The following is a 452,483-nucleotide window of genomic DNA, read 5'->3' as shown; positions in this document are numbered from 1 at the left end:
CGCCGAGGCGCTGGGCTGCTCGCCGATGGCGCTCTATCGGCACGTGAAGAACAAGGACGAGCTGCTCATCCTGCTCGCCGACCGGCTCTGTGCGGAGCTGGTGGAGCCGGCGCGCGACCTGGGCTGGCGCGATGGTCTGGCGGCCTGGATGCGCGCGCAGGTCGACCTGTCTCTGAGTCGGCCGTGGTTCCTCGATCTGCCCCTCGTCGGCACGCTTCCCGGACCGAACCGCCTCGCCTGGATCGATCTCGGGTTCTACTACCTCCGAGAGGTGACGCTGCCCCCGGAGGAGAAGATGGCGATTCTCGGCATCATCTCGCAGTACGCCTTGGGTGAGGCGAGGATCGAGGTCGAGTCTGCCCGGTTCGAGGACAACCCCTATGCGAGGTTCGAGGAGATGCTCGTGACGTACGCGGATCCGGAGCGTTTCCCGAACCTGATGGAGTCGATGGCCGCCTGGCGGCCTGCTGGGCCTGGCGCGGAGTCCGACTCCGACGACCCGTCGGCTTTTGGGCAGAGCCTGCTGATGGCCGGGATCGCGGCCCACATCGAGCGCCACCTCGGGCGCAGCACTCCCAAGTAAAGGTAGATACCCTGGCGGGGATGTTCCCCCACCTGCATCGCCCCGTGTCCTATGTCCTCGCTCTGCTGTTGGCTGCTGCCGCGCTGCTCGTCAGCGCTGGTCCGGCGTCCGCGGGGGAGGGCGGAACGATCAAGCGGCTGGCGAACTCCGCTCGTGCCGACGCTGGCCTGGACCCGCTGACGCGCGACTCCGCCCTCGACAGTCTGGCGCGGAAGTGGGCCTACAAGATCGCTGCCGACCGGGCGCTCTCGCACAACCCCGACCTCGCCGAGCAGGTGCCGGAGGGGTGGCAGGGAGTCGGGGAGAACGTCGCCATGGGCTATCGGACCGGCGCGGAGATGCACCGGGGCTGGATGAACTCCGATGGGCACCGGGCCAACATCCTGGGCGACTACACCCACATCGGGATCTCCTTCGTGGAGGTCGACAACACCACCTGGGGCGTCCAGGTCTTCGCCAAGTACCCGCCGGGCGTGCGGCCGACCGAGAAGCCGAAGGCCACCGGTGCGCCGGCGCCGACCGCCCCAGCGGAGACCAAGGCCCCGACTCCCCGGCAGACCGCGAAGCCCAAGAAGTCGGCGACGGCTTCGCCCAGCCCCTCGCGTACGCCCTCAGCGTCCGTTTCCGCGTCGCCGTCGACGTCGCCTTCGGCGTCAGCCTCCGAGTCGGAGTCTTCCTCGGCCCCGCCCGTGGGCGACTCGGAGACGGCGGGCCCGGTGACGTTCACCGACGCCTCGGACGGTCCGACCCCCGCCTCCAGCGGGCTGTTCGGGATCGGCTTTGTCGAGATCGCCGTCGGGCTGCTCGCGCTGTCAGGGCTGGGGCTGCTCATCTCTCTGCTTCTGGCCCGGCGCCGGCGCCGCGAACCGCCCCGGCCTGACATGCAGGGCCCTCGGCACGCCCGGCCCGTCGGGCCGTACCCCGGTGGCGGACCGGTCTATCGGGGCCAGGTCCATCCCGCCGGACCCGGTCCCGGTCACCCCAACCCGGGTTACCCGAACCCTGGTCGCCCGAACCCTGGTCGCCCCAACCCGGGCGGCCCCAAGCAGTATCCCGGCGACCGACGCCCCTGGTAGGAACTAGTCGGCGACCGCGGCGGGGACAGGCCGCGGGCTGCCGACGGAGACGCTCCGAGCCGACGGCGTACGCCGGAAGACGAGGAATGCGACCACGCCCGAGATCGCCATCATCGTGACCGGCAGCCAGAACGCGACCTGCAGGGCCTCGGCGGCCAGTGGCGCGACCGCTGCTCGCTCGGCGGGAGCGAGGGAGCTGAGCGCTCCGATGCCGTCGCTGCCCAGTCCGGGAAGGCGGGACGAGAGCGCGGCGGCCAGGAGCACCGAGACGCCGGCGGTGCACAGGGCGGTGGCGACCTGGTTCAGCACGTTGATCATCGTCGAGCCGGCCGGGATGGCGCTGTCCTCGAGATAGCGGGTGGCGATGGTCATGGTCGGCAGCATCACGAACCCGGCGCCCGCGGTCGCGATGGCATGGGTCGTGGCCAGGGCCAGCATCGGCGCGTCCGCGCTCAGCTGGAGCGCCAGGGCGCCGAAGCCCAGGGTGGAGATCACGATGCCCGAGCCGATCACCGGCAGCGGCGGGAAGCGGTCGATGAGGCGGCCGGAGACCTGGATCATGATCCCGGCCGCGATGCCGGCGGGAGCCATCAGCAGTCCTGCGGTGGTCGCGGACTCGCCGCGTACGACCTGCCAGTAGAGCGGCAACAGGATCATCGAGCCGAAGTAGCCGCCGGCGAAGCAGACCAGCAGCGCGGCGCTGCCGCCGGTCAGGGGCCGGGCGAGGAGCCGGATGTCCAGCAGGGGAGCGGCGGCGCGGAGCGCGTGCCGGACGAAGAGCGCCACCAGGACGATCCCGGCCCCGATCGGGACCAGCACCTGAGCCTCGAACAGCGTGCCCTCCGCGAACGAGGTGCCCAGCACGAGCAGCGCCATCGCGGGCGGAAGCAGGAGCAGGCCGCGTACGTCCAGGCGGGCGCTCGGGCCGCGCTCCAGGCGTGGCAGGTTGCGCATCCCGAGGACGAGGCCGATCAGACCCAGCGGCAGGTTGATCAGGAACATCCACCGCCACGACATCGTGTCGAGCAGCCAGCCGCCCAGCACCGGTCCGAAGACGGGACCGACCAGCACCGGCAGGCCCATCAGGGCCATCAGCCGGCCACGCTCCTCGGGCGGCGCCGAGCGCAGTGTCAGGGTCATCGCGGCCGGCATGACGAATCCGCCGCCGAGCCCCTGGAGCACCCGGAACGCGATCAGCGACTCGACGTTCCACGAGGCCGCGACCAGGCCGGATCCGATCGTGAAGACGCCGATCGCGGTCAGGAAGACCTGGCGGGCGCCGAACCGGCTGATCGCCCAGGCCGCGGCCGGGATGACCGTTGCCAGGGCGAGCGTGTAGCCGGTGGCGACCCACTGGATCACCGGTAGCGAAGCGCCCGTCTCCTGGGAGAGACGGGCGATCGCGACCGCGACGATCGTGATGTCGATCGGGATCATCACCGTGCCGGCGATGACGGTGAGCACGATCGTTGTCGGGCTCGGGGCCGTGCGGGATTGGGGCGTCATGCGTCCAGTGTGGAAGCTAAAGTGAACTTGAGGTCAAGAGGTTTCGGCCCGACCTCAGCTCGACCTCTCCATCGTCCGTACGCCGACGAGCACCCCGCCCACCGCGACGGCAGCGGCCGCGACGAAGCCGCCGATGACGACATCGGCCGGGAACTGACCGGCGAAGAGCGCCCGCTCGGCCTCCACGACGTACGTCATCGGGTTGATGTCGCTGAGGAACCGCAGCCAGCCGGGCGCGCCGTCGAGGGGGAGGAGGACTCCCGAGAGGAGCAGCAGCGGGAAGATCAGCATCTGCTGGACCGTCCAGAAGACCCAGTCCTGCTCCTTCGCGGCGGTGGCCAGGGCGAAGCTGAGCGCCCCCAGGCCGATCGCGAAGAGCGAGACGATGACGGCTCCGACCAGGACCCCGCCGAGGTGGAGGTCGAAGCTGAACGGGGTCACCACGGCGAGGATGACGACCGTCTGGAACAGCACCGGCACGACCTCCTTCAGGGCCCGCCCGACCAGCAGGGACGGCCGTGAGAGAGGCGAGACGAGCAGCCGCTCGTGGGAGCCGGAGCGGATCTCGGCGGTCAGGTCGGCGCCGGTCATCGAGGCGCCCATCAGCGCGGTCATGACGACGATGCCCGGCACGAACCACTGCAGCGCGCTGCCGCTCTCGACGGCGGGCAGGAGTGGCGCGAAGAGGGCCAGGAAGACCAGCGGCTGCATCATCGCGAAGAGCATGGAGGCGGGCTGGCGCAGCTTGGGCGTGAGCTCGCGGAGCAGCACGGTCCAGGTGTCGGTGAGGAAGCCGGTCGGGCGGCTCGGCACTCGGGTGGTGCTCCGGACCTGTGCGGTCGGGACGGTGAGGGTGGTCATGCTGCTGCTCCTTCGGTCTGGGTGGTGGCGGACTGGGAGGTGGACTGGGACGACTCGCGCAGGCTGCGGCCGGTCAGGTCGAGGAAGACGTCGTCGAGGGTGGGGGTGCGGACCTCCATCCGGATCGCGGGGGTGCCGTGGGCGGCCAGGTCGATGGTCAACGCCGGCGCGCTGTCGGCACCGCGCGGTGCGCGGATCGAGACCTGTGTCCCGGCACGCTCGATGACGGTCGGACCGGACAGCGCCGACTCGACGCGGGCCGCGGCGGCCGTGGCGTCCGCCTCGGTGCCGAAACCGAGGAGCACCAGGTCGCCGAGCCTCTCCTTGAGCCGGGTGGCGGTGTCGTCGGCGATCACCACGCCGTGGTCGATGACGATCACCCGTCCGGCGAGCGCGTCGGCCTCCTCGAGGTAGTGGGTGGTGAGCACGATCGTGGTGCCGTCCTCGTGGAGCCGGCGGATCTGCTCCTGCAGGTTGGCGCGGTTCTGCGGATCGAGGCCGGTCGACGGCTCGTCGAGGAACAGCACCTCGGGGTGGTTGAGCAGCCCGATCGCGATGTCGAGCCGCCGCCGCTGGCCGCCGCTGAGCGTCTGGACCGGGCGGTCGGCGTACTCCTGCAGGTCGAAGGCCACGAGCAGCTCCTCGATGCGCGCCTTCGCGGCGGCGCGCGGGATGCCGTGGGCGCGAGCCTGGGACATCAGCTCGTCGCGGCCGCGCTGGATGAACGCGGCGGCGTTGCCCTGGCCGACGTAGCCGATCGAGCGCCGGACGGCGCCGCGTGAGCGGACGACGTCGTGGCCCGCTACCTCGGCGGTGCCGGAGGTGGGCGGGATGAGGGTGGTCAGCATCCGCAAGGTGGTGGACTTGCCCGCTCCGTTCGGGCCGAGGAAGGCGACGAGCTCGCCTTGGTGGATCTCGAGGTCGAGCCCGCGTACGGCCTCGACGGTCTTCTTGCTTCGGGTGAAGTGCCTGGTCAGCGCCTGAGTGCGGATCACCGGCCGCTGGTTGCTGTGGTTCGTCATGTCTCCAGTCTCTGAAGTCATCCGGTCAGCTTCTGTCCTCTTTCGAAACTTTCTTCCGAGTTCCGGTTTAGAAGTCCGACGAGTGGGTATGAAAGGGGTAGCGCGGCGTCGGTCGGCTCGAGGAGGGGGCGAGCCGACCGTCCCGCGGGCTCGACCAGGTTCCCGGGAAATCAGGCCACGAACTGACCGGAATGGCATCTAAGGTCGGACTCATGAGTACGAGCGCCCGGATGCTGCAGCTCCTCTCCCTGCTGCAGACCCACCGTTTCTGGCCCGGCACGGAGCTGTCCGTACGCCTCGAGGTCAGCGACCGTACGCTGCGGCGCGACATCGAGCGGCTGCGCGATCTCGGCTATGACGTCGACGCCACCCGAGGAGTGGCCGGCGGCTACCAGCTCAGGGCCGGTAATGCGCTGCCGCCGTTGCTGCTCGACGACGAGGAGGCGGTCGCGATCGCGGTCGGGCTGCGCACCGCGGCTGCCGGCATGGTCGCGGGGATGGGGGACATCTCCGCCCAGGCGCTGGGGAAGGTCGTCGCGCTGATGCCGCCGCGGTTGCGACGGCGGATGGACGCGGTCACCTCGCAGACCGACTCCATCCCGTGGGGCGGCCGGGTGCCGCTGGACGCCGGCGTGCTCGGGATCCTGGCGCAGGCCTGCCGCGACGACGAGGTGCTCACCTTCACCTATCAGGCGCCCGAGGCCGAGCCGACCCAGCGCCGCGTCGAGCCGCACCGGCTGGTCACGCTCGGCAACCGCTGGTATCTCCTCGCCTACGACCGGGTCCGCCAGGATTGGCGCTCCTTCCGCGTCGACCGGGTCAGCGACCCGATGACCACCGGCCAGATGTTCCGTCCCCGCGAGATCCCGGGCGGGGACGCGGCGACGTACGTGCAGGCGGGGATCCGCGCCCGCCCGGCAGCCCACGACGTCTGCGTCCTCTTCGGCATCGAGCCTGACGTGGTCGCGCGGCGGGTGGGGCGCTGGGGCGAGGTCGAGCCCGCCGAGGGTGGCTGCCGGTTGCGGATGCAGGTCGACGATCTGAGCTGGCCGATGATGATCCTCGCCGGCGTCGAGGCCGACTTCACGGTCGAGCAGCCCGCCGAGCTGGCCGAGCTGGTCAAGCAGGCGGGGGAGCGGTTCGTCCGCTCAGGCCCCGTCACGTCCTGATCGGGCCGGCCACTCCTCGCGCAGGAGCCCGTAGACCACCAGGTCCCGGCGCCCGCCCGGATAGGCCTGCGCGCCGCGCATGGTGCCCTCGTGGGTGAAGCCGAGACGCTCGGCGACCGCACGGCTGCGCTTGTTCATGACCGAGGTGTCGATGATCGCCCGGGCGATGTCGTACTCGTTGAAGAGGGTGTCCAGCAGCGCCGAGACGGCCCGGGTGATCAGGCCGCGGCCCTCGTATGCCTCGCCCAGCCAGTAGCCGATCGTGGCCGATTTCTCGTAGAGGTTGATCCGCGCGGTCGTGGCCCCGGCCACCTCGCCGTCCTGGCGGATGACGCACGGGATCGCCTCGCCCTGGACCCACTGGCCCAGCAGGTAGGTGCCGAACCCGGCGACGCTGAGCATGGTCTGCTGCCCGTGAGCCCACGGCTCCCATTCGCGGAGGTGGTCGAGGTTGGCGTTGATGAGCTTGTGGACGGCGAAGTCGGTCGATCGGTCACGCAGGACCATCTCCGCGCCGTTCCCGAGGTCGATGCTGAACAACTGATCTCCTACCGTGCCGGACCGGGACCTGGAGCGTAGCCGCCCTGCAACGCATCCAGGATCAGCGTGCCGTACGCCCGCATCTGAGCCAGCACCGGGATGACCTCACCCTGGAAACGGCAGATGACCGCGTACGCCGCCTGCCGGCCACCGACGTCGAGCAGCCCGACCTCGGCGCGGACGCCGTCGTCGGTGCCGGTCTTGCTCCACACCCGCAGGTCGCCCAGATCGGTGGGGGAAGGGTCGGTGTGGGACAGCGGGTCCAGGCCGAAGGCCGCGGAGACCATCGACAGGTCGGTGGACGGCGCCAGCCAGGACAAGACGGTGGGGTGCGGCGTACGGAAGTAGGCGACCCAGTCGGCGGCACAGCCGACGGAGAGCATCGGCGGATCCTCGTGCCTGCGCACGTCCCGGACCGAGTCGTTCAGCATCGACCCGCCCGCGGCCAGCCGCCGCGCGACAGCCTGGACCGGAGCCAGGCCGACGTGGTCGAGGAGCACGTTGGTGGCCAGGTTGTCCGAGACCGCGCCGACCAGCCGGGCGCAGTCGTTCATGGTCAGCGCGGGGGCGTCGAGGTGTTGCCACAGACCGCTGTCGGCGACGGGCGTGACGCTGTCCTTGCGCAGCAGCAGCTGCCCCAGCGACGGGTCATCGTCGAGCAGCTCGGCGAGGTGGTGCAGCAGGAAGACCTTGGCGACGCTGGCGGTCGGCAGCAGCAGGTCCGGAGCGGACTCGACCAGGGTCTCACCGGAGCCGGTGTCGACCGCGAGGATCGACCATTCCGTCCGTGAACTCATGCAACGGAGCCTAAACAGCCGAGGATGACTGGTCCTCGCGCAGCTCGCCGACGACCTGGATCTTCTGCCAGATCTTGCGGGAGAGGTCGACCGTGAGGCCCTCGACGGTGCTGACCGTGTCCAGGACGACGTTGTCCTGGGAGTCCTCGGCGCACAGCGCGGCCGTCTTGCCGACGAGGCTGAGCAGCTCGGAGCAGTACTCCAGGTAGTGGATCAGCTGGTCGGCGTCGAGGGTGAACTGGACGCTGGCCGAGGTCTCCTTGAACCCCGTACGCAGCCGCTCGGGGTCCTTGGTGAGCTGGTGCATGTCGATGATGTGGGCCAGCGAGCGCAGCCGGTGCAGCAGCTTCAGCGCGCGCGACCGCAGCAGCCGCTCCGGGATCGTGTAGAGGAAGAAGATCGCGACCGCGGCGAAGATCAGGTCGTTGACGGTGCTCTCCATCAGCGGCAGCCACTGGACCCCGGTGAGCGTCTCGTCGCCGAACGCCGTCGCCAGGCCCCAGATGATGGCGGCCAGCGTCAGCGCGAGGACCGCAACGATCAGCACGCGGGAGGCCGCGCGCGTCCACACCAACCGTTGCCGGAGCCGGTCCCCGACGCCGGAGGACTCCCTGATCAGGCCGGCCAGCTCCTCGGCGACCTTCACCAGACCGCGGTCGGGGAAGCGTGCCGCGATCCGTCCGTGTCTCGACGGTCTTCAGCACCATCTCCGACTCGAGTCTCTCCAGTCCCACGTCTCCGGAGCGTAGTGGTCGCGCGCCGCCTCGGCGGGCAACTGCCGCAGATAGGGTGTCGATGTGCCAGCACGACTCAAGCCCGCGGCCGCCGCCGACGTGGCCGATGCTCTGGATCGCGTACGCGCCGACGAGCCCGCCAAGGCAGATCTCCGCCTCCTCACCAAGCACTTCCTCGCCGTGCTCGAGGAGCGCGCGCCGGGCAGGAGTGTCGAGGTGCGCGTCCCGCCGTACGCCGCGGTGCAGTGCATCGAAGGGGTCAGGCACACCCGCGGCACGCCGCCGGCGGTGATCGAGACCGACGCGGTCACCTGGATCGCCCTCGCCACCGGGGCGATGACCTGGTCCGATGCCGTCGATCAGGGCCGGGTAAGGGCCTCAGGAGAACGCACCGACCTGTCGCCGTACCTCCCCTTGTAATCTCACCCTATGACCCTCTCCACCGAAGACATCAAGGCCCGTGTAGACGACCTCTTTCCCGGGATCCGCAAGGACCTCGAGGACCTGGTGCGGATCGAGTCCGTCAGCGCGGACCCCGAGCGCCTGAGCGAGGTCGAGAAGAGCGCGGAGAAGACCCGCGACCTCTTCGCGGCCGAGGGCTTCGACGTGGAGATCGTGCGCGCCTTCGACGGCGCCCCGCCGGCCATCGTCGGTGAGAAGAAGGGTCCCGAGGGTGCCCCGACGGTGCTGCTCTACGCCCACCACGACGTCCAGCCGGAGAACGACCACGCCGACTGGGACACCCCGCCGTTCGAGCCCACCGAGGTCGGCGACCGGCTCTACGGGCGCGGTGCGGCCGACGACAAGGCCGGCATCGCGGCCCACATCGGCGCGGTCCGGGCTCTGGGTGACGACCTCCCGGTCACCGTGCGCCTCTTCATCGAGGGCGAGGAGGAGGTGGCCTCTGCGACGCTGCCCCAGCTGCTCGAGAAGCACCAGGACAAGCTGAGGGCCGACGTCATCGTCATCGCCGATTCCGGCAACTGGGACATCGGCGTCCCGGCCCTGACGACGTCGCTTCGCGGTCTGATCCGCGTCGACGTCGAGCTCCGCACTCTGGGTCACGCGGTCCACTCCGGCATGTGGGGCGGTCTGGCTCCCGACGCGATCATGGCCCTCGTACGCCTCCTCAACACCCTCTGGGACGAGGACGGCGCTCCCGCGGTGGAGGGGCTCGTCTCGGGTCCGGCGGCCGACGTCGACTACCCCGAGGAGCGGCTCCGCGCCGAGTCCGGGGCGCTCGCCGGCCTGCAGTGGGTCGGCAAGGGCAGCGCCGTCGAGCGGATGTGGACGCAGCCGGCGATCACGATCACCGGTCTGGACGCCCCCAAGGTCGACGGCGCCTCCAACACGCTGTCCCCGACCGCGCGCGCCAAGGTCACCATCCGGATCTCCCCCGGCGACACCGGCGAGAACGCCGTCGCCGCCCTCACCCAGCACCTGGAGAAGCACGTCCCGTGGGGCGCCGAGCTCACCACCAAGGTCGTCGACACCGGTGAGCCGATCGCCCTGGACGCGACCGGCCCCGCCTACGACGCGGCCCGTGCCGCCTTCACCGAGGCCTGGGACGGCACCGCCCCCATCGACATGGGCGTGGGCGGCTCGATCCCGTTCATCGCGGAGTTCCTCGAGGCGTTCCCGCACGCCAGCGTGCTGGTCACGGGCGTCGAGGACCCCGACACCCGCGCCCACGGCGCCAACGAGGGGCTCCACCTCGCGGAGTTCCGGAGGGTCGTCGTCGCCGAGGCGCTGCTGCTCCAGAAGCTGGGAAGCTCCTAGCTCCCAGGCAGCGTCAGCGCCACCCGGGTGCCCTCACCAGGGCGTGAGTCGAGCTCGACCAACCCGTGGTGGCGCCTGGTGATCTGCTCGACCAACGTCAGCCCGAGCCCAGCTCCGCGTGAACCACCCAGCGCGGAGTTGGAGCCTCGGTAGAACGGGTCGAAGACCTCCGGCTGCTCCTCGTAGGCGATGCCGACGCCGGCGTCGGCGACGATGATCGTGACCTCGCTGCCGGCGCTGTAGAGCATCACCTGCACCCGCGAGCCGCGGTAGCTGTAGGTCAGCGCGTTCTTCACCAGGTGCAGGAAGGCCGCACGAAGCTCGCGCGGATCACCGACGACGTACGCAGGTCCGGTCGGGGTCGTCAGGACGCACTCGATGTCCTTCTGCGCTGCGTCGGGATCGAGCTCGTCGAGCACGTCGTCGAGCATCTCGGAGACCTCGATCGTGGTCTCGCCGGGGGCGTTGGCTGGGTCGCGGATCCGGGAGAGGAGCAGCAGGTCGCTGACGATGCCCTCGATCTGGGCGCTGCGTACGGTCAGCGTCTCCACCTGGACGATCCACGGCAGGGTGTTGGCGTGCTCGCCGGCCAGCGCGTTGAGTGAGGTGCCGAGCGCGTTCACCGGGATCCGGAGCTCGCGGGCGACGGCCTCGATCAGCCGGTTGCGTTCGCGGTCGGCGCGGGCGAGCTGCTGGGCGAGGTCGCGCTCCTGGGTGTAGGCGTTGGCGGTGAGCACGATGCGTCCGAAGTCGCGGCCCAGCTCCATCGCCAGCCGGCCCTCGGCGTCGGTCCAGGTGGGCCGCCCGGGCGAGCGGAGCAGGACGATGTGGCCGAGCCATTCATGGTCGGCGCCGACGGGTACGACCAGGGCGCTCTCCGCTCCCAGGGTCTCGAAGAACTTGTTGGCGACGGTGGCCTGCTCGTTCCACTCCGAGGAGTCCGCGATCCGCTCGCGGCACAGGATCGAGTAGGTGCCCTCCGCCCAGTAACGCGAGGTGTTCCGCGAGGTGAGCGCGGCCAGGCCCGGGTCGGGGTCCCAGTCGAGGCCCGGGGTCGCGTGCACGACCATCTCGTTGTGGGGGCCCTTGGTCGCCATCCAGATCCCGTCGGCGCCCAGACCGCGGATCAGCGCGTCGTGGCTGGCGTCGAGCACGTCGGCGAGGCTGAGCTTGGAGCTGGCGTCGCGCAGGAACTCCTTGGCGGTCTCGAGGTTCGCGGCGCGCTCGTAGAGCCGCTCGCGCTCGAGGTAGCCGCGCACGACCCGCTGGGCGCGCTTCGCGAACCGGTTGAGCACCCGGCGCTGGGTGAAGTCGGGCCGGCGGCCGCTGACCGGCATGTCGACCGAGAGACAGCCCTGGATGGAGCCGTCGTCACCGAGGATCGGCGCGATCAGCATGTCGTGGGGGTGCCACGCGTCGGGGGCGTCGATCATGTTGGTGGTGGAGACCCAGCTGCCCTCGTGAAGGTTCACCCGCTCCTGGGGGACGAACCGCCAGGAGCCCCAGTTCTCGCCGCGGGAGAGGTTGTCACGCAGGTCGGAGAGGGCCCACCGGGTGCCGAGGATCTCCTCGGCCGTCTGCCGTCGCCCGTGTGCGTTCAGACCGCTGGTGAAGCCGTGGACCGCGACCACCTCGAGCTCGTCGCCGCGGACGACGTTGATCGCGGAGATGCCGAAGCCGAGCAGCTCGCAGATGCCTTCGGAGATCATCTGGAGTGCGGGATCTGCCACCGGCAGCGACGTCCTGCTCGGCGTGCTCGCAGGCACGTCGAGGGCATCGACTGACTGTGGTGGGGGCATCCTTGCTCTCGGGTAGGTCGGTCAGGGAGGGTGTTGCAACTGCGTGGCAGTCCTGAGGACCTGGGCACCACGGAGTGTTGCACGAAACGCGCGCGCTGTGCAGCCGTAGGCGTCCGTCTCGACCAGATTGTGACGTTTGGTTAACCATGCGAGGTGGCGTCGTTGGCCAACGGAAGGACGAGGGAGACGCGGGTGCCGGTGCCGGGCTCCGAGCGCAGCGTGACGCGGCCGTCGTGGCGGCGCGCGACCCGGTCGACGATGCTGAGCCCGAGGCCGACGCCCTTCCGGCCGCCGATCGCCTGGCTGGACCCGCGGTAGAACTCGGTGAAGACCTGGATCTGCTCCGCCGCCGGGATGCCGACCCCGTTGTCGGTCACCGAGATGGCCGCCTCGCTGGCGCTCTCCACGATGTAGAGCCGCACGTGGCCGCCGCGGTGGGTGTAGACCAGCGCGTTGTCGACCAGCCGGAGGATCGCCGCCTTGATCTCGCTGCGGTCGCCCAGCACCTGGACGCTGCGCGAGGGCACGTCGAGGCTCACCTCGATGCCACGCTTCTCCGACTCGTACGTCCTCTGCTCGAAGATCTCCTGCAGGAGCGACGTCAGGTCGACGTAGGTCAGCGTCGGGCGCGAGGAGGGGTCGGAGAAGCGGGAGAACAGCAACAGGTCGTCGACCATCGCGACCAGCTGGTCGGACCGGCTGATCAGGTTGCCGACCTGCTGGAACCAGGTCGGCGATCCGCGGTCCTCGTGACGCATCGCGTCGATGCCGGTGGTGAGGGCGGTCAGCGGGTTGTGCAGCTCCTGCGCGACGGCCTCGATGAGTCGGCTGTGCACCTTGTCGGCGGTGGCGAGCCGCTGGGCGAGGTCACGCTCCTGGGTGTAGGCGTTGGAGGTGAGCACGATGCGCCCGAAGTCGCGACCGAACTCCATCGCGAGGCGCCCCTCGGCGTCGGTCCAGCGCGGCCGGCCCGAGCCACGCACCAGCACGAGATGACCCAGCGCGGTGGTCTCCACGCCGATGGGCACGACCAGGAGCGAGTCGGCCCCGACGGCATCGAGGAACTCGATGCCGAGCCTGGCGAACTTCCTTCGCTCGGCACCACCGTGATGCAGCGTGTGGAGGAGCAGCTCGCGGTTGACGATGGCGTGCTGGCCCTCGTTCCACAGCCGAGTGCTCTGGTAGGCCTGACCGGCCGCGATGTTGCTCTCGGTGGCGGTCCACCCCAGGCCGGGCGAGGCGTACGCCACGGACCCGCCCTCGCCGTCCTGGGCCTGCACGTAGAGGCCGTCGGCGTCGAGACCGCGGCTCATCGCCTCCTGGGTGGCCTCGAGCACCCCGGTGAGACCGAGCTGGGAGTTGGCCTCGCGCAGGAAGCTCTGGGCCTCGATCAGGTTGTTGGCCCGCTCCTCGAGGTATTCGCGCTGCAGGGTGAGCAGCACCGTACGCCGCGCCTGGCGGGCGAACCGGTTGAGGATCCGCTGCTGGCGCCGGCCGGGCCTGCGGCCGTTGGTCGGGCGGTCGATCGAGAGTACGCCGACGAGCTCGCCGTTCTCGTCGTAGAAGGGCGCCAGGAGCTCGTCGAGCCGGTGCCAGCCCTGCGGGTCCTTCAGGATGTCCTCGTCGGTGTCGGGGACCCAGTAGCCCTCCGCCTCACCGATGGTGTTCTTCTCGTGGGGCACGAACTTGATGTCGCCCCAGTCCACGGACATGTCCAGCAGGTCGGTGACCACCGAGACCGGGAACCGGGTGCCGAGCATCTCGGCGACGGTCATCTCGCCCTCGACGGTGTGGCCGCTCTCGTCCCCGTACGCCGCGACGATCTCGAACTCGTCCCCGCGACGGATGTTGATCACGGCGGCGCCGAAGCCGACGAGCTCGGTGACCCCCTCCGCGATCAGCTGCAGACCGGGATCCGGGCTCGGGTACGCCTCGGAGGCGCCGCTTGGCGCGTCCGGACCCTCTGAGGGCGTACTGGTCATGAGTTCTCCGCCGAGATGGAAACGCAACCCGTTACCGGTGCGTAAGGTTAAACAATGGGCAGCGTCACACGGAATGTGCTTCCCACACCAGGGGTCGAGTCGACGGATATCAGTCCGCCGCGTCGACTGACGATTCGAGACACGATCGTCAGACCGAGTCCGGTGCCTGGCTGTTTGAGGGCGGTGGGGTTGGTCGAACGGAAGAACTCGGTGAAGAGCCGGTCCTGGTCCTCCGGCGAGATCCCGAGGCCGTGGTCGGTCACCCGGAGCTCGAACCAGCCGGGGCTGGTGCGCGTGCTCACGATGACCTGACCGCCCTCGGGGCTGTATTTGATCGCGTTGGTGACCAGGTTGATCACGACCCGGTCCAGATCGCCCGGAGCCAGGGTCACGTAGACGTCGTCGGACGGCATCTCGAAGACGAGCTCGTGGGCGTCGCTGGTGGGCATCTCGGCGCTGAGCTGGCTGTGGACCTCCTCGAGCACGGGCGCGACCTGGATCGGCACCGTGGTCGGCAGGTGGTCGGGGTCGGAGACCTTCGACAGCATCGCCAGGTCGGCCACGATCTTCTCGGTGCGGTCGCGGTTGCGCGTCAGCGCGGTCAGCACCTCGGCGTACTCCTCCTCGGACTCCGCGTAGGGCAGCGACTCGATGTTCCACCGGAACGCGGAGAGCGGGTTCTTCAGCTCGTGGGCGACCGTCGCGATCAGCCGGCTCTTGTGGGCCTCGAGCTCGCGCAGGGAGTCGACCGCCGCCTTCTGGCGCAGGTAGGCCCTGGAGTTGTGGACCACGCGGCCGAAGTCGCGGCCGAGGTCGGCGGCCGTGATCAGCTCGAGCTCGCTCCAGTGGGGCTTGTCGGGACCGCGGCCGAGGAGCATCGCGCCGTACCACGTCTGGCCCGAGCCGATCGGGACACCGACGATCGAGCCGACCTTGTAGTGGCGGATCCAGTCGGTGATCAGCTGCTGCGTCTCCGGGTCGGGGTGGGGGAGCCGCTCGGCGCCGTCGGGGGTCTGCACGGTGATGCTGCGCTGGTCCCAGAGGTATTGCCCGTAGTCGACCATGAACGGGCTGGTCAGGTCCTCGATCGGGAGCTTGAAGTCCTCCCGGTAGACCTTGGTGCGGATGCCGCGGCCGCCCGGCTTGGACATGTGCAGCCAGAAGTCGGTCAGGTCGAGCACGTCGACCAGCCCGGTGCTCAGCGAGTTGAGGATCTCGTCGGGGTCCAGCTCGCGCCCGGCGCGGCGGATCACGTCGCGGGCGGCCTCGGCGAGGCGTACCTGCTCCGAGAGCTCCTCACGCTCCAGGGCGAGCAGGATGGCGCGCTGGGCCTGGGCTGCGTGCCGGCTGAGCACCGCCCGCTTCTCCATGTCCGGTCGGCGGCCGTCGGTCGGCAGGTCGACCATGAGTGCCCCGCGCAGCCGGCCGAGCGTATCGCGCAGCGGCGCGAAGAGCAGGTCGTGCGGGTCCCAGGAGTTGGGGTGGGGACCGCGGGCGATGTCCGGGGTCCAGCCGAGGGCCTGGGAATCGGCGTCGCGGCGTTCGGCGGGCACGAACTTGAACGAGCCCCAGTCGTCGGCTCGGGCCAGCTCCTTGTCCAGCTGGGCCACCGGGGTGGCGATGCCGAGGCTCCCGCTGCGTACGGACTCAGGCCCGGAGACCACCGCGATGTGGATATGGTCATCGGGCCTGGCGATGCTGATCGAGGCCACCTCGAAACCCGCGAGCGCGGTCAGGCTGTCGGCGATCAGCTGGAGGTCGGAGAGATCCTCGCCGGGGGTGAGCAGACCACCGATCTCGGCCAGATCGGTCGTGATCGTGGTCATCGTCGTGGTGAGGTCGCTTCTGGCGCGTTTCCCGCCCAACGGTGGTGGGGCGAATCCCGGTGGCACCGTCAGTCGGTGACCGCCGGCGGGCTTGGGCGCTGGAGAAGTCATCAGGTTGATTATCCGGGAAGACCGTCCCGGGCGGTAGGTCAGACGTGGATAGTTCTTTGCATTCGTGATCCCGAGACGTTCATGTGACCACTCTTACAGGACGGTCAAGGGTTCGGTGATCGCCGAAGGACGGCCTTACACTCGGTGCCGTGGTCAACCTCACCAGCTCAGGTAGGCACGTGTCCCGACGCAAGGGTGGCGACGGCCGGCTCACCGCCGCCCTCGACCCCCACGACCAGGGTCCTCAGGACCACTGCGGGGTCTTCGGTGTGTGGGCGCCGGGCGAGGACGTCGCGAAGCTGACGTACTTCGGCCTGTACGCGCTGCAGCACCGTGGCCAGGAGTCGGCGGGTATCGCGGTCAGCAACGGACGCCAGATCCTCGTCTACAAGGACATGGGCCTGGTCAGCCAGGTCTTCGACGAGCCGACCCTCGAGTCGCTCAAGGGCCACGTCGCCATCGGCCACGCCCGCTACTCCACTACCGGCGCCTCGGTGTGGGAGAACGCGCAGCCGATCTTCAAGCCGACGCCGGACGGCTCCGTCGCCCTCGGCCACAACGGCAACCTGATCAACGTCGCCGAGATGCGCTCGGCCGTCGAGGCGCTGCCCGAGCACTCCGAGGGCCGCCACGCCCCGGTCTCGACCAACGACACCTCCCTGCTCACCGAGCTGCTCGCCTTCCACCCCGACTCCTCGCTGGAGGCGCGTGCGCTGGAGGTGCTGCCGACGATCAACGGCGCCTTCTCGCTGGTGTGGATGAACGAGGACACCCTGTTCGCCGCGCGTGACCCGCAGGGCATCCGCCCGCTGGTCCTCGGCCGCCTCGACCGCGGCTGGGTGATCGCGTCGGAGGACGCCGCGCTGGCCACCGTCGGCGCGAGCGTGGTCCGCGAGGTCGAGCCCGGCGAGATGATCATCATCGACGAGTCCGGTCTGCGCTCGGTGCGGTTCGCCGAGGCCGACCGCAAGGGCTGCGTCTTCGAGTACGTCTACCTGGCCCGCCCCGACGCCAACATCGCCGGCCGCAACGTCCACGAGTCCCGCGTCGAGATGGGCCGCGAGCTGGCTCGCGAGTTCCCGGTCGACGCCGACCTGGTCATCCCCGTGCCCGAGTCCGGCATCCCCGCCGCGACCGGCTACGCGCTGGAGAGCGGCCTGCCCTTCGGCCAGGCGTTCGTGAAGAACGGCTACGTGGGGCGTACCTTCATCCAGCCCTCCCAAACCCTGCGCCAGCTCGGCATCCGGCTCAAGCTGAACGTGCTCGAGCACATGGTGCGCGGCAAGAAGGTCGTCGTGGTCGACGACTCGATCGTGCGCGGCAACACCCAGCGCGCGCAGGTGCGGATGCTGCGTGAGGCAGGCGCCCTGGAGGTCCACGTGCGGATCTCGTCGCCGCCCGTCAAGTGGCCGTGCTTCTACGGCATCGACTTCGCCACCCGCGCCGAGCTGATCGCCAACGGTCTCTCCGTCGACGAGATCGCCGCCTCGGTCGGTGCGGACTCGCTCGGATACATCTCCCTCGACGGGATGATCTCGGCGACCCGCCAGGAGCGCACCGCGCTCTGCACCGCCTGCTTCACCGGCGAATACCCCGTAGAGCTGCCCGACGAGAGCATGCTCGGCAAGCACCTCCTCGAGGTCTCGCTGCAGTCCCCGACCGAGGGCAAGGCCCTTCCGGTCCTGAACAACCCGTGATCGGAGATCTTGACGTGACTCAGAGCCAGAACGCGTACGCCGCAGCAGGTGTCGACATCCACGCCGGCGACCGCGCCGTGGATCTGATGAAGGTCTGGATCGAGAAGTCCCGGCGCCCCGAGGTGCTCGGCGGGGTCGGTGGCTTCGCCGGTCTCTTCGACGCGAGTGCCCTGAAGGCGTACGAGCGCCCGCTGCTGGCCACCTCCACCGACGGTGTCGGCACCAAGGTCGCGATCGCGCAAGCGCTGGACAAGCACGACACGATCGGGTTCGACCTGGTCGGCATGGTCGTCGACGACCTGGTCGTCTGCGGCGCCGAGCCGCTGTTCATGACCGACTACATCGCCACCGGAAAGGTCGTCCCGGAGCGGGTCGCGGCGATCGTCAAGGGCATCGCTGAGGCCTGTGTCGAGGCCGGCTGCGCGCTGGTCGGCGGCGAGACCGCCGAGCACCCGGGGCTGCTCGCGGCCGACGAGTACGACGTGGCCGGCGCGGCCACGGGCGTCGTCGAGGCCGACAACCTGCTCGGCGCGAACCTGGTCAAGGAAGGCGACGTCGTCCTCGCGATGGAGGCCTCCGGCCTGCACTCCAATGGCTACTCCCTGGTCCGCCACGTGCTGCTCAACTCCGGCGCCTACACGCTCGACGCGCAGGTCGCCGAGTTCGGCCGTACGCTCGGCGAGGAGCTCCTCACCCCAACCCGCGTCTACGCCAAGGCGTGCCTGGACCTGGCCCGCGGGACCCGGACCCACGCCATGTCCCACGTCACCGGAGGCGGCCTCGCCGCCAACCTGGAGCGGGTCATGCCGCCGGAGCTCTCCGCGCGCATCGACCGCACCACCTGGACCCCCGCGCCCGTCTTCGACCTCGTACGTCGCACCGGCTCCGTGGCGCTGGAGGATCTGGAGATGACCCTCAACTGCGGCGTCGGCATGGTCGCGCTGATCGACCCCGAGGACGTCGACGAGGCTGTACGCATCCTCGCCGGCTACGACATCCGCTCTTGGGCCGCCGGTGAGGTCACCGCCACCCCCGGCGGCAAGGTCGAGCTGACCGGCTCCTACGCCGGCTGGTGATCGCGTAGGAATACCCGGTTAACCGGGTATTCCTGCACTTCTCAGGCATTGCAACGCCTGAGAAGTGCAGGTTTCACCGGTTAACCGGGTATTCCGTCCCGCCGACGATCAGCGCTTGAAGACCTGCACGACCGACGGCCGCGGACCCGCGAACTCACCGACGGCGGCCTCGCCCTCCACGTAGTCGGGGAACAGCGAGCGCTGGTCGTCCCAGGAGCCATCCTCGCCCGGGTGCTGGACGGCGACGAAGACCGAGCCGTCGCGGTCGTGGATGACCGGACCGCAGGTCTCGGCGTCGCGAGGCACCGACAGGAACTGCTGGACCTTTCCTCGCTCGCGTCCCTCCAGCGGGACCTTGAACAGTCCGTCGCACTTCTGGATGGTGCTCGGTGCGCCGTCCGTGGAGATCCACAGGTTGCCCTCGGAGTCGAAGGCGAGGTTGTCGGGGCAGGAGATCGGCGAGACCTTGTCGGCCGGGTAGCCGGCGAAGTAGGTCGACTTGTTGGTCGCCGGGTCCCCGGCGACGAGGAGCAGCGACCAGGTGAACGTGCCGGCGGCCGCGTCACCGCGGGCCTCGGTGATCTCGACGATGTGGCCGTCACGGTTGGTGTTGCGCGGGTTGGGCTCGGTGGCCGACTCCTTGCCCACCTTGCCGCGGTCGGTGTTGTTGGTGCAGGCCACGTACACCTTGCCGGTCTTCGGCGACGGCTCCACGTCCTCGCAGCGGTCCATCTTGGTCGCGTTGACCTGATCGGCAGCCAGGCGGGTGTAGACGAGCACGTCGGCCACGGTCATGCCCGGGACCCGGCTCGCGCCGTTCAGAACCAGCGGCACCCACTGGCCGTACCCGTCGAACTTGCCGTCGGCCGGCAGCGTGCCCGAGCCGTCGATCTCGGCCGGGGCCGAGTCGCCGAAGAGGCGCGCGACGTAGAGGTCGCCCTCGGTGAGCAGGTCGAGGTTCGCGGCGCGGTTGCGCGGGTCGTACTTGCCCTTGGAGACGAACTTGTAGAGGTAGTCGAACCGCTCGTCATCGCCCATGTAGGCGACGGCGTGACCGGACTTGGAGATCGTGACGTTGGCGCCCTCGTGCTTGAAACGGCCGAGGTTGGTGTGCTTGCGCGGCGTCGAGGTCGGGTCGGTGGGGTCGATCTCCACGATGTAGCCGAACCGGTTCGGCTCGTTCTCGTAGCCCGCCTTGCGGGCGTCCCAGCGGTCCTCGACCGTCTCGAAGCCGTACGTCGTCTTCTCCCCGTTCGCGAGACCGTAGCGCTTGTCGCCGGCGCTGGTCCCGGCGGTCAGGAAGTAGCCGTTGAAGTTCTCCTCGCCGGTCACGATCGTGCCCCACGGGGTGGTGCCGCCGGCGCAGTTGCCGACCATGCCGGAGATCGTCTTGCCGGTCGGGTCGTCGACCGTCTTGAGCAGGTCGGATCCAGCGGCCGGTCCGGTGGCGGTGAAGGTCGTGGTGGCGGTGATCCGGCGGTTCTTGGGGGCACCCTGGACGTACGTCCACTTCTTGCCCTTGCGGGAGCGCTCCAGCTCCACGATCGAGAAGCCGTGAGCGGCCATGGCGATCTTCACGGCCTCAGTGGCGTCGAGGTCCGGCGGGAACATGATGCCGGCGTTGACGTACTCGTGGTTGTTGCAGAGCAGCGCCTTGGTGCCGGCGTTGTTGGTGACGATGATGTCGAGGTAGTCGGCGTTGTAGCCGAAGGCGAGCTCCTGCTTCGCGGCGGTCTGCGCGGAGGCGTCGAAAGGCTCGCCGCCAGCCAGGATCGGGTCGCCCCAACGCACGATCGGTTCCCAGGTGTAGCCGCGGGGCACGACGAACTTGTCGGTCTCGGCCGGCACCGGGGCGATCGGCGCGAACGGCAGGTTGCCGGGACGGCCGTGACCGTGGCCAGGCTTGGTCTGGAGGCCGCCTGCGGTCGCCGGAGCGGTCGCGGCGGCCGCGGCGGCGGGGGAGGCCGCGCCCAGCGCGATCGCTCCCGCGCCGATGCCGGCGAACCCGAGCATCTTGCGGCGGCTGAACACGGATCCCGCGATGTCGCGGAAGTACTCGTTGTCGGAGGTGTTGGGGGCGGGCTTGGCGCAAGCGCTGTCGCACTTGAGGGCGCAGGTCACCGCGCTGCGCTTGCCGCGCGTGTGTCCAGCCATGGGAAGCAGGGACAACATGGAGCGCCGGCCGTCGGTGACGGCGGGCGCAGCCTCGTCGCTGCACGAGGGACAGGCGGTGTCGGTCTGGATGTCGCTCAGTTCGGTCACTGCATTTCCGTTCAAGACGCGTTGTTGTCAGGTCTCCCAAGAATCGGAAGGGAGGCTATGCGCGGCGAGACAACCGTCCGACCCCTCAATCTGTCGTCCGGATGAACGGCGAATGACGAGTCGTCAGGCTCAGATTCGTGTGACCTCAGTAACATTCGCTCCTAGCGAACGGATTTTCGACACCCCGGCGTGCGGATTCTTGGCATGAACCGGTAGCGTTATCCCTACGAGAAACCTGTGAACAGCCCGGGACTATCCCGGCCAAGTGCGACGAGGGGGCTGGACCCTATGGGGCGCGGCCGAGCGAAAGCCAAGCAGACGAAGGTCGCACGCGACCTGAAGTACCGGACCTATGAGACGGACTTCGGGGCCCTTGCGCGCGAACTTCACGGTGATGAAGACACCAGTCAGAAGTCCGATCCGAAGCCGGACGACTACGACGACTGGTCGGACTACGACGCGGGATCCTCGCGCGACTAGGGTTTGTCGGCCAACGGCGGCAACGTCTTGGTCGACATCCCCTCAGACTGATCGGCTGATCACTACTTCCCCGTGAGTGCCGTAGCCGGGTAGCCGGCCGCCGTGAGGCGTGCCGTCGAAGGCGACGTGCAACCACTCGTCCCCCACCGGGATCAGAGTGGGCCACGGAAGGTTCGTGACGTACGCCGATCGGAGCTCTGCGACCTCGTTGAGGTCCAGGTCGAAGATCGGGTAGCGAGCACGGACGCGACGCGGGTTGTCGCGTCCGTCGCTGGCGCCGACGACGACTGTGCCGCCCAGCGGGACAAGCGTGGTGCCCTCGGTGGCTGTCCGGTCGGTTCGCGCTGCCCGGAGGCTGAGCGCGTCCAGGCTTGGTCCGCTGGCGAGCACCGTATGGAAGTCGAAGTACTTCCTGGCGCTGACGTAGCCGACCAGCCACTGGTCGTCACGGCGTACGACATGGGGATCCCAGACGCCGACCGACATGAGCCCGTCCGTCGGCAGCGCGAGCGGGGTCGAGTCGAGGACGTGCTCGCCTCGGGTCAGGTCCGCGCGTGAGCGGGCGATCGTGACCCCGACCGGGCTCCACGGTTTGCTGGGGTCGGTCTTGTCCGGAGCCTTGAAACCACCCCACGTGCTCGTCGTGACCAGCCACTCGTCGCCGTCGCGCACGAGGTGGGTGGCGTGGTCGCCGTAGACGAGCCCGTCCCGGACAAAGTAGAGCGCCCCGCGATGGACGAGGTCGTACGTCACCGGGTCCAGCGCCCACACCGACGTGTGCGCCGTGGGGAAGAAGCCCGGGCCGGCGCTGGTGGCGGTGAGCAGCAAGGTGCCGTCGTCCTCGCGGAACGGCGAGCCGTCGGCGTACGTCACCACACGGATGTCACGTAGGCCGAGCTGTCCGAAGGCGCCGCTGCGTACGTCCTCGGCGGAGCCCTCGTGGCCGGCGGTCAGGCCGGCGAGCCACGACTCGTCACGCGGCTCGATCCCGACCTCGGTGAGATCGACCCGTGCTCGGGCCACCCACACGCCGCCCTCATAGGTCAGCGCGGTCAGCATCGTGCCCGTCAGCGTCAGCGCGAACCGTCCGACCCCACGTCCGACCCGGCCGTGGCGCCGACTCGCGTGAGAGGTACGCCCCGACCCGGTCGCCACCGCCAGCGACACCCGCCGCCCGTCGTAGAACCCGGTGAGCACATCCCCACCCGAGGTGAAGGACAGCGAGACCGGGCCGTCACACGCCGCCTCGATCGCCGCGTTGGCCGCGGGCCGCGGGAAGGTGCTGGACTCGACCGCGATCGTGACGGGGCGCTGGCGACGTACGATCTTGAATTCGGGGAACATCGGCTCCAGTCTTCCGGGCGCGTGGGCACCGCCCTAACGCAGCCCCCGGACATACGCGGTGGCCCGGCGCAGGTCGTGGAGCCGCGCCTCCCAGGTGATGCCGAGGAAGAGCAGCAGGAGTCCGGCCGCTCCGAGCACCCACCACTGCTGCAGCGCCTGCGCCGACGGCATCTGCGCCAGGGCCAGGACAGAGGCGACCAGGGCGCCACCGACCAGAGGTGCTGCCCAGCGCAGCCAGGCGCCGCCGAGGATGAAGACCAGGCAGGCGATGCCGAGCACTGCGGTCCGCGTCGAGACCGGGTCCTGGAGGGCTGCCGGGACGGACGGGATGAGCGCGAGGAAGACGCCCGGCCCGAGCACCGGCAGCGAGGCGACGTCTCTGTCGAGGCGGAGCTTGACCACGCCGAAGACGACCAGCGCGATCGCGGGCGGCAGGGTGTAGTACTCCCAGGTCGTGACCGAGGTGTCGGCCAGCCGGATCCACAGCGCGATGGTGGCCAGGCTGGCACCGGCCCACCCCAGCCAGCGACGCTCGTGGTGGGCGATCGCGTGCGCGGAGACGGCGGCTCCGGCCAGGGTCAGCAGGATGCTCAACCAGGGCAGATCGACTCCGCGAGATCCGACCGCGGTCGGCCCGTCCGGGGTCAGGACGATCGTGGGTCCAAGGCTGACCGTGCCGACGACGATCGTGACGACCGCGGCGACTGCGGCGGTGATCTCGGCCGAGGGCAGCAGCCGGAAGATGGTGACGACGGTCAGGATGACGATGATCCCGGCCGCGGCGTACGGCTGGGGGATGTCGCTGAGGTTGGCGAACATCCAGCAGAACGCGGTCAGCGTGATGATCCAGTAGGGCGCGGTGACGGCCTTGGTCTGCAGCTCCTGGGTGAGCCGGTCGACGGCGACCGCCGCGGCGGTGAGCACCCCGGCCACGACCAGTGCCAGCAGCTCGTTGGTGAAGGCGGCGCCGAGCGATCCCAGACCGAGCAGACCGGCGACCGTGAGCCGTGGCCCGGACTGCTGCGGTTCGTGTCGCAGGATCGTCGCGATGCACATGACGCCGGCGATCAGCAGGAGGATCGCCAGCCAGTCGGTGTCGAGCGCCCCGGCCTCGAAGGCACCCAGGCCGATCGACACCGCGGCACCGGTGGCGGCCGCGGCCTCGATGGCGGGGCTGCGGCGTACGAGAACGATGACGCCCATCGCCACGACGACCACCACAGCGGTGTAGGGACGCTCGATGTCGGCCAACCGGGCCGCCTGCCACACGGTGGCGGTCAGGGCGAGGATCCAGTAGGCGGTCGCGACCTCCCTGGTCGTGCCCGACTGGACGCGGTCGACGACGAGGCCCAGGGCGGTGAGGATGAGGGTCACGACCAGCGCGAGCACGTCGTTGGAGAGGACCGCTGCCGTGGCCGCGCCGAGCCCGACGGTGCCTGCCACGGCCAGCGCGGGAGGCTGGCGGTGGTGCAGGCCGATGGCCGCGGCGAGGATGGTCGCGATGGTCAGTAGGACCGCCGCCCAGGTCACGTCGACCGCGCCGATCCCGATCGAGATCGCGGCGCAGGCCACGGCCGCCCACCAACCCGATCCGCGGAAGCGGAAGAGCGTGATCAGTCCGAGGACCGTGACGATCACGCACGCGGCCCACTGCCGCTCCACGTCGATCAGCGGCGCGAGCGACCACAGACCGAGGGTGAGCGTCGCGACGGAATAGCTGGCGACGACCTCGCGGTCGGCGCCGAGCAGACCCTGACCCGCGTACGCAGCCACCGCTGCCAGCGCGAGCGCGACGACCACGGTGAGCAGGTCGCTGGGCAGCGCCGCGCCGAGGGCGACCAGCCCGAAGATGCCGGCGGCGAGGAGCCGTGGCCACCGCTCCGCCCACCAGGCCAGCGCGACGGCGACACCGAGCAGCAGCAGCGCCGGGAACAGCAGCGGGGCGCCGTAGCAGGCCGCCGTGATCGCGAATCCGGTGACGCCGCCGGAGAAGGTGATCCAGCCGACCGTGGGCCGGTAGGTGCGGAACGCGGGCGGGTTGGAGCGGTAGAACCAGGCGGTCCCGAGGGCGAGGATCGCGAGCATTGCCGGCAGCGTCAGCCAGCCCGGCAGCAACGACTCCGGACCGGTGACCGGGGAGAACGCGGACTCGGTCCAGGGCACGGCCGCGAGCCGGACGGCGGCCGAGACCGCCAGGATGAGGACGGCGATGCCCAGGCCCACGGCGTACGGCGTCAACGCGGCGGCTGCCCAGCGCCAGGGCCTGGGGAGCGCGACGAGCGCGCCGGCGGCGATCAGGGTGACCACCACGGCCACGACCGTGAGGGTGACCGCACCGTCATCGAGAGCGGGCTGGGTGAAGGTGTAGGCGGCGATCAGGAGAGACACCCCGACCATCGCGACCTTCGCGTCCTTGGGCAGCGGGAACAGCAGCGCCACGACCGTCAGCACCGCGGCGGCGCCGAGCAGCAGCGGCAGGGTGCCGCCACGCAGCAGCTCGGAGCCGGTCAGGGCGGGATCGGCAAGGCCTCGGACGAGCAGCATCAACCAGAAGGCCGCCATCACGACCATCGAGCCGAGGGTCAGCGCCTGCAGGTCGGTCTTGCTCGCCACGATCACCACGAGGAGGGCGATGACCGCTGCGATCAGCGGGAACCAGATCAGGTCGGAGATGAGCTCGAGACCGATCAGGGCGGTGAGTACGCCGCCGGCGGCCGCCACCTGTGGCCCGATCACCGCGGTGAGCTTCTCGCTACGCGCGCCGATCAGGGACATCGCGGTGCCGGCCAGGAAGACGACCACGCCGACGATGACCAGGAAGCCCCGGTCCCAGTCGACTCCGTCGAGCCAACCGGCGTACTTCATGCCGGCTATGTCCAGGGCTAGCAGCCCTAGCGCGAGCGTCCAGACGCCTTCGGTGCCGGCACGCAGCTCGAGATGCATCAGCACCGCGCCACCGATCGTGAAGAGCGCGGTGAAGACGAGCAGCATCGTGGTGCGGCCGCCGACGCCCATCGTGGCCCAGGCGACCGCGAGGAAGATGACGCCAGCGACCAGCAGGAAGAGCACGCCGACGCCGACCAGGATCAGCGGCACCGTGATCGGTGCCCGCCGGGCGACCGGAGCACCGGGGAACGGCGCCGGTCCGGCCACGGCGGTCGCGGCCGGGTCCGCGAGCGGTGTGGCCTCGGGCTCGGGCTGGATCTGCGGCGGCGCCGCGGGCGGAGCGGAGACCGGCAGGGGAGCGGGCGGCGGGGTCCGGTGCGCGGCTCGGCTCGCCTCCTCCCGGATCGAGCGCAACCGCGTCATGAGTACGTCGGCCCGCAGCAGGGTGCCGTAGAGCTCTTGCGCGACGGCGTTCTCCAGCGGCAGCCCGCAGTGCGGGCAGGGGCTGGTGCCGGGCTCGAAGGCCTCCCGGCAGTCGGGGCAGCGACCAGGATCGGCGTACTTCACAGCCAACCATCCTTGCGTAGATCCGCCGATGCGCGTGCGGGAAACGCAGGGTGTGCGCTGAGACTTGATCCAGAATGACAACCGGCTTCGACCCATAACTGCAGGTCGAAGCCGGTTGTTGCTTGTGGGCAGGGGCGGGGTCGAACCGCCGACCTATCACTTTTCAGGCGATCGCTCGTACCAACTGAGCTACCTGCCCAAGCGAGGTGAAACATTACCGGAAGCGACCGCGACGTTCCGAATCGGGACTCGAAACCGGACGTACGGCCTCGCTTTGGCGGCCTCGGACGCAGACCTCTAGGATGTGCCCGCAGGCCCCCTTCGTCTAGCGGCCCAGGACCCCGCCCTTTCACGGCGGTAGCGCCGGTTCGAATCCGGTAGGGGGTACACAGTCTTTCCATGTCTCGAGTCTCACGGTGCGACGGCCCGGCCGGCATCCGCACGGATACTCATATCCGGAACGCACCGGGTCGCGCGGATGCAACACTTCCGACTGTGAGTGCGTGGACGTCGCCAGCGGCGATCGAGGTCGAGAGCCGGCTCTTCCGGGCGCTGGCGGTGTTGCGCGTGGTCGTGCTCATCAACGCGATCGCGCTGACCATCTACCGCGCCGCCAACTTCGACCCGCCCGCGGCCGCGCTGATCTGCGCGCTGGTCATGGTGGGGTGGACGGCCTTCGCCCTCTGGGCGTACGCAGCACCCGCCCGCCGCACGGCGGTGCTCGTCGGCGCAGACCTGGCGATCGCGCTCGGGCTCCTGCTCGTGACCCCGCTGGTGAAGGGGCCGGGGTTCCAGGCGAGCGTGCCGGGTTTCTGGGTGAGCGGCGCGCTGCTCGCGTGCGCGATCCACTACCGCTGGATCGGCGGGCTGCTGGCCGGGGTGGCGCTGGCGAGCGTCGACCTGGTGCTGCGGCAGGAGATCGACCAGTCGATCTACGGGAACGCGTTCCTGCTGGTCATCGGGGGCCCGGTGGTCGGCTACATGTGCGAGTCGGTGCAGCGGATGGCGCTGGAGCGGGACGAGGCGCAGCGCGCGGCCGCGCGGGCGGAGGAGCGAGCCCGGCTCGCCCGGGCCGTCCACGACGGGGTGCTCCAGGTCCTGGCCCTGGTCCAGCGCCGCGGCGGCGAGCTGGGTGGTGACGCGGCCGAGCTGGGCAGGCTGGCGGGGGAGCAGGAGCGGGAGCTGCGAGCGCTGATCCGCGGCGAACAGCCCGGCCGGAACCCGGCCGTCGGGATGGTCGACCTCGCCGCCGCTCTCGCCGAGCTCGAGACCGGCACCGTGACCGTCTCCGGACCCGCGACCGCCGTCGAGATGCCCGCACGCCCGGCCGAGGAGATCGTCGCGGCGACCCGCGCGGCGCTCGACAACGTACGTCGCCACGTCGGTGAGGACGCCCGTGCCTGGGTGCTCCTGCAGGCCTTCCCCGACCATGTCGAGGTCTCGGTGCGTGACGACGGGCCGGGCATCGCGGCCGGCCGGGTCGTCGAGGCCGGGGCGCAGGGCAGGCTCGGCATCGGCGAGTCGATCCGTGGCCGGATCGAGGACCTCGGCGGCAAGGCAGAACTGATCACCGGAGCAACCGGGACCGAGTGGGAGCTCACGGTCCCCCGAACAGGAGTGGATGCATGAGCAGAGTGATGGTGGTCGACGACCACCCGATGTGGCGCGACGCGGTGGAGCGCGACCTGGCCGGTGCGGGCTTCGAGGTCGTCGCCACCGCCAGCACCGGCCGTGAGGCGATCACCCGGTTCGCCGCGACCCGGCCGGAGGTGGTGGTGCTCGACCTGCACATCCCCGAGCCCGACGGTGTCCAGGTCACCACCGAGATCATCGCGCTGCACCCGATGGCCAAGGTCCTCATCCTCTCCGCCTCCGGCGAGCAGAACGACGTGCTCGCCGCGGTCAAGGCCGGCGCGACCGGCTACCTGGTCAAGTCCGCCTCCCGCGACGAGCTCCTCGAGGCCGTACGCCGCGTCGCCGCCGGCGACCCGGTCTTCACCCCCGGCCTCGCCGGTCTGGTCCTGGGCGAGTTCCAGCACAGCGCCGCCACCGAGGTGCGCGGCGACAAGCCCATGCTCACCGACCGCGAGACCGAGATCCTCAAGCTCGTCGCCAAGGGGCTGAGCTACCGCCAGATCGCCGACCGCCTCGTGCTCTCCCACCGCACGGTCCAGAACCACGTACAGAACACCCTGCGCAAGCTCCAGATGCACAACCGCGTCGAGCTCACCCGCTACGCCATCGAGCAGGGCCTGGACGCCGACTGACCCCCTCGTCCAAATAGGCGGAGCAGTACCCGGCATGGGAGAGAATCGAGAGGTGGTCTCGCTTCTCTACCTTCACGGCGTCGGCAACGGCGACCCCCGCGACGCCTGGCGCCGCGCGCTGGACAACGCGCTGCAGGATGCTGGCTACCCGGGGCTCGACGAGGTCGAGGTGATCGCTCCGAAATATCCCGACGTGCTGCGCACCGTTGACGGCGACAAGACCATCAAGATCCCGCCGGTCACTACGCCGAGGCTGAGTGCCGCCGACCAGCGGGACGTACGCCGCCGGGTGGAGCGCGCGACCGCCGAGCTCGAGTCGATCCTCGGCGAACCCGTGCCCGCCTCGCCGGTCGGCGTCACCGACTCGCTGGCACCGATCGTGCTGCGCGTGCTCCGCCAGGCCCACAACTACGTGACCAAGCCCGGCATCCGGGCACGAACGCTGCGGATGGTCCTCGATGAGCTCCCCGAGGAGGGCGAGATCGTCATCGTCGGCCACAGTCTCGGCTCGATCATCGCGATCGACCTGCTGCGCCGGCTCCCGCCGAAGCTGACGGTCACCGGGCTGGTGACGATCGGCAGCCCGGCCGCCCACCCGAACCTCCACGAGGACTCCGACCGCCTCGAGATGAAGTTGCCGGTCGACCACGTCGGCTGGTGGGTCAACGTCTGGAGCAACGGCGACGCGGTGACCGGCCTGCGCGGCATCTGGCGCCACTTCCCGTGGGCGCTCGACCTCCAGGTCGGGCTCGGCCTCGACCACCGCACCACCACCTACCTCCGTGCCAAGCCGGTCGCCACCGCGATCGGGCGCGGCCTGTTCGGCTCCCTCACCAAAGAGCTCGCGATCGTCGAGGGCACCCCCGACGTCGCCCTGAACTCGCTCGAGGTCCGCCTGGCCCTGTGGCTCGCCTACGCCCAGTTCCTGCGCGACCACCTCAAGGGCGCCACCCAGGAGCGCTTCGGCGCCGCTCTGCGTGTCGTCCAGCACGAGGTGCTGGAGCGGTTGATCGAGAACTACCGGACCGACGGCGTACGCATCCCCCAACAGCTCCTCGACCTGCGCGTCTCACCGACAGGGCTGATTCCGGAGGGTCCCAGCGACCGAGACCTGCCCCGGCCGAAGCCGCTGACCCAGCTCTCCAAGGAGGAGGCCGTCCTCGCCCTGGTGGCGCTGGCGACCGCCAACCCGGTGCGGCCCTATGAGATCGACGTCCCCGACGACGTACGCCGCCAGGCATTCCACGACCTGACGGTCTGGATGGGGCTCGGGGGCGGGCTCGGCGAGAACCTGCACATCGCCATGCAGTCCGCCTCGAAGGCCGTCTACCCGGTCGACCAGTGGAAGCTGTGGGTCGGCATCGGGATCGGCGCCGCCGTGCTGGTCGCAGGTCCGATCGGGCTCGCGCTGGCCGCCCCCGCCGGGCTGGCCGGGGGAGCGGCGATCATCGGCGCTCTCTCCGCCTTCGGCCCCGGCGGGATGGTCGGCGGACTCGTCACCGCCGGTGCGATCACCACCACCGGCGCCGGCACGATCGCCGCCACCCTCGTCTCCAGCTCGTCCACCGCCGAGGACGTCGAGGTCACCGTCATCCAGCTCCTCACCGCCGCGATCCTGCGCTCCCGCGAAGGCCTCGAGCAGGACCTCGGCGTCTGGCTCGCGATGTCCGAGATTCAGCGTCAGACCGGGCGCGAGGTCGCCCGTCTCGCGGCCTACAGCGACGAGAAGGCTCCCGGTGTCGAGGCCCTCCGACGCAAGGCCCGTGCGGCCGAACGGGCCATGGCCTACATGGTCAAGAACCGGCTCGTCGAGGGCCTCACCGACGAGGAGCCCAAGGGCGAAGAGCCCTTCGAGGAGTAGGACCCCTCCCCGATTGTGAATCCCCCGCACCCATGGGCTATGTTTTTCCCGTTGCCGCACACAGCGGAAACAAACAAGGCCCTGTAGCGCAGTTGGTTAGCGCGCCGCCCTGTCACGGCGGAGGTCGCGAGTTCAAGTCTCGTCAGGGTCGCGGAACGAATCGAAGAGGACGTGTGTCGCAGAGATGCGACCACGTCCTCTTCGTTATTTCCATGGCGGCCTCCGGCCGCGGCGGGGGATATCCCCCGCACCCCCTTAGGTTCTTCGGGGGAGCGTTCGCTCTTGATGTGGCGGATCTCGTGGTGATCCTTCGTCTTGCGCTGGCTTGGCGCTGTGGCTGAAGGGTCTTGTTTCTTCGCGTGTGACTTGTGGGTCGGGTGTTGTTCCCGGAGCAGGGGACACGCCGGGGTGTGGCGAGCGCGGCGGGTGTCGAGCGTGGGAGGGTGGTCGTCCTGCTTCGGCAGGAGTCTCGGGCCGGAGATCCTCGATCTCACCCCCGGTTCGGGCCGTTCGTCCCTGTGGGATATAAGCCGATTTGGCGGTAACGTGCGGGCTGCTGTCCTCTCGTGAGAGGATTCTGCCGCTTGTGTCGACGTCGCAATTCGGCAGGGCACGGGGGAACGACTAAGACGTTCGGTATTCAGGAGGCAACACCACCATGTCGTCGTACTACCCGCATCGGCCGCCCCATGCGGCGAGTGCGGACGAGCTTGCGTCACGGATGCAGACGAACGGTGCCTACCGCACCCCGGCCGCCCCCGCGCAGCAGCAGCCCCCCGCCCTTGGTTGGGACCAGCGTCCGCAGCAGTCCCAGGCCCAGCCGCAGTACCAGGAGCCGGCGATCCAGCAGCCGGCCGTGATGGCGCAGACCACCGGCACGCACTGGCCGCAGTTCGTCAACAACAACCGCCTCATCGGCGCGCTCGTTGCCGGCTTCGGTGCCACCCAGCTCGCCACGATGTTCGGCTACTGGATCTACGGCCTCGGCATCATGGAGGGCCCGCTGGACTTCGCGTTCTTCAACGGCGTCATCCTGACCCCGAACGCCACCGCCAACGAGGCCGGCTTCGCCGTCTCGCAGTGGTTCGCCGGTATGGGCTTCCACTACTTCAACGGCATGGTCTTCGCGCTCGCCTACGCTCTGGTGATCTTCCCGTGGCTCGGCAAGACCCACACCACCTCGAGCAACCTCGCGCGCTCGCTCGGCATGGGTATGTTCCTCGCCACCGCTTCCTGCGGTTGGTGGATCCCGGCCCTGCACCCGGAGGATGTCATCGGCATCGACCCGGGCTTCTTCTCGATCAACCTCGGGTGGGGCACCGTCCTGGGTGTCTACCTGTGGCACCTCGTCTGGGCGGTCGCGCTCGGTCTGTTCTTCAACCCGCAGGACTGAACCCCGATTCACGCACGAGAGCCCCAGCCGATCGGCTGGGGCTCTCGTCGTAGGTAGAAGCAGATCTCGTACGCCGCGGCCGACTACTCAGGCCAGGCGTCGAAGACCTGGCCACCGTTGGTGGTCAGGTGGTTGTGCAGCTGCTCGCCGGCAGCGGCGTCGCGCAGCGTACGAAGTACGAGGCGGCGCCGGTCGGACGGGTTGGCCGTCGGCGGTCCCGGGGTCAGCGCCATGGTCTCGGTGACCCGGTCGGCCAGGAGCCGCAGGTGGCTGCGCTCGCCACCGGCGTAGATGACGTGGGTGTGCTCCAGCGGGGATGCCCACAGGATGTTGCCCTCGACGACGATCAGGCGTGACTCGGTGGCCATCACCTTCATCTCGACGTCGGTCATGTTCTGGAGCATGTCGGCCCCGGCAAGGATCGACTCACCCTCGTGCAGGAATGCGGGCAGCGCGTGGGCGAGGTTGGCCTCGATCAGCGCGGCCTCCTCGCGGGCACGCTGCTGGGCCCCCTGCTGTCCGACGTACGGGCCGTTGCCGACGGTGCGCTGTGCACCCGTGTTCGGCGCCTGGCCGTAGGAGCCGGTGTTGGTGCCGTACGGACCCTGGTTGGGGTAGTAGGAGCCGGTGTTCGGGTAGGAGCCCGGGTTCGGGTAGGAACCCGGAGCCGGCGCGACTCCGTAGCTGTTCGGGGAGGGCTGACCGTAGGGGTTCCCGGTGCCGTACTCGCCACCCCAGCTGGCGTCGACGTTCACCTGCGCGCCGGCGGCTCGCGCCGCGTAGTCGAGGGTCGGGAAGAAGTCGTGGAAGGCGTCCTTGTCCCGGATCTTCATCGTCGTGGAGTAGGACGATCCGGGGACCAGCGCCTCGATGATGAAGTCGCCCAGGCTGGGGGGCGGCGGAACGCCGATGAAGGTGAGCACGGCCAGGTTGACGGAGAAGACGCGCTCGTGGAACTCGAACATCACCCGGCGGTCGGTCAGGAAGGCGTGACCCGACGCGTTTCCCTCGTGGGGGAACTTGACCGCGACCCGGGCCCACTGGACCTCACCGGGCTGCAGCAGGGACTTCACCAGAAGCCAGTCGCGGGTCTCCGAGGCGATGGCTCGGCTGTTGGGATCATGCGCCATCCGTCGGTGGAAATCCTCCACCGGTCGGTGGCCCACGGTGATGGACGCCGAGGCCCTTTTCATTGAGCGCATGTTCGCAAACCCTAGCCCTTCCTCCCTCTAGTGTGGACAGTTTGTACCAGCAGGGTCGCGATGTTGTGGAATCCCCTGATGTAGATGACATCTCAACTCTGCGCGACCGGTCCAAGCACCTGCCTATTGACAGAAAACTGACAGGCCATCCGACCACCCTCTTCAGTGGGTATCCCTGACGACGGGGATCAGCGAGGGGATGGGGCTGTGATGACTGGTTCGCCTGTGGCGGCGGCAAGAGAGACGACCGGCGTGCACTGGAGCGAGCTGCCGTGCGCGATCGAGGACGGCGATCTGTGGTTCGCCGCGACCAGCGTGGACGCGGACCGCGCCAAGGAGCTGTGTGGCACGTGTCCGCTGCAGCGCTCCTGCCTGCAGGGTGCGATCGCCCGGCAGGAGCCGCACGGGGTGTGGGGTGGCGAGGTCTTCTACGAGGGAATCGTCGTCGCTCGCAAGCGCACCCGCGGCCGCCCGCGCAACGGAGAGCTCCACCAGCGGGACCTGGAGCGCCAGGCTCGCGCAAATCTGCGGAAAAGTTCGTCGGTGGGAGCGGCGTAGCCTGTCACCCGGCAGAATGTCCTCTGTGGGGATTGAGATAAGCCCAGAGCGCTTCGACGAACTAGTGGAACAGGCGCTCGACGCCATTCCGGATGAGCTCGCCGCTCAGGTGCACAACCTCGTCGTTCTGGTCGAGGAGTGGCCGTCCGAGGGCGAGCCCCAAGACACCCTCGGTCTCTACGACGGCGTGGCGCTGACCGACCGCAATGACCTCTACGGACTCACGCTGCCGGACCGGATCTTCATCTTCCGCCAGCCTCTCCAGCAGATGTGCGTGGACGAGATCGACCTGGCCGCCGAGATCCGCATCACCGTCGTCCACGAGATCGCCCACCACTTCGGCATCGACGACGAGAAGCTCCACCAGCTCGGCTGGGCTTAGAGGTTCGATCCGATCAACCAGCCGAGGCTGACCGCGGAGGTCCCGACGGCGAGGGAGCCGAGGACGTTCAGCGCGGCCGACCGCCACTGGCCGTTCTCGGCCAGGCGGACGGTCTCGTAGGAGAAGGTCGAGAACGTCGTCAGGGCTCCGCAGAAGCCGGTGCCGGCCAGGGTGAGCACCCACCCGGGGAGTACGCCGCTCGCAGCTGCCCCGGCGAGCATGCCGAGCACGAGCGAGCCGATGGCGTTGACCGCCATCGTCCCCCACGGGAAGTCCGTGCGGGTCCACTCCCGGACGTACAGGTCGGTCAGGTAGCGCGCCGGCGCGCCGATCGCGCCGCCGAGCAGGACCAGGAGCGCGGTCACCGGTCCTCTCCTCGGCCCGGATCCGTGGCAGGGTCGGGATCGAGGTCGGGGTCGATGCCGTCGACCACGACCTCTCGGCCGCTGTTCAGTACGACCACCCGGCCGAGCGTCAGCCCGAGCCAGGCGGCACCGATACCGGAGACCACCGAGGCGAGCAGGTAGAGCATCGCGAGCGCGGGCGCATGCCCGCCCAGGACGTACGTCTCGAGCTCGTAGGTCGAGAAGGTGGTGTAGCCACCGAGCACGCCGACCCCGAGGAACGGGCGCAGGTAGCGGCCCAAGAACGGGACAGTCGACCACGGGCCCAGGACGAAGGCCATCAGCACGCCCAGCAACAGGCAGCCGGAGACGTTGGTCAGGAAGGTCGCCCACGGCCAGGAGTGGCCGCCGTGGGGGAGGGCGGTGGTCAGGCCCCAGCGAGCCAGTGAGCCGAGCGCTCCACCGGCAGCGATGGGGGCGAGCAGGTCGCCATGCTCACGCAGCACGCGGACAGCGTACGGGTTCTAGCGGGCGTGACCGGTCATGTGGGCCGCGCTCCACCTGGTGGGGCGGCCGCCGGCGGCCTGGGTGAGGTATTCGCCGAGGAACCAGCGCTGGAAGGTGACCTGCTCGGGCGAGCGGGCCAGGACGAGCAGCCGCTCCTGGCGGCAGAACTCGTCGATGAGGTCGAGCATGTCGAGGAAGCGGCGCATCGTCTCGGCCGCGGACCGCGGCATACGTACGTGCAGGTCCGCCGTCTCCCGGTCGCGGCCCGACCTCGACCCGATCACCCCGGAGAGCTGGCCGTGGCCGAGGCCGTCGAGGAGCTGACGCTCCAGCGAGCCGAACAGGGCCGAGAGGCTCGCGGCGAGCGGGTAGTCGTTGGCGTGGGCGAGGGAGAGGAGGCGTACTTCGCGCCGCAGCTCCCGGAAGTGGTGCTGGAAGCCCCTGTAGAGGGCGAGAGGTACGCCGAGGATGCTGACCTCGACCGCCTCGGTGCCGAGGCGCTCGGGCTTCGGGGGAGCGCCGGGAGGTCCGGTGATCACGCCCTCGACGCCGTCACCCTCGTCGATCTCGGCCGCGGGGGTGAACCAGACGATCTTGCCGGACGCGTCGATGTCGGCGCCCCAGGCCTCCGAGACGCTGGCCACGATCGAGAGGCCGCGACCGACCGTCAGCAGGACCTCGTCCTCGTCGTCGAGGGCGAGCGGGACCGGCAGCAGGGGCGGCTCGGTCGAGCCGTCACGGATCTCGACGCGGGGGTGGTCGACGGTGCCGCGCATCCGGATCGTGACCGGGGCGGTGCCGTGGAAGAGCGCGTTGGAGACGAGCTCGGAGACGCCGTACTCGGCGCAGTCCACGAGGTCGGTGCGCTCGATCTCCTCGCAGGCCGCTCGGACCCAGACGCGGGCGTCCTGAACGGCGCGGGAACCGGTGCGGAGCAGGAGAGCTGGCCGGCTCAACGGCATGTTCTCCTCCTCCGATCTCGCGGGTCGGGATACACACGGTTCGTTGTGTGCTGTTCGTTGAAAGAATTTTCCGCACTTGAAGGTGTCTGATCCGGGCCATGGACCACTAGGGCCCAAGGTCCCGGTCGCCCTCACAGATTAAAGTCAAGGGGTTCTGACGGGGTAACGGACACGCGGTCGGAACGCATACTCGGCGGCCGTCCAGCGACTGTGACGAAGTAGTCGCGCCCGGGAATGAACAGATCCGCCGGGATGGTTCAGAATATGAGGTGGAACGTTCAAAAGATCTCGTTTGAGGTAGGGGATTAGTCAATGTCAGCGGACCAGGCAAAGCACCGGGTCGTCATCATCGGTTCCGGCTTCGGGGGTCTTTTCTCCGCGAAGGCGTTCAAGGGCCGCGACGACGTCGAGGTCACCTTGATCGCGAAGACGACCCATCACCTGTTCCAGCCGCTGCTCTACCAGGTGGCGACCGGGATCCTCTCGCAGGGCGAGATCGCCCCGCCGACCCGAGACATCCTGCACCGGCAGAAGAACGCCACGGTGCTGCTCGGCGAGGTGACCGAGATCGACACCAAGGCCAAGCAGGTCACGGCGCAGATCCTCAACCAGGAGATCAACGTCGAGTACGACTCGCTGATCGTCGCCGCCGGCGCCGGCCAGTCCTACTTCGGCAACGACCACTTCGCCGAGTTCGCCCCCGGCATGAAGTCGATCGACGACGCGCTCGAGCTGCGCGGGCGCATCTTCGGTGCCTTCGAGATCGCCGAGCTGACCGCCTCGCGCGGCGAGCCGATCGGCGACCTGCTCACCTTCGTCGTCGTGGGTGCCGGCCCGACCGGTGTGGAGATGGCCGGCCAGATCGCTGAGCTGTCCAACCGGGTGCTGAAGAACGACTTCACCCACATCTCCTCGGAGAAGGCGCGAGTCGTGCTCGTCGACGCGGCCCCGCAGGTGCTGCCGCCGTTCGGGGAGAAGCTCGGCGCCAAGGCGGAGCAGGCGCTGGAGAAGGCCGGTGTCGAGGTCGTCCTCGGTGCGATGGTCACTCACGTCGACGAGTTCGGCATCGAGATGAAGTTCAAGGACGGCAGGACCGAGCGGATCGGGTCGATCGCGAAGATCTGGGCCGCCGGCGTCCAGGCCTCTGAGCTGGGCAAGACGCTCTCGAAGCAGACCGGTGCCGAGCTCGACCGCGCCGGTCGGATCGCCGTCAACCCCGACCTGACCTTGCCGGATCACCCCGAGATCTTCGTGGTCGGCGACATGATCAGCCTCGACCACCTTCCCGGTGTCGCGCAGGTCGCGATCCAGGGCGGCAAGCACTCGGCCAAGACGATCAAGGCCCGTCTGAAGAACAAGCCCGAGCCCGGCAACTTCAAGTACTTCGACAAGGGCTCGATGGCCACCATCTCCCGCTTCAACGCGGTCCTGATGATGGGCAACTTCAGGCTGACCGGCATTCTCGCCTGGTTCGGCTGGCTGGTCGTCCACCTGGCCTACATGACCGGGTTCCGCAACCGGCTCACCGCGACGCTGCACTGGATGATGTCGTTCATCGGCAAGGACCGCTCCGAGCGCACCACCACCATGCAGCAGATCTTCGCCCGGGAGGCGCTCGAACGTGTCCCAGGCGGCATGGCCGCTCTCATCGACGACCCTGCCGAGGTCGCTCTGCAGGTCGAACGCCGCCGCAAGGAGCTCGAGGAGCAAGCCGCCGAGGAGTCGCGCCTGGCCGACTCCCACAGCGCCTCGTAGCCACTGCTTCCTGACCGACCCGCCGCAGACTGTGTCTGCGGCGGGTCGGTCCATTTCCGCCATCCAGGATCGGTGCTTGCTATTGTTCGCGGACACGGTGTCTCATTAAAGTGTTGGTGAGATGCCCGCGATCGGAGGAGGACGCGCGTGACTGAGGTGACCAAGAGGGTGGTCGAGACCACCGACGGGCTGACGCTCGCGGTCTACGAGCAGGGGCCGACCGATGCCGAGACCGTGGTGCTCGTCCACGGCTACCCCGACAACCACTCCGTCTGGGACGGGGTCGCCAAGGTGCTCGCCGAGCGATTCCACGTCGTCGCCTATGACGTACGCGGCACGGGGGAGTCGGGGGTTCCGGACTCGACCGTCGGCTACCGCCTGGCGCAGCTCTCCGCGGACTTCAAGGCGGTCATCGACGCCGTCTCGCCCGACGCGCCGGTGCACGTCGCTGCGCACGACTGGGGCTCGATCCAGACCTGGGAGTCGGTGACCGACCCGGCCCTGGGCAGCCGGATCGCGACGTACGTCTCGATCTCGGGGCCCGACCTCGGGATGGCGACCACCTGGCTGCGCGAGCGGACCCACCTGGGGAGCTCGCTGCGGCAGCTGGCCCACTCCTGGTATGTCTTCGCCTTCCAGCTGCCGCTGCTGCCCGAGGTGATGGTGCGCTCGGGGCTGCTCGCCAAGTTCGTCGGTGGCGAGGAGCGGCCGACCAAGGACCAGGTCAACGGGGTTGAGCTCTACCGGGCCAACTTCCTCGGCAAGCTGCTCCGTCCGTCGGCGCGGTCGACGGACGTGCCGGTGCTGGTGATCGCCCCGCGTGACGATGCCTACGTGACCGTGCCACTGCAGACCGAGGCACCCCGGGCGTACGCGACGTCCCTGGTCACCCAGGTCATCGACGGCGGCCACTGGGTGGTGGCCGCGGATCCGGAGCTGGTCGCGGGCGAGATCGTGGCCTTCATCGAGAAGGAGGGTGTGCGATGAGTAAAGAGACGAAGGAGAGCAAGCGCGGGCACGAGCCGGCCAAGGTGGCCCTCCATCCGCGGAACGTGAAGTTCGACTGGAGCAAGCTGCCGCTGGTGTGGATCCCGGGCGAGGTCTTCGCCTCCCACTACGTCAATGTGCTCCACCTGCTGCTGCCCGAAGGCGAGCGCTGGTTCGTCAAGGTGTTCTCCGAGATCCTGCCGTTGATCGAGGACGACCAGCTGCGCGAGGACGTGATCGGGTTCATCGGCCAGGAGGGCGTGCACGCCGCCGCCCACCAGGAGGTGCAGGACTACTTCACCGACAACGGTCTCGACGTACGTCCGTTCGCGGCCGAGATCGAGGCGCTGTTCCGCAAGATCCTGGGTGACCGCGACCTGACCGGCCGGGCCAAGGAGGAGTGGCTGATCGAGCGCGCCGCGATCATCGCGGGCCTCGAGCACCTCACCGCCGTGCTCGGCAACTGGGTCCTCAACTCGCCCGCGCTCGACGCGGCCGGCGCCGACGAGACGATGCTCGACCTGCTGCGCTGGCACGGTGCCGAGGAGGTCGAGCACCGCAACGTCGCCTACGACGTCTTCCAGCATGTCGACGGGCGCTACCTCCGCCGGGTCCGCTCGTACCTGCTCGGCGGCACCGCCCTGCTAGTCCTGTGGTGGCGCGGCGCCGGCTACCTGATGAAGAACGACCCCACCGAGCCTGATCCGGCGAAGCGGCCGAGGGCAGGACTGTTCCAGCTGATCGACGCCGAGCGTCGTGGGCTGGTGCCGGGCGTCGTACGCATCGGGTGGGCGACCTGGAAGTTCTTCCTGCCCGACTACGACCCGTCCAAGGAGGGGTCGACCGCCCAGGCGGTGAGCTACCTGGCCAAGTCTCCGGCGGCGCTGCGCGCCGACGCCATCGCGGAGGCGCACAACGTGGAGGGTAAGTGAGCAAGCCGGCGCACTACGCCGTCCCGGACATCCCCGACTCGCGGCTCTACCGGGGCTTCGAGGCGATCGTCGGGAGCTACTGGACCAAGGCCGCCTACCGATCCTGGCGGCGTCGCAAGCCGCTCGGCAGGATCGACCGCGACTTGTACGTACGCGTCAGCCGGATCGACGAGGAGGGCCTCGACGTCAAGGCGATCTGGTTCGAGCGTGAGGACGGCAGCGAGCTGCCGGCCTGGGACCCGGGGGCGCACGTCGACGTGGTGCTGCCCAGCGGCCGGCTGCGGCAGTACTCGCTCAACTCCGACCCCGACGACCTCTCCGCCTACCGGATCAGCGTGCGGCGGATCGAGCCGACCGCGGGCGGAGGCGGTGGCTCCGTCGAGGCGCACTTCCTCTCCGTCGGCGACCGGCTGATCCTGAAGGGGCCGCGCAACGCGTTCCCGTTCGTCGACTCTCCCGCCGGCTATCTCTTCGTCGCCGGTGGCATCGGGATCACTCCGATCCTGCCGATGCTGCGCGACGTGGTGCGGCGGGGCGTGCCGTACGAGTTCGTCTACACGGGCCGCTCCCGCGAGACGATGCCGTTCCTCGCGGAGATCCGGGAGATCGTCGGCGACCACGAGATCCAGCTGTGGCCCGACGACGAGAGGGGCGTCCCCGATGCGGTCAAGATCATCTCGCTGGCACCGGAGGGCGCTGCGCTCTACTGCTGCGGGCCGATGCCGATGATCGACGCGATCCGCGCGCAGATCCCCGATCCGCAGATCGACACGCTGCACTACGAGCGGTTCTCCCCACCGCCGGTGCTCGGCGGCCGCCCGTTCCGGGTACGCCTCGAGGACTCCGACGTCGAGGTGGAGGTGGGCGCCGAGGAGTCGGCGCTGACCGCCGTCCGCCGGGTGCGACCGGCCCAGGCGTACTCCTGTCAGCAGGGGTTCTGCGGCACCTGCCGGGTGCGGGTGCTGGAGGGCGAGGTCGAGCACCGCGACCATGCGCTGGCCGACTACGAGCGCGAGGGCCACATGATCCTGTGCGTCTCGCGTGCGAAGGGGACCGTGGTGATCGACGGCTGACACCCGTCGTTCCGCGATAACGGTTTGTTCCGGCGGGCCGTGTGCTGGTCTGCTTGCGGCATGACAGCACTTGCCCTTCCCACGCTCGATCTCTACGACTCCTGGGCGGCGTCCGTCGCCGAATTCGGCGGGGCTCATGTCGACGGCGCCGCCATCGCCGACGAGGAGGCCGCCGACGTGAGCCGCGAGGCGTGCGAGCGGCTGGTGGCGAAGACCGCGCGGGACCGGAACCTCACGATCCCGCCGCCCGCCGGGCGGGTGCACGCCTCGTCCTTCTGGATCACCGACGACGGCCAGGTCGTCGGGTTCATCCAGCTCCGGCACGAGCTCAACGAGTTCCTGGAGAACGTCGGCGGGCACATCGGCTACTCGGTGCGGCCCTCGTCCCGTCGCCAGGGGCACGCCCGGCGAGCGCTCGGCCTGGTACTCGACGAGGCCCGGGCGCTGGGCCTCGAGCGCGTCCTGATCACCTGCGACGAGGACAACGGTGCCTCGGCGCGCACCATCGAGTCCCAGGGCGGCGAGCTCCAGGACGTCATCGACGCTGCTGCGTACGGCTACGGGCTCACCCGGCGCTACTGGATCAAGCTGTGAATGAGGATGGCGTCGCAACCGAAGGGGAGTTGGAGTGGGCGCTGGCGGGCGATCCCGCCGCGCCCGCCGAGCTGTTCGAGGAGGTGCTGACGGCGCTGCGCACCACCGGACGTACGCCCGAGGTGGGTGTCGAGGTGCTGCGGGCTACTGCCTTCCGGCTCGTCTCCGAGGACAGGCTCGACGAGGTCGGCCGCGGCTGGCTGGAGCTCCTCGACGCCGTTCGAGCGCATCCGGATGCGAGGTTGGCCGACCTGCCGCCGGCACGCACGGACTGACCCGCGTCAGCTGGACAGGGAGCGGCGGCGACTCGCCAGGCTGGAGAGGCCCTGGGCCGCGGCCCGGACGATGGTCACGTGGGCCTCGGGGCGGAAGCGGCCCACCGGGCCGGTGACGCTGATCGCGGCGAGCGCCTTGTCGCCCCCCTCGGCGAGGACCGGGGCCGCGATGCACTGCAGCCCGGCGGCCGACTCCTCGCGCTCGAAGGCGACGCCGTTCTCGAGCACGGCGGCGAGCTGTCGCTCCAGCAGGCCGGGTGCCACGATCGTGTGAGGGGTACGCCGTTCGAGGGGGCCGCTGAGGATCTCCTGCTGCGCCTCGGGGTCGGCGTAGGCGAGCAGGACCTTGCCGATCGCGGTGCAGTGGACCGGCATCCGGCCGCCCGGCCGGGAGGGTGACTTCGCCTGGCGGTGGCCACCGATCTTGGCGACGTAGACGACGTCGTGGCCCTCGCGTACGCCCAGGTGGACGGTCTCGTGGGTGCGCTCGTAGAGGTCCTGGAGGAACGGCATCGCCAGCTCCAGGAGCGAGCGTTCGACCGAGGCCCGCATGCCGAGCTCGAAGAGGCCGCCGGAGAGGCGGTAGCCGAGGTTGGTGCGGTCCAGGAGGCGGTTGGTGACCAGGTCACCGGCGACGCGGTGGGCGGTCGCCTTGGGGAGTCCGGTGCGGCGTACGAGCTCGGCCAGCGAGAGCACCTGATCGTCGACCGTGAAGGCCCGCAGGATGGTCACCGCCTTGCCGAGCACGGTGTCGAGATCGGCAGGCTGGTGCGGCATGAGATCACCGTACCGGTCAGCGGGACGACTACCCCGCTTCTTTCGCCCAACTGCTGAGACCGTGGGGACATGAACGACGTGACCTCCCCGTCCGATGCTGCCGTCGATGCCGCGGCAGATCGGCTGCAGACCGCCTCGGCCACGGGCATCCCCGTGCCGCCGATGCGGGACCTGCTGGACGCGACCGACCTGAAGACGGCGTACGCGATCCAGGAGCGCCTCACCGCCGCCCGGCTCGCGGGCGGGGCGAAGATCGTGGGCCGCAAGATCGGGCTCACCTCGAAGGCGGTGCAGGAGCAGATCGGCGTGGACACCCCCGACTTCGGCGTGCTCTTCGACGACATGGCGTACGCGGACGGGGGAGTGATCACCGCCGATGCGATCCTGCAGCCGCGGGCCGAGGCCGAGATCGCCTTCGTGCTCGCCGCCGACCTGGCCGACGGTGACCTCTCCTACGACCAGGTCCGTGAGGCCATCGACTACGCCGTCGCCGCGATCGAGATCTGCGGCAGCCGGATCGCCGACTGGAAGATCGCCTTCGGCGACACCGTCGCGGACAACGCCTCCGCGGGTGCCTACGTCCTCGGGACCGAGCGCCGGCGGCTGGACGAGTTCGAGCCTCGCGAGGTCACCATGTCGATGTCGATCGACGACGAGGAGGTCTCGACCGGGACCGGGGCGGCGTGCCTGGGCGACCCGGTCAACGCCGTCCAGTGGCTGGCTCGCTATGCGCGTGACTTCGGTGAGCCGCTGCGTGCGGGCCAGCTCATCCTCTCCGGCGCGCTCGGCCCGATGCGGCCGATCACCCCGGGCAACACCGTTCGTTCCACCGTGTCGGGCCTCGGCTCGGTGGCCTTCAGCGTAGGGAAGTGACCTCCATGAGCAAGAGCAAAGTGGCGATCATCGGGTCGGGCAACATCGGCACCGACCTGATGATCAAGGTGATGCGTACCTCGCAGCACCTGGAGATGGGTGCGATGGTCGGGATCGACCCCGACTCCGACGGTCTGGCTCGGGCGCGGAAGTTCGGGTTCGCGGCCACCCACGAGGGTGTCGACGGGCTGATCAACCTGCCCGAGTTCGATGACATCGAGATCGTCTTCGACGCGACCTCGGCCAAGGCGCACGTCGCCAACGCGGCCGCGCTGGAGCCCTACGGGAAGCGGCTGATCGACCTCACCCCCGCGGCGATCGGGCCGTACGTCATCCCGGCCGTCAACATCGACGAGCACATCGACGCCCCGAACGTGAACATGGTGACCTGCGGCGGGCAGGCGACGATCCCGATCGTGGCCGCGGTCGCGCGGGTGGTGCCGGTCGCCTACGGCGAGATCGTCGCCTCGATCTCCTCGCGCTCGGCCGGTCCCGGCACACGGGCCAACATCGACGAGTTCACCGAGACCACCTCGGGCGCGATCGTGCAGGTCGGCGGTGCCAAGCGCGGCAAGGCGATCATCATCCTGAACCCGGCCGAGCCGCCGCTGATCATGCGCGACACCGTGTATGCGCTGGTCGAGGGCGGGTCGCGCTCCCTGGAGGAGCTGACCGCGGAGGTCACCGAGTCGGTCGAGAAGATGGTCGGTGACGTCGCTGCGTACGTCCCCGGCTACCGGCTCAAGCAGAAGGTGCAGGTGCAGGAGATCCCCTCGGATCAGCCGGTGGAGACGCTGCTGGCCGAGGGTGAGACGACCCGGCCCACCCATCAGGTGTCGGTGTTCCTCGAGGTCGAGGGCGCCGCGCACTACCTCCCGGCCTACGCCGGGAATCTCGACATCATGACCTCGGCCGCTCTGCAGATGGCTGAGCGCATCGCGGCGGCGAAGGAGAACTGACGATGAGCACGCCCATCTATGTCCAAGAGGTCTCCCTGCGCGACGGCATGCACGCCGTACGCCACCGGATCACGCCCGAGGACGTCAAGCGGATCGTCATCGCGGCCGACGAGGCCGGCGTCGACGCCATCGAGGTCGCCCACGGCGACGGCCTGACCGGCGGCTCGGTCAACTACGGTCCCGGCTCCAACAGTGACTGGGAGTGGATCGAGGCTGCCGCCTCGGTCATCAAGAAAGCCCGCCTGACGACCCTGCTGCTTCCCGGTGTCGGCACGATCCACGACCTGAAACGTGCCTATGACCTGGGTGTCCGCTCGGTCCGGGTCGCGACCCACTGCACCGAGGCCGACGTGTCGGCCCAGCACATCGCCGCCGCACGCGAGATGGGCATGGACGTCTCCGGATTTCTGATGCTCAACCACATGGCGCCGACCGAGGTGGTCGCCCAGCAGGCGAAGCTGATGGAGTCCTACGGCGCCCACTGCGTCTACATCACCGACTCCGGTGGCCGGCTCACCATGAACGACGTACGTGACCGCGCCCGCGCCTATCGCGATGTGCTCAACGACGAGACCGAGATCGGCATCCACGCCCACGAGAACCTGTCGCTGTCGGTGGCCAACTCGGTCGTCGCGGTCGAGAACGGCGTCTATCGCGTCGACGCTTCCCTCGCCGGTCACGGCGCCGGCGCCGGCAACTGCCCGATCGAGGCGTTCATCGCGGTCGCCAACTTGTCGGACTTCAAGCACAACTGCGACCTGTTCAAGCTCCAGGACGCCGCCGACGACATCGTCCGTCCGCTCCAGGACCGCCCCGTACGCGTCGACCGCGAGACCCTCACCATGGGCTACGCCGGCGTCTACTCCTCCTTCCTCCGCCACGCCGAGAACGCCTCCGCCCGCTACGGCGTCGACACCCGCGACATCCTCATGGAGTGCGGCCGCCGGGGTCTGGTGGGCGGCCAGGAGGACATGATCGTCGACATCTGCCTCACGAAGCTCGAAGAGCGGGAGGCTGCCGGCGCCTGATCAGCCTCTAACTCGTAGATCGCAGTCACCAGGTGGCTGCGATCTTCGAGTTCGCCACAGTGGTTCACGGTACGGATCGATTGCGGGTGCTGTCGTGCGGGTATCGGGAAATCACGATACCGTGATGCTATCGCGATTTCGCGATACTCTGGGTTCATCGTGAAATCGCGATGGAAGGAGCGAGCGAGATGAGTCGTGCGCGATTGCGGGCACCGGCCGACTTCGGGCTGGCGGTTCAGCAGGCAAGGTTGGCTAGCGGGATGACGCAGACGGAGCTGGCGGATGCGGTCGGCGTGCCGCAGAGCACGGTCAGTGACGTCGAATCGGGCAAGTCGACGATCTACGTACGCCGCTTGCTCGACATGATGCGCGCAACCGGAGTCGAGCTGACCGCCACCTGGGAGGACGAGCGCGATGCGTCTCGCCGTTGAGCTCTACGGCACGGTCATCGGCGAGCTGACCGGCCAGCCTGCGACGTACGACTTCGTCCCGAGCAGTGACGGAGTCGATCGTTTCGGCGCGAACAGCTCTGTGCTCTCGGTGGCGGTTCCGCTCGTCGCCGTGTCACGCAAACATCAGGCCTCGCGGCGCCGCCGCAACGGCGATCCAGCAGGCCGACCCGGGAGTCCTGAGGCGGTGTCCTGAGCCTGTCGAAGGGTCACTGGGTGACTCCCCGGCTCCCACGTTGGGCGGGCGTGACAGAGTCGTCCCGTGAGCACTGAATCTTCTTCGCGGCTCGATCTGCCGCTGGCCGGGTTGGCCGCATTGTTCCTCGGGTCGGGGACCCTGCATCTGGTGAAGCCGCAGGTCTTCGAGCCGATCGTGCCGTCGGCGCTGCCGGATGCGCGCAAGGTGGTCGAGGTCTCCGGGGTCGCGGAGATCGTCTGCGGGCTGGGGCTGCTGCACCCGAAGACCCGTCGGATCGCGGGGCTCGCGAGTGCCGCGCTGCTGGTCGGTGTGTTCCCCGCCAACGTGCAGATGAGTGTCGACGCTGGGAAGCGGGCGAACCGGAAGCGGACCCCCAAGTCGGCCGGGTTCTTCGCCGGTACGGTCGCGCGGCTGCCGCTGCAGTGGCCGATGATCAAGGTGGCGCTGCGCGCAGGAAAGGGGACCGGCGCATGACGTACGTTCCTTCGGAGGCTCGCTACGACGCGATGCCGTACCGGCGGACCGGGCACAGCGGTCTGGATCTGCCGGCGGTCAGCCTCGGGCTGTGGCACAACTTCGGTGACGACCTGGCGTTCGAGCGGCAGCGGGCGATCCTGCGTACGGCATTCGACGCCGGCATCACCCACTTCGACCTGGCCAACAACTACGGCCCGCCCTACGGGTCCGCCGAGGAGAACTTCGGGCGCCATCTGCGCGGCGACTTCGCCAACCTGCGCGACGAGCTGGTGATCTCGACCAAGGCCGGCTGGGACATGTGGCCGGGGCCGTACGGCAAGATCGGCGGCTCGCGGAAGTACCTGATCTCCAGCCTCGACCAGTCGCTGAAGCGGATGGGGCTCGACTACGTCGACATCTACTACCACCACCGCCCCGACCCCAGCACGCCGCTGGAGGAGACGATGGGCGCCCTCGACCAGATCGTGCGGTCCGGGAAGGCGCTCTACGTCGGACTGAGCTCCTACTCCTCGGCGCTGACCCGTGAGGCGGCGGCGATCCTCCGCGACCTCGGTACGCCGCTGCTGATCCACCAGCCGTCCTACTCCATCCTCAACCGCTGGCTCGAGACCGACGGGCTGCTGGACACGCTCGACGAGGTCGGGGCCGGGGCGATCTCCTTCTCGCCGCTGGCGCAGGGTCTGCTGACGAACAAGTACCTCGGTGCTGGCGGAATCCCGGAGGACTCGCGCGCTGCCAAGGCCCGCTTCCTGACCCCGGAGGCACTCACGCCCGAGACGCTCGCCGGCATCGAGTCGCTCAACGCCCTCGCCGTCGATCGTGGCCAGACGCTCGCTCAGATGGCGCTCGCCTGGGCGCTGCGCGATCCGCGGATGACCTCGGTGGTCATCGGCGCCTCCCGCCCCGAGCAGGTCACCGACTGCATCGGCGCGCTCTCCGGTCCCGAGCTCACGAGCGAGGAGCTGGCCAGGATCGACGAGTACGCCGCTTCCACCGGCATCGACCTGTGGAAGCGCGACCGGGTCGAGGGTGACTACCGGGAGATCTTCAACTGACCGGCCATCAACCCTGACGCTCGTCGTCCCAGGCAGCCGAGCTGATCCGCCAGCCGTCGTCGGTGCGTACGAACGACATCGTCTTGATGCCCCTGCCGGTGTGGATCTCGCCGTCCGCGCCCCAGCGCTTGCCGTAGGCGCCCCACCAATGGGCGATGTCGCCGAAGACGTCGGTGCGACCGGGCTCCGGCCACTCCTCGAACTCGCTGATCTCGCCACTGGTCAGGAGCGCGAGGCGCGGGGCGATGAAGGACTCGACGTCGTAGACCTCGACCGGCAGGCCGCACGTGCGCACCACGGTCGCGCCGGGAAGCATGATCCGGCGCAGAACGTCCAGGCGTGCGGCCGCGTCCGGTCCTGAGGTGAAGGCCGAGAAGAACGCGCCCACCAGGGCCTCGATCGCCGTCTCGTCCGCGGTCTTGTCCGACGTGGGTGCGGCTTCGCCGTCGATGATGGCCATGCCCGGAAACATAGCCCCGAGGCGAAATCAGGATCGACCGACTCACATCGGCCCGCGATGCCGGTCTGGCCGCTAACCTGCGCTCATGCGGGTCGATGAGTATCTGACGTACGACGCCACCGGGCTGGCGCGGCTGGTCGCTGCCAAGGAGGTGACCGCGGCCGAGGTCCTGGCCGCGGCACGGGAGCGGGCGGCGGCGGTGAACCCACGGATCAACGCGATCGTCGCGGACATCCCGGAGGCCGACGCCCAGGTCGCCGGCGACGGCCCGAGCGGGCCGTTCGCCGGGGTGCCGTTCCTGGTGAAGGACCTGGCTCAGGAGTATCAGGGGCACCCGACGACGTACGGCTCGAGGTCGCTCGTCGACGACGTCGCCGAGGAGCACTCCTACTTCACCCAGAGCGCCCTGGACGCCGGCCTGGTGATCTTCGGCAAGACGAACACCCCGGAGTTCGGGTCGAAGGGGATCACCGAGCCGGAGCTGTTCGGCGCCGCGCGCAACCCCTGGAACACCGACCACACGCCCGGCGGCTCCTCGGGTGGCTCCGGGGCGGCGGTGGCCGCCGGGATCGTCCCGGCCGCCGGCGCCAACGACGGCGGCGGGTCCATCCGGATCCCGGCTGCCTGCAACGGCCTGGTCGGTCTGAAGACCACCCGCGGGCTGCTGCCCCTGGGACCGCAGAGCCTGGATGCCTCCAACGGCTTCGTCGTCCAGGGCGTGGTGACCCGCACGGTCCGCGACGCGGCCGGGCTCTACGACGCGCTCATCGGTGACCAGCCGATGGCGATGATCCACGCGCCGCACCCTGGCGCCGCCTTCTCCGAGGCCATCGCGGCCGCGCCGCGCAAGCTCCGGATCGGGTTCACCTCGACGTCCTCCATCACCGCGCCCGACCCGGAGGCGATCGCGGCCGTCGAGGACGCGGCCAAGGCCCTCGAAGCGCTCGGCCACGACGTCGAGGAGGTCGAGGCGCCCTACGATGCCGCCGAGCTGGGCCGCGACTTCCTCACCATCTGGTTCGCCTCCGCCGCTGCCGAGGTAGCCGAGGCCAAGCTCCGCGTCGGAGCCAAGAACGCCGACTTCGAGGCCGACACCCTCGCCGTTGCCGAGCTCGGCCGGGCCGGGGGAGTGGTCGCCGTCGAGCTCGCGCACATCAACCGCCGCAACCACGTACGCCGCCTCAGCGGGTTCCACGAGACGTACGACCTGCTGCTGACCCCGACGTTGGCGAAGCCGCCGCTGAAGGTCGGGCAGCTGACCACGCCCAAGGCGCTCCAGACCGCCGCGCGGGTGCTGCACAAGGTGCACGGCGGGCGGGTCATGCGCGCGACCGGGATGATCGACCAGCTGGTCGACGAGAACCTCGGCTGGGTGCCCTACACCCAGCTCGCCAACATCACCGGACGCCCGGCGATCTCGGTGCCGACCTACCGGACCGCCACCGGACTGCCGCTGGGCATCCAGCTCTCCGGTCAGCTCGGCGACGACGGCCTGCTGCTGCAGGTCGCTGCTCAGCTGGAGCAGGCGAAGCCGTGGGCGGAGCACTGGCCGACGCTCTGAGACCGGACCAGAGACCGGACCTGAGACCGGCGCCGTGAAAGAAAATTTCCTTTCACGCACGAAGCTCGCGCCGGAGCGGCAGTATCGGGGTATGACACCGTCTCCGGACATGCTCATGACCTCTCGGCGCACGCTTCTCGGCGGCACCCTGAGCGGAGTCGCGATGACTCTCCTCGGCGGTGCCGCGGTGGCCTCGACCCCGGAGGACCCGACCAAGGCAACCAGGTCGCTCGCCTCGTTGGCCGGCGGGCCACCGACGATCACGCCGGACGAGCTGACCTTCACTCCGCGCACCGTCCTGCGTCCCGGCCACGCCCGCCAGGTCGGCCTCGACCCGGCGCAGATCGCGAGGATGCGCACCGAGCTGACCCGGTTCCTCGAGCCGACGACGGAGAACCCCGCACGTCCCCTGTACGCCGGGGCCACCGCGATCGCGGTCAAGGACGGCGTCATCGTCGCCCACGAGAGCGTGGGCAAGGCGCTCCGATACGGCCTGGACGGCACCACCGTCGTCGAGCTCCCGGCCGAGCAGCAGGTCGCGGCCGGGCTGGACACGATGTGGGACATCGCCTCGATGTCGAAGCTCTTCACCACGACCGCGATCCTCCAGCTGATGGAGCAGGGCAGCCTCGACCTCGAGGCGCCGGTGGTCACGTACCTGCCCGAGTTCGCGCCGCACGGCAAGGACGCGATCCTCGTACGCCACCTCCTCACCCATGTCTCCGGCCTGCTCGCCGGCCCGTCGCCGTCGCTGTGGGCGGGCTACGACACCTACGAGGAGCGGGTCGCGGCGATCATGGACACGACGCCGACGCACGCGCCCGAGCAGATCTACCGCTACTCCGACATCAACCTGATCACTCTCGGGCTGCTGGTCGAGCGGCTCTCGGGGAAGAAGCTCGACACCTACGTCCGCGACCACATCACCGAGCCGCTCGGGATGCGCGACACCATGTACAACCCGCCCGCCGACCGCCTCGACCGTGTCGCCGCCACCGAGTACCAGCCCTGGGCCGGCCGCCCGATGATCCGTGGTGAGGTGCATGACGAGAACGCCTGGGCCCTCGGCGGCGTCGCCGGTCACGCGGGCGTCTTCTCGACCGCGGCCGACATGGCCAGGTTCGGCCAGATGTACCTCAACGGCGGCGTCTACAACGGCACCAGGATCCTGAAGGAGGACACGGTCAGGCTGTCGTTGCGCGACTACACCGGCGCCCGGTTCACAAGCTCCCGCGGCCTCGGCTGGGAGCTCGCCACGACCTGGTACCACGGCCCGATCTGGTCGCCGGTCTCCTTCGGTCACACCGGCTACACCGGCACCAGCTTCGTGATGGATCCGATCGGCCACCAGCTCGTCGTGCTGATGACCAACCGCGTCCACCCCAGCCGCGACTGGGGCAGCAACAACCCGTCCCGACGTGCCGTCTCCGACGCGCTCGGCATGGCCTCGGCGGTCCGGCCGGCGAGGGGACGTACGTCGTGGTTCTCGGGTCGCACGAACGCGAGGAAGGCGACGCTCGACGTGCCTCTCACGGCCACCGACGACGCGAAGCTCACCTTCTGCTACTGGTTCGACACCGAGCCACGCTTCGACTTCGGCCGGCTGCAGTACTCCACCGACGGCACCACCTTCAGCCCGCTGCCCTGGACGCTCGAGGGTGGGGACTGGCGCTGGGAGACCAGCGAAGCGGTCAACGGCTACGGCGGCCGCCGGTGGCTGCGCGGCCGCGCCGAGCTCCCGGACGGCACGACCACGGTGCGGTGGACCTACGAGACCGACTCGTCCTCCCAGGGTCGCGGGATCTACGTCGACGGCATCGTGGTGAGCCAGGGGCGGCGTACGTCGTTCGACTCCTCCCGACCCGCCGACGAGGCACGCATCGTCGCCGACGGCTGGGCCCTCAGCGATCGGTGACACATCACCGATAGCCTCTGGGGACATGAGCCAGCCGCAGCAGCCGAACCCGTTCCTGGTCAACCAGCTCCGCGACGAAACAGACGCCAAGGCGCTCATCACGAAGGCGGCCGAGTCGAGCTCGGCGGGCGCGCCGAGGGGGATCCTGGACGCGATCCGCGACAAGCTCGTTGACCTGGGCCCCGAGCTGGTGGCGGTCTCCCACGACCTTGCGGAGCACCCGGAGACCGGCTTCGAGGAGCACCGGAGCTCGGCCGGGCTGGCCGAGTTCGTCGAGGCTCACGGCATCGAGGTGGCCCGTGGCGCCTACGGCCTCCCGACCGCCCTCTACGCCTCGGCGGGCGGCGCCAAGGACGGCCCGACGATCGCCGTGCTCTCCGAGTACGACGCGCTCCCCGGCATCGGCCACGGCTGCGGCCACAACCTGATCGCCACGGTCGGCGTGGGCGCGTTCCTGGCCATCGCGAGCGTGATCGACCGCCTCGGCGGCCGCGTGATCTGGCTCGGCACCCCGGCCGAGGAGGGCGGTGGCGGCAAGGAGCTGATGGCGCAGAAGGGCGCCTTCGACGGCGTCGACGCGGCGATCATGGTCCACCCGTTCACCTACGACAGCTCCGAGCCGGTCTTCCTGGGCCGGAGGCAGCTGAAGGTGACGTACGTCGGGGTGCCGGCGCACGCCTCGATCCAGCCGTTCATGGGACGCAACGCCCTGGACGCGGCCAACCTCCTCTACACCGGCGTCGCGCTCAACCGGCAGCAGATGCCGCCGACCGACCGGGTGCACGCGATCATCACCGACGGCGGCCTGCGTCCCAACGTGATCCCGGAGCACGCCTCGATCGAGTTCTACGTACGCTCCGCCTACCCCGAGACGCTCAAGATCCTCTCCCAGCGGCTGGAGGAGATGGCGATGGGCGCGGCGCTGATGACGGGCTGCGGTGTCGAATTCAACTGGGATGCGTCGCCGGTCTACCTGCCGATCCGCAACAACAGCGGGCTGGCCCAGGCGTGGAACCGCCGCTACCAGGAGCGCAACCACACCGTCCTCGCGCCCGGCGTCGTCCCAGACCTGCTCGCCGGGTCCACCGACTTCGGCAACGTCTCCTTCCGCGTCCCCGGCCTGCACGCGATGGTCAAGATCGCCGAGCCCGACGTGTCGCTGCACAGCCGCGAGTTCGCCGCTGCCGCGGTCACGCCGTACGCCGACGAGGTGCTCGTCGATGCCGCCTACGGTCTCGCCGGCGTGGCTGCCGACTATCTCTCCGACGCGAAGCTGCGGGAGACGGTCCGCGAGGAGTTCGAGGAGGCCGGTGGAACGGTCAGCGTTACCGAATTTTTCGGGTGATTAACGGTTGATGACGATTCGGCAGCGGTAACCCGATTACCTCTTCCCAAGAAGAACCCGAAGGGGCATCGTTCCCTTCGTTGATCACTGAGATGGGGAGCCCCGCAATGTCTCGTAACATCCGAAGAATTCGCCCCGCTGTGGCCGTTGCCGCGGTCGCCCTCGCGGCCGCCGCGGTCGCCACCCCGTTGGCGACCTCTGCCTCGGCCAAGCCGGGGCCCGGTCACGGGAAGCATCTGGTCGATGTCCAGCTGCTCTCGTTCAACGACTTCCACGGCAATCTCGAGGCTCCGTCGGGTTCGAGCGGGCGCCTCGTCACCGGCCACCACATCGACCCGGCCACCGGTGCGCCGGTCGACGAGACCGTGAACGTGGGCGGGGTGGAATACCTCGCCTCCCACCTGGCCGAGGCCCGCAAGGGTCACAAGCGTTCGCTGACCGTCGCCGCGGGCGACCTGATCGGCGCCTCGCCGCTGCTCTCGGCCGCCTTCCACGACGAGCCGTCCATCGAGGCGCTCAACAAGCTCGGCCTGGACGTGACCTCGGTCGGCAACCACGAGTTCGACGAGGGCTACAAGGAGCTGCAGCGCATCGCAGACGGCGGCTGCATCGATGACGGCGACGGCGAGGACAACCAGAACTCCTGCGCCTCCCACGAGTACGAGGGCGCCGACTTCGACATCCTCGCCTCCAACGTGATCGAGGACGCGAGCGGCAAGACGATCCTGCCGTCCTACGCGATCAAGGAGGTCGACGGCGTCAAGATCGGCTTCATCGGCATGACCCTGGAGGGCACTCCCGACATCGTCACCGCCGAGGGGGTCAAGGGCCTCACCTTCAAGGACGAGGTCGAGACCGCCAACGCGCTCGTGCCCAAGCTGAAGAAGAAGGGCGTCAAGGCGATCGTCACCCTGATCCACGAGGGCGCCAACCTGCCGAGGGAGAAGTGGACCGATCCCGCCACCGGCACGGTCTACGACGTCAACGCCAGGTACGACTACACCTGCGAGGGCGGCGGCGAGCTGGTCGCCGGCTCGCCCATCGTGCCGATCGCCCAGGACCTCGACCCCGAGATCGACATGGTGGTCACCGGCCACACCCACAACCCCTACGTCTGCGACGTACCGGATCCCAAGGGCAAGTCCCGCCTGGTCACCTCGGCCTCGTCCTTCGGCCGGCTCTACACCGAGACCAACCTGAAGTACGACCTCAAGAAGCGCGACATCGTCCGCTCCTCGGTCAAGGGCTCGAACCTGCTCGTCACCCGCGACGTGGCCAAGGCCCCCGAGCAGACCACGCTGATCAACACCTACAAGGAGCTGGTCACCCCGATCGCCTCCCGCGTGCTCGGTTCGATCTCCGGTGACGTCACCCGCACCGCCAACGCCTCCGGCGAGAGCGCCCTCGGTGACCTGATCGCCGATGCCCAGCTCGCCGACCAGTCGACGGTCGTCAACGGGCAGGCGCCGATGATCGCGTTCATGAACCCGGGCGGCATCCGCGCCGACCTGACCGCGACCAACTCGCCCTACGGCGAGGCCGTCGGTGATGTGACCTACGACGAGGCGTTCACGGTCCAGCCGTTCAACAACTACATGGTCTCGCTGACCATGACCGGCCAGGACATCTACGACCTGCTCACCCAGCAGGTCACCGGCGCCAACGCCGCAACCCACAAGATCCTGCAGGTATCGGAGGGCTTCTCCTACCAGATCAGCCCCTCGGGTCCCGTCGACGGATCGGTCACGCTCAACGGCCAGCCGATCGACAAGGCCGCGTCCTACCGGGTCGTGACCAACAACTTCCTGCAGGGCGGCGGCGACGCTTTCGCCGCCTTCACCAAGGGCACCGACCCCTACTACGGCGGCCTCGACATCGACGCCTTCTCCGCCTACCTGGAGGCCAACTCGCCCTACACCCCGGGCCCGCTCGACCGCATCACCGGGACCCACTGAACGACGATTCGTTCGTACGCAGCGGGCCCGACCAGCTCTGAGCTGGTCGGGCCCGCTGTCGTATCGGCGTGTTGCCGATCAGTGCGATCCGGCGAGCACCGCGTCGTCGGCGGTGTCGTCGGCCGCTTCCTGCCGCGGCCTGGGGATGAGGAGCACGATCAGCGCACCGACACCGGCCGCGAGCGCCCCGATCACGAAGCAGAGCTGGAACGCGCCCGCGGTCGGAATCTCGGGCATGCCGGGGGCGAGGACAGTTGTCCGGCTGGTCAGCACGATGGCCATGACCGCGCCCGCGACCGTGGTGCCCATCGAGCGCATCAGGCTGTTCAGTCCGACGCTCGCGGCGGCCTCGGCGGCCGGGACGTTGCTGAGGATGAGCGTGGGCATCGCGGCGTACCCGATCCCGACGCCTGCCGAGGCGATGCAGGAGGCGAGCATGAGCTGCCACGGGGCATCCATCAGGAAGACCGCGACGACGTAGCCCGCGGCCAGGACGACCGCGCCGATCGCCATCGTGCCGCGCCCGCCGAGGCGGGTCAGCAGGCGCGAGGAGACGGGGGTGAAGAGCATCATCATCAGACCTGCCGGCGCCATCCACATGCCGGCCTGGAAGATGGTCTGGCCCAGGCCGTAGCCGGTGGCCTCGGGCATCTGGAGGAGCTGCGGGACCACGATCGACTGAGCCATCATGCCGAAGCCGATGAGGACGGCCGCGATGTTGGTGAACAGCACCGGCTTGCGCGCGGTGGTGCGCAGGTCGACGAGCGGGTCGTCGTGGCGTAGCTCGTACCAACCCCAGAGCAGCAGGATCACGACGCCGCCGACGATCATGCCGAGGGTCCTCGGCTCGCCCCAGCCCCAGTCGTTGCCCTTGGAGACACCGACCAGCACGCCGACGAGCCCGGCCGCGAGCCCGAGCGCGCCGATGATGTCGAGGCGGCCGGGGTGGGCATCGCGTACGTGCGGGACGACGGCCGCGGTCAGCACGGTGACCGCGAGGGCCAGGCCGGCGGAGACCCAGAAGAGGGTGTGCCAGTCGAAGTCCTGGGCGATCCAGGCGGCCAGCGGCAGACCGAGCGCGCCGCCGACCCCGAGGGTGGCGCTGACGCCGGCGACCGCGGTGTTGCGCAGGTGTTCGGGCGCGACCTCGCGTACGAGGCTGATCGCGACCGGGATGTAGCCCATCGCCATGCCCTGGAGCACGCGGCCGACCAGGACCGGACCGACGGCGTCGGAGAGCGCCACGATGACGGAGCCGACCACCAGCACGATCCCCGAGATGACCAGGACCGGCTTCTTGCCGTAGAGATCGGCGAGGCGGCCGGTGACCGGCATCGTCACACCGGCGCCGAGCAGGGTGGCGGTCAGCACCCAGGAGGCGGTGCTGGCCGTGGTGGAGAGCAGCTCGGGGAGCTCGCTCTGGATCGGGATGACCAGTGACTGCATCAGCGCGGCGCAGAGGCTGCCGAAGCAGAGCACGATGACGACGGCCACGGCGCCACCCGCGGAGCGCGTGGTCGGCTCGCGGGCGGGGGACGGGGAGGAACTCAAGGCACACCTCTGATGTGTAATCTACATATTGACGTATGTATGCTACACATCATGAGGTTCACGCGACAATGCCCGGAGATGTGATGCCGTCCACAAAGCCGTCCTCCGAAGACCCTCTCTTCAGGCCGATCAGCCCGGATCTGTCCACCGACCGCCGTCTGGCCTCCTTGGTGGGGCGCCTCGAGGTGCACCGCCGTCTCGCCGAGGACCGCAGCGCGCTCAATCACGCCGACGGCCGTCTGCTCTGGTTCCTCTCCGACGGGCGGCCGCGTACGCTCCGGGAGATAGCCGACGGCCTCAACCTCGAGCAGTCGACCGTGAACCGGCAGGTGAACGCCGCGCTCACCACCGGCCATCTGCGGAGGTTCGCCGAGCCGGGGCGCTCGGCGCGACTGATCGAGCCGACCGAGGAGGGGCTCGCCGTCTACGAGGCGGCCTCGGCGCGGGCGCTGGGCGCCTATGCGGACGGGCTGGCCGCTCTCGGGGACGAGTCCGAGAAGTTCCTCGAACTGCTCGAGCGCTTCGTGGGTGCCTACGGCGAGGCCGTGCGTGAGCGATGACGCGCAGCATCGAGATCTCTAGTCGCCGGAGCGGCTCGTCGTCAGCCCGCCCATGAGGGTTGTAGCTGACGAGGCTGCCGGGGTGATGCGACTGTCGGGGACCCCGCAGGCGCGCAGGCAGGTCGAGGCGATGACGGCGGCGGTCGCGTCGTCGATCGGCACACCGCTGCTGCGGAGGGTGGTGGTGACCTCGACCAGATGCATGAGCATCTCACCGAGGTGGCCCGGCTCGGCCGCTGTTGCGACCCCGGGCGCCGTGGCCCGGGTGGCGATCCGCCCGTAGGCCTCGGCGAGCTCGGCGCGAATGCTGCGAAAGGCATCGAACGCCTCGCTGCTGGTCACGTCGGGATGAGTGGCCAGCATGCCGATGTTGTCCGGCGCCTCGGCGAGCGTGTGGATGTCGACGAGGGCCAGCAGGTAGAGCGCGGCCTCGGGGCTCGCGGACGCGGTCAGCTGCTCGATCTGGTCGACCCGATCGACGGTGGGTCGGACGGACCGCTCCAAGAGCTCGGCGAGGATCTCGTCCTTGCCGGTGAAGTGGTAGTAGAGCGACGCCTGTCTGATCCCGACCTTGTCGGCGATCTCCCGTGTCGAGGTTGCCGCGAAGCCCTTGGTCACGAACAGCTGCGCCGCGGCATGAAGCACCTGCTCGCGCGGTGGGGCTGCTGTGTTCGAGGGGACGAGGCGTGGTCGTCCGGGGTGGGTTCGTCGGATGCTCATCGAGGCCCTGCCTTCCTGTCGACGTCGACCCCGGAGTCAGTAGAGCATAATATTTTGATCTTGCCAATCATGATGTGCATCTGGACGGACGGTATGCCCATCGGGCACGATGGTGGTTCGCCGAACCTGTCGAAGCCGTCGAAGGAGGCTGTCGCCGTGCCCCGCCCCAACCGTCGAGCCCGTGAAGCGCTGACCGAGGCGCTCCGGGATGCCCGGCGCGCCGCCGGCCTGACCGGATCCGGCCTGGCGGATGCCCTGGGCTCGGGCTGGTCCCAGCCCAAGGTGTCGAAGATCGAGTCGGGCCGGCAGTCGGTCTCGGCGGCCGAGGTCCGTGCCTGGGCGGCCGCGGTGGGTGCCGACCGGGAGATGCTGCTCGCGCTGCGTGCCCGCGCCGACCAGGAGCACGCCGCGTTCCGCGACGCTCATCCGACCGGCGGTGGTGCGGAGCAGCACCAGGACGCGTACGCAGCGACCGAGGTGGCCACGAAGGTCCTGACCAGCTACCAGCCGCACAGTGTCCCCGAGCTGCTGCAGACCCCCGACTACGCGCGTGCTCTGCTGGCGCTGGCGGGTGGTTCGCGCGACCGGGACGCCGTTGCCGGAGAGGTCTCCCATGTGATCGCGGCCAGGCTCCGTCGCTCGGCGATCCTCTACGAGCCCGGCCGGACGATCACCATCCTGGTCGGCGAGGCTGCCCTCCATCACCTGGTGGGCTCGCCCGACATCATGCGTGCCCAGATCGAGCACATCGCCAACCTTGCGACCACCACCCAGTCGACCATCGGGATCGTCCCCTTCGAGAGATTCCCCGTTCTGGTCCAGCACGGCTGGGACCAGCGCGACCGGATCGTCACCCTCGAGACCAGCGCCGGCGACCTCGAGATCGCCGATCCGGTCGAGGTCGCCCGCTACGAGCGCTGGACGCAGCTCCTGCTCGAGCATGCGCTGACCGGCGAGGCGGCCGCCGAGCGATGCGCCCGGATCATCAGCGAGCGCGGACGGTCGTCGACGCGCCTGGGCGACCACGAATAGGACACGGCCGCCGCTCCGGTAGACTCCCGGCGGGCCGTTAGCTCAGTTGGTAGAGCAGTGGACTTTTAATCCATGGGTCGTCGGTTCGAGACCGACACGGCCTACAGCGGGATCGAGCCCCGAGCCGCATGTGCGACTCGGGGCTCGGCCGTGTGATGCGGGTCAGCCGGACTCTTCTTGCGGCAACGGTCGGCTGCTGATCGAGTCGGTGATCGCGCCGGCAGTCTCGACGAACGCCGCTGCCTGTTCCTCGGTCAGAGTGCCCGCCGAGGCTCCCTCCAGGCTCTGCCATAGGGCGGCGATGGGTTCTCGCATGGCGCGGCCCTTGTCCGTGAGATGGACGACCATCACCCGCCGGTCGTGTTCGGCCGGCTCGCGGACCAGCAGGCCCGCTTCCTGCATGCGGCGCAGGGACTTGGAGACGGTGGAGTGGTCGAGGCCGACGCTCTCGAGAAGCTCGGACTGGGTCTGGCCCTCGCGATCCAGCAGCTGCATCAGGAGCAGTTCCTGGCCGGGGTGCAGATCCATCTTGCGCAGCAGGGCGCCGGCGTAGGCGCGGTGGGCGCGGGCGAGCTGGAAGATCGCGTAGCTCATCGGCCCGCCTGCGGCAGTGGTGGGAATCTCGGGCATGGTCTCCGCTTCTTCAGCCGGTGTGGGTGGGGTAGTCGGTGTATCCGACCGCTCCGCCACCGTAGAAGGTCGCCGGGTCGGGAGTGTTCAACTCTGCCCCGACGCGCAGCCGCTCGACCAGGTCGGGGTTGGCAAGCGCCAGTGCACCGACGGAGACCAGGTCGGCCGTGCCGTTGTCGACGTCCTTGGCGCGAGTGGGGATGTCGGCGCCTGGCCGGTTGAGGATCAGAGTGCCGGGCCACTGCGCGCGGAGCGTGTCGAGCAGCTGCTCGTCGCCCGCATGCATCAGGTGCAGGTAGGCCAGGCCCAGCGGGCGCAGCGCCTTCACCAGCGCCGGGTACAGCTCGTGGGTGTCGGACTCGACGATGTCGTTGTACGGGTTTCCCGGCGAGATGCGGATGCCGGTGCGCTCGGGACCGACCTCGTCGGCCACCGCGGCGACAACCTCCACGGCGAAGCGGATACGGGCCCCGATCGAGCCGCCGTAGCGGTCTGAGCGCTGGTTGGCGTTGCCGGAGAGGAACTGGTGGACGAGGTAGCCGTTGGCGCCGTGGATCTCCACGCCGTCCGCGCCCGCCGCAACCGCCGCCGCAGCCGCGCGCCGGAAGTCCTCGACGGTCTCGGTGACCTCGTGCGTCGAGAGCGCACGAGGCTCAGGCATCTCCTGAGGGCCGGAGGCGGTGAACATCACGCCGGCTGGGCGGATTGCCGAGGGAGCGACGGGCTGGCGGTGGTGCGGAGTGTTGTCGGGGTGGGAGATCCGGCCGACGTGCATCAGCTGGATGAACACCCGGCTGCCTGCCGCGTGCACCGCATCGGTGACCTTGCGCCACCCGGCGATCTGCGCGTCGTTGTAGACACCGGGGGTGAGCAGGTAGCCCTGGCCATCGGCTGAGGGCTGGGTGCCCTCGGTGATGATCAGCGCCTTGGAGGCGCGCTGTTCGTAGTACTCGGCATTCAGCTCCGTCGGCACGCCCTCCGGGGTGGAGCGGTCACGGGTCATGGGGGCCATGACCAGACGGTGTGGCAGAGAGGTGCCGCCGAGGGTGATCGGGGCCCACAGGGATTCCAGCATGAAAAGTCTCTTTCGGTGAACGTGGTGGCCCGAATGGCCACCGCAACAGGTGGGTTGGGGCGGGACGCTCAGTCGACGGTGAGGACGAGCTTGCCGCGTACGTGTCCGGCGTCGCTGGCCTGCTGGGCGTCGGCCGCCTTGGCCAGCGGGTACGCCGTGACGGTGGTGGTCAGCGTTCCGGCCGCGGCGTCCTGAGCCACGGCGGCCAGGCGCTCGACGGGGTAGTCCCCGCCGCCGGGGGAGAAGGCGACGCCGAGCTCGCCCGCACCGAAGTCGGCGATGGTGACGATGCGCTCGGTGCCGCCGCGCAGGGTGATGGAGTCGGGCAGGGCGCCCTTGCCGGCCAGGTCGAAGACCGCGTCCACGCCGTCGGGAGCCAGGGCCCGCACCCGCTCGACCAGGCCCTCGCCGTAGGTGGTCGGGGTCGCGCCGAGCGAGGTGAGGTAGTCCTGGTTCGAGGCGCCGGCCGTGGCGATCACGCGGGCACCGCGGGCGGTCGCGAGCTGGACAGCCACGGTGCCGACCGCTCCGGAGGCGCCGTGCATCAGCACGGTCTCCCCGGCGGTCACCTCCAGCTCGTCCAGGACCCGTTCGGCGGTCTCGCTGGCGACCGGCAGCGCGGCCGCGACCTGCCAGGAGAGGTCTGCGGGCTTGGGGGCCACGGCGGTGGCCAGGGCGTACTCGGCGTACGAGCCGGTGTCCGCCCAGCCGAGCACCTCGTCGCCGACCTGTACGTCGCTCACGCCCTCACCGAGCGCGTCGACCACGCCTGCGACCTCGCCGCCGGGGATGGCGGGGAACGTCGTCGGGAAAACCGCCTCGAGCATCCCGGCGCGCTTCTTGCCGTCCAGCGCGTTCAGCCCGGCGGCCTTGACGCGTACTCGGACCTGGCCGGGCCCGGGCTGCGGGACTTCGACGTCCGCCTCGTGCAGCACATCCGGACCGCCGAACTCATCGAAAATGATCGCTTTCATGAACACTCCACTTCGGGTCGCGTTGCTCTGGCGAATAATGTGGCCAGCCACATAATGACCATAACACCAATCATGTGGCTAGCCAAGTATTGCGGGCAGTGGCCAGAGCCGGCGGGGCTCTCGTGGGCCGGAAGCTGCCTCGGAACCGGTGGCCGTACGTCCCGCAGAGCGGCCGTTTCACGGCTCTGTTGGGCAACCTTCACCCCTTCGCGCGTAAAACGATCGGTCAAGGGGGGTTCGCTCAGGCGCGTGAGTTGCTAATGTCACTCCCGCAACAGGTGCAAGTTCCAGAAGGTCTGACGCCTGCGGAGTTTGTGATCCAACGGCGTTTCTGCTCTGTGCCCGCCCGGACCCCGGTTCGGGAACACAGGTCGGAGCGACGTGTCACCCGCCCCTGATGCGGGGCTACCGAACCTGGTGGCCTCTCGCCCCGACTAAGGAGTAACGAGCAGATGGCTCAGGGCACCGTTAAGTGGTTCAACGCCGAGAAGGGTTTCGGCTTCATTGCGCAGGAGGACGGCGGCGACGACGTCTTCGTTCACTACTCTGCGATTCAGACCAACGGCTACAAGTCGCTGGACGAGAACCAGAAGGTCGAGTTCGACGTCACCCAGGGCCCGAAGGGCCCGCAGGCGGAGAACGTTCGCCCTCTCTGAACAAGTAAGAAGATCTCGGGTTCGGCACCTGCCGACACTGATCATCTGCAACGAGGCCCCAGCCGTTCGGCTGGGGCCTCGTGGTCTGATTGGAGCCCTCTCAGGCGTCTGTGTCACGCTTGATGTGACAACTTTTGATGGTTCTTGGTGGATCAGCGCGCAGATCCCCCGAGACTGGGCGATGATGTGAAGACGAGCTTTTGAGCGAGGTGAGGAGGCGGGCGTGGCTGATCAGTTCGATGTGACGCTGGAAGATCCCGAGCTGCTCCTCGAGGTCGAGCTCACCACCAATCTCATCGTCGCCGCCAGCGAGTCCGAGGATCACCTCTCCCAGGACGAGATCGACCGCATCCTCGGGATCATCCCCTAAAGACGTCAGCAGGTCGCGAAGAGCAGCGGCCCGTTCGCCAGGTCGGAGAGCACGGCCGTGCCGTCCTTCGGCTGCAGCTGCATGGTGACGACCTCGTCCTCGGCCGCGACCTTCCCGAGCTCGAACCGCTCGTCGAACGTGCCGCCCTGGCCGGGCGCCGGACCGACGGCGAGCTTGGCCCGCGTGTCGGCGTTCGTACGCGCCTGGTCGTCGTTCTCGAACGACATCGCGACACGTACGCCGCCGTTCGGCTCGGCTGCCATGGCGAAGCCCGCGACCGGGTTGATGTCGCCCGCGGCGTCGACGAGGCCGTCGGCCTGGTCCTGGTCCGCGGCCGAGGCACCGCCCAGCCCGATCTCGGTGCAGGTGAAGTCTCCGTCGTACACGAACGCCGAGAGAGGGTCGCCGAGCCGGTCGGCGGCGTCCGTCATCGGCTCGTGCAGGTCGCCATCGCCGAGGCTCTCGACCTGGTCGCTCAGGTAGCGCCGGCCGTCCGAGGCCAGGATGAGGTCATCCTCGGGCAGGAAGGCGATGTAGGTGAGCTGCGGGCTGATCGTCGAGTCGATCCCGGAGTCGGTGAAGCTGGAGAACGGGACCAGCGTGCCGTCCCAGACGCCGCCGTCTGCGGGGTCGTCCTCGGGAGCGGTGAACCCCATCGAGGTGAGCTGGTCGACGAGGTGGTCGGCGTCCATGTCTTCGAGGTGCCCGACCATGAGCGCCCCCTCGGTCGACTGGGTGTAGAGCTCCCAGTCGAGGGTCGCGGGTGACCAGCCGAAGTGCTGCTGCAGCAGCCCGGAGGCGTCGGGCAGCACCGAGGTCGAGGTGAGGTCCTTCGTATAGGCCTCGTCGATCATCTCGTGGACCTCCTCCGGTGTGGAGTCGGCATCGAGGTCGGCACCGACGCTCTCGCGGATTCCCGTCCAGTCGGTGAAGGAGACCCGTGTCGCCTCGGCGGGGGCCAGTCGCAGCGCCTCGTCGAGGTCGCCCCCGCGGGTCGCCCATGCGCGGGCCAGGAAGATGACCAGCGCAACGACGACGACGCCCACCGCGATGGTCAACAAGGGGTGGGCGCGTACGACTCGGGATGATCGGTCTGCCCACGTCCTGGGGCGGCCGAGAAGCTGGGGGGTGCGGAGCATTGCGAGGAACCTTAGACGAATCAGCCGCCTTCTCGACATACCCTGTGCGCATGCCCGAGATCCCGGCCGCCGGCGTAGTGGTTTTTCGCGAGCACGAAGACCTGCCGGAGGTGGCGCTGGTCCACAGACCCAAGTACGACGACTGGTCCTTTCCCAAGGGGAAGGTCGACCCCGGCGAGACGGTGCCGGTGGCAGCGATCCGCGAGGTGCGTGAGGAGACCGGTCTGCGGGTCGCGCTCGGCCACCCGCTCCAGCCGCAGCGCTATCCCGTCGAGGCGGGTCAGAAGGTGGTCCACTACTGGGTCGGCCGCACCGCTGCCGGCGCCGACGACGATGTCGAGGGCTACCTGATCAACGACGAGATCGACGACGTCGAGTGGCTGCCGGTGGACGAGGCGCGCCAGCGGCTCACGTACCCGCACGATCGGGCGACGCTGCAGCAGGCCGAGGACGTACGCCACCCCACCACGCCCCTCGTGGTCCTCCGTCATGCCGCATCCGTCGGCCGTTCGGCCTGGTCCGGTGCGGACCAGGGGCGGCCGCTCGACGACACCGGCCGCACCCAGGCGGTCACTCTGGCCGGCCTGCTGATGGCCTACGACATCCGCCGGGTGGTCACCTCGCCCAGCGTTCGCTGCACGCAGTCCGTCGCGCCGTACGCCGGGCTCGCCGGTGTCGCTTCCGAGCAGATGAGACTGCTGAGCGAGGAGGGTGCGGACGAAGGGGGCGTTTCGGCCCTGGCTGCCGGCACCCTGCGTGACCTGGCCGTTCCGACGGTGATCTGCACGCACCGACCGGTGCTGCCGTGGGTCTTCGAGGGACTGGGGATGCGTGACCCGAAGCTGGCGAAGGGCGAGCTGATGGTGCTGCACGTGCGCGCCGGTGAAGTGCGTGCTGTTGAGGCATTTCAGGTCTAGCAGAGGCTTGAGGCCTGCCTGTTCATCTCCTGTGCCCGGAACTGACACTGATTTGCCACCGACTTTGAATTCCTCGTTCAGCCTGCGTTCACCTTCACCGAGTTTCCCGTCCACCTCGGCTCCTTACGGTCATCGCGACAACTCCGAATCGACTGCATCATCAATCAGGAGACTTGCGTGAACACCACCTCGCTGCGCCGGGCACTCGTCCCGGGCATCACTGCTGCGACCCTTGCCCTTGCGATCAGCGCCTGCGGCGCCGCCAACGAGCAGAACAGCGGTAGCGACGGGGAAGGCACCCTCTCGGGCACCATCAAGGGTGGCGGAGCCTCCTCACAGGAGAAGGGCCAGGCGGCATGGGTCGCCGGCATCCAGGACGCGAACCCCGACCTCAGCGTCGTCTACGAGCCCGTGGGCTCCGGCTCGGGTCGTGAGGGCTTCATCACCGGCGGCTACCTCTTCGCCGGCACCGACTCCGCTCTCAACGACGACGAGGGCGAGCTCGCCAAGGCCAAGGAGCAGTGCGGCGCGGACCCGATCCAGGTCCCGGGCTACGTCTCGCCGATCGCCGTCGTCTTCAATGTCGAGGGCGTCGACGAGCTCAACCTCGACCCCAAGACGATCGCCGACATCTTCGCGGGCAAGATCACCAAGTGGAACGACCCGGCGATCGCCGCCACGAACCCGGACGCCAAGCTTCCGGACACCGCGATCACCCCGGTCCACCGCTCGGACGACTCCGGCACCCAGGAGAACTTCACCGAGTACCTCGCGGCCGCCGGTGGCTGGGCCGAGGAGCCCTCCGGTGAGTGGCCCGCCTCCATCAAGGGTGGCGAGGGCGGCGACGGCACCTCCGGTGTCGTGACCGCCATGCAGGGTGCCGGCTACATCGGCTTCATGGACGAGTCGGCGGCGCGCGAGAACGACCTCGCCACCGTCAAGGTCAAGGTCGGCGAGGACTTCGTCGAGCCGACCGCCGAGGCCGCCGCGAAGATCCTGGCCGCCTCGAAGCCGGTCGGCACCAGCGACAACGACATGGCCGTCGAGGTCGCCCGCACGACCACTGAGGCCGGCGTCTACCCGGTCGTGCTGGTCTCCTACCTGCTGGCCTGCCCGACCTACGAGAACGCCGAGGACGCGGCCAACGTGAAGGGCTACCTGGAGTACATCCTCTCCGAGGACGGCCAGGAGGTCGCCGCCGAGGAGGCCGGCTCCGCGCCGCTCGACCGTGAGACTGCCGACAAGGCTCTCGAGCTCGTCGGCGGCATCAAGTAAGTGCCGGTACGTCTGATCTGATCGCCGTTCGGGCGGTGGCTGCGGCCGCCGCCCGTACGGCTGTCTTGAGAACCGAAACAAGAAAGTCGAGGAATGCCTTGTGACTGTCGCCGCTGACCCCGGCGCCGACCCTGGCGTTGACACGAAGTCGGAGCTGTCCGGCCGTGGCTCGATGGGGGATGTCGTCTTCCGGGGCCTCGCCGTCATCGCCGCCACTCTCATCATGGTGGCGCTGGCAGCCGTCTTCATCTTCCTGGGCATCGAGGGCATCCCGGGCTTCAACGTGGACGAGCAGCACTACGCCGGCCAGGGCTCGTTCCTGGGCCTGGTCGTGCCGCTGCTGTACGCCACCATGTACGCCGCCGTACTGGCACTGATCGTCGCGGTCCCCTTCAGCGTGGCGATCGCGCTCTTCATCAGCCACTACGCCCCGCGGCGCATCGCGACCCCCGTGGCGTACGTCATCGACCTGCTCGCCGCGGTCCCGTCGGTCGTCTTCGGCCTGTGGGGTGCGGTGGTGCTCGGTCCGTACCTGGTGCCGGCCCATGCCTGGCTCTCCGAGAACATGGCCTGGCTGCCGTTCTTCGACGGCCAGCCCTCCGGCAACGGCCGTACGCTGTTCACCGCATCGATCGTGCTGGCCGTGATGATCCTGCCGATCATCACCTCGATCTGCCGCGAGGTCTTCGCGCAGACGCCGCGACTGCACGAGGAGGCGGCGCTGGCGCTCGGTGCGACGCGCTGGGAGATGATCCGTTACGCGGTCTTCCCCTACGCCCGCTCCGGCATGGTCTCCGCGGTCATGCTCGGCCTCGGCCGGGCTCTCGGTGAGACCATGGCGATCGCGATGATCGTCTCGCCGAAGGTCCTCATCTCGCTGTTCATCATCGGCACCAACAACCCGCAGACCATCGCGGCGCACATCGCCCAGGGCTACAAGGAGAGCACGCCCGACCGACTCTCCGTGCTGATCGCGACCGGCCTCGTGCTGTTCGCCTTCACCTTCCTGGTCAACGCACTCGCCCGCTGGATCGTCGCCCGAGGGAGGGCCAAGTGAGCAATACCGACCTCTCCAACGAGCAGACGAAGCTCTCCCACGCCACTCTCCCGCGAGGCGCACAGTGGCTGGTCGGCGTCGCAGCCGTCGCTCTCGGCGGCCTGGCGCTCGTCCTCGGCGCGAGCATCGTCGGGGCAGCGGTCATCGGCGTGCTCGGGTTCCTGATCGGCTACCCGCTGTGGGCGCTGCTGGTGGAGAACCGGCGCTCGGCCACCGACAAGCTCGTCACCGGGCTGGTGTGGACGGCCTTCGCCGTCGCGGTCATCCCGTTGATCTGGCTGGTCTACACGGTGGTCTCCAAGGGCGCCGCGACCATCAACCCGGAGTTCCTCACGTACTCGATGCGTTCGGTCACCGGCGACGAGCAGGGCGGTCTCTACCACGCACTGATGGGCACCCTGATCGTCACCGGCATCGCCGCGGTGATCTCGATCCCGATCGGCATCATGACCGCGATCTACCTGATCGAGTACGGCAAGGGCAACCGCCTCGCCAAGACGATCACATTCCTGGTCGACGTCATGACCGGCATCCCGTCCATCGTCGCGGGTCTGTTCGCGTTCGCGCTCTTCACCCTGCTCATGGGGCCGGGCACGCGCTTCGGCTTCGGCGGCGGTGTGGCGCTCTCGCTGCTGATGATCCCGACCGTCGTCCGATCGACCGAGGAGATGCTCAAGCTGGTCCCCGACGACCTGCGCGAGGCTGCGTACGCCCTCGGGGTGCCGAAGTGGCGCACCATCACCAAGATGGTGCTCCCGACCGCGATCGGCGGCATCGTCACCGGTGTCGTGCTCTCGATCTCGCGAGTGATCGGCGAGACCGCGCCGCTGCTGGTGGCCTCGGGCTTCAACCCGAACCTGAACACCAACGCCTTCGATGACAGCCCGATGATGACCGTGCCGGTCTTCATCTACACCCAGCTGTCCGAGGCCACGGCGAAGGGCGTCGAGTACGCCTGGGGTGGAGCACTGGTGCTCTTCATCCTCGTCATGGTCCTCAACCTCATCGCCCGTATCGTCGGCACGATCTTCGCCCCCAAGACCGGGCGCTAGGAGAAACACATGTCCATTCAAGTCAAGGACGCCAGCATCTTCTACGGCGACTTCAAGGCCGTCGAGGACGTCTCCATGTCCATCAAGCCGAAGTCGGTGACGGCCTTCATCGGGCCCTCCGGCTGCGGCAAGTCGACCTTCCTGCGCACCCTCAACCGGATGCACGAGGTCATCCCCGGCGCGTACGTCGAGGGGAAGATCCAGATCGCCGGCCAGGACATCTACGGGCCGAACGTCGACCCGGTGGCCGTGCGCCGCAAGGTCGGCATGGTCTTCCAGCGGCCCAACCCGTTCCCGACGATGTCGATCTACGACAACGTGCTGGCCGGCAACAGGCTCAACGCCAAGCGGATCAAGAAGTCCGAGGCGGACTCGATCGTGGAGAGCGCGCTGCGCGGCGCCAACCTGTGGACCGAGGTCAAGGACCGTCTCGGCAAGCCCGGCATGGGCCTGTCCGGTGGTCAGCAGCAGCGGCTCTGCATCGCCCGTGCGATCGCAGTCCAGCCGGAGGTGCTGCTCATGGACGAGCCGTGCTCGGCTCTCGACCCGATCTCGACCGCCGCGATCGAGGACCTCATCCACGAGCTGAAGTCCGACTACACGATCGTGATCGTCACCCACAACATGCAGCAGGCCGCCCGCGTCTCCGACGACACCGGCTTCTTCAACCTGAAGGCAGCCGGCCAGCCAGGCCGTCTGGTGGAGTTCAACCCCACTAAGCAGATGTTCACCAAGCCGGACAACCCGGACACCGAGGCGTACATCTCCGGCCGCTTCGGCTGAGCCGGCGCACGCGCCACATGCGAAACCGCCCTGCACCGACACGGTGCAGGGCGGTTTCTCGTCGGCCAGGATCAGGGAAGCTGGAAGACGAAGTGGCAGAGCAGGTAGATCAGGGCTGCGGCGGTGCCGGCCGCCGGGAAGGTGAAGATCCAGGCGGCGACGATGGACTTCGCGACGCCCCAGCGGACCGCGGAGAACCGCTTGGTCGCGCCGACACCCATGATCGACGAGGTGATCGTGTGGGTGGTCGAGATCGGAGCCTCCCAGACGTACGCCGTGGTGTAGAGCACCGAGGCGGCGACCGACTCGGCGGCGAAGCCGCGCGAGGGATCCAGGTGGATGATGCGACGGCCGAGGGTGCGCATGATGCGCCAGCCGCCGGACATGGTGCCGAGGGAGATCGCGGTCGCGGCCGCGGCGATCACCCAGAACGGCAAGTCGTCATCGGCCGAGAGGAAGCCACCGGTGACCAGGGCGAGGAAGATGACGCCCATCGTCTTCTGGGCGTCCTGCAGGCCGTGACCGAGGGCCATCGCGGCGGCCGAGATCGTCTGGGCGATCCGGAAGCCCTTCTGTGCCTTGTGCTGGTTGGCGCGGCGGAAGATCCACATGATCGCGAGCATCACGCCGAACCCGAGTCCGAAGGCGACCACGGGCGAGATGAACATCGGGATGACGACCTTCTCCAGCACCGTCATCCAGTTGACGAACGCGCCGGCGGCGATCGCCGAACCGGCCAGACCACCGATGAGCGCGTGCGACGAGGACGAGGGAAGACCGAAGTACCAGGTGATCAGGTTCCAGGCGATCGCGCCGAGCAGGCCGGCCATCACCACGGTCAGACCATGTGCCCCTGATGGTGGCGTGATCGTGTCGGAGACGGTGTGGGCGACCTTCTGGCCCAGGAACGCGCCGACGAAGTTCATCACCGCCGCGAGGAGGAGGGCGATGCGCGGCGTGAGCGCGCGCGTGGAGACGGAGGTCGCGATGGCGTTGGCGGCGTCGTGGAAGCCGTTGGTGTAGTCGAAGACGAGGGCGACGACGACCACCGCGATGACGATGGCAAGTTCCACGGTGTCAGGATTCCTTGACGGCGATCTGCTCGACGGTGTTCGCGACCTTCTCGAAGCCGTCGATCGCGTCCTCGAGGGACTCGACGATGTCCTTCAGCTTGAGGACCTCCATCGCGTCGTACTCACCGGAGAAGAGCTTGGCAAGGATGCGACGGTGGTTCTTGTCGCCCTGGTTCTCGAGACGGTTGATCTCGATCCAGTACTCGGAGAGCTCCTTCATCGAGCGCAGCTTCGGCATCGCCGCCGCGGTCAGCTCGGCGCAGCGCTGGAGCACGGTGACCTGGTCGGAGAGTTCCGGGGGCAGGATGTTGACGCCGTAGACGAAGATCTGGTCGACGACCTCGTCCATCGAGTCCATCACGTCGTCGAGACCGGAGCCGAGGGCGTAGATGTCCTCGCGGTCGAACGGCGTGACGAAGGTCGAGTTGACCTTCTTGACGATCTCGTGGGTCGTCTCGTCAGCGGCGTGCTCCGCGTCGCGCATCCGTCGCGCGACGTCTTCGCGATCGGCTGTGTCGCTGAGCATCTCGGCGAGCAGCGAGACACCGCCGACGAGGTGGTTGGCGGACTCGGTGAACATGTCGTAGAACGACGTGTCGACCGGGCGGAATCGGAAACGCACGGGGGGCTCCTGGCTGGATGAGGCAGACCTGCGGGCTCATGTTAGGCGAGTCCGCTTGACACGACGAAAGCCAGGGCGTGTTCAGCCAGCCGCGGCGCGCCTGCGCTGGCGCTGGCGTGTGATCAACATCGCCTGGAGATGGTTGGGAGCGTGGTTTCGGGTCCAGGTCCCGTCGGGTTCGAGGAGCCAGGCATCTGTGGTCGGTTCGAATGCCAGATCGAACAGTGCGCCGACCTCGGCCACGAGCTCCGGGGTGGGGAGACGTACGAGGGCCTCGACCCGTCGGTCGAGGTTGCGGTGCATCATGTCGGCCGAGCCGATCCAGGCGCTCGGTCCGTCCCCGTCGTCGGCGTTGCCGTTCTCGAACCAGAAGATCCGCGAGTGCTCCAGGAACCGGCCCAGGATCGAGCGCACCTCGATGGTCTCGCTGAGCCCCTCCACGCCCGGACGGAGCGCGCAGATGCCGCGTACCAGCAGCTGCACGGGCACGCCCGCCTGGGAGGCCAGGTAGAGCGCGTCGATGATGGCCTCGTCGACCACCGAGTTGGCCTTGAGCCGGATCCTCGCCGGCCGCCCGGCCAGGTGGTGGGCGATCTCGGCGTGGATCTGCTCGATCAGACCGTTGCGTACGTTGCCGGGGGCGACCAGAAGCTGCTCGTACGTCGCCTCCCGGCTCCAGCCGGACAGGTTGTTGAACAGGTGGGCGACGTCCTCGCCGATCCCCTCGTTGGTGGTGATCAGCCCCATGTCCTCGTAGAGCCTGGAGGTCTTCGGGTTGTAGTTGCCGGTGCCGATGTGGGTGTAGCGACGGATGCTGCCGTCGGGCTCCTCGCGGACCACCATCGCCAGCTTGCAGTGGGTCTTCAGGCCCACCAGGCCGTAGACCACGTGGCAGCCGGCCTGCTCGAGCTTGCGCGCCCAGCGGATGTTGGCCACCTCGTCGAAGCGCGCCTTGATCTCGACCAGCACCAGCACCTGCTTGCCGGCCTCGGCGGCGTCGATCAGGGCATCGATGATGGGCGAGTCGCCGGAGGTCCGGTAGAGGGTCTGCTTGATCGCCAGCACTCGCGGGTCGGCCGCGGCCTGCTCGATGAAGCGCTGCACGCTGGTCGCGAACGAGTCGTAGGGATGCTGGAGGAGTACGTCACCACGGCGGGCCGCCTTGAAGACGTCGACCGGCGCGGCGCTCTCGACCGGCGCGAGCGCCGGGTGGGTGCTCGGTACGAAGGCCGGATACTTCAGCTGCTCGCGGTCGATGTCGGCGATGCCGTGCAGCCCGCGAAGATCCAGCGGCCCGGGCAGCCGGAAGACCTCCTTGTCGGAGATGCCGAGCTCGGAGACCAGCAGGTCGAGCGTCGAGTCGGTCATCGACTCCTGCACCTCGAGGCGTACGGGAGGGCCGAAGCGCCGCCTGAGCAGCTCCTTCTCCAGCGCGGTGAGGAGATTCTCGGTGTCGTCCTCCTCGACCTCGAGATCCTCGTTGCGGGTGACTCGGAAGGTGTGCACCTCGAGGATCTCCATGCCCGGGAAGAGCTTGTGCAGCCGCTCCCGCATGACCTCCTCGAGCGGCACGAAGCGGTCGTTGCCCAACGGCACGAAGCGGCTGAAGATCGGCGGGACCTTCACCCGGGCGAAGTGCTTCTTCTTGGTCTTCGGGTCCCTCAGCCGGACGGCGAGGTTGAGCGAGAGGCCGGAGATGTAGGGGAACGGGTGGGCCGGGTCCACCGCGAGCGGCGTCAGCACCGGGTAGACCCGCTCCTTGAACAGCTTCTTGCAGGCCTTGACCTCCTCGGGGGTGAGGTCCTCCCAGTGCAGCAGCTGGATGCCCTCCTCGAGCAGCGCCGGCTTGATCTTGCCGCGGAACACCTCGGCATGCCGCTCGGAGAGCTCCCGGGTCGTACGCCAGATCACCTCGAGGACCTCACGCGGCATCAGCCCGGAAGCGGCCTTGACCGCCACCCCCGCCGCGATCCGCCGCTTCAGGCCAGCGACCCGGACCATGAAGAACTCGTCCAGGTTGGAGGTGAAGATCGCCAGGAAACGTACGCGCTCCAGCAGTGGCAGCGTCTCGTCCTCCGCCAGCTCCAGGACCCGCTCGTTGAACCGCAGCCAGGACAGCTCCCGGTCGAGGAACCGGTCGTCGTACTTCTCGACCTCGGCCAGCGCCTCGTGATCGGGGATGTATTCGGGCTCGACGTCGAACGGCTGGTCGGGAACCGCGGTCAGGCTCACGGTGTCCTCGGCCGAGCGGGTGGGGGCCTGCGGGTCGAGACTCATGGGGTCAGTCTTTCATCCGAACTCATGGCTGATTCCGAGAATCCACCGTACGTTCGGTGAACTACCTGTAACACGATGTCCCTACTAGCGGGTAGTTTAGGCGCATGTCGATTCTCGCTCGCGTCTCGTCCCTGGTCGATCCGTTGCTGATGCCGGCGAAGCGGACCGCGTTCACGACGGCGTTGAACCTGCCTGCTCCGGTGCAGCGACGGCTCGTGGGGAAGCCGGTGACCTACGACGGGCAGACGCTCGCGGTGGACACGCAGATCATGCTCGCGCTGATGAAGGTGTCGGGGGAGCCGGACCCGTCGACGCTGCCGATCCCGAAGGGGCGGGTGGCGCTGCTGCGGCAGTCGCAGCTCGGGGGCGGCCGTCAGGAGATCGGGTCGGTGCGGGAGCTCTGGGCCGCGGGGCTGAAGGCGCGGCTCTACGTCCCGGAGGGCGCCTCGGGCAACGCGCCGCTGCTGGTCTTCCTGCACGGCGGCGGCTTCATCTTCGGTGACCTCGACAGCCATGACGCTCCCTGCCGGCTGCTGGCCAGCGAATCGGGCGTCAAGGTGCTCTCGATCGACTACCGGCTGGCGCCCGAGTCACCGTTCCCGGCGGCGTACGGCGACTCCGTCGCGGCGTTCCGGTGGGCGGTCGAGCATGCGGCCGAGCTCGGTGCGGACCCGGCCCGGATCGGTGTCGGCGGTGACTCCGCCGGCGGTAACCTGGCAGCGGGGGTCGCGCTCGCCGTGGGTGAGGACTGCGCGTTCCAGCTGCTCATCTACCCGGTGACGCAGTCGGAGGCGAACACCCGCAGCCGCGAGGATCTCAGCGAGGGCTTCTACCTGACCGCCGACTTCATCGCCGCGGCCACCGACAACTACCTGCCCGAGGACGTCGATCGCCGCGACCCGCGCCACGCCCCGCTGTACGCGGAGATCCCGACGACCGGGATCGCCCCGGCGTACGTCGCGACCGCGGGTTTCGACCCGCTGCGCGATGAGGGCGAGGCGTACGCCGCCAAGCTCGACGAGGCCGGGGTCAAGGTCGTGCACCGACGCTTCGCCGACCAGATCCATGGGTTCCTGAACGTGGTCGGCGCCGGGCGTACGTCACGCGCCGCTGTGCTCGAGATCGCGCAGGTCCTGCGCGACAACCTCTGACTTCTCAGGTTTTTCCTGCACTTCTCAGGTGTTGCAACGCCTGAGAAGTGCAGGGATACCCGGTTAACCGGGTATCCCAACAAGCCCGTTCAGCCAGCCATGTCGGGGCGCCAGCGGAGAACTTCGCGCTGGAACGCCTCGGGGTCGACCATCGACTTGTCGACCTGGACCGCACCGGCCTCGTCGGTGTTGAACTCGACGACCCACTCGTCGGCGGCCGGCTCACCCTTGATGGTGATGTCGGTGTGGGTGTCGTAGAGGTCGTAGGTGTGGGTCTGCTCGTCCTTGCGTACGTCGAGCACACCCTCCTCGGTGACCGTGACGGTGCTCTCGGTCATGAGCGAGCCGTCCTCGGGCCTGAAGGTGCGGACGGTGAGCCTCTTGGTGCCGACCGGCTCGCCCTCCACGTCTTCGGCAGAAAGGGCCGCTTCGGGTGCGGCGCTGCCGGCGCCGGGGATCTTGGCGCCGGGGAACTTGCCGGACTCGGCGAGCTTGACCGCCGCCAGCCAGCCGCTCGAGCGCTGGGGGAGCGAGTCGCTCGGGGTGTCGGGCAGGTCCGCCGGCTGCGCGGGCGAGCCCTCCGACTTGTTGGCCTGCTTCTTGCCGGTCGGCCGCTCGGGCAGCGTCACGGGCGCGGTCGGAGGCCCGGCCGTCGGTGCCGCCGGTGAGTCGACCGGTGCGGGCGCGGTGGCCTTCACGGGCTCGACCGGCTCGAGGGGCTCGACCACGAGCGGCTCGTCAGGAGCGTCGGGGATTGGGAACTGCGCCTCGGGCGGCGACGGCGTCGCGGCGAGCGTGAGCTCGAGGGCCTGCATCGCACGCTTGTTGGTGCTGCCGCCCTTGACCGCGAGCATGACGGCCTCGCGCAGGTCGGCGAGCTGCTTGGCGAGCTGGGCGCTACGGCGCTCGGCGATCTGCCGGTCCACGATGGCCTGCTCGACCAGCTGGGTGTTGTGCAGGATCGAGGCCTCGACGGCCTGACGGTCGATCGCCTTCTGGCCGGCGACCTCCTCGGCCTCGGCCCGAAGGCGTACGGCGTCGGCGGCCTGCTGCTGGACGTCGGCGAGACGATTCATCATCTCCGTCATCCGGCGCTCGGCCTCTTCGCGCTCGCTGGCCTGTCCGGTGATGAGCTCGGTCATCGACTCGTGGGCGGTACGCAGCGCGGACTCCGCCGCGCGACGACCCTCGTTGGCCTCGGTAGCGGCGCGCTCGGCGGCGCGCCGGCCCTCCAGGGCCTGCACCGCGAGATCGGCGTGCTCGGAGGCGCGCTGGTCGGCCGCCATCCGGGCGAGGTTGGCGGACTCGGCCGCCTGCTCGGCCTGGGAGGCGAGCTCGGTGAGCTGCCGGTAGCGCTCCTCGTTCTCGTTGGCCTCGTGAGCGGCGGCAGCGGCGAACTCGGCGTACTGCTTCGCGCTCTTCTCGGCCTCGAGACGGGCGTCGTTGGCGGCGTCGGCGGCCTTGAAGGCGCGCAGCGCGGCCTCCTCCGCCTCGGTGCGCGCGGCAAGCGCCTCGGCTGCCACGGCGTACTGGTCAGCTGCGGTGGCCTCGGCCGCGGCCCGGGTCATCGCGTGGTCCTCGGCGTTGGCGTCGGCGGACTTGCGCTCTTCGAAGGCCTCCTTCGCCGCTTCCTCGGCCTCGGCGCGGGCGGTCGCGGCCGCCTCGGCAGCGGCATAGGCGGCCTCGGCCGCGGCCTCGGCCTCCTTGCGGGCCTGCTCGGCCTGCTCGGCCTGGGTCGCCATCGCGACCGCGGACTCCTCGGCCGTGATGCGCGCAGCGGCGGCCTTCTCGGCCTCGGTCGCCCGGTCGTTGGCGGCCTGCTCGGCGGCCTGGCGCGCGGTGAACGCGGCGAGCGCCTCGTCGGCCCGGCCGGCGGCGGCCGCGTCGGCCTCCTCGCGCATCCGCGCGAGCTCCTCGGATCGGGTGTCGGCCGCGGCGCGAGCGGTGTAGGCGGCCTCGGCGGCGGCCTCCGCCTCACTGCGTGCCTCGTAGGCGGCGCGGGCCTCGTCCGCGGCCTTGCGGGCGGCCTTCTCGGCTGCCGCCAGCGCGTCGCGAAGCTCGTCCATCTCCTCGAGGCGGTCCTCGGCGGCTGCCTCCGCGACGCTGCGCGCGGCGTAGGCGGACTGGGCGAGCTCGGCGTGCTCGGCTGCCTTGGTGTGTGCCTCAGCGGCGGATGCGGCCGCGGCGGCGGCCTCCTCGGCGTTGGCGCGGGCGGACTCCTCGGCCTCGGTGCGCGCGGTGGCCTGCTCCTCGGCGACACGGGCCGCCTCGAGAAGGCGGCGCTCGGCCGCCTCCAGCTCCTTGCCCCTCGCGAGCGCGGCCTCCTCGGCCTCGGCGCGCTCCTTGGCACGGGTGTCGGCGAGCTTCTCGGCCTCGACCCGGGCGCGGGCGTACTCCTCGGCTGCCTTCTCCGCGACCTCACGCGCCTGGTGGGCGTCGGCGGCCAGCTCGGCGTGGAGCTTGGCGGTCTCGTCGGCCTTCCCACGGGCGGTGGCATGCTCGGCGGCAGCTTCCTCGGCAACCAGTCGCTCGGCCGCCTGCTCGGCGGCCGCCTGCTCGGCTGAGATGCGAAGTGACTCGGCTGCGGCAGCGGCGCGGGCCAACTCCGCAGCGCGCGCCGTCAGGTCCTCGTCGTCACCCGGCTGGGCGGCCGAATCCCGGCTCCACCACTTGCCACTGGGGGTCTGCGTGCTCACGAGGGTGAATGCTAACGGCGAAGTAGGCGGTGTGTGGAGTCTCCGAGAGGATTAACACGCCTGCTACCTGGAACTACATTGGTGTAGTTCTGGTAGGGAGTCTCAGTAGACGAGCGCCTGCACGCCCTCGCGCAGGATCTCCTCGGCGAACACGACCGCGCCCTTGATGGTGACGCCCTCGATGAGGTCGTCCTCGGACAGGTCGCGACGTGAGGCGCACTGGCTGCACACGGTCACCTGGCCGGCCTCGATGACCAGCCCGATCAGCTCCTGCAGCGGAGCCGAGTTCTCGAGCGTGAACTCCTCCGCCTTCCCGGGAACCGCGAACCAGGTCGCCTCACCGGTGAGCCACAGCGACACCTTCGCGCCGGCGGTCGCGGCCGCCGAGGCGACCGTGAAGGCCTGGTTCGTACGCTCGGGCGCCTCGGCACCCACGGTCACCTTCACCACGAGTTCTTGCATGCCGAGCACACTAGCGCCTGCGTTTCGGGTCGTAGCCGACGTACGGCCTAAACTCGGCGTGTGGCTTTCGAACTTCCGGAGAACCTTCACCCCGATGCCGGTCCCTGTGCGTGGATGCTCGGCACCTGGCAGGGCAACGGACACGGTGACTATCCGACGATCGACAAGTTCGAGTTCGGGCAGGAGCTGATCTTCACCCACGACGGGCGACCGTTCTTCCACTACTTCGCGCGCTCGTGGATCATCGACCCCGAGACCGGCGAGAAGGTGCGCGACGCGGCGCTGGAGACCGGCTTCGTGCGCTTCCGTCCCGAGGGCGAGGTCGAGTGGGTGATGACGCACAACACCGGCATCGTCGAGGTCTGGTACGGCAAGGCCGAGGGCGGCAAGCTCGACCTCACCACGGACGCGGTCGCCCGCACGGAGACCGCGAAGGAGTACACCGCCGGCAAGCGCCTCTACGGCAACGTCGAGGGCGACCTTCTCTACGCCTTCGACATGGCCGCGATGGGTCAGGCGCTGCAGCCGCACCTGTGGGCGCGGCTCAAGCGAGTCAACAAGTAGTCGCGATGACCGAGGCCGCTGAGGACTGGCGCGAGGCCCTTCGGGCGAAGGGCTATCGACTCACGCCCCAGCGCGAGCTGGTCCTCGGCGCCATCGAGCGGCTGCGGCACGCCACCCCCGAGGAGGTGCTCGCGGTCGTACGCGAGTCGTCCTCGGCGATCAACCTATCCACCGTCTACCGCAACCTCGAGGTGCTCGAGGAGCTGGGACTGGTGCGCCACGCCCACCTGGGCGAGCGGGCCTCGACCTACCACTCGGTCTCCGGCCGGCCACATTTTCATGCGGTTTGCAGGAAGTGTCAGAAGGTCACCAGTGTTGACCCCTCAGTGGCCGACGGAATCAGCGAGCGGCTGCGTGAGGAGTACGCCTTCGAGGTAGATGTCGCTCATCTGACCGTCTTCGGGGCGTGCGTCGACTGTTCTTCCGAGGAGCCATGATGACTGCCAGCCCGCTTCTGTCCCTGCCCGGTGCCGTCGCCGGCGACGGTGCCGACGCACCCGTCGCCGCGCACTACGGATCGTTCAACCTGGAGCAGCGGACGTTGGCCTCCGGTGAGGGATTCGTCGACCTCTCCCACCGTGACGTCCTACGGATCGCCGGTCCCGACCGGCTGACCTGGCTGCACTCGCTGACCTCGCAGGCCTTCGAGGGACTGGCGCCCGGGGTCTGGACCTCGGCCCTGATCCTGTCGCCGCAGGGACATGTCGAGCACTTCTTCTCTGGCGTCGACGACGGCTCCTCCTTCCTGGCGTGGACCGAGCCGGGGGCCGGTGAGGCTCTGGTCGCCTACCTGGAGCGGATGAAGTTCTGGTCGGACGTGACCGTGACGGCTGAGCCGTCACAGGCCTCCGTCTGGCGTCCCTCGCAGGGCTACTCTTTCGTCCCGCGCGAGTCCTTGGAGACGTACGCCGCTGCCGCGGGCCCCGCCTGCGGGTTCTGGGCGTTCGAGGCTCTCCGGATCGAGCGCGGTGAGCCGCGGTTCGGCGTGGACACCGATGCGCGCACGATCCCCAACGAGGTCGGCTGGGTGCCGGGTTCGGAAGAGACCGTCGGCCCGGAGTACGCGGTCCATCTCGACAAGGGCTGCTACCGCGGACAGGAGACGGTCGCCCGCGTCCACACGCTCGGCCGCCCGCCGCGGCGCCTGGTACTGCTCCACCTCGACGGTTCCGAGAACCGGCTGCCCGCTGCTGGGTCGGAGCTGGTCTTCGGTGAGAAGACGGTCGGTTTCGTCGGCTCGTCCGCTCGTCACCACGAGCTCGGTCCGATCGCGTTGGGGCTGGTCAAGCGCAACGTACCTGTGGACGCGCAGCTCGTCGTCGACGGGATGCCGGTGGCCCAGGAGATCCTCGTCGACCCCGAGATCGGCCTCCACATCCGCCCCCTGCGCTGATCAGCGCCGACCGGCAGCCACGGTGTCGAGGGCGAGAGTGGCGAGGGAGTCGCCGGGGATGCCGGGGTAGCCGTGGCTGAGCTTGCGCCACTCGGCGGGGATGGCGGTGGCGCCCCAGCGGGCACCGAGGAGGCCGCCGGCGATGGCCGCGACGGTGTCGGTGTCGTTGCCGATCCGGATGGCGGTGTCGAGCGCGTCGACGTAGTGGCTCGCGGGGTCTGCCTCGGGCACCGGGGTCTGGGCGATGGAGGACCAGGCGGCCTGCAGTGCGGTGACGACCCAGCCGTTGGGGTTGAAGGTCGCGGGCGGCGCGGTCTCGGCCTCGTCGAGCTTCTCGGTCCAGAAGGTGGCCTCGGCGGGGGAGAGGTGGGAGAGGCCGGAGCGTACGTCGAGCTCGCCGTGCATCACCGCGTGCTCGATCGCCAGGGACCACAGAACGCAACCGGACCGGGCGTGCTCGTCCCAGTGGGTCAGGGCGCTCACCGCGGCGGCTGCCTCGGCGACGGCCGGGCGGTCGCCGAGATAGCGGAGCGGGACCGGAGCGGTACGCATCAGGGAGCCGTTGCCTCCGGTGTGGCCGGTCGTCTCGTGCAGCTCCTCCGAGACCTGTTGCAGCTGCCCGGCGGTCGGTGCGGGGCCGGCGTTGTTGAGCACCCGGGCGGTCTGGTTGCCGATGTCCTTCGGGTCCGACTCCGCCCACGTCCGGAAGTTGCGGGCGACCGCAGTCAGCCCCTCCTGGGTACGCAGGTCGAGACCGCCCGCGGCGACGTCGAGGATGCACCACGCCATCGTCGTGTCGTCGGTCCACTCCCCGGGCGCGAACGGGCCGAGCCCGCCGCCGAGCATCTGCGCGCTCTCGTCCGCGCCGAGCCGAGCCGAGTCGAACTCGTAGTGAGCCCCGAGCGCATCCGCCACGGCGGTTCCGACGATGGCCCCGACGGCCCGGTCACTCTGAGATTCGGTCAGCTTCACGCGACCAGAGACTAGTGGCGCGTGTACTGCACGTGCGTGTCCGCCGCGGCACGGGTGAAACCGAGGCCTTCGTAGAGGCGTACGGCGGGGGTGTTGTCGCCCTCGACATAGAGATGGATCCGCTCGACGCCGACAGCAGCCAGGTGGTTCAGCCCGAGGAGGGTGACCAGCTTGCCGAGGCCGCGGCCCTGCGCGGCGGGATCGACACCGACGACGTAGACCTCGCCCTCGGTCTCGCTGTGGCGCTTGGTCCAGTGGAACGCCAGGAGTTTCTCGCCCTCCCACGCGGTGACCAGCCCCGACGGGTCGAACCACGACTCCGCCATCCGCTCCCGCAGACCGGCCTCGTCCAGCGATCCCTGCTCGGGGTGGTGCGCGAAGGCGGCGGCGTTGACCCGAAGCAGCTCGGCCTCGTCGCCGGGCTCGAAGCCGCGTACGACGATGCCGTCGGGAGTCTCCGGAGCCGGCGGCAGACCGGCGACAGGGCGACGCATGACCCACAGCTCACGGGTGCGCTCCCAACCTTGTGTGGCGGCCAGCCGGGCAGCCGCCGGGTTGTCGCCGTGCGACCACGCCGTCGCCCCGGCCGAAAGCGATGGCGCCCGGAGCAGCAGCTGACGCCCCAGACCCACTCCACGATGCTGGGTCAACACCACTAGCGCCAGCTCGGTGCCGATCAGAAGCCCGAAGCCGCGTACGTCCCCCCAGATCGTGGCGTCCTCCGGACGGTTGCGCAGCGTCAGGAGGGTCGCCTCGTCGAGCGGCGCCACGCCGTCGTACGCCTCGGTCGCCTTCGCGATGGCCAGGACCTGATCGACGGTGAGTGCCATAGGAGCAGCCTAGGCGTCGGCCCCCAGGCGAGGAGACGGGGTCAGCCGGGCGCCGTCGGCGGCGGCCTCGTTGTTCTTCGACGGCAGCACGAAGCGGTAGCCGACGTTGCGGACGGTGCCGATGAGGGTCTCGTTCTCCGGGCCGAGCTTGGCGCGCAGGCGACGTACGTGGACGTCGACGGTGCGGGTGCCGCCGAAGTAGTCGTAGCCCCACACCTCCTGCAGCAGCTGCTGGCGCGAGAAGACGCGGCCCGGGTGCTGGGCGAGGAACTTCAGGAGCTCGAACTCCTTGAAGGTCAGGTCGAGCGGGCGACCGCCGATCTTGGCGGTGTAGGTGGCGTCGTCGACGACGACCTCGCCGGAGCGGATGACGTGGGCCTCGGGGTCGGAGGCCTCGCGGGCCGCCGAGATCCGGCCGATCGCGAGCTTGATCCGGGCCTCGAGCTCGGCCGGGCCGCAGGTGTGCAGCACGACGTCGTCCATGCCCCAGTCGTGGGCGACGACGGCGAGGCCGCCCTCGGTGGCGATCAGCAGAACGGGGATGTCGGTGCCGGTCGTGCGGATCAGACGACACAGGTCACGGGCCTGGGCGAGGTCCTGCCGGCCGTCTACGAGCAGCAGGTCGGAGTCGGGCGCCTCGAGAAGCGCGCTACCTTCAGCAGGAAGGATCTTCACCTGATGGCCGAGGAGCGAGAGCCCGGGCAGGACATCTGTCGAAGGCTGGAGCGAACTGGTCAACAACAGAAGCGAGCTCATGGGGGGTGCCTCTCGGTCAGAGAAAGAGGAGCACCGAAACGCAACATTGAGCCTCGGTGAGGTGATCGTTGCACCATATTAACGAAACCTCACGGTGACATAGGAAGGATGTCCACGAGAAAGTGACGAATGTTATAGAGGTCCGCTACTGGGCCGCGGCCAAGTCAGCGGCCGGGACTCCGTCCGACCGGTTCGAGGTCGACGGCCCGTTGACGCTGGCAGAAGTCGTACGCCGCGCCGCGGAGCTGCACGCCGATACCCGCCTCCCCGAGGTCCTGAAGGTCTGCTCGGCACTCATCGGCGACCGTCCGGTCGGATCCCAGGATCCGAGTGCGGTCGAGGTCGAGCCGGGCGCGACCGTCGAGTTCCTCCCACCCTTCGCCGGCGGCTCGGAATGAGGTCGGCGGAAATAATCCACCGCGGACCGGGGTTGTGCCCCTCGTGAGCACCGGAGCCTGGATTGCCGTCGTCGCGATTGCCGCCGCCCTCGCCTTCGGCCTGTTCCGGATGCTCAGTGACGGCCGCTTCCGAGGCACGAAGGAGCTCCATGTGACTCACGAGGATCACCCACCCGAGCCGCACGCCTGGGACGCGGTCACCGACGCACTGGGTGAGACCGAGCTCGGCGCGCGCGCGACCCTCGTGCAGTTCTCCAGCGCCTTCTGCGCGCCGTGCCGGGCGACCCGGCGGATCCTGGGCGAGGTCGCGGAGATCGTCCCGGGCGTGGTGCACGTCGAGATCGACGCCGAGCACCACCTCGACCTGGTGCGCCGGCTCGACATCATGCGTACGCCGACGACCCTGGTGATCGACGGCGCCGGCAACGAGATCGCACGTGCCTCCGGTGCTCCGCGCAAGGAGCAGGTCCTGAGTGCGATTCCGACAGTGAATCTCGAATCCTGACACGCTCGTCCGTATGTCGAGACATTCGTTTCGTGGCCGTCGAGCATCGCGCTACTGTCATCGCATGTTCTCGACCATGCTGACCAAGCGCCGCGCAGTGGATCACTGCCGCGTGCGCTCGGCGCTGTGTCGTTCCTGCCGCTGATTCCCTGAGATTGTCGACCGAGTCGACCCTGGGGATCGCTTTCGCCTGTCAGGCTCGTCCTGACGACCTTTCCTCCACTCTCGCAGGAGCACACCTATGTCCGAGACCTCAGGCCAGACGGCGACACAGACCGGAATCGACCCTCGTGGCCCGCAGTTCGCTGCGGCGCTGACCGTTGTCGTACTCCTCCTGGCTCTGCTGCTCCCGCAGCCATGGGCTCTGGTGGTGACGGCCATCCAGACCGTGCTCTTCGCGATCGGGGCGGGTCTCGGCGTTCAGCGGACCCCACACGCCTGGCTCTTCAAGAAGTTCGTACGTCCCCGCCTCGGCGCCCCGGACGAGCTCGAGGACCCGGCACCGCCCCGGTTCGCCCAGGGCGTAGGCCTCGCCTTCGTGCTGGTCGCGCTCGTGGGCTTCCTGGTCGGCGCCACGCTCGTGGCGCAGATCGCCCTCGGCCTCGCGCTGGTCGCGGCCGTGCTCAATGCCGTCTTCAAGTTCTGCCTCGGCTGCGAGCTCTACCTGCTGATCAGGCGCTTGGGTGTCATCCCATCCGCCTGACCCCTGAACGCAAGAAACACCAACGAAAGGTACCTAGATGACCCGCGAGAACTCCCTCGTCTCCGCCCAGTGGGTGGAGGAGCACCTCGATGACCCGAAGGTGGTGCTGATCGAGGTCGACGAAGACACCACCGCCTACGACAAGGGCCACATCAAGGGTGCGATCAAGCTCGACTGGACCACCGACCTGCAGGACCAGGTGCGCCGCGACTTCGTCAGCAAGGACCAGTTCTCCGCACTGCTCTCCGAGCGTGGCGTCTCCAACGACGACACTGTGGTGCTCTATGGCGGCAACAACAACTGGTTCGCCGCGTACGCCTTCTGGTACTTCAAGCTCTACGGCCACCAGGACGTCAAGCTCCTCGATGGCGGCCGCAAGAAGTGGGAGCTCGACTCCCGCGAGCTGACCGACGAGACCGTCACCCGTGAGGCGGCCAGCTACACCGCCAAGGACCAGGACCTCTCGATCCGCGCCTTCCGCGACGAGACCGTCGAGGCCATCGGCGTCAAGAACCTTGTCGACGTCCGTAGCCCCGACGAGTACGCGGGCCGCCTGCTCGCCCCGGCCCACCTGCCGCAGGAGCAGGCCCAGCGTGCCGGCCACGTGCCGACCTCGATCAACGTGCCGTGGAGCAAGGCGGCCAACGACGACGGCACCTTCAGGTCCGACGACGAGCTGCGCGAGATCTACGGTGAGGCCGGCCTCGACGACAGCAAGGACACCATCGCCCTGTGCCGGATCGGTGAGCGCTCCTCGCACACCTGGTTCGTGCTCAAGGAGTTGCTCGGTCACCAGAACGTGAAGAACTACGACGGTTCGTGGACCGAGTACGGCTCGCTCGTCGGCGTGCCCGTGGCCCTTGGTGACGAGCCCGGGGAGGCCTGAGCATGTGCGGAGCAACTGAGGGCGGGCTCTCGCTCGCCGGCGTCGATGTCGCCAAGGAAGCAGTCATCCAGGGTCAGGTGACCCGCGGTGGCGAGCCGGTCCACGGTGCGTACGTGCGCCTGCTCGACCGCACCGGCGAGTTCACCGCCGAGGTGCCCACCTCGGCCACCGGTCACTTCCGGTTCTTCGCCGGCGACGGCGAGTGGACGCTGCGTACGCTCGCGCCGAAGGCGGAGCCCGTGGACAAGAAGGTCCACGCCGCGGTCGGCAATGTCGCCGAGGTGACGATCCCGATCGGCTGACGATCCCTGACGTGGGAGCCCCGGTGTCACTGGTTGACGCCGGGGCTCCCACGTCGTTTTGCCATCATGCGGCGGAGATATTGCGGCGGATCGCTTGAATCGCGCTAGATTGTCCGGGTGACTGGACTGCTTGTGACCGTGGCCCCGACCGGCGCGGAGACCGCGAAGGAAGACTGCCCGCAGCTGCCGACGACGCTGGAGGAGCTGGTGGCGACGGCCGTCGAGTGCGAGGAGGCGGGGGCGCGGATGATCCACGTCCACATCCGCGATGACGACCATGCGCCGACGCTCGACATGGGGCGGCTGACCGACACGGTCGACGCGCTCCACGAGAAGACCGAGCTGATCGTGCAGCTCTCCACAGGCGGCTCGGTCCACGACCCGCTGGACAAGCGGCTGAAGGTGCTCGACGCCGGACCGGACTCGTGCTCGCTGACGATGGGCACGACCAACTTCGGCGACGACGTCTTCTCCAACCCGTGGCCGTTCATCGCCGAGCTCTACCAGCTCACCCAGGAGCGTGGCGTGGTGCCGGAGTTCGAGCTCTTCGACCTGGGACACGTCGCCGCGCTGCAGCGGCTGCTGGGGAAGTACGGGCTGCCCGCGGGCGGCAAGGTCCACGTCGACTTCGTCATGGGCGTGCCCGGTGGCATGCCCGGCACCTCGGCCGCGCTGGTCGCCGGCGTCGCCGCGCTGCCGGACGAGGTGACCTCGTGGTCGGCGACCGGCATCGGCCGCTCGACCCTCCCGGTCATGCTCACCTCGCTGGCCATGGGCGGGCACCTGCGGGTCGGGATGGAGGACGTGCTCACCCTCGCCAAGGGGGTCCCGGTCGACGCCAATCGCCAGCTCGTCGAGCGCGCCGTCGAGGCCGCGGCCGTCGCCCAGCGCGAGCCGATGAGCACGGACGAGGCCTGGGCGCTACTCGGCCTCAAGCGCTAGGCACTCCTGACCGAGACCCGCGCCGAGTCGGCTCGTTACGACGAGCCGATTCGGCGCGGGTTTTCGTCAGTTTGAGCCGACTCGGCGGTGAGATAGCGGTCGATCGTCGGGGCCACCCAGTTGACGATCTCATCGGGGTCCATCTCGACGATCGGCGGGAGATGGAGTACGTAGCGGCCCAGCGCAATGCCGAGGAGCTGGGTGGCAACGAGGGCTGCCCGGCGCGCGGCCTGCGCCGGATCGGGGCACAGGGGAGCGACGGCGGCGGCGACCTGGGCGGCGAAGATGCTTCGCATCTGCTCTGCAGCCTGGGGGTCCGAGGCGGCCCGGCGGAGCAGGGCCATCAGGGTGCCCTCGGAGTCCCAGGTGCGTACGAAATGGGCGGTCATCACGCGTCCGACCTCGCCCTCCGGAGTCGTGGAGAGATCCGGGAGTGCCAAGTCGATCGAGGCGGCGACCTTGAAGAGCTCCTCCTTGCTGCCGAAGTAGCGCATCACCATCGAGGGGTCGATCTGCGCCTCCGAGGCGATGGCGCGGATGGTGGTGCGGTCGTATCCCTGGCGCGCGAAGTGCTCGCGCGCGACGGCGAGGATGCGCTCGCGGGTCTCGGCTCCGGATCGGCGGGTGTCGGTCATGCCAACAAGTGTAGGCCAACACCCGTTGACGTCAATGGCGACGGCGCGCAACTTGGTCAACATCAGTTGGCCAACAAGTGTTGGCATCCGAAAGAGCAAGGAGCGCATCATGTCCACCATCACCACTGATGTCCTCGTCGTCGGCGCCGGCCCCACCGGGCTGGCCGTGGCGACCAAGCTGGCTGCGGCCGGCATCGACGTCACCGTCATCGACAACCAGGCAGCCGGGGACAACACCTCCCGGGCCGCGGTTGTCCACGCCCGCACCCTGGAGGTCCTCGCCGACCTCGGCGTCTCCGGGCGCCTGGTCGAGGAGGGCATCGAGGCGCCGCGCTTCACCATCCGCGACCGCGACAAGGTTCTGGTGCCGATCCGCTTCGACGACCTCCCCAGCGAGTTCCCCTACGCCCTGATGGTCTCCCAGGCGGTCACCGAGCGGGTCCTCCTCGAGCGCCTCACCGAGCTCGGCGGTCACGTACGCCGACCGCTCACCCTCGTCGACCTCGTCCAGGACGACACCGGCGTCACGGCCACCACCGAGGACGGCACCGAGATCCGGGCGCGCTACCTCGTCGGCGCCGACGGGATGCACTCCACCGTGCGCGACAGGGCCGGGATCGGCTTCCCGGGAGGCAAGTACGCCGAGTCGTTCAGCCTCGCCGACGTACGCATCGACGGGGACCTGCCGCACGACGAGGTCATCCTCTACTTCTCGCCCGAGGGCACCCTGGTCGCCGCGCCCCTGCCCGACGGCTCGTTCCGGTTCGTCGCCCCGGTCGACGAGGCGCCGGCCGAGCCCGACGTCGACTACGTCCAGGGTCTCCTCGACCGCCGCGGGGGCGTCAAGAGTCCGGTCAAGGTCACCGAGGTCCTGTGGGGATCGCGGTTCCGGGTCCACCACCGCGTCGCCGACGCCTATCGCGCGGGCCGGGTGCTGATCGCGGGCGACGCGGCCCACGTGCACAGCCCCGCCGGCGGCCAGGGCATGAACACCGGGCTCCAGGACGCGGTCGTGCTCGGGGATGCCCTCGTCGCCACGATCATCGACGGTGACGACGCCGCACTCGACGACTACGCCTCCCGCCGCCGGCCGGTCGCCGAGGAGGTCATCGCGCTCTCCGACCGCCTGACCCGGTTCGGCATCGCGCAGGGGGTCCGGCGCAGCGTACGGAACCTGGTGCTGTCCACGCTCGCGAAGCTCCCGCGCTTCCGTCGGATGCTCGCCTGGCGCCTGTCCGGGCTGGTCTACCGCGACCGCTGAGCGCGGAGCTCAGGCGAGGTCGAGGTAGCCGGCCTAGCGCAGGCCGGCGATGACGTCCTCCAATGCCTCGTCGATGGAGTGGCCGGTGGTGTCGACACGTGCGTCGGCGTCGGCCGGCTCGTCGTACGGAGACGAGATCCCGGTGAACTCCGGGCCGCCACGTCGAGCGGGCTTTGCGGGCCGCCGAGGCCGCGCAGCGGGTGCCGTTGAGTCGGGACGAGGCCTCCGCGCTCATGGGGCTCGGGGGTTAACGAGTCGCCCCGCTGGCCGAGCGTTTCCGGATCAGGGACATACGGGCGTGCCCGCCGGGGTATGTTTGCGAAACCTACGCCCGCCGCACACGAAGAAGCCATTCATGATCCGACGCTGGTCTCCGTACGCCGCGAGTGTGCTTCTCGCTGCCGCCGCCCTCGCCTGGAACGTCCCCGCGTCGGCCCAGTCGGTCCCGACGTGCGATGGCTCCATTGTCACCGTGAACCTCGCGACCGGCGACGCGCCGACGGAGGGTGATGATGTGATCCTCGGTACCGCCGAGGCGGAGGTGATCGATGGGCGCGAAGGTGACGACATCGTCTGCGGTGGCGACGGAGCGGACACACTCAGGGGAGGTCCAGGGAACGACAAGATCTTCGGTGGTGCCGGCGACGACCGGAGCCGCGACGGTGGCGGCAACGACCATGTCGACCTCGGCTCCGGAAAGGACCAGGTTAGCTACCAGGACGCGACTGCGGGCGTCAGTGTCGCGCTGTCGAGCACGGCCGTGCAGAACACTGGTGGTGGCGGGGCGGACCGTCTGGTCGGTGTCGAGGACATCCTCGGTACCTCGTACGAGGACGTCCTGACGGCATCACCCGCAGGATCGGACATCGACGGACGTGGGGGCGCGGACGTAGTCTACAGCGGCATCGGATACGACCGCTTCCACGCTCGCGAAGGCCTCGTCCTCTCCTACGAGCGGGCCACCGCGGCGGCTCATGTCGAGGGCGGCAGATCGGACCCGACGGTCTGGGTCGAGGGTGAGGAGGCCGACGCGATCGTTCCGATGACCGTCCAGGACCGGATCAGCCTTGCCGGCACAAGGTTGGTTTTGACGCCCTACGGCGACCACGTGAACGCCGGCGCCTTCTGTGACGTCGACGCCAGGGGCGGTGCCGATGTGGTGTTCAGCACCGCGACCAGCCTCTTGGGTGGCTCGTGGTCCTGTCCCGCCGGGACGACGGTGAGGGCCGGCGACGGCGATGACCGCCTCGAGATCTCGTGGCGACCCGACCTGAGCACCACCCTGCCCGTGATCGACACGTTCGACGGTGGCAGTGGCCAGGACTCGGTCGACTTCTCCAGGTCCGATCGGGCCGTCACCTACAACGCAGGTGACGGCACGCGCACATATGGTGACCAGAGGATCACCACCATCAGCGCTGAAGGGATCGTCGGCTCGGCGTACGCCGACGTGCTCACCGGCGACGCCCGGAACAATCGGATCGCCGGCGAACTGGGCAACGACAGGATCTCCGGCGGCGCGGGTGACGACACGATCCTCGGCAATGGTCGCCTGAATGCTGCCAACGACAATGACGTCCTCTCCGGAGATGCCGGAGCTGACATGATCGTCGGCGACGGCGGTACTGACACCGTGAGCTATGCGACAGCGACCGGTGCCGTACGGGCGAGCCTTTCCGGGGCGACCGGAGCCGCAGGAACCGACACGATCCGCGGCGTCGAGAACCTGACTGGCAGTGGCCATGCCGACGTACTGAGCGGAAACTCGGCATCGAACGTGATCAACGGCGGCGGAGGCAACGACGCTCTCGCCGGAGGCGGCCAGGACGACCGCCTGATCGGCGGTTCCGGGACGGACACAGCGTCCTATGCGACAGCGTCGGCCGGCGTCACCGCCACCCTCTCCAAAGTACAGGTGAGCGACGGCACCGACACGTTGTCCCAGGTTGAGAACCTGACCGGCAGTAGGTATGCCGACATCCTCGTCGGCAGTTCGGGCGCAAATGTGCTGCTCGGTGGCGCCGGGAACGACCGGATCCGACCCGGCCTCGGCAACGACCGTGTCGATGGTGGCAGCGGGTTCGACATCGTCTCGTACGCCGCTGTCGCCCGTGCGGTCAACGTCTCACTTGCGCGCACGACCGCTCAGAGCACAGGTGGAGCAGGCACAGAGACGCTCCGTGGCGTAGAAGGGCTCGTCGGCACATCCAGTGCCGACGCGCTCACCGGCAACGCCGCCGCCAATCGGCTCGAGGGCGGCCCAGGATACGACCGGCTCTACGGAGCCGCCGGCCCGGACCGCATCTACGGGGGCACGGGTCGGGATTATGGCGACGGTGGCCGGGGCCGTGACTGGTCGACGTCGGTCGAGCGGCGGGTCCGTATTCCCTAAGATTTCACCCGAACATCCGGCGGTCGGTCGGAGATGTCGCGGCGCGAGCGTCGGGCGTCGCGCTCGTTGATGCTCGATCAGGTTGCTCGCCGGCCTATTTCGCTGAGGTTCTGCGCGGCGGCTACGCACCCTGGAGGGACTACTGCCCAGGGACGCTCTCGAGGTCGAGGTAGCCGGCTTTCTTCAGCCCGGTGAGCACGTCCCCGAGGGCGTCCTCGATCGAGCGGCCGGTGGTGTCGACGCGTACGTCGGCGTCGGCCGGCTCCTCGTAGGGCGATGAGATCCCGGTGAACTCCGGGATCTCGCCGCGACGGGCCTTGGCGTAGAGGCCCTTGCGGTCGCGCCGCTCGCACTCCTCCAGCGGCGTGGCCACGTGCACCAGGAAGAAAGCGCCACCGGCGTCGGCGACGTAGCCGCGTACGTCCTGGCGGGTCGAGTCGAACGGCGCGATGGGGGAACAGACGGCGAGGCCGCCGTGGCGGGAGATCTCGGCGGCCACCCAGCCGATCCGGCGGATGTTGGTCTCCCGGTCCTCCTTGGAGAAGGTCAGCCCGGCCGACAGGTTGCGGCGCACGACATCGCCGTCGAGCGAGGTGACCGTGCGTGCGCCCTGCTCGAGGATCCGGTCCATCAGCGCGCGAGCGAGGGTGGACTTGCCGGAGCCGGACAGGCCGGTGAAGAAGATGACCAGGCCCTGGTCCTCGGGCGTGGGTTGGTCGAAGTCGATGACCGCGGCGATGTCATCGGGGTAGTCGTCGGAGGCGAGGGTGGCCAGCGCGTGGACCGCATCCCCGCCCGCGTACGCAGCCACGACAGCCACGCCGAGCGCATGGTCGGCCTCGGGGTCGTCGTGAGCAGCCAGCGGTACCGCGACGACGGCCGCATCGGGCAGGGCGTCGGCGGCCAGCAGGGACGCGCGCAGCAGCGCGACGGGCGAGAGTGCCGGGGTGCCATGCCCGACCAGAGCAAGCAGCAGCACCGGCCCGAGGGTCGCGATCTCCGCGATCTCGGCGGTGGTGAGCGCGTCGGTGACCGGGACGACCGTCCGCCCGGCGTACGCCTTCCGGGTCTGTGACGGGGTCAGGTGGAGCCGCCGGAACGGACCGTAGGCGGGGGAGGAGAGCCCGGTGACCTCGCCGGTAGGCCAGGTGACGCGCGCCAGGGGGAGCCCCTCGGGGTCCACGAGCTCGACCGCGCCAGCCTCGGCGGCGGCTACCTCGATCGCGGCCGGCAGGTGCAGGGTCAGGGCCGATCCGTCTGTGTTGAGCGGCCCGGGAAGGGCTCCGGAGACGATCAGCTCGACATCGTCGAGCTCACGGGGCGAGGGAGAGTACTGCGGCACAGGCACGCCCCGAACTCTAACGTCGGGTCGCGGGGTAGCTGGCACTGCTCTCGCGGACTGTCGCGGCGGCAGAATCCCGCCATGGCGGGAATTTGCGCGCCGGTCGCGGACGGCCGGGCCGCATTTTCCCGCCATGGCGGGAAAATGCCCCGCCCAGCCCCAGAATGCCGAAGCGGCGACCCCCGCAAGGGAGCCGCCGCTTCATACGAGCCGAATAGAGCTGATCAGTCGTTGATCATGCCCGCGCCGACGGTGACGCCGGTCGCCTCGTCGATGAGGATGAAGGAGCCGGTGGTGCGGTTCTTCGAGTAGGGGTCGCACAGCAGCGGCTTGGTGGTGCGCAGCTGAACGCGGCCGATCTCGTTGAGGCCGAGCTCCTTGGTCTCCAGGTCGCGGTGGAGGCTGTTGACGTCCAGGCGGTACTGGATGTCCTTGACCAGCGCTCGCGCCGAGTTGGAGGTGTGCTTGATGGCCAGCTTCTGCCGCGGACGCAGCGGAGCGTTGGTCATCCAGCAGATCATCGCGTCGATGTCCTGGCTCGGCTCGGGGGCGTTCTTGACCCGCGAGATCATGTCGCCGCGGCTCACGTCGACGTCGTCCTCGAGCCGGACGGTCACCGACATCGGCGGGAACGCCTCGGGGATCTCCTTGTCGAAAAGGTCGATCCCGGCGATCTTGCTGGTCATCCCGGAGGGAAGCACCATGACCTCGTCGCCCGGCTTGAGTACGCCACCGGCGACCTGGCCCGCGTAGCCGCGGTAGTCGTGGTGGTCGTCGGACTTCGGCCGGATGACGTACTGCACCGGAAGGCGTACGTCGACCAGGTCGCGGTCGGAGGCGACGTGGACGTGCTCGAGGTGATGGATCAGCGTCGGGCCGGAGTACCAGTCCATGCTGGTGGAGCGGGTCACCACGTTGTCGCCCTGGAGCGCCGAGATCGGGATGACCTCGAGGTCCGGGATGTTCAGCTTGGTCGCGAACGCGGTGAACTCGGCCGAGATCTTGTTGTAGACCTCCTGGGAGTAGTCCACGAGGTCCATCTTGTTGATGCACAGGACCAGGTGGGGCACTCGCAGCAGCGAGAGCAGCACCGCGTGACGGCGCGACTGCTCGGTCAGGCCGTGACGAGCGTCGACGAGCACCAGGCCGAGGTCGGCGGTGGAGGCACCGGTGACCATGTTGCGCGTGTACTGCACGTGGCCAGGGGTGTCGGCGATGATGAACTTGCGGTTGGGCGTCGCGAAGTAGCGGTAGGCCACGTCGATGGTGATGCCCTGCTCGCGCTCGGACCGCAGTCCGTCGGTCAGCAGCGACAGGTCGACGTAGCCGTGGCCCTTGTCCTGCGAGGTCTTCTCGACCGACTCGAGCTGGTCGGTGAAGATCGACTTCGAGTCGAACAGCAGCCGCCCGATGAGGGTGGACTTGCCGTCGTCGACCGAACCGGCGGTGGCGAACCGCAGAAGGTCCATGGCCATCAGAAGTAACCTTCCTTCTTGCGGTCCTCCATGGCAGCCTCGGAGAACCGGTCGTCACCGCGGGTCGCGCCTCGCTCGGTGACCCGGGCGGCGGCGACCTCCTCGATGATCTCGGGGATCGTGGATGCGGTCGACTCGACGCAGCCGGTCAGCGTCATGTCGCCGCAGGTGCGGTAGCGGACCGTACGCTCGGTGACGACCTCGCCCTCGCGCAGCGGGTTGAGCGGGGTCTCGGTCAGCAGCATGCCGTCGCGCTCGAAGACGCGACGCTGGTGGGCGAAGTAGACCTGCGGGATCTCGATGCCTTCGCGGCCGATGTAGTCCCAGATGTCGAGCTCGGTCCAGTTGGAGATCGGGAAGATCCGCATGTGCTCGCCCTCGTGCAGGCGGCCGTTGTAGAGCGACCAGAGCTCGGGGCGCTGCATCTTGGGGTCCCACTGGCCGAACTCGTCGCGGTGGGAGTAGACGCGCTCTTTGGCGCGGGCCTTCTCCTCGTCGCGGCGACCGCCACCGAAGGCGGCGGTGAAGCCGTTCTCCTCGATCGCGTTCAGCAGGGTGGGGGTCTGGAGCCGGTTGCGCGAGGTCTTGCCGTCGTCGACGACGATGCCGCGCGCGATGGCGTCATCGATGCTCGCGATCACCAGGCGTACGCCCAGACGGCTGACCCAGCGGTCACGGGTCTCGGCGACCTCGGGGAAGTCGAGGCCGTTGTCGATCTGGAGGACCGGGAACGGGATCTTGGCAGGGAAGAAAGCCTTCTCCGCAAGTCGCAGCATCACGATGCTGTCCTTGCCTCCCGAGAACATCAGGACAGGCTTCTCGAACTCGGCCGCGGCCTCGCGGAAGATGTGGATCGACTCGGCTTCCAGCTGGTCGAGCTGGCTGAGCCGGTAGTCGGCGTGTGTTGCAGTCATTACGGAACCAGAGGACCTCTCCGTCAGGTTGAGGCGCCCATGCTAGTGGCGGCTTCCACGGCACGGCGAAATGTCCCATCCCCGCGTGGGCAGGAATCCGAGTGTACGCAGGCGACGGGCCATGTCCGGAAGCGCCACCCGCACGGTGAGATGGCCGGCGTGACGTGGTCAGCGCCGCGGTGCCACGGCGACCCGTTTCCCGGCCAGCAGGAAGGCGATCCTGTCGACGTCATCGCCCGGAGACGGCGTCAGGTCGAGGCGCCGGAACAGGTCGCGTACGCCGCCGGGGTCGATGTCCTCGCCGGGCCGAAGAGCCAGCGCCTGCCGGATCGTCTCGGCGTGGGAGCGCCGGCCGCCGAGCCGGTCCCAGCGCTCCGCGACGAGCGCCGCCTGCGCGCCGAAGGTGACCAGCTCGGTGCGGGTGGCGGGGATCCCGTCCGAGCGCGCCCGGCCCAGGTCGGCGATCCTCGCGGAGGCCTCCTCGGGTGTCGTCGGCCGCAGGATGTGCGTCGAAGGATGCTCGTACGTCGGCCAGAACCACTTGCCCGAGGCCCGCCGCAGCGCGAACTTCCCCTGGTGACCACCGAGGGAGAACCGGGGCCTGGCCCGCTGGTCGAGCCACGAGGTGGGCTGGTTGCGCAGCGCCGCGAGCCGGGTCGTGATCTCGGGCAGCGGCGCCTCGACGGGGTGCGGCGCCCGGCGCCAGGGCAGGTCCGGGTCGGTCGAGAGCGAGACCGCGCCGGGGAGATCGTCGCCGTAGGAGGCGAGCAGCGTCATCGGCTCGGTGTCGGGCAGCCCTCGCTCGCGCGCCCATCTGCGGCGTACGTCCTCGCGGGCGGGGAGCAGGTTGTCCAGCCAGGCGCGGGCGGCCCCCGGGACGAGCGCCGGGCCGGTGCGGGGGAGGGAGAGGGAGATCGGCGTCGGTCCGGCGGTCTCGGCGTAGGTGAATTCGATCCGGTCGCCGACCTGACGGAAGGTGCCCATCCGACGGCGGCCGGCGAAGGCGTACAGCTCTGGCATCAGGGGTCGGTCAGACAGTGGGCCAGGACGGCGTCGAGGTCGACGTCCTCCAGGGGCGGGGCGATCGGGGAGAGCTGCGTGGGGGCGAGGTAGACGTCGAGGACCTCCAGCAGCGCGAGAGCCTTGCCGAGCTCGGCGCGCGGGTGGCCGGACTCGACGTCGACCACGAACCGCCGGCCGACCCCGGCCCGGTGGGCCAGGTCGCTCTGGGTGAGGCCGGCGCGGCGCCGGGCGGAGCGCACGGCCGACCCGAAGGCGGCCGGTGAGGTCAGGTACGGCGACGGCACGATGAACACTTTACGCGATGTTCCCGTACGGGAACATCATCGCGACAGTTCCTGTGACCTGCCTCAAACCGCTGCTTACAGTGCCGAACATGAAGATCACCGTTGTCGGCGTGGGCTATGTCGGGATGTCGCTCGCCGTCCTGCTCGCCCAGAAGCACGAGGTCGTCGTGCTGGACATCTCCCAGGAGCGGGTCGACCTGGTCAACGCGGCCAGGACCCCGATCGAGGACGCCGAGATCACCAGCTTCCTGGCCACCAAGGAGCTCGGCCTGCGCGCGACCCTCGACAAGGAGGACGCCTACGCGGATGCCGCGTACGTCATCGTCGCCACCCCGACGAACTACGACGAGGCCTCGAACTACTTCGACACCTCCACCGTCGACAGCGTGATCGCCGACGCGGTGACCTACGCGCCGGAGGCGGCGATCGTGGTGAAGTCGACCATCCCGGTCGGCTACATCACGGCCAAGCGCGAGCAGCACCCCGAGACGACGCTCTTCTTCAGCCCCGAGTTCCTTCGCGAGGGCAAGGCGCTCCACGACAACCTGCACCCCTCCCGCATCGTCGTCGGCGACGACTCCCCGGCCGCGAAGGGCTTCGCCGAGCTGCTGCTCGAGGGCTCGCTCGAGCCCGACGTACCCGTGCTGATGACCGGTGCCACCGAGGCGGAGGCGATCAAGCTGTTCGCCAACACCTACCTGGCGCTGCGGGTCGCCTACTTCAACGAGCTGGACACCTACGCCGCCACCCACGGCCTCAACACGCCCCAGATCATCGAGGGCGTCGGCCTGGACCCCCGGATCGGGTCGCACTACAACAACCCGAGCTTCGGCTACGGCGGCTACTGCCTCCCCAAGGACACCAGGCAGCTGCAGGCCAACTACCAGAACGTCCCGCAGAACCTCATCTCGGCGATCGTCGAGGCCAACACCACGCGCAAGGACTTCGTCGCCACCGACATCCTGCGGCGCGAGCCGAAGGTGGTCGGCGTCTACCGGCTGATCATGAAGTCCGGCTCGGACAACTTCCGCGAGTCCTCGATCCAGGGCGTGATGAAGCGGATCAAGGCCAAGGGCGTCGAGGTGGTCATCTACGAGCCTGAGCTCGACGAGCCGGAGTTCTTCCACTCCGAGATCATCAAGGACCTCGACGAGTTCAAGCAGCGGGCCGACGTGATCATCGCCAACCGGCGCACCGACGTGCTCGCCGATGTCGCCGACAAGGTCTACACACGCGACATCTACGGGCGCGACTGACGCCCTCCGGCGGAAGTGTTCTGCTCCCGTGGGCGACCTGCGGGTAACGGACCGGTGAACATCGGTTCGCAATGAACCGTGCGCGGATGCGTACAGTTATGGTCGCGTCTTCTGTTCAGTGTCTAGGAATGAGGCAACATCATGGCTGGTGACTCCGAGACCCGCCCCTGGGGTTCGTGGCACGTCATCGACATCGGTCCGGGCTACAAGGTCAAGCGGATCGAGGTGCTGCCCAACAGCCGCCTCTCCTACCAGACCCACACCCACCGCTCCGAGCACTGGGTGGTCATCTACGGCAAGGCCACCTGCATCATCGACGGCGTGACCACCATCGCCGGCCCGGGCGAGTCCGTCGACGTCGCCGTCGGCCAGGCCCACCGGATCTGCAACGAGACCGCCGAGCCGCTCTCGATCATCGAGGTCCAGCGCGGTGGCTACACCGGCGAGGACGACATCGTCCGCCTCGAGGACGACTTCGGCCGCGCCGAGCAGACGGCCGCGGTCGCGGCGGAGGCCTGATTCGGCCTAGGCCAGCAGCCCGAGCAGATACTTCCCGTAGCCGCTCTTCAGCAGCGGCTGGGCGAGCTCGGAGAGCTCCTCGTCGGAGAGCCAGCCCTGGCGCCAGGCGACCTCTTCGGGGGCGCCGATCTTGGTGCCCTGGCGGTGCTCGATGGCGCGGATGAAGTTGGCGGCCTCGTTGAGGTCCTCGAGGGTGCCGGTGTCGAGCCAGGCGGTGCCGCGCGGCAGCACCTCGACCGAGAGGGTGCCGGCCTCGAGGTAGATCCGGTTGAGGTCGGTGATCTCGAGCTCGCCGCGAGCGGACGGCTGGAGGTTGCGGGCGTGCCCGATGACCGAGCTGTCGTAGAAGTAGAGGCCGGGGACGGCGTACGGGCTCTTGGGCTTCTCCGGCTTCTCCTCCAAGGAGATGGCCTTGCGGTTCTCGTCGAACTCGACGACGCCGTAGGCGCGCGGGTCGGCGACGCGGTAGCCGAAGACGGCGCCGCCGGTGATCGTCTTGAAGCGGGCCAGTTGGGTGCCGAGGCCGGGGCCGTAGAAGATGTTGTCGCCCAGGACGAGGCCGACACCGTCCTCGGACTCATCGAGGAAGCCGACGTCGGCGCCGATCGTGAACGCCTGGGCGAGGCCGTCGGGGGAGGGCTGCTCGGCGTAGCTGATGTTGACGCCGAGATGGCTGCCGTCACCGAGGAGCCGGTGGAAGCCGGAGGCCTCGTGGGGCGTCGTGATCACCAGGATGTCCCGGATCCCGGCCAGCATCAGCGTGGTCAGCGGGTAGTAGATCATCGGCTTGTCGTAGATCGGCATCAGCTGCTTGCTGATCGCGAGAGTGATCGGGTGCAGACGTGAGCCGGTGCCTCCGGCGAGGATGATCCCCTTCATGATCAGTTGATCCTACGGATGTTCACCCCACGTTCTAGGGAACCCACCGGGGCGAGGCGACCACCGGGTGGTTAATTCTGCCTACGATGAACCGGTGAGACGGATTCTTGTGACAGGTGGGGCCGGGTTCATCGGCTCCAACTTCGTGCACCACCTCGTGGCCAACACCGATGCGTACGTGACGGTGCTCGACAAGCTGACCTATGCCTCCTCGGAGGCATCGCTGGCGGGGCTCCCGGAGGATCGGGTGAAGCTCGTGGTCGGCGACATCGCGGACGCCGCGGTCGTCGAGCCACTGGTGGCGGAGTCGGATGCGGTCGTGCACTACGCGGCGGAGTCGCACAACGACAACTCCCTCTCGGACCCGGCTCCGTTCGTCCAGACCAACATCGTCGGCACCTTCGTGCTCCTCGAGGCGGTCCGTCGCCACGACGTTCGTTTCCACCACGTCTCCACCGACGAGGTCTACGGCGACCTCCCTCTGGTCGATGAGGTGGGCGCTGACCCGAAGCGGTTCACCGAGAACACCCCCTACCAGCCGTCTTCGCCCTACTCGGCCACCAAGGCCGGCTCCGACCACCTCGTCCGCGCCTGGGTGCGCTCCTTCGGCGTACGCGCGACGATCTCCAACTGCTCCAACAACTACGGCCCCTGGCAGCACGTCGAGAAGTTCATCCCGCGTCAGATCACCGAGGTGATCGAGGGGCGCCGGCCGCGCGTCTACGGCGACGGCCTCAACGTGCGCGACTGGATTCACACCGACGACCACTCCTCGGCGGTCTGGACGATCCTGGAGAAGGGCCGGATCGGGGAGACGTACCTGATCGGTGCCGACGGCGAGAAGTCCAACGTCGACGTCGTCCGCGCGATCCTGCGTCATTTCGGGCGTCCCGATGACGACATCGAGTGGGTCACCGACCGGGCCGGCCACGACCGTCGCTACGCCATCGAGTCCGGCAAGCTGCGCAGCGAGCTCGGCTGGGAGCCGAAGTACCAGGACTTCGACAAGGGCCTGGCCGCGACGATCGCCTGGTACCAGGAGAACGAGGCCTGGTGGTCGCCGCTGAAGCACGAGACCGAAGCCAAGTACGCCGCGAAGGGGCAGTGATTCTCGGTGGCTGAGCTTCGCGTCGACGAGACGCCCATTCCGGGTCTGCTGGTCGTCCACCTGCCCCTGCACGGCGATGCCCGCGGCTGGTTCAAGGAGAACTGGCAGCGCGAGAAGATGGTGGAGCTGGGGCTCCCCGACTTCGGGCCGGTGCAGAACAACATGTCCTTCAACGCCTCCCGTGGCGCGACCCGAGGCATCCACACCGAGCCGTGGGACAAGTTCGTCTCCGTCGCGTGCGGGCGGGTGTTCGCGGCGTGGGTCGACATGCGTGAGGGGTCGTCCTTCGGGACGACCTTCTCGATCGAGGTCGGCCCGGAGACCGCGGTCTTCGTGCCGCGCGGGGTCGGCAACTCCTACCAGGCGCTGGAGGACCGCACCGTCTACTCCTACCTGGTCAACGACCACTGGCGTCCCGGGTTCGCCTACCCGGCGCTCAACCTCGCCGACGAGACCGCCGCGATCGCCTGGCCGATCCCGCTGGACTCCGCCGAGATCTCCGAGAAGGACAGGGCCAACCCGCGCCTGGCCGAGATCACCCCGATGAAGCCGAAGAAGACGCTGATCATCGGCGCCAACGGCCAGCTCGGCCGGGCCCTCGTGTCGGTCTTCCCGGACGCGGACGCGGTCGACCTCGACGAGCTCGACATCTCCGACGAGAAGGCGGTCGCGGCCTGGCCGTGGCCCGACTACCAGCTCATCCTCAACGCGGCCGCCTACACCGCCGTCGATGTCGCCGAGACCGCCGACGGCCGGCGCACCGCCTGGGCCGCCAACGCGACCGCCCCGGCGCTGCTGGCCCGGGTCGCGACCGAGCACCGGCTGACCGTGGTGCACTACTCCACCGAGTACGTCTTCGACGGCACCGCCACCGAGCACACCGAGGACGAGCCGGTCTCGCCTCTCGGCGTCTACGCCCAGTCCAAGGCCGCCGGCGACATCGCGGTCGCGGGCACCTCGCGTCACTACATCCTGCGCACCTCCTGGGTCGTCGGCGATGGCAAGAACTTCGTACGCACCATGGCGGCTCTCGCCGAGAAGGGCGTCTCGCCCACCGTGGTCGACGACCAGATCGGCCGACTCACCTTCACCGACACCCTCGCCGCGGCCACCGCTCACCTGCTGCGGTCCGGGGCTGCGTACGGGGTCTACAACTGCACCAACGCCGGTGACCCGTGCTCGTGGCGCGACGTCGCCGCCGAGGTGTTCTCGCTGTCGGGGCGTGACCGGGCCGATGTGGGCGCCACCTCGACCAAGGCCTACTTCGCGGGCAAGGAGGGCGTCGCGCCGCGACCGTTGAACTCGGTGATGTCCCTCGACAAGCTCACCGCCACCGGCTTCGAGCCCGAGGACCACCTCGACGCGCTACGCCGCTACCTGAAGGCCTGATCGCCGAGTCGGCTCGTCATGACGAGCCGACTCGGCGATCAGGCTATTTGTCCGAACGCTCCGGCAGCCGCCAGGCGGCGGCGTTGTTGTCGAAGGCCTCCAGGCCGCGCGACTGGCGGATGAAGCCCCACAGGAGCGGGCCGAGGAGCAGCATCGCGCCGCCGAGAAGCAGCAGGAAGGTGGCGTCGGCGCCGAGCATCTTGGCGCCCGAGAGCGTCAGCATGATGACGATGCCGCGCCGGATGACCGACTGCGAGACCCAGCGCGCCATCCGCGAGCCGAGGAACGTGCCGGGGGTGCCGCCGAGGATGAGTGGGATCAGCACCGCCCAGTCGACGCCGTGGTTGAGCACCTGGCCGATCGCGGCGGCCAGGACGAGCGGCACCGCCTGGAGCAGGTCGGTGCCGACCAGCTTCACCGCGGAGAGGGTCGGGTAGACCAGCAGCAGCGCGATCATGATGACCGAGCCGGAGCCGACCGAGGTGATGCCGACCAGCAGACCGCCGAGGGCGCCGATGACGATGGTGAGCAGCGGCTTCAGGCGGGGATCTTCCTCGGGAGCCTCGTTGCCGCCGGTGACCAGGCGCAGCTGCAGGTACATCCGGAACATGTAGGACGCCGCCGCGAACAGCAGGGCCCCACCGAGGACGAGCTTGAGGAAGTGGTCGGTGTCGCCCGGCGCCAGCTTGTGGACGAAGGTGCCCAGGAACGCGCACGGCACCGAGCCGATGATCAGGTACGTCGCCAGCTTGATGTTGGGCGAGCCGTGGCGCCAGTGCACCGCGGCGCCGACCGACTTGTTGACCGAGGCGGCGACGAGGTCGTTGGCGACCGCGGTCGTCGGGGGCACCCCGAGGAAGATCAGCGCCGGCGTCATCAGGGCGCCACCGCCCATGCCTGTCAGCCCGACGACGATGCCGATGCCGAAGCTGACCACGAGCACGCTGAGCGCTTCTTGGGTGAGGAGGTCGGCGAACACGGGGCAACTCTCACATAGTCTCGCCCCCATGCCAGCACCTGTGCCGTTCGCCGAGATCATCCGCTCCGACTTCGTCGAGGGACACCACTACGGATCCGCCGTCTCCCTGGCGCCCGACGGCACCGTGAGCTGGTCGCTCGGGGACGTCGACTCGCCGATCCTGCCTCGCTCCTCGAACAAGCCGGTCCAGGCCCTCGCGATGGTGATCCTCGGCCTCGACCTGCCGCCCGACCTGCTCGCCCTCGCCTGCGCCTCCCACTCGGGCGAGGCGTTCCACCAGGAAGGCGTACGCCGCATCCTCGCCACCGTGGGCCTGGACGAGTCCGCGCTCGGCAACATCGAGGACTACCCGTTCGGCGTCGAGGCGCGGGAGGAGGCGCTCCGTCGCGGCGAGCCGAAGACCCGACTGGCGATGAACTGCTCCGGCAAGCACGCCGCGATGCTCGCCACCTGCGTCGCGGCCGGCTGGTCGCTGGAGGGCTATCTGGACCCGAAGCACCCGCTCCAGGTGGGGATCCAGGAGGTGCTCGAGGCGTGCACCGGCGAGGCGGCGTACGCCACTGTCGACGGCTGCGGGGCACCGGCCCTGTCCACCTCGCTGACCGGGCTGGCGCGAGCGTTCTCGACGATCGGCTCGGCGGTCGACGGTCCGGGCGCGCGGGTCGCCGAGGCGATCCGGTCCCACCCCGGGTACGTCTCGGGCACGACGCGCGACGAGGTCGCGCTGCACCGGGCCGTACCCGGGCTGATCGGCAAGCTGGGTGCCGAGGCCGTCTATGCCGTCGCGCTTCCCGACGGCCGCGCGTGGGCGCTGAAGGCCGACGACGGCGGTGACCGGGCGCGGGCGGCGGTGATGGCCGCCGCCTTGCTGCGGGACGGGGTCGGGGACCTGGACGGGGTCGACGCCGACGCGTTGCGGGCGACCGGGGACGCGCCGATCCTCGGCGGTGGGCGCCGGGTGGGGGAGATCCGCGCGCTTCTGTGAGTTGCTAGCGGCATGCTAGCGAGGCGCGAGTGCCGTGGCTCCGGGTGTTTTCGCCGGTTGATGAGGCAATTAGTGGGTGATGTGTGTCACTTCGGTTGCCCAGGGCTTGTGTTTGCTAGCAATTGTTAGCACACTGGAGTCATGGTCAAGAGCAAGGTCACGAGTGCGGTCGGCACGCTCGGCGAGTATCTGAAGGAACAGAGGATCTCGGCTGAGATGTCTCTGCGTCAGCTCGCCGACCAAGCAGGTGTGTCCAACCCCTACCTCAGCCAGATCGAGCGCGGTCTGCGCAAGCCATCGGCTGAGGTCCTCCAGCAGATCGCCAAGGCGCTGCGGATCTCGGCGGAGCAGGTCTATGTCCGTGCCGGGATCCTCAGCCCCGACTCCAACGTCGGCGGGTCCGTGGAGCTCGCGGTGCTCGCCGACCCGAACCTGACCGAGCGGCAGAAGCACTCGCTGCTCGACGTCTACCACTCGTTCCTTGCTCTCAACAGTCGTGTCACCGACGATGCGCCGGCCGCCGATGAAACCGCTGAACCCCATCACGAGGAGAACCCAGATGCCCACGCTGCCCAAGATTGAGACCACCAAGCCCCTCAACGCCGTCGCCGGCGTTGCCGACCTCGCCTACGAGACCGTCAAGAGCTACGCCACCGACCTGCAGAAGAAGGTCGACGACTACCGCTCCGAGGCGACCACCAAGCTGACCGACGCCCGCTCCAAGGCGACCGAGAAGGCCACCACCTACCGCACCCAGGCGACCGAGAAGGCGACCGCTGCCAAGTCCACCGTGACCGGCTTCGACCCGAAGTCGCTCCCGGCCCTGGCCAAGGAGCAGTACACCGTTCTCCCCGAGAAGCTGAAGACCACCGTCAAGGCCAAGCTCGACGAGACCACCGACTCCGCCACCGGCACCTACGACAAGCTCGCGACCCGCGGTGAGACCTTCGTCGCGAAGTTCAAGAAGGCCGAGACCGAGGCCCCCGCCGCCGAGGCGCCCGCCGAGAAGCCCGCCGAGACGCCGGCTGAGGCTCCCAAGGCCGAGGCTGCTCCGGCCGCGAAGCCGGCTCCTGCCAAGAAGGCCCCGGCCAAGAAGACCGCTGCCAAGAAGGCCTGATTCAGGCTCTCAACCGAAGGCGGCCCGCTCGAAAGAGCGGGCCGCCTTTTCATTTGCCGAGGCGTCAGTTTTGCAGGCCGAGACGTCACTTGCGTCGGCCGAGTTGGCATACGAGTGCCATCTCGACCGGCGGGTGTGACGCTTCGGCCTGCGGGGTTGACGCCTCGGCTTTAGGGGGTCAGCTGGGGTAGTCGGCGCCAGCGGCCTGGCGGGCTTCCCAGGCGGTGGCGACCATGGAGCGCAGGTCGTGGCGCATCTCCCAGTCGAGGTCGCGCCGGGCGAGCTCGCCGGTGGCGACGATGCGGGCGGGGTCGCCGGGACGACGCGGCTTGATGATCGGCTCGAAGTCGATGCCGGTGACCTCGCGGATGGCGTCCATGATCTGGCGTACGGAGGAGCCGTCGCCCGAGCCGAGGTTGTAGACCGGCTCGAGGTCCTTGCCCTCGGCGAGCCGCTTGGCGGCGACCACGTGGGAGTGGGCGAGGTCGGCGACATGCACGTAGTCGCGTACGCAGGTGCCGTCGGGGGTCGGGTAGTCGTCGCCGTTGATCTGCGGCGTCTTGCCCTTGGCCAGCGCGTCGAAGACAAGCGGGAAGAGGTTGTGGGGGCTGGTGTCGTAGAGGTCCTTGCTGCCGGACCCGACGACGTTGAAGTAGCGCAGGCTGGTGTGCGAGAGCCCCTCGGAGCGCGCCACGTCGGCGATCAGCCACTCGCCGATCAGCTTCGACTCGCCGTAGGGGCTCTCCGGGTTGGTCGGCGTGGTCTCGGTGACCAGGTCGACGTCGGGGGTGCCGAAGGTCGCGGCGGAGGAGGAGAAGACCAGCGCGTCGACACCGGTGGCCGTCATCGCCTCGAGGAGGTTGGCGGTGCCGGTCACGTTCTGTGCGTACGTGTGCAGCGGCCGCTGCACCGACACGCCTGCGTACTTGAAACCGGCGAGGTGGATGACTCCCTCGACGCCGTGGTTGGAGATCGCCTGCTCGATCGCGGACTTGTCCAGCAGCGTCGCCTCGACGAACGTGACGTTGTCGGGCACGAACTTCGCGAACCCCGAGGACAGGTCGTCGATGACGACCGGCTCCATGCCCGCGTCGAGCAGTGCCTGCACGACGTGCGATCCGATGTAGCCCGCGCCTCCGGTAACCAACCAACTCATGCGATGAAGATAGCGGGGTGTCCTGAGCGGTTAGGTTTGCGGGGTGAGGCTCCTGCACGGTGACGGCGACCCGACGACCCCCGAAGGCCTGCGCGCCATCTACGCGCCGCCCCGCCTGCCGTGGTTGCGGGCCAACATGGTCAGCTCGCTGGACGGTGCGGCGACCGGCTCCGACGGCCGCTCCGGCACGGTCAACAACGCCGTCGACGTCGACGTCTTCCACGTCCTGCGCGACCTCGCCGACGCCGTTCTGGTCGGCGCCGGGACCGCCATCGCCGAGATGTACAAAGCCAAGGGCGCGCCGATCGTCGTCGTCTCCCGCCGCGGCCGGATCCCCGACGATCTCCGTGGCTGCGAGCCCGGCGCGGTCCGGCTCGCCACGGTGGCCGAAGCGCCCGGCCTGGACGCCGCGCGCGACGAGATCGGCGAGGAGAACGTCTACGTCGCGGGCACCTCCGAGGTCGACCTTTCGGCGCTCATCGACCGGCTGCACGAGGAGGGCCTGCGGCACGTGCTGTGCGAGGGCGGGCCGACCCTTCTCGGCTCGCTGCTCGAGGCCGGCTTGGTCGACGAGCTCTGCCACACGATCACGCCCAAGCTCCTCGCGGGCGACGGCCGCCGGATCGTCACCGGGCCGCCCGCCGACGTACCGGTGTCGTTGGGCTCCCTCATCGAGCACGACGGCACGTTGCTCGGACGTTGGCTCCTTTGATCGCTTCGGGCTCCGCTTCAGCTGGTAACCAGATGACGTTCACGGTCAGTTTCCGGTAACGAAATCTTGAGACCGAGAGTTTTACTCTTGACGGGGTCCGACCCAACCGCTTGACTCACCGATCGTGCCAGGTATGACGGCCGTCACGACCAAGCGACCACGTCAGGCACTCTCGGGAAGACGCTTACGGGAGTGGCTGATCTTTGTCGCGTTCGTTGCGCCCAACGTCGCTCTGATCGCGGTCTTCACCTACCGACCGCTCTTCCAGAACATCTACTACTCCACGCTCAACTGGACGCTGGGCTCGAAGTTCGCGACCCCGGTCGGGCTGGGCAACTACCGCGACTTCTTCACCTCCGGCGAGGCGAGCAAGGTGCTCACCACGACAGCGATCTTCACCGTCGCGACCGTCGGTCTCACCCTCGCCCTGGGTCTGGGTGTCGCGCTGGCGCTCAACCGCAAGCTGCCGGGGGCAGGCTTCGCGCAGGCGACGGTCTTCGCGCCCTACATCCTGTCCGGCTATGGCGTCGGGCTCGCCTGGCTCTACATCTTCGACCCCAACATCGGCGCGCTCTCGGCGGTCCTGCGCGACGTCGGCCTGAACAGCCCGGAGTGGATCAACTCGCCTCCCTGGACGCTGACGATGGTGATCATCGTCTACGTCTGGAAGAACCTCGGCTACGCCGCGGTCATCTACCTCGCCGGTCTGCAGGCGGTGCCGGGCGACGTGCTGGAGGCGGCCGATCTCGACGGCGCCGGCCCGGTGAGGCGGTTCTTCACGGTGACCCTCCCGCTGCTCTCGCCGACGACGTTCTTCCTGATGGTCACCACGATCCTCAACAGCCTGCAGGCGTTCGACCTGCTGATCGCGATGGACAAGCTCGGCCGCGGCGCCCGCACCCTGATCTTCGACGCCTACCTGACCGGCTTCAAGGAGCAGAGCCAGGCGGGCTACTCCGCGATGCTGTCCACGGTGCTCTTCGCGATCCTCGTGGTGATCACGCTCGTCCAGCTGATCGTCGTGGAGAGGCGGGTCCACTACCGATGAGCACGACTGCTCCCTCACGCCGGATGCGGCTGAAGCGAAGCCCGAAGCGATTCAGATCGCTGACGCCGCTGACCGTACGCGACTACCTGGTGCTCCTGCTCGCGGTGCTCGTCGTCGTGCTGCCGCTCGGCTACATGCTCCTGGCCTCCTTCAAGGGCCCCGGCGACCTGGCGACCACCGACCTGGTCGTCTTCCCCGAGGTCTGGCAGCCGGAGAACTACGCCGAGGCCGCGCAGAAGGTCCCCTTCGGACGCCTCTTCCTCAACTCCACCATCGTCACGGTCGTCGGTGCCGGGCTGAAGGTGCTGCTGGCGATCCTGACGGCGTACGGCCTGGTCTTCTGCGAGTTCCCCGGCAGGAAGTACATCTTCTGGGGTGTGCTCGCCACGATGATGGTGCCGCCGCAGGTCACCGCGCTGCCCAACTACGTCTTCATCAGCAGCCTCGGCGGCGAGAACACCTACTGGGGCCTCATCCTGCCGGGCCTCGGCACCGGCTTCGGTACGTTCCTGCTGCGCCAGGCCTTCATGCAGCTGCCTTACGAGGTGATCGAGGCGGCTCACCTCGACGGCGCCGGCCACTGGCGGAGGTTGTGGCACTGCGTGGTGCCGATGTCGCTGCCGTCGATCGCGACCGTGGCCCTGGTCAACGTGGTCTACGAGTGGAACGACTACCTGTGGCCGCTGATCATCATCACCGATCCCGAGATGATGACGCTGCCGCGCGGTCTGACGCTGCTGCAGAACAGCGAGTCCGCGGCCAGCTCGTTCGGCGTCCTGATGGCCGGCACCGTGATGGTGCTGCTGCCGATCCTCGTCCTCTTCGCGTTCCTGCAGCGTCACATCGTCAACGGCTTCACCCAGGGCGGCGTCAAAGGCTGACGTTCTCAGCCCACAGTTGGCACAACAGGGAAAGGATGCTTCATGAACACCTCGTCCAACCTGCATCGCTCGGGTCTGATCCTGGACCGACGACGTTTCCTCGGCCTCAGCGCCCTGGGCATCTCCGCGGCGGCGCTGTCCGCCTGTGGCGGCGGCCCGTCGACCAGCGGTGGTGGCGGCGGCGCCAGCGCCGTCGAGCAGATCGACTTCAGCGGAGTGAAGCCGGCCAAGGAGATCACCTTCTGGACCTCCAACCCGGGTGACTCGATCAAGGTCAGCACCGAGATCGTCAACGCCTTCAACGCCTCCCAGTCCGACATCACCGTCAAGCTCGTCACGGCCGGGGCCGACTACGAGGAGATCGCGCAGAAGTTCCAGACCGCGCAGACCGGCGGCGACCTGCCCGACATCATCAACCTGTCGGACGTGTGGTGGTTCCGCTACAAGATGAACGACCAGATCATCCCGCTCGACTCCCTCTTCGAGGCGCTCGAGTTCGACACCGACGACTACGTCGACTCGCTGCTGGGCGACTACCTCTACGACGACGCCCACTGGGCGGTCCCGTGGGCCCGCTCGACGCCGCTCTTCTACTACAACAAGGATCACTGGAAGAAGGCCGGCCTCTCCGACCAGGGCCCGCAGACCTGGGAGGAGTTCGGTGAGTGGAAGACCGAGCTCGCCGCGACCAGCGGCGCGAAGTTCGCCTTCCAGTTCCCGGCCTTGGCGGGCTACGCCGGCTGGACCCTGCAGAACAACCTCTGGGGCTGGGGCGGCGGGTGGTCGAAGGAGGAGTCCTTCGACATCACCTGCAACTCGGCCACGTCGGTCGAGGCGCTCTCCTTCCTCAAGGACTGGGTCTACAAGGACAAGGTCGCCGGGGTCGCCGGCGTCGACCAGATCCAGGACTTCGCCGCGGGCGTGGCCAGTGCGACCGTGGGCTCGACCGGTGACCTGATCAATGCGATCACCTCGGCGAAGTTCGACGTCGGTGTCGCACCGCTGCCGGCCGGGCCGGCGGAGGCCGAGCGGATCTGCCCGACCGGCGGCTCCGGCGTCGGCATCCCGAAGGACATCAGCCCCGAGCGGCAGCTCGCGGCCGGCACCTTCATCAAGTTCCTCACCGAGCCCGAGCAGGCGATCAAGTTCTCGGAGGCGACCGGCTACGTGCCGATCCGCAAGTCCGCCGACCCCGCCGCGATCCTGAAGAAGACCCCGCAGGCCCAGGTCGCGATCGACCAGCTCGCCAACACCCGCTCGCAGGACTACGCCCGGGTCTTCCTGCCCGGTGGCGACCTGGAGATGGCCAACCACATGGCCTCGATCCTCACCGAGAACAAGGACGTCCAGACCGAGATGGACAGCCTGAAGACGGCGCTGGAGAAGATCTACACCGACCAGGTGAAGCCGCACATCTGATGAGCACCGCGTAGGGCACCCCGCGGGGTGCCCTACGCTCGGTTCTCGTGAGCGAGGACTTGGTAGTGGAGCGGCGTCCGGGCGTCGTACAGGTGACCTTCAACCGGCCGCAGAAGCACAACGCCTTCACGCACGCGATGTACGGCGCGCTGCACGATCTGTGTGACGAGCTGGCCACCGATGAGTCGGTGAAGGTGCTGGTGCTGACCGGCACCGGCGGCCGGGCGTTCGCCGCCGGCAACGAGATCTCCGACTTCCTCTCCCGCGACGCGGTGGACTACGAGGACTGGATCCGCGCGCTGCTCGAGAAGCTGTTCGCGCTCCCGCAGGTCACCATCGCGGCGGTCGACGGCGTTTGTGTCGGTGGCGGGCTCGCCGTCGCGACCCACTGCGACCTGCGGGTCGCGACGCCGCACTCGCGTTTCGGTTACCCGATCGCGAAGACGCTCGGCAACGCGCTCGCGGCCTCCATCGTCTACCGCGCGGCCGCGGTCTTCGGCGAGCCGGTCGTGCGCGAGATGCTGCTCGCGGCGCGGCTGGTCGGCGCCGACCGGGCCCATGCCACCGGCGCGCTGACCGCCGTCACCGACTCGCTGGCCGACGAGGTCGACGCGCTGGTCGAGGGCATCCTGCCGCTCTCCGGCGTCACGGTCCGGGTCACCAAGGGCCAGCTCGCCGCGTACGCCGCCCGGGCGGAGGCCTCGCCGGAGGGCGATGAGGAGCTGCTGCGCGAGGTCTACACGGGCGCCGACTTCAAGGAGGGCGTACGCGCGTTCCTGGCCAAGGAGAAGCCCGCCTTCCGCTAGACCCGTAAGTCCGTTGACGGGTGCGCCGGTCGGGCCGACCATGTCGTATGCCCACCGAGCAGAAGACGTACGTCAACAGCGACCTGTTCCGGGGCGCGCTGATCCGGCAGAGCGATGTCAGCGACCTCGAGATTCGGGACTGCTGGTTCGAGGAGCGGCTGAAGATCGTCGACTGCTACGGCCGTGACGTCTATCTGGCCGGGGCCTTCGGGCGGATCGTGGTCAACGACGTCGACGTGACGGTGTACGTCGAGGCCGAGCTCGACCGGGCCGAGCCCAACCGGGTGCTGGCCCGTGAGGCGAAGACCGCCGACGAGATCCGTGCGGCCTGGGCGGCGATCGAGGAGACCTGGGCGGCCACGTTCGAGCGCGTCCGGGCGCTGCCGGAGGAGCTGCTCCATCAGCGGGTCGACGACGAGTGGTCGTTCGTCGAGACCCAGCGCCATCTGCTCTATGCCAGCGACAAGTGGCTCGGCAACCCGGTCCTCGAGGAGGACGAGCCCTACCACCCGCTCGGCTATGGGCCCGCGGGGGCGGACGAGACCGGCACCGGACTCACCGTCGACGCCGACCCGTCGCTGGAGCAGATCCTGGAGCCCCGCCTCGCCCGGATGGGCACGATGCGCGCGTTCGTCTCCGGGGTCACTGACGCAGAGCTCGACCGGCTCTGCACCCGCAAGCCGATCGGCAACGACCCCGACGCCGACTACGGCGTACGCCGATGTCTCAAGGTCGTGCTCGCCGAAGAGGCCGAACACCACCGCTATGCCGTACGTGACCTGGCCGTTCTCGCGGCCGGATGAGGAGCAGCATGCGATCGATCGTGCCCGTCTTCGGCTGGTTCGTGCTGGCTCTGGTGTTCGTCGACGAGCTGTTGGCGATGGCGGCCTTCGGGGTCTGGGGCTGGCAGCACGAACCGCGGTGGCTGCTGGTCTGGCTGCTGCCGGCGGCGGCCATGTTCGTCTGGTGGCTGTTCGCCTCGCCCAAGGCGGCTCGTGGCGGGCCCGTGATCCGGCCGGTCATGAAGGTGATCGTCTTCGGGCTCGCCTCGCTGGCGCTCCTGGACGCCGGTCAGCCGGGATGGGCGATCGCCCTGCTGATCTTCTCGGTCGTCGTCAACGGCTTGGCTCAGGTGCCGGCGATCAGCCGGCTGCCCAACGATGTGCCTCGACCAGACTCGGCCCGTACCAGGTGATCAGCCGGCCGCTGACCAGCTCCGTCGGCGTCCGCGCGAAGGCCTCGGGGCCGTCCTCGGCGGTGAAGACGTACGGCTCGTCGGGCAGCAGCACGGCGTCGGCCCCGGCGCAGTCGATCTCGGCCAGGTCGAGGTGCGGATAGCGGTCCGCGTGCTGGCCGAAGACGTTCTCCCAGCCCAGCCGCCGCAGCAGGTCCCCGGTGAACGTCCGTGAGCCGACCACCATCCAGGGGTCGCGCCAGATCGGCACCACGACCCGGCGAGTGACCCGGGGGAGCGGCCCGCACCAGAGCCGGCGGGCCTCCACCAGCCAGTCCGGGCGGTCCCAGCCGATGCCGTCGAGAAGGTTCTCCATGGACGCGATCGCCTGGGGGACCGTCTCGATGTCCGTGACCCAGACCCGGATGCCCCGCTCCCGCAGCCGGCGTACGTCCAGCTCCCGGTTCTCCTCCTTGTTGGCCACCACCACGTCCGGCGCCAGCGCCGCGATCGCGGCCAGATCCGGGTTCTTGGTGCCGCGCACGCGCCGCACGTCCAGGTCCGCCGGATGCGCGCACCAGTCCGTCGCCCCGACGACCCGGTCCGCCGCGACCGAGACGAGCGCCTCGGTCAGCGACGGGACCAGCGAGACCACCCGCGTCGCCGGCTGCGGGCCGTCGTACGGCGTGCCTAGGTCGTCGTGCATGCGGTCCCTCCGTCAAGGTATGTAGGTCAGGGCAAACATCCCATGTGGACCTCCGCGAGGGATGTGATCCTTCGGCTGCATACCGTGACGAAGGAACACCCTCAGACGTTCCTGCGGTACTGGCCCCCGACCTCGAAGAACGCCTCGGTGACCTGGCCCAGCGAGCAGACGCGAGCTGCGTCCATGAGCGCGGCGAAGACGTTCTCGTCGGAGGTGGCGGCCTGCTTGAGGCGTACGATCGCGGCTTCCGCCTCGGCCGAGTGGGAGGCCTGGAAGGCGTGGACGCGATCGAGCTGGGACTTCTTCTCGGTCTCGGTCGCACGGGCGAGCTCAACGGGGCCGCCGGGGGCGCCGTTGGTGTCGCGTACGAACGTGTTGACGCCGACGATCGGCAGCGTGCCGTCGTGCTTACGGTGCTCGTAGAGCATCGACTCGTCCTGGATCTTGCCGCGCTGGTAGCCGGTCTCCATCGCGCCGAGCACGCCGCCGCGCTCGGAGATCCGGTCGAACTCCTTCAGTACGGCCTCCTCGACGAGGTCGGTGAGCTCGTCGATGATGAAGGAGCCCTGGAGTGGGTTCTCGTTGAACGCCAGGCCCCACTCGCGGTTGATGATCAGCTGGATCGCCAGCGCGCGCCGCACCGACTCCTCGGACGGGGTCGTCACGGCCTCGTCGAAGGCGTTGGTGTGCAGCGACTGGGCGTTGTCGTAGATCGCGATGAGCGCCTGCAGGGTGGTGCGGATGTCGTTGAAGTCCATCTCCTGCGCGTGCAGGGACCGGCCCGAGGTCTGGATGTGGTACTTCAGCTTCTGCGAGCGCTCCGAGGCGCCGTAGCGCTCCCGCATCGCGATCGCCCAGATCCGGCGGGCGACGCGGCCGATGACGGAGTACTCCGGGTCCATCCCGTTGGAGAAGAAGAAGGACAGGTTGGGCGCGAAGTCGTCGATGTCCATGCCGCGGGCCAGGTAGGACTCCACGTAGGTGAAGCCGTTGGCGAGGGTGAAGGCGAGCTGGGAGATGGGGTTCGCTCCGGCCTCGGCGATGTGATACCCGGAGATCGAGACGGAGTAGAAGTTGCGCACCCCGTTCTCGATGAACCACTCCTGGATGTCGGCCATGCAGCGCAGCGAGAACTCCGTGGAGAACAGGCAGGTGTTCTGGCCCTGGTCCTCCTTGAGGATGTCGGCCTGCACCGTGCCGCGGACCGTCTGCAGCGCCTTCGCCGGGTCGATCCCGCGCTCGCGCGCCTGGTCGATCACGGTGTTGAGGAAGAAGGCCAGGATCGTCGGCGCCGGCCCGTTGATCGTCATCGACACCGAGGTCGTCGGGGCCAGCAGGTCGAAGCCGTCGTAGAGCGCCTTCATGTCGTCCAGCGTCGCCACCGAGACGCCGGAGGTGCCGACCTTGCCGTAGATGTCCGGGCGTACGTCGGGGTCACGGCCGTAGAGCGTCACCGAGTCGAACGCGGTCGAGAGCCGGGTTGCGGGCTGGCCCTCGGAGAGCAGCTTGAAGCGGCGGTTGGTGCGGAACGGGTCGCCCTCGCCGGCGAACATGCGCGCGGGGTCCTCGTTGGCCCGCTTGTACGGGAAGACGCCGGCGGTGTACGGGAAGAACCCGGGCAGGTTCTCGTTGCGCAGGAACCGGGTCAGCTCGCCGCGGTCGGTGTAGCGAGGGGTCGCTACTCGCGGGATGTAGTTGCCGGCCAGCGACGTGCGGCCGCTGTCGTCGGCGGCGTAGGTCTCCTTGGTCTCCTCCCACGAGGAGAGCTGCTTGCGCAGGTCGTCCGGGACCTCGCCGGCGGGGGCCTCGAGCTCGGGGTGGTCCGCGGCAACGATCTCGTACGCCTGCTCCTTCCGCGCCGCGGCGACGAGCTCCACGGTGCGGGCGTGGTAGTCGCGTACGTCGCCCGCGATGTCGGCGAGGTAGCGGACCCGCCTCTCGGGGATGATCGGGTGAATGCCCGTCGAGTGGCGGGTCGAGACCCGGGGAAGGACGCCCTCGCCGACGGCGAGCCCCGCCTCGGCGAGGAGCCCGCGCAGGTGCTGGTAGAGCGCGGTGACGCCGTCGTCGTCGAAGGCGGCGGCCGAGGTGCCGAAGACCGGCATGTCGTCGGGGGAGGAGGTGAACGCCTCCCGGTTGCGGACGAGCTGGCGGGACACGTCGCGCAGTGCGTCCTCGGCCCCGCGCCGCTCGAACTTGTTGATCGCCACGACGTCGGCGAAGTCGAGCATGTCGATCTTCTCCAGCTGTGACGCGGCACCGAACTCGGGCGTCATCACGTAGAGCGACACGTCGACGAAGTCGCTGATCCCGGTGTCGCCCTGGCCGATGCCGGGGGTCTCGACGATGACCAGGTCGACGGCGGACTTCATCACCGCCAGTACGTCGGCGAAGTGCTCGGGCACCTCGTGACCGCCGCGGGTGGCCAGGGAGCGGTAGTAGGTCGTCGAGCCGCCGTCGGTGATGGCGGCGAGGGAGTTCATCCGGATCCGGTCGCCCAGCAGCGCGCCGCCACCACGCCGTCGGCTCGGGTCGATGGCGAGTACGCCGATGCGGATCTTGTCCTCCTGGTCGACCCGCAGCCGCCGGACCAGCTCGTCGGTGAGCGAGGACTTGCCGGAGCCGCCGGTGCCGGTGATGCCCAGGACGACCGCCCGGCCGGCCTCGCGCAGCGGGTCCGCGATCGCTGCAGGCAGCCGGCCCTGCTCGGCTGCGGTGATGGATCGCGAGAGGGAGAGGGGGCAGCCGGCGAGCACGTCCTCGGCCGCGAACTCGAAGGTGGGCCACAGGTCGCGGTCGATGTCGCGCACGACCGAGTTGATCATCCCCGGGAGCCCCAGCCGCTGGCCGTCCTCGGGGGAGAAGATCTTGACGCCGGAGTTGGCCAGTCGCTCGATCTCGTAGGGAACGATCACGCCGCCGCCCCCGCCCACGACCTTGATGTGGCCGGCGCCGCGCTCCTTGAGCGCGGTGACCAGATACTCGAAGAACTCGACGTGGCCGCCCTGGTAGGAGGAGACCGCCACACAGTGGGCGTCCTCCTGGACGGCGGCGTCGGCGATCTCGGTCACCGAGCGGTTGTGGCCGAGGTGGATCACCTCGCATCCCTGGGCCTGGAAGATCCGGCGCATGATGTTGATCGCCGCGTCATGACCGTCGAACAGGCTGCTCGCGGTCACGATCCGTACGTGGTTCTGAGGGATGTGGAGGTCGGACATGGGCGGTACTCCCAGGGAATAGTTGGACGTCCAAGTAATTCCAGCATAGGTCGTCCCTCGCGTACTTGCCAGTACGCGACGTCGGCGTCTCAGCCGACGGCGTCCCCCGAGGCCGCGCGGAGCTGAGTGAGCAGCGCGGTCAGACCGGGTACGTCCTCGATGTCAGGCTTCTCGAAGACCTCGCTGTTGAGCGAGATGGTGGCCGCCTCGACCGCCTCGCGGCCCGCGTCGGAGATGGCGGCGAGGACCACGCGCCCGTCGTCGGCGGAGCGGCTGCGGCGTACGAAGCCCTGCTTCTCCAGGCGAGCGACGGCGCTGGTCACCGAGGCGGGGTGGACCTGGAGGCGGGAGCCGAGCTTGGCCATGGGGAGCTGGCCGTCCTGGGTGAAGGAGAGGAGGCGGAGCACCTCGTAGCGGGCGAAGGAGAGGTCGTGGGGGCGCAGCGCGGCGTCGACGCGCTCCATCACGAGCTGGTGCACGCGCACGAGCGAGGTCACCAGCGCCATCCCGTCGGCGGCATCGGCCCAGCCGTGCGCGATCCACTGCCGTTTCGCCTCGCCGATCGGATCCATGCGGGCCAGCATCACACAGATGGCTTTACGAACTGATTACGACGGCGCGCCGAACGTCCCGAGCAGGTTGAGAATCACCGCGACGCCGATGACGGTCGCGATCACCGAAAGCGTCACGACCAGGCCGACCGCGACGGAGAAGCCCGCCCCCTCGTGCCGCGCGCCGCGCTGCTGCAGCGCGTAGAGCCGGGCGACGCTGGTGATCAGCGTGCGCCCCTCCTCGGCGTCGAAACGGTACTGGTCCGTGTCGGGGACCGCCTCGGGGTCGTGCACGGTCCACACGCCCTGGTCGGTCTGCTCGTCATCGGCCTCGATGCGGCGTACGCCGGTCCTCTGCGTGTGGGGCACGTCGCCGAACCAGACGAGGCTGCGGGTGTCCTCGATGATCGCGTACGAGCTCCGGGTCGGCATCGAGACGTGGTAGGTGAAGACCCAGTGCAGCTTGGCGGCCAGCAGCGTGGAGTGCCAGCGTTCGTCGGCCAGGTCGAGCTCCACGTCGAAACCGCGCGCCGTCTCGGTCGCCTTGTAGGGAGTTCCGTCGCACACGCGCGCGACATGTTCGAAGAAGGGCCTCGCATGAGGGGACACGATTCAACAGGCTATCTGCTCAGAGGACTCTGTGGGCTCACTCCGTGGCGTTGGGCGGCACGTCGATCTGGAAGTGGACCCGGCCGCCGTCGACGTCGTCGACGGTGATGATCGCGTCGTACTTCTCGCCCTCGGAGGTGAGGACGCAGGTCATCTCCGTGCCGACCTTGCCCTCGAGATCACCGGGGCAGTCGAGGCCCTCGGGGGTGACGCCGATGGCGTTGGTGAGCTGCTCGGTCGCGATCCGCTCGACCGTCTTCTCCTGCACGTAGTCCTTGCTCGAGCCGCCGCAGGCCGTCAGAGACAGGCCCAGGAACAGGCCCAGCGGCAGCACGAGCAGTGCCGCGCCGGTCGTGGCGCCCGAGAAGGCGCGGATGCGTGTCATGCGCTCAGCCTAGGGGTAGGCAAAGATCAGACAGACGTACGCCGCACCAGCGCGCGCCCAACGACGCCGAAGGCCGCCGACCCCGAAGGGCCGGCGGCCGGGCGGTGGGGCGGTCAGCCCACCGGGGTGAAGTCGCGTGCCCCGATGAACGTGGGCCGTGGCTTCGGGGCCGAGAACGGCTCGACCGCGGTGTTCTCCACGCTGTTGAACACCAGGAAGACGTTCGAGCGCGGGTACGGCGTGATGTTCCCGTTGGAGCCGTGCATGCAGTTGCAGTCGAACATGATCGCGCTGCCGGCGGCGCCGGCGAGTACGTCGATCCCGTAGGCGTCGGCCATCTTCGTGATGGTCTCCTGGTCCGGGGTTCCGGCGCCCTGCATCACCAGCGAGGACTTGTAGTTGTCCTCAGGGGTGGCGCCACCACACGAGACGTACGTCCTGTGCGTGCCGGGCATGATCATCAGCGGCCCGTTGAAGGAGTGGTTGTCGGTCAGCGAGATGGAGATGCTGGCGGTCCGCATCCGGGGCAGGCCGTCCTCGGCGTGCCAGGTCTCGAAGTCGGAGTGCCAGTAGAAGTCACCGCCCCCGAAGCCGGGTTTGAAGTTGATCCGGCTCTGGTGGATGTAGACGTCCGAGCCCAGGACCTGCCGGGCCCGGCCGACCACGCGCGGGTCGGCCGCCAGCCGGGCGATGAGGTCGCTGCTCTGGTGCACCTCGAAGATCGAGCGCACCTCCTGCGAGGCGGGTTCGATGATGGTGCGCTCGTCGGCCCGGGTCTCGGGGTCGTTGCTGAGGCGGTGCAGCTCGGCGCGCAGCTCCGCGACCTCCTCGGGCGTGATGAGGTCGGGGACGGTCAGGTAGCCGCGCTCGTCGTAGGAGTCGAGCGTCTGCTGGTCCATCGGCCCGTCGGCCGCGGTGCCCCAGACGACCTTGTCCTGGCGGGGGAGCGTGCTGAAGCACTCCTCGAGACGGGTGGGGTACACGTCGTCGACGTGTTCGATTGCAGCGGTCATGCAGTTACCTCCTCGGTCAGGAGTGGGTAGACGCCGTTCTCGTCGTGCACCTCGCGGCCGGTGACCGGCGGGTTGAAGGTGCAGATCAGACGCAGGTCGGTCTTGGCGGTGACGGTGTGCCTGTCGTTCTTGTCGAGCAGGTAGCACATCCCGTCGCGGATCTCGTACGTCTCTCCGGTCTCCCGGTCGAGGAGCTCGCCCTCACCGCCGACGCAGTAGACGCACTCGATGTGGTTGGCGTACCAGAACTCGTTCGTCGTCCCGGCGGGGATGTTGGTCTCGTGGAAGGAGAAGCCGACGCCCTCGCGGGCCAGCACGATCCGGCGGCTGCGCCAGGTGCCGTGCTCGGACTCGACGCGTACGTCTCGGTCGGTCTCGGCGAGGTCTTCCAGATAGGTGACGCGCATGTTCTCTCGTTTCGGGTCGGGGGAGGTCAGGCGGGGACACCGTCACCGAGGACGGACGCGGTGGCCTCCTCGAGGACGGCGAGACCGCGAGCGAGCTCCGCAGGGGTGATGGTCAGCGGGGGCATCGTCTTGAGCACCTCGTCCTCGGGCCCGGAGGTCTCGACCAGCAGGCCCCGCTCGTACGCCGCCGCCGCGATCTTCCCGGCCGCGCTGGCATCCGGGAAGGCGATGCCGGTCAGGAGGCCGCGACCGCGGACGGCCGCACCCTCGTACCGCTCGGCGATCTTCGTCAGCCCCGCGTGCAGGTCCGCGGCCCTCGCTTGGACCTCCTTCTGGAAGGAGTCATCTGCCCAGTACCGCTCCAGCGCCGCCCGGCCGGTGACGAAGGCGAGGTTGTGACCGCGGAAGGTGCCGTTGTGCTCACCGGGCTCGAACTGGTCCAGCTCGGGCCGGATCAGGGTCAGCGCCATCGGTAGGCCGAAGCCGGAGATCGACTTCGACAGGCAGACGATGTCGGGGGAGAACCCGGCCTCCTCGAAGCTGAAGAAGGTGCCGGTACGCCCGCAGCCGGCCTGCACGTCGTCGACGATCAGGATGATGTCGTACTCGCGGCACAGGTCCGAGAGCGCCTTGAGCCACTCCAGGCGGGCGGCGTTGAGGCCGCCCTCGCCCTGGACGGACTCCACGATGATCGCGGCCGGCTTGTCGACGCCGGAGCCGCTGTCCTGGAGCACCCGCTCCAGCCACATGAAGTCGTCGACGGCACCGTTGAAGTAGTCGTCGTACGGGATCTTCGAGCTGTTTGTCAGTGGGATGCCTGCGCCCTTGCGCTTCATCGAGTTGCCGGTCACGGCCAGCGAGCCGAGCGTCATCCCGTGGAACGCGTTGGTGAACGAGAGCACGTGCTGGCGTCCGGTCACCTTGCGGGCCAGCTTGAGAGCTGCCTCGACGGAGTTGGTCCCGGTCGGACCGGGGAACATCACCTTGTAGTCGAGGTTGCGCGGTTCGAGGATCAGGTCCGAGAAGGCCTGCAGGAAGTCCCGCTTCGCGCTGGTGTGCATGTCCAGCGAGTGCAGGATGCGGCCCTCGCGCAGGTAGTCGAGCAGCGGGTCCAGCAGCGCGGGGTTGTTGTGCCCGTAGTTGAGCGCGCCGGCGCCGGCGAAGAAGTCCAGGAACTCACGTCCGTCCTCGCTGGTGAGGGTGGAGCCCTGGGAGTGGGTCATCACAGCTGGCCAGCTGCGGCAGTAGCTGCGGACCTGAGACTCCAGGGAGTCGAAGATCGCGGTGGCGGGTTCGGTGGTCGTCGTCATGGACATGAAACCTCCGTGTGTCGTCGATCCCGGTACGCGGGCGCGCACAACGCCCGGCGTACCGGGGTGCGGTTCGGTCGGATCGTGCGGACAGATCGTTCGGGCGGAACCTTCGGTCAGAACGGGCCGATGCGGAACAGCAGCTCCGCGTCGTGCCCGTCGGGGAACATCGCGGCCTCGAAGAGCGGCGTGCGCTCGATCGGGGCGTTGCGTGCGTTCGCGAACGAGGTGAACAGTGCGATCGAGGCGCTGTTGTCCGCCGTGATGGTCGTCTCCAGGTGGCGTACGCCCTGGTCGACGGCCAGGCGGTCGACGAGCTCGTCGAGCATGCGGCGGGCCAGACCCTGGCCGCGGTGCCGTTCGTCGACGGCGACCTGCCAGATCATCAGGGTCTCCGGCTCGTCCGGACGCCGGTAGCCGGTGACGAATCCTCCTGGATCGTCATCGACGGTCGCGATGACCGAGGTCGCCGCGAAGTCGCGCGCCCACAGCAGGTAGGCGTACGAGGTGTTGACATCGAGTACCCGAGAATCCCGTGCCATCCGCCACAGATGCTGACCGTCCTCGAGGTCCGGTGAGCGGAAGTCGACTCGGGTAGCCGACTCCGGGCGGGGCACGCTGCCAGTCGAATTGCGATGTGGCATCGCGTCAGGACGCTAACAGCCTTGCGGCAGGCACGCCCGGGTCGCGTCCGCACTCCGATATGCGGGCGGACGGGTGGCGCGTCAGATCACGCAGACGTACGCCGCACCAGCTCGGGCGCGAAGACGACGCGCCGCGGGATGGTGGTGGTGCCGTCGAGCTGGGCGAGGAGGAGCCGGGCGGCCTCCTCGGCCATGTCGCCTATCGGGTTCTTGACCGTCGTGAGCGGGGGAGTGGTGCGCTCGGCGATGCCGAGGTCGTCGTAGCCGACGACCGCGATGTCGTCGGGGACGCGGCGGCCGGCTCGGCCGAGGGTGCGGAGCGCACCCGCGGCCATCAGGTCGGAGGCGACCATGAGGCCGTCGATGTCCGGATGGCTGCCCAGCAGGATCTCGCAGGCGGCCTCGCCGCCGTCCTCGGTGAAGTCGCCCTCGACGACCGCGTCGGCGGCGAGCCCGGCAGCGTCCAGGGCGGCCCGCCAGCCGGCGACCCGGTCGGCGCCCGCGCTCATGTCGGCCGGGCCGGTGATGGTGCCGATCCGGCGGCAGCCGCGGTCGATGAGCACCTGGGTGACCTCCCGGGCGCCGGCGAAGTTGTCGGTGTCGGCGTAGGAGACCCGGTAGGCCCCGGTCCACGGGCGGCCCACGAAGGCCGCCGGCAGACCGAGGTCGGCGACGTGGTCGGCGAGCAGGTCGCTGCGGTGCGAGGAGACGACGATGGCGCCGTCGATGTGACCACCACGCAGGTAGCGCAGCATCCGGTCCTCCTCCTCGCCCGGCCGCGCGATCAGGAGGACCACCTGCAGGTCGCGGGAGGAGAGGGCCCGGGTGACGATGCGCAGCGTACGGGCGAAGAACGGGTCGGCGAAGACCCGCTCGTCGGCCTCGGGGATGACCATGGCGACCGAGTCGGTACGCCGGGTCACCAGCGATCGCGCCGCCGGGTTGGGGGTGTAGCCGAGGGTGGCGACGGCCACGGCGACGGCCTCGGCGGCCTTCGCGGAGACGCGCGAGCCACCGTTGATCGCGCGCGACGCGGTCGCCCGGCTGACACCAGCCAGCCGGGCGACATCGTCGAGTGTTGCCGAGCTCATGCGCGCAGCGACATCAGCGTGCCGGCACTCGGTTGTGGGCGGCGACATCGGCGAACCAGAGTCCGCTGTCCTTCGGCGTACGCACCTGGGTCTCGAAGTCCACGTGCACGATCCCGAACCGGTGTGCGTAGCCGTAGCTCCACTCGAAGTTGTCGAGCATCGACCAGGCGAAGTAGCCGCGTACGTCCGCACCCTGCTCCATCGCATCGAGGGTCGCGCGCAGGTGCGTGTCGATGTAGTCGAGGCGGGCGGTGTCGTGCACGGCGCCATCCTCCACGACATCATCGTAGTAGGCCCCGTTCTCGGTGATGTAGATGGGCGGGGCACCGTACTCACCGCTGAGCCGGGTCAGCAGCCGGGTCAGCCAGACCGGGTCGATCTCCCAGTCACGGGCGGTCGTGGCGCGGCCCGTGCGCGGAGTGACGAACTCGGCGCCGGGGTAGGGGTTACTCCGCGGCAGGTCGGAGTGCACGAGCCGACTGCCCAGCACCTGGTCGGGGTCGATCTCGAACGGCTCCGCCGCGATGGCGTTGCCGAAGTAGAAGTTGACCCCGAGCACGTCGAGCGGCGCGGAGATGACCTCCAGGTCGCCCTCGAGCACCCAGTCCTGCCACGGACGGCCCTGGAAGGTCAGGCCCTCGGTGTCCGCGGCCAGGTCGTCGGCGTACTTGCCCCGGAACAGCGGGTCGAGGAACACCCGGTTGTGCAGACCGTCGATCCGCCGGGTCATGTCGACGTCCTCGGGACGGTCGGCGTCGTAGGGGTCGACGACCGTCGGGTTGAGGGTGATGCCGAGGGACTTCCCGTTCTCCGGCGTCGCGCCGCGGCTGCGCAGCTCGTTGACCACGAGGCCGTGCCCGAGCATGAGGTGGTGGGCCGCGACGATGCCGGCCACGCCCTCCTGGCGACCCGGCGCGTGCTGGCCACCGGAGTAGCCGAGGAACGCCGAGCACCACGGCTCGTTCAGCGTCGTCCAGTTGTCGACGCGGTCGGAGAGCGCGTCGTAGACGGTCGTGGAGTACTCCACGAACCGGTAGGCGGTGTCACGGCTGGTCCAGCCGCCCTGGTCCTCCAGCGCCTGCGGCAGGTCCCAGTGGTAGAGCGTGATCCACGGCGCGATCTCGGCCTCGAGCAGCTCGTCGACGAGACGGCTGTAGAAGTCGAGCCCCGCCTGGTTGACCTTCCCGCCGTCGGGACGGATCCGCGGCCACGCCGTCGAGAACCGGTACGAAGCCAGGTTGAGGCGCTTCATCAGCGCGACGTCCTCGGGCACCCGGTGGTAGTGGTCGCAGGCCACCTCACCGGTGTCGCCGTTGAGGATCGCCCCCGGCACCTTGGTGAAGGTGTCCCAGTTGCTGGGCGTACGTCCGTCCTCGTCGATGGCTCCCTCGATCTGGTAGGAAGCCGTCGCCGCACCCCAGAGGAAGTCCTGGGGAAACGTACGCTCGGCGCGGGCGGGGTTTGTCGAGAGATTCATCCCTTGACGGCTCCTTGCATGATGCCGGACACCAGGTGGCGGCCGGTGGCGATGAACAACAGAAGTAGGGGCACGGTCGCGAGGATCGTTCCGGCCTGGACCAGCGCCATGTCGGCGTGCCCCTGTCCGGGCGCGACCTTGAGCGCGTCCAGCGCGGTCTGCAGGGTCTGTACGTCGGAGCCCTGCAGCACGATCAGCGGCCACATGAAGTCGGTCCACACCTGCATGAAGGTGAACAGGCCGAGGATCGCCATCGCGGGTCTCGCTGCCGGGATGGCGACGGTCCAGAACGTACGGATCATGGACGCGCCGTCGACGCGGGCAGCGTCGATGAGCTCGTCGGGGATCGCGTCGACGAGGTACTGCCTCATGAAGAAGACACCGAACGCGGTCACCACCCACGGCAGGATCACGGCGGCGTGGGTGCCGGTCAGGCCGAGGTTGGAGAACTGCTTGAGCATCGGCACCAGGGCCAGCTGGGTCGGCACCGCCAGGGTGGCGACGACGAAGATCATCCCCGCGTTGGAACCGCGGAAGCGGAGCTTGGCGAAGGAGTAGCCGGCCAGGGTCGAGAAGAGCACGACCGAGGCTGCCGAGATCCCGGAGATGATGATCGAGTTGAGCAGCGCCGACCAGAAGTCGATCCGGTCGAAGACGCGGGCGGCGTTCTCGAAGAAGTGCCCTCCCGGGACCAGCGGCGGAGGCGACTGGATCGCCCGGTGCCGGGTGACCGAGCCGATGACGAACGACCAGTACAGCGGGAACGCCGAGCCCAGCAGGAATGCCGCGAGCAGGCCGTAAACGAGGAATCCGGGACGTCTACTCATCTGAGGTTCCTCCGTTGTACGGCCCGGGTGACCAGGAAGTTGACCAGGGCGATCCCCACGATGATCAGGAACAGCACCCAGGCGGCGGCGGCCGCACGTGGATAGGGGTTGGTCGTGGTCTGGGCGGTGTTGAAGACGTACATCGTCAAGGTCGTGTACTGGAAGTCGGAGCCACCCTGGAAGCGCAGGTTGGTGTCGAAGATCCGGGGCTCGGTGAAGATCTGCAGGCCACCGATGGTCGAGGTGACGATGACGAAGATCATCGTCGGCCGGATCGAGGGCAGCGTGACGTGGAAGAACTGCTTCACCTTGGAGGCGCCGTCGATCTCGGCCGCCTCGTAGAGATCCCGCGGGATCGCCTGCATGGCGGCGAGGATGATCAGCGCGTTGTAGCCCGTCCAGCGCCAGTTGACCATGGTCGCGATCGCGGTCCAGCTCGCGAACCGGTCGGCGTGCCACGGCACCTTGTCGAAGCCGAAGCCGTCGAGCGTCTGGTTGATCAGGCCCGTGCCGTCGGCGAAGATCGCGCCGAAGATCATCGCGGACGCCGCAGGAGCGACCACGAAGGGCAGCAGGATGCTCATCCGCCACAGGGTGCGGCCCCGGAGCCGGGTGTCGAGCAGGGCGGCGAGGATCGTCGCCACCATGATCTGCGGCACCGAGGAGAGCAGGAAGATCCCGATGGTGTTCCAGAAGGCCTTGCGGAAGACCGAGTCACCGAGAACGTGGGCGTAGTTGTCCCAGCCGACCCACGGGCCGACCTCGGAGCCGTAGGCGGGCCAGGAGAAGAAGGACAGGTAGCCGGTGTAGAGCATCGGGTAGAGCCCGATGAGCAGGAACACCAGGAAGAACGGCGCGACGTACAGGTAGGGCGAGAACTTGAAGTCCCACCGGGAGAGCCGGTTACGCCACGCCTGGCGGCGGGGTGCTGCCCCGGTCGAGGGCGCTGGGGTGGCGTTCTCGACCGGGGCAGAGGTGGTGGTCGGCATGGATCAGGACATTCCTTCGACGCCCTCGACGAAGGTCGCCCACGACTTCTCGGGGTCGGTGCCCTCGTCAACACGTCGGATCGCCTGCTGGAAGAGGCCCAGGATGTCGGAGTACTTGTCACCCTTGAACGGGACACCCGCCGGCACGGCCTCCGCACGGTTGGCGAGGATCTGCGAGGTGGGGGCGTCGTTGAAGTAGGGGTCGGTGGCGTTCTCGTCGGCCAGGACCGTCTGCGCCTCCAGGTTGGCCGGGAAGTTGCCGGCCACCTTCGACGCGGCCACCTGGGACTCGGCGGTGGTCAGGTAGTTGGCGAACTCCTTGGCCTCGTCCTGGTGCTCCGACTGCGCCGGGACGGCGAGGTAGGAGCCACCCCAGTTGCCGCCGCCGCCCGGGAAGGCGTCGACGATGTCCCAGCCCTTCACCTCGGGCGCGGAGTCCTTGATGTTGGCGAACATCCAGCCGGGGCAGGGGATGGTGGCGAAGCCGTCGTTGGTGAAGTTGGCCGTCCAGTCCTCGCCCCACTGCTCGACCTTCGTCGACTGGGTGGGGGCGTACTGCGAGACCGTGTCATAGACCTCCCGGAGCTCCGGGTTGTCCACCTCGATCGTCTGGTCCTTGGTCTGGAAGGGGTACTCGACCTGGTTGAGCATCGCCTGGGCGATCGCGCCGCTGGAGTCGTACCAGGCCGTGTTCGGCATCTTCTTCTTGAACTGCTCGCCGGTGGCGAAGTAGGTGTCCCAGTCCGCGAAGAGCTCCTTCACGGACTCGCGGTCGCTCGGGAGGCCGGCCTTCTTGAAGAGGTCGGCGCGGTAGCAGAACGCCTCGGGGCCGGCGTCGGTCGGATAGCCGATCTGCTTGCCGTCGGCGGTCTGGCCCTCGAGGTACTTCGACTCCATCCAGCGGCTGTCGAGCTCCTCGTCGGTGAGGTCGACGAACTGCTCGGAGGCGCCCTCGGCGACGAGCGCGGGCATCATGTCGCCCTCGATGCCGACGATGTCGGTGAGACCCTCGCCCGACTGCAGGCCGGTGGTGAGGCTCTGCTTCCAGGTGTCCCACTCGGCAACGACGGTCTGCTTGACCTTGAAGGGGCGCTCAGGGTCGGCGTTCCACTGCTCGATGAGGTCGCCGTAGCCGAACTCGCTGAAGGTCGTGATGGTCAGGGTGTCGTCCTTGCCGAGCTTGGCCTGCTCGCCGGTGTCGTCGCTGCCGCCGCAGGCCCCGACGAGGCCAGCGACGAGAGTGGCGACCGCGCCGGCGGCTAGGCCGCGGCGCCAGGACTTGGAGATCTTGGACACGGGGTGCTCCTGCACGTCTGTGTGGGGAGTGAGAGCGCTTCCACTCTCGGGACTACCGAGAGTGTGAGTGTGCTCACACCGCTCTGTCAAGTAGCCCGCTGGTAACGATTTCGCGTGTGTGGGAGCGCTTCCACCAAACTGGGGAAACCGGAGGCGTCGCTCAGCCCGAGATGACGGTGAGCAGCCGGGCGGTCTCGGCGGCCATCGCGTCGCGGCCGGCACTGAGGTAGCGGCGCTGGTCGACCAGGGCCGGGTCGGCTTCGAGGGTCTCGCGGACCGCGGCCGTGAAGGCCTTGTTGAGCTGGGTGGCGACGTTGATCTTCGTCATCCCGGCGGCGATGGCGGTTCGGAGCCCGTCGTCGCTCACGCCGGAGGAGCCGTGCAGGACCAGCGGGACGTCGACGGCGCGGCGGATTGCTGCGATCAGCGCCTCATCCAGGGCCGCGTCGCGGGTGGTCATCTTGTGGCTCGAGCCGACCGCGACGGCGAGGGCGTCGACGCCGGTGCTGGCGACGAACGCGGCCGCCTCGGCCGGGTCGGTGCGTACGCCCTGAGCGTGGACCCCGTTCTTGCCGCCGACCTCGCCGAGTTCGGCCTCGAGGTGGGCGCCGCGGTCGTGGCAGCGGCGGGCGACGGCGGCGGTACGGGTGAGGTTGTCCTCGTAAGGGAGCTGGGAGGCGTCGTACATCACCGACGAGAAGCCGAGGTCGACCGCGATCCCGACCAGGCGCTCGTCGGTCGCGTGGTCCAGGTGGAGCGAGATCGGCATCGTCGAGCCGGACGCGACCGCGATCGCGGCATGGGCCAGGGGAGCCAGGCCGCCGTGGTAGCGCACCGCGTTCTCGCTGATCTGCACGATGACCGGCCGGTTCGCGGACTCGGCTCCGGTGGCGATCGCCTCGACGGTCTCCAGATTGATCGCGTTGAAGGCGGCGACGCCGCGGCCTTCCGCATAGGCCGAGCCGATCAGCGAGGCGGTGGTCGTGAGGGTCATGGTCGAAGTGTCGCAGGCAGCCGACGACGAGAACGGCCGCCGACCCACGAGGGTCGGCGGCCGTCACGAAAGCCGGTCAGGACTTGTTGGCCTTGCGCGCCCGGCTCGCGATCTTGCCGCGGTCGTTCTGGTCGAGGACGACCTTGCGGATGCGGACCATGTCGGGGGTGACCTCGACGCACTCGTCCTCGCGGCAGAACTCCAGGCACTGCTCGAGCGAGAGCTTCTTCGGCGGGATGAGCTTCTCGAAGTTGTCGGAGGTGGCGGAGCGGACGTTGGTCTGCTGCTTCTCCTTGGTGATGTTGACGTCCATGTCGTCCTGGCGGGAGTTCTCGCCGACGATCATGCCCTCGTAGACCTCGGTGGTCGGCTCGACGAACATGACACCGCGCTCCTGCAGCGAGGTCATGGCGTAAGCCGTGGCCGCGCCGGACCGGTCGGCGACGAGCGAGCCGTTGTTGCGCGAGCGGATCTCCCCGGCCCAGCGGTCGTAGCCCTCGGAGATGTGGTGGGCGATGCCGGTGCCGCGGGTCTCGGTGAGGAACTCGGTGCGGAAGCCGATCAGGCCACGCGCCGGCACGATGAACTCCATGCGGACCCAGCCGGTGCCGTGGTTGGTCATGCCCTCCATGCGGCCCTTGCGGTTGGCGAGCAGCTCGGTGATCGTGCCGAGGAACTCCTCCGGGGCGTCGATCGTCAGGCGCTCGAACGGCTCGTGGACCTTGCCGTCGACCTCCCTGGTGACCACCTGCGGCTTGCCGACGGTCAGCTCGTAGCCCTCGCGTCGCATCTGCTCGACCAGGATCGCCAGCGCCAGCTCGCCGCGGCCCTGGACCTCCCAGGCGTCGGGACGCTCGGTGTTGAGGATCTTCAGCGACACGTTGCCGATGAGTTCGGAGTCGAGGCGGTCCTTGACCAGACGCGCGGTGACCTTCGAACCCTTGACCTTGCCGACCAGCGGCGAGGTGTTGGTGCCGATGGTCATCGAGATCGCCGGCTCGTCGACGTGGATGAGCGGCAGCGCGACCGGGTTCTCCGGGTCGGCGAGCGTCTCGCCGATGGTGATCTCCGGGATGCCGGCGATGGCGACGATGTCACCGGGGCCGGCGACATCGCCGGGCTTGCGCTCGAGGCCCTCGGTGATGAGCAGCTCGGTGATGCGTACGTTCTTGACCTCGCCGTCACGGCGCATCCAGGCAACGTTCTGGCCCTTCTTCAGGGTGCCCTGGTGGATGCGGACCAGCGCGAGGCGGCCGAGGAACGGGCTCGCGTCGAGGTTGGTGACGTGGGCCTGGAGGGGCGCGCCCTCGACGTACGTCGGAGCCGGGATGGTGTCCATGATCGTCTGGAACAGCGGCTCCAGGTCCTTGGAGTCGGGCAGCTCGCCGTTGCCGGGCTGCTCGAGCGACGCGACGCCGGCCTTGCCCGAGGCGTAGATCACCGGGAAGTCGAGCGCGTCCTGGCTGTGGGAGTCGTCGAGCAGGTCCATGAAGAGCTCGTACGTCTCGTCGACGACCTCCTCGATGCGCGCGTCGGGGCGGTCGACCTTGTTGACCACCAGCACGACCGGCATGTCGGCGTTGAGCGCCTTGCGCAGCACGAACCGGGTCTGGGGGAGCGGGCCCTCGGAGGCGTCCACCAGCAGCACGATCCCGTCGACCATCGACAGGCCGCGCTCGACCTCACCACCGAAGTCGGCGTGGCCGGGGGTGTCGATGATGTTGATCGTCATCCCCTCGGGCGCGCTCGGCCCGGAGTAGTGGATGGCGGTGTTCTTCGCGAGGATGGTGATGCCCTTCTCGCGCTCGAGCTCACCGGAGTCCATGACCCGGTCGGCGACCGATTCGGCCTCGTGCTCGGTGAAGGTGCCTGCCTGACGCAGCATGGCGTCGACCAGCGTGGTCTTGCCGTGGTCGACGTGCGCAACGATGGCGACGTTGCGGAGATTGGCCTTGAGGATCTCGGACATGTGCGAAGCGGCTCGATTTCTGGCGCGGGACGGGACGTCTGATCTTATCCGCCGTGACCTGCTTGACCCGCATCCGGAGATGACGGTTGGCTGAGGCCCATGACTTCTCGGAAACACGTCTGCCAGATCGTGCCCCCGTATCTCATGCAGCGGCTCAACGCCGGTCGCCTCGACCAGGACAACGCGTTTCGAGTCGCCCGCGCCGAGCACCTGACCAGGGTTCTCGCCCAGATCCCCGCCCCCGAAGCCGGCGAGGCCACCGCCGAGGCCGGGGACTGGACGGTCTACACCGCGAACAACGGCACCGACCTGCCCGGGGAGAAGATCCGCGCCGCGGGGGACCCGGAGTCGGGCGACGAGAGCGTCGACGAGGCGGCGACCGGCATCACCGGCTCGCTGGCGCTCTTCGAGGAGGTCTACGGCCGCGACTCCTACGACGGCCAGGGCATCGAGGTCGTGATGACGGTCCACTACGACCGCGACTACGCCAACGCCTTCTGGGACGGCACCCAGCTGGTCTTCGGCGACGGCGACGGCGAGATCTTCCAGCGGTTCACCAAGGCCGTCGACGTGATCGGCCACGAGCTCTCCCACGCGGTCACCGAGCACACCGCCGGGCTCGTCTATCAGGGCCAGCCCGGCGCGCTCAACGAGTCGATGTCGGACGTGTTCGGCTCCTGCCTCAAGCAGCGTCTCCTCGGCCAGAGCGCCGACGACGCCGACTGGATCATCGGCGAGGGCCTCTTCACCGAGACGGTCCACGGCGTCGGACTGCGGCACATGCTCGAGCCCGGGACCGCCTACGACGACCCGACCCTGGGCAAGGACCCGCAGCCGGCCCACATGGACGACATCTACGACGGCACCGACGACAACGGTGGCGTCCACATCAACTCCGGCATCCCCAACCGCGCCTTCGCCCTCGCCGCCAAGGCGATCGGCGGCAACTCCTGGGACGGTGCCGGCAAGATCTGGTACGCCGCGCTGACCAACGGCGCCGTCACCACCGACACCGACTTCGCCGGGTTCGCCGCAGCCACCATCGCCGAGGCCGGCGACCAGGCCGAGGCGGTCACCACCGCGTGGTCCGAGGTCGGTGTCACCCCGGCGTCCGGGACGCCCGCGCCCGACGGCGAGGCGCCGACCGTGGTGAAGGTGCGCCGCAGCGGCGGGTTCCTGGGACGTACCAAGGAGGGGGTCGCGGAGCTCGCCCCGTCGGCCGCCCACGTGACCGCCCTGCGCAACCTGGTCGCCGGCGGGGCCGCTCCTTCGAAACCGAAGGGCGCCGACCGCTACATCTACGAGTTCGAGGTCGACGGCCGGACCGTCGTCGTGCACGAGGGCGACATGAGCCCTGAGCTGCGCGCCGTCGCCAACGAGCTGCTCGAGAGTTAGGGGAGGGCGCGGTCGAGCGCGGCCTCGACGTGCACGGTGATGGCGTCGAGGATCGGTACGTCGACGTCGCTAGGCCGCACCAGGAGGCTGAGCTCGGAGGCGCCGAGGATGACGCCGTCGGCACCCGCGTCCCACAGCTCGTGGACGACCTCGAGGACCCGCTTGCGCGAGCCGGACACGACGTTCCGGTGGATCAGCTCCTCGTAGATGATCGAGTCGAGCATCTCCACGTGGAGGGTGTCGGGCAGGTTCACGTCGACGCCATGGTCGGAGATGCGCTGGGCGAAGAAGTCGTTCTCCACGGTGTAGCGGGAGGCGAGGAAGCCGGCCTTGGTGATGCCGAGCTCCTTGGCCTTCGCGGCGAGCTCATCGGCCAGGTGCAGCACGGGTACGTCGACGGCGGCCGCCACCTCGTCGTAGACCTTGTGGAAGGTGGTGGTGCACAGCAGGATGAAGTCGGCGCCGCCGGCCACCACGCTGCGGGCCGCGGCGATCAGGATCTCGGCGACCTGGTCCCAGGACTCCTTCTCCTGCAGTGCCGTCAGCTCGGCCAGGTCGACGGAGGCCAGCACGATCTTGGCGGAGTGGAGACCGCCCAGCCGCTCCTGGACACCCTTGTTGAGTCCCTCGTAGTAAGCGGCGGTGCTTTCCCAGCTCATGCCGCCGATGAGTCCGATCGTCTGCACGTCATCGAGTGTGACACCGTCGGAGGCTGCGTATGGAATCCTCGGCGCCCCTGACCAGGGCAGATATCGGTCAGCCCTCTCGGTGCACCTTGTGCGGGGCGGCCTGGGCGCGCGGCTTGATGACCAACTCGTCGATGTTGACGTGAGCCGGACGGGTCGCCATCCACACGATGGCGTCGGCGACGTCCTCGGCCACCAGCGGCTCGGCGACGCCCTGGTAGACGGCGTCCGCCGCTGCCTGGTCGCCCCCGAGACGTACGAGCGAGAACTCCTCGGTCTGGACCATGCCCGGGGCGATCTCCATGATCCGCACCGGCTTGTCGACGATCTCCAGGCGCAGCGCCTCGGTGACCGCGCGGGTGCCGAACTTGGCCGCGTTGTAGCCCGCGCCGCCCTCGTAGGCGCGCCGGCCGGCGATCGAGCCGACGTTGATGACCGCGCCCGCTCCCGAGGCGACCAGCGCAGGCAGCAGCGCCTTGGTCACGCGGGTCAGGCCGATCACGTTGACCTCGAACATCGCCTGCCACTTGGTCAGGTCGGCCTCGGCCACCTTGTCCACACCGAAGGCGCCGCCGGCGTTGTTGACCAGCAGGTCGAGACGGTCGCCGACCGCCTCGACGAGCGCGGCGACGGAGTCGTCGGAGGTGACGTCGGTCGCGATCGCGGTGCCGCCGATCTCCTCGGCCAGTGCTTCGATCCGGTCGGCCCGGCGAGCGGCGAGGAAGACGTGGTAGCCCTCCTTGGCGAGCTGGCGGGCGGTGGCCGCGCCGATCCCGCTCGAGGCGCCGGTGACGACAGCATTCTTGGACGACATGGAGTCATTCTCTCGTCGCTCGCTCGACTTTGCCCACCGGGTCCCACGATCGAAGACGATTCACGCGGGTTCACGCGGCCGGGAATGATGAGCGGGATCCGCGTGTTGAGAGACGGGACCACAGGCATATACACAAAGGGGCAGGAATGATCCACCGCGTAGCGATGGTCAGTCTGCACACCTCTCCGCTCGACCAGCCCGGCACCGGTGACGCCGGCGGCATGAACGTCTACGTGCTCGAGCTCTCCCGGCGGCTGGCCACCCAGGGCATCGCGGTCGACATCTTCACGCGCGCGACGTCCTCGCGCCTGCCGCAGGTCGTGGAGGCGTACGACGGGGTCGCTGTCCACCACGTCCACGCCGGTCCGTTCGAGGGGCTGGCCAAGGGTGACCTTCCGGGGCAGCTGTGCACGTTCGCGCGTGAGGTGCTCCGCGCGGAGGCGTCCAACCCGCCGGGCTACTTCGACGCCGTGCACTCCCACTACTGGCTCTCGGGTCAGGTCGGGGCGCTCTCCCGCGACCGCTGGGGCGTGCCGCTGGTCCACTCGATGCACACGATGGCGAAGGTCAAGAACGAGGCGCTCGCCGAGGGCGACTGTCCCGAGCCCGAGGCCCGCGTGATCGGGGAGGAGCAGGTCGTCGGCGCGGCCGACATGCTGATCGCCAACACCGACCTCGAGGCCAAGCAGCTGATCAACATGTACGACGCGGAGCCAGGTCGTGTCGCCGTCGTGCATCCTGGCGTCGACCTGCGGGTCTTCCGTCCGCGTGGGCGGGCTGCGGCGCGTGCCGCGCTCGGGCTCCCGGCCCGGGCTCACGTGCTCCTCTTCGCCGGTCGCATCCAGCCGCTCAAAGCTCCCGACGTACTCCTGCGGGCGGCCGCGGTCATGCTCGCGCGTGACCCGTCGCTGCGCCGCAACCTCGTCGTACCGATCGTCGGCGGTCCCTCCGGCTCCGGTCTGGAGCACCCGACCGTGCTGGTCGATCTCGCCGCTGAGCTGGGGATATCCGACGTGGTCCGGTTCGTCCCGCCGGTACGCCAGGACCAGCTCGCGCTCTGGTACTCCGCCGCCTCCGTCGTCGCCGTCCCCTCCTACAACGAGTCGTTCGGCCTGGTCGCCGTCGAGGCCCAGGCCTGTGGCACGCCCGTCGTCGCCGCCGCGGTCGGCGGCCTGACCACCGCCGTGCGCCACGGCCGCAGCGGTCTCCTGGTCGACGGGCACGACCCGGCGCAGTGGGCCGACGCGCTCACCAACGCCATCGCCTCCCACTCGCGCTGGTCCGCCCTGGCCGACGGAGCCCGCGAACACGCCCAGGACTTCTCCTGGGATCTCACCGCACGCAATACGCTCGAGGTCTATGAAGAGGCCAAGATGCTGATGCGTGAGGAGCTGACGGCATGACCGTAGATGCGCGGACCGACCACGAAGAGGTCGTACGCGGCTGGCTGAAGTCCAACGACCTGACCTGGGACGAGACGTCCCAGCCGGGTGGCGAGGTGGTCTTCTCGTTCTCGCTCCCGGGTGAGCGCAAGCTGCAGACGCCGGTCCGGCTCGACCTGGGGCAGCACGCCCTCGGCGTCCATGCCTTCGTCTGTCGCCGTCCCGACGAGAACCACGAGACCGTCTACCGCTGGCTGCTCGAGCGCAACCTGCGGCTCTACGGGGTCTCGTTCGGTCTGGACCGGCTCGGCGACATCTACCTCGACGGCCGACTGCCGCTCGCGATGGTCGAACCGGGCGAGCTCGACCGGCTGCTCGGCTCGGTCTTGACGTACGCGGACGAGTCCTTCAACACCATCCTCGAGCTCGGCTTCGCCTCCTCGATCCGCAAGGAGTGGGAGTGGCGCAAGCTGCGCGGCGAGTCGACCGCCAATCTCGAGGCGTTCCGGGGCTGGCTGGAGCGTGAGGAAGACCCGAAGGACTAGCGCGGCTGGCGCCGGGTGATCAGCACACCCGCGATGCACATCGCCCCACCGATGAAGGCGAGCGCCGGCGGCACCTCGTCGAGCACCAGCCACGCCATCAAAGCGGTGATGAACGGCACCAGGAACGTCGACTGCGCGAACTTGCCGGCATCGGAGTGGGAAAGGGCGTAAGCCCAGGTCACGAAGGCCAGAGCGCTCGGGAAGAGGCCGAGGTAGACGATCCAGCCGATGTTGCCGACGCTGATGTCGGGGAGCGTGGTGGCCAGCTCGAACGACCAGGGCAGGCAGATGACGAGCCCGGCGATGGCGTACCAGAACGTCAGCAGCAGCGCGCTCATCGTCGGCAGCAGCTTCTTCTGGGTGAGGACACCGACCGCGAAGGTGAGTGCCGCGACGACCGAGAGGGCGACGCCGATCCAGTCGCCGGTGTCACCGTTGGCCGAGGCGCGGCCGATGACGACGACGCCTGCGAAACCGACGCCGGTGCCGATCAGGATCCACTTGTGGATCGTCTCCTTGAGCACGAGGCCCGCCAGCAGGGCCACCACGATCGGGCCGACCTGCACGATCAGCGCCGCCGTCGCCGCGTCGATCCGACGCTCGGACTCGTTGAGCGCCAGGTTGTAGATCCCCAGCCACGACGCACCGCCCAGCGCGATCAGCGGCCATTCCTTCCGGGTCGGTAGCCGGAACCCGCCCTTCAGCGCGAGGTAAGCGCCGAGCGCCGCCACCATCACCACGAGCCGGCCCAGCGACAGGCTTCCCGGAGGGACGGTGTCGCCCAGGTGACGGATCCCCACGAACGCCGATGCCCACAGGACCAGCGTGATCCCGCAAGCAACGAGTGGCTTCCAGATCGGCGTGGTCTCAGCGGGCGCGGGGCTAATCGTCGTCGTCACGATAAAAGGGTAAAGACCCGCGCCCTGGCGCGCGAGCGGATAACAGCCATCGATGTTCGACATCCCGCCATCTAGCCCCAGCCGAGGCGTCACTGGCGTCGGCCGAGGCGTCAGCCGCGTCGGCCGAGAGGCCACGGCGCTGCCCGTTCGACCGACCGGAGCGACGCCTCGGGCGACCGGGGTGACGCCTCGGCTGGGGGGTCAGCCGCGGAAGGTGCGGCGGTACGCGGTGGGGGTGATGCCGAGCGCGGTGTGGAAGTGGAGGCGGAGGGACTGGGCGGTGTTGAGGCCGCAGCGGGCGGCGACCTGCTCCATCGAGAGGTCGGTGGTCTCCAGGAGGGTGCGGGCGAGCTCGATGCGCTGGCGCTGCAGCCAGCGGCCGGGGGAGTCGCCGGTCTCGTCGCGGAAGCGCCTGGTGAAGGTGCGTACGGACATCGAGACCTGGGCCGCCATCGCCTCCAGGCTGAGCGGCTGGTCGAGGTGAGCGAGGGCCCAGGCGGTCGCGGCCGAGATGCCGGTGTCGTCGGGGGCAGGTGCGTGGTGCCGGATGAACTGCGCCTGTCCGCCGTCGCGGTGGGGAGGTACGACCGTCACGCGGGCGACGCGGTTGGCGACCGCGGCGCCGTGGTCGCTGCGTACGACATGCAGGCAGAGGTCCAGACCGGAGGCCACGCCGGCGGAGGTGAGGATGTCGCCGTCGTCGACGAAGAGTACGTCAGGGTCCAGCTTGACCTGCGGAAACAGGGCCCGGAAGTCGTCGGTGTGCGACCAGTGGGTGGTAGCCGGCCGGCCGTCCAAGAGACCTGCGGCGGCGAGCGCGAAGGCGCCGGTGCAGATCGACATGATCCGGGTCCCGGGGCGGATCAGGTCGAGCGCCTCCTTCAACGGCGCCGACAACACTCCGTCCGAGACCGTCGGGTAGTCGAGGCCGAACTTCGGGATCACCACGGTGTCCGCGTCCGCGAGCGCCTCGGGGCCGTGCGGCGCGAGGACGACCACGTCCGAGTCCGACTGCACCGGTCCGGGGCCGCCGGTGGTGCAGGTGACGACCTCGTAGAGCAGTCGGTCCTCGCTGTCGCGGGCCCTGCCGAAGATCCGGTGCGGGATGCCGATCTCGAACGGGATGAACCCGTCCTGGATCAGCACCGCGACCCGGTGCGGAGAAGGGACCCGTACGTCACCCATGGCTGGATCTTATCGATAGATGTCAATCAAGCCACTGTCCGTCCGGACACGCACCGAAGAGGATCATCACCATGCCCCAGACGACGACCCCGCCGCCTGCCGACCGCACGGCCTCGCGCCGTCCTCGGATCCACCCCGCCTGGTGGGTCGCCGCCGTCGCCTTCGTGACCATCGTCGGTGCCGCCGCCTTCACCGCGGCACCGGGCCTCCTGGTCGGTCCGCTGCACGAGGAGTTCGGCTGGTCGCGCGGCACGATCGGCGTCGGGATCACGCTGCAGCTCGCGCTCTACGGCCTGACCGCGCCGTTCGCCGCCGCACTGATGGACCGCTTCGGGATCCGTCCGGTGGTCGCCGTCGCGCTCACCATGATCACCCTCGGCTCGCTCGGCACCGTCTGGATGAGCCAGTCGTGGCAGTTCGTCCTCGGCTGGGGCGTACTCGTCGGCGGCGGCAGCGGCTGCATGGCGCTCGCCTTCGGCGCGACGATCACCACCCGCTGGTTCGACCAGCGACAGGGCCTGGTCAGCGGTCTGCTGACCGCCGGCGGCGCCTCGGGACAGCTGATCTTCCTGCCGGTGCTGGCGGTGCTGATCGGGGAGCTCGGCTGGTGGGCCGCCTCGGTGACCATCGCCCTGGTCGCCGCCGCCGTGATCCCGTTCGTGTTGCTGCTGCTCCGGGACTACCCGGCGGACATCGGTCTGGCGCCCTACGGTGCCTCGAAGATCGTGCCGCGCCCTGCGCCCGCGACCGGCGCCGCGCTACGGACCGTGCGCGTGCTCGGGATGGCGATGCGTACCAAGGCCTTCTGGCTTCTCGCCGGTGCCTTCGCGATCTGCGGGATCACCACGAACGGCCTGATCAGGACCCACTTCGTGCCCGCCGCGCACGACCACGGGATGGCCCCGGTCGCGGCCGCCTCGCTGCTCGCCGTGATCGGGATCTTCGACGTCGCCGGGACGATCTTCTCCGGCTGGCTCACCGACCGCTTCAACCCAGTGGTGCTGCTCGGCATCTACTACTCGCTGCGCGGGATCTCGCTGATCTTCCTACCGATGCTGCTCTCGTCCGAGGTGCACCTGCCGATGGTGTTCTTCATCGTCTTCTACGGCCTCGACTGGGTCGCCACCGTGCCACCCACGCTCGCGCTGTGCCGGGAGATCTGGCCCGAGGACGCCCCGATCGTCTTCGGCTGGGTCCTCGCCTCCCACCAGGTCGGAGCCGGTCTGGTCGCCTGGGTCGGCGGCGTCGTACGCGATGTCACCGGGTCCTACGACCTGGTCTGGTACGCAGCCGGCGCCCTGTGCGCCGCCGCCGCGCTGATGTCGCTCGTCATGCCGCGCGGTGCGGTCCTTCGTCAAGGTGTGCCGACCGAGGAACACATCCCCAGCGGAGCTCCGCTGGGGGAGTGAGCCTTCGGCTGCATACCTTGACGAAGGAACAGCCTCAGAGGTCGAGCTTGTAGCCCAGGCCCCGGACCGTGACCAGGAACTTCGGCTCGGACGGGTCCGGCTCGAGCTTGGCGCGCAGGCGCTTGACGTGTACGTCGAGGGTCTTGGTGTCGCCGACGTAGTCGGAGCCCCAGACGCGGTCGATGAGCTGGCCGCGGGTGAGGACGCGGCCGGGGTTGCGCAGGAACATCTCCAGGAGCTCGAACTCCTTGAGCGGCAGGCGCTGCTCGTTGCCGTCCACGGTCACGACGTGGCGCTCCACGTCCATCCGGACGGGTCCGGCCTCGAGCGTCGCCGGGGCCGCGTCGGGCTCGGTGCCTCGGCGGAGGACGGCGCGGATCCGGGCGACGAGCTCGCGCGGGGAGTAGGGCTTGGTGACGTAGTCGTCGGCGCCGAGCTCGAGGCCGACGACCTTGTCGACCTCGTCGTCCTTGGCGGTCACCATGATGACCGGGACCGACGAGGTGGCCCGGATCTGCCGGCACACCTCGGTGCCGGAGAGGCCGGGAAGCATCAGATCGAGCAGCACGATGTCTGCCCCGTTGCGGTCGAACTCCTTCAGAGCGTCGGTGCCGTCCTCGGCGACGGCGACCTCGAAGCCCTCCTTGCGGAGCATGTAGGACAGTGCCTCGCTGTAGCTGGCTTCATCTTCGACGACGAGTACCCGGGTCACGGGCGTTCCTCCTTGCTTGTGCCGGACTTCCCGGCAGTTGGTAGGTGCTGGGGCAGGGTGAGGGTGAAGGTCGAACCCTGACCCTCCTGCGACCAGACCTTGACCTCGCCACCATGCGTAGCGGCGACGTGCTTGACGATCGACAGGCCGAGCCCGGTGCCGCCGGTGGAGCGGTGGCGGGCCGGGTCGACGCGATAGAAGCGCTCGAAGATCCGGTCGATCTCCGTGGACGGGATCCCGATGCCCTGATCGACCACGGAGATCTCGACGGAGCCGTCGGTCGCGCGGGTCGAGACGGTCACGGTCGAGCCCGGTTCGGAGTAGGCGACCGCGTTGGAGACCAGGTTGGTGACCGCGGTCGAGACCTGCTCGTCGTTGCCGAAGACGTGCAGCCCGGCCGTGCCGGCGCTGACCACGTTGATGCCCTTGGCATCGGCATCGACCGTCGAGGCGTCGACAGCGGCCGCGATGACCTTGTCGACGTCGACCGCGATGGGTGCCTCCAGGGGCTCGTCGCCCTGGAGCCGGGAGAGCTCGATGATCTGCTGGACGAGCGCGGTCAGGCGCTCGGACTCGGTGATCATCCGGTTGGAGAAGCGGCGTACGGCCTCGGGGTCGTCGGAGGCCTCGGTGACCGCGTCGGCGAGCACTCGTATCGCGCCGACCGGCGTCTTGAGCTCGTGGCTGACGTTGGCGACGAAGTCGCGGCGTACGGCCTCGACTCGGCGCTCGCGGGTGCGGTCCTCAACCAGGGCGAGGGCCAGGCGGGTGCCGAGCGGAGCGACCCGGGCGGTGACGTGCCGCGAGGCGCCGTTGGCCCGGGAGATCACCAGCTCGGTCTCGCGGATCTGGCCGTCACGGCGCACACCGTGGACGAGCTCGGAGAGCTCGGGCGAGACCAGCGAGGTGCCGCGCACCAGACCCAGGGCGTACGCCGGAGCGCTGGCCTTGAGCACCGTGTCGTGCTCGTCGACGACGACCGCGCTGCTGCGCAGGACCGAGAGGACCGCGGCCACCTCGGAGGGAACCTTCGGGGGCTCGACCTCGGGGATCCGGCGGCGGGAACGTTCGCTCATCGCCCACGCAAGCACCGCCGCTCCGGCGACGACAGCGCCGAGGAGCGCAGCAAGAAAGGCCTGCGTCGTCGAGTCCACACGATCAGGGTAAGCCCATCAAACACCCAAACTTCGCCTCTGGACGTCTCCGCGCCGAACGTTCACCGTCGGTTCACTCGGGATGAAGATCAGTACATGTCGTGTGTCTAGGATCGGCCCATGCGCGCTGCTTTCCATGAGGACCTCGATGCCATCTTCACCGATCTCACCAGTGTTTGTGAGCTGGTGTCGGTGGCCGTACGCGACGCCACCACCTCTCTCCTCGAGGCCCGCAACGACCTCGCCGAGCAGGTGATCGACAAGGACGTCGAGATCGACGACGCCCGCGAGCGCATCGAGGAGAACGCCCTCGAGCTGCTCGGCCTCCAGTCGCCGGTCGCCGGCGACCTGCGCGTGGTCGTCGCCGCGCTGCGGATGATCTCCGACCTCGAGCGGATGGGCGACCTCTCCGTCCACGTCGCCAAGATCGCCCGGCTGCGTACGCCGAACAAGGCCGTGCCCGAGCTGGCCCAGCCGACCATCGCCAAGATGGCCGAGATCGCCCAGCAGATGGTCGAGCGCACCTGCGAGATCCTCCGCACCCGCGATGTCTCCGCCGCTCAGGACCTGGTCGCCGACGACGACGAGATGGACCAGCTGCGACGCAAGTCCTTCGCCGAGCTGCTGGGCCAGGACTGGACCCACGGCGTCGAGCCGGCCGTCGACGTGGCTCTCCTGGGCCGCTACTACGAGCGCATCGCCGACCACGCCGTCACGGTGGCCAACCGGGTCGTCTTCGTCGTGACCGGCGAGACCCCTACCGACTCCTGACCCGCCGAGTCGGCTCGTACTGACCGAAAATCCCGCCGAGTCGGCTCGTCATGACTCGGCGGGATTGTTGGTGCTACTGCTTGCCTTGGTTGGCGACTGCCTCAGCGGCTGCGGCCGCGGCCTCGGGGTCGAGGTAGGTGCCGCCGGTGACGACCGGCTTCAGCGACTCGTCGAGCTCGTAGACCAGTGGCTGGCCCGTCGGGATGTTGAGCTTGGCGATCTCGGCCTCGGAGATGTTGTCGAGGTGCTTGACCAGCGCGCGCAGGCTGTTGCCGTGGGCGGTGACCAAGACCGTCTTACCGGTCTTCAGGTCGGGCACGATGGCCGAGTCCCAGTAGGGGAGCATCCGGGCGACGACGTCCTTGAGGCACTCGGTGGCGGGCACCTCGATGTCGGCGTAGCGCGGGTCGCCGGCCTGGGAGTACTCGGAGTCGGCCTCGATCGGCGGCGGCGGTACGTCATAGGAACGGCGCCACAGCTGGAACTGCTCCTCACCGAACTTCTTCAGCGTCTCGGACTTGTTCTTGCCCTGGAGCGCGCCGTAGTGGCGCTCGTTGAGGCGCCAGTCGCGGCGCACCGGGATCCAGTGCCGATCGGCGGTGTCGAGGGCGATGTTGGCGGTGTTGATCGCGCGGCGCAGCAGGCTCGTGTGGACCAGGTCGGGAAGGATCCCGGCCTCGGCGAGCAGCTTCCCGCCGTTGACGGCCTCGGCCCGGCCCTTGTCGGTGAGATCGACGTCGACCCAGCCGGTGGACAGGTTGAGCGCGTTCCACTCGCTCTCGCCGTGACGCAGAAGGACGAGCTTGTAGGTCATCAGTGAGCTTCCTCGGCACCGGGCAGAGCGGCCGGCGGGAACTCGCAGGAGTAGGGGTCCTCGGAGATGGTGCCCGCGGACTCGTCGTGCGCCTCGCCCTCGGTGGCGTGCTCGCCCTCAGCCTCGGTCTCGGTCGCGTTCTCGCCCTCGGCGGGCTCGTCGGCCGGCAGGGTCGAAGCCTCCTCGCTGCCCTCGGCAGCTCCCTCGGCGGCAGCGTCGTCGGACGCCTGAGCCTCGGCGTTCTTGCCCTTCTTCGCGGGCTTCGTGGTCTCGTCGACGGCGGCGACGACGTCGGCGTACGGACCACACTGGGTGACCACCGGGACGGAGACGGTCCTCTCCTCGCCCTCGGAGAAGGTGAAGGTCATCGGGATGCTGTCGCCCGGCTTGAAGTCGCCGGTGACCGCGATGCCACCGATGGCCGGGTCGGCCAGGTTGATGATGCCGGACTTCGGCAGCTCGATCGGGGTGAACGACTCGGGCGTGACGGTCTCCTCGGCCTCGGTCGCCGTGGCGATCGAGGTGACCGACGGCAGCGCCTCGCCGGCGACCGCCGGGTTGATCGCCGGGTCGAGCGAGAAGGTGCCGACCAGGACGCCGGAGCCTTCCTGCGCGGTCACGATGCGAGCGGCGTTGATCCGGATGGCACCATCGAGCGTCGACCCGCCGTGGGTGATGTCGTTGGGTCGGTCCGTCGCGTAGTCGAAGCTGCTGCAGGCGGTGAGCGCCGGAAGGGCGAGAGCCACGAGTGCGCCCGTCACTGCGAGCCGCTTCTGCATAACCTTGGTCGTCACGCGCGACACTCTATCCGCCCGATCCTGCGATATCGGAAAAGGGTCAGGCACGCAGTCCGACGGCGCTCGCGGCGTACAGCATCCCGGCGATCACCAGGGCGATGTAGACGAGCGTGACGAGGAGGAGCTTGCCGGCCCCGAGCTTCAGTCCGGCCTTGAGTGGCAGGTACGTCCACTTGTCCTCGTTGTCGGCGACCAGGCCCCACAGCGCGGTCAGGAAGTGCACGCCGACACCGAGTGCCGCCGCAAGCGCGACCATCACCCAGTGGGGCGCTCCGCCCGCGGACTCACCGGCCCAGCCGGCGTACGAGAGGTATCCGGGGTAGCAGGCGAAGGCCGCCGCCCACAGGACCCAGGAGAAGAGGCCCTTGCGCAGCAGTACGTTGGCGAGCATCCCGAGCACCAGCGAGCCGAGGTAGAACAGCCCCGCGACGGTGCCAGAGGTGACCGAGAGCGGGATGACGAGCAGTACGCCGCAGCACAGCGCGAACCAGACGCTGCCCGGTTCGAGACGGCCGTCCGAGATCGGCTTGCCCTCGCGCTCGTGACGACGGTCGACGGCCTGGTCGACGAGGTCGTTGTGCCAGCCGAGGACCGCCTGGCCGACGAGCACGGTGACCGCGATCAGCGTCACCTCGCGCGTCGTCAGCCCGGCGAGGACGGCCGCCACCGACAGGCCGATGGCGGTCAGCACCGCCTGGCGGGGGTGGGCGGAGCGGATGAGGAGGAACGGGGCCCAGTTGCCCACCTTGTTCATGACGCTTGCTCTGCCCGCCGGGGCATCAGGAACGGCCGACGCACTGGCCTGCGTCTCTTCCGGGTCCTGATCCTGGGCGTGCGACGACACGGTGAAGATGGTCTTGGGGGCGCTCTGCGATGCATTCGCCATGGCGGCAGTATCGGGCACTCGGTCGAGACGCGCAGGACAACAGGCTGGCTACGACGAGATTTCGGAGTCGTTTCGAAATCAGCCATGCTGCCACGATCGACGGGCCTGCGCGCGCGGAACCACACAACTTGTCAATCTGTCAACCCCAGATTGAGCCCCTGACCTGCGCAAACACGGAATCCGAATTCTAAGATCCGTGGTAGACTTATAGCCCTAGGAAGGGGTACCTAAAAATATGACTTTCACCGTCGGCGAGACCGTCGTATACCCGAACCATGGCGCGGCCGTCATCGAAGACATCGAGATGCGCACCATCAAGGGCGAGGAGCGGCAGTATCTGGTCCTCCGCATCATCGCTCAGCAGGACCTCGTGGTGCGTGTTCCGTCGAACAATCTCGAGCTCGTCGGAGTTCGAGACGTCGTAGACAAGGACGGGCTTGATCGAGTCTTCGAGGTGCTTCGTGCGGAGCACGTCGAAGAGCCGACCAACTGGTCGCGTCGTTACAAGGCAAACCTGGAGAAGCTGCACAGCGGCGATGTCATGAAGGTCGCCGAGGTCGTGCGTGACCTGTGGCGTCGTGAGCGTGACCGCGGCCTCTCCGCCGGGGAGAAGCGCATGCTCGCCAAGGCACGCCAGATCCTCGTCTCGGAGCTCGCGCTGTGCGAGCACACCAACGAAGACAAGGCTGAAGTCCTCCTCGACGAGGTGCTGGCCAGCTGACGCTGGTTTCGGTCTGCGTTACAGGCTCCGGGGAAACCCGGGGCCTGTTTCGCGTTTTAGGGGGCTCAGCGGGGGACTCAGCGGGGCCTTCAGCGCGGCCGATACGGTGGCCCCATGGAGGACCCCTACGCCGACTACGACGAGATCGACGAGACCGCCGAGGTTCCGCCGGCCCTCGGGATCGTCGCCGAGGACGGCCGAGGCTCGCTGCCGTTCACGTTGATCCACGGTGAGGCGCTGGTCGCCGCGGCGACCTGGTCCCTCGGGGAGTCCGGGGTGACCCCCGTCGACTTCACCACCTCGTGGGAGGGGATGGTCGCGGCCGAGGAGCCGCTCGTCCTGCACGACTCGCTGTGCCCGATGACCCCGCCGGCCTTCATCGCTCACTGTGTCTCGACCGCGCTCGCGCGCGAGGCGGTCGTGGTCGGCGTACGCCCGGTCACGGACACCGTCAAGAACCTGGGCATCGAGGACGGGGTGCCGGTCCTCGGCGCGACCATCGACCGCACCTCGCTGGTCTCGGTCGCATCGCCGATCGTGCTGCCCCCGGCCGTCGTGGCCGCCCTGGACGACTGGCCCGCCGGCGACTTCGCCGAGATCGCGGGGTCGCTGGCCCGCCGGTTCCCGGTCGTCTCGGTCGAGGCGCCGCCGGTCGGTCGCCGCGTCGCGTCCGAGGATGACGTACGCCTGCTCGAGGCGCTGTCGTCCAGCGCTGTCAGTTGAGCAGCGTCGTGACCGCGCCCAGGTCGTCGGCGAAGGTCACCTTGAGGTTCAGCGACGAGCTGGGCACCGCGACGATGCGTACGCTGGAGCCGTAGCGCTCCAGGGTCGCGCCGGTGTCGGTGCCGTCGAAGCCGTCGGCCGCGGCCTGGTCATAGGCGGTCAGGAGGTCGGTCGCCCGGAACGCCTGCGGAGTCTGTACGCCCACGAGCGCACCTGCCACGGGCTGCAGGTCACGCGTCGAGAGGTGGCTGAGCGGGGCGGCGGGGATGGCGCCACCGTGCTTGCGGGCGACGCCGATGACCGCGGAGAAGAGCTCGGGCGACACCAGCGGCCGGGCGGTGTCGTGGATCGCGACCACGTCGATGGCGTCCTCCCCGGCGGCCTCGATGTCGGCCCTCAGCACGGCCAGTGCGGCCTGTTCGGAGGCGTGGCGGGTGTCGCCACCGGCGACCATCACGACCTCACGATCGCCGAGCAGGGGCTGGGCGACGGCCGCGACCGCCTCCTCGTCGCCGCTGCGTACGACCAGGACGAGACGGCGCACGTCGGGCACCGCCAGGGCGGTCCGGAGCGAGAGGCCGAGGGCTGAGGAGGCCGGATCGTCGGACCCGTCGAGCGGGAGCAGCACCTTGTTGGTGGCGGCTCCGACGCGGGTGCCGGATCCGGCGGCCAGGAGGACGAGAGCGGCAGGCACCCCTGGAGGCTATCCGTTCGGCGGAGGCGACTGCCGAAGGGCTGGGTCGGTGGGCTGGGCGCTGGTGTTTACGTACGCGTAACAGAGCGAAACAGGAGGTGTCCCTCACGCGTCCTACGGTTCAAATCCACCAAAGGGAGGGACCCGACGAATGTGGACGAAGCGGCTCGGGCCGGCGACGTCATGAGTGAGCGCCAGCGAGCGCAGCGGGACGACCAGGGTGACTGGCAGTCCGTCTGCCCGGTCGACGCGCTCGAGGTGAAGCGCGGCGCCACGGCACTGGTCCACGGGCAGGCCATCGCCATCTTCCGGATGCCCGACGGCGTCGTCTACGCCCTGGGAAATCACGATCCGTTCGCCAAGGCGTCGGTGATCGCCAAGGGCATCGTCGGGGTGCGCGACGGGGTGCCGTTCGTGGCCTCGCCGGCTCACAGGCACGGGTTCGACCTGCGTACGGGACAGTGCCTGGACGACCCGCACGTGACCATCCCCGCCTACGAGGTCCGGGTCGTCGACGGGCTCATCCACGTCGGCCACCGGAAGGTTGCCTGAGTCCTGTCTGGGAGACTGCGGAGCGTGCAGCTTCCTCTGATCGGCATCGGGACCGACGTACACAGCCTTGCCGACGGTGTCCCGATGCATGTGGCCGGCCTCGCCTTCCCCGACGAGCCGCAGGGTCTCGCCGGGCACTCCGACGGGGACGTGGCGGCCCACGCCTGCTGCGACGCCCTCTTCTCCGCCGCGGGGCTCGGCGACCTGGGGTCCAACTTCGGCACCTCCGAGCCCGAGTGGGCAGGGGCGGCCGGAGTCGTGCTGCTGACCGAGGCCGCGCGCCGGGTCCGTGATGCTGGTTTCGAGATCGGGAACGTCGCGGTGCAGGTGATCGGCAACCGGCCCAAGATCGGTCCGCGCCGCGACGAGGCCAACCGGGCGCTCACCGCGGCAGCCGGCGCGAGCGTCACCGTGACCGCCACGACCACCGACGGTCTCGGACTCACCGGCCGCGGTGACGGCGTGGCAGCGATCGCGACCGCGCTCATCGTGCGTCGCGATAGGTAGGGAACACGCGTACGTCCCTAGACTTGGGGTATGGCACTCAGGCTCTACGACTCGGCGACCCGTGAAGTACGTGACTTCACCCCCTTGCAGCCCGGCAAGGCGTCGCTCTATGTCTGTGGCCTGACCGTGCAGAGCGAGCCGCATGTCGGGCACGTGCGGAGCGGGGTGAACTTCGACGTGCTGCAGCGGTGGCTGCGGGCGTCGGGGTACGAGACCACGTTCATCCGCAACGTGACCGACATCGACGACAAGATCCTGGCGAAGTCGGCCGAGCAGGGACGCCCCTGGTACAACCTCGGCTACACCATGCACCGCGAGCTCGACGCCGCCTACGCCTCGCTCAACGTCGCCCGGCCGACCTACGAGCCGCTGGCCACCGGTCACATCCCCGAGATCATCGCGCTGATCGAGGAGCTGATCGCGAAGGGGCACGCCTACGCTGCCGAGGACGGTTCGGCCGATGTCTACTTCGACGTGCGCTCCTGGCCCTCCTACGGCGAGCTGTCGGGGCAGAAGGTCGACGACATGGAGGCCGCCGCTGACGCGGACCCGCGGGGCAAGCGCGACCCACGTGACTTCGCGCTGTGGAAGGGCCGGAAGGTCTCCGAGCCGGAGACCGCCTCCTGGCCCTCGCCCTGGGGTCTGGGGCGGCCCGGGTGGCACATCGAGTGCTCGGCCATGGCCGGGAAGTACCTCGGTCCCGCCTTCGACTTCCACGGCGGCGGCCTCGACCTGCGCTTCCCGCACCACGAGAACGAGCAGGCCCAGTCGCGCGCTGCCGGCCGGCCCTTCGCGAGCTACTGGCTGCACAACGCCTGGATCACGACCTCCGGCGAGAAGATGTCGAAGTCGCTGGGCAACTCGCTGGTCATCCCCGAGGTCCTGAAGAAGGTACGCGGCATCGAGCTGCGCTACTACCTGGTCGCGGCCCACTACCGGTCTCACGTCGAGTTCTCCTTCGAGGCGCTCGAGGAGGCCGCAGCCGGGTTCCAGCGGATCGAAGGTTTCCTGGAGCGCGCGGCGTCGGTTCTTGGCGAGATCTCGGCAGATGGCGTGCCCTGCGCCGACTTCGTCAACGCGATGGACGACGACCTCGGCACCCCGGCTGCGGTGGCCGCCCTGCACGAGGTCGTACGCGAGGGCAACAAGCTGATCGCCGACGGCGACAGCCCGGCGCTGCGCGGGGTCGCCGCGAGCGTGCGCGCGATGCTGGACATCCTCGGTCTGGACCCCGCCGACCCGGCGTGGGGTCCGGCGAGCGGTGATGACGAGAAGCTGACCGGCGCGCTCGACGTACTTGTTCGCGGGGTCCTGGATGAGCGCGCCGAGGCGCGCGCCGCCAAGGACTGGGCCCGCGCCGATGCCATGCGAGACCGGCTCAAGGATGCCGGGATCGAGATCGAGGACACCCCTGAGGGTCCGAAATGGAGCGTTAACTGATGGCAGGCAACTCCCAGCGTCGCGGAGCGATCGCGAAGGGACGTAAGAAGGGTGCCCAGGTCGGCACCGGCGGCAACCGTCGCAAGGGTCTGGAGGGCAAGGGCCCGACGCCGAAGGCGAAGGACCGGCCCTACCACAAGGCCCACAAGGCGGCTCAAGCCTCCGAGCAGCGCAACAAGGGTCCGCGCAAGCGGGCCGCCGGCGACGCCGAGTGGATCATCGGACGCAACTCCGTGGTCGAGGCACTGCGCGAGGACGTACCGGTCAACGGGCTCTACGTCGCCGAGGGTGCCGAGCGCGACGGGCGGCTGCGCGAGGCGTTCATGCTCGCCTCCGAGAAGGGCATCTCGCTGCTCGAGGTGACCAAGGTCGAGCTCGACCGGCTGACCGGCTTCAACGGTCACCAGGGCCTCGCGGCGCGGATCCCCGCCTACGAGTACGCCCACGCCGACGACCTGCTCGACCGCGCGGCCGAGGTCAGGGAGAAGGCGCTGATCGTCGCGCTCGACCAGGTCACCGACCCGCGCAACCTGGGCGCCATCGTGCGCTCGGCCGCGGCCTTCGGCGCCCACGGCGTGGTGATCCCGGAGCGGCGTGCGGCCGGGATGACCGCCGCCGCGTGGAAGACGAGTGCCGGTGCCGCGGCGCGGATCCCGGTCGCGCAGACGGTCAACCTGACCCGGCAGCTGAAGGCGTACCAGGAGGCCGGCTGCATGGTCGTCGGGCTGGACATGGAGGGTGACATCACGCTGCCCGAACTGGGTGCCCCCGAGGGCCTCGCCGACGGTCCGTTGGTGATCGTCGTCGGTGCCGAGGGCGGCGGGCTCTCCCGCCTGGTCCAGGAGACCTGCGACCAGATAGTGTCGATCCCGATGGTCAACTCCGTAGAGTCCCTCAATGCCGGCGTCGCCGCGTCGGTCGTGCTCTACGCGGTCGCGGAGGCGCGTCGCTGATCTCTCGCCGCACTCTGTTTCGGGGCCTCGCCGTCTGGGCGGGGCTCGGAGTGCTGTGGCTCGTGCTGGCCGTGGCGCTGAGTGCGTGGCTCTTCCTGTCCAGCGAACGCCAGGTGGTCCTGGCCGGCCACGACTCGGTCCTGCGCCCGACGCTGTCGGGGAAGGCGATCATCCACACCGGACCGGTGCTGCCCGACGTACGTCTGGACGTCGGTGGCCCGGTCGGTGTCGACGTGACTCTCGGGAAGACCGAGCTGCGGTCGATGGACGAGCTCTTCGAGCGCTACGCGGTTCTCGGGTCGGCCCCCGACGGTCAACGCGCGGTCGTGGTGGAGCAGGTCGAGTCGATGCTCGTCGCGGCCGTGCTCCGCGGCGCCGCGGTCTCCTTGGCGATCGTCACCGGGGCAGCGCTGCTGTGGTGGCTGCCCGGTTCCCAACGCCGCGCCGACCTGCGCAGACGTGTCAAGGAATCGGCCCGTACGCGGCACGGTCTCGCCACCGTGGGCATCGGCGTGGTCACGGTGGCGGTGCTCACGGTCGCGGTCTGGCAGCCCTGGGGCGAGGCCGGAGCGCCCGCGGCGGACAAGGAGGCCGAACCGGTCGCCGGCGACTGGACCCCGCTGGCCGACTTCCTCGGGGCGGCGATCCCCGTGCCCGACGAGCTGGCCGACGTCGAGGTCCGCGGCGACGCCTACGCGAACCAGACCCGTCGGCTCGTGGCCAGCGCCGTCGACACGTACAACTCCAGCCGGACCTTCTACGAGGAGGTCGTGGCGAAGGTGCCGGACCTGGCGCTGCGCGAGCCGGGCGAGGACGAGACCGTGTCGGTCCTCGTCTCCGACCGCCACGACAACGTCGGCATGGACTCCGTGGTGCGCGCGATCGCTGACGAGGGTGGCGCGACCGGCGTCCTGGATGCCGGCGACGACACCTCGACCGGATCCGACTGGGAGACCTTCTCCCTCGACTCGCTCACCGACGCCAGCGACGGCCTGGACAAGTGGGCGGTCACCGGCAACCACGACCATGGCCCGACGGTCGGCGACTACCTGGCCAAGCAGGGCTGGACCATGCTCGACGGCGAGGTCGTCGACGGCCCCGGCGGCTCGACGCTCCTGGGCGTACCTGACCCGCGCACCAGCGGCCTCGGTAACTGGATCGACGAGAAGGGCGTCACCCTCGAGGAGGCTGGCGAGAAGCTGGCCGACATCGCCTGTGCCTCGAAGGACGACGGCAAGCCCGTCGCGACCCTCCTCGTCCACGACCCGTCGCTGGGCCGCGAGACCCTGCGACGCGGCTGCGCGACCCTCGTCGTCGGCGGCCACCGCCACGTCCACCAGGGACCGAGCGAGGTGATCGGCGAGAACGGCGACATCGGCTGGACCTACACCAACGGCACCACCGGCGGCGCCGCGTACGCCTTCGCGATGGGGAAGATCCGCCGCACCGCCGAGGTCACCCTGATCACCTACGCCGACGGGCTCCCCGTCGGCGTCCAGTCCGTCGAGCTGGAGACCAACGGCGCCCTCACCGCCCACGAGTACGTCCCGCTCGATCCCGCACGCTAGCCGCGTCGGCTGCGTACATCGGCCCACGACTGGCTACGATTGTCCCGCCGTCACGGAGACGTACGGCATGCCGGTGTAGCTCAGTTGGTAGAGCGTTCGCCTTGTAAGCGAAATGTCGCGGGTTCGACTCCTGTCACCGGCTCCACAAAACTGTCGGAGGTCGGCCGTACAGTCATTGCCATGACCCGATGCTTGGGGTGCGGCCGGGAGCTGACCCAGCGACACCAGAAGATCTACTGCAGCAACGCCTGCCAGATGCAGGTGAAGCAGACGCGCATGGTCGAGGAATGGCTTTCCACCGGGATCGGGAAGGCGCAGAGCAAGCGCCGCCACTACATTCGCGACTACGTCCTCCAGCAGCAGGGCGGCCTCTGTGCGGTCTGCGCGATCCCGTCTGAGTGGAACGGCCTCGAACTCGCCTTCGTGCTGGACCACATCGACGGAGATGCCACCAACAACAGACGCGAGAACCTGAGACTGGTCTGTCCGAACTGCGACAGCCAGCTGCCGACGTACAAGGCCAAGAACCGGGGGAGCGGCAGGGCCTGGCGGCGGCAGCGTTACGCCGACGGCAAGTCCTACTGATCAGCGGAGCTGAGTGACCTCGTACGTCGTCGGCGGGTTGGCGATGTCGTCCTGGGAGGCGACGAGCTCGAGCTCGCGGCGGCCGGACTTCAGGGTGCGGTCGAGGATGGCGAAGAGGGTGTTCGCGGTGCGGCCGAGGGCGGCGGGCGTCGAGCCCGTCGAGAGCAGGTGGGAGAGGTAGACCGCCGCGGTGACGTCGCCGCCGCCGTTGGGGGAGATCGGGAGCAGGGGAGTGGTGACCGACCAGGCACCCTCGTCGGAGACGGCGACCAGGTCGAGGTGAGTGGGGTCCTTGGTGATCACCGAGGTGACCAGCACGTTGGACGGGCCGGACTCACGCACGATGTCGACGGCGGCGAGCACCTCCTGCAGCGTGTCGGTCGACTCGAGACCGGCGAGGAAGTTGAGCTCGAAGTGGTTGGGTGTGATCACGTCGGCGGCCGGGACGACCTCGTCGCGCATGAACTCCGGGATGCCCTCGCGGACGAACATGCCGCGCCCGACGTCGCCCATCACCGGGTCGCAGCAGTAGAGCGCCCGCGGGTTGAGCGCCTTCACGCGGCGTACGGAGTCCAGGATGATCGCGCCGACGGCCGGGTCGCCCTGGTAGCCGGAGAGGACCGCAGAGACGGTGGAGAGACCGTCGCGTTCGGAGATGCCCTCGATGACCTCGGCGACCTGCTCGGCGGCCACGACCGGTCCACGCCACGCGCCGTAGCCGGTGTGGTTGGAGAAGTTGACCGTGAGCACGGGCCAGACCTCGTGACCGAGGCGCTGGATCGGGAAGACTGCCGCCGAGTTGCCGACGTAGCCGAAGGCCACGTGCGACTGGATGGAGAGGATCTGCATGGCAGTATTCTGCGACTGCAGCTTCAGACGGACTGCTTCTGGGCCTGTTTCTTGGGCGGGTCGTTGAGCAGCCAGGCCGCCAGCGCGCCACCGATCGCGCCGAAGAGGTGGCCCTGCCAGGAGACACCGGTCTGCCCGGGGAGTACGCCGAGGAGCAGGCTGCCCCAGGCAAGGAAGATGACCACGCCGATGACGATCTGGCCGACGCGGTGGCTGAACAGGCCACGCAGGATCAGGTAGACGAGCCAGCCGAAGATCAGCATCGAGGTGCCGGCGGTGATGCTGTCCGGGGGCGACATCAGCCAGACGCCGACGCCTCCGACCACCCAGATGATGAGCGTCGCCACGATCCCGCGGCCGACGCCCGAGGCGAGCACCAGGAAGCCGAGAACGAGCGCGAACAGGGTGTTGCCGTAGAGGTGGGCCCAGCCGAAGTGGAGCACCGGAGCGAACACGATGCCGAGCAGGCCGGCGTCGGTGCGTGGCTGGATGCCCAGCGTGTCGAGCTGGTGCCCGCTGATGTAGTCGGTGGCCTCGAGCACCCAGAGCAGGGCGACGAAGCCGAGCGACCAAATGCCGGCCCGAAGCCAGTTGGCACGTTGGGGCCGCGTGGGGGAGTCCTGGCTCACGCTTGAAATCTTACCTACCGCTCCACAGCGGCGAGTCTTTGCTCGAGACTCTCATAGAGGTAGGGGACGGCGGCCGGGTGCGGACCGGTCTCGTAGAGCTCGGTGGCGAGGCCCCGGGGCGACTCCCCGGCGTGGTCGGCCGCCCAGGTCTGCCCACCCCCGGTGACCCGCCCGCCGTCGAGGGGCAGCACCGCTTCGGCCGACAGTGCCACCCAGCGTCCGCTGCCGCCCTCGAGCCAGGCCACCGGCACGGCGTACGCCTCGCCCTCGGTCATGTCGGCGTCGAGGTCGATCCCGCGGCCGATCTGGTGGGCTCCCTGCCGGCTCCACAGGACGGTCGTGACCTCGAGCCGGTCTGTGTCGGCGGGGCCGGCGGTGCCGAGGACGAGGTGGTCGGCGAAGGTCGCCCAGTCGCGTACGTCGGTCGCGGGGAACTCCGGAGGACCGGCCCGTTCCAGGAGAGCCCGTCCGCCGAGCACAGCGGCCCAGACCGCCGCCAGGACGACGACGATGGTGCCGGCGATCTTGAGCCGCCGTGACACCGACAGCGTCGGTCCGGTCGTGTTCTCGCCCACGTGACCCCCGTTCACCGCGCCGATGGGCCGATGGGGCCGATCCTAATCGGACAGAGCTCAATCAGGCAGGGACCAGTCGACCGGGGAACCGCCCTGCTCGACCAGGAGGGCGTTGGCGCGGGAGAACGGACGGGACCCGAAGAACCCCCGGCGCGCGGAGAGCGGTGAGGGGTGGACGGACTTGATCGCGGGCGCATCGTTGAGCTTCGGCTCGAGATTCTGCGCGTGCCGGCCCCACAGGATCGCGACCAGCGGTCCGCCGCGTCGGCCGAGGACGTCGATCGCCCGCCCGGTGACCTCCTCCCAGCCCTTCTTCGAGTGGGAGGCGGGAGCACCCGGCCGCACCGTCAGCGAGGTGTTGAGCAGCATCACGCCGCGGTCGGCCCAGGTCGACAGGTCGCCGTGCTCGGGCATCTTCAGGTCGAGGTCGGTGGCCAGCTCGGCATAGATGTTCCGCAGCGACGCCGGCAGTGGACGTACGTCCTTCTCGACCGCGAAGCTGAGCCCGATCGGGTGCCCGATGGTCGGGTAGGGATCCTGGCCGACGATCAGGACGCGTACGTCTCGCAGCGGGCGCCGGAAGGCGTTGAAGATCCGGTCGCCGTCGGGAAGGTAGGGACGCCTGGCCGCCAGCTCGTCGCGCAGGAAGCGGCCCATCTGCTCGATCTGCGGTTCGGCCGGCGCCAGCGCCTCGGCCCAGTCGGCTGCCATCAGGCCCTTGTCCACGAGTCCGGCGAGTGCGCTCATAAATCATGAGGGTATCGGCTGGCACCGACGGATAAGTTGTCCGTGGCACCCCAGGTTGGACTCATCAAGGAGTAGACATGAAGTTCGGTTTCTTCGTCCCGCAGGGATGGCGCTTCGACCTCGTCGGGATCGACCCGGCGGACCAGTGGACGACCATGAAGGATCTGGCTCTGCACGCCGATGCCGGGAGCTGGGAGTCGATCTGGGTCTACGACCACTTCCACACCACCCCGGAGCCCTCCGACCAGGCGACCCACGAGGCCTGGTCGCTGATGGCGGGTCTGGGCGCGGTGACGTCGCGGGTGCGCCTCGGGCAGATGTGCTCGTGCATGTCCTACCGCAACCCGGCCTACCTGGCGAAGGTCGCCGCGACCGCCGACCACATCAGCGGCGGCCGGGTCGAGATGGGCATCGGCGCGGGCTGGTACGAGCACGAGTGGAGGGCTTACGGCTACGGCTTCCCGGAGGCGCGCGACCGCCTCGGGATGCTCCGCGAGGGCGTCCAGATCTTCCAGCAGGCCTGGACCAAGGGCATCTCGTCGCTGGACGGGAAGTACTACCAGGTCGACGGCGCCATCTGTCAGCCGCTGCCGCTTCAGCAGGGCCGTTCCGGCATCCCGCTGTGGATCGCCGGCGGTGGCGAGAAGGTGACGCTCAAGATCGCGGCGCAGTACGCCGACTACACCAACTTCCTCGGTGACCCGGAGACCTTCAAGGCGAAGTCCGACATCCTGCGCGGCCACTGCGAGACCCTCGGGCGCGACTTCGCGGAGATCACCCGCTCGTCGAACTTCAACGTGCTGCTCGGGGAGAACGAGGCCGAGGTCGCCGAGAAGGTCAAGGCCTGGGAGGCCCGGCTGGTGCCGCACCTGGGTGCGGCCAAGGCGGCCGAGGTCGTCGCCGGCGGGGTCGACGGCCCGACCTCGCTGGTCGGCACGCCGGACCAGGCGGTGGAGAAGCTCAAGGCGGTGGAAGCGCTCGGGATGACGTACGCCATCGGCTACTTCGCCGACGCCGCCTACGACCGCGCCTCCATCGAGCTCTTCGAGTCGAAGGTCATGCCCGAGTTCGCCTGAGCGACGCCCGGCGACACCGACCCGGACGTTTACAACGAGGTGACCGCCCGGTAGGAAGACGTACATGAAGATGACGACCCTCCTCGGGGGAGTGGCAGTTGCCGCCGGCGTGGTCGCCGCGCGCGACCTGACCCAGCGCAAGCACGCGATCCTGCGGAACTTCCCGGTGATCGGGCACGCGCGGTACCTGATGGAGAAGATCGGGCCGGAGCTGCGGCAGTACATCGTCGCCGACAACGACGAGGAGCGGCCCTTCAGCCGAGACCAGCGGCGCTGGGTCTACGCCTCGGCCAAGGAGCAGAACAACTACTTCGGCTTCGGCACCGACAACGACATCGAGCACGTCCAGGGCCACATTCACATCAAGCACCGTACGTTCGCCGACTCGCTGCCCGACGACCACGACCGGGCCGCCAAGCTCCCGTCGGCGAAGGTGCTCGGGGGTGCGCGCGGGCGCGCGAAGGCGTTCCGGCCGGAGTCGGTCGTCAACATCTCGGCGATGTCGTTCGGGTCTCTGTCCGGGCCGGCGATCAAGGCGCTCAACCTCGGCGCACGCCGGGCCGGGGCGATGCACAACACGGGTGAGGGTGGCATCTCGCCCTACCACCTCGAAGGTGGTGCGGATCTGGTGATGCAGATCGGCACCGCCTACTTCGGGTGCCGGAACGCTGACGGCACCTTCTCGATCGATCGGCTCAAGGAGCGGGTCGCCACCGCGCCGGTCAGGGCGATCGAGATCAAGCTCTCCCAGGGCGCCAAGCCCGGCCTCGGTGGGCTGCTGCCGGCGGCCAAGGTGACCCCGGAGATCGCCGAGATCCGCGGCATCGAGCTCGGCAAGGACTGCGTGTCGCCGTCTCGGCACTCCGCCTTCCACGACGTCGACTCGATGCTCGACTTCGTCGAGATGATCGCTTCCGAGACCGGGCTGCCGGTCGGCATCAAGTCGGCGGTCGGTGAGATGGAGTTCTGGCAGGAGCTCGCCGGCAAGATGCGGTCGGGCGAGCGTGGCGTCGACTTCATCACCGTCGACGGCGGCGAGGGTGGCACCGGCGCCGCGCCGCTGATCTTCTCCGACGCGGTCGCGATGCCGTACCGGATCGGCTTCTCGCGGGTCTACGGCACCTTCGCCGAGCTCGGCCTGACCGACTCGGTCACCTTCATCGGTTCGGCCAAGGTCGGCCTGCCGGAGAACGCCGCCGTCGCCTTCGCGCTAGGTGCCGACATGGTCAACGTCGGCCGCGAGGCGATGATGTCGATCGGCTGCATCCAGGCTCAGAAGTGCCACGACGACACCTGTCCGACCGGCGTCGCGACGCAGAGCAAGTGGCTCTCCGGCGGCCTCGACCCGCAGGACAAGGGCGATCGCTGCGCCAGCTACCTCAGGACCCTGCGCAGGGAGCTGACGAAGGTCTCCGCCGCCGTCGGCGTCGCCCACCCCGGCCTGATCACACCGCACGACATCGAGGTCATGAACGGCGACTACGAGTCACGCACCCTCGCCGGTGTCTACGGCTACAAGGACCACTGGGGTGCCCTCGGCCCCGATGTGGCCCGCGAGCTCCTCGCCGTCGTGCAGCCGCACCGTACGTTCAACGAGAAGCCGAACACCGCCTGAGAGTCGAGACCAAGTCGCGTGTAGGAGACGGCTCCCTCAGCTTTCGCTGGCGTAGCGGGCGCCGATGGACTCGCGGATCATGTCCATCTGGCGCATCAGGCTGAGCGTCTGGCTGTGGGGCACCAGCGGAGACTCCAGGAGGCCTTCGCGCAGGCAGCGCTGCACCTCGACGATCTCGTTGCCGTACGCGGCTCCGATGACGGGCTCGTCGCCGACGATCTCGACGGGCTCGTCGCCGTTGGCGGGCTTGAAGATCGCCGAGGACGGGTGGTGGAAGTCGGTCAGCTCGACGCGGCCCTGGTCGGTGGCGATGGCCGCCGAGCGCGAGGAGTAGGAGGTGACCGAGGAGACCATGGTGGAGAGCTCGTTGCCGGCGTACTTCCCGGTCATCACCAGGTCGAGGTCGAAGGTGGCGCCGTCGGCACCCTCCCCGAGATTGGCCTGAGCGGTCAGCGCGCGAGCCTCGCCGAAGAGCAGGTGGGCGAAGGTGAGCGGGTAGATGCCCATGTCGAGCAGCGCGCTGGCGCCGAGCGCGGGGTCGAGAAGGCGCTGGTGCTGCTCGGGGTCGGCGACGAAGCCGAGCTCGGCGTGTACGTGACGGGGGACCCCGAAGCGGCCCGACTTCACGTCGGTGACGAGGCGCCGGATGATCGGGTTGGTCGCCATCCACATGGCTTCCATGAGGAAGAGCTTCTTGGAGGTGGCCAGGTCGACCATCTTCTGGGAGTCGGCGGCGTTGAGCGTCAGCGCCTTCTCGCACAGCACGTGCTTGCCGGCGTCGAGCATGAGGGTGGCGTGCTCGAGGTGGTGGGAGTGGGGGGTGGCGACGTAGACGACGTCGACGTCCTCGTCGGCGGCCAGCTCCTCATAGGAGCCGTGCGCGCGGACCGGGCCGTTGGCGGCGTACTCCTTCGCGAACGTCTCCGCGGACTCCTTGCTCCGGGAGCCGACGGCCACGAGCCGGCCGTCGGGGACGAGCAGCAGATCGGTGGCGAGGGAGTGGGCGATCCGGCCGGTGCCGAGAATTCCCCACCTGATCGGGTCAGAGTTGGTGGTCACGCCTCGACTCTAGCCACCTGGCCGGTCCTAGTGGGCGTTGGGCGGAAGCACGCTCTTGGTGTGGCTGCCCTGCACCGCGGCGAGCTCCTCGAGGAACGAGTCGGCCCAGTAACGTACGTCCTTGGAGGCGACCTGCTTGCGCATCGCCCGCATCCGGCGGGTGAGCTCCTTCGGCTCGGCCTTGTACGCCTCGAGCAGCGCCGCCTTCATCCCGTTGATGTCGTAGGGGTTCACGAGCCAGGCCTGGCGCAGCTCCTCGGCCGCGCCGGCGAACTCGGAGAGGACGAGGGCGCCGTCGTTGTCGTAGCGGCAGGCGACGTACTCCTTCGCGACCAGGTTCATGCCGTCGCGGTAGGGGGTGACGACCATGATGTCGGCGGCGCGGTAGAGCGCGGCCATCTCTGCGCGGGGGAGCGAGGTGTGGAGGTAGGAGATCGCGGGACGGCCGATGCGGCCGAGGTCGCCGTTGAGGCGGCCGACGAGGCGGTCGATGTCGTCGCGCAGCTTGCGGTACTGCTCGACGCGCTCCCGCGACGGCACCGCCACCTGGACGAAGATCGCGTCCTCGACGTCGAGCTCGGTGTCGCGGAGCATCTCGCCGTAGGCGCGCAGCCTGGCGTAGATGCCCTTGGTGTAGTCGAGCCGGTCGACGCCGAGCAGGATCTTCCTCGGGTCGCCGAGCTGCTGGCGGATCTCCTTGGCGCGCTGATTGACGCCCTCGTCGTGGGCCATCTCGTCGAAGCCGACGAAGTCGATCGAGATCGGGAAGGCGGCCGCGTGCACGGTGCGCCCGTCGGGGAGATAGACCAGGTCACGGTGGGTCTTGTGGCCGACGCGCTGGCGCACCAGGCGGACGAAGTTCTGAGCCGCCTGGGGCAGCTGGAAGCCGACCAGGTCGGCGCCGAGGAGGCCCTCGAGGAGCTGGCGGCGCCAGGGGACCTGCTGGAAGAGCTCGGCCGGCGGGAACGGGATGTGCAGGTAGAAGCCGATGCGCAGGTCGGGGCGGAGCTCGCGCAGCATCTGCGGGACCAGCTGGAGCTGGTAGTCCTGCACCCAGACGGTCGCGCCCTTCGCGGCGACCTCGGCGCACTTCTCGGCGAACCTCCGGTTGACGCGCTGGTAGCCGTCCCACCACTCGCGGTGGAACTCCGGCTTGGCCACGACGTCGTGGTAGAGCGGCCACAGGGTGCCGTTGGAGAAGCCCTCGTAGTGCTCCTCGATGTCCTGCGCGGTCATCGTCATCGGCAGCAGGTGGAGCCCGTCGTCCTCGAACGGTTCGAGGTCCTCGTCGATGCCCCCGGGCCAGCCGATCCAGACGCCGTCGTTGGCCCGCAGGACCGGCTCGAGGGCGCTGACCAGGCCTCCTGGGGAGCGTCGCCACGCCTTCGTTCCGTCCGGCATCTCCACACGATCCACGGGGAGCCGATTGGCCACGATTACCAGGTCAGCCTGCACATCTCCGACTGTAATGGACCCGCGCCAGGTTCGGCGCGGAGTCGTTCCACCCGTGACTTACGGCCCCTCGATCGGAATACCTGTCGAGTAACACGCCGGGAGGGTGAACCACAGCGGTGTAGTTCGGCGCGTTAGGGTGTGGTCAGATGCAGACGACACCGGGGGACGAGGAATGAGCGCTGTCAACGTGCAGGTCACAGGCCCAGGCGAGGACCCCGCGAGCCTCAGCGAACGCGACAAGCAGATCCTCGACTTCGAGCGTCAGTGGTGGAAGTACGCCGGAGCCAAGGAAGCCGCTGTGCGCGAGGCGTTCAACATGTCCGCCACCCGTTACTACCAGGTTCTCAACGCTCTCATCGACAAGCCGGAGGCCCTTGAGGCCGACCCTCTGCTGGTACGCCGCCTGCGACGGCTCCGCGCGGCCCGGCAGCGTCAGCGCTCGGCGAGACGGCTCGGTTTCGAGGTCTGAATGACCGGCTGCGTACGTCCTTCGAAGGGTGAGCGTGGCGTCGCGCTCCCCACACCCGTCATCGCGCTGAGCGTGGTGGCCGTCATCGCCGCGGTGATCATCTTCTGGATCACCGGTGGCGACGGAGACGGGGGCAAGGAGATCGCCCAGGCCGGTGGCAGCCCCTCGGCCTCCGCGTCGGCCTCACCGAAGGCGGCCAAGGCCGAGGAGAAGAAGCCGCCCAAGGCCGAGCCTTCGCCGGTCGACCGCGCCAAGGTCAGCGTCGAGGTCTACAACCAGTCGAATATCGTCGGCTTGGCCGGCGACGTCGCGGCCAAGGCGAACACGGTCGGCTGGAACGTCGTCGGCGAGGACAACTGGATGGGCTCCATCCCGGAGAACACCGTCTACTACCCGAGCGAGATGAAGCGCGAGGGTCAGCAGCTCGCCGATGACCTCGGCATCAAACGTACCCATGTGTCGGTCGAGGGCTCGATGAAGGGCGACCGGTTGACGGTGGTTCTGACCGGGGCTCTCTGAGCCTTTCCGGCCGTTCTCGACGGTGTGTGATCTACCGCACTGCGGCACCCTCGTGGTCGGCTCCGAGGTGGTTGCCGTGTCACAGTTGAGGCATGGCCGAACTCCAGCCTGATGGCACCGCAGGAGAGCAGAAGTACGCCGCGATCGCGGCTGCTGCCGCCGAGACCCTCGTCGGTCTCGACTTCGACGGCACGCTCTCCCCGATCGTCGAGGACCCGGCCTCGGCTCGGATCCATCCGGACGCGGCCACGGTCCTGATCGCGCTCGCCTCCCGGGTGAAGGCACTGGCCATCGTCACCGGCCGTCCGGCCGGACAGGTCGTCGAGCTCGGCGGGCTGGCCGCGATCGCCGACGCGCTCGCGGAGGAGGGCAAGGAGCTGTACGTCTTCGGGCAGTACGGCAACGAGCGCTGGAGCGGTGCCGACCGGGTCGTCGTCGGCCCGCCGCCGCCCGAGGGGCTGGCCGCCTTCGAGGCGGCGCTGCCGGAGGTACTCGCCGCTCACGGTGCGCAAGATGCCTACATCGAGGAGAAGGGTCTCGCCGTCGGGGTGCACACCCGCCGGTTCCCCGACCCCGACGGCCTCGCCGCACGTCTGCTTCCGCCGCTGACCGAGCTGGCTGGCGAGCACGGGCTCGTGATCGAGCCCGGCAAGCAGGTCATCGAGGTGCGTGCTCCTGGCATGCACAAGGGTCATGCGATCGACACGCTGATCTCCGAGGTCTCGCCCGGCGCGATCCTGTTCGGCGGTGACGACCTGGGTGACATCGAGGCGTTCGAGGCCGTCAGGACCTGGGGAAAGACCACCGGGTCGGCGACGCTGCTCGTCTACTCCCACGCCGGCCCCGACCGCGGTCCGCTCGCGGAGCTCGCTGATCTCGAGGTGCAGGGACCGGATGGCGTGCTGGAGCTGCTGCGTGAGCTGACCGACGACAGCGTCCGCTGACAGCGAACACGATAACCGGAGGGAACATCCGGTTGCTCCCAGAAGTTGAGCGAGTATCACTCAACTCTTCTAGGAGGGTCCGCAAATGGACAAGCTTCCTGTGCTGTTCGTCTCGGATGCCGTGGTCCTGCCGGGGATGGTCGTGCCGATCGAGCTCGACGAGGCCTCTCAGGCCGCGATCGACGCCGCCCGGGCCGGCTCGGATAACCGGTTGCTGGTCGCGCCGCGGCTGGGGGACCGGTACGCGACGTACGGCGCTGTCGCCACGATCGAGCGCGTCGGCCGGTTCCGGGGCGGTGAGCCCGCGGCGGTGCTGAGAGCCGTCGGCCGCGCGAAGATCGGCTCCGGCGTGACCGGACCCGGTGCAGCGCTGTGGGTCGAGGTCGAGACCGCCACCGAGACGACCACGGAGCACGCGAAGGAGCTGGCCGAGGAGTACAAGCGGCTGGTCGTCGCGGTGCTCCAGCGTCGCGAGGCCTGGCCGGTCATCGACCAGGTCAACCGGCTCACCGAGCCGTCGGAGATCGCCGACACCGCCGGCTACGCGCCCTATCTCGACGACGACGCCAAGCGCGAGCTGCTGGAGACGCCGGACGTCACCGAGCGCCTCGAGAAGGTGATCGCCTGGGCGAAGGACTACATCGCGGAGTCCGAGGTCAGCGACAAGATCGCCGAGGACGTACGCGAGGGCATGGAGAAGACGCAGCGGGAGTTCCTGCTGCGCCAGCAGCTCGCCGCGATCCGCAAGGAGCTCGGCGAGGGCGAGCCCGAGGGGTCCGACGACTACCGGGCCCGCGTCGAGGCCGCCGACCTCCCCGAGGCCGTACGCGAGGCCGCGCTGCGCGAGGTCGACAAGCTCGAGCGTGGTTCCGAGCAGAACCCCGAGACCGCCTGGATCCGCACCTGGCTGGACACGGTGCTGGAGCTGCCGTGGTCGGTCCGGACCGAGGACTCGACCGACGTGGTCGCGGCTCGTGAGGTGCTCGACGCCGACCACCACGGCCTCGAGGAGGTCAAGGACCGGATCGTGGAGTACCTGGCGGTGCGGACCCGACGTGCCGAGCGGGGCCTGCAGGTGATCGGCGGCCGTGGCTCAGGTGCCGTGGTGCTGCTCGCCGGCCCGCCAGGAGTCGGCAAGACCTCGCTGGGGGAGTCGGTCGCGCGCTCGCTCGGACGGAAGTTCGTCCGGGTCGCGCTGGGCGGTGTCCGCGACGAGGCCGAGATCCGTGGTCACCGGCGCACCTACGTCGGCGCGCTGCCGGGCCGGATCGTGCGGGCCATCAAGGAGGCCGGCTCGATGAACCCGGTCGTGCTCCTGGACGAGGTCGACAAGGTCGGCTCGGACTATCGGGGTGACCCTGCCGCCGCGCTGCTGGAAGTGCTCGACCCGGCGCAGAACCACACCTTCCGTGACCACTACCTCGAGCTCGACCTGGACCTCTCCGACGTCCTGTTCATCGCCACCGCCAACGTGGTCGAGCAGATCCCGTCGGCGCTGCTGGACCGGATGGAGCTGGTCACGATCGACGGCTACGCCGAGGACGACAAGGTCGCCATCGCCCGTGACTTCCTGCTGCCCCGGCAGCTCGAGCGCGCCGCGGTGACCTCGGAGGAGGCCACGGTGACCGACGACGCCCTGCGTGAGCTGGCCGCGAACTACACCCGTGAGGCAGGCGTACGCCAGCTCGAGCGGCTCATCGCCAAGGCGCTGCGCAAGGTGGCGACGCGGCTGGCGACAGGTGCGGAGCACGTCGAGATCGGCCTGGACAACCTCAAGGACCTGGTCGGTCGGCCGCGGTTCACGCCGGAGTCGGCGGAGCGTACCTCTGTCCCGGGGGTCGCCACCGGACTGGCCGTCACCGGGCTCGGTGGGGACGTGCTCTTCATCGAGGCGTCCTCGGCCGAGGGGCAGGCTGGACTGAACATCACCGGCCAGCTCGGCGAGGTGATGAAGGAGTCCGCGCAGATCGCGCTCTCCTTCGTCCGCTCGCACGCCGCCGAACTGGGCGTCGACCCGGCCGTGCTCGACCGATCGCTCCACGTCCACGTGCCCGCGGGTGCGGTCCCGAAGGACGGCCCGAGCGCCGGCATCACGATGGTCACCGCGCTCACCTCTCTCGCGACCGGTCGCCCGGTGCGCAGCGAGGTCGGGATGACCGGTGAGGTCTCGCTCTCCGGGCGGGTGCTGCCCATCGGCGGCCTCAAGCAGAAGCTGCTCGCCGCCCAGCGAGCCGGCCTGACCGAGGTCTTCGTACCCCAGCGCAACGAGCCCGACCTGGACGAGGTCCCCGACGAGGTGAAGCAGGCCCTGAAGATCAACCTGGTGAGCGATGTCAGGGATGTCGTACGTGGCGCCCTCGCGCCTGCCGAGGGAGGGGTCACCGCCCAGAGCACGGTTGCCGCTGCCTGACCGGATCGTTCCGGATGCTGCCCGCTTGATGCCTCGTGCGTCGAGCGGGCAGCTCGCACACTGGGCACATGAGCAACCGAGCCCTTCTCGTCATCGACATCCAGGAGTCCTTCCGGCAGCGGGAGTCCTGGCAGCAGACCCTCCACCCCGACATCGCCGAGCGCGCCGACCGGCTGGTGAGCCTCGCGCGGGCCGCGGGCGACCTGGTGGTCTGGGTGCTCCATACCGAGCCCGGCAGCGGCGGCGTCTTCGACCCGCAGTCGGGTCACGTGCGCTATCTCGACGGGCTCAGCGGCCCGAAGCCAGGCGATGTCGAGGTGCGCAAGACCGCCCACAACGCCTTCACCACGACCAACCTGCAGCAGGTGCTGACCGAGCGCGGGATCACCGAGCTCGTGGTGTGCGGGATCCGCGCCGAGCAGTGCGTCGAGACCACCGCGCGGATCGGCTCCGACCTCGGCTACCGGGTCACCTATGTCGCCGACGCGGTCACCACCGAGCCGCTGGGCGGGCTGTCGGCCGAGGAGGTCGTGGAGCGTACGAAGCTCGTGCTCAGCGGCCGGTTCGCCGAGATCGCGACGATCGCCGATCTGGAGGCTGTGGCAGCATCTGCAGCATGAGCGCCGTCGTGTTCGTGCTGCTGCCCGGCGTACATCTGCTCGACCTCGCCGGGCCGGCACAGGCGTTCCACGCCGCGGGCAGCCTGGGACACCCCTACGACCTCGTGTACGTCGCGGGCGCCGAGCCGGGGGAGGTGCTCTCCGCGCAGGGGCTGCCTCTGACGGCCGCCGCGGAATGGCCCGATCTCGACCCCGGTGACCTGCTCGTCGTGCCGGGCTGGCGAGCGGCGTACGACCTCGTCGCCGGCCCCCGGCTCACCCGCGAGAGCGCTGAGCGGCTGCGTGCCCATCATGCCGCCGGGGGCGAGGTGGCCAGCGTCTGCGCCGGCGCCGACGCCCTCGGGCAGGCGGGACTCCTCGACGGACGTCGCTGCACCACCCATCACGATCTCCAGGACGCACTGTCCCGGCGCTACCCGAAGGCCCGGGTGGTGCGCGACGTGCTCTTCACCAGCGATGACCGGATCGTGACGTCGGCCGGCATCGCCAGCGGCATCGACCTGAGCCTGCACCTGCTCGCGGTGCGCCACGGACCGGCGCTGGCGGCTCGCGTGGCCCGCGACATGGTCGTCTACGCGCGGCGCAACGGCGACCAGCCGCAGGAGAGCGTCCTGCTGCGCCACCGGAACCATCTCGACGACACCGTCCACCATGTGCAGGACGTCATCGACGCCCGGTTCGCCGAGCCGCTTCCGCTCTCCGCTCTGGCGGACGGCGCGGGGGTGAGCGAACGGACCCTGACCCGCGCCTTCGCAGCTGCGACCGGCCTCACCCCGCTCCGCTATCAACAGGCTCTCCGCCGTGAACGGGCCGACCATCTGCTGGCTGCCGGCACCACCATGGAGTCGGCCGCCCGTGCGGTGGGCTTCGACGATGCCCGGATGCTGCGCCGGCTCCGCGCTCGCTAGACCCTCGATGCCCAGATGGTGGACGACTGGTCCACGGAATGGAACCCGGGTGTGTTTGGCAGCGGATACCTGCCGTACGATCGCTACTGCTCATCGAGAGGGACTGAGGGAACGGCCCAGTGAAGTCCCGGCAACCGACCACGAGCCTCCTCCCGGCCATCGGGTAGGGCGTGGAGCAGGTGCTAATTCCGGCCCGGCGCGAGAGACGTGATCGGGGAAGATGAGGAGGAGGTTTCTCATGAGCGCTGCGACCACGGAGACGAAGGGCCTGCGCGAGGGTGCGTTCGGCAACGCCTCGGCGCTGTCGTGCCGGGAGTGTGGGCACCAGATCGAGCTCGGACCGCATTACGCCTGTCCGGAGTGTTTCGGGCCACTGGAGGTGGCCTATGACTTCCCGGCCGTGACCCGCGAGGAGATCGAGGCCGGACCCCGCAACATCTGGCGCTACAAGGCCCTGCTGCCGGTGCCCGACGACATCGAGCAGAGCCCCAACACCGAGCCCGGCTTCACCCGGCTCCTGGACGCGAAGAACCTCGCCAGGGAGCTCGGCATCGAGAAGATCTGGGTGAAGGACGACTCGACCAACCCGACCAACTCGTTCAAGGACCGCGTGGTCGCCTGTGCGCTGAGCGCCGCCCGCGAGCTCGACGCCAAGGTCTTCGCCTGCCCGAGCACCGGCAACCTGGCCAACGCGGTGGCGGCGGCGGGAGCGCGAGCCGGTATCCCGACCGCGGTCTTCATCCCGAGCAACCTCGAGCAGCCCAAGCAGGTCAACTCCGCCATCTTCACCGACAACCTGATCGCCGTCGACGGCAACTACGACGACGTCAACAAGCTGGCCCAGGAGATCGCCGCGGAGGAGGAGGGCTGGGCGTTCGTGAACGTCAACGTACGTCCCTTCTACGCCGAGGGCTCCAAGACGCTCGGCTTCGAGATCGCCGAGCAGCTCGGCTGGCGCCTGCCCGACCAGATCGTCATCCCGGTGGCCTCCGGATCCCAGCTGACCAAGGTCGACAAGGCCTTCAAGGAGCTGATCAAGCTCGGTCTGGTCGAGGAGAAGCCCTACCGGATCTTCGGCGCCCAGGCGACCGGCTGCAACCCGGTCGCGACCGCGTTCAAGGCCGGTGTGGACGCCATCCGCCCGGTCAAGCCCGACACGATCGCCAAGTCGCTGGCCATCGGCAACCCGGCCGACGGCATCTACGTCCTCGACGCCACCCGCTCCTCCGGTGGTGCTGTCGAGGAGGTCACCGACGACGAGATCCGCGCAGCGATCGTGCTCCTGGCCCGCACCGAGGGCATCTTCACCGAGACCGCCGGCGGCACCACTCTCGCGGTCACCAAGAAGCTCGTCGACAACGGTCTCCTCGACCCGAGCCTGGAGACGGTGATCATCAACACCGGCCATGGCCTCAAGACGCTCGACGCGGTCAGCGGCATCGTCGGCCCCCGCGCCACCATCGCCCCCAACTACGACGCGTTCGAGGAAGCCGGGCTCTCTCAGGCGTAGGTTAATTTCGCGTTCACATCCGTGGGGTACACCTAAGGAATGTGAACACCACGAAGACGAGTGAAGAGGCCAAGTGGCTCGGCATGGTCGCCGCCACCGCCGGGGTCGCCGGCGCAGTCGGTGTGGTGGGGGCGGCGGCCGGTGCCGGGTTCGTGACGTTGCTGAAGAGACAGGCGGCGCACGCGCGTGACGTGATCGGCAAGCCCCTCGGTGAGGAGGCGATCGACGCCGACAAGGTCTACAAGAAGGCCTACGGAGGTACGCCGGTCGAGCTCCTCGTCCTCGGCGACTCGATCGCCGCCGGGCTGGGCGCGGAGACCAGAAGCGGCACCCTCGGCGCGCGGCTGGCCAAGGGCACGGCCAAGGCTCTGCTGAGGCCGGTGCGGCTGCGTACGGCTGCCGTGGTCGGGGCCGAGACGTCGATGCTCCCCGCGCAGCTCGAGTCGCTGCCGAAGGGCTACCGGCCCGATGTGGCGGTGGTCATCGTCGGTGGCAACGACGTCACCCACCGGGTGCCGCAGAAGGACTCCACCCGGGTGCTGGGGGAGGTCATCGACGCGCTGCGCGAGCGTGGTGCCGAGGTCGTGGTCGGGACCTGTCCGGACGTGGGTGCGGTGCGACCCCTGCCGCAGCCGCTGCGCTCGCTCGGACGCCGGATCGCCAAGCAGCTGGCCGACGGCCAGCGGGAGACCGCACTGGCCCGGGGTGCCCACGTCGTCTCGCTCTCCGACGTCGTCGGCCCGTTCTTCATCACCAACCCCGACGAGATGTTCGCCATCGACCACTTCCACCCCAGCGCGATGGGCTACAAGCGCACGGCCAAGGCGATGCTGCCCTCCGTCCTCGCCGCCCTCGGGCAGGTCCAGCAGGTCCCCTTCGGACACCACCTCCCCGAGCCCTTAGGAAGCAGCGGCGACCCGCTCGTCGACGATGGTCCAAGCCTCGGCTGAGACGCCCGGGTGGGCGCTGCGGTCGATGCCGTCAAGTGCCTTGGCGAGGTCGGCGACGGTCGTATCGACAACCCGCCGAGCGCGTCGTTCGGGCAGACCCCATGAGCGGCCCTCCGCGACCACGTCGTCGATGGTGACCTCGTCGACGAGGAACTTCCCGTTGACGTCCAACGCGAACCGCCGGTTGTCCCTGCGGTGGTGGAGATGCATGGAGATGTCGTACGCCGGGCTCAGGGTCACGCTCCCGTCGGCCCGACGGATGAATGAGATGTTCTTCGCGTGCATGTCGGTGTTGCCGACGAGGTGGGAGAAGGTGACCAGCCGCAGGAGGTCGTCCGGGTTGCCGCCGTCTTCCCGGAGCACATCTGCTGCGTGGCGAAGTGTCGGGAGCTTCGAGCCCCATTGAAACTTGCGGTTGGGGTCGGAGGTATTGAGACCGACTGCCTGGGCGAGATCCTCCTGGTGGATTCGCGCCTCGCCGGGCCCACGGTCGTATCGGGAGATCGCGATCGCGCGTACGTCCTCGTACTCCAGGATCTCGGTGTCGACTGTGGTGAGCCCGACTCGACGGGCAAGCTCCAGGCTCGCTGCTTCGGTGTCGATGACGTCAGCGATTCCGGACTCCGGAGACGATCCGCGCTTGATGATCCAGGTCGACGGCGCTCCGGCCTTGCAGGCCTGCCAGGTCTCGCCGATCCGATGGAGAGCGATCTTGGGCACCATTCCGGGGAGGCTGCTCGACTCTGCAGTGACTCCGAACTGATCGGAAGGTGAGTGCTCGTCGGCGTAGCGGATCCGATGAGCGACCTCGTCCGAGTCGAGAGGCTCGTAGTGGCCGGACGTGGTGGGGTCGGCGGTTCCCTCGGGAACGAAGATCGCCGCGCCAGGTGTATCCCGACCGTAGGAGCGGATGAGGGCGAAGGTGTCGTCCGGGCCCACCCCGGCGCTCATCGCATGGTTCGTTCGTGCATTGCCTTCCGGGAGCAGGCCGTCGAGGTAAGCCTTGACCAGCGCCGGGACCGGTCGTACTCCGATGGTCAGTTTCGCCGACAGGATCCGGACCTGGGAGGCCCAGCGGTCCTGTGCCTCGGTGGTCCAGGACAAGGACAGCCGTCCATTCGGATCCTCGGTCATCGTGGCGATCCGGGTTCCGTAGACCCATACGTCGAGTGGATCACGCATCGGGACCGCCCTCACGGATCTCGGCATGTAGCTCGATATGGCCGCCGAGTTCGCGGATCACCTCGAAGACGCGCGATGCGTAGAGGTTGGGGTTGCCGGACTCGATCCCCACCACGTATTGCCGCGAGATCCCGAGTGTCTCGGCGAGCTCCTCCTGGGTCAGGCCGCGCGCCGTGCGCACCTCGGCAAGCGCTCGTCCCAGCGCCTGGGGCGAGCGTGCTATCGCCGTGTAGTGAGCCACATCTTCTCCCGGTGTCAGGTTATCCTTACAACGTTGGAGTGTCAGAATATCAGGACACTGCCGGAATGTTCGGATATCCTGACACCGGGATGACGCGGGGCTACTCGCTCGTGCTGTCGTCCTCGTCTGGACCCTTGCCGCCGGTGCTGAGCATGTCGGCGGTGAGGCCGGTGGCGGCGCGGTAGTCGACGGTCCCCGCAGGCGTACGCGGCACCGACTCGACCAGCAGGACGAGCTTGGGCTCGTGCGACTCCCCGAGCCGGTCGCGGGCGTGCTTACGCAGGTCGGCAGCCGTGGTCTCGGTCGACGGGGCGAGCTGCACCAGCGCCGCGACCTGCTGGCCCCAGCGCGGATGGGGCATGCCGAAGACGGCGGCGTCGACGACGTCCTCGTGGGCGAGGAGCACGCCCTCGATGGGCTCGGGGTGGATCTCGAGGTCACCGGTGCGTACGAGTGTGGCGGCCCTGCCCAGCAAGGTGATCGAGCCGTCCTGCTCGCGGCGGGCGAGGTCGCCGGGGAAGGTCCAGCGCCGGTTGTCGATCAGCTTGATCGCGGTCGCCGAGCGGGCGTTGTCCTTGTAGTAGCCGAGAGCGGCGGGGCCGGATCGGGCCAGCAGACCCTCGACCCCGGGAGCCGCCGGGGTGAGGTCGGGGTTGAAGACCTCCACCTCCGGACCCACCATGAACCGCGCCTCGCCGGGCACGAGCGGGGAACCGTCGTCGGCGCGGGAGCCGGTGACGCCGGTCTCGAGGGTGCCGTAGGAGTCGACGATGACCCGGCGGGCGAAGGCGTTGCGCAGGATTGCGAGGACGCCGTCGGAGAGCGGTGCCGCGGTGTTGGAGACCCCGGCGAGCGAGTGCAGCGGCCAGCGCTTCTTGCCGGTCAGCCGGGCCTTGGCCACCGGTCGCGCCTGGGCGTCGCCCAGCAGCGTGATCGCGGTCGCGCCGGCCCGCTCGGCGAGGTCGAGGAACGCCTCGGCGGAGAACGTGGGCGAGGTGTCGAGAACCGCGGTGCCACCGGCGACCAGCGCTCGCAGGAGCAGCAGCTGGCTCTGCCCGTGCAGCAGCGGACCGCCGGCGAGCAGGACGACACCCGAGTCGCGAGCGGCCGCCTCGGCGGCGAGACCCTCGACCGACGGGATCGGCGCGTTGCGGCGGACCGTGTTCAGCGCGGCCCAGATCAGGTCCTCCTGGCGCCAGACCGCACCCTTCGGGGTGCCCGTGGTGCCGGTGGTGAAGATGATGTGCCAGTCGCCGGGCGTACGTCCGAGCGTCGGCCGCTCCTTGGACGCCGCGGCGACCTTGGCGTCGTAGTCGGGGCCCAGGACGACCCGGTGGTCCAGCTTCAGGTCGAGCTCGTCGAGGTCATCGGTGAACTCGGGGGAGACGATGGCCGCGACGCAGTCGGTGGCGGCGTACGTCCGGGCGAGCTCGTCGCGCCGGTAGGCGTGGTTGATGTTGACCGGGATCGTGCGGGCCTTGAGACACCCGTAGAGGGCGTCGACCCACTCGATCCGGTTGGTCGCGTGGATGGCGACCTGGGCGCCCGGCTCGAGCCCGATGCTCAGCAGGTGGTTGGCCAGGCGCGTGGCACGCTCGTCGATCTCGGCGTACGTGTAGGCGCGGTCGGTGGTGATGACTGCCGGGCGGTCGGGGATGGCATCGGCCATCGCTTCCAGGATGTCGGGCAGTGTGAGGGGGATCACGGCGGACACAGGGCTTCTGCGCCTTCCAATTGGTAGGGCCAGGGGTAGCGCCGCACGGCACGGAGCCGTACGTCGGATCACCCGGTCGTCACGTACGCGCCTCGAGCAGCTCGGCGGCGACCGTAGCGCTGGCACGATAGTCCACCTTGCTCACCGGCGTGCGAGGGACTCGCTCCACGAGCAGGATGTCCTTGGGCACCTTGTAGGCGGAGATGAGGCTGCGGCAGTGCTCGCGGAGCGCATCGGTCGAGGTCACGGCGCCGTCGCGGAGCTGCACGAGAGCGGTGACCTGCTGGCCCCAGCGCTCGTGCGGGGTGCCGACGACCGCGGTGTCGAAGACGTCGGCATGACGCAGCAGGACCGACTCGACCTCCTCGGGAAAGACCTTCTCGCCGCCGGTGTTGATGCAGCCCGACCCGCGGCCGAGGACGGTGATCGAGCCGTCCTCCTCGCGCCGCGCGAAGTCGCCCGGGATCGACCAGCGCTGCCCGCCGACCTCCTTGAACGTCGCCGCGGTCTTGACCGGGTCGTTGTAGTAGCCCTGCGGGATCGACCCGGTGCGCGCGAGCATCCCGGTCTCACCCGGAGCGCACGCCTTCATGTCGGTGTCGAAGACCTGTACGTCCATCCCGACCTGGAACTTCGGCGCGGCCTGCGCGCCCTCGTTGCCGTCGTCGACCTGCATGCCGGCCGCCCCGGACTCCGAGGCGCCGTAGGAGTCGAGGATGTAGCGGCCCGGCAGCGCCTCCCGGAGCTGGGTGCGTACCCCCGTGGAGAGCGGGGCGGCGCCGTTGGAGACCGCGAACAGGCTGCTCAGGTCCCAGCGCTCCGGCTCGCGCAGGATCGCCTCGGCGACCGGGCGGCCCATCGCGTCGCCCAGGAAGGTGAGCGAGTTGACCCCGGCGGCCTGGACCAGGTCGAGGATCGTCTCCGGCGACCAGGCCGGCTCGGTGTAGAGCGAGACCGTGCAGCCGGCGACATGGCCGTTGCCCATGATCCACTGGCTGCCGCCGTGCATCATCGGACCGCAGGCCAGCAGCACCATCGGCGACTCCTGTGCCGCAGCCTCCTGGGCGAGCTGCTCGACGGTGTCGAAGGGAGCGCCGAACCGGCTCGCGTTCATCGCGGCGCGGATGATGTCCTCCTGGCGCCACACGACGCCCTTCGGCATCCCGGTCGTGCCGCCGGTGTAGATGACATAGCGGTCGTCGGGGCTGCGCTCGATGTCGGGGCGCTCCTTGGACGCGGCGGCGACCGCGGCGTCGTACTCCTCGCCCATCACCAGCGTCGGGATGCCCAGGCCGAGCGCGGCGACCGCCTCGACGTGCTCCGGTCCGATGATCGCGGCGACCGCGTCTGAGTTGCGGTAGAGGTGGTCGAGCTCGTCGTGGAGGTACTTGTGGTTGATGTTGATCGGCACCGCCCGCGCCTTCATGCACCCGTAGAAGGCGTCGACCCACTCGATCCGGTTGCGGGAGTGGACGGCGACGTGGTCGCCAGGTTTGATGCCCTGCCCGAGGAGGTGGTTGGCCAGCCTGGTCGCGCGCTCGTCGACCTCGGCGAAGCTGTAGGCGTGTTCCATGGTGAACACGGCGGTGCGGTCGGGGATGGCGTCGGCCATCGCCTCGAGGATGTCAGGGAGAGTGATCGGGGTCACACCACCGAGTGTGGCAACTAGAACGTGTTCTCGTCTAGGGAATGAGGTTCAAAACCTTCCAGGACGTACGCCGCGGCTCGCCGCCGGCCGAGGTCGGCCCGCTCCGGTCCATGCGTGCAGAGCGCGATGGCTTCGTCGTACGCCTCGACCGCCTCATGGTGACGATTCAGCCGCTCCAGCAGCTGGGCACGTACGGCAGGCAGTCGGTGCCCGGGGAGAGCGACCGAGTCCAGCGCCTCGAGTCCGGCCCCGGCGCCGTTCGCCTCGGCCACCGCGACGGCCCGGTTGAGACGTACGACCGGGGTGTCCCGGAGCGCGAGCAGCTCGTCGTAGCGCTCGACGATGCGCTCCCAGGCGGTCGTCTCGGAGCTGGGCGCGAGGGCGTGCTCCGCGGCGATCAGCGCCTGGAGGAGATAGGGGGCCGGGGCCGCGTGGGCGAGCGGGGTGAGGATCGCGAGGGCATCGGCGATCTCTTCGGTCCGCCAGCGGGTGCGGTCCTGGTCCGGAAGCAGCACGAGAGCGCCGTCCGGCCCGATCCGGGCCGCTCGGCGCGAGTGCTGCAGGAGCATCAGCGCGAGGAGGGCGTCGACCTCCGGGTCCGGCTGGGGGAGGACCGACCGCAGGACGCGGACCAGCCGGATCGCCTCGCCCGCCAGGTCGCTGCGTACGACATCCGCACCGGTGCCGGGGGCGTAGCCCGCCGTGAACGCGAGATAGGCGACCTCGGCGACGATCCCGACCCGGCCGGCGAGGTCTGCGGGAACCTCGAAGGACGCGCCTGCGAGCCGCTTCCGCGCCCGGGTCAGCCGGGCTGCCATCGTCGCCTTCGACTGCAGGAAGAGCCGCCCGATGTCCTCGGTGGAGACGCCGAGGACCAGACGGAGGGTGAGTGCGGCAGCCGCCTCGCGGGACAGGGTCGGGTGGGCGCAGAGCAGCACCAAGCGCAGCCGCTCGTCGGTGACCTCACCAGAGTCGACCATCACCCGCTGCGCCTCCTGGGTCACCGCCGCATCCACCGCGAGCAGCGGCATCTTGCGAGCCAGCACCTCCTCAGAACGCATCCGGTCCACGATCCGCCGCCGCGCCGTGGTGAGGAGCCACGCCGGTCCGTTGTCGGGCTCGCCGTCGACGGGCCAGCGCCGGGCGGCCGCCTCGAAGGCGTCGGCCAGGCCGTCCTCGGCGAGGTCAAGACGCCGGAACTGCGCGACGAGCAGGGCCAACAGGCGGCCCCACTCCTCGCGCAGCAGCGTCTCCAGCATCGCCGTGGGACGCCCTAGTCCGCCGCGCGGATCTCGATCGCCGACTCGACCGTGGCGAGCAGCTTGCAGCACTCGACCAGGTCGTCGCGGTCCTCGGACTCCACGACGTAGAGCCCGGCGAGGTGCTCGGCCGCCTCGGTGTAGGGGCCGTCGGTGACGCCCGAGTTACGCACGGTCACGGCGGTCGACGGAAGGTCGAGCGCGGCGCCGTGCCGCAGGTCGGTGTGGCCGCGCTCGGCCAGCAGCGCGGAGAACTTCTCGTGCACGGCGAACAACCTGTCCCTCTCCTCCTGCGTCTTCGTCTGCCACTCGGCCTCGACGTTGGGGATGAGCAGGTAGTACCTCATGCGGACACCTCCCCGTGCTCGACGACCTCGCGGACCTCGATCGCCGTCTCCCGATCGGCGAGCACCTTGCAGCATTCGAGCATGTCCTCGAGGTCATCGGTATCGATCAGGTAGAAGCCGGTGACCTGCTCGACGGTCTCGGCGAAGGGTCCGTCCGTGACCGCTACCCCGTCGCCGGTCGTGCGCAGTGTCTTCGCCTTGCTGGAGTGGTGGAGCTCGGCGCCGCCGGTGACCTTGTGGCCGCGTTCGGCGAGCAGCTTGGCGAACCTGCCGTGCACCTCGTATCCGGCTGCCTTCTCCTCCGGCGTCGACTCGGCCCAGGAGGCCTCGTTCGCCGGCAGCAGCACCATGTATCTGGTCATGGTGGTTTCCCTTCTCGTCTCGGAATGAGTCTGTCACCGGGGATGACGGCTGGAACAAGGCCAAATCGACAGCGAGAAAGAAGGAAGATGTATGTCATGCGTTCAACTGACCCCGGAAGGCTCCGCGTGTGAGCGAGCGTCAGCGAGTGAACCATCCAAGCTTCACGCGACCGCGTCCGTATCATGGCGCTTGCGCTACGGAGGTGGTCGTGTGACCGATCCCCTGCTGCGAGGCGAGCTCGCGCCCGAGCCCCGGACCCTCGTCGACATCTTCCGGGCCACCGCGGCCCAGGTGCCCGACGAGCCGGCCGTCGACGCGGGCAACGGGCTGCTGACGTACGCCGAGCTCGAGGAGGCCGCCGACGGGCTGGCCGCCGAGCTCAACGCCGCCGGGATCGGGCCGGGGGACAAGGTCGGGCTGCGGATCGCGAGCGGCACCACCGACCTGTACGTCGCGATCCTCGGGATCCTCTGCGCGGGTGCTGCCTACGTGCCGGTCGACGCCGACGACCCCGAGGAGCGGGCCCGGCTGGTCTTCGGTGAGGCCCGGGTCGCTGCGGTCGTGACCAACGACCTGAGGGTCACCACGACAGCCGATCCCGGAGAGGCACGCGAGGCGCGCGAGCCGGAGGAGCCGTCGACCGACGACGACGCCTGGGTGATCTTCACCTCCGGGTCGACCGGCACCCCGAAGGGTGTCGCGGTCACCCACCGCAACGCCGCGGCGTTCGTCGACGCCGAGTCGCGCCTCTTCCTCCAGGACGCCCCGATCGGGGTCGGCGACCGGGTGATGGCGGGTCTCTCGGTGGCCTTCGACGCGAGCTGTGAGGAGATCTGGCTGGCGTGGCGCTACGGCGCCTGCCTGGTCCCGGCCCCACGGGCGCTGGTGCGTTCGGGGGTCGACGTCGGTCCGTGGCTGGTCGCCAACCAGATCACCATTGTCTCGACGGTGCCCACGCTGGTCGCGCTGTGGCCGCCGTCCTCGCTCGACCGGGTCCGGCTGCTGATCACCGGCGGCGAGGCGATCCCGCCCGAGCTCGCCGCCCGTCTGGTCACGTCCGGCCGCGAGGTGTGGAACACCTACGGTCCGACCGAGGCGACGGTGGTGGCCTGCGGAGCCCGGCTGACCGCCGAAGGGCCGGTACGGATCGGCCTCCCGCTCGACGGCTGGGACCTCGCCGTCGTCGACCCCGCCACGGGCGTCCCGGTCGCCGAGGGCGAGACCGGAGAGCTGATCATCGGCGGTGTCGGCCTGGCGCGCTATCTGGACGCGGCCAAGGACGCCGAGAAGTACGCTCCGATGCCCACTCTCGGCTGGGAGCGCGCCTACCGCTCCGGCGATCTGGTCGTCAACGATCCCGCCGGGCTGCTCTTCGGCGGGCGCGCCGACGACCAGATCAAGCTCGGTGGCCGGCGCATCGAGCTCGGCGAGATCGACAGCGCTCTGCTCCAGCTGGACGGGGTCGTCGGGGCCGCGGCGGCGGTGCGGAGGAGCGCCGCGGGCAACAGCCTGCTGGTCGGCTACGTCACCGTCGACGACACCTTCGACCAGGCCACCTCCGTCGCCCGGCTCCGGGCCGACATGCCGGCGGCGCTGGTGCCGCGGCTGGCCGTGGTCGACAGCCTCCCGACGCGTACGAGCGGGAAGGTCGACCGCGACGCGCTGCCGTGGCCGCTCGCCTCGGCCGCGGGTTCGGGCGAGGGGCTCAGCGACACCGAGGCCTGGCTGGCCGGGCTGTGGAACGACGTCCTCGGCGCCGAGGTCACCGGGCCGGCGGCGGACTTCTTCGACCTCGGCGGCGGCAGTCTGACCGCGGCCCAGATGGTCAGCCTGATCCGCGAGCGATTCCCCGAGGTCGCGCTCGGCGACATCTACGACCAGCCGAAGCTCGGCGCGCTGGCCACCTACATCGACGAGATGGGCAGCTCTGCCGCGCTCTCCGAGCACGAGGTGCCGGCCGTACGCCTCAAGACCCAGGTCGCTCAGGTGGTCGGGACGATCCTGCTGCGCTGCCTCGCGGCACCGCGCTGGCTGACCTGGATCGGGCTCGGGACGACGCTCGCCCAGCCGTGGGCGCCCTGGTTGCCCTCGCTCAGCTGGTGGATCCTCGTGCCGGCCGTCCTCGCCTTCCTGACTGCACCGGGCCGGATGCTGCTCGCCGCGGGCGCGGCGCGACTCATCCTGCGCGGCGTACGTCCGGGGGAGCACCCCCGCGGCGGCAAGGTCCATCTCCGGCTCTGGCTGGCGACGCACGCCGTCGACGAGCTCGGCGCCCACGGTCTCGCTGGGGCACCGTGGATGCTCTGGTACGCCCGGCTGCTCGGCGTGCGGATGGGCAAGAACGTCGACCTGCACAGCCTCCCGCCGGTCACCGGCATGCTCACCCTCGGCAAGGGCTGCTCGATCGAGCAGGAGGTCGACCTCTCCGGTCACTGGATCGAGGGTGACGTGCTCCATCTCGGTGAGGTCGAGGTGGGCGAACGGGCCCGCGTCGGGGCGCGCTCGACACTGCTGCCCGGCGCACGCGTCGGCGACGACGCCGAGGTCGGACCCGGTTCGGCGGTCTTCGGCGTGGTGCCGGCGGGCGAGTTCTGGTCGGGTTCGCCGGCCGTACGCGCCGCCAGAGAAGCCCGCGGGCCGTGGCAGCCGCCCGAGGCGCGAGCCCAGGTCTGGATGCTCCTCTACGGCATCGCTGCCGCCGTGCTCGCGCTGCTTCCTGCGATCGCCATCGGCGTCGGGATGCTCGTCGGCGTCGCCCTCGCCGGCGTGCCCACCTCCTACACCGACGTCGGGCCGCTGCTGGCCTGGAGCCCGGTCGCGGTGGCGGCCGGATTCGCCACCCTGGCCGCGCTGATCTGGGCGGTGGTGCGGCTCGCCGGTCTGGCGATCGCCCCCGGCGTACATCCCGTACGCAGCCTGGCCGGTGTCGCGGTCTGGTCGACGATGCAGGTGCTCGACGAGGCCCGCACGTGGCTCTTCCCGCTCTACTCCTCGACGCTGACGCCGCTGTGGCTGCGGGCGCTGGGGGCGAAGATCGGCAAGCACGTCGAGGCCTCGACGGTCCTGATGATCCCCGGGCTGACGCAGGTCAACGACCAGAGCTTCCTGGCCGACGACACCCTGATCGGCGGCTACGAGCTGGGCGGCGGCTGGCTGCGGGTCGAGCGGGTGAAGATCGGCAAGCGCGCCTTCGTCGGCAACTCCGGCATGGCGGCGCCCGGCCGCAAGGTGCCGAAGGCGTCCCTGGTCGCCGTGCTCAGCGCGGCCCCGCGCCGCAAACGCGCGCAGAAGGGGGAGAGCTGGCTCGGCTCGCCGCCCGCGCCGCTGCGCCGCGCGGCCGGCGAGACCGACTCGGGGCGTACCTACGACCCACCGACACGCCTCAAGATCGCAAGGGCGCTCGTCGAGCTGGCCCGGCTGGTGCCGCAGACGCTCGCGGTGCTGCTCTACGCGGGCGTCGGCTACGTGCTCGTGCGGGTCTGGGAGGCGACCGACCTCCTCGTCGCGATCCTGGTCACCGGGCCGGTGCTCGCGGTCGCCGGAGCGGTCGCCGCCGGCATCACGGTGGCGGCGAAGTGGCTGCTCGTGGGCCGCATCCGGGCCGGCTCGCACCCGCTGTGGAGCTGGTTCGTGTGGGCCAACGAGCTGGCCGACACCTTCGTCGAGGTGCTCGCCGCACCCTGGTTCACCGGCGCCGTGTCCGGCACCCCGGTGCTCAACCTCTGGTTCCGAGCGCTCGGCGCGAAGATCGGCCGCGGCGTGTGGATCGAGACCCACTGGCTCCCCGAGACCGACCTCGTCGAGCTCGGCGACGGCGCCACGGTCAACGCCGGCACGGTCGTGCAGACGCACCTGTTCCACGACCGCGTCCTGGCCCTCGACGAGGTCGTCCTCCGGCGCGGCGCCACGCTCGGGCCGAACTCGGTGATCCTGCCCGCCGCGGCCATCGGCCGGCACGCGGTCGTCGGCCCGGTCTCGCTGGTCATGCGCGGGGAGAGCCTCCCCGACAAGACCCTGTGGATCGGCAACCCGATCGGTCCCTGGGACCAGGCGGCCCCCTAACATGACCGCCGTGCCGAAGCTCCCCGCAGCCGACCCCTACCTTCCTGGTCATGGGGATCCGTCGTGGAGCGCGACCCACTACGACCTCGAGCTCACCTACGACTTGGTCGGCAACCGGCTCGCGGGCACGGCGACGATCCGCGCGGTCGCCGTCGAGGACATCAACCGCGTCGTCCTCGACCTCGCCTACCTGCGAGTGCAGAAGGTCGCGATCGACGGCCGCCCGCCGGCCAAGTGGTCCCACCACGACCACCGCCTGGTGCTGAACCTCCGCTCGCGGATCGCGGCCGGCGAGGAGTTCGTGGTCACGGTCAGATACTCCGGCAAGCCCCGCCCGGTGGTGCTGTCCCACCACGGCGACGCCGGCTGGGAGGAGCTCGATGACGGTGTCATCGTCGCAGGTCAGCCGCATGGTGCGCCGACCTGGTTCCCCTGCAACGACCGCCCTTCCGACAAGGCCCGCTACGCGATCAGCGTGACCACCGCGCCGGGCTATGCGGTCGTCTCCAACGGCGAGCTGACCTCCCGCGTACGCCGCGGCAGTGGGGAGACCTGGCGCTACTGGCAGGCCGAGCCGATGGCGACCTATCTCGCCACGGTGCAGATCGGGCGCTACCGGGTCGTCGACATCGCGACGAGCGACGGGCCGGGCGGCCGGGTGCCGATCCGGGCCGCGTACCCGGTCGACGCCACCGCCGGGTTCGAGGCCTCCTTCGGGCGGCAGCGGGACATGATGGCCTACTTCACCTCGGTCTTCGGGCCCTACCCGTTCGCCTCCTACTCCGTCGTGGTCACCGACGACGAGCTCGAGATCCCGCTCGAGTCGCAGTCGCTGTCGACCTTCGGGCGCAACCACCTCACCGGCGAGTGGTCGGAGGTACGCCTCGTGGCCCACGAGCTCGCCCACCAGTGGTTCGGCAACGCGGTGACCCTGCGCGAGTGGCGCGACATCTGGCTGCACGAGGGTTTCGCCTGCTACAGCGAGTGGCTGTGGTCCGACGCCTCCGGGGGTCGCGCGTGCGGCGAGCACGCCCGCCACCATCACCGCCGGCTGTCCGCGCTCGCGCAGGACCTGGTCCTCGCCGACCCCGGTCCCGCGGACATGTTCGACGACCGCGTCTACAAGCGCGGAGCGCTCACCCTCCACGCACTGCGGCGCACCGTCGGCGACGAGTCCTTCTTCAAGATCCTGCGCACCTGGATCGCCCGGCACAGCGGGGGATCGGTCACCACCGCCGACTTCGAGGCCCTCGCGGCCGAGGTCTGCGGCCGCGACCTCACCGCGCTCTTCGACGCCTGGTTGCGCCGGTCGGCGCTGCCCGACCTGCCCGCCTGATTGTCGCTCTGTCGTATTTTGGGGCTCGTGCCTGAGCTGACCTTCCGTGACGCCAACTTCTCCGATGTGGACGCCCTGGTCGGGCTGATCGAGTCGGCCTACCGCGGCGACGCCTCCCGTGCCGGGTGGACCACCGAGGCCGACCTGCTCGCCGGCCAGCGCACCGACCCCGAGGGCGTACGTGAGGTGATCACCGCTGCAGGCTCCCGCCTCCTCGTCGCCGAGCAGCCCGAGCGGCCGGGCGAGATCGTCGCCTGCTGCCAGCTGCAGAAGCGAGAGGCGTACGTCTATTTCGGCATGTTCTCCGTCTCGCCGCAGCTGCAGGGGGCCGGCGTCGGCAAGGCCGTCATGGCCGAGGCCGAGCGGATTGCGCGGGAGTGGGGCGCGGAGGAGATCCGGATGACTGTGATCCGTCAGCGCGAGGACCTGATCGCGTTCTACGAGCGGCGCGGGTTCGGGCGTACGGGACGCTTCGAGCCGTTCCCCTACGGCGACGAGCGCTTCGGCCGCCCGCTGCGTGACGACCTCGAGTTCGCCGAGCTCGCGAAGCCTCTCTGACCGTCGCCATCCTGGGATTTTCTTGCACTCGCAGGGGTCGAGTGCTAAACATGAGGCTGGCACTCTTACCATGAGAGTGACAACAACCGGACCGGTGACGTTGAGGCGTCGCGAGCGGCAGGGAAGGGTTCTGCCGGGAGTGGCGTCGTCCGTCGCGGGCAACCCATCGGACCGGATCCAACGAACTTCCCAAGTGAAGGATCGCAGGAGCAATGCCGAAGCTCATCGCTTTCAACGAGGAGGCCCGTCGGGGTCTGGAGAAGGGTCTCAACACCCTCGCCGACGCCGTCAAGGTCACCCTCGGTCCCAAGGGCCGCAACGTCGTGCTCGAGAAGAAGTGGGGTGCCCCCACGATCACCAACGATGGTGTTTCCATCGCCAAGGAGATCGAGCTCGAGGACCCCTACGAGAAGATCGGTGCCGAGCTGGTCAAGGAGGTCGCGAAGAAGACCGACGACGTCGCCGGTGACGGCACGACGACCGCGACCGTTCTCGCCCAGGCGCTGGTCCGCGAGGGCCTGCGCAACGTCGCCGCGGGTGCCAACCCGGCCGGCCTGAAGCGCGGCATCGAGGCGGCCGTCGACGCCGTCACCGAGCAGCTGCTCGCGCAGGCCAAGGACATCGAGACCAAGGAGCAGATCGCTGCTACCGCCTCGATCTCCGCTGCTGACACCACCGTCGGCGAGATCATCGCCGAGGCGATGGACAAGGTCGGCAAGGAAGGCGTCATCACCGTCGAGGAGTCGAACACCTTCGGGCTCGACCTCGAGCTGACCGAGGGTATGCGCTTCGACAAGGGCTACATCTCGGCCTACTTCGTGACCGACCCGGAGCGTATGGAGACCGTCCTCGACGACCCGTACATCCTGATCGTCAACTCGAAGATCTCCAGCGTCAAGGACCTGATCCCGGTCCTGGAGAAGGTCATGCAGACCGGCAAGCCGCTGGTCATCCTGGCCGAGGACGTCGACGGCGAGGCTCTCTCGACGCTGGTCGTCAACAAGATCAAGGGCACCTTCAAGTCCGTCGCCGTCAAGGCTCCGGGCTTCGGTGACCGCCGCAAGGCCATGCTGCAGGACATCGCGATCCTCACCGGTGGTCAGGTCATCTCCGAGGAGGTCGGCCTCTCCCTGGAGACCGCCGGCATCGAGCTGCTCGGCCAGGCCCGCAAGGTCGTCATCACCAAGGACGAGACCACCATCGTCGAGGGTTCGGGCGACCAGGGTCAGATCGAGGGCCGGGTCAACCAGATCCGCGCCGAGATCGAGAAGTCGGACTCCGACTACGACCGCGAGAAGCTCCAGGAGCGCCTCGCCAAGCTGGCCGGCGGCGTGGCCGTCATCAAGGTCGGCGCGGCCACCGAGGTCGAGCTCAAGGAGCGCAAGCACCGCATCGAGGACGCTGTCCGCAACGCCAAGGCTGCTGTCGAGGAGGGCATCCTCGCCGGCGGTGGTGTCGCGCTGATCCAGGCCGCTGCCGCTGCCTTCGAGAAGCTCGAGCTCGACGGCGACGAGGCCACCGGTGCCTCGATCGTCAAGGCCGCCATCTCGGCGCCGCTGAAGCAGATCGCCATCAACGCCGGCCTCGAGGGCGGCGTCGTGGCGGAGAAGGTCGCCGGCCTCCCGCAGGGCCACGGCCTCAACGCCGCCACGGGCGAGTACGTCGACCTGCTGGCCGCGGGCATCATCGACCCGGCCAAGGTGACCCGCTCGGCGCTGCAGAACGCCGCGTCGATCGCCGCGCTGTTCCTCACCACCGAGGCCGTCGTGGCCGACAAGCCGGAGAAGGCCGCCGCTGGTGGCGACCCGACCGGTGGCATGGGTGACATGGGCGGCATGGGCTTCTGAGGCGCAAGCCGAAGAAGCGATCAGCACAGCTGAGTCCGTTTCGCTAGAGCACACGCGAGTGCCCCCGCCGGTTGGCGGGGGCACTTGTCGTTTTCCGGCCGCCGCCGGGAGGTACGACGGGACGTTCTTGTCCGTTACCAGCGGGTAGACCGACCAAAGCGTCCCGTCGTATCACGGACACCGGGCTACGCTCGACGCCATGAGCCCGAAGGCGATGTCGGCGCTGGCGATCTCGGCCGTGCTTCTCGCTGGATGCGGCGGTGAGCCGGCCGCTGCTCCCTCGTCCCGCGCAGCGACACCGTCGACCTCGGCGCCACCCTCTTCACCCTCTCCGAGCCCGTCGGAGACGCTCCCACCGGTGGCCGACAAGGTCTCGCTCCCGCAGCTGATGCGGGAGGACTTCCCGGGCGGCGAGGTGAAGGTGCTGCGGGAGTCGGGGAGCACGGATGCGTACCGGCGCTTCGAGGTCAGCTACCCGAGCGGTCCGCTGACGATCACCGGGGTGCTCTTCCGGCCGCGGGGCGCCGGTCCGTTCCCAGGGGTGGTCTTCGCGCACGGTCACATCGACACCGACATCTACGTCACCGGGCAGGGGCTGAAGCGGGAGCAGGACCGGCTGGCGCGGGAGGGCTACGTCGTCCTGCACACCGACTACCGCGGTCACGCCGGATCGTCCCCCATCCCGGAAGGAACCGAGGAGGACGAGAGCCGACTCGGCTACACCCGCGACACCATCAACGCCGTCCAGGCGATGAAGCGACTTCCGTACGTCGACCCCGACCGCACCGCGTTGCTCGGCCGCTCCATGGGTGGGGGAGTGGTGATGAACGCGCTCGTCGCCCAGCCGGGGCTGGTGCGGGCCGGGGTGACGTACGCGTCGGTCTCCTCCGACATCGTCGACAACATCAACCGGTGGGCGGTGCCGTCGCGGCCCGACGAGGTGGCCCGGCTCTACCGGCAGCACGGCGATCCCGAGACGGAGCCGGAGTTCTGGGAGGGGCTGTCGGCGCGGACGTACTTCGACCGCATCGAGGTCCCGGTCCAGATGCACCACGGGACCAATGACGAGTCCTGCCCGATCAGGTGGGCCTACACCACCCGGGACCTGATGGAGACCGCGGGCGTACGCCAGCGACTGTGGGTCTACCCCGGGGAGCAGCACGCCTTCGCGCCGCAGTGGGACCTCTCGATCCGGCGGGTCGTCGGGTTCCTCGATCGTCATCTGGCATGACCTGATCAGGCGATGAGGAGGGGCCCAGCGGTCCCATTCTTTTGGGGACTTTCGACACTGTCTCGACAACAGCTCGGTAACGCAACATTGGTGCTCCACACAGTGGCCGACTGCGGGGAAGCGTCTGGATCTGGGGGGCTTTGAAGCCCAAGGGAATATCCGGGTGAAGTTCTGCAGCGGCGGGCGGGGTCAGGGCTCTTCGAAGCCAGGGCCCCGCCTGCGTGTGTCAACGTGCAGGTGGCCGACGGGGTCCCCGGATGGCACCCAGTGATGAGGCATGATGTTGGCATGAGTGTCGACCTCGGACCGAAGACCGGGATGCAGCGGCCGCGGTCACCGTGGCGATGGGTCGCAGCCGTGATCGCCGCCGCGGTCGTGCTCGTCGCGATCGTCGCTTCCTTCGGCCTGCTCAGCTCCGACGACACTGCTGAGGACCCCGACGCCGCACCCCCGTCGCCGATCGCCACGGTCACCGAGACCGCACCGGTCCCCTCGCCATCCGCTCCCGCCGGAGGCGCAGGCGCGACCGAGCTGACCGTCGTCGCGGACGCCGCCCGATGCATCCCGCCGACCTCGAAGTGGCTCTCCCAGAACGCCGCGCTCGCCTTCGAGGGCACCGCGGAGAGCGTGAGCGAGAGCGAGGCCGTGCTGCGGGTGAAGACGTGGATGTACGCCGACGGAGTCGGTGGCACCGACACCGTCCGGATCATGCTGCCCGCGCCGAGCACGATCCCGATGCCCGAGTTCGAGAAGGGCAAGAACTACCTGGTCGCTGCCAAGGGCGATGCCAAGGTCATCGGCTGTGGCTACAGCGACGTCAAGAGCGCGAAGCTGCAGAAGCTCTACACCGCTGCGTTCAAGTGACGGCGGTCGCCGGCCTGCTCCTGGCCGCCGGCGCGGGGCGGCGGATGGGCATGCCCAAGGCGCTGGTCGACGACTGGCTGGTGCGGTCGATCGAGGTGTTGCGCGAGGGCGGCTGCGACGACGTACTCGTCGTGCTCGGCGCCGCGGCCGACGAGGCGCGGGCGATGCTCCCGACCGGTCAGCGGGTCGTCGTCGCCGAGGACTGGGACGAGGGGATGGGGGCTTCGCTGCGGGTCGGCCTGGCTGCTCTCGGGCCGGATACCGAGGCTGCCGTCGTTCACCTCGTCGACCTGCCTGACGTCGGGGCCGATGTGGTCTCCCGGGTGGTCTCGGCGGGCCCGATCACCGGCCTGGCGCGCGCGGCGTACTCGGGCGTTCCCGGGCATCCGGTGCTGCTCGGCCGCGAACACTGGCCGGGCATCATGGCGGCCGCGGTCGGGGACCAGGGCGCCAAGCCCTACCTGAAGTCGCACCGGGTGATCCTGGTCGAATGCGGTGATCTGGCGACCGGCCTCGACACCGACAGCCGCTGACCCTGGGTACGACGGGGAGATCGACGTGGGCTACTCCGCGGTAACCCATGTCGATCTCCCCGTCGTACCCGCCGCATGCCAACCACCAGCCAACGACGCTCGCTCTACGCTGAGGGGCATGGAGTCGCTGACGCCCGTGATGATCGCTGACCGGCTGGCGGCGACCGGATACCTGGCCGACCCGGAGCTGGCGACGGTGACCTTCCTCGCGCTGCGGATGCAGCGGCCGCTGCTGCTCGAGGGAGAGCCTGGGACCGGAAAGACCGCACTCGCGGAGGCCGTCGCCGAGGCGCTCGACCTGCCGCTGGTGAGGCTGCAGTGCTACGAGGGGATCGACGCCACCCAGGCGCTCTACGACTGGGACTTCGCCCGCCAGATCCTCCACCTGCGTGCCCTCGAGGCGTCCGGTGGCGCGGGGGAGGTGGAGGAGGCTGAGAAGTCCCTCTACGACGAGCGGTTCCTGCTCGCTCGCCCGGTGCTGGCCGCGCTGCGTCAGGCTCCGTCGGTCCTGCTCGTCGACGAGGTCGACCGGGCCGACGACGAGTTCGAGGCGTTCCTGCTCGAGGTGCTCTCCACCTACCAGGTGACGATCCCGGAGTTCGGGACCGTAGCGGCGACGGTCCCACCCGTCGTCGTCCTCACCTCCAACCGCACCCGCGAGCTCCACGACGCTCTCAAGCGCCGCTGCCTCTACCACTGGATCGACCACCCGGGGCTGGCCCGCGAGATCGAGATCGTACGCAGCCGGGCCCCCGAGGTCGCCGACGAGCTCGCCCGCCAGGTGGTCACGGTGGTCCAGCAGTTGCGCAGCGCCGAGGGCGCGAACGCCCTGCTCAAGCCCCCGGGCGTCGCCGAGACGCTCGACTGGGCCCGCGCCCTGCATCACCTCGGGGTGTCCGAGATGGAGCTGGAGAGCGCCGCCGCGACGCTCGGCGCGCTCGTCAAGCACCGCGAGGACGCTGACCGCGTGCGGGCAGCGCTGGATCGGCTGCTGACGTGACGGACTTCTCTGGCAAAACTGGCACTTCTCAGGCAATGCAACGCCAGAGAAGTGCAGGGATACCCGGTGAACCGGGTATTCCGACAGCGATCTTCCTCGGTTTCACGCGGGCCCTCAGAGCGGCCGGGGTGCAGGTGACCCAGGACCGCGCCCACGGGTTCCTGCAGGCGACCGCGATCGTCGGCGCGGGGGACCCGACCGCGACCTACACCGCCGGACGGGCGACGTTGTGCGCCGGCCCCGACGACCTACGCCGCTACGACCAGGTCTTCGAGGCATGGTTCGGGTCGACCGCGACGCTGCCGGGGCCGCAGGGGCCGCCGCGTACGGTCTCGGTCACCTCGACCCTCCCCGAGACCGAGCCGCAGGAGGGCGAGGGGGAGGGTGAGGAGACCGACGACCTCATCAGGGCACGGGCCAGCGAGATCGAGACCCTGAGGCACCGCGACGTCGCCGACCTCGACCCCGCCGAGCAGGAGCGCCTGGCGACCCTGATCGCCCGGCTCCGCCCCCGGGCGCCACGACGGAGGACGCCGCGGCAGGACCCCTGGCGGCGAGGGCGCGTCGATGCCCATCGCACCCTGCGGGCCAGCCTGCGGCACCTCGGCGAGCCCGCCGGGATCCACTACCGCAGGCGTGGCGAGCGGCCGCGTCGCGTCGTGTGGCTGATCGACGTGTCCGGCTCGATGAGCTCCTACGCCGACGTGCTGCTGCGGGTCGCCCACCGGGTGAGCTCGACGACCGGGAGCGGCGCGGTGTTCACGATGGGCACCAGGCTAACCAACGTCACCCGCGCGCTGCGCCACCGCGACCCCGACCGCGCACTCGTCGCGGCCGGCGAGACGGTGCCCGACTGGTCGGGCGGGACCCGGCTCGGTGACAACCTGCAGGCGTTCCTGCGGCGACACCAGGGTCTGGCCAGAGGCGCGGTGGTTGTCATCGCGAGCGACGGTTGGGAGCGCGGCGACACCGCGCTCCTCGAGGAGCAGGCGGCGAGGCTGCACCGTCTCGCGCACCGCGTGGTGTGGGCCAACCCACACCGTGGCAAGGTTGGATATGAACCACTGCAGCGAGGCATCGTCGCGGTGCTGCCGCACGTGGACGACTTCGTCGCCGGACATTCCCTGGCGACGTACGAGGATCTGGTGGAGGTGATCGCGCGTGCGTGACGTACTCGACGATCTGATGAAGTGGTGGGAATCCGGCGAGACCGTGGCGGTGGCCACCGTGGTCGCGACGTTCCAGTCGGCCCCCAGGCCACCGGGCGCCTCGATGCTCGTCGGTCCCGACGAGAGCGCGGTCGGCTCGGTCTCCGGCGGCTGTGTCGAAGGTGCGGTCTACGAGGTCGCCCGCGAGGTCGCGGAGACCGGTGTGCCGGAGCTCAACCGCTACGGCGTCTCCGACGACGACGCGTTCGCGGTCGGGCTGACCTGCGGCGGCATTCTCGACGTCTTCGTCGAGAAGGTGTCCCAGGAGACCTTCCCCGAGCTCGGCGAGCTCGCCGAGGACGTACGCAGCGGCAGCCCTGTCGCCTTGGCGACCGTCATCGAGCACCCCGATCCCGAGATCCTCGGGCGCCGCGTCCTCATCCGCCCCGAAGGGGTCAAGGGGTCTCTCGGCAGCGCCCGGATGGACGACGCCGTCCATGACGACGCGCTCGGCCTGCTCGCTCACGGCACCAACCAGACACTGTCCTATGGGATCGACGGCGAGCGCCGCGGCGAGGGCATGCGGGTCTTCGTCTGGTCCTTCGCACCCAAGCCCAGGATGCTGGTCTTCGGTGCGATCGACTTCGCCGCCGCCGTCGCCCGCGTCGGTGCGTTCCTCGGCTATCACGTCACCGTCTGCGACGCCCGCCCGGTCTTCGCCACCAACTCGCGCTTCCCCGAGGCCGACGAGGTCGTCGTCGACTGGCCCCACCGCTTCCTGAACCAGGAGGTCGAGGCCGGCCGCATCGACCAGCGCACCGTGATCGCGGTCCTCACCCACGACCCGAAGTTCGACGTACCTCTCCTCGAGGTCGCCCTCCGCCTTCCCGATATCGCCTACGTCGGCGCGATGGGCTCGCGCCGCACCCACGACGACCGCCTCGCCCGCCTGGTCGACGCCGGCCTCACCGAGGAGGAGATCGCCCGCCTGAGCAGCCCCATCGGCCTCGACCTCGGCGCCCGTACGCCGGAGGAGACCGCCATCTCCATCGCCGCCGAGATCATCGCCGGCCGTTGGGGCGGCTCAGGCGAGCGCCTGGCCAGCACGCAGGGCCGGATTCACCAGGACGTGGAGTACCGCTGACGGAGACCGGTCTGGGACGCCGACGGCGATGCCACAGCGCTACAGCTCCTTCTCGTAGTAGAGCGCCCGCGGCCCGGAGCCGCGGCCCTCGTGGTTGTCGAAGCCGAACTTCTCGTACAGTGCCCGGGCTGAGGTGTCGTCCTCGCTCGTCCCGAGGTCCATGTACGTCGCACCGCGGGCCTTCGCCTCGTCGATGATCGCCTGCAGCAGGATGGTGCCGAGGCCGTGCCCGCGGCGGTCGGGCACGATGTAGAGCTCGGCGAGGTAGGCCTCGAGCTCGTCGGCCGTGGTCTGCAGGCGGAAGCGGGTGATGCCGTGGCCGACCGCAGGGTCTCCGATCAGCATCACCGTCGTGTCCCCGCCCTCGACCAGGCGGCTCAGGTGACGGGCTAGCTCGTCGGCGGGCGGGGCGGGGTCGTCGTACTCGGTGTTGAAGTCGACCTGCAGCCTGGCCGCGGTCTCGAAGTCGGCCCAGGTCGTGGCGGTGCGCGTCGTCATGTACCCACTGTGACACCGGAAGCTGGAGTACCTCCAACCGCATAGTGAGCCGCGTCACAGGGTGCTACGTTGGCAGAACCAGCCAGCTCCAAAGGGGGAGTGATGGTTCACAGCGATCTGCAGGAGCGCCGTATCAGCGCGGCGCGGGCGTGGACCGCCTTCGTGGAGAGCGGCGACGCCGCCGAGGACTTCGTCAGGCCGGAGATCCTGACCAGCTGGACGCGCTCGGCGACGGCCGTCAGACCCGACGTGCGCGAGGCGCCGTTGGCGGACGAGGACGAGACGCGCGAGATGTGGCGTGGCTCGCCGCTCCAGGTGGCGGTCGAGCGGGTCGAGGAAGAGCTGCGGTGCACCGCCGACGACGGTGACCTGGTCATCGCGGTGACCGACCCCGACACCCGGGTGCTGTGGACGTACGGCGGCCGGGTGATGCGGCGGAAGGCCGAGTCGGTCAACTTCGTGCCGGGCGGCCGCTGGGACGACGAGAGCGCCGGCACCAACGCACTCGACCTCGCGAACCGGACCAACTCCCCGACGATGGTCTTCGGCCCCGAGCACTATGCCGAGGTCGTGCACAATTGGGTCTGCTGGGCCGCGCCGCTGCACGACCCGGTCACCGGCAAGCATCTCGGTGTCCTCGACCTCTCCACGACCTGGGACCGCACCCACCCGATCGGGCTGGCCACCGCCCGCGTGATGGCGCGCCTCATCGAGGGCGCGCTGCCGAAGCTCCCGACCCAGCGGGACGACGAGGCGATCGCAGAACCGGGCCTGGTGCTGACGCTGCTCGGCACCGCCGAGACCTGGCTCGACGGGCAGCGGCTGCTGCTCAACCGTCGCCAGACCGAGATCCTCGCCCTGCTCGCGCTCCATCCCGAGGGTCTGTCGCTGGAGCGGCTGCACGCGATGGTCTACGGCGACCAGGCGGTCACCTTCTCGACGCTCAAGGCCGAGGTCTCCCACCTGCGCCACGCCCTCGGCGGCCAGGTCGCCTCTAGGCCCTACCGCCTGCTGATGCCGGTCGTGACCGACGTCGAGCAGGTCCTCGCGCTGGTCCGGCACGGCCGGGTGGCCGCTGCTGTGGAGGCGTACGGCGGTGACCTCCTGCCCGGCACCAACAGCCCGGCTCTGGCCGAGATGGCCGAGTACGTCGCGGTGGCGCTGCGCGAAGCATTGATAGCCAACCCGCAGCCCGATGCGGTGCTGAGCTACAGCGAGCTGGCTCCGTACGACACCGAGGTCGTCGACGTCTGTCTGCGCCGCCTGGGCGGCAGCGCCCACCCCGCGTTGCCCCTGCTCAGGGCACGCCTGGCCGCCAGCCGCTGACCAAGAACGGGTACGCGGCCAGAGCAGCCAACCGGGGCCCAACCCTGCGCGTCCTACTGTGATCTGGCCCACACAGCTTTCCACTAGAACAGTGACGTCTGGCAGGGAGACAACATGGCCCGGATCAGCATGCGCGTCGACGGTATGAAAGTCACCGACGACGTCGAACCGCGAACGCTGCTCGTGCAGTACCTTCGCGAAGGACTCGGCAAGACCGGCACGGTGATCGGTTGCGACACCAGCAACTGCGGCGCCTGCACGGTCCATCTCGACGGTGACTCGGTGAAGTCGTGCAACGTGCTCGCGGTGCAGGCCGACGGGTGCGAGGTGACCACGATCGAGGGCCTCGCCGACACGGTCGAGAGCGACCTCCACCCGGTCCAGGAGGCATTTCGTGAGTGTCACGGCCTGCAGTGCGGATTCTGCACGCCGGGCATGATCATGCAGTCCGTCGACCTGCTCAAGCGCAACCCTCAGCCCAGCGAGGACGAGATCCGTGAAGGCATCGAGGGCAACCTGTGTCGCTGCACGGGCTACCACAACATCGTCCGCGCGGTGCAGTACGCCAGCGGCCACCTGGCCACGGCTGCCAGCCCCAAGGGCGCGACCGAGGAGGTGGACGCGCTGTGACCGCCGTAGAAGCTCGTCCGGAGCAGACCAACGAGATCGGCCGCGACCGGCGCCGCAAGGAGGACGCGCGCCTGATCACGGGACGGACCCGCTGGACCGACAACATCAACCTGCCCGGGATGCTGCACCTCGCGATGGTGCGCAGCCCGTTCGCGCACGCCCGGATCACCGGCATCGACACCAGCGCGGCGGAGGAGTCCGAGGGCGTGGTGACCGTGCTGGCCGCCAAGGACTTCGACGAGAGCCTCGGCGTCTGCATCAACGCCTGGCCGATCACGCCCGACCAGAAGACGCCGGCCCACCCGCCGGTCGCCATCGACCGGGTCACCTTCGCCGGTGAGATCGTCGCGGTCGTGGCCGCCCGGTCCGCGGCCGCCGCCCGGGACGCCGCCGAGATGGTCGAGGTCGACTACGAGGAGCTCCCCGCGGTCGTCTCCCTCGAGGAGGCGGTCAAGGACGAGGTGCTCGCGCACCCCGACCTCGGCACCAACAAGTCCGCCCTGTGGGTCTTCGACAGCGCCCAGGCCGGCACCGGCGGCAGCGTCGACGAGGCGATCTCCTCCGCGAAGAGCGACGGGATCGTCATCGAGCGCACCTATCGCCAGCAGCGCCTGATCCCGGCGTTCATGGAGCCCCGCAGCGTGGTGTGCGACCCGACCGGTGAGCAGATCACGGTGTGGAGCGCCACCCAGATCCCGCACATCCTGCGGTTCGCGTTCGCCGCGACCACGGGCGTGCCCGAGTCGAAGATCCGGGTGATCGCGCCCGACGTCGGCGGCGGCTTCGGCGGCAAGCTCCAGCAGACGCCGGAGGAGATGATCGTCTTCGCGATCGCCCGCCGGCTCGGCAAGCCGGTGAAGTACACCGAGACCCGCTCCGAGTCGCTGCTCTCCGCTCACCACGGCAGGGACCAGATCCAGAAGCTGACCCTCTCGGCCACCAAGGACGGCCAGGTCACCGGCCTCAAGGTCGAGCTCGACGCCAACCTGGGAGCGTACGTCGCCATCGTCGGCGGCGGTGTCCCGGTGCTGGGCGCCTTCATGTTCAACGCGATCTACAAGTTCCCGGCCTACCAGTTCAACTGCCAGACGGTGTTCACCAACACCACCTGGACCGACGCCTACCGCGGCGCGGGGCGGCCGGAGGCGACGTACGCCATCGAGCGGCTGATGGACGAGCTGGCCGCCGAGGTCGGGGTCGACCCGCTCGAGATCCGGGAGAAGAACTGGATCAAGCACGAGGAGTTCCCGTTCACGACCATCGCCGGTCTGACGTACGACTCCGGGAACTACGAGGCCGCGACCGCCAGGGCGAAGGAGATGTTCGGCTACGACGAGCTCCGCGCCGAGCAGCAGCAGCGGCGCGCCAACAACGACCCGGTCCAGCTCGGCATCGGCATCTCCACCTTCACCGAGATGTGCGGCCTGGCTCCGTCCCGGGTCCTCGGCAGCCTCGACTACGGTGCCGGTGGCTGGGAGCACGCCCAGGTGCGACTGACGCCGACCGGCAAGGTCGAGGTCATCACCGGGGCCAGCGCCCACGGGCAGGGCCACGAGACCGCGTTCAGCCAGATCGTGGCCGACCGTCTCGGCGTGGCCTTCGAGGACGTCGAGGTGCTCCACGGAGACACCCAGGTCGCGGCGAAGGGCTACGACACCTACGGGTCCAGGTCGCTGGTCGTGGGTGGCGAGGCGCTGGTGCGGGCTGCCGACAAGGTGCTCGAGAAGGCCAAGCCGATCGCGGCCCACCTGCTCGAGGCGAGCGTCGACGACATGGAGTTCACCGGCGGCAGGTGGACGGTGCGCGGCACCGACCAGGGCATGTCCATCGGCGAGCTGTCCACGGCGGTCTTCGCCGCGCACAACCTGCCCGACGGGGTCGAGGCCAACCTCGACTCCGAGGCCACGTTCGACCCGGAGGCCTTCAACTTCCCGCACGGGACCCACCTGTGTGCGATGGAGGTCGACACCGAGACCGGGCAGGTGAAGATGCGGAAGTACGTCTGCTGCGACGACATCGGCAACATCATCAACCCGCTCATCGTCGCAGGTCAGGTGCACGGTGGCCTGGTCCAGGGCATCGCTCAGGCGCTGTGGGAGGACGCGGTCTACGACGACGCCGGGACGCTCGTCTCGGGGAGTTTCGTGGACTACCTGCTGCCGACGGCCGCCGACACGATCAGCTTCGACATCGACCACACCACCTCGCCTTCGACCACCAACACGCTCGGCACCAAGGGCGTCGGCGAGGCCGGCACGATCGCCTCCACGCCGGCGGTGGTCAACGCGGTCGTCGACGCGCTGCGCCCGCTGGGTGTGCACGACGTGACCATGCCCTGCACGCCCGAACGGGTGTGGCGGGCGATCAACGAGGGTTCGGCCGGTGGCGAGACCACCGGTGCGGCCGCAGCACACTTCGATCCGTCGACGGGCATGTCCGGGAACGTCGACCGCACGGAAGGAGACGTCCAGTGATTCCCGCATCGTTCGACTACGTCGCCCCGACCACGGTCGAGGAGGCGCTGGCCGCCCTCGCACAGTACGGCGACGAGGCCAAGATCATCGCTGGCGGGCAGAGCCTGCTGCCGGTGCTGAGGATGCGCCTCAACGCTCCGGAGTGGGTCATCGATCTCGGTCGCATCGACTCCCTCCGCGGCGTACGCGACGAGGGTGAGTCGATCTTCGTCGGCGCCATGACGCGCCACTGTGACGTCGCGGCCGATCCTCTGGTCGCCGAGCACGCGGCACTGATCACGCGTGCCACGGCGACGGTCGCCGACGAGCAGGTACGCCACCGCGGCACCTTCGGTGGCGCGCTCGCCCACGCCGACCCGGCGGGCGACCTCGGAGCGCCGGCCCTTGCCCTGGACGCCGAGTTCGTCATCGCCGGGCCGGCCGGGGAGCGGGTCGTCCCCGGTGCCGAGTTCTTCCAGGGGCTCTTCGAGACGGCCGTCTCGGAGGACGAGCTGCTCATCGGCGTACGCATCCCGAAGCACACCGGATGGACGGCCCACTACGAGAAGTTCGTCCGGGTCGCCCACCAGTGGCCGATCTGCGCGGTCGGGGCGACCCTCAAGGTCTCCGGCGGCGTGATCGAGGGCGCGGCGATCGGTCTCACCAACATGGGCTCGACCCCGTTGCGTGCCGCCGGCGTCGAGCAGGCGCTGGTCGGCCAGCAGGCCACCGAAGAGGTCGTACGCAACGCCGCGGCCCTGGCCGCGGACGGCGCCGAGCCGCCCTCCGACCTCAACGGCGACGCCGACTACCGGCGTCACCTGGTCACGGTGCTGACCCGGCGCGCCATCACGAAGGCCCTCGGGGGCTGAGGCGTGGACCTGACGCACGAGTTCACGGTTCCGACCTCGGTCGAGGAGACCTGGAACAGCTTCCTGGACATCGGCGCGCTCGCCGAGTGCTTCCCGGGAGCCCAGGTCACCTCGGCCGAGGGCGACACCTTCACCGGCACGGTGAAGGTCAAGCTCGGCCCGATCGCCATGGTCTACGCCGGCTCCGGCACCTTCGTCGAGAAGGACGAGACCGCCCGCCGCCTGGTCGTCGAGGCCAAGGGACGGGACAAGCGCGGCAACGGCACCGCCGGCGCCAACGCGACCTTGACGATGGCCGCGGAGGGCACCGGCACGAAGGTCGAGATCGTCACCGATCTCGCCGTTACCGGAAAGCCCGCCCAGTTCGGCCGCGGGGTGATGCAGGACGTCTCCGACAAGCTCCTCGGCCAGTTCGTCGCGTGCCTGGAGTCCAAGTCGGCTCCCGCCGAGGAGCCACCCGCTGCTGAGGAGCCGTCGGGTGAAGCAAGCCCCGAACCTTCGGAGGCTGCCACCCCGGTGGGGTCACCCGCTCCGCGGGCCGCGGCGCCGAAGCACGCTCAGCAGCCCGAGGCGCTCGACCTCGGCGCCACGGTCGTACCGGTGCTGATCAAGAACTACGGCAAGAAGATCGCCGTCGGGGTAGCCGTGATCGCGGCGGTGGTGATCGTCTACAGGCTCCTGCGAGGTTGAACCCGTCGCGCAAACCGGATACCACCCGCGCAACGTGGATAGCGAGGGCCGTTCGACCTCTCTAGCGTTTCCATGACGCAGATCCCGCTGCGAGAGGAAACAGAAAAGTGAAGATCGCGGTCATCGGTGCCGGGTTCGCAGGCGTTGCCTCGGCCAAGGTGCTCAGCGAGCTCGGTCATGACGTCACCGTCTACGAGAAGGCCCCGGATGTCGGCGGCGTCTGGAGCCGGACCCGTCGTTACCCGGGCCTGACGACGCAGAACAACAAGGACTCCTACACGCTCTCGGACCTGAGGATGCCCAAGGTGTTCCCGGAGTGGCTCAGCGGCGAGCAGGTGCAGAGCTACCTCGAGATGTACGTCGAGAAGTTCGACCTCGCCCCGATGATCAAGCTCTCCACCGAGGTGCGGAGTGCCCAGCCGGCTGGAGGGGGCGGCTGGGACATCGCCATCGCAGGGGCCGACGGCGAGACGACCGAGCACCACGATCATCTGATTGTGGCCAGCGGCGTCTTCTCGGAGCCGTTCGCCCCTGCGTACGACGGGGTCGACGAGCTGGAGGCCGCCGGCGGCCGGATCCTCGCGGCGAGCGAGCTGCACGACCTGAAGACCGTCAGCGGCAAGCACGTCGTGGTCGTCGGCTACGGGAAGTCGGCCTGCGACGTGGCCGTCGAGATCGCCAAGGAGGCGGCCTCGACCACCGTGGTCGCGCGCCAGCTGCTGTGGAAGATGCCCCGCAAGATCAAGGGCGTCCTCAACTACAAGATGCTGCTGCTCACGCGCCTCGGGGAGGGGCTGTTCCCCTACCAGAGCATCCGCGGGGCCGAGAAGGCGCTGCACGCGGGTGGCTCGAAGATGGCCGGTTCGATGGTCGGCAGCGTCGAGTCGGTCACCACCAGCCAGCTCAAGCTGAAGAAGCTCGGGCTGGTGCCCAAGGGCCCGTTCACCGACATCGCCCGCTCGACGGTCTCGCTGGCCACCGAGGGCTTCTTCGAGGGCGTCGAGGCCGGGGACATCGCCGTCGAGCGCGACACCGAGATCGCCGCCTTCGTGACGAAGGAGGGCAAGCCGTACGCCGAGCTCGCCAACGGGCGCGCGGTGCCCGCCGACGTCGTGGTGACCGCGACCGGGTTCAAGCAGGAGCTCCCGTTCTTCTCCGAGGAGATCCAGGACCAGCTCACCGACGACAACGGCGACTACCAGCTCTACCGCCAGATCCTTCCGCTGAGCGTGAAGGACCTGACCTTCGCCGGCTACAACTCCTCGTTCTTCTCGCCGCTCTCGGCCGAGATGAGCGCCGTCTGGATCGGCTCGCACCTCGGTGGCGGCCACGAGGTTCCGCCGGCGGAGGAGATGGAGGCCCACGTCACCGCGCGGCTGGCCTGGATGCGCGAGCGCACCGACGGCCACCACGCGCGCGGCACCAACATCATCCCGTTCTCGATGCACAACATCGACGAGGTTCTCGGTGACGTCGGCATCGACGTCAGCAAGCGGGTCAAGGCAGTGCAGTGGCTGCTGCCGATCGACCCGAAGGCGTACGCCTCCATCACTCCCAGACTCGTGGAGAAGCTGGCAGCGAGGAGCTAGTACGGCGAGATGCCGGTGCTGGGTGGGGCCGGCATCTCGTTTCGGGACCGGGTCAGGACCTGGGCTGGGACCTTAGACGGTGATTGCGCCGTGTTCGCGTTGACGCGGCGCTGGCTCCGCTACGCTCTTCGGTCAATCGAGCACGCTCCAGGAGCCTCCATTGCCCCGTCCCCTGTTGGGTCGTCACACCGTTGTCGCCACCACTGACGTGGACCAGGCCAGAGAAGCCGTGGCCGAACGGTTCTGTGCCCATTACCTGGCGCTGACCAAGGCCGGTTCCCACCTCGACATGGTGCACAACGCCGCGCCGCTGGGCGAGGACGTGATGCTCAACTACATGCGCTACGGCGACGAGGTGCGGATCACTCCCGGCACCTTCGACGACTTCTACCTGATCCAGCTCCCGCTGGCCGGCACCGCCAAGGTCAAGGTGGGGGAGCAGGTCGTCCTCGCCGACCGCACCCGCGCATCGATCGGCTCGCCGACCGAACCGGTCGACATGCTCTGGTCCGACGGCTGCGAGAAGCTGCAGGTCTACATCCGCCGCAGCGCCGTCGAGGAGGCGGCCGCGGGCATCGGCGGTTCCGGGCCGGTGGTCTTCGATCCCAGCCTCGACCTCGGCCGGCCCGAGGTGCGCGACTGGCTGAAGATGGTGCGGCTGGCCTACGACAATGTCGAGGCCGGTGGCTCACTGCTGAGCTCTCCGCTGGTGGCCGCGCCCTATGAGCAGGCCCTCATCGGCGGACTGCTGACGATCCAGGCCAACACCTCCCTCGAGATCGTCTCCGAGGCCGGATCTCCCACCATCTCCCGAGCCGCACGCATGGCCGTGGACCTCCTCGAGGCCCACCCCGAGCGTCCCTGGAAGGTCGCCGAGCTGGCCCAGAGGGTCGGGGTCTCCACCCGCACGCTGCAGGAGGCGTTCCAGCGCGACCTCGACACCACCCCGCTGGAGTATTGGCGGCGTACGCGGCTGGACCGGGCCTACACCGACCTGCTCGCCGCCGACGCCACCGCCACCTCGGTCACCGAGGTCGCCGCTCAGTGGGGCTTCTTCCACCTCGGCCGGTTCTCCCAGGCGTACCGGGCACAGTTCCAGGAGCTTCCGTCTCAGACCCTCATGCGCTGACGGTCACCACTGGGGCTCGTCGCTGAACCCGCCGTAGTCGTCCAGGTCGGCGTCGTCGCGGCGGTAGTCCTCGCCGTCGCCGTTGCGCCGGTCGAGCTTGTCTTCCTTCTCGCCCTGGTTCTGCGGCTCCTCGGGCGGGTCTTCCTGCTCCTCGGGCTTGATCGGCACCTTCGGGGTCAGCTTCTCCTTCAGGCGCTCCTCGACGGACTCGCCCTGCTGGGACTGCTCGGGGCCCTGGCCGGCGTCGGTGGGGCAGTCGCCCTCCTTCAGGGTGGCAAGTGCCTCCTCGTAGGCCGCCTTCGCGCCGGGCTGGTCGCCGGCGTCCCGGGCGCGGTCGCCGATCGCCTCCTGGGTCAGCGACATGTTGATGCGTACGGTGCACTCGTGGTCCTCGGGCACGCGCTCCAGAGCCTCGCCGAAGTAGGCGACCGCGCGGGCGTTCTCGCCGAGCAGGAAGGCCGCGTTGCCGGCGTCGAAGTGGGCGATCCACGGCTGCAGGAAGTTGAGGTCGCGGTTGGCCGAGTAGTGCTCCATCGCGGTCGCGGCGTCGCGTACGTCCCAGGCGTCCCGGCCACCGCGGTCGTGGTGGTCCATCAGGATCACCTTCCCCAGGAAGGCCAGACCGATCACCACCGGCACGATCCCGGCGAGCAGCAGCGCGCGCCGCACCTGCTCGCGAGGAGTGCGTAGCGGTTGCGGCTCGGTCGAGTCGACAGGCGTCTCGGTAAGCGTCACGACAGCACCTCCTCGGCCTCGTGTGCGCGGCGGCGATGGCCCCACAGCTCCCACAGCAAGAGTGCCAGGAGCGGGAAGCCGAAGAGCCAGGCCCGGGACGTCTCGCCGCCGGCGGAGGTCTCCTCGGTGAGCATCTCGGAGTCCCAGGTCGAGGCCTCCGTGGTGATCTCCTTGGTCTCCTTCGTCGTGCGGTGAATCGTCTGAAGACCCATCTGACCTGCGATCTCGCGCAGGTTGGCCAGGTCGATCCGGGAGCGGGCGTCCTGGCCGTCGCCGTCCTTGAGGTAGCCGTCCTGGGGACGTTCGTCGTCCCAGGGCATCCGGCCGCCCCCCTCGGTGCCGTAGCCGAGCACCATGCCGCCGGCCGAGAGGTCGTCGACCTCGGCGAACGACTGCTGGTCGACGCCCTCGCGGGTGTTCTCGCCGTCGGAGGCGAACACCACGATCCGGCGCCGCTCGGGGAAGCGCTCCTGATCACGCTCGAGGGCCTCGATGACCGCATCGCGCGGAGCATCGACCATCGATCCGGAACCGTCGAAGGCCCGCTCGGCGTAGAGCCCGTCGACCCAGGCGTTGAAGGCGGTGGTGTCGTAGGTGAACGGCATCTCGGTGCGGACGACCTCGCCACCGAAGGTGATCGCACCGAACCGCACCGAGGGCAGCGCCGCCGAGAGCGCCTTGAGGTCCTTCTTGAGCTGCGTCATCCGGGCCTCGCCGCCGGGTGCGTCCTCGGCGACCATCGACCGTGTCCGGTCGACCACGACGAGGACATCGAGATCGGCCGTACGCATCTCCGCCGGTGCCGCGCCCCAGCTCGGCCGCACCAGGACGACGACGGTGAGCAGAACGATCAGCGCGCGGCGTACGAGCGTGAGGATCTGCCACCCTCTGGCGCTCATCGGGCCACCTCGCTCGGTGGCCGGGTCTGAGCGGGCAACGAGCCTCCGGGCGGCGCCGGCCGGGACGACGGGCCCGGGGACAGCCGTCCGGAGCGGACCAGGGCGTAGACCCACCCGGCGATCAGCATGAGGACCCCGAGGACGATCGTGGCGATCGGCCAGCCGGGAGCGTCGCGGATCTGGTACTTCGGCGGCTCGATGACCTCGTCGGCGGAGAGCCGGTCGATGCCGGCCAGGATCGACTCGATCGAGCCGTCGTCACCGAGCAGCGAGAAGGTGCCGCCGGTGTCGGTCATCGCCTTGTCGAAGGTGGCGCGCTTGTCCTCCTGGAAACTGAGGTCGGCGGAGCCGATGCCGTAGAGCTGGACATCGCGCTCCTTGGCGAACTCGGTGGCCTCGGGCAGCGTGTAGACCGGAGGCCCGCCCTGCGGGTCGTTGTCGGAGGCGACGATGACCGCCCGGCCGCGCTCGGAGTTGGACAGGTCGAAGCGCTTGACGCAGGAGACGATCCCGTCGCTGATCAGGCTCGCCCGCTCCTTTCCGAGGTAGGTGCCGGCGACGTACTCCTGGTCGCCGAGGGCGAAGGCCCGGCCGGCCCGCGCCAGCTCGTCCTGCACCCAGCCGTAGTCGTCGGTGAGCGGGAAGACGGTGACCGCGGCGTCGCTCCACAGGACGAGGCTGACCCGCTCGCCGTTGAGGCCGGCGACGAGCTGGGAGTAGGCCTGGGTGACCTGGGTGTCCTCGTCGAACATCGAGGTCGAGGCGTCGAGGCAGAGCACGATGTCGCGGGTGGAGTAGCGGTTCTGGGTGATGTCGGTGGCCTGCGGCCGGGCGATCAGCCAGATGCACCCGATCACCGCGAGCGCGATCCCCGCGGTCTGCCACCAGGACAACCACCGCTGCTGGGCCGCGAGCTCACGGAACCGGGGGAGCCGCTTGAGCCGCGCGGTGTGGGCGACGAGCACCGCGTCGGCCGGGCGGCGATGCACCCGGGCGGCGAACACGACGATCGCGGCGATCGCGATGATGGCGAGGACCAGCACGATCGCGCCGAGAACGGGCCATCTCAGGTCCATGTCGTCACCACCTGACGGGCCCGGCTGAGCGCCTCGGGGAAGCGCTCGGAAGCCTTGCCCTCCTCCTCGGAGGCGAAGGCGGGTGGGTACATCACCTCGACGGCCATCGCCAGCGGGCGCGTGCGGGGGTCGCTGCGTACGGTCGCCTTCAGGTCGGCGAGGACCATCTTGTCGGCCGGGATCTGGCTGACCTCGGCGACGTAGTCGCGCACGGTGCGGCTCAGGTGCTGGTGACCGACCCGCGCCGGTACGTCGCCACGGTGCACCGCCCGCTCGATCCGGTCGATCTCGGCCAGGTGCTCGGCACGGAGGTCACGCGGCTCGGGCACCCAGGGCGTCTCGAACTCGACGACCGGCCGGCGCTTGCGGGTCAGCAGGATGACCGCGATGTAGTAGAGCGCCATCGCGGCGAGCAGCGCGAGCGCGAGCACCAGCCACCAGCCCGAGTGGGCCAGTGGCTGCTGGAACTCCTCGGGGACGCTACCGGCGCGCATGGCGGTGCCTCTGCAGGAGATGAAAGACGGCGCCGATGGCGGTGGCGTCGTCCTGGACGCGCTGGTAGGCGATGCCCAGGCGGTCCAGGGTGCCGCGCAGGCCGTGCTCCTCGGCGGCGGCCAGCTCGGCGTACTGAGCCTGGAGGACCGAGTCGCCGGTGAGCCATCCCGGCAGGGCGGAGACGGTGTCGATGTCGACGGTCGGGGCGCCGCCGGGCACGGCGGTGGTGGGGTCGAGGTCGTCGATGCCGGCGACCAGGACCTCGTGCTGGACGGTGAGGCGGCGCAGGACCGCGGCCATCTCGTCGCTGACCGAGTGCTCGTCGGTGACGACGAGCAGGATCGCCCGGCGGCGTACGTTGGTGGCGATGTGGCGCAGGACGGCGACGATGTCGGCCTCGGCGGAGTCGGGGGTGATCGCGTCGTGGGCCTGCCCGAGCGCCCGCTCGAGCGCGACCTCGGTGTCCGCGGACTTGGTGAGCTTCTGGGTCTCCGAGTCGCCGTAGACGACCGCGACCTTGTCGCCGTGGCGTACTCCCAGCCAGCCGACCAGGCCGGCGGTGAAGATCGCCAGCTCGCGCTTGGTCGTGGTGCCGGTCGCCTGGGCCGCCATGCTCCGGCCGGTGGAGATCGCCAGCAGCACCAGATGCTGGCGCTCGGCGGTGAACCGTTTGACCAGCAGGCTCCGGGACCGGGCCGTCGCCTTCCAGTCGATGTCCTTGACGTCGTCGCCGGGGACGTACTCCCTCAGGTCGTGGAAGTCCATGCTGCGCCCGGTCTGGACGCTGGCGTACTCCCCGTCGAGCAGGCCCAGGACCTTGCGGTGGGCATGGATCATCAACCGCGTGCGGATCCGGGGAAGGTACGTCGCCATGTCGGTGCTCGGGTCAGGGGCTCGGGACAGCGCGGACCAGCGCGTCGACCAGCATCTCGGGCTGGACCTTCTCGGCCAGTGCCTCGAAGCTGAGGTGGAGCCGGTGGCGCAGGATGCTGTGGCGCAGCTCGCGAACGTCCTCAGGAGTCACGTAGGAGCGGCCGAGCAGCAGCGCCGCCGCGCGCGAGGCCTGCAGGAACGCGATCGAGGCACGCGGGGACGCGCCGATCTCGACGTAGGAACCCGACTCCGGCCCGAGGAGCTGGCGGGCGTTACGGGTCGCCTGGACGAGGGCGACGATGTAGCGCTTGATCGCCGGGTCGACGTAGACGCGCTTGGTCAGCTCCTGGAGCCAGATCACGTCATCGGGGTCGGCGACCGGGCGGGTCACCTCGTGGTCGGGGCCGAGCGTGCCGGCCTCGATGCGCTCCAGGACGACGAGCTCCTCGGCGTCGCTGGGGTAGTTGACGATCTCCTTGAGCAGGAACCGGTCCATCTGCGCGTGCGGGAGGACGTAGGTGCCCTCCTCCTCGATCGGGTTCTGCGTGGCGAGCACCATGAACGGGCGCGGCAGCGGGTGGATGTGGCCCGCGATGCTCGTCTGGCGCTCCTGCATCGCCTCGAGCATGGCGCTCTGTGTCTTGGCGGAGCTTCTGTTGATCTCGTCGAGCAGCACGAAGTTGGCGTGCACCGGGCCGAGCTGGGTCTCGAACTCGTGGTTGCGCTGGTCGTAGACCTGGGTGCCGATGATGTCGCTCGGCAGCAGGTCGGGGGTGCACTGGATCCTGGAGAACTGCGCCTTGACCGTCTGCGACAGCGTCGAGGCGGCCAGCGTCTTGGCCAGCCCGGGCACGCTCTCGAGCAGCACATGACCCTCGGAGAGGAGCGCGATCAGCAGCGCCGTCCTGAGCCGCTCCTGGCCGACCACACGGCTGCTGAAGGCGGTGCTGACCCGCCCGACGATCTCCTTCGCCCTGGCGATCTCCTCAGCGGACGGCGGGGCGATGGGTGGTGCGGTGGTGGTCAAGGCGGCTCCAGGGGCGTCGGCTGTCGGTCCCATCCTTTCCTACCAGCGTACGGAACGCATCTGGGACCCACCTAAGAGGTCGCGCGGGCAGGGCCGCCTGCTACGCGCCGCGATACGGGCGCGCTGGCTGCGTTGTCGCCTCTCGACGGTGCAACCAGACCGCCTTCGAGGCTTCGCCTTGCCATCGCACCCGTCTCGCGACGCTCGCGACGGCGCCCCTGCCCGCGCGACCTCAGAAGACGTTGCGGGGGCGGAACTGGACCGAGATCCGGGGGCCGGCGGAGGAGACCTTGGGGATGGCGTGCTCCCAGGTGCGCTGGCAGGAGCCGCCCATGACGACGAGGTCGCCGTGGCCCATCTGGATGCTCATCCCCTTGCCGCCTCCGTAGGGACGCAGGGCGAGGCGGCGGGGGTCGCCGACGGAGACGATGGCGACCATCGTGTCGTTGGTGCGGCCCCGGCCGATCTTGTCGCCGTGCCAGGCGACCGAGTCGTGGCCGTCGCGATAGTAGCAGCAGCCCGCGGTGACGAACGGCTCGCCAAGCTCGGGCAGGTAGTGGGCGGTGAGGCGGCCGCGGGCCTCGGCGAGACGGGGGTGGGGGAGCGGGTCGCCCTGCAGATAGGTGTGCAGGAGCCGAGGCACGTCGACGACGCGGTCGTACATCTGCCGGCGCTCCTCGTGCCAGGGGACGTCGCTGACCAGCGCGGCGAAGACGTCGTCGGGATCGGGCAGCCAGCCGCGGGCGATGTCCACCCAGGCTCCGCGGTCCAGATGGATCCGCTCGTAGGTCGTCTCGGTGGTCTCGTCGTCTGTGGGGGCGAAGAGTGTTCCCTGGAAGTCCACCCCGCCACCATACCTCGCGATCGAACACATGTTCTAGTGAAATCGGGATATTGTCGTTTCGTTGCAGTTGATCTGCCTCATCTCGTTGCAATGTCACAACTTGACTAAACTCGGGACGTACGCGAGGTGTACACCTACGCTCTGGTCATGGTCCGGTCGGTCGAGGGAGAGCGGTCGCTCAAGCACGTCCAGATCCGTGAGTACGTCAGGGAGCTGGTCATCGGCGAAAGCCCTGGTGCCTCCGCGCCCTCCGAGCGCGAGCTGGTCCAGAAGTTCAGCGTCGCCCGGGCCACCGTGCGGCAGGCGCTCGACGCTCTCGTCGCCGACGGTCTGCTGGTTCGGATCCCGGGCCGGGGCACCTTCGTGGCGCGCCCGCCGCGGGCGGCGAGCCCGGTGCTCGGGTTCAGCGAGGAGATGGCTCGCCGGGGGATGCAGGCGTCCTCCGAGACCCTGCTGCTCGGCCGGGAGAAGGCCGGCCCCACCATCGCCCGCGCGCTCAGCATCAAGGAAGGTGCGGCCGTCATCCACTGGCGGCGTCTGCGCCGCGGTGACGGGGTGCCGATCTGCATCGAGGACGTCTACCTCGACGAGGCGATCGTGCCCGGGATGCTCGAGCGGACCGCGCCGACCAGTCTCTACGCCGAGCTGGCCAGTCGACAGATGCGGCCGTCGTGGGTCGACGACACCTTCCGTGCCGATGTGGCCAACATCGAGGAGGCCACCCTGCTCGGCCTCTCGGTCGGCGTCCCCGTGCTCCGCAGGCAGCGGAAGTCGGTCGCGGGGGACCGCTACGTCGAGGTGTGCCGCTCGGTCTACCGTGCTGACCGTTATGCGCTGCACCTGCAGCTCGGTCCGTCCTGAGTCAGAGGTCGCCCAACGGAGCGACCACGTCACCGCTCTCCTCACAGACCCAGATCGGATCCGGACCTCCCAGGTCGGGAGTGATGTGGAGCGAGTGCACCGGCGACTCGGGCGGACACGTGGTGCACACCGGCCAGCGCGCCGAGGCCTCGCCGTCGAAGAGGAGGTCCTGGACGTCCTGGGCGACCAGGCCGGCGACGTACGCCTTGCCCTCCGGCCACTGCTCCACCCACCAGCCACGCTCGGTCATCGCGTCCTCGAGAGCGGAGACGGCTGCCGCACCGGCGAGTCCGCGGGCATCGAGGTCATGGAGCACCCTCGCCCGAGCCTCGAACAGCACTGTCGTGTTCATCACGGACCATTCTTGCCGACCGGTCAAGGCTGTGGACGCAGCCTGTGGTCTCAGGGTGAACACGGTAAGAATGGCCCGTGATCCTCATCGACCCGCCGAACGTACCCAGTCGCGGCCGGATGTGGTCCCACCTCGCCAGTGACACCTCCTACGAGGAGCTGCACGCCTTCGCGAGCCGGATGGGCATCCCGGCCCGAGGCTTCGACCGGGACCATTACGACGTACCCGCCGAGGTCTACGACGACATGGTCGCCGCGGGTGCCGTCGAGGTCACCTCTCGGGTTCTGGTCTCCGCTCTCCTCGCCGCCGGCCTACGCCGCCGCAAACCCCGTTAGGCGGGTGACTTCTCGCCCGGCGGGAGCGACGCCTCCGCTGGGGTGGACATCCGTCGCGTGGTGAGCCAGATGGCCGCCGCGATGAGCAGGCCGAGGCCGCCGCCGAGGACGAAGCCGCCCTGCCAGCCGATCAGGTCGATGGCGAACCCGGCGGTGGGGGCGCCGACGGCGCTGCCGAGGGTGATGGCCGAGCCGTGCCAGCCCATCACCTCGCCGCGTACGTTCGAAGGGACGCTGCTGGTGATCGCCTCGAGCGCGGCGGTCAGGGTCGGTGCGCAGAAGAAGCCGCTGAGCAGGAGCAGGACGGTGAAGGAGACCGGGTCCCAGGCGAACGCGGTCAGGACCGTCGTCGCACCCAGCAGGACGAGCATCACCGCGGTGGAGGGGTGGCTGTTGAGGGCGCCGTAGATGAGTGCGCCGAGCAGCGAGCCGAGCGCCCAGATCGCCATGACGAGCCCGAGCAGGGCGGTGCGGTCGAAGTCGCGCATCGCGGCCACGGTGCCGAGGTCCTCGGCGATGAGAATGAGCGAGGCGGTGAAGGTGCCGGCGAGCAGGAGGGTGACCCCCGGGTTCACCCACGAGGGGAGCCCGAAGCGGCGCTTCGGGACAGCGTCGCTCGGGACGGTGTCGCTCGGGACGGCGTCGCTCGGGACGGTCGGCTCGCCGTCGGTGATCATCGGGTTGAACAGCCACAGCACGACTGCCGCGGCGATCCCGAGCCACTGGATCAGCAGCATCGCCCAGGCGGTGCCGAAATAGCTGGCGCCGAGCACGCCGATCACCGGTCCTACCATGAAGCCCAGCTCGGTCATCATCGCGTCGGCGCTCAGCGCCGCGGTGCGCTGCCCGGGACCGACCGAGCGGATCATCACCTGGCGCACGACCGAGAATGACGGGACCGTGAAAAGCCCGGCGACGGCGACCAGCGCGAGCAGCGGGAGGTAGCCGACCCAGGGCGCGATCGACCAGGCGATCGGGAGGATTGCCAGCGGCAGCAGGAGCGTACGCCGCAGCCCGAGGCGGTCGAGGAGCCGACCGAGCCAGGGCGCGGAGATCGCCATCGCGATCGCGAGCATCGTCGAGACCAGGCCGGCCTCGGCGTAGGAGCGGTCCAGCGGGCCGACCACGTGAAGGGTCACGATGACAGAGGACGCCGGCATCGGGATCCGCAGGAACAGACCCAGCACCAGGATGCGGCGAACGTCGGGGATCCGCCACAGGTCGGCGTACGTCTGGAAACTCACCGACGAATTCTGTCACCGGTGAGCGGTTCCATACGAATCGTTATCGGTCAGGCGACAGGTATGTGTTCAGGGTCTCCATCTCGGCCGAGATGTTGGCCCGCGCGGCGGCCTCCCAGCTGATCCTCGCGAAGGGTGTCGAGAAGAGCGACTCCTTCTCCAGCAGCCGCTCCAGGACCTGGGCACGACCGACGCGGAACTCCTCGTCGGAGAGGTGCTGGTACTCCTCGCGGACGGTCGCGGCGTACTCCGCGTAGCGCTCCGTCGGCGCCGCCAGGATCGCCAGGTCGGCATCGGAGAGCACCCGGCCGCTGCGGTCCTCGGCGGTGGGGTCGTGGGTCTCGGTCAGCCGCACCAGCCGGGCGACCTCGGCCACCGTGTCGGCGTCCAGGTAGGCGCCCAGTGCGTCCTCGGCCCAGGTGGCCGAGCGCTCCTCGGCGTCCCGCTCCCCGTCGTAGACGGAGTCGTGGAAGAACGCCGCCAGGGTGACCGTCAGCGGATCGAAGTGCTCTCCCTCCGCCCGCAGCTCTTCGATCCGGTCCAGCACCTCGGTGAGGTGCCGGCGGTCGTGATAGCGGCGGGTCGGGTCGTCGTACGCTGCCAGGACGTCATCGAGAAGGTCGGTCGCCTCTGGCAGCGGCCAATGTTGCGGGAGCTCCATGAGCCAGAACGCTAGCGTCAGGCGTGGTAGGCGCGCACCCACCGGGTGTGCGGGTTGGCTGTGATCTTCTCCAGCGTCGTCGCAGGTACGTCGGTCACGTCGGTGACCACGAAGCCGGTCTCACCGGCGGTGGCGAGGTACTGACCGGTCACGTTGACCCCCTCGGCGGCGAGCAGCGCATTGAGGTCGGCGAGCACACCCGGGACGCTGTCGTGCAGCAGCGCGAGGCGCGCTCCCTCGGCCAGCGGCGGCGGCTGGACGGCGGGCAGGTTGACGCCCAGCGCGGTCGACCCGGAGCGGATGAAGTCGCGCAGCTTGCTGGAGACGAACCAGCCGATCTCCTCCTGGGCCTCCTGCGTCGAGCCGCCGACGTGCGGGGTCAGGATGACGTTGTCGAGACCCTGCAGCGGGCTCTCGAAGGCGTCGCCCTGGGCCTTGGGTTCGATCGGGAAGACGTCGAGGGCAGCGCCGGCGATGTGACCGGACTCGATGTGCTTGCGCAGCGCGTCGTTGTCGACCAGGAAGCCTCGCGCCGCGTTGATGAACAGCGAGCGCGGCTTCATCTTCGCGAACTGCTCCTCGCCGAACATGCCCAGGTTGCCCGGGCGTCCGTCGATGTGGATGGAGACCACGTCGGCCTCCTCCAGGAGCGCGTCGAGCGACTTCATCCGGCGCGCGTTGCCGTGGGCCAGCCGGTCGGCGATGTCGTAGAAGATCACGTACATCCCCAGCGCCTCGGCGATGTTGGACAGCTGGGTGCCGATGTTGCCGTAGCCCACGATGCCCAACGTGCGGCCGCGGATCTCGTGGGAGCCCTTCGCGGACTTGTCCCAGACGCCGGCGTGCATCTTCTCGGTCTTCTCCGGCAGCCGTCGCGCCAGGGAGATGATGTAGCCGATGACCAGCTCGACGACCGAGCGGGTGTTGGAGTAGGGGGCGTTGAAGACGGCCACGCCGCGCTCGGCGGCGCCGGCCAGGTCGACCTGGTTGGTGCCGATGCAGAAGCAGCCGATCGCCTTGAGGTCGGTGGCCGCGTCCAGCACGCGCGGGGTGATGTGGGTGTTGGACCGGATGCCGAGCAGCGTGACGCCTGGAAGGTCGGCCACCAGCTCGTCCTCGGAGAGAGACTTGCTGCGCAGCTCGACCTCGAAGCCGGCCTTCTCGAGGTTCTCGACAGCGACGGGATGGATGTTCTCCAGGAGCAGCGCCTTCATGGCTCAAGCCTAAGACGCGGGACGTACGCCTCCTCAATCGTGCCCGAGGGCCGGACGGCCGCGCACGGCGGTTCTCAGGACCAGTAGATGACGACGCCGTCGCCGATGTTCACCTGGTCGTAGAGCGAGGTGATGGCGCCGTAGTCGCGCACGTTCACGCAGCCGTGGGAGGCGCCGTTGTAGCCGTTGGCGGCGAAGTCGGGGGAGTAGTGGACCGCCTGGCCGCCGGAGAAGAACATCGCGAACGGCATCGGGGTCTTGTAGATGGAGGAGATGTGGTCGCGGCTCTTGGCGAAGACCGAGAACTGGCCCTCGCGGGTGGGCAGCTCCTGTGAGCCGAACCGCACCTCGACGCTCATCTGTACGGTCCCGCCGACGACCCAGCGCAGCACCGAGGTGGACTTGTCGATGCACATCACCCGGCCGGTCAGGCAGCGCGGGTCGAGCTTGCCGGAGGGTACCGGCGGCGGCGCGTTGGTCAGCTCGGCCTCGGTCGGCTCGCGGGTCATCGCGTGCAGCCGGTCGAGCGTGGTCTGGTCCACGAAGCCGGTGACCGCGATGCCGCGCTTGCCCTGGAAACCGGAGACGGCCTCGGTGGTGACGTTGCCGTAGAACCCGGTGACGCCCGCGTTGAACCAGCCGATCTGCTTCAGGCGCGCCTGCAGGTCACGTACGTCGTCACCGCCGTCACCCTTGCCGAAGAGCCGCGGACCCGAGGTCGGGGACGGCTTCGGCTCGGGCTTCGGCTTCGCGCTGGGCGACGGTGTCGGCGTGGAGCTCGGCGATGCCGACGGGCTGGCGGAGGAGGAGCCCGTGGCCGGTGAGGCAGTCGCCTCGGGCCCAGGCGCAGCGGCGGGCTCCACGGCGCAGGCCGCGAACGTCGTTGCCAACAGAGCGGCGAGCGCCCCGGCGATCAATCCCCGGATGACCATCTTCATCGCCTCACTTCGGACCAGGGCCCTCAAGGTGCTGTTACTTCAAGTAACGCGGGGCCGACGAGATAGTGATGTCCGAACCGGGTCCTCCGGTTGCATTTCTGCGGGAGATGTCCCGGATGTTGGGACGATCTCTCAGTGAAGCGGTCGCCGGACGCGGCTGAACCAACGGCGTACGGTCCGTTTCAGCCGGTGTCGCGAGGTGTTGCACTCCACCAGAGGCAGGGTGAGGCCGACCCGGTCGGCGTCGGCCAGCTCGCGCAGCAGGATCTCCGCGGCCACCCGGGTGTCGTCACCGGCGTCGTGGGCCCTCAGTTGCTCGACCGCGTAGTAGGCCGCGATGGTCGCCAGGGACTTGTCCGGAACCTCCAGCGCGAGCGCCTTCGCGAACCGCATCGTGCACAGCCACTCCAGGACCTCGAGGCGTACGCCGGCACGGTCCGACTCCACGGCCACGAACGTCCAGTCGAACGCGGCGTTGTGGGCCACGAAGACCCGGCCGGCGAGACGCTGGGCGATCGTGGCGGCCACGTCCCGGAAGGGCGGGGCACCGGCGAGGTCGGCACTGGTCAGGCCGTGGACCTCGACCGGTCCGGGGTCGACGCCGGCGCCGGGGTTGACCAGCGTCTCCCACTCCGACTCGGCGGTGCCGTCGGCGGCGATCTGGCGGATCGCCACCTGGATCACGCGGTCGCGGTAGGGGTCGAGCCCGGTCGTCTCGACGTCGAGGACCGCGTAGCCCCGGCTATTTCGCCGGGCTTCGCTTCGGCCGCGTGATTCGGTGGTGGTCACAAGGCTGACGGTATCGGTGAGCACCGACAGTCCGGGCCGGTGTGTCCCCGCGTGCGGAGCTAGCCCGACACCACGCCCAGAGCCACGATGCCGACGATGAAGAGCAGCAGCACGACCATCATGAGGACGAAGCCGAGGATTCCGGGCTTGCCCTGCTTCTCGTGCCCGATCGCACCCTTGCTGAACCCGGTCAGCGGCGCGGCGTAGAAGACCGGAACGGTCTGGCCCTCGGCGACGTCGAAGCTCAGCGACGCCTTGCCGAACTTCCAGGTCCACTGGGCGTACATGTCGACGTTCCAGCGCCCCGGCGGCACCGGGAAGACGTTCCGGCCGTACTGCGTCGGCATCTGGTGGCCGTTGAGCTTCACCGTCGGCACGATCATGTTCGAGGTCATGTGGCTGCCCTGGATCGTCAGGTCGATCCACCCCACGGGCGGCTGTCCGGGCACTGGCTGGCCCGTCTGGTCCGGCATCGTCATGGGGCGAATCATGCCCGACGGACGGGACCCTCGCTGCTCAGACCTCCACGCTTCCGCCGTCGCGCCAGTAGTAGCCGCCCTCGCGCATCATGAATCCCTCTTCGTGGAGGTAGCGTCGCAGCGCCGCGACGTCCTCGTGGAACTGTCTCAGGACGTCGTTGACCTCGCGCTCGGGGTAGACCTTCCCCGGCTCGAAGGCCTGCGCGAGCTGGTTGAGCACGACCAGCTTCTTGACGTGCTTCGACGGGATCGTCAGCAGCCGCCCGTCCTTGCCGAAGAACCGTCTCAGGGTCTCGGCGTCGTCGGGTCGGGGCTGCCAGGTCGCGCGAGTCACCTCTTCATCGTGGCCGATCCGGCTGGGCCAAGCGAGTGGTTTCTCTGCCGCGGCCGCCCTCGTGCCCGGCTGACGAGGTCGTGAGCGGCGGAGGCCCAGTCGGCGTACTCGAACTCGAAGCCCGCTTCTCGCAGCCTTCCCGGGACGACGCGACGGCTCTTGAGGAGCAGTTCGGTGTCCGTGCGCAGCGCCCAGGCTCCGACCTCAGCCATCCAGCGAGTGGCGGGCAACCCGATCGGCATGCCCGCCTCATCGCGCAGCGTGCGCATCAGGTCGCGCTGGGGCAATGGTCCCGGTGCTGCCAGGTTCACAGGTCCGGCGATGGCATCGTGCTCGATGAGCAGATCGCAGGCGCGTACGAAGTCGGTCTCATGGATCCAGGAGACGAACTGGTCGCCGCCGGCGACGGGCCCGCCGAGACCGAGGCGCGCCATGGTGAGGAGTACGTCGAGGACGCCGCCGTTGTCAGGGCTCATCACCATCGCCGAGCGGAGCGCAACCTTGCGGGTGTGCGGTGTTGCCGCCGCGGCCTGCTCGGCCTCCCAGCTCTTGGCGATCCTCGTCGAGAACTCCCAGTAGGCGGGGGTGTCGGGTTCGCTACCGCCGATGATGCCGGTCGCCTCGTCGTTGGGCCCGTCGAAGCGGTGGGCGTAGATCGTCGCGGTGCTCATCTGCAGCCATGTGTGCGGCGGAGCCGATGCCTTCGCGATCGCCTCGCCGACGACCCTGGTCGACTCGACGCGCGAGTCCATCATCTGCTTCAGGTTCACGTCGGTGTAGCGGCAGCTGACCGTCTGGCCCGCGAGGTTCACCACCACGTCCGCGCCGTCGATCTCATCTGCCCACGGACCGATCGTCCGGCCGTCCCAGAACTCATGACGTACGCCTTCCTCCAGCTCTTCGGGGTGGCGCGAGAGCACCACGACCTCATGTCCTCGCGTGCTCCAGGCACGCCGCAGGATGCCTCCGACCTGGCCGGTTCCGCCAGGGATGACGATCTTCATGTCTGCGACCATACGGTCAATTTGAGCGATCGCTCAAGAGGTGCGCTACCTTGAATTTGAGCAATCGCTCAAATGAGTCGGAGGAGGCGTACGTGGTGGGTCTGGTGCGGATCATTTTCGGAGTCTTCCTCCGGGCATGGCTGTCGCCGCCGGTCTGATCGCGGGACTCTTCGCGCATGCGATCACCCGTCGTGCGCGGATCCGGGCGCTGCGTACTCCTGAGATCTTCGTCTACTTCGCGTTGGCGGGAACGCTGGTGGCGACCGCGCGACTCGTGATGGCGGAAGGATGGATCCATGCCGGGCCGTGGATCGCCCTGCTCTGCGCGTTCGTAGGCTTCATCGGTGGCGGCATACTCGGTCTCGTCCTGATCGGCTACAACCTGCTCGTCACCAAGGAGCCCGCCGCAGAATGAACCCCACCAAGGCCAAGCTGATGTCGGCGGTCACCGACCTGCTCAAGCAGGAGGGGATCGCCGGTCTCTCGGCGCGGGCGGTCGCCGACCGGGCAGGGGTCAACCAGGCGCTGGTCTTCTACCACTTCGGAACCGTCGTGGACCTCGTCGACCAGGCGTGCCGGGCGGTGTCGGACGAGGCGGCGGCGTCCTACCGGGAAGAGTTCGGGCAGGTGACCTCGCTGAGCGAGCTGCTGGAACTCGGGCGAGGGCTTCACGAGCGCGAGCGAGCCGCCGGCAACATCACCGTGATGGCCCAGTTGTTGGCCGGTGCGCAGCGCGACAAGACGCTCGCCGAGACAGCGCGCTACGCGTTGGGCCGGTGGAACGAGGAGATCGGGGCCGCGGTCGCTCGTGCCCTGGAGGGGAGCCCCGTCGAGGGTGTGGTGGATGCACCTGGGCTGTCGCGTGCGATCAGCTCGGCGTTCATCGGCCTGCTCATGTACGACGGCGTCGACCGCCCCGGCGCGGATTCGGCCTTCGCCTCCCTCGAGCAGCTCGGCACGCTCGTCGAGGTCATCGAGGATCTCGGGCCCGCGGCCCGGCTCGTTCTTCGCTCCCGGCTCAAAGGTCGCGGCTAGCGCCACTCTATGTGCGTCTGGTGAACCGGATGTCGCCGCTGGGCAGGCGTTCGTGGAGGTACGCGGTGTCGTGGGCGCGGTGGTGGTGATGGGAGCAGAGCAGGGCGGCGTTGTCGAGGTCGGTCGCGCCTCCTTGGGCCCAGGCGAGCCAGTGGTGGGCTTCGGCCCAGGTGCCGGGGATGTCGCAGCCCTCGGCCTCACAGGTCGCCGAGCGCAGCAGGAGGGCTCGGCGTTGGGCGGCGGTGAAGAAGCGTTCCTTCCGACCGAAGTCGAGAACCTCGGACGCGCCCCCAAGAACGGCCGGGATGATGCCTGCGGTGCAGGCCAGCCGCCGGGCCTCGGCCGCGGTGATCGGGCTGCCGCCGAGGATCTGGGCGATGCCGGCTTCGTTGCGGAGCTGGTCGATGTCGATCGTGACGATCACGGTGGTGGCATCGCCGCCGTGGATCGGGAGCCGGGCCGGGTCGAGGGTCTCGAGCAGCTGGCAGAACGCCCGGCCCAGGCGCCGGTCGTAGGGCAGGTACTCGCCGGTCTCGGTGCGGGTGCCGTCATCGCGGCGGGGTGAGGCAAAGGCTTCCAGGTTGGTGGCCAGCCGGTCCGCAGCCGCGTCCGGGACCACCGCGGAGATCCGGGTGGTGCCGTCCCCGAGCCGCCGCATGGCCAGTCGGGTCTTCTTGCGGGCGTGGGCCTCTTCGGCGGCGAGGCGTCGGGCTTCTTCGGCCTCGGCGATCTCAGGGGCGATGACATCGAGGATCCGGCGCCCGAGGCGGCGGAGTTGGGTGGGGTCGAACTGGGTCGCGTAGCCGACCAGGGTCTCCTCGGCCTTGATCCGGATCTCGGGGTCGAGATCGGCGGGCAGATCGGCGAGAGCGTTCACGATCACCTGGGCCTGGGCCGGGTTGCAGACGCCGGCCCGCATCGCGGCCGCGACCTGGTGATACCTCCGGTCGAGGGCCTCGGCGAGGCGGAGGTCGGCACGCAGGGTCTCCGGACGCTGGTGGGTGTGGTGATGCAACCACGCCGCCACATCCCGCGCCCCGGACTCAGCGGCCACGTCATCAGCGGTAGCGAGTAACCGCAGCTCGAGCTCAGCCAACTGGGCTTTCGCCCGGGCGATCTCGACCAGGGTGGCGGCCTTCTGATCGGTGGCCATGAACGCCGGATTCGCCGCCGCGACCTCCTCGAGGGCGCCGGTGATCGCGACCACCGCCCCGAGCACAGGGTGTTGTGGCTGCTGCAGCGTGGTCATCGAATCGGTCACCTCCCGACGTACGAACTCTCCACACCCGCCCACGCGGATGTGTTCTGGTTCGCTGGTCTCGGAGGCCCGGCAGTACGGGCTATTACTTACCCTCGCAGCTCAGCGTTCACGCCCCTGGTTCCCCTGGATTACCCCACCCCCGTTGTCTCCCGGATGAATAGGGCACGCCTCTTTCGAGGTGGTCGGCCTTCACGTTCACGCCTGTGCCGATCCTACCACACAAAGCAAAACCAATGAACCCAATCAGGGACAGGTATCCCCACGAAAACCCAGACCGCTGCTGGAAGCCCGCAAGACACCCAAATGGCACCCCACCCAGACACCCTGCTTCTAAATCTCCCAACCCAATCCCGGTATTGGCCCCACCCACGCTGGGAGGCGAACCATTCAGCCGACCAGAGCGGCCCGGGCCATCACGAGGCGGTCGGCGCAGCGTACGGGCATGGTCTGCCAGTAGTAGGGGAAGGTCATGAGCGCGATGAAGAGGGCCCAGCCGCGGCCGCGAAGCCAGGTGGCGTCGTCGACGTCCAAGATCCTGCGGAACTCGTCGCGGCCGGCGGCGTCGAGGAGCTCCCAGGCGCAGATCAGGTCGACGGTGGGGTCGCCGACGGAGAGGGCGCCGAAGTCGAGTACGGCGGTGAGGCGGCCGTCGCGGGAGAGGAGGTTCTCGGCGAGCAGGTCGCCGTGGAGCCAGTGGATCCCGGCCCCCGCAGGGGGAAGGGCCGTCACCTCGTCCCAGACGGACTCGACCGCGACCAGGTCCAGCTCGAGATCGGCGAGCTCCCGACACTCACGCAGCCTCGACCGGACGTCGGCGTCGAAGCCGGCGATCGGCTCGCCGCGATACCAGCGCAGGCCGGGGTCGTCGAGCGCCTCCTGAGGCACCTCGGTCCGGCGGAGCCCGGTCACGACCGAGGCCAGGTCCGTGGCGGTGACGTCACCCGCGCCCGGGGCAGGCTTCTCGCCGTCGAGCCAGCGCACCACGCTCCAGCGCTCGGGGTAGCCGAAGCCCGGCTCGCCGACCGTCACCACCTCGGGCGTCGCCACCTCGAGGTTGGCCGCGAACCCGGGCAGCCAGCGCGCCTCCTGCGTGATCGTGGCGGATCCGCCGGGCTGGCGGGGGAGGCGTACGAGATGCTCCTCGCCCAGCCGGAAGAGCCGGTTGGTCGACCCGGTCGAGTCCAGCGGGCGGAGGGCAAGTTCTGCGTACGTCGCGAGGTCCCGCCTCAGCAGGGACCGCACCAGGTCCGCGTCGATCATCAGCTCGTCATCGTGCATCCGGGCGCTCATCGTGGCCGAGCCAACCATGCCGGTGGCCGGCGGCGCGCGGGATTTTCGCGAAGGTCAGACGAGGGTGATCGAGACGAGCGCCCGATCGCCGACCTGGAGGTCCTCCCGGCGGCGTACGTCCTTCTTGATCGGCAGCGCATAGCCTTCCTGGCCCGGGAAGACCGACGTCCTCCAGGTGGTCGTGCCGATCCGCGCCTCGACCCTCACCGACCCGAAGCCGCGGGGCGGGCCGGTCGCGATCGACGCCTCGCGGATCTCTTCGGTGACCTCAGGCGGCGCGGTCACGAAGATCCAGGCGTCGGTCGTGTCCTTCCATGGCCACAGCTCGGCCTCGAAATCCCAGGTCTCCACGCGCTCATCCTCCCAGGTCGGCGTCTGGAAAATGATGGATCGACCGGCATGGCCGGCGGCTAGGGTGCGGCCATGGCTGACCCTCGCTCCCTCGCCCAGAGACTCTCCGACACCCGCACCCGTCTGGAGAACGACATCGACCTCTGGATCGCCTCCGCGCACGACGACCAGCCGTGGCTGGTGCCGATCTCGTTCGTGTGGTGGGAGGACGAGATCTGGATCGCGAGCATGGGCGGGGCGCGCACCCAGCGCAACCTCACCATTTCCCCGGTCGTACGCCTGGCGCTCGGCGAGCTGCGCGACGTCGTGATCATCGACGGTCGCGCCGAGGTCGAGCCGATGGAGCGTACGCCGAAGCGGGTCCTGGAGATCTACGCCGAGAAGCAGGGCGGCGACCCGAGCAGCTGGGCGGACAGCCTGATCCGCGTCCGGCCGACGAAGATCCAGGCGTGGCGCGAGTCGAACGAGCTCGAGGGGCGCCACCTGATGCGGAACGGCCGTTGGCTGGACGAAGGCGGGTCCGATGGAAGCTGAGATCCCGCTGACCGAGGACACCTTCCGGGCGCTCGCCCGATCTTCGCCGTGGCGCTTCTCCGCGCTGCACTTCACCTGGCGGACGCGGGACGAGGGCGACGTCGAATGCTGGTTGCGCAGACCCGGCTGGCTCCGCGTACGCGATGCCGACGGGGATCGCGTCGAGAAGGGGGAGGCTCCGGTGTTCGATCCGGAGCCGGTCCTGCGCGCCGACGGTCTCGTGGAGAGCCGGTCGCGGGCCTACACCCACGACATCGACGACCCGATGTGGAACAACTACCTCTTCGTGTCGATGCTCGATCCCGAAGAGCTCTCCGCCGACGTCGCGCTGAGCGACCTGCGTTCGCAGGAGCGAGCGGGTCGGGAGACCTGGTGGGCGAGGGCGGTGCCCGGGGATGAGTACGAGCCGCGGTGCGGTTGTTGTCCGCTGCTGTGGTCCTGGGTCTCCGACCGCTACGAGTACGGCGACGGCGACCCGGGCTGGCAGCCGTCCCCGGGGACGGTCTACCCCGAGGCGTACGACGTCGCGCTGGACGTCGCGACCGGGGTCGTCGTGCAGCTGACCCCGGTCGGAGGTTCACGTCCCGATCTCGGCTTCGAGACCACGATCCATGTGGCAGAACTGTCGGTGGTCTCTGTTTAGGTGGTGGTGAGGACGACATCCGATCCAGACGGAGGAGATGTCATGACCATCAGCACGACCATCGATGAGGAGATCGAGCGGCTCGAGGAGGAGCTCGGCGAGCGGCCTGCCTGTGAGTGCAGCTGCGGCAGCCCGGACAGCGACGCGGAGCCTTGTGGCGAGGTGGCGGCGTACGCGGTGACCGTGCTCTGCCCCGACGACCGGTGCACCCACACCTATCTGTTGTGCCGGGAGTGCCGAGACCTTTGGGTGCAGAACTGTCCACCCCCTCACCAGCTCCGCATCGTTGCGCTCGGGTGAGGCTCATGCCACCGGCACCACCCACACGTCGGCGACCGACGGGTCGTAGTCGGCGCCGGTGTCCCGGAACCGGATCCGCACCGAGCCGTCCGCGGTCAGCGCCGAGGGCTCCACCAGGAACTGGTGGGTCATCGTGCCCTGCCCGCCGCTGGTGCGGGTCAGGTCGACGCTGTGTGCGACCTGACCGTCGAGCTCGACGTCGTAGGTCTTGCGTCGTGCGCCGTCGAACGTCTCCACGATGCGGACCACGAACGATCCATCCGTCGGCACCGCGGCGTCGAACTCGAACCAGCCGCCCGGGTAGGAGGAGTGCGTGTAGCGGCGGGTCAGTCCGGCCTCCTGATTGGTCCCCGACCGCTCGGAGGCGGTCAGTCCGTGCGCTGTCTCCGAGGTGGCCTCGCCGAGGTCGATGTGATCGGTCGACTCCGACGGCGGCGTCGCGAGTCCGACGGTCACGGTGGCCGCCGCCTGCTCCGCCGGCGTCGCTCCGGTCGCCACGGTCAGGGAGACCGGGCCGGCCACGACCGTCTGCGGCACGACGACCTCGACGTCCACCTCGGCGTCCTGGCCGGCCGGGACCTCGTAGCCCACCGGCTCCGTCGACCAGCCGGCGGGACCGGTCAGTGACAGCTCGCCGCGCTGGGTGACGTCGCTGCGGTTGTGCAGCGTGGCGGAGATGGTCGCGGTCTGTCCGCCGTCGACCGACGCCGGGGCGCTCGACGTCGCGGTGATCTGCACTCCGGGTCCGACCATCAGGGTGCCTCCCACCGGGAGCCCGGCGGTGCCACCCGAGCGGCTGTAGGACAGCTCACCGCTGAGCTCCGCGGGACCCACGGCGGCATCCTCCGGCACCGTGACCTCATAGGCGTGCTCGACCTGTCCGCCCGCGGGCACGGTGCCGGCGGGCACACCGACCGGCTCCGCGGTCCATCCGTCCGGCACCTCGAGCGACGAGGTCACCTCCTTCAGCGACTGCTTGCCGGAGTTGTCGACCCGCACCGACACCTCGACGACGTCGCCGGGGAGGACCTCCTCGCCGGGGACCTGCAGGACGGCGACGGCGCCGACCAGTCGGGCCGAAGCGCGCGAGAGACTCTTCTCGATCGCCGTCAGTCGGTCGCGCAGACCTGCCGCGGTCGCTTCGGTGACCATGCCGTTGTCGGCGTACATCTGGACGGCGCGGTCGAGGTTCGCGGCTGCCGCGAGGGCACGGTGGACCGCCTCGGCGACCCGCTCCTCCTCGGCGTCACGAGCGGCGAGGTCCCATGCCCCGCTGATCTCGCCGCGCAGCAGAGCTGTCCGCTTCGCGAGGTCGCGCTTGGCGGCACGGCCCGCGGGGCCATCGAGGTTCAGGGAGGAGACCTGCGCAGCCGTCGCGGCAGCCTCCGCCCGAGCGGCCCCGAGGTCCCCGAGCGCGGGAGCGACCGCGAAGCTGTAGTCGCCGGATCCGACCTCGAGAACGACCACGCCCTCCTCCTCACGCACGAACTCGACGTGCTCCGAGTCCTCGATCGGCGAGCCGCCCTCGGTCACCGCCCACCGGTTGGCCGCGGGGATCCGCACCTCCGCGGTCGTGTTGGCCGGGACGGTCACGTCGAGGGTCATCGGCCCGTCGTCGGTCGCCCACGCGCTGCGTACGGTGCCGTACGGGGTCTGCAGGCTGTAGTCGACGTCGTCGACACCGTCTCCGGGCTCGGGCGCGATGGTGATCTTGCGGTAGCCGGGCTCGGCGGCCGAGACCCCGGCCATGGTGCGGTACATCCACTCGCCGACGGCGCCGTACGCGTAGTGGTTGAAGGAGTTCATGCCCACGTCGTTGAACGTGCCGTCCGGGTTGATCGAGTTCCAGCGCTCCCAGATCGTGGTGGCGCCCTTGCCGATCTCATAACCCCACGACGGGTAGTCCTCGTGCTGCAGCAGCCGGTAGGCGATGTCGGTGCGTCCGGCCTTGGTCAGCGCGGGCAGCAGCCCGTCGACGCCGAGGAACCCGGTCGAGAGGTGGTAGTCACGCCGCTCGAGCGTCTGCACGAACTGGTCGTAGACCGCCTCGCGCCGGTCCTCGGGCTCGAGGTCGTTGGTCAGGGTGAGGATGTACGCCGTCTGGCTGTCGCCCTTGACGGAGCCGTCGGCTGCGATGAACGCCTGCTGGTACGCCGCCCGGATGGCCTCGTAGCGCGCCTGGTAGGCAGCGGCGTCGGCGTCCCTGCCGATGGCCTTCGCCATCTGCGCGAACTCCCGGGTGCTCTTCGCGACGAAGGCGGTGTCCAGGACGTCCGCGGGTGTCGGGTCGTCGAGGTTGAGCCAGTCCAGGTAGCCGCCGGCGGACCTGATGTGTCCGGTCGAGTCGGCGTCGAGGAAGTCGACGTAGCGCTTCATCATGTCGTAGTTCTCGGTGATGACGCCGGTGTCGCCGTAGGCCTGCCACAGCGTCCAGGGCACGTGCACGCCCGCGTCCATCCAGCCGGCCGACTCGTAGCCGCCGTCGAAGCGGCCCGGGACGACCGGGGCTACGCCGGGCAGCGATCCGTTGGGCCGCTGGGTGTCGCGCAGGTCCTGCATCCACTTGGTCAGGAACGACTCGGAGTCCATGTTGTAGACCGCCGTCCGGGCGAACACGTTGATGTCGCCGGTCCACCCCATCCGCTCGTCGCGAGCCGGGGTGTCGGTCGGGATGGAGAGGAAGTTGCCGCGCATGCCCCAGACGATGTTGCTCTGCAGTTGGTCGACCAGGTCCGAGCTGGTGTCCAGCGTGCTGGCCAGGTCGCCGTCGGTGCCGACCACGACGCCCACGAGGTCGGAGGCATCGGGCGCCTCCTCCACGCCGGAGATCTCGACGTAGCGGAAGCCGTGGAAGGTGAAGGACGGCTCGTACGTCTCCGGCTCGTCCGACCCGAAGGTGTAGGTATCCGTGGCCTTCGCGCTGCGGAGGTTGGCGGTGTAGAGAGTGCCGTCCGGGTTGAGCACCTCGCCGTGGCGGATGGTCACCGTCTGGCCCTTCTCTCCCTGCAGGGTGAGACGGACGTGGCCGACCATGTTCTGGCCGAGGTCGTAGAGGTAGACACCATCGGTGGGCGAGTCGATCCGCTTCGCGGTCTCGAGCTCCTCGGTGACGCGTACGTCGACGGCCGTCTGTGGCTCGAGCACGTCGGTCGGCTCGTCCCTGACGGCGACGGCGGCCCAGTCCCGGGCGTCATATCCGGCCCGGTCCCAGCCTTCGACCTCTGCCGCGCGGCGGGCGTCGTACCACTCACCGTCGAGGAGATCGGCCTCACGGGTCGGTCCGCCGGTGGTGCGCCAGGTGTCGTCGGTGCGTACGACCTCGCTGGTGCCGTCGGAGTAGTCGACGACGAGCTCGGCGATCACGGAGTTGTCGGTGCCGTAGACGTCGGTGCCGAACATCGCGACCTTGCCGGAGTACCAGCCGGGCGCGACCTCGGCCCCGAACACGTTCGATCCCGAGCGCACCAGCTCGGTCACGTCGTAGGTCTGGTAGTCGATGCGCTTGTCGTACGCCGTCCAGCCGGGTGCCAGCTCGGCGTCGCCGACCCGCTTGCCGTTGAGGCGCAGCTCGTAGACGCCGCGCGCCGAGGCGTAGACGCGGGCACGGGTGATGCTCTTCTCGTCCAGGTCGACCTCCTTGCGCAGCAGCGGCACCGCGTCGTCGCCGCGCAGCCACGCCTCGCCGCCGGCGTTGTCGACCCGGAGCCCGTCGGCGGTGACGGTGCCGGCGGTGAAGGTGCGGTCGCCCGTCGGGAAGTCGGTGTCCACCAGGGCGGTGCCGCCGGCGCTGGTGACGGTCACGTCGTGGACCAGCCCGTGCTCGGCCCCGTTGGTGCGGAAGCCCATGACCCCGGGCCCGGCGAAGGTGGCATCGGTGCGCTGGTCGAGCTGCTGGCCGTCGATCGTGGTCGTGATCGTGTCGCCCGCGACGGTGATCGCGTAGTCGTGCTCGGCGGCGAAGTCGAAGCCGCTCGGGACCGGCTTCGCGGGCAGCACGGAGTAGCCGCCGTTGCGCTTCACGTGCGGACGAAGCGCGTCATCGGACTCGCTGAACTGCCACATGTAGGCGTTCTCGGTGTTCTCGCCACGGAAGTAGACGCCGAGCGCTCCGCCGATGTCGGAGGCGGTGAACTCGATCGTGTAGTCGGTCCACTCCGCGCCCAGCTCAGCAGTCTCCGCGCCGATCCAGTCCGCGGTCCACGCCTGTTTGCCGAGGCCGGTGGCGAACGTCGCCGGCTCGCTCCACGAGGAGGCGACGCCGTCGTCGTCCCAGACCCGCACCGACCACACGTAGTCAGTGCGAGGCTTCAGCGCGGGGCCGGCATACCGGACGTCGACTGACTGCCCGGACTTCACCTTCCGGCTGTCCCACACGTCGGGCGAGGTGAGCCGTCGCTCAGAGGATGCGACCCGGATCTGGTACGCCTTCTGGGTCACGCCGCGGCGGTCGGAGTCGAGCTGCCATCCCAGTGTGGGGGCGGTCGTCGCGATGCCGAGCGGATCGACCAGCGCATTCGTACGCAGCTCGCCGACGACGGGGACGGAGCCCACGCTCTCGGTCGATGGGACGGCGCTGGCGGCGAGTGGGGGTAGTGCGGGGGAGAGGACGACGGCGAGGGTGGCCGTGACCAGCCCGGCGATGTGTCGGCGCACGCGGACTCCTGAGGTCGAGGAATTGAAACGCTTCACCGAGTATGGCGTGCGTCACATTCCGCGTGCATCGACTTGGCCGCATCCGGCCACAGCCAACGATTCAAGCGGTCAGGAGGTGAGATCGTCGAGGGAGTCGGCGTCGACGATCCGGTATGCGTAGCCCTGCTCGGCCAGGAAGCGCTGGCGGTTCTGGGCGAAGTCGGCGTCGACGGTGTCGCGGGAGACGATCGTGTAGAAGTGCGCGGTCTTGTTGCCGTCGCCGGGGCGCAGCAGTCGGCCGAGCCGTTGGGCCTCCTCCTGGCGGGAGCCGTAGGCCCCGGAGACCTGGATCGCGACCTCGGCCGAGGGCAGGTCGATGGAGAAGTTGGCGACCTTGGAGACGACCAGCAGGTCGATCTCGCCGGAGCGGAAGGCGTTGAAGAGCCGCTGTCGCTCCTTGACCGATGTCTTGCCCTCGATCACCGGGGCGCCGAGCGAGGCGGCGATCTCGTCGAGCTGCTCGAGATACTGCCCGATCACGAGCGTCGGCTTGCTGGCGTGGGAGGAGACGATCTCCTTGACCACGTCGATCTTGTGGTGCGTGCACGAGGCGATCCGGTAGCGCTCGTCGGGCTCGGCGGTGGCGTAGACGAGCCGCTCGTCGGCAGGCAGCGTCACCCGCACCTCGACGCAGTCGGCCGGGGCGATCCAGCCCTGCGCCTCGATGTCCTTCCACGGAGCGTCGTAGCGCTTGGGACCGATCAGGGAGAACACGTCGCCCTCGCGCCCGTCCTCGCGCACCAGCGTCGCGGTCAGGCCGAGCCGGCGCCGGGCCTGCAGGTCGGCGGTCATCCGGAAGATCGGGGCGGGAAGGAGGTGCACCTCGTCGTAGACGACCAGCCCCCAGTCGCGGGCGTCGAGCAGCTCCAGGTGGGGGTAGGCGCCCTTCCGGCGCATGGTCAGCACCTGGTAGGTGGCGATCGTGACCGGCCGGATCTCCTTGACCGACCCCGAGTACTCGCCGATCTCGTCCGGGGTCAGCGAGGTGCGGCGTACGAGCTCGTCCTTCCACTGCCGCGCGGAGACGGTGTTGGTGACGAGGATCAGTGTGGTCGCCTGGGCGTGCGCCATGGCGGCGGCGCCGACCAGCGTCTTGCCGGCGCCGCACGGGAGCACGACGACACCGGAGCCACCGTGCCAGAACGACTCGGCTGCCTCCGACTGGTAGGGGCGCAGCGTCCAGTCGGTGGTGTCCAGCGCGATCGAGTGCGCCTCGCCGTCGACGTAGCCCGCGTAGTCCTCGGCCGGCCAGCCGAGCTTGAGCAGCGCCTGCTTGAGGTTGCCGCGCTCGGAGGGGTGGACGACGACGGTGTCCTCGTCGAGCCGTTCGCCGAGCATCCCGGCAACCTTCTTCGCCCGGATGACCTCCTCCAGCACCGCCCGGTCGGCGGAGACCAGCACCAGCCCGTTGACCGGGTTCTTCTCCAGACGGAGCCGGCCGTAGCGGGCCATCGTCTCGGCGACATCGACCAGCAGGGAGTGCGGTACGGGATAGCGGGAGAACTCGAGCAGCGTGTCCACCACCTGCTCGGCGTCGTGCCCGGCCGCGCGCGCGTTCCACAGCCCCAACGGAGTCAGCCGGTAGGTGTGGATGTGCTCCGGCGACCGCTCCAGCTCGGCGAACGGCGCGATCGCCTTGCGGCACTCACCTGCCCGGGCATGGTCGACCTCGAGCAGCAGCGTCTTGTCCGACTGGACGATCAGGGGGCCGTCGTTCACCGGACCAGCCTACGGGCCGACCCGCGGACCGTGATCAGCCTTAGGCGGCCCGGTCCCCGGCGCGCCACTCCCGCGGGGTGACGCCGTAGGCCCGGCGGAAGGCCCGGGTGAAGGTGAGCGGGTCGTTGAACCCGCAGACGTACGCGACGGCGCCGATGCCGCCCGGAGGCTGCCGCGCCGCCGAGAGCAGCTCGGCTGCGACGGCGAGGCGTACGGAGCGGAGATAGGCGGCCGGTGAGCTGCCGGACTCCTCGAAGACCTGGTAGAGCCGCCGCCGAGAGACACCGTGGCGACGGGCAACCTCGTCCATGGTCAGCGCGCGGTCCCCGGCATGGTCACGCAGGTGCTGGCGCACGGTGTGGCGCAGCCCGGCGGTGGTGTGCGGGGTGACCGGGGCGCTGGTGAACGCGGAGTGGATCATCACCGCCGCCAGGTCACGGACCACGGTCGCCACCTCGGCGGGACTCTCCGCCTCGGGCAGTGCGGCCGCGAAGGAGAAGAGGGCGCGCGCGGCCGGCGCCTCCTGGACGCGGGGGAGCGCGACCCGATCCGCGGCCTCGCCGAGCATCCCGCTCGGCAGCCGCATCGAGGAGCGGGAGACCTGGACGAGCAGCTGCTGCTGGTGCGGCGCGGAGTAGTCCACGAGATAGGGGGCATCGACGCGGTAGACCGACACCGACCCGGGACGTACGGCGACCGTCCGGGAGCCGGAGGAGACCGTGCCGGTGCTGGAGCGCTGCAGCGACAGGTGCAGGTCGTCTCCGCCGGCGCCACGGGCGAGCCGGGCGGTGCGGGTGGAGCTGTGGCCCGAGGAGGTCGCGAGCGCGACCGCGATGCCGTCGTCGAGCTGGGTGTGCTCCATCCGGCCGGTGAACCCGGGCTCGATGTCGTTGCAGGCGAGAGGCACGAAGCAGTTGCTCACGACCGACTGCCAGGCGTCGGCGCTGTCGACCTCGACCACCGCGCTCATCTCGTCCTCCTCCCGGGGTCTGACAGAAGCCTACGGAACGTGATGCCGGTCACGCCCGGATCGCCCGGCGCCGTGCACAAATCGTCGGTTCAGGCGACGGCGACCAGCCGTAGCGTCGACGCGGCGGCGGCCATCAGAGGCTGTCGTCGCACGAGCCAGATTGTCTCGGGCATCGCTTCGACCAGACGAGGGAGTGGAATGGGTTTCTTCGACCAGGGCCAGTGGACCGGCAGGGCGTACGTCGGGGGCTGGGTGAGGCTGAGCGGGACGCTGGAGGTGTCTGCGCCGGCGACCGGCGACGTGATCGCCACGGTCGCGTCCGGAGAGGCCGCCGACGTGGACCAGGCGGTGAGCCTGGGAGTCGAGGCACAGCGGGAGTGGGCGGCCCGGCCGGCCGAGGTGCGCGCCGAGGTGATGCGCCGGGCCGCTGCGATCCTGGCCGAGCACCAGGACGTGCTGGTCGACTGGCTCGTCCGCGAGGCCGGATCCGGGCAGGGCAAGGCCACCTTCGAGGCCGGGCTGGTCGCCGCCGAGCTGCACCAGGCCGCCGCGACCGCGCTGATGCCCTACGGCCAGCTGCTCCAGTCCTCGCACCCGCGGCTGAGCGTCGCCCGGCGTCGCCCGGTCGGCGTCGTCGGCGTCATCTCGCCGTTCAACTTCCCGGCGATCCTGGCCGCCCGCTCGGTCCTCCCGGCGCTCGCGCTGGGCAATGCCGTGGTCCTCAAGCCCGACCCGCGCACGAGCATCGGCGGCGGGCTGTTCCTCGCCGCTCTGCTGGAGGAGGCCGGGCTCCCCGCCGGGCTGCTGGCCATCGTCCCTGGGCATGTCGAGGCCGGAAAGGCGCTGGTCGAGCATCCGGAGGTGCCGGTCATCTCCTTCACCGGCTCGACCGAGGCCGGCCGGATCATCGGTGAGCGCGCCGGGCGACTGCTCAAGCGGGCCCATCTCGAGCTCGGCGGCAACAACGCCATGATCGTGCTGCCCGGCGTCGACATCACCGCCGCGGCCTCCGCCGGCGCCTGGGGCTCCTTCCTGCACCAGGGCCAGATCTGCATGACCACGGGCCGCCACCTGGTCCACGCCGACATCTACGACGAGTACGTCGCGACCCTGGCCGCCAAGGCCGCCGGGATCCCGGTGGGCGACCCGACCAGCGGCGTACCTCTGGGTCCGGTCATCGACGCGGGGCAGCGCGACAAGGTGCACGCCCTGGTCACGGGGTCGATCGCGGCCGGCGCGAGGCTCGAGACCGGCGGGACGTACGAGGGCCTCTTCTACCAGCCGACGGTGCTGTCGGCGGTGACCCCGGAGCATCCCGCGTTCGCCGAGGAGATCTTCGGGCCGGTCGCGCCGGTGACCCGGTTCGACACCATGGACGAGGCGATCGAGCTGGTCCGCCGCAGCGACTACGGCCTCTCGGTCGGTGTCCTCACCACGGATCCGTTCGCGGGCTACGAGCTCGCCGACCGGATCCCCAGCGGGATCGTGCACGTCAACGACCAGACCGTCGACGACGAGGCCCAGGCGCCCTTCGGCGGCGTCGGCGAGTCCGGAACGGGCGCGCGGTTCGGCGGTCACGAGGCCAACATCGACGCCTTCACCGAGACCCAGTGGGTCACGGTGCAGTCGCAGATCCAGGCGTACCCCTTCTGAACCCTCTCGGGCCCCACGCAGATCCATCCGATCCACCTGATCCACCTGAGACGAGGACGACGACGCATGATGAGAACGAAGCGGATGTACGCGGCGCTGGCCGCCGGAGCGCTGCTGCTCGCCGGCTGCGGAAGCGAGAGCGGCGGCGGAGGCGGTGCGAGCGCCGAGGCCGATGTGGAGGCAGCGAAGGCCTACCTGGAGCCGTGGAACGGCGAGGGTGAGAAGAGCCAGCTGATCGACGAGCCGCTCTCCAAGCCGATCGCCGAGGGCACCGAGATCGTCTACCTCGACGTCGGCACCCCGGTGAGCGCGGTGATGTGGAGCAACCTGCAGGCGCCGGCGAAGCTGCTCGGCCTGAAGCTGGAGCGGGTCGAGGTCGGCCGGGACGCGCAGAGCATCAACGCCGCGATGAACACGGTGGTCGAGAAGAACCCCGACGGCGTCATCAACATCACCCTGGACCCGGTCTTCTTCGAGTCGCAGACCAAGGCGCTGGCGGAGAAGGGCATCCCGATCGCCTCCGGGTCGGTGATGAACACCGTCGAGCACGGTCTGCCCGAGGCGTTCAACGGGCCGGACTGGATGAAGGCCAACGGCGCCGCGCTGGCCGCAGCCGCGGTGGTGCGCTCGGAGGGTGCGAGCGAGTACGTCTTCTACAACGTGCCCGAGTTCCCGTTCTCGCCGCTGGAGCTGGAGGGTGCGAAGGCGAAGATGAAGGAGCTCTGCCCCGACTGCACGCTGCGCACCGTCGACATCCCGATCGCCGAGCTGGGCTCCACGGCGGCCGACCGGGTGGTCAGCGACCTGCAGGCCAACCCGGACACCGAGTACTTCATCGCCGCCGTCGACGAGGTCCAGATCGGTCTGCCGCAGAAGCTGGAGCTGGCCGGCATCGAGACGCAGGGCATCGGGATGTGGACCTCGCCGCCCAACTACGAGCAGATCGGCTCCGGCGACCAGGACGCGACCCTCTCGGTCGACCTCAGCCTGATGATGTGGACGGTCCTGGACCAGCTGCTGCGGGAGATGAACGGCGACGCGTACGAGTGGCCCTCGACCGAGGTGCGTGCCTCGACCCTGACCCGGGTGACCGACGCCGAGAACCTCCCGGAGGATGCCACTGTCGGCTACCAGGCCGTCGAGGACCTCGAGGCGCTCTTCGCCAAGACCTGGCTGGTCGACTGAGTGATGTCAGCCGATGAGTCGGGAGGTGACCCGCTGCTGCGGGTCACCTCCCTGGTGAAGGACTTTCCGGGCCTACGGGCGCTCGACGACGTCTCGCTCGAGGTGCGCAGCGGCGAGGTGGTGGCCGTGCTCGGCCACAACGGTTCCGGGAAGTCGACCCTGGTCAAGGTCCTCGCAGGCCGCTATCTGGCCGACGACGGCTCCGTCGAGCTGCCCGCTTCGGGTGGCGAGGAGGCAGCCGAGCTGCACTTCATCCATCAGGATCTCGCGCTGGTGGGCGCGCTGACCGCGGTCGAGAACCTGAACCTGATCGGCTCGGCCCGACTGCGCCCCCATGACAGTCGGGCCGAGCGCCGCCGGGCCGTCGAGCTCGTCTCGCGGTTCGGGGAGGCGTTCGACGTCACCGCTCCGGTCGCGTCCCTGACGCCCGGGCAGCGTGCGATCGTCGCGATCGCCCGCGCCCTGGACGGCTGGACGCACCCGCGCAACGTGCTCGTCCTCGACGAGCCCACCGAGTCGCTCCACGGTGCCGAGGTGGAGGTCCTCTTCTCGGCGGTCCGCGGTCTCGCGGCCGACGGTGCCGGGGTCATGTTCATCTCGCACCGCCTCGACGAGGTCCTGGCGCTCGCCGACCGGGTCGTGGTGCTGCGTGACGGACGAGTCGTCGCCGCCGAGCCGGTCGACGGCCTCGACCACGACCGGCTCGTCGAGCTCATCACCGGCGCCACCCCGGCGGAGATCGAGTCGCATCAGCCCCACGATGTCCGCGGCGACCCGGTCCTCAGCGTCCGCGGCCTACGCGGCGGTGCCATCGAGCACCTCGACCTCGACCTGCACCCGGGCGAGATCGTCGGCGTCGCCGGCGTGCTCGGTTCGGGCCGGGAGGCGGTGCCGTCGCTGCTCTTCGGTGCGGTGCCGTCCCACGCGGGGAGCTTCACCGTCGGCGGAGCCGTCGTCCTGGCACCGACCCCGGCGACCAGCATCCGGCGCAAGGTCGCCTTCGTCCCGGGCGACCGCGCCCGGCACGGTTCCACCGCCCAGATGAGTGCCCGGGAGAACCTCACGCTGCCGCAGATGCGCACCGTCCGAGGTGCGGGCGGGGCGATCAGCAACCGTCGCGAGCGGGCGGAGGCGGAGCGCCGGCTGGCTGCGTACGACGTACGTCCGCATCGCACCGAGCAGCGGTTCGGCCTGTTCAGCGGGGGCAACCAGCAGAAGATCGTGCTGGCCCGCTGGCTGCGCGACGACCCGCTGATCCTGCTTCTCGACGAGCCGACCCAGGGCGTCGACATCGGCGCCAAGACCACCATCTACGACGCGGTCGGGCAGGCCGCGGCCAACGGGACCGCGGTGCTGGTGAGCTCCTCGGACACCAAGGAGCTGCTGCGAATCTGCGACCGCGTGCTCGTCCTGCGAGACGGCCGTCTCGTCGCCGAGCTGGCCGGCGAGGCGCTCACCGAGCACCGCCTGCTCGTCGAGGGCTATGGCCTGACGCCCGACAACCCCGAGATCCAGAAGGACCAAGGACCATCGTGAACCTGCGCGCACTCTCCTTCCGCAACATCAGCGCCGTCTACATCTTCGTGGTGATGTTCGTCGTCTTCTCGATCTGGATCCCGGACCGGTTCCTCCAGATCGGCGTGTGGCGCTCGATCCTCGACGCCGAGGCGCTCACCGGGCTGGCCGCTCTCGCCGCACTGATCCCGCTGGTCACCGGCTCGCTCAACCTGGCGATCGGGGCGCAGGTCGGCTTCACCGCGATCCTGTCGGCCTGGCTGTTGGCGAAGGCGGGGCTGCCGATAGTGATCCAGCTCCCGCTGGTGCTCGTGGTCGGCGCGCTGATCGGCTGGGTCACCGCGGTCGTCATCACCAGACTGCGGGTCGAGCCGATCGTGGCGACCCTGGCGATGAGCTCGATCCTGCTCGCCGGGATGGCGTGGGTCTCCGGCAGCCAGCAGATCCTCGACCTCGGTCCCTCCTACCGGACGCTGGCCACGACGCAGTGGGCGGGCGTGACGGTGCCGGTCTACATCCTGTTCGCGGTGGCCCTGGTGAGCTGGTACGTGCTCGAGCGCACCCCCATCGGGCGCCGGATGTACGCCTCCGGGTTCAACCCCGACTCCGCCCGGCTCGCCGGGGTCGGCGTGACCCGGATCCAGACCGGCGCCCTGATGGCCGGTGGCGCGATCGCCGCGCTGGCCGGTGCGCTCCTCACCAGCCGCCTCAATGCCGGCGACCCGACCGTCGGCCCGAGCTTCCTGCTCCCTGCTCTGACCGCGGTGTTCCTGGGGTCTACCCAGTTCCGGGGCGGACGGTTCAACGTGTGGGGCACCCTGGTGGCGATGTACGTGCTCGCCGTCGGCATCAAGGGTCTTCAGCTCGGCGGCTCACCGCGCTGGGTCAACGACCTCTTCTACGGCGTCGCCCTCATCCTCGCCGTTGCACTCTCCCAGTGGGAGACCCGTGGCCGGATGCTCTGGCGCGGCCGCCGGAGGTCGGACCCCGAGGAGCCCGCGGAGGCCGAGCCGAAGGTCACGACCCCGGCCGGACACTCCTGATCCGGGACAGCGCGAAGGAACGTACGTCCTCCTCGACCCGGGCCGCGAGAGAGCCGCCGTCGATCCCCAGCGGCTCGACGCGCGCCTCGCCGGCGACCCCGCGGCCGTCGACGTAGGAGATCACGACCTGCTCCCCGGCATCGATGGCCTCGTGGAGGATCGCCATGGTGGAGGCCGGCTCGGCGGGGGACGGGCGGGAGGACGCGGTCTCGTCGCCCGCCTTGATCCTGGCCGCCACCGCGGTCGCACGCGCGGCGAGGTGGGCCGCCTGGGCGCCGGCCGGACGCGCGCCGTTGCGGGCCTTGGCGCGCTTGGCGTCGGGGCGCGCGACGTGGACGGATCCGTCGGGTGCCTCGACGACCGGGGCCAGACCCAGCTCGCGCAGCCGGGGGAGGAGCGAGTCGAGCGCGACGGTGCTGACGACCACCGTCGGCGCCAGCCGCCGCAGCCCGAGGGACTCGGCCGCAGGGTGGGCCAGCAGCTCGGCCAGAGCCGCCTCGTCGTCGCTGCGCAGGTAGGCGGCGGCGAACCCGACCCGGACCGTCCCGAAAGTACGCGCAGTGTCGTCGACCAGGTAGGTCAGCGCCTGCGGGACGGGGGTGCGGGAGGCGGCGGTCAGGAACGAGTGGATCTCGGTGGCGGTCCAGCCGCGGTCCATGGCCCGGCGCACCGACTCCTTGGTGAACCGGTAGACCGTCGCCCCGCCGTGCGACTCCACCGTGGCCACCACGGCGAGGGTGCGGGCGAGCGCGGGCTCCAGCGGCCCCGGCGCGACCGCGGTCAGGTCGCCCTGGAGCAGCACGTGGTCGACCGGCTCCGGCAGCAGCCCGGCCAGGGTCGGGACCGAGTCCTCGCCGGCCACCAGCAGCCGACCGTACGCAGCCACCCCGCCGAGCGCGGCGAGCCCGAGCGTCTCGGCCTCGGTCAGCGTCCAGTCCACCAGCGACTCGCGGGACTCGGTGCGGGTGCGCGGCCGGCGCGGCCGCTCCCAGGCGAGGCGGGTGACGATCGCGGCCGGTCCGCTTCCCGCGGCGAGGACCTCGCCGTCCGGGAGGGCGGCCAACAGGCCCAGGGTCTGTCGCCGCGTCGCCACGGCCGAGGCCCCGGCCAGATCAGGGGCCAGCGCGTTCCAGGTCTTCCCGGCGGGGTCGCGCTGGCCGACGAGCCCGGGTAGGCGCGGCGAGGCCAGCCAGGCGCCGGCGACGTGCGACCAGCGGGCCGCCAGGGGCTGCTGGAGCCACTGGTCGAAGAGCTCGGTCGGCATCCAGGACGGATCGCCCTCCTCGTCGGTGCCCAGCGCGAGCAGTCCTGAGGCCCAGGCGACCTCGATCAGCAACGCCGCCGTGGGCTCGCTGGCATGGAGCCGCTCGGCGGTCGTCTTCAGGTCCCGGACCGTCAGCCCCGCCCCGCCGCGCAGCGACCGGGGTGGCGTGGCGCTCCAGGCGTCGAGGAGCAGCTCGAGGTTGCGTACGAGCTCGAAGGCGGCGCCCGCGGCCGCCCGGTCGACCAGCGTGGACGCCCGCGACGAGGTCGGCAGGGGCGGCGGGACGTCGACGGGGGCGACCGTCGTCCGCCCGCCCCGCAGCGCGAGCCCGACCTCTCCGGGGAGAGTCAGCATGCCGTCGCCCGAGGAGACCAGCAGCCCGTGGGCGATGAGCTCCTCGGCCGGTCCGGCCGCTTCGGCCACGGATACGCCCGGGCGCGCGCGGGAGGAGGAGGCCTGCCCGCCGCCGGCGTCGACGGCCTCCAGCATCGCGCGTGCCTCGGCGGAGACAGCCGGCAGGCTGCGTACGACTTCTCCCTGGTCAGCGGCGAACGGCTGCAGCCCGGAGGTGCCGGGTGAGCCCCGCAGCAGGGCCGCGACACCGGTCACCGCGCGCAGGCCGTCGAGGGAGTGCCACACCAGGCAGGTGTCCTCCAGATGAGAAAGTGCCCGTGTCGCGGCGTCCACTTCAGCGTTCAGCATGGAAGATAAGTGGGCTTTGGTGGTTTGATTCGCGAGGACCACGGCATCAAGCACGATCAGCTCGAGATGGTTAAGGTCATCCATCGCGTAGTGCAAGGATGTGCGAGTGGCTGCTCGGGCGGCGAGTTGGCCGGAGTCATGAGGGGACGGCGTGGCGAGATCAGGACGAGCAAGAAGCAGGCGTGAGATGCGCTCTGTGGGCCAAGAGCGCAACTGGTCTGCGAGTGAGCGGAAGCCTGTGTCCATCGGCATCACGCTATCCCGGCAGGCCTAGGGGGCGAGATGTCCAGGAAATTAGTGATCGCGCACGGGGCCGCGACAGATGTCGGCCAGGTGCGGAAGGTCAACGAGGACTCCCATGTGGCCGAGCCACCGGTCTTCGTCGTCGCGGACGGTATGGGCGGCCACGACGGTGGTGACATCGCCAGTGAGATGGTGATCCAGGAGTTCGCCAAGCTCGGTGGCACCCATTACGCGTCCGAGTCCGGCAGCCAAGCGATGGTCGAGGCGCTCCAGGCGGCCCAGGACCGGATCGTGGCCTTCGCGCTCGAGCAGCGCTCGCGCGGGGCCTCGGACTACCAGTCCGGCACCACCTGCGCCGCGGCTCTCATCGCCGACGGCGGAAGCAGCCCGTTGTGGATCCTGCTCAACGTCGGCGACTCGCGGATCTACCGATACTTCGACGGCACGCTGAGCCAGCTCAGCCGCGACCACAGCCTGGTCCAGGAGCTGGTCGACTCGGGGCAGATCACGCGTGAGCAGGCCGAGCACCACCCGGAGCGCAACGTGGTGACCAGGGCGCTGGGCGGGATGGCCCCGGCGGTCCCGGACATCTTCCAGGTGACTCTGCCCGTGGGCGCCCGGCTGATGCTGTGCTCCGACGGCGTGAGCGGGATGATCTCGGATTCTGAGATCGCCGACATCCTCGCGGCGGAGGACACCGACGCCCGCGACACGGCCGAGAAGCTCGTCGCCGCCGCGGTCGAGGCGGGTGGCCGGGACAACGCCACCGCGATCGTGGTCGATGTGATGGGATTGACCGAGGAGAACCCGTATGACTCGGAGCAACAAAGGGTGAGTATGGAGCAGAAGCTAGGAGTGCTGCCATGAGTGAGCCAGCAACCATCGCAAGCACGTCCTACATGCCGGGCACTTGGTTCGGCATCATCGGTGAGAGCGCCACGGTGCTGCTCCCGCCCTCGGAGAAGAGCCGTGCGGGCGCGCTGTGGGCGCTCGTCGACGACGGTGCCGGGTTCGACGAGGTGCTCGACGCGCTCGTCGCGACCGGGCTCAGCTCGTTGCCGGGCTTCGTCCTCATCTCCGGGGACGTGACGCCTGACGGCGGCAGCGTACGCACGGTCGTGCGCGGCCCGTCCGTGGTCTCGTTCGAGGCCGGCGAAGGCACCGTCGAGGTCGACGGATCGTCGTCGAAGACGTGGGTCGAGCGCACCCTCGAGGGTGTCACCAGGATGTCCGTCTCGCTCGGCGAGGAGGGCGCGACCGGCGAGCCGATGACGGCGCTCGGTGGCCTGCTGCGGGTCTCGGGTCTCGAGGTTCCGCCGCCGGTCCCGGAGTCCGCCCAGGACGACTCGCCGGAGAGCCGCGCCGGTTTCGTCGCTGCCCCGGTGGCCGTCGAGGAGGGCCCCGAGGAGAGCGTCGACGAGCCGGCCCCGGGTGACCCGCTCACCGATCCTCTTCCCGAGGACAGCTACGCCGACTCCGCCGACGACCTGGACTCCGCCGAGGAGCAGGGTCTCGACGAGGACGAGCCGGTAGCGGCTCCGCCCTCCCTCTCGGTCGTTCCGCCGATCCCGGTCTCGGGTGATCTCCCCGGTCTCGGGGCGGACGCTGAGTCGGACTCCGGCTCGGAGGCAGACCTCGGCCCGGACTCCGACTTCGACGCGGACTCCGACGCGGACGAGCCGATCTCGGTCAACCGTGGCGACGAGTCCGGCGAGGCGTCGGCGCCGCGTCACGACGACCTGACCGAGCCGACCGAGGCGTTCGAGATGCCGGCCGCCTCCCAGGACGCCGACGACCAGGACTTCCCGGAGCCGGCTACCGGCAGCTACGAGGACGACTACGCCAGCGACGAGCACGCTGCTGCCGTGGCTTCCTCCTTCGGTCCCTCCGCGGTCTCCCCGGAGCCGGTGTCCGACATGGACGTCGCCTCCGACGCCGAGACCGAGGTTCTTCCGGCCGTCGACGAGCAGCCCTACGACGAACCGGAGTCTTACGACGAGCCCGAGTCCTACGACGAGCCCGAGTCCGCCCCGGCGCCCGGCTTCGGCCCGCCGTCGATGCCGCCTCCGCCGCCGCTGACGACGCCTCCGCCGCCTCCGGTGGACGCGCCGGTCGAGGGTCTGATCGATTCAGCGCCGAGCGAGGCGCCGATCGAGGCACCGGCCTTCGACGGCCCGCCCGTCGACGCTCCGGTGACCGACATCCCTCCGGCACCCCCGGCCCCTCCGGCGTTCCCGGCCCCGCCCGCGCCGCCGGCTCCGCCCGTGGCGCCGATCCCCGAGACCCACGACGAGCCGGTCTGGGAGGAGCCCAACCCCGATGAGGACGACCACGACGGTCTGACCCGCATCGGCGTCGGCGAGGACCTCAACGCCGGGCTCGCCGGGATCCCCGGCCAGCCCGAGGCCCCGAAGGTGACCGCCTACCCGGTCGCGCGCCTGGAGTTCTCCAGCGGTGACCGCGTCGAGGTCGACCGGGTCGTCCTGGTCGGCCGCGCCCCCGAGGCGAGCCGGTTCACGCCCACCGAGCAGCCGATGCTGGTGACCGTGCCGAGTCCCCACCAGGAGATCTCCTCGACCCACTGCGAGATCCGTCCCGGTGCCGGGGTCGACCACGGCGCAGCGGTGGTCACCGACCTCGGCTCGACCAACGGCACCGTGCTGGTCCAGCCCGGTCTCGGCCCGGAGGACCTGCGTCCCGGCGTACCCGTCCAGCTCATGCCGGGTGCCGTCATCGACCTCGGTGACAGTCTGACGATCCGGGTGACCAACCCATGATCAAGCGGCTCTCGCTCATGTCGCCGGCCACCTTGGAGGCGGCGGCATGAGCGTGGCCGGCCTGCCGGCTCCAACCGTCGAAGCTGCGATCGCGGAGCCGGACCGTCGGTTCTACGCCTTTGCCATCGACCGGGTGATCGCGTGGGCGATCTTCGCCGCGGCCGGGTTCGCCGCCTGGCTGATCTTCTTCCGCAACGACAACCCGCTTCCCGGCGTCGGCCTGATCGTCAGCGTGGTGCTGGCGGTCTGGCTGGTCGGCACCGTACTCACCGGCTCCGGGGGCAAGACCCCCGGGAAGATGGCCCTCGGGCTCCGCGTGGTCAGCGATGACTCCGGAGCCGCGGGCCGTCCCATCGGCGTCGGCAAGGCGTTCGTACGCCAGGCCCTGCTCGGCCTCTGCACGATCCCGACGCTCGGCATCGGCACCGCCACCTTCGCCTGGGTCGCCGCGATGGACGACCGCGGCCGTCGCCAGGGGTGGCATGACCGCCGTGCGGGCTCGGTCGTGGTCGACGTACGTCCTCCGGCGGTCGTCGAGGCCGAGGAAGAGGCCCCGGCGCCGCGCCGCATCGTCAACCTGACCACCATGCGCCTGAAGCAGGCCGAGGCGACCCCGGAGCCGGCCGAGCGGCCGCAGACTCCCGCCGCCCCGACCCAGAGCGCCGCTCAGGCCGAGGCTCAGGCGGCCCCGACCCTGGTCCCGGCACCGATCGCCCGTCAGGCTCCGCCGGCCCCCGTGCCGCCGACGCCCACGCCGCCCGCTCCGCCCGCCCCGCCCGCGCCGCCGGTCGCGTCGGCAGCGCAAGCGGTAGCGCAGCCTGCCCCTCCGCCGCCTCCCGTACCTGCTCCGCAGCCCGCGGCGACGGCTCGCTGGCGGGTCACGTTCGACACCGGTCAGAGCTTCGTGGTCGAGGGTCTCGCCATCGTCGGTCGCGGACCCGAGCCGCGTCCGGGCGAGGAGGTCGCCCACCGGGTAGCCCTCTCCTCGAGCGATATGTCCTTGTCCAAGACCCACGCTCAGTTCCAGATCGCGGCCGACGGCACCCTCGTGGTCATGGACCGCGGCTCCACCAACGGCACCACCCTGATCCGCCAGGGTGCCGCACGAGCCCTCGGCGCCCGCCGCCCCGCGGCTCTCGTCGACGGCGACAAGGTCAAGTTCGGCGACCGCACCATGGATGTGGTTCGCGAGGCCTGACCGCCGAAAGGTCACCCGCGCCGGCCGAGACGTCACACAGTTGACGTCTCGGCCGACGCGCGTGACGCCTCTGCAGGGTCAGTCGACGGAGTCGAAGGTCTCCGGGCGGTGCTCGACGCCGAAGCGGTCGGTGGGCCAGAAGACGACGGCGACGCGGCCGACGACGTCGGAGACGGGTACGAACGCGTTCGAGCAGGCTTCGTCGCCAGACTCCTGGCGTTCGGGGCTGCACAGATGGAAGGACGAGTCGGCGGAGTTGGCGCGGTTGTCACCCATCACGAAGATCCGGCCCTCGGGGACGACTGCCTTCCAGCCTCGGCAGCCGCCCTTGACGTACGACCCGTTGTCCTGCGCCATCGGGCCGTCGCAGGTGTCGGCAGGAGCGATGAAGGACGACGCGTCCAAGGGCGTGCCATTGACGACGACGCGGCCCGACTCGCAGCACTCCACGGTGTCGCCCGCGACGCCGATGACCCGCTTCACCAGGTGGTCGCCGGTCGGGTAGAGCCCGATCTTGGCGAGCACGGCCCTGAAGCCGGTAGGGGCAGGTGCGATCTGGTTGGCGGAGAGCCAGCCGCCGGGATCGGTGAAGACGACGACGTCGCCTCGCTCGGGCGTGCCGCCCATCCAGTAGGACGGCTTCTCCACCAGGACGCGGTCGTTGACATCCAGCCCGGGCTGCATCGACTCGGAGGGGATGTAGAACGCCTGGGCGAGGAACGTCTTGATGATGACGGCGAGCAGGATCGCGGTCACCGCGATGATCAGGATCTCGACGAGCGACCCCAGAACCCCCCTCTGCCGTCGGCCTGACCCCACCGACGCCTCCCGCTCTGCCCCCATGTTGAGACCCTATCCAGACGCCGGGTCGGACCCGGGCGCTATCCAGAATTCACGGGCGCGCGGCGCCGCTCCTGCCCTAGGGTTCCTCACTCATCCGGACCCGAGAGGGCGTCATGACCGACACACTGGAATCCCCGACCCACGAGCGTGCCAAGAAGGGCGCGTGGGCGATCTGGACCGTCCTGGCCCTGGCCGTGATCGTCGCCATCGTGGCAGGTGTCCTCGGCTATCTGGGCATCTCGCGGGCGACCAGCCAGGCGGGACCCAGCGCGCGGACGGTGACGCTCGCCGAGGCTCTTCCGGAGACCTTCGACCTCGCGGCCAACCTGTCATTCGAACGCGATGCGATGGCGGCCGGCGTACCTCCGGTCGTGCTCCGGCCGATACAGCAGATGACCGATGAGTCGGCGCAGGCGTGGCGCGCTCGCGCGCAGGAGATCGACGGCGGCGACAAGGAACTCGACGCGACGCTCACCCGGATCGCCGAAGGCGTCGACGGCATCGATGAGCTGCGTACGCAGATGCAGGACGATCGCGCCAAGGGGACGGAGGGATATACAGCCCTGACCAACGACCTGTTCAGCATCGCGGGCGATCTGCCGAACACCGGCGATGGCCAGGTCGCCTCGTCGATCGAGGCGATCGGCCACATGCCCGAGGCATGGGAGGCGCTGGGCCAGGAGCGCGCGATCATGATGGCTGTACTCGGCAGGTCACAGCCGCCCGGCAAGAAGCAGATCAGCGACAACGAGATCATGGCGCTCACCGAGGCGGAGGCCGGACTGCGGCGCTCGCTCGCCGCCTTCTATGAGGGGTCGTCGGCGGACCAGCGTCGGGCGCTCGACGGGCTGACCAACGGCACGGCCTCGGAGGGCGTCACCGGCGTGCCGGCCCACCAGGCCGTCAATGAGGTCATCGCCGGTGGCGGCACCGCACTGACCCTGGAGTCGTACGTCGCGTCCAGCAACGACTTCGTGCGCGGTCTGCAGGAGGTGCTCGTCGCCTCCGCCCAGGAGATCGCCGAGGAGATGCGGGCCGACAGCGACGACGCAACCCGCACCGCGCTCGCCGCGGTGGTTCTCACGCTCGCGGTCGTGAGCGTCCTCGTCGTCATTCTGATCGTGCTCGTGGTCCTGCTGGTGGTTCTGGTCTCTCGGCGCCGATCCACGAACACGCGTGGAGTCCGTGGATAGGGTCGGAGCGTGTCCGACCTCGACCAACGGCTCAACGCTCTCGAAGCGGATCTCAAGACTCGGGGAAGCGTGCTGGTCGCCTTCTCCGGCGGCGCCGACAGCGCCTTCCTCCTGGCGGCCGCGGCCAGAGCTCTGGGCAGCGACAACGTCGCCGCCGCGACCGGCTATTCGCACAGTCTTCCGATCGCCGAGAGGGACCCGGCCGCCGAGTTCGCGAAGGGCCTCGGCGTACGCCTGATCACCCCGCAGACCCACGAGATGGAGCGGGAGGGCTACCGGGCCAACGGCGCCGACCGTTGCTTCTTCTGCAAGGCGGAGCTGCTCGACACCCTCGTGCCGCTGGCCCGTGAGCTGGGCCTTGCCCACGTGGCCACCGGCACCAACGCCGACGACGCGATCGAGGGTCTCAACGGCCTCCGGCCCGGCATTCGTGCGGCCGCCGAGCGCGGTGCGATCACCCCGCTCAGGGACGCGGGGCTGACCAAGGCGCAGATCCGCGAGGCCTCGCGCCGCTGGGAGCTGCCGACCTGGGACAAGCCGGCCGCGGCCTGCCTCTCCAGCCGGATCGCCTATGGCCTCGAGGTCACCCCGAGGCGCCTCGCGCGCGTGGAGAGAGCAGAGCAGGGCATACGCAGCGTCCTGGCCGCCCGCGGACACGACGCCGCCAGGGTGGACCTGCGCGTGCGTGACCATGGGGAGAGGGCCACCGTGGAGCTGTCCGCTACCCTCCTGCCTCTCGACCCCCACCATGCCGACGAGGTGCTCAAGACAGTGACCGAAGCAGGATTCCCCGCCGCGGAGATCGACCCACGGGGCTTCCGCTCCGGATCGATGAACCAGAAGGCGGCGAAGTGAGCGAGCGTCAGCGAGTGAACCACGAGCACAACACGCCGTCGCCTTCGTATTCTGGCGTTTGCGCTACGGAGGCGGCGGCGTGAGGGAGTTCTGGGACACGATCACCGCGACCCAGACCGTCCCCGAAGCGCCTTGGCTGATCGGCGCCGGGCTCGTCGCGCTGGTGCTGGTCGTGTGGCGTGGGAGCTGGCGCACCGTACGTCTCGGCGTCACCGTCGTCCACGAGGCCGGTCACGCAGTGGTCGCGGTCCTGGTGGGAAGACGCCTGGCCGGGATCAAGCTCCACTCCGACACCTCGGGCGTCACCCTCTCGCGCGGCAAGCCGTCCGGGCCGGGGATGGTGGCGATGCTCGCCGCCGGCTACCTCGCCCCGGCGCTCCTCGGCCTGCTCAGCGCGACCATGCTCGCCGCGGGGCACGCCCTGGGGCTGCTGTGGCTCCTGGTGGCGGCGATGCTCGTGCTGCTGCTGTGGGTACGCAACGGCTACGGCCTCGTCGTCCTGCTGGTCCTCGGCGCCGCCCTGGGCGCGATCAGCTGGTACGCCGACGGCCGCATCCAGACCATCGTCGCCACGCTGGTCACCTGGCTGCTCCTGCTCGCCTCACCGAGGCCGCTCCTGGAGCTCCTCGGCCGCGGCGAGCGAGGTCGCCGCGGCTCCGACCCCGACCAGCTCGCCGGTCTGACCGGCATCCCGTCGGTGCTATGGATCCTCGTCCTCCTGGCGGTGAACGTCGCCGGCCTCGTGGTCGGCGTGCAGACCCTGATCCCAGACCTGAGCTGGATCTAGCGGACCTAGAGCTCGAACTCGTCGGCGATCTGGCGCAGCGCGGGGGAGACCTTCTTGGCCAGCTCGCGCGTGGGCGGGCGGCCCTGGGCGTAGCCGTCGCGGATGTCGTCGAGGAGCTTGATCACGTTCTCGACGATCAGCTCCATCTCCTCGGGCTTGCGGCGCTTGGCGGCACGCTGGCGCCCGGCGACGGACGGGGAGCGCTCCAGAATGGTCACCGAGAGCGCCTGCTCACCGCGGCGCCCCTGGGCGATGCCGAACTCCACCCGGGTGCCGGCCTTCAAGGTCTTGGCAGCGCCCTCGGGGAGCGCGTCGGCGTGGACGTACACGTCCGGACCGTCGTCCTGCGACAGAAACCCGAAGCCCTTGGTGGCGTCGAACCACTTGACCTTGCCAGTAGGCACGGCAGCTTGCCCCTTCCTCGCGCATCAGCGCTACGAACGTACGTCGCCCGGCGACTGTGACGGCCGACGCGGGAGAGCCTAGTCCTCAGCGCCCAGGGACGCGTGAGGTATTCCCCTCTCCGGCGTCGACGGCATCCACGGATGGCTCGCCATGTCGTCCCTCGTGCGGGTGGGGCCTATACTCCGCCTACCCCTCCATAGATTTGCAAATGATTTCGTACACCATTGGTAATCGAGACCACTTATGACGTAAGTTTGCGTCGCCAAAGACTGCAGACAGGTACGCCCGGGTGCCAGCAGACTTCGCGGCGGGGGACTGGGGTATGCGCCACAGACGGTGCATGCCTCTCGGGAATGATGTGACATGGCCACGAGAGGGAGTAATGGCCGAGCCATACGCAAGCACAACCCACCGTCCGGAACGTAAGCCCTGGCAGGGAATTCGAGCGCGCCTCATCTTCGTGCTGCTCATCCCGACCATCGCGGCGATGGTGTTCGGCGGGTTGAGCATTTCGCGCGCCCTCTCAGCCCAGGCGGAAGCACGCCAGGCCGAGACTGTCGCCCAGGCACTGCCTGACACCTACCAACTCGCGATCAACATCCTGTTCGAGCGTGACGGTGCGCTCGCGGGTGTTCCCGAGGTCGTCATGCGGCCTCTGCAGCAGAAGACCGACGAGTCGATCGAGGCTTGGAGCGCCAAGGCGAAGGAGATCGACGCCGGCGACGACAAGGACCTCGAGAACAGCATCGTCGAGATCCAGCAGGCGCTGAACGGCATCGACGACCTGCGGGCGCAGATCCAGGAGCGGGACACCGCGGTCGAGGCCCAGCTGGCCTACACGACCGTGATGAACAACCTCTTCGGGATCTCGGCGCAGATGCCCACGCTGGAGAACGACGAGGTCTTCTCCAAGATCTCGGCGATCAGCAACGTACGTCCCGCCTCGGAGGCGATGGGCGTCGAGCGCATGATCATGATGCAGGCGCTGGGCGCCAAGGCGGCCGCGGAGAAGGACGGCGCGGTCAACCCCGACGTTCTCACCGACGAACAGTTCGCAGAGCTTGCCCGCGCCGAGGCCAAGTGGCGTCTGTCCACGGCTGACTACTACGCCAAGACGTCCGACAACATCCGGCAGCAGCTCGACGAGCTGACCAACGAGACCACCGACCAGGGCTCGGTCGGGGCGCCTGCCCACCGGGTCGTCAACCAGGTGATCTCCAGCGGCAGCATGGACCGGGTCAAGATGACCCCGGACCAGTACACCCAGGCCAGCACGGAGTTCATCCGTGGCCTGCAGAAGATGATCGTCCAGACCGCGCAGGAGATCAGCGACGACGTCGAGCAGATCAAGAGCGACGCGACCCGCGACGCCATCGTCATCGGTCTCCTCGTTCTCGGTGTTCTGATCTTCGCCCTCGCCGTCGGTCTGGTCGCGGCCCGCTCGATCCTGTCGCCGCTGAGCCAGCTGCGTCGTCTGGCCTACAACCTGGCCAACCACGACCTGCCCGAGCGAGTCGCCTACATGAACCAGGCCGAAGGCCCGGTGGATACACATGTGGAGCCTCTGGACATCGCGCGTCGAGACGAGATCGGTGACGTCGCGGACGCGTTCGACGCGGTCCACGTCGAGGCGATCCGGCTGGCGGGCGAGCAGGCCGAGCTGCGTACGAACGTCGACAAGATGTTCATGAACCTCTCGCGCCGTTCGCAGAGCCTCGTCGAGCGTCAGCTCCAGCTCATCGACCAGCTCGAGGCCAACGAGCAGGACCCCGACGACCTCGCGAACCTGTTCCGCCTGGACCACCTCGCCACCCGAATGCGCCGCAACGACGAGTCCCTCCTGGTTCTCGCCGGTGGCGAGATCGGCCACGCGGCTCGTGGTCCGGTCCCGGTCCTCGACGTGCTCCGTGCCGCCGCCTCCGAGATCGAGCAGTTCGCCCGGGTCGACATCGACTCCGACGAGAACGCCGAGTTCGAAGGCGCGATCGCGGGTGACCTCGTGCACCTCCTCGCGGAGCTGATCGAGAACGCCACCAACTTCTCCCCGCCCGACACCGCGGTCACGATCCGCACCTTCCGCGCCGGCCCCGCCGCGCCGCTGCTGGTCGAGATCGAGGACCTCGGAATCGGCATGACGCCGGAGGAGCTCGACGCGGCCAACATGAAGCTGCGCCGTGCGACGGGCCTCGACGCCGACGTCGCCCGGATGATGGGTCTGGTCGTGGTCGCGCGCCTGGCGGCGCGTCACGGTCTCTACATCGAGCTCGTTCCCAACCGCCCCCGCGGTGTGGTCGCGCGCGTCGAGATGCCGGTCACCACGATCGTCGGCGCTCACGCCGAGGCCCCGTCGGGCCAGCAGCAGGGCTTCGACGCCTACGCCTTCCAGCAGGGCGGCTATGGCCAGCAGGCCGGCGCCTACCCGGGCACCGGCGAGCTTCCCTACGAGATGCAGTACGGGATGCCCGCCTACGACGCCCAGCCGTACGCAGGTGGCAACCCCTACGACGTGCCGGTCGGCGCCCTTCCGGCCCCCGAGGCGCCCGCGGCTTCCGCCGCAGCACCCCCGGCCCTGCCGAGCCGTACGCCCGGTGCGTCCAACCACCCCAACCTGTCCAACGGCGGTGCGCCGGCCTTCCAGCAGCAGGGTGCCAACGGTCACTCGGGCCAGCACAACGGCTTCGGTCAGAGCGGCCCGCAGACCGGCCAGCTGCCCGCATACGGTGGTGTCCCGCCGATGCCGGGCGACCCGGGGTTCGAGGGTCCGGGCGCGCGTACGGGCAGCTTCCCGGCGCAGCCGCAGCAGTTCAGCGGTGGCCAGCCGCAGTACGGGGGAGACCCGTTCGGCGGCGACCCGTTCGGCGCCAACCAGCCGCCGGCCCCGCAGCAGAGCCCCAGCGGCCAGCAGCAGAACTTCCTGTCCAACATGCTGCCGGTTCGCAAGGCCGAGGACCTGGCCGCGCGCTTCCCCGACGGTCGCTTCGACCCGAGCACCGAGACCGGCGAGCTGCCGCGTCGCGACCCGGGCATGCAGGGCGGCAGCCCGTTCGGCACCGACACGGGCGCGTTCCGCACCTTCGAGCGCCCCAACGAGCGCACGGCGCCGCGTACGCCGCCGCCGGGCTTCGGTCCCGACGACGACCCGTTCGGTCCGGCCGGTGACGCGATCGCCCCGAGCCCGATGGGCCCGATGGCTCCGGAGCCGACCAACTCGCCGAACCCGCTCGACTCGACCACCGAGGTTCCGATCCTCGACGACGAGGGCAGCTCGATCTTCGACGACCTGCAGTCCGAGTGGTTCACCCGTCGTCGCCCGCTCGGCGCGCGCCGGGCGATGGAGACCAAGGGCGACCCGCTCAGCGACCCGATCGCCCCGGCCGCCAAGGCCGGTCCGGGACCCAAGCCCGACGTTCCCCGTCCGGCGCCCGCCCCCGCGAGCGAGCCGGTCGACGAACCGGTCGCTCAGGACGACGAGCCGACCACGCCGACGAGCTGGTCCTCGCCGGGCGACGAGGGCTGGCGCCGGGCGCAGGAGCTGGAGCAGCTGCAGGAGCAGGAGCCGGCGACGATCACCCAGGGTGGCCTCCCCGTCCGTGTCCCGGGTCAGAACCTGATCCCAGGTGCTGCCCCGGCGGTCACACCACCGTCATCAGGTCCGCGTAACATGGACGCGCGCCGCACCCGTGGCATGTCCAGCTTCCAGAAGGGCGTCAGCCGCGCCCGCAACAACCCCGCTGATGCGGAAAGCAACCCCGAAGGTGAGGAGCAGCAGTGACAACGGCCCCCGCAGGACTGGACTGGCTTGTCGACAGCCTGACCCAGCGCACCCCTGACATCGCTCACGCGATCTTGGTGTCGGCTGATGGCATGCCGATGGCCAGCTCCGTCGACTTCCCCCCGGACCGGGCCGACCAGCTCTCGGCGATCGCCTCCGGTCTCACCAGTCTTACCCAAGGAGCAGCTCGGTGCTTCGCGGCGGGTAATGTCCAGCAGATGGTCATCGAGATGGACGGTGGCTATCTGGTCCTCATGGCGGTTGGTGAGGGCTCCAGCCTTGCTGCCCTCGCCGCCCCCGACTGCGATCTGGGACAGGTTGGCTACCAGATGCAGCTGTTGATCTCGCGTGTTGCCACCGCCCTCACCCCCGATACCAGAACCGGCGCCTGATCAGTGCCCCGACCCTAGGACCGAGATCGTGAGCAACCACGCATCCGAACCGCCGCCGCTGGTCAGGCCTTATGCCCTGACCCGTGGCCGCACGCAACCCAAGCGCGTCTTCCCGATGGAAGCACTGGTGATCACTGACCGTTACGTGATCGACGGCTACGTCCGGTCGCCCGAGGAGCGGACGATCGCAGAGCTCTGCCGCGAGAGCCGTTCCGTCGCTGAGGTCGCGGCGCTCATCCGGGTGCCCCTGGGTGTCGCCCGAGTCCTGATCGGTGACCTTGCGGAGCGCGGCGTGGTGCAGGTGCACGCCAGCAAGGTCCCGGACGCCCCGGACACCGCTCTCCTCGAGCGCGTGCTGTCCGGCCTGAGGAAGCTTTGACAGGAGTAATGCAGTGACCACCGACTCCAAGCAGGCGACGATGTCTGCGAAGATCGTCATCGCCGGCGGGTTCGGCGTTGGTAAGACGACCTTCGTGGGCTCCGTCTCGGAGATCGTCCCCCTGACGACCGAGGCCGTGATGACGCAGGCGACCGCCGGCGTCGACGACCTCTCCGCAGTGCCCAACAAGAAGACGACCACGGTCGCCATGGACTTCGGTCGAGTCTCCCTCGACTCCGACCTGATCCTCTACCTGTTCGGCACCCCCGGTCAGAACCGCTTCTGGTTCATGTGGGACGACCTGACCCAGGGCGCCATCGGCGCCGTGGTGCTCATCGACACCCGTCGCCTCGCCGACTCCTTCGGCGCGATCGACTACTTCGAGTCCCGCAACGTGCCGTTCGTCGTGGCCCACAACGTCTTCGGCGCCAACCAGGCCTACAAGCCGGAGCAGATCCGCGAGGCCCTGGCTCTGCGCCCGGACATCCCGATCGTCACCTGTGACGCTCGCGACCGTCAGTCGACCAAGGCGACGCTGATCTCGCTCGTCGAGTACGTCCTCTCCATGGTCTCCACGCGCGCTCTTCAGTAGCCAAGCGTCACCAACACCCGCCGTAGCCACGCTCCGGCGGGTGTTGGTCATTTCAAGGGCTGTCGTGACTGTGCAGTAGAGGCGTACGTCTGGGAGGATCACGCGTTGTGCGGAAGTTCAGGTTGTGGTGGCGCAAGGTGACCCCGAAGTGGCACCTGAGGCGCATGTGGGTGAAGATGTGGTCCGTGATCACGACCCCGTACGCCGATGCGACGGCCGTCGCTGCCGTCGACGAGGCCCGCGCCGCGCTCCTGTCCGACGTGCCAGCCGGTGACGTCGGAGAACATCTCGGCCATGTGGTCGAGAAGGGTGCCGGCCCGGGCGTAGTGACCCACCTGTTCGCCTGCACCCGCAAGGGCTACGTCGGGTGGCACTGGTCGGTCACGCTCGTCACCGTGCCCTCACTCGATGGCCCGGGATTCGGTGTCGATGCTCCGGTGACCATCAACGAGGTCGTCCTCGTCCCCGGTGACGCCGCGATCGTCGCGCCGGCCTGGGTGCCCTACCGCGAACGGATCAAGCCGGGCGACCTCTCGCCCGGTGATCTGCTCCCGGTCGAGGACGACGACGCACGGCTGGTCCCGACGTACGCCTTCGGTGACGACCCGCTCGACGCCGACGAGAAGGCTCAGGTGCGCGAGGTCGCCAAGGACCTCGGCCTCGGCCGTGTCCGGACGCTGTCCGTCTCCGGCTTCGACGCCGCCGCCGAGCGGTGGTACGCCGGTGACGGCGGCCCCGAGGCGCCGCTCGCGCAGGCAGCCCCCGACCAGTGCCACAGCTGTGGCTTCCTGGTCCGGCTGACCGGCCACCTGGCCACGAGCTTCGGTGTCTGCGCCAACGGCGACGCCAACGACGACGGCAAGGTGGTCAGCCTCAACCACGGGTGCGGTGCGCACTCGGAGGTGCGGCTGGCGAAGAAGCACGAGCCGCAGCCGCTGCCGGACCCGGTCTTCGACACGATCAGCGACGACGCCGAGGCCTTCTAGCCGAGCGGTTCTAGGCGAGGCCCTCGGCGCGCAGCCGGCGGGCCTTGCGGCGCCGGGTCAGCTCGATGCCGATCGCGCCGATGCCGAAGGCGGCCAGGCAGGTCCAGATCCACCAGGTCCAGCCGCGGTCGTTGAGCAGGCCCCAGAAGGGGAGCAGGGCGACGAACCCGACCAGCCAGCCGAGGGTGGCGAGCTCGAAGGCGCGGATGCCGTCCTGGTCGACGAGCTCGATCTTCGGCTCGGGAGCGGCCTGGACCGGCTCCTCGACAGGCGGCTCGTCGTAGCCGTAGGCCTGGGGGTAGCCGCCGTCCTCGGTGTAATAGTCGCCGCCGTCGTACCCTTCGTACTGCTGCTCCGGGTAGGTGCCGGAATAGTCGTCGTCGGGATACTGGTCGCTCATGCCTCCCAACCTTAGTGGCCCTTGGGTGGGCGATAGTCTGGGGCTGTCGAGCATTTCTCGGCATGGCCCCGACGACCTGGGAGGTCCCTGATGGCTTCGCTCCGCTGCCCCTGTGGCGCCAACTTCCGCACGGAGACCGACGACGAGCTGGTCGAGAAGGTGCAGGAGCACCTCGCGGAGGCGCACCCCGGCCGTACGTACAGCCGCGACGACATCCTGATGCTCGCCGCGATGTCCTGACTCTGTGACGGCGCCCTCACCCGGGCGCCGTCTCTCGGCGGAATAGTTAGCGCCGGTAAGCAGTTATGCTTGCCGACATGCCTACCGCACAGCCAGCCTCCGCGCCCGACGCGGCCTCCGACATCCCCGAGGTCGCCTCGGTGCTGCGCACCTCCGTCATGCGGATGCGCCGCCGACTGGCCAACGAGCGCCACCCCGACAACGACCTCTCCCTGGGGTCGATGGCGGTGCTCGGGGCGTTGTACGCCAACGACGAGATGACCCTCGGCGCTCTCGCCGGGCGCGAGCGCGTCCAGCCGCCGAGCATGACCAGGATGGTCAACTTCCTCGAGGAGGGCGGCTACGTCGTCCGCCGCCAGGGTGAGACCGACCGCCGCCAGGTGCTGGTCTCGATCACCGACGAGGGCAGCCGGACCGTACGCAAGGACCGGCTCAGCCGGGACGCCTGGCTCGCCCAGCAGCTCGTCGACCTCGATGCGGACGAGCTCGCCGCCCTCCGCACAGCCGCTTCGATCATGGAGAGAATAGCCACCAGTTGAGCCCCACGTTCCGTTCCCTGCGCAGCCACAACTACCGCCTCTACCTAGCCGGCAGTGTCGTCTCCAACGTCGGCACCTGGATGCAACGCATCGCCCAGGACTGGTTGGTCCTGAGCCTCGGCGGCGGGGGAGCGGCACTCGGTATCACCACGGGCCTGCAGTTCCTGCCCATCCTCCTGCTCAGCCCCTACGCCGGGGTCATCGCCGACCGCTTCCCGAAGCGCCGCCTGCTGCAGGTGGCCCAGGGCTGGATGGCGCTGATGTCGTTGCTCCTCGGTGTGCTGGCGGTGAGCGGCCACGCCGAGGTGTGGATGGTCTACGTGATCGCGTTCCTCTTCGGCACCGGCGCCGCCTTCGACGGCCCCGGCCGGCAGTCGTTCGTCTCGGAGATGGTCCACCCCGACGACCTCACCAACGCCGTCGGCCTCAACTCGGCCTCGTTCAACCTCGCCCGTCTGATCGGACCGGCGCTGGCAGGGCTTCTCATCGGCTCTCTGGGGAGCGGCCCTGAGGCGACCGGCTGGGTGATCCTCATCAACGCCGTCTCCTACCTCGCCGTGATCGGCCAGCTGCAGCGGATGAACACCGCCGAGCTGCACTCGCCCGACCCCGTCGCCCGGCGGAGCGGGATGCTGCGCGAGGGCATCGGCTACATCCGTACGCAGCCCAAGATGCTGATGGTCCTGGTGATCATCTTCTTCGTCGGCACCTTCGGGGCGAACTTCCCGATCACCTCGGCGCTGATGGCGACCGAGGAGTTCGGCAAGGGCGCCAGCGAGTACGGCCTGCTCGGCACCGTCCTGGCCATCGGCTCGCTCTCCGGCGCCCTGCTCGGCGCCCGCCGCACCCGGATCCCGCTCAAGCTGATCGTGCTGGCGGCGACCGGGTTCGGCCTCACCGTCATCGTGTCCGGGCTGATGCCGACGTACGCCCTCTTCGCCCTGATCTCGCCGGTGCTCGGCTTCTTCACGATCACGACCCTCAACGCCTGCAACGCCACCATGCAGACCGAGGCGGCCCCGGAGTTCCGCGGCCGGGTGATGGCGATCTACATGACGGTTCTGATGGGTGGCACCCCGCTGGGTGCCCCGCTCATCGGCTTCGTCGGCGAGCACTTCGGCGCTCGCACGACCCTGTACGCGAGTGGCGCTCTGGTGCTGTTGGGTACGCTTGCGGGGGTGCTGGTCCTCGCCGCACTTAGAGGTGGTATCCGGGCCGTTTTGACCCCCTCTCAAGCCGCCGGGTAGCCTCTGAAGCGTGTCTGGGACAACCAGGCCGTCGCGCGTGCCCGGAACAAGCTCGAGAGATAGGTCTCGGACCCGGGTTCGGCGCCCTCAGTACGGGGATTCGGTTCGAAAGATCCGCCAACGTGTGCGTTGAGGTAAGGGCGACACGCCCGACCTCGGGGGCGAGGCGGGACCAGTTGGTATCGCACCACCTGGACGCACAACATTGGATCCTTCGCGGCAGAGCGCCGCGTAGTGAGAGCAGAAAAGAAGGGGAACCACCGAGGTGCCCACAATCAACCAGCTGGTCCGCAAGGGCCGCGAGGACAAGGCGACGAAGTCGAAGACGCCTGCCCTCAAGGGATCGCCGCAGCGCCGTGGCGTCTGCACGCGCGTCTACACCACCACCCCGAAGAAGCCGAACTCCGCCCTCCGGAAGGTCGCCCGTGTGCGCCTCTCCTCTGGCGTCGAGGTCACCGCTTACATCCCGGGTGTGGGTCACAACCTTCAGGAGCACTCCATCGTGCTCGTCCGCGGCGGTCGTGTGAAGGACCTCCCCGGTGTGCGTTACAAGATCATTCGCGGCACGCTCGACACCCAGGGTGTCAAGAACCGCAAGCAGGCCCGTTCGCGCTACGGCGCGAAGAAGGAGAAGTGACATGCCTCGTAAGGGTCCCGCTCCCAAGCGTCCGCTCGTCGTCGACCCCGTCTACGGCTCGCAGCTCGTAACCCAGCTCGTCAGCAAGGTCCTCCAGGACGGCAAGAAGCAGGTCGCCCAGCGCATCGTCTACACCGCGCTCGAGGGCTGCCGTGAGAAGACCGGCACCGACCCCGTGGTCACGCTCAAGCGCGCCATGGACAACGTGAAGCCGGCGATCGAGGTCAAGTCCCGCCGTGTCGGTGGCGCGACCTACCAGGTTCCGATCGAGGTCAAGGGCACGCGTGGCACCACGCTCGCGCTGCGCTGGCTCGTCGGCTACGCCCAGGACCGTCGTGAGAAGACGATGGCCGAGCGCCTGATGAACGAGATCCTCGACGCGAGCAACGGCCTCGGTGCCGCTGTGAAGAAGCGTGAGGACACCCACAAGATGGCCGAGTCCAACAAGGCCTTCGCGCACTACCGCTGGTGACGTACGGCGGGGTGCCTGCCGCACAATGTGGGCACCCCGCCCATCCAGACCGAAGACAATCTCTTTAAGGAACGCTGAAGACAGTGGCCGTCGACATCACCACGGACCTCAATGTGGTCCGCAACATCGGCATCATGGCGCACATCGATGCCGGTAAGACCACCACCACCGAGCGCATCCTGTTCTACACCGGTATCTCGTACAAGATCGGTGAGGTCCACGACGGCGCTGCCACGATGGACTGGATGGAGCAGGAGCAGGAGCGCGGCATCACGATCACGTCCGCCGCGACGACCTGCTGGTGGAAGGACCACCAGATCAACATCATCGACACCCCCGGGCACGTCGACTTCACCGTTGAGGTCGAGCGCTCGCTGCGCGTCCTCGACGGCGCCGTCGCCGTCTTCGACGGTGTCGCCGGTGTCGAGCCGCAGTCGCAGACCGTGTGGCGTCAGGCGAACAAGTACGCCGTCCCGCGGATGTGCTTCGTCAACAAGCTCGACCGCACCGGTGCCGACTTCTACATGGTCGTCGACTCCATCGTCGACAAGCTGCACGCCACCCCGCTGGTGCTGCAGCTGCCGATCGGCGCCGAGTCCGACTTCATCGGCGTCGTCGACCTGGTCGAGATGCACGCCAAGGTCTGGCGCGGCGAGACCGCGATGGGCGAGGACTACGTGATCGAGGAGATCCCGGCCGACCTCGCCGACAAGGCTGCGGAATACCGCGAGAAGCTGGTCGAGACCCTCGCCGAGGCCGACGACGACATCATGGAGGTCTACCTCGAGGAGGGCGACGTCTTCGACGTGCCCACCCTGAAGGCCGCCATCCGTCGCGCGACTCTGGCCGACAAGCTCAACCCGATCCTCACCGGCACCGCGTTCAAGAACAAGGGCGTCCAGCCCCTGCTCGACGCGGTCGTCGACTACCTGCCCTCCCCGCTCGACGTCGAGTCGATCATCGGCCACGACGTCAAGGACGAGGAGGTCGAGGTCTCCCGGAAGCCTTCCGACGACGAGCCGTTCTCCGGCCTGGTCTTCAAGATCGCCTCCGACCCGCACCTGGGCAAGCTGTTCTACCTGCGTGTCTACTCCGGCAAGGTCGAGGCGGGTGCGACCGTGGTCAACCCGATCAACGGCCGCAAGGAGCGCATCGGCAAGATCTACCAGATGCACGCGAACAAGCGTGAGGAGATCAACTCGGTGGGCGCCGGCCAGATCGTCGCGGTCATGGGTCTGAAGGAGTCGAAGACGGGTCACACCCTGTGCGACCCGACCCACCCGGTGGTGCTCGAGTCGATGAGCTTCCCGGCCCCGGTGATCGAGGTCGCCATCGAGCCGAAGACCAAGAGCGACCAGCAGAAGCTCGGCACCGCGATCCAGCGCCTCACCGAGGAGGACCCGACCTTCACGGTCAAGTCCGACGAGCAGACCGGCCAGACGATCATCGCCGGTATGGGCGAGCTCCACCTGGAGGTCTTCGTCGACCGGATGAAGCGCGAGTTCAAGGTCGAGGCCACCGTCGGCAAGCCGCAGGTCGCCTACCGCGAGACGCTTCGCAAGAAGGTCGCGAACCACAGCTACACCCACAAGAAGCAGACCGGTGGTTCGGGTCAGTTCGCCAAGGTCGTCATCTCCGTCGAGCCCAACATCGACGAGGAGACCGGCCTCGGTGCGGGCTACGAGTTCGCCAACAACGTCACCGGTGGTCGCGTGCCGAAGGAGTACATCCCTTCGGTCGACCAGGGTGCTCAGGACGCCATGGAGTTCGGCATCCTCGCCGGCTTCCCCATGGTCGATGTGAAGGTCTCGCTCGAGGACGGCGCCTACCACGACGTCGACTCCTCCGAGCTCGCCTTCAAGATCGCCGGCAACCAGGCGTTCAAGGAGGCCGCGCGGATGGCGAAGGCCGTCCTGCTGGAGCCGATGTTCGCGGTAGAGGTGACGACCCCCGACACCTACCTCGGCACCGTCATCGGCGACATCAACTCCCGCCGCGGCCAGGTGTCGTCGCAGGAGGAGCGCCACGGCGACATGGTCGTCCAGGCTCTCGTCCCGCTTTCAGAGATGTTCGGGTACGTCGGTGACCTGCGGTCCAAGACCAGCGGTCAGGCGTCGTACTCGATGGAGTTCGACTCGTACGCCGAGGTTCCCACGAACGTCGCCGACGAGATCATCAAGAAGGCCCGTGGCGAGTGACCTTCGGGTCGCCCGTCCAGGGACTTCGGCAGCAACACCTTTCAGTACGAGTCAGTAAGAAAATCACACCAGGAGGAGCCCACAGTGGCTAAGGCGAAGTTCGAGCGGACGAAGCCGCACGTCAACATCGGCACCATCGGTCACATCGACCACGGTAAGACCACCCTTACCGCGGCGATCTCGAAGGTGCTGCACGCGAAGTACCCGGACCTGAACCCGGAGTTCGCGTTCGAGGACATCGACAAGGCCCCCGAGGAGCGCCAGCGGGGTATCACGATCTCGATCGCGCACATCGAGTACCAGACCGAGGTGCGCCACTACGCGCACGTCGACTGCCCCGGTCACGCGGACTACATCAAGAACATGATCACCGGTGCCGCGCAGATGGACGGCGCGATCCTCGTGGTCGCCGCCACCGACGGCCCGATGCCGCAGACCAAGGAGCACGTGCTCCTGGCCCGCCAGGTCGGCGTGCCGTCGATCGTCGTCGCGCTCAACAAGTGCGACATGGTCGACGACGAGGAGCTCATCGAGCTCGTCGAGATGGAGGTGCGCGAGCTCCTCAGCGAGTACGAGTTCCCGGGTGACGACCTGCCGGTCGTCCGCGTTGCCGCTTACCCCGCCCTGCAGGGCGAGCAGAAGTGGATGGACTCCGTCGCCGAGCTCATGCAGGCCGTCGACGACTACATCCCGACCCCGGCTCGCGAGACCGAGAAGCCGTTCCTGATGCCCGTTGAGGACGTCTTCACGATCACCGGTCGTGGCACCGTCATCACCGGTCGTATCGAGCGCGGCATCGTCAAGGTCGGTGAGGAGGTCGAGATCGTCGGCATCCGCGAGACCTCGCAGAAGTCGACCGTCACCGGCGTCGAGATGTTCCGCAAGCTTCTTGACGAGGGCCAGGCCGGCGAGAACGTCGGGCTGCTGCTCCGCGGCACCAAGCGCGAGGACGTCGAGCGCGGCATGGTTGTCATCAAGCCGGGCACCACGACCCCCCACACCAACTTCGAGGGCTCTGTCTACATCCTCTCGAAGGAGGAGGGTGGCCGTCACACCCCGTTCTTCAACAACTACCGTCCGCAGTTCTACTTCCGGACCACGGACGTGACCGGCGTTGTGACCCTCCCCGAGGGCACCGAGATGGTCATGCCGGGTGACAACACCGAGATGTCGGTCGAGCTCATCCAGCCCATCGCGATGGACGAGGGTCTGAAGTTCGCTATCCGTGAGGGCGGTCGCACCGTCGGCGCGGGTCGGGTCACGAAGATCATCAAGTGATCGTCTGATCCACAGTGAAGGGCCCCCGGTGCCGCAAGGCGAAGGGGGTCCTTTGCTGTGGTCAAGCGATCGAACGCGCCACGAGATCAAGGCAAGAGAAGTGACAGACCCAGACAAAGGCGTACGCCCCGCAAGACCCCACCAAAAGCTCCTGGACGACGGCCGCACAGTCCGCGAGGTCCTCACCTACACCCGACGCGGCAGCCGCCTCGACCCCAAGCAGCAGAAGGCCTGGGACGCGTACGCAGCGGAGTGGGTGATCCCGGACGAGGCGGTCGACGAGCCCGGGTTCTCGTTGGAGAGCTGGTTCGGCCGGAAGGGTCCGCTGATCGTCGACATCGGCGGCGGCGTGGGAGAGGCGACCGCGGTGCTGGCGGCCAACCGTCCCGAGGCCAACATCCTGGCGCTGGAGGTGTGGCGCCCCGGGGTCGCGGAGAGCCTCGCCCGGGTGGGCGCCGCGGGCGCGACGAACGTACGGTTCTGCAGCGTCGACGCGCTCTGGACGCTCGAGAACCTGGTCGAGCCGGGGTCGGTCAGCGAGATCTGGACGTTCTTCCCCGACCCGTGGCACAAGACCCGCCACCACAAGCGGCGCCTGGTGACGCCCACCAACGCGCGGATGATCGCGGAGCGGCTGGCGCCCGGCGGGATCTGGCGGCTGGCGACCGACTGGGTCGAGTACGCCGAGCAGATGGTCGAGGTCCTCGACGCCGAGCCGCTGCTGAGCGGTGGTGTCGTCGAGCGTTGGGGCGAGCGCCCGGTGACCAAGTTCGAGCGCAAGGGACTGGCCAAGGACCGGGTCATCACCGACCTGCTCTACCGACGTTGACCCGAACTACCCGTGTCGTGACTGATCTGTAGGCGCGGAACCGCGAAGATCAGCGGCATGAAGTTGTACGCCGACAGGCCCCCACGCCTCGCCGCCCAGCTGTTCGCCGACCTGCTGACGGTGGCGTGGATCGCCGGCTGGGTCCTTCTCGGCAGATTCGTTCACGAGATGGTCTCGGCGCTCGCCGTACCCGGCGAGAAGATGGACGACGCCGGCACCTCGCTCTCCGTGAAGCTGCTCGAGGCGGCCGGGAAGGTCGATGACCTGCCGCTGGTCAAAGACGGCATCGCGGTCCCGTTCGAAGGTGCCGCGAAGGCCGCCGACCAGCTCCGCGCGGCCGGGGAGGCGCAGGTCGAGGCCGTCTCCAGCATCGCGCTCGGGCTGGCGATCGCGGTCGTGGTCATCCCGGTGCTGATGTGGCTGATGGTCTACGTGCCGCTGCGGTGGCGGTTCATCCGCAACGCGACCTCGACCCAGCGGTTCCTGGAGGCCGGCACCGCCGCCGATCTGGTGGCGCTGCGCGCGATGGCGACCCAGCCGCTGCACAAGCTGGTCAAGATCAGCGATGACCCGGTCAGTGCCTGGCGTGATGGCGACGCGGATGTGGTGGCGAGGCTGGCCGAGCTGGAGCTGAAGGCGGTCGGGCTCAGCGCCAAGCGCCTCAAGACGTCCTAGCGCGCGGTGAGCCGCGACCGGAGCTCCTCGTCGCGGGCGAGCCGGGCCGCGTCCCGATCGCGGCGGGTGGCGAGCACGGCAGCCAGATAGGCCTCGGGCGGGGTGCCCGGAGGTGGGCCAGGGGCGACGTACGTCTGCATGTGGGTCGCCAGACGCTCGGCGAGAGCGTGGCGGCGGACCGGGTCGGTGTAGGTGCCGACCTCGCCGGAGAGGAACCGTCGCACCGCCAGGGACAGGCCGACCGGGATGGTGGCAACGTCCGCCCGGGAGGCCCAGGCCGCGAGCCCCGGAGGCATCTGGATCGGAGCCGGGGGACGCAGCGGCACCCGCACGCGGATGGCGTACGTCCCGGCCGCGATGTCGCCCAGCCGCTTGCCGCGCGGGTGGATCATCGCGGTGAGGAACGCGGCGGCGCCGCTGGTGGCGTAGATCTCGACGACGCCGATCAGGGCGCGTACGAACGCATGGTGGAAGCTGATCGCCCCGCCGTCGTCGCGCACCGTACGGAGGCCGAGCGCGAGCTTGCCGAGCGAGCGGCCGCGGGTGAGCGTCTCGATGGCCGTCGGGAAGACCACGAGGACCGAAGCGGTGGCCGCGATGTAGGCGGCCCAGGCCAGGGCCTCGTCGGTCGCAGGAGCGGCGGTCATGAAGACGAACAGCGTCACGATCAGCAGCGCCATCACCACGATCACGTCGATGAGGCCCGACAGCAGCTTCATCCCCAGCCCGGCGGCCGGCAGATCGAGGGCGACCGCGTCCCCGGTGATCAGGTCGTCGTCGGTGAGCAGTTCCCGTTCTTGGGGACGCTGCTCCTGAGGGCGTCGCTCGGGCGATTGCGGCGCGGAGGTCATGGCGGTCAGCGTACGCTGCGGGCGTGGATCTCGACGCGTATCTGGCCGCTACCGCCGCCGACCGGACCAGGCTCGAGCAGCTGCTGGCCGAGCGCCGGCTGAGCGGCGCGCAGGCCGACGAGCTGGTCGAGCTCTATCAGCGGGTGAGCACCCAGCTCTCGGTCGTACGAAGCAATGCCCCCGACCCGACGGCCGTCCAGCATCTCTCGGTGCTGCTGGCCGCTGCCCGCAACCGCACCACCGGCACCCGGACGAGCACCTGGTCGGGTTTCCTGCGGTTCTTCACGCATCGGTTCCCGGCCGCGCTCTACCGGCTGCGCTGGTGGTGGCTGGGGATGATGATGGCCAACATCGTGGTCACCGGGGTGATGATCTGGTGGCTGCTGCGCCACCCGGAGGTCGAGCAGTCGTTGCTCGGACCGGAGCAGGTCAAGCAGCTGGTCGAGCACGACATCGAGGGCTACTACAGCGAGCACGCCGCCTCGTCGTTCGCCACCCAGGTCTGGGTCAACAACGTCTGGGTCTCGTTCATCTGCATCGCCCTGGGTGTGCTCGGGCTGCCGGTGATCTACTCGATGTTCCAGAACATCTCCAACCTGGCGATCCTCGGCACCCTGATGCACCGCCACGACCGCGGTGGCCTCTTCTGGGGCCTGATCCTTCCTCACGGGCTGCTGGAGCTGACCGCGGTCTTCGTCGCCGGCGCCGTCGGCCTGCGGATCTTCTGGTCCTGGATCGACCCCGGCTCGCTGACCCGCGGGCAGTCGATGGCCCGTGAGGGCCGTACCGCCGCCGGCATCGCCCTCGGACTCATCGTCGTGCTCCTGATCTCAGGCATCATCGAAGCCTTCGTCACCCCCTCGCCCCTACCCACCTGGGCCCGCGTCGGCATCGGCATCCTCGCCGAGCTCGCCTTCTTCGCGTACGTCTTCATCGTCGGCCGTGCCGCCGCCTCCCACGGCGAGACCGGCGACATCGACGACCGCCTGCTCGAGGACCGCGTCGCCACCCAGTCCTGAATGTTCCCAGTCGGGAACATTTGAGCGTACGCTGGAGGCATGGCAACGATGTCCCCAGGCGAGATCGGCGAGCTCGTGCGCAGCGTGCGCAAGACGCTCGGCCTGACTCAGGCCGAGCTCGCCGAGCTCGCGGGCGTCGGCCGCCGGTTCGTCATCGAGCTCGAGGCCGGCCACGGCCGCGCCGAGCTCCGCAAGGTCGCCGACGTGATGCGGGCGGTTGGACTCGAGGTCTCCGACGAGCCCGATCCGATCGAGATGGTGCGTACGCCGAGCGGGCTCGTCTCGTTCCGCACCGTGATCCGACGTACGGGACGACCCTTGTCCGTTCCTGGCCGGCTGTGGGTTCTAGAGCCCGAGCGTGCAACGGCGTCAGTCGAGCTTCCTCGCAGCGTCTATTGGTCCGGACGAGATAAGGCCTTCGATCTCTCTGACGAGCAGACGCGTGAGTACGCCTACCAGATCCTGATGGAGGAGGCGCCGCCGACGGTCATGGTCGAGTTCTTGGACGGTGAGCTGCTCAGCGAGATGTGGGAGCACATGTTCATGGCGCCGGATGTCCGGTCCGCGTGGGAGCCGGCGGTAGATGCGTACGTGCGCGGAAAGGCGGCGTAGAGCTGATGTCAGGAATTGATCTGATCACGCCATTCCAGCGGGAGGTCGCCAACGCATTCTTCGGGATGCCCGAATCGAAGGGGTTCATCCTTGCTGGCGGCGCTGCGCTGATTGCCTCGGACACAGTCGAGCGGGTGACAGAAGATCTCGACTTCTTCGCTGCTAGAGGTGAGGCGCACGTGCCGACGACGAAAGCGGCATTCCTCGAAATGTGTGAAGTCAGGAACTGGTCGACCGAGATCGTCTATGACAACGACGAGTTCGTGAGGTTGGAAGTCTTCGGGCCAGACGACTCCGTGCCAGTCGACTTCGGAATCGACGTCACCTTCCTGTTTCCGCCGATTGTGACGTTCCTTGGTCCGACGGTCGCCCCAGAGGAGAACGCGGGTAGAAAGACGCTCGCGCTGTTCGGTAGGTGGCGTCCGCGAGACTTTGTCGACGTCTACTTCCTGGCGCGGATGTTCGGCAAGCAGCGGCTCCTCGATCTCGCAGCTGAGCGCGATCTCGGCTTCGATCTGGGTTTCTTCACGCAGGCTCTTCGACGTGTGAACTTTCGCCACGACGAGGACTACCCAATCAGCAGCGACCAGTTCGATGACATGGTCGCCTTCTTCAACGAGTGGGCTGACGAGATTCTCGAGCAGCCTTAGAGCTGGCCGGTGGCCTTGAGCTGCAGGTAGTGGTCGGCGAGAGCGGGCGGGAGGGACTCGGCGTCGGCGTCGACGACGTCGACGCCGAGGGTGCGGAGCATGGCGGCGGTGTGGTCGCGTCGGCGGAGGGTCTGTTCGGCGGCGGCCGCGGCGTACACGTCCTCGAGGGTGTCGCGGGAGGCGGCGGTGGCCTCGAGCTCGGGGTCGCGGACGGAGGCGATGACGACGCGGTGGTGCTGGGTCAGGACCGGGAGGACGGGGAGGAGCGACTCCTCGATCGCGTGCGGGTCGAGGGGAGTCAGCAGCACCACGAGCGCGCGGTGGCGGCCGAGGCCGGCGACCGCGCCGGCGAGGTTGGACCAGTCGGCCTCGGCGATGACCGGCTCGAGGTCGGCCATCGTCTCCTGCAGCCGCTGGGTGACGTCGCGCTGGCCGGCGAGCCGGACCCGGGAGCGTACGCGCAGGTCGCCGGCGATGAAGTCGATCCGATCGCCTGCCCGCGAGGCGATGGCGGCGAGCAGGAGCCCGGCATCCATCGCGGAGTCGAGCCGTGGCACTCCGCCGCCGGCGCCCTCGATCCGGCCGGCTGAGGTGCGGGAGGTGTCGAGCACCAGCACCACGCGCCGGTCCCGCTCCGGCTGCCAGGTGCGGACCACGACGGTGCGGGAGCGGGCGGTGGTGCGCCAGTCGATGGAGCGTACGTCGTCGCCGCGGACGTACTCCCGCAGCGAGTCGAACTCCGTCCCCTGCCCGCGCACACGGACCGCGGCCCGACCGTCGAGCTCGCGCAGGCGCTGAAGCCGCGAGGGCAGGTGCTTGCGCGACTCGAAGGCGGGCAGCACCCGCACCGAGCCCTCCACCGGGAACGTGCGCTGCCGGGCGCCCAGACCCAGGGGCCCGTACGCCCTCACCGTCACGCCCAACGCCCGCAGATCTCCGCGGCGCCGCGGCTGCAGCGGCGTACGCAGCCGGGTGCTGTCGCCGCGACCGAGCCGGACCCGATGCCGGTTGGGAGCGGCGCCGGCCGTGGGCTGCCAGGCATCGCGCACCAGCGCCCGGAAGCTGCGGGAGGGGGAGCGGACGACCAGCTCCGACGTCGTCGACTCGCCCAGCCTGATCCCGCCCAGCGGGACCCTGCTGATCTCCAGGGTCGCCGGCTTGGGCGCCAGGAGTACGTCGAGGAGGACCAGCACCACCACGAGCAGGATCCACACCGCCGCCGTGCTCGCGGCCGGGCGTAGCACGACCGGGACGATGCCGGCCAGCATGAGCAGTGGGACGCGCCAGGTGATCGCCATCAGCACGACCTCGAGCCGACGCCATCGCTGACGTCTCGATCTGCAGAACTGACTTCTCGGCCTGCAGAAGTGACGTCTCCGCTGGGGGTGGTCATCGGGGGACGGGGACGGCGCCGATGGCGGAGGAGAGGACCTGGGAGACCTGGACGCCCTCGAGCTCGGCCTCGGGGCGCAGGGCCAGGCGGTGGGCGAGGGTGGCGTGGGCGAGCGACTTCACGTCGTCGGGAGTCACGAAGTCGCGGCCCGCGAGCCAGGCCCAGGCACGCGCGGAGCGGAGCAGCGCGGTGGCGCCTCGCGGGGAGACCCCGGCCGACAGCGACGGGGACTCGCGCGTCGCCCGGGCGATGTCGACGATGTAGCCGGTGACCTCGGGGGAGACCTGGACCGTCGAGACGTGCTGCCGGGCGGCCTCGATGTCGGCGCCCGAGGCGACCGCGGTGACCCCGGCACCGGCGACGTCGCGCGGGTCGAAGCCGGAGGCGTGCCGGTTGAGGATCTGCACCTCGTCGGAACGCGAGGGCACTGGGAGGACGACCTTCAGCAGGAACCGGTCCAGCTGGGCCTCGGGGAGCGGGTAGACGCCCTCGTACTCGATCGGGTTCTGGGTCGCGGCCACCAGGAACGGACGCGGCAGCGGGCGGGTGACCCCGTCGACGGAGACCTGGCCCTCCTCCATCGCCTCGAGCAGCGCCGACTGTGTCTTCGGCGGGGTGCGGTTGATCTCGTCGGCCAGGAGCAGGTTGGTGAAGACCGGCCCCTCCCGGAAGGTGAGCTCGCCGTGGGACGACTCGACCACCATCGACCCGGTGATGTCGCCGGGCATCAGATCGGGGGTGAACTGCACCCGGCGGGTCTCCACCGAGAGCGCCGCTGACAGCGACCGCACCAACAGGGTCTTGGCGGTGCCGGGTACGCCCTCCATGAGCACGTGGCCGCCGCACACCAGCGCGACCAGCAGCCCGGAGACCGCGGCGTCCTGCCCGACGACCGCCTTGGCGACCTCGGCCCGGACCGCGGTGAGCCGCTCCCGCGCGCCGTCGGGCGACACGTTGGCGATGGTCTCGGATTGGGTCATGGGTGTCGTACCTCTTCCTCAAGGGCCGCCAGCGCGTTGGCCAGCGTGATCAGGTCTTGGTCGTTCTCGATCGGGGCATCGGTGAGCAGCGCGGAGACCTCGAGATCGGATCGCTCAGTGCGCTGGACGACGGCGCGTACGACGGCCTCCGGGGTGGCATCGCGCCCCAGCCGAAGTCGCTGGGCGAGGCGGGTGCGGGCGGCCTGCCGCAGCGTCGATGCGGCGTGCGTGCGGTCACCGGAACGGCGGTAGAGCCGGCCCAGGCTGCGCGTCGTCTCCCCGGCCCGGACGTGGACCGGCAGCGGCTCGACCGCCAGCGGACCCAGCCGCCGCCCGCGCGCGATGGCGAAGGCGACGACCGCGAGCAGCAGGAGCCACAGGGCCGGATTGATCCAGCGTGGCAGCAACGAGCTGGGGGAGTGGGCCTCGTCGGGCGCGAGGTCCTCGAAGGAGGGGACGTACCAGACCAGGTGGTCGTTCTCGCCCAGCAGCCGCAGCGCCACCGCCGCGTTGTCCGCTCGCAGGATCTGGTCGTTGGTCAGCACCTGCGGCGCACCCCAGACGGTGAGCCCCTCCGCGGGCGCCAGCACCGCGCCGCCCTCGTGCGGGAAGCAGGAGCCGGCGTCGTACGCAGTGACGGCATCGGCCTGGATGCTGAGCCCGTCCCAGCGCGGGTCGTCGCAGCCCGCCTCGACCTTCTCGGGCGTCTGGGCGACCGCATAGGGGATGCCGAGCATCGCCGACACGTAGGGGGCGGGCTCGGCCAGGATCAGGTCGGCGGCATCGTCGGTGCGCTCGCGCAGCCGGGCTGCGGTGTCCTCGCCGAGAGCGTCGGTGCCGGTCACGAAGACCGTCGTGTCCCGCCCGATCTCGGTGCTCTCCAGGCGCTTCGAGGAGCGGACGATCTCGACCTCGACACCGTGGTCCTCGAGCACCTCGACCAGCGCCCGGGTGCCGTCGGGGTCGGGGCTCTCGGGGTCATACGCGGCAAAGGACTCTCCGCCCTTCGGCGTCGCGATGTACGCCAGCACGACCGCGATCACGAAGGCCAGCGCGACGATCAGAAGCGGCCGGTTCCGTCGGAACCAGCCCAATCGTCCGGCGGTCGAGCCCGGGGTCGCCGGGGCCTGCGTACTCATCGCGCCACCGCCAGCTCCTGCTCGAGAGCGAGTACGCCCTCGGCCTGCTCACGCGTGGCGGGATGGTCGCCGTAGAGCACCTCGTTGAACAGCTCCGCGGCCTGCCCGGCGCGGCCCTCGAGCGACATCTCCCGCTCCAGGCTCGCCGCGACCTCGGCAGCGGTCAGCCCAGGGTCCTCCGCGAGCCGGCCGCGCTCGACCTGTCGTCTGGCCAGGGCCCGGAACCCGTCGATCACCGCAGCGCCGTGGTCCCCCGAGGCGTACGCAGCCTCGGCCCGCGCCCGGAGCGCGGCCGCGGAGAGCGATGCGTCGGTGAGGACGTCGCCGTTGCGGTCGCGGGCGACCCGGGGGCTGCGCCGGGCCCGCGAGACCAGCAGGCCGATCCCGACCAGGAGCGCCGCGAAGACGACCATCGCGGCGACGGTCTGGGCCCAGGGCACGTCGCCGACCGACGGCAGGCCGTCGGACAGGGTGCGCTCGATCCAGCGCAGGATCCGCTCGATGAGGTCGAGGTCGTGGTACTCCGGCCCGGCCAGCTCACGCCGGAGCCAGGAGCGACCCTCCTCCGACGTCGGCGTCAGAGGAGGCGTCTGTTGGAGGAGGATCATCTGCTCAGCAGCCCGGCCTGCTCCATCAGCTCGACCTCGTAGGACTCCTTGCGGATGCGCTGGTCGAGATACTGCAGGTTGGTCACCGCGCCACTGAACGGGGTCACGATCGCTGCGGAGACCACGGTGGAGACGGCGCTGCCGGCGATGGTCGCGAGGAAGTAGAGGTCGGGCTGGACGATGCCCACGACGCTGGCGACCAGGCTGATCGGGAAGGCGACGATCTGGGAGGCGAAGCCGACGATGATGGCGGCCAGCAGCCAGATCCCGAAGAGCCGCCAGAACTGTCTCGCCGACAGCTGCCAGGCCCGCCCGATGGCACCGAAGACGCCGGTGCGCTCGAGCATCAGTGCCGGCACCGCGAGCAGGTAGAGCCGCACCGTCATGAAGAGAGCGGCCACGATCAGCAGCAGGAACATCAGGACGCCGACCAGGATGGCGGGGACGGGACTGTCGACGACGAGCGCGAGCACCACCACGGGAGTCGTCGCGACCGCCAGGAGCAGGGCGAAGGCCACCCCGCTCAGCAGTGCCAGCCCGATCAGCCGCCAGCGGCTGCCGTGGGTCGCCGCCCACGCCTGGCCGAGGGTGAGCTTGCGGCCGATCGCGGCGGCATGGGCGACGTGGGAGATCATCCCGGCCACCAGGATCGCGCCGATCGCCTGCAGGATCGAGCCGAGGAAGAAGGAGCCGAAGGCCACCAGCATGCCGATCACCTCGGAGCCGCCGGGCGAGTAGGCGGGGTCCTCGATGCTGGCCCCGAACCACTCCAGGCTGTCGCCGGTGAAGGTCATCGCCGCGGTCACGCCCAGCGGGATGGCCATCGCGACCGCCGCCACGAGGACCGAGGCGCCGACCGTGGCGCCGGGGTTGAAGCGTACGAGCCGGAAGGCGCCGTCGAGCATGTCGCCGAGGCCCAGTGGGCGCAGCGGGATCGCTCCCGGCTTGTGGGCCGGTGGCAGCGGCTGGGCCCACCCCGGTTGCACGGGTTGGGCGTGCACCGGCTGGGACTGCACCGGCTGGCCCGGCGGGGGTGGGGTCGACGGGTTCGCCGCGCCCTGTTGAGGTTGCTCACCCGGTGGGGGTGGCCACACTCCTGACATCTGGATGCTCCTCGTCGCGACGACCGGCGAACTCGCTCGGTTGGGGGCATCCTCTCAGAGCGACCCAGACGACATCGTTGATTTGGAGCCACCTGCGTACGCGTGACAAGATTCTCTGGTTGCTCCAGTGAACTGTTCGCTGGGGTGCGCACACCTTGACTACTGAATCGCGTCACCTGAGCAGGCTGATCAGCCTGTCCGGATGTGGTCTGTGGTCGCCGTGTGCCCATCCCGAAGGCGTGGTTCCAGTGAAGCTGATGGTGAAAGTCCCGTCGAGAAGTCCGGCGACGCTTGTTGGAAAATAAGCGACACGCCCGACCGCGGGGGTCGGAGCCAGAGGTGAGCAACCGGGCCGACTCAGCCGGAGGAAGCCTGTAGCACGCGGCACGCTGACCAAGAAGGACGAGAGAGACAGATGGCGGGACAGAAGATCCGCATCAGGCTCAAGGCCTATGACCACGAGGTGATCGACACCTCGGCGCGAAAGATCGTGGACACGGTCACCCGTACGGGTGCCAAGGTCGCCGGCCCGGTGCCGCTGCCGACCGAGAAGAACGTGTACTGCGTCATCCGCTCGCCCCACAAGTACAAGGACTCGCGCGAGCACTTCGAGATGCGCACCCACAAGCGCCTCATCGACATCATCGACCCGACCCCGAAGACTGTTGACTCCCTCATGCGGCTCGACCTGCCTGCTGGTGTCGACATCGAGATCAAGCTCTGAGGTTGACGACATGACGATCGAACGCAACGTGAAGGGTCTCCTGGGCACCAAGCTCGGCATGACCCAGCTGTGGGACGAGAACAACGTCGTCGTCCCCGTGACCGTCATCGCGGCGAACACCAACGTCGTGACCCAGGTCCGCACCCCCGAGGCTGACGGCTACAACGCCGTGCAGATCGGCTACGGCGAGATCGACGGCCGCAAGGTGAACAAGCCGGGCGCCGGCCAGTTCGAGAAGGCCGGCACCACGCCGCGCCGCCACCTGGCCGAGATCCGCACCGCCGACGCCGCGACGTACTCCGCCGGCCAGGAGCTCCCCGTCGACACCTTCGCCATCGGCGAGGAGATCGACGTGACGGGCACCTCGAAGGGCAAGGGTTTCGCTGGTGTCATGAAGCGTCACGGCTTCCACGGTGTCGGTGCCTCCCACGGTGCCCACCGCAACCACCGCAAGCCGGGATCGATCGGCGCTTGCGCCACCCCGGGTCGCGTGTTCAAGGGCGTCCGCATGGCCGGTCACATGGGTACTGACACCGTCACCACCCAGAACCTGACCGTGCACGCCGTCGACACCGAGAAGGGCCTCATCCTGGTCAAGGGCGCCATTCCTGGCCCCAAGGGTGGCCTCGTGGTCCTCCGCTCGGCTGCTAAGAAGCTGGAGGCCTGATCATGGCTATCAAGACTGTCAAGGTCGACTTCCCGGCTGAGATCTTCGATGTTGAGGTCAACATCCCGCTGATCCACCAGGTCGTCGTCGCGCAGCAGGCCGCTGCGCGCCAGGGCACGCACTCCACCAAGACCCGCGGCGAGGTCCGCGGCGGTGGACGCAAGCCCTACAAGCAGAAGGGCACCGGTCGCGCCCGTCAGGGTTCGACCCGCGCGCCGCAGTTCGCCGGTGGTGGCACCGTCCACGGCCCGCAGCCGCGTGACTACAGCCAGCGCACCCCCAAGAAGATGAAGGCTGCCGCCCTCCGCGGTGCCCTCTCCGACCGGGCTCGTGCCGGCCAGATCCACGTGGCCGAGTTCACCCTCGATGCGCCCTCCACCAAGACCGCGCTGACCGCCCTCAAGGCGATCTCGGACGTCAAGCGTTACCTCGTCGTCCTGGACCGCTCCGAGTCCGTCGCCGCACTGAGCCTGCGCAACGCCCCTGAGGTGCACCTGCTCTGGGCCGACCAGCTCAACACCTACGACGTCCTCGTCTCCGACGACGTTGTCTTCTCCAAGCCGGCCTTCGAGGTCTTCATCTCGGACAAGCCGGTCGTCGCCGCCAAGGAGACCGTCACCATCGGTGAGGTCGAGAAGGACGCGATCAAGGAGGCTGCCGTCGAGCCCGCCAAGGAGATCGACCTCCCCGAGGGCGCTGTCGCGCCGCTCGAGGACGGCTCGGCCCCCGAGGGCTTCGACATCAAGGGCAACGTCAAGGGCAAGGACAAGAAGTTCCACGCCCCGGGCGGCCGTTGGTACGAGTCCACCAAGGCGGAGTTCTACTTCAAGTCCGCCGAGGACGCTATCGCGGCTGGTTTCGTTGAGGCCGGCAAGAAGAAGGAGGCCGACAAGTGAGCACGCTGCACTACGACCCCCGCGACATCCTGATCGCGCCGGTGGTCTCCGAGAAGAGCTACGGCCTCCTCGACCAGAACAAGTACACCTTCATCGTTCGCCCCGACGCGAACAAGACCGAGATCAAGATCGCGGTCGAGAAGGTGTTCGACGTCAAGGTGACCTCGGTCAACACGATCAACCGCAAGGGCAAGGCCCGTCGTACTCGTTACGGCCTGGGCAAGCGCCCCGACACCAAGCGCGCGATCGTCTCCCTGGCTGAGGGCGACCGCATCGACATCTTCGGCGCGTGAGAAGGACTGACTGAACATGGCTATTCGTAAGTACAAGCCGACTACCCCGGGCCGTCGTGGCTCGTCGGTGGCCGACTTCGCCGAGATCACTCGGACCACGCCGGAGAAGTCCCTGACGGTTCCGCTGCCCAAGAACGGTGGCCGCAACAACCAGGGTCGGATCACCACCCGGCACAAGGGTGGCGGTCACAAGCGTGCGTACCGGATCATCGACTTCCGTCGCTACGACAAGGACGGCGTGCCGGCCAAGGTCGCTCACATCGAGTACGACCCGAACCGCACCGCCCGCATCGCCCTGCTGCACTACTTCGACGGCGAGAAGCGCTACATCCTCGCGCCCGTCGGCGTCAGCCAGGGCACCGTCGTGGAGTCCGGTCCCACCGCCGACATCAAGCCCGGCAACAACCTCCCGCTGCGCAACATCCCGGTTGGTACCACCATCCACAATGTTGAGCTGCGTCCCGGTGGCGGCGCGAAGATCGCCCGCTCCGCCGGCATGAGCGCCCAGCTGGTCGCTCGTGAGGGCTCCAAGGCCACGCTCCGCATGCCTTCGGGTGAGATGCGCTTCGTCGACGTGCGCTGCCGCGCCACCGTCGGCCAGGTCGGCAACGCCGAGCAGTCCAACATCAACTGGGGTAAGGCCGGCCGTATGCGGTGGAAGGGCGTTCGCCCGACCGTCCGCGGTGTCGTCATGAACCCGGTCGACCACCCGCACGGTGGTGGTGAGGGTAAGACCTCCGGTGGCCGTCACCCGGTCAGCCCCTGGGGTAAGCCCGAGGGCCGTACGCGTAAGCGCAAGGCCTCTGACTCGCAGATCATCCGCCGCCGTAAGAGCGGGAAGGGTAGGAAGTAAGCAATGCCTCGCAGCCTGAAGAAGGGCCCCTTCATCGACGATCACCTTCAGAAGAAGGTCGACGCCGAGAACGAGAAGGGGACTCACAACGTGATCAAGACCTGGTCGCGCCGCTCGATGATCGTGCCCGAGATGATCGGTCACACCATCGCGGTGCACGACGGTCGCAAGCACGTCCCGGTCTTCGTGTCCGACTCGATGGTCGGTCACAAGCTGGGCGAGTTCGCCCCGACCCGCACGTTCAAGGGTCACATCAAGGACGACCGGAAGGGACGCCGTCGATGACCACCACCGAACGGCAGCGCATCAGCGCCCGCCGCGACTCCCTGCTCGGCGACCAGCCGGGTGCCTTCGCGAGTGCCCGCTTCGTGCGGATCACCCCGCTGAAGGCACGCCGCGTCGTCGACCTGGTCCGCGGCCTGCCCGTCGACGAGGCTCTGTCCCTGCTGCAGTTCGCGCCGCAGGCAGCCTCCGAGACTGTTTACAAGGTTCTCGAGAGCGCCATCGCCAACGCGGTGTCGACCGAGGGTCTGGACCGTGACGACCTCGTCGTCTCGGTCGCCATGGTCGACGAAGGTCCGACCATGAAGCGCTGGCGTCCCCGCGCCCAGGGTCGTGCGACCCGCATCAACAAGCGGACCTCGCACATCACCCTGGTCGTGCAGCCGGCCGACGTCGTCGAGAAGGGCGGTAAGAAGTAATGGGTCAGAAGATCAACCCGAACGGCTTCCGCCTGGGCATCTCGACCGACCACAAGTCGCGTTGGTACGCCGACAAGCAGTACAAGGAGTACGTCGGCGAGGACGTCAAGATCCGCAAGCTGCTCAGCAAGGGCATGGAGCGGGCCGGCATCTCCAAGGTCGAGATCGAGCGCACCCGTGACCGCGTCCGTGTGGACATCCACACCGCGCGTCCCGGCATCGTCATCGGTCGCCGCGGCGCCGAGGCCGACCGCCTCCGCACCGAGCTGGAGAAGCTCACCGGCAAGCAGGTCCAGCTGAACATCCTCGAGGTCAAGAACCCCGAGGTCGACGCTCAGCTGGTCGCCCAGGGTGTCGCCGAGCAGCTCAGCGGTCGCGTGCAGTTCCGTCGCGCGATGCGTAAGGCCATGCAGACCACCATGCGCTCCGGTGCCAAGGGCATCCGGATCCAGTGCTCGGGTCGTCTGAACGGCGCTGAGATGTCGCGTACCGAGTTCTACCGCGAGGGTCGCGTGCCGCTGCACACCCTTCGCGCGGACATCGACTACGGCTTCTACGAGGCCCGCACGACCTTCGGCCGCATCGGCGTGAAGGTCTGGATCTACAAGGGCGAGGTCTCCGGATCGCGCGCCGAGCGTCAGGCCGCCCAGGCCGCCCGTGCGGGCGTCCCGGGTCGCGGTGGCAACGACCGTCGCGGTGGCCGCGGCGACCGTCCGTCGCGTGGCTCCCGTGGTGACCGCCCGAACCGCGCTGACCGCGCGGCGAAGACTGAGGCGCCGGCTGCCGCTGAGGCTCCCGCCGCCGAGACCACGTCCCAGGAGGGCTGACCCATGCTGATGCCCCGTCGCGTCAAGCACCGCAAGCAGCACCACCCGAAGCGCACTGGCGTGGCCAAGGGTGGCACGAAGCTGGCCTTCGGTGAATACGGCATCCAGGCGATCGAGGGTCACTACGTGACCAACCGCCAGATCGAGGCAGCGCGTATCGCGATGACTCGTCACATCAAGCGAGGCGGCAAGGTGTGGATCAACATCTACCCCGACGTCCCGCTGACCAAGAAGCCCGCCGAGACCCGCATGGGTTCCGGTAAGGGTTCGCCCGAGTGGTGGGTTGCCAACGTCAAGCCGGGCCGCGTCATGTTCGAGCTCTCCGGTGTCGACGAGACCACGGCCCGCGAGGCGATGCGCCGCGCGATCCACAAGCTGCCCATGAAGTGCCGTTTCATCACGCGAGAGGCTGGTGAGTTCTGATGGCTAACTCCCTGCAGGCGTTCGAGCTGGACGAGCTCACCGACGTCGACCTCGAGGCGAAGCTGCGCGAGGCGAAGGAGGAGCTGTTCAACCTCCGGTTCCAGGCGGCCACCGGCCAGCTGGAGAGCCACGGTCGGCTCCGCACCGTCAAGAAGGACATCGCCCGGATCTACACCGTGGTGCGTGAGCGCGAGCTCGGCATCCGCGTGGCCCCGGGTGCCGAGACCACTGAGGAGGCCTGAGATGGCTACTGAGTCCACCCAGGACACCACCGAGCGCAACACGCGCAAGGTGCGCGAGGGCCTCGTCGTCAGCGACAAGATGGACAAGACCATCGTCGTCGAGGTCGAGGACCGCGTGAAGCACCCGCTCTACGGCAAGGTCATGCGCCGTAGCAGCAAGCTCAAGGCTCACGACGAGCAGAACACCGCCGGCATCGGCGACCGCGTCCTGGTCATGGAGACCCGGCCGCTGTCCGCCACCAAGCGGTGGCGCCTCGTCGAGGTCGTCGAGCGCGCCAAGTGATTCTCGTCTCGTAAGAGACGGATCCGGCAGGCGACAAACGTCGCCAAATTGACCAAAGGGCGCAGGTCCAGCGACCATTGTTCGCTGGGCCTGTGCCCATCAAATCCCATTACGTTCGGCAAGGCTCGACCGCCCTGGATGCGGTTGAGAACCAGCTCGACAAGGAGAAGTAATGATCCAGCAGGAGTCGCGACTCAAGGTCGCCGACAACACTGGTGCGAAGGAGATCCTTTGCATTCGTGTGCTCGGTGGTTCCGGTCGTCGCTACGCCGGCATCGGCGACACCATCGTCGCCACCGTCAAGGACGCTATCCCCGGTGGCAACGTGAAGAAGGGTGACGTCGTCAAGGCCGTCATCGTGCGCACCGTCAAGGAGCGCCGCCGCGCTGACGGCTCGTACATCCGCTTCGACGAGAACGCCGCCGTCATTCTCAAGAACGACGGCGAGCCGCGAGGCACCCGCATCTTCGGCCCGGTCGGCCGCGAGCTGCGCGACAAGAAGTTCATGAAGATCATCTCGCTTGCGCCGGAGGTGCTGTGATGGGTCGCTCGCACATCAAGAAGGGCGACACCGTCAAGGTGATCGCTGGTAAGGACAAGGGCGGCTCCGGCAAGGTGATCGCTGTCCTCACCCAGGAGGACCGTGTCATCGTCGAGGGAATCAACCTCGTCAAGAAGCACACCAAGGTCCAGGATCAGGGCGGCCGCGCCGGCACCACCGGCGGCATCGTGAACACCGAGGCCCCGATCCACGTTTCCAACGTCCAGCTGCTCGAGGGTGGCGAGCCGGTTCGCGTCGGCTACCGCCGTGAGACGGTCCAGAAGCGTCGCCCCGACGGGTCGACGTACGCCGCCGAGCGCAGCGTTCGCATCTCGCGCAAGACCGGTAAGGACATCTGATCATGACCGACACCGCTGTGGCCCCGCGCCTCAAGACGAAGTACCGCGAGGAGATCGCCCCGGCCCTGCAGGCCGAGTTCGAGATCCCGAATGTCATGCAGATCCCCGGTCTGACCAAGATCGTCGTCAACATGGGTGTGGGCGAGGCTGCTCGCGACTCCAAGCTGATCGAGGGCGCTGTCAACGACCTGACCGCGATCACCGGCCAGAAGCCGCTGATCAACAAGGCGAAGAAGTCCATCGCGCAGTTCAAGCTGCGTGAGGGCATGCCGATCGGTGCGCACGTCACGCTGCGCGGCGACCGCATGTGGGAGTTCCTCGACCGCCTGCTCTCGCTCGCGCTGCCCCGCATCAGGGACTTCCGCGGCCTGAACGGCAAGCAGTTCGACGGCAACGGCAACTACACCTTCGGTCTCACCGAGCAGGTCATGTTCCACGAGATCAACCAGGACAAGATCGACCGCTCGCGGGGCATGGACATCACCCTCGTGACGACTGCCACCAACGACGACCAGGGTCGCGCGCTGCTCAAGGCGCTCGGCTTCCCGTTCAAGGAGAACTGAGATGGCGAAGACCGCTCTCAAGGTGAAGGCCGCCCGCAAGCCGAAGTTTGCGGTTCGCGGTTACACCCGCTGCCAGCGCTGCGGCCGCCCGAAGGCTGTGTTCCGCAAGTTCGGCCTGTGCCGAATCTGCCTGCGCGAGATGGCCCACCGGGGCGAGCTGCCCGGCGTCACCAAGTCCTCCTGGTGAGCGATCACCGTTCCAACCACTGACGTTGAAGGTCCTCATGACTTTGTGTCGTGAGGAAACCACTACGAGAAAGGGCCGTTCGGCCAATGACGATGACTGACCCGATCGCAGACATGCTCACTCGTCTGCGTAACGCCAACCAGGCGTACCACGATGCGGTTTCGATGCCGTACAGCAAGCTGAAGCAGGGCGTCGCTGAGATCCTCCAGCAGGAGGGCTACATCACCAAGTACGAGGTGCTGGAGCCCACCGAGGGCCAGGTCGGCAAGACCCTGTCGATCACCCTCAAGTACGGCCGCAACCGTGAGCGCTCGATTGCCGGCGTACGCCGCATCAGCAAGCCCGGTCTGCGTGTCTACGCGAAGCACACCGGTCTCCCGAAGGTGCTCGGCGGCCTCGGCGTCGCGATCATCTCGACGAGCCAGGGTCTGCTGACCGACCGCCAGGCGAACAAGAAGGGCGTAGGTGGGGAAGTCCTCGCCTACGTCTGGTAATCAGGGAAGGGAGAGAAGAGAAATGTCGCGTATTGGCAAGCTCCCCGTCCCGGTTCCGACCGGCGTGGACGTCACCATCGACGGCCAGGTCGTGGGCGTCAAGGGTCCCAAGGGCTCCCTGTCGCACACCGTGGCCGCCCCGATCACCGTCGAGAAGGGCCAGGACGACGAGGGCCGTGGCGTCCTCGACGTCAAGCGCCCCGACGACAGCCGGGACAACAAGGCCCTCCACGGCCTGTCCCGCACGCTGATCAACAACATGGTCCTGGGTGTCACCGAGGGCTACGAGAAGAAGCTCGAGATCGTCGGCGTGGGTTACCGCGTGCTGTCGAAGGGCCCGACCAAGCTGGAGTTCCAGCTGGGTTACTCCCACTCGATCGTCTTCGACGCGCCCGAGGGCATCACCTTCACCACCGACGGTCCGACCAAGCTCGGTGTCGTCGGCATCGACAAGCAGCTCGTCGGTGAGGTTGCGGCCAACATTCGCAAGCTGCGCAAGCCGGAGCCCTACAAGGGCAAGGGCGTTCGTTACGCCGGCGAGAACATCCGCCGCAAGGTCGGAAAGGCTGGTAAGTGATGGCCATCTCGCTGTCGAACAACAAGCACACCGCTTCCCGTGTCCGCTCGCGCCTGCGTCGTCAGGCCCGCGGTCGCAAGAAGATCGAGGGTACGCCGGAGCGCCCGCGCCTCGTCGTGACCCGGTCGGCCAAGCACATCACCGCCCAGATCGTCGACGACCTGGCCGGCAAGACGCTTGCCTCGGCTTCGACCATCGAGGGCGACCTGCGGTCGGCCTCCGGTGACAAGACCGCCAAGGCCAAGCAGGTCGGCGAGTTGGTTGCGTCGCGTGCCAAGGCCGCTGGGGTGGAGACCGTCGTCTTCGACCGTGCCGGCAACAAGTACCACGGCCGTGTCGCCGCGCTCGCCGATGGCGCGCGCGGGGCCGGTCTGACCTTCTGATCGCAACGATCGAACGAGAGAAGAGGAAAGTCTGATGAGCGGAGCCCAGCGCGGACAGCGTGGTGGCGAGCGCCGAGGTCGCGACGACCGTCGCAACCAGAGCGCCGACAAGACCGCCTACATCGAGAAGGTCGTCGCGATCAACCGAGTTGCCAAGGTCGTGAAGGGTGGTCGTCGCTTCAGCTTCACCGCCCTTGTGATCGTCGGTGACGGTGAAGGTCTGGTCGGCGTCGGCTACGGTAAGGCGAAGGAAGTTCCCGCGGCGATCGCCAAGGGTGTCGAGGAAGCGAAGAAGCACTTCTTCCGCGTTCCCCGCATCCAGGGCACGATCCCGCACCCGGTGCAGGGTGAGAAGGCCGCTGGTGTGGTCCTTCTTCGTCCGGCCGCCCCTGGTACCGGTGTCATCGCCGGTGGTCCGGTGCGCGCCGTCCTGGAGTGCGCCGGCATCCACGACGTGCTGAGCAAGTCGCTCGGTTCGTCCAACCAGATCAACATCGTCCACGCGACGGTGGAGGCCCTCAGGATGCTCGAGACGCCTGAGGCTGTCGCCGCCCGCCGTGGTCTCCCGGTCGAGGACGTCGCCCCCGACGCGCTGCTCAAGGCGCAGGCCGAGGCTACGGCTCCCGCCGTGGAGGTGTCGGCCTGATGGCGCAGCTGAAGGTCCAGCAGAAGAAGGGCCTCGTTGGTCTGAAGCAGAACCAGCGAGACACCCTGCGTACGCTCGGTCTCAAGCGGATCGGCGACGTGGTCGTCAAGGAGGACCGCCCGGAGATCCGCGGCATGGTCCAGACCGTCCGTCACCTGGTGACGGTCGAGGAGGTCGACTGATATGGCACTCAAGGTGCACAACCTGGCGCCGGCTCCCGGTGCCAAGAAGGCCAAGACCCGTGTGGGTCGTGGTGAGGCGTCCAAGGGTAAGACGGCCGGCCGTGGTACCAAGGGCACGAAGGCCCGTTACCAGGTCCCCGCTTACTTCGAGGGTGGCCAGACCCCGATGCACATGCGACTCCCCAAGCTGAAGGGTTTCAAGAACCCCTTCAAGGTGGAGTTCCAGGTCGTCAACCTCGACAAGCTCAACGAGCTTTTCCCCGAGGGTGGCGTCGTCACCCCCGAGACCCTGATCGAGAAGGGTGCCGTCCGCAAGGGCCACCCGGTCAAGGTCCTGGGCCAGGGTGACCTGACCGTCAAGGTCGAGATCAGCGCCAACGCCTTCTCCGGCACTGCCAAGGAGAAGATCGAGGCCGCTGGCGGAACTGTCACGGTTCTCTGACAGTTCTACTAACGTAGAGCCTGTCACGTGGGAGCGCGGCCGGGTCGCCCCTTCGGGGTCCCGACCGCGCTCCCGCTGTTTCAGCCCTACGTGCAAGGACTGCCGTGGGGGCTGTTAGGCTGCCACGGGTTTTCGCATCGGCGCAGGCCCTGCGACCCCTGATTGTCGAAAGAGGAACCATTCGTGCTTGGCGCGTTCGCATCAGCGTTCCGTACTCCGGACCTGCGCAAGAAGCTGCTCTTCGTTCTCTTCATCGTCGTGATCTTCAGGGCTGGGTCCCAGATCCCGGCTCCTGGCGTTCACGTCGCGAACGTCCAGCAGTGTCTTGACGCGGCTCAGACCGGTGACAGCGCCGGCCTCTACAACCTGGTCAATCTCTTCTCCGGTGGCGCACTGCTGCAGTTGACGATCTTCGCGCTCGGCATCATGCCGTACATCACCGCGAGCATCATCCTGCAGCTTCTCGTCGTGGTGATCCCTCGCCTCGAGCGCCTCAAGAAGGAGGGTCAGGCGGGGCAGACGAAGATCACGCAGTACACCCGCTACCTGACCCTCGGTCTCGCGGTCCTGCAGGCCACCGGCATCGTCGCCCTGGCCCGTTCCGGCGACCTGCTCCAGGGCTGCACGCAGCCGCTGCTGCACGACGACGGCACCGCCACCTTCCTGGTCATGGTCATCACCATGACCGCCGGCACCGCGGTCATCATGTGGCTCGGTGAGCTCATCACCGAGCGCGGCATCGGCAACGGTATGTCGATCCTCATCTTCACCCAGGTCGTCGCCACCTTCCCGGCCACCATGTGGGCGGTCAAGAACGACAAGGGCTGGTGGACCTTCGCGATCGTGATCGTCATCGGTCTGGCGATCATGGCGGCGGTCATCTTCATCGAGCAGGCCCAGCGCCGGATCCCGGTCCAGTACGCGCGCCGCATGGTCGGTCGCAAGATGTTCGGCGGCTCCTCGACCTACATCCCGCTCAAGGTGAACCAGGCCGGTGTCATCCCGGTCATCTTCGCCTCGTCGCTGCTCTACCTGCCGGCGATGGCGGCGCAGTTCAACCAGAACGCGCAGAACCCGCCGGTGTGGGTCGACTGGATCAACAACTACTTCGTCCAGGGCGACCACCCGATCTACATGGCGACGTACTTCGCGCTGATCATCTTCTTCACCTACTTCTACGTGTCGATCACCTTCAACCCGCCGGAGGTCGCCGACAACATGAAGAAGTACGGCGGCTTCATTCCAGGAATTCGGGCCGGGAAGCCGACCGAGGACTACTTGTCCTACGTTCTGTCCCGTATCACACTGCCGGGCTCGCTCTACCTCGGTCTGGTTGCGCTCATCCCGCTGATTGCGCTGGCGCTCATCAACGCGAACCAGAACTTCCCGTTCGGCGGCACCTCGATCCTCATCATGGTCGGCGTCGCCCTCGACACGGTGAAGCAGATCGAGAGCCAGCTCCAGCAGCGCAACTATGAAGGGTTCCTCCGATGAGACTGATCATCATGGGCCCGCCTGGAGCCGGTAAGGGCACCCAGGCGAAGTTCATCGCCGAGCACTTCGAGATCCCGGCGATCTCGACCGGCGACATCTTCCGCGCCAACGTCACCCAGGGGACGCCCTTGGGTGTCGAGGCGGCGTCCTACATGGACAAGGGAGAGTACGTCCCGGACTCGGTCACGAACCTGATGGTCCGCAACCGCATCGACGAGCCCGACGCGGCCCAGGGATTCCTGCTCGACGGCTACCCGCGCACGCTTGCGCAGGTCGAGGAGCTCGACGGGATGATCAAGTACACCGGCCACGCGCTGGACGCGGTGGTCGTGCTGACGGTCGACAAGGACGAGATCGTGCAGCGGCTGCTGCAGCGTGCCGAGCTCGAGGGTCGCGCCGACGACACCGAGGACGTCATCCGCCGCCGCCAGGAGGTCTACCTCGAGGAGACCGCGCCGCTGATCGAGGTCTACAAGGGCCGCGGCCTGGTCCACGAGATCGACGGCATGGGCGACGTCGACGACGTCACCAAGCGGATCTTCGACGAGCTCGACATCGTCACCGAGTCCTGAGACAGACATCTTGCACGCAACGGGGGAGCAGTGGGCTTCTTGAACAAGGTCCAGATCAAGACCCCTGAGCAGATCGAGAAGATGCGTAAGGCCGGCCTCGTGGTCGGCGAGACGCTCGAGGTGCTCCGGGCCGCCGCGCGGCCCGGAGTCACCCTTCTCGAGCTCGACGCCATCGCCGAGGACTCGATCCGGTCCCGGGGTGGCGTCCCGTCGTTCAAGGGCTACCACGGCTTCCCGGGCTCGATCTGTGCCTCGGTGGACGAGGTCGTGGTCCACGGCATCCCGGGCTCCCGGGTGCTCGCCGAGGGCGACATCATCTCCATCGACTGTGGCGCGATCGTCGAGGGCTGGCACGGCGACGCCGCGATCACGGTGGCCATGGGCTCGGTGCCTGAGAAGGTCTCCGAGCTGATGCGCGTCACCGAGGAGTCCATGTGGCACGGCATCGCCGCTGCCCGCCTCGGCGGACGGGTCACCGACATCTCGCACGCCATCGAGACCTACGTCGACTCCCAGGGCGACTACGGCATCCTCGAGGACTTCAGCGGCCACGGCATCGGCACCGAGATGCACATGGAGCCGTCGGTGTTCAACTACGGCAAGCCCGGCAAGGGCGCCAAGCTGCAGCGTGGCATCGCGCTCGCCGTCGAGCCGATGCTCACCCTCGGTGGCCCCGCGGTCACCACCCTGGACGACGACTGGACCGTCGTCACCGACGACGGCTCCTGGGCGGCCCACTTCGAGCACACCTTCGCGCTCACCTCCGACGGCGCCTGGGTGCTCACCGCGCTCGACGGCGGCGAGGAGATGCTCGGCAAGCTCGGGGTGCCCTGGGGCGGTCACTGAGCCGCGGCATGACCGAGGTCGTGCGCTTCGCGGCAGTGGCCGAGATCGACGCCGATCTCGGGCTGCTCTCCACCGCGGAGCGGGCGCGTCACGAGCGGCTGGTCGCCGATGCCGACAAGCAGGCGTACGCCGCCGCGCACGTCCTCGTCCGCGAGTGCGCAGCGGAGCTGCTGGGCACCGCGCGCGACGCGATCGTGATCGAGCAGCGCTGTGCTCGCTGCGGCAGCACCGAGCACGGAGCCCCGTCGGTGTCCGGTGCCGCAGCCGTCCGGGTGAGCCTCAGCCACACCCGGGGCCAGGTCGCCGCGGTTGCGGCTGGCCGACGCTGCGGCATCGACGTTGAGAAGGTCTCGCGCGGGCCCGACCGGGCGCTCTCGCCGCGCGAGGCGGCCTGGGTGGCGGGGCAGGAGGACGCTGCGTACGCGTTCACGCGGTTGTGGGTGCGCAAGGAGGCGCTGGTCAAGGCCGGCCACGGAAGCATGGCGGCGGCGCAGCGCCTCGACGTCCTCGCCGGCGACGTCCCGGCGGGCCAGGTCGGGGAGGTCCGGCTCACCCAGTGGGAGGGCTCAGGATTCCTCGGCGCGGTCGCGATCTGTGCCGACATGTGGACCGAAAACTGATAGGAAACTGAAGGATCCCCGCTCACCAACGCGTTTGACTAGCGGATATGCGACATCACCTGTCAGTTGACAGAGAAAGGGACCTCGGCATCTCGCGTGAGGCCCCGACTGTGAGTAACTTGGTCAGCCCGCGGGGACAGAGAGAGCCCCGTACTCGGGAGGAAGAACCGGATGAGTACGCAGTTGCGACCACCCACGGCGGCGCGACCCAATCCATCAGCACGGACGCGGAGCGCGATCATCGACCGCCTCAGTCCTGAGGACATCGACATGTTCTGGGACCAGATCGCCACCTCGCTCCCGCTCGTCGAGGAGACGGGCGCCGGCGCCGAGGACCATGAGGTGATCGTCACCTTCTGCTGGCGCGATGCCGAGGCCGAGGAGGTGCTCCTCTTCGCCAACAGGCTGACCGACGAGCGTCATCTCACTGAGACGATGCTCGAGCGGAAGGCAGGCACCGACCTGTGGCACGCCTCGTTCCTGATGAAGGGCGACTGGCGGGCGTCGTACTCCTTCCTGTGCAAGCACCCCGGCGAGCCGGCCCCGTGGGAGAGCGAGGGTCAGGTCGAGCTGCGTGCCGTGCTGCACCGCGGCTACCTCGACCCGCTCAACCTCGACTGGTGCCACAACAGGCAGGGCATCAAGCAGTCGGTCGTCTCCCTGCCCGATGCTCCGCTGCAGCCGTGGCTGTTCCGCCGCGACGACGTCGTCGCCGGCACGGTGACCCTGGAAGTGGGTCCTGACGGCCGCGACGTCTGGCTCTACGACCCCGCCGGCGCCGGTCTCAACGTCGACCTGCCACTCGTGGTCGCCCTCGACGGTGAGATCTGGACCGACCACCACTCGCTGCCGACCACGCTCGACAACCTGATCGCCGACGGCCACCTCCGCCACGTACGCTGCGTCCTGCCCGCCTCCGGTGGCCGCGACAAGCGGTGGGAGGAGCTCGCCGGCGGCGAGGGTGCCGACTACATCGTCAACCAGCTGCTGCCGTGGGTGCGCGAGCGTCGCGCGGTCTCTGAGGAGACGTACGTCCTGGGTCAGAGCCTCGGCGGCGTCACCGCGCTGCGCGCCGGCCTGACCTATCCCGAGCACATCCACGGGGTCGCCAGCCAGTCGGCCTCGCTGTGGCTCGACGACCTCGCGGACGCTGTCACGGCGGAGGCGAAGACGCGTGTCCACCTGGCGCACGGCACCCAGGAGTGGGTCCTCGACGAGCTCCACCACGACCTCGTCGACCGTCTCCGCGCGGCTGGGATCGACGTCACCTCCGCCGAGCACAACGGCGGCCACGACTACGCCTGGTGGCGCTCGGCCGTCGCCGACGGCCTGCGCGCGCTGCTGCCGCCGGAATAAGCGACGCCCCGGGGCGGGTTGAGACTTCACGTGAAGCTGAGCGTTCTCGATCTCGTCCCGGTCCGCAAGGACCAGTCCTCCGCAGATGCCCTGGCCGCGACGCTGTCGTTGGCGAAGGTGGCCGACGAGCTCGGGTACGAGCGCTACTGGCTCGCCGAGCACCACAACATGCCGGCGGTCGGGTCGACCAACCCGCCGGTGCTGATCTCGCTGGTGGCCGGCGTCACCGAGCGGATCCGGGTCGGGTCCGGGGGAGTGATGCTGCCCAACCACGCACCGCTGGTGGTGGCCGAGCAGTTCTCGCTGCTCGAGGCGGCGTTCCCGGGGCGGATCGACCTCGGCATCGGCCGCGCCCCGGGGACCGACCCGGTGACCTCCTGGGCGCTGCGTCACGGCGCCGGCGGGGTGAGCGACGACGCGGTCAACCGCTTCCCGGAGTACCTCGACAACATCGTCGCGATGATGGCGCCGGAGGGCGTCGGCCTGATGGCCGGCGGCCGCCAGCACGTCCTGCACGCGACCCCGTCGGCCGCGTCGGTCGCCGAGCTCTGGCTGCTCGGCTCCTCCGACTACTCCGCGCGTCTGGCCGCCGAGAAGGGTCTGCCCTACGTCTTCGCCCACCACTTCGCGGGCAACGGCACCGACACCAAGGCGATGATCGAGCTCTACCGCTCGACCTTCCAGCCCTCCGAGCTCCTCAGCGAGCCGAAGACGTTCCTGACCGTGAACGCGAGCGTGGCCGAGACCTCGGAGGAGGCCGACCGCCGGGCACTGCCCCAGCTGCTGACCATGCTCAAGCTGCGCACCGGCCAGCCGCTGACCGCGCAGCCCAGCATCGACGAGGCCGAGAAGACGGAGATCCCCGAAGCCCACCGGGGGTTGACCGACACGATGCGTGGCCGTTGGATCATCGGCTCCGCCGCGTACGCGAAGGCCCGCCTGGCCGGGATGGCCGAGGAGTACGGCGTGGACGAGGTCATGGTGAACCCGGTCGGCTCGGCGTACGAGGGCACGGACCCGCGCACCGCGCCGGCCCGTGAGGAGACGCTGCGCCTGCTGGCCAGCTGAGTTGGGCGGCCGCGTAGGATCGGGCCACCTCGTCGGGCGGCGACGGCGCGCCTGAGCCACTTGGGACGAGGGACCTAGGACACTGTCTGCTTCTGGGTGCGTAACTCTGCGCTCGCGCACCGGTTGTGCCAGTCTGATCACCGCTCTGTTTCGTTCTCCACATTTGAAAGTGCCGCCTCATGACACGCTGGAGCCTGCGCTGGTTGAAGCGCCGGGGGCCCCAGACTGCGACGCTCGCTGAGCAGTCAGATCCGGGTCTTGCTCGCTCATTCCCTCCGACCGGGGGTCAGGCCGCGCCTTTTCCGCCGGTGCCATCGAACCCCGCCATGCCACAGCTCTCCTCCACGCCACCTCCCCTCCAGGAGGAAGAGGACGAGGCCTGGCCCGAGATCATGGAGCAGTTCGGGCTCCACCTGATCAGCCTCGCCGAGCAGATGCGGATCTCTCTCGACGGCCTCGAGGCCGACGAGGACGACCCCGATCGGTTGAAGAAGCTCTATGAGGTCGACCACGCCGTCACCCGCATGCGGCGCGCGAGCCGCGACCTGCGTACGCTCGCCGGCCGCGCCGAGGACGAGATGGGTGGCATCGACACCTCGCTGCTGGACGTCATCCGGATGGCGCTGTCGGGCATCGAGCGCTACAACCAGGTCTCGATCGGCCGGGTGAGCGACCTCGCCGTCATCGGCTACGCCGCCGACGATGTCTCCTGCCTGATCGCCGCGCTGCTGGACAACGCGACCAAGTACTCCCCGGGTGCGGTGACGGTCAACGTCCACCTGGCCGACGCCGGCGACGTGCTGTTCCGCATCGAGGACACCGGCATCGGCATCCCGGAGCGGTCGGTGGGCCGCCTCAACGCGCTGCTCGCGGGCCCGATCGTGGAGCTGGTCAGCAAGTCCGGGAGCCACACCGGCTTCCCGGTGGTGCACCGGATCGCCCGCAAGTACGACATCGACGTACGCCTCGCGACCCGCCCCGCGCCCGGCAACGGGATGATCGCGATGGTGACGGTCCCGGCCCAGCTCCTGTGCGAGGTGCCGGTCGTCCCGCTCGAGCCGGCCGAGCTGCCGAGGGCCTCGAGCGCGAGCAGCGTCGCGGTCCTGCCTCCCGCCCCGCGGCGGCGTGGACCCCAGTCCGTGCCGCAGCCGGCCGCCCAGCCCGTGCGGCGCGAGATGCGACCGTCCTCGCTCGAGTCGCTGCGCCGGCCGATGCCACCGGCCGAACAGGTTGCGCCACAGACCGGGCAACAGCCCGCGCTGCAACAGCCTGTGCAGCAGCCTGGGCAGCAGCCGGCGGCCCAATTCGCGCCGGCGCCCAGCGAGCAGCCGTCGCCGGATCTCGCCACCGACACCATGAAGACGTCGATCCTGCTTCCCGGCGAGACGGAAGGGACGGATGAGACGAATGAGGCCTCCGTGTCCGCTGAGCAGAGCAGCCCAGTAGAGTCAGGCGCGCTCCCGCGCCGGGAGCCGGTCAGCCTGCGCAGCACGCCGACCGTGCCCGAAGCAGCCGCTGGACCGCAGATGGAAGAGTCCTCGCCCGAGGACCAGTCGGCGGCCCGGTACTCCTTCGCCGACGATCTCGACGCGTTCTCCCTTGGTAGCTAAGACCCAGCAGTGAAAGGAACCCTTTCGTAATGGAAAGCCCGGTCGTCCCCCGCGACCCCAAGGAATTCAGCTGGCTGATCGACAACTTTGCCAGCTCCACCCCCGGTGTGACCCATGCGCTCATCGTCTCCTCCGACGGACTCCCGCTGATCGGTGCCGGCGGCATGTCCGCCAACGTCGCCGACCCGCTCGCCGCGATGACGGCGGGAGTGATCAGTCTCGGCAACAACATCGCGCGCGAGGTGGGAGAGCCCGGCTGTGACCAGGTGATGCTGAAGTTCCACACCGGACACTTCCTCTTCATGGGCATCGGAGACCTCGCGGGCTTCGCCGTCCTCGTCGGCGCCGGTGCCAACCTGGGCGTCGTCGCCCACAAGATGGCCCAGATGGTCGACGCCGTCGGCCACGTACTCACTCCCCAGATGCGCGACGAGCTGCGCCAGATGACGGTCAGCTCGATGGCGGGGGAGCGGGCGTGAGCCAAAACCCGTGGGTACGTCCATACGTACTGACCGGCGGCCGCACCAAGACCAACCACCAGTTGTACGTGCACACGCTGGTCTCCTCGGCGCACTTCGATGCGCGCGCGGCGGCGAAGCTGACGCCCGAGTCGCGCAGGCTCTACGACCGCGTACGCCTCGGGCCACAGTCGGTCGCGGAGCTGTCCGCACATTGCGGGATCTCGCTCGGGGTGACGCGCGTGCTGCTCGAGGATCTAGCCTCGACCGAGCACCTGCAGATCAATGAGGGGGCTTACGACTCCCCGTTCGACCACCGTCTGTTGAAGAGAGTTATCGATGGCCTTTCCGAGCTCGGCTGACCGCCCGGCACTGACCGTCACCTCTGCAAAGCTCGTGATCGCGGGAGGGTTCGGCGTCGGGAAGTCGACCCTGGTCGCCTCGGTCTCAGAGATCCCGCCGGTCAACACCGAGGCGTGGATGACGCAGGCCGGTGAGTCGGTGGACCCGCTCTCGGACGCGAGCGCCAAGACGACCACCACGGTCGCGATGGACTTCGGCCGGGTCACCCTCGCCCCAGACCTGCTGCTCTACCTGTTCGGCACCCCGGGCCAGCCCCGGTTCTGGCCGATGTGGGACGACCTGTGCCGCGGTGCCAGCGGTGCCGTCGTACTCGTCGACACCCGCCAGCTCGACGCTTCCTTCCCCGCGGTCAACTACTTCGAGAACGACACCGACGTCCCGTTCATCGTGGCGGTCAACCTGTTCGACGGGAAGCTGACCCACTCTCTGGAGAAGGTGCGGGACGCGCTCTGCCTCGACGAGCGGACGCCACTGGTGACCGTGGACGCCCGCGACCGCAGGTCGACGGCCAAGACGTTGGTCGCCTGCCTGTCGCACACGATGAAAACCACCCCCACACGCGCCTGAGCCCGGAGGCGTCCCAACTCCGAAGGAGTTTCATTGCGCAAGATCCTGATCGTCGGCGCCGGACAGGCGGGCATGCAGCTCGCTCTCAGCCTCCAGGCCGAGGGCTACGAGGTGACGGTCATGTCCGCGCGCACGCCCGATGAGCTGCGCGACGGCTGGCCGACGTCGACGCAGGTCATGTTCGACCCTGCGCTGCAGTACGAGCGCGTCTACGACCTCAACCTGTGGGAGGACGAGGCGCCCCATATCCCCGCGGTCGGCATCTCGGTCAGCCCGGAGCCAGGGGTCCGCGCGCTCAAGTTCGACGGGCCCTGGGAGCCGTACGCCATGTCCGTCGACCAGCGCCTGAAGATGTCCTCCTGGCTGGAGCTGTTCGAGGACCGGGGTGGCCGGATCATCTACCACCCGGTGATGACCTCCGACCTCGCCGGCCTGGCCTCGATGTACGAGCTGACCCTGATCGCGGCCGGCAAGGGCGAGATCGTCGATCTGTTCGACCGCGACCCGGTCCGCTCCAAGTACGACACCCCCGGCCGTGCGCTCTCGGCGATCTACCTCCACGGCATGGTCGAGCCCGACGACTTCCCGGCCGGGAGCATGCGGATCAACGTCGCGCCCGGGGTGGGGGAGCTGTTCGTGATCAGCGCCCTGACCCAGTTCGGGCCGAGCCGGGTCGCGTTCGTCGAGGCGATCCCCGACGGTCCCTTCGACTGCTTCTGGGACCGCCCCCGCCCCGACGAGCACCTGCGCCGGCTGCAGCACGTGATGCTGGAGCACATGCCGTGGGAGGGCGAGCTGATGCTGGACTGCGAGCCCACCGACGCCCGCGCCTCGCTCTCGGGCGCCTTCACCGGCACGATCCGCAAGCCGTACGCCGAGGTCGCGGACGGCACGTTCGTCTTCGGCATGGGCGACGTCGTCGTGGTCAACGACCCGATCGCGGGGCAGGGCTCCAACAACGCCGCCCACTGTGCCGGGATCTACACCCAGGCGATCCTGGAGCGCGGTGACCGGCCGTTCGACCCCGAATGGATGCAGGCGACCTTCGAGACCTTCTGGGAGACCCGTGCCCAGCACTCGACCGGCCTGACCGACGCGCTGCTCAACCCGCTTCCCGACCACGTGCAGCAGGTGCTCGGCGCGGCCACGCAGCACCAGGCGGTGGCGGACCGGTTCACCCGGCTCTTCCCGCACCCCGAGGATCTCGGACCGTTCCTCGGTGACCCGGAGGCGGCGCTCGCGTACGTTGCAGAGGTCGCTCAGGCGGACGCGGCCACCCGGGCTTGACGATTAGGGCATTGCTGTTCTAGGGGTCTAGGCTTGGTAGTCGGTCCAACGTGGGTCTGTCTCGTCGTGCCTCGCGGCTGCCCGGTCAGCGCGCTTCTGTGCGCTCGCGGGTGAGACATGCAGATGGCTTCACGAGGTCCACTCCGAGTTCTCGGAGAGGTTCCCGGACCGCCCGCGGGTCATCCGATCCGTGGTTTGAACGGTAGATGACCGACCAACAGATTGCAGAGGGCATGCCGAAGAAAGAAGGCGTGATCGAGATCGAGGGCACCGTAGTGGAGGCCCTCCCCAACGCCATGTTCCGTGTGGAGCTGAGCAACGGACACAAGGTTCTCGCCCACATCAGCGGCAAGATGCGACAGCACTACATCCGGATCCTTCCTGAGGACCGCGTGGTGGTGGAGCTGTCTCCCTACGACCTGACGCGCGGTCGGATCGTCTACCGGTACAAGTAACCAGCCGACGATCAAGAAAGGGCTGACATGAAGGTCAACCCGAGCGTGAAGAAGATCTGTGACAAGTGCAAGGTGATCCGTCGCCACGGCCGCGTCATGGTGATCTGCGAGAACCCGCGCCACAAGCAGCGCCAGGGCTGAGCCCAGTTCGCAGCAACAACTGAATATTCGCATCGAGTCGCTAGGACGCTGAACCAGATTTCTGGAGTCCGAAGTCACCTCCGGAGCAGAGGCCGGAGCCCGAGGGTGCCACCCCGGGGCGCGACCCGACCGACACCTCTGTCGAAACGTAAGGAACACAATGGCACGCCTCCAAGGTGTTGACCTTCCGCGCGACAAGCGCGTGGAGATCGCTCTCACCTACATCTACGGCATCGGCCGTACCACCTCGCAGAAGCTCCTCGAGGCCACCGGCGTCAACCCGAACACCCGGGTGCACGCTCTGGCTGAGGACGAGCTGGTCAAGCTCCGTGACGAGATCGAAGCCCAGGGCATCCAGACCGAGGGTGACCTCCGTCGTGAGGTCCAGGCTGACATCCGTCGCAAGATCGAGATCGGCAGCTACCAGGGTCGCCGCCACCGTCAGGGCCTTCCGGTCCGCGGTCAGCGCACCAAGACCAACGCGCGCACCCGCAAGGGCCCGAAGCGCACCGTCGCCGGCAAGAAGAAGGCCAAGTGATCCGACGCGCTCTGCGCGTTGATCCGGCTTTCGCCTCGATCTCACAGACCAGCCAACACAGGAGTTAATGCATGCCTCCGAAGACCCGACAGGGTGCGACGAAGGTTCGTCGCAAGGAGAAGAAGAACGTCGCTCAGGGCGAGGCCCACATCAAGAGCACGTTCAACAACACGATCGTCACGATCACCGACCCGACCGGTGCGGTGATCTCGTGGGCCTCGGCCGGCACCGTCGGTTTCAAGGGCTCGCGTAAGTCCACCCCGTTCGCCGCTCAGATGGCCGCCGAGGCCGCTGGCCGTCGCGCGATGGACCACGGCATGAAGAAGATCGACGTCTTCGTGAAGGGCCCGGGCTCGGGCCGCGAGACCGCGATCCGCTCCCTGGGTGCGATCGGCCTCGAGGTCGGCACCATCCAGGACGTCACGCCGGCTCCGCACAACGGTTGCCGTCCGCCCAAGCGCCGCCGCGTTTGATCCCCACCGAGACATAGAAGGAGACTGAAGAGTAATGGCCCGTTACACCGGACCCATGACCCGCAAGTCGCGCCGTCTCGGTGTCGACCTTGTCGGCAACGACGCGGCGTTCGAGAAGCGCCCCTACCCTCCCGGCCAGCACGGCCGCGGCCGCATCAAGGAGAGCGAGTACCTCCTCCAGCTTCGTGAGAAGCAGAAGGCTCGCTTCACCTACGGCGTGATGGAGAAGCAGTTCGCTTCCTACTACGCCGAGGCCCACCGTCGCGGTGGCAAGACCGGCGACAACCTCCTGGTGCTCCTCGAGGGCCGCCTGGACAACGTCGTCTACCGTGCCGGCTTCGCCCGCACCCGCCGCCAGGCCCGCCAGCTGGTCGTTCACGGCCACTTCCTGGTCAACGGCAAGAAGGTCAACGTGCCTTCGTTCCAGGTCTCGGCTCACGACGTCATCGACGTTCGCGAGAAGTCGCTGGAGATGACCCCGTTCATCGTGGCTCGCGAGACCCACGGCGAGCGCGTCGTCCCGGCCTGGCTCGAGGCTGTCCCGAACCGGATGCGCATCCTGGTTCACCAGCTCCCCGTCCGGGCTCAGATCGACGTCCCGGTCCAGGAGCAGCTGATCGTCGAGTACTACTCGAAGCTCTGATCAGACCCACGCAGTAACCACGGTGAGTCCCCGGCGTTCAAACTTCATAGAAGACGTACGCCGGGGCCTTGCCGCCCCCACAGCCTTCCGTCATCACCCCTTGAAGTTCGGGTCCGTCAAATAGCGGTCGGCCCGGAAAGGACAAATCAGTGCTTATCGCACAGCGCCCCACCCTGTCGGAAGAGTCCGTCGAGGAGTTCCGCTCCCGCTTCGTGATCGAGCCCCTCGAGCCGGGCTTCGGTTACACGCTGGGCAACTCTCTTCGCCGCACCCTGCTCTCCTCGATCCCCGGTGCTTCGGTCACCTCGATCAAGATCGACGGCGTCCTCCACGAGTTCTCGACCATCGAGGGCGTCAAGGAAGATGTCACCGAGATCATCCTCAACCTCAAGGGTCTGGTCGTCTCCTCGGAGCACGACGAGCCCGTCACCATGTACCTGCGCAAGTCCGGTGCCGGTGACGTCACCGCCGCCGACATCGCGCCGCCGGCCGGTGTCGAGGTGCACAACCCCGACCTGAAGATCGCGACGCTGTCCGACAAGGGCAAGATCGAGCTCGAGCTCGTCGTCGAGCGTGGCCGTGGCTACGTCTCCGCCGTCCAGAACAAGGGCGCCGAGAACGAGATCGGCCGCATCCCGGTCGACTCGATCTACTCGCCGGTCCTCAAGGTCAGCTACAAGGTCGAGGCCACCCGTGTCGAGCAGCGCACGGACTTCGACAAGCTCGTCATCGACGTCGAGACCAAGCCGTCGATCGCTCCCCGCGACGCGATCGCCTCGGCCGGTAAGACCCTGGTCGAGCTCTTCGGTCTGGCCCGCGAGCTGAACGTCGACGCCGAGGGCATCGACATCGGCCCGTCGCCGGTCGACGAGCAGCTCGCCGCCGACCTCGCCCTCCCGGTCGAGGACCTGCAGCTGACCGTTCGTTCCTACAACTGCCTCAAGCGTGAGGGCATCCACACCGTGGGTGAGCTCATCTCGCGCTCGGAGCAGGACCTGCTCGACATCCGCAACTTCGGCGCCAAGTCGATCGACGAGGTCAAGCTGAAGCTGCACGAGATGGGCCTGTCCCTCAAGGACAGCGCTCCGGGCTTCGACCCGTCCGCCGCCCTCGCCGCCTACGGCGACGATGACGACGACGCGTTCGTCGAGGACGAGCAGTACTGAGTTTCCACCAAACCGCCCCGTGAGGGGCGTCTACCCCGGTACCTGATACGGCCGGAGAGAAGGAGCAGGCACGATGCCTACCCCGAAGAAGGGTGCCCGTTTCGGCGGTTCGCCCGCGCACCAGAAGCTGATCCTCTCGAACCTCGCCACCGCGCTGTTCGAGAACGGCCGCATCACCACCACCGAGGCCAAGGCTCGGCACCTCCGCCCCGTCGCGGAGAAGCTGATCACCAAGGCCAAGAAGGGTGACCTGCACAACCGTCGCGAGGTCCTCAAGACCATCCGCGACAAGTCCGTCGTGCACACCCTCTTCACCGAGATCGCCGAGCAGTTCGCGGAGCGTCCGGGTGGCTACACCCGGATCACCAAGATCGGTCCCCGCAAGGGCGACAACGCTCCGATGGCCGTGATCGAGCTCGTCAACGAGGCCTACGAGCCGAAGACCAAGGCTGCTCCGGCTGCCGCGGCTCCGGTTGAGGCCCCCGTCGAGGAGGCCCCGGTCGAGGAGACCGCCGCCGACGAGACCGAGGTCGTCGAGACCGAGGTCGTCGAGACCGAGGCTGCTGCCGAGGAGGCTCCCGCTGAGGAGACCACCACGGACGAGGCCAAGGCCTGATCTGGTTCTGAACTGTGGCCCGTCACCCGCGAGGGTGGCGGGCCACTGTCATTTCCCGGCGACCTGCTCGGATCGGGCCAGCAGCCAGCAGATGACTCCGCCGACCACCATGACCACGGTCGTCGCGACGGTCGAGAGGGTCGAGAGCAGCTGCGCGGCGGCGATGTTGTCGAGCGACATGGCCGGCGCCAGCGCGAGCGACAGCGGCACCTGCACCACGATGAGCAGCACGTAGGTGATGGGCAGTCCGAACAGCCAACGGTGACCGGCCCAGGCAGCACACCCCCAGCCGGCCAGCACCAGCATGAGGAACAGTGGTGCGAGAAAGCCGATGGCGGCTGGGTTGTAGAAGTCCAGCAGTCGGATGAGGCCGTACCAGAACACCGTGCTCAACAGCCAGGAGAGCATCGGCAGCACGATGCCGAGGAGCCGGCCCGTCGGGGTGCGGGCGATGTACGCCGCGCCACCTGCCACCACGGCGTACAGCAGCGCGTTGAGCACGATGGTCACGATGTTGGAGATGGACATGCTGGCGATCGTGCCGCCGAGGAGGTACGTCAGGGCGAAGCCGATCAGGGCGATCGCGATCTGCAGGATCAGCACGGCGACGATCACGGCGATGGTGGCGCCCATGGTCGATCGAGGGGCGGGCCCGGTGGTGTGGGTCGGTGGCAGCGGCGTCGGGGGAGGCGGGGGAGGAGGCGGCGCGGCGTGGCTCATGGCAGGCAGCCTGCCGGACTCGCTGTGTACCTGACCACCCCTTTCGGACCGGAGTTGTCAGAGACCGGCTGTCAGAGGCTGGCGAGGAAGGTGATGCCGTCGATGCTGCCGGGCTCGGCGCCCGTGCGGGCGATGTCGTGGACAGCGTGCTGGATGGCCTCGTTGGCGGGCGTCGGGATGCCGTGGAGGCGACCGAGCAGCACGATCTCGCCGGAGAGGTAGTCGATCTCGACGCCGGTGCCGCGGGTGAGACTCTGCCAGGTCGAGCTGTTGTTGGCGCCGCCGCGTCCGGTGATGTGGCCGGCTCGCCGCGTACGGTCCTGGTCGGCGGTCACGACGCTGATGCCGGCGGCAGCGAGGGCGGCCTCCGCCTCGGCCAGGCAGCGGGCGTAGATCTCCTCGTCACTGGGGCCGGGTGCGATCGCGGCGTTGATGCCGTTGCCGAGGTTGTTGAGGAGCTTGCGGTGCTTCCAGGCCATGATGTCGGCGCGCGGCTCGCTCAGGAACCCCGCCTTGACCAGGTCGTTCGCGATCGCGGTGGCGGTCTCGTCGACGCCGGTGGGGTAGCGGCCGATGTCGAGGATGCCGGGCTTGTTGCCGGAGTCTTGGACGACGGCCCCCGGGGTCAGGAAGGTGGCGGGGAGGATGACATGGATGGCGTACGTCCGGGCGAAGTGCCGCAGGATCCGCGGCTCGTTCGCGACGCCGTTCTGCAGGGAGACGACCGGGGTGCCCGGCGGGGCGTACGCCGCAAGGTCCTCGAGTGCGGCCTCTGTCTGCTGCCCCTTGACGCCGAGGAGCACGACGGTGTCCTCGGTCCAGGCCAGCTGGCTCGCGTCCTCGACGGCGGGGACGTCGAGCAGCAGCACGCCGTCAGGGGTGTCGAGGCTGAGGCCTGCGTCCTGGATCGCGCGGAGGTGCTCGCCGCGGGCCACCAGGGTGACCTCGAGCCCTGCCCTGTGCAGCAGGCCGCCCACGACGCCGCCGACCGCTCCTGCTCCGAAGATCACGTAGCGCATGCGTCGAGTCTGGCAAACGACGTGGTCGCTGCGAGAATGGGCCCGTGCGCATCAGGATCGACCTCGCCTACGACGGCACCATGTTCCACGGCTGGGCGACCCAGCCGGGGCTGCGTACGGTCCAGGGAGAGCTCCAAGCCGCGCTGGCGACCGCGTTGCGGGTGCCGGCGACGGGGGAGCGGTCCCAGGTGTGGGTGACGGTCGCCGGGCGTACGGACTCGGGTGTGCACGCCCGCGGACAGGTCGCCCACTTCGACATCGACGCCGAGGTGCTCGAGTCCTCGCGGGGACGGTCGGAGCAGTCGCCGCTCGACTCGCTGGTGCGGCGCTTGAACGGGATCCTCCCCGCCGACCTGCGCGTACGTGCCGCCGTCGAGGCGCCGGTGGGCTTCAGCGCCCGGTTCTCGGCGTTGTGGCGACGCTACGTCTACCGGATCGTGGACGACCCGGCGTACGTCGACCCGCTGCAGCGCGGGCACGTGCTCTACCGGACGCGGCCGCTCGACCTATCGCTGATGAACGTCGCCTCCGCCGACCTCGTCGGGCTCAACGACTTCGCCAGCTTCTGCAAGCCGCGCGAGGGCGCGACCACGATCCGCGATCTGCGCCAGCTCACCTGGGACCGGCGCCCCGACGGGATCATCGAGGCGACCGTGCTCGCCGACGCCTTCTGCCACTCCATGGTGCGCTCGCTGGTCGGGTGCCTGATGGTGATCGGGGAGGGCCGCAAGGACGTCAGCTGGGCCAAGGAGTCGCTGGCCGCGCGCTCGCGGTCCTCGTCGATCCCGATCGCGCCGGCCAACGGTCTGACCCTCGAAGAGGTCGCCTACCCGCCCGACGAGATGCTGGCGGCCCAGCACGAACGCACCATGAATCGCAGAGAGGCGAGCGAGCTTGACCGGGACCGATGACGAGCACTACTTCTCCGCCGACCCGTCGGTGCCCTTCGAGCGGATCCCCGTCTCGACGACCGTGTGGGACATGGACCTGTCGTTGGTCTCCGGGTCGGGCGTCTTCGCCAAGGGACGCCTCGACATCGGCACCTCGGTGCTGTTCAAGGAGACCGAGCCGCCCTCGCTGAAGCCTGGCGCGCGGGTCCTCGACCTCGGCTGCGGCTACGGCATGATCGGGCTCGCGCTGGGTCTCGCGGTGCCGGAGGCGTACGTCACGGGCGTCGACGTCAACGAGCGCGCGGTCCTGCTGGCCAACGAGAACGCGGCGAAGCTGGGTCTGGGTGACCGGTATCGCGCCGCGGTACCCGCCGAGATCGACCCGGAGACGACTTACGACGAGATCTGGAGCAACCCGCCGATCCGGATCGGCAAGCCGGCCCTCCACGAACTCCTGCTCACCTGGCTCCCGCGACTCGCCCCCGACGGCCGAGCGGTCATGGTCGTCGGCAAGAACCTCGGCGGGGACTCGCTGCAGCGCTGGATCACCGACCAGGGCTATCCCACCACCCGCATCGGCAGCGCCAAGGGCTTCCGCGTCCTGGAGACCCGCCGCTCCTGAACGGTCCAGATGCCGGTTTCCGCCGTCTCGCGCGTCTCGCGGCCGGGCGCGCGGGGTGCGCTGCCAGACTCCGTCCATGACCAGTCCCGCGATGACGACCCCCGCGCTGACGAACCGCCAGCGCCTGGCCCGCTCCTACAAGGCCTGGGGCGTCGCCGCGCTGTTGAGCCTGGTGACGGTGCTGCCTGTCTACCTTTTCGTCACGAGCTCCGGGATCGAGCTGTCGCGGCTGATGAGCGTGCCGGTGATGGTCGGCGTTGGGCTGATCGGGCCGGTGGTCGGGGCGTACCTGAGCATGCGCTCCGGGCTCGGTCGGTTCTGCACCGGGGCCGCGTTCGTGATCATCGCGACCCCGATGACGAGCCTGCCGCTGCTGGCGATCCCGGCGTACGTCCTGGCGCCCTGGATCGCCGTTGCGATCAGTGAGGAGCCGGCCCCTCAGCGCTGGAACGGCTGAGAGATCAGGCGGGACCGGATCCTCAGCCAGCTGGACCGGGTCGGCGGCGCCAAGGGGTTCCGCGTCCTCGAGACCCGCCGCGACTGACGACCTCCAGAATTGGAGTGTCAAACGTTCGCGGGTCCTGGAGACTCTCGTCCATGGGGCTGATCTTCGACGAGGTCGCGGGGGAACTACCTCTGGTGGAGCGCGTGTGGGCGGCACGATTCGACGCCGAGGTCAGCTTTGCGTCGGTGGCGAAGGCGTCCACGATGCTCTCGTTCGCGGGCAACGATGCAGGCTGGTCGATGTATGTGCACGGTCCGGAGACCAAGGCCTCCAACCTGACCTGTCCGAAGGGCTGGGAGTTCTTCGGCGTCGAGCTCAAGGTCGGTGCCCATCTTCCGCTGTTCCCGTCGGCCGCTGTCGCTGATCTGCGTGACGCCCAGCTGCCGACCGTGACAGGGGGCCGGATCCTTCTGGACAACCGGGACTGGGAGATGCCTACCGCGGACAACGTCGACGTGTTCGTCGCGCGGCTGGTGCGCGCCGGCCTGCTGGTCACCGACCGGCTGGTCGAGGAGATCCACCAGGACCGACGGCCGCGCGGTGTCTCGGAGCGGACCGCCCAGGTCCGGTTCCGACGCGCCGTAGGCATATCGCGTCGCAAGGTCGCCAGCATCGAGCGTGCGCGGTCCACCGCGCAGTTCCTCATGACAGGTGGATCGACCGCCGAGGCGATCTCGGTCGGCGGCTACTACGACCAGCCGCAGCTCACGCGGGCGATGCGGTGGGCAACCGGCCACACTCCGAGCCAGCTGAGATCCGATCCCAGGTTCCTCGCGTTCTGAGCCGTGGGCCCGGTTCGGTTCGATACAAGACCGGCAGGTCACCGGAGTGTTTGGGTCTGCTCATGCGAAAACTGATCGAGTACACCCACGTCTCCCTCGACGGCAGGTTCGATGGTGATGACTTCTGGGCAGGGCAGATGAAGATCGTGCCGAGCGACGGCCAGATCGACTACGCGGTCCGACTGCTGGACGGCGCGGCCGGCATGGTGCTCGGCCGCGTGACCTACGAGGGGTTCGCCGCGTCGTGGCCCTCCAGGAGCGGCGAGCTGGCCGACAGGTTCAACTCGCTGCCGAAGTACGTCGCCTCCAGGACGCTCACCGAGACCACCTGGAACGCCGAGGTGCTTCCCGGTGACGCCATCGAGGCCGTCACCGCCCTCAAGGAGTCGGGGGAGGGCTCGCTGGTGAAGTACGGCAACGGTCCCTTGAGCCGGGCACTCATCGAGGCCGGTCTGCTGGACGAGCTTCACGTGAGCCTCTCGCCGTTCGTTGCGGGTTCCGGCGAGTCGCTCCTGGCGGGCATCGCCACCACCGACATGAATCTGCAGAACGTCACCGACCTCGGGAACGGTGCGGTGGTGCTCACCTACGCGCTGGGTCGGTAGCGGCAGCTCGGATGTCCTAGTCGGCGCGTCATGACGAGCCGACTCGGCGAGATTCTTCGTCAGGATGCGCCGACTCGGCGGTTGGCGGGTCAGGCGGGGACGGGGTCCTTGGCCAGGCGGACGGGGAGGCGGTCGAGGCTGTAGACGACGGAGAGGTCGCGCCAGCCGAGGTCGCCGGGGTCGTCGGTGGCCATGGCCAGGTCGGGGAAGCGGCGGGCCAGGCCGGTGAGGGCGGCGCGGAGCTCCATGCGGGCCAGCTCGGCGCCGACGCAGCGGTGCATGCCGTGGCCGAAGGCGAAGTGCATGGTGTCGGCGTTGCGGAGGTCGAACTGCTCCGGGTTCGGCACCACCGCGGGGTCGCGGTTGGCGCCGGTGAGGCTGACCAGGACGACGGCGCCCTTCTTGATGGGCAGGCCGAAGAGGTCGTGATCCTCGCGGGCGAACCGGGGGAACGCGAGCTGCACCGGGCACAGGTAGCGGAGCAGCTCGTCGACGACCTTGTCGACCTCGGCCTTCTCGCCGGAGCGCAGGATCTCGTACGCCTCCGGGTTCTGCATCAGGACGTAGGCGCCCATGGAGAGCATCGAGGCGGAGGTCTCGTAGCCGCCGAGGAAGACGCCGTCGGCGAGACCGCCGAGCTCGACGTCGTCGTACTCCGAGCCCTTGTTGCGGATGATCTCGCCGATCATGCCGTCGCCGGGGTTGGCGCGCTGCTGGCGGACCTGCTCGATGAGGAACGTCCTGGTCTCGGTGGCGGCACCGAAGGCGCCCGCACCGCCCTCGGACAGGTCGAAACGGGCCATGCCGAGCTTGTGGAACTCGTCGCGTACGTCCTCGGGCATGCCCAGCAGCTCACAGATCACCCGGAACGGGATCTCGAAGCCGAAGTGGTGGACCAGGTCGACCTCGGGGCCGTGGGCCTCCATGCCGTCGAGGGCGTCGGTGACGATCCGGTCGATCATCTCGTTGAGGCGGCCGAGGCGGCGCATCGTGAACTCCGGGGTCAGCAGCCCGCGGAGCTTGGTGTGGTCGGGCGGGTCGGTCATGCCGAGGCCACCGATGCCCTCGGCGTCGGTGCGCTTGCGGGTGCCGAGCAGGTGACGCATGTCGTTGGAGTAGGCGTTCTTGTCGGCCAGGACGTGCTTGGACTCGGCGTGCCCGGTGACCAGTACGATGTCGAGGCCGAGCACCGAGCCGAGCTTGGTGACCGGCGCCTGCTCGCGGCTCTCGGCGAGCAGCGGCACCGGGTCGACGCCGTCACGGCGCAGCGGGAAGGTCAGGTGCTCGGGGATCTTGCGCAGCGTGGTGATGTCGGGAATCGGCGACTCCTTGCCCCGCATCGCGAACTGCAGGGCAAGCTTGCGGACACGCTCGGTCAGCGGGCGCGTCATCGCCCGTCGAAAGGAACCCACCTGGGCAGCAATCGGCATGCGGCCAGTCTGTCTCATCGTCAAACCAGGGTCATCAGGAATACCCCTGGTTTGACCGTGTGTCTTGGATCACCCCTCAGGGTCGGCCCGGAATCAGCTCGGGATCACTCGTGGAGCACGGTCCTGAACAGCGCACACGTCTCCTCGATCGCGAGCTGTGCGGCCTGCGAGTGATGGCCCATGGCGAAGAAGCCGTGGATGAGACCGTCGCAGTGGTGGTAGGTCGTCGGGACCCCGAAGCTCTCCAGCGCCTTGGCATACGCGATGCCCTCGTCGCGCAGCGGGTCGAACTCCGCGGTCACCACGACCGCCGGCGCCAGGCCCTCCAGGTTGCCCTTGATCGGGCTCAGCCGCGGGTCGGCGCGATCGGCGTCGCCCACGTAGTGGTCGGAGAACCACTTCATCGTCGGCAGCTCGAGGAAGTAACCGTGGCCGTTCTCCGCATAGGACGGGTAGCCGCTGGTCATGTCGGTCGCCGGATAGATCAGCAGCTGTCCGGCGAGCTCGCGCCCCTCGTCGCGGAAGACCTGGGCGACCGCCGCCGATAGGTTGCCGCCAGCACTGTCTCCGGCGACCGCGACCCGGCCGTCACCGCCGAGCGTCGCCGCGTTGTCGCTGACCCAGCGAGCGGCGGCCAGCGCGTCGTCGCAGGCAGCAGGGAACGGGTTTTCGGGGGCGAGCCGGTAGTCGACCGCGACGACCACGGCGTCGCAGATGGTGGCGAGGTTGCGGGCCTGGTCCTCGTGGGTGTCGAGGTCGCCGACCACCCAGCCGCCGCCGTGGAACATCACGATCGTGGGCAGCGGGCCCTGCGTCATGGGCCGGTAGATGCGTACGTCCAGGTCGCCGGCCGGCCCTGGGATCACCGCGCTCTCCACCGATCCGACTGGTGGAAGTGGGATGCCCTCGCCCAAAGCACGGTAGAGCGCTCGTGCAGTCGGCGGGTCGAAAGACTCCAGGGGCTGGCCCTTCGCGAAGAGGGTGAGCAGGTCAGCGATCTGGCTGTCGAGCGGAGGCATGGCGACAGTCATATCGCTATTCGCCAAAATGTGTCGAGCGTCACGTTCTACTGATGGGACCGTTCGACCCAGAAACGTCTGCCAGGCCGATGCGAATAACCATTCGACACGGGTGCCAGACTGGACGGTTGTGGGACATGTGGACGTTGCTGGAGTGAGTTTCCAGCTGCCTGACGGACGAGTGCTGCTCGATGACGTCTCCTTCCGGGTGGGCGAGGGCGCCAAGGTCGCGCTGGTCGGCGCCAACGGCGCCGGGAAGACGACGCTGCTGAGGATCGTCACCGGCGAGCTGACCCCGACGACGGGATCCGTCGTGCGCTCGGGCGGCCTCGGGGTGATGCGGCAGATGGTCGGCAAGGGCTCCTCGACCGTCGGCGAGCTGCTGCTCTCGGTGGCGCCCGCGCGGGTGCGCGAGGCGACGGCCGCCGTGGAGGCGTGCGAGCTGGAGCTGATGTCGTCGGAGGACGAGCGGCTGCAGATGCGCTACGCGACCGCGCTGGCCGAGTACGCCGACGCCGGCGGCTACGACATCGAGGTCGTCTGGGACGTGTGCACCATGGCCGGACTCGGGGTGCCCTACGACCGCGCCCGCTACCGCTCCCTGGACACCCTGTCCGGCGGCGAGCAGAAGCGGCTGGTGCTCGAATTCCTGCTGCGCGGCCCCGACGAGGTGCTGTTGCTCGACGAGCCGGACAACTTCCTCGACGTGCCCGGCAAGATCTGGTTGGAGCAGCGCATCCGGGAGTCTCCGAAGACGATCCTCTACGTCAGTCACGACCGTGAGCTGCTGGACAACACCGCGACCAGGGTGGTCACGGTCGAGCTCGGCGCGTCCGGCGCCGGCAACAGCGCGTGGACGCATCCTGGTGGGTTCGCCTCCTACCACGAGGCCCGCAAAGACCGGTTCCTGCGGTTCGAGGAGCTGCGCCGTCGCTGGGACGAGGAGCACGCCAAGATCAAGGCGCTGGTCCTGCGGCTGAAGGTCAAGTCGGAGTACAACGACGGGATGTCCAGCCAGTACAGGGCGGCCCAGACCCGGCTCCGGAAGTTCGAGGAGGCCGGGCCGCCCGTCGAGCAGCCACGAGAGCAGGCGGTGCAGATGCGGCTGCGCGGCGGGCGCACCGGCAAACGGGCGGTGGTGTGCGAGGCGCTCGAGCTCACCGGACTGATGAGACCGTTCGACCTGGAGGTCTGGTACGGCGAGCGGGTTGCCGTGCTCGGCTCCAACGGCTCGGGCAAGTCCCACTTTCTGCGGCTGCTCGCCCGCGGCGGCACCGATCCTGACGTGGAGCACCGCCCGGTCGAGGACACCCCGATCGAGCCGGTCCGCCACCGTGGGAAGGCCAAGCTCGGCGCCCGCGTGCGGCCGGGCTGGTTCGTGCAGACCCATGCCCATCCGGAGCTGGTGGGGCGTACGCTGCTCGACATCCTGCACCGCGGTGAGGCGACGCCTGACGGGCGTGGGCGCGTGGGTATGGGCCGCGAGGCCGCCTCCCGCGTGCTCGACCGCTACGAGCTCGCGCACGCGGCGGAGCAGGCCTTCGACTCGCTCTCGGGCGGACAGCAGGCGCGCTTCCAGATCCTTCTGCTCGAGCTGAGCGGCGCCACCCTGCTGCTGCTCGACGAGCCGACCGACAACCTCGACGTCCAGTCCGCCGAGGCCCTCGAAGCCGGGCTGGAGTCGTTCGAGGGCACCGTCGTCGCGGTCACCCACGACCGCTGGTTCGCCCGTGGCTTCGACCGCTTCCTGGTCTACGGCGCCAACGGTGATGTCTATGAGTCCCCGGAGCCGGTCTGGGACGAGACGAGAGTGGAGAGGCCCCGATGAGTGAGCTGGTGATCGAGCGCGTCGACCCGTTCGACGACGACGCCTTCGACGCATGGTTCGACGTGATGACCGCGTCGTGGCTCGACGTACGCGGCCCCGACGCGGATCTGTGGGCGCGTGAGGAGCAGCGCGTCGAGCTGCAGCAGCACACCGAGAAGACCGACCGGAGGGCGTACGTCGGCCGTGTCGGCGGGGAGGCGGTCGCCGCCGCCTGGATGGCCATGCCGCTGCTCGACAACCTTCACCGCGCGACCCTGGTGGTGGCGGTGCTGCCGGACCACCGCAGGCGGGGTCATGGCACCGGTCTGCTCGACCATGTCGAGGCGGAGGCCCGCGCCCAGGGGCGTACGTCGTTGACGGGTGAGATCTGGTGGCCCTGGTCGCTCGGGTCCGGCGGCGAGGGATCCCCGGGACGGGACTTCGGGATCGCGCGAGGCTATGCGCCCGCCCTGGTGGAGGTACGCCGCCTGCTGCGGCTCCCGGTGGCGGACAGCGTTCTCGACCGGCTGGCGGCGGAGGCTGCCGAGAAGCACGGCGACTACACGCTGCGCTCCTGGGTCGGCCGGGTGCCCGACGACATCGTGGCGAGCTGGGCGGTGCTCGACGCCAGCCTGGAGACCGAGGCGCCGACCGGAGACCTGGACATCGAGGCGCTCGAGCCCGACGTGGCGAAGGTGCGCGAGACCGAGGAGCTGGTCGCGGCCCAGAAGCGGACCCTCTACCACTCTGTGGCGCTGGACACCGACGGCCGGGTGGTGGCCTACACGGTGATCGGCTACTCGAGCCTGGACGGCAACAGCTATCAGTGGGGCACCCTGGTCGAAGGGGCTCACCGGGGCCATCGGCTCGGGCTGGCGGTCAAGGTCGCCAATCTCCGACTGCTCCAGTCCGAGCGGCCGGAGGTGCCGACCCTGGCGACGTACAACGCCGAGGTCAACGCCCACATGATCCAGGTCAACGAGGCCATGGGCTTCGAGCCGGTCGAGTGGCTGTGCAGCATCCAGAAACAGGTCTCCTGAGCACGAGAGCGCCTCATCCCGGTCAGAGACGGGGATGAGGCGCTCGCGGGGAGATCAGGAGGCGTCGGAGTCCAGGGTGACCTTCGCGGTGTGCTCCTCGCCGTTGCGCGACCAGCTGACCTCGACCTCGTCATCGGGGCGGTAGGAGCGGACGGTCGCCACCAGGGAGTCCGATCCGGTGATGATGTGGTCGTCGACCTTGGTGATGATGTCGCCCTTCTCGAGGCCCGCCTTCTTGGCGGTGCTGCCCTCGCCGACCTCCTGGACCTGGGCACCGGTGACCGAGGTCTGGCCGTCCTGGGCCTCGGGGGCGTCGGAGACCGAGATGCCGAACTGCGCGTGGGTGGCCTCCTCGCCCTTCTCGAGCTGTTCCACGATCGGACCGATCTCGTCGATCGGGATGGCGAACCCGATGCCGATCGAGCCCGCGTCCTGGCCGTCCCCACCTGCGGTGGAGCGGATCGAGGCATTGATGCCGACGAGGTTGCCGTTGAGGTCGACGAGCGCGCCACCCGAGTTGCCCGGGTTGATCGCCGCGTCGGTCTGCACCGCCGGGTAGACGGTGGCCGCGCCGCTCTGGTCGACGCCGACGTTGACCGGGCGGCCGAGCGCGCTGACGATGCCGGTGGTCACCGTGGAGTCGAGCCCGAACGGGGAGCCGATCGCCACGACGCTCTGGCCGACGGTGAGGTTGGAGGACTTGCCGATCGTGATGGGCGTCAGGCCGGAGACGCCGCTCGCCTTGATCACGGCGGTGTCTGTGAGCGGGTCGGTCCCGAGGACCTCGGCGGAGGCCGACGTACCGTCGTTGAAGTCGACCGTCACCGTGCCGCCGTTGGCGGCCAGCTCGACCACGTGGTTGTTGGTCAGGATCGTGCCGTCGGAGGAGATGACGACCCCGGAGCCCGAGCCGGAGCCCTGCTGGGAGGTGACCTCGATCTTCACGACGGAGGGGAGCACCTTGGCCGAGACCTTCTCGATGCTGCCCTCGGGGGCCTTTGCGTCGACGACCTGCGAGGTGGCCGGGGTGTTCGCCCCGCCGCCGCTGCCGTCACCGTTGAGGGCGCCGTAGACGGCCGCGCCACCGACGCCGGCGGCACCACCGGCCACCAGGGCACCGGCGAGGACCGCGGCGACGAGCCCGGTGCGGCCCGCGGCGCGCTTCTTGATGGGAGCGCCGGGAGCACCCGGGGTTCCGGGCACGGCGGGCATGACGGAGGTCTGCGCCGGCGGGGGCGCGAACGGGCCGGCGGGAGGCTGAGTGGGGCCGGCCGGGGCCGGGGGAGTCCACTGCGGCGGAGTCCCACTCGGCGGCTGAGGAGGGAGTTCGGTCATGTCTTCGAGTGTGGCCAGTGTCCCTGTGAACGGGCTGAGACGGGGCTATGCGGTCTCGAAGAGATGCCTCAGGACCTACTCGGCCTCGATTCGCAGGGTCACCTGCTTGAGCAGAGCCGCCAGCTCCGTACGCCGCTCCGGGCTCAGCGTCTCCAGCAGCTTGGTCTCGGCCTCGCCGCGCAGGTCCATCGCCCGGCGCCAGATCTCGATCCCGGCCTTGGTCGCCTCGACGCTGATCTTGCGGCGGTCCTCCACCGATGTCGTACGCCGCACCCACCCAGCCTTCTCCATGCTGTCGAGCCTTCCTGTCATCCCGGCCGGACTGATGTCGAGGTCCTTGGCGAGGGCCGTGGGCGAGGCGTGGCCGGGGGTGTCGCGGATCATCAGCATGTGGAGCGTCTTGTATTCGAAGTCGGCCAGCCCGACCTCGCTGGCCGCCGCCGCGCGAGCATCGTTGAAGAACTTCGAGATGAACCCGATCCGTACCGTGATCGCCTCGATCTCGTCGTCGAAGTCGACGTCGATCCAGTGGTCGCGCCACCGCGCGACGTGACGGTCGGCCCGATCCTCCGTGTCGGTGGACGTGTCGGAGGAAGGTCGCATCTCGGGCATGCCCCGACCTTACCTTCGCAGGAGAGATAATTCGTTGGCGAATAGTTCGCCAGCGAAGTAACTTTGCCGCATGACCGCCACCACCGCAGACCCGCCGACCGGGCGTCGTTCGCCGCTGCGGCACCGCAACTTCCGCCGACTCGTGACCGGGACGGCGGCATCGTCGCTGGGCAACGCGATCACGCCGGTCGCGCTGGCGTTCGCGGTGCTCGACCTCGGCGGGACCGTCACCCAGCTGGGCATCGTGGAGGCGATCTTCGCGACCTGCCAGGTCGTCACCACGCTGGCCGGGGGAGTGCTCGGCGACCGAGTCTCTCGCAAGCTGATGATGGAGGGCACGGCGGCGATCAGCGCTGTCGTGGCCGGCGCCTTGGCGACGACGGTGATCCTCGGGGTGGCGACGATCCCGTCGATCGCGGTGATGGGCGGTCTCGCGGGCATCGTCGCCGCGCTCAACCAGCCCTCCGCGATGGCGATGACCAAGGTCGTCGTGCCCGCGGAGGATCTCGGTGCCGCCGTCTCGCTCCGCTCGCTGCTCCAGACCACCGCCTCGACCATCGGCTACGCCCTCGGCGGTGTGCTCGTCGCCGCGGTGGGATCAGGCTGGGCGATCATGGTCGACGCGCTCACCTTCGCCATCGCCGCTGTCGCCTACGCCGGCATGCGAGTGCCCCATGAACGCCCGCCCCACAAGGCGTCGATGCTCGGCGACCTCGCCGAGGGCTTCCGCGAGGTGATGCGGCACTCGTGGCTGTGGTTCCTCATCCTGCAGGCGCTGCTCTACCACCTGTTCTGGTCGGGAGCGCACAGCGTGCTCGGCCCGATCGTGGTCGGCGAGGGCATCGGCCGGGCGTCGTGGGGCTTCGCGCTCGCCGCCCTGATGGCGGGCTTCTTCGTCGGCGGCTTGTTCTGCCTGAGGTTCCGCCCGCGCCGGCTGCTCTCCGTCGGCGTGCTCTTCCTCGCGATGACCGGCCTCTTCCCGATCGCGATGGCGGTCTCGGACACCCTCTGGCCGATCCTCCTGGGCGCGTTCCTGCACGGGTTCGGGCTGCAGGTCTTCGACATCTTCTGGCAGATCGCGATCCAGCAGGAGATCCCCGAGGAGAAGCTCTCCCGGGTCTACTCCTTCGACATCGTCGGCTCGTTCGTCGCCCGCCCCCTCGGGCTCGCGCTCGTCGGCCCGGTCGCCGTCGCGGTGGGCTTCGACACCTGGCTGCTCGTGGTCGCAGCGGTGATCTCCGGCACCGCCCTGATGTCGATCTCCTTCGCGGGCGTACGCCGTCTGGAGCGCGCGCCCGAGCAGGTCTAGAGCGGGAGGCCGAGCGCGACCAGGTCCTTGCGGAGCTGCTCGGCCCCGGTGAACTGGATCGCGTGCATGCCCAGCGCCGCGGCGGCGGCCACGTTGGCGACGCTGTCGTCGATGAACACCAGCCGGTTCAACGGCACCCCGGCGCGCTCGGCGACGAGCTGGTAGATCGCCGGGTCGGGTTTGGCCAGGCGCACCTCACCGGAGACGACGACGTCGCCGAGCAGCTCGATCACGTCGTACGTCGCCGGAGCGTGCGGATAGAGCTCGGCCGACCAGTTGGTCAGTCCGAGCTGAGGGAACCCGGCCGCGGCGAGCTCGCGGACCATCTCATGGGTGCCGGGGACCGGCCCCAGCAGGGAGAGCGGGAAGTTGTCGACGTACGCCGCTCCGGCGCTGAGCCATTGGGGCGCGTCGCCCTCGAGGACGGCGAGTGCCTGGGCCCAGGTCCGGCCGGCGTCCTGGACGTGGTTCCACGACCGGAAGTCGTAGGACTCCAGGAATGCACGGGCGTCGGCGTCCCCGACTCCGGCCGCGATCGCCGGGAGCGGGTCCCATCTGATGAGGACGTTCCCGAAATCCCAGACGACCCCATCCACCACGGGGGTGGACGGGGTCTGCGTGCCGAGGATCGTCACGCCCAACGAACGTCGCGCGGGACGAAGGTGAGTCCGCGCTCGCCGGTGTAGATCTGCTTCGGACGGGCGATCTTCTGCTCCTTGTCCTGGACGAGCTCCAGCCACTGGGAGAGCCAGCCCGGCGTACGCCCGATGGCGAACAGCACGGTGAACATCTCCGGCGGGAACTCCAGGGCCTCGTAGATCAGGCCGGAGTAGAAGTCGACGTTGGGGTAGAGCTTGCGCTTGACGAAGTACTCGTCCTCGAGCGCGATCTTCTCCAGCTCCATCGCGATGTTGAGCAGCGGGTTGGTGCCCGTCACCTCGAAGACGTTGAGCGCCTGCTGCTTGATGATCGTCGCGCGCGGGTCGTAGTTCTTGTAGACCCGGTGGCCGAAGCCCATCAGCCGCTCGTTGCCGGCCTTGACGCCCTCGATGAAGGCGGGGATGTTCTCCACCTTGCCGATGCGGCGCAGCATCCGGAGCACGGCCTCGTTGGCGCCACCGTGGAGCGGGCCGAAGAGGGCGCCGACGCCGGCAGCCACCGAGGAGTAGGGGTCGACCTGGGTCGAGCCCACGCTGCGGACGGCGTTGGCCGAGGCGTTCTGCTCGTGGTCGGCGTGCAGGATGAAGAGCGTGTCGAGCGCCTTCTCGATGCGGTCGTCCGAGGCGTACTTGCTCTCGCTCATCTTGAAGAGCATGGAGAGGAAGTTGCCGGTGTAGGACAGGTCGTTGTCCGGGTAGACGTACGGCTTGCCCTGCGCGTGCCGGAACGCCCACGCGCCCAGCGTCGGCATCTTAGCGATCAGTCGGATGATCTGCAGGCGACGGTTGTCGGGGTCGGAGATGTTCGCGGCGTCCGGGTAGAACGTCGACATCGCACCGACCGACGCCATGAGCATGCCCATCGGGTGGGCGTCATAGCGGAAGCCCTGCATGAACTCCTTGATGTTCTCGTGCACGAACGTGTGGAAGGTGATCTCGTGCACCCACGCGTCGTACTCCTCCTTGGTCGGCAGTGCGCCGTGGACCAGGAGATAGGAGACCTCCAGGAAGCTCGACTTCTCGGCGAGCTGCTCGATGGGATAGCCCCGATATTCGAGCACGCCCTTGTCACCGTCGATATAGGTGACGGAAGATCGGCAGGAAGCGGTGTTGACGAAGCCGGGGTCATAGACGGCCAGGCCAGGACCTTCTTCTTGGGTGGCCGGGTCAGCGGCCTTGATCTTCCCCAGGTCGGCGGCGCGGATGGTGCCGTCGGTGATCGGGATGTCGTACTCCACCCCGGTGCGGTTGTCACGCACTGTTAGAGATTCGGTCACGATCAGCAACGGTAACCCTCTTGAAATCCCCTACGTAACTCGGCGTCCCACCCATTGGCCGATTTCGAGTCAGAGTCGGAACCTGTCACGCGCCGGTTTGGTGTCGCCGGACGGCTCGTCGTCGCCGAACCGGGTCAGCGCGTCGCGCAGCCGATGGAGGTCGAGAGCGGTCTGCACCGACCGCTCGTTGAGGGTGTCGTCCTCTCCTCGGAGCGCGCGCAGCGCATCCTGGACCTCGGTCTCGCTCGGCTCCCCGGTCATGGGCACATAATCTAGGTGCCCGCACCAAGGCTCGCCTAGTGCGGATCGTCCACGACCTGCTGGTCGGTGCCGTGGGCAACCCGCCACAGCAGCAGCGTGACCGCCGCGCGCTGCCGTCCCCGGCCCTTGATGGGGGAGTAGCCGAGCTGACCACTCAGCCAGGTCAGCCGCTCCTGCAGCGTCGAGTGGTGCACGTGGAGCATCGCGGCCGACTGCCGCAGGCTGGGCTGGTCCAGCACCGCATGGAGCGTTTCCACGACCCACGGATGACCGTCGAGCAGCTCATCCAGACGTCGTACGTCACCAACCTCCGCCGCCTCGTCGGCACTGATCCGCTCGGCGATGACGGCAAGTGCCCCGAGGTCGTCGTAGCGGACCACCGCGGGTGCGAGGCCGCCGACGTCGGCGGCCAGCCGGAGGGCCGTACGTGCCTGCTCCAGCGCGGTCGGCAGCTGCAGCGGGTCGGGGGAGACGGCGGCGCCCGCGCGGACGCCCTCCGGGATGGTGGGCGTGCCGGGAAGCAGCGCGACCACCAGGGCACCGACGGTGCTGATCAGCGTCGCGCGCAGGTGGACCGAGGTGCTCAGTACGACCGTGACGGGGCCGGTCAGGCCGAGCCGTGCGACCGCGTCGCGTCTGTCGGACTCGGTCGCGTCGGGGTCGCACGCGATCCTGACCAGCCCGCTGGTCGAGGGATCGGACGAGCCCGTGCTGAGCGCCTGCAAGGCGCGGGCGGCACGCTCGAGGATGAGTGCGTCGAGCGGGCCGTCGTCCCCGGTGCGCTCGAGCCACAGCCAGGAGCCGGGCTGCCCGGGGATCGGCTCGTGGCGCCAGCCGCCCTCGGTCTCGCCGGCCAGTGCGCGGCCATCCGCCGCGAACCGCTTGACGAGGCCGCGCGCGGCGTCGTGGAGGCCCGCGGGGGAGCCGGCCAGCGCTGCCGCGGCGCGCACGACCGCGGCGGTCGACGTCCGCTCGTCCACGAGCCGGTCGAAGTGGTCGATGACGCGCAGCGCACTGGCCGTGTCGTCATCGACCACCTCGAGCTTGCCGATCAGATCTCGCACCTGGACCTCCCCCCGCCACTATCGCCCACCGGACGCGAGCGGGCCAGGGGATCAGGCCTCGAGTGCCCTGCGGACGAACTCGTCACGGGTCGCGATCGAGGCACGGGAGACCGCGGCGTGCCCGGCCATCATGTCGAACCCGTGGAACCCGCCGCCCCACATGTGGAGATCGACGCTGACGCCGGCCTCCGAGAGCCGGCGCGCATAGGCCAGCGTCTCGTCGCGGAACGTCTCCGCCGAGCCGGTGTCGATGTAGGTGCGGGGAAGGCCGGTGAGATCCTCGGCGCGCGCGGGCGCTGCGTACGGGGAGACTTCGGGGCCACCCCGGCGTTCGCCGAGCAGTGCCGTCCAGCCGAACAGGTTGGCCTCGCGGTCCCAGACACCCTCGTCGTCGAGCATCTGGCTGCTGTGGGTCTCGAAGCGGTCGTCGAGCATCGGGCAGATGAGGATCTGGTGGCTCAGCTTCGGGAAGGATCGGTCGCGGGCGAGCAGCGCCGTGCCCGCGGCGAGGCCGCCGCCGGCGCTGGCTCCCGCGATCATGACGTGCTCGGGGTCGATGCCGAGGTCAGCGGCGTTCTTCGCGGTCCAGACCAGGCCGGCGTAGCAGTCCTCCACGGGCGCGGGGTCGGGATGCTCCGGGGCGAGGCGGTACTCCACCGACACGACCACGGCTGTGCCGTCTGCGACGTGCGGGAGGAAGGCCTCCACGCCGAACACCCGATTTCCGATCACCATGCCGCCGCCGTGGATGTGGTAGATCACCGGGCGCGGCGGCCCGTCGACGGTCGGGCTCAGCATCAGCAGCGTGATGTCGGGGGCGCCCTCCGGGCCGGGAACCTGCCGCTCCTCGACCCTGACCGCGCCGCCGACGGTCAGATCCGCCGGCTCCATGCCGGGGAACCCGTCGGCGCTCTGCTGCCGTATCAGCGGGAGGAGCTCCGCCGAGAACGGCGGGATGCCCTGGCGTACCGCCTCGAGGACCGGCACGAGCTCGGGATCGAACGGCGGCCGGATGGGGGTGTCGGGGAAGATCTCGCTGGTGGTCGTCTCGGTCATGGCCACTCCTTCGTCGGGGGTGCCCCCAGCCTCCCTCGTGACCGTTGTCGACGGAACCCGGCCTGTGGCGGGAATCACATCCGCTGCCCCCGCCATCCGGCGGGCAGGGTTCCGCGAGAAACCGATGTGCGGTCGAGGGGTACGCCGGGGGAGAATGGGTGACCTCATGTCCGAGACCGACCAGCCCGCCGCCACCTCCGTCGCGATCACCTACCCTGCCGAGCTCCCGGTCACCCAGCGCCGCGAGGACATCGCCGCGGCCATCCGTGACCATCAGGTCGTGATCGTCGCCGGTGAGACCGGGTCGGGAAAGACGACCCAGCTGCCCAAGATCTGCCTGGAGCTCGGGCGCGGGTCCGCCGGACTGATCGGGCACACCCAGCCGCGCCGGATCGCGGCACGGTCGGTGGCCGAGCGGATCGCCTCCGAGCTCGGCACCTCGCTCGGGGACCTGGTCGGCTATCAGGTGCGGTTCATGGACAAGTCCTCGGCCGCCTCGCGGATCAAGCTGATGACGGACGGCATCCTGCTCGCCGAGCTCCAGCGCGACCGCGACCTGCGCCGCTACGACACGATCATCATCGACGAGGCCCACGAACGGTCGCTGAACATCGACTTCCTGCTGGGCTACCTGCGCCGGCTGCTGCCGCGGCGACCCGACCTGAAGCTGATCATCACCTCCGCGACGATCGACCCGGAGCGGTTCGCCGCCCACTTCGCCGACCCGCGAACCGGGGATCCGGCGCCGATCATCGAGGTCTCCGGCCGCACCTATCCGGTCGAGGTCCGCTACCGGCCGCTGATGGAGCTCTCCGAGGAGGACGAAGAGGGCGAGGTCGTCGTCCGCGACCAGACCGAGGCCATCGTCGACGCGGTCAAGGAGCTCTCCGCCGAGGGCCCGGGTGACGTGCTCGTCTTCCTGCCGGGGGAGCGGGAGATCCGGGATGCGGCTGACGCTCTGGGTGATGCGCTCGGGCTGAACAAGGGGCGCTCCGGAACGGGTCTCGTAGAGATCATCCCGTTGTTCTCGAGGCTGTCGGCCGCCGACCAGCATCGGGTCTTCTCGCCCCACACCGGCCGCCGGATCGTGCTCGCGACCAACGTCGCCGAGACCTCGCTGACGGTCCCCGGGATCAAGTACGTCGTCGACACCGGTGTCGCCCGCATCTCGCGCTACTCCGCCCGCACCAAGGTGCAGCGGCTGCCCATCGAACCGATCTCGCAGGCCTCGGCCAACCAGCGGTCGGGACGTACGGGCCGGGTCCAGGCGGGCATCGCGATCCGGCTCTACTCCGAGGAGGACTTCGAGGGCCGGCCGGAGTTCACCGACCCCGAGATCCTGCGCACCAACCTGGCCTCCGTCATCCTGCAGATGGCCTCCCTCGGGCTGGGGGACATCGCCCGGTTCCCGTTCGTGGAGGCGCCGGACCGGCGCAACATCACCGCCGGCGTACAGCTTCTCGAGGAGCTCGGCGCGATGCGGGGGCAGCGGCTGACCAAGCTGGGCCGCAGGCTGGCGAGGCTGCCCATCGACCCGCGGCTGGCCCGGATGGTGCTCGAGGCCGAACGGCTCGGATGCGTACGCGACGTCATCGTCGTCGCCGCCGCGCTCTCGCTCCAGGACCCGCGTGAGCGGCCGGGGCAGGACCACCCCAAGGAGCAGGCGCAGGCCGACCAGCTGCACGCGCGGTTCAAGGACGAGACCTCCGACTTCCTCACCTGGCTCAACCTGTGGCGCTACCTCAAGCAGCAGCAGCACGAGCTCTCCTCCAGCGCGTTCCGGCGGCTGTGCAAGCGGGAGTTGCTGCACTACGTACGCGTCCGGGAGTGGCAGGACCTGGAGTCGCAGCTGCGGCAGGTCTGCCGGGAGATGAAGATCGACCTCGGCAAGGGACACCGCGACGTCATCGAAGCCGGCGAGGACGCGGGCGAGACTGGACTGAATACTGCGGGAGTCGCGTACGACGCAGACGGGATCCATCAGGCGCTGCTCTCCGGTCTGCTCTCCCACATCGGGGCGCTCGAGGAGCGGGACTCGAAGGCCGACGCGGCGCGAGCGCGGGAGAGGCGGCGGCCCGGCCCGCGGGAGTATGAAGGCGCCCGAGGCGCGAAGTTCGCGATCTTCCCCGGGTCGGCGCTGCACCGGAAGAACCCGCAGTTCGTGATGTCCGCCGAGCTCGTCGAGACCTCCCGGCTATGGGCCCGGCAGAACGCCTCGATCAAGCCCGAGTGGGCCGAGAGCCTCGGCCGCGACCTGGTCAAACGCACCTACTCCGAGCCGCACTGGTCGCAGAAGCGTGCCTCGGTGATGGCGCGGGAGAAGGTGACCCTCTACGGCGTGCCGCTGGTCGCCGACCGTCCCGTCGCCTTCGGCAAGATCGATCCCGAGCTCTCGCGCGAGCTCTTCATCCGGCATGCCCTGGTCTACGGGGAGTGGCGTACGAACCACCGCTTCCTCCGCGACAACGCGAAGCTCGTCGAGGAGGCCGAGGAGCTCGAGCACCGCGCCCGGCGCCGCGACATCGTGGTCGACGAGCACGCGCTCTTCGACTTCTACGACCGCCGGCTGCCGGCCTCCATCGTCTCCGGGGCCCACTTCGACCAGTGGTGGAAGCAGGCCCGGCGGGAGACGCCCGACCTGCTCACCTTCGAGCTGTCGATGCTCACCAACGACGCCGCGGGAGAGGTCACTGAGAGCGACTTCCCGGCCGAGTGGGACGCCGGGCCGCTCACGTTCTCGCTGAGCTACCACTTCGAGCCGGGGACGGCCGATGACGGGCTGACGATCGACGTACCCGTCGCCACGCTCAACCGCGTCGGAGCCGAGGACTTCTCCTGGCTGGTGCCGGGGCTGCGCGAGGAGCTGGTGACCGCGCTGATCCGGTCGCTTCCCAAGCCGCTGCGGGTCAGCTTCGTGCCCGCCCCCGACAAGGCGCGCGCCTTCCTGAAGGAGACGCCGCCGGGGGAGGAGCCGCTGCTGACCGCGCTGGAGCGCTGGGCGCGCTCGACCGCGGGCGTACACATCCCTCGCGAGGCCTGGGACTGGTCCAAGGTGCCCGAGCACCTGCGCCCGACCTACCGAGTCGTCGGCGAGGACGGCAAGGAGACCGCGAAGGGCAAGGACCTCGACGCGCTCAAGGCGCCGCTCGAAGGCGAGTTCAAGGCGGCCATCGCCGAGGTCGCGGCGTCGGCCGGTCACACCCGCACCGGCGAGACGAGCTGGGTCTTCGGTGACATCGCCACCACGGTGACCGAGAAGCGCGCCGGTCATGAGGTCACGGTCTTCCCGTGCCTCTCCGACGAGGGCACGACGGTCGGTCTCGTCGTCGCCGGATCCGCGGAGGAGGCCGAGGCGCGTCATCGTCTCGGCGTCGTACGCCTGCTGCTCCTCGCTCTCCCGAATGTGGGCAAGGAGGTCGTCGACGGGCTCTCCACCATGGAGAAGCTCGCGCTGGCCGGATCCCCCTACCCGAGTGCCGCCGAGCTCGTCGAGGACTGCCGTGCCGCCGTCGTCCAGCAGCTGGTCGATGCCCGTCCGCTGCCGCGGACGCAGGAGGCGTACGCCGCCGTCCTGGCCGCCGCGGGCACGCCGGCCGACCTGGTCGCGGCCGTCCGCGCGGTCCTGGCCGACGTGATGCGGGCGCTCGAGGCCTACCGCGAGACCGACAAGGCGCTCTCCGGGCGGGCCGACATGTTCCAGCTCCCCGCGCTGACCGACATGAAGGACCAGCTCGCCCGGCTGGTGCACCGCGGGTTCGTCGCGGAGGCGGGCGCCCAGCAGATCAGGCGGTATCCGACCTATCTGAAGGCCATCGTCGACCGCCGCCGCAAGCTCGACGCCGACCTGCGCGCCGACCGGGCGACCCACGACCGGATCGCGTCGCTCCAGGACGCCTACCTGCACCAGGTCGAGGCGCTGGCCGAGGGCCGGCCCCCCGGTCCGCGGCTGCGGCAGGTGCGGTGGATGCTCGAGGAGTACCGCGTCCAGCTCTGGGCCCAGCATCTCGGCACCGCCGAGAAGGTCTCCGACGCGCGGATCCGCAAGCTGCTGGGGTAGCGCCGCAAGGCTGTTACATGCGGGCGGCGGCCGCTACGCTCGATCCGATGTCCAGAGAGTTTCATTCGCCGATGCGTCCCGGGGACGGCTTCTTCGACTCCCTCCTCGGGGGCGACGACCCTGCCCTGGTGCAGGAGGCGGCAGACGCGGCGGCGACGGCGCTCGTGCGTGGGGCGCGGGACAGCGACGACCCCGCGGTCGCCGAGCGGATCCTCCATCTGGCCGAGTCCGAGGGCATCGAGACGATCGCGGAGGTCTGGTCGAGCTCGCCGGCGGAGTCGCTGGCCGGCTGCCTGTGGCGGCTCTTCCTGCTCCGCAGCTGGGTCTACGCCGACCCGGTCGGCGCCGCGCGCGAGTTCGAGGCCGGCCGGGCGAAGGCCCAGGTCGCCCAGGTAGTGGCCGGTGTCGCGGAGCCTCCCGGCCCGCAGGAGCTCAAGGCGATGGTCGACGAGGTGCTGCGCGGCATCGCCGGCAGCGACTTCGCCGTGGTGCTCCTCCGCGCCGCCGCGTTCTCCCGCGTCATCGCCGCCGGGCGGGCGGCCCTGGACCCGGACGCGGCCGCGAAGGACGTACGCAACATGCTGCAGCTGTCCGAGCAGCTCGAGGCGGCGGGTCATGCGGAGCTCGAGCAGCGGCTGACTTGAGTTGCTGTAGCCTCCTGTTCGCTTTGATGCGGAGGAGGTTGGGGGCACCGTTACACTGGTGACCGAACACGTCGGGCTGCGGCAGCCCCGGGTCCCAACTTCAGCCGCTTCGAGCGGCCTTGCGCCGTGAGGCGCTCCCGGTCCGGCGTGTTCATCATCTTTTTCGGTGCACCTCGGCTGGGCGGCCATGACGCCAGCCACCGACCAAGGAGCCGTAGTGACCGACACCCAGCCCGCAGCGCGCGAGGGCGCCATCTCCTACGAGCCCGAGATCGGTGACGGCAACGCCGACCCGGGCGAGGTCGTGTGGGGCTGGGTGCCCTACGAGGACGACGAGACCCAGGGCAAGGACCGGCCCGTTCTCGTGATCGGCCAGAAGGCCGGCGTACTCCTGTGCCTGATGCTTACCAGCAAGGACCACGACCGCGACGAGGCGCAGGAGGCCCGGAACGGGCGCCACTGGATGGATGTCGGCACCGGCGGCTGGGACCGTCAGGGGCGGCCCTCCGAGGTGCGCCTGGACCGGCTGATCCGTATGGATCCCGCAGACGTACGCCGTGAGGGCGATGTGCTGGCCAAGGAAATCTTCGATGATGTGATCAAGGCCGCACGCGATCACCTCGCCTGAGGCGGTCCTGGGGGCTGTTCTGACGTGCCTTCTCAGGAAGTGTCCAGGTACGTATCGTAAAGTGAATCGCTGGTAAACCGGGTCTGTGGTTGCATCACAGACCCGGTCCTGGTGTTGAGATGGAGGAAATGGTGCGGCGCACGCGGCTGGCAACGGCGCTTCTGGTGGCGGTTCTCTCGGCGTCCCTCGCCGCCTGCGGTGGTGGTGACCCGGCCTCGAAGCCATCGCCGAGCACCACGACGAAGGCGCCGACCAAGGTGAAGCTCGTCTTCGGGGTCTCCGGCCACAAGACGCTGGTCGACACCTACAAGCAGCTGGCCGCCGAATACACCCAAGAGGTCCCCAACGTCACCGTCGAGGTGAAGTCCTGGCCGACCGCCGACCAGCTCACTGCGGCGGTCAACAGCGGCGAGAAGATCGACGTGGTGCTCACCCCGCGTGCCGACGTCGCCACGTTCGCCGAGGACAAGCTGATCCAGCCCGTCGACACCCTGCTCGAGGCCCGCAACGTCGACTTCGGCGACAAGTACTCCCGTGAGGCGATGGAGGACTTCTCCGTCGAACGCCGCCTGGAGTGCATGCCCTACTCGGTCTCGCCGCAGGTCGTCTACGTCAACACCGGGCTGATCGACTTCGACGCCATGAAGGAGGAGGGCCTGCCCACCCCCAGCGTCCGGGCCGATGGCTCGCTGCGTGGCTGGACCCTCGAGCAGTTCAGCTCGGCGATGACCTACGCCGCCGAGCACCACAAGGGTGTCCGGGGCACCTACGTCGAGCAGAACCTCTCCGCGCTGATGCCCTGGCTCGCCGGTGCCGGCGCGACCCTCTTCGACGACCCGCTGGCTCCGACCTCCACCGCGCTGGAGGACTCGGCCGGGGCGTACGAGGAACTGGTCGAGGCGATGAACCAGCCCAACGTGCTGGCCACGGCGAAGGACCTCAACGGACGCACTCCGTTCCAGGCTTTCAAGCAGGGTCGCCTGGTGGCGCTGGTCGGTGACCGCTCACTGGTCTCGGACCTTCGGGCGACCGACGCGATGGAGTGGGACGTGATGCCGATGCCGGGTGGCAACGGCACCACCGGCGACTACGCCGGCCTCTGCATGGGCTCGGAGACCGCCGACCCCGACGCCACCGCCGACTTCCTCACCTACCTCATCTCGACCGAGTCGGTCGTGAAGATGGTCCGCACCGGCCACTTCGTGCCGGTCAACTCCGAGGTCGGCTACGCGCCGGTCTTCACCCAGCCCGAGCGGAACCCCAAGAACGCCCGGATCTTCACCGACACCGTGCGCGACATGCAGGTCCTCCCCGAGGCCACCCAGCTCGCCCAGCTCCAGAAGGTCGCCGCCGTCGCCGTACGAGGCTCCTTCGCGGTCACCGAGCCCGACCAGGTCGAGGACTACGCGGTCCAGATCGACGAGCTCTCCAAGACCGTCTTCCCCCAGCCGACGCCACCGGCCTCCCCGTCCCCCTCCATCTCACCCAGCTCCTAGCTGCCGAGGCCGGCCGACGTCTCGCTCAGGGCTCGATGTCCGCTCTTCGCGCGGTTACTCCCTCGCCTCGGCGTGGAGGACGGCGTCGGTGAGGAGCGGGGCGGTGAGGGCGATCTGCCAGCCGCGGGCGCCGAAGCCGGAGAGGATCTCGATGATGCCGTCGAGCAGGGCGCCGGGGTCGCGGGTCTTCGGGGGCGTCCACATGGCGCGGCGCAGGAAGTCGGGAGTGAGCAGGTTCTCGGCGGGGAGGTTGCGGGCCTCGGCGAGGGCGTTGACGGACTCACGCGCCAGCGTGAGACGACGGGCGGCGACAGGATCTTTGTCCGCCCACGCGCGCGGCGGGGGAGGACCGTCGGAGCGCGGCGAGCGCACCGGGAGCTCGTCCTCCTCCATCGTGAGTGCGCGGTTGAGCGCCTTCACCCAGGAGGTCGAGTAGCGCTCGGCGCCACGGCCGTGGAACCCCTTCAGCCCGAGCAGCGCGCCCTTGTCCTGCGGGAGATCCTGCGCGGCGGCGACGATCGCGGCGTCGGGAATGATTCGGCTGGGGGTGACGTCACGCTGCTGCGCGATCCGGTCGCGCTCGGTCCACAGCTCACGCACCGCGGCGAGGCCGCGGCGGCCGCGGACGCGGTGCATGCCGGAGGTGCGCCGCCAGGCATCCGTACGCACCGGCGCCTCGAACCCGCGCAGCCAGTCGAACTCCTGGCGGGCCCAGGCCTCCTTGCCCTGCGCGACGAGCTCGTCAGCCAGCGCGTCGCGCAGCTCGACGAGCACCTCGACGTCGAGCGCGGCGTACTCCAGCCAGGCGTCCGGCAGCGGCCGGGTCGACCAGTCGGCCGCGGAGTGCTCCTTGAGCATGGTGAAGCCCAGCACCGTCTCGACCAGGGTGCCGAGCCCGACGCGGGGATAGCCCAGCAGCCGCCCCGCGAGCTCGGTGTCGAACAGGGCGGAGGGGTGCAGGCCGAGGTCGCTGAGGCAGGGGAGGTCCTGGGTGGCGGCGTGCAGGATCCACTCGGTGCCCTCGAGTGCGTCGACCAGCGGCTGCATCGTGGACAGCTCGATCGGGTCGATCAGCCAGATCCCGGAGCCTTCGCGGCGCAGCTGGATCAGGTAGGCGCGGTTGGAGTAGCGGTAGCCGGAGGCGCGCTCGGCATCGATCCCGACCGGACCCGAGCCGGCGGCGATGGCCGCGGCGGCCTTGACCAGGCCTTCGTCGGTGTCAGTCACCGGAGGCAACCCGTCGCGCAGGGTCAGCAGCGGCGCCGGAGCAGCATCTTCTGGTGTGTCCGGCCCCGTCTCGGCCTCGGTCCTGTCTTCGATCACGCGCCTCGCTGCCCTCGCCGGCTCGGTATGACGGTGACGCCCTCCGGCACCGGAGGAAGTCCCGCGGCCGTGCAGAGCAGCTCGCCCCATGCCTCGGTGTGTGGTCGCAGGTCCAGGTCGCCCGAGGCCGTCCCCACCGGCGTCCAGGAGGCGCGGATCTCGATCTGCGCGGTGCCGTCCTCGTCGGCCATGCCGCCGTAGGACTCGGTGGCCACGCGGGTCACGGTGCCCGCGGCGGCGACGTGCTCGGCGCCGTGACCGGACAGGGCGTCCAGGAGCCAGGACCAGCCGACCTCACCCAGCAGCGGGTCGCTGATGTGCTCGACGTCGATGTCGGCCCGTGCGTACGCCACCAGCCGGAACGTGCCGGGCAGTCCGTGCACCGTGCCCCAGGCGTCGTTGCCGTCGGGGTCGTGCAGCAGGATCAGCCGTCCGGTCGCCACGTCGACGTCGTCGACGGTCACCTCGGCGGAGAGCGCCGCGGCGTACGGAGCGATCCGCTGGGGCGCCGGCATCTCCTCGGCCAGCACCTCAGGTCTGAAGGTCGCGGCGCGCATCCCTTCCGCGGCGGACCGGAACACGGCAGGACCGGTCTCCGGTCCCGCGGCGGGACGCGACTCTCCACGGACGACCATGTGAACAGGGTATGTCTTCTGCGCGATTCGCGATGTGCGTACACGCCGCACCGGATGGGACCATTGCCAGGTGGCCGCTGAACACACCTCTGGGAAGACCCCCGACCTGCTCGCATCTTCCCCGTTCCTGCAGGCACTCGCAGGGCAGAAGCCGAGCCGTACGCCGGTGTGGTTCATGCGCCAGGCCGGCCGGTCGCTGCCCGAATATCTGAAGGTCCGCGAGGGCATCGGCATGCTCGAGTCCTGCCAGGACGCCGACCTGATCACCGAGATCACCCTGCAGCCCGTACGCCGCTACGGGGTCGACGCGGCCATCTTCTTCTCCGACATCGTGCTGCCGCTGAAGGCGGTCGGGGTCGACCTCGACATCAAGCCCGGAGTCGGCCCGGTGATCGCGAACCCGGTGCGCACCCTCGCCGACGTGGAGGCGATCCCGGACCTGACGCCGGAGCACGTCACCTACATCACCGAGGCCGTCCAGAACCTCACCGGTGAGCTGGCCGGCATCAACGGCGGCACCCCGCTGATCGGCTTCGCCGGCGCCCCGTTCACCGTCGCTTCCTACCTGGTCGAGGGCGGCCCCTCGAAGGAGTACGCCAAGACCAAGGCGCTCATGTTCGGTGCCCCCGACGTGTGGGACGCCCTGATGCGCAAGATCGCCGGGATCTCCGGCGCGTTCCTGGAGGTCCAGGTCCGCGCGGGTGCCTCCGCCGTGCAGCTCTTCGACTCCTGGGCCGGCGCCTGCACGCCCGCAGACTACGAGCGTCACGTGCTGCCCTACTCCACCCAGGTGATGACCCGGATCGGCGAGCTCGGTGTCCCGCGGATCCACTTCGGCGTCAACTCCGCCATGCTCCTTCCGCTGATGGGCAGCGCCGGTGCCGAGGTCGTCGGTGTCGACTGGCGTACGCCGTTGGACTGGGCGATCACCCGGCTCGGCGACGACTTCGGCGTCCAGGGCAACCTCGACCCCGCCCTCGTCTTCGCGCCCACCGAGGTGATGCTCGCGGAGGCCGGGAGGATCATCGAGACCGGGCGGCGCGCCAAGGGCCACATCTTCAACCTCGGCCACGGCGTCATCCCGAGCACTGACCCCGACCAGCTCGCCCGGCTCACCGAGTTCGTGCAGAGCTACGAGCCGGCTGAGGGCTGAGACCGAGCGCGCTGAGAGCGGGCAGCCGTCTCGGCGAGCAGGTCGAGGAGGCTGCGCGCTCCCGAGGTCGTACGCGCGTTGTGCCGTCGCACCGCGACCATCGTGACGCGCGAGCGATCTCCGGCGAGGGGACGTACGGTGATGTGCCCGCCCGTCTCGCGCGGGTCGCCGACGACGCTGTAGTCGGGCAGCAGGGTCAGTCCGAGGCCCTCGCCGACCATCATCTTGCCCATCTCGGCGCCGTCGGTGGCGTGCCAGTGGTGGGGGAGGTCGCGCCCGAAGACGCGGTGGGCGAAGCGATACATCAGGTAGCCCGCGCGCATGCCGACGAACGGCTCCTCGCGGAGCTCCGCGACGGTGATCTCGTCGCGGGAGGCGAGTGGGTGGCCCGCGGGCAGCACGACGATCGGCCGTCCGTGGAGAAGCACGGTGCCGTCGACCGTCGGCGGGAGGTCGTCGCCGTCGAGCAGGTTGACCAGGCCGATGTCGATGGTGCCCTCCGCGAGCGCGAGGTAGATGTCCTCCTGCACCATGGTGCGCACCTCGACGCTCGTGCGCGGGTGCTCGTCGGCGAATCTCCGCAACGTCGGTAGCAGCACGGTCGAGGTGCCGGCGTGGACCGTGCCGATCCGCACCGAGCTGACCCCGGCGCTCTGGTCGCCGGCGGCCAGGCGGAGGCGGTCGACGGCCTCCAGGACGTCGGACATGGAGTGCAGCAGCTCCTGGCCCTCGCGGCTGATCCGGGCCCCGGCGCGGCGCCGGTCGAGCAGGGTCACGCCGAGTTCGCGTTCGAGCTTGGTGATCGCCTCGCTCAGGGCGGGCTGGGAGATGTGGAGCTGCTCGCTCGCGCGGCGCAGCGAGCCGTACTGGGTCACGGCTGCGATGTACTCCAGCTGCTCGATCCTCACGCTGTCCTCTCGTCGGTCGGTGATCGGTCATCCCGAGCGGGTGATCGGTGATCGCTGGCGTCCAGCCTGTCTCACGCTCTCCATTCTCAAGTAACTTGGTCGATTAAAGACAGAAACATCCACGACGCAAGACTGAGAGGGCGCGATGACAACCGAAGCTGTACGCACCGCCGCGGAGTTCGGCGCGGCACCCACGACTCCGGAGGGCTGGGTCGACCGTGCCCGCGAGGTGGCCACCAGGCTCTCCGTGGACGCGGTCGCCCGCGACCGGGCCAACCAGGTCCCGACGTACGAGGTGAACCTGCTCAAGGAGAGTGGCCTGGTCACCCTGCTCGGCCCCGCCGAGCACGGCGGCGCCGGCCAGGACTGGACGACCGCGCTGCGCGTGGTCCGGGCGGTCGCTGCGGGCGACGGCTCGATCGGGCAGCTGCTCGGCTACCACTACCTGTGGGCCTGGGCGGCTCGGCTGGTCGGCACCCCGGAGCAGATCGCCGCCGTCGAGCAGCTCTACACCGAGAACACCTTCTTCTTCGGCGGCGCAGTCAACCCTCGCGACGACGACCTGGTGATCAGGGTCGAGGGCGACGAGCTCGTCTTCACCGGCCGCAAGTCGTTCTCGACCGGCGGGCGGATCTCCGACCTGACCGTGCTCGAGGGCGTCATCGAGGGCACGGAGCAGCATGTCTTCGCGATCGTCCCGACCCAGCAGGAGGCCATCGTCTTCGCCGGCGACTGGGACAACCTCGGCCAGCGGCTCACCGAGTCCGGCGCCGTCGAGATCAACGGCGTGCGCGTCCCCTGGGAGTCCGCGGCGGGCTATGTGAAGCAGCAGGACGGGACGTACGAGTTCGTCCCGCGGGTCTACAACACGCTCAACGTGCCGATCATCCAGCTCATCTTCACCAACTTCTACCTCGGGATCGCGGAGGGCGCCCTGACGACCGCGGCGACCTACACCCGCGACACGACCCGCGCCTGGCCCTACGCCGGAGACGTCAAGGAGAAGGGGAGCGAGGAGTTCTACATCCAAGAGACGTACGGCGACCTGACCTCGAAGCTGTGGGCGGCCCAGGCGCTGGCCGAGCGGGCGGCCGGCCTGATCGAAGCCATCAACTCGCACGCCGACGAGGTCGCCGAGCAGGAGCGTGGTGAGGCGGCGGTCGTGATCGCCGCGGCCAAGCAGGTCGCGATCGATGCCGGCCTGGAGATCGGCACCAAGGTCTACGACCTGACCGGCGCTCGCGCGACCTCCAACAAGGTCGGCCTGGACATCTTCTGGCGCAACATCCGCACCCACTCGCTCCATGACCCGGTCGCGCACAAGCGGGCAGAGGTGGGCCGCTACGCGCTGCTCGGCGAGATCCCCGCGCCGACCTGGTACACGTGAGCCGCCTTCGGTGATCAGTAGGGCCTCTCGCCCGGTCGCCGCCTGATAGGCGGCACCTATCACGGGATCGGGTCTTCCGGTGGTCCACATCGGGAGACCCGGTCCCGTCGCCTGTTTAATCAGATAAGTTTAGTAGACATTCGCGATCCAAGGAGACCAGCATGACTTCACCGGCAACCGAGCCCCTGAAGTTCGCTTACTGGGTGCCCAACGTCAGTGGCGGCCTGGTGGTGAGCAAGATCGAGCAGCGCACCGACTGGAGCTACGACTACAACAAGAAGCTCGCGCAGCTGGCCGAGAACAACGGCTTCGAGTACGCCCTGTCCCAGGTGCGCTACATGGCTTCCTACGGTGCGGCCTACCAGCACGAGTCCACCTCGTTCTCCCTCGCGCTCCTGCTGGCCACCGAGCGGCTCAAGGTGATCGCCGCCGTCCACCCGGGGCTGTGGCAGCCCGGCGTACTCGCCAAGTTCCTGGCCACCGCCGACCACCTCTCCGGCGGCCGCGCGGCCGTCAACGTGGTCAGCGGCTGGTTCAAGGACGAGTTCACCCAGCTCGGCGAGCCGTGGCTCGAGCACGGCGAGCGCTACCGCCGCTCGGAGGAGTTCATCCGCTACCTCCGCGAGATCTGGACGAGTGAGGCCGCCGAGCTCAACGGCGACTTCTACCGGCTGCACGACTTCGACCTGAAGCCGAAGCCGCTGGCCAGCGAGGGGCGTCCGCACCCGGAGATCTTCCAGGGCGGCAACTCCTCCGACGCGAAGGCGATGGCGGGCCGGGTCTCGGACTGGTACTTCGCCAACGGCAACACCCCCGAGGGCCTCGCCGCGCAGATCGAGGACGTCAACGCGGTCGCCGGGCCGCTGGGACGTCGGGTCCGGTTCGGGATCAACGGCTTCATCGTCGCCCGCGACACCGAGAAGGAGGCGCGCGACACGCTCCGGGAGATCATCGACAAGGCCGACCGTGAGGCCGTCGAGGGCTTCGGCTCCGCGGTCAAGCAGGCCGGGCAGTCGACCGGCGACAAGACCGGGATGTGGCAGGACTCCAGCTTCGAGGACCTGGTGCAGTACAACGACGGCTTCCGGACCGGGCTGATCGGCACTCCCGAGCAGGTCGCCGAGCGGATCGTCGAGCTCAAGAGGGCCGGCGCCGACCTGATCCTCGGCGGCTTCCTGCACTACCTCGAGGACGTCGAGTACTTCGGCCAGCGGGTCCTTCCGATCGTGCGCGAGCTCGAGGCGCAGCAGTTGGAGTCCGTGGCTTGAGCACGACGGAGATCGCCCGACTCGATGCCGAGACCGCGCCGCTGGTGGCGAGGCGGCTGGCCGACGAGCTCGCGCTCGGCGACGGCGGACGCGACCGGGTCAGGGCGCTGCCCTACGACCAGGTCAAGGCGTACGCCGCCGCCGGGCTCGGTGCGCTCACCGTCCCGCTCGAGTTCGGCGGTCCGGCGCTTTCGGCCACGACCGTGGCGGAGGTGTTCCGGCTGGTCTCGTGGGGTGATCCCAACGTCGGGCAGGTCCCGCACAGCCACTTCGTGTTCTTGAACCAGCTCCGGCTGAACGGCACCCGCGAGCAGCAGCAGCGGATCTACAGCGAGGTGCGGGCCGGTGCGCTGGTCGCCAACGCGCAGTCGGAGTTCGGGACGAAGCACGTGCGGGACATCCGCACGACCCTCACGCGAGCCCGGGAGGCGGGGGAGTGGCTGCTGAACGGCGAGAAGTTCTACTGCACCGGCTCGCTCTTCGCCGACTATCTCGCAGTGCTCGCGCGGCGTGACGTCGACGGGCCGTTGCAGGTGGCCTGGGTCCGCACGGAGACTCCCGGCGTCGAGATCGTCGACGACTGGGACGCCGTCGGGCAGCGTACGACCGGATCCGGCACGGTGCGCCTCACCGACGTCGCCGTGGCCGCGGAGTGGGTGACGCCGTTCTCCGTCACCTTCGACGTGCCGACGACCTACGGCGCCTTCGCGCAGCTCCTGCACGCGGCCATCGACGCCGGGATCGCCCGGCGCGCGCTGGACGAGGCCTCCGAGTTCGTACGCACGAAGTCCCGCCCCTACGCCGACGCCGTCGCGCTCGCCGGGGCCGAGACGGCCGCGCAGGACCCGCTGGTCGTCCAGGCCTTCGGCGAGATGGAGCTGGCCGTACGCAGCGCCGAGGCGCTCCTCGCCGAGGCGGCGCGACGCGTGGACGAGGCCGACGCGGACCTCACCGAGACATCGGCCGCAGAGGCGAGTCTGGCCGTGGCGGCTGCCCGCGCGTCGACGGCGAAGGTGTCGGTCGACGTCACCAGCCGGCTGCTCGAGGTCTCCGGCGCTCGGGCGGCTCTGACATCGACCAACCTCGATCGCCACTGGCGCAACGCGCGCACCCACACCCTCCACGACCCGGCCGCCTGGAAGGTCCAGCACCTCGGGCGCTGGGCCGTCGACGGCACCGCACCGCCACGGCACGGGCAGATCTGACATCCCCGACATCCCACTCGAAAGGCAGCGATGAGCACGCTCAAGTTCCACTGGTTCCTCCCGACCAACGGCGGCGACGGCCGTCACGTGATCGGCGGCGGTCACGGCGTCAGCGCGTTGGCGTCGGGCCGTCCGGCGACGGTGCCCTACCTCGGCCAGATCGCCCGCAGCGCCGAGCAGCTCGGCTTCGAGGCGGCGCTGACGCCGACCGGCGCGTGGTGCGAGGACGCCTGGGTGACGACCGCGATGCTCAGCTCCGTCTCGGAGCGGCTGAAGTTCCTGGTCGCCTTCCGGCCCGACTCGGTCTCGCCCTACCTGGCCGCGCAGATGGCCGGCACCTTCCAGAACCTGTCCGGGCAGCGGCTGCTCCTCAACGTCGTCACCGGAGGTGAGGACCACGAGCAGCGGATGTACGGAGACTTCCTGGCCAAGGACGAGCGGTACGAGCGGTGCGGGGAGTTCCTGCACATCGTCCGCCGACTGTGGGCGGGGGAGACGGTGACCTTCTCCGGGTCGCATCTCTCGGTGGAGAACGCCCGGCTCGAGCAGCGACCGACACCGGTCCCGGACGTCTACTTCGGCGGCTCCTCGCCAGCGGCCCTGGAGGTCGCCGCCGAGTACGCCGACGTCTACCTGACCTGGGGCGAGCCGCCGGCCGCGGTCGCGGAGAAGATCGCGAAGGTGCAGAAGCTGGCGGCCGACCGCGGGCGCGAGCTCCGCTTCGGGATCCGGCTGCACTCGATCGCCCGCGAGACCTCGTCCGCCGCGTGGGCGGAGGCCGACCGGCTGCTGGAGAACATCTCGGACGAGGACATCTCGCGCGTCCAGGCGGGGCTCTCCCGCAGCGTCTCGGAGGGTCAGCGGCGGATGCTGGAGCTCAACCAGGGTTCGCGCGACGGGCTCGAGGTCTACCCCAATCTGTGGGCGGGCGTCGGCCTGGTCCGCGGTGGTGCCGGGACCGCGCTGGTCGGCTCCTACACCGAGATCGCCGACCTGATCGAGGCCTACCATTCCGTCGGGATCTCCGAGTTCGTGCTCTCCGGCTACCCGCACCTGGAGGAGTCCTACTGGTTCGGCGAGGGCGTCCTGCCCGAGCTCGCGCGTCGCGGCCTGTGGTCCCACCCCGCCCCCGTCGCCGGCCGCGGGGCGGCCGTCCCGTTCGGGGCATCCCGATGACCCAGGTCTCCGGTCTGGCGACGACCGACCCGACCGCAGAGGAGGCCGTCACGCCCTCACCCGCGAGACGAGCGGTCTCCGCCCGCAGGAGCGTTCTCGGGCCACGTGCGCTCCGGGTCCTGCGCTCGCTGAGCCCGGTCCTCGTGCTGGTGGCCTGGCAGCTGCTCTCCTCGTTCGGGATCCTCGACGAGCGCACCCTCGCCTCGCCGGTCCAGCTGGCCGGCACCGCCTGGGAGCTGATCCGCACCGGGCAGCTCCAAGAGGCGATCGCCGTCTCAGCGCGCCGGGCCGCCCTCGGATTCCTCCTCGGGGCGCTGATCGCCTTCGTGCTCGGCGGGATCGTCGGCCTGACCGCCCTCGGGGACGCGCTGGTCGACCCCTTGGTGCAGATGCTGCGGACACTGCCGCTGTTCGGTCTGGTGCCGCTGTTCATCATCTGGTTCGGGATCAAGGAGGAGCCCAAGATCTACCTGGTCGCGCTCTTCGTGATCGTGCCGCTCTACCTCAACCTCGTCGCGGCGCTGCGAGGAGTCGACCCTGAGCTGGTCGAGGTCGCCTCCGCGCTGCGGCTCACCCGGTCCGAGCGACTGCGCCACCTCTACCTCCCGGCGGTCACGCCGGGGCTGCTGGTCGGGTTGCGCCAGGCACTCGGGATGGCGTGGATCGCGCTGATCGTGGCCGAACAGGTCAACGCCGGCGCCGGCCTCGGCTTCCTGATCAACAACGCGCGCGACTTCCTCCAGACCGACGTGATCGTGGTCGGTCTGCTCTGCTACGCCGCGCTGGGTCTGGTCACCGACTGGGCCGTACGACTGCTCGAGCGCCGCGCCCTGCGCTGGCGTGACGAAGGGAGAACCGCATGAGTGTCGTCGCCTCACTGTCCGGGGTGAGCCGAGCCTTCGGTGAGCACGAGGTGCTCAGCGGCATCGACCTGGACATCCGCTCCGGGGAGTTCGTGGCCCTGCTGGGCCGCTCCGGCAGCGGCAAGTCCACCCTGCTCCGCATCGTCGGGGGCCTGGACACCGGGGCCACCGGGACCGTGGTCACCGGCTCTGCCCCAGCAGTCGTCTTCCAGGACCCGCGGCTGTTCCCATGGCGTACGGTCCTCGACAACGTATCGCTGGGTCTGCGTAGCGCCGGCGCGGTCGACCACGCCCGGAAGATGCTCGCGGAGGTCGGTCTGGAGGGCCGAGAGAAGGCATGGCCGCGCCAGCTCTCCGGCGGCCAGCGCCAGCGTGTGGCACTGGCCCGGGCCCTCGTACGCGAGCCCGACCTGCTCCTCCTCGACGAGCCGTTCAGTGCCTTGGACGCGCTCACCCGGATCTCGGCCCAGGAACTCGTACGCCGCTTGGTCGATGCGCATCGCCCGGCCGTCCTCATGGTCACCCACGACGTCGAGGAGGCCCTCCTGCTGGCGGACCGCGTGATCCTCATCGACGAGGGCGGCATCGTCCACGACGAGCAGATCACGTTGCCGCACCCTCGACGCCGTGACCACCCCGAGATCGTCGAGCGCCGGGCGGCGCTGCTGGCCCTCCTGGGCGTGGCCGTCCAGGCTGCCTGACCCCATCGACCGACCCCATCGATCGACCACTGGAAGAAAGCAGAGATCCATGTCTCGAAACACCGCTCTGACGCGCCTCTTCGCGACCCCGGCCGTCCTCGCCCTCCTCGGCAGCGCCCTGACAGCCTGTGGCTCGTCCGCCTCGGGCGGTTCGGACGAACCGGTGTTGCGGGTCGGCGTCCAGAAGGACGGCATCCGCTCGGTGCTGACCCAGGCCGGGCTGCTGGAGGACCTGCCCTACGAGATCGAGTGGTCGGAGTTCACCGCAGGTCCGCCGATCATCGAGGCGGCTGCCGCCGACCAGATCGACGTCGCCTGGGTGGGGTCGGCGCCGCCGATCTTCGGGGCTGCCGCCGGCGCGGACTTCAAGGTCGTGGCCACGGTCGAGGAGCAGGACCAGAAGACCGACTCGATCCTGGTCCCGAAGGGGTCGGCCATCAAGTCGTCGGCCGACCTGAAGGGGAAGAAGATCGCTGTCGGCAAGGGCACCTCCGCCCACGGCCACCTGTTGCTGGCGCTGAAGTCGGCCGGACTCACCCTCGATGACGTCGACCCGCAGTACCTCCAGCCCGCCGAGGGTCTGGCCGCGTTCCAGGCCGGTGAGGTGGACGCCTGGTCGATCTGGGACCCGTTCGTCACCCAGGCAGTCAACGAGGACGGCGCCGTCGACATCACCGCTGACGAGGGAGGCTCCACCGACCCGTACCTCGCCTTCGAGATCGCCTCGGCGGCCTCGCTCGAGGAGAAGGACACCCGCGAGTCGATCAAGCACTTCGTGGGCCTGGTCGAGGAGGGCTTCGCGTGGGCGCAGGAGAACCCCGACAAGTGGGGTGAGGGCTGGGCGTCCGAGTCCGGGTTGCCGGTCTCGACGACTAGCGAGGTGGCTGCGAAGAAGGCCTCCGTGGTCGGTCCGGTGAGCGAGGAGCACATCGCCTCCGAGCAGCAGTTGGCCGATGCGTTCTTCGAGGCTGGTGAGATTCCCGAGGAGATCGACTTCGACGCCGTCGTCGAGCACGGGCTCATCGAGTAGGTGGCGCCAGCATGCGGACCAGCACGGGAATAGTTAACAAAGGCAAGCAAGTTACCCGACAACAGGTTGTGCCGTTCCAGTCGCGACGAGAGGACCAGTGATGACGAACGTATCGCCCCTGAAGACCAACCAGGATCTCGATCCCGAGGCGTTGAGGAAGGCGTTCGGGGTCTTCCCGACCGGTGTGGTCGCAGTCGCGGCGGTGGTCGACGGCGGGCCGGTCGGTCTGGCGGCGTCCTCCTTCACCTCGGTCAGCCTCGATCCTCCGTTGGTCTCCTTCTCGGTGGCCCGCACCTCGAAAACATGGCCTGACCTGCGACGATCGTCGCACCTTGGAGTGACGGTGCTCGCCGAGCACCATGGCGAGGTCTGCCGCCAGCTCGCCGGCCCCGTCGACTCCCGCTTCGAGGGTCTCGTGGTCAGCTCGTCCCTCGACGGAGCCCTCACCCTCGACGAGGGCCTGGCGCAGTTCGACTGCACCGTCTACCGCGAGGTCGAGGCCGGCGACCACATCGTCGTACTCCTCCAGCTCCACGCCGCCGACCACGGCGCCGGCCAGCCCCTCGTCTTCCACCGCTCCAACTTCGGAAGGCTGGCCAGCTGACCCCTCCCCGCCGAGGCCTCGGCACTAGGGTTCGGCTGTGGATACCTTCGGAGTCGTAGCCCTCGGCGGTCTGATCCTGCTCTACTTCGTGATCGAGTCGTCGGCGAGCAGAACCCGAGCGGAGCTCACTCGCCGGATGAACAGGCTCGAGGACAAGGTCGACCTGCTCCTGAAGCACGCTGGGGTGGAGGAGCCGCCGCTGCCACGGCAGGACGAGGTCGTGGCGCTGGTGCGCGCGGGCAAGAAGATCGAGGCGATCAAGGTCTATCGGGAGGCGACCGGCGCCGGGCTGGCCGAGGCCAAGCAAGCGGTCGAGCAGCTCACCTGACCAGCCCACCTCGTCAGCATCGCCTCAGGGACGGATGGGAGACTTCTCCTGTGCGTGTCATCGTCGTCGGAGCAGGGATCGCCGGGCTGACCGCGGCCCGCGATCTGTCCCTGAAGGGCCACCGGGTCTCCGTGCTGGAGGCCTCCGACCGGGTCGGCGGAAAGATCCGCGGGGAGTCCGTGGCCGGACAGACGGTCGACGTCGGCGCCGAGGCGATGCTCAACCGCCGGCCGGAGGGCGTGTCCCTCGCCCGGGAGATCGGCCTCGAGGTCGTGCACCCGACGGATGCCAAGTCGTCGATCTGGTCGCGCGGTGCGCTGCGGCCGATCCCGCGGTCCATCATGGGCGTACCCCTCGACCTGGCCGCGCTGGAGTCCTCGGGTCTGCTCTCGAAGGAGACCCTGGAAGTCGTACGCCGCGAACCCACGCTCCCACCTGCGAAGACGGACGAGGACATCTCGGTCGGTGACCTCATCGCGTCCCGCTTCGGGGACGAGACCGCCGACCTGCTGGCGGACCCGTTGCTCGCGGGGGTCTACGCCGGCCACGCCCGTGCGATCTCGGTGAAGGCGGCTGCCCCGCAGCTGTTCATGCTGGCCGAGAAGGGGTCGCTGCTGGAAGCCGCGGCCGCGCTCCCGAGCTCGATGGTCCCGGTGTTCGCCGGGATCGACGGCGGTATGTCTCGGTTGCCCGCGACTCTCGCCGAGGGGCTGGACGTCCGGCTCAACGCCCCGGTCGACGCGGTCACGCGTACGCCGCAGGGCTTCCTGATCGAGAGCGGCGGCGACGTGGAGGCCGCCGATGCCGTGGTGGTCGCGACCCCCGCGCCGGTGGCCGCGAGGCTGCTCCGTTCGACCGCTCCGGCGGTCGCGCGCGAGCTGTCCGGGATCGAGACCGCGAGCGTCGCCGTGGTCACCTTCGCCTTCCCCGAGCTCCCCGCGGAGCTGGCCGGCAGGTCCGGATTCCTCGTCCCGCCCGTCGAGGAGTGCGCGATCAAGGCCTCCACCTTCTCGTTCGCCAAGTGGGCCTGGGTGGGGGAGCGCGGCAACTACCTGCGTACGTCCATCGGGCGCCACGGCGAGCCACCCTCGGACGACGACGACCGGCTCGTCGCCGACTCCCTGGCGGCCCTGGCCGAGATCGCCGGCATCACCGCGAAGCCGTCCGACGTGCACGTCCAGCGTTGGACCGACGCGCTCCCGCAGTATTCCGTCGGGCATCTCGACCGGGTCGCCCGGATCCGGCAAGGACTCCGCGGCGTGCCCGGTCTCGCCCTCGCCGGGGCCTCCTACGATGGTGTCGGGATCCCGGCCACGATCGCCTCGGCCCACCGCGCCGCCGCGGACATCAGCTGATCCTCAGGCCGGCACCCACCGCAGCGTCGAGACACAGACGTCCAGCGCCAGCTTCCACGCCAGGAACTTCTCGTCGGTCGCGGCCATGTCCAACGGGCGGGCGATCGTCGCGGTCAGCTGGAGCCCCCGTCGCCGCTTCGAGCCGGGGACGGGGGTCATGTAGACGATCGTCGTCGCGACCACCGGCTCGTCGCCCTGGGCGGTCTTGGTCGACTCGCGCTCGTACCTGATGAACCGCTTGTCGCCGAACAACGGCTTGGCGCCGTGGTCGCGGATGATCGCGGCGACGTGGGTGTCGAGGGTCCCGCCGCTGTGGGCGTGGAACGTCGTCGCGACGATCGCGCCGGGAATGATGGCGAGGCTGTCGGTCTCGGCGGTGGCGGCGAAGTAGGCCTTGACCTGATGCTGCTTCATGAGCGCGTACGCCTGATCGAGCTGCACCCGCATGGAGGCGTGGAGCTCGGGCCTGTTGATGCTCATGAAGCGCTTCTTCAACGCCGCGTCCATCGCGGCCCGGTCGACCTCGTCCGGGGAGTGACGTTCCCAGCCGGGGAGGAGCCTCAGCTCGAACTCCGGCTCCTTGGTGCCGCCGAGCAGCTCGCGTAGCGAGGACTGCGGGGCGGGTGCTGCCTCAGACAAAGGACGAGTCCTCCCAGACGTCGAACGGGTCGCTCGACATGCCGGGGACCGGCTCTGCCGAGAACGGGGTGCCATCAGGGCGTACGACCTCGAGCTCGGCGAGGAAGAGCGGCATGTCCGCGATGGTGAGACCGAAGATCTCGGGTGCGCCTGCCTCGACCACGACCATCACGCTGATCTCCTGCGTCGAGAAGACGAAGATGCCGGTGAGGAACTCGACGGTCTCACCGTCGATCTCTCCGGTCCTGGACGCGAGACATCTCAGTCCGGGACCGAGAGCGGCCCCTGCGTACTCATCGACGTCGAAGCCCTGCTGCCGCCACTCCTCGGGCGAGGTCGGCTCGCCGCCTCCGAGTACGACCCGCACCCGGCTGACGACGGGCGCGGGCAGCGGCCAGTGGAGCATCGAGGCCAGCGTCCCGGGGTGGAGGTCGCCGGCGAGATGGTGGGCGAGCAGGGCACGCGCGCCGGGGTCGACCTCGTCGGTCCACTCGCCGTCCCAGGTGTCGCGGAGCGAGGCGAGCACGTCCTCGACCCACCTCTCCGCACCCGCGGCGTCGAGCTCGCCCGCGTTCGGGACCCAGATCCATCGCTCCGATGGCTGGGCGATCTCAGCTTCCCATGTCTCCGGCATCATCCCTCCGAGGGCTGTGCGCTCTGCTGGTCATTGGTGCGCCGCTCGTTCAGTGCCTGGCTCGTCGAGGTGGTGCCGTACCACTCGCCTGCCCACTTCCCCAGGCCGCTGAGCCCGTCGAAGCCAGCCCCGACCTTCTGGCCCCAGGTCCCTGTGCGTATCCCCCCGTAGATGGCCATCCCGGTGGCGATGTCGGAGCCGCTCATGATGCCCACGGGAATGTCCTTGGGGGGCTTGAACGGGTTGGCCATCCAAGCGGCCCTGGTCCGGGGGACCTCCCTGAAGCCGGTGGAGATGGAGAGTGCGGTCTTGAACTTGGCGCCGAACGTGACGTTCACGGGAGGTGGGTTCAGCGGCGCCGCTCGTTTCAGAGCAAAGTTTCCGTATCCTCGTCCGGCCGCGCCGGCGGTTTTCCCGCCGGAGGCGGCACCCTTCCCCATCGCTGTCCAAGCCTTCCCGATCTGGCCGAGCTTTCCGAAGGGGAGCACCGCGAGAACCGCCAAGAGCACGTCTGTCACCTCGCATTTGCCGGCTGACGCCTGGACGATCTTGCCGATCAGCACCAAGGCGCCGAGGGCGAATCCGATGACGGCGACGATGCCACCGAGGAAGAGCCCGGCGATCATGAAGACCATGGCGATGGCCTCGAGAATGTTGATGAGGAAGCCGAAGATCTCCCAGAAGCCGTCCTTGATGCTGCCGGCCATCTCGTTGCCGATGCCGTTGACGGCGAGGTCATAGGCGTCTTCCCAGGTGTCGTACTGGGCGTCCCAGCTCTCCGCGTCGTCCTGCCATTCGTCGTACGCGGTCTTCTTCGCCTGCCCCTCGGCGTCGTCCTCCTCGCGGTCTCCCGGAAGCCCCTCGTAGGTGGTCCACTTGTCCGTGCAGGACTCGACCAGCGGCCCCATCTTGGCCTGGATCTCGCCGAGACTCTTGCCGTACGCAGCGATCAACGGCCCGACGGGCGTGTACAGCTCGCTGGCCTCCCGCAACGTCTCGTAGGAGGACCCGATCTTGTCCTGAAGCTCAGCGACGGCCTTTCCCTGCATCTGGCCGTCGGCCAGCTCTCCGGTGGCGATCTGCTCGAGCACGGTGGCCGCCTCGGACATCTGCTCGCCGAGCTCTTCGATCTTGTTGCCGCGATCGACGATCACCGCCGAGTCGCCGGTGAGGGGTTGGATCTCGCGACCCTTCGGTGACTGATCCATGACTCACTCCATCCGTCTATTTCTGCTGGAACAGGAGAGCCGTCTCGCTGTCCCAGTTCTGGAATCCCTCGACGACCCCTTTGATGTGGTCGCGCACGTCGGAGAGCTCGTCCTTGAGATCCTTGCGCTTCATGTCCCAGCGCTGTTCGAAGTCGTCGGCCTGCCCGCGCAGCTCGCCTCGGCGGAACGGGTTCCCGATGGCGCCTTCGAGCGCGTCGGAGTTCCCGACCGCGTGCTCGAACTCGTCGATGATCGAATCCAGCTTCTTGACCGTCTGATCAAGGGTGTCGATCTTGATGGAGACGTCTGGCATGTCGCTACGCCTTTCCGAGGTGCGCAAGGCTCGCCGAGGAGAGACGCGAAAGCGCTCTCAGTCGCAGGCGAATGGGGGGACCGAGGTGGCGTACGACCCGAGACAACCTGGCGACGAACACCCGAGTGGAACGCTACAACACGGCTGGGCGCGGAGGGTTAACAAACTCCTAAGCGAACGTAGAAAACTGCTGATGCTTCAGCGGAGGAAGGCGATGATCCCCGCGAGCGCCTCGGACGCCGCCGGGGCAACCCCGGGCAGCGACACGAACCCGTGGAACGCGGTGTCGTAGTCCACGAGCGAGACCGGTGTCCCGGCGGCACGGAGGGCCTCGGCGTAGCGTGTGCCGTGGTCGCGGATCGGATCGTGCAGCGCGGTGATGATGTGGGCCGGCGGCAGGTCGGCGTGCGACGCAGCACGCAGTGGAGAGGCCTGCCAGGACTCGTCCCCGTATCGCTCGCCCATGTAGAGGTGCCCGAAGGTGCTCATCTGCGTCGAGGTGAGCACCGGCCCGTTGGCGTTGGCCGCCTCGGAGGGGAACTTCTCGTACATCTCCACCGCCGGATAGATCAGCACCTGCGCGCGGATGGCGGGACCGCCCGCTTCACGCGCCATCAGCGAGACCACGGCCGCCAGGTTGCCGCCGGCGCTGTCGCCCATCACTGCGATCCGGGACGGGTCCCCGCCCAGGTCAGAAGCATTCTTCGCGACCCATTCCAGAGCAGACCAGGCGTCCTCGACGGCCGCCGGGAACGGATGCTCCGGCGCCAGCCGGTAGGACGGCGCGACCACGATCGATCCGGTCCCCGCGGCCACGTGCGAGGAGACCCACGCGCTCTGCTCCGGTGTCCCGAGACACCAGCCGCCGCCGTGGAAGTTGATGACGACCGGCGCGGCCTCGCCGACGCCAGGAGGCGTGTAGATCGCGAAACGGCGCCCGTCGACGTACGTCTCCTTGATCTCGACGTCCGCGGGACGGCCGAAGAGGAACGCGGTGACCGGCCCGGTGCGGAGCCCTTCGCGCTGGGCGCGCAGGGCGATCATCTCCTCGGCGTTCAGCGGTGTCTTGACCAGGCGCTCCTGGAGGAAGGCGAAGATGCGGGTACGCAGCGGCAGCATGCCCACACCATAGAGGCCGGAGGATGGAGCCCGGCGCGGATCGGCGACCGGCGGTAGCGCAAAATAGGGGGCATGACCGACCCGCAGGCCGACATCAAGTCCAACGCAGCCAAGATCAACGAGCTCAACGACACCATCCGCTACACGATGTGGTCGGTCTTCTCCCTCGAGGAGACCCTCGGCGACGCCGACCGCAAGGCCGAGGCGGTCGAGGTCGAGGAGCTCTTCGCCGCCTTCGCCGGCGAGGACATCGTGGTGCGTGGCACCTACGACGTGGCCGGCCTGCGCGCCGACGCCGACGTGATGTTCTGGCTGCACGCCGAGTCCTCCGACAAGCTCCAGTCGGCCTACCACCGCCTGCGCCGCACCGCCTTCGGCGGCCGGCTCGTGCCGGTCTGGTCGCAGATGGCGCTGCACCGCCCGGCCGAGTTCAACCGGAGCCACCTGCCCGCGTTCCTCGCCGACGAGCGCACCCACGACTACGTCGCGGTCTACCCGTTCATCCGCTCCTACGAGTGGTATCTCCTCGACGACAAGGAGCGCCGCCGCCTGCTCGCCGAGCACGGCCAGATGGCACGCGACTACCCCGATGTGCGAGCCAACACGGTCCCGTCCTTCGCACTCGGTGACTACGAGTGGATGCTGGCCTTCGAGGCCGACGACCTCTCCCGCATCGTCGACCTGATGCGCCACCTCCGCGGCTCCGAGACCCGCCGCCACGTACGCGAGGAGGTGCCGTTCTACACCGGTGCCCGCGTCGAGATCGGCGACCTCCTGGACCGCCTTCCCTGACGCATTCCTGATCGGTCGGAACGGTCTCGGAAATTCGCTGTCCGGCCCTGTGCGACTCCACTAGCCTTTCCCGTCGCGGTGGCCGTTCTCGGGTTCGTGTGCCGATCCCGTCACGTCTGCTGAGACATCCACGTGACCTTGGGAGGGCAGAGACGTGGGGATGACCATCCCTGGGGAGTTGGACTTCGTTCTCGACCTGCTCGGCTACGAGTGGCCGAACGTCAACGAAGACGCGGTCCGCGATGCCGCGCAGCTGCTGCGCGGTCTGGAGTCAGACCTCCGCGGCACGCTCGACGAGTTGGAGATCCGGGTCAACGAGCTCGGCGACGGGGCCACGGCACAGTCGGTGAATGCGCTGATCAGGGCGTGGACCGATAACCGTACGGCCAACATGGATGGGTTGCTCGACGCACTGCCCGGGGTCGCAACGGGGATCGACATCGCAGCTGATGCGATCGTCGCGCTGAAGATGAAGGTGATCGCCGAGCTGACGATCACGGCGGCGCAGATCGCGGCAGCGGCCGCGACCGCGGTGGTCACGGGTGGCCTCAGCGTGGTCGGCAACGCAGCGATCATCGCCGCTCGGAAGAAGGCGCTCGACATCGCCACCGACATCGCGATGGAAGGGGTGATCGGTGAGGTCGCAAGCATGGTGACCGAGCCACTGACCGGAACGATCACCGAACTCGCCATGTCGATCGCGGAGGCTCCGATCGTGACCGACGGCGAGGCGACCGCGGCGACCAAGCTCAGCTACGACCTGATGGAGCAGATCGCCACGGCGCTCAGCGACTGTGGCGCCGACCAGTACGAGCTCTGCGCCACGTTCGCAGCCGAAGTGTCCGCCCTGCCCTTCTCAGAGTCCTAGGAGAACTTCGATGGCCAGAAAGATGGATGATGTCGTCGAGGAGCTCCGGGAAGCGGCGACCAAGACTCTCGGCGACGTCGGACAGTCCCTGAAGAAGAACGCTGACGACGTCGCCGACGGGATTCGGAAGCACGCGGATGCCCGGCGCGACCTGGACAGCGACATGGCGAGGTCCGGCTCCGACCGTTCGGGCGGCAACACGCAGAACGCCACCACCACGGATGGCTCCTCACGCAACGGAGACCGGGACCAACAGGGTTGTGGTGACCCGGTCGACGTGGCCACAGGCGCGGTCTATCTTCAGCAGAACGACCTGACGCTCCCGGGTGACCTCCCGCTGATCCTGAGCCGGAAGCACTCGAGCGACTGGACCTATGGTCATTGGTTCGGCCCCTCGTGGTCCTCGACGTTCGACGAGCGGATCGATGTCCACACCGATGTGGTGGGTCGGCGTTCAGCTGTCGTGGTGGCTGTTGACACCAGAGCGCACGTCTTCAAGAACCTGACGGTGGGCCAGGACGCCCGGCCGATCGCGGGTGGGACGTTGCGGCTGCAGGTCAGCGAGGACGGCGATCACCGCCTGCTCGATGCCGCGACCGGGGAGACCCGGCACTACACCGCCACAGGAGGTGCGGGCGGCACCGCTTGGCTGACCTCGATCACGAACGCCTCGGGAGACTGGATCCGGTTCGCCCGTGACGAGCATGGCGCGCCCACGGACGTGACCCACAGTGCCGGTTATCGGGTGCAAGTGGCCACCGACGGATACCGGGTCACTGGCCTGACGGTGACCCGTCCCGACGGCGCTGATGCGGTGCAGGTGATGGGCTACCGGTACGACGCCAACGGTGACCTGGTCGGCGTCGTCAACGGTTCCGGCGAGGAGCTGGAGTTCGCCTACGACCAGCACCGTCTGACCCGCTGGGTCGACCGCAACGGCACCTCCTATGACTATGTGTACGACGCGCAGGGCCGTTGTGTCAGCCAGGGCGGCTCCGACGGCGTCATGCGCAACACCTTCGAGTACGGCGAGGCCAACGCGAGTGGTCTGCGCGAGACCCGGGTCACCGACTCCCGCGAGCTCGCCACGACCTTCAAGATCAACTCCCGCTTCCAGGTCGTCGCCGCGATCGACCCGCTCGGCGGGGCCGTCAGCTCGGAATGGAGCGGGCAGAACCAGTTGCTCGCGCGCACCGACCCGCTCGGCCGCCGCACGACCTTCGTCTACGACGAGGTCGGCAACCTCACGGAGGTCACCCGACCGGACGGCAGCCAGGTCACGATGGAGTGGGTCGACACCGCGGCAGGCCCGCGCCTGGCCCGCCAGGTGCTGCCCGACGGATCCGTGACGACGTTGGGCTACGACGAGGCCGGGCGGCGCACCTCGGCCACCGACCCCACCGGCGCGACCACCGAGTTCGGCTACGGCGAGCACGGTCACCTGACCTCGGTCACCGACCCCCTTGGTCGGGTCCGCACCATCGAGGCCGATGCCGCCGGTCTGCCGCGGCGAGTGGTCGAGCCCGACGGTCGGTGGGCGGAGTTCGAGCGTGACCACTTCGGCCGGGTCGTCGCCAGCACCGACGTCCTGGGCGCGCGCACCGCCTACTCCTGGACCGTCGACGGTCAGCTCGCCTCGCGGGTCCTTTCGGACGGCTCGAGGGAGACCTGGACGTACGACGGTGAGGGCAACCCGGTCTCCTACACCGACCCCGCCGGTCGCACCACGATGACCAGGTTCACCCACTTCGACATGCCTGCCGAGGTTCTGGCGCCCGATGGCCTGACGACTCGGTACGCCTACGACCCCGAGCTGCGCCTGACCAGCGTCACCAGCCCCCAGGGCGCGACCTGGCGCTACGACTACGACGAGGCCGGCCGCCTCGCCGCCGAGACGGACTACAACGGCCGCACCCTGACCTACGCCTACGACGCCGCCGGCCAGATGGTCGAGCAGACCAACGGCGCAGGTCAGCGTCTGGTCTACGACTACGACGCCCTCGGTAACGTGGTCACCGAGCAGGCGGGCGACCAGACCACCTCGCTGGCGTACGACCCACTCGGCCGTCTTCTGCGCGCGACCTCTCCAGGCGTTGACCTGGTCATCGAGCGCGACCCGCTGGGCCGCGTGCTCACGGAGTCGGTCAACGGCCGCAGCGTCGTCAAGGAGTACGACGCGTTGGGCCGTCCGACGCGGCGTACGACGCCCGCAGGTGTCGAGACGACGTGGGCCTACGGTGCCAGCCTCGCGCCGGAGCGGATGACCGTCGCGGGCCAGGAGATCGCCTTCGAGCACGACCTGTCGGGTCGCGAGACCCGGCGCACCACCGGCGACCTCGTCCTGGAGCAGACCTGGGACCTCCTCGGTCAGCCCCTGACCCAGCGTCTTCAGCGCGATGCCGCGTCCATGCCGGGTGATGTGCTCCAGGAGCGCACCTACGCATACCAGTCCGCCGGTCGTCTGATCGGCGTCGAGGACAAGCTCACAGGCGCTCGCCGTTTCGAGCTCGACCTAGCCGACCGGATCACCTCGGTCGCTCTGAACGACTCAGTGAGCGAGACCTACGCCTACGATCCGCTCGGCAACATCACCCGCTCCGCCACGGGCGGCGGAGACGCTGAGCGTCGAGCCTACGACGGCACCCTGCTCACCCGCGCCGGCCGCAGCCGCTACGCGTACGACGCCCAGGGCCGCCTGGTCCGCCACACCCGCACCCGCCTGTCCGAGAAACCGGACACCTGGCTCTACGAGTGGGACGCCAACGACCGCCTCATTGCCGTACGCACTCCCGACGGCGCCCGCTGGACCTACCTCTACGACGCCCTCGGCCGCCGCGTCGCCAAGCGCTGCCACGCCGATTCCGGTGAGGTCATCGAGGAGATCCGTTTCGCTTGGGACGGCTTGATCCTCATCGAGCAGACCACTGTGAGGGGGGGATCGGAGGGTTCAACGCTCTCGTGGGCTCACCAGGGCTTCAAGCCTCTCGCTCAGGTCGAGCTCGATGCGATGCCTCAGAACGAGGTCGACGCCCGGTTCTTCGCCATCGTCACCGACCTAGCCGGTGCGCCCTCTGAGTTGGTCACTCCAACCGGCGACCTAGCCTGGCACGCCCGCCGCACGATTTGGGGCGTGTCATCCGATGCGTCTGCGACCCCGCTCCGCTTCGCAGGCCAGTACGCGGATGACGAGACCGGCCTGTACTACAACCATCATCGCTATTACGACCCGGACTCGGGTCGCTACCTGAGCCAGGACCCTCTCGGCTTGGCTGCAGCGCCGAATGCTAACACCTATGTGCACAATCCAGTCACATGGGTCGACCCGCTGGGTCTCATGGGATGCACGATCACCGCGGGCAAGAACTTCAAGGACCACTTCATCCGGCACAAGGGCCTTCTGAAGAGCATCACCGGCAAGAACTACAGGAAGTTCAAGGAGGACGGTGAAGAATTCCTCAACGATCTTTCGAGGCTCGTTAATGACGGGAGACTGGCCCACCAGGGGCTCGGGACCCTCAAGAAGGGTCAGCCAGCGATGGAAATCTACAGGGGTGAGGGTGTGACGCTCGTAACTCGGGAGGGTGGCGAGTTTGTTACGCTCTTGGAGTCCGGTGCGGGGATGGATCTTGGCATTCAGATGCTGCCATCAGATTAGTGAGGATTCGATAGGCGTGGATCGTAATTTGGACAGACTGGGTGAACTCATTGGTGCCCAGTTCGCGGTCGAATCTGTCATGATCCCCGGGTTGATCGACACGGACCTTCCCTCTCGGCAAGTGCGCGCCTATCCGTCACTTATTGCATTCGGGGATGGCGAAAAGTACTTGATCATCGAGCCAGCCGATGACGGTGATCAATTGTGCGCAAGGGTCTCTCGTGAGCTTGGCATACCGAAGGACCTATCAGACGAACCATCAATTGAGCCGCTCTATCTGGATGCAGCCAACATCATGGTCGATGAATTTCTCCCGGTCGAGATGGTGTCGATTCACACGTATGGTGACCACTCAAAGGACATCGGTACGACGACATCGGGTATAAGAGTCGAGTTCGCGAATGGGAGAGTTGTCTGTGTGCGTGTTCCCGCAGCCATGGGGATGACTATCGGCGGGGCCGATGTGATGGACGGGATCGAAGGCGTGCCTGCACGTGTGTACTGATCTGGACGTTTGGGGGAGTTGCAGGGCCAACATCCTCGCCAGCATGAGATGCAACTGATCGCGGCCTTCTCACCGACGCCGACCGATCGAAGCAAGCCCACCGCCTTGCAGCGGAGGTTGTGAAGCTGAGAGTGGCCCATAGACCACTCTCAGCTTCACAACTACCTCCGGAGTCGCGCGAGCGCGCTCATCCCGTGGTAGATCACGACCGCGGCGATGGTGCCCAATGCGATGCCGGTGAAGGTGAGGTCGCCGAAGGTCAGGGTCAGGTTGCCGATGCCGATGACCAGGGCGACGGCGGCGGTGAACTGGTTGACCGGGTCGGCGAAGTCGACCCGGTTGTCCAGCCAGATCCGGATGCCGATCAGTCCGATCAGGCCGTAGAGCGCGACGGTGATCCCGCCGAGCACACCGGCAGGGACGGTGTTCAGGAGCGCCCCGAACTTGGGAGACAGCGACAGCAGGATCGCCACCACGCCGGCGACCCAGTAGGCGGCGGTCGAGAAGACCCGGGTCGCGGTCATGACGCCGATGTTCTCGCCGTACGTCGTGGTCGCCGAGCCGCCGAAGCCACCGGCGATGGTGGTGGCGAGGCCGTCGGCGAACAGGGCCCGGCCGGTCTCGCGGTTGATGGTGTCGTCACCGGCGAGATGGGCGACGCTGCGTACGTGGCCGACGTTCTCGGCGACGAGGACGAGCACGACGGGCAGGAACATGGGCACCACCGACCAGGACACGGTCGGGGTGGAGAAGTCGGGGAGCCCGAACCAGGCGGCCTCCTGGAATGCCGAGGTGTCGATCTGGCCCATGACCAGCGCGGCGAGGTAGCCGACGACGACGCCGACCAGGATGGAGAGCCTGGCGATCAGGCCGCGGAAGGCGACAGCGACGACGAGCACGGTCGCCAGGGTGATCGCGGCGACCAGCACGGCACCGTTGTCGGGGTTGGCCGGGTCGCCACCGACCACGTTGTTGGTCGCGGCCGAGGCCAGGTTGAGGCCGATCAGCGCCACGATCGCACCGGTCACCACCGGCGGCATCAGCGCCTCGATCCACCCGGTGCCGGTGACCATCACGACTACACCGACCAGCGCGAGCAGGGCACCAGTGACCAGGATGCCGAAAAGCGCAGCGCCCATCCCGCCGCCGCCCATCGCGGCACCGATCGGCGCGATGAAGGCGAACGAGGAGCCGAGGTAGCTGGGCAGCCGGTTGCGCGTGATGAGCAGGAACAGCAGCGTGCCGATGCCGGAGAAGAACAGCGTCGTGGTCGGCGGGAAGCCGGTCAGCAACGGCACCAGGAACGTGGCGCCGAACATCGCGACCACGTGCTGGCCGCCGAAGCCGATCGTCCGGGGCCAGCTCAACCGCTCCCCGGGCTTGACGATCGCCCCTTCGCGTACGTTCTTGCCGTCATCGTGCAGATCCCAGCCGAGTCGCATCTCGCACCCTCTTCAGCTCTCGTACGGCGCGATTCGCCGCCTGCCGAACGATAGGGCCGATTCGCGCGGGGACGGAAGCCAGGCACTCCGTAGGGTTGGACACATGACGATCCGTATCGGAGTCCAGATCCAGCCCCAGCACGCCGACTACGCCCAGATCCGCGATGCCGCCCGCCGCGCGGAGGAGATCGGCGTCGACATCATCTTCAACTGGGACCACTTCTACCCGCTCTACGGCGAGCCCGACGGCAAGCACTTCGAGGCCTGGACCATGCTCGCGGCCTGGGCCGAGCAGACCACCCGCGCCGAGATCGGCTGCCTGGTGACCTGCAACTCCTACCGCAACCCCGAGCTGCTCGCCGACATGGCCCGCACCGTCGACCACATCTCCGATGGCCGGCTGGTCTTCGGGATCGGCTCGGGCTGGTTCGAGAGGGACTACACCGAGTACGGCTACGACTTCGGCACCGCCGGCTCGCGCCTCGACGCGCTCGGCGAGGCGCTCCCGCGCATCGAGAAGCGCTGGTCCGAGCTCAATCCCGCACCCGTCCGGAAGATCCCGGTCATGATCGGTGGCGGCGGGGAGAAGAAGACCCTGAAGTACGTCGCGAAGCACGCCGACATCTGGCACTCCTTCTCCGACGTGGAGACTCTGGAGCGCAAGCGCGGCGTGCTCGCCGGCCACTGCGACGCGATCGGCCGCGACGTGAACGAGATCGAGATCTCGACCGCGGCGGACAGCGCGGAGGCCGCCAAGCCGCTCTACGACGCCGGTGCAAGGCTGTTCACCTACGGAGTCGGCGGCCCCGACTACGACCTCAAGCCGCTCGAGGACCTGGTCGCCTGGCGTGACTCGGTCGGCGCCTGAGTCTCAGCCCGCGACGACCGTCCCCGTTGTCGCCTGCAGGTCGGCGTACGCCTTCGAGAGCTGCTGCGTCATCGGCCCGCGCTCGATCGGCCGGCCGTCGAGGGAGACCACCGGGGTGAGCCCGCCCATCGTGCCGGTGACGAAGGCCTCGTCGGCGGTGTGGGCGTCGGTGAGCGAGAAGTCGCCGACGTCCACCCGCAGGCCCAGATCGGCCGCGAGGTCGAGGACGGTGGCGCGGGTGATGCCCTCGGGGCACGCACGGGTCGTCGAGGTGCGCAGCACGCCGTCGCGTACGTGGAAGAAGTGGGTGGCGTTGGTCTCGGCGATGAAGCCGGCGTCGTCCAGCATCAGCGCGTCGTCGGCGCCCGCGTTGTTGGCCTCGACCTTGGCCAGGATCGACGGGATCAGGTTGTTGTGATGGATCTTCGGGTCGAGCATGTCGGCGCGCGGGCGGCGCTGGGCCGCGGTGATCAGCGTGATCCCCGAGTCGTCGTAGACCGGTGACTTGAACTCGGCCAGCACGATCAGGGTCGGACCGGACTGGTTGAGCCGCGGGTCCATACCGGAGGTGACCTTCACCCCGCGCGAGAGCGTGAGCCGGATGTGGACGTCGTCGCGCATCTCGTTGGCAGCCAGGCACTCCCGGATCGCCTCGGTCATGAACGCGTCCGACGGGATGTCCGAGAAGGCGAGTGCCCGCGCCGAGCGTCGCAGCCGCTGCAGGTGCTCGTCGAGCTTGAAGATGCGTCCCTGGGTGAGCCGCAGGCCCTCCCAGACGCCGTCGCCGCCCTGGGCGAGCGAGTCGAACGGCGAGATCCGCGCCTCCAGCCGGTGGCTGAGCTCACCGTTGATCCAGACCTGGAGGTGGTCGTTGCGGGGGTCGTAGGTCTGCAGCATCAGTCGACTTTCATGACATAGGGGGCGAGGCGATCGTAGTAGGGCAGGCAGCGCTCCAGCAGCGGCGCCAGGCGCGCGGGCAGCGGGTCGTCGGCGCCGGGGGAGGAGGCGGCGAACCCGGTCGAGGCCCACACCCCGGAGTACCAGTGCGGGGCCCACACCCCGTCGGAGTCGCGCCGGCCGGCCGGCCACGACAGCATCGCCTCCTCGAAGCCGATCCCCAGCGCCTCGCACAGCCCGGCGAGAGCCGCCCGCGGTGAGGCCAGGATCGAGGCGGCATCGACCACCGGCCCGCCGAACTCCTCGAAGAGCGCCACCTGCTGCGGCAGCCCGAGGTCCTCCAGCGTCGGCTCCTCGCGGACCTTGGCGTACGAGGTCAGCACCCGCTCCGGGTCCCGGACCAGGAACGCGTGCGAGAGCCCGGCGAAGGCGCCGTGGTCCATCTCCGGGAGCAGGTGATGGGTCATGTGCTTCTGGTAATGCACCGCCGAGCCGACCGGCCCGGACGTGATCTCCTTGGCCACCACCCGCCAGTCGTTCGGCTGGGAGGCGAGCACGTCGTCACGGCCCGGATGATCGAGGCCCGTGGCCGCGAGGTAGGCGGCGTACAGCGGCTCGTCGAGGACCGTGCAGTCCGGCCGGTTCTCGAACGAGCGCATCAACGCCGTGGATAGGTTTCTCGGTCCTGACCACATCGCGATCCGCACAGTCACGGCGCAACGCTAGCCGGGTCAGGCCTGGTCCGCAGGCTCCAGCGCGATCGAGATCGAGTTGATGCAGAACCGGTCGCCGGTCGGGGTGCCGTAGCCGTCGGGGAAGACGTGGCCGAGGTGAGAGCCGCAGTTGGCGCAGCGGACCTCCACCCGGTCCATCCCGTGCGTCTTGTCCTCGATGTATTCGATCGTGTCGCTGATCGGCTGGTAGAACGACGGCCAGCCGCAGCCGGAGTGGAACTTGGTGTCGGACTCGAACAGCTTGGCCTTGCAGGCCTTGCACGAGTAGACGCCCTTGGTCTCGGTGTCGGTGTATTCACCCGTGAACGCCCGCTCGGTGCCTGACTGGCGCAGCACCGCGTACTCCTCGGGCGACAGCTCTGCGCGCCACTCCTCGTCGGACTTCTCCACGTTGTAACCCATGGCTCAAATGGTACGTCTGGGGTGGGAGCACAACTCCATTGCCAATGTCGAGTCATCTACTATACTTAAGCCCACGACGCTTCTGGAGGAGGCCACCTTGACCGCCCTTGCCATACAGCCCCTGCTGGACGCCATCCGCACCTACGCCGACGACGACCTGCTCGCGCGGGTGCAGGTGCCCGAGACCGGGCGCGAGTTCCACCTGCTCCACCGCGACGACGAGGTCGAGGTCTGGCTGATCGCCTGGTCGCCGGGCGCCAGCACCGGCTTCCACGACCACGGCACCGCGACCACCGCCTTCACCGTGCTCACCGGCAGCCTGGTCGAGCACAACTGGCTCGGTGGTCTGCAGATCGCCGATGTCGGCCCCGGCGACGCCCGGGCGCACGACGCCGGCCACGTCCATGACGTACGCAACGTCGGCTCGCGCCCCGCGATCAGCCTGCACGCGTACGCACCGAGGTTGGACGCGATGCACCACTACCACTTTCGCGGCGACCGGATCAGCCTGATCGGTGCCGAGCCCGGACGCCCTTGAGGGCTGAGCCCCTGACCCTCAGAAGCCGGTGATGCAGTAGGGCAGCGGGCCGCCGTCGGCCATCGCCGCCCAGGTCTCGATCGCCTCGGGCGAGCCGGTGATCCGGCCGGCGGCCGCCAGGGTGCGTACGTCGACGCCGCCGAGATACAGGGCGCCGAGGGTATCCGCGGAGAGCTCCACGGTCGGGGCGGCGTCGGTCGGAGTGACCTCCGCGACGCCATCCCTCACCGCGACCCGCCAGGCCCCGGCAGCGTGTCCGAGCGGGTCGTCGACGCCGATGACGACCTCGCCGGTGGCGTACCAGGGTCGTGCCTGCAGAGAGGCCGGCACATCGAGCACGCGCATCCACAGCATGTCGTCGAGCTCGGCGCTCTTGACCGCGAACGGCTCGGCGAGCGCCCAGTAGAGCGGGTCGTGCACCGGCGCCCGGTGCCAGCCGACCCGCTCGACGAGGTCGATGTCGGCGAGGAACCGCCACAGCCGCAGGTAGGCCGCCGGGGTCAGCGCGACCAGGTCGACGACCCGCGCCATCCGCAGCCCGGCGTCGTTGCGCTCGTCGGCGGTCTTGTAGATCGCGTAGCCGTCGGGCGTGCCGGAGGCGTCCAGGTGCAGCACGGCGCGCTGCTTCGACTCGCCCTTCGAGTCGCCGCCGAAGTCGTACGCGCTGGAGAGCCAGGGCTCGTAGAACTGCGGCCGGGTGACTGATCCACGGGTGCGCTCCTGGAAGGTGCCATAGATCTCGGCGACCGTCTTCCAGGCGTCGGCCGGCTCGACCAGGGTCACCGAACCGTCGTCCTCAGGCACCTCGGGGCGGTAGCGGAACTTCGCGGTCACGTCGACCTCGACCTGGCGCAGATGGGTGGCTGTGCCGAACCCGAAGCGGCCGTAGATCGACCCCTCCGAGACGGTCAGCGCAGCCAGCGGCACGCCGGCGGCGACCGCGTCGGCCAGCGAGACTGTCATCAGCTTGCGCAACAGGCCCTGGCGCCGGTGGGTCGGGGAGACGGTCACGTCGCTGATCAGCAGCGTCGGCAGGCTGGCGCCGCCGCCCACGTTGACCGGCGACGTCCAGGACGAGAACGTCGCGACCGGAATCGTGGCCGAGGAGAACTCCGAGCTCTCCGCCCACGCCCCCAGCAGCGTCACCGAGTCGGAGCGGGTGTGGTCGCGCCAGACCTCGATGCCGTCGTCGTTGCCTCGGGACTGGTGGAAGCCACGACGCGTCGCTTCGTACCACCCCTTCAACAGGGCCTCGTCCCCGTCGAGGGGGTCGAGGCTGCGGAAGACGAGGCCGGGGTGCTCGAGCGCGCTCATGATCAGAACGTACGCCCCAGAGCACCCCGATCTCGACCGGTTATTCCTCCGCCGGCCCGGTGGCCGGCACCGGCCCAGCCATCGGCCCAGCCACCTGCCTCCGACGTCGGTAGAGGAGCCAGACGGGGGCGAGGAGGAGCAGGATGACCGGCGTCCACGGGATGATGGCGCCGAGGGCGACCGCGAGGACACGGGCCGAGTCGCCCAGGGCGTCCCAGCCGGCGCTCAGCCCGGCCAGGAACCCGGGGTCGTCGTCGGAGGAGCCGCCGGGACCGGCACGGTCGATGTTGACCGTGATGGTCGACAGCGAGGTCTGGTCCTCGAGGGCCGCCTGCTGGGCGAGCAGCGAGTTGAGGTCGGCCTCGCGTCGGGCGAGCTCGGACTCGATCGCGATGACATCACCGATCGCCTCGGCACGGGAGAGGAGCGTACGGATCCTCTCGATGCTCGTCCGGGCGTTCTTCACCCGCACCTCGGTGTCGACGACCTCGGTGGTGACGTCGGTGGTCGTGGTGTTGGAGTCGACCAGGGTGGCGGTGTCCTCGAGGTCGGCCATCGCGTCGTCGAACGACTTCGACGGGATCCGGAGGACCATCCGGGCATAGCTCGGTCCGTCGTCGTCGCTGTCACTGGTCTCCTGCTCGGTGACCTGGCCGGCGTACCTGTCGGAGATCTGCTGCACCTGCGTTCGGGTCTTTCCGACGTCCTTCGCGTCGAGTGCGACCGAGCCGGTGGAGATGATCGACGCCTTCGTGACGGCCTGCTTCGGGGCCGCCGCGTCCGCGTCCTCCGCGGCCATCTCCGGAGCTGCCGCCTTCCCGGCTGATTGATCAGCCAGCGACTCGACCGAGCCGGAGTCGGCGGAGGACCCGCCCGATCCGTCCGACCCGCCGCATGCGCCGAGGGCGAAGATGCTGACGATGCTGATCACAAGGGCCGCACCCGAGATAGGCCTGACCATTGCTGTTTTCATGCCCTCAGTACGCCCGGGGGCATGAAAACGGTGCGGGAGACGGCTGGTTTCTTCAGGCCATTTTCGCATCAGCTCGTCGCCGCAGCCGCCACGAGATCGAGAGTCTGGGCCACGATGTCTGCCCGCATGCCGGCCAGCGGTTCGCCGCTGGCGTCCCCGTCGAGGACCGGTACGTGGATGTGACCCTGCTTGGTGTCGGCCTGGAGAGCGTCGCGGAGGGCGGTGGTGCGGTAGGCCGACTCGTTGGACAGGTAATCACCACCGCCACCGGCGACCGCCGTGGAGCCCGGCGTCGGGTCCTCCCGGGTGACCGGTGCGGTCGATCCGGCCGGGATCTCGGTGATGATCCGGTTGATGTTGACCGGGAAGGTGCCGGGCACGGCCGCCTTCATCGCCTCGACCGGCAGCGTGGTCCGGGTCCACTGCGGCTGCGGGTCGGCGTGAGGTACGTCCTCGGGAATCGGGATCGTCTCGTTGACGCTGATGCGGTCGTTGTCGGGGAAGGTGCCGCGATGGGCGCCGTTCCAGACCTCCAGGTCGAAACGGCCCGCGCGGCCCTGGCTGATGGTGATGGCGGTGTCCACGTCGCGCTTGCCGGGGACCAGGTGTGGCAGGAACGCGCGCTCGACGGTGCCCTGCGCGAACGGCTCCCACAGCACCGGGAACACCATGGTCTGGATCTCGGCGGGACCCTTCGCCGTCTGGACGACGCGCCCGTCCATCGCCAGCGCCGTCGCCCCGGACGGGTTCGACTGGCGGATGTTGCGATCGAGGGTGAACGGGTCGAAGCCGGAGGCCAGCACCTGCCGTGACCGGCCGGACTCGCCGCGGGCGAAGGCGGTCGACTCGATCCCGCGCGAGCTCCGGTCGAAGGCTGCCAGCACCTTCGCCCGGGCGTCCTCGGACCAGGTCCGGTACGCAGGAGCGACTCGCGCGATCTCCAGCTCGCCCGCGAGCCGGGCCCAGTAGAGCGGCCGGTCGTCGCTGCGCGGCAGGTCGCCACCGGCGTCGCCGCGGCCCTGCACCCGGTCGACCGCGCGCTGCCACAGCGCCTGGCCGGCGAGCCGTGCCGCAGCGGTGGCGGTCCTGCTGCTGCCGGCGTCGCAGACGCCCGTCCTCACCGCGCCGGCGACGTCGTCGAACCCGGAGCGGGCCAAGATGTCGGTCACCGCCGGGTCGGTGAGCCGGGTGTGCTCCACCCGGGTGTCGGGCGAGGCGACGGTCCCGCAAGCCGGGCTGGTGCTCGCGGTCGAGGGAGCGCCGGTGAGGCCGAGGGTGATGGCGGCGGCCAGAGCCGCCGTGGCGGCGGTCAGCGCCGTGGTTCGAGTCGACATGTGGGGGGTCCTCCGAGATCGTGGCGTTCGCCGTACGTTGGAGCGGATCATGCCGGTCTCGCGACGTACTGGCCAGTGAGTTGCGGATGTCGTCGGGGCGATTTCGCTGGGGGAGGGGCTTGGAGCGGGCTAGGTTGGCGCCATGGCGAAGACACCGGCGGCACACGTGCAGGCAGGCGAGCGCGAGGTACGGATCTCCAGCCCCGACCGGGTGATCTACGAGGCGACCGACCGCACCCCCGAGGTCACCAAGCTGATGGTCGCGGAGTTCTTCGCGACCGTCGGCGACCCGCTGATGCGGGCGCTGCGGGATCGCCCGACCGCTCTGGAGCGCTGGCCCGACGGCTGGCGCGAGGGCATGAAGCTGGCCACCGGGCCCACCGACAAGGAGGGTGACGGCTTCTACCAGAAGCGCACGCCCAAGGGTGCCCCCGACTATCTCGAGGAGGTCGAGATCACCTTCCCGAGCGGGCGTAAGGCGCGAGAGATCTGCCCCACCGAGCCGGCGATCCCGGTCTGGTGTGCCCAGATGGGCGCGCTCACCTTCCACCCCTGGCCCGTCCGCAGCGCAGATGTCGACCACCCCGACGAGCTGCGCATCGACCTCGACCCCCAGCCGGGCACCGACTTCGCCGACGTGTTGCGGGTCGCCGACGTCGCCCGGGAGACGCTCGAGGAGCTTGGCCTGCGCGGTTTCGCGAAGACCAGCGGCAACCGTGGCGTACACATCTACGTACGCATCCGACCGGAGTGGACCTTCGAGGACCTGCGTCACGCCGCGATCGGGTTCGGCCGTGAGCTGGAGCGTCGTGACGGAGGAGTGACCACCGCGTGGTGGAAGGAGGAGCGCGGGGAGCGCATCTTCGTCGACTTCAACCAGAACAACCGAGATCGGACCATCGCGAGCGCCTACTCACTGCGCCCCAAGCCCGGTGCCCCGGTCTCCACGCCGCTCACCTGGGACGAGCTGGCCGACCTGAAGGACCCGCGCGAGCTCAACCTCTTCACCGTCCCCGACCTCCTCGCCGACGGCGACCGCTGGGCGCAGATCGACGACGAGGCGTACGACCTCACGCCTCTGCTCGAGCTGTGGGAGAAGCTGCCCGGGGGCGAGCTCAACTTCCCGCCGGACTACCCGAAGATGCCGGGGGAGCCGCCGCGGGTGCAGCCGAGCAAGAAGGTCGCGTCCCATTGGGACGAGGAGGGCAACCGCATCGAGTGATCGGCCCCTCGCCGACTCGTTGACAGGCTCATCACGGGTTCGGCACAGCCCGAGGACATGAATGACCGGTGAACTCCCGGAGTCGCATGAGTGACTCTCCCGGGAGGAAGAACTGAATGGGTTGGTTGAGTCGACGCCGAGGCGTCAACCACGATGAGATGGAAGCCGAGGATGCTCCGACGCAGCCCACCGGCTATGCGGAGACCGCGAGCCGGTTGCACGCCTTCAACCGCTACGAGATCAAGTATCTGATCGACGAGCTGAAGGTCGCCCAGCTGCGCGAGGAGCTCGAGGCCCGGATGGAGGCCGACCCGTACTCGCCGCTGGGCGGCTACCCGGTGACGTCGGTCTACTACGACACCGCGGATCTGCGGTTCTACTGGGAGAAGATCGAAGGGCTCCGGTTCCGCCGCAAGCTCCGGATGCGGCTCTACGGCAAGCCGGCGAGCTGCGCCGAGGACACCCCGGTCCACGTCGAGATCAAGCAGCGCGTGAACCGGGTGACCCAGAAGCGCCGCCTCTCGCTGCCCTATCAGCAGGCGCGGCGCTGGCTCGACGAGCGCGAGGAGCTCGACCTCGACGTCAGTGGCACCTCGCGAGGCTTCGTCAACGAGGTGACCTCGCTGGTCGGCAATCTCGACCTGCGTCCGATCGTCACCACCGGCTACCAGCGTGAGGCGTTCATCGGGCGCGAGGCCGACCTCGGCCTGCGCGTCACCATCGACCACCGCGTGCACGGCCGCGACCGCGACTTCCACTTCGCCTCCAGCGCGGAGAACCGGTTCCTGATCCCGCCGAAGCTGGCGATCGTCGAGCTCAAGGCCAACGAGCGGGTGCCCTACTGGGCGACCGACCTGACCGCACGGCTCGACATGTCGGTGGTCCGGATCTCGAAGTACTGCCAGTCCGTCGAGGCCTTCTCGCTCGCCCCGAGCTCACGCTACGGCTCGGCCGAGAACGTCCTCGCCCCGTCCGCCGATCTCATCACCTCTCGCTGACCTCCTCAGCGATCACTGCACAGGAAGCTCTCATGAATCTCGATTTCCAAGATCTCAGCTCCACCTTCACCGTCTTCGACATCGTGGCGTCGCTCACGCTGTCGTTCGTGCTGTCGGCGATCATCGGCTACGTCTACCGGGCCACCCACAAGAACGTCTCCTACAGCCAGTCGTACGTCCAGACGCTGGTGCTCGCGGGCATGGTCGTCTCGCTCATCATGCTGGTGGTCGGTTCCAACATCGCCCGGGCATTCGCGCTGGTGGGTGCGCTGTCGGTGATCCGGTTCCGCAACGCGGTGAAGGAGACCCGGGACGTCGGCTTCATCTTCCTGGTGATGGCGATCGGGATGACGACCGGCACCCGGTTCTACCTGCTCGCGATCGCGGCCACGGTGATGATCTGCCTCGTGCTCGTCCTGATGAACAAGTTCAACTGGTTCAAGCTCGACGTGCAGCGTCAGGTGGTCAAGGTCCAGGTGCCGCCGGAGCCCGAGTACACCGCGGTCGTCGAGGACCTGATGATCCAGCACTGCTCCGACTTCGAGCTGGTCTCGACCGAGTCCGTACGCTCCGGGGCGCTGATCGAGCTCTACTACACCGCGCAGCTGAAGAAGGGCAGCAGTTCGCGTGAGCTGCTGCAGGCACTCTCCGCGGTCAACAGCGGCCAGCGCGTCACCGTGCTGACGGGCTACGACCAGACCGATCTGTGATGGCCGAACCCGACGACGTCGCGCCGCAGCCGGTGCCGCGCAAGCGCCTCCGGCACCGGCTGCCGCGGTCCTGGCGCCAGCACTGGAAGCTCGTCGCCCTCCTGGGCGTCTTCTCCCTCGCGCTGCTGGTCACGCTCAAAGACGTGGGCATCAAGCCCTACATCACCGGCGATGTCGAGATCGCCGCCGCCGACATCACCGAGGATCTCGCCGGCACCGTCGACCTGTTCGACGCCTCCGTCGACCACGAGGTCTCTATCGACATCACAGATGTCGAGTACGACGACATGGTCGAGAGCTACCAGAAGGACGGCGAGAAGAAGTGGGTCACCGCCACGGTGACCATCGACGGGACCGTCATCAACGATGTCGCGGTGCGGCTCAAGGGAAACTCGACCCTGATGGGCCTGCGCGGCACCGGTGGAGCCGGTGGCGAGGGTGGTCCCGGCCGGGGCGGCATGCAGCCCCCAGAGGGCATGGAGCTCCCCGAAGGCATGCAGATGCCCGAGGGCATGGAGCCTCCTGAGGGCATGGAGATGCCCGAAGGCGGGATGGCCGGGGGACCGGGAGGTGGCGGGATGGGCGCGATGTCCCAGGCCTCCGCCGACGACCCGACCTCGCTCCCGCTGCTGCTCAGCTTCAACGAGAACGTCGAGGGCCGTGCCTACCAGGGCATGACCGAGATCTCTGTACGCCCCGGCAGCCCGGTCATCAATGAGGCGATGGCCCTCTCGCTGACCAAGGCGGCCGACCTGCCGACCCAGGACTACGGGTATGCCGTCTACTCGGTCAACGGCAGCGACACGACGACCCGTCTGCTGCTCGCACACCCGGACGAGAACATGGCCAACAACCTGTTCGACTCGCCCGGCTATCTCTACAAGGCGGACGCGTCCTCCCAGCTGGCCTACGTCGACGACGACCAGTCGTCCTACAGCGACCAGTTCAAGCAGATCAACTCCAGTGACGACGGCACCCTGCAGCCGATCATCGACTTCCTGAAGTGGATGGACGAAGCCGACGACGAGGAGTTCGCCGCCGACCTCGACGAGTGGGTCGACGTGGACTCGCTGGCGAGCTATCTGGCGATGCAGAACCTGATCGTCAACGGCGACGACATGGGCGGTCCGGGCCAGAACTACTACCTCTGGTACGACCTGGAGTCCGAGAGACTCTCGGTGATCTCCTGGGACCTCAACCTCGCCATGCAGGGCGACGCCACGCTCGGACCCGACGACGAGACCGGCATGGGCGCTGGCATGGGTGGTGGCATGTTCGGCGGCGGGAATCGTGGGGCCGAGGACCAGGGCGGTGCGCAGGAAGGCGTGGCCCCGGAGCGTACGCAGCAGGCCGGTGGCATCCGAGGTGGGAACGCGCTCAAGGAACGGTTCCTGGCGTCCGAGGACCTGAAGCCCGTCTACACCGAGGCGTACTGGGACCTGTTCGACAAGGTGTACGGCGACGGCACGGCCGCCGAGACCCTCAGCACGCTCGCCGAGACGGTGCCGACCAGCGACTCGCTGAGCGCTGAGGACCTGGCGACAGCCATCGACACGATGTCGGACTGGGTGAACCAGCGCACCAGCGCCTTGAAGAAGGCACGGAAGGAGTGAATGGATAGCAGAAGTGCCCGCTCAGCGCGGATCCCCCGATCGCACGAGCAGGCACTTCCTCGTCGCTGGATCCCCCCGGAACAGCGAACCCCAAGATACTAGGGGAATGCGAGCCACAACTGCCACGTGAAGCCGGTAACAGAGCGGTAACCTTTGGTGTGTTGCCGGTCACTTCTGAGGTTTTCGGTTGTCATGCGGACGAAACGTCTCACATGCCGCTGATTCCTTCGCCTTCGCCGGCCTGCTCGTCGAAGTTCTCGTGCTCGATCAGGTGCAGCACCGGGACATGGAGATGGCGGCGGGCCTGGTGGGTCCAGTCGACGTGGAAGAACTCGGCGACCACGTGCGGGCGGGTCATGATGATCGCCTCCCGGCCGTCGACGGCCGCGACCTTGGCGCGCAGCGCCTTGACCGGGTCCTGGACGAGCTCGCCGTGGGCGGACGCGCCGGAGGTCTTCAGGACCTTCAGGGTCTGCTCGAGCGCCTTCTCGGCCTCGTCCTTGGCCTCCTCGCGCACCGCGTCGAGGTCGATCTCGTTCATCATCATCGCCGAGCCGAGGTATTCGGCCGCGCTGAGCGTGCCCATCGCCGACTCGATCCGTGCGGCGGCGTCCTCCAGGGGCAGCAGCACGTGGTAGACCGGGTCCTCGACTCCCTCGTGGAGGGAGTGGACCCGGGTCGCGTCGTCGAGGGTGATTGCCTGCTCGACAAGGAGAACGACGTCGTAGCTCATGGCTCCGACCCTAGCCGGATTTAGACGCTCCTCCGAGCACTTCGGACAGCTCGTATGCCACGGGTTCCTCGAGCTGCTCATAGCCGCACGACTCCGGGTCACGGTCGGGGCGCCAGCGCTTGAACTGAGCAGTGTGTCGGAACCGGCGTCCCTCCATGTGGTCATAGCCCACCTCGAGCACCCGCTCCGGGCGCAGCGGGGTGAAGGACAGGTCCTTCCCCTGCGACCAGCGGCTCTGGGTGCCGGGCACCCGGTCGGGGTTGGCGGTCAGCCACTCGCTCCAGCGGCCCCACGGGTGGTCCTCGATCGGGACGACGAGCTCCTGCAGCTCCTGCCACAGCTCGGCGCGTCGCGCGGCCGTGAAGGACGCCGAGACCCCGATGTGCTGCAGCTCCGGCCGGCCGTCCTCCCCGGGGGCGTACAGACCCAGCAGCAGGCTCCCGAGCAGCGGGTTCTCCGGTGTGGAGGTCTTGTGCTCGCGGTAGCCGGCGACGACCACATCAGCCGTACGCGAGTGCTTGATCTTCAGCATGGTCCGCTTGTCGGGGACGTAGGGGGCGTCCAGCGGCTTGGCCATCACCCCGTCCAGTCCGGCGCCCTCGAACCGGGTGAACCAGTCCTGGGCGACCTCGGGGTCGGTCGTCGTCGTGCACAGATGGACGTTGTCCGAGGCCACGTTGGCGAAGACGTCCTCCAGCGCCGTCCGCCGCTCTGTCAGCGGTTCGTCGAGGAACGATCTCTCGCCCAGTGCGAGCAGATCGAAGGCCGCGTACGCAGCGGGCGTCTCCTCCGCCAACAGGGTGATCCGCGACGCCGCCGGGTGGATCCGCTGCTGCAGCACCTCGAACTCCAGCCGGTCCCCGATCGCCACGAAGATCTCCCCGTCGAGCACGATCTTCTCCGGCAGCGCCTTCCGCAGCGCCTCGGCCACCTCGGGGAAGTAGCGCGTCAGCGGCTTGGTGTTCCGCGACGCCAGCTCCACCTCGTCCCCGTCCTTGAACACGATGCACCGGAACCCGTCCCACTTCGGCTCGAACGCATAGCCACCGTCGGTCGGCACGCCCTTCGCGGGCTTCGCGAGCATCGGCAGGATCGGCGGCATCACAGGAAGGTCCACGTCGCTCAGCCTAAGGGCGCCGCGCGAATTTCAGATGAGGATTCAGGTCGGTCAGGTCGTCATGGCGGCGTAGCGCTGCAGGAACAGCGCCTCGGTCAGTGCCATGGACGAGATCTCGCGCGGATCCACGCTCTCGTTCGGCGCGTGGATCAGTGCCTGCGGTTCCTCCACACCCATCAGGATGATCTCTGCGTCGGGGTAGGTGTCGGTGAACACGTTGCACAACGGGATCGAGCCGCCCTGCCCGAGGCTCGCCATCGGCTTCTCGTACGCTTCGAGCATCGCCTTGCCCATTGCCTGGTAGGCCGGTCCGTCGGTGGTGGCCCGGAACGGCGAGCCGGTGGCTTCCACCTCGATGGTGACGTGGACACCCCAGGGCGCGGTCAGGCGGAGGTGCGCTTCGAGCGCCTTCAGTGCCACGTCCGGCGCGAGCCCGGGTGGGATGCGGAGGTTCAGCCGGGCCGCGGCCTTCGGCACGATCGCCGCCGCCGAGCCGACCACGGGTGGGCAGTCGATGCCGAGCACCGTGACCGCCGGCCGGGCCCACAACATGTCCGAGACCGAGCCGTCACCGAGCAGCTGGACTCCGTCAAGCAGTCCGGCGTCGCTGCGGAACTGCTCGGGCGGGTACGGCTGGCCCTCCCAGCGTCGGGTGTTGTCGAGCCCCTCGACGGTGGTGTTGCCGGCTGCATCCCGCATGCTGGCCAGCATCGCGATCAGGGCGGCGAGGGCGTCCGGAGCCGCACCGCCGAACATGCCGGAGTGCACCTCCGAGGTCAGCGCCTCCACCGATACGACCACGTTGACCATGCCACGCAGGCTGACGGTTGCCGCCGGCTGGCCGACGGCCGCGTTTCCGGTGTCGCAGACCAGGATCGTGTCGGCGCGGAGCAGGTCCGCGTTGTCGACCACGAACGCCTCCAGGCCCCCGGTGCCCTGCTCCTCTGACCCTTCCACGACCAGCTTGAGGTTCACCGGTACGTCCTGTCCCAAGGCCCGCAGCGCCAGGAGGTGCATGAGGATGTTGCCCTTGCAGTCCGCCGTCCCGCGGCCGTACCAGCGCCCGTCCTTCTCGACCAGCTCGAACGGCGGTGTCTGCCAGGCGGCGTCGTCGAGGGGTGGTTGCACGTCGTAGTGGGCGTACAGCAGCACCGTGGGCGCATCCGGTCGTGTGCACTGTCGAGAGCCCACGACGGCGTTGCTGCCGTCCGCGGTCTCCGCCAGCCGGGCATCGTCGAATCCGAGAGCTGCGAAGTGGTCGAGCACCCACTGCGCGGCACGGTGGCACTCCTCGGGCGGGAACTGGCGCGGGTCGGCGACCGACTTGATGGCGACCAGCTCGGCAAGCTCCTCCCGCGCCTGGGGCATGAGCTCGGCGATGCGGCTCCTCAGATCCATGTCTCACTCACCCGCCACGTCATCGGTCTCGAGGTCGTCGACGAACTCGTTGAAGTCGTCCAGCTCGTCGGGGCAGTAGATCTCGATGATCAGCTTCTGGCCCTGGAAGACCCGGCTGTCGGCGACCACCGGGCGAGCCCCGGGGCCGGTCGCCCCGTTCGAGAGCTGCGACAGCAGGATGGCGCGACTCAGTGCGTCGTTCGGGTTCTCGCAGGTCGCCCCACCGTCCTCTCCCAGAACCCGCACGATCTGGTCCCTGTCCGGGGTGCGAGCGCCCGCGTCCTCGAGGGCCGCGATCAGCTCGTCGGCCTTCTCCTCGGCGTTGCGGGTCTCTCGGGCCGAGCTGAAGGCGATCAGCCCGGCGACGACGAGGACGCCGAGGACGACCAAGGCGGTGATGTAGATCCAGCTGCGTTCGCGCGTGCTCTGCGTTTCCGTCGGGGTGCTCATGACGGGTTCACCTCCTGCGGCTCAGGCTGCTTCCACGAGGGCTTGCGGAACCGGTAGAACAGGAACGGCACGAGGAGCCCGAGTCCGAGTGCGCCGCCGCCGACGATGGCGAAGTAGAGACCGGAGTTTCCGGCCGAGAACTGCGATGGCGGGATGAAGCCGACTAGCAGGGCGGCAAGGGAGGCCGCGAAGCCGATGCCGCACATCCCGACCAGCATCGGTGCGCGATAGCCGCGCGGATGGTCCGGGTGTTTCCGGCGTAGCTGGATCGCCGCCACGAACATCAGCAGGTACATGATCAGGTAGACCTGGGTGGTGATCACGGAGAAGACCCAGTACGCGCTGGACACGTCCGGGATCAGTGCGTAGGCCAGGCCGATCACGGTGGTGACCAGCCCCTGGACGACCAGGATGTTCTGCTGGACACCGTTCTTGTTGAGCTTCTGCAGGAAGGGCGGGAGGTAACCCTCTTGGCGTGAGATCAGCAGCAGGCCCTTCGAGGGCCCAGCGAGCCAGGTCAGCATGCCGCCGAGGGAGGCGGTGACCAGCATGATGCCCACGATCGGGGTCAGCCACTGCCAGCCGAAGTTCGCGAAGACCGCGTCGAAGGCCTGCATCACACCAGCAGTGAGGGACAGCTCCTCAGCGGGCACGATCCAACTGATCGCCAGTGCCGGGAGGATGAAGATCGCGAGGACCAGGCCCATGGCCAGGAACATCGACTTCGGGAACTCCTTGCCCGGGTTCTTCAGCGAGGACACGTGAACCGCGTTCATCTCCATGCCCGAGTAGGAGAGGAAGTTGTTGACGATGAGCACGAGGCTCGAGAGCCCGGCCCACACCGGGAAGATGTTCTCGGAGGTCATCGGTGCCGCGGACTCGTTGCCCTGCCCGAGGAAGACCATGCCGAGAAGGATCAGCACGACGCCGGGGATCAAGGTTCCGATGATCAGGCCGCCGCTGGCGAGACCCGCGACTCCCTTGGTGCCCCGTGAGGAGATCCAGACACCGGACCAGTACACGACGATGATCACGCACGCGGTCCACACCCCGCTGCTGGCCAGCTCTGGGTTGAACACGTACGCGAGGGTGCTCGCCACGAACCCCAGCAGACTCGGGTAGTAGAAGATCGTCATGGCGAACTGGCACCACACCGCCAGGAAGCCCATCGGCTTGGAGATCCCCTCCGAGACCCACTTGTAGATTCCGCCTTCCCACCCTGATGCGAGCTCCGCGGAGACCAGTGAGGTCGGCAGCAGGAACACGATGGCGGGGAGCAGGTACAAGAACACGCAGGCCAGGCCGTAGACCGCCATCGTCGGCGCCGCCCGCAGGCTGGCGACCGAGCTCGTGGTCATCATCGCCAGTGCCACCCACGAGATCCAGGCGGTAGGCGGAATCTTGGCTCGCGTCGCCAGGTCCGCTGCTGCGTCCCCTGCGCTCATGGTGACCACCGCAGCGGGGCGGGGATCCTGCGAGATCTGGACATCCTCATCACTCCTTGCGAAAAGCGACGGCAGCTGATGGCTCAGATTAGGAATGACGCTCGCGCGGCTGGATCATCCTGAACGGATGATTCGTGCCTCGGCCTCTGTGGTTATCGTCCGTACCAGGAGGACACGATGACCACGACGCAGTCACCAGTGCCGATCAAGTACGAGGACTACGAGGCCCGGATGGCCCGTGCCGTCGCCGACGCGACTGAGGCGGGGCTGGACGGGCTCCTCGTGACGCCCGGTCCTGACCTGGTATGGCTCACCGGCTACCAGCCCACGGCCATCACCGAGAGGTTGACGGTGCTCGCGCTCGCTCCCGGCCGGCAGCCGACGCTGCTGGTGCCGACTCTGGAGCGGCCGGACGCCGAGAGTGCCATGGGCGCACCGGGCCTCTCGATCGTCGACTGGGTGGACGGCGAGGATCCGTTCGCGCGCGCCAGCACCTTGATCCCCGCCCACGCAACGATGGGAATCGCCGACTCCGCCTGGGCGATGCACCTGCTCGGACTGCAGGACGCGCTGCCCGAGTCCTCCTACCGGTCGCTGACGCAGGCCCTCCCCACGCTGCGAGCGGTGAAGGATGCCAAGGAGCTCGCCCGGCTGGCTGCCGCTGGGGCCGCCGCGGACGCGGTCTACGAGCAGATCCTCGGAGTCCGGTTCGCCGGCCGGAAGGAGACGGACGTGGCTGCCGACCTGGCCCGCCTGCTTCGGGAGTTCGGGCACGAGCAGGTCGACTTCACGGTGGTCGGCTCGGGCCCCAACGGCGCCAACCCTCACCACGAGGCCGGCGACCGCACCATCGAGGTCGGCGATGCGATCGTCCTCGACTTCGGTGGCCTGATGTACGGCTACGGCTCGGACACCAGCCGCACGGTCTGCGTGGGCGAACCTTCCGCTCTGGTCCGCGAGGTCCACGAGGTCGTCCGCGCGGCGCAGCAGGCAGGAGTCGAAGCGGTCCGCCCAGGTGTTGCCTGCCAGGAGATCGACCGCGCCGCTCGAGAGGTGATCACGGACGCGGGGTACGGCGAGCGGTTCATCCACCGCACCGGGCACGGCATCGGCACCACGACGCACGAACCGCCGTACATGATCGAGGGCGAGGAGCGGCCGCTGGTGCCTGGGATGTGCTTCTCCGTCGAGCCCGGGATCTACCTCCCCGGGGAGTTCGGGGTCCGTATCGAGGACATCGTCACGGTCACCGACGAGGGCGGCAGACGTCTGAACAACACCGAGCGCGACCTGAAGGTCGTCAGCTGAGGCCTGGTGTCACTGGGACGTACAGCACTACTCGGTGGGCAGGAGCGCGGTAGACAGCATCACCCGTTGCTTCCCGGCCGCCTCGCCGGCGTACGGGGCGATGAGCTCGTTGAATCCTTGCTGGATCCGCGCGAGGTCCTCCTCGTCGACGTACAGCGCGCCGGTGCCGAACCCGAGGTGGCTGCGGGTGACCTCGCCGAGCGCGAGTGAGCCCTCGAACGTACGGAGCAGCTCGCCGATGAACGCGAGGAAGCCGGCTCGGATCTGATCGTCGGAGAGCGTCGCCAGCTCGGCCTGCTCGACGTGAGCCATCCGCTCGCCCAGCGTGTAGGTGCGCTCGGTCGTGCCCCGCACCCGCCGCTCCGACGCCACGGCGAGGAAGCCGGCCTCGACGAGGGTGGCGACGTGTCGGTACAGCGTTGCCTGGGGGACATCGGTCAGCAGTTCCCGGAGCTGGGCGGTGGTCAGGTCGCGACCACCCACTGCCTGCAGAACCCGCAGTCGTACGGGGTGCGCGACGACCTCGGAGATATTGCCTTGCGACGGCATGTGACTCCCATTATTCTCATTCTTAGAATGTTCCTGATCTGATCATATTCTAGGAGATGAGATGACCACTCTCAACGTCCAAGACGGCCTGCTCGCGCTCACCTTTCCCGGCTGGGAGCGGCTGATGGCGGGCCGCGGGGGCTACTCCGTCGCCGTCAGCGCCGTCGACTCGGTGGAGGTGCTGCCGGACTGGAGCTCTGAGGTCTTGGGCTGGCGTACCGGCCTGGTGATCTCCGGTCTACGCAAGCTGGGCACCTTTCGACACCCCGATGGCACCCGCAGGCTGGTCTCGATGACGCGTGGGCTGCCGCTGCTGCGGATCCGGTTGCGCGACCGGGAGGTCGGTGCTGGCTTCGACGAGCTGCTGGTCAGTGCTCCGGAGGCCGCCGAGCTGGCGTCGGAGCTCGACGCTCTGGCTCGGCCATGAGTGCTGTCGCGGCCGTGGGCGTAGCGGCGGAGGGGAGTGGGGTCCTGTCCGGCCCGACTCTGAAGACCGAGAGTCTGGCCAAGTCCTTCGGGCCGGTGCCGGCGCTGACCCGGGTCGATCTGGTCGCCCGGCCCGGACGGGTGACCGGCTTCATCGGGCCCAACGGCGCGGGCAAGAGCACGACCTTGCGCATCCTCACCGGACTTGCACGTGCGGATCAGGGGACGGCGACGATCGATGAGGTGCCCTACACCGCGTTGAGCTGTCCGTCCCGAGTGCTGGGCGTCGTCGGCGACCTGGCCGGCGCCCATCCGGGGATGACCGCTCGGGGGCACCTGCAGACTCAGGCCGCCCTGATCGGTGTGCCCGGCGACCGGGTCGAGCAAGTGCTCGAGGAGACCGGCTTGCGCTCCGTGTCGCGTCGACGAGTCCGCGGCTTCTCGACCGGGATGCGCCAGCGGCTGGCGTTGGCGACGGCCCTGTTGGGGCAGCCATCCGGGCTGATCCTCGATGAGCCGACCAACGGGCTGGACCCCTCGGGCATCGTCTGGCTGCGACGTCTGGTGCGAGCCTTCGCCGATGCCGGCGGGACGGTGCTGGTTTCCAGTCATGTGCTCACCGAGCTGCAGCAGGTCATCGACGATCTGGTGCTCATCGAGGGTGGCCGCACGCTCTGGTCCGGTTCCTTGAGCGACTTCACCGGTGACCACGCCTCACTCGAGGAGGCCTACCTGAGCATGATCGAGGAGGAGATGGCATGCGACAGCTGAAGAACGCGATCCGAGGTGAGGTCGTGCGGCTGACCAGGACCCGGCTGCCCCTGTGGACGATGGTGGCCGCGGTGGCGTGCGGTGGCCTGCTCATAGGTCTCGTCGCCCTGACCGGGCCGGAGAACGCGACTCCGCCGATGCCTGGGTTGGACACTGCCGCAGGCGTGTCCGGAGTCTTGAGTCTCCTTGGCGTCGCCCTCTTCGCGCCTGCGCTGATCGGCACTGTGGCGATCACGGGCGAATACCGGCATCGGACCGTAGCCACCACCTTCCTCGCGGTGCCGAAACGCGGTCGGGTGCTGGTGGCCAAGCTGATCGCCTACGGGGGTCTTGGTCTGGCGTACGGGGTGGTCCTGACGCTCTCCGCGGTCGCCGGGATCTATGCAGGGACCTCCGCACACGGGATCGAGCCGGGGCTCGGGCTCGACGCCATTCTCGGCACCACGGCGAGGTACGGCGCCGCCGCAGCCATCTACATGCTGCTGGGCGTCGGCATCGGAGCCGTCGCGCGGCACCAGCTCCTCGCGATCGGGATCACGCTGGGCTACTTCTACTTCATGGAGAACCTGATGATGATTCTCCCTGGAGTCAACATCGTCTATCCCTTCCTTCCCGGTGGAGCCACCGCCGCGCTCACCGGGTCGACCGCGCTGTTGGAGATGATCGCCGCCGAGGCGGGCGTGATCGGCCCCGTCGTCCAGGCGCCGTTGATAGGCGCGCTGGTGCTCCTCGGCTACGCCCTGGCCTCCTCGGTGCTGGCCGCTGCCGTATCCCTGCGTCGCGACGTCGCCTGAGCCTGGTCGAGGTACGGACGCTCGCCGTCAGGGGCTCAGGCGTGGCCGCCCTGGACTTCCTTGGCGGCGGCCTTGATGTCGTCCGCCTCGACCTTCTCGAGGGTGGACTCGACGATGGTCTCCGCCCGCTCGAGGGCCTTGCGGATCTTGATCTCGCCGGGGTCGGAAACCAGGGCGAGCAGGCCGGAGTGCCCTGGTGTGATCGCATTCTCGAGCTTCTGCTCGAGCTCGCGGTTGTGGTGGCGCTGCCGCAGCTTTCCGACGAAGGCTCCGGCACCGCCGGCCACAGCGGCGCTGCCGAGGATCGACGGCGGGAAGATCACGCCGAGCGCGATGCCGCCGACGACTCCCCACTTGAGTCCTGACTTCGTGCTGTGGTCGGTTGCCTTCTGGATCTCCAGCTTGCCCTCGGCCGAGCGCCTGACCACGATGACGCCCTCGATCTCGACGCTGCGGCCGTTCTCGACCGACTTGAGGGCCTCGTACGCCTCCCACGCCATGTCCGTGTCACTGAAGTCCGCGATGATGAGGGTGTAGGCGCCGTCGGACACGGAGGCCGCGTTCACCTCGACCTCGGGGTTGGTGGTCTCGTCTGCCATGACATCCGCTCCTTGGTGGTTGAGGTTCCACTCTCGAACGGTCATGGCTCGGCGGCATCACCCGTAGCGGGTGGGGTGGGCGTGCAGCTAGGACGAGCCGATGATCACTGGCTCTGACGCGACCGGCGCCAGTACCCCCACGCCCACGTGAGGAGCAGGGCTCCCAGGATCGACCCGATCAACCCGGTCGGGTGGAGATCGAGCCCGTTGCCGGTCGCGAGGCTGAGCCCCAGACCGCCGACGAAGGAGCCCAGGAGGCCCGTCACCGCCGCGGTGGTCCAGTCGATCTCCTTCATCGAACGACCGAGAACGAGTTGTGCCACGCCGCCTGCCACGATGCCGAACAGGATGATCGCGATGATGAGCATATTGGCAACCTACCGCATCCAAACGCTCTCTATCCGGCGTTGAACGACACTGCTCGACGGGTCAGGCGCTGCTGGCTGACAACTGCTGGACGAGCCGCCTTGCTCGCTGGTCGAGCCGCCGGAGCCACTAGGCGGAGGCGTGTCGAGACCAACACGGTCCGCTTCTTCGGGAAAGCTCGCTTAGCGGCTGTGCTTCGTTTCAGGGTTCGCCGCCGACCCTTGCTTTGAGTGTTTCTCGATCGTGCACCGCGTCAAGGACGCCCTTCGGGCGCCGCTTCGCGGTGGCCTTCGGCCATCCTTGACCCGGCACCCGATCGAGAAAGATTTCGCCTATATCGGGGCGGCGGCGAGAGAGTGGCGCGGAGTTCACGTTGCTTGTTCGCTGACTGCGTAACTGGGTCTGACCTGCTTAAATAGGTCGCTCTGCGATGCTCTTGCGCATATAATAACTCCTATGTACGAGACCATCGACCACCTCCTCGCTGGGCCGCCTTCGGGTGCGTCCGAGAGTGAGCTGGTCGACTGGATCTCGCGTCTCGAAGAGATCAAGTGCACCGCTGAGGCGGTCCAGGCAGAAGCGGCGGTACGTCTCGACGAAGCCGTCCGGGCACGCCAATCAGAGGCTGGGGTTCCTGCCCGCAGGCTGGGCGAGGGGGTCGCCTCCCAGATCGCCTTGGCGCGGCGGGTCTCGCCCGAGAAGGGCGCGAAACTGCTCGGGCTGGCGAAGATCCTGACCACCGAGATGCCGCACACCTTCGCGCTGATGAAGGCCGGGCTGTTCTCCCAATGGCAAGCAACGATCCTGGCCCGCGAGACCGCGTGCCTCTCGGTGGACGATCGCCGGGTCATCGACTACGAACTCTGCGCCACAGGCCCGGGCGGTGAACCGGCTCGAGCGATCTCGATGGGGCTACGCCAACTCGAGAACGCCGCCAAGAAACTCGCCATCACCCTCGACCAGGAATCCGTCGTGGCCCGGGCCGCGAACGCCGAGAAAGACCGCCGCGTCAGCCTGCGGCCGGCCCCGGACACGATGACCTGGCTCGGCGCACTGCTGCCGGTCAAGGACGGCGTCGCCGTCTTTGCCGCGCTGGACCAAGCGGCCAAGACCGCTGCGGCTGCCGGCGACGCGCGGACCCGGGGTCAGGTCATGGCCGACACCCTGGTCGACCGGATCACCGGCCGTAGCACCACCGATGCGAAGCCTCGGATCGAGGTAAAGATCGTGATGACCGCCGACTCCCTCACCAACACCGGCGATCAGCCGGCCATGGTCGAGGGCTACGGCCCCGTCCCCGCGACCTGGGCTCGCGACGCGCTCAACGATGCCGAGGTCTTCGTCCGGCGCCTGTTCACCGACCCCGCCGGGCAACTGGTCGCCATGGAATCACGTGCCCGCAAGGCACCCGACGGACTGGCCGAGTTCATCGCCACTCGTGACGGCGGGATCTGCAGGACCAACGGCTGCGATGCTCCGATCCGCAACATCGATCACGTCGAACGCCACGCAGACGGCGGCGAAACGAGAGCCCAGAACCTGCAGGGCCTGTGCGAAAGGTGCAACCAAGCCAAAGAAGCCCTCGGCTGGCAAGCACGACCCGGCCCGGACGGCAGCATCATCACCATCACACCCACGGGCCACACCTACACCAGCCCGCCACCCGACACCTGGGCACAACCCCCGCCAACCTGGTCTCGCGCAGAGTTCATCCTGCGCAACGTACTTCTCGACCACGATCTCGCCGCATGACCCCGCCCAGCCTCGATCGGCATGCAGTGTCAGTGCGCGCGGTGGGGGTGCTGCCGTCTACAGTTGTCCCGTGCGTTTCGACGTACGTTCCCCGGTTGGTCTGCCGGCAGGGCCCGCCTGACTTTGAATCAGGACTAGCGACGTAGGTTCGACTCCTACCCGGGGAGCCGAAAGCCAGCCTTGACCTGCACTCTGGCAGATCAGGGCGGGGTTCGTTCCCGCCGGATGGCACACGAGGATGGCGCATGGCGAACCGGAAACGGTCCCCGATCCCTGGTTGCTCGGCGTGGGTCGCCCGGTACGGCTACTTGCCCAGGCCGGGGAATGTCCAGGTGCCGTTGAGGACGGCGGGGTGCGGGCGGTAGAGGCGGACGATGTAGTTCCAGCCGTCCATGACGCCGAGGGTGTTCGGGCCTGCCGCGGTGCCGAACCGAACGGTGATCGAGCCGTCGTTGTCCCGCTGTGCGGTGACGCTGTTGAGGCTGACCTCCGCGTCCCCGACCTGCTCGAAGTACCCGGCCACGTTGTAGACCGAGATCGACCAGAACGCGTCGACCGGCACCTCACCTATGCGCAGCTCGTAGTTGCCGATGGGAAGGCCGGGCTCGACGTTGAGGTAGAACGCTTCCTGTTCGGGCAGACCGCCCCAGCCAGCCGCGGTGCCGAGCAGGTGTCGGACGGGGTCGACATCCTCCTTGCGGCCGAATGCCCGGTCGTAGCGGGGCAGGCCGCGGGCGAGCTCGAGCAGCGCCGAGCGGGTCGAGTCGAGCGAGGCCTTGTCGAAGTCGGCTGCGACGAATGCTCGGTCGGAGGTGGCTTTGAGCTGTATCTCGTCCTGGAGGGCGTTGACCGCGGCGATGTCGGCGGGGTCGTTTGGGTCGACCAGCGTCCGCACGGCGATCAGGACATAGTCCGTGTCGTAGTCAGCCACCGAGAGCTCGTGGGTGCCGGGCTCGTGAAGGATCCGGTTGATGTAGTGGTCCTCGTTGACGACCATCACCGACATGTAGCGCCCGCGGCTGTCGGGAAGCGTCAGGGCGGCACCGCTGGAGATGTCCACGATCGCGCTGGAGTAGAGCGTGTCTCGGTTCTGCCTGATGACGGGCTGCTCATCGAGTGACTCGGGGGCGCGGACATGCACCAGCTCGTTGGTCGCACCCCGGGTCTGCAGGGCAGCGAACATCCTGTGCGTCTCGGCGCGGGCAAAGTTGTCGACGTTCACTGTCTCGGAGTTCACGGTCCGAAATCTGCCCGCCCCTGGTGACTGCCGGTTCACCCGCCAAGGGTGAACCGGGAACGTGATCAAGCATTGAGGACGGTTCCTGTCCGCGATGGCTTCTACGGTCACATCAACCGATCGCCACACCGCGCATCGGCATGTGGCTGAAAGGACATCGCAATGTCAGAACCCATCGACTTTCCCGAGCCGAGCATGATCGCCGTCAACGGGATCGAGCTCGAAGTCTTCGAGGCGGGCCAGGAGAACGCCGGCAAACCCATCGTCCTCTGCCATGGCTGGCCGGAGCTGGCCTTCTCGTGGCGCCATCAGATGGGTGCGCTCGCCGCAGCCGGCTACCACGTCATCGCTCCCAACCAGCGCGGCTACGGCAACTCGTCTCGCCCCGCCGAGGTCTCCGACTACGACATCGTGCATCTGTGCGACGACCACGTCGGTCTGCTGGATCACTTCGGATACGAGGACGCCGCGTTCGTTGGCCATGACTGGGGCGCGAACGTGGTGTGGAGCGCCGCCCCTCGCGTTCATCGAGGCGATCGTCGGTAGCGACTCGTACTTCGTCCACTTCAACCGCCAGCCGGGGGTGGCCGACGCCGTGTTCGACGCGAACGCCCGCCAGTTCCTGCGCAACCTGTACCGCAAGAACGAGCCCACGGCCGAGCCGGAGCCGGGCATGCCCCTCATCAACCTGGCCCACGCCGAGGCTCCACGCGGAGAGCCTGTGATGAGGGACGGGGAACTGGCGGTGTTCATCGACGCATTCGAGGCATCGGGCTTCACTTCGAGCGTGAACTGGTACCGCAACGTGGACCGCAACTGGGAGCTGATGGAGGACGTCGACCCGATCGTCCACCAGCAGGCACTGATGATCTACGGCTCACGTGACACGGTCATGAGGGCGCCGAACCTCGAGAAGTTCGTGCCGCGCGTCGAGGTCGTGGAGCTGAACTGCGGCCACTGGATCCAGCAGGAGCTGCCGGAGGAGACCACCCGCCTGATTCTCGAATGGCTCCAGCGAGGAGCATCTCGAGTGTGAGTGCGGCTCACGTAGCGTGGCGGCGGAGGAAGCTGCGGAGGATGTCGTTGAACGCCTGCGGAGCCTCGAGGTTGCTGACGTGGCCGCAGCGGGGGATGACGGCGAGGGTGGCGCCTTGGATCTGGCGCTCGAACTCTTGGGCGACCGATAGAGGCGACCGTACGTCGAGCGCGCCCCAGATGAGCCGTGTGGGCACCTGGATCGTCCCGAGTACGTCGGTCAGATCGGCCCGGGCCATCGCGGTCAGGGCAGTCAGCATGCTGTGGCGGCGTACGTCGGCTGCCATCGCCTCCAGCAGGGGGACGAACTTCGGCGGCGGAGGGCCGGCGAAGAGGCCCGGAAGGGTCGGGTCGAAGCTGCCCTCCGGCTGGTCGAGCAGGCCTGCGAGGCGGGCGTCGGCCTCGTCGGGTCCGAGGGAGCCGCGCCAGCCGGCGTAGCCGTCGGCGAGCACCAGGCTTCGCGCCACCGCAGGGTGGCGTCGGTAGAGCTCGAGGATGACGGTCACTCCCCAGGACAGCCCGACGAGGGTGCACGGAGAGATGTCCAGGGCGCGGATCAGTCCGGCAAGGTGGTCTGCGTAGTCGCTCAGCGCGAAACCTGCGGGCACGTCGCCGGAGCCGCCGGCGCCTGGTTCGTCCCACGCGATGACGGTGAACTCGTCCGAGAGCGCGTCGAGCTGTGGTGTCCAGGCGCGGCCGTCCTCGGCGCCGCCGTGGACGAAGACGACCGCGGGACCGTTCCCGGCGCGCCGGCAGGCGATGCGCAACCCGTCGATCTCGACGACATCCATGAACCGACCGTAGCGCGCTCGACGACGTCGTCGACGGCACCTAAAACCCGGGTTCAGTTAGGGGATTCCCCGATGCTCTCGCCGCGCCGAGGTCAATAGCGTCGAGAGCATGACGACTCTCGCGAGCCAGAAGGGACCGGTGGCGCCCGCGGCGCGGGCCGCAAGCCCTGCCGTCGTTGCCATCGCCGTGCTGATGGCGTTGGGCTGTCTGGCGTTCGCCGGGGTGAACGTGGTCTTCGAGGCCACCGATCGGTTCGCCGAGGGCCGCTATGCCGAGTACGCCACCGGGCTCTCGGTCATGAACTGGACCGTCACGGGCCTGAAGGTGCTGGGCGCCGCGGTGGCTCTGCTGTCGGTGGCCGCACGCCCGGTCCGGTTCGTGACGCCATGGGCCATGTCGGTGCTTCTCTGGGGTGCCTTCGCGACGCTCGCGCTCGACGCGGTCGGCAGCACGGTGGAGGCCGGCGCGATCCTGCTGGGAACGAGCGGCGACCCGGCTGACCTCGGCCTCCGCTCGGTGGCGTACCTCCTCGGATCGGTCGTCTCGGCCGCGGGATTCGGGGTGCTCGCCGTGTCCTACCTGCGGCGGCAGGCCGTCTCGAAGGTCACCGTTCTCCTGGGCGTGCTCGGTGGTCCGGTCCTGCTCGGTCTGCTGTTCCTCGGCCTTCCCGGACTGCTCGTCGTCCTCGGGGTCATGCCGCCCGGCTGACCCCGGCCGTCGTCATTGATGGCCACGCGCCGTTCATCTTCGTGTAAGGTCGCCGGGCTTCCTGTGGACGTCCGCGTGTCGCGCTGGTGATTCCGGAGATGCACAGGGAGACATGGATACTGGCCTGTATCAAGGTCGTGGGGGAGCAGGGTGTAAAGTCGCCCAAACTAATCGACAAACACTTGGAGGAAGCGTGGGCATGGGACCGGTCATCGGTTACGTACCTGGCGTGTTCGATCTCTTCCACATCGGTCACCTCAACATGCTGCGCCAGGCGCGAGAGCGCTGCGACACGTTGATCGCGGGTGTGGTCTCCGACGAGGTCTGCGAGACGACCAAGGGGATCATCCCGACCGTCCCGCTCGTCGAGAGGCTCGAGATCGTCGAGGCGATCGGAATCGTGGACGCTGTCTACGCCGAGCGCACCACCGACAAGGTCGACTCCTGGCGCGAGGTCGGGTTCACCCACCTCTTCAAGGGCGATGACTGGAAGGGCACCGAGAAGGGCGACGCGCTCGAGAAGAAGATGGCGTCGGTCGGTGTCGAGGTCGTCTACTTCCCCTACACCCTCCAGACCAGCAGCACCGCTCTGCGGAAGGCCATCGCGCGAGAGGATGCCCAGGTCTCGTGACCGGCAGTGCCCCCACTCCTGGCGGACAGTTCGAGATCTCTGACGAAGGGGTCCTCGTCCGGGACTCCTCGACGCCGGTCCTGATTCTCTCCGTCGACGGCCAGTACGTATGGTCCCTCACGCCCGAGCGCGACGGCCACCCGGTCGACGGAGGCACCATGGTGCCGTGGCCCACCGTGCTCACCCGGTTCCTGGACGGCGCCGCGACGATCACCATTGCCGACTACGAGGGCGAGGTGCTCTTCGAGGACAAGGTCGTCCTCGGCTCCGGTGAGGGCAACATCTCGATCGTCGACGGCAGCGGCAACCCGCTCAGCGTCGACAAGGTCGGCCACCTGACCCGCTCGTTCGAGGCCACCGACGAAAGCATCCGCGAAGAGATCCTCGACGGCACCCAGCGTGTCCTCGCCGACCTCCGCGACGTGGTCGGCGTCGAGGCGTACCTCAACTACGGCGCGCTCCTGGGCGCGATCCGCGAGGGCCGGATGCTCGGTCACGACTCCGACACCGACGTCTGCTACCTCTCCAAGCACACCGTTCCTGCCGAGATCATCTCCGAGTCGTACGCCATCGAGCGCACCATGCGCGAGCGCGGCTGGAACGTCCTGCGGATGTCCGGCGGCGACATCAAGGTGCTGCACCAGGTCTCGGACGGCCGCAAGGTGCACATCGACATCTTCGTGGCGTTCTACGTGCCCGACAAGGACGGCGAGCCGGTCTTCTACCAGCTCGGCAACCGCTCCGGACGGCTGCGCCGCGAGGCGATCGTGCCGGTCTCGACGATCAACCTGCACGGCTACGACTTCCCGGCTCCCGCCGAGCCCGAGGAGATGCTGGCCTTCATCTACGGCCCGAAGTGGCGCACCCCGGACCCGTCGTTCAAGTACGCCGACCCGCCGGCCGGCGTACGTCGTCTGGACGGCTGGCTGCGCGGATTCCGCACCGACATGGGGTTCTGGACCGAGTTCCACAACACCCACGGCAAGGAGCTCGAGAGCAAGCAGTCGGCCTTCGGTGCGTGGGTCCTCAAGCAGCTACCCGAGGACGCGAAGGTGGTCGACATCGGCGCCGGCGCGATCGGGCGGGACGGTCGCTTCTTCGCCCGCAAGGGCCACCAGGTGCACTCGGTGGACTTCTCCCGTGCCGCGGTGGCCGCCGTACGCCGCAGGGCCGAGCGCCACAAGCTCCCGCTGGTCTCCGAGCAGCTCATCCTCGGCGAGCTGCGTTCGACGCTGACGCTGGGTGCGCGGCTGGCCCGCGACCCCCACCATCTCTACGCCCGAGACCTGATCGGCTGCCTCGACGGCGCGGCCCGGAGCCAGCTCTGGATGCTGGCGAAGATGGCGCTTCGTCCCGGTGGCGGCAAGCTCTACCTCGAGTTCGCGGTCACCGGTGAGAACCTTCCCGAGCCGCAGCCCGAAGGCCTCGTACGCCGCGTCGACCCCGCCCTCGTCCAGGCCGAGATCGAGGCTGCCGGCGGGGTGGTCGAGCACCTCGGGATCAACGAAGGCCAGGACATGCTCGGCAACCCGCTGCCGGGCGTCGCGCGGCTGCGCGCCTCCTGGCCGTCTCCCAAAAATCTGACGCAGCACCGTGCAGAAGGAAACTGACATGTCCGACGAAATCGGCATCAAGAACATCGCCCGCGGCGCCCGCGACGCGGCCCGTACGCGTGCCTCGCTGGTGCGCCGCATCGAGGCGCTCGAGGCCGAGGTGCAGGAGCAGCGCCAGCTCAACCGGCGCGTCGCCGAGCTGACCGACGTGGTCGCCGAGCTGCTGATCCCGCTGCAGGACGCCGACAAGGAGAAGGCGGAGCAGGTCCTCGCCGCCTACCGGGCGAAGATCTGATCTGACACCGTCCGGCCTCAGCCCAGCGCGTCGAGCGCCTGTCTGAGGTCGTCGAGCCGATTTCCGAGGCGGCGGCGGGCATCGCCACCGAGGCCGATGTCACCGCCGGTGTCGAGCTCGGCCACGGCCTCCTCGACTCCCGCGAGCCGGGACCGGAGATCGGCGACCACGTCGACGTCGACCCGGCCGGGCTGGGCGGCTCGCTCGTCCAGGGACCGACGCAGCAGTTCGGCCTGGGCGCTGAGCTTGCGGCTGGCGTGCCAGAGGTCGACGAAGACCTGCACCTTCGCCCGCAGGAGCCACGGGTCGAACGGCTTGGCGAGGAAGTCGGCGGCGCCGGTCGCATATCCGCGATAGGCGAGGTGGGTGTCGAAGTCGTTCGCGGTCAGGAAGATGATCGGGACGTCCTTGGTGCGTTCGCGCGCCTTGATGCGGGTGGCCGTCTCGAAGCCGTCCATCCCCGGCATCTGCGCGTCCAGCAGGATCAGCGCGAAGTCGTCGTGGAGCAGGGCGCGTAGGGCGTCCTCGCCGGACCCCGCGCGGACGAGGGTCTCGTTGAGCGAGCCGAGGATCGCCTCGAGCGCGACCAGGTTGGCGGCACGGTCGTCGACGAGCAGGATCTTCGCCGTCCCCTGATGGCGATCACTCATGCCGCCGCCTCCGTATTGAAAGGCAGAGCGTACGGAAGCGGCGGCCTGAGGCCTGCTGTCGCTCGCTGGCGCTCGCTCATGACAGCCACAACCGGAACAGCGAGAGCAGGTCGGCGACGTCGACCGGTTTGGTGATGTACTCCGAGGCACCGGCGGCGAGGCTGTCCTCGCGGTCACCGGTCATCGCCTTCGCGGTCAGCGCGATCATCGGCAGGCTCTTGAACTGCGGGATGTCGCGGATCAGGCGCATCGCGGTCAGACCGTCCATGCCCGGCATCATGATGTCCATCAGCACGAGGTCGACGCCCGGCTCCCGCTGGAGCGCCTCGATCCCGGCCTCCCCGGACTCCGCGTAGAGGACGTCGATGCCGTGCTGCTCGAGCGCGCTGGTGAGCGCGAAGACGTTGCGTACGTCGTCGTCGACGATCAGGATCCTGCGACCGACGAACTGGCCGTTCGGGTCGGCCGGCTCGGGAACGTACGTCCTGGGGGACTGCACACCGGTTCGGCCCAGCAGCACGCTCACGTCGTCGATCGCCTCCTCGGTGGTTGCCGGCGTCTTGAGGGTCATCGCCTGGGCGTACCTGTCCAGGCGGCTCTGCTGAGCCTTGGTCACCTCGCCGACCCTACTCAGCACGACGGGGATGTTCTTGGTGCGCTTGTGGGTGCGCATCCAGCGGAGCACGTCGAAGCCACCCTCTGTCAGCGGAAGGTCCAGGACCACACAGTCGACCTCGCGGTCGGCCAGGACCGCGTGAGCCTCGTCGGGCGATGCGCCCAGGACCGTCTCGACCTCGTCGACCGAGCCGAACAGGGCCTCCACGACGGCGCTGGTGCCAGGGCCGGACTCGTCGCTGCCGCCACTGACAACCAGCAGGACCTGGTCGGCGCCGCGGTCGGCCGCGTCCTGCGGAAGGGGAGCACGAAGCGATGAGACCTGCTCGCCGACGGCAGGCGTCGGAGTCTGGGCGTCGATCGTCCCGGCGCTGATCCTCGGGACGTACAGCGTGAAGGAGCTGCCGTGTCCGGGGTCGCTCTTGACCTGGATCTCGCCGCCGATGAGGTGGGCGACCTCGCGGCTGATCGACAGGCCGAGGCCGGTGCCGCCGAACTTGCGGCTGATCGTGCCGTCGGCCTGCTGGAACGCCTCGAAGATGACCTTCAGCTTCTCCGGAGGGATGCCGATGCCGGTGTCGACCACCGAGAACGCCAGCACCGCATCGGCCTGCTGCAGGCTGGGCGTCGAGAAGCGCTCGCCGGAGGCGTTGCGGATCAGCAGCCGGACCCCGCCGCCGTCGGTGAACTTCACCGCGTTGGAGAGCAGGTTGCGCAGCACCTGCTGCAGCCGGTGCTGGTCCGAGCGGAGCACCCGGGGTACGTCGGGGTCGACGCTGACGATGAAGTCGAGGTCCTTCTCAGCGGTCAGCGGCCGGAAGGTCGCCTCGACGTACTCGACCACCGAGGTCACCGCGACGTCGCTGACGTGGACGTCCATCTTCCCCGCCTCGACCTTGGACAGGTCGAGGATGTCGTTGATCAGCTGGAGGAGATCGGTGCCGGCGCCGTGGATGGTGCGGGAGTACTCCACCTGGCGGGAGTTGAGGTTGCCGTCGACGTTGTCGGAGAGCAGCCGGGCCAGGATGAGCAGCGAGTTGAGCGGCGTACGCAGCTCGTGCGACATGTTGGCCAGGAACTCGGACTTGTAGCGGGACGAGAGGGCGAGCTGCTCGGCGCGCTCCTCCAGGCCGCGCCGGGCGTCCTCGATCTCGAGGTTCTTGATCTCGATCGCCTGGTTCTGGTCGGCCAGCTGGCGCGCCTTCTCCTCGAGGGCGGCGTTGGTCTGCTGCAGCTCCACCTGCTGACGCTCGCCCTCGTCCTGCTTGTCCTGCAGCTCGCCGGCGAGACGCTGCGACTCGACCAGCAGCTCCTCGGTGCGCGAGCTGGCCATGATCGCGTTGAGCGAGACCCCGATCGACTCGGCGAGCTGCTCGAGGAACTGCATGTGGACGGCGCTGAACGGCCGGAACGAGGCCAGCTCGACGACACCGATCACCTTCTCCTCGAACGCCACCGGGAGCACCACGATCGAGGTGGGTGCCGCCGACCCGTGGCCCGAGGAGATCCGCAGGAAGTCGGCCGGCACGTCGCGCACGATGATCGGCTGACGGTCGTACGCCGCCTGCCCGACCAGTCCCTCGCCGAGTGCGAAGACATCGGGGACGTCTGGGCCGGGCTGGTAGCCGTAGGAGGCGATCCGGCGCAGGACCTTGGGGCCGCCGTGCTCGGAGGTCTGGTCGGTGAGGAAGATCGAGCCCTGCTGCGCGCCGACCAGCGGGGTGAGCTCGGAGACGATCAGCCTCGCGACCTCGAGCAGGTCCCGACCGCCCTGCATGTGGCCGGTGAACCGGGCCAGGTTGGTCTTGAGCCAGTCCTGGTCCTCGTTGGCCCTGGTGGTCTCCCGCAGCGAGTCGATCATCTCGTTGAGGTTGTCCTTCAGGTCGGCGACCTCGCCGGCGGCCCCGACGGTGATCTGCCGGCTCAGGTCGCCCTGGGTCACCGCAGCGGAGACCTCGGCGATCGCGCGGAGCTGGGTGGTCAGCGTCGACGCGAGCTGGTTGACGTTCTCCGTCAGTCCGCGCCAGGTGCCGGAGACGTCGGCGACCTCGGCCTGGCCACCGAGCTTGCCCTCGGTGCCGACCTCGCGGGCGACACGAGTGACCTCGTCGGCGAAGGAGGAGAGCTGGTCGACCATGGTGTTGACCGTGGACTTGAGCTCGAGGATCTCGCCGCGGGCGTCGACGGTGATCTTCTGGGTCAGATCGCCACGGGCCACGGCGGTGGTGACCTGGGCGATGTTGCGGACCTGGGAGGTCAGGTTGGAGGCCATCGAGTTCACCGAGTCGGTGAGGTCCTTCCAGGTGCCGGCCACGCCGCGTACGTGGGCCTGACCGCCCAGCGATCCTTCGGTGCCGACCTCGCGGGCGACACGGGTGACCTCGTCGGCGAAGGTACGCAGCGTGTCGACCATCGCGTTGAGGGTGCCGGCCAGGGCGGCGACCTCGCCGCGGGCCTCGATGGAGATCTTCTGCGACAGGTCGCCCTGCGAGACCGCCTTGGAGACCTGGGCGATGCTGCGGACCTGGTTGGTCAGGTTGGAGGCCATCGAGTTCACCGAGACGGTCAGGTCGCGCCAGGTGCCGGCGACGCCCGGCACCTGGGCCTGGCCACCGAGCGCGCCCTCGGTGCCGACCTCGCGGGCGACTCGGGTGACCTCGTCGGCGAACGAGCCGAGCTGGTCGACCATGGTGTTGATGGTCGACTTGAGCTCGAGGATCTCGCCGCGGGCGTCGACGGTGATCTTCTGGGTCAGGTCGCCACGGGCCACCGCGGTGGTCACCTGGGCGATGTTGCGGACCTGGGAGGTCAGGTTGGAGGCCATCGAGTTCACCGAGTCGGTGAGGTCCTTCCAGGTGCCCGAGACGTCGTGCACGTCTGCCTGGCCGCCGAGCTTGCCCTCGGTGCCGACCTCGCGGGCCACACGGGTGACCTCCGCCGCGAAGGAGGAGAGCTGGTCGACCATGGTGTTGATGGTCGACTTGAGCTCGAGGATCTCGCCGCGGGCGTCGACGGTGATCTGCCGGCTCAGGTCGCCACGGGCCACCGCGGTGGTGACCTGGGCGATGTTTCGGACCTGGGCGGTCAGCGTGCCGGCCATGAAGTTCACCGAGTCGGTCAGGTCGCGCCAGGTGCCGGAGACGCCGGGCACCGCGGCCTGGCCGCCGAGCTGACCCTCGCCGCCGACCTCGCGGGCGACGCGGGTGACCTCGTCGGCGAAGGCGGAGAGTTGGTCGACCATCGTGTTGACGGTGGTCTTGAGCTCGGCGAGCTCGCCGCGTACGTCGACGGTGATCTTCTGGGACAGGTCGCCGCCGGCCACTGCGGTGGTGACCTGGGCGATGTTGCGGACCTGGTTGGTCAGGTTCGTCGCCATCGAGTTGACGGAGTCGGTGAGGTCCTTCCACCGGCCACCGACACCCGGCACCTCGGCCTGGCCGCCCAGCATGCCCTCGGTGCCGACCTCGCGGGCGACACGCGTCACCTCGTCGGCGAAGGCGGAGAGCTGGTCGACCATGGTGTTGACGGTGGTCTTGAGCTCGTAGAGCTCGCCGCGTACGTCGACGGTGATCTTCTGGGACAGGTCGCCGCCGGCCACTGCGGTGGTGACCTGGGCGATGTCGCGGACCTGGTTGGTCAGGTTGGACGCCATCGAGTTCACCGAGTCGGTGAGGTCCTTCCACCGGCCGGCGACGCCGGGAACCTCGGCCTGGCCTCCGAGGATGCCCTCGGTGCCGACCTCGCGGGCGACACGGGTGACCTCGTCGGCGAAAGTCTGCAGGGTGGCGGTCATCGAGTTGAGCGTCTCGGCGAGCTCGGCGACCTCACCGCGCGCGGTGACCGTGATCTGCTGCGACAGGTCGCCGCGGGCGACGGCCTTGGCGACCGAGGAGATCCCGCGCACCTGGGAGGTCAGGTTGGAGGCCATCGTGTTGACCGAGTCGGTGAGGTCGCGCCAGGTGCCGGAGACGCCGCGCACGTCGGCCTGGCCGCCGAGGCGGCCCTCGGTGCCGACCTCACGGGCGACGCGGGTGACCTCGGCGGCGAACGAGGACAGCTGGCCGACCATCCGGTCGACGGTGTCCTTGAGCTGCGCCATCTCGCCGGAGACCTCGATGGTGACCGTGCGGGACAGGTCGCCGTTGGCGACGGCGGTGGTGACCTCGGCGATGTCGCGGACCTGGGCGGTCAGCCGCGAGGACATCGTGTTGACCGCGTCGACGAGGTCGCGCCAGGTGCCGGAGGCGTTCCGCACCCGGGCGCGGCCACCGAGCTTGCCCTCGGTGCCGACCTCGCGGGTGACCCGGGCGATCTCCTCGGTGATCGTGGCGAGCTGGGCGACCAGGCCGTTCACGCTCTTGGCGACCAGCAGCGGGTCGCCCTTGAGGGCGCGGCTGCCGTGGCGTACGTCCATCGTCTGGGTGAGGTCGCCCGCGGAGACGGCGGCTACGACCCGGGCGACGTCGGCGGTCGGGCGTGCCAGGTCGGCGACGAGCTTGTTGGCGTCCTCGACGGCACCGGCCCAGGCGCCGCCGCCGATGCTCGGCCGCAGCCGTTCGTCGTGGTGGCCGTCGCGGCCCGCCTCGCGGCGCACGCGCGCGATCTCGCCGGTCAGATGGTTCAGACGTTCGGCGATCTCGTTGTGGATGGAGGCGAGGTCGCCGAGCGGCCCGTCGACAGGCTCGAGCCGGCCGGTGAAGATGCCGTCGCGCATCGCGGTCATCGCGTCCTTGAGCTGGCGCAGCGTGACCTGATCGACGGCCACCTGCCCGGGGAGCATGGTCGACCTCGATGAGTCCGTCGATGAGGGCATCCCTGCCTCCTCTCGCGCTGATCCGCGCGTCTGCTGAAGTGTCGCACTCCACGGCTGGCCGTGGCTCACAAATGATCGTTCACCACCGATTCTGGTAATTCCTTGACCTACCTGCCGGTACCTTGCCGTGATCAGTGCCATACCAGCGCCAAAGGGGTGCACAATCGGCGGTGGTCATGAGTATCGGAGCCAAGACACTGTCTCGAACCTTCGAGCCGGCACCGACGTCGGTCTCAGAAGCGCGCCGTTTCGCGCGCGACGTGCTTGCCGAATGGGGCCTCGACGACCTCCTCGACGACGTCGTCCTGCTGACCAGCGAGCTGGTGACCAACGCCGTGACCCATGCCGGCACGCCCATGACCGTGTCGGTCGTACGCGAGGAGGACCGGCTCCGCATCGACGTCTTCGACCAGCACCCGACCCGGGTGCTCCCGGTCGGTGCGAACGCCCGGCCCGGGGCCGGCGAGCACGGCCGCGGGCTGCTCATCACCTCGGCGCTGGCGACTGCCTGGGGGGTGGAGTACCGCCGGGACCACAAGCGGGTGTGGGCCGCGTTCGCGCTCGTGGAGACGACCCTCGACGTGGACGCGCCCAACGGGGGAGTCCCGGAGGGCCAGGACGTACGTCGCCGGGAGAGCGTGGCCACGCCCGGCCAGGATCCGCTGGGGCTGAGTGGCCTCGCCCTCAACCAGCTCGCTCTCGCCGACATCCTCGACCTCGTGGTGGAGCAGACCCGGGAGCGGTTCGACTCCGACGCTGCGTACCTCCTGCTCGAGGACGAGATGGAGGACCGGTTCGTGGTGGCCGCGACGAGCGGGGAGGCGACCTCGATCAAGGGGAGGAGCGTGCGCCGTGGCGAGGGCGGTGCGCCGAGCCTTCGAGCCTCGTTCCGGCCGCTGGCGATCGGCGACCTGCGTGCCACGCCGGTCGAGCTGCTCCGAGGGCTCGAGCTGCGCTCGCTGGTGACCGCCCCGGTGGCCTTCGAGGGCCGGGTGATCGGCAGCTTGGCGGTCGCGAAGAAGGAGCCGGGCAGCTTCGCGACCGAGGAGGGCGCCGAGCTGCAGCGGGTCGCGGACTGGGCCGCGCCGAGCGTCGACCGGGCGTCCACGCGGGCTGCCGACGGTGAGCGGCGCGCCTGGCTCGCGTTCCTGGGAGAGACGAGCGTGATGCTGGCCGGGTCGCTGGACCTGGAGACGACGACCGCGATGACCGGCCAGATCGTCGTGCCCCGGCTGGCGACCTGGTGCGGCATCTACCTCAACGACGTACGTGACCATCCTCGGCTCCAGTTCGCCTGGCACGCCGACGAGCATCAGCTCGACGAGGTGCGGGACGCCTTGGAGGATGCCACCCCGGACGGCCCGGAGGTGCCCGCCGTGCCCGACCTCGACGGCGAGGTCGCGATCCTCCCGCTGGAGGCCCGCAACCGGGTCATCGGCTGGCTCACCCTCGGGCGCCCGGCCGGCGAGCCGCTGCGCCGCGAGCGCCTGATGGTGGCGGAGTCGGTGGCCCGGCGGGCGGCGCTGGCCATCGACAACGCCCGTGCCCACACCGAGCTCCAGGAGATCGGTCGGTCCCTGCAGCGCAGCCTGCTGCCGGCTGTGCTGCCGGAGATCCCGGGCGTCGACATCGGGGTCGGCTACGAGCCGACGGGGGAGTTCAACGAGGCCGGCGGCGACTTCTACGACATCTTCGCGCTCGGCGCCGGGCGCTGGGGCTTCATGGTGGGCGACGTGTGCGGCGTCGGGCCGGAGGCGGCCGCGGTCGCCGGGATGTCGCGGCACACGGTGCGGGCGCTGATGCGGGCCGGCATCCCGATCGCGCCGACCCTGGAGCGGCTCAACTCCGCGATCAGCGACGAGGGCCTGCGGGGCCGGTTCATCACGCTGGTGTGCGGCACGCTCGAGGTCACCTCCGCGTCCCGCTTCCGAGTGCGGCTCGTCTGTGCCGGCCATCCGCCGCCGTTCCTGGTCACCCGTGCCCGGCCCGGCGTCTCCGCCCGACGGGTCGGCCGGTCGCAGGCGCTCCTCGGGGTGCTCGACGCGGTCGACTACATCGAGGAGGAGGTGACGGTGGAGCGGGGCGACCGGTTCGTCGTCGTCACCGACGGCGTCCTCGAGCGGCGTGCCGGGGACACGATGTTCGAGGAGGCTGGCGTCGAGGCCGTTCTCGCCACGGGCATCGACGTGGGAGCGCAGGTCGTCGCCGACCGGCTGTTGCGGGCGGTCGCCGACTTCTCCGCAGTGCCGCCCTCCGACGACATGGCCGTCCTCGTCCTCGATCTGGGGAAAGTTGTCTCTTAGGGCGCGCTGAACTCCTCGTGACCGAGCACCGCGAGCAGCCGGATCTTCTCCTCCGCCTCGCTGCCGGGCACCGGTGTCAGCACCAGCAGCGCCTGGCCCTGGTCCTGGGTGGACAGCACCTGGCAGTCGACGTCGATGCGGCCGACCTGCGGATGCAGCAGCGTCTTGTGGTCCTCGTACCGGTGGGTGACCTCGTGCCGCTCCCACAGCTCGCGGAACTCCTCGGACCTGGCGAGCAGGAGGCGTACGAGCTCGCCGGCGCGCCCGCGCTCGCCGAGTGCTCCGTGTGCCATCCGTAGGCTCGCCACCAGGCCACGGCCGTGCGTGACGTGGTAGTCCGGCGGGTAGACGCTTCGCGTCGAGGGATCGGTGAACCAACGGTAGGCCTCGAAGCGGTCCCAGCCGGTCAGCGCCGGCCGGTCCCCGAAGATCGTGGTCGCCAGCCGGTTGGCGACCAGGGTCTCGCCGAGCGCGGACATGATCATCGCCGGAGTGTCCTCGAGCCGGTCCAGCACGCGCAGCAGCGCCGGGGCGACGTGGCCGTCCTCGAACGTACGCCGAGGGGCGTTGTGTCCGGCCAGCCGGTAGAGGTGGTCGCGCTCGTCGACGGTCAGGCGCAGCGCCCGGGCGAGCGCGGAGAGCATCTGCTCGGAGGGCTGCGGGCCGCGCTGCTGCTCGAGGCGTACGTAGTAGTCGGTCGACATCCCGGTCAGCGAAGCGACCTCCTCGCGGCGCAGGCCGGGCGTACGCCGGCGGGGTCCGGCGATCAGGCCGACGTCCTGCGGGCGGAGCGCCTCACGGCGGCGTCGGAGGAAGTCGGCGAGGGAGGCGCGGTCCATGGCATCCATGATGCGGGTCGGGCTCGTACGCAGCCAGGGACCGCCGATCCCACGATCACCAGGTCTCTCCCGCCGACGGATCCGCCGCCGCAGGGTGGAGGCATGAACATCACCGGAAACACCATCTTCATCCCCGGAGCGACCTCCGGGATCGGCCTAGCTCTCGCCCTGCGCCTGAAGGAGCGCGGCAACACCGTCATCATCGGCGGCAGGCGTACGTCCCTGCTCTCCGAGCTCGCCCAGGTGCACGGCTTCGACACCGTCCGCATCGACACCGCCGACGCCGACTCGATAGCGGAGGCGACCGCCGACGTGGTCAGCCGCTTCCCGGACCTGAACGTGCTCGTCGCGATGGCCGGGATCATGCGCCCCGAGGACTGGACCACGCCGGGCTTCCTCGCCGATGCCGAGGAGACCGTGGTGACCAACGTGCTCGGTCCGATCCGGCTCATCGACGCGCTCGTGCCGCAGCTGCGTGAGCGTCCCGGCGCCACGATCCTCACCGTCTCCTCGGGGCTGGCCCACACGCCGCTGCGGTTCACGCCCACCTACAACGCCACCAAGGCGGCGATCCACATGCTCTCCGAGTCGATCCGGATGCAGCTGGAGCCGATCGGGATCCAGGTCACCGAGCTCGTCCCGCCGGCGGTCCGGACGGCCCTGATGCCGGGCCACGAGAGCTCCGAGCACGCGATGCCGCTCGAGGCGTACGTCGACGAGGTGATGGCGCTTCTCAAGGCCGGTCCCGAGGCCCACGAGGTGCTCGTGGAGCAGGTCAAGCTGCTGCGCTACGCCGAGGTACGCGGCGACTACGACCAGATCATCGGGGTCCTCAACGCGGCCGAGGAACGGGTCCGCTGACCCCGGATCGGCGCCCGGGCGCGGCGGCCTAGACTGAGCCAACATGAGCGAGCTCACCGTGATCGTGCTGGCCGCCGGCGGCGGCACTCGGATGAAGTCCAAGACTCCCAAGATGCTCCACCAGATCGCGGGCCGGAGTCTCGTGGGCCATGTCCTGGCCGCGGTCTCGGAGGCCGGGGCGTCCCGTGTCGTCGCCGTCGTGGGCCACCAGCGGGAGCTGGTCGAGCCCCACATCAACGAGATCCTGCCCGAGGCCGTGATCGCGGTCCAGACCGAGCAGCTCGGCACGGCGCACGCCGTGCGGGTGGCGGTCGAGGCCGGCGCGGTCTCCGGCGGGACGGTTCTGGTGACGTACGGCGACACGCCCCTGCTGCGTGGTGAGTCCCTGCGCGCGCTGGTGGCCGACCACGAGGCCGCCGGCCGGGCCGCGACGATCCTGAGCGGGATCGTCCCGGAACCCTTCGGTTACGGCCGGATCCTGCGTGGAGACGCCGGGGTAACCGGGATCGTCGAGGAGAAGGACGCGACCGACGAGGAGCGGGCGATCAACGAGATCAACTCGGGGATCATCGCCTTCGACGGGGGCTTCCTGGCCGGGGTGCTTCCGCGGATCGGCAACGACAACGCCAAGAAGGAGTTCTACCTCACCGACGCGATCGCGCTGGCGGTCTCGGACGGGCTGGGGGTGGACGCGTTCGTCCTCGACGACGTGAGCGAGGCCGAGGGCGCCAACGACCGGGCCCAGCTCGCCGCGCTCGGGAAGATCCTCAACGATCGGATCGTGACCCGGTGGATGAAGGACGGGGTCACCGTGATGGACCCGGCCACGACCTGGATCGACGCCGACGTCGAGCTCGCGCCCGACGTCACCATCCTGCCCGGCACCCAGCTCATCGGTGCCACCCGGATCGACGAGGACGCAGTGGTCGGTCCCGACTGCACGTTGAAGGACACCGAGGTCGGCCACGGCGCCCGGGTGGTGCGTACGCAGGCAGAGCTCGCCGTCGTCGGACCCGGTGCCAACGTCGGGCCGTTCTCCTACCTGCGCCCGGGCACGGTGCTCGGGGAGGAGGGCAAGATCGGCGGCTTCGTCGAGGTCAAGAACTCGACCATCGGGCCCGGCGCCAAGGTGCCGCACCTGTCCTACGTCGGCGACGCGACGATCGGCGAGGGCACCAACATCGGGGCCGGCACGATCTTCGCCAACTACGACGGCATCAACAAGCACAAGACCCGGATCGGACGCCACGTGAAGTCGGGCTCAGGTGTGACCTTCGTCGCCCCGGTGGTCGTCGGAGACGGTGCGACGACCGGTGGCGAGGCCCTCATCCGGGAGGACGTCCCGCCCGGTGCGCTGGCAGTCTCCGCAGGTCAGCAGCGGATCATCGAGGGGTGGGCGCTGGCGAAGAGGGCAGGCACGGCGCAGGCGGCCGCGGCCGAGGAGGCACTCGAGTCGGGCGTACCCATCCTCGGTGAACCCTCGGCGACAGGCGAGTGACCCCCGGGGTTGGGTCCGGCAGCGAAGTTGATGGAGAATCCAAGTGCAGTGACCCCGGGGGTAGGAGCCAGCAGATGACCAAGCGCACCACCGAGAAGCAGATGATGCTCTTCAGCGGCCGGGCTCACCCGGTCCTCGCCGAGGAGGTCGCCGACCTTCTGGGAACGAAGCTGACGCCCACCTCGGCCTACGACTTCGCCAACTCCGAGATCTACGTACGCTACGAGGAGTCGGTGCGCGGCTCGGACGCGTTCGTCATCCAGTCGCACACGGCGCCGATCAACCAGTGGCTCATGGAGCACCTGATCATGGTCGACGCGCTGAAGCGCGCCTCGGCCAAGCGGATCACCGTCGTGATGCCGTTCTGGGGCTACTCCCGCCAGGACAAGAAGCACCGCGGTCGCGAGCCGATCTCGGCTCGTCTGGTCGCCGACATGTTCAAGACCGCGGGTGCTGACCGGATCATCTCCGTCGACCTCCACGCCGACCAGCTCCAGGGCTACTTCGACGGTCCCGTCGACCACCTGATGGCGCTGCCGCTGCTGACCGACTACATCAAGGACAAGTACGGCAACCAGCCGCTCGCCGTCGTCTCTCCCGACGCAGGCCGGATCAAGGTCGCCGAGCGCTGGGCGGCGCGGCTCGGTGGGGCGCCGCTGGCGTTCATCCACAAGACCCGCGACATCAACCGGCCCAACGAGACCGTCGCCAACCGCGTCGTGGGTGAGGTCAAGGACCGCATCTGCATCCTCACCGACGACATGATCGACACCGGTGGCACGATCGTGAAGGCCGCTGACGCGCTCATGGCCGAGGGTGCCGCCGGTGTGATCATCTGCGCCACCCACGCGATCCTCTCCGACCCCGCCGTCGACCGGCTGAAGAACTCCACCGCCACCGAGGTCGTCATCACCAACACCCTCCCGGTGCCGGAGGAGAAGCAGTTCGACAAGCTCACCACGCTCTCCATCGCCCCTATGCTCGCCCGCGCGATCCGCGAGGTCTTCGAGGACGGCTCGGTGACCTCGATGTTCGACGGCCACGCCTGATACTGCTTCGTCGTGGCGGGCGACTTCGAGCTGACGACCGACGAGCTCCGGGTCGTCGCCCGCTACGTCGCGGAGACCGCTGCCGAGGTGCTGCCCCTGTTCGAGGCGGCCTGCCCCGACGACCCTCGACCGAGGCTGGCGCTGGATGCGGCCTGGGAGTTCGTCGGTGGTGCGAGACGTACGAAGCTGCAGCGGGTCACCTCCTTGGATGCCCATCGGGCGGCCAAGGAGGCTCCTTCTGAGGCGGCTCGGCTGGCTGCCCGAAGCGCCGGTGACGCCGCCTCGGCCGCCTACCTCCATCCGCTCGCCGATGCGGCTCAGGTCGGGCACATCCTGCGTGCCGCGGCCAGCGTCGCCCGGATCGCGGAGCTTTCCGAGCCTGGGGCTGCCGTGGCGTCCCTCGACCGTGCGGTCGAGCGGGCGAGCCCGTTGCTGCTCGACGTTCTCGCGCGTTATCCGGTCGTACCGGCCGGCAAGAACCGTGTCGCAGAGCTCATGAACGTCCTCGACAGCCGATTGCGAGCGTCTGGCTGACGGCCGCTGGGCGCTAGGGTGCGACGAACCGGGCCTCGACCTCGTCGGAGAGAGCGGCGTCGACCCGCGCCTGGAGCTCCGGGTCCATCTCCGGGAGCTGGTCCACGCGGAACCAGCCGACATCCGCCGACTCATCATCGGCGACGTACGCTTCGCCCGAGCGCCAGGTGCAGCTGAACGTAAGGTCCATGTAGACCGCGCGATCCCCGTTGGGATAGACCATCGGGCTCGTCGCGCCCGCCGACGCCAGCCGGTCGACCATGATGTCGACCCCGGTCTCCTCCTTCGCCTCCCGTACCGCTGCCGTCGCCGGCTGTTCGCCTGGGTCGACGATCCCGGTGATCGGTGTCCATCTCAGGTTGTCTGCGCGCTGGACCAGGAGGATCTCGTCGCCTCTTCGAACTACCGCTGTTACGCCGGGGAGCCAGAGCATCTCCGTTCCTATCTTGCGGCGGAGGGCGACGATGAAGTCTGGGATCGGCATGTTTCTCACGGTAGCTGGGTGGGCTTCGGGCGTTCGCTGACTGTTTCTTCGGGGTCGGGGTGGGCCGCCGACCCTTTCTTCGAGGGTCTTCTCGACGGGCCCCGGAGTAAAGGACGGCCTTCGGCCGCCGGCTTCGCCGGCCGCTTCGCGGTCCTTGACACCGGGCCCCGTCGAGAAAAGATTTGGCTGGCTATCGGGGCGGCGGCCCGAGTGTGGCGCGGAGAGATTCGTGCGCGTTGAGTTGGCGTTGAAGGGCGTAAGCGTGGCCCTTCGGGCCACTTACCATCCACAGATGCTAGGTCGTTCGCTCACCGCGAAAACAGTGGTTGAACTGGGGAAATAGATAGTCAGCGAAGGGCTGGAGGCGTAGAATCAGACCCATCACAACACCTCTTTGAAGGGAGGGACGGCGATGAGTCTCGGCCGCGAGATCGAAACCTGGGGCACCAACCCCGGCGACGCGATCGACGCTGCCTTGAAGGCCATCGAGTCCGCCCTTGAGGAGCTGTTGGCCACCGATCCTGCCTACTGGCGCACCGGGCAGAAGAAAGACCTCCTGGAACGGTTGGAGAAGCTCCAGGCCCAACAGGCCGCGTTGAAGCTCCGGGTGCTCGCCACGGCCGGCGATATCGCCGAGGAGACCGGCGCCAAGGATGTGTCCGGGTGGATGCGGACCGAGCTGCTCGTCGACAAGGGCATTGCCCGATCCCAGATCAAGCTCGCCGCAGGTGTCGCGAAATACGAGCAGGTTGCCGTTGGTCTCGCTGAGGGTGTGGTGTCCCAGGACAAGGCCCGGGTGATCACCCAAGCCCTCGACGCCATCGAAGCCGACCCCGCTGCCAGCGGCGAAGACCTGATCCTGGCCGAGAAGCTGCTGGTCGACTACGCGGTCCGGTTGACGGCGAACGAGTTGAAGATCGTGGGGCGACGGATCCTCGCCGAGATCGACCCTGAACGGTTCGAGCAGGCTGAGGCAAAGGCTTTGCAGCGGGAGGAGGAGCACGCCCAGCGGCGTACCTTCTTCTCCTCCCGCGACAACGGCGACGGCACCATCGACATCCACGCCAGAGTCTCCCGTGCCATCGGGATGCGGCTCCGCACCCTGCTGGACTCGTTGGCCCAGCCGAGGAAGCTCTCGGCCGAGGACAAGGGCCGCAAGGCCCCCTACGACCGGCTGCTGGGCCAGGCGTTTGCCCGCGTGGTCGAGACCTACGACGTCGACCAGTTGCCCCGCCACGGCGGCCACGGCACCACGATGTTCATCACGATGAGTGTCGACGATCTCCGCAAGGACCTCGGCACCGCAGCCCTCGGATTCGACGGCGAACAGATCACCGCCGCCGAGGCCCGCCGGATGGCCTGCAACGCCGACCTCGTCCCGGTGGTGTTGGGCACCGACTCTGAGATCCTCGACTTCGGCCGCACCGCAAGGTTGGCGTATCCAATCCAACACAAGGCGCTCCGGCTACGCGACAAGTGCTGCCAAGCCGAAGACTGCGACGCTCCAGCGGCCTGGACCGAGGCCCATCACTTGAGACCGTGGTCCGAAGGCGGTCGAACCGATCTGGCGAACATGGTCTTGTTGTGTGCGAGTGATCATCGTCGGATCCATGACCCCGACTACGGCTATGAGCGACTTCCGAGCGGCCGGATCCGGTTCACTCGGCGTACCCGAACCGGCTGATCGGTGGCGGCCTGCGCCGCCGTGCCCGTATTCGTCCGAGCCCATATGGCGCTCGCTGATCTGAGCCTTCGCGCAGCCTCTGGTCTTGCCGCTGCTGCGGTGCGGCCGCCAGGTCCAAGATCTTCTCCGAGTAGGCCAGCCACCCTCCCCGAAAGGGTCGGCGGCCACCAGCCCCGCGAAAGAGCGCCCTAGCTGACCGTTCCGCCGGTAACTAGCTCAGGGTTCTCAGCCAGCCACGCATCCATCTCGTCCTCACGCATAGCCGCCCACAAGCGGCGGCCCTCGCGCTTGTCGAGACGGACAACGCTCTGCGCACCCTCCTTGCCCAACCCGGCCACAGGGGCAGTGAAGAACGTCAGGTCCTCCGAGGGCATCCGGGCGAGATCCAGGGCCAGACCCCGAAGGTCGCCGCCGGAGAAGCCGGAGTCGACGGTGAGGTGGCGGGTGATGATGTCGAGGAGATCGTAGGCCTTCTTGGGGTTCTTCGGGTCGACGCTCTGCCTCAGGCCACGGAGGATGGAGCGGAGCACGTACTGCTGGCGCTTCACCCGGTCCAGGTCGCCGCCGGGGAGGCCGTAGCGCTGGCGTACGTAGAGGAGGGCCTCTTCACCGCTGAGCAGGTGGGTGCCCTTGGTCCAGGTGCGGTGGCGTGCGGAGTCGTGGACGGTCTCGGGGATGTAGACCTCGACGCCGCCGAGGAGGTCGCCGATCTCCTCGAAGCCGGCCCAGTCGACCCAGGCGACGTGATCGATGCGTACGCCGGTGAGCTTCTCGACCGTCTGCACGCTGAGCCTCGGTCCACCCTGGGAGAAGGCGGCGTTGACCTTGGCCTTGCCGTGCCCGGGGATCCGTACCCAGGAGTCCCGGGGGATCGAGACGACCGAGGCGGAGCGGCGGTCCGCGCTGAGGTGCAGCAGCATCATCGTGTCGGCCCGCTGCTCGCCGGGCGTCCACGACGCCGTGGCCTCGCTGCCGGTGGTGGCCTTGCCGCCGGTGCGCCCGTCGGTGCCGAGGAGCAGGATGTTCAGGGCGCCCGCAGCGTCGCCCGCTGCCTCGGGGCGTTCCTCGAGCCCGGCGAAGACATCGACGGTCCGGACCTGACGGTCGAGCCGGTGGGCGAGATACCAGCCGGTGCCGGTCACGGCGCCGACGAGCACGACGAACGCGATCCCGACGCCGAGCCAGATGCGCGACTTCTTCATGGCCGTCCTCAGTGGTGGGGGTCGAGGGCGGATAGAGGCTAGTGGTCGCTACTCGCGGTCGTCGAAGTGGTCCTCCCAGGACCGCCGCAGGATCGTCGGTACCTCGCCCGCCAGGGCGGTGCGCAGCGCATCGAGCTGACCCTCATCGAGAGCGATCCGCGGGAAGGCGCGGCCGACCTCGATGGCGAAGGCCTGACCACGGGTGGCCAGGGCCGGCGCCTCGGCGAGATAGGCAGTGACGTAGGGACGCAGCAGGTGCGCCTGCTCGGCAATCCACATCCCCGATGCCAGCGCCCCGAAGCGACGGTTGTCGACACCGGGGGCGAGCATCGCCTCCCAGGCGGCGTCCTTCGCGCTGGTCGAGGGGCGGGCGGCGAGGGCCCGAAGCGCCCCGAGCTCTCCCTCGGCGGTGCCGTCCCGGTCGCGCTCGGTCGCGATGAAGCGCGCGTCGGCCTCACCGAGCGAGGCGAGACGTACGATCGCCGCCCAGCGTGCGGTCGGCAGCAGCGGGATGCCGACCCCGACCTTGTCGGCGTCCAGCCAGCTGCGCAGCAGTTCGGCGTCCGCGCTGGTCGCGGCCAGGGCCGCGGTCCAGGCCAGGGCCCGCTGCTCGTCGTCGGCGGAAGCCGCCAGGCCCGCGGCGGACGCGGCGGCGACCCGGGCGACCGCTCCAGCCGCGCGCGAGGCAGGCACCCGCTGCGGGATCACGACGGAGCGGGTCTCGGCGAGCACCCCCTCGATGATGTCCGCCCGGGTCTCGGCAGGCAGGTGGGTCTCGACCAGGTCGAGGTAGTCGTCGGCCGACAGGTCACGCGATCGCACCCGGAGGGCGGTGGCGGACCAGAGCACGGCACGTACGAGCGGGTCCTCGATCCGGGAGAGCCCGCCGGAGAGCACATCCCACGACCCCGGGTCGAGGCGGAGCGCGGCGAAGGTCTCGCCGCCGGCGTTGGGGACGACGACGAGCCCGGCGAACTCCGGCAGCGGCACCGGCTCGGCACCCAGCTCGATCCGCTTGCGTTCCACGAGCCGGAGCGAGGAGTCGTAGCCGGCGACGGTGAACGCGTGCGGCCGGCTCCCCTCGCGCTCCAGGACCGGGACGTCCCCGTCGCGCCGCACCGACACCGTGTCGAACCCCGGGCGCCGCAGCCAGGCGTCCACCCACCCGCGTACGTCCTTCGGCGAGCTCGCCGCGAGCGACTCGACGAAGTCGGCCAGGGTCGCATTGGCGAACCGGAAGCGGGTCAGGTGGCGGTTGACCCCGGCCATGAACTCCTCGTCACCGAGCCAGAAGGCGAGCTGCACCAGGCAGGCTCCGCCCTTGGCGTAGGAGATGCCGTCGAAGATGGTGGCGGCGGTGTCCACGTCGGGTACGTCCACCGCCAGCGGAGCGACCGGATGGGTCGAGCTGCGCGCGTCGGAGCGGTAGCCCCACGGCTTGCTCCCGACCTCCACCTCGACCCGCAGGTCCGAGAAGCCGGCGCCGGCCTCCGCGACCCGGTAGCCCATGTAGTCGGCGAACGACTCCTGCAGCCAGGTGTCCTCCCACCAGGTCATCGTCATCGAGTCGCCGAACCACATGTGCGACATCTCGTGAGCGATGATCACCGCGCGGATCGCCCGCTGGGTGTCGGTGATCGCGCCGCGCGGCAACAGCTCGTCGCGGTAGGTCACGCATCCCGGCATCTCCTGCGCGCCCCAGTTGAGCCCGGGCACGAAGACCTGGTCGTAGGAGTCGAAGGGATAGGGCTCGTCGATGAGGTCGGCGTAGTGGACGAAGCACGCCTCGGACGTACGCCGCAGCTCGTCCGCGTCCCGGTCCAGCTCGTCCGCCAGCGACCGCCGGGCATGCCAGCCGAAGTCCAGGCTCTCCCCGGAATCGAGCGCGTACGTCCACCGCACCGAGTGCCACGGCCCGGCGGCGACGACCAGCAGTGCCGGCGGGATCGGGGGAGTGGCGGCGAAGACCCAACGGCCGGCGTCGTGCGAGACGACGGCGCCGTTGGCGAGGACGGTGTCGGCCGGATCGGCGGTGACCGCGACCGCGAACGACGCCTTGAGATCGTTCTGGTCGAAGCAGGCGAAGACCTTCGAGGCATTGTCCATGCCCAGGTAGGCCGACACATAGCGCGATCCGTCGACGGGGTCGGTGAACGTGTGCATCCCGTCGCCGTCGGTCGTATAGGGAATCGTCGCGGTCACCTCCACCTCGTTGACCGCCCCGTCAGACAGCCCGGTCGAGAGGCCGGTCAGGCCCACCCGCCGGCCGTCGTACGCCACCTCGACCGCCTCCCCGTTGACGACCAGCGACACCGCGAGGGCGCCCTTCAGATCCAGGAACGTCTCGGCGACCGTGGAACGGAACCGGACCCGGGTGTGGCTCCGAAAGGTCTCGGGACCGGTGAGGTCGAGATCGAGCGAGTAGGAGACGGAGCTGAGCACGCCGGCCCGTGTGCGGGCCTCGTCGAGTGTGAGGGACACGACCTCCAACGTACGTCCTCGCAGGTCAGCACGCGCGCGCATTTCGCGGTGAGCGTGATCCGGGGATAGTCTGTGGCAGTTGCCTCGGCGAGGGAGCGCATCGCGCTCCGTGATCGACAAGGTGGACGTCTCTTCGGGAGACGCCGTGCCTTCGTCGCACGGCCTTCGTTGGACCAGCCGGGCGCCATTGACGTCAGCACCACTCATCGAGGAGTTCAACGCATGTCCAGCGAGAAGATCGTAGCCGAGAAGCGCACCGAGTTCGGCAAGGGTGCCGCTCGCCGCATCCGCCGTGAGAACAAGATTCCGGCGGTCGTCTACGGCCACGGCGCCGACCCGATGCACCTGAGCCTGCCGGGCCACGCCACCATGATGGCGCTCAAGAACCACGGTGCCAACGCGCTGCTGGAGCTCGACATCGACGGCAAGATCCAGCTCGCCATGACCAAGCAGGTCCAGGTCGACGACGTCCGCCGGGTCATCGAGCACGTCGACTTCGTCGCCGTCCGCGCCGGCGAGAAGGTCACCGTCGACATCACGGTCCACGTCGTGGGCGACGCGATCTCCGGCACCATGGTCGTCACCGACGCCAACACCCTGACCGTCGAGACCGAGGCCACCCACGTGCCCGAGAGCATCGAGATCAGCGTCGAGGGCCTCGAGGCCGGCACCCAGATCCTCGCTGGCGCCGTCGAGCTGCCGAAGGGCACGACCCTGGTCACCGACCCGGAGACTCTGGTCGTCAACATCACCGAGGCCAAGACCAACGAGGAGCCCGCCGACGAGGCCGCCGAGGGCGAGACCGCTGAGTCCGCCGAGGCTGAGGCCACCAACGGCGAGTGACCGACCGGTGACCGATTCGGTGACCGACGGCGTCTGGCTGGTCGTCGGCCTGGGTAACCCCGGGCCGACGTACGCCGGGCACCGTCACAACATCGGCTATCTCGTCACCGACGAGCTGGCCAACCGGCTGGACGGCAAGTGGCGTGCCCACAAGTCCGGCCGTGCTGACGTCGTGGAAGGGCGGCTCCGGGGGGCGACCCCGGGGCTGCCCGGCCCACGCGTCGTGCTCGCCCGTTCCCGGACCTACATGAACGAGTCCGGCGGGCCGGTCAAGGCGCTCGCGACCTTCTACAAGGTCCAGCCCGACCATGTCATCGCCATCCACGACGAGCTCGACATCGCCTTCGACACGATGCGGGTCAAGCTGGGCGGTGGCGACAACGGCCACAACGGCCTCAAGTCGATGCGGTCCTCCCTGGGCACCGGCGACTTCCACCGGGTGCGCGTCGGCATCGGCCGCCCGCCCGGTCGCCAGGAGGTGCACGACTTCGTGCTCTCCAACTTCTCCACCACCGAGCGCAAGGTGTTGCCGTTCGTGGTCGACACCGCCGCCGACGCGATCGAGACGCTGATCAACGAGGGCCTGGAGAAGACCCAGCAGAAGTTCAACTCCTGAGGGTCAACTCCTGAGGGTCAGCTCCTAGGCGGGCGCAGATACCGGTCGTACGCAGCGACCGCGGCCAGCTGGGAACCGACCTCGAACTTCCGCAGGATCGACTTCACCTGGGTCCGCACCGTCGTCTGGGCGACGCCGAAGCGTGCCGCGATCTCGGCGACGGTGGCCCCGTCGTAGAGCAGCTCGAGCACCTCGTACTCGCGCGCGGTCAGCGAGCGGACCAGGCGGTGCATGCGCTCGCGACCGTCCCGGAGCAGGTGCCACTGCGCGATGAGCCCCTCGGCCTCGCTCGGAGTGTGCCCGCGCCGTCCTTCGGCCGCGTCGCGCAGCGTGTCCTCGATCGTGTCCGAGCCGGTGTCGGCGGAGAGCACCGCGACCGCACCGGCCTCGAGCAGGGCACCCCAGAGGCCGCCGCGCGGGGCCGGGGTCAGCACGACCCCGGGCAGGCGCACGCTGCGGACCAGGTCACACAACTCGCCGAGATGGGTCCAGCCGTCGAGGTCGGTGACCACCAGCCAGGCCGAGGGATCTCCGACCAGCAGCTCCTCGGGGTCCGCGGAGATGGAGGCGGTCGCCGCGACCGTGATGCCGCGCTCGTCGAGTGCAACCGTCACGGCATCGAGGGTCATCGTCTCGTCGGCTGAGACAGCAACCCTGAGTCGTACGGTCGAGCCTGCCATGTCTGCCGCGCCGTTCGGTCGTCTCGGGCCACACCAGATCTCCCTGGGGGTATGGGTATTCTGGGCAACCTCAGGCGTAGATCCGAAACCTGTTCTACACAGCCCCAAGTTTGGGGATGACCTGGGACAACGTGTCCCGCAATGTAGTTTGTGGACGACCTCGAAATTCTATGACTCCTCAATTCTCGGTATTGGCCCGGAATGCGGTCACGTGGCGATACGGTGCTGATTACGTTGCCTTGTAAAGGTTTCGGTCACATCATTCAAATTGGGACGGCCCGACAAGCTCGGGCTGGGGGAGCAGGGCCTGGACACGGCCCTATTCGGGACTCATACCTCACTGGCCGACCCGACCTGGGGAGCAGTATGTCTACGTCCATTTTCCAGCGGATCAACTCGGGTTGGTTAACCACCGCCTACGCAACGACCACCGCCGTCTTCATCGGTATCCAAAGCTTTCTGATCGCCGTCCTTCAGGGACCTTGGGTCTCTTTCCACGCCCACGGAGCAGTCCTCTGGGCCATCCTCACGGCCATCGTCGTCATCACCTCGCTCGTCGCCGCCGCAGCGCTGCTGTTCGGTGGCGTGCGCATCTACCGGCGCGTGTGCGCGGCGGAGGCGAAGGCGGCCGACGAGATCTACCACGACCTGCTCAGCGCGCGTGAGACCCAGCGTCTCCACCGGGCCCGGATGCACGAGGTGACCTCTACCCTCGCCGGTGTCCGCTCGGCCAGTGAGCTGCTGTGCAACTCCGACACGCTCGATCCGGAGCGTCGCGTCGCGATGATGACCATGATGGGCAGCGAGCTCAGGCGCCTGGAGCGCCTCGTCCGTGCCCAGCGTGGCGGCGCGGACACGATGCCGATCGACGTCGGCGTGATCGACGTCGACGCAGTGGTCCACAACCTCGCCCTGGCTCATGAGGCCAGCGGCACCACGGTCGTCCACGAGCCCGGCAACGCGCTCGCCGTGGGCAGCTCGGACGCGGCTGCGCGGATCATCAACATTCTTCTCGACAACGCGGCCAAGCACGGCTCCGGCACCGTCGACGTCGCCGTCCGGCACGAGCCTGGCGAGTCCGCTCAGATGGTCGTGATCGAGGTCTCCGACGACGGCCCCGGGGTCGCCTCCGAGGTGCGCGAGCGGATCTTCGAGTGGGGCGTCCGCGGCCCGGACTCGGCCGGCCAGGGGATCGGGCTCAACGAGGCCCATACCGTCGCCGAGCGGATGGGCGGCTCGCTCCGCCTCGCCGCCGCGGACCGTACGACCTTCGTGGTCACTCTTCCCAGCGCCGTGATTCAGCGCCCCACCGCAGGAGCAGACAAGGAAGGCGCCTCCGATGACGTTGTCGCCGCGTAGTCAGTATCGAGTAGTCATCGTCGAGGACCATGTCCTCTTCGCCGAGTCGCTCGAGCTCGCCGTCTCGATGGAGGGATACGACGTACGTCGCATCCCGATGCCCAGCGAGCCCGTCTCCACCGCCACGATGGTCTCCGTCGTGCTCCGCAACAAGCCGAAGGTCGTGCTCCTCGACCTCGACCTGGGCCGCTACGGCGACGGCGTACGCCTCATCGAGCCACTGGCCAAGGCCGGCGTCGACGTGGTCGTGGTGACCGGTGCGATCGAGGAGGCGCGCTGGGGCCAGGCGCTGCGCAACGGCGCCCGCACGGTGCTGTCCAAGTCCCGCCCGCTCGGCGAGATCCTCGGCACCGTCAGGCGGCTCTACCAGGGTGCCTGCGTGCTCGCGGTGAGCGACCGCGAGCGGCTGATCCGGGTCTGGTTCGAGCGCCAGCACGAGGTCTCCGAGCTGAGCCGCCGCATCGAGCTGCTCACCAAGCGCGAGTCCCAGGTCCTCGGCCATCTGATGCTCGGTCGCACCGTCCACGAGATCGCCGTCATCGGCGTCGTCTCCGAGGCGACCGTGCGCACCCAGGTGAAGTCCATCCTCGCCAAGCTCCAGGTCACCTCCCAGATCGCCGCCGTCGGACTGGCCCACCGCCTCGGCTGGCGGTCCCCGCAGTCGCTGGAGTGAGACGACTGGTCTGGACCAGTGGGTTCCGGTTCCCTCATTTGGTCTAACCGGACCCCCATCGGCCCCCAACGACCGCTTTCTTCCCGCATTGTTCTGGCATGAAGTAAGCGTTCGGGCGCCCAGCAGCTATGGGGGAGATTGATGACGATAGAGCTGGCGTCGGTGGAGACAGTAGTCCCGCTCGACATCAACCGCCGGAGGGTGTCTGCCAAGGCACCCTCCCTTCGGTTGCAGGCCTCAATGGTCGACGGGCTCGCGCTGATGATTCTCGCGCCGTTGATCGTGGGACAGGAGATCGTCCCCGCGCTGGCGTGGGGTCTGCTCTGGGGACTGGCCACCAGGATCACCGCGCCGAAGATCCTGCCCGGCGCCGAGCGTCTGCGGGCGACGGTCTCGGGGGTCTTCAAGGCGTTCATGGCGATGAGCATGTTCACCTGGCTGTTGGGTGCGGTGGTCGAGCTGCCGCAGGCGCAGCTGGTCGTGCAGACCATCCTCGGGCTGGTGACCGCGCTCGCGTTCCGGATCGTGGGCTACATCTTCAGCTCCCGCCCGCGCACCCCGCTGCGGGTCGTCGTGGTGGAGGCGGCTCATGATCACGGCGTGATCCCGGAGTGGACTCACCGGCTCAGCGGCGGCCTGATGGAGGCGGCGGCGGTCTGTCGAGCCGACGGGCTCTCCGGCGCCATCGCCTCGGTCGCTCCCGACGCTGTGCTGGTCGTCCCCGGACCCGACCTGGCCGGCCGCGAGATCCAGCGGCTGGCCTGGACGAGCGAGTCCTTCGGCCTGCCGCTGCTGGTCAGCACCCGGATGCAGGACGTGACCCCGCAGCGTACGTCCTCGATGCGGCTGGGCTCGATGACCCTCCTCTACGTCGACGAGGCCCTGCGGGCGCGGCTCACCCGGGTGGCCAAGTACGTGTGGGAGTGGCTGGCCGCGGTGGCCGCCGTCGCCGTGCTCCTCCCGGTCTTCGCCGTGATGGCGGTCGTGATCAAGCTCGACTCCCCGGGCCCGGTCTTCTTCCGGCAGGTGCGCGTCGGCCGAGGCGGCAAGCAGTTCCGGATCTGGAAGTTCCGCACCATGGTCGTCGACGCCGAGTCGCTGCTGCGCACGCTCGACCACCGGCCGGGCCACGTCCTCTTCAAGCTGCGCGCTGACCCCCGGGTGACCCGGGTGGGGCGGGTGCTGCGGAAGTACTCCATCGACGAGCTGCCGCAACTTCTGAATATCGTGCTGGGCCAGATGTCGCTGGTCGGGCCCCGGCCGGGCCTGCCGAGCGAGGTGGCGATGTACGATCGGGACTCTCATCGCCGACTTGCGGTTGCACCCGGTCTGACCGGGCTGTGGCAGGTCTCGGGGCGTTCGGACCTCTCCTGGGAGGACACGGTCCGCCTGGACCTGGACTATGTGGACAACTGGACGCTGTTGCGGGACTTCGGAATCGTCGTTCGTACAGTCAAAGCTGTTGTGCGTGGCTCTGGCGCCTACTAGTGAGTGTCGCCTAAACTCCCAGGCCGTTGTGTGAGCAACCCGACACGTACGAACAACTGGATCCTCGACGGGAACGTCCCCCATGCAAACCTCCCCCCACCCCATGATTGCCGGCCGTTATGAGCTGCACCGCCTGATCGGGCGAGGCGGCATGGGCGAGGTATGGCAGGCCATGGACCTCACCCTGCAGCGCTGGGTCGCGGTCAAGGTCGTGAGGACGTCGGCCGACCCCACGATGATCGAGCGGTTCCGGCGCGAGTCGCTCTCCACCGCGGCCGCCAGCCACCCCGGCACCGTGCAGGTCCACGACGCCGGGATCGAACGCACCGGCAACGGGCCGATGGCCTTCCTCGTCATGGAGCTCCTGACCGGCCCCGACCTCGGCGAACGCCTGCGCTCGCACGGCCCGCTGATCGCCCGCGAGGCCGGTGAGGTCATCGTCCAGTCCGCGCGTACGCTCGCCGCGGTCCATGCCCAGGGGATCGTCCACCGCGACATCAAGCCGTCCAACCTCGTCTACGACGGCGACCGCAGGATCAGGATCGTCGACTTCGGGATCGCGCAGCTCGCCCGGCTGGGCGACCAGCGGCTGACCTCCACCCATGACGTGGTCGGAAGCCTCGGCTACCTCTCGCCCGAGCGTGGCTCGGGTGGCGAGGTCGGTCCGCCGAGCGACATCTACTCCCTGGGCTGCGTCTTCTTCGAGATGCTCACCGGTCGCACCCCCTACTCCGGCGGCGCCCCGGCGACGATGGTCTACCAGCACGCCACCGCACCGATCCCGCGGGTCAGCGGTGTGGTCCAGGTGCCGAAGATCATCGACGACCTGGTCGCGATGATGATGGCCAAGGACCCCGAGCAGCGGCCGAGCGCACACGACGTCGTCGCGGTGCTCACCGGCTCGGGCCCGCTGCCGGTCTTCGACGTGCAGGTGCCCAGGCAGCGTCCGGTGCACGCGTCGGGTCCGATCAGCACATCCGGTGCCTACGAGGCTTTCGGCGGGAGCGGCTCGTTCCCCGCTGCCGGGTCGACCGGTGCGACCGGCTCGTCGGGGGCGTTCGCGAAGATCGGGGCCAGTGGGTCGTTCCCGACCGGCGGGTCCCGGGTGGCGAAGCGCTCCGGCGCCAACCGGACGTTGAGCATCCTGTTGGCGGTGGCCCTGGTCGGTGTCGCTGTGGGCGGCCTGGCGACGTTCGCCTCCTTCCGGAGCGCATCGGAGACCGGCCGGGCGGCCGCGATCAGCGAGGCGCTCCCCGAGACCATCGAGCTCGCTGTCGACGTGATCTTCGAACGGGACGCGCTGCAGCCCGTCGCGCAGGCACCGGTCAACGTACGCTCCACCTACCTGCACACGACCGACCTCGCGGTCGAGGAGTGGCGGACGGCGGCGGCCGAGATCGACGTCGACGGTGACACCGAGCTGCGGACACTCCACCACGACATCACCGAGGTGCTCGACGACTTCGAGCTCTACCGGGTCGAGATGCAGGAAGGTGACCGGGCCAGCCAGGACGCCGCTCGCGAGGTCTACACCGCGCTGGCCAGCAACCTGCTGATGCTCGCGGGGCAGGTGCCGGAGCTGGAGGACGGCCAGACCGGCGACCAGGTGCGCAACCTCAGCAGGCTGACGGGGGCGGCGGAGGCGTTCAGCATCGAGCGGGAGCTCATGGTCGTCGCACTCTCCGAGAACGAGATCGGTACGAAGTCGGTCAAGGAGCTCACCGACGCGGAGGCCGCCTGGGTGAAGTCGTCCTCGGCGTTCTACTCGGGTGCCTCGCCCGAGCTCCAGGCGGAGCTCGATCGGGTCTCCGACGGCACCTTCGACAAGGGCTCGGGCGCGATGATGGTGCAGCGTACGGTCCGCGATGTCGCCGCCAAGGGCAGCATCGAAGGCGTCGCCACGGAGCTGAGGGCGGCGTCGAAGGGCGAGCCGATCGTCCGCACCTGGTCCGACGGCGCCGTCGAATACATCCAGAGCCTTCTACAGGTGATCCTGAAGTCGGCCGAGACCATGGCCAACGACGTCACCGACGTGCACGAGCGTGCCAAGACCGGGCTGGTCCTGCGCGCGGTGCTGACCGGGGTGGCGCTGGTCGCCGCGATCGGACTTGGGCTGGGGCTTTATCGGACTCGGCGGACGCCTCGCTAGAGTGCCGTGGGTGAACTTCGCTCCTGGTGTGCCTACGACCGAGATCCTCGCCTCCGACCACCTGCTGGCCGCCTGGCTCGCCGAGACCGCCGGCCGCCGGCTGCTCGAGGTGCGTGCCACCTCCGGCCTGGAGGGCAAGGAGCTCAAGGACGCCGGTGACCTGGCGGCCCATGAGCTGCTGATGGAGCTCGTCGCCGAGTACCGCCCGGAGGACGCGGTTCTCTCCGAGGAGGGCAAGGACTCCAAGGAGCGGCTCACCAAGGATCGGGTGTGGATCATCGATCCGCTCGACGGGACCCGCGAGTTCTCCGAGCCGCCGCGCGACGACTGGGCGGTGCACGTGGCGCTGTGGGCCTCCTCCAACGACGGTGAGCTGATCGCCGGTGCCGTCGCACAGCCGGCGCTTGCCGACGCGTCCGCGCAGAGCACGTTCCACACCGGTGCCGCTCCTGTCGTGCCGCCGTCGACGTCGGCCCGTCCCCGGATCGCCGTCTCCCGCAGCCGCCCGCCGGCGTTCGTGGAGGCGCTGGCCGAGGAGCTCGGCGCCGATCTGGTGCCGATGGGATCGGCCGGCGTGAAGATGATGTCGGTCGTGCGTGACATCTCCGACGCGTACGTCCACGCGGGCGGGCAGTACGAGTGGGACTCCGCCGCCCCCGTGGCCGTCGCCGCCGCTGCCGGGCTGTTCACTTCCCGCATCGACGGCTCGCCGCTGCGCTACAACCAGGACGACGTCTACCTGCCCGACGTCATCGTGTGCCGCCCCGAGCTCTCCGAGCAGATCCTCTCCTTCATCAAGCGCAACGGGGTGGAGTGAGGCTCACGAGGAGAGCAGCAGCTCCTCGAGCGACTCCAGGCTCTGCCGCGCGTAGCCCTTCCACATCCACCCGAAGACAGGCATCGCGTACGACGCGGCCTGGGACGTGGGCGTGACGTCCCAGGACCAGGTGACCCGGGTGCCGGTGCCGGCCGGGGCGAAGGACCAGCGTCCGGCGACGTGGCCGACCAGGAGCTTGAGCGGGCCGGAGAGCGGCGTGATCTCGTAGGAGAACGTCGAGGGGCTGTCGATGCCGGTCAGGGTCTCGCGCATGGTCGCGCCGTCGGCGAGGACGATCGTGCGGGTCTCGCCGGCGGCATCCCACCCGCCGGCCTGGTCGCGGACCTCGGCGATCGGGCTGATCGCGGCGTACCGGCGGCCGAAGATCTGCGGCAGCGGCGCCGGGAGGACGCGGGCGAGGGCGGTCTCGTACGCGACCGGGATCGCTCGGGAGGATTCGAGGTGCAGTGCCTCTGGGTGCTGAGTCATGGGGACGAGCATGGCACCAAGGTGCTGCCGGTAGCGTGAGGGCGTGGTCGAGCAGATCGAGATCGAGACACCTGATGGCACCGCCGAGGCCTATCTGGCCCGGCCCGAGAGCACGCCGAAGGGTGGTGTGCTCGTCTACATGGATGCCATCGGCCTCCGGCCGCGGCTGGCCGAGATGGTCGAGCGGGTCGCCTCCTGGGGCTACGTCGTACTCGCACCCAACACGTTCTATCGCGACGGCAGCGTGGCGGAGCTGGCGCCGACCGGCGACCTGCGCGATCCCGCCGCCAGGGACGCATTCTTCGCCGGCGGCGCGATGAACCGGGTCCGCGGCCTCACCGTGGACCGGCTGGCGATCGACATCCCGGCGTACGTCGAAACCCTCCAGACGTACGTCACCGGCCCGCTCGCCACCCACGGCTACTGCATGGGCGCGCGGCTGGCGGTGCGGACCGCGGGGCGGTTCCCCGACGAGTTCGTCGCGGTCGGCGGCTTCCACGGTGGCGGGCTGGTCACCGCGGACGCTGCCTCGCCGCACACCTGCATCGCCGGGACGAGGGCGGAGTACTACTTCGGCCACGCGGACCACGACCGCTCCATGACGCCGGAGAACGTCGAGGACCTCAGCAGGGCGCTCGACGACGCCGGGGTGATGTACACCAACCTCATCTACCCCGACGCCCCGCACGGCTACACGATGGCGGACACCTCCTCCTACCAGGAGGCGGGGACTCATCGGCACTTCACCGATCTCGAGGCGCTCTACGCCCGTACGATGGCGTGATGGCGAAACCGGTACTTGTCGTGATGGGAGTCTCGGGCTCAGGGAAGTCGACCATCGGGGCGGCGATCGCAGGGCGGCTGCGGGTGCCGTTCGAGGATGCCGACGATCTGCATCCGCAGGCGAACATCGAGAAGATGACCGCAGGGATCGCGCTCGACGACGATGACCGCTACCCCTGGCTCGAGGCGGTCGGGGAGTGGCTCGCCCGGCACGCCGAGCGCGGTGGCGTGATGGGCTGCTCGGCGCTGAAGCGGAAGTACCGTGACCAGCTCCGCCGGCACTGCCCGGAGGTGACCTTCCTCCATCTGGAGGGCACCCGCGAGGTGATCGCGAGGCGCCAGGCGAGCCGACCCGGCCACTTCATGCCGGCCGCCCTCCTGGACAGCCAGTTCAAGACGCTCGAGCCTCTCGAGCCGGACGAGGCCGGGATGGCGATCGCCGTGGACCAGCCGGTCGACGCGATCGTCGAGGAGTACGCAGGCCGGATCGGCGCCTGATCGGCACCGAGATGCGGCCGACACGCGCCCATCTCGGGTTGGGCACTGCGTGCCGGCCGCGGCCACACCCGGGTGAGGGACCAGCGGGCGGGCCCACTTTCGACCGTAGCCCAGGATCCGGCCCCACAACAGGGGGTCAACGGCTATCGCTGCAGGTCAGCCCGTAAAAATCTGTCCGTGGAACACGTCCGGGACCTCGGACGCCTTCGAGGTGAACTCGGGGGCCCGCTTCTCCAGGAACGCGGCGACGCCCTCCTTGCCGTCGCCGATCGAGGCGTAGAACATCGCCAGCGAGTCGGACAGGTGGGCCTCGAGCGGGTGGCGTGCGGAGGCGTTGCGGGTGATCAGCTGGCGCACGAGCGCGGTGCCGACCGGCGACCGGTTCTGGGTGAACCTCCGGGCCAGCTCGACGGCCGCGGGCAGCAGCTCGTCGGGCAGGTGGATGCTGCGGACCAGACCGCCGTCGAGGGCCTGGTCGGGGTCGAGGATCTCCGCGGTGTAGAGCCACTCCAGGGCCCGGGGAACGCCCACGACGCGCGGCAGGAAGTAGGACGAGCAGGCCTCGGGGACGATGCCGAGCTTGCCGAAGACGAAGCCGATCTTCGCCTTCGAGGAAGCCAGCCGCGCGTCCATCGCGCACAGCATCGTGGCGCCGATGCCGACCGCCGGGCCGTTGATCGCGGCGATCACCGGCTTGGGGAGTGCGTGGATCGCGAGGGTGACCTTGCCGCCCGTGTCGCGTACGCCCTCGGCGTACTCGGGGTGGTTGGCCGGGTCGGCGAGGTGCTCGGCGAGCCTCTCGGGTGTCGGGTGCAGCGACTCGTCGAGGCCGAACACGTTCCCGGAGGCGGAGAGGTCCATCCCGGCGCAGAACGCCCGCCCGGCGCCGGTCACCACCACCGCACGCACCTCGTCGGCCATCGCGTCGGTGGTGAAGACCTCCTCCAGCTCGCGCGCCATCGTCACCGTGAACGAGTTGAGCGCGTCGGGGCGGTTGAGGGTCAGGAGCGCGATGCCATCGGCGTCCACGTCGAAGGTCAGGGTCTCGTAAGCCATGGGTCACAGTCTGCACCGGTGGTCGAGCTTGTCGAGACCCCATGTCGCGTATTGGGTCCGTTCAACCGCGGATGGGCGGGTCTGCGTACTGTCGAAAGTCGGTACGTCCGGAGCGATGCCGCGGCTACCGTGGTGAGCGTGAGTCTGCTGCCCCGTCCCCGGACCCTCGAGTGGATCCTGTCGGGCCTCCTGGTCGTGGCGGTTGCCGCCGAGCACCTCTACATGAACGATGCCGGACACCCGCAGTGGTCGGGCTGGTCGGCTCTGGCGGGAGTCCTCGGCGTCACCCTCGCGATGTGGGTCCGGCAGCAGTGGCCGGCGGTCGCGGTGGCGCTCGTGTGCGCGCTGGTCGGTGGCACGGTCGTGGTCACCGACGGATGGGTCCTGATCAGCTACGTCGTGTTCGCGATCCTGGTGAGCTTCCTCGTCGGCAGATCGGCCGATCAGGTGTGGCCGTCCGCGGTCGTGGCGGTCGTGGGTGTGGCGACGCTGACCGTGCTCGACGCCGTCGTCGACGGCGGCGGAGTGCAGATGACGATGATCGGCAACATGATCATCTACATGGCGCTGCCGTGGCTCAGCGGCCGCTATCTGCGCCAGGTCGCCCACAACCATTCGACCGAGATCGAGCAGGCCCAGCTCGCCGAGCGCGCCCGGATCGCCCAGGAGATGCACGACTCGCTGGGCCACGAGCTCAGCCTGATCGCGCTGCGCGCCGGTGCGCTCGAGGTGGCACCGGGGCTCACCGACGCCCACCAGAAGGCGGCCGGCGCCATCCGCGCGGCCGCCGCCGGGGCCACCGAGCGGCTCGGCGAGATCGTCGGCGTCCTCCGCCCCGCCGCCGAGGAGGCGCCGCTGACCCCGGCCGCGGCCGGGATCGACGGCCTGGTCGAGCGTGCGCGTGAGTCGGGGATGGACGTAGGCCTGGCGGGATCGCTCGACGATGGCGAAGGGGTGCGGGACGTCGTCGCCCATCGCATCGTGCAGGAGGCGTTGACCAACGCCGCCCGGCACGCTCCCGGGGCGCCGGTGACGGTCTCGGTGGAGACCGGAGCCCACGGCGTACGCCTCTCGGTGACGAACGGCCGCGCGACCCTCCCTCCGCGCGTCGGGGCCACCACCGGCCTCGGCCTGGCCGGGCTGGAGGAGGCGGCACGCGCCGCCGGAGGCACGCTGCGCCACGGCCCCGCCACGGGCGGAGGCTTCGAGGTGGTCGCCGACCTGCCCGCCCGCAGTGACCGACCCAGCGATCGGCGAGAGGTGGCCCTGTGATCCGGGTGCTGCTGGCCGACGACGAGGCGATGGTGCGGGCCGGCGTACGCGCGATCCTGGAGACCGACGAGGCGATCGAGGTGGTCGCCGAGGCCGCCGACGGGCGCGAGGCGGTCGAGGCGGCCCAGCGCCACCGGCCCGACGTCGCGCTGCTCGACGTCAGGATGCCGCGGATGGACGGTCTGGCGGCGGGGGCCGAGATCGCCCGGACCGCCCCGGAGACCGCGCGGGTCATGCTGACCACCTTCTCCGAGGACGCCTACATCGCCCGTGCCCTCGGCGACGGGGCGAGCGGGTTCCTGCTCAAGTCCGGCGATCCCCGCGAGCTGCTCGCGGGCGTGCACGCGGTCGCCGACGGTGCCGCCTTCCTCTCGCCACGGGTCGCCCAGCGCGTCATCGCCGAGCTCGGCGCCGGGGCCGGTGACCGGATGTCGCGGGCCGCGGACGCGCGGGCCAAGGTCGCCGCCCTCACCGACCGCGAGCGCGACGTGATGGCGCTGGTCGGCGCCGGGCTCTCGAACGCCGAGATCGGTCGCCGTCTCCACCTCGTGGAGGGGACCGTGAAGGCCTATCTGAGCAGCGCGTTCGGTCGTCTCGGCGTACGCAACCGGGTGCAGGCAGCGGTCCTCGCTCACGAGGCAGGGCTCGTGAGCGAGGACCGCTAGCAGGCGGAAGCCTCAGGCGTCGCGCCGGCGGAACACCACGTAGCCCGCCAGCAGCGTGGCCACGGACCAGGCGGCGAAGAGCCCGAGCCCTCCGTTGCGGCCGTAGGGGAGTCCATCGGAGAGCCCGAAAAGGGTGGCGATCCCGATGCCGAGGTATTCCGTGCCCGCCGTCCCCGGCAGGTAGTAGGACACGTCGGTCATCAGGTCCATCCCGCTCATCATCAGCACCATCGGCAGCAGGAAGAGCACCAGGAACGCCACGACCAGTGCCCCGGCGGTGCTGCGCAGACCGACGGCGAGCCCGATGGCCAGCGCGACGACCACGCCCATGTAGACGCTGATCTTCCCGGCCACCGAGGCCACCGAGGAGACGTCGAAGACCCCGTAGTCACCCGCCGTCAGGTAGCCGAGGCCGGCACCCAGGACGGCGAGAAGAGCTCCGGCGACCAGCGCGACGACCTCCACGACGACCAGCTTCGCGACCAGCACCCGGCCGCGCCGTGGCTCGCACTGCAGGGTCGTACGCATGCTCCCGGAGGCGTACTCCGAGGTCACCGTCAGCAGGGCCAGCGCGATCAGTGCGAACTGGGTGAACAGCAGCCCGGCGGTGGCGACCTCCTCGACATGCAGCAGCTGGTCGGCGTGGGACAGGTTCGGGTTGGGCTCGGCGGCGTCGAAGCCCAGCGGGACCGAGTAGAGCGCCATCAGCGCGGCCGCGCCGATCAGGCACCACCAGGTCGAGCGGACCGACCAGAGCTTGGTCCATTCGGACGAGATCGAGGCAAGCATCAGGCCACCTCCGCCCCGGTGTACTCGACGCTCCCGGCCGTCAGCCGGAAATAGGCTTCCTCCAAAGAGCCGTGCCCGGCCACGAACGACGCCAGCGAGGAGTCCGCGAGCAGCCGCCCGCGGCCCAGCACGACCAGGTGGTCGGCGGTCTGCTGCATCTCGCTCATCAGGTGGCTGGAGACGAGGACCGTACGCCCCTCCGCGGCGAGCGACCTCAGCAGCTTCCGGATCCACATCACCCCGTCGGGATCGAGTCCGTTGACCGGCTCGTCGAAGAGCATCACCCGCGGGTCGCCGAGCAGTACGCCCGCGATCCCGAGCCGCTGGCTCATCCCGAGCGACAGGCTTCCGGCCCGCCGCCGGGCGACCCCGGCGAGACCGACGCGCTCGAGCACCTCGTCGACCCGGGCCACCGGGATCGAGTTGCTCCGCGCCATCGCCACCAGATGCGTACGCAACCGGCGACCGGGGTGCACCGCCTTGGCGTCCAGCAGCGCCCCGACCTCGCGCAGCGGGCGCCGCAGTGAGGCATACGGACGGCCGTCGATGGTGGCGGTCCCCGACGTCGGCCGGTCCAGGCCGAGGATCATCCGCATGGTCGTGGACTTCCCGGCGCCGTTGGGGCCGAGGAAGCCGGTGACTCGGCCGGGCTGTATCTGCAGGGTGAGATCGTCGACCGCGGTGGTCGCGCCGTATCTCTTGGTCAGGTGGTCCAAAGTGATCATGCCTCGAACCTAGGGACGTGCGAGGGCGCGCACAGTGGACGAAAAGCAGCCGTCCCTACCGACGAAGGTCAGTAGGGACGGCCGGGGTGGAACGGGCTACTCGGGCAGACCGGTCGGCGTGCAGATGTCCGCCGGGATCTGGTCGACGGTGTCCTCCTTGATGTGGCCGAACATCGTCAGCGCGTCCTCCTTGCGCCAGTTGACCGCGAAGTCGCGGATCGGGACGCCGCAGGTCATCGCGGAGCCGCCGGCGAGCGCCTTGAACGCCCACAGGAACTTCGCGCCGCCGATGACGCTCATGCCCTCGCCGACCTTGAGTCCTTCGGCGCCCTCGCCCATCTCGGCGAGCTTGGCCGGGTTCAGCAGGGTGCCCAGGCTGGTGGCCTTCTTGCCGATCGCGGAGATGACCTCGGTCTGGTTGGCGCCACGACCCAGGTCGCCGTCCTCGGCCGCGTAGCGGGAACGGGAGTAGGCGAGTGCGGTGACGCCGTCGGCCTCCTGGCAGCCCTTCTCGACGTCCAGGCCGGCCTTGGGGTCCTTCATGGCCTTCTTCGGGCAGATCTCGATGCCACCCACGCCGTCGACGAGCCGAGCCAGACCGCCCATGCCGATCTCGACGTAGCCGTCGATGCGTACGCCGGTGTTCTGCTCGATCGTCTGCACCAGCAGCTCGGGGCCGCCGTAGGCGAACGCCGCGTTGATCTTGGTCTCGCCATGACCCGGGATCGGCACGATGGAGTCGCGGGGGAGGGTCACCACGATCGTCTTGCCGGCGCCGGTGTGCAGCAGCTTGATGGTGTCGGTGCGGCTGCCCGCGGCGTCACCGGTGGAGAGCTTCTTCTTCTCCTCGGCGGTCAGGCCCTCGCGGGAGTCGCTGGCGACGATGAGGTACGTCGTGCCGGGCTGGTCCGCTGGCCGCTCGCCGGCGGTCGGCTCATAGGGGACCTTGTCGACCTTGTTCCATGCGCTGATGCCGATCCAGGCGACCGCGCCGACCAGGATCAGCACCGGGATCATCACGATGGCGACGAACCGGCGGAACGGGTGGCGCTTCTTGGGCTTGGGCTGGCGGCCCCCGCGACCGCCGTAGCCATCGCCCGGACCCCCATAGCCGCCGTTGCCACCGTTGCCGCCGTACTCGCTCGGCTGGCTCCAGTCCTGGTTGTAGCCCTGGTTGTAGCCCTGGTTGCCATACCCGCCCTGTTGCCCAGGGGTCGGCGCGATCTGCCCCGGCTGGGGCAGCGGCCGGTCATAGCCGCCATGCGGCGGCGCCGGAGGCGGCGCGCCGCCGGACGGGCGCCGGACGGTGGGCATGACGTTGGTGGGCTCGGGCCCCGAGGGCTGAGCATGCTGGCCATTGCCGTACGCCCAGCCGTACTGCTGCGACCGGGGATCGTTGGGGCTGCCAGGGTTGCGGGGGTTTGGCATGCGCTCAAAGGTACCGTGCCAGGCCGCTAAAGTTAGTCGGCGCGTCGCACCACCGTGTTACTCGTGTGACTGGTGATACTGGCGGTGCAGACTCACACCCGAGGGACCCCAGATGGCTGAGCAGAACTACCGGCCCCAGCGTACGGCCGCCGAGCGCGCCTCCCGCGTGCGGTTCCGTCGCGCCATGGCGCTGCTGCTGATCACGCTGCTCCTGCCGGGGTCCGCCCAGCTCGTCGCCGGCAACCGCCGCGTCGGCCGGATCGCGATCTGGACCGTGATCGGTCTCGCGGTCACCGCGGGCCTCGTCTTCGTGATCTCCCTGCTGTGGCACGGCCTGATCTTCCGGCTCGGCACGACGCCGTGGCTGCTGGGCCTGTTCCGCATCGCGCTCATCGCCGGCGCCATCGCCTGGGCAGCGCTCTTCATCGACGCCTGGCGCCTGGGCCGCCCGCTCGAGCTCGATCTCAAGCAGCGCCGCATCGTGGTCGCGATCAACGGCGCACTGGCCTTCTCGGTGGCCGCGACCCTGATCTTCGGCGCCCACCTGGTCGGCGTCCACAAGGGCATGGTCGAGGCGATCTTCGCCGGTGCCGAGGCCGCCGAGGCCCACAACGGCCGCTTCAACGTCCTGCTCGCCGGCGCCGACTCCGACGGCGGCAAGACCCGCTGGGGCCTGCGTCCCGACTCGCTCACGGTCGCCTCCATCGACGCCGTGACCGGACGTACGGTGCTCATCGGCCTGCCCCGCAACATGCAGAACTTCACCTTCGACGACGGCTCGCCGATGGACGAGGAGTTCCCGCGCGGCTTCGACTGCGACGGCTGCTACCTCAACGGCGTGAGCACCTGGGCCGGTGAGCACAAGGAGCTCTACAAGGGCGAGAAGGATCCCGGGATGGCCGCCACCGTGGACGCCGTCGAGGGCATCACCGACCTGCAGATCAGCTACTACGCGATCGTCGACCTCAACGGCTTCGAGGAGATCGTGGACGCGATCGGGGGAGTCACCCTGAAGGTTCGCCAGCCGATCCCGGTCGGCCTCCCCTCCGACAGCTTCTACACCCACATCCAGCCCGGCACGAAGAAGCTCGACGGCTGGGAGACCCTCTGGTACGCCCGGGCCCGCCACGACTCCGATGACTACTCCCGGATGGCCCGCCAGAAGTGCGTCCTGAACGCGATCCTGCAGCAGACCAGCCCCGCCGACGTCGTACGCCACTACCAGGACGTCGCGAAGGCGACCGGCTCCACCATCACCACCTCGGTCCCGCCGAGCGAGATCGAGCGGTTCTCGGCGCTGGCGCTGAAGGCCAAGTCGCAGAAGATCTCGACGCTCTCGCTGGTGCCTCCGCTGGTCAACACCGCCGACCCGGACATGTCCGACATCCACGCCGAGGTGCGCAAGGCGGTGAAGAAGGCCACCCCGAAGAAGGAGGAGGCCTTCAACCAGCAGAGCGCGTCGCCCGGCACCGGCGACGACGGCGAGACCAAGGCACCCACGCAGAAGACCGAGGGCAAGCCCGACAAGGGCGGCCCGGTCACCGGCGGTTCGCTGGGCTCGCGCAACAAGGGTTACCAGGCCAACGAGACCGACGACCTCGCCTCAGCCTGTTGAACAACGGGTTAAGGGCAGGTCACAGCGACTCGCTGATTCCCGGGATACCCCGCGGTCGCGGCTAGTCTGGATCCGTGCCAGGGAGCAATCGTGTCGCCGCGGTCGTGGTGACCTTCAACCGTCTCGAGCTGCTGCAGCGACTGCTGGAGCGGCTCGACGTGGTCGACGGCCTCGACGAGGTGATCGTCATCGACAACGCTTCCACCGACGGTACGTCGCAGTGGCTCGCCGAGCTCGACGGTGCCGAGGAGCCGGGTCAGCGCCAGGTGCCGGTGATCGCCCGCACCCTGCAGCGCAACAGCGGCGGCGCCGGCGGGTTCCACGACGGCCTGGAGATGGCGATCGAGCGTGGCGCCGACCTGGTCTGGCTGATGGACGACGACGGCCTGCCCGACACCGACTGCCTCGGGCTGCTGCTCAAGCAGACCGACCTCGACTTCTGGGGGCCGCTCGTCGTCGACGAGGGCGACCCCGGCCGCCTGGTGTTCCCGATCAGGCTCCCGGGCCGCTCCAAGGTCGTGCACCAGCTCGCCGACGTCGAGGCGGCCGCCACCGACGGCCTGATCAAGGACATCGTCATCCCGTTCAACGGGGTCCTGGTCACCCGTGACCTGGTGGAGCGGATCGGCTACCCCCGAGCGGAGTACTTCATCTGGGGCGACGACCATGAATACCGTCTTCGGGCCGAGAAGGCCGGGGCGCGGATCGCGACCGTCGTCGGCGCTCAGGTGCGCCACCCCTCCGTCGGCGATCTCGGCACCCCGATGGCGTGGGGGAGGGCGACGTACAACCACACGCCGAGCGACCTGAAGCACTACTGCATGGCGCGCAACAACCTGCTCAATCTGCGCGACTACCGAGGGTGGCCCTTCGCTTTGGCTTTCGTCGCGAAGACTCTATGGTTCTACCTGCTCACCAAGCCGCAGCCGAAGCGGATCCGGCTCTCTGCGCAGGCGTGGTGGGCGGCCGTCCGGGGGGACTTCAGTGGACACGAGAGGTTCCTTCGTTGAGCACCACCCGTGAGACGGTCGCGATCGTCGTCGTCACCTACAACCGCGCCGACATGCTGCGCGGGCTGCTCGACGGGCTCACCAAGCTCGATGAGCCCGCCGACGCGGTGATCGTCGTCAACAACGCCTCCACCGACCACACCGCGCAGGTCCTCGCCGAGGCGATCACGCCCAACCTGCAGGTGATCGACAGCCCGGAGAACCTCGGCGGCGCCGGTGGGTTCCACCTCGGCACCAAGGCCGCGGTCGAGCAGGGCTGGGACCGTCTCTACCTGATCGACGACGACGTCGTCCCGGCCCACGACTGCCTCGAGGTGCTGCTCGCCCAGGACGAGGACTGCCTCTTCTCCGTGCGTGAGGACAAGAACGGCAAGCTGATCGAGCTGGCCGCGCTGAAGTTCGACCTGCGCAACCCGCTCGCGATCAAGCCCAAGACCGCCTCGGTCATGGACACCTACCCGACCCGCGACGCGCTTCCGGAGCGCGTTCCGGTGGAGAACGTCGCCTTCGAGGGCTTCATGATCCGCCGCACCGTCCTGGAGGAGATCGGGCTTCCCGATCCGACCTACTTCATCTTCTACGACGACGTGGATCTCGCGATCCGCGCCCGCCGCGCCGGCCGCACCATCTGGGCCGTACGCGACGCGGTGCTCGTGCGACAGCTCGACTTCAGCCAGCAGCACGACCTGGCCGGCTGGAAGGGCTTCTACATGTACCGCAACCTCTTCGTCGTCCACTTCCGCTACGGCGAGAACGTCCTCGTACGTCTCAAGCCCTGGCTCATCACCGCGGCTGTGGTTCTCCTCAGCCCGCTGCGAGGCGGCAAGCACGAGGCCGTCAACGTGATCAAGGCCCTGCGCGCAGCGCGAGGCATGCGAACCCTGCCCACTTCTTGAACCGTCCCATCCGCCTGACCTCCCCGACCGTCCCCTTACCCACAGAGACCTAGACTGAGCGATCGTGTCCTCCCCTGAAACCACTCCTGACCTCGTCGTCGTCGGCTCCGGCCTCTTCGGCCTCACCATCGCCGAGCGCGCCGCCACCGAGCTGGACAAGAAGGTGCTCATCATCGAGCGCCGTCCGCACATCGGTGGAAACGCCTACTCCGAGTTCGACGAGGAGACCGGCATCGAGGTGCACAAGTACGGCACCCACCTCTTCCACACCTCCAACGAGAAGGTGTGGAACTACGTGCGGAAGTTCACCGAGTTCACCGACTACAAGCACAAGGTGTTCGGGAAGTACAAGGGGCAGGTCTACTCCCTGCCGATGAACCTCGCGCTGATCAACTCCTTCTTCGGCAAGTCGCACACCCCCGACGAGGCGCGCGCGCTGATCGCGGAGCAGGCCTCCGAGTTCAACACCGAGGACGCCACGAACCTCGAGGAGAAGGCGATCTCGCTGATCGGCCGCCCGCTCTACGAGGCCTTCATCAAGGGCTACACCGCCAAGCAGTGGGAGAAGGACCCGACGGAGCTGTCGCCCGACATCATCACGCGCCTCCCGGTCCGCTACACCTTCGACAACCGTTACTTCAACGACAAGTACGAGGGTCTCCCGGTCGACGGCTACACCGCGTGGCTGCAGCGGATGGCCGACCACCCCAACATCGAGGTCAAGCTCGACACCGACTTCTTCACCGTGGTCGACGACTACAAGGGCAAGGTCCCGATCGTCTACACCGGTCCGGTCGACGAGTACTTCGACTTCTCCGCGGGCAAGCTCTCCTGGCGCACCGTGGACCTCGAGTCCGAGACCCTCGAGGTGGACGACTACCAGGGCACCGGCGTGGTGAACGCCAACGACCCCGAGGTCCCGTTCACCCGTGAGCTGGAGTTCAAGCACCTCCACCCCGAGCGCGCCGACCGCTACAAGCCCGGCAAGACGATCGTGGTGAAGGAGTACAGCCGCTTCGCCCAGGAGGGCGACGAGCCCTACTACCCGATCAACACCGCCGACAACCGCGAAAAGATCCTGGTCTACCGCGACCTGGCCAAGAAGGAGCCGATGGTGCTCTTCGGTGGCCGTCTCGGCACCTACAAGTACCTCGACATGCACATGGCGATCGCGTCCGCGCTCACCATGTTCGAGAACAAGCTCCGTCCCCACTTCGAGGACGGCACCCCGCTCACCTCCGGAGGCGTTGACGAATGAGCGTGACCCGACTGCTCCAGCGGCAGATCCTGCCCCTGGACCGTGACTCCGACGTACTCCCGCTCTACGTCGACAACCAGGCCGCCATCCTCGACGCCGACAAGTACGAGGTCGGCTCCGACAAGACGGCCCAGGCGCTGAACAACGCCCAGATCCGCCAGTCGATCAACGACGGCACCCAGATCCACCCCGACCAGATCGAGTCGCGTACGGCGCTGCGGATCCTGAAGAGCGAGCGGCTCTCGCTCGGCACCTACTTCAACGCGTTCCCGGCCAGCTACTGGCGCCGGCACACCGTGGTCGACAGCGTGAAGCTGACCGTCGCGCTCCAGGGCCGCGGCGCGAGCGTCATCGTCTACAAGTCGATGGCCAACGGCCGCTCGCAGCGCGTCGACGCGGCTGACACCGGCACCAACCCCGAGGGCACCTTCACCTTCGACCTGCCGCTGAAGCCGTTCGTCGACGGTGGCTGGTACTGGTACGACGTCGTCGCCTCCGACGAGGACGCCGTCATCACCTCGGCCGAGTGGACCGCGGAGGTCCCCGACGACCGTGCCGAGCACGGCACCGTCGACATCTGCGTCACCACCATGAACAAGCCCGACTTCTGCGCCAAGCTGCTCGCGCAGATGGGCGAGGACGAGCAGCTGCGCCCCTACCTCGACACCGTCTTCGTGATGGAGCAGGGCACCAAGAAGGTCGCCGACGACGTCGAGTTCCCCGCGGCCGAGAAGGCCCTGGGCGACCTGCTGCACATCATCGAGCAGGGCAACCTGGGCGGCTCCGGCGGCTATGCGCGTGGTCAGCTCGAGTCGGTGCGCAAGGGCACCGCGACGTACGCCCTGATGATGGACGACGACGTCGTCTGCGAGCCCGAGGGCATCATCCGCGCGATCACCTTCGGTGACCTCGCCAAGCGGCCGACCATCGTCGGCGGTCACATGTTCTCGCTCTACGCGAAGTCGCGCCTGCACTCCTACGGCGAGATCGTCCAGCCGTGGCGCTTCTGGTGGCAGTCGGCTCCCGGCGTCTACGGCGACTGGGACTTCGGCGCCCGCAACCTGCGCTCGACCCGCTGGCTGCACAAGCGCGTCGACGTGGACTTCAACGGCTGGTTCATGTGCCTGATCCCGCGCAAGGTGATCGAGGAGATCGGGCTCTCGCTGCCGGTCTTCATCAAGTGGGACGACTCCGAGTACGGCCTGCGCGCCAAGGCGGCCGGCTTCCCGACCGTGTCGTTCCCGGGCGCGGCCGTGTGGCACGTCCCGTGGACCGACAAGAACGATGCCCTCGACTGGCAGTCCTACTTCCACCAGCGCAACCGCTTCGTCGCCGCGCTGCTGCACTCGATCTACGACGACGGCGGCCGCATGGTCACCGAGTCGTTCTCCCACCAGATCAAGCACCTGGTCTCGATGCAGTACTCGACGGTCATGCTGCGCCACCAGGCGCTGCTCGATGTGCTCGCCGGCCCCGAGAAGCTCCATGAGACCCTCGCGACCCAGCTTCCCGCCGTACGCGAGATGGTCAAGGACTACCCGGACGCGCAGCTCAAGGCCGACCGCGAGGAGTTCCCGCCCGTGCGCCGCCACAAGCCGCCGCGCAAGGGCAAGGAGGACACCGAGGTCCCGACCAACCGCGAGGTCAAGCTGGCCGCGCTCAAGGCGCCGATCCGGCAGATCATGAAGCCGCGCAAGCTCTCCACGGAGTTCCCCGAGGCCGAGCTCGCCGCGATGGACAACCAGTGGTACCGGATCACCAAGTACGACAGCGCCATCGTGTCGATGAACGACCAGCAGGGTGCTGCCTTCTACCGCCGCGACAAGAAGCTCTTCAACCAGATGCTGAGGGACACCGTCAAGGTGCACCGCCGGCTCAAGCGCCAGTGGCCGAAGCTGGCCGAGGAGTACCGCTCCAAGCTGGGCGAGTTCACCTCGCCGGAGGCCTGGGAGAAGACGTTCGAGCCGTGGAAGGTCGCTGAGGAGAAGGGGTCCGATGGCAACCGGAGTTGACGAACGCCCCGTACGGATCGTCGACGCGCCGCTGGCACCCCCGGCGGAGAACCTCGGTCTGCTCTCGGTCTTCAAGAGCCGCTACCTCCTCAAGCTGCTCGTGCAGCGGGAGATCAGCGGTCGCTACTCCAACTCGATCCTCGGCGTCTTCTGGTCCTACATCAACCCGTTGACGCAGTTCCTCGTCTACTGGATCTTCATGGGCAAGATCATGGGCGCGGACAAGGGGATGGACAACTACCCGGTCCACCTGTTCGCCGGGCTGGTCATCGTCCACTTCTTCACCGAGACCTTCGGGGCAGGGACGCGGTCCCTGCTCGGCAACAAGGGGTTGCTGAAGAAGATGGCGATGCCGAAGGAGATGTTCCCGGTCGCCTCGATGCTGGTCTCGCTCTACCACCTCGTGCCGGCGACTCTGATCCTCATCGTCGTCTGTCTGTTCAGCGGATGGACGCCGACCTGGGAGACGGTTCCCTCCTTCCTGCTCGCGCTCGGCATCGTGATGGCGCTGGGCACCGCTCTTGCCCTGGTCTTCAGCTTGGCCAACGTCTTCTTCCGGGACTTCGGCAGCGCGGTCAACATCCTGACCAACTACATCCGTTTCGGCGTCCCGATGATGTACCCGTTCTCGATGATCGAGAGCGCCCTCGGGGACAAGGCCTGGATCTACCTGCTCAACCCGATCGCGGACGCCGTGCTGCTCTTCCAGCAGGCTTTCTGGGTCGGAGTGACCCCGAATCCCGAGGAGACCGCCGCCAAGCACCTGCCCGAGAATCTGTGGATGTGGGGTCTGGGTGCGTTCGGTGTCTCGCTGGTCCTGCTGGTGATCGCCCAGGTGGTCTTCAGCAAGTACGAGAACAAGATTCCGGAGCGTCTGACATGACCGCCGACTCGATCGTGGTGGACGGAGTCACCAAGAACTTCACGCTCCGCTACCACCGCAGCATCAAGGACATCACCGTCGCCAAGATGAAGGGACGGGCCGTCTCCAACACCTTCAAGGCGCTGGACGACGTCACCTTCACGATCAAGCAGGGCGAGTCGGTCGGTCTGATGGGCCTCAACGGCTCGGGCAAGTCGACCCTGCTGAAGCTGATCAGCGGCGTGATGCGCCCCGACCAGGGTGTCGTGAAGACGCGTGGCCAGATCGCGGGCCTGATCGCGACGGGTGCGGGCTTCCACCCGCAGCTGTCCGGCCGGGAGAACATCTTCCTCAACGCCGCGATCTACGGGCTCTCCGCCGAGGAGACCGCCGAGATCTACGACGACGTGGTGAACTTCGCCGAGCTCGGCGACCACCTCAACTCCCCGGTGGGCAACTACTCCTCGGGGCAGTACTCGCGCCTGGGGTTCTCGGTCGCCGTCCACATCGACTCCGACATCTTCCTCGCCGACGAGGTCCTCGCCGTCGGTGACAAGCCCTTCAAGAAGAAGTGCATGGAGAAGATGGAGGAGATCCGCGACAGCGGCCGCACCGTGGTCTACGTCAGCCACGCCGCCGGTTCGGTCAAGCGGATGTGCGACCGCGTCATCTGCCTGGAGAAGGGCCGCCTGGTCTTCGACGGCGACGTCGACGAGGGCATCGAGTACCTCCACTACGGTGAGGACGATTCCAAGGGCTCGGTGGCGCAGAGGAAGCTCGACGCTGCCGACAGCGCCCTTGGGGCTGAAGTCTGAGCTGAGCTCAGGGCGAGAGCCCGCGGGGAATTACAGATCTGTAGTTCCCCGCGGGCTCTTCCCAACCCCTGTGACTGATGTGAAAGATGTTCCCTGGTGTTACGGAACCAGGGGGATCCATACGTGCATTCGCAGGCCGGAGAAGAGCAGTCGAGCGATGTCGAGCGCGCTCGGTCGCGCTACGTCGCCTCGACCCAGCAGCTGCTCGTGCTCGGGTTCGTCCTGGCCGCGCTGGTCCCGGCGAGCACCGTCGTCGACCTGAAGGTGGTCCGACCCGGCGAGGTTCCCGTCTCCGGGAGCCAGGTGGCGGTGCCGTCAGCGGCGCAGGTGCCTTCCGATCCGGTCGACGCCCACGTCGAGGAGATCTCGCTGACCGCGCCGTCCGGACACGGCGTTGCTGGACGGATCACCGCTGAGGCCAAGAAGGCCACTTCCGCGGGCGATGCGGTGACCGTCACCAGCCTCCCGCAGCCGGTGGACGGCTTCGGGACCGCCGGACTCACCTGGGCGCCCGGCGCGGTCGTCCCGGAGGAGGCGGTCGGGGCCGACGTACGCACGTTGGAGGACGGGACGTGGAGCGACTGGCAGGCGTTGGACGTCCACGTCGACGACCATGCTCCTGACCCGGGCTCGGCGGAGGCCGACGGGTCGAGGCCCGGCACCATGGAGGCGATCGTCGGCGAGGTCGACCAGGTACAGACCCGGCTGCGGCTGACAGGTGCCCGGGTGCCCGCCGACCTCAGGCTGGCGGTGATCACGCCCGGTGAGGCGGCCGAGATCCGCAGCGAGTCGCCCGAGATCGAGACCGGCGCCGATGACGCGCCGGAGCCGGCCGAGGCGGTCGAGGGCACCCGGCGCGCCGAGGAGGGGGAGGCGGCGACGCTGTCGGCGGCCGCGTACACCTCCAAGCCCAGCATCTACAGCCGTCGCCAGTGGGGCGCCGACGAGAGCGTGCGCGAGGCCGGCCCGCCCGACTACCACGAGGTCCGCGGTGGGTTCGTGCATCACACCGTCAACACGAACTCCTACACGAAGGCGCAGGTGCCGGGGATCATCCGGAGCATCTACGCCTACCACGTGCGGAGCCGGGGCTGGCGCGACATCGGCTACAACTTCCTGGTCGACAAGTTCGGCCGGATCTGGGAGGGCCGCTACGGCGGCGTCGACCGCCCAGTCGTGGGTGCTCACACCTCGGGTTACAACAGCTACGGCTTCGGCGCCTCCGCGATCGGCAACTTCGACAACGTCGCACCTCCGACCGCGCTGGTGAACGCCTTCGGGACGTTGTTCGCGTGGAAGCTGTCGCTGCACGGTGTCCGCGGCAACAAGGGCTCCACCCGGATCGGAGACCGCACCTTCTCGCACGCGATCATGGGCCATCGCGACGCCGGCTCCACTGCGTGCCCGGGCCGCTACCTCTACGCCAAGCTGAGCACGATCCGCTCGCAGGCGGGTTCGAAGCAGGCGAGCTGGGCGGCGCGCGAGCTGCAGTCACAGATCAGTGGGCGCGGCTACCCGGACCTGGTCGCCCGGCGCGCTGCCGACAAGCGGATCGTCGTGATCCGCACCGACGGCAACGCCCGCTTCGGTACGCCGCGGGCGACGAACCTGATCGGTGGCACCTCGGCCACCTTGATGAACGCCGGTGACTGGGACCGCGACGGCGACGGCGACATCCTGATCCGCCACACCGACGGCACGATCCGGGTCAACCGCGGCAACGGCACCGAGACGTTCGCCACCGGCGTCATCATCGGGCGCGGCTTCGGGTCCGTCTCGGTCATCGACGTGGTCAGCGACATCACCGGCGACGGCTGGCCCGACCTCGTGGGCAAGCACTCCACCGGCGAGATCCGGGTCTGGCCCGGGCGCGGCACCAGCGCCCTGGGCGCGTCCTACCGGATGCGCAGCGCAGTGAGCGGCTCGACCCAGGTCATCGGCGCCGGCCGCTTCTACGCCGACGACGGCTCGCCCGAGGTTGTCTTCAGGGTCTCGAGCAAGCTGCTGATCTTCCGCACCAACGGCCCCGGTGGCCTGACCACCTACTCCGACCCCGGGATCGACACCAGCGTCTTCGACTTCATCCTCGCGACCAAGGACCTCCGCGGCGCCGCCACCGGCGGTGACCTGCTGCTGCGTCGCAAGTCCGACGGCATGTGGTTCGCCTACGAGCACAACCAGAGCGGCGGCTGGGACCGGAAGTCCCAGATGGGCGTGGTGCGGGGCTACGACCAGTTCGGCTGAGCCCGCTCGCTCTCCGCAAGAACGCTGAGGCGCTCGTCGGTCGCGTTGGTGACCAGCACCAGCGAGCCGCCGCCGGCGAGCAGCGAGGCGAGGAGCTCGGCGCCGGCCGGTGAGGCCGAGGGGACGGTGGAGACCAGCCGTACGGCCTTCCCGCCGCCTCCGAACAGGTCCGCGTGGCTGGTCTCGACGCCTGCCCATGAGGTGGCCGCGTCGTCCGCGGCCGGCGGGTCCCAGGGCGTGAAGGCGTCCGGCTGTCCCCAGACCTCGATGCCGACGTCGTGCACGCCCTGGGGGAGCGGGTCGGCGAAACGTACGCCGAAAGGCAGCAGCGAGCACGCCAGCGTCGGCCGCTTCGCGGCGTCATCCGCCCACACGGGCAGCGTCTCGGGGCCGCAGACGACGGCGTCAGGGCCAGAGGAATCGGAACCGTCGGAGTCGGTCACCACGAGCCCGGTGTTCCAGGCGGCGCCCAGGAACACGGTGGCCAGCCAGTGGGTGGGCAGGTCGATCCGGATGCTGTCCCCGCGCTCGAGCCCGTGCACGTCGAGGAGCAGGCCGGAGGCCTTGGCCACCCAGTTGGCGTACGTCGTGGTGGACAGCTCCTGGCGCTCGCCGCTCGCTTCGTCGTAGAAGGTCACGAACGGTCCACCTGGGTTGGTCCGCAGGGCTCGGGCGAGGGTCTCGGGGAAGCTGCTCACGTCGAAACTCTAAGGTGTGCGGCATGACGTTCTGGGCAGTGATCCCCGCTGGTGGTGCCGGCACGCGGCTGTGGCCGCTCTCGCGGTCCTCGGAGCCGAAGTTCCTGCGCGACCTCACCGGCCACGGACGTACCCTCCTGCAGGAGACCTACGACCGCCTCGAGCCCGTCTCCGACGGCATCATGGTGGTGACCGGCGCGGTCCACGAGCGGGCCGTGTGCGAGCAGCTGCCCGAGGTGCCGCACGACGCCATCCTGGCCGAGCCGAGCGGGCGCGACTCGATGGCCGCGATCGGCCTGGCCGCGGCCTTCCTGGAGCGACGCGACCCGGAGGCCGTGATGGGCTCCTTCGCGGCCGACCACGTGATCCGCAACGTCGACAACTTCCACGAGACCGTACGCAGCGCCGCGGCGATCGCCGCGGACGGCTGGCTGGTGACGATCGGGATCTCGCCGACCTTCGCCTCGACCGCGTTCGGCTACATCGCCGAGGGCAGGCCGTTGGACGGCCACCCGGGGGCGTACCTGGTCGACGAGTTCGTCGAGAAGCCGTCGGCCGAGGTCGCGGCCGGCTATCTCGCGACCGGCCGCTACCGCTGGAACGCCGGGATGTTCGTCGTCCGTCCCACCGTTCTTCTCGACCTGCTCGCGGAGTCGGACCCCGGCTTCACCGACCGGCTGCGGGCCATCGCCGCCGAGCCTTCGCGGCTCGAGGAGCTATGGGAGACGCTGCCGAAGATCGCGGTCGACCACGCGGTCGCCGAGCCCGCTGCCGCCGCCGGCAAGGTCGCCACGGTGCCTGCCGACCTCGGCTGGGACGACATCGGCGACTTCGACTCGCTCGCGACGCTGCTCCAGGCAGCCGCCACCGCCTCGCCCGAGGGCCCCACGATCCTCGGCGACGCCTCGCTGGTCCACGCCCTCGACTCCACCGGCCTGGTCGTGCCCCACTCGGGCCGAATGGTCGCCCTCATCGGCCTCGAGGACATCGTCGTCGTCGATACCGACGACGCCGTCCTGGTCACCACCCGCACCCATGCCCAACAGGTCAAGAAGATCGTCGCGGCTCTCAAGGACTCCGACCGCACCGACCTCACCTGAGCCGGTTCGCTGAAACGAGAGACGGCCGCCTCCCCGAAGGGAGACGGCCGTCTCGTACGTCCTGAGGGGCCAGGTCACATGGCCTGGGCCTCGGGGCTGGAGGTGTAGGGGTACTGAGTCATGAAGTCCTTGATGGCCTCGCCGGAGACGCCCTCGCAGTACTGGAAGACGCCCTTCTGGGTGGACGCCTCGGTCGGGTTGGCCGGGTCGGCGGACCAGTGCGTCATCGCGATGTGGGTGCCCGAGGGGAACTCGGTCTTCTTGTCGCCGGCGACCGCGGTCTCCTTGGCGTCGGCAGCGGTCCACGGGGCCGCGATGAACTTGTAGCGGAAGTTGGAGGTGCCGGCGAACTTGTCACCGATCGCGCGCAGCTCGTCCAGCTCGTCCTCGGAGACGGTGTCGTCGTACCACACGATCGTGTAGCCGTGCTCGAGGTTGTGCACCAGAGCCTCGAGGTCGGGACGGTCCTCGGGGGTGTAGAACTTGCGCGACATGTCGGCCGGCGCGACGTTGGCCTCGTTCCAGTGAGGGCCGAATGCCGGGGGAGCAGTCGTGTAGGTCTGCTCGGTGCCGGTGGCGATGTGGTTCTGGTTCCCGTCGGCCGCCATCTCGGTGACCTTCTGGCAGCCGGCCGCCTTGGCGCTCTTCCCGATGTCCGGCAGAGCGACGTCCTTGTACTCGCTGTCCTTGATGAAGCCGCTGATCGGCGTCCATGCGGCAGCGCCGACGATCACGACGGCGAAGGCGATGCAGACACCGATGATCGCCCAGCCTCGGACGCGCTCGGCGCGGCCCTGCTTCTTGCGGATGTCGTTGATGACCGCACGGCGGTCTTTGTTGAGCGACTTGTTGGCCACGGTTCGGCGTACCTCGGGTCTTTTGTCGGGACGCGCAGATTCTAGGTGGTCAGTGGTAGCAGAAGGGAAGTTGCCCCGTGATTATTGTCCTCGCGCTCGCATCGCCAACCGTGGGCGAACGCCAGCGCGGCGATCACCGCGGGGTCGGCTCCGGCCACCCGAAGCCCGTCCCGGTGTGGGACGGGGGCGGTCCCGGTCACCTCCGCGACGGCCGCGGAGAGCTCCTCGACGCTTGCCGACGCACCGAACGGAGCCTGGTCCTCGGCGGCACCCTTCAGAGCGCGTACGACTGCCTCCCTGGCCCCGAAGCCGAAGAAGTCCGACCCCTCGGGGCGGATGAGCGCGCTCGCTCCCGGCCCGTCGTCACCCGGCTCGCGGACGAGGTCCGCCCGGCCGCGCAGGACCGCGAACGGTCTCGCGCCCAGCTTGCCCTGGGAGATCTCGGCCGCCGAGGCGATCTCGTCGACGACGGCGGGGGCGGTGACGACGAGGTCGTTGCCGTAGGCGTCGACCTGGCCGGCGAAGCTCTCCAGCACCTCGAGGCCGGCGGCGCCGATGGCGATGTCGGTCTGCCCGTCGCGCCAGGCGCGTCCGGCGGTGTCGGTGATGATCACCCCGACGTTCGCGCCGGTGCGGTCGCGGAACGTGGCGCGCAGGGCACGCGCGGAGGCGTCGGGGTCCAGGGGGAGCAGCACGATGTAACCGGCCTCGACGTTGGAGGCGTCGATCCCGGCGGCAGCCATCGTCAGCCCGAGGCGGCTGCGCACGATCTGGGTCGGCCCGCGTCGGGCCACCACCCGCGTCGTCTCGCCGGGGAGCGCGTCGTCCCGGTTGCCCTCCCGCACCTGACCCTCGGCCTTGGAGACGACCTTCGAGGTGACCACGACGATGTCGCCGTCGACCAGAGGGGACGCCAGGGCGTCGAGGAGCAGGGCGGCGAGGTCGTCGCCCTTACGCACCTCGGGTACGCCGTCCGGGGCGGTGACGGTGATGCCCTGCCCACTCATCGGCCCAGCCGTGTGCCCCGTCATCGGGTGACCAGTTCGACCGCGGCGGCGGCGATGTCGGCGGTCGCGTCCTCGGAGGACATCCACAGCGGTACGGCGGTCGCCTTCAGTCCCGACTCGGTGAGCGAGGGGACCGCGGCGGCGTCGGCGGTGTCGACGAGCCAGCCGTCGAGGACCCCGCCCGAGCCCCGCGTCCCATAATGCAGACCGACTCCGGCGGCGGTCGCGTCGACGCCGATGGCGGCGAGCATCTGCTCGGCCATGCCGCGTACGTGATGACCGCTGATGATCGGCGAGATCCCCACCACGGGGGCCGAGGTGGCGACCAGTCCCTCCCGGATCCCGGGTACGCCGAGGATGGTTCCGATCGAGACGACCGGGTTGGACGGGGGCACGATCACCAGGTCGGACTTCAGCAGCGCGTCCATCACCCCGGGGCCCGGCTTCGACTCGTCCTGCCCCACGAAGATCAGCTTTTCGACGGGAACGCCGGCCCGGAGGCGTACCCAGTATTCCTGGAAGTGAACGACCGAGAGTCCACTGGGTGAATTCTCGTCCTTGATCGCCACATGGGTCTCGACGCGGTCGTCGGTCATCGGCAGCAGCTGCACGCGGTCGCCCCATACAGGCTTCAGCCAGCGTTCGCACAACGCCGTGGTGACCTGCGACAACGGAAAGCCGGCCTCGAGCATCTGGGTGCGTACGAGATGGGTGGCGATATCGCGGTCGCCGAGCCCGAACCAGGTGCCGGGGACCTCGTAGGCCTCGAGCTCCTCCTTGATCGACCACGTCTCGGCCTTGCGGCCCCAGCCGCGCTCATGGTCGAATCCGTTGCCGAGGGTGTACATCACCGTGTCGAGGTCGGGACAGACCTTGACGCCGTGCATCCACAGATCGTCGGCGGTATTGGCGATCACGGTGACCCGGGCATCTTCCTCAATGCCCGGGACACGGCCGGCAGAGATGCCGTGGAGGAGCCCGGAGATGAACTTCGAACCACCATGGCCGCCGGAGAGAACGGTGATGTCACGCATGGCCCTAGCCTCTCAGACGGGGGCCAGCAACCCTGCTCCAGCCGGTGCAGAAAGCCTGTGTTAAAGCGGCCCTAGCAGATTTGAGGGTTGACTTGTGGCACCGACAGGCATGTAATTTCATCAGTGTGATTCGAAATTGAAACGGGGACCGATAGCGGTGGCGACAGCGCTTGAGAATCTCGGGAAGATTTCGGCAGGGAACTGCATCAAAGTGACGGCCTAGGTCGTAACAAGAGGCAGTTCCCGAAAAAACGGGGGGATCGGTTACCTGCCGATGGCGTGAGGTGACTGGCCCGAGATGGGGTCACGGTCCCGAAAACAAGCTGAATAGGGTCGAAAGGTCGGAAAGACGATGAGAGAGCTGTTTCTCCTCGAGCCGGACACCGACGAAGGGGGCTGGCAGGAGCGCGCCCTGTGCGCGCAGACGGATCCGGAGGCGTTCTTCCCTGAAAAGGGTGGATCGACTCGGGAGGCCAAGAAGGTCTGCCAGACCTGCGAGGTGCGCCAGGACTGCCTTGAGTCTGCTCTGGGCAACGACGAGCGCTTCGGAATCTGGGGTGGACTCTCCGAGCGAGAGCGCCGCAAGCTGAAGAAGCGCGCAGTCTGAGGCAATACCAAGCACGAGCCAGCAAGGCCCGGACCATCACGGTCCGGGCCTGCTGATCTTTTCCGCCTCGATACCTGTGGGGGCGTGGCCGATCGCTCGACAGGTCCATTCGGTCTATCACCAGATGGGCACTAGGGTTGCCGATCGTGCATGCGTCGGTCGCCCTCGTCCTCGTCTCTCATAACGGCGCCGGCTGGCTTCCGACCGTCATCGACGGGATCAGGAACCAGCAGGCTCCGGTGAGCTTTGCCGTCACGATCGACACCGGCTCGACCGACAGGTCGGTCGAGATCCTGGAGGAGACCTTCGCCCAGGTGGTCAAGCTCCCGGCGTCGACGACGTTCGCGGACGCGGCCAACGAGGCGCTCGCCATCCTCCACCAGGCGGCGCAGCCGCCGGAGTGGATCTGGTTCCTCCACGACGACTCCACCCCCGACCCGCACGCGCTCTCGACCCTGCTCGACGCCGCCGCGGAATACCCGGAGGCCGACATCCTCGGCCCCAAGATCCGGGAGTGGCCCTCGCTGCGCCGGATGCTCGAGCTCGGTGTCTCGATCTCGGTCACCGGAGCCCGGGAGACCGGCCTGGAGCGGGGCGAGTACGACCAGGGCCAGCACGACGAGGTACGCCGCGTCCTGGCCGTAAACACCGCCGGCATGCTGATCCGCCGCGAGGTCCTCGAATACCTGGGCGGCTTCGACAAGCACCTCCCGGTCCTCGGCACCGACATGGACCTCGGCTGGCGGGCCGCGAACGCCGGCTTCACGACCATCGCCGTCCCGGACGCGGTCGTCTTCCACGTGGAGGCGGCCCACCGCGGCGTACGCAAGACGCAGCTGACCGGTCGCCGGATCCACTATCAGGAGCGCCGGGCCGCGCTCTACACCCTGCTGGTCAACGGCCGGCCGGGGACGCTGGCGCTGTGGATGGTCAGGTTCTTCTTCCAGACCCTGTGGCGGATGCTCGGCTTCATCCTGGTGCGCGATCCCGGGACCGCGCTCGACGACCTGGCCGCGCTGGGCTGGATCTACGGCCACACCGGCCAGATCATGCTCGCCAAGCGGCGTCGCCGGAAGCAGGCGCACGCCGACAAGGACGTGGTCAAGGCACTGCTGCCTCCGCCCTGGCTGCCTTACCGCCACGGTCTCGACTTCGTCTCCGACGTCGCCACCGCGGTCACCCTGCAGGCCTCCGACATCGCCGAGCGGCGCCAGATGGCGCAGGCCGAGGCCGACCCGGCCTCCTTCGCCGCCAAGCGGCAGGCCGATCGGGCACAGCTGGAGGAGGACGAGATCCCCGCCGAGACCGGATGGCTGGTGCGTCTGTTCACCAACCCGGTCGCGGTGCTCCTGGTCGTCGTCGGCATCCTCGGCGTCATCGGGGCACGTGCGGCGCTCGGCGGCGTGGCCGGCAGCGGCCTCGGGCCGACACCCCAGAACGTGGGCGACTGGTGGCAGCTGCAGTTTGAGTCGTGGCACGCGATCTCGCAGGGCACCGGTGTGCCCGCGCCGCCGCACGTCTTCCCGCTGGCGGTGCTCGCGACGTTCCTCGGCGGCAACCCGAGCCTGGCGGTCACCGCCGTCATGCTGCTCAGCTTCCCGATCGCGCTCGGCGGTGCGTGGCGGCTGCTGCGGGTCGCGGGCCGGCTGATCAGCCACCTCGGCGCCCCTCGCTGGCTGCTGCTGTGGGGCTCGACGGCGTACGCCCTGGTTCCCTATGTCAGCGGTGCCTTCGGTGACGGCCGGATCGGTGCGGTCGTGGTCGGCGCGCTGCTGCCCTGGCTCGCCCACGCCGCGCTCGGGTTCAGCGACCCGGTCGCCGACCGCCGCTGGCGCGCCGGATGGCGCACCGGCCTGCTGCTGACCGTCATCACCGCCTTCGCGCCGATGGCCTTCCTGGTCGCGGCCGTCTTCGCGGCGGTCATCTTCATCGTCGCCCGCCGCCTGATGCCCGCCGTGCTCAGCGACCGCGACCAGTGGGGTCCGCCCACCGCGGCCATCGCGACACCGGTCGGACTGCTGCTTCCGTGGTGGCTGCCGGCGCTCTTCTCCGGCGGCTGGGCCGCTCTGCTGCTCGACCCTGGCCGGCTGCCGGCCCCGGCCGCCGGCGGGTTCGACCTGCTCGTGGGCCGCCTGACCGGCCTCGACGGTGCCGATCTCGGCGCCCCGTGGTGGCTGGGCCTGGCGCTGCCGCTGCTCGCCGTGCTCGCGCTGATCCCGAGTCGCACCCGGATCCCGGTCATGGTCTGCTGGATCGGCGCGGTCGCGACCGCGGTCGTCACGATGTTGCTGTCCTGGATCCCGATCCCGCTCGACGCCGGCATCGCCCGGGTCGGTTGGGGCTTCCCGCTGGTCGCCATCCAGGGCTTCGCGGTGGTCGCGGCGGTACTGGGTGCCCAGGGCGCCATCCTCGACGGCCTCAGCGGGCTGCGGAAGGTCATGGTCGGCGCGGCCGCTGCGGCCGCGGCGGTCGGCGTCGTCGGCAGCCTCGGCTGGTTCGTCTACGCCGGCACCGGCGACCTCACCGACAACACCCGGGCTCTCGGCCACATCGGGGTGCCCTCCTACATGCTCGACCCGACCTCGACCACGCTCGGCCCGGAGGACGGCGTCCTCGTGCTTCGCGGTTCGGTCGACGACGGCATCCGCTACGCCGTCCTGCGCAACGACGGGATCACCCTCGGTGAGGACGAGATCGCGCAGGTCGCCGGTGGCTCCGAGGAGCTCACGGGAGTCGTACGCCGCCTGGCCGCCGACCCCGACGACGCGGTGATCGGTGATCTGGCCGCCCAGGGCGTGGCCTACATCGTGATGCCCGGGCCGGCCGACTCCTCGGTCGCCGAGGGGATCGACGCCTCCGGGTCGGTGACCCAGGCGAGCACCGTCGAGCGCTCGACGCGTGCCTGGCTGCTCGACTCCGAGCCGAGCGACCCGGGCGTGACCAAGTCACAGTCCATCATCCGTACGATCCTGTTGGTCCTGGCCGGGATCGGGCTGTTCGTGGTCCTGGTCCTGTGCCTGCCGACGCTGATCCAGAGGAGGGAGTCGGCATGAGTCACTCACGAGACCCCTACGACCGCTCGCAGGAGCCGCAGACCGACGACGTCTACGGCCAGGAGCCGTGGATGCTGGACCCGTACGCCGACCCCTACACGGGGCAGACGGCCCAGACGCCGCCGGAGGGCTACACCCCGGAGCAGCTCTACGCCCAGGAGCCCTACGTGCCTGGCCCGGAGACGGGACAGATGCTTGCCCAGACGGGCTACCCGCCGCCGTACGAGGGCGACTATCAGACCGGCGACTATCGGACCGGCGAGTATCGGACCGGCGAGTTCCGGGGCGGCTTCGAGCCGGAGTTCGAGGCTTGGCCGACCGCCGACGAGATGCGCGCGGAGGAGCCGGAGGCCCAGCAGGAATCACAGCAGGAGCGGGCCAAGGGCGGACGGATGGCTGCCGCCGCCGCGGCAGCAGCCGCCGCGCGACCCCGGCTGCGCCGCGTACGCAGGCAGCGCGGTCGGCGCCTCGACAACACCGTGCTCGTGGCGCTGGGCCTGGTCGGCGCGATGGCCGTGGCGCTGCTGCTCAACCGGCCCCACCAGTGGGAGCAGCCGAAGCTGGCCGCCGACAGCAGCGCGCCGACGGCGGCCACCGTGGTGTGCCCCGGCAAGCCGAAGTCCGGCGCCGACCAGGTCGCCGTCACCAACGCTGCCGAGGGGTCCGGCAAGGTCACGCTGAACGGCCCGGGTGCGGGCAACGGCGCGGAGACCACCGTGGGGGCCGGCAAGGTCACCAGCGCGTCGGTCAAGCCCGGATCGGTCGTGGTCAAGGCGGGCAAGGAGGTCGCGCCCGGGCTGGTCGCCGGACGTTCGACGACCAAGCCGCTCGCGGCGACGGGCTGCCTGCCTCCGCAGGCGGAGGCGTGGTTCCCCGGCATCGGTGCGGGCGCCACCCACAACTCGATCCTCGAGCTCACCAACCCCAACAGCGGCGCGGCCACGGTCGACATCTCGCTCTACGACGAGAAGGGCGTGGTGGCGGTCCCCGAGGACCTCCGCGGCGTCGCGATCCCCGGCAACACCACCCGCACCTTCGACCTGCTGCACGTGATCCCGCGCAAGGGCGAGCTCTCCCTGAAGACCACGGTCGTACGCGGCCAGGCCGGGGTGATGGTCCGCGACCGTGCCGTCGCACTAGAGACGCAGGGTGGCAGCGAGGACTACTTCCCGGGTCAGTCGACTCCGGCCGAGACCAACCTGCTGGTCGGCTACCCCAACAAGTCCGCGAGCCGCACGCTCACCGTCACCAACCCGGGCGACGCCCAGGTGAGCGCCGAGCTGCGCCTGCTCACCCCGAAGAACGTGCTCACCCCGGAGGGTGCTCCGGAGATCAGCGTGCCGCCCAACGGGCAGACGCAGGTCGACCTGACCAAGCTGCTCGGCAAGGACAGCGCCGGTGACGCGTACGGCGTCGAGATCGTCGCCACCGGCCCGGTCGCCACCGCGATGCGCTCGGTCGACCGCGGCGACGTCGCGATCACCACGGCCACCGAGACGATCTCGGAGCCGACCGCGGTGGTCGTCCCGGCCGGTGCCGCTGTCGGTAAGAAGCGGGTCCTGATCTCCGGCCCGGTCGCCAAGACCGGGGCCAGCGGGACCGTCAAGGTGGTCCCGATGACCGCGAAGGGCAAGGCGCTCAAGGCCAAGTCCGTCGAGATCGGTCCGGGGCTGGGTGCCGAGGTCGAGGTGCCCGCGGAGGCAGCGCTGATCCAGCTTGTGCCCGCGGGCGTCGAGATCAACGCGGCCGTGGTGATGAGCGGGGACGGCGACGCGATCGTCCCGTTCCGCCCGCTGCGCTCGGAGGTACGCACCGCTGGCGTTGCTCCTGGGCTGCCGTTGCCGTTGGAGCGCTGAGCACCGCCTTTCGAGTCGGTGTTGCCTCGTGGTCGGCGGCAGGGGTTTGGCGCGGAGGTTTGGGTTGGGCGCGGGCTTGGGGATTCTGGTTGGTGTTTCGTCTGGTCAGTCGGGCTGGGTGGGAGGCGAACGAATTTTCGTTCGCCGCAAGGTGCCGCCTCGGCCGGGGTGGGGTTGGTGGGTGGAAGAAATTTTTCTTTCACGCGGAGACCCCATGGCTGATTCAGGCGTGGAGCGGTCACCTTCCGTGGGTGAGTGTGCCGTGGCCACACTCGGGCCGCCGCCCCGATAGCCAGCCAAATTCTTTCTCGACGTGGTCCGGTGTCAAGGACCGCGAAGCGGCCGGCGAAGCCGGCGGCCGCAGGCCGTCCTTTACTCCGGGGCAGGTCGAGAAGACCCTCGAAGACAGGGTCGGCGGCCCAAGACCAGCCCCAAAATCTCGGTACCTAAGAGCACCGACGAAAAGACGACTCACCCAAGCCTCACGGCTGGTAACGCGGATCGACGTCCTCGGCGGCGATCCCGAGCAGGTCCGCGATCTGCTCGACCACGACCATGAGCACCATCGCCTCGACCTCGGAGCGGGTGTGGCAGCGGTGCTCGATCGGCCGCCGGTAGATCACCAGCCGCGCGGGTTTCGCGCCCGAGCCACGCTCGAGCGACCCGAGCGGGATGTGGTCCTCGACGGTCCACTCCTTGGGGATGTCCGGCGACTCCTCGACGGCGTACTCGATCAGGCCCAGCCGTGACTGCCAGCGACCGTCGATCTCGGTGACGATGGCGAGCGCGATGTCGTCGAAGCGCTCGCGGCGGGTGCGTAGGACCGGCACCTTCGGGTCGGTCGGGACGGCCATCGGGCCGCGAGTCCCACGGCCATGCCGATCCCTGTGCCTGGTCATGTACGCGAGCCTAACTGCGCGGCTGGCCTCAGGGGAGTACGGTTCACCCGTGACTGCTCGTCGTTGTTCGCGTACCGCCTGCCAGCGTCAAGCCGTCTGCACGCTCACCTATGTGTACGCCGACCAGACGGCCGTTCTCGGCCCGCTGGCGACCTATGCCGAGCCGCATGCCTATGACCTGTGCGAGGAGCATGCCGAGCGGCTGTCCGCGCCTCGGGGCTGGGAGGTCGTCAGGCTGGCCCGTGAGCCCGTCGACCCGCAGCCCAAGGGCGATGACCTGCTCGCTCTGGCCGATGCCGTCCGTGAGGCCGCGAGGCCGCCGGCTCCGTCCCCGCGAGGACCCGTCGGGGCCCCCGCGCAGGACGAAGCCGACGGGCCGGGGGCGAATGACGGCCAGCCCCGCCCCGGCGGCACCCGCCGCGGGCACCTCCGCGTGCTGACGTCGGAGTAGGACGACTAGAGTTCCGGACATGCCGGAGAGAGTCGACCCCGACATCGCCAACGCCGTCTTCAAGGCGTACGACGTCCGTGGCACCGTCCCTGACCAGATCGACGAGAACCTCGCCCGACTCGCCGGGCGTGCCTTCGTGCACGTCGTCGGCGCCCGCGGTGGGTCGATCGTCGTCGGCCACGACATGCGCCCGAGCTCCCCGGCGCTCTCGGGAGCCTTCGCCGACGGTGCGACCGAGGCGGGAGCCGACGTGACGATGATCGGGCTGGCGTCGACCGACGAGCTCTACTTCGCCTCCGGTCACCTCGGCCTGCCGGGCGCGATGTTCACCGCCAGCCACAACCCGGCGCAGTACAACGGCATCAAGCTCTGCCGGGCCAACGCGGTCCCGGTCGGCGCCGAGACCGGGCTGGACGAGATCCGCGACCTGGTCATCTCCGGCCAGGCTCCGATCGCCGACATCTCCGGCGACATCAGCGAGACCGATGTGCTGGAGGCGTACGCCGCGCACCTGCTCGGTCTGGCCCCGGTCAAGGGTCGCCGGCTCACCATCGTCGCCGACGCCGGCAACGGCATGGCCGGCCACACCGCGCCCGCGGTCTTCGGCCGCCTGGGCGCCGACGCCGTCGAGCTGATCCCGATGTACTTCGAGCTCGACGGCACCTTCCCCAACCACGAGGCCAACCCGCTCGACTCGACCACGCTGGTCGACCTGCAGGCCAAGGTCCGCGAGACCGGCGCCGACGCCGGCCTGGCCTTCGACGGCGACGCCGACCGCTGCTTCCTGGTCGACGAGAAGGGCGACGTGGTCAGCCCGAGCGCGATCACCGCCCTGATCGCCGAGCGTGCCCTGGCCCAGGAGCCGGGCGCGACGATCATCCACAACCTGATCACCTCCCGCGCGGTTCCGGAGATCGTGAGCGAGCTCGGCGGCACCCCGGTACGCACCCGCGTCGGCCACTCCTACATCAAGGCCGTGATGGCCGAGTCCGAGGCGGCCTTCGGCGGGGAGCACAGCGGCCACTTCTACTTCCGCGACTTCTGGCGCGCCGACTCCGGCATGCTCGCCGCGCTGCACGTCCTCGCCGCCCTCGCCGAGACGGACAAGCCGCTGAGCGATCTGCTGGCTGCCTACGCTCGCTATCCGATGAGCGGCGAGATCAACTCCACCGTCCCCGACCAGGCCGCCACCCTGGCCGAGATCGAGAAGGCGTACGCAGAGCGCGACGGCGTCACCGTCGACAGACTCGACGGCCTGACCCTCTCCCACGCCGACTGGTCGTTCAACGTACGCGCCTCCAACACCGAGCCGCTGCTGCGGCTCAACGCGGAGGGCAAGGACACACTCATCATGGAGCGCGTGCGCGACGAGGCGCTCGCGATCATCCGAAAGGACAACGCAACATGACTGGCGCAACGACCCCTCTGGGCCTGAGCGAGAAGCTGCTCGAGATCATCGTCTGCCCGCAGTGCCATGGCGACCTCCTGCCTGTCGAGGCCGACAGTGAGCTGGTCTGCCAAGGGGAGTGCGGGTTGGCCTACCCGGTCCGCGACGGCATCCCTGTCCTGCTCATCGACGAGGCCCGTCCGACCAAGGGCGAGTGAGGCCGCGATGACCTGGTTCGACGAGTCCAGGCTGGACGACGAGCGGGCGCTGGCCGGTATCGACCTGCTGCTGCGTTCGCTGGCCGAGTCCGGAGCCCGGGTCCGCCGGGAGGCTGCGGGTGCCGCAGAGCCCCTGCAGGAGGCCGTACGCCGCGCCGCAGAGACCGGCCGCCCCCGGGCCGTCGTCGCGGCGGGTCCCGACTCGCGCCTGCTGCGCGCCGTCCTCGAGCCGTTCTGCCCGGTGCCGTTCGTCGCCTGGCCGGCCCCGGGCCTGCCGGGCTGGGCGGGGAGTCTCGACCTCGTGGTCGTGCTGGCCCCGACCGGCTCCGACCCGGGTGAGGCCTCGGCCGCCGCCGAGGCCGTCCGCCGTGGCGCCCAGCTGGTCGTGGCCGCTCCGGAGAAGTCGCTGGTCGCCCAGCACGCCGAGGGGCGCGACAGCACCCTGCTCCCGGTCGAGGGCGGCGACACGCTCGCGATGGCGATCCTGATGCTCACCTACCTCAACTCGGTCGGTCTCGGCCCGGAGGCCGACGCGGACAAGGTGGCCGACGCGCTCGACGACGTCGCCACCGCCTGCTCGCCGCATCGCGACATCTCGGTCAACCCGGGCAAGATCCTGGCGATCTCGCTGGCCGACTCGCTCCCGGTCGTGTGGGGTGGCTCCGTCCTGGCCGCTCGCGCGGCCCGTCGAGTCGCCGAGAACCTGCGCCGGGCCAGCGGCCGCGGTGCCATCGCCGGTGACGCCGACGACCTGCTCCCGGTCCTCGAGGCGGCGCGGCCGCGCAACGTCTTCGACGACCCCTTCGCCGAGGAGGAGGCGTCCGTACGTCCCGTTCTGGTCATCCTCGACGACGGCGCGACCGATCCGATCATGGTCGAGCAGCGACGCCTGCTCACCGAGGCGGCGGACACGCGCGGCGTACGGGTGGAGGTCGTCGAGGCGAACGCGACCACGGAGGTCGCCCGCTACGCGTCCCTGCTGCTCCAGGGCACATACTCCGCGGAGTATCTTCGTTTGGGCCTGGTTAACGACGGTTAATTCCGAATGACGGACCGAACCGTGTGAGGTCTTCAGGGAAAAGGGCGCCTGATGCGCGGGTGTCTGTGTTTGATTCCGTTCACCTGGGCCGGCTTCTCGAAGGTGAACGATGCGAGTGATCTGTGTCACGCACTGCGGTGAAGGTTCGGTCACGGATCGCGACAGATCGTGACGACGATGGACGAAAACCTGGACGCGGGGGAGCAGACAGGTGTTTGATGCAACATCGTCCGGCCACTCTTGGCCAGCACGTCTCGGATTCTCGGCGCCGACGTGACGGGCATGCCCCACCATCCCGAAAACACAGGACTTCCGCATGAATCACATCAAGTTTGTCGTCGCCGGCGCCCTGGCCCTCCTAGGGGTCCTGGTCATCGGCGGCTATTTCGCCGACCCAGCCCCCAAAGCGACCGACGAGAAGAGTGCCTCCGCCGGGGGCACGCTGCGGATCGGTGTCGACGGTACCGAGCCGGCCTTCTACAAGGTCGACGGCGTGACCAAAGGGTTCGACTACGAGATGGCGCTCGGCGTCGCCGAGGGTCTGGGTGCCAAGCCGGAGTTCGTAGTGATGGACTTCAGCGACCTCTTCACCGCGCTCGAGGCCGGTGAGATCGACATGATCGGCGCCCAGGTCACCGAGACCGCGGAGCGGAAGCAGGACTTCGACTTCACCGCGCCCTACTTCGTCACGTACCTGTCCTTCCTCACCCCGGAGGACTCGCCCATCAAGAAGCGCGAGGACATCAACGGCAAGAACATCGCGGTCGTCGAGGGCACCATCCACGAGCGCTACCTCGACGAGCAGTACGAGAACGTCAACGTCATCAAGGCCAAGGACGAGGACTCCGCGGTCAAGGCGATCGAGACCGGCGAGGCCGACGCGTTCTTCTACGACGCGCCCTACACCGCGCCGATCATCGGCCGGGCGCCGATCACCCTGAAGGAGGCGATCGTCTACCCGGCGGACGATGCTCCGATCGGGTTCGTCATGCAGAAGGGTGACGAGCGCAAGGAGACGATCGACGGGGTCCTCGAGGAGATGATCCTCGATGGGAAGTGGCTGAAGATCAAGAAGGAGTACTTCAAGGAGTACCCGCTCTCGGAGGTCTTCAAGGACAAGGGCGCCTGAGCCTGACCCAGCTCGCCCCACTTTGGGGCGCCTGAAGTCCAGTAGCCTACGATGCCCGCTGGCCTGGCTCAGCCAGGTCACAGTGTCTCGGCGCACCCCTCCCCCCAACCAGGACGTCGTATGAAATCCCTGAAGTTCATCCTTGCGGGCGCGGTCACCCTTCTGGTGATCCTGATCGTGGTCTCCAACACGGTTGAGACGACCGGCCCCTCCTCCGCCAGGCGCAGCAGCGCAGCCGATGACGGCCAGCTCAAGGTCGGTGTGCTGGACAGCGCCCCGGTCTACTACACCGAAGGCTCCGCCGCCAAGGGCTTCGACTACGAGATGGCCCTCGGCGTGACCGAGTCGCTCGGCATCAAGCCGTCCTTCATACCGATGGACTTCGCCGACCTGTTCACGGCTCTCGACGAAGGCAAGATCGACATGATCGCCTCCCAGGTCAGTGTCACCGAGGAGCGCGAGGAGGCCTACGACTTCTCGCACCCCTACTTCGTCACCTACCTGTCCTTCACCACCCCGAAGAACTCCCCGATCAAGAAGCTCAAGGACATCAACGGCACCCGGGTCGCCATCGTGGACGGCACCGCGCAGGAGAGCATCCTCAAGGCCCGCTTCCCCAAGGCCGAGATCGTGAAGCGGAAGAACGAGGCGGCCGCGCTCGAGGCGGTCGCCGCGGGCAAGGCGGACTCGTTCTTCTACGATGCGCCGTTCACCGAAGGACTGATCAAGAGCGCCCCGATCACGATGGAGGAGCGGATCGTCTTTCCGTCCGACAAGGCACCCATCGCCTTCGTCTTCCGCAAGGGCGACGGGCTCAGGGACCAGGCCGACGACGCGATCGACGAGATGATCGTCAACGGCGACTGGCTGCGGATCAAGACCGACTACTTCAGGGAGTACCCGCTCTCGGAGCGGTTCCGGGAGCAGGGCGTCGAGTAACGGGACCCACCCGATAAGGTTCCGAGCATGAGCGCCGGACTCTTCGCACTCCTCGACGACGTAGCCGCCATCGCCAAGCTGGCGGCTGCGTCCGTCGATGACGTCGGCGCTGCCGCCGGCAAGGCCTCGGCCAAGGCCGCCGGTGTCGTCATCGACGACACCGCGGTGACGCCGCAGTACGTCCACGGCATCGCCGCAGAGCGCGAGGTGCCGATCATCAAGAAGATCGCCTTCGGCTCGCTGCGCAACAAGCTGCTGATCATCCTGCCGGTGGCGCTGATCCTGGCGCAGTGGGCGCCGTGGGCGATCACCCCGATCCTGATGCTCGGTGGCGCCTTCCTCGCCTATGAGGGCGCCGAGAAGGTGCTGGAGTGGGTCCGGCCGCACGAGCACGCCCACGAGACGCCGGTCGTCGAGGAAGGGCCCGAGGCCGAGAAGACGATGATCGCGGGTGCCGTACGCACCGACCTGATCCTCTCCACCGAGATCATGGTGATCGCGCTCAACGAGGTCATCGACCAGGGCTTCTGGATGCGGCTCGGCGCCCTGGTGGCGGTCGCCTTCCTGATCACGATCGTGGTCTACGGCGTGGTCGCCCTGATCGTGAAGATGGACGACGCCGGCCTGTCGCTCTCCCAGCGCCCCGGCGCCTTCGCCCAGCGGCTCGGCCTGGGCATGGTCTCCGCGATGCCGAAGGTGCTCGCCGTGATCTCGGTCGTCGGCACCGTCGCGATGCTCTGGGTCGGTGGCCACCTGATTCTGGTCGGTGTCCACGACGTCAACGGCCTCGCCGCCGGCCACCCCGGCTGGGCGTGGCCCTACGACACCGTGCACCACCTCGAGGAGGAGGTCCACCACGCCCTCGGCGCCGTCGGCGCAGCTGCGGCCTGGCTGGTCAACACCTTCTTCTCCGCGCTCGTCGGGCTCATCGTCGGCGCGATCGTGGTCGGCGTACTCCACCTGCTGCCGTTCAAGAAGAAGCACTGACGCACCTGCGCCTACCCGGCCCCGGTTGCTCGTGCCTCCCCGGCCTCGATCTCGGCCATCAGGTCGACGACGTAGCGGGCGAAGTCGATCTGGATGGTGTGGCGTGGGGCGGCGTAGTACTGCTCCAGGTGAGCCTCCTCGTCGGCCTTCAGGATGCGCTCCTGCTCCTCGACAGGTGGAAGCGCATAGCTCCCGGTCAGCAGGCGGGCCAGGAGCTTGGACTGCTGCTCGGCGAGGTTGACGATGGTGGGGGAGGACTGGGCGAGCCCCACGAAGTAGAGGTGGTCGGCGCCCGGATTGATCATCCGCTTGAACAGCGGATAGCGGTGGTCGGCGTCGGGATGCAGCGAGACCTCGGCGGGGTCGAAGAACGGGAACGACATGTCGTAGCCGGTCGCCGCGATCACCACGTCCGCCTCGACCGACGAGCCGTCGACGAGGTGCACCGTCGATCCCTCGAACCGAGCGATCTCGGGAAGCATGTGGATGTCGCCCGAGCCGGCCTTGGTCAGGAAGTCGGCGCTGACCGACGGATGCGCGGACAGCGGCTCGTGGTCGGGCTCCGGGAGCCCGTACGTCGACATCGACCCGACCAGCCCGCGGATCAGTTCGCGGGAGGCCGCCAATGCCTGTTCCTTGGGGATGTCGGGCGGCGCCATCACCTTGTCGGCAGGCTGCCCGTTGCGATACTTCGGCAGCACCCACACGCCCCGGCGCGCGGAGACGTACAGCTTCGACGCCATCCACGGCGAGGACAGCTCCGAGGCGATGTCCATCGCCGAGTTGCCCATCCCGACCACGATCACCCGCTTGCCGCGGATCTCGACGGGCTCGAACGGGGAGACGTAGGAATGGCTGTGGACGATCTCGCCGGCGAACTCGCCTTCCCAGGCAGGCAGCCGCGGTGACCAGTGGTGGCCGTTGGCGACCACCAGATCGGTGTAGGAGCGGGTCTCCCCGGTCGACAGGCTGACCTCCCAGGAGCCGTCCTCGCGCTGCGTGGCTCGTTCGACGCCGGTGTTGAACGTGATCTGCTCCCGCAGCCCGAAGTGGTCGGTGTAGTCGCGGAAGTACTGGTGGATCAGGGTGTGGTGCGGGAAGTGCGGGAACGACACCGGCGCGGGGAAGTCCTCGAACTCCAGTCGGCTGGTCGAGGTGTCGATGTGCAACGACTCGTAGACCGAGGAGAGCCCGTTGGGGTTGCGGAAGTACCAGTTCCCGCCGACGTCGTCGGAGAGCTCGAACTGGTCGTAGGCGACCCGGAACTCCTTGAGCCGCTTGGCCGTCGTGATCCCCGAGCAACCGGCGCCGATGATGCAGACCTTGACCTCGCTCATCGGGCCACCTCCATGCCGGCCGCCTCCACGCACTCGAAGGCGGTGCGCACATAGGCGTCGGTGCGCTGCGAGGAGGTCATGTGCTGGGTCATTCGGTTCATCGCGTACGCCACCGTGACCCGTCGTTCCAGGTCGTTGACCACGATCGCGCCGCCGTAGCCGGTCCACCAGCAGACCCGTCCCTCGGGCACCGCCGGCGCCGCGACCGGCTGCGGCAGGCCGTAGCCGATTCCCCATCGCATCGGCATCAGCAGTACCTGGTCGACACCGTCGGCCTGCACCTCGAAGATCCGCTCGATCGTGGTCGGTGACAGCAGACGTACGCCGTCGACCTCCCCACCGTGGGAGACGGCCGACTGGATCCGGGCGATCGAGCGGGCGTTGCCGTGCCCGTTGATCCCCGCCAACGAGACCGTACGCATCGGGGCCGTGTTGAACTCGGCCGGATCCAGCCTCGGGTTGACCAGGGTCGGGATCATCAGGTTGCCCTCGGGCAGCGCGGCGACGTCGATCCCTCCGGGCGGGGGAGCCTCGAGGTCGGCGCAGCGGCCGAGCTCGCTCTCCGGGACACCCAGGTGGAAGTCGGCCCTCAGCGGCCCCGCGACCAGCTCGGCGAACACCTCCGAGAGCGGCTTCCCGGTGGCGGCACGGACCAGGCCGTCGACCAGATGCCCGTAGGAGACCATGTGGTACCCCGACCCCGAGCCCGGCTCGAACCAGGGTTCCTGCCGGGCGAGCATCTCGTTGGCGAGCGGCAGGTCCAGGAGCGCCTCGGTGGAGAGCCGCTCGGTCCACCCGGACATGCCGGAGGTGTGAGAGAGCAGCTGACGTACGAGAACCCGCTCGTCGGCGAACGAAGGCCAGTAGTCCGCGACCGGAGCGTCCAGGTCCAGCTGGCCACGGTCGGCGAGCACGAGCGCGGTCAGAGAAGCCATCGTCTTGGTCACCGACCAGACCCGGACGATGGTGTCCTCCTGCCACGCCTCGCCCGGCCGGGCCTCACCACCCCACAGATCAGCCACGACCTCGCCGTCACGGATCACCGCGACGGAGGCACCGAGGTCGGCTCCGGAGGAGAGGTTGCGCGCGAGCAGGTCGCGCAGGGGCGCGTACGCAGAGGCGCAGTCGCCCTGGACCGTGTGCGGGTCGGGTGTGGTTGCCGTCATGCCCGCCAATAATAGGAACTTGTTCTAGTTTTCGACAGGGTTACGGGCGAACTGTTGGTTGCGGATTACCGCTCCCGTCGACCAGCGCTTGTAGTCTGAGAGCAACCTGCGTGGGAGATCCCGCTGATGCGCAGATGCGCGACGCAGGCCCGCATTAACTTCGGTAAGGAATAACCATGGACTACAAGGTTGCCGACCTGAGCCTGGCCGAGTTCGGCCGCAAGGAGCTCTCCCTCGCCGAGCACGAGATGCCGGGCCTGATGGCCATGCGCGAGCGCTACGGCAAGGACCAGCCGCTCAAGGGCGCCCGCATCGCCGGCTCGCTGCACATGACGATCCAGACCGGCGTCCTGATCGAGACGCTGACCGCGCTCGGCGCCGACGTGCGCTGGGCCACCTGCAACATCTTCTCCACCCAGGACCACGCCGCCGCTGCCGTCGTCGTCGGCAACGGCACCGCCGAGGACCCCCAGGGCACCCCGGTCTTCGCCTGGAAGGGCGAGACCCTGGCGGAGTACTGGGACGAGGCCGAGAAGGTCTTCGACTTCACCGACGCCGACGGCAACAAGGTCGGCCCCAACATGCTCCTCGACGACGGCGGCGACATCACGCTGCTCGTCCACAAGGGTGTCGAGTTCGAGAAGGCCGGCGCCGTGCCGGGCCAGGACTCCACCGACAACGAGGAGTTCAAGGAGGTCCTCCGGGTCCTCGACCGTTCGCTGACGAACGACCCGCAGCGCTGGACCAACATCGCCAACGGCATCAAGGGCGTCACCGAGGAGACCACCACCGGTGTCCTGCGCCTCTACGACCGGTTCAAGGAGGGCTCGCTCCTCTTCCCGGCGATCAACGTCAACGACTCGGTCACCAAGTCGAAGTTCGACAACAAGTACGGCTGCCGCCACTCGCTCATCGACGGCATCAACCGCGCCACCGACGTGATGATCGGCGGCAAGGTCGCGGTCGTGTGCGGCTACGGCGACGTCGGCAAGGGCTCCGCGGAGTCGCTGCGCGGCCAGGGCGCTCGCGTCATCGTCACCGAGATCGACCCGATCTGCGCGCTGCAGGCGGCGATGGACGGCTACGAGGTCCGCCGCCTGGAGTCGGTCGTCGAGACCGCCGACATCTTCATCACCACGACCGGCAACTTCGACATCATCCGGGTCGAGCACTTCGAGAAGATGAAGAACCAGGCCATCGTCGGCAACATCGGCCACTTCGACAACGAGATCGACATGGCCGGCCTCGCGAAGATCCCGGGCATCGTCAAGGACGAGATCAAGCCGCAGGTCCACCAGTGGATCTTCCCTGATGGGAAGAAGATCATCGTGCTCTCCGAGGGCCGCCTGCTCAACCTGGGCAACGCCACCGGTCACCCGAGCTTCGTGATGTCGAACTCCTTCACCAACCAGACGCTGGCGCAGATCGAGCTCTTCACCAAGACCGACGAGTACCCGATCGGCGTCTACGTCCTGCCCAAGGCACTCGACGAGGAGGTCGCCCGCCTCCACCTCGGCGCCCTCGGTGTCGAGCTCACCGAGCTCAAGCAGGTGCAGGCCGACTACCTCGGCGTCCCGGTCGAGGGGCCCTACAAGTCGGACCACTACCGCTACTGACCAACCCTCGCCGAGTCGGCTCGTTCTGACCGAAAACCTCGCCGAGTCGGCTCGTCATGACGAGCCGACTCGGCAGGGAATCGGGTCAGGACGAGCCGACTCGCGCGTTGTGGGGTGGCTCATGTGACGCGTCGCACGCACTGGGTGACAGAATCGGACACATGGCCGATCGCAGTGCTCCCGACCAGCCCGCCAAGGGCAAGGTCCTCGTCGTCGATGATGATGCCTCGCTGAGCGAGATGCTTGCGATCGTGCTGAGACAAGAGGGGTTCGACTCACAGCTCGTCTCTCGTGGTGACATGGCGCTGCCGGCGTTCCACGACTACAAGCCCGACGTGGTGCTGCTCGACCTGATGCTTCCCGGGATGGACGGCATCGAGGTGTGCAAGCAGATCCGCAAGGAGTCGGGCGTGCCGATCGTCATGCTCACCGCGAAGGGCGACACGGTGGACGTGGTGGTCGGACTCGAGTCCGGGGCCGACGACTACGTGGTCAAGCCGTTCAAGCCCAAGGAGTTGATCGCAAGGATCCGGGCGCGGGTCCGCAGGCACGGCGACGCCGTGCCCGAGGTGCTGGAGATCGGCGACCTCACCATCGACGTGGCCGGCCACCAGGTGACCCGTGGCGACGAGCAGATCCAGCTGACGCCGCTGGAGTTCGACCTGCTGGAGTGCCTGGCCCGCAAGCCCCACCAGGTCTTCTCCCGCGAGGTGCTGCTGGAGCAGGTGTGGGGCTACCGTCACGCCGCCGACACGCGCCTGGTCAACGTGCACGTCCAGCGGCTGCGCTCCAAGGTCGAGCACGACCCGGAGAACCCCGAGATCGTCGTCACCGTCCGCGGCGTCGGCTACAAGGCGGGGCCCGTGTGACGCTCCAGCAGGTCGTCCGCACCACAGCCCGGACGCCCAAGAAGCTCCTGACCACCTGGCGCCGGTCGATCCAGACCCGCGTCGTGGTCTACACCGTGCTCCTCACCGCGGCCGCCGTCAGCCTGGTCGGGCTGATCCTGCTCGAGCAGATCGGCGACGAGCTGGTCCAGGACCGGGTCGCCGCGGCGAAGGCGGAGGCCTCCGAGGAGCTCTCCGCGGCCCGCTCGAGCATCGCGGAGACCTCGGGCGCCAACGGCGGCACGCCGCTGCAGCGCAACGATCTGGGCGACCCGATCATCCAGCGCAGCGTCTCGCGCGGCTACGGCGTCGTCATGGCCGGTCCGGTGACCTCGACCTCCGGCCGGATCAGCGACGACGGTGTCGAGTGGACACCCGGTGTGGACGTACGCAGCGTCCCGCGCACGCTCGAGGACCGCTTCCAGACGAACCGCGCCGAGCCGGCCTGGACCTACACCCGGATCTCCTACGACGACGGCGAGCGGTCGACGACCCCCGGCATCGTGATCGGGTCGCAGCTGGAGCTGCACGACGACACGTACAACATCTACTTCCTCTTCCCGATGGACCAGGAGCAGGAGACGCTCGGCGTCATCACCCGCGGGCTGCTGGCCGCCGGCGCGATCCTGATCCTGCTGATCGGCGTCGGCAGCTGGATCGTGACCCGCCACGTCGTCACGCCCATCCGGATCGCCCGCAGGACCGCCGAGCGGCTCGCCGCCGGCCGCCTCGAGGAGCGGATGGTCGTCCACGGCGAGGACGACCTCACCGGCCTGGCTCTCTCGTTCAACCAGATGGCCAGCGGGCTGCAGAACCAGATCCGGCAGCTCGAGCACCTCTCCCGCGTCCAGCGACGGTTCAGCTCCGACGTCTCCCACGAGCTGCGTACGCCGCTCACCACCGTCCGCATGGCCAGCGACGTCCTCTACGAGGCCAGGGACACCTTCGACGCCCCGACGGCTCGGGCGGCCGAGCTGCTGCAGACCGAGCTGGACCGGTTCGAGACGCTCCTGAGCGACCTGCTCGAGATCAGTCGCTTCGACGCCGGCGCGGCCGTGCTCGACCTCTACGACACGGACCTGACCGCGCTGGCCTACGCCGTCGTCGAGGCCTACACGCCGCTCGCCGACAAGCGCGACATCGAGCTGAAGGTCGTCGCTCCGAGTCATCCGTGCATCGCCCAGGTCGACCATCGCCGGGTCGAGCGGATCGTACGCAACCTGGTGGCCAACGCCACCGACCATGCTCTGGTGGGACAGACCGTCACCATCCGGATCGACAGCGACGAGCACGCGGCGGCGCTGACCGTGCGCGACCACGGTGTCGGGCTGGCCCCGGGGGAGACCGCCCTGGTCTTCAACCGGTTCTGGCGAGCCGACCCTGCCCGGGACCGTTCCAGCGGCGGCACCGGCCTGGGCCTGTCGATCTCCCTCGAGGACGCCCATCTCCACGGAGGCTGGCTGCAGGCCTGGGGCCGCCCGGACCAGGGTGCGCAGTTCCGGCTCACGCTTCCGCGCTATGCCGGCGCGGCGCTGAGGCACAGCCCGCTCCCGCTCGTCCCGGCAGACGCCCGTGACACCCTGGAGGCATCGTGAGACCCGTCTTCGCCGTCTTCCTGGCCGCGCTCGCACTCCTCGTCTCGGCGTGCACGGGCGTGCCCGACTCCGGCCCCGTCCAGAGCGTCGACCTGGCCGCGCCGGACGTGCAGGAGGAGGTCATCCCCTACAACCCCGGCGCCCCGCGCGCGGGAGCGTCCTCGGGCGAGATCGTCGACGGCTTCCTCGACGCGATGAAGGCCACCCCGATGAGCACCGCCTATGCCCGCCGCTACCTCACCAAGGACGCGGCGATGAACTGGGCGCCGGCCGGCCGCACCCTGGTCTACGGCGAGCTCGGCAGCCACGTCAGCTCCTCACCGCGGGTGTCGGTGGAGCTGGAGGACGCCGGCTGGCTCGACGAGCGGGGCGTATGGCGCGGCAAGCTGGCCGCCTCGCAGGCGATCCTCGACTTCGAGCTGACCCGCGCGGAGGGCGAGTGGCGGATCAGCTCGGCGCCCAACGCTTTGGTGGTCGAGGAGGACTGGTTCCTGACCCACTTCGCCCGCAGCAACCTCTACTACGTCGAACCGACCGGCCACACCCTGGTGCCGGAGCCGATCTTCGCCCCCAAGGGCACCTCCTACGCCACCACCCTGGTCTCCAGCCTGCTGAGCGGCCCGGGGGAGGAGGCGCAGGGCGTGATCCGCAGCGCGCTCCCGCCCGAGGCGGACGAGCCCCGCTCGGTGGACGTACGCGACGGGGTGGCCGAGGTCGACCTCGCCGGTGACCTGGATGACCACAGCTCCGAGGAGCTCCAGCTCATGGGCGCCCAGCTGGCCTGGACCCTGCGGCAGGACGTCAGCGTGGAACGTATCCGGCTCACGATCGACGGGGAGCCGGTGGTGCTGCCGGGCTACGGAGAGACGTTCAGCGTCGACAGCGGCGGCGGATACGATCCCAACGGCACCTCCGCGCGGGTCGACCTCTACGCGCTGCGTGGCGGCGCGCTGGTGACCAGCACCGGGGAGAACGGCGACCCGTGGGTGCCGGTGCTCGGCGCCTGGGCGAAGTCCCACGGCGTGACCGACGTCGCCGTCGACGCCGACGGCTCGACCGCCGCCGCGATCACCGCCGACCGCACCGGCGTCGTCGTCGGTGAGCTGACCAGCGACGGCGAGCTGTCCAGGGCCCCGGTGAAGGGCACCCGGCTGCTGAGGCCCTCCTGGGACCTCGCCGGCCGGCTGTGGCTGGTCGACAAGGACTCGACCGGCGCCCGGGTGATGTACGTCGACGGCGACCGCCGCGTCCGCGTCGCGGTGCCCGGCGTGACGGGGGAGAACGTGACCCGGTTCCTGGTCTCCCGTGACGGCACCCGGTTCGTGGCGGTGATCGACGGCGAGTCCTCGGACCGGATCGTGGTCAGCCGACTGCGGGCCAGCTCGAAGGGCGAGATCACGACCGCGACGTCGGCCGTCCTGCTGCCGCACCCGGACTCCGGGTCGATGCGGGTCACCGACATCGCCTGGACCTCGCCGACCACCATCGTCGCGGTCCAGCAGATCAGCTCGACCGCGCTCTTCCAGTCGGTCTCGCTCGACGGTGCCCCCAGCGGCGAGCGCTACACCCTCAGCGACCGGGTCACCGGTGTCGTCGGCTCCCCGGTGGCCTCGGCCCGCCTCTATGCCGTCTCCAGTTGGACCCTCCTGGATCCCCTCGACCGGTTCGACCTGGAGCTGCCCTCCGACCTCTCCGACATCACCTATCAGGGCTGACTCTCCACAGATTTATCCACAGGTACGCGGCCCCTGGTTGCCCCCGTGGCACGCACTTGGTCCACTCCACCCATGGACCTTGCAGACGCCTGGCACGACCTGGTCGTCGGCGGCCGCTGCGTCGGCTGCCGACGGCCCGGCAGGCTGCTCTGCCACGACTGCCGGGCCGACCTCCCGGACACGGCCCGGCCGAGCCCGCCGACCCCGGCGCCGCCGGGCATCGCCCCGGTCTTCGCGGCAGGGCCATACGACGGCACCCTCAAGCAGCTCGTCATCGGTCTGAAGGAACACCAGCTCCTCGGCCTCCGCAGGCCTCTGGCCGGCCTGCTCGCGCTCTCCGTCCTCGAGGCGATGGCGACGACCGGCACCGGCCCGACCGTCCTCGTCCCGGTCCCGTCGCGCCCGGCCTCCGTACGCGAGCGCGGCCTCGACAGCACCGAGGCGATCACGCGCAGGGCAGCCGCGATGCTGAGGCGGCACGGGCTCGGCGTACGCCATCACCAGCTGCTCCGCACCAGACCCGGTGTCGCGGACCAGGCCGGTCTCGACTCCCGGCAGCGACAGGCCAACCTCGACGGTTCGATCACCTGTCCCGCGTCCGGCATCCGGACACTTGCCAGGAAGATCCCGCGAGCGACGCTCATCGTCTGCGACGACGTGATCACCACCGGCGCGACCGCGCGGGAGGCTCAACGAGCGCTGGAATCGGTCGGTCTCGGCGTGAAAGCGATTGCGACCGTAGCGGCCACCCAGCGTCGGTCTCGCGTTCAAATGTAGGAAACCGTCATGTAATTCTGTTGAAGGGCTTTCGTGGGGCAGATCGGCGAACTACCGTCACTACATGGAGTCCGCCTGGGTCCGTGGTTGCGTCGCAGAGAGGTCCGCATTGCGGGCATCCGAGCGGCAAGCCGATGCCAGTCGCAGGCGAAACGGTCCACGTAACCCTACGCACCCAGATTTTGGGGCAAGGGGATCACGGTGCGGCTTAGAGATAAGTCCTGCCCTTGCCCTCCCGTCAGATACGGGAACCAGCAAGGAGAAGGTGGAGTGGCATCAAGCTGCTAAGCCTCAGCAGGCGATTGTGGGGTCGAAGACCAGGTCGGCCAGGCGGACTCCGTACCCCGGAGGTCACATGCGCTGACCGTCCGGGATCCCGCCAACCCCGAAACACCGGGAGGTACCGATGGAAGTTGTCGTCACGGCCCGCAACGCCGAGGTCTCAGACCGCTATCGCGCTCACGTAGCAGAGAAGCTCGCGAAGCTCGAGAAGCACGACCACCGCATCATCAGGATCAACGTGGAGGTCGACAACGAGCCCAACCCGCGCCAGCACAAGGGCGCCGTACACGTCGAGCTCACCGCATACTCGAAGGGTCCGGTCATCCGGGCCGAGGCGTGTGCCGAGGACAAGATGGGGGCGCTGGACCTGGCTGTCGACAAGATGGCATCCCAGATGCGCCGAGCCGCCGACCGCCGCAGAGTCCACCGCGGCCGTCGTACGCCGGTATCCGTCGGACAGGCACTCGCGGGCATCGAGCCCGACGGCCTGGCCACGACGTCCGAGTCCGAGCAGTTCGAGGAGGAGACGGTACGGGAGCACCAGGTCGGTCCGATCACGGTGACGGGGGAGGGGCCCTTGGTGGTCCGGGAGAAGACGCACACCGCGGAGCCGATGACGCTTGACCAGGCCCTCTACGAGATGGAGCTGGTCGGACACGACTTCTACCTCTACATCGACAAGGACTCGATGCGGCCGGCGGTCGTCTACCGCCGGCGGGGATACGACTACGGGGTGATCGCGCTCAACCGCGCAGACCTCGTCTGACGGCTGTGACGAGCAACCGCTCGTAAGCACGTCGGCCGGGACTTATCCATCCCTCAGGTGGATGAGTCCCGGCCATTCTCTTTGTCATCATCAGTTACGTGCCATGATGCATTCGTGTCATCTACATCTGGTGCCGATCGTGAGCCGGTCCGCGTCTTGGTTGTCGACGACCAGGAGCTCTTCCGAAGGGGCCTGGTCGCGCTGCTGGCGAGTGAGCCCGGCATCGAGGTCATCGGAGAGGCGACTAACGGCATCGAAGGCACCGAGCGCGCCGCGGCTTCCGCTCCGGACGTCGTGCTGCTGGACGTACGCATGCCGAAGCAGACCGGACTGGAGGCCTGCGTCGCCATCAAGGAGGCCGTCCCTTCGGCCAACATCATCATGCTGACCGTCTCCGACGAGGAGGCCGACCTCTACGACGCGGTCAAGGCCGGCGCGATGGGCTACCTCCTCAAGGACTCCTCGATCGACCAGGTCGCCCAGGCGATCCGGGTCGTCGCCGACGGCCAGTCCCTGATCAGCCCCTCCATGGCGGTCAAGCTGATGGAGGAGTTCAAGCAGATGTCCCGGCCGGACCGCTCCCCGGTCCCCGGCCCCAAGCTCACCGACCGCGAGCTCGAGGTCCTCGGCCTGGTCGCCAAGGGCCTCAACAACCGCGAGATCGCCAAGCGGCTGTTCATCTCGGAGAACACGGTCAAGAACCACGTACGCAACATCCTGGAGAAGCTCCAGGCTCACTCGCGCATGGAGGCGGTCATGTACGCCGTGCGCCAAAAGCTCCTCAACGTGGACTAGGCTGACGCCAGCGTCGCGTGCCGGTGGCAGACCGTGTCAGGCATGGAGGCGCCGGATTCGAAGGAGCACGACTGATGTTGTCGTCCCCTTCGCCCTCACGTGACTGAGGGCGAGAAGACCAGGCTGATCGCCTGGAGCAACGAGATGCGCGACGTGCACGAGCGTCTGCGCAAGGCCCTGCGGGTGACGCAGGAGACCATCGCCGCGGGAGATCCCGCCGAGCCCGCGGCTCGTGACCTGCTGCTGTTCTGTCATGGGTTCTGCGCGGCCCTGACCGGCCATCACGAGGGCGAGGACCGGGAGCTCTTCCCGGCGATCGCCCGGTCACACCCGGAGCTGCGCGAGACGATCCGCTATCTCGAGCAGGACCACTCCATGATCGGCCACCTCCTCGGCGGCCTCCAGGCCGCCGTCGATCGGGCCGCAACCCCCGAAGACCTCGGCAAGCACCTCGAGGGCATCTCCGCGATCATGGAGTCCCACTTCCGCTTCGAGGAGCGCAAGCTGCTGAGCGTGCTCGACACCTTGAGGCTCGATGCGGACGTCGGCGAGGTCTTCGGCCCGCTGTGAAAGAAACTTTTCTTTCACCGGCTGAGCGCTGCAACGGTTCGGCGGGAGCCGGTTCCGGACGAGACTTGTCCGGAACCGGCTCTAGAGTCGGTCTCGTGCCTCGCTCTCAGACACTCAGCCGCTCCCAGGCCCGCCGGATCGCGCTGGCGGCGCAGGGGTTCGCCGACAAGCCCCACACGACGCCGACGATGCGTACGTTCCAGCGCACGCTCGAGCGCACCGGCGTCCTCCAGGTGGACTCGGTCAACGTCCTGCAGCGCGCGCACTACATGCCGCTCTACAGCCGGATGGGGGCGTACGACACCAGGCTCCTGCACCGCGCCAGCAAGGGCCTCAAGGACCGCCGGATGGTCGAGTACTGGGCCCACGTGCAGGCGTTCATGCCGGTCGAGCTGTGGCCGCACATGCGGTGGCGGATGGACCACTACCGCGCCCAGAAGGGCTCGAAGTGGTGGGGGAGCGTGCCGGACGGGATGAAGGAGAAGGTGGTGGCGCTGGTGGCCGAGCAGGGAGCGCTCACCGCGCGCGATGCGGCCAAGGTGCTCGACGACGCGGGCCCCCAGACCAAGGACCACTGGGGCTGGAACTGGTCCGACTCGCGCAAGACCCTCGACATCCTCTACATGTTCGGCGAGCTGGCGATCTCGCACCGCAACGACCAGTTCGAGGTCGCCTACGACCTGCCCGAGCGCGTCATCCCGCGGATCCACCTGGACGCGCCGACGCCGTCGAAGGAGGAGGCCCACCTCGAGCTCGTACGCCGCGCCACCCGGTCCCACGGGGTCGGCACCGCCAAGGACATCGCCGACTACTTCCGGATGCGCGTCGACGACACGACACGCGCACTCAACCAGCTCATCGACGCCGGCGAGGTGGAGCCGGTCGCGGTCGAGGGCATCCGCAAGCAGGCGTACCTCTTCTCGGGGTCCCGCCTCCCGCGGCGCGTCGAGGTCCGTGCGCTGCTGAGCCCGTTCGACCCGCTGGTCTGGGAGCGGGAGCGCACCGAGGCGCTCTTCGACTTCTTCTACCGGATCGAGATCTACACGCCGGCGCCCAAGCGGATCCACGGCTACTACGTGCTGCCGTTCCTCCTCGGCGAGCACATCGTCGGCCGCGTCGACCTGAAGGCCGATCGCAAGAGCGGAACGCTCCAGGTCAAGGGTGCTTATACGGAGGAGGGCGCGCCCGTGGAGACGGCCATCGAGCTGGCGGCAGAGCTCGAGCGGCTCGCCGGCTGGCTGGGCCTGAGCGCCATCGAGGTCGATCCCAAGGGCGACCTGGCACCCCTGCTTGCGCCGTTGGTGTGAGTGGGTGACCGGGAGGTGGGTAGAGTGAGCGTGCTATCTGTCTGCCGCTAGTAGGAGCCCGCCACCGTGGCAATTCTCGACAAGATCCTTCGCCTCGGCGAAGGCAAGATCCTTCGCGAGCTCGAGGCCATCTCGAAGGCCGTCAACGCGATCGAGGACGAGTTCGTCGCGATGAGCGATGACGAGCTGCGCGGGATGACCGACGAGTTCAAGCAACGCCTGGAGAACGGCGAGGATCTCGACGACATCATGGCCGAGGCGTTCGCCACGGTCCGCGAGGTCACCAAGCGCGTCCTGGGCCAGCGTCACTACGACGTGCAGATCCAGGGCGGTGCGGCGCTCCACCTCGGCAACATCGCCGAGATGAAGACCGGTGAGGGCAAGACCCAGACCGCGGTGCTCCCGGCCTACCTCAACGCCCTGGCCGGCAAGGGCGTCCATGTCGTCACGGTCAACGACTACCTGGCCAAGTTCCAGGCCGAGATGATGGGCCGCATCTACGGCTTCCTCGGCCTCACGGTCGGCGTGATCCTGCCGCAGATGACCCCGGCGCAGCGCCGCGAGGCCTACAACTGCGACATCACCTACGGCACCAACAACGAGCTCGGCTTCGACTACCTGCGCGACAACATGGCCTCCTCGATGGCCGACCTTGTCCAGCGCAGCCACTTCTTCGCGATCGTCGACGAGGTCGACTCGATCCTCATCGACGAGGCCCGCACCCCGCTGATCATCTCGGGCCCGACCGAGGACGACGTGAAGTGGTACGACGAGTTCGCCACGATCGCCAAGACGCTGACCAAGGACGTCGACTACGAGGTCGACGAGAAGAAGCGCACCATCGCCGTTCTCGAGCGAGGCATCACCCGGGTCGAGGACCACCTCGGCATCGAGAACCTCTACGAGGCGGTCAACACCCCGCTGATCTCGTTCATGAACAACTCGATCAAGGCCAAGGAGCTCTTCCGCCGCGACAAGGAGTACGTCGTCGCCAACGACGAGGTCCTGATCGTCGACGAGCACACCGGCCGCATGCTCGCCGGTCGCCGCTACAACGACGGCCTGCACCAGGCGATCGAGGCCAAGGAGGGTGTGAAGGTCCGCGAGGAGTACCAGACCCTGGCGAGCATCACCCTGCAGAACTACTTCCGCCTCTACGAGAAGCTCTCCGGCATGACCGGTACGGCCATGACCGAGGAGTCGGAGTTCGACAAGATCTACAAGCTCGGCGTGGTCCCGATCCCGACCAACAAGCCGATGATCCGCAAGGACCAGCCCGACCTCGTCTACCGCACCGAGGAGGCGAAGTACGAGGCGGTCGCCGACGACCTGGTCGAGCGCCACAAGAAGGGCCAGCCGGTGCTGGTCGGCACCGTGTCGGTGGAGAAGTCCGAGTACCTCGGCAACATCCTCAAGAAGCGCGGTGTCCCGCACACCGTCCTCAACGCGAAGTACCACGCCGACGAGGCCAAGATCGTCGCGCTGGCCGGCCACAAGGGCGCGGTCACCGTCGCCACCAACATGGCCGGTCGAGGCACCGACATCATGCTCGGTGGCTCCGTCGACTTCCTGGCCGACCAAGAGCTCCGCAAGCAGGGCCTGGAGCCCACCGGCGAGACCGCCGAAGCGTACGAGCAGGCCTGGGCGCCGACCGTCGAGCGGATCAAGAAGCAGGTCGCCGCAGAGCACGAGGAGGTCACCGAGCTGGGTGGTCTCTACGTCCTCGGCACCGAGCGCCACGAGTCCCGCCGCATCGACAACCAGCTGCGTGGTCGTTCCGGCCGTCAGGGTGACCCGGGCGAGTCCCGCTTCTACCTGTCGCTGGAGGACGACCTGATGCGCCTGTTCAAGGGCGAGTGGGTCGACCGCATCCTGACCACGCTGAAGATCCCCGACGACGTGCCGATCGAGGCGAAGTCGGTGACCAAGTCGATCGCCAACGCGCAGACCCAGGTCGAGGGCCAGAACTTCGAGTCCCGCAAGAACGTCCTCAAGTACGACGACGTCATGGACCGCCAGCGCAAGGTGATCTACGCCGAGCGCCGCGAGGTGCTCGAGGGCGCCGACCTCGAGGACCAGATCCGCACCTTCATCGACGACGTCGTCACCGGCGTCGTCACCGGCGCGACCCAGGAGTACGCCGAGGAGTGGGACCTCGACCAGCTGTGGACCGACCTCAAGCAGATGTGGCCGGTCTCGGTCGAGCCCGAGAAGCTGATCGCGGACGCCGGCGGCAGCAAGGACGACCTCGACCGCAACGAGCTGATCGAGATCCTCAAGAAGGACGCCCAGGAGGCGTACGACCGCCGCGAGGAGGAGATCGGCTCCGAGGGCATGCGCGAGGTCGAGCGCCAGGTCGTCCTCTCGGTGCTGGACCGCAAGTGGCGCGAGCACCTCTACGAGATGGACTACCTGCGCGAGGGCATCGGTCTGCGGGCCTACTCGCAGCGTGACCCGCTGGTGGAGTACCAGCGCGAGGGCTACGACATGTTCACCGCGATGATGGACGGCATCAAGGAGGCCGCGGTCGGCTACCTGTTCAACCTGGAGGTCCAGGTCGAGCAGGCGGAGCCGGAGTTCCACTACCACCCCGACGGCACCCGTCACGCTGGTCCGATGCACGAGGGCGCGCTCGCAGAGCCGCCGGTCGGCGTCGGTCAGGCCGGTGGTCTCCAGGACATCTCCGCCGCCCTGAAGTCGCAGCCCGCCGCCCCCGTGTCCAGCGCCGGCGCTCCCCAGATCCACGCCAAGGGCCTGCAGAAGCCTGCCACCCCCAAGCACCTGGCCTTCTCCGGCCCGGACGAGCAGGGTCAGGCCGAGGCGCAGGGCGCCGTCAGCAACGCCGACGACCCCTACGCCAAGATCGGCCGCAACGAGCAGTGCCCCTGCGGCTCGGGCAAGAAGTTCAAGCAGTGTCACGGCCGCCCCGGCGGCCCGACCGGCCTCACCACCCGCGTCAACGGCTGAGGACCCTCAGCGATAACCCGTGGAGCGCTGTACGTACCAGGTACGTACAGCGCTCCATGGTTTTATGTGTACGGCCCGAAGTTGAGGACCGTGCAGATCCAGTTCTCGCCGCTCTGCTCGAAGCGGAGGGCCATCGCGCGGTAGCCGTGGCCGTACTTGATCGTGGCGGTGGCCTCGACGATGGTGTCGGTGACGACGTGAAGGTGCCATCGATAGACGCGGGGACGGACCGGCTGGTGGCGGCCCAACCCGGGCTCGTACGCCCCGCTACGGGCGGTCAGAGCGGCGCGGTAGCGCAGATCGGCGACGACCTCCTTGGTCGTCCAGCGGACCAGCTGGCTCGCCGGCCGGTCCCCGCCGACGACCTCGGCGATCTTCTGGGCGAACTGTGGGATCCATGCGTTCAGATGGCCGCGGGCCGGGACGATCGGAATCGGCTCGGCCAGCAGGGCGTCATCCTGCCCGCTCCGGTCCGGCTGCGGCGGGTCCAGGCGTGGCTGTAGATCGAAGGCGAGCGTGCCCTGGACATCGGCCAGGGGCACCTCGGCAGGGCGTTGCGGATCCGGCTCCGCAGGATCAGGGTCCCGAGATGGTAGAGCGCTCATGGGCGCAAACTCCTTTCTACGCAGGCAACCTTCTCTTACCCGTTATTCGTGGTTCTAAACCGGCGAGTAACAGAAGGTTCTGCTGTGACAAAGGAGACTGGAGGGACGGGCTACGTTGCCTGGTCGTCGTAGGGCGGCTTCTCGCCGGCCAGAAGAGGCCTGGGCGCCTTGGCGCGCGCCTCTTCCTCCTCGATGTCGGCGAGAGCTTCCTGGATCTGTCTGCTGACGATGCGACGCGGGTCGAGGTCGCGCAGCTCGAGGTCCTGGTAGGCGGGCCCGAGCTCTCCGCGCAAATCGTCTCGCGCGTTGTTGGCCAGGTTGCGCACCTGGTGGAGGAGGCGGGCGATCTGCCGTGCCATGTCGGGGATCTTGTCCGGCCCGAAGACCAGGATGGCGATCACGACGATGACGGCAAGCTCCGCGAAGCCGATGCCGAACACGGAGGTGAACCTACAGGCTCAGAGCTTGGAGGTGGGAGTGAGGCCCAGTTGCATGCCCGCGAGCCCGCGGCCGCGGCCCGAGATCGTACGCGCCACCTCGGCCAACACCTTGGCCGACTCGGCAGTCGGGTCGGACTCGACGATCGGCTTCCCGGCGTCGCCGGCCTCGCGCAGGGTCTGCTCCAGCGGGATCTGGGCGAGCAGCGGGACCTTCGAGCCGAAGCGCTGGGAGAGGGTGTCGGCGACCCGCTGGCCACCGCCGGAGCCGAAGACCTCCATCTTGGAGCCGTCGGGCAGGACGAGCCAGGACATGTTCTCCACGACACCGACGACGCGCTGGTGCATCATCTCGGCCATCGTGCCGGCCCGCTCGGCCACCTCGGCGGCGGCCTCCTGCGGGGTGGTGACTACGACGATCTCGGCGTTGGGTAGGTGCTGGCCCAGCGAGATCGCCACGTCGCCGGTGCCCGGGGGCAGGTCGAGCAGCAGCGCGTCGAGGTCGCCCCAGTAGACGTCGGAGAGCATCTGGACCAGGGCCCGGTCGAGCATCGGTCCGCGCCAGGCGACGACCTGGTCGCGGCGCGGCTTGAGCATCCCGATCGAGATCACCGAGACGCCCGAGGCGGTCGGGACCGGCATGATCAGGTCGTCGACCTGGGTCGGCCGGGAGTCGGCCACGCCCAGCATCGCGGGCACCGAGTGGCCGTAGATGTCGGCGTCGACGATGCCGACCTTGAGACCCTGCTGGGCGAGCGCGACGGCCAGGTTGACCGTGACCGACGACTTGCCGACACCGCCCTTGCCCGACGCGATCGCGAAGACCTTGGTCAGCGAGCCCGGCTGGGCGAAGGGGATCTCCCGCTGCGCCTGGCCGCCGGTGAGCCCGTTGCGCATCTCGGTGCGCTGCTCGTTGGTCATCACACCCAGCTCGAGGTCGACGCCGGTGACGCCGTCGACCTTCTCGAGCGCGGCGGTGGTGTCGCGGTTGATGGTGTCCTTGAGCGGGCAGCCGGCGACGGTCAGCAGCACCTTGACGCTGACGAGACCTGCGTCGTCGATCGAGACGGAGTCGACCATCCCCAGCTCGGTGATGGGACGTTTGATCTCCGGGTCCTGAACGGTCGCCAGGGCTGCGTTGACACGGTCGAGAAGCGGGCTACTCACGGTATGCAAGCCTACGTCGTACGTGGGGAGTCTCCAGCATCGCCCGAGGGCTGGTCGATCGGACCGCGGTGACGGTCGCGCTCGTCGAGCTCCTCGAGGAGCAGCCGGAGCTCGGAGCGGAGGTAGTCGCGGGTGGCGACCTCGCCGAGGGCCATCCGCAGCGACGCGGTCTCGCGGGCGAGGAACTCCATGTCGGCCTTGGACTGCGAGGCGATGCGACGGTCCTGCTCGGCGATGGCCCGGTCGCGGTCCTCCTGGCGGTTCTGCGCGAGCAGGATCAGCGGCGCGGCGTACGACGCCTGCAGGCTCAGCGCCAGGGTCAGGAAGATGAACGGGAACTCGTCGAAGCGCCAGTCCTTCGGAACGAGGAGGTTCCAGACGACCCAGATGACCACGACCATCGTCATCCAGGCGATGAACCGGGCGGTGCCCATGTAGCGAGCGAAGGCCTCGGCGAAGGAGCCGAAGGCGTCGGCGCGGAAGGTGGGCCGCCGGACCAGCGGGCGGCGCAGCTCCCGCGGGGTGTCGAGGCGGCCGCGGGCGGCGCGGGTGTCAGCCACGTCGCACCATCTCCGGCGTGATCACCTTGTTGGGACGTGTGTCGGGCCTGGTGTCGGGCCGCGGCTCGATGGGCGACTCCTGGCGGGCGAGGTTCTCGCGCCAGTTCTCCGGGAGCAGGTGGTCGAGCAGGTCGTCGACCGTGACCGCGCCGGCCAGATGGCCGTTCTCGTCGACGACGGGAGCGGCGACCAGGTTGTACGTCGCCAGGTGGGCCGCGACCTGCTCGGTGCTGTCCTCGGGGCGCAGCGGCTCCAGGGACTCGTCGAGCGCGCCCGCGACCAGCGTGGACGGTGGCTCGCGCAGCAGCCGCTGGATATGGGCGATGCCGAGGAACTTGCCGGTCGGCGTCTCCAGCGGAGGGCGGCAGACGTAGACCAGGGCAGCCTGGGCGGGAGTGAGGTCGGGGTTGCGTACGAGAGCGAGCGCGTCGGCGATGGTCGCGTCGGGGCCGACGATGACCGGCTCGGGGGTCATCATCGAGCCGGCGGTGTCCTCCTCGTAGGACATGAGCCGGAGTACGTCCTTGGCGTCCTCGGGCTGCATCAGCTCGAGCAGCAGGGTGGCGGTCTCCTCGGGCAGCTCGGCGATGAGGTCGGCGGCGTCGTCGGGGGACATCTCCTCGAGCACGTCGGCGGCACGCTCGGAGTCCAGGGCCCGCACGATGGCGACCTGGTCGTCCTCGGGCAGTTCCTCGAGCACCTCGGCGAGGCGCTCGTCGTCGAGGGCGGCGACGACCTGTCGCTGGCGCTCGGGCGGGAGCTCGTGGATCATCGTCGCGGCATCGGCCGGGCGCATGTCGTGGATCGCCTGGACGAGGTGGGTCGCGGCCTGCGTGGGGGAGCGGCTGGCCAGCCCCTCGGTGTCGCTCCACTCGACCACGTGGGTCTGGCCGCGGCGGCGCAGCGCCTTGGAAGGCTCCTGGACCGCGACCCGGGAAAGCAGCCAGTCGCGGTTGCGGGCCTGCTCCATGCCGACGTCGTAGACGGTCCCGACGACGCCGGTGGGGCGGATGGTGACCTGACGGTCGAACATCTGGCCGATCACCAGGGTCTCGGTCGAACGCTGCTGGAAGCGGCGCATGTTGAGCAGACCGGTCGTGTAGATCTGACCGGCGTCGATGCTGGTCACCCGGGTCATCGGCACGAAGATGCGCCGGCGACCGAAGACCTCGACGACCAGGCCCAGCACGCGCGGCTGCCGGGCGTCGGATCTGACCGTGACCACGAGATCTCGCACCTTGCCGACCTGCTCACCGAGCGGGTCGAAGATCGGAAGGCCGACCAGGCGTGCCGCGTAGACGCGGTTGGGCGAGGTGCTCACGGGCCCACGTTATGACATGTCCCCCACTAGGTCGCTTCGACGCTCACGCGCTGGCACCGAACGCGAATTCGATGAGCTATCCGAACCGCTCGGGAAGGGGAACCAGGATCCGGGTGAGGCTTGTGTTACAAAAGTGGTCTATGTGACCAGTGAGAGCGCTCGTCGCTGCGTCGAAAGGGGTCCGAACAGATGCGTACGCAATCTGATGCCACGTCACTCGGGATCCGAATGGTCAACGTCCTGCTCGCCACCGGGCTTGTCATCGGTCTGGTCGGAGGCGCGCTCGTCGCCGTGCGCGACTCGTCCGCTCCGGCCGTGGCGGACCTGGAGACCGTCGCCTACGCGCCACCGCGCTACCGGATGGTCCAGGCCAACATCAGGGCCAGCATGGGCACGACGAGATTCAAGAAGGACGTACGCGAGGTGGTCGGCACCTCGCCCGACTTCATCACCTACAACGAGGTGAACGGCCGCCGGAGCGCGAGTCTCGAGCCGGGGCGCTATCGCGTCTGGCGCAAGGGTGGCGACGCGTACAGGTCGGCCACGGCGGTGGCGTGGGACAACGACGAGTGGGCAGCGACCTCGAAGGGCATCCACCAGATCAGCAACAAGCGCGGCAAGCCGGCCGACCAGAAGCTGCACTGGGGGATCAGGTTCGCCAACTGGGTCACCCTCGAGAATCGGGCGACCGGCCGGAACGTCTCGGTGGTCGCGGTGCACTTCGCGCCCAAGTCCAAGTACTACGGCGACCTGGTCCGTCCCTCGGCCCGCGCGCTCAACGTGCTCGTCAAGGCGCTGGCCAGACGTGGGCCGGTGATGGTCGGCGGCGACCTGAACGTGCAGTACGAGGGCTCTCGCTATCCGAGCGACATCTTCGCCGCGCAGCACCTGACCCCGAGCTACGACGTCACCCAGCAGGCACCGGTCACGCACGGCCGGGCCTCGACCATCGACTACGTGCTGGCCCGCGGGATCGCGCGGTTCGCCACCGGCAACCAGCGCGCCTTCGGGCTCGAGTCCGACCACCACGCGGTCCGCGTCGACTTCTCGCCGCTGCCGGTCACCTCCACCGAGGGCTCCTCTCGGGTCCGGTTCGGGCCGGGTGTCGTGGTCACCGACCCGGGACTGAGCACCGCCGAGGAGCAGAGTGTGCTGCGTACGGTCCTGAAGTCGATCAACAGCACCAAGCGGGGTCAGGTCGTCCACCTGGCCACCCGTGCGCTGAGCAACGCCAAGGTGCTCCGGGCGCTGAAGCGGGCCAAGTCGCGTGGCGCGCGGGTCCAGGTCGTCACCGCGGAGCGGACCACGACCGCCGAGATGCGCTCGCTGCAGCGGGTCCTCGGCAAGGACGTGAACAAGGAGAGCTGGGCCGTGCGGCGCCCGAGCGGCTATGACCGCGCCGGCCTGCGAGCGACCGTGCTGCTGATCAGCAGGACCGGTGCCACCCCGGCGTTCGGTTTCAGCTCCAGCACCCAGATGTCCACCTCGGCCGGCACCGGCAAGCGGTCGGGCTACGTGAGCGTCACCAAGACGTCGTACGACAAGCTCTTCAAGCCGTTCTTCTCGGCAGTCGGACGGCGGGTTTGAGGGACGTAGGATCGCGATGTGGTGGGAGTCACCCTGTCACTGATGGTTACTGATTGGTAACCTGCCGCAGTGACACGTACGCGTGGTCTCGTCGGGTCGAAACGTTGTGGCCCCGACCACCGAGAGTAGGAGTGAAGCATGGGTCGCCTTGCCGAGACCGAAGGTCTCACCGATATTCAGGAAGAGATCCTGAAGACCGTCCGTCAGTTCGTGGACGAGAAGGTCATTCCGGTGGCCCAGGAGCTGGAGCATGCCGATGAGTATCCGACCGAGATCGTGGAGGGTCTCAAGGAGCTGGGCATCTTCGGTCTGATGATCCCGGAGGAGTACGGCGGGCTGGGTGAGTCGCTGCTGACCTACGCGCTGTGTGTCGAGGAGATCGCGCGCGGCTGGATGAGCGTGTCGGGTGTTATCAACACCCACTTCATCGTGGCCTACATGCTGATGCAGCACGGCACCGAGGAGCAGAAGCAGAAGTACCTGCCGAAGATGGCCACCGGCGAGGTACGCGGCGCGTTCTCGATGTCCGAGCCCGGCCTGGGCTCCGACGTGAGCGCGGTGTCCACCAAGGCCACCAAGCAGGCTGACGGCTCGTATGAGATCACCGGCCAGAAGATGTGGCTGACCAACGGTGGCTCCTCGACCCTGGTGGCGGTGCTGACCAAGACCGACGAGGGCGCCGAGAGCGTCTACAAGAACATGACCACCTTCCTGGTCGAGAAGACCCCCGGCTTCGGCGAGACCGCGCAGGGCGTGACCGTGCCCGGCAAGATCGACAAGATGGGCTACAAGGGCATCGACACCACCGAGATGATCTTCGAGGCCCACAAGATCTCGGCCGACCAGATCCTCGGTGGCATCCCGGGCAAGGGCTTCTTCCAGATGATGGACGGTGTCGAGGTCGGCCGCGTCAACGTCGCCGCCCGCGCCTGCGGCCTGGCGATCCGTGGCTTCGAGCTCGGCATCGCCTACTCCCAGCAGCGTCAGACCTTCGGCAAGAAGATCGCCGAGCACCAGGCCATCCTGTTCCGTCTCGCGGAGATGGGCACCAAGGTCGAGGTCTCCCACAACATGATGGTCCGCGCCGCGCGTCTGAAGGACACCGGCAAGCGGATGGACGTGGAGGCCGGGATGGCCAAGATGGTCGCCTCCGAGTACGCCAACGAGGTCGTGGAGGACTCCTTCCGCATCCACGGTGGCTACGGCTACTCCAAGGAGTACGAGATCGAGCGGATCATGCGTGAGGTCAAGTTCATGCTGATCGGTGAGGGCACCAGCGACATCCAGAAGATGATCATCGGCCGATCGCTGCTCAAGGACTACAAGTCCTGACCCTTCAGGCGGATCTTCCGCCGAATCTGTAGAAGTGGGCGACGAGACAGTGGTTTCGTCGCCCACTTCTGCTGTCTCGGGTGCATGCTCAGCCGGCGGAGCCGGACCGGAGGGTCGCGTTGTGGCGGCGATTCGTGGCGATCAGCTCGTCGAGCATGTCGCGGGTCTGAAGCAGGTCCTCGATGTGCGCGCTGAGCCGGTCGCGCTCGCTGACCATCATCTCGAAGGCCGACTCGGAGGTGTCGGCGCTCGGCCGGTCGACGCAGGGAAGGACCTCGCCGATCGTACGGCTCGAGAGTCCGCCCGCGTAGAGCCGCTGGAGCAGGATCACCCGGTCGACGGCCGCCTCGGGGTAGTGCCGCTGGCCGCTGCCGCTGCGTTCGGACACGAGCAGCCCCTGCTCCTCGTAGTAGCGCAGCGAGCGGACGCTCACGCCTGCCCGACGCGCGAGCTCGCCGATTCGCATCGAACTCCTCCTGGGGTGATCTCCGGCACAAGACTTGCCTCTGACGTCAGTGTCAGGTTCTAGCGTACGTGGCGAACCACTGCCACTCCCAAGGAGCTCACCTGTGACCAGCCTCTTCGACCGCCACCACCTGGGCCCGCTGACACTGCCGAACCGGATCGTGATGGCGCCGATGACCCGCGCCCGAGGCACCGCGGACGGCCTGGCAACGCCGTCGATGGCGACGTACTTCGCTCAGCGGGCGACCGCCGGCCTGCTCATCTCCGACGGGATCGCCCCCAACCATGTCGGCACCTCGAACCCCAACACCGCGGGACTGCGTACGGAGGAAGAGGCCGCCTCCTGGCGGCAGGTCACCGACGCGGTCCATATCAACGGTGGCCGGATCTTCGCCCAGCTGATGCACGGCGGCCGGATCTCGCACGAGTCGATCTCCGGGCGCCGGCCGGTGGCCCCGTCAGCTGTCGCCGCGGCGGCCGACGTCTTCACGCCGACCGGGCCCCGGCCCGCGCCGGTGCCCCGTGCCCTGGAGACCGCAGAGGTCGCGGAGCAGGCCAAGTCCTACGCCGAAGCCGCCCGCCGTGCGGTCGGCGCCGGGTTCGACGGTGTCGAGCTGCACGGGGCCAACGGCTATCTGATCAGCCAGTTCCTCTCGACCAACGCCAACGTGCGCACCGACCGCTACGGCGGCACGGTGGCCAACCGCATCCGGTTCGCCGTCGAGGCCGTCGAGGCGACGGTGGACGCTGTCGGCGGCGACCGCACCGGCATCCGGCTCTCGCCCGGCGCCGGGATCTGGGACGTGGCCGAAGCCGACCATGCCGAGCTCTATGCGGCTCTGGTCACCGAGCTCAACCGGCTCGGGCTGGCGTACGTCCACATCGAAGCCACCACCGAGGAGGCGACCATGCTCGACCTGCGCAAGCGGTGGGACGGGACCATGATCGTCAACCCGAGCTCCTGGCTGACCCGCGGTGAGGCGGCGTTCGGGGCCAGGCCGACGGATCTGGACTCCGCGGACCGCTGGCTGGGTCTGGGTGCCGACCTGGTGAGCTTCGGCCGGGCGTACCTCGCCAATCCGGACCTCGTCGAGCGCCTTCGTCGTCGGCTTCCTCTCGCCGAGGCCGACCCGGCGACCTACTACACCGGTGGTGACGCCGGCTTCCTGGACGTCCCCGCCCATCACCAGGTCGCCTGACTCGCCTCGATCGAGTCCGCACGAACGGACGCCGATTCCGCAGTTGTGGGCGACGAAAGTAGTACTTTCGTCGCCCACAACTACGGTCTCGTCCGGAAAACCTGAGGTTTCGTCGTTGTCGTTGTCGTAGGTTGGGGTTTACCCGACCAACGATCCAGCAACGCCGATGCAGGGAGAGCTATGACCAACGACGATCTCAAAGCCAAGATGCGCGAGGCGCTGGAGAAGAAGAACAACCAGGACCACGCACACGCAGAGAGTGCCGGGGCCAAGGAGAAGGCGCACGGGTCCGAGGTAGTCGGTGGCGCACCGAAGATGCACCGCCGGAAGGCGGGTGGCGGCGGCTCCTGACGCTACGATGCCCCTTCGGGGGTGTCGGGTCGGTCTGGTCGAGAGGTAACGAGAAGTTGGCGCGCCGCGTAGTGCTCCATGTCGGGGCGATGAAGTCGGGGACGACATATCTGCAGGGTGCCCTGTACAAGAACAAGGCTCTCCTCGCGGAGCGTGGGTTCCTGGTTCCCGGCGCGCGCTGGCGTAACCAGATCGAGGCCGTTCTCGACGTGAAGGGCCGCCGGAAGCACCCGCAGGGGAACTCGGTCGCCGGAGCCTGGGACCGCCTGGTCGCCGAGGTCGACGAGTGGGACGGCACTGCGCTGATCTCCGTCGAGCTGTTGGCGCCGGTCGGCCCGGAGACGGCCGAGCGGGTGGCGACGAGCTTCAAGGGCGTGACGCCCGAGATCGTGCTCTCGCTGCGTGACATCAACCGGCAGATCCCGTCGATGTGGCAGGAGCTCGTCCAGAACGGCGTGGACTGGACCTGGGCGGACTTTCTCACCGCGGTCAACAAGAGCCGTCCGGGCTCTCCTGAGCGCCGTCGCTCCGGGCCCGGCAAGCGGTTCTGGGGCGAGCAGGACATGGTCGCCATCGCCCGGCGGTGGGGCCAGGCCGGGCCTCTGCACCTGGTCACCGTGCCGCCTCCGGGCAGCCCGGCGACCCTGCTGCTGGAGCGTTTCGGTGTGGCGATGGGCTTCGACCCCGAGGGGATG

447 protein-coding genes, 6 tRNA genes, 1 pseudogene and 1 riboswitch (2 of these 455 running past the window's edge) are annotated in these 452,483 nt (G+C 69.0%); of the genes and pseudogenes, 279 read left to right on the top strand and 175 right to left on the bottom strand.

All coding sequences use genetic code 11. From position 1 onward, the window contains the following. Positions 1-583, top strand: partial view of a TetR/AcrR family transcriptional regulator gene (locus tag OG801_RS11730; protein ID WP_229788632.1) — the 3' portion only. It extends 149 nt beyond the left edge of the window; only the last 583 of its 732 coding nucleotides appear in the window; the start codon falls outside the window, past its left edge; it ends in the stop codon at positions 581-583. Positions 584-603: 20 nt separating this feature from the next. Continuing rightward, positions 604-1,659, top strand: coding sequence for a CAP domain-containing protein (locus tag OG801_RS11725; protein ID WP_406035825.1), 1,056 nt, complete (start codon positions 604-606; stop codon positions 1,657-1,659). A 3-nt stretch (positions 1,660-1,662) separates the two neighbouring features. Here OG801_RS11725 and OG801_RS11720 read toward each other — a convergent pair whose 3' ends face one another. Genes OG801_RS11720 through OG801_RS11710 form a run of 3 tightly spaced genes read right to left on the bottom strand, consistent with a single transcriptional unit; the run spans position 1,663 to position 5,048 of the window. Next, positions 1,663-3,165, bottom strand: a complete 1,503-nt coding sequence (locus tag OG801_RS11720; protein WP_406035824.1) for a DHA2 family efflux MFS transporter permease subunit — start codon at positions 3,163-3,165, stop codon at positions 1,663-1,665. A 54-nt stretch (positions 3,166-3,219) separates the two neighbouring features. Beyond that, positions 3,220-4,026, bottom strand: a complete 807-nt coding sequence (locus OG801_RS11715) for an ABC transporter permease (protein ID WP_406035823.1) — start codon at positions 4,024-4,026, stop codon at positions 3,220-3,222. Next, complete coding sequence (locus tag OG801_RS11710) at positions 4,023-5,048, bottom strand: ATP-binding cassette domain-containing protein (protein ID WP_406035822.1); 1,026 nt, start codon at positions 5,046-5,048, stop codon at positions 4,023-4,025. Before OG801_RS11710 ends, OG801_RS11715 begins: the two co-directional genes overlap by 4 nt. 212 nt (positions 5,049-5,260) lie before the next feature. Here OG801_RS11710 and OG801_RS11705 point away from each other — a divergent pair, with 212 nt between their 5' ends. Then, on the top strand, positions 5,261-6,217 hold the full coding sequence (locus OG801_RS11705; protein WP_355019608.1) for a YafY family protein: 957 nt from the start codon (positions 5,261-5,263) through the stop codon (positions 6,215-6,217). Here the strand turns inward: OG801_RS11705 and OG801_RS11700 are convergent. Genes OG801_RS11700 through OG801_RS11690 form a run of 3 tightly spaced genes read right to left on the bottom strand, consistent with a single transcriptional unit; the run spans position 6,197 to position 8,200 of the window. Continuing rightward, a complete protein-coding gene (locus OG801_RS11700; protein ID WP_355019607.1) occupies positions 6,197-6,757 on the bottom strand; it encodes a GNAT family protein in 561 nt (186 codons plus the stop codon). The two genes, OG801_RS11705 and OG801_RS11700, sit on opposite strands and share 21 nt — an antisense overlap. A gap of 8 nt (positions 6,758-6,765) precedes the next feature. After that, on the bottom strand, positions 6,766-7,554 hold the full coding sequence (locus OG801_RS11695) for a serine hydrolase (protein WP_406035821.1): 789 nt from the start codon (positions 7,552-7,554) through the stop codon (positions 6,766-6,768). 10 nt (positions 7,555-7,564) lie between these two features. Then, positions 7,565-8,200: a hypothetical protein gene (locus tag OG801_RS11690; protein ID WP_406035820.1), complete on the bottom strand. Its 636-nt coding sequence runs from the start codon at positions 8,198-8,200 to the stop codon at positions 7,565-7,567. 151 nt (positions 8,201-8,351) lie between these two features. On the opposite strand from OG801_RS11690, the gene OG801_RS11685 reads away from it, so the two are divergent. Continuing rightward, positions 8,352-8,708, top strand: coding sequence for a sterol carrier family protein (locus OG801_RS11685; protein ID WP_406035819.1), 357 nt, complete (start codon positions 8,352-8,354; stop codon positions 8,706-8,708). A 9-nt stretch (positions 8,709-8,717) separates the two neighbouring features. Next, positions 8,718-10,067 carry a dipeptidase gene (locus OG801_RS11680; RefSeq protein WP_406035818.1) on the top strand — a complete coding sequence of 450 codons (1,350 nt, stop codon included), beginning with the start codon at positions 8,718-8,720 and terminating at the stop codon, positions 10,065-10,067. Here OG801_RS11680 and OG801_RS11675 read toward each other — a convergent pair. The 3 genes from OG801_RS11675 to OG801_RS11665 all read right to left on the bottom strand — a co-directional run bounded on the left by OG801_RS11675 (position 10,064) and on the right by OG801_RS11665 (position 15,785). Further along, a complete protein-coding gene (locus OG801_RS11675; RefSeq protein WP_406035817.1) occupies positions 10,064-11,797 on the bottom strand; it encodes a sensor histidine kinase in 1,734 nt (577 codons plus the stop codon). The genes OG801_RS11680 and OG801_RS11675 overlap by 4 nt on opposite strands. Before the next feature lie 209 nt (positions 11,798-12,006). Next, positions 12,007-13,848 carry a sensor histidine kinase gene (locus OG801_RS11670; protein ID WP_406035816.1) on the bottom strand — a complete coding sequence of 614 codons (1,842 nt, stop codon included), beginning with the start codon at positions 13,846-13,848 and terminating at the stop codon, positions 12,007-12,009. Between the two features lie 47 nt (positions 13,849-13,895). After that, positions 13,896-15,785, bottom strand: coding sequence for a HAMP domain-containing sensor histidine kinase (locus OG801_RS11665; protein ID WP_355019600.1), 1,890 nt, complete (start codon positions 15,783-15,785; stop codon positions 13,896-13,898). Positions 15,786-15,964: 179 nt separating this feature from the next. Between OG801_RS11665 and purF the strand changes: the two genes are divergently transcribed. Together purF and purM are read left to right on the top strand one after the other, a co-directional pair. After that, entirely contained in the window at positions 15,965-17,482 is a 1,518-nt protein-coding gene (purF, locus tag OG801_RS11660) for an amidophosphoribosyltransferase (protein ID WP_355019599.1), read from the top strand. A gap of 14 nt (positions 17,483-17,496) precedes the next feature. After that, positions 17,497-18,558: a phosphoribosylformylglycinamidine cyclo-ligase gene (gene purM / locus OG801_RS11655; protein WP_355019598.1), complete on the top strand. Its 1,062-nt coding sequence runs from the start codon at positions 17,497-17,499 to the stop codon at positions 18,556-18,558. Between the two features lie 108 nt (positions 18,559-18,666). Here the strand turns inward: purM and OG801_RS11650 are convergent, their stop codons facing one another. Continuing rightward, positions 18,667-20,820 (bottom strand): PhoX family phosphatase, encoded by a 2,154-nt coding sequence (locus OG801_RS11650; RefSeq protein WP_355019597.1) that lies wholly within the window; start codon positions 20,818-20,820, stop codon positions 18,667-18,669. Positions 20,821-21,108: 288 nt separating this feature from the next. Here OG801_RS11650 and OG801_RS11645 point away from each other — a divergent pair, with 288 nt between their 5' ends. Then, entirely contained in the window at positions 21,109-21,300 is a 192-nt protein-coding gene (locus OG801_RS11645) for a DUF3073 family protein (protein ID WP_160026710.1), read from the top strand. A gap of 42 nt (positions 21,301-21,342) precedes the next feature. Here OG801_RS11645 and OG801_RS11640 read toward each other — a convergent pair whose 3' ends face one another. The 3 genes from OG801_RS11640 to OG801_RS11630 form a co-directional block, all read right to left on the bottom strand. Continuing rightward, positions 21,343-22,644 (bottom strand): hypothetical protein, encoded by a 1,302-nt coding sequence (locus OG801_RS11640; RefSeq protein ID WP_406035815.1) that lies wholly within the window; start codon positions 22,642-22,644, stop codon positions 21,343-21,345. 33 nt (positions 22,645-22,677) lie between these two features. After that, a complete protein-coding gene (locus OG801_RS11635) occupies positions 22,678-26,097 on the bottom strand; it encodes an SCO7613 C-terminal domain-containing membrane protein (protein WP_355019595.1) in 3,420 nt (1,139 codons plus the stop codon). A 125-nt stretch (positions 26,098-26,222) separates the two neighbouring features. Then, a tRNA-Phe gene (locus OG801_RS11630) sits at positions 26,223-26,296 on the bottom strand. Between the two features lie 115 nt (positions 26,297-26,411). Here OG801_RS11630 and OG801_RS11625 point away from each other — a divergent pair. From OG801_RS11625 to OG801_RS11600, 6 genes are all read left to right on the top strand, one after another. Further along, positions 26,412-26,484 (top strand) — tRNA-Glu (locus tag OG801_RS11625). Positions 26,485-26,592: 108 nt separating this feature from the next. Continuing rightward, positions 26,593-27,726 carry a MacS family sensor histidine kinase gene (gene macS / locus OG801_RS11620; RefSeq protein ID WP_406035814.1) on the top strand — a complete coding sequence of 378 codons (1,134 nt, stop codon included), beginning with the start codon at positions 26,593-26,595 and terminating at the stop codon, positions 27,724-27,726. Beyond that, the gene (locus OG801_RS11615; protein ID WP_406035813.1) at positions 27,723-28,364 is read left to right on the top strand and encodes a response regulator; all 642 of its coding nucleotides are present in this window, start codon (positions 27,723-27,725) and stop codon (positions 28,362-28,364) included. The genes macS and OG801_RS11615 overlap by 4 nt, the downstream gene beginning before the upstream one ends. Before the next feature lie 34 nt (positions 28,365-28,398). After that, positions 28,399-30,225, top strand: coding sequence for a hypothetical protein (locus OG801_RS11610; protein WP_406035812.1), 1,827 nt, complete (start codon positions 28,399-28,401; stop codon positions 30,223-30,225). Positions 30,226-30,302: 77 nt separating this feature from the next. Further along, a tRNA-Asp gene (locus OG801_RS11605) sits at positions 30,303-30,376 on the top strand. A gap of 507 nt (positions 30,377-30,883) precedes the next feature. Beyond that, on the top strand, positions 30,884-31,618 hold the full coding sequence (locus OG801_RS11600; RefSeq protein WP_355019591.1) for a hypothetical protein: 735 nt from the start codon (positions 30,884-30,886) through the stop codon (positions 31,616-31,618). Between the two features lie 83 nt (positions 31,619-31,701). Here OG801_RS11600 and OG801_RS11595 read toward each other — a convergent pair whose 3' ends face one another. Further along, positions 31,702-32,748, bottom strand: a complete 1,047-nt coding sequence (locus OG801_RS11595; RefSeq protein WP_355019590.1) for a hypothetical protein — start codon at positions 32,746-32,748, stop codon at positions 31,702-31,704. 282 nt (positions 32,749-33,030) lie between these two features. On the opposite strand from OG801_RS11595, the gene OG801_RS11590 reads away from it, so the two are divergent. Together OG801_RS11590 and OG801_RS11585 are read left to right on the top strand one after the other, a co-directional pair. Continuing rightward, positions 33,031-33,378 carry a WhiB family transcriptional regulator gene (locus OG801_RS11590; protein ID WP_355019589.1) on the top strand — a complete coding sequence of 116 codons (348 nt, stop codon included), beginning with the start codon at positions 33,031-33,033 and terminating at the stop codon, positions 33,376-33,378. Between the two features lie 25 nt (positions 33,379-33,403). Then, a complete protein-coding gene (locus tag OG801_RS11585; protein ID WP_406035811.1) occupies positions 33,404-33,760 on the top strand; it encodes a metallopeptidase family protein in 357 nt (118 codons plus the stop codon). On the opposite strand, the gene crcB is transcribed toward OG801_RS11585, so the two are convergent. Genes crcB through OG801_RS11570 form a run of 3 tightly spaced genes read right to left on the bottom strand, consistent with a single transcriptional unit; the run spans position 33,757 to position 35,573 of the window. Beyond that, a complete protein-coding gene (crcB, locus tag OG801_RS11580; RefSeq protein WP_406035810.1) occupies positions 33,757-34,125 on the bottom strand; it encodes a fluoride efflux transporter CrcB in 369 nt (122 codons plus the stop codon). The genes OG801_RS11585 and crcB overlap by 4 nt on opposite strands. Further along, on the bottom strand, positions 34,122-34,610 hold the full coding sequence (locus OG801_RS11575; RefSeq protein ID WP_406035809.1) for a fluoride efflux transporter FluC: 489 nt from the start codon (positions 34,608-34,610) through the stop codon (positions 34,122-34,124). The genes crcB and OG801_RS11575 overlap by 4 nt, the downstream gene beginning before the upstream one ends. Before the next feature lie 18 nt (positions 34,611-34,628). Continuing rightward, entirely contained in the window at positions 34,629-35,573 is a 945-nt protein-coding gene (locus OG801_RS11570) for an ATP-binding protein (RefSeq protein WP_406035808.1), read from the bottom strand. 312 nt (positions 35,574-35,885) lie between these two features. Here OG801_RS11570 and OG801_RS11565 point away from each other — a divergent pair, with 312 nt between their 5' ends. The 6 genes from OG801_RS11565 to OG801_RS11540 all read left to right on the top strand — a co-directional run bounded on the left by OG801_RS11565 (position 35,886) and on the right by OG801_RS11540 (position 41,189). Continuing rightward, positions 35,886-37,328 (top strand): NAD(P)/FAD-dependent oxidoreductase, encoded by a 1,443-nt coding sequence (locus OG801_RS11565; RefSeq protein WP_406035807.1) that lies wholly within the window; start codon positions 35,886-35,888, stop codon positions 37,326-37,328. Positions 37,329-37,475: 147 nt separating this feature from the next. Beyond that, positions 37,476-38,315 carry an alpha/beta fold hydrolase gene (locus OG801_RS11560; protein WP_406035806.1) on the top strand — a complete coding sequence of 280 codons (840 nt, stop codon included), beginning with the start codon at positions 37,476-37,478 and terminating at the stop codon, positions 38,313-38,315. Then, positions 38,312-39,247 carry a metal-dependent hydrolase gene (locus OG801_RS11555; RefSeq protein ID WP_406035805.1) on the top strand — a complete coding sequence of 312 codons (936 nt, stop codon included), beginning with the start codon at positions 38,312-38,314 and terminating at the stop codon, positions 39,245-39,247. The genes OG801_RS11560 and OG801_RS11555 overlap by 4 nt, the downstream gene beginning before the upstream one ends. Beyond that, positions 39,244-40,320 (top strand): PDR/VanB family oxidoreductase, encoded by a 1,077-nt coding sequence (locus tag OG801_RS11550; RefSeq protein ID WP_406035804.1) that lies wholly within the window; start codon positions 39,244-39,246, stop codon positions 40,318-40,320. Before OG801_RS11555 ends, OG801_RS11550 begins: the two co-directional genes overlap by 4 nt. Before the next feature lie 60 nt (positions 40,321-40,380). Then, positions 40,381-40,914 (top strand): GNAT family N-acetyltransferase, encoded by a 534-nt coding sequence (locus tag OG801_RS11545; protein ID WP_406035803.1) that lies wholly within the window; start codon positions 40,381-40,383, stop codon positions 40,912-40,914. Further along, positions 40,911-41,189, top strand: a complete 279-nt coding sequence (locus tag OG801_RS11540) for a hypothetical protein (RefSeq protein WP_406035802.1) — start codon at positions 40,911-40,913, stop codon at positions 41,187-41,189. The genes OG801_RS11545 and OG801_RS11540 overlap by 4 nt, the downstream gene beginning before the upstream one ends. A gap of 6 nt (positions 41,190-41,195) precedes the next feature. Here OG801_RS11540 and OG801_RS11535 read toward each other — a convergent pair whose 3' ends face one another. Further along, positions 41,196-41,966, bottom strand: coding sequence for an IclR family transcriptional regulator (locus tag OG801_RS11535; RefSeq protein ID WP_355019578.1), 771 nt, complete (start codon positions 41,964-41,966; stop codon positions 41,196-41,198). A 69-nt stretch (positions 41,967-42,035) separates the two neighbouring features. Between OG801_RS11535 and OG801_RS11530 the strand changes: the two genes are divergently transcribed. From OG801_RS11530 to mgrA, 7 genes are all read left to right on the top strand, one after another. Then, complete coding sequence (locus OG801_RS11530; RefSeq protein ID WP_406035801.1) at positions 42,036-42,839, top strand: 2-keto-4-pentenoate hydratase; 804 nt, start codon at positions 42,036-42,038, stop codon at positions 42,837-42,839. 5 nt (positions 42,840-42,844) lie between these two features. Then, complete coding sequence (locus OG801_RS11525) at positions 42,845-43,798, top strand: acetaldehyde dehydrogenase (acetylating) (protein WP_406035800.1); 954 nt, start codon at positions 42,845-42,847, stop codon at positions 43,796-43,798. A gap of 2 nt (positions 43,799-43,800) precedes the next feature. Beyond that, entirely contained in the window at positions 43,801-44,826 is a 1,026-nt protein-coding gene (gene dmpG, locus OG801_RS11520) for a 4-hydroxy-2-oxovalerate aldolase (RefSeq protein WP_406035799.1), read from the top strand. Between the two features lie 170 nt (positions 44,827-44,996). Continuing rightward, the gene (locus tag OG801_RS11515) at positions 44,997-45,257 is read left to right on the top strand and encodes a helix-turn-helix domain-containing protein (protein WP_406035798.1); all 261 of its coding nucleotides are present in this window, start codon (positions 44,997-44,999) and stop codon (positions 45,255-45,257) included. Next, entirely contained in the window at positions 45,241-45,471 is a 231-nt protein-coding gene (locus OG801_RS11510) for a hypothetical protein (protein WP_406035797.1), read from the top strand. The genes OG801_RS11515 and OG801_RS11510 overlap by 17 nt, the downstream gene beginning before the upstream one ends. 66 nt (positions 45,472-45,537) lie before the next feature. Then, positions 45,538-45,948: a DoxX family protein gene (locus tag OG801_RS11505; RefSeq protein WP_355019572.1), complete on the top strand. Its 411-nt coding sequence runs from the start codon at positions 45,538-45,540 to the stop codon at positions 45,946-45,948. After that, a complete protein-coding gene (gene mgrA, locus OG801_RS11500) occupies positions 45,945-47,006 on the top strand; it encodes an L-glyceraldehyde 3-phosphate reductase (protein WP_406035796.1) in 1,062 nt (353 codons plus the stop codon). The genes OG801_RS11505 and mgrA overlap by 4 nt, the downstream gene beginning before the upstream one ends. A gap of 7 nt (positions 47,007-47,013) precedes the next feature. Here the strand turns inward: mgrA and OG801_RS11495 are convergent, their stop codons facing one another. Further along, a complete protein-coding gene (locus OG801_RS11495; protein WP_355019570.1) occupies positions 47,014-47,466 on the bottom strand; it encodes a DUF4440 domain-containing protein in 453 nt (150 codons plus the stop codon). Between the two features lie 85 nt (positions 47,467-47,551). Between OG801_RS11495 and OG801_RS11490 the strand changes: the two genes are divergently transcribed. The 4 genes from OG801_RS11490 (at position 47,552) to OG801_RS11475 (ending at position 54,242) form a co-directional block, all read left to right on the top strand. Next, positions 47,552-49,027, top strand: a complete 1,476-nt coding sequence (locus tag OG801_RS11490; RefSeq protein WP_406035795.1) for an amidase — start codon at positions 47,552-47,554, stop codon at positions 49,025-49,027. A 91-nt stretch (positions 49,028-49,118) separates the two neighbouring features. Next, positions 49,119-50,942: a serine hydrolase gene (locus OG801_RS11485; RefSeq protein WP_406035794.1), complete on the top strand. Its 1,824-nt coding sequence runs from the start codon at positions 49,119-49,121 to the stop codon at positions 50,940-50,942. 25 nt (positions 50,943-50,967) lie between these two features. Then, complete coding sequence (locus tag OG801_RS11480) at positions 50,968-52,287, top strand: M20 family metallopeptidase (protein WP_406035793.1); 1,320 nt, start codon at positions 50,968-50,970, stop codon at positions 52,285-52,287. A 140-nt stretch (positions 52,288-52,427) separates the two neighbouring features. Further along, a complete protein-coding gene (locus OG801_RS11475) occupies positions 52,428-54,242 on the top strand; it encodes a bifunctional metallophosphatase/5'-nucleotidase (protein WP_406035792.1) in 1,815 nt (604 codons plus the stop codon). A gap of 78 nt (positions 54,243-54,320) precedes the next feature. On the opposite strand, the gene OG801_RS11470 is transcribed toward OG801_RS11475, so the two are convergent. Further along, complete coding sequence (locus OG801_RS11470; RefSeq protein WP_406035791.1) at positions 54,321-55,793, bottom strand: MFS transporter; 1,473 nt, start codon at positions 55,791-55,793, stop codon at positions 54,321-54,323. A gap of 83 nt (positions 55,794-55,876) precedes the next feature. Here OG801_RS11470 and OG801_RS11465 point away from each other — a divergent pair, with 83 nt between their 5' ends. Continuing rightward, entirely contained in the window at positions 55,877-56,353 is a 477-nt protein-coding gene (locus OG801_RS11465; protein WP_355019564.1) for a MarR family winged helix-turn-helix transcriptional regulator, read from the top strand. 18 nt (positions 56,354-56,371) lie between these two features. On the opposite strand, the gene OG801_RS11460 is transcribed toward OG801_RS11465, so the two are convergent. Continuing rightward, complete coding sequence (locus OG801_RS11460) at positions 56,372-57,073, bottom strand: TetR/AcrR family transcriptional regulator (protein ID WP_406035790.1); 702 nt, start codon at positions 57,071-57,073, stop codon at positions 56,372-56,374. Between the two features lie 156 nt (positions 57,074-57,229). On the opposite strand from OG801_RS11460, the gene OG801_RS11455 reads away from it, so the two are divergent. Together OG801_RS11455 and OG801_RS11450 are read left to right on the top strand one after the other, a co-directional pair. Further along, positions 57,230-58,105 carry a helix-turn-helix domain-containing protein gene (locus OG801_RS11455; protein ID WP_406035789.1) on the top strand — a complete coding sequence of 292 codons (876 nt, stop codon included), beginning with the start codon at positions 57,230-57,232 and terminating at the stop codon, positions 58,103-58,105. 31 nt (positions 58,106-58,136) lie between these two features. Further along, positions 58,137-58,209 (top strand) — tRNA-Lys (locus OG801_RS11450). Between the two features lie 58 nt (positions 58,210-58,267). On the opposite strand, the gene OG801_RS11445 is transcribed toward OG801_RS11450, so the two are convergent. From OG801_RS11445 to OG801_RS11435, 3 genes are all read right to left on the bottom strand, one after another. Continuing rightward, positions 58,268-58,735: a MarR family winged helix-turn-helix transcriptional regulator gene (locus tag OG801_RS11445; RefSeq protein ID WP_355019561.1), complete on the bottom strand. Its 468-nt coding sequence runs from the start codon at positions 58,733-58,735 to the stop codon at positions 58,268-58,270. A 13-nt stretch (positions 58,736-58,748) separates the two neighbouring features. After that, the gene (locus tag OG801_RS11440) at positions 58,749-59,810 is read right to left on the bottom strand and encodes an alkene reductase (RefSeq protein ID WP_406035788.1); all 1,062 of its coding nucleotides are present in this window, start codon (positions 59,808-59,810) and stop codon (positions 58,749-58,751) included. Between the two features lie 68 nt (positions 59,811-59,878). Further along, on the bottom strand, positions 59,879-60,784 hold the full coding sequence (locus OG801_RS11435) for an NADP-dependent oxidoreductase (protein WP_355019559.1): 906 nt from the start codon (positions 60,782-60,784) through the stop codon (positions 59,879-59,881). Between the two features lie 452 nt (positions 60,785-61,236). Between OG801_RS11435 and OG801_RS11430 the strand changes: the two genes are divergently transcribed. Continuing rightward, positions 61,237-61,440, top strand: coding sequence for a cold-shock protein (locus tag OG801_RS11430; RefSeq protein ID WP_045548871.1), 204 nt, complete (start codon positions 61,237-61,239; stop codon positions 61,438-61,440). 223 nt (positions 61,441-61,663) lie between these two features. Further along, positions 61,664-61,810 carry a hypothetical protein gene (locus OG801_RS11425; protein ID WP_008360628.1) on the top strand — a complete coding sequence of 49 codons (147 nt, stop codon included), beginning with the start codon at positions 61,664-61,666 and terminating at the stop codon, positions 61,808-61,810. A 5-nt stretch (positions 61,811-61,815) separates the two neighbouring features. Here the strand turns inward: OG801_RS11425 and OG801_RS11420 are convergent, their stop codons facing one another. Continuing rightward, positions 61,816-62,949, bottom strand: coding sequence for a hypothetical protein (locus OG801_RS11420; protein WP_406035787.1), 1,134 nt, complete (start codon positions 62,947-62,949; stop codon positions 61,816-61,818). A 50-nt stretch (positions 62,950-62,999) separates the two neighbouring features. Here OG801_RS11420 and OG801_RS11415 point away from each other — a divergent pair, with 50 nt between their 5' ends. The 5 genes from OG801_RS11415 (at position 63,000) to pstB (ending at position 68,033) form a co-directional block, all read left to right on the top strand. Continuing rightward, positions 63,000-63,866, top strand: a complete 867-nt coding sequence (locus OG801_RS11415) for an NUDIX domain-containing protein (protein ID WP_406035786.1) — start codon at positions 63,000-63,002, stop codon at positions 63,864-63,866. A gap of 177 nt (positions 63,867-64,043) precedes the next feature. Beyond that, positions 64,044-65,141 (top strand): phosphate ABC transporter substrate-binding protein PstS, encoded by a 1,098-nt coding sequence (locus OG801_RS11410; protein ID WP_355019556.1) that lies wholly within the window; start codon positions 64,044-64,046, stop codon positions 65,139-65,141. A 100-nt stretch (positions 65,142-65,241) separates the two neighbouring features. Continuing rightward, on the top strand, positions 65,242-66,198 hold the full coding sequence (pstC, locus tag OG801_RS11405; protein WP_355019555.1) for a phosphate ABC transporter permease subunit PstC: 957 nt from the start codon (positions 65,242-65,244) through the stop codon (positions 66,196-66,198). Then, positions 66,195-67,250, top strand: coding sequence for a phosphate ABC transporter permease PstA (gene pstA, locus OG801_RS11400; protein ID WP_355019554.1), 1,056 nt, complete (start codon positions 66,195-66,197; stop codon positions 67,248-67,250). The genes pstC and pstA overlap by 4 nt, the downstream gene beginning before the upstream one ends. Before the next feature lie 9 nt (positions 67,251-67,259). Beyond that, positions 67,260-68,033, top strand: coding sequence for a phosphate ABC transporter ATP-binding protein PstB (gene pstB / locus OG801_RS11395; RefSeq protein WP_406035785.1), 774 nt, complete (start codon positions 67,260-67,262; stop codon positions 68,031-68,033). A gap of 71 nt (positions 68,034-68,104) precedes the next feature. Here pstB and OG801_RS11390 read toward each other — a convergent pair whose 3' ends face one another. From OG801_RS11390 to OG801_RS11380, 3 genes are all read right to left on the bottom strand, one after another. Continuing rightward, a complete protein-coding gene (locus OG801_RS11390; RefSeq protein WP_355021540.1) occupies positions 68,105-69,106 on the bottom strand; it encodes an inorganic phosphate transporter in 1,002 nt (333 codons plus the stop codon). Positions 69,107-69,110: 4 nt separating this feature from the next. Further along, positions 69,111-69,728 carry a DUF47 family protein gene (locus OG801_RS11385; RefSeq protein WP_355021539.1) on the bottom strand — a complete coding sequence of 206 codons (618 nt, stop codon included), beginning with the start codon at positions 69,726-69,728 and terminating at the stop codon, positions 69,111-69,113. Between the two features lie 81 nt (positions 69,729-69,809). After that, positions 69,810-72,005, bottom strand: coding sequence for an RNA degradosome polyphosphate kinase (locus OG801_RS11380; RefSeq protein ID WP_406035784.1), 2,196 nt, complete (start codon positions 72,003-72,005; stop codon positions 69,810-69,812). Between the two features lie 104 nt (positions 72,006-72,109). Here OG801_RS11380 and OG801_RS11375 point away from each other — a divergent pair, with 104 nt between their 5' ends. Then, positions 72,110-73,156, top strand: coding sequence for an alpha/beta hydrolase (locus OG801_RS11375; protein ID WP_406035783.1), 1,047 nt, complete (start codon positions 72,110-72,112; stop codon positions 73,154-73,156). Positions 73,157-73,245: 89 nt separating this feature from the next. Here OG801_RS11375 and OG801_RS11370 read toward each other — a convergent pair whose 3' ends face one another. Next, positions 73,246-75,852, bottom strand: a complete 2,607-nt coding sequence (locus OG801_RS11370; protein WP_406035782.1) for a hypothetical protein — start codon at positions 75,850-75,852, stop codon at positions 73,246-73,248. 102 nt (positions 75,853-75,954) lie between these two features. Further along, entirely contained in the window at positions 75,955-76,314 is a 360-nt protein-coding gene (locus OG801_RS11365; protein ID WP_355021535.1) for a DsrE family protein, read from the bottom strand. A gap of 60 nt (positions 76,315-76,374) precedes the next feature. Between OG801_RS11365 and OG801_RS11360 the strand changes: the two genes are divergently transcribed. The 3 genes from OG801_RS11360 to OG801_RS11350 are packed head-to-tail and all read left to right on the top strand — an operon-like array spanning position 76,375 to position 78,271. Further along, on the top strand, positions 76,375-76,878 hold the full coding sequence (locus tag OG801_RS11360; protein ID WP_091045857.1) for an FABP family protein: 504 nt from the start codon (positions 76,375-76,377) through the stop codon (positions 76,876-76,878). Between the two features lie 5 nt (positions 76,879-76,883). Then, complete coding sequence (locus OG801_RS11355; protein ID WP_160026760.1) at positions 76,884-77,315, top strand: Fur family transcriptional regulator; 432 nt, start codon at positions 76,884-76,886, stop codon at positions 77,313-77,315. Next, positions 77,312-78,271, top strand: coding sequence for a YgfZ/GcvT domain-containing protein (locus OG801_RS11350; RefSeq protein WP_406035781.1), 960 nt, complete (start codon positions 77,312-77,314; stop codon positions 78,269-78,271). The genes OG801_RS11355 and OG801_RS11350 overlap by 4 nt, the downstream gene beginning before the upstream one ends. Here the strand turns inward: OG801_RS11350 and OG801_RS11345 are convergent, their stop codons facing one another. Genes OG801_RS11345 through OG801_RS11335 form a run of 3 tightly spaced genes read right to left on the bottom strand, consistent with a single transcriptional unit; the run spans position 78,272 to position 80,829 of the window. Beyond that, positions 78,272-79,243 (bottom strand): ADP-ribosylglycohydrolase family protein, encoded by a 972-nt coding sequence (locus OG801_RS11345; protein WP_406035780.1) that lies wholly within the window; start codon positions 79,241-79,243, stop codon positions 78,272-78,274. It lies immediately after the preceding gene. Positions 79,244-79,254: 11 nt separating this feature from the next. Continuing rightward, positions 79,255-80,073, bottom strand: coding sequence for a mycothiol synthase (gene mshD, locus OG801_RS11340; RefSeq protein ID WP_406035779.1), 819 nt, complete (start codon positions 80,071-80,073; stop codon positions 79,255-79,257). Between the two features lie 9 nt (positions 80,074-80,082). Beyond that, the gene (locus OG801_RS11335; protein WP_355021531.1) at positions 80,083-80,829 is read right to left on the bottom strand and encodes a response regulator transcription factor; all 747 of its coding nucleotides are present in this window, start codon (positions 80,827-80,829) and stop codon (positions 80,083-80,085) included. A 122-nt stretch (positions 80,830-80,951) separates the two neighbouring features. Between OG801_RS11335 and OG801_RS11330 the strand changes: the two genes are divergently transcribed. The 6 genes from OG801_RS11330 (at position 80,952) to OG801_RS11305 (ending at position 84,565) form a co-directional block, all read left to right on the top strand. Then, positions 80,952-81,227 carry a MoaD/ThiS family protein gene (locus tag OG801_RS11330; protein ID WP_355021530.1) on the top strand — a complete coding sequence of 92 codons (276 nt, stop codon included), beginning with the start codon at positions 80,952-80,954 and terminating at the stop codon, positions 81,225-81,227. Positions 81,228-81,270: 43 nt separating this feature from the next. Continuing rightward, complete coding sequence (locus tag OG801_RS11325) at positions 81,271-81,732, top strand: thioredoxin family protein (RefSeq protein WP_355021529.1); 462 nt, start codon at positions 81,271-81,273, stop codon at positions 81,730-81,732. A gap of 241 nt (positions 81,733-81,973) precedes the next feature. Beyond that, complete coding sequence (locus OG801_RS11320) at positions 81,974-82,435, top strand: DUF4395 domain-containing protein (protein WP_355021528.1); 462 nt, start codon at positions 81,974-81,976, stop codon at positions 82,433-82,435. A gap of 37 nt (positions 82,436-82,472) precedes the next feature. Beyond that, positions 82,473-83,321 (top strand): sulfurtransferase, encoded by an 849-nt coding sequence (locus tag OG801_RS11315; protein ID WP_406035778.1) that lies wholly within the window; start codon positions 82,473-82,475, stop codon positions 83,319-83,321. A gap of 2 nt (positions 83,322-83,323) precedes the next feature. Continuing rightward, positions 83,324-83,623, top strand: a complete 300-nt coding sequence (locus OG801_RS11310) for a DUF1416 domain-containing protein (protein ID WP_045549621.1) — start codon at positions 83,324-83,326, stop codon at positions 83,621-83,623. 117 nt (positions 83,624-83,740) lie between these two features. Continuing rightward, positions 83,741-84,565 (top strand): 3-keto-5-aminohexanoate cleavage protein, encoded by an 825-nt coding sequence (locus OG801_RS11305; RefSeq protein WP_355021526.1) that lies wholly within the window; start codon positions 83,741-83,743, stop codon positions 84,563-84,565. Positions 84,566-84,600: 35 nt separating this feature from the next. Here the strand turns inward: OG801_RS11305 and OG801_RS11300 are convergent, their stop codons facing one another. After that, the gene (locus tag OG801_RS11300) at positions 84,601-85,200 is read right to left on the bottom strand and encodes a TetR family transcriptional regulator (RefSeq protein WP_406035777.1); all 600 of its coding nucleotides are present in this window, start codon (positions 85,198-85,200) and stop codon (positions 84,601-84,603) included. 109 nt (positions 85,201-85,309) lie between these two features. On the opposite strand from OG801_RS11300, the gene OG801_RS11295 reads away from it, so the two are divergent. Continuing rightward, positions 85,310-86,461 (top strand): FAD-dependent oxidoreductase, encoded by a 1,152-nt coding sequence (locus tag OG801_RS11295; protein WP_406035776.1) that lies wholly within the window; start codon positions 85,310-85,312, stop codon positions 86,459-86,461. Positions 86,462-86,816: 355 nt separating this feature from the next. Beyond that, positions 86,817-88,853, top strand: coding sequence for a calcium-binding protein (locus tag OG801_RS11290; protein WP_406035775.1), 2,037 nt, complete (start codon positions 86,817-86,819; stop codon positions 88,851-88,853). A gap of 139 nt (positions 88,854-88,992) precedes the next feature. Here the strand turns inward: OG801_RS11290 and cysC are convergent, their stop codons facing one another. The 5 genes from cysC to OG801_RS11265 all read right to left on the bottom strand — a co-directional run bounded on the left by cysC (position 88,993) and on the right by OG801_RS11265 (position 93,891). Further along, the gene (gene cysC / locus OG801_RS11285) at positions 88,993-90,201 is read right to left on the bottom strand and encodes an adenylyl-sulfate kinase (protein WP_406035774.1); all 1,209 of its coding nucleotides are present in this window, start codon (positions 90,199-90,201) and stop codon (positions 88,993-88,995) included. Positions 90,202-90,419: 218 nt separating this feature from the next. Next, a complete protein-coding gene (locus OG801_RS11280; RefSeq protein WP_355021524.1) occupies positions 90,420-91,670 on the bottom strand; it encodes a GTP-binding protein in 1,251 nt (416 codons plus the stop codon). Further along, positions 91,670-92,584: a sulfate adenylyltransferase subunit CysD gene (cysD, locus tag OG801_RS11275; protein WP_350660983.1), complete on the bottom strand. Its 915-nt coding sequence runs from the start codon at positions 92,582-92,584 to the stop codon at positions 91,670-91,672. The genes OG801_RS11280 and cysD overlap by 1 nt, the downstream gene beginning before the upstream one ends. Before the next feature lie 168 nt (positions 92,585-92,752). Beyond that, positions 92,753-93,604 carry a HipA N-terminal domain-containing protein gene (locus OG801_RS11270; protein ID WP_406035773.1) on the bottom strand — a complete coding sequence of 284 codons (852 nt, stop codon included), beginning with the start codon at positions 93,602-93,604 and terminating at the stop codon, positions 92,753-92,755. Then, complete coding sequence (locus OG801_RS11265; protein WP_406035772.1) at positions 93,604-93,891, bottom strand: helix-turn-helix transcriptional regulator; 288 nt, start codon at positions 93,889-93,891, stop codon at positions 93,604-93,606. The genes OG801_RS11270 and OG801_RS11265 overlap by 1 nt, the downstream gene beginning before the upstream one ends. A gap of 125 nt (positions 93,892-94,016) precedes the next feature. On the opposite strand from OG801_RS11265, the gene OG801_RS11260 reads away from it, so the two are divergent. Together OG801_RS11260 and OG801_RS11255 are read left to right on the top strand one after the other, a co-directional pair. Beyond that, positions 94,017-95,147, top strand: a complete 1,131-nt coding sequence (locus tag OG801_RS11260; protein ID WP_406036268.1) for a nucleotide sugar dehydrogenase — start codon at positions 94,017-94,019, stop codon at positions 95,145-95,147. Positions 95,148-95,288: 141 nt separating this feature from the next. Further along, positions 95,289-95,666, top strand: a complete 378-nt coding sequence (locus tag OG801_RS11255; protein ID WP_355021519.1) for a phosphomannose isomerase type II C-terminal cupin domain — start codon at positions 95,289-95,291, stop codon at positions 95,664-95,666. Positions 95,667-95,672: 6 nt separating this feature from the next. On the opposite strand, the gene rfbA is transcribed toward OG801_RS11255, so the two are convergent. Next, positions 95,673-96,545 carry a glucose-1-phosphate thymidylyltransferase RfbA gene (rfbA, locus tag OG801_RS11250; RefSeq protein ID WP_355021518.1) on the bottom strand — a complete coding sequence of 291 codons (873 nt, stop codon included), beginning with the start codon at positions 96,543-96,545 and terminating at the stop codon, positions 95,673-95,675. A 94-nt stretch (positions 96,546-96,639) separates the two neighbouring features. On the opposite strand from rfbA, the gene rfbB reads away from it, so the two are divergent. Then, positions 96,640-97,653 (top strand): dTDP-glucose 4,6-dehydratase, encoded by a 1,014-nt coding sequence (gene rfbB / locus OG801_RS11245; RefSeq protein WP_406035771.1) that lies wholly within the window; start codon positions 96,640-96,642, stop codon positions 97,651-97,653. A gap of 6 nt (positions 97,654-97,659) precedes the next feature. Continuing rightward, positions 97,660-99,042: a sugar nucleotide-binding protein gene (locus OG801_RS11240; RefSeq protein WP_406035770.1), complete on the top strand. Its 1,383-nt coding sequence runs from the start codon at positions 97,660-97,662 to the stop codon at positions 99,040-99,042. 43 nt (positions 99,043-99,085) lie between these two features. Here OG801_RS11240 and OG801_RS11235 read toward each other — a convergent pair whose 3' ends face one another. Further along, a complete protein-coding gene (locus OG801_RS11235) occupies positions 99,086-100,021 on the bottom strand; it encodes a sulfite exporter TauE/SafE family protein (protein ID WP_355021515.1) in 936 nt (311 codons plus the stop codon). Positions 100,022-100,049: 28 nt separating this feature from the next. Between OG801_RS11235 and OG801_RS11230 the strand changes: the two genes are divergently transcribed. From OG801_RS11230 to OG801_RS11220, 3 genes are all read left to right on the top strand, one after another. Next, complete coding sequence (locus OG801_RS11230; RefSeq protein ID WP_406035769.1) at positions 100,050-101,006, top strand: asparaginase; 957 nt, start codon at positions 100,050-100,052, stop codon at positions 101,004-101,006. Positions 101,007-101,147: 141 nt separating this feature from the next. Then, positions 101,148-101,588, top strand: a complete 441-nt coding sequence (locus OG801_RS11225) for a helix-turn-helix domain-containing protein (protein WP_091045907.1) — start codon at positions 101,148-101,150, stop codon at positions 101,586-101,588. Then, complete coding sequence (locus OG801_RS11220; RefSeq protein WP_406035768.1) at positions 101,566-102,123, top strand: hypothetical protein; 558 nt, start codon at positions 101,566-101,568, stop codon at positions 102,121-102,123. The genes OG801_RS11225 and OG801_RS11220 overlap by 23 nt, the downstream gene beginning before the upstream one ends. A 178-nt stretch (positions 102,124-102,301) precedes the next feature. Here the strand turns inward: OG801_RS11220 and galE are convergent, their stop codons facing one another. Next, positions 102,302-103,279, bottom strand: coding sequence for a UDP-glucose 4-epimerase GalE (galE, locus tag OG801_RS11215; RefSeq protein ID WP_355021512.1), 978 nt, complete (start codon positions 103,277-103,279; stop codon positions 102,302-102,304). A gap of 43 nt (positions 103,280-103,322) precedes the next feature. Here galE and OG801_RS11210 point away from each other — a divergent pair, with 43 nt between their 5' ends. From OG801_RS11210 to OG801_RS11180, 7 genes are all read left to right on the top strand, one after another. Next, positions 103,323-103,991, top strand: a complete 669-nt coding sequence (locus tag OG801_RS11210) for a dihydrofolate reductase family protein (RefSeq protein WP_406035767.1) — start codon at positions 103,323-103,325, stop codon at positions 103,989-103,991. A 133-nt stretch (positions 103,992-104,124) separates the two neighbouring features. Continuing rightward, the gene (locus OG801_RS11205) at positions 104,125-105,039 is read left to right on the top strand and encodes a sugar ABC transporter permease (protein WP_355021510.1); all 915 of its coding nucleotides are present in this window, start codon (positions 104,125-104,127) and stop codon (positions 105,037-105,039) included. Beyond that, positions 105,036-105,920 carry a carbohydrate ABC transporter permease gene (locus tag OG801_RS11200; RefSeq protein ID WP_406035766.1) on the top strand — a complete coding sequence of 295 codons (885 nt, stop codon included), beginning with the start codon at positions 105,036-105,038 and terminating at the stop codon, positions 105,918-105,920. Before OG801_RS11205 ends, OG801_RS11200 begins: the two co-directional genes overlap by 4 nt. A 42-nt stretch (positions 105,921-105,962) precedes the next feature. Then, the gene (locus OG801_RS11195; RefSeq protein ID WP_355021508.1) at positions 105,963-107,339 is read left to right on the top strand and encodes an ABC transporter substrate-binding protein; all 1,377 of its coding nucleotides are present in this window, start codon (positions 105,963-105,965) and stop codon (positions 107,337-107,339) included. A gap of 47 nt (positions 107,340-107,386) precedes the next feature. Beyond that, the gene (locus OG801_RS11190; RefSeq protein WP_406035765.1) at positions 107,387-108,145 is read left to right on the top strand and encodes an enoyl-CoA hydratase-related protein; all 759 of its coding nucleotides are present in this window, start codon (positions 107,387-107,389) and stop codon (positions 108,143-108,145) included. Positions 108,146-108,192: 47 nt separating this feature from the next. Continuing rightward, positions 108,193-108,948, top strand: coding sequence for a DinB family protein (locus tag OG801_RS11185; RefSeq protein ID WP_406035764.1), 756 nt, complete (start codon positions 108,193-108,195; stop codon positions 108,946-108,948). An 8-nt stretch (positions 108,949-108,956) separates the two neighbouring features. Beyond that, positions 108,957-109,340 (top strand): YrdB family protein, encoded by a 384-nt coding sequence (locus tag OG801_RS11180; protein ID WP_406035763.1) that lies wholly within the window; start codon positions 108,957-108,959, stop codon positions 109,338-109,340. Here the strand turns inward: OG801_RS11180 and OG801_RS11175 are convergent. The 16 genes from OG801_RS11175 to typA form a co-directional block, all read right to left on the bottom strand. Then, complete coding sequence (locus OG801_RS11175) at positions 109,288-110,025, bottom strand: helical backbone metal receptor (RefSeq protein WP_406035762.1); 738 nt, start codon at positions 110,023-110,025, stop codon at positions 109,288-109,290. The genes OG801_RS11180 and OG801_RS11175 overlap by 53 nt on opposite strands. A 101-nt stretch (positions 110,026-110,126) precedes the next feature. Continuing rightward, positions 110,127-113,243, bottom strand: coding sequence for a fused isobutyryl-CoA mutase/GTPase IcmF (icmF, locus tag OG801_RS11170; RefSeq protein ID WP_406035761.1), 3,117 nt, complete (start codon positions 113,241-113,243; stop codon positions 110,127-110,129). Positions 113,244-113,332: 89 nt separating this feature from the next. Beyond that, positions 113,333-113,815: a MarR family winged helix-turn-helix transcriptional regulator gene (locus OG801_RS11165; RefSeq protein WP_406035760.1), complete on the bottom strand. Its 483-nt coding sequence runs from the start codon at positions 113,813-113,815 to the stop codon at positions 113,333-113,335. Between the two features lie 36 nt (positions 113,816-113,851). Then, positions 113,852-114,403 (bottom strand): hypothetical protein, encoded by a 552-nt coding sequence (locus tag OG801_RS11160; RefSeq protein ID WP_406026908.1) that lies wholly within the window; start codon positions 114,401-114,403, stop codon positions 113,852-113,854. A 37-nt stretch (positions 114,404-114,440) separates the two neighbouring features. Next, entirely contained in the window at positions 114,441-114,788 is a 348-nt protein-coding gene (locus tag OG801_RS11155) for a DUF4333 domain-containing protein (protein ID WP_406035759.1), read from the bottom strand. 113 nt (positions 114,789-114,901) lie between these two features. After that, positions 114,902-115,801 carry an ectoine hydroxylase gene (gene thpD, locus OG801_RS11150; RefSeq protein WP_406035758.1) on the bottom strand — a complete coding sequence of 300 codons (900 nt, stop codon included), beginning with the start codon at positions 115,799-115,801 and terminating at the stop codon, positions 114,902-114,904. Then, positions 115,798-116,208 carry an ectoine synthase gene (locus OG801_RS11145; protein ID WP_406035757.1) on the bottom strand — a complete coding sequence of 137 codons (411 nt, stop codon included), beginning with the start codon at positions 116,206-116,208 and terminating at the stop codon, positions 115,798-115,800. The genes thpD and OG801_RS11145 overlap by 4 nt, the downstream gene beginning before the upstream one ends. 26 nt (positions 116,209-116,234) lie before the next feature. Beyond that, entirely contained in the window at positions 116,235-117,518 is a 1,284-nt protein-coding gene (gene ectB / locus OG801_RS11140; RefSeq protein WP_406035756.1) for a diaminobutyrate--2-oxoglutarate transaminase, read from the bottom strand. A 116-nt stretch (positions 117,519-117,634) separates the two neighbouring features. Further along, positions 117,635-118,135 carry a diaminobutyrate acetyltransferase gene (gene ectA, locus OG801_RS11135; protein ID WP_406035755.1) on the bottom strand — a complete coding sequence of 167 codons (501 nt, stop codon included), beginning with the start codon at positions 118,133-118,135 and terminating at the stop codon, positions 117,635-117,637. Between the two features lie 113 nt (positions 118,136-118,248). Then, positions 118,249-119,253 carry a LacI family DNA-binding transcriptional regulator gene (locus tag OG801_RS11130; RefSeq protein ID WP_406035754.1) on the bottom strand — a complete coding sequence of 335 codons (1,005 nt, stop codon included), beginning with the start codon at positions 119,251-119,253 and terminating at the stop codon, positions 118,249-118,251. Between the two features lie 13 nt (positions 119,254-119,266). Continuing rightward, positions 119,267-120,730 (bottom strand): GH1 family beta-glucosidase, encoded by a 1,464-nt coding sequence (locus OG801_RS11125; RefSeq protein ID WP_406035753.1) that lies wholly within the window; start codon positions 120,728-120,730, stop codon positions 119,267-119,269. Continuing rightward, entirely contained in the window at positions 120,727-121,557 is an 831-nt protein-coding gene (locus OG801_RS11120) for a carbohydrate ABC transporter permease (RefSeq protein WP_355020900.1), read from the bottom strand. The genes OG801_RS11125 and OG801_RS11120 overlap by 4 nt, the downstream gene beginning before the upstream one ends. Next, positions 121,554-122,546, bottom strand: a complete 993-nt coding sequence (locus OG801_RS11115; RefSeq protein ID WP_355020901.1) for a sugar ABC transporter permease — start codon at positions 122,544-122,546, stop codon at positions 121,554-121,556. Before OG801_RS11115 ends, OG801_RS11120 begins: the two co-directional genes overlap by 4 nt. Positions 122,547-122,549: 3 nt before the next feature. Next, a complete protein-coding gene (locus tag OG801_RS11110) occupies positions 122,550-123,842 on the bottom strand; it encodes an ABC transporter substrate-binding protein (RefSeq protein WP_406035752.1) in 1,293 nt (430 codons plus the stop codon). Between the two features lie 160 nt (positions 123,843-124,002). After that, entirely contained in the window at positions 124,003-124,836 is an 834-nt protein-coding gene (locus OG801_RS11105) for a ketose-bisphosphate aldolase (RefSeq protein ID WP_406035751.1), read from the bottom strand. Between the two features lie 76 nt (positions 124,837-124,912). Continuing rightward, positions 124,913-126,805 carry a translational GTPase TypA gene (gene typA / locus OG801_RS11100; protein ID WP_355020904.1) on the bottom strand — a complete coding sequence of 631 codons (1,893 nt, stop codon included), beginning with the start codon at positions 126,803-126,805 and terminating at the stop codon, positions 124,913-124,915. Between the two features lie 99 nt (positions 126,806-126,904). Here typA and OG801_RS11095 point away from each other — a divergent pair, with 99 nt between their 5' ends. Further along, positions 126,905-128,200, top strand: coding sequence for a M4 family metallopeptidase (locus OG801_RS11095; RefSeq protein WP_406035750.1), 1,296 nt, complete (start codon positions 126,905-126,907; stop codon positions 128,198-128,200). Here the strand turns inward: OG801_RS11095 and OG801_RS11090 are convergent. Continuing rightward, positions 128,197-128,886, bottom strand: coding sequence for an aspartate/glutamate racemase family protein (locus OG801_RS11090; RefSeq protein ID WP_406035749.1), 690 nt, complete (start codon positions 128,884-128,886; stop codon positions 128,197-128,199). The genes OG801_RS11095 and OG801_RS11090 overlap by 4 nt on opposite strands. A 70-nt stretch (positions 128,887-128,956) precedes the next feature. Further along, positions 128,957-129,700: an SDR family NAD(P)-dependent oxidoreductase gene (locus tag OG801_RS11085; RefSeq protein WP_355020907.1), complete on the bottom strand. Its 744-nt coding sequence runs from the start codon at positions 129,698-129,700 to the stop codon at positions 128,957-128,959. Positions 129,701-129,846: 146 nt separating this feature from the next. Between OG801_RS11085 and mshA the strand changes: the two genes are divergently transcribed. Both mshA and OG801_RS11075 read left to right on the top strand, forming a co-directional pair. Further along, a complete protein-coding gene (gene mshA / locus OG801_RS11080) occupies positions 129,847-131,103 on the top strand; it encodes a D-inositol-3-phosphate glycosyltransferase (protein WP_355020908.1) in 1,257 nt (418 codons plus the stop codon). Beyond that, the gene (locus OG801_RS11075; protein WP_355020909.1) at positions 131,100-131,627 is read left to right on the top strand and encodes a YbjN domain-containing protein; all 528 of its coding nucleotides are present in this window, start codon (positions 131,100-131,102) and stop codon (positions 131,625-131,627) included. The genes mshA and OG801_RS11075 overlap by 4 nt, the downstream gene beginning before the upstream one ends. On the opposite strand, the gene OG801_RS11070 is transcribed toward OG801_RS11075, so the two are convergent. Together OG801_RS11070 and OG801_RS11065 are read right to left on the bottom strand one after the other, a co-directional pair. Further along, on the bottom strand, positions 131,624-132,526 hold the full coding sequence (locus OG801_RS11070; RefSeq protein WP_355020910.1) for a DMT family transporter: 903 nt from the start codon (positions 132,524-132,526) through the stop codon (positions 131,624-131,626). The genes OG801_RS11075 and OG801_RS11070 overlap by 4 nt on opposite strands. Positions 132,527-132,727: 201 nt before the next feature. Then, positions 132,728-133,711 carry a GlxA family transcriptional regulator gene (locus tag OG801_RS11065; protein ID WP_406035748.1) on the bottom strand — a complete coding sequence of 328 codons (984 nt, stop codon included), beginning with the start codon at positions 133,709-133,711 and terminating at the stop codon, positions 132,728-132,730. A 71-nt stretch (positions 133,712-133,782) separates the two neighbouring features. Here OG801_RS11065 and OG801_RS11060 point away from each other — a divergent pair, with 71 nt between their 5' ends. Next, positions 133,783-135,120 (top strand): MFS transporter, encoded by a 1,338-nt coding sequence (locus tag OG801_RS11060; protein WP_406035747.1) that lies wholly within the window; start codon positions 133,783-133,785, stop codon positions 135,118-135,120. Between the two features lie 34 nt (positions 135,121-135,154). Here OG801_RS11060 and OG801_RS11055 read toward each other — a convergent pair whose 3' ends face one another. Further along, the gene (locus OG801_RS11055) at positions 135,155-135,832 is read right to left on the bottom strand and encodes a response regulator transcription factor (RefSeq protein WP_008360778.1); all 678 of its coding nucleotides are present in this window, start codon (positions 135,830-135,832) and stop codon (positions 135,155-135,157) included. After that, positions 135,829-136,986, bottom strand: a complete 1,158-nt coding sequence (locus OG801_RS11050; protein WP_355020913.1) for an ATP-binding protein — start codon at positions 136,984-136,986, stop codon at positions 135,829-135,831. Before OG801_RS11050 ends, OG801_RS11055 begins: the two co-directional genes overlap by 4 nt. A 120-nt stretch (positions 136,987-137,106) precedes the next feature. Here OG801_RS11050 and phoU point away from each other — a divergent pair, with 120 nt between their 5' ends. Further along, positions 137,107-137,757, top strand: a complete 651-nt coding sequence (gene phoU / locus OG801_RS11045; protein ID WP_355020914.1) for a phosphate signaling complex protein PhoU — start codon at positions 137,107-137,109, stop codon at positions 137,755-137,757. Between the two features lie 73 nt (positions 137,758-137,830). On the opposite strand, the gene OG801_RS11040 is transcribed toward phoU, so the two are convergent. Genes OG801_RS11040 through OG801_RS11030 form a run of 3 tightly spaced genes read right to left on the bottom strand, consistent with a single transcriptional unit; the run spans position 137,831 to position 140,254 of the window. Continuing rightward, positions 137,831-138,571: a phosphoglyceromutase gene (locus OG801_RS11040; RefSeq protein WP_406035746.1), complete on the bottom strand. Its 741-nt coding sequence runs from the start codon at positions 138,569-138,571 to the stop codon at positions 137,831-137,833. Continuing rightward, positions 138,571-139,365, bottom strand: coding sequence for a hypothetical protein (locus OG801_RS11035; protein WP_406035745.1), 795 nt, complete (start codon positions 139,363-139,365; stop codon positions 138,571-138,573). Before OG801_RS11035 ends, OG801_RS11040 begins: the two co-directional genes overlap by 1 nt. 43 nt (positions 139,366-139,408) lie before the next feature. Then, a complete protein-coding gene (locus OG801_RS11030; protein ID WP_406035744.1) occupies positions 139,409-140,254 on the bottom strand; it encodes a UbiA family prenyltransferase in 846 nt (281 codons plus the stop codon). Between the two features lie 235 nt (positions 140,255-140,489). Here OG801_RS11030 and OG801_RS11025 point away from each other — a divergent pair, with 235 nt between their 5' ends. Together OG801_RS11025 and OG801_RS11020 are read left to right on the top strand one after the other, a co-directional pair. Beyond that, positions 140,490-140,975 (top strand): CarD family transcriptional regulator, encoded by a 486-nt coding sequence (locus OG801_RS11025; RefSeq protein ID WP_179659800.1) that lies wholly within the window; start codon positions 140,490-140,492, stop codon positions 140,973-140,975. A 114-nt stretch (positions 140,976-141,089) separates the two neighbouring features. Then, positions 141,090-141,698: a hypothetical protein gene (locus OG801_RS11020; protein WP_406035743.1), complete on the top strand. Its 609-nt coding sequence runs from the start codon at positions 141,090-141,092 to the stop codon at positions 141,696-141,698. On the opposite strand, the gene OG801_RS11015 is transcribed toward OG801_RS11020, so the two are convergent. Continuing rightward, the gene (locus OG801_RS11015) at positions 141,691-142,392 is read right to left on the bottom strand and encodes a 2-C-methyl-D-erythritol 4-phosphate cytidylyltransferase (RefSeq protein WP_406035742.1); all 702 of its coding nucleotides are present in this window, start codon (positions 142,390-142,392) and stop codon (positions 141,691-141,693) included. The genes OG801_RS11020 and OG801_RS11015 overlap by 8 nt on opposite strands. A 183-nt stretch (positions 142,393-142,575) precedes the next feature. Between OG801_RS11015 and nirD the strand changes: the two genes are divergently transcribed. The 7 genes from nirD (at position 142,576) to OG801_RS10980 (ending at position 147,997) form a co-directional block, all read left to right on the top strand. Beyond that, the gene (gene nirD, locus OG801_RS11010) at positions 142,576-142,944 is read left to right on the top strand and encodes a nitrite reductase small subunit NirD (RefSeq protein ID WP_406035741.1); all 369 of its coding nucleotides are present in this window, start codon (positions 142,576-142,578) and stop codon (positions 142,942-142,944) included. Positions 142,945-143,028: 84 nt separating this feature from the next. Continuing rightward, entirely contained in the window at positions 143,029-143,451 is a 423-nt protein-coding gene (ispF, locus tag OG801_RS11005; protein ID WP_406036267.1) for a 2-C-methyl-D-erythritol 2,4-cyclodiphosphate synthase, read from the top strand. Between the two features lie 30 nt (positions 143,452-143,481). Beyond that, positions 143,482-144,891: a cysteine--tRNA ligase gene (gene cysS / locus OG801_RS11000; RefSeq protein ID WP_355020922.1), complete on the top strand. Its 1,410-nt coding sequence runs from the start codon at positions 143,482-143,484 to the stop codon at positions 144,889-144,891. Next, the gene (gene rlmB, locus OG801_RS10995) at positions 144,891-145,844 is read left to right on the top strand and encodes a 23S rRNA (guanosine(2251)-2'-O)-methyltransferase RlmB (RefSeq protein ID WP_355020923.1); all 954 of its coding nucleotides are present in this window, start codon (positions 144,891-144,893) and stop codon (positions 145,842-145,844) included. Before cysS ends, rlmB begins: the two co-directional genes overlap by 1 nt. A 50-nt stretch (positions 145,845-145,894) precedes the next feature. Then, positions 145,895-147,412 carry a metallophosphoesterase gene (locus tag OG801_RS10990; protein ID WP_406035740.1) on the top strand — a complete coding sequence of 506 codons (1,518 nt, stop codon included), beginning with the start codon at positions 145,895-145,897 and terminating at the stop codon, positions 147,410-147,412. A gap of 69 nt (positions 147,413-147,481) precedes the next feature. Beyond that, a tRNA-Thr gene (locus OG801_RS10985) sits at positions 147,482-147,557 on the top strand. Between the two features lie 35 nt (positions 147,558-147,592). Then, positions 147,593-147,997: an HNH endonuclease gene (locus tag OG801_RS10980; RefSeq protein ID WP_355020925.1), complete on the top strand. Its 405-nt coding sequence runs from the start codon at positions 147,593-147,595 to the stop codon at positions 147,995-147,997. Here OG801_RS10980 and pdxY read toward each other — a convergent pair whose 3' ends face one another. From pdxY to OG801_RS10960, 4 genes are read right to left on the bottom strand one after another with little or no spacing between them, the layout of a single operon-like run. Then, positions 147,998-148,846: a pyridoxal kinase PdxY gene (pdxY, locus tag OG801_RS10975; RefSeq protein ID WP_355020926.1), complete on the bottom strand. Its 849-nt coding sequence runs from the start codon at positions 148,844-148,846 to the stop codon at positions 147,998-148,000. 23 nt (positions 148,847-148,869) lie between these two features. Next, positions 148,870-149,475, bottom strand: coding sequence for a rhomboid family intramembrane serine protease (locus OG801_RS10970; protein WP_406035739.1), 606 nt, complete (start codon positions 149,473-149,475; stop codon positions 148,870-148,872). A 14-nt stretch (positions 149,476-149,489) separates the two neighbouring features. Further along, a complete protein-coding gene (locus OG801_RS10965; RefSeq protein WP_406035738.1) occupies positions 149,490-150,050 on the bottom strand; it encodes a hypothetical protein in 561 nt (186 codons plus the stop codon). 57 nt (positions 150,051-150,107) lie between these two features. Further along, entirely contained in the window at positions 150,108-150,797 is a 690-nt protein-coding gene (locus OG801_RS10960) for a uracil-DNA glycosylase (RefSeq protein ID WP_406035737.1), read from the bottom strand. Positions 150,798-150,874: 77 nt separating this feature from the next. Between OG801_RS10960 and OG801_RS10955 the strand changes: the two genes are divergently transcribed. Continuing rightward, positions 150,875-151,873, top strand: a complete 999-nt coding sequence (locus OG801_RS10955; RefSeq protein ID WP_406035736.1) for an LLM class F420-dependent oxidoreductase — start codon at positions 150,875-150,877, stop codon at positions 151,871-151,873. A gap of 64 nt (positions 151,874-151,937) precedes the next feature. Beyond that, positions 151,938-153,488, top strand: coding sequence for an FMN-binding glutamate synthase family protein (locus tag OG801_RS10950; protein WP_406035735.1), 1,551 nt, complete (start codon positions 151,938-151,940; stop codon positions 153,486-153,488). Positions 153,489-153,524: 36 nt separating this feature from the next. On the opposite strand, the gene OG801_RS10945 is transcribed toward OG801_RS10950, so the two are convergent. Both OG801_RS10945 and OG801_RS10940 read right to left on the bottom strand, forming a co-directional pair. Beyond that, complete coding sequence (locus OG801_RS10945; RefSeq protein ID WP_355020932.1) at positions 153,525-154,547, bottom strand: Gfo/Idh/MocA family oxidoreductase; 1,023 nt, start codon at positions 154,545-154,547, stop codon at positions 153,525-153,527. A gap of 27 nt (positions 154,548-154,574) precedes the next feature. Continuing rightward, the gene (locus OG801_RS10940; protein WP_406036266.1) at positions 154,575-156,017 is read right to left on the bottom strand and encodes a trehalose-6-phosphate synthase; all 1,443 of its coding nucleotides are present in this window, start codon (positions 156,015-156,017) and stop codon (positions 154,575-154,577) included. Positions 156,018-156,174: 157 nt separating this feature from the next. On the opposite strand from OG801_RS10940, the gene OG801_RS10935 reads away from it, so the two are divergent. From OG801_RS10935 to OG801_RS10900, 8 genes are all read left to right on the top strand, one after another. Further along, positions 156,175-156,471: a DUF3263 domain-containing protein gene (locus OG801_RS10935; protein ID WP_091046051.1), complete on the top strand. Its 297-nt coding sequence runs from the start codon at positions 156,175-156,177 to the stop codon at positions 156,469-156,471. Beyond that, positions 156,472-156,990: a LytR C-terminal domain-containing protein gene (locus tag OG801_RS10930; protein ID WP_355020933.1), complete on the top strand. Its 519-nt coding sequence runs from the start codon at positions 156,472-156,474 to the stop codon at positions 156,988-156,990. A 92-nt stretch (positions 156,991-157,082) separates the two neighbouring features. Continuing rightward, complete coding sequence (gene otsB / locus OG801_RS10925; RefSeq protein ID WP_406035734.1) at positions 157,083-157,934, top strand: trehalose-phosphatase; 852 nt, start codon at positions 157,083-157,085, stop codon at positions 157,932-157,934. A gap of 85 nt (positions 157,935-158,019) precedes the next feature. Next, a complete protein-coding gene (gene lon, locus OG801_RS10920; RefSeq protein ID WP_406035733.1) occupies positions 158,020-160,344 on the top strand; it encodes an endopeptidase La in 2,325 nt (774 codons plus the stop codon). A gap of 68 nt (positions 160,345-160,412) precedes the next feature. Continuing rightward, a complete protein-coding gene (locus OG801_RS10915) occupies positions 160,413-160,964 on the top strand; it encodes an isochorismatase family protein (RefSeq protein WP_406035732.1) in 552 nt (183 codons plus the stop codon). Beyond that, a complete protein-coding gene (locus OG801_RS10910) occupies positions 160,961-161,872 on the top strand; it encodes a GlxA family transcriptional regulator (protein ID WP_406035731.1) in 912 nt (303 codons plus the stop codon). The genes OG801_RS10915 and OG801_RS10910 overlap by 4 nt, the downstream gene beginning before the upstream one ends. 87 nt (positions 161,873-161,959) lie before the next feature. Further along, positions 161,960-162,099, top strand: a riboswitch (SAM riboswitch). A gap of 11 nt (positions 162,100-162,110) precedes the next feature. After that, positions 162,111-163,382: a threonine synthase gene (thrC, locus tag OG801_RS10905; protein ID WP_406035730.1), complete on the top strand. Its 1,272-nt coding sequence runs from the start codon at positions 162,111-162,113 to the stop codon at positions 163,380-163,382. A 41-nt stretch (positions 163,383-163,423) separates the two neighbouring features. After that, positions 163,424-164,332 (top strand): SGNH/GDSL hydrolase family protein, encoded by a 909-nt coding sequence (locus OG801_RS10900; RefSeq protein ID WP_355020939.1) that lies wholly within the window; start codon positions 163,424-163,426, stop codon positions 164,330-164,332. Here the strand turns inward: OG801_RS10900 and OG801_RS10895 are convergent. The 7 genes from OG801_RS10895 to OG801_RS10865 form a co-directional block, all read right to left on the bottom strand. After that, positions 164,282-165,514 (bottom strand): type II toxin-antitoxin system HipA family toxin, encoded by a 1,233-nt coding sequence (locus OG801_RS10895; protein ID WP_406035729.1) that lies wholly within the window; start codon positions 165,512-165,514, stop codon positions 164,282-164,284. The genes OG801_RS10900 and OG801_RS10895 overlap by 51 nt on opposite strands. Next, positions 165,507-165,755 (bottom strand): helix-turn-helix transcriptional regulator, encoded by a 249-nt coding sequence (locus OG801_RS10890; protein WP_406035728.1) that lies wholly within the window; start codon positions 165,753-165,755, stop codon positions 165,507-165,509. The genes OG801_RS10895 and OG801_RS10890 overlap by 8 nt, the downstream gene beginning before the upstream one ends. 100 nt (positions 165,756-165,855) lie before the next feature. Beyond that, positions 165,856-167,460, bottom strand: coding sequence for an AMP-binding protein (locus tag OG801_RS10885; RefSeq protein WP_406035727.1), 1,605 nt, complete (start codon positions 167,458-167,460; stop codon positions 165,856-165,858). Between the two features lie 88 nt (positions 167,461-167,548). Then, a complete protein-coding gene (locus OG801_RS10880; RefSeq protein ID WP_406035726.1) occupies positions 167,549-169,117 on the bottom strand; it encodes an AMP-binding protein in 1,569 nt (522 codons plus the stop codon). Positions 169,118-169,134: 17 nt separating this feature from the next. Further along, positions 169,135-170,376, bottom strand: a complete 1,242-nt coding sequence (locus tag OG801_RS10875) for an RNA polymerase sigma factor (RefSeq protein WP_406035725.1) — start codon at positions 170,374-170,376, stop codon at positions 169,135-169,137. A gap of 14 nt (positions 170,377-170,390) precedes the next feature. Then, positions 170,391-170,723, bottom strand: a complete 333-nt coding sequence (locus OG801_RS10870; protein WP_406035724.1) for a YciI family protein — start codon at positions 170,721-170,723, stop codon at positions 170,391-170,393. Next, the gene (locus OG801_RS10865) at positions 170,720-171,085 is read right to left on the bottom strand and encodes a YciI family protein (protein ID WP_406035723.1); all 366 of its coding nucleotides are present in this window, start codon (positions 171,083-171,085) and stop codon (positions 170,720-170,722) included. The genes OG801_RS10870 and OG801_RS10865 overlap by 4 nt, the downstream gene beginning before the upstream one ends. A gap of 211 nt (positions 171,086-171,296) precedes the next feature. Between OG801_RS10865 and OG801_RS10860 the strand changes: the two genes are divergently transcribed. From OG801_RS10860 to OG801_RS10815, 10 genes are all read left to right on the top strand, one after another. Next, the gene (locus OG801_RS10860; protein WP_406035722.1) at positions 171,297-175,148 is read left to right on the top strand and encodes a Pls/PosA family non-ribosomal peptide synthetase; all 3,852 of its coding nucleotides are present in this window, start codon (positions 171,297-171,299) and stop codon (positions 175,146-175,148) included. Position 175,149: 1 nt separating this feature from the next. After that, positions 175,150-176,484 (top strand): M1 family metallopeptidase, encoded by a 1,335-nt coding sequence (locus OG801_RS10855; protein ID WP_406035721.1) that lies wholly within the window; start codon positions 175,150-175,152, stop codon positions 176,482-176,484. Positions 176,485-176,511: 27 nt separating this feature from the next. Next, positions 176,512-177,042, top strand: coding sequence for a GNAT family N-acetyltransferase (locus OG801_RS10850; protein WP_406035720.1), 531 nt, complete (start codon positions 176,512-176,514; stop codon positions 177,040-177,042). A 212-nt stretch (positions 177,043-177,254) separates the two neighbouring features. Next, positions 177,255-178,889 (top strand): chaperonin GroEL, encoded by a 1,635-nt coding sequence (groL, locus tag OG801_RS10845; RefSeq protein ID WP_141795060.1) that lies wholly within the window; start codon positions 177,255-177,257, stop codon positions 178,887-178,889. 199 nt (positions 178,890-179,088) lie between these two features. After that, positions 179,089-180,120 carry an alpha/beta fold hydrolase gene (locus tag OG801_RS10840; RefSeq protein ID WP_355020950.1) on the top strand — a complete coding sequence of 344 codons (1,032 nt, stop codon included), beginning with the start codon at positions 179,089-179,091 and terminating at the stop codon, positions 180,118-180,120. Between the two features lie 288 nt (positions 180,121-180,408). Then, a complete protein-coding gene (locus tag OG801_RS10835) occupies positions 180,409-180,984 on the top strand; it encodes a hypothetical protein (RefSeq protein ID WP_355020951.1) in 576 nt (191 codons plus the stop codon). Further along, complete coding sequence (locus OG801_RS10830; protein ID WP_406035719.1) at positions 180,981-181,517, top strand: NTP transferase domain-containing protein; 537 nt, start codon at positions 180,981-180,983, stop codon at positions 181,515-181,517. Before OG801_RS10835 ends, OG801_RS10830 begins: the two co-directional genes overlap by 4 nt. Before the next feature lie 118 nt (positions 181,518-181,635). Next, the gene (locus OG801_RS10825) at positions 181,636-182,517 is read left to right on the top strand and encodes an AAA family ATPase (RefSeq protein ID WP_406035718.1); all 882 of its coding nucleotides are present in this window, start codon (positions 181,636-181,638) and stop codon (positions 182,515-182,517) included. A 134-nt stretch (positions 182,518-182,651) separates the two neighbouring features. Then, positions 182,652-183,686 carry a vWA domain-containing protein gene (locus OG801_RS10820; RefSeq protein ID WP_406035717.1) on the top strand — a complete coding sequence of 345 codons (1,035 nt, stop codon included), beginning with the start codon at positions 182,652-182,654 and terminating at the stop codon, positions 183,684-183,686. Next, the gene (locus OG801_RS10815) at positions 183,679-184,809 is read left to right on the top strand and encodes an XdhC family protein (RefSeq protein ID WP_406035716.1); all 1,131 of its coding nucleotides are present in this window, start codon (positions 183,679-183,681) and stop codon (positions 184,807-184,809) included. Before OG801_RS10820 ends, OG801_RS10815 begins: the two co-directional genes overlap by 8 nt. Positions 184,810-184,848: 39 nt before the next feature. Here OG801_RS10815 and OG801_RS10810 read toward each other — a convergent pair whose 3' ends face one another. Then, a complete protein-coding gene (locus OG801_RS10810) occupies positions 184,849-185,307 on the bottom strand; it encodes a GNAT family N-acetyltransferase (RefSeq protein ID WP_406035715.1) in 459 nt (152 codons plus the stop codon). 102 nt (positions 185,308-185,409) lie between these two features. On the opposite strand from OG801_RS10810, the gene OG801_RS10805 reads away from it, so the two are divergent. From OG801_RS10805 to OG801_RS10775, 7 genes are all read left to right on the top strand, one after another. After that, the gene (locus OG801_RS10805; RefSeq protein WP_406035714.1) at positions 185,410-186,633 is read left to right on the top strand and encodes a transcriptional regulator; all 1,224 of its coding nucleotides are present in this window, start codon (positions 185,410-185,412) and stop codon (positions 186,631-186,633) included. 114 nt (positions 186,634-186,747) lie between these two features. Then, entirely contained in the window at positions 186,748-187,263 is a 516-nt protein-coding gene (locus OG801_RS10800; RefSeq protein ID WP_355021247.1) for a (2Fe-2S)-binding protein, read from the top strand. Beyond that, positions 187,260-189,737: a xanthine dehydrogenase family protein molybdopterin-binding subunit gene (locus OG801_RS10795; protein WP_355021246.1), complete on the top strand. Its 2,478-nt coding sequence runs from the start codon at positions 187,260-187,262 to the stop codon at positions 189,735-189,737. Before OG801_RS10800 ends, OG801_RS10795 begins: the two co-directional genes overlap by 4 nt. After that, positions 189,734-190,588 carry a xanthine dehydrogenase family protein subunit M gene (locus OG801_RS10790; protein ID WP_355021245.1) on the top strand — a complete coding sequence of 285 codons (855 nt, stop codon included), beginning with the start codon at positions 189,734-189,736 and terminating at the stop codon, positions 190,586-190,588. Before OG801_RS10795 ends, OG801_RS10790 begins: the two co-directional genes overlap by 4 nt. A 3-nt stretch (positions 190,589-190,591) precedes the next feature. Then, positions 190,592-191,278: an SRPBCC family protein gene (locus tag OG801_RS10785; protein ID WP_406035713.1), complete on the top strand. Its 687-nt coding sequence runs from the start codon at positions 190,592-190,594 to the stop codon at positions 191,276-191,278. Between the two features lie 107 nt (positions 191,279-191,385). Beyond that, entirely contained in the window at positions 191,386-192,867 is a 1,482-nt protein-coding gene (locus OG801_RS10780; RefSeq protein ID WP_406035712.1) for a flavin-containing monooxygenase, read from the top strand. Between the two features lie 229 nt (positions 192,868-193,096). Beyond that, positions 193,097-193,996 (top strand): helix-turn-helix domain-containing protein, encoded by a 900-nt coding sequence (locus OG801_RS10775; RefSeq protein ID WP_406035711.1) that lies wholly within the window; start codon positions 193,097-193,099, stop codon positions 193,994-193,996. 3 nt (positions 193,997-193,999) lie between these two features. Here OG801_RS10775 and OG801_RS10770 read toward each other — a convergent pair whose 3' ends face one another. From OG801_RS10770 to OG801_RS10740, 7 genes are all read right to left on the bottom strand, one after another. Next, a complete protein-coding gene (locus OG801_RS10770) occupies positions 194,000-194,731 on the bottom strand; it encodes a tetratricopeptide repeat protein (protein WP_355021241.1) in 732 nt (243 codons plus the stop codon). After that, entirely contained in the window at positions 194,728-195,630 is a 903-nt protein-coding gene (locus OG801_RS10765) for a vWA domain-containing protein (protein ID WP_355021240.1), read from the bottom strand. The genes OG801_RS10770 and OG801_RS10765 overlap by 4 nt, the downstream gene beginning before the upstream one ends. Continuing rightward, on the bottom strand, positions 195,627-196,706 hold the full coding sequence (locus tag OG801_RS10760) for a VWA domain-containing protein (protein WP_406035710.1): 1,080 nt from the start codon (positions 196,704-196,706) through the stop codon (positions 195,627-195,629). Before OG801_RS10760 ends, OG801_RS10765 begins: the two co-directional genes overlap by 4 nt. Continuing rightward, positions 196,697-197,200: a hypothetical protein gene (locus tag OG801_RS10755; protein ID WP_406035709.1), complete on the bottom strand. Its 504-nt coding sequence runs from the start codon at positions 197,198-197,200 to the stop codon at positions 196,697-196,699. Before OG801_RS10755 ends, OG801_RS10760 begins: the two co-directional genes overlap by 10 nt. Beyond that, the gene (locus OG801_RS10750; protein ID WP_406035708.1) at positions 197,187-198,074 is read right to left on the bottom strand and encodes a DUF58 domain-containing protein; all 888 of its coding nucleotides are present in this window, start codon (positions 198,072-198,074) and stop codon (positions 197,187-197,189) included. Before OG801_RS10750 ends, OG801_RS10755 begins: the two co-directional genes overlap by 14 nt. Before the next feature lie 13 nt (positions 198,075-198,087). Then, positions 198,088-199,101 (bottom strand): AAA family ATPase, encoded by a 1,014-nt coding sequence (locus OG801_RS10745; RefSeq protein WP_406035707.1) that lies wholly within the window; start codon positions 199,099-199,101, stop codon positions 198,088-198,090. A gap of 232 nt (positions 199,102-199,333) precedes the next feature. Continuing rightward, positions 199,334-199,945 carry an alpha-ketoglutarate-dependent dioxygenase AlkB gene (locus tag OG801_RS10740; protein WP_355021234.1) on the bottom strand — a complete coding sequence of 204 codons (612 nt, stop codon included), beginning with the start codon at positions 199,943-199,945 and terminating at the stop codon, positions 199,334-199,336. 147 nt (positions 199,946-200,092) lie between these two features. On the opposite strand from OG801_RS10740, the gene OG801_RS10735 reads away from it, so the two are divergent. Then, positions 200,093-200,806 carry a GntR family transcriptional regulator gene (locus OG801_RS10735; protein WP_355021233.1) on the top strand — a complete coding sequence of 238 codons (714 nt, stop codon included), beginning with the start codon at positions 200,093-200,095 and terminating at the stop codon, positions 200,804-200,806. A gap of 1 nt (position 200,807) precedes the next feature. On the opposite strand, the gene OG801_RS10730 is transcribed toward OG801_RS10735, so the two are convergent. Then, positions 200,808-201,158, bottom strand: coding sequence for a hypothetical protein (locus OG801_RS10730; protein ID WP_160026922.1), 351 nt, complete (start codon positions 201,156-201,158; stop codon positions 200,808-200,810). Between the two features lie 77 nt (positions 201,159-201,235). On the opposite strand from OG801_RS10730, the gene OG801_RS10725 reads away from it, so the two are divergent. Then, positions 201,236-201,493, top strand: coding sequence for a DUF4031 domain-containing protein (locus OG801_RS10725; RefSeq protein WP_355021232.1), 258 nt, complete (start codon positions 201,236-201,238; stop codon positions 201,491-201,493). On the opposite strand, the gene OG801_RS10720 is transcribed toward OG801_RS10725, so the two are convergent. From OG801_RS10720 to OG801_RS10685, 8 genes are all read right to left on the bottom strand, one after another. Beyond that, complete coding sequence (locus OG801_RS10720; RefSeq protein ID WP_406035706.1) at positions 201,490-202,737, bottom strand: MFS transporter; 1,248 nt, start codon at positions 202,735-202,737, stop codon at positions 201,490-201,492. The genes OG801_RS10725 and OG801_RS10720 overlap by 4 nt on opposite strands. Positions 202,738-202,777: 40 nt before the next feature. Beyond that, positions 202,778-203,395, bottom strand: a complete 618-nt coding sequence (locus tag OG801_RS10715) for a hypothetical protein (protein ID WP_406035705.1) — start codon at positions 203,393-203,395, stop codon at positions 202,778-202,780. 17 nt (positions 203,396-203,412) lie between these two features. Continuing rightward, positions 203,413-204,609 carry a phosphoglycerate dehydrogenase gene (gene serA / locus OG801_RS10710; RefSeq protein ID WP_355021229.1) on the bottom strand — a complete coding sequence of 399 codons (1,197 nt, stop codon included), beginning with the start codon at positions 204,607-204,609 and terminating at the stop codon, positions 203,413-203,415. A 74-nt stretch (positions 204,610-204,683) separates the two neighbouring features. Then, positions 204,684-205,547 carry a peptidoglycan-binding protein gene (locus OG801_RS10705; RefSeq protein WP_406035704.1) on the bottom strand — a complete coding sequence of 288 codons (864 nt, stop codon included), beginning with the start codon at positions 205,545-205,547 and terminating at the stop codon, positions 204,684-204,686. A gap of 132 nt (positions 205,548-205,679) precedes the next feature. Next, positions 205,680-206,336: an exonuclease domain-containing protein gene (locus OG801_RS10700; protein ID WP_355021227.1), complete on the bottom strand. Its 657-nt coding sequence runs from the start codon at positions 206,334-206,336 to the stop codon at positions 205,680-205,682. A gap of 59 nt (positions 206,337-206,395) precedes the next feature. After that, entirely contained in the window at positions 206,396-206,815 is a 420-nt protein-coding gene (locus OG801_RS10695) for a hypothetical protein (protein WP_355021226.1), read from the bottom strand. Between the two features lie 37 nt (positions 206,816-206,852). Further along, positions 206,853-207,149: a DUF2087 domain-containing protein gene (locus tag OG801_RS10690; protein WP_406035703.1), complete on the bottom strand. Its 297-nt coding sequence runs from the start codon at positions 207,147-207,149 to the stop codon at positions 206,853-206,855. Then, positions 207,146-208,153, bottom strand: coding sequence for a TIGR01777 family oxidoreductase (locus OG801_RS10685; protein ID WP_406035702.1), 1,008 nt, complete (start codon positions 208,151-208,153; stop codon positions 207,146-207,148). The genes OG801_RS10690 and OG801_RS10685 overlap by 4 nt, the downstream gene beginning before the upstream one ends. 136 nt (positions 208,154-208,289) lie before the next feature. Here OG801_RS10685 and OG801_RS10680 point away from each other — a divergent pair, with 136 nt between their 5' ends. Together OG801_RS10680 and OG801_RS10675 are read left to right on the top strand one after the other, a co-directional pair. Then, positions 208,290-208,568: a hypothetical protein gene (locus tag OG801_RS10680; protein ID WP_406035701.1), complete on the top strand. Its 279-nt coding sequence runs from the start codon at positions 208,290-208,292 to the stop codon at positions 208,566-208,568. After that, positions 208,565-209,188, top strand: coding sequence for a TetR/AcrR family transcriptional regulator (locus OG801_RS10675; RefSeq protein WP_406035700.1), 624 nt, complete (start codon positions 208,565-208,567; stop codon positions 209,186-209,188). The genes OG801_RS10680 and OG801_RS10675 overlap by 4 nt, the downstream gene beginning before the upstream one ends. 7 nt (positions 209,189-209,195) lie before the next feature. Here OG801_RS10675 and OG801_RS10670 read toward each other — a convergent pair whose 3' ends face one another. The 3 genes from OG801_RS10670 to OG801_RS10660 all read right to left on the bottom strand — a co-directional run bounded on the left by OG801_RS10670 (position 209,196) and on the right by OG801_RS10660 (position 212,090). Continuing rightward, positions 209,196-210,437 (bottom strand): DUF222 domain-containing protein, encoded by a 1,242-nt coding sequence (locus OG801_RS10670; RefSeq protein ID WP_406035699.1) that lies wholly within the window; start codon positions 210,435-210,437, stop codon positions 209,196-209,198. A 399-nt stretch (positions 210,438-210,836) separates the two neighbouring features. After that, positions 210,837-211,739: an aminoglycoside phosphotransferase family protein gene (locus tag OG801_RS10665; protein ID WP_406035698.1), complete on the bottom strand. Its 903-nt coding sequence runs from the start codon at positions 211,737-211,739 to the stop codon at positions 210,837-210,839. A gap of 54 nt (positions 211,740-211,793) precedes the next feature. Further along, positions 211,794-212,090 carry a DUF1905 domain-containing protein gene (locus OG801_RS10660; RefSeq protein ID WP_355021219.1) on the bottom strand — a complete coding sequence of 99 codons (297 nt, stop codon included), beginning with the start codon at positions 212,088-212,090 and terminating at the stop codon, positions 211,794-211,796. Positions 212,091-212,162: 72 nt separating this feature from the next. On the opposite strand from OG801_RS10660, the gene OG801_RS10655 reads away from it, so the two are divergent. The 3 genes from OG801_RS10655 to OG801_RS10645 are packed head-to-tail and all read left to right on the top strand — an operon-like array spanning position 212,163 to position 213,567. Continuing rightward, positions 212,163-212,624 (top strand): pyridoxamine 5'-phosphate oxidase family protein, encoded by a 462-nt coding sequence (locus tag OG801_RS10655; RefSeq protein WP_406035697.1) that lies wholly within the window; start codon positions 212,163-212,165, stop codon positions 212,622-212,624. Then, entirely contained in the window at positions 212,614-213,267 is a 654-nt protein-coding gene (locus tag OG801_RS10650; protein ID WP_406035696.1) for a hypothetical protein, read from the top strand. Before OG801_RS10655 ends, OG801_RS10650 begins: the two co-directional genes overlap by 11 nt. Positions 213,268-213,309: 42 nt before the next feature. Further along, a complete protein-coding gene (locus OG801_RS10645; RefSeq protein ID WP_406035695.1) occupies positions 213,310-213,567 on the top strand; it encodes a hypothetical protein in 258 nt (85 codons plus the stop codon). A gap of 3 nt (positions 213,568-213,570) precedes the next feature. Here OG801_RS10645 and OG801_RS10640 read toward each other — a convergent pair whose 3' ends face one another. The 3 genes from OG801_RS10640 to OG801_RS10630 all read right to left on the bottom strand — a co-directional run bounded on the left by OG801_RS10640 (position 213,571) and on the right by OG801_RS10630 (position 220,948). Beyond that, on the bottom strand, positions 213,571-218,220 hold the full coding sequence (locus tag OG801_RS10640) for a family 78 glycoside hydrolase catalytic domain (RefSeq protein WP_406035693.1): 4,650 nt from the start codon (positions 218,218-218,220) through the stop codon (positions 213,571-213,573). Positions 218,221-218,328: 108 nt separating this feature from the next. Continuing rightward, the gene (locus OG801_RS10635) at positions 218,329-219,978 is read right to left on the bottom strand and encodes a DNA repair helicase XPB (protein ID WP_406035691.1); all 1,650 of its coding nucleotides are present in this window, start codon (positions 219,976-219,978) and stop codon (positions 218,329-218,331) included. A gap of 40 nt (positions 219,979-220,018) precedes the next feature. Continuing rightward, on the bottom strand, positions 220,019-220,948 hold the full coding sequence (locus OG801_RS10630) for an AraC family transcriptional regulator (RefSeq protein ID WP_355021213.1): 930 nt from the start codon (positions 220,946-220,948) through the stop codon (positions 220,019-220,021). A gap of 198 nt (positions 220,949-221,146) precedes the next feature. Between OG801_RS10630 and OG801_RS10625 the strand changes: the two genes are divergently transcribed. The 4 genes from OG801_RS10625 to OG801_RS10610 all read left to right on the top strand — a co-directional run bounded on the left by OG801_RS10625 (position 221,147) and on the right by OG801_RS10610 (position 226,344). Further along, positions 221,147-222,601, top strand: a complete 1,455-nt coding sequence (locus tag OG801_RS10625; RefSeq protein ID WP_406035689.1) for an aldehyde dehydrogenase family protein — start codon at positions 221,147-221,149, stop codon at positions 222,599-222,601. A 66-nt stretch (positions 222,602-222,667) separates the two neighbouring features. Further along, positions 222,668-223,786 carry a sugar ABC transporter substrate-binding protein gene (locus OG801_RS10620; RefSeq protein ID WP_406035687.1) on the top strand — a complete coding sequence of 373 codons (1,119 nt, stop codon included), beginning with the start codon at positions 222,668-222,670 and terminating at the stop codon, positions 223,784-223,786. 3 nt (positions 223,787-223,789) lie between these two features. Then, a complete protein-coding gene (locus OG801_RS10615) occupies positions 223,790-225,322 on the top strand; it encodes a sugar ABC transporter ATP-binding protein (RefSeq protein ID WP_406035685.1) in 1,533 nt (510 codons plus the stop codon). Next, positions 225,319-226,344 (top strand): ABC transporter permease, encoded by a 1,026-nt coding sequence (locus tag OG801_RS10610; RefSeq protein ID WP_406035683.1) that lies wholly within the window; start codon positions 225,319-225,321, stop codon positions 226,342-226,344. The genes OG801_RS10615 and OG801_RS10610 overlap by 4 nt, the downstream gene beginning before the upstream one ends. Here the strand turns inward: OG801_RS10610 and OG801_RS10605 are convergent. Continuing rightward, a complete protein-coding gene (locus tag OG801_RS10605; RefSeq protein WP_406035681.1) occupies positions 226,319-228,310 on the bottom strand; it encodes a helicase-associated domain-containing protein in 1,992 nt (663 codons plus the stop codon). The genes OG801_RS10610 and OG801_RS10605 overlap by 26 nt on opposite strands. 282 nt (positions 228,311-228,592) lie before the next feature. Between OG801_RS10605 and OG801_RS10600 the strand changes: the two genes are divergently transcribed. Genes OG801_RS10600 through OG801_RS10590 form a run of 3 tightly spaced genes read left to right on the top strand, consistent with a single transcriptional unit; the run spans position 228,593 to position 232,528 of the window. Next, on the top strand, positions 228,593-229,420 hold the full coding sequence (locus tag OG801_RS10600) for a protein phosphatase 2C domain-containing protein (protein ID WP_355021207.1): 828 nt from the start codon (positions 228,593-228,595) through the stop codon (positions 229,418-229,420). Beyond that, positions 229,417-231,330 carry an FHA domain-containing protein gene (locus tag OG801_RS10595; RefSeq protein ID WP_355021206.1) on the top strand — a complete coding sequence of 638 codons (1,914 nt, stop codon included), beginning with the start codon at positions 229,417-229,419 and terminating at the stop codon, positions 231,328-231,330. Before OG801_RS10600 ends, OG801_RS10595 begins: the two co-directional genes overlap by 4 nt. Positions 231,331-231,376: 46 nt before the next feature. Beyond that, a complete protein-coding gene (locus OG801_RS10590) occupies positions 231,377-232,528 on the top strand; it encodes an RDD family protein (protein WP_406035679.1) in 1,152 nt (383 codons plus the stop codon). 78 nt (positions 232,529-232,606) lie between these two features. Here the strand turns inward: OG801_RS10590 and lepB are convergent, their stop codons facing one another. Further along, a complete protein-coding gene (gene lepB / locus OG801_RS10585; protein ID WP_355017732.1) occupies positions 232,607-233,371 on the bottom strand; it encodes a signal peptidase I in 765 nt (254 codons plus the stop codon). Between the two features lie 113 nt (positions 233,372-233,484). Here lepB and OG801_RS10580 point away from each other — a divergent pair, with 113 nt between their 5' ends. From OG801_RS10580 to OG801_RS10570, 3 genes are all read left to right on the top strand, one after another. After that, entirely contained in the window at positions 233,485-234,564 is a 1,080-nt protein-coding gene (locus OG801_RS10580) for a nitrate- and nitrite sensing domain-containing protein (RefSeq protein ID WP_406035677.1), read from the top strand. 9 nt (positions 234,565-234,573) lie between these two features. Further along, a complete protein-coding gene (locus OG801_RS10575; protein WP_406035675.1) occupies positions 234,574-235,419 on the top strand; it encodes an ExsB family transcriptional regulator in 846 nt (281 codons plus the stop codon). Between the two features lie 79 nt (positions 235,420-235,498). Then, the gene (locus OG801_RS10570) at positions 235,499-236,206 is read left to right on the top strand and encodes a M50 family metallopeptidase (protein ID WP_355017735.1); all 708 of its coding nucleotides are present in this window, start codon (positions 235,499-235,501) and stop codon (positions 236,204-236,206) included. A gap of 5 nt (positions 236,207-236,211) precedes the next feature. On the opposite strand, the gene OG801_RS10565 is transcribed toward OG801_RS10570, so the two are convergent. Further along, positions 236,212-236,610 (bottom strand): cold shock domain-containing protein, encoded by a 399-nt coding sequence (locus OG801_RS10565; protein ID WP_160026974.1) that lies wholly within the window; start codon positions 236,608-236,610, stop codon positions 236,212-236,214. A gap of 461 nt (positions 236,611-237,071) precedes the next feature. On the opposite strand from OG801_RS10565, the gene OG801_RS10560 reads away from it, so the two are divergent. From OG801_RS10560 to OG801_RS10540, 5 genes are all read left to right on the top strand, one after another. Next, positions 237,072-240,383 carry a nitrate- and nitrite sensing domain-containing protein gene (locus tag OG801_RS10560; protein ID WP_406035673.1) on the top strand — a complete coding sequence of 1,104 codons (3,312 nt, stop codon included), beginning with the start codon at positions 237,072-237,074 and terminating at the stop codon, positions 240,381-240,383. Further along, positions 240,380-240,775: a roadblock/LC7 domain-containing protein gene (locus tag OG801_RS10555; protein ID WP_008360946.1), complete on the top strand. Its 396-nt coding sequence runs from the start codon at positions 240,380-240,382 to the stop codon at positions 240,773-240,775. Before OG801_RS10560 ends, OG801_RS10555 begins: the two co-directional genes overlap by 4 nt. Positions 240,776-240,803: 28 nt before the next feature. After that, on the top strand, positions 240,804-241,154 hold the full coding sequence (locus OG801_RS10550) for a DUF742 domain-containing protein (RefSeq protein ID WP_008360948.1): 351 nt from the start codon (positions 240,804-240,806) through the stop codon (positions 241,152-241,154). 40 nt (positions 241,155-241,194) lie between these two features. Next, positions 241,195-241,746 carry an ATP/GTP-binding protein gene (locus tag OG801_RS10545; protein WP_084101379.1) on the top strand — a complete coding sequence of 184 codons (552 nt, stop codon included), beginning with the start codon at positions 241,195-241,197 and terminating at the stop codon, positions 241,744-241,746. A 176-nt stretch (positions 241,747-241,922) separates the two neighbouring features. After that, positions 241,923-242,732: a DUF3027 domain-containing protein gene (locus OG801_RS10540; protein ID WP_406029261.1), complete on the top strand. Its 810-nt coding sequence runs from the start codon at positions 241,923-241,925 to the stop codon at positions 242,730-242,732. Positions 242,733-242,742: 10 nt separating this feature from the next. On the opposite strand, the gene OG801_RS10535 is transcribed toward OG801_RS10540, so the two are convergent. After that, positions 242,743-243,132, bottom strand: coding sequence for a DUF2530 domain-containing protein (locus OG801_RS10535; RefSeq protein ID WP_406035671.1), 390 nt, complete (start codon positions 243,130-243,132; stop codon positions 242,743-242,745). A 90-nt stretch (positions 243,133-243,222) separates the two neighbouring features. Between OG801_RS10535 and OG801_RS10530 the strand changes: the two genes are divergently transcribed. The 9 genes from OG801_RS10530 (at position 243,223) to OG801_RS10490 (ending at position 251,247) form a co-directional block, all read left to right on the top strand. Next, positions 243,223-243,372, top strand: a complete 150-nt coding sequence (locus tag OG801_RS10530) for a DUF1059 domain-containing protein (protein ID WP_406035670.1) — start codon at positions 243,223-243,225, stop codon at positions 243,370-243,372. A gap of 77 nt (positions 243,373-243,449) precedes the next feature. Further along, entirely contained in the window at positions 243,450-243,911 is a 462-nt protein-coding gene (locus OG801_RS10525; RefSeq protein WP_406035668.1) for a MarR family winged helix-turn-helix transcriptional regulator, read from the top strand. Next, the gene (locus OG801_RS10520; RefSeq protein ID WP_355017739.1) at positions 243,908-245,158 is read left to right on the top strand and encodes an MFS transporter; all 1,251 of its coding nucleotides are present in this window, start codon (positions 243,908-243,910) and stop codon (positions 245,156-245,158) included. Before OG801_RS10525 ends, OG801_RS10520 begins: the two co-directional genes overlap by 4 nt. Positions 245,159-245,423: 265 nt before the next feature. Further along, the gene (gene rpsL / locus OG801_RS10515) at positions 245,424-245,795 is read left to right on the top strand and encodes a 30S ribosomal protein S12 (RefSeq protein ID WP_091052356.1); all 372 of its coding nucleotides are present in this window, start codon (positions 245,424-245,426) and stop codon (positions 245,793-245,795) included. A gap of 1 nt (position 245,796) precedes the next feature. Then, positions 245,797-246,267 carry a 30S ribosomal protein S7 gene (gene rpsG, locus OG801_RS10510; protein WP_141806234.1) on the top strand — a complete coding sequence of 157 codons (471 nt, stop codon included), beginning with the start codon at positions 245,797-245,799 and terminating at the stop codon, positions 246,265-246,267. Positions 246,268-246,401: 134 nt separating this feature from the next. Continuing rightward, the gene (gene fusA / locus OG801_RS10505) at positions 246,402-248,465 is read left to right on the top strand and encodes an elongation factor G (protein WP_406036265.1); all 2,064 of its coding nucleotides are present in this window, start codon (positions 246,402-246,404) and stop codon (positions 248,463-248,465) included. Between the two features lie 84 nt (positions 248,466-248,549). Continuing rightward, positions 248,550-249,743, top strand: a complete 1,194-nt coding sequence (tuf, locus tag OG801_RS10500; protein ID WP_355017741.1) for an elongation factor Tu — start codon at positions 248,550-248,552, stop codon at positions 249,741-249,743. 100 nt (positions 249,744-249,843) lie between these two features. Further along, the gene (trmB, locus tag OG801_RS10495) at positions 249,844-250,572 is read left to right on the top strand and encodes a tRNA (guanosine(46)-N7)-methyltransferase TrmB (RefSeq protein ID WP_406035665.1); all 729 of its coding nucleotides are present in this window, start codon (positions 249,844-249,846) and stop codon (positions 250,570-250,572) included. A 57-nt stretch (positions 250,573-250,629) separates the two neighbouring features. After that, positions 250,630-251,247 carry a hypothetical protein gene (locus OG801_RS10490; RefSeq protein WP_406035663.1) on the top strand — a complete coding sequence of 206 codons (618 nt, stop codon included), beginning with the start codon at positions 250,630-250,632 and terminating at the stop codon, positions 251,245-251,247. On the opposite strand, the gene OG801_RS10485 is transcribed toward OG801_RS10490, so the two are convergent. Further along, positions 251,244-252,098 (bottom strand): RDD family protein, encoded by an 855-nt coding sequence (locus OG801_RS10485; protein WP_406035661.1) that lies wholly within the window; start codon positions 252,096-252,098, stop codon positions 251,244-251,246. The genes OG801_RS10490 and OG801_RS10485 overlap by 4 nt on opposite strands. 23 nt (positions 252,099-252,121) lie before the next feature. On the opposite strand from OG801_RS10485, the gene OG801_RS10480 reads away from it, so the two are divergent. From OG801_RS10480 to OG801_RS10470, 3 genes are read left to right on the top strand one after another with little or no spacing between them, the layout of a single operon-like run. Continuing rightward, on the top strand, positions 252,122-253,117 hold the full coding sequence (locus tag OG801_RS10480) for a stage II sporulation protein M (protein ID WP_406035659.1): 996 nt from the start codon (positions 252,122-252,124) through the stop codon (positions 253,115-253,117). Positions 253,118-253,156: 39 nt separating this feature from the next. After that, a complete protein-coding gene (locus OG801_RS10475) occupies positions 253,157-253,729 on the top strand; it encodes a helix-turn-helix transcriptional regulator (RefSeq protein ID WP_406035657.1) in 573 nt (190 codons plus the stop codon). A 5-nt stretch (positions 253,730-253,734) separates the two neighbouring features. After that, a complete protein-coding gene (locus OG801_RS10470; RefSeq protein ID WP_406035655.1) occupies positions 253,735-254,379 on the top strand; it encodes a nucleotidyl transferase AbiEii/AbiGii toxin family protein in 645 nt (214 codons plus the stop codon). Here OG801_RS10470 and OG801_RS10465 read toward each other — a convergent pair. From OG801_RS10465 to OG801_RS10445, 5 genes are all read right to left on the bottom strand, one after another. Then, the gene (locus OG801_RS10465) at positions 254,376-255,677 is read right to left on the bottom strand and encodes a DUF58 domain-containing protein (protein ID WP_406035654.1); all 1,302 of its coding nucleotides are present in this window, start codon (positions 255,675-255,677) and stop codon (positions 254,376-254,378) included. The genes OG801_RS10470 and OG801_RS10465 overlap by 4 nt on opposite strands. A 91-nt stretch (positions 255,678-255,768) precedes the next feature. Beyond that, positions 255,769-256,752: a MoxR family ATPase gene (locus OG801_RS10460; RefSeq protein WP_350660676.1), complete on the bottom strand. Its 984-nt coding sequence runs from the start codon at positions 256,750-256,752 to the stop codon at positions 255,769-255,771. Next, positions 256,749-257,891 (bottom strand): DUF4350 domain-containing protein, encoded by a 1,143-nt coding sequence (locus OG801_RS10455; protein WP_406035652.1) that lies wholly within the window; start codon positions 257,889-257,891, stop codon positions 256,749-256,751. The genes OG801_RS10460 and OG801_RS10455 overlap by 4 nt, the downstream gene beginning before the upstream one ends. Continuing rightward, positions 257,888-258,499, bottom strand: a complete 612-nt coding sequence (locus OG801_RS10450; RefSeq protein WP_406035650.1) for a DUF4129 domain-containing protein — start codon at positions 258,497-258,499, stop codon at positions 257,888-257,890. The genes OG801_RS10455 and OG801_RS10450 overlap by 4 nt, the downstream gene beginning before the upstream one ends. Further along, positions 258,496-259,485 (bottom strand): hypothetical protein, encoded by a 990-nt coding sequence (locus OG801_RS10445; RefSeq protein ID WP_406035648.1) that lies wholly within the window; start codon positions 259,483-259,485, stop codon positions 258,496-258,498. The genes OG801_RS10450 and OG801_RS10445 overlap by 4 nt, the downstream gene beginning before the upstream one ends. A 532-nt stretch (positions 259,486-260,017) precedes the next feature. On the opposite strand from OG801_RS10445, the gene rpsJ reads away from it, so the two are divergent. From rpsJ to rplQ, 39 genes are all read left to right on the top strand, one after another. After that, positions 260,018-260,326, top strand: a complete 309-nt coding sequence (rpsJ, locus tag OG801_RS10440; RefSeq protein ID WP_008360994.1) for a 30S ribosomal protein S10 — start codon at positions 260,018-260,020, stop codon at positions 260,324-260,326. A gap of 10 nt (positions 260,327-260,336) precedes the next feature. Continuing rightward, the gene (gene rplC, locus OG801_RS10435) at positions 260,337-260,993 is read left to right on the top strand and encodes a 50S ribosomal protein L3 (RefSeq protein WP_355017750.1); all 657 of its coding nucleotides are present in this window, start codon (positions 260,337-260,339) and stop codon (positions 260,991-260,993) included. A 2-nt stretch (positions 260,994-260,995) separates the two neighbouring features. Beyond that, on the top strand, positions 260,996-261,889 hold the full coding sequence (gene rplD, locus OG801_RS10430) for a 50S ribosomal protein L4 (protein WP_406035645.1): 894 nt from the start codon (positions 260,996-260,998) through the stop codon (positions 261,887-261,889). Next, entirely contained in the window at positions 261,886-262,182 is a 297-nt protein-coding gene (gene rplW / locus OG801_RS10425; RefSeq protein ID WP_008360999.1) for a 50S ribosomal protein L23, read from the top strand. Before rplD ends, rplW begins: the two co-directional genes overlap by 4 nt. Positions 262,183-262,198: 16 nt before the next feature. Then, complete coding sequence (gene rplB / locus OG801_RS10420) at positions 262,199-263,035, top strand: 50S ribosomal protein L2 (protein ID WP_355017752.1); 837 nt, start codon at positions 262,199-262,201, stop codon at positions 263,033-263,035. Positions 263,036-263,038: 3 nt separating this feature from the next. Further along, entirely contained in the window at positions 263,039-263,320 is a 282-nt protein-coding gene (gene rpsS, locus OG801_RS10415; protein WP_008361004.1) for a 30S ribosomal protein S19, read from the top strand. Next, positions 263,317-263,736 carry a 50S ribosomal protein L22 gene (gene rplV, locus OG801_RS10410; protein WP_091052384.1) on the top strand — a complete coding sequence of 140 codons (420 nt, stop codon included), beginning with the start codon at positions 263,317-263,319 and terminating at the stop codon, positions 263,734-263,736. The genes rpsS and rplV overlap by 4 nt, the downstream gene beginning before the upstream one ends. Then, on the top strand, positions 263,736-264,563 hold the full coding sequence (gene rpsC / locus OG801_RS10405; protein ID WP_355017753.1) for a 30S ribosomal protein S3: 828 nt from the start codon (positions 263,736-263,738) through the stop codon (positions 264,561-264,563). The genes rplV and rpsC overlap by 1 nt, the downstream gene beginning before the upstream one ends. A gap of 3 nt (positions 264,564-264,566) precedes the next feature. Further along, a complete protein-coding gene (rplP, locus tag OG801_RS10400) occupies positions 264,567-264,986 on the top strand; it encodes a 50S ribosomal protein L16 (RefSeq protein WP_141806215.1) in 420 nt (139 codons plus the stop codon). Then, positions 264,986-265,228, top strand: coding sequence for a 50S ribosomal protein L29 (rpmC, locus tag OG801_RS10395; protein WP_292648878.1), 243 nt, complete (start codon positions 264,986-264,988; stop codon positions 265,226-265,228). The genes rplP and rpmC overlap by 1 nt, the downstream gene beginning before the upstream one ends. Before the next feature lies 1 nt (position 265,229). Beyond that, positions 265,230-265,511 (top strand): 30S ribosomal protein S17, encoded by a 282-nt coding sequence (gene rpsQ, locus OG801_RS10390; protein WP_336734596.1) that lies wholly within the window; start codon positions 265,230-265,232, stop codon positions 265,509-265,511. Positions 265,512-265,683: 172 nt separating this feature from the next. Next, positions 265,684-266,052 (top strand): 50S ribosomal protein L14, encoded by a 369-nt coding sequence (gene rplN / locus OG801_RS10385; protein WP_008361015.1) that lies wholly within the window; start codon positions 265,684-265,686, stop codon positions 266,050-266,052. Then, on the top strand, positions 266,052-266,411 hold the full coding sequence (gene rplX, locus OG801_RS10380) for a 50S ribosomal protein L24 (protein WP_091052390.1): 360 nt from the start codon (positions 266,052-266,054) through the stop codon (positions 266,409-266,411). Before rplN ends, rplX begins: the two co-directional genes overlap by 1 nt. A 2-nt stretch (positions 266,412-266,413) precedes the next feature. Then, positions 266,414-266,974 carry a 50S ribosomal protein L5 gene (gene rplE / locus OG801_RS10375; protein ID WP_091052391.1) on the top strand — a complete coding sequence of 187 codons (561 nt, stop codon included), beginning with the start codon at positions 266,414-266,416 and terminating at the stop codon, positions 266,972-266,974. 1 nt (position 266,975) lies between these two features. Further along, positions 266,976-267,161, top strand: a complete 186-nt coding sequence (locus OG801_RS10370) for a type Z 30S ribosomal protein S14 (RefSeq protein ID WP_017932844.1) — start codon at positions 266,976-266,978, stop codon at positions 267,159-267,161. An 86-nt stretch (positions 267,162-267,247) separates the two neighbouring features. Next, complete coding sequence (gene rpsH / locus OG801_RS10365; protein WP_040755997.1) at positions 267,248-267,655, top strand: 30S ribosomal protein S8; 408 nt, start codon at positions 267,248-267,250, stop codon at positions 267,653-267,655. Between the two features lie 22 nt (positions 267,656-267,677). After that, a complete protein-coding gene (rplF, locus tag OG801_RS10360) occupies positions 267,678-268,232 on the top strand; it encodes a 50S ribosomal protein L6 (RefSeq protein WP_406035643.1) in 555 nt (184 codons plus the stop codon). After that, the gene (rplR, locus tag OG801_RS10355) at positions 268,232-268,615 is read left to right on the top strand and encodes a 50S ribosomal protein L18 (RefSeq protein WP_355017755.1); all 384 of its coding nucleotides are present in this window, start codon (positions 268,232-268,234) and stop codon (positions 268,613-268,615) included. Before rplF ends, rplR begins: the two co-directional genes overlap by 1 nt. A 34-nt stretch (positions 268,616-268,649) precedes the next feature. Next, entirely contained in the window at positions 268,650-269,261 is a 612-nt protein-coding gene (gene rpsE / locus OG801_RS10350; protein ID WP_160027014.1) for a 30S ribosomal protein S5, read from the top strand. After that, positions 269,261-269,443 carry a 50S ribosomal protein L30 gene (rpmD, locus tag OG801_RS10345; RefSeq protein ID WP_008361029.1) on the top strand — a complete coding sequence of 61 codons (183 nt, stop codon included), beginning with the start codon at positions 269,261-269,263 and terminating at the stop codon, positions 269,441-269,443. Before rpsE ends, rpmD begins: the two co-directional genes overlap by 1 nt. 1 nt (position 269,444) lies before the next feature. Beyond that, the gene (gene rplO / locus OG801_RS10340) at positions 269,445-269,885 is read left to right on the top strand and encodes a 50S ribosomal protein L15 (protein WP_091052397.1); all 441 of its coding nucleotides are present in this window, start codon (positions 269,445-269,447) and stop codon (positions 269,883-269,885) included. Between the two features lie 183 nt (positions 269,886-270,068). After that, entirely contained in the window at positions 270,069-271,379 is a 1,311-nt protein-coding gene (secY, locus tag OG801_RS10335; RefSeq protein ID WP_355017756.1) for a preprotein translocase subunit SecY, read from the top strand. Further along, positions 271,376-271,951, top strand: a complete 576-nt coding sequence (locus OG801_RS10330) for an adenylate kinase (RefSeq protein ID WP_406035640.1) — start codon at positions 271,376-271,378, stop codon at positions 271,949-271,951. The genes secY and OG801_RS10330 overlap by 4 nt, the downstream gene beginning before the upstream one ends. Positions 271,952-272,032: 81 nt before the next feature. Then, positions 272,033-272,797 (top strand): type I methionyl aminopeptidase, encoded by a 765-nt coding sequence (gene map / locus OG801_RS10325; RefSeq protein ID WP_406036264.1) that lies wholly within the window; start codon positions 272,033-272,035, stop codon positions 272,795-272,797. Positions 272,798-272,805: 8 nt separating this feature from the next. Beyond that, a complete protein-coding gene (locus OG801_RS10320; protein ID WP_406035638.1) occupies positions 272,806-273,417 on the top strand; it encodes a 4'-phosphopantetheinyl transferase family protein in 612 nt (203 codons plus the stop codon). A 171-nt stretch (positions 273,418-273,588) separates the two neighbouring features. Then, a complete protein-coding gene (locus OG801_RS10315; RefSeq protein ID WP_406035636.1) occupies positions 273,589-274,773 on the top strand; it encodes an enterochelin esterase domain-containing protein in 1,185 nt (394 codons plus the stop codon). Positions 274,774-274,803: 30 nt separating this feature from the next. After that, complete coding sequence (locus OG801_RS10310) at positions 274,804-275,841, top strand: LLM class flavin-dependent oxidoreductase (RefSeq protein ID WP_406035634.1); 1,038 nt, start codon at positions 274,804-274,806, stop codon at positions 275,839-275,841. Positions 275,842-276,167: 326 nt separating this feature from the next. Then, positions 276,168-277,451 carry an ATP-binding protein gene (locus tag OG801_RS10305; RefSeq protein WP_406035632.1) on the top strand — a complete coding sequence of 428 codons (1,284 nt, stop codon included), beginning with the start codon at positions 276,168-276,170 and terminating at the stop codon, positions 277,449-277,451. A gap of 29 nt (positions 277,452-277,480) precedes the next feature. After that, positions 277,481-277,930, top strand: a complete 450-nt coding sequence (locus OG801_RS10300) for a roadblock/LC7 domain-containing protein (protein ID WP_091052410.1) — start codon at positions 277,481-277,483, stop codon at positions 277,928-277,930. After that, positions 277,927-278,271 (top strand): DUF742 domain-containing protein, encoded by a 345-nt coding sequence (locus OG801_RS10295; RefSeq protein WP_406035630.1) that lies wholly within the window; start codon positions 277,927-277,929, stop codon positions 278,269-278,271. The genes OG801_RS10300 and OG801_RS10295 overlap by 4 nt, the downstream gene beginning before the upstream one ends. A gap of 34 nt (positions 278,272-278,305) precedes the next feature. After that, positions 278,306-278,839 carry a GTP-binding protein gene (locus OG801_RS10290; RefSeq protein ID WP_406036263.1) on the top strand — a complete coding sequence of 178 codons (534 nt, stop codon included), beginning with the start codon at positions 278,306-278,308 and terminating at the stop codon, positions 278,837-278,839. A 33-nt stretch (positions 278,840-278,872) separates the two neighbouring features. Next, on the top strand, positions 278,873-280,126 hold the full coding sequence (locus OG801_RS10285; RefSeq protein ID WP_355017764.1) for a styrene monooxygenase/indole monooxygenase family protein: 1,254 nt from the start codon (positions 278,873-278,875) through the stop codon (positions 280,124-280,126). A gap of 233 nt (positions 280,127-280,359) precedes the next feature. Beyond that, positions 280,360-280,581, top strand: coding sequence for a translation initiation factor IF-1 (gene infA / locus OG801_RS10280; RefSeq protein WP_011757309.1), 222 nt, complete (start codon positions 280,360-280,362; stop codon positions 280,579-280,581). 27 nt (positions 280,582-280,608) lie between these two features. Then, positions 280,609-280,722, top strand: coding sequence for a 50S ribosomal protein L36 (gene rpmJ, locus OG801_RS10275; RefSeq protein ID WP_008361054.1), 114 nt, complete (start codon positions 280,609-280,611; stop codon positions 280,720-280,722). Positions 280,723-280,882: 160 nt separating this feature from the next. Beyond that, positions 280,883-281,260 carry a 30S ribosomal protein S13 gene (rpsM, locus tag OG801_RS10270; protein ID WP_008361056.1) on the top strand — a complete coding sequence of 126 codons (378 nt, stop codon included), beginning with the start codon at positions 280,883-280,885 and terminating at the stop codon, positions 281,258-281,260. 71 nt (positions 281,261-281,331) lie between these two features. Next, positions 281,332-281,733: a 30S ribosomal protein S11 gene (gene rpsK, locus OG801_RS10265; RefSeq protein ID WP_091052417.1), complete on the top strand. Its 402-nt coding sequence runs from the start codon at positions 281,332-281,334 to the stop codon at positions 281,731-281,733. A gap of 34 nt (positions 281,734-281,767) precedes the next feature. Continuing rightward, positions 281,768-282,376, top strand: a complete 609-nt coding sequence (rpsD, locus tag OG801_RS10260) for a 30S ribosomal protein S4 (protein ID WP_141806200.1) — start codon at positions 281,768-281,770, stop codon at positions 282,374-282,376. Between the two features lie 149 nt (positions 282,377-282,525). Next, positions 282,526-283,542 (top strand): DNA-directed RNA polymerase subunit alpha, encoded by a 1,017-nt coding sequence (locus OG801_RS10255; RefSeq protein ID WP_008361061.1) that lies wholly within the window; start codon positions 282,526-282,528, stop codon positions 283,540-283,542. A 73-nt stretch (positions 283,543-283,615) separates the two neighbouring features. Continuing rightward, a complete protein-coding gene (rplQ, locus tag OG801_RS10250; protein WP_406035627.1) occupies positions 283,616-284,158 on the top strand; it encodes a 50S ribosomal protein L17 in 543 nt (180 codons plus the stop codon). Positions 284,159-284,206: 48 nt separating this feature from the next. Here rplQ and OG801_RS10245 read toward each other — a convergent pair whose 3' ends face one another. Then, a complete protein-coding gene (locus OG801_RS10245; protein ID WP_406035625.1) occupies positions 284,207-284,878 on the bottom strand; it encodes a hypothetical protein in 672 nt (223 codons plus the stop codon). Between the two features lie 71 nt (positions 284,879-284,949). After that, complete coding sequence (locus OG801_RS10240) at positions 284,950-285,897, bottom strand: 2-dehydropantoate 2-reductase (protein ID WP_355017767.1); 948 nt, start codon at positions 285,895-285,897, stop codon at positions 284,950-284,952. A gap of 44 nt (positions 285,898-285,941) precedes the next feature. On the opposite strand from OG801_RS10240, the gene truA reads away from it, so the two are divergent. The 5 genes from truA (at position 285,942) to OG801_RS10215 (ending at position 289,301) form a co-directional block, all read left to right on the top strand. Beyond that, positions 285,942-286,808, top strand: coding sequence for a tRNA pseudouridine(38-40) synthase TruA (truA, locus tag OG801_RS10235; RefSeq protein ID WP_406035623.1), 867 nt, complete (start codon positions 285,942-285,944; stop codon positions 286,806-286,808). Further along, the gene (locus tag OG801_RS10230) at positions 286,792-287,409 is read left to right on the top strand and encodes a class I SAM-dependent methyltransferase (protein ID WP_406035621.1); all 618 of its coding nucleotides are present in this window, start codon (positions 286,792-286,794) and stop codon (positions 287,407-287,409) included. The genes truA and OG801_RS10230 overlap by 17 nt, the downstream gene beginning before the upstream one ends. Before the next feature lie 76 nt (positions 287,410-287,485). Further along, positions 287,486-287,866: a hypothetical protein gene (locus OG801_RS10225; protein WP_355017770.1), complete on the top strand. Its 381-nt coding sequence runs from the start codon at positions 287,486-287,488 to the stop codon at positions 287,864-287,866. A 140-nt stretch (positions 287,867-288,006) separates the two neighbouring features. Beyond that, a complete protein-coding gene (locus OG801_RS10220; RefSeq protein WP_406035619.1) occupies positions 288,007-288,696 on the top strand; it encodes a hypothetical protein in 690 nt (229 codons plus the stop codon). 62 nt (positions 288,697-288,758) lie between these two features. After that, positions 288,759-289,301, top strand: a complete 543-nt coding sequence (locus OG801_RS10215; RefSeq protein ID WP_355017772.1) for a dihydrofolate reductase family protein — start codon at positions 288,759-288,761, stop codon at positions 289,299-289,301. Positions 289,302-289,390: 89 nt separating this feature from the next. Here the strand turns inward: OG801_RS10215 and OG801_RS10210 are convergent, their stop codons facing one another. Both OG801_RS10210 and OG801_RS10205 read right to left on the bottom strand, forming a co-directional pair. After that, entirely contained in the window at positions 289,391-290,731 is a 1,341-nt protein-coding gene (locus OG801_RS10210; RefSeq protein ID WP_355017773.1) for a cytochrome P450, read from the bottom strand. A gap of 104 nt (positions 290,732-290,835) precedes the next feature. Next, complete coding sequence (locus OG801_RS10205; RefSeq protein WP_406035616.1) at positions 290,836-291,762, bottom strand: alpha/beta hydrolase; 927 nt, start codon at positions 291,760-291,762, stop codon at positions 290,836-290,838. Positions 291,763-291,880: 118 nt separating this feature from the next. Here OG801_RS10205 and OG801_RS10200 point away from each other — a divergent pair, with 118 nt between their 5' ends. Both OG801_RS10200 and OG801_RS10195 read left to right on the top strand, forming a co-directional pair. Continuing rightward, positions 291,881-293,578: an ATP-binding cassette domain-containing protein gene (locus OG801_RS10200; RefSeq protein ID WP_355017775.1), complete on the top strand. Its 1,698-nt coding sequence runs from the start codon at positions 291,881-291,883 to the stop codon at positions 293,576-293,578. After that, positions 293,575-294,597, top strand: coding sequence for a GNAT family N-acetyltransferase (locus OG801_RS10195; RefSeq protein WP_355017776.1), 1,023 nt, complete (start codon positions 293,575-293,577; stop codon positions 294,595-294,597). The genes OG801_RS10200 and OG801_RS10195 overlap by 4 nt, the downstream gene beginning before the upstream one ends. Positions 294,598-294,651: 54 nt before the next feature. Here the strand turns inward: OG801_RS10195 and OG801_RS10190 are convergent, their stop codons facing one another. Further along, positions 294,652-295,932 carry a S1C family serine protease gene (locus OG801_RS10190; RefSeq protein ID WP_406035614.1) on the bottom strand — a complete coding sequence of 427 codons (1,281 nt, stop codon included), beginning with the start codon at positions 295,930-295,932 and terminating at the stop codon, positions 294,652-294,654. Positions 295,933-296,007: 75 nt separating this feature from the next. Further along, positions 296,008-296,544, bottom strand: a complete 537-nt coding sequence (locus OG801_RS10185; protein ID WP_355017778.1) for a MarR family transcriptional regulator — start codon at positions 296,542-296,544, stop codon at positions 296,008-296,010. A 70-nt stretch (positions 296,545-296,614) separates the two neighbouring features. On the opposite strand from OG801_RS10185, the gene OG801_RS10180 reads away from it, so the two are divergent. Continuing rightward, positions 296,615-297,853 carry an MFS transporter gene (locus tag OG801_RS10180; protein WP_406035612.1) on the top strand — a complete coding sequence of 413 codons (1,239 nt, stop codon included), beginning with the start codon at positions 296,615-296,617 and terminating at the stop codon, positions 297,851-297,853. Here OG801_RS10180 and OG801_RS10175 read toward each other — a convergent pair. From OG801_RS10175 to OG801_RS10155, 5 genes are all read right to left on the bottom strand, one after another. Further along, the gene (locus OG801_RS10175) at positions 297,850-298,488 is read right to left on the bottom strand and encodes an HAD family hydrolase (RefSeq protein WP_406035610.1); all 639 of its coding nucleotides are present in this window, start codon (positions 298,486-298,488) and stop codon (positions 297,850-297,852) included. The genes OG801_RS10180 and OG801_RS10175 overlap by 4 nt on opposite strands. Beyond that, complete coding sequence (locus OG801_RS10170) at positions 298,485-299,789, bottom strand: citrate synthase (RefSeq protein ID WP_160027084.1); 1,305 nt, start codon at positions 299,787-299,789, stop codon at positions 298,485-298,487. Before OG801_RS10170 ends, OG801_RS10175 begins: the two co-directional genes overlap by 4 nt. 69 nt (positions 299,790-299,858) lie before the next feature. Then, the gene (locus OG801_RS10165) at positions 299,859-300,050 is read right to left on the bottom strand and encodes a hypothetical protein (protein ID WP_091052443.1); all 192 of its coding nucleotides are present in this window, start codon (positions 300,048-300,050) and stop codon (positions 299,859-299,861) included. 35 nt (positions 300,051-300,085) lie between these two features. Continuing rightward, a complete protein-coding gene (locus tag OG801_RS10160) occupies positions 300,086-301,114 on the bottom strand; it encodes a helix-turn-helix domain-containing protein (RefSeq protein ID WP_406035608.1) in 1,029 nt (342 codons plus the stop codon). A gap of 51 nt (positions 301,115-301,165) precedes the next feature. Continuing rightward, on the bottom strand, positions 301,166-302,170 hold the full coding sequence (locus tag OG801_RS10155) for an alpha/beta hydrolase (RefSeq protein ID WP_406035606.1): 1,005 nt from the start codon (positions 302,168-302,170) through the stop codon (positions 301,166-301,168). 154 nt (positions 302,171-302,324) lie between these two features. Between OG801_RS10155 and hrpA the strand changes: the two genes are divergently transcribed. The 4 genes from hrpA to OG801_RS10135 all read left to right on the top strand — a co-directional run bounded on the left by hrpA (position 302,325) and on the right by OG801_RS10135 (position 308,995). Beyond that, positions 302,325-306,227 (top strand): ATP-dependent RNA helicase HrpA, encoded by a 3,903-nt coding sequence (hrpA, locus tag OG801_RS10150; protein ID WP_406035604.1) that lies wholly within the window; start codon positions 302,325-302,327, stop codon positions 306,225-306,227. 47 nt (positions 306,228-306,274) lie between these two features. Then, positions 306,275-306,871, top strand: coding sequence for a hypothetical protein (locus tag OG801_RS10145; RefSeq protein WP_355017784.1), 597 nt, complete (start codon positions 306,275-306,277; stop codon positions 306,869-306,871). A gap of 217 nt (positions 306,872-307,088) precedes the next feature. Next, complete coding sequence (locus OG801_RS10140) at positions 307,089-307,499, top strand: type II toxin-antitoxin system PemK/MazF family toxin (RefSeq protein WP_355017785.1); 411 nt, start codon at positions 307,089-307,091, stop codon at positions 307,497-307,499. Positions 307,500-307,627: 128 nt separating this feature from the next. After that, positions 307,628-308,995, top strand: a complete 1,368-nt coding sequence (locus tag OG801_RS10135; RefSeq protein ID WP_406035601.1) for an ABC transporter substrate-binding protein — start codon at positions 307,628-307,630, stop codon at positions 308,993-308,995. A 54-nt stretch (positions 308,996-309,049) separates the two neighbouring features. Here OG801_RS10135 and OG801_RS10130 read toward each other — a convergent pair whose 3' ends face one another. Next, on the bottom strand, positions 309,050-310,318 hold the full coding sequence (locus OG801_RS10130) for an HRDC domain-containing protein (protein WP_406035599.1): 1,269 nt from the start codon (positions 310,316-310,318) through the stop codon (positions 309,050-309,052). Next, positions 310,315-310,953 (bottom strand): DUF3000 domain-containing protein, encoded by a 639-nt coding sequence (locus OG801_RS10125; protein WP_350660578.1) that lies wholly within the window; start codon positions 310,951-310,953, stop codon positions 310,315-310,317. Before OG801_RS10125 ends, OG801_RS10130 begins: the two co-directional genes overlap by 4 nt. 70 nt (positions 310,954-311,023) lie before the next feature. Between OG801_RS10125 and hemE the strand changes: the two genes are divergently transcribed. Beyond that, positions 311,024-312,106 carry a uroporphyrinogen decarboxylase gene (hemE, locus tag OG801_RS10120; protein ID WP_406035597.1) on the top strand — a complete coding sequence of 361 codons (1,083 nt, stop codon included), beginning with the start codon at positions 311,024-311,026 and terminating at the stop codon, positions 312,104-312,106. On the opposite strand, the gene OG801_RS10115 is transcribed toward hemE, so the two are convergent. Continuing rightward, complete coding sequence (locus tag OG801_RS10115; protein WP_355017789.1) at positions 312,085-313,014, bottom strand: LysR family transcriptional regulator; 930 nt, start codon at positions 313,012-313,014, stop codon at positions 312,085-312,087. The two genes, hemE and OG801_RS10115, sit on opposite strands and share 22 nt — an antisense overlap. A 145-nt stretch (positions 313,015-313,159) precedes the next feature. On the opposite strand from OG801_RS10115, the gene OG801_RS10110 reads away from it, so the two are divergent. The 10 genes from OG801_RS10110 (at position 313,160) to hemG (ending at position 322,931) form a co-directional block, all read left to right on the top strand. Continuing rightward, the gene (locus tag OG801_RS10110; protein ID WP_355017790.1) at positions 313,160-314,401 is read left to right on the top strand and encodes an acyl-CoA dehydrogenase family protein; all 1,242 of its coding nucleotides are present in this window, start codon (positions 313,160-313,162) and stop codon (positions 314,399-314,401) included. A gap of 161 nt (positions 314,402-314,562) precedes the next feature. After that, on the top strand, positions 314,563-315,669 hold the full coding sequence (gene sfnG, locus OG801_RS10105; RefSeq protein WP_406035595.1) for a dimethylsulfone monooxygenase SfnG: 1,107 nt from the start codon (positions 314,563-314,565) through the stop codon (positions 315,667-315,669). Then, positions 315,666-316,874 carry an SfnB family sulfur acquisition oxidoreductase gene (locus tag OG801_RS10100; protein ID WP_406035593.1) on the top strand — a complete coding sequence of 403 codons (1,209 nt, stop codon included), beginning with the start codon at positions 315,666-315,668 and terminating at the stop codon, positions 316,872-316,874. Before sfnG ends, OG801_RS10100 begins: the two co-directional genes overlap by 4 nt. A gap of 30 nt (positions 316,875-316,904) precedes the next feature. Further along, positions 316,905-318,050 carry an LLM class flavin-dependent oxidoreductase gene (locus tag OG801_RS10095; RefSeq protein ID WP_406035591.1) on the top strand — a complete coding sequence of 382 codons (1,146 nt, stop codon included), beginning with the start codon at positions 316,905-316,907 and terminating at the stop codon, positions 318,048-318,050. Next, the gene (locus tag OG801_RS10090) at positions 318,047-318,913 is read left to right on the top strand and encodes an ABC transporter permease (RefSeq protein ID WP_406035589.1); all 867 of its coding nucleotides are present in this window, start codon (positions 318,047-318,049) and stop codon (positions 318,911-318,913) included. Before OG801_RS10095 ends, OG801_RS10090 begins: the two co-directional genes overlap by 4 nt. Then, the gene (locus OG801_RS10085; protein WP_355017795.1) at positions 318,910-319,614 is read left to right on the top strand and encodes an ABC transporter ATP-binding protein; all 705 of its coding nucleotides are present in this window, start codon (positions 318,910-318,912) and stop codon (positions 319,612-319,614) included. Before OG801_RS10090 ends, OG801_RS10085 begins: the two co-directional genes overlap by 4 nt. A gap of 49 nt (positions 319,615-319,663) precedes the next feature. Then, positions 319,664-320,644, top strand: a complete 981-nt coding sequence (locus OG801_RS10080) for an ABC transporter substrate-binding protein (protein ID WP_355017796.1) — start codon at positions 319,664-319,666, stop codon at positions 320,642-320,644. A gap of 100 nt (positions 320,645-320,744) precedes the next feature. Further along, on the top strand, positions 320,745-321,248 hold the full coding sequence (locus OG801_RS10075) for a flavin reductase family protein (protein WP_355017797.1): 504 nt from the start codon (positions 320,745-320,747) through the stop codon (positions 321,246-321,248). A 37-nt stretch (positions 321,249-321,285) separates the two neighbouring features. Then, positions 321,286-321,576, top strand: a complete 291-nt coding sequence (locus OG801_RS10070) for a ribosomal protein L7/L12 (protein WP_355017798.1) — start codon at positions 321,286-321,288, stop codon at positions 321,574-321,576. 50 nt (positions 321,577-321,626) lie between these two features. Next, positions 321,627-322,931: a protoporphyrinogen oxidase gene (gene hemG, locus OG801_RS10065; protein WP_406035585.1), complete on the top strand. Its 1,305-nt coding sequence runs from the start codon at positions 321,627-321,629 to the stop codon at positions 322,929-322,931. A gap of 3 nt (positions 322,932-322,934) precedes the next feature. On the opposite strand, the gene OG801_RS10060 is transcribed toward hemG, so the two are convergent. From OG801_RS10060 to OG801_RS10040, 5 genes are all read right to left on the bottom strand, one after another. After that, positions 322,935-323,570 carry a protein TPRXL gene (locus OG801_RS10060; RefSeq protein ID WP_355017800.1) on the bottom strand — a complete coding sequence of 212 codons (636 nt, stop codon included), beginning with the start codon at positions 323,568-323,570 and terminating at the stop codon, positions 322,935-322,937. Further along, entirely contained in the window at positions 323,563-324,204 is a 642-nt protein-coding gene (locus tag OG801_RS10055) for a hypothetical protein (RefSeq protein WP_406035583.1), read from the bottom strand. Before OG801_RS10055 ends, OG801_RS10060 begins: the two co-directional genes overlap by 8 nt. Then, a complete protein-coding gene (locus OG801_RS10050; RefSeq protein ID WP_406035581.1) occupies positions 324,204-325,412 on the bottom strand; it encodes a hypothetical protein in 1,209 nt (402 codons plus the stop codon). Before OG801_RS10050 ends, OG801_RS10055 begins: the two co-directional genes overlap by 1 nt. Positions 325,413-325,428: 16 nt before the next feature. Next, on the bottom strand, positions 325,429-325,725 hold the full coding sequence (locus OG801_RS10045; protein ID WP_355017803.1) for a flagellar protein FlgN: 297 nt from the start codon (positions 325,723-325,725) through the stop codon (positions 325,429-325,431). 198 nt (positions 325,726-325,923) lie between these two features. Continuing rightward, the gene (locus OG801_RS10040; protein WP_406035579.1) at positions 325,924-326,844 is read right to left on the bottom strand and encodes an alpha/beta hydrolase; all 921 of its coding nucleotides are present in this window, start codon (positions 326,842-326,844) and stop codon (positions 325,924-325,926) included. A 72-nt stretch (positions 326,845-326,916) separates the two neighbouring features. Here OG801_RS10040 and hemQ point away from each other — a divergent pair, with 72 nt between their 5' ends. From hemQ to OG801_RS10020, 4 genes are all read left to right on the top strand, one after another. Next, positions 326,917-327,636, top strand: a complete 720-nt coding sequence (gene hemQ / locus OG801_RS10035) for a hydrogen peroxide-dependent heme synthase (protein ID WP_141806166.1) — start codon at positions 326,917-326,919, stop codon at positions 327,634-327,636. A 160-nt stretch (positions 327,637-327,796) separates the two neighbouring features. Next, a complete protein-coding gene (locus OG801_RS10030) occupies positions 327,797-328,504 on the top strand; it encodes a hypothetical protein (protein WP_355017805.1) in 708 nt (235 codons plus the stop codon). A gap of 10 nt (positions 328,505-328,514) precedes the next feature. Further along, positions 328,515-332,159, top strand: coding sequence for an RHS repeat-associated core domain-containing protein (locus tag OG801_RS10025; RefSeq protein WP_406035577.1), 3,645 nt, complete (start codon positions 328,515-328,517; stop codon positions 332,157-332,159). 16 nt (positions 332,160-332,175) lie between these two features. Next, complete coding sequence (locus OG801_RS10020; protein ID WP_406035575.1) at positions 332,176-332,664, top strand: hypothetical protein; 489 nt, start codon at positions 332,176-332,178, stop codon at positions 332,662-332,664. 161 nt (positions 332,665-332,825) lie between these two features. On the opposite strand, the gene OG801_RS10015 is transcribed toward OG801_RS10020, so the two are convergent. After that, entirely contained in the window at positions 332,826-334,106 is a 1,281-nt protein-coding gene (locus OG801_RS10015; protein WP_355017808.1) for a solute carrier family 23 protein, read from the bottom strand. Between the two features lie 103 nt (positions 334,107-334,209). Here OG801_RS10015 and OG801_RS10010 point away from each other — a divergent pair, with 103 nt between their 5' ends. After that, positions 334,210-334,974 carry an LLM class F420-dependent oxidoreductase gene (locus tag OG801_RS10010; RefSeq protein WP_355017809.1) on the top strand — a complete coding sequence of 255 codons (765 nt, stop codon included), beginning with the start codon at positions 334,210-334,212 and terminating at the stop codon, positions 334,972-334,974. Between the two features lie 3 nt (positions 334,975-334,977). Here the strand turns inward: OG801_RS10010 and OG801_RS10005 are convergent, their stop codons facing one another. The 3 genes from OG801_RS10005 to msrB form a co-directional block, all read right to left on the bottom strand. Then, positions 334,978-335,871: an aminotransferase class IV gene (locus OG801_RS10005; RefSeq protein ID WP_355017810.1), complete on the bottom strand. Its 894-nt coding sequence runs from the start codon at positions 335,869-335,871 to the stop codon at positions 334,978-334,980. Then, positions 335,871-336,530: an HAD family hydrolase gene (locus OG801_RS10000; RefSeq protein ID WP_406035572.1), complete on the bottom strand. Its 660-nt coding sequence runs from the start codon at positions 336,528-336,530 to the stop codon at positions 335,871-335,873. Before OG801_RS10000 ends, OG801_RS10005 begins: the two co-directional genes overlap by 1 nt. Before the next feature lie 72 nt (positions 336,531-336,602). Next, complete coding sequence (gene msrB, locus OG801_RS09995; protein WP_355017811.1) at positions 336,603-337,007, bottom strand: peptide-methionine (R)-S-oxide reductase MsrB; 405 nt, start codon at positions 337,005-337,007, stop codon at positions 336,603-336,605. A gap of 97 nt (positions 337,008-337,104) precedes the next feature. On the opposite strand from msrB, the gene OG801_RS09990 reads away from it, so the two are divergent. Then, entirely contained in the window at positions 337,105-337,545 is a 441-nt protein-coding gene (locus OG801_RS09990; protein ID WP_355017812.1) for a cysteine dioxygenase family protein, read from the top strand. 18 nt (positions 337,546-337,563) lie between these two features. Here OG801_RS09990 and OG801_RS09985 read toward each other — a convergent pair whose 3' ends face one another. From OG801_RS09985 to OG801_RS09975, 3 genes are all read right to left on the bottom strand, one after another. Then, on the bottom strand, positions 337,564-338,859 hold the full coding sequence (locus tag OG801_RS09985) for a GNAT family N-acetyltransferase (RefSeq protein WP_406035569.1): 1,296 nt from the start codon (positions 338,857-338,859) through the stop codon (positions 337,564-337,566). A 40-nt stretch (positions 338,860-338,899) separates the two neighbouring features. Beyond that, positions 338,900-339,790: a DUF4349 domain-containing protein gene (locus tag OG801_RS09980; protein ID WP_355017814.1), complete on the bottom strand. Its 891-nt coding sequence runs from the start codon at positions 339,788-339,790 to the stop codon at positions 338,900-338,902. A gap of 110 nt (positions 339,791-339,900) precedes the next feature. Then, complete coding sequence (locus OG801_RS09975) at positions 339,901-341,166, bottom strand: hypothetical protein (RefSeq protein WP_406035567.1); 1,266 nt, start codon at positions 341,164-341,166, stop codon at positions 339,901-339,903. A 142-nt stretch (positions 341,167-341,308) separates the two neighbouring features. On the opposite strand from OG801_RS09975, the gene OG801_RS09970 reads away from it, so the two are divergent. The 4 genes from OG801_RS09970 (at position 341,309) to OG801_RS09955 (ending at position 345,709) form a co-directional block, all read left to right on the top strand. Next, the gene (locus OG801_RS09970; protein WP_406035565.1) at positions 341,309-342,388 is read left to right on the top strand and encodes a DNA polymerase domain-containing protein; all 1,080 of its coding nucleotides are present in this window, start codon (positions 341,309-341,311) and stop codon (positions 342,386-342,388) included. 116 nt (positions 342,389-342,504) lie between these two features. Then, positions 342,505-343,386, top strand: a complete 882-nt coding sequence (locus OG801_RS09965) for a polyphosphate polymerase domain-containing protein (protein ID WP_406035564.1) — start codon at positions 342,505-342,507, stop codon at positions 343,384-343,386. 32 nt (positions 343,387-343,418) lie between these two features. Then, on the top strand, positions 343,419-344,096 hold the full coding sequence (locus tag OG801_RS09960; protein WP_091052509.1) for a DUF4956 domain-containing protein: 678 nt from the start codon (positions 343,419-343,421) through the stop codon (positions 344,094-344,096). Continuing rightward, positions 344,096-345,709, top strand: coding sequence for a CotH kinase family protein (locus OG801_RS09955; protein ID WP_406035561.1), 1,614 nt, complete (start codon positions 344,096-344,098; stop codon positions 345,707-345,709). Before OG801_RS09960 ends, OG801_RS09955 begins: the two co-directional genes overlap by 1 nt. Positions 345,710-345,917: 208 nt before the next feature. Here the strand turns inward: OG801_RS09955 and OG801_RS09950 are convergent, their stop codons facing one another. From OG801_RS09950 to OG801_RS09930, 5 genes are read right to left on the bottom strand one after another with little or no spacing between them, the layout of a single operon-like run. Next, entirely contained in the window at positions 345,918-346,442 is a 525-nt protein-coding gene (locus tag OG801_RS09950) for a hypothetical protein (RefSeq protein WP_355017819.1), read from the bottom strand. 10 nt (positions 346,443-346,452) lie between these two features. Further along, on the bottom strand, positions 346,453-347,559 hold the full coding sequence (locus OG801_RS09945) for an ATP-dependent DNA ligase (RefSeq protein WP_406035559.1): 1,107 nt from the start codon (positions 347,557-347,559) through the stop codon (positions 346,453-346,455). 51 nt (positions 347,560-347,610) lie between these two features. Further along, positions 347,611-348,957, bottom strand: a complete 1,347-nt coding sequence (locus tag OG801_RS09940; protein WP_406035557.1) for a dipeptidase — start codon at positions 348,955-348,957, stop codon at positions 347,611-347,613. Positions 348,958-348,960: 3 nt separating this feature from the next. Next, a complete protein-coding gene (locus OG801_RS09935) occupies positions 348,961-349,407 on the bottom strand; it encodes a hypothetical protein (protein WP_406035555.1) in 447 nt (148 codons plus the stop codon). Then, complete coding sequence (locus OG801_RS09930) at positions 349,404-350,852, bottom strand: APC family permease (RefSeq protein ID WP_406035553.1); 1,449 nt, start codon at positions 350,850-350,852, stop codon at positions 349,404-349,406. Before OG801_RS09930 ends, OG801_RS09935 begins: the two co-directional genes overlap by 4 nt. A 177-nt stretch (positions 350,853-351,029) precedes the next feature. Between OG801_RS09930 and OG801_RS09925 the strand changes: the two genes are divergently transcribed. Next, entirely contained in the window at positions 351,030-352,160 is a 1,131-nt protein-coding gene (locus tag OG801_RS09925) for an aminopeptidase P family protein (protein ID WP_406035551.1), read from the top strand. A gap of 27 nt (positions 352,161-352,187) precedes the next feature. Here OG801_RS09925 and OG801_RS09920 read toward each other — a convergent pair whose 3' ends face one another. Next, positions 352,188-352,709 carry a helix-turn-helix domain-containing protein gene (locus tag OG801_RS09920; protein ID WP_355017825.1) on the bottom strand — a complete coding sequence of 174 codons (522 nt, stop codon included), beginning with the start codon at positions 352,707-352,709 and terminating at the stop codon, positions 352,188-352,190. Positions 352,710-352,770: 61 nt separating this feature from the next. Between OG801_RS09920 and OG801_RS09915 the strand changes: the two genes are divergently transcribed. Genes OG801_RS09915 through OG801_RS09905 form a run of 3 tightly spaced genes read left to right on the top strand, consistent with a single transcriptional unit; the run spans position 352,771 to position 354,700 of the window. After that, positions 352,771-353,136: a hypothetical protein gene (locus OG801_RS09915; protein ID WP_406035549.1), complete on the top strand. Its 366-nt coding sequence runs from the start codon at positions 352,771-352,773 to the stop codon at positions 353,134-353,136. Continuing rightward, positions 353,133-353,906, top strand: a complete 774-nt coding sequence (locus tag OG801_RS09910) for an ABC transporter ATP-binding protein (RefSeq protein ID WP_406035547.1) — start codon at positions 353,133-353,135, stop codon at positions 353,904-353,906. The genes OG801_RS09915 and OG801_RS09910 overlap by 4 nt, the downstream gene beginning before the upstream one ends. Beyond that, positions 353,894-354,700, top strand: a complete 807-nt coding sequence (locus OG801_RS09905; RefSeq protein ID WP_406035545.1) for an ABC transporter permease — start codon at positions 353,894-353,896, stop codon at positions 354,698-354,700. The genes OG801_RS09910 and OG801_RS09905 overlap by 13 nt, the downstream gene beginning before the upstream one ends. Before the next feature lie 35 nt (positions 354,701-354,735). Here OG801_RS09905 and OG801_RS09900 read toward each other — a convergent pair whose 3' ends face one another. Both OG801_RS09900 and OG801_RS09895 read right to left on the bottom strand, forming a co-directional pair. Beyond that, positions 354,736-355,299, bottom strand: coding sequence for a DUF1269 domain-containing protein (locus OG801_RS09900; protein ID WP_406035543.1), 564 nt, complete (start codon positions 355,297-355,299; stop codon positions 354,736-354,738). Positions 355,300-355,403: 104 nt separating this feature from the next. Beyond that, positions 355,404-355,667 carry a GlsB/YeaQ/YmgE family stress response membrane protein gene (locus OG801_RS09895; protein ID WP_355017830.1) on the bottom strand — a complete coding sequence of 88 codons (264 nt, stop codon included), beginning with the start codon at positions 355,665-355,667 and terminating at the stop codon, positions 355,404-355,406. 454 nt (positions 355,668-356,121) lie between these two features. On the opposite strand from OG801_RS09895, the gene OG801_RS09890 reads away from it, so the two are divergent. Continuing rightward, on the top strand, positions 356,122-357,417 hold the full coding sequence (locus OG801_RS09890) for a DUF222 domain-containing protein (protein ID WP_406035540.1): 1,296 nt from the start codon (positions 356,122-356,124) through the stop codon (positions 357,415-357,417). Between the two features lie 88 nt (positions 357,418-357,505). Beyond that, positions 357,506-357,584: transfer RNA gene (locus OG801_RS09885), tRNA-Gln, on the top strand. Positions 357,585-357,721: 137 nt separating this feature from the next. Here OG801_RS09885 and OG801_RS09880 read toward each other — a convergent pair. Next, positions 357,722-358,654, bottom strand: a complete 933-nt coding sequence (locus OG801_RS09880) for a DUF1254 domain-containing protein (protein ID WP_355017835.1) — start codon at positions 358,652-358,654, stop codon at positions 357,722-357,724. A gap of 162 nt (positions 358,655-358,816) precedes the next feature. Between OG801_RS09880 and OG801_RS09875 the strand changes: the two genes are divergently transcribed. Together OG801_RS09875 and OG801_RS09870 are read left to right on the top strand one after the other, a co-directional pair. Beyond that, positions 358,817-359,200, top strand: coding sequence for an alpha/beta fold hydrolase (locus OG801_RS09875; protein ID WP_406035538.1), 384 nt, complete (start codon positions 358,817-358,819; stop codon positions 359,198-359,200). After that, positions 359,136-359,690, top strand: coding sequence for an alpha/beta fold hydrolase (locus tag OG801_RS09870; protein WP_406035536.1), 555 nt, complete (start codon positions 359,136-359,138; stop codon positions 359,688-359,690). Before OG801_RS09875 ends, OG801_RS09870 begins: the two co-directional genes overlap by 65 nt. 7 nt (positions 359,691-359,697) lie before the next feature. On the opposite strand, the gene OG801_RS09865 is transcribed toward OG801_RS09870, so the two are convergent. Continuing rightward, positions 359,698-360,480: an alpha/beta fold hydrolase gene (locus OG801_RS09865; RefSeq protein WP_406035534.1), complete on the bottom strand. Its 783-nt coding sequence runs from the start codon at positions 360,478-360,480 to the stop codon at positions 359,698-359,700. A gap of 109 nt (positions 360,481-360,589) precedes the next feature. Here OG801_RS09865 and OG801_RS09860 point away from each other — a divergent pair, with 109 nt between their 5' ends. From OG801_RS09860 to OG801_RS09845, 4 genes are all read left to right on the top strand, one after another. After that, positions 360,590-361,189, top strand: a complete 600-nt coding sequence (locus OG801_RS09860; protein WP_406035532.1) for a hypothetical protein — start codon at positions 360,590-360,592, stop codon at positions 361,187-361,189. Positions 361,190-361,388: 199 nt separating this feature from the next. Beyond that, the gene (locus tag OG801_RS09855; RefSeq protein WP_141806140.1) at positions 361,389-361,820 is read left to right on the top strand and encodes an adenylyltransferase/cytidyltransferase family protein; all 432 of its coding nucleotides are present in this window, start codon (positions 361,389-361,391) and stop codon (positions 361,818-361,820) included. Continuing rightward, entirely contained in the window at positions 361,817-363,430 is a 1,614-nt protein-coding gene (locus OG801_RS09850) for a class I SAM-dependent methyltransferase (protein ID WP_406035530.1), read from the top strand. The genes OG801_RS09855 and OG801_RS09850 overlap by 4 nt, the downstream gene beginning before the upstream one ends. Before the next feature lies 1 nt (position 363,431). Then, positions 363,432-363,668: a DUF6752 domain-containing protein gene (locus OG801_RS09845; RefSeq protein WP_355017841.1), complete on the top strand. Its 237-nt coding sequence runs from the start codon at positions 363,432-363,434 to the stop codon at positions 363,666-363,668. A gap of 17 nt (positions 363,669-363,685) precedes the next feature. Here OG801_RS09845 and OG801_RS09840 read toward each other — a convergent pair whose 3' ends face one another. Both OG801_RS09840 and OG801_RS09835 read right to left on the bottom strand, forming a co-directional pair. Next, positions 363,686-364,318, bottom strand: coding sequence for a response regulator (locus OG801_RS09840; RefSeq protein WP_355017842.1), 633 nt, complete (start codon positions 364,316-364,318; stop codon positions 363,686-363,688). A 76-nt stretch (positions 364,319-364,394) separates the two neighbouring features. Next, on the bottom strand, positions 364,395-369,746 hold the full coding sequence (locus OG801_RS09835) for a HAMP domain-containing protein (protein WP_406035528.1): 5,352 nt from the start codon (positions 369,744-369,746) through the stop codon (positions 364,395-364,397). A 176-nt stretch (positions 369,747-369,922) separates the two neighbouring features. Between OG801_RS09835 and OG801_RS09830 the strand changes: the two genes are divergently transcribed. Beyond that, on the top strand, positions 369,923-372,049 hold the full coding sequence (locus OG801_RS09830) for a SpoIIE family protein phosphatase (RefSeq protein WP_406035526.1): 2,127 nt from the start codon (positions 369,923-369,925) through the stop codon (positions 372,047-372,049). On the opposite strand, the gene OG801_RS09825 is transcribed toward OG801_RS09830, so the two are convergent. Continuing rightward, entirely contained in the window at positions 372,046-372,888 is an 843-nt protein-coding gene (locus tag OG801_RS09825) for a helix-turn-helix transcriptional regulator (protein WP_406035524.1), read from the bottom strand. The two genes, OG801_RS09830 and OG801_RS09825, sit on opposite strands and share 4 nt — an antisense overlap. A gap of 102 nt (positions 372,889-372,990) precedes the next feature. Between OG801_RS09825 and OG801_RS09820 the strand changes: the two genes are divergently transcribed. From OG801_RS09820 to OG801_RS09805, 4 genes are all read left to right on the top strand, one after another. Next, positions 372,991-373,749: an SDR family oxidoreductase gene (locus tag OG801_RS09820; protein ID WP_406035522.1), complete on the top strand. Its 759-nt coding sequence runs from the start codon at positions 372,991-372,993 to the stop codon at positions 373,747-373,749. Between the two features lie 43 nt (positions 373,750-373,792). Then, positions 373,793-375,247, top strand: coding sequence for a bifunctional UDP-N-acetylglucosamine diphosphorylase/glucosamine-1-phosphate N-acetyltransferase GlmU (glmU, locus tag OG801_RS09815; protein ID WP_406035521.1), 1,455 nt, complete (start codon positions 373,793-373,795; stop codon positions 375,245-375,247). Between the two features lie 74 nt (positions 375,248-375,321). Then, the gene (locus OG801_RS09810; RefSeq protein WP_350660453.1) at positions 375,322-376,296 is read left to right on the top strand and encodes a ribose-phosphate diphosphokinase; all 975 of its coding nucleotides are present in this window, start codon (positions 375,322-375,324) and stop codon (positions 376,294-376,296) included. Positions 376,297-376,308: 12 nt separating this feature from the next. After that, a complete protein-coding gene (locus OG801_RS09805) occupies positions 376,309-376,830 on the top strand; it encodes a putative immunity protein (RefSeq protein ID WP_406035519.1) in 522 nt (173 codons plus the stop codon). Between the two features lie 13 nt (positions 376,831-376,843). Here the strand turns inward: OG801_RS09805 and OG801_RS09800 are convergent, their stop codons facing one another. After that, entirely contained in the window at positions 376,844-377,314 is a 471-nt protein-coding gene (locus OG801_RS09800) for an NUDIX hydrolase (protein WP_406035517.1), read from the bottom strand. A 412-nt stretch (positions 377,315-377,726) separates the two neighbouring features. Here OG801_RS09800 and OG801_RS09795 point away from each other — a divergent pair, with 412 nt between their 5' ends. Next, entirely contained in the window at positions 377,727-378,998 is a 1,272-nt protein-coding gene (locus OG801_RS09795) for a DUF222 domain-containing protein (protein ID WP_406035515.1), read from the top strand. 188 nt (positions 378,999-379,186) lie between these two features. Here OG801_RS09795 and OG801_RS09790 read toward each other — a convergent pair whose 3' ends face one another. Further along, complete coding sequence (locus tag OG801_RS09790; protein ID WP_406035513.1) at positions 379,187-380,200, bottom strand: LCP family protein; 1,014 nt, start codon at positions 380,198-380,200, stop codon at positions 379,187-379,189. 48 nt (positions 380,201-380,248) lie between these two features. After that, positions 380,249-382,681 (bottom strand): aminopeptidase N, encoded by a 2,433-nt coding sequence (gene pepN / locus OG801_RS09785; protein WP_406035511.1) that lies wholly within the window; start codon positions 382,679-382,681, stop codon positions 380,249-380,251. 222 nt (positions 382,682-382,903) lie between these two features. On the opposite strand from pepN, the gene OG801_RS09780 reads away from it, so the two are divergent. Further along, positions 382,904-383,524, top strand: a complete 621-nt coding sequence (locus OG801_RS09780) for a 50S ribosomal protein L25/general stress protein Ctc (protein WP_350659331.1) — start codon at positions 382,904-382,906, stop codon at positions 383,522-383,524. Between the two features lie 7 nt (positions 383,525-383,531). Next, positions 383,532-384,140: an aminoacyl-tRNA hydrolase gene (gene pth, locus OG801_RS09775; protein WP_355017853.1), complete on the top strand. Its 609-nt coding sequence runs from the start codon at positions 383,532-383,534 to the stop codon at positions 384,138-384,140. 17 nt (positions 384,141-384,157) lie between these two features. On the opposite strand, the gene OG801_RS09770 is transcribed toward pth, so the two are convergent. Continuing rightward, on the bottom strand, positions 384,158-384,754 hold the full coding sequence (locus OG801_RS09770) for a LuxR C-terminal-related transcriptional regulator (RefSeq protein ID WP_378674689.1): 597 nt from the start codon (positions 384,752-384,754) through the stop codon (positions 384,158-384,160). 432 nt (positions 384,755-385,186) lie between these two features. On the opposite strand from OG801_RS09770, the gene OG801_RS09765 reads away from it, so the two are divergent. The 5 genes from OG801_RS09765 (at position 385,187) to OG801_RS09745 (ending at position 391,306) form a co-directional block, all read left to right on the top strand. Beyond that, complete coding sequence (locus OG801_RS09765; RefSeq protein ID WP_406035508.1) at positions 385,187-386,179, top strand: sensor histidine kinase; 993 nt, start codon at positions 385,187-385,189, stop codon at positions 386,177-386,179. Then, positions 386,160-386,852, top strand: a complete 693-nt coding sequence (locus tag OG801_RS09760) for a response regulator transcription factor (RefSeq protein WP_091052720.1) — start codon at positions 386,160-386,162, stop codon at positions 386,850-386,852. Before OG801_RS09765 ends, OG801_RS09760 begins: the two co-directional genes overlap by 20 nt. A 240-nt stretch (positions 386,853-387,092) precedes the next feature. Next, the gene (locus OG801_RS09755) at positions 387,093-388,340 is read left to right on the top strand and encodes an exopolysaccharide biosynthesis polyprenyl glycosylphosphotransferase (RefSeq protein ID WP_406035506.1); all 1,248 of its coding nucleotides are present in this window, start codon (positions 387,093-387,095) and stop codon (positions 388,338-388,340) included. An 82-nt stretch (positions 388,341-388,422) separates the two neighbouring features. After that, positions 388,423-390,489, top strand: a complete 2,067-nt coding sequence (locus OG801_RS09750; RefSeq protein WP_406035504.1) for a protein kinase domain-containing protein — start codon at positions 388,423-388,425, stop codon at positions 390,487-390,489. Between the two features lie 10 nt (positions 390,490-390,499). Beyond that, positions 390,500-391,306: a 3'(2'),5'-bisphosphate nucleotidase CysQ gene (locus OG801_RS09745; protein WP_406035503.1), complete on the top strand. Its 807-nt coding sequence runs from the start codon at positions 390,500-390,502 to the stop codon at positions 391,304-391,306. Positions 391,307-391,309: 3 nt separating this feature from the next. Here the strand turns inward: OG801_RS09745 and OG801_RS09740 are convergent, their stop codons facing one another. Beyond that, positions 391,310-391,795, bottom strand: coding sequence for an SRPBCC family protein (locus tag OG801_RS09740; protein WP_406035501.1), 486 nt, complete (start codon positions 391,793-391,795; stop codon positions 391,310-391,312). Positions 391,796-391,838: 43 nt separating this feature from the next. Between OG801_RS09740 and OG801_RS09735 the strand changes: the two genes are divergently transcribed. Continuing rightward, positions 391,839-392,579: a dienelactone hydrolase family protein gene (locus tag OG801_RS09735; protein ID WP_406035499.1), complete on the top strand. Its 741-nt coding sequence runs from the start codon at positions 391,839-391,841 to the stop codon at positions 392,577-392,579. Next, complete coding sequence (locus tag OG801_RS09730; RefSeq protein ID WP_406035497.1) at positions 392,579-393,076, top strand: gluconokinase; 498 nt, start codon at positions 392,579-392,581, stop codon at positions 393,074-393,076. The genes OG801_RS09735 and OG801_RS09730 overlap by 1 nt, the downstream gene beginning before the upstream one ends. Before the next feature lie 156 nt (positions 393,077-393,232). On the opposite strand, the gene OG801_RS09725 is transcribed toward OG801_RS09730, so the two are convergent. Then, on the bottom strand, positions 393,233-394,132 hold the full coding sequence (locus OG801_RS09725) for a crotonase/enoyl-CoA hydratase family protein (protein WP_355017862.1): 900 nt from the start codon (positions 394,130-394,132) through the stop codon (positions 393,233-393,235). Between the two features lie 138 nt (positions 394,133-394,270). Here OG801_RS09725 and OG801_RS09720 point away from each other — a divergent pair, with 138 nt between their 5' ends. Next, positions 394,271-395,404: a sensor histidine kinase gene (locus OG801_RS09720; RefSeq protein ID WP_406035494.1), complete on the top strand. Its 1,134-nt coding sequence runs from the start codon at positions 394,271-394,273 to the stop codon at positions 395,402-395,404. After that, positions 395,401-396,069: a response regulator gene (locus OG801_RS09715; RefSeq protein ID WP_406027430.1), complete on the top strand. Its 669-nt coding sequence runs from the start codon at positions 395,401-395,403 to the stop codon at positions 396,067-396,069. The genes OG801_RS09720 and OG801_RS09715 overlap by 4 nt, the downstream gene beginning before the upstream one ends. A 12-nt stretch (positions 396,070-396,081) precedes the next feature. Here the strand turns inward: OG801_RS09715 and OG801_RS09710 are convergent, their stop codons facing one another. The 3 genes and pseudogenes from OG801_RS09710 to OG801_RS09700 all read right to left on the bottom strand — a co-directional run bounded on the left by OG801_RS09710 (position 396,082) and on the right by OG801_RS09700 (position 399,011). Next, complete coding sequence (locus OG801_RS09710) at positions 396,082-396,858, bottom strand: ABC transporter permease subunit (RefSeq protein ID WP_406035492.1); 777 nt, start codon at positions 396,856-396,858, stop codon at positions 396,082-396,084. Between the two features lie 74 nt (positions 396,859-396,932). Further along, positions 396,933-397,583 (bottom strand): annotated as a pseudogene (locus tag OG801_RS09705) (ABC transporter ATP-binding protein); the annotation flags it as partial. Positions 397,584-397,679: 96 nt separating this feature from the next. Then, positions 397,680-399,011: an LCP family protein gene (locus OG801_RS09700; protein WP_406035490.1), complete on the bottom strand. Its 1,332-nt coding sequence runs from the start codon at positions 399,009-399,011 to the stop codon at positions 397,680-397,682. 112 nt (positions 399,012-399,123) lie between these two features. Here OG801_RS09700 and OG801_RS09695 point away from each other — a divergent pair, with 112 nt between their 5' ends. From OG801_RS09695 to OG801_RS09660, 8 genes are all read left to right on the top strand, one after another. Further along, a complete protein-coding gene (locus OG801_RS09695; RefSeq protein WP_406035488.1) occupies positions 399,124-400,626 on the top strand; it encodes an LCP family protein in 1,503 nt (500 codons plus the stop codon). A 74-nt stretch (positions 400,627-400,700) separates the two neighbouring features. After that, complete coding sequence (locus OG801_RS09690; protein WP_406035486.1) at positions 400,701-401,636, top strand: glycosyltransferase; 936 nt, start codon at positions 400,701-400,703, stop codon at positions 401,634-401,636. Then, on the top strand, positions 401,633-402,532 hold the full coding sequence (locus tag OG801_RS09685) for a glycosyltransferase (RefSeq protein WP_355017870.1): 900 nt from the start codon (positions 401,633-401,635) through the stop codon (positions 402,530-402,532). The genes OG801_RS09690 and OG801_RS09685 overlap by 4 nt, the downstream gene beginning before the upstream one ends. Positions 402,533-402,596: 64 nt before the next feature. Next, entirely contained in the window at positions 402,597-403,790 is a 1,194-nt protein-coding gene (gene glf / locus OG801_RS09680; protein ID WP_406035484.1) for a UDP-galactopyranose mutase, read from the top strand. Then, positions 403,787-405,802, top strand: coding sequence for a glycosyltransferase (locus OG801_RS09675; RefSeq protein WP_355017872.1), 2,016 nt, complete (start codon positions 403,787-403,789; stop codon positions 405,800-405,802). Before glf ends, OG801_RS09675 begins: the two co-directional genes overlap by 4 nt. Continuing rightward, positions 405,786-406,685: an ABC transporter permease gene (locus OG801_RS09670; protein ID WP_355017873.1), complete on the top strand. Its 900-nt coding sequence runs from the start codon at positions 405,786-405,788 to the stop codon at positions 406,683-406,685. The genes OG801_RS09675 and OG801_RS09670 overlap by 17 nt, the downstream gene beginning before the upstream one ends. Then, a complete protein-coding gene (locus OG801_RS09665) occupies positions 406,682-407,479 on the top strand; it encodes an ABC transporter ATP-binding protein (protein ID WP_406035482.1) in 798 nt (265 codons plus the stop codon). Before OG801_RS09670 ends, OG801_RS09665 begins: the two co-directional genes overlap by 4 nt. Positions 407,480-407,602: 123 nt before the next feature. Continuing rightward, positions 407,603-409,723: an N-acetylmuramoyl-L-alanine amidase gene (locus OG801_RS09660; protein ID WP_406035480.1), complete on the top strand. Its 2,121-nt coding sequence runs from the start codon at positions 407,603-407,605 to the stop codon at positions 409,721-409,723. Here OG801_RS09660 and OG801_RS09655 read toward each other — a convergent pair. Continuing rightward, positions 409,705-410,421 (bottom strand): TIGR03089 family protein, encoded by a 717-nt coding sequence (locus OG801_RS09655; protein ID WP_406035478.1) that lies wholly within the window; start codon positions 410,419-410,421, stop codon positions 409,705-409,707. The genes OG801_RS09660 and OG801_RS09655 overlap by 19 nt on opposite strands. A 23-nt stretch (positions 410,422-410,444) precedes the next feature. Between OG801_RS09655 and OG801_RS09650 the strand changes: the two genes are divergently transcribed. Further along, entirely contained in the window at positions 410,445-411,521 is a 1,077-nt protein-coding gene (locus OG801_RS09650; RefSeq protein ID WP_355017877.1) for a mannose-1-phosphate guanylyltransferase, read from the top strand. A 74-nt stretch (positions 411,522-411,595) separates the two neighbouring features. Here OG801_RS09650 and OG801_RS09645 read toward each other — a convergent pair whose 3' ends face one another. The 3 genes from OG801_RS09645 to cofD are packed head-to-tail and all read right to left on the bottom strand — an operon-like array spanning position 411,596 to position 414,419. Next, positions 411,596-412,378: a DUF3105 domain-containing protein gene (locus OG801_RS09645; RefSeq protein ID WP_355017878.1), complete on the bottom strand. Its 783-nt coding sequence runs from the start codon at positions 412,376-412,378 to the stop codon at positions 411,596-411,598. 41 nt (positions 412,379-412,419) lie between these two features. Continuing rightward, positions 412,420-413,385, bottom strand: a complete 966-nt coding sequence (locus OG801_RS09640) for a coenzyme F420-0:L-glutamate ligase (protein ID WP_406035475.1) — start codon at positions 413,383-413,385, stop codon at positions 412,420-412,422. 20 nt (positions 413,386-413,405) lie between these two features. Continuing rightward, the gene (gene cofD, locus OG801_RS09635; protein WP_406035473.1) at positions 413,406-414,419 is read right to left on the bottom strand and encodes a 2-phospho-L-lactate transferase; all 1,014 of its coding nucleotides are present in this window, start codon (positions 414,417-414,419) and stop codon (positions 413,406-413,408) included. Positions 414,420-414,771: 352 nt separating this feature from the next. On the opposite strand from cofD, the gene OG801_RS09630 reads away from it, so the two are divergent. The 3 genes from OG801_RS09630 (at position 414,772) to OG801_RS09620 (ending at position 419,935) form a co-directional block, all read left to right on the top strand. Continuing rightward, positions 414,772-415,026, top strand: coding sequence for a WhiB family transcriptional regulator (locus OG801_RS09630; protein WP_008361238.1), 255 nt, complete (start codon positions 414,772-414,774; stop codon positions 415,024-415,026). A gap of 146 nt (positions 415,027-415,172) precedes the next feature. Continuing rightward, positions 415,173-418,079 carry a glycosyltransferase gene (locus OG801_RS09625; RefSeq protein ID WP_406035471.1) on the top strand — a complete coding sequence of 969 codons (2,907 nt, stop codon included), beginning with the start codon at positions 415,173-415,175 and terminating at the stop codon, positions 418,077-418,079. Further along, positions 418,076-419,935 (top strand): DUF5719 family protein, encoded by a 1,860-nt coding sequence (locus OG801_RS09620; RefSeq protein ID WP_406035469.1) that lies wholly within the window; start codon positions 418,076-418,078, stop codon positions 419,933-419,935. The genes OG801_RS09625 and OG801_RS09620 overlap by 4 nt, the downstream gene beginning before the upstream one ends. A 482-nt stretch (positions 419,936-420,417) precedes the next feature. Here OG801_RS09620 and OG801_RS09615 read toward each other — a convergent pair whose 3' ends face one another. Beyond that, positions 420,418-420,834, bottom strand: a complete 417-nt coding sequence (locus OG801_RS09615) for a metallopeptidase family protein (RefSeq protein WP_355017883.1) — start codon at positions 420,832-420,834, stop codon at positions 420,418-420,420. Between OG801_RS09615 and OG801_RS09610 the strand changes: the two genes are divergently transcribed. The 7 genes from OG801_RS09610 to OG801_RS09580 all read left to right on the top strand — a co-directional run bounded on the left by OG801_RS09610 (position 420,833) and on the right by OG801_RS09580 (position 426,984). Then, the gene (locus OG801_RS09610) at positions 420,833-421,285 is read left to right on the top strand and encodes a DUF3499 domain-containing protein (protein WP_406035468.1); all 453 of its coding nucleotides are present in this window, start codon (positions 420,833-420,835) and stop codon (positions 421,283-421,285) included. The two genes, OG801_RS09615 and OG801_RS09610, sit on opposite strands and share 2 nt — an antisense overlap. 19 nt (positions 421,286-421,304) lie before the next feature. Further along, the gene (locus OG801_RS09605) at positions 421,305-422,693 is read left to right on the top strand and encodes a phosphomannomutase/phosphoglucomutase (protein WP_406035466.1); all 1,389 of its coding nucleotides are present in this window, start codon (positions 421,305-421,307) and stop codon (positions 422,691-422,693) included. Positions 422,694-422,710: 17 nt separating this feature from the next. Further along, positions 422,711-422,890, top strand: a complete 180-nt coding sequence (locus OG801_RS09600; protein ID WP_374221696.1) for a Trm112 family protein — start codon at positions 422,711-422,713, stop codon at positions 422,888-422,890. 7 nt (positions 422,891-422,897) lie between these two features. Further along, positions 422,898-423,929: an SIS domain-containing protein gene (locus OG801_RS09595; RefSeq protein ID WP_355017886.1), complete on the top strand. Its 1,032-nt coding sequence runs from the start codon at positions 422,898-422,900 to the stop codon at positions 423,927-423,929. A gap of 316 nt (positions 423,930-424,245) precedes the next feature. Further along, entirely contained in the window at positions 424,246-425,058 is an 813-nt protein-coding gene (locus tag OG801_RS09590; protein ID WP_355017887.1) for a transporter substrate-binding domain-containing protein, read from the top strand. Positions 425,059-425,178: 120 nt separating this feature from the next. Continuing rightward, the gene (locus tag OG801_RS09585) at positions 425,179-425,997 is read left to right on the top strand and encodes a substrate-binding periplasmic protein (RefSeq protein WP_406035464.1); all 819 of its coding nucleotides are present in this window, start codon (positions 425,179-425,181) and stop codon (positions 425,995-425,997) included. Between the two features lie 27 nt (positions 425,998-426,024). Continuing rightward, positions 426,025-426,984 (top strand): DUF808 domain-containing protein, encoded by a 960-nt coding sequence (locus OG801_RS09580; protein WP_355017889.1) that lies wholly within the window; start codon positions 426,025-426,027, stop codon positions 426,982-426,984. An 11-nt stretch (positions 426,985-426,995) separates the two neighbouring features. Here OG801_RS09580 and OG801_RS09575 read toward each other — a convergent pair whose 3' ends face one another. Further along, complete coding sequence (locus tag OG801_RS09575; protein WP_406035461.1) at positions 426,996-428,321, bottom strand: flavin-containing monooxygenase; 1,326 nt, start codon at positions 428,319-428,321, stop codon at positions 426,996-426,998. After that, a complete protein-coding gene (locus tag OG801_RS09570) occupies positions 428,318-429,487 on the bottom strand; it encodes a serine hydrolase domain-containing protein (protein WP_406035459.1) in 1,170 nt (389 codons plus the stop codon). Before OG801_RS09570 ends, OG801_RS09575 begins: the two co-directional genes overlap by 4 nt. A 176-nt stretch (positions 429,488-429,663) precedes the next feature. On the opposite strand from OG801_RS09570, the gene ahcY reads away from it, so the two are divergent. The 10 genes from ahcY (at position 429,664) to secA (ending at position 442,764) form a co-directional block, all read left to right on the top strand. After that, positions 429,664-431,103, top strand: coding sequence for an adenosylhomocysteinase (gene ahcY / locus OG801_RS09565; protein WP_355017892.1), 1,440 nt, complete (start codon positions 429,664-429,666; stop codon positions 431,101-431,103). Positions 431,104-431,264: 161 nt separating this feature from the next. Next, positions 431,265-431,972 carry an MtrAB system response regulator MtrA gene (mtrA, locus tag OG801_RS09560; RefSeq protein ID WP_355021991.1) on the top strand — a complete coding sequence of 236 codons (708 nt, stop codon included), beginning with the start codon at positions 431,265-431,267 and terminating at the stop codon, positions 431,970-431,972. Continuing rightward, positions 431,969-433,585 (top strand): MtrAB system histidine kinase MtrB, encoded by a 1,617-nt coding sequence (mtrB, locus tag OG801_RS09555; RefSeq protein ID WP_406035457.1) that lies wholly within the window; start codon positions 431,969-431,971, stop codon positions 433,583-433,585. Before mtrA ends, mtrB begins: the two co-directional genes overlap by 4 nt. Beyond that, positions 433,582-435,300 carry an LpqB family beta-propeller domain-containing protein gene (locus OG801_RS09550; protein WP_406035455.1) on the top strand — a complete coding sequence of 573 codons (1,719 nt, stop codon included), beginning with the start codon at positions 433,582-433,584 and terminating at the stop codon, positions 435,298-435,300. Before mtrB ends, OG801_RS09550 begins: the two co-directional genes overlap by 4 nt. A gap of 72 nt (positions 435,301-435,372) precedes the next feature. Further along, positions 435,373-436,077 carry a ComF family protein gene (locus OG801_RS09545; protein WP_406035454.1) on the top strand — a complete coding sequence of 235 codons (705 nt, stop codon included), beginning with the start codon at positions 435,373-435,375 and terminating at the stop codon, positions 436,075-436,077. A gap of 406 nt (positions 436,078-436,483) precedes the next feature. Further along, complete coding sequence (gene hpf, locus OG801_RS09540; protein ID WP_350715432.1) at positions 436,484-437,125, top strand: ribosome hibernation-promoting factor, HPF/YfiA family; 642 nt, start codon at positions 436,484-436,486, stop codon at positions 437,123-437,125. A gap of 114 nt (positions 437,126-437,239) precedes the next feature. After that, positions 437,240-437,920, top strand: coding sequence for a response regulator transcription factor (locus OG801_RS09535; RefSeq protein ID WP_045547972.1), 681 nt, complete (start codon positions 437,240-437,242; stop codon positions 437,918-437,920). Positions 437,921-438,019: 99 nt separating this feature from the next. After that, on the top strand, positions 438,020-438,490 hold the full coding sequence (locus OG801_RS09530; protein WP_355021995.1) for a hemerythrin domain-containing protein: 471 nt from the start codon (positions 438,020-438,022) through the stop codon (positions 438,488-438,490). Positions 438,491-438,585: 95 nt separating this feature from the next. Next, positions 438,586-439,797 (top strand): winged helix-turn-helix domain-containing protein, encoded by a 1,212-nt coding sequence (locus tag OG801_RS09525; RefSeq protein WP_406035451.1) that lies wholly within the window; start codon positions 438,586-438,588, stop codon positions 439,795-439,797. Positions 439,798-439,863: 66 nt separating this feature from the next. Continuing rightward, a complete protein-coding gene (secA, locus tag OG801_RS09520) occupies positions 439,864-442,764 on the top strand; it encodes a preprotein translocase subunit SecA (RefSeq protein WP_406035449.1) in 2,901 nt (966 codons plus the stop codon). A gap of 62 nt (positions 442,765-442,826) precedes the next feature. Here the strand turns inward: secA and OG801_RS09515 are convergent, their stop codons facing one another. The 5 genes from OG801_RS09515 to OG801_RS09495 form a co-directional block, all read right to left on the bottom strand. Then, a complete protein-coding gene (locus OG801_RS09515; RefSeq protein ID WP_355021998.1) occupies positions 442,827-443,369 on the bottom strand; it encodes an Rv3235 family protein in 543 nt (180 codons plus the stop codon). Between the two features lie 110 nt (positions 443,370-443,479). Then, on the bottom strand, positions 443,480-443,809 hold the full coding sequence (locus OG801_RS09510; protein WP_355021999.1) for a sec-independent translocase: 330 nt from the start codon (positions 443,807-443,809) through the stop codon (positions 443,480-443,482). Positions 443,810-443,827: 18 nt separating this feature from the next. Next, positions 443,828-444,973, bottom strand: coding sequence for a P-loop NTPase (locus tag OG801_RS09505; RefSeq protein ID WP_355022000.1), 1,146 nt, complete (start codon positions 444,971-444,973; stop codon positions 443,828-443,830). Between the two features lie 11 nt (positions 444,974-444,984). Then, positions 444,985-445,533: a DUF1003 domain-containing protein gene (locus OG801_RS09500; RefSeq protein WP_355022001.1), complete on the bottom strand. Its 549-nt coding sequence runs from the start codon at positions 445,531-445,533 to the stop codon at positions 444,985-444,987. After that, on the bottom strand, positions 445,526-446,854 hold the full coding sequence (locus OG801_RS09495; RefSeq protein ID WP_406035447.1) for a magnesium transporter MgtE N-terminal domain-containing protein: 1,329 nt from the start codon (positions 446,852-446,854) through the stop codon (positions 445,526-445,528). Before OG801_RS09495 ends, OG801_RS09500 begins: the two co-directional genes overlap by 8 nt. 189 nt (positions 446,855-447,043) lie before the next feature. Here OG801_RS09495 and OG801_RS09490 point away from each other — a divergent pair, with 189 nt between their 5' ends. Then, on the top strand, positions 447,044-448,441 hold the full coding sequence (locus OG801_RS09490) for an endonuclease/exonuclease/phosphatase family protein (protein WP_406035445.1): 1,398 nt from the start codon (positions 447,044-447,046) through the stop codon (positions 448,439-448,441). A gap of 138 nt (positions 448,442-448,579) precedes the next feature. Beyond that, positions 448,580-449,773, top strand: a complete 1,194-nt coding sequence (locus OG801_RS09485) for an acyl-CoA dehydrogenase family protein (RefSeq protein ID WP_406035443.1) — start codon at positions 448,580-448,582, stop codon at positions 449,771-449,773. Positions 449,774-449,861: 88 nt separating this feature from the next. On the opposite strand, the gene OG801_RS09480 is transcribed toward OG801_RS09485, so the two are convergent. Continuing rightward, positions 449,862-450,239: a MerR family transcriptional regulator gene (locus OG801_RS09480; RefSeq protein WP_355022005.1), complete on the bottom strand. Its 378-nt coding sequence runs from the start codon at positions 450,237-450,239 to the stop codon at positions 449,862-449,864. A gap of 103 nt (positions 450,240-450,342) precedes the next feature. On the opposite strand from OG801_RS09480, the gene OG801_RS09475 reads away from it, so the two are divergent. The 3 genes from OG801_RS09475 to OG801_RS09465 form a co-directional block, all read left to right on the top strand. Continuing rightward, positions 450,343-451,437 (top strand): alkene reductase, encoded by a 1,095-nt coding sequence (locus OG801_RS09475; protein WP_406035440.1) that lies wholly within the window; start codon positions 450,343-450,345, stop codon positions 451,435-451,437. 180 nt (positions 451,438-451,617) lie between these two features. Beyond that, positions 451,618-451,788 (top strand): DUF5302 domain-containing protein, encoded by a 171-nt coding sequence (locus tag OG801_RS09470; RefSeq protein WP_008364156.1) that lies wholly within the window; start codon positions 451,618-451,620, stop codon positions 451,786-451,788. A gap of 56 nt (positions 451,789-451,844) precedes the next feature. Continuing rightward, a protein-coding gene (locus tag OG801_RS09465) for a hypothetical protein (RefSeq protein WP_406035438.1) crosses the window boundary here: on the top strand, positions 451,845-452,483 show its 5' portion. Its footprint extends 513 nt past the window's final position; only the first 639 of its 1,152 coding nucleotides appear in the window; the start codon lies at positions 451,845-451,847; the stop codon falls past the right edge of the window.

The sequence above is a fragment of the Nocardioides sp. NBC_00163 genome, assembly GCF_045206295.1.
Taxonomy (GTDB): Bacteria; Actinomycetota; Actinomycetes; order Propionibacteriales; family Nocardioidaceae; genus Nocardioides.
Note: the sequence above shows the minus strand (reverse complement) of the source record. Positions and strands in the feature narration are given on the sequence as shown.

What these genes read in the sequence shown, in the direction of transcription:
- OG801_RS09795 (WP_406035515.1), top strand. Translation starts at nt 377,727, where the DNA reads ATGAGTCTCGGCCGCGAGATCGAAACCTGGGGCACCAACCCCGGCGAC.
- thpD (WP_406035758.1), bottom strand. Translation starts at nt 115,801, where the DNA reads ATGACCGCTGCAATCGAACACGTCGACGACGTGTACCCCACCCGTCTC.
- OG801_RS11545 (WP_406035803.1), top strand. Translation starts at nt 40,381, where the DNA reads ATGACAGCACTTGCCCTTCCCACGCTCGATCTCTACGACTCCTGGGCG.
- OG801_RS09515 (WP_355021998.1), bottom strand. Translation starts at nt 443,369, where the DNA reads ATGAGCGCTCTACCATCTCGGGACCCTGATCCTGCGGAGCCGGATCCG.
- OG801_RS11525 (WP_406035800.1), top strand. Translation starts at nt 42,845, where the DNA reads ATGAGCAAGAGCAAAGTGGCGATCATCGGGTCGGGCAACATCGGCACC.
- OG801_RS10805 (WP_406035714.1), top strand. Translation starts at nt 185,410, where the DNA reads ATGGTTCACAGCGATCTGCAGGAGCGCCGTATCAGCGCGGCGCGGGCG.
- OG801_RS11075 (WP_355020909.1), top strand. Translation starts at nt 131,100, where the DNA reads ATGACCGTAGATGCGCGGACCGACCACGAAGAGGTCGTACGCGGCTGG.
- OG801_RS09820 (WP_406035522.1), top strand. Translation starts at nt 372,991, where the DNA reads ATGAACATCACCGGAAACACCATCTTCATCCCCGGAGCGACCTCCGGG.
- OG801_RS11430 (WP_045548871.1), top strand. Translation starts at nt 61,237, where the DNA reads ATGGCTCAGGGCACCGTTAAGTGGTTCAACGCCGAGAAGGGTTTCGGC.
- OG801_RS09490 (WP_406035445.1), top strand. Translation starts at nt 447,044, where the DNA reads ATGCGTACGCAATCTGATGCCACGTCACTCGGGATCCGAATGGTCAAC.
- OG801_RS09975 (WP_406035567.1), bottom strand. Translation starts at nt 341,166, where the DNA reads ATGTCGACTCGAACCACGGCGCTGACCGCCGCCACGGCGGCTCTGGCC.
- OG801_RS11145 (WP_406035757.1), bottom strand. Translation starts at nt 116,208, where the DNA reads ATGCGCGTCACCTATCTGGAAGACCTCGCCGAGACCGACCGAGACGTA.
- OG801_RS11600 (WP_355019591.1), top strand. Translation starts at nt 30,884, where the DNA reads ATGTCGTCGTACTACCCGCATCGGCCGCCCCATGCGGCGAGTGCGGAC.
- ispF (WP_406036267.1), top strand. Translation starts at nt 143,029, where the DNA reads ATGCATGTGGCCGGCCTCGCCTTCCCCGACGAGCCGCAGGGTCTCGCC.
- rpsC (WP_355017753.1), top strand. Translation starts at nt 263,736, where the DNA reads ATGGGTCAGAAGATCAACCCGAACGGCTTCCGCCTGGGCATCTCGACC.
- OG801_RS10190 (WP_406035614.1), bottom strand. Translation starts at nt 295,932, where the DNA reads ATGACCGAACTCCCTCCTCAGCCGCCGAGTGGGACTCCGCCGCAGTGG.
- OG801_RS09875 (WP_406035538.1), top strand. Translation starts at nt 358,817, where the DNA reads ATGTCAGAACCCATCGACTTTCCCGAGCCGAGCATGATCGCCGTCAAC.
- OG801_RS10455 (WP_406035652.1), bottom strand. Translation starts at nt 257,891, where the DNA reads ATGAGTACGCAGGCCCCGGCGACCCCGGGCTCGACCGCCGGACGATTG.
- OG801_RS10870 (WP_406035724.1), bottom strand. Translation starts at nt 170,723, where the DNA reads ATGAGGTACTACCTGCTCATCCCCAACGTCGAGGCCGAGTGGCAGACG.
- OG801_RS11570 (WP_406035808.1), bottom strand. Translation starts at nt 35,573, where the DNA reads ATGCCGTTGAGCCGGCCAGCTCTCCTGCTCCGCACCGGTTCCCGCGCC.
- OG801_RS11565 (WP_406035807.1), top strand. Translation starts at nt 35,886, where the DNA reads ATGTCAGCGGACCAGGCAAAGCACCGGGTCGTCATCATCGGTTCCGGC.
- OG801_RS09860 (WP_406035532.1), top strand. Translation starts at nt 360,590, where the DNA reads ATGACGACTCTCGCGAGCCAGAAGGGACCGGTGGCGCCCGCGGCGCGG.
- OG801_RS11510 (WP_406035797.1), top strand. Translation starts at nt 45,241, where the DNA reads ATGCGTCTCGCCGTTGAGCTCTACGGCACGGTCATCGGCGAGCTGACC.
- OG801_RS11225 (WP_091045907.1), top strand. Translation starts at nt 101,148, where the DNA reads ATGGTCAAGAGCAAGGTCACGAGTGCGGTCGGCACGCTCGGCGAGTAT.
- rpsJ (WP_008360994.1), top strand. Translation starts at nt 260,018, where the DNA reads ATGGCGGGACAGAAGATCCGCATCAGGCTCAAGGCCTATGACCACGAG.
- sfnG (WP_406035595.1), top strand. Translation starts at nt 314,563, where the DNA reads ATGACTTCACCGGCAACCGAGCCCCTGAAGTTCGCTTACTGGGTGCCC.
- OG801_RS09740 (WP_406035501.1), bottom strand. Translation starts at nt 391,795, where the DNA reads ATGACTCAGCACCCAGAGGCACTGCACCTCGAATCCTCCCGAGCGATC.
- OG801_RS11310 (WP_045549621.1), top strand. Translation starts at nt 83,324, where the DNA reads ATGTGCGGAGCAACTGAGGGCGGGCTCTCGCTCGCCGGCGTCGATGTC.
- OG801_RS11665 (WP_355019600.1), bottom strand. Translation starts at nt 15,785, where the DNA reads ATGACTTCTCCAGCGCCCAAGCCCGCCGGCGGTCACCGACTGACGGTG.
- OG801_RS11155 (WP_406035759.1), bottom strand. Translation starts at nt 114,788, where the DNA reads ATGACACGCATCCGCGCCTTCTCGGGCGCCACGACCGGCGCGGCACTG.
- rplD (WP_406035645.1), top strand. Translation starts at nt 260,996, where the DNA reads ATGGCTATCAAGACTGTCAAGGTCGACTTCCCGGCTGAGATCTTCGAT.
- OG801_RS10735 (WP_355021233.1), top strand. Translation starts at nt 200,093, where the DNA reads ATGGTCCGGTCGGTCGAGGGAGAGCGGTCGCTCAAGCACGTCCAGATC.
- OG801_RS09760 (WP_091052720.1), top strand. Translation starts at nt 386,160, where the DNA reads ATGACGTTGTCGCCGCGTAGTCAGTATCGAGTAGTCATCGTCGAGGAC.
- OG801_RS10955 (WP_406035736.1), top strand. Translation starts at nt 150,875, where the DNA reads ATGAAGTTCGGTTTCTTCGTCCCGCAGGGATGGCGCTTCGACCTCGTC.
- OG801_RS11095 (WP_406035750.1), top strand. Translation starts at nt 126,905, where the DNA reads ATGACTTCTCGGAAACACGTCTGCCAGATCGTGCCCCCGTATCTCATG.
- OG801_RS09940 (WP_406035557.1), bottom strand. Translation starts at nt 348,957, where the DNA reads ATGGATCTGAGGAGCCGCATCGCCGAGCTCATGCCCCAGGCGCGGGAG.
- OG801_RS11445 (WP_355019561.1), bottom strand. Translation starts at nt 58,735, where the DNA reads ATGCCCGAGATTCCCACCACTGCCGCAGGCGGGCCGATGAGCTACGCG.
- rplR (WP_355017755.1), top strand. Translation starts at nt 268,232, where the DNA reads ATGGCCATCTCGCTGTCGAACAACAAGCACACCGCTTCCCGTGTCCGC.
- OG801_RS11590 (WP_355019589.1), top strand. Translation starts at nt 33,031, where the DNA reads ATGACTGGTTCGCCTGTGGCGGCGGCAAGAGAGACGACCGGCGTGCAC.
- rpmJ (WP_008361054.1), top strand. Translation starts at nt 280,609, where the DNA reads ATGAAGGTCAACCCGAGCGTGAAGAAGATCTGTGACAAGTGCAAGGTG.
- OG801_RS10935 (WP_091046051.1), top strand. Translation starts at nt 156,175, where the DNA reads ATGAGCGCTGTCAACGTGCAGGTCACAGGCCCAGGCGAGGACCCCGCG.
- rpmD (WP_008361029.1), top strand. Translation starts at nt 269,261, where the DNA reads ATGGCGCAGCTGAAGGTCCAGCAGAAGAAGGGCCTCGTTGGTCTGAAG.
- OG801_RS09675 (WP_355017872.1), top strand. Translation starts at nt 403,787, where the DNA reads ATGAGCGTGACCCGACTGCTCCAGCGGCAGATCCTGCCCCTGGACCGT.
- OG801_RS09590 (WP_355017887.1), top strand. Translation starts at nt 424,246, where the DNA reads ATGAATCACATCAAGTTTGTCGTCGCCGGCGCCCTGGCCCTCCTAGGG.
- OG801_RS11555 (WP_406035805.1), top strand. Translation starts at nt 38,312, where the DNA reads ATGAGTAAAGAGACGAAGGAGAGCAAGCGCGGGCACGAGCCGGCCAAG.
- OG801_RS10835 (WP_355020951.1), top strand. Translation starts at nt 180,409, where the DNA reads ATGAGTGTCGACCTCGGACCGAAGACCGGGATGCAGCGGCCGCGGTCA.
- OG801_RS09630 (WP_008361238.1), top strand. Translation starts at nt 414,772, where the DNA reads ATGAGAGAGCTGTTTCTCCTCGAGCCGGACACCGACGAAGGGGGCTGG.
- OG801_RS10645 (WP_406035695.1), top strand. Translation starts at nt 213,310, where the DNA reads ATGACCATCAGCACGACCATCGATGAGGAGATCGAGCGGCTCGAGGAG.
- OG801_RS11060 (WP_406035747.1), top strand. Translation starts at nt 133,783, where the DNA reads ATGCCCCAGACGACGACCCCGCCGCCTGCCGACCGCACGGCCTCGCGC.
- OG801_RS09640 (WP_406035475.1), bottom strand. Translation starts at nt 413,385, where the DNA reads ATGAGTGGGCAGGGCATCACCGTCACCGCCCCGGACGGCGTACCCGAG.
- OG801_RS10055 (WP_406035583.1), bottom strand. Translation starts at nt 324,204, where the DNA reads ATGCCGGAGACATGGGAAGCTGAGATCGCCCAGCCATCGGAGCGATGG.
- OG801_RS10625 (WP_406035689.1), top strand. Translation starts at nt 221,147, where the DNA reads ATGGGTTTCTTCGACCAGGGCCAGTGGACCGGCAGGGCGTACGTCGGG.
- OG801_RS11535 (WP_355019578.1), bottom strand. Translation starts at nt 41,966, where the DNA reads ATGCCGCACCAGCCTGCCGATCTCGACACCGTGCTCGGCAAGGCGGTG.
- OG801_RS10765 (WP_355021240.1), bottom strand. Translation starts at nt 195,630, where the DNA reads ATGAGCGCCAGAGGGTGGCAGATCCTCACGCTCGTACGCCGCGCGCTG.
- OG801_RS11715 (WP_406035823.1), bottom strand. Translation starts at nt 4,026, where the DNA reads ATGACCACCCTCACCGTCCCGACCGCACAGGTCCGGAGCACCACCCGA.
- OG801_RS09835 (WP_406035528.1), bottom strand. Translation starts at nt 369,746, where the DNA reads ATGCCCTCATCGACGGACTCATCGAGGTCGACCATGCTCCCCGGGCAG.
- OG801_RS10465 (WP_406035654.1), bottom strand. Translation starts at nt 255,677, where the DNA reads ATGGCGATCACCTGGCGCGTCCCACTGCTCATGCTGGCCGGCATCGTC.
- OG801_RS10005 (WP_355017810.1), bottom strand. Translation starts at nt 335,871, where the DNA reads ATGCTGCAGACCTACGACCCCCGCAACGACCACCTCCAGGTCTGGATC.
- OG801_RS10195 (WP_355017776.1), top strand. Translation starts at nt 293,575, where the DNA reads ATGAGTGAGCTGGTGATCGAGCGCGTCGACCCGTTCGACGACGACGCC.
- OG801_RS10090 (WP_406035589.1), top strand. Translation starts at nt 318,047, where the DNA reads ATGACCCAGGTCTCCGGTCTGGCGACGACCGACCCGACCGCAGAGGAG.
- pstB (WP_406035785.1), top strand. Translation starts at nt 67,260, where the DNA reads ATGTCCATTCAAGTCAAGGACGCCAGCATCTTCTACGGCGACTTCAAG.
- mtrA (WP_355021991.1), top strand. Translation starts at nt 431,265, where the DNA reads ATGGCCGATCGCAGTGCTCCCGACCAGCCCGCCAAGGGCAAGGTCCTC.
- OG801_RS09905 (WP_406035545.1), top strand. Translation starts at nt 353,894, where the DNA reads ATGCGACAGCTGAAGAACGCGATCCGAGGTGAGGTCGTGCGGCTGACC.
- OG801_RS10010 (WP_355017809.1), top strand. Translation starts at nt 334,210, where the DNA reads ATGACGATCCGTATCGGAGTCCAGATCCAGCCCCAGCACGCCGACTAC.
- OG801_RS11490 (WP_406035795.1), top strand. Translation starts at nt 47,552, where the DNA reads ATGCGGGTCGATGAGTATCTGACGTACGACGCCACCGGGCTGGCGCGG.
- OG801_RS10245 (WP_406035625.1), bottom strand. Translation starts at nt 284,878, where the DNA reads ATGAGCCACGCCGCGCCGCCTCCTCCCCCGCCTCCCCCGACGCCGCTG.
- hpf (WP_350715432.1), top strand. Translation starts at nt 436,484, where the DNA reads ATGGAAGTTGTCGTCACGGCCCGCAACGCCGAGGTCTCAGACCGCTAT.
- OG801_RS10960 (WP_406035737.1), bottom strand. Translation starts at nt 150,797, where the DNA reads ATGAGCGCACTCGCCGGACTCGTGGACAAGGGCCTGATGGCAGCCGAC.
- OG801_RS09765 (WP_406035508.1), top strand. Translation starts at nt 385,187, where the DNA reads ATGTCTACGTCCATTTTCCAGCGGATCAACTCGGGTTGGTTAACCACC.
- OG801_RS11175 (WP_406035762.1), bottom strand. Translation starts at nt 110,025, where the DNA reads ATGCACGACGACCTAGGCACGCCGTACGACGGCCCGCAGCCGGCGACG.
- OG801_RS09755 (WP_406035506.1), top strand. Translation starts at nt 387,093, where the DNA reads ATGGTCGACGGGCTCGCGCTGATGATTCTCGCGCCGTTGATCGTGGGA.
- OG801_RS11680 (WP_406035818.1), top strand. Translation starts at nt 8,718, where the DNA reads ATGACCCTCTCCACCGAAGACATCAAGGCCCGTGTAGACGACCTCTTT.
- OG801_RS09840 (WP_355017842.1), bottom strand. Translation starts at nt 364,318, where the DNA reads ATGAGTGATCGCCATCAGGGGACGGCGAAGATCCTGCTCGTCGACGAC.
- hemQ (WP_141806166.1), top strand. Translation starts at nt 326,917, where the DNA reads ATGACCGACCCGCAGGCCGACATCAAGTCCAACGCAGCCAAGATCAAC.
- OG801_RS11705 (WP_355019608.1), top strand. Translation starts at nt 5,261, where the DNA reads ATGAGTACGAGCGCCCGGATGCTGCAGCTCCTCTCCCTGCTGCAGACC.
- OG801_RS09830 (WP_406035526.1), top strand. Translation starts at nt 369,923, where the DNA reads ATGAGTATCGGAGCCAAGACACTGTCTCGAACCTTCGAGCCGGCACCG.
- OG801_RS11315 (WP_406035778.1), top strand. Translation starts at nt 82,473, where the DNA reads ATGACCCGCGAGAACTCCCTCGTCTCCGCCCAGTGGGTGGAGGAGCAC.
- OG801_RS10590 (WP_406035679.1), top strand. Translation starts at nt 231,377, where the DNA reads ATGAGCGTGGCCGGCCTGCCGGCTCCAACCGTCGAAGCTGCGATCGCG.
- OG801_RS10670 (WP_406035699.1), bottom strand. Translation starts at nt 210,437, where the DNA reads ATGACCACGCTGCAGCAGCCACAACACCCTGTGCTCGGGGCGGTGGTC.
- OG801_RS11270 (WP_406035773.1), bottom strand. Translation starts at nt 93,604, where the DNA reads ATGCCAGAGCTGTACGCCTTCGCCGGCCGCCGTCGGATGGGCACCTTC.
- OG801_RS11720 (WP_406035824.1), bottom strand. Translation starts at nt 3,165, where the DNA reads ATGACGCCCCAATCCCGCACGGCCCCGAGCCCGACAACGATCGTGCTC.
- OG801_RS10085 (WP_355017795.1), top strand. Translation starts at nt 318,910, where the DNA reads ATGAGTGTCGTCGCCTCACTGTCCGGGGTGAGCCGAGCCTTCGGTGAG.
- OG801_RS11380 (WP_406035784.1), bottom strand. Translation starts at nt 72,005, where the DNA reads ATGAGTCTCGACCCGCAGGCCCCCACCCGCTCGGCCGAGGACACCGTG.
- OG801_RS09865 (WP_406035534.1), bottom strand. Translation starts at nt 360,480, where the DNA reads ATGGATGTCGTCGAGATCGACGGGTTGCGCATCGCCTGCCGGCGCGCC.
- OG801_RS09915 (WP_406035549.1), top strand. Translation starts at nt 352,771, where the DNA reads ATGACCACTCTCAACGTCCAAGACGGCCTGCTCGCGCTCACCTTTCCC.
- OG801_RS10535 (WP_406035671.1), bottom strand. Translation starts at nt 243,132, where the DNA reads ATGAGCGACCAGTATCCCGACGACGACTATTCCGGCACCTACCCGGAG.
- OG801_RS10540 (WP_406029261.1), top strand. Translation starts at nt 241,923, where the DNA reads ATGTGGTCCGTGATCACGACCCCGTACGCCGATGCGACGGCCGTCGCT.
- OG801_RS10165 (WP_091052443.1), bottom strand. Translation starts at nt 300,050, where the DNA reads ATGACCGGGGAGCCGAGCGAGACCGAGGTCCAGGATGCGCTGCGCGCG.
- mgrA (WP_406035796.1), top strand. Translation starts at nt 45,945, where the DNA reads ATGACGTACGTTCCTTCGGAGGCTCGCTACGACGCGATGCCGTACCGG.
- OG801_RS11610 (WP_406035812.1), top strand. Translation starts at nt 28,399, where the DNA reads ATGGGAGAGAATCGAGAGGTGGTCTCGCTTCTCTACCTTCACGGCGTC.
- hrpA (WP_406035604.1), top strand. Translation starts at nt 302,325, where the DNA reads ATGGGTGACCTCATGTCCGAGACCGACCAGCCCGCCGCCACCTCCGTC.
- OG801_RS10675 (WP_406035700.1), top strand. Translation starts at nt 208,565, where the DNA reads ATGAACCCCACCAAGGCCAAGCTGATGTCGGCGGTCACCGACCTGCTC.
- OG801_RS11255 (WP_355021519.1), top strand. Translation starts at nt 95,289, where the DNA reads ATGGCTGGTGACTCCGAGACCCGCCCCTGGGGTTCGTGGCACGTCATC.
- rplO (WP_091052397.1), top strand. Translation starts at nt 269,445, where the DNA reads ATGGCACTCAAGGTGCACAACCTGGCGCCGGCTCCCGGTGCCAAGAAG.
- OG801_RS11180 (WP_406035763.1), top strand. Translation starts at nt 108,957, where the DNA reads ATGCGATCGATCGTGCCCGTCTTCGGCTGGTTCGTGCTGGCTCTGGTG.
- OG801_RS11670 (WP_406035816.1), bottom strand. Translation starts at nt 13,848, where the DNA reads ATGACCAGTACGCCCTCAGAGGGTCCGGACGCGCCAAGCGGCGCCTCC.
- OG801_RS09790 (WP_406035513.1), bottom strand. Translation starts at nt 380,200, where the DNA reads ATGAAGAAGTCGCGCATCTGGCTCGGCGTCGGGATCGCGTTCGTCGTG.
- OG801_RS09845 (WP_355017841.1), top strand. Translation starts at nt 363,432, where the DNA reads ATGTCCGACGAAATCGGCATCAAGAACATCGCCCGCGGCGCCCGCGAC.
- OG801_RS09650 (WP_355017877.1), top strand. Translation starts at nt 410,445, where the DNA reads ATGACGTTCTGGGCAGTGATCCCCGCTGGTGGTGCCGGCACGCGGCTG.
- OG801_RS10205 (WP_406035616.1), bottom strand. Translation starts at nt 291,762, where the DNA reads ATGACTGTCGCCATGCCTCCGCTCGACAGCCAGATCGCTGACCTGCTC.
- rplB (WP_355017752.1), top strand. Translation starts at nt 262,199, where the DNA reads ATGGCTATTCGTAAGTACAAGCCGACTACCCCGGGCCGTCGTGGCTCG.
- OG801_RS11595 (WP_355019590.1), bottom strand. Translation starts at nt 32,748, where the DNA reads ATGGCGCATGATCCCAACAGCCGAGCCATCGCCTCGGAGACCCGCGAC.
- OG801_RS09960 (WP_091052509.1), top strand. Translation starts at nt 343,419, where the DNA reads ATGAATCTCGATTTCCAAGATCTCAGCTCCACCTTCACCGTCTTCGAC.
- OG801_RS10530 (WP_406035670.1), top strand. Translation starts at nt 243,223, where the DNA reads ATGGCTTCGCTCCGCTGCCCCTGTGGCGCCAACTTCCGCACGGAGACC.
- OG801_RS11230 (WP_406035769.1), top strand. Translation starts at nt 100,050, where the DNA reads ATGCCAGCACCTGTGCCGTTCGCCGAGATCATCCGCTCCGACTTCGTC.
- rplE (WP_091052391.1), top strand. Translation starts at nt 266,414, where the DNA reads ATGACCGACACCGCTGTGGCCCCGCGCCTCAAGACGAAGTACCGCGAG.
- OG801_RS09545 (WP_406035454.1), top strand. Translation starts at nt 435,373, where the DNA reads ATGGACCTTGCAGACGCCTGGCACGACCTGGTCGTCGGCGGCCGCTGC.
- rplP (WP_141806215.1), top strand. Translation starts at nt 264,567, where the DNA reads ATGCTGATGCCCCGTCGCGTCAAGCACCGCAAGCAGCACCACCCGAAG.
- OG801_RS09575 (WP_406035461.1), bottom strand. Translation starts at nt 428,321, where the DNA reads ATGAGCGAGGTCAAGGTCTGCATCATCGGCGCCGGTTGCTCGGGGATC.
- OG801_RS09965 (WP_406035564.1), top strand. Translation starts at nt 342,505, where the DNA reads ATGGGTTGGTTGAGTCGACGCCGAGGCGTCAACCACGATGAGATGGAA.
- OG801_RS09570 (WP_406035459.1), bottom strand. Translation starts at nt 429,487, where the DNA reads ATGACGGCAACCACACCCGACCCGCACACGGTCCAGGGCGACTGCGCC.
- OG801_RS11420 (WP_406035787.1), bottom strand. Translation starts at nt 62,949, where the DNA reads ATGCTCCGCACCCCCCAGCTTCTCGGCCGCCCCAGGACGTGGGCAGAC.
- OG801_RS11290 (WP_406035775.1), top strand. Translation starts at nt 86,817, where the DNA reads ATGATCCGACGCTGGTCTCCGTACGCCGCGAGTGTGCTTCTCGCTGCC.
- rplF (WP_406035643.1), top strand. Translation starts at nt 267,678, where the DNA reads ATGTCGCGTATTGGCAAGCTCCCCGTCCCGGTTCCGACCGGCGTGGAC.
- rpsK (WP_091052417.1), top strand. Translation starts at nt 281,332, where the DNA reads ATGCCTCCGAAGACCCGACAGGGTGCGACGAAGGTTCGTCGCAAGGAG.
- pdxY (WP_355020926.1), bottom strand. Translation starts at nt 148,846, where the DNA reads ATGCAGATCCTCTCCATCCAGTCGCACGTGGCCTTCGGCTACGTCGGC.
- fusA (WP_406036265.1), top strand. Translation starts at nt 246,402, where the DNA reads ATGGCGCACATCGATGCCGGTAAGACCACCACCACCGAGCGCATCCTG.
- rpsH (WP_040755997.1), top strand. Translation starts at nt 267,248, where the DNA reads ATGACGATGACTGACCCGATCGCAGACATGCTCACTCGTCTGCGTAAC.
- OG801_RS11365 (WP_355021535.1), bottom strand. Translation starts at nt 76,314, where the DNA reads ATGCAAGAACTCGTGGTGAAGGTGACCGTGGGTGCCGAGGCGCCCGAG.
- OG801_RS11125 (WP_406035753.1), bottom strand. Translation starts at nt 120,730, where the DNA reads ATGAATCTCTCGACAAACCCCGCCCGCGCCGAGCGTACGTTTCCCCAG.
- OG801_RS11220 (WP_406035768.1), top strand. Translation starts at nt 101,566, where the DNA reads ATGCCCACGCTGCCCAAGATTGAGACCACCAAGCCCCTCAACGCCGTC.
- OG801_RS11415 (WP_406035786.1), top strand. Translation starts at nt 63,000, where the DNA reads ATGCCCGAGATCCCGGCCGCCGGCGTAGTGGTTTTTCGCGAGCACGAA.
- OG801_RS09730 (WP_406035497.1), top strand. Translation starts at nt 392,579, where the DNA reads ATGGCGAAACCGGTACTTGTCGTGATGGGAGTCTCGGGCTCAGGGAAG.
- OG801_RS11105 (WP_406035751.1), bottom strand. Translation starts at nt 124,836, where the DNA reads ATGACCCTCACGACCACCGCCTCGCTGATCGGCTCGGCCTATGCGGAA.
- OG801_RS11725 (WP_406035825.1), top strand. Translation starts at nt 604, where the DNA reads ATGTTCCCCCACCTGCATCGCCCCGTGTCCTATGTCCTCGCTCTGCTG.
- OG801_RS10000 (WP_406035572.1), bottom strand. Translation starts at nt 336,530, where the DNA reads ATGCGCTCGTTCGAGAACCGGCCGGACTGCACGGTCCTCGACGAGCCG.
- OG801_RS10800 (WP_355021247.1), top strand. Translation starts at nt 186,748, where the DNA reads ATGGCCCGGATCAGCATGCGCGTCGACGGTATGAAAGTCACCGACGAC.
- mshD (WP_406035779.1), bottom strand. Translation starts at nt 80,073, where the DNA reads ATGGCACTCACCGTCGATCAGGTCCTGGCCATCGCGAAGGCGACCGAG.
- OG801_RS10980 (WP_355020925.1), top strand. Translation starts at nt 147,593, where the DNA reads ATGACCCGATGCTTGGGGTGCGGCCGGGAGCTGACCCAGCGACACCAG.
- OG801_RS09780 (WP_350659331.1), top strand. Translation starts at nt 382,904, where the DNA reads ATGTCCAGCGAGAAGATCGTAGCCGAGAAGCGCACCGAGTTCGGCAAG.
- OG801_RS10210 (WP_355017773.1), bottom strand. Translation starts at nt 290,731, where the DNA reads ATGCCGATTGCTGCCCAGGTGGGTTCCTTTCGACGGGCGATGACGCGC.
- OG801_RS10240 (WP_355017767.1), bottom strand. Translation starts at nt 285,897, where the DNA reads ATGCGCTACGTGATCTTCGGAGCAGGAGCGGTCGGCGGCGTCGTGGGC.
- OG801_RS09480 (WP_355022005.1), bottom strand. Translation starts at nt 450,239, where the DNA reads ATGCGAATCGGCGAGCTCGCGCGTCGGGCAGGCGTGAGCGTCCGCTCG.
- lon (WP_406035733.1), top strand. Translation starts at nt 158,020, where the DNA reads ATGGACAAGCTTCCTGTGCTGTTCGTCTCGGATGCCGTGGTCCTGCCG.
- thrC (WP_406035730.1), top strand. Translation starts at nt 162,111, where the DNA reads ATGAGCGCTGCGACCACGGAGACGAAGGGCCTGCGCGAGGGTGCGTTC.
- OG801_RS10875 (WP_406035725.1), bottom strand. Translation starts at nt 170,376, where the DNA reads ATGCTGGAGACGCTGCTGCGCGAGGAGTGGGGCCGCCTGTTGGCCCTG.
- OG801_RS09920 (WP_355017825.1), bottom strand. Translation starts at nt 352,709, where the DNA reads ATGCCGTCGCAAGGCAATATCTCCGAGGTCGTCGCGCACCCCGTACGA.
- OG801_RS09870 (WP_406035536.1), top strand. Translation starts at nt 359,136, where the DNA reads ATGACTGGGGCGCGAACGTGGTGTGGAGCGCCGCCCCTCGCGTTCATC.
- OG801_RS11040 (WP_406035746.1), bottom strand. Translation starts at nt 138,571, where the DNA reads ATGACCTACAAGCTCGTCCTTCTGCGTCACGGCGAGAGCGAGTGGAAC.
- OG801_RS10760 (WP_406035710.1), bottom strand. Translation starts at nt 196,706, where the DNA reads ATGGACCTGAGATGGCCCGTTCTCGGCGCGATCGTGCTGGTCCTCGCC.
- OG801_RS09585 (WP_406035464.1), top strand. Translation starts at nt 425,179, where the DNA reads ATGAAATCCCTGAAGTTCATCCTTGCGGGCGCGGTCACCCTTCTGGTG.
- OG801_RS09620 (WP_406035469.1), top strand. Translation starts at nt 418,076, where the DNA reads ATGAGTCACTCACGAGACCCCTACGACCGCTCGCAGGAGCCGCAGACC.
- OG801_RS10605 (WP_406035681.1), bottom strand. Translation starts at nt 228,310, where the DNA reads ATGCTGAACGCTGAAGTGGACGCCGCGACACGGGCACTTTCTCATCTG.
- OG801_RS10930 (WP_355020933.1), top strand. Translation starts at nt 156,472, where the DNA reads ATGACCGGCTGCGTACGTCCTTCGAAGGGTGAGCGTGGCGTCGCGCTC.
- OG801_RS09930 (WP_406035553.1), bottom strand. Translation starts at nt 350,852, where the DNA reads ATGAGCGCAGGGGACGCAGCAGCGGACCTGGCGACGCGAGCCAAGATT.
- OG801_RS10750 (WP_406035708.1), bottom strand. Translation starts at nt 198,074, where the DNA reads ATGGCGACGTACCTTCCCCGGATCCGCACGCGGTTGATGATCCATGCC.
- OG801_RS11710 (WP_406035822.1), bottom strand. Translation starts at nt 5,048, where the DNA reads ATGACGAACCACAGCAACCAGCGGCCGGTGATCCGCACTCAGGCGCTG.
- OG801_RS09710 (WP_406035492.1), bottom strand. Translation starts at nt 396,858, where the DNA reads ATGCTTGCCTCGATCTCGTCCGAATGGACCAAGCTCTGGTCGGTCCGC.
- OG801_RS10050 (WP_406035581.1), bottom strand. Translation starts at nt 325,412, where the DNA reads ATGGATCAGTCACCGAAGGGTCGCGAGATCCAACCCCTCACCGGCGAC.
- OG801_RS10580 (WP_406035677.1), top strand. Translation starts at nt 233,485, where the DNA reads ATGACCGACACACTGGAATCCCCGACCCACGAGCGTGCCAAGAAGGGC.
- OG801_RS10125 (WP_350660578.1), bottom strand. Translation starts at nt 310,953, where the DNA reads ATGGTCGTCCGTGGAGAGTCGCGTCCCGCCGCGGGACCGGAGACCGGT.
- OG801_RS11085 (WP_355020907.1), bottom strand. Translation starts at nt 129,700, where the DNA reads ATGTCGTCCAAGAATGCTGTCGTCACCGGCGCCTCGAGCGGGATCGGC.
- rpsE (WP_160027014.1), top strand. Translation starts at nt 268,650, where the DNA reads ATGAGCGGAGCCCAGCGCGGACAGCGTGGTGGCGAGCGCCGAGGTCGC.
- OG801_RS10300 (WP_091052410.1), top strand. Translation starts at nt 277,481, where the DNA reads ATGGAAAGCCCGGTCGTCCCCCGCGACCCCAAGGAATTCAGCTGGCTG.
- rfbA (WP_355021518.1), bottom strand. Translation starts at nt 96,545, where the DNA reads ATGAAGGGGATCATCCTCGCCGGAGGCACCGGCTCACGTCTGCACCCG.
- OG801_RS09900 (WP_406035543.1), bottom strand. Translation starts at nt 355,299, where the DNA reads ATGGCAGACGAGACCACCAACCCCGAGGTCGAGGTGAACGCGGCCTCC.
- OG801_RS10485 (WP_406035661.1), bottom strand. Translation starts at nt 252,098, where the DNA reads ATGACCTCCGCGCCGCAATCGCCCGAGCGACGCCCTCAGGAGCAGCGT.
- map (WP_406036264.1), top strand. Translation starts at nt 272,033, where the DNA reads ATGCGTAAGGCCGGCCTCGTGGTCGGCGAGACGCTCGAGGTGCTCCGG.
- OG801_RS09615 (WP_355017883.1), bottom strand. Translation starts at nt 420,834, where the DNA reads ATGACCAGGCACAGGGATCGGCATGGCCGTGGGACTCGCGGCCCGATG.
- OG801_RS09825 (WP_406035524.1), bottom strand. Translation starts at nt 372,888, where the DNA reads ATGGACCGCGCCTCCCTCGCCGACTTCCTCCGACGCCGCCGTGAGGCG.
- OG801_RS11375 (WP_406035783.1), top strand. Translation starts at nt 72,110, where the DNA reads ATGTCGATTCTCGCTCGCGTCTCGTCCCTGGTCGATCCGTTGCTGATG.
- OG801_RS10685 (WP_406035702.1), bottom strand. Translation starts at nt 208,153, where the DNA reads ATGAAGATCGTCATCCCTGGCGGAACCGGCCAGGTCGGAGGCATCCTG.
- OG801_RS09970 (WP_406035565.1), top strand. Translation starts at nt 341,309, where the DNA reads ATGGCGAAGACACCGGCGGCACACGTGCAGGCAGGCGAGCGCGAGGTA.
- OG801_RS11435 (WP_355019559.1), bottom strand. Translation starts at nt 60,784, where the DNA reads ATGAAAGCGATCATTTTCGATGAGTTCGGCGGTCCGGATGTGCTGCAC.
- OG801_RS09605 (WP_406035466.1), top strand. Translation starts at nt 421,305, where the DNA reads ATGCCGGAGAGAGTCGACCCCGACATCGCCAACGCCGTCTTCAAGGCG.
- OG801_RS11485 (WP_406035794.1), top strand. Translation starts at nt 49,119, where the DNA reads ATGACACCGTCTCCGGACATGCTCATGACCTCTCGGCGCACGCTTCTC.
- OG801_RS09800 (WP_406035517.1), bottom strand. Translation starts at nt 377,314, where the DNA reads ATGCCGATCCCAGACTTCATCGTCGCCCTCCGCCGCAAGATAGGAACG.
- OG801_RS10895 (WP_406035729.1), bottom strand. Translation starts at nt 165,514, where the DNA reads ATGCGTGATCCACTCGACGTATGGGTCTACGGAACCCGGATCGCCACG.
- OG801_RS09950 (WP_355017819.1), bottom strand. Translation starts at nt 346,442, where the DNA reads ATGAGCTACGACGTCGTTCTCCTTGTCGAGCAGGCAATCACCCTCGAC.
- msrB (WP_355017811.1), bottom strand. Translation starts at nt 337,007, where the DNA reads ATGGGTTACAACGTGGAGAAGTCCGACGAGGAGTGGCGCGCAGAGCTG.
- OG801_RS09610 (WP_406035468.1), top strand. Translation starts at nt 420,833, where the DNA reads ATGTACGCGAGCCTAACTGCGCGGCTGGCCTCAGGGGAGTACGGTTCA.
- dmpG (WP_406035799.1), top strand. Translation starts at nt 43,801, where the DNA reads ATGAGCACGCCCATCTATGTCCAAGAGGTCTCCCTGCGCGACGGCATG.
- OG801_RS11130 (WP_406035754.1), bottom strand. Translation starts at nt 119,253, where the DNA reads ATGAGCTCGGCAACACTCGACGATGTCGCCCGGCTGGCTGGTGTCAGC.
- rpsQ (WP_336734596.1), top strand. Translation starts at nt 265,230, where the DNA reads ATGGCTACTGAGTCCACCCAGGACACCACCGAGCGCAACACGCGCAAG.
- OG801_RS11465 (WP_355019564.1), top strand. Translation starts at nt 55,877, where the DNA reads ATGCCGTCCACAAAGCCGTCCTCCGAAGACCCTCTCTTCAGGCCGATC.
- OG801_RS10620 (WP_406035687.1), top strand. Translation starts at nt 222,668, where the DNA reads ATGATGAGAACGAAGCGGATGTACGCGGCGCTGGCCGCCGGAGCGCTG.
- OG801_RS10095 (WP_406035591.1), top strand. Translation starts at nt 316,905, where the DNA reads ATGAGCACGCTCAAGTTCCACTGGTTCCTCCCGACCAACGGCGGCGAC.
- rpsD (WP_141806200.1), top strand. Translation starts at nt 281,768, where the DNA reads ATGGCCCGTTACACCGGACCCATGACCCGCAAGTCGCGCCGTCTCGGT.
- OG801_RS11185 (WP_406035764.1), top strand. Translation starts at nt 108,193, where the DNA reads ATGCCCACCGAGCAGAAGACGTACGTCAACAGCGACCTGTTCCGGGGC.
- rplN (WP_008361015.1), top strand. Translation starts at nt 265,684, where the DNA reads ATGATCCAGCAGGAGTCGCGACTCAAGGTCGCCGACAACACTGGTGCG.
- OG801_RS11530 (WP_406035801.1), top strand. Translation starts at nt 42,036, where the DNA reads ATGAACGACGTGACCTCCCCGTCCGATGCTGCCGTCGATGCCGCGGCA.
- OG801_RS11200 (WP_406035766.1), top strand. Translation starts at nt 105,036, where the DNA reads ATGAGCACGACTGCTCCCTCACGCCGGATGCGGCTGAAGCGAAGCCCG.
- rpmC (WP_292648878.1), top strand. Translation starts at nt 264,986, where the DNA reads ATGGCTAACTCCCTGCAGGCGTTCGAGCTGGACGAGCTCACCGACGTC.
- OG801_RS10370 (WP_017932844.1), top strand. Translation starts at nt 266,976, where the DNA reads ATGGCGAAGACCGCTCTCAAGGTGAAGGCCGCCCGCAAGCCGAAGTTT.
- OG801_RS10305 (WP_406035632.1), top strand. Translation starts at nt 276,168, where the DNA reads ATGCCACAGCTCTCCTCCACGCCACCTCCCCTCCAGGAGGAAGAGGAC.
- OG801_RS09890 (WP_406035540.1), top strand. Translation starts at nt 356,122, where the DNA reads ATGTACGAGACCATCGACCACCTCCTCGCTGGGCCGCCTTCGGGTGCG.
- OG801_RS11515 (WP_406035798.1), top strand. Translation starts at nt 44,997, where the DNA reads ATGGAAGGAGCGAGCGAGATGAGTCGTGCGCGATTGCGGGCACCGGCC.
- OG801_RS09910 (WP_406035547.1), top strand. Translation starts at nt 353,133, where the DNA reads ATGAGTGCTGTCGCGGCCGTGGGCGTAGCGGCGGAGGGGAGTGGGGTC.
- OG801_RS10215 (WP_355017772.1), top strand. Translation starts at nt 288,759, where the DNA reads ATGCGAAAACTGATCGAGTACACCCACGTCTCCCTCGACGGCAGGTTC.
- OG801_RS10600 (WP_355021207.1), top strand. Translation starts at nt 228,593, where the DNA reads ATGTCCAGGAAATTAGTGATCGCGCACGGGGCCGCGACAGATGTCGGC.
- OG801_RS10705 (WP_406035704.1), bottom strand. Translation starts at nt 205,547, where the DNA reads ATGAAGATGGTCATCCGGGGATTGATCGCCGGGGCGCTCGCCGCTCTG.
- OG801_RS11165 (WP_406035760.1), bottom strand. Translation starts at nt 113,815, where the DNA reads ATGGATCCGATCGGCGAGGCGAAACGGCAGTGGATCGCGCACGGCTGG.
- rplC (WP_355017750.1), top strand. Translation starts at nt 260,337, where the DNA reads ATGACGATCGAACGCAACGTGAAGGGTCTCCTGGGCACCAAGCTCGGC.
- OG801_RS09700 (WP_406035490.1), bottom strand. Translation starts at nt 399,011, where the DNA reads ATGCCAAACCCCCGCAACCCTGGCAGCCCCAACGATCCCCGGTCGCAG.
- OG801_RS10730 (WP_160026922.1), bottom strand. Translation starts at nt 201,158, where the DNA reads ATGAACACGACAGTGCTGTTCGAGGCTCGGGCGAGGGTGCTCCATGAC.
- OG801_RS11335 (WP_355021531.1), bottom strand. Translation starts at nt 80,829, where the DNA reads ATGAGCTCGCTTCTGTTGTTGACCAGTTCGCTCCAGCCTTCGACAGAT.
- OG801_RS10755 (WP_406035709.1), bottom strand. Translation starts at nt 197,200, where the DNA reads ATGCGCGCCGGTAGCGTCCCCGAGGAGTTCCAGCAGCCACTGGCCCAC.
- glmU (WP_406035521.1), top strand. Translation starts at nt 373,793, where the DNA reads ATGAGCGAGCTCACCGTGATCGTGCTGGCCGCCGGCGGCGGCACTCGG.
- OG801_RS10910 (WP_406035731.1), top strand. Translation starts at nt 160,961, where the DNA reads ATGAGCGCCGTCGTGTTCGTGCTGCTGCCCGGCGTACATCTGCTCGAC.
- lepB (WP_355017732.1), bottom strand. Translation starts at nt 233,371, where the DNA reads ATGGGGGCAGAGCGGGAGGCGTCGGTGGGGTCAGGCCGACGGCAGAGG.
- OG801_RS09670 (WP_355017873.1), top strand. Translation starts at nt 405,786, where the DNA reads ATGGCAACCGGAGTTGACGAACGCCCCGTACGGATCGTCGACGCGCCG.
- OG801_RS09985 (WP_406035569.1), bottom strand. Translation starts at nt 338,859, where the DNA reads ATGAGCGCGCTCGAGCACCCCGGCCTCGTCTTCCGCAGCCTCGACCCC.
- OG801_RS11280 (WP_355021524.1), bottom strand. Translation starts at nt 91,670, where the DNA reads ATGGCCATGGACCTTCTGCGGTTCGCCACCGCCGGTTCGGTCGACGAC.
- OG801_RS10080 (WP_355017796.1), top strand. Translation starts at nt 319,664, where the DNA reads ATGTCTCGAAACACCGCTCTGACGCGCCTCTTCGCGACCCCGGCCGTC.
- OG801_RS11350 (WP_406035781.1), top strand. Translation starts at nt 77,312, where the DNA reads ATGATGACTGCCAGCCCGCTTCTGTCCCTGCCCGGTGCCGTCGCCGGC.
- OG801_RS10460 (WP_350660676.1), bottom strand. Translation starts at nt 256,752, where the DNA reads ATGACCCAATCCGAGACCATCGCCAACGTGTCGCCCGACGGCGCGCGG.
- OG801_RS11460 (WP_406035790.1), bottom strand. Translation starts at nt 57,073, where the DNA reads ATGAGCATCCGACGAACCCACCCCGGACGACCACGCCTCGTCCCCTCG.
- rpsS (WP_008361004.1), top strand. Translation starts at nt 263,039, where the DNA reads ATGCCTCGCAGCCTGAAGAAGGGCCCCTTCATCGACGATCACCTTCAG.
- OG801_RS10950 (WP_406035735.1), top strand. Translation starts at nt 151,938, where the DNA reads ATGAAGATGACGACCCTCCTCGGGGGAGTGGCAGTTGCCGCCGGCGTG.
- ectB (WP_406035756.1), bottom strand. Translation starts at nt 117,518, where the DNA reads ATGACGACGACCACCGAACCCGCCACCGCGATCTTCGACTCCCTGGAG.
- OG801_RS11640 (WP_406035815.1), bottom strand. Translation starts at nt 22,644, where the DNA reads ATGTTCCCCGAATTCAAGATCGTACGTCGCCAGCGCCCCGTCACGATC.
- OG801_RS11480 (WP_406035793.1), top strand. Translation starts at nt 50,968, where the DNA reads ATGAGCCAGCCGCAGCAGCCGAACCCGTTCCTGGTCAACCAGCTCCGC.
- OG801_RS09925 (WP_406035551.1), top strand. Translation starts at nt 351,030, where the DNA reads ATGACCACGACGCAGTCACCAGTGCCGATCAAGTACGAGGACTACGAG.
- OG801_RS11495 (WP_355019570.1), bottom strand. Translation starts at nt 47,466, where the DNA reads ATGGCCATCATCGACGGCGAAGCCGCACCCACGTCGGACAAGACCGCG.
- OG801_RS11195 (WP_355021508.1), top strand. Translation starts at nt 105,963, where the DNA reads ATGAACACCTCGTCCAACCTGCATCGCTCGGGTCTGATCCTGGACCGA.
- OG801_RS11120 (WP_355020900.1), bottom strand. Translation starts at nt 121,557, where the DNA reads ATGAGTAGACGTCCCGGATTCCTCGTTTACGGCCTGCTCGCGGCATTC.
- OG801_RS10715 (WP_406035705.1), bottom strand. Translation starts at nt 203,395, where the DNA reads ATGGAGCTCCCGCAACATTGGCCGCTGCCAGAGGCGACCGACCTTCTC.
- OG801_RS10650 (WP_406035696.1), top strand. Translation starts at nt 212,614, where the DNA reads ATGGAAGCTGAGATCCCGCTGACCGAGGACACCTTCCGGGCGCTCGCC.
- OG801_RS10135 (WP_406035601.1), top strand. Translation starts at nt 307,628, where the DNA reads ATGGTGCGGCGCACGCGGCTGGCAACGGCGCTTCTGGTGGCGGTTCTC.
- OG801_RS10025 (WP_406035577.1), top strand. Translation starts at nt 328,515, where the DNA reads ATGGCCAGAAAGATGGATGATGTCGTCGAGGAGCTCCGGGAAGCGGCG.
- serA (WP_355021229.1), bottom strand. Translation starts at nt 204,609, where the DNA reads ATGAAGGCGCTGCTCCTGGAGAACATCCATCCCGTCGCTGTCGAGAAC.
- OG801_RS11695 (WP_406035821.1), bottom strand. Translation starts at nt 7,554, where the DNA reads ATGAGTTCACGGACGGAATGGTCGATCCTCGCGGTCGACACCGGCTCC.
- rpsM (WP_008361056.1), top strand. Translation starts at nt 280,883, where the DNA reads ATGGCACGCCTCCAAGGTGTTGACCTTCCGCGCGACAAGCGCGTGGAG.
- OG801_RS10330 (WP_406035640.1), top strand. Translation starts at nt 271,376, where the DNA reads ATGAGACTGATCATCATGGGCCCGCCTGGAGCCGGTAAGGGCACCCAG.
- OG801_RS11295 (WP_406035776.1), top strand. Translation starts at nt 85,310, where the DNA reads ATGTCCACCATCACCACTGATGTCCTCGTCGTCGGCGCCGGCCCCACC.
- OG801_RS10110 (WP_355017790.1), top strand. Translation starts at nt 313,160, where the DNA reads ATGACAACCGAAGCTGTACGCACCGCCGCGGAGTTCGGCGCGGCACCC.
- OG801_RS10180 (WP_406035612.1), top strand. Translation starts at nt 296,615, where the DNA reads ATGACCGCCACCACCGCAGACCCGCCGACCGGGCGTCGTTCGCCGCTG.
- OG801_RS10155 (WP_406035606.1), bottom strand. Translation starts at nt 302,170, where the DNA reads ATGACCGAGACGACCACCAGCGAGATCTTCCCCGACACCCCCATCCGG.
- OG801_RS11320 (WP_355021528.1), top strand. Translation starts at nt 81,974, where the DNA reads ATGTCCGAGACCTCAGGCCAGACGGCGACACAGACCGGAATCGACCCT.
- otsB (WP_406035734.1), top strand. Translation starts at nt 157,083, where the DNA reads ATGGCCGAACTCCAGCCTGATGGCACCGCAGGAGAGCAGAAGTACGCC.
- OG801_RS10315 (WP_406035636.1), top strand. Translation starts at nt 273,589, where the DNA reads ATGAGTACGCAGTTGCGACCACCCACGGCGGCGCGACCCAATCCATCA.
- OG801_RS11025 (WP_179659800.1), top strand. Translation starts at nt 140,490, where the DNA reads ATGACTTTCACCGTCGGCGAGACCGTCGTATACCCGAACCATGGCGCG.
- OG801_RS09470 (WP_008364156.1), top strand. Translation starts at nt 451,618, where the DNA reads ATGACCAACGACGATCTCAAAGCCAAGATGCGCGAGGCGCTGGAGAAG.
- rpsG (WP_141806234.1), top strand. Translation starts at nt 245,797, where the DNA reads ATGCCTCGTAAGGGTCCCGCTCCCAAGCGTCCGCTCGTCGTCGACCCC.
- OG801_RS11615 (WP_406035813.1), top strand. Translation starts at nt 27,723, where the DNA reads ATGAGCAGAGTGATGGTGGTCGACGACCACCCGATGTGGCGCGACGCG.
- OG801_RS09595 (WP_355017886.1), top strand. Translation starts at nt 422,898, where the DNA reads ATGACCTGGTTCGACGAGTCCAGGCTGGACGACGAGCGGGCGCTGGCC.
- OG801_RS10695 (WP_355021226.1), bottom strand. Translation starts at nt 206,815, where the DNA reads ATGACGATGCCGGACCAGACGGGCCAGCCAGTGCCCGGACAGCCGCCC.
- OG801_RS11645 (WP_160026710.1), top strand. Translation starts at nt 21,109, where the DNA reads ATGGGGCGCGGCCGAGCGAAAGCCAAGCAGACGAAGGTCGCACGCGAC.
- OG801_RS11260 (WP_406036268.1), top strand. Translation starts at nt 94,017, where the DNA reads ATGTCGCTCGCCGTCCTGCTCGCCCAGAAGCACGAGGTCGTCGTGCTG.
- OG801_RS10470 (WP_406035655.1), top strand. Translation starts at nt 253,735, where the DNA reads ATGTCAGGAATTGATCTGATCACGCCATTCCAGCGGGAGGTCGCCAAC.
- rplX (WP_091052390.1), top strand. Translation starts at nt 266,052, where the DNA reads ATGGGTCGCTCGCACATCAAGAAGGGCGACACCGTCAAGGTGATCGCT.
- OG801_RS10545 (WP_084101379.1), top strand. Translation starts at nt 241,195, where the DNA reads ATGTCTGCGAAGATCGTCATCGCCGGCGGGTTCGGCGTTGGTAAGACG.
- OG801_RS10810 (WP_406035715.1), bottom strand. Translation starts at nt 185,307, where the DNA reads ATGACGACGCGCACCGCCACGACCTGGGCCGACTTCGAGACCGCGGCC.
- OG801_RS10450 (WP_406035650.1), bottom strand. Translation starts at nt 258,499, where the DNA reads ATGATCCTCCTCCAACAGACGCCTCCTCTGACGCCGACGTCGGAGGAG.
- OG801_RS10490 (WP_406035663.1), top strand. Translation starts at nt 250,630, where the DNA reads ATGAAGTTGTACGCCGACAGGCCCCCACGCCTCGCCGCCCAGCTGTTC.
- rplV (WP_091052384.1), top strand. Translation starts at nt 263,317, where the DNA reads ATGACCACCACCGAACGGCAGCGCATCAGCGCCCGCCGCGACTCCCTG.
- OG801_RS10665 (WP_406035698.1), bottom strand. Translation starts at nt 211,739, where the DNA reads ATGAGCGCCCGGATGCACGATGACGAGCTGATGATCGACGCGGACCTG.
- OG801_RS09810 (WP_350660453.1), top strand. Translation starts at nt 375,322, where the DNA reads ATGACCAAGCGCACCACCGAGAAGCAGATGATGCTCTTCAGCGGCCGG.
- OG801_RS10680 (WP_406035701.1), top strand. Translation starts at nt 208,290, where the DNA reads ATGGCTGTCGCCGCCGGTCTGATCGCGGGACTCTTCGCGCATGCGATC.
- OG801_RS09485 (WP_406035443.1), top strand. Translation starts at nt 448,580, where the DNA reads ATGGGTCGCCTTGCCGAGACCGAAGGTCTCACCGATATTCAGGAAGAG.
- OG801_RS10225 (WP_355017770.1), top strand. Translation starts at nt 287,486, where the DNA reads ATGACCAGTCCCGCGATGACGACCCCCGCGCTGACGAACCGCCAGCGC.
- OG801_RS11020 (WP_406035743.1), top strand. Translation starts at nt 141,090, where the DNA reads ATGGAGGACCCCTACGCCGACTACGACGAGATCGACGAGACCGCCGAG.
- OG801_RS11205 (WP_355021510.1), top strand. Translation starts at nt 104,125, where the DNA reads ATGACGGCCGTCACGACCAAGCGACCACGTCAGGCACTCTCGGGAAGA.
- infA (WP_011757309.1), top strand. Translation starts at nt 280,360, where the DNA reads ATGCCGAAGAAAGAAGGCGTGATCGAGATCGAGGGCACCGTAGTGGAG.
- OG801_RS09855 (WP_141806140.1), top strand. Translation starts at nt 361,389, where the DNA reads ATGGGACCGGTCATCGGTTACGTACCTGGCGTGTTCGATCTCTTCCAC.
- OG801_RS10030 (WP_355017805.1), top strand. Translation starts at nt 327,797, where the DNA reads ATGACCATCCCTGGGGAGTTGGACTTCGTTCTCGACCTGCTCGGCTAC.
- OG801_RS09750 (WP_406035504.1), top strand. Translation starts at nt 388,423, where the DNA reads ATGCAAACCTCCCCCCACCCCATGATTGCCGGCCGTTATGAGCTGCAC.
- OG801_RS11030 (WP_406035744.1), bottom strand. Translation starts at nt 140,254, where the DNA reads ATGGCGAATGCATCGCAGAGCGCCCCCAAGACCATCTTCACCGTGTCG.
- icmF (WP_406035761.1), bottom strand. Translation starts at nt 113,243, where the DNA reads ATGTCCGACCTCCACATCCCTCAGAACCACGTACGGATCGTGACCGCG.
- cysD (WP_350660983.1), bottom strand. Translation starts at nt 92,584, where the DNA reads ATGACTGCAACACACGCCGACTACCGGCTCAGCCAGCTCGACCAGCTG.
- OG801_RS09895 (WP_355017830.1), bottom strand. Translation starts at nt 355,667, where the DNA reads ATGCTCATCATCGCGATCATCCTGTTCGGCATCGTGGCAGGCGGCGTG.
- OG801_RS09725 (WP_355017862.1), bottom strand. Translation starts at nt 394,132, where the DNA reads ATGGCTTACGAGACCCTGACCTTCGACGTGGACGCCGATGGCATCGCG.
- groL (WP_141795060.1), top strand. Translation starts at nt 177,255, where the DNA reads ATGCCGAAGCTCATCGCTTTCAACGAGGAGGCCCGTCGGGGTCTGGAG.
- rlmB (WP_355020923.1), top strand. Translation starts at nt 144,891, where the DNA reads ATGGCAGGCAACTCCCAGCGTCGCGGAGCGATCGCGAAGGGACGTAAG.
- OG801_RS10320 (WP_406035638.1), top strand. Translation starts at nt 272,806, where the DNA reads ATGACCGAGGTCGTGCGCTTCGCGGCAGTGGCCGAGATCGACGCCGAT.
- OG801_RS10865 (WP_406035723.1), bottom strand. Translation starts at nt 171,085, where the DNA reads ATGACCAGATACATGGTGCTGCTGCCGGCGAACGAGGCCTCCTGGGCC.
- OG801_RS11115 (WP_355020901.1), bottom strand. Translation starts at nt 122,546, where the DNA reads ATGCCGACCACCACCTCTGCCCCGGTCGAGAACGCCACCCCAGCGCCC.
- rplQ (WP_406035627.1), top strand. Translation starts at nt 283,616, where the DNA reads ATGCCTACCCCGAAGAAGGGTGCCCGTTTCGGCGGTTCGCCCGCGCAC.
- OG801_RS10615 (WP_406035685.1), top strand. Translation starts at nt 223,790, where the DNA reads ATGTCAGCCGATGAGTCGGGAGGTGACCCGCTGCTGCGGGTCACCTCC.
- OG801_RS10630 (WP_355021213.1), bottom strand. Translation starts at nt 220,948, where the DNA reads ATGAGCGCGGTGGTCGAGGTCGACAGCGCCGACGCCTGGCAGTCGGTC.
- mshA (WP_355020908.1), top strand. Translation starts at nt 129,847, where the DNA reads ATGATCCACCGCGTAGCGATGGTCAGTCTGCACACCTCTCCGCTCGAC.
- OG801_RS10220 (WP_406035619.1), top strand. Translation starts at nt 288,007, where the DNA reads ATGGGGCTGATCTTCGACGAGGTCGCGGGGGAACTACCTCTGGTGGAG.
- OG801_RS09695 (WP_406035488.1), top strand. Translation starts at nt 399,124, where the DNA reads ATGGCTGAGCAGAACTACCGGCCCCAGCGTACGGCCGCCGAGCGCGCC.
- OG801_RS10045 (WP_355017803.1), bottom strand. Translation starts at nt 325,725, where the DNA reads ATGCCAGACGTCTCCATCAAGATCGACACCCTTGATCAGACGGTCAAG.
- OG801_RS10825 (WP_406035718.1), top strand. Translation starts at nt 181,636, where the DNA reads ATGGAGTCGCTGACGCCCGTGATGATCGCTGACCGGCTGGCGGCGACC.
- OG801_RS09935 (WP_406035555.1), bottom strand. Translation starts at nt 349,407, where the DNA reads ATGAGCACCCCGACGGAAACGCAGAGCACGCGCGAACGCAGCTGGATC.
- typA (WP_355020904.1), bottom strand. Translation starts at nt 126,805, where the DNA reads ATGTCCGAGATCCTCAAGGCCAATCTCCGCAACGTCGCCATCGTTGCG.
- OG801_RS11300 (WP_406035777.1), bottom strand. Translation starts at nt 85,200, where the DNA reads ATGACCGACACCCGCCGATCCGGAGCCGAGACCCGCGAGCGCATCCTC.
- OG801_RS10015 (WP_355017808.1), bottom strand. Translation starts at nt 334,106, where the DNA reads ATGCGACTCGGCTGGGATCTGCACGATGACGGCAAGAACGTACGCGAA.
- OG801_RS11355 (WP_160026760.1), top strand. Translation starts at nt 76,884, where the DNA reads ATGACCGAGGCCGCTGAGGACTGGCGCGAGGCCCTTCGGGCGAAGGGC.
- galE (WP_355021512.1), bottom strand. Translation starts at nt 103,279, where the DNA reads ATGAGTTGGTTGGTTACCGGAGGCGCGGGCTACATCGGATCGCACGTC.
- OG801_RS10145 (WP_355017784.1), top strand. Translation starts at nt 306,275, where the DNA reads ATGTCCAGAGAGTTTCATTCGCCGATGCGTCCCGGGGACGGCTTCTTC.
- ahcY (WP_355017892.1), top strand. Translation starts at nt 429,664, where the DNA reads ATGGACTACAAGGTTGCCGACCTGAGCCTGGCCGAGTTCGGCCGCAAG.
- cysS (WP_355020922.1), top strand. Translation starts at nt 143,482, where the DNA reads ATGGCACTCAGGCTCTACGACTCGGCGACCCGTGAAGTACGTGACTTC.
- OG801_RS10840 (WP_355020950.1), top strand. Translation starts at nt 179,089, where the DNA reads ATGAGCCCGAAGGCGATGTCGGCGCTGGCGATCTCGGCCGTGCTTCTC.
- OG801_RS11440 (WP_406035788.1), bottom strand. Translation starts at nt 59,810, where the DNA reads ATGCTGGAATCCCTGTGGGCCCCGATCACCCTCGGCGGCACCTCTCTG.
- OG801_RS10075 (WP_355017797.1), top strand. Translation starts at nt 320,745, where the DNA reads ATGACGAACGTATCGCCCCTGAAGACCAACCAGGATCTCGATCCCGAG.
- OG801_RS10525 (WP_406035668.1), top strand. Translation starts at nt 243,450, where the DNA reads ATGCCTACCGCACAGCCAGCCTCCGCGCCCGACGCGGCCTCCGACATC.
- OG801_RS10655 (WP_406035697.1), top strand. Translation starts at nt 212,163, where the DNA reads ATGGCTGACCCTCGCTCCCTCGCCCAGAGACTCTCCGACACCCGCACC.
- OG801_RS09665 (WP_406035482.1), top strand. Translation starts at nt 406,682, where the DNA reads ATGACCGCCGACTCGATCGTGGTGGACGGAGTCACCAAGAACTTCACG.
- OG801_RS10915 (WP_406035732.1), top strand. Translation starts at nt 160,413, where the DNA reads ATGAGCAACCGAGCCCTTCTCGTCATCGACATCCAGGAGTCCTTCCGG.
- OG801_RS10595 (WP_355021206.1), top strand. Translation starts at nt 229,417, where the DNA reads ATGAGTGAGCCAGCAACCATCGCAAGCACGTCCTACATGCCGGGCACT.
- OG801_RS11065 (WP_406035748.1), bottom strand. Translation starts at nt 133,711, where the DNA reads ATGGGTGACGTACGGGTCCCTTCTCCGCACCGGGTCGCGGTGCTGATC.
- OG801_RS10475 (WP_406035657.1), top strand. Translation starts at nt 253,157, where the DNA reads ATGGCAACGATGTCCCCAGGCGAGATCGGCGAGCTCGTGCGCAGCGTG.
- phoU (WP_355020914.1), top strand. Translation starts at nt 137,107, where the DNA reads ATGCGCGCTGCTTTCCATGAGGACCTCGATGCCATCTTCACCGATCTC.
- OG801_RS10855 (WP_406035721.1), top strand. Translation starts at nt 175,150, where the DNA reads ATGACCGCCGTGCCGAAGCTCCCCGCAGCCGACCCCTACCTTCCTGGT.
- OG801_RS09955 (WP_406035561.1), top strand. Translation starts at nt 344,096, where the DNA reads ATGGCCGAACCCGACGACGTCGCGCCGCAGCCGGTGCCGCGCAAGCGC.
- nirD (WP_406035741.1), top strand. Translation starts at nt 142,576, where the DNA reads ATGAGTGAGCGCCAGCGAGCGCAGCGGGACGACCAGGGTGACTGGCAG.
- OG801_RS09580 (WP_355017889.1), top strand. Translation starts at nt 426,025, where the DNA reads ATGAGCGCCGGACTCTTCGCACTCCTCGACGACGTAGCCGCCATCGCC.
- cofD (WP_406035473.1), bottom strand. Translation starts at nt 414,419, where the DNA reads ATGCGTGACATCACCGTTCTCTCCGGCGGCCATGGTGGTTCGAAGTTC.
- OG801_RS10040 (WP_406035579.1), bottom strand. Translation starts at nt 326,844, where the DNA reads ATGCTGCCGCTGCGTACCCGCATCTTCGCCTTCCTCCAGGAGCGCCTG.
- OG801_RS10185 (WP_355017778.1), bottom strand. Translation starts at nt 296,544, where the DNA reads ATGCCCGAGATGCGACCTTCCTCCGACACGTCCACCGACACGGAGGAT.